The 461,373-nt window shown below is 49.9% G+C and carries 409 protein-coding genes, 27 pseudogenes and 3 riboswitches (2 of these 439 only partly in view); of the genes and pseudogenes, 220 read left to right on the forward strand and 216 right to left on the reverse strand.

Annotated features, from left to right (window positions below; genetic code table 11):
- The 7 genes from ACHHV8_RS13770 to ACHHV8_RS13800 all read left to right on the forward strand — a co-directional run.
- Nucleotides 1-738, forward strand: partial view of a diguanylate cyclase domain-containing protein gene (locus ACHHV8_RS13770; RefSeq protein ID WP_395158768.1) — the 3' portion only. Its footprint begins 96 nt before the window's first position; the window shows 738 of its 834 coding nt (coding positions 97-834); the start codon falls outside the window, past its left edge; the stop codon is at nt 736-738.
- Nucleotides 695-952 carry an EAL domain-containing protein gene (locus ACHHV8_RS13775; RefSeq protein ID WP_395158770.1) on the forward strand — a complete coding sequence of 86 codons (258 nt, stop codon included), beginning with the start codon at nt 695-697 and terminating at the stop codon, nt 950-952. The genes ACHHV8_RS13770 and ACHHV8_RS13775 overlap by 44 nt, the downstream gene beginning before the upstream one ends.
- Before the next feature lie 19 nt (nt 953-971).
- Nucleotides 972-1,253 (forward strand): globin family protein, encoded by a 282-nt coding sequence (locus ACHHV8_RS13780; protein ID WP_395158772.1) that lies wholly within the window; start codon nt 972-974, stop codon nt 1,251-1,253.
- 154 nt (nt 1,254-1,407) lie between these two features.
- Nucleotides 1,408-2,991: a spore germination protein gene (locus ACHHV8_RS13785; protein ID WP_395158774.1), complete on the forward strand. Its 1,584-nt coding sequence runs from the start codon at nt 1,408-1,410 to the stop codon at nt 2,989-2,991.
- Between the two features lie 69 nt (nt 2,992-3,060).
- Nucleotides 3,061-4,248, forward strand: a complete 1,188-nt coding sequence (locus ACHHV8_RS13790; RefSeq protein WP_395158776.1) for a Ger(x)C family spore germination protein — start codon at nt 3,061-3,063, stop codon at nt 4,246-4,248.
- Nucleotides 4,245-4,466, forward strand: coding sequence for a hypothetical protein (locus tag ACHHV8_RS13795; protein WP_395158778.1), 222 nt, complete (start codon nt 4,245-4,247; stop codon nt 4,464-4,466). The genes ACHHV8_RS13790 and ACHHV8_RS13795 overlap by 4 nt, the downstream gene beginning before the upstream one ends.
- A 39-nt stretch (nt 4,467-4,505) precedes the next feature.
- On the forward strand, nt 4,506-5,651 hold the full coding sequence (locus tag ACHHV8_RS13800; RefSeq protein ID WP_395158780.1) for a GerAB/ArcD/ProY family transporter: 1,146 nt from the start codon (nt 4,506-4,508) through the stop codon (nt 5,649-5,651).
- Between the two features lie 14 nt (nt 5,652-5,665).
- Here ACHHV8_RS13800 and ACHHV8_RS13805 read toward each other — a convergent pair whose 3' ends face one another.
- On the reverse strand, nt 5,666-6,901 hold the full coding sequence (locus ACHHV8_RS13805; RefSeq protein WP_395158782.1) for an MFS transporter: 1,236 nt from the start codon (nt 6,899-6,901) through the stop codon (nt 5,666-5,668).
- A gap of 156 nt (nt 6,902-7,057) precedes the next feature.
- Complete coding sequence (locus ACHHV8_RS13810; RefSeq protein WP_395158784.1) at nt 7,058-7,531, reverse strand: MarR family transcriptional regulator; 474 nt, start codon at nt 7,529-7,531, stop codon at nt 7,058-7,060.
- 177 nt (nt 7,532-7,708) lie between these two features.
- Here ACHHV8_RS13810 and ACHHV8_RS13815 point away from each other — a divergent pair, with 177 nt between their 5' ends.
- The 15 genes and pseudogenes from ACHHV8_RS13815 (at nt 7,709) to ACHHV8_RS13885 (ending at nt 22,514) form a co-directional block, all read left to right on the forward strand.
- Nucleotides 7,709-8,875 carry an S-layer homology domain-containing protein gene (locus ACHHV8_RS13815; protein ID WP_395158786.1) on the forward strand — a complete coding sequence of 389 codons (1,167 nt, stop codon included), beginning with the start codon at nt 7,709-7,711 and terminating at the stop codon, nt 8,873-8,875.
- A gap of 218 nt (nt 8,876-9,093) precedes the next feature.
- The gene (locus ACHHV8_RS13820; RefSeq protein ID WP_395158788.1) at nt 9,094-9,801 is read left to right on the forward strand and encodes a DNA alkylation repair protein; all 708 of its coding nucleotides are present in this window, start codon (nt 9,094-9,096) and stop codon (nt 9,799-9,801) included.
- A 575-nt stretch (nt 9,802-10,376) separates the two neighbouring features.
- Complete coding sequence (locus ACHHV8_RS13825; protein WP_395158790.1) at nt 10,377-11,345, forward strand: ABC transporter permease; 969 nt, start codon at nt 10,377-10,379, stop codon at nt 11,343-11,345.
- A 13-nt stretch (nt 11,346-11,358) separates the two neighbouring features.
- The gene (locus ACHHV8_RS13830; protein ID WP_395158792.1) at nt 11,359-12,219 is read left to right on the forward strand and encodes a carbohydrate ABC transporter permease; all 861 of its coding nucleotides are present in this window, start codon (nt 11,359-11,361) and stop codon (nt 12,217-12,219) included.
- A gap of 18 nt (nt 12,220-12,237) precedes the next feature.
- A complete protein-coding gene (locus ACHHV8_RS13835; protein ID WP_395163501.1) occupies nt 12,238-13,917 on the forward strand; it encodes an extracellular solute-binding protein in 1,680 nt (559 codons plus the stop codon).
- Nucleotides 13,918-14,228: 311 nt separating this feature from the next.
- Nucleotides 14,229-15,251: an ROK family transcriptional regulator gene (locus ACHHV8_RS13840; RefSeq protein WP_395158794.1), complete on the forward strand. Its 1,023-nt coding sequence runs from the start codon at nt 14,229-14,231 to the stop codon at nt 15,249-15,251.
- Nucleotides 15,252-15,307: 56 nt separating this feature from the next.
- Complete coding sequence (locus ACHHV8_RS13845) at nt 15,308-15,649, forward strand: MFS transporter (protein ID WP_395158796.1); 342 nt, start codon at nt 15,308-15,310, stop codon at nt 15,647-15,649.
- A complete protein-coding gene (locus tag ACHHV8_RS13850) occupies nt 15,591-16,574 on the forward strand; it encodes an MFS transporter (RefSeq protein ID WP_395158798.1) in 984 nt (327 codons plus the stop codon). The genes ACHHV8_RS13845 and ACHHV8_RS13850 overlap by 59 nt, the downstream gene beginning before the upstream one ends.
- Nucleotides 16,541-16,708 (forward strand): annotated as a pseudogene (locus tag ACHHV8_RS13855) (MarR family transcriptional regulator); the annotation flags it as partial. The gene ACHHV8_RS13850 and the pseudogene ACHHV8_RS13855, both read left to right, overlap by 34 nt.
- A gap of 43 nt (nt 16,709-16,751) precedes the next feature.
- Nucleotides 16,752-17,285 carry a spermidine/spermine N(1)-acetyltransferase gene (paiA, locus tag ACHHV8_RS13860; RefSeq protein ID WP_395158800.1) on the forward strand — a complete coding sequence of 178 codons (534 nt, stop codon included), beginning with the start codon at nt 16,752-16,754 and terminating at the stop codon, nt 17,283-17,285.
- A gap of 122 nt (nt 17,286-17,407) precedes the next feature.
- Entirely contained in the window at nt 17,408-18,013 is a 606-nt protein-coding gene (locus ACHHV8_RS13865; protein ID WP_395158802.1) for an FMN-binding negative transcriptional regulator, read from the forward strand.
- A gap of 206 nt (nt 18,014-18,219) precedes the next feature.
- On the forward strand, nt 18,220-19,518 hold the full coding sequence (locus ACHHV8_RS13870; protein ID WP_395158340.1) for an IS110 family RNA-guided transposase: 1,299 nt from the start codon (nt 18,220-18,222) through the stop codon (nt 19,516-19,518).
- A 415-nt stretch (nt 19,519-19,933) separates the two neighbouring features.
- On the forward strand, nt 19,934-20,257 hold the full coding sequence (locus ACHHV8_RS13875; RefSeq protein ID WP_395158805.1) for a hypothetical protein: 324 nt from the start codon (nt 19,934-19,936) through the stop codon (nt 20,255-20,257).
- A 220-nt stretch (nt 20,258-20,477) separates the two neighbouring features.
- Nucleotides 20,478-21,512: an SDR family oxidoreductase gene (locus ACHHV8_RS13880; protein ID WP_395158807.1), complete on the forward strand. Its 1,035-nt coding sequence runs from the start codon at nt 20,478-20,480 to the stop codon at nt 21,510-21,512.
- A gap of 132 nt (nt 21,513-21,644) precedes the next feature.
- Nucleotides 21,645-22,514: an aminoglycoside phosphotransferase family protein gene (locus ACHHV8_RS13885; RefSeq protein WP_395158809.1), complete on the forward strand. Its 870-nt coding sequence runs from the start codon at nt 21,645-21,647 to the stop codon at nt 22,512-22,514.
- Between the two features lie 231 nt (nt 22,515-22,745).
- Here ACHHV8_RS13885 and ACHHV8_RS13890 read toward each other — a convergent pair whose 3' ends face one another.
- On the reverse strand, nt 22,746-23,195 hold the full coding sequence (locus ACHHV8_RS13890) for a VOC family protein (protein ID WP_395158811.1): 450 nt from the start codon (nt 23,193-23,195) through the stop codon (nt 22,746-22,748).
- Nucleotides 23,196-23,570: 375 nt separating this feature from the next.
- Here ACHHV8_RS13890 and ACHHV8_RS13895 point away from each other — a divergent pair, with 375 nt between their 5' ends.
- From ACHHV8_RS13895 to ACHHV8_RS13915, 5 genes are all read left to right on the forward strand, one after another.
- Nucleotides 23,571-25,412, forward strand: a complete 1,842-nt coding sequence (locus ACHHV8_RS13895) for a sensor histidine kinase (RefSeq protein ID WP_395158813.1) — start codon at nt 23,571-23,573, stop codon at nt 25,410-25,412.
- Nucleotides 25,390-26,934, forward strand: coding sequence for a response regulator transcription factor (locus tag ACHHV8_RS13900; protein WP_395158815.1), 1,545 nt, complete (start codon nt 25,390-25,392; stop codon nt 26,932-26,934). The genes ACHHV8_RS13895 and ACHHV8_RS13900 overlap by 23 nt, the downstream gene beginning before the upstream one ends.
- Before the next feature lie 13 nt (nt 26,935-26,947).
- Nucleotides 26,948-28,615: an extracellular solute-binding protein gene (locus ACHHV8_RS13905; protein ID WP_395158817.1), complete on the forward strand. Its 1,668-nt coding sequence runs from the start codon at nt 26,948-26,950 to the stop codon at nt 28,613-28,615.
- A 170-nt stretch (nt 28,616-28,785) separates the two neighbouring features.
- On the forward strand, nt 28,786-29,682 hold the full coding sequence (locus ACHHV8_RS13910) for an ABC transporter permease (protein ID WP_395158819.1): 897 nt from the start codon (nt 28,786-28,788) through the stop codon (nt 29,680-29,682).
- Nucleotides 29,683-29,716: 34 nt separating this feature from the next.
- On the forward strand, nt 29,717-30,589 hold the full coding sequence (locus ACHHV8_RS13915; RefSeq protein WP_395158821.1) for a carbohydrate ABC transporter permease: 873 nt from the start codon (nt 29,717-29,719) through the stop codon (nt 30,587-30,589).
- A 103-nt stretch (nt 30,590-30,692) separates the two neighbouring features.
- Here ACHHV8_RS13915 and ACHHV8_RS13920 read toward each other — a convergent pair whose 3' ends face one another.
- Complete coding sequence (locus ACHHV8_RS13920; RefSeq protein WP_395158823.1) at nt 30,693-30,872, reverse strand: hypothetical protein; 180 nt, start codon at nt 30,870-30,872, stop codon at nt 30,693-30,695.
- Nucleotides 30,873-30,958: 86 nt separating this feature from the next.
- Here ACHHV8_RS13920 and ACHHV8_RS13925 point away from each other — a divergent pair, with 86 nt between their 5' ends.
- The 11 genes and pseudogenes from ACHHV8_RS13925 to ACHHV8_RS13975 all read left to right on the forward strand — a co-directional run bounded on the left by ACHHV8_RS13925 (nt 30,959) and on the right by ACHHV8_RS13975 (nt 44,709).
- The gene (locus ACHHV8_RS13925; protein WP_395158825.1) at nt 30,959-32,239 is read left to right on the forward strand and encodes an extracellular solute-binding protein; all 1,281 of its coding nucleotides are present in this window, start codon (nt 30,959-30,961) and stop codon (nt 32,237-32,239) included.
- 94 nt (nt 32,240-32,333) lie between these two features.
- Entirely contained in the window at nt 32,334-33,341 is a 1,008-nt protein-coding gene (locus ACHHV8_RS13930; RefSeq protein WP_395158827.1) for a glycoside hydrolase family 130 protein, read from the forward strand.
- A 36-nt stretch (nt 33,342-33,377) separates the two neighbouring features.
- Nucleotides 33,378-34,328 (forward strand): DUF1861 family protein, encoded by a 951-nt coding sequence (locus ACHHV8_RS13935; RefSeq protein WP_395158829.1) that lies wholly within the window; start codon nt 33,378-33,380, stop codon nt 34,326-34,328.
- Between the two features lie 341 nt (nt 34,329-34,669).
- Nucleotides 34,670-35,230 (forward strand): GrpB family protein, encoded by a 561-nt coding sequence (locus ACHHV8_RS13940; RefSeq protein ID WP_395158831.1) that lies wholly within the window; start codon nt 34,670-34,672, stop codon nt 35,228-35,230.
- Between the two features lie 354 nt (nt 35,231-35,584).
- Nucleotides 35,585-36,850, forward strand: coding sequence for an ABC transporter substrate-binding protein (locus ACHHV8_RS13945; RefSeq protein ID WP_395158833.1), 1,266 nt, complete (start codon nt 35,585-35,587; stop codon nt 36,848-36,850).
- A gap of 65 nt (nt 36,851-36,915) precedes the next feature.
- Complete coding sequence (locus ACHHV8_RS13950; RefSeq protein WP_395158835.1) at nt 36,916-37,818, forward strand: carbohydrate ABC transporter permease; 903 nt, start codon at nt 36,916-36,918, stop codon at nt 37,816-37,818.
- Nucleotides 37,815-38,648: a carbohydrate ABC transporter permease gene (locus ACHHV8_RS13955; RefSeq protein ID WP_395158837.1), complete on the forward strand. Its 834-nt coding sequence runs from the start codon at nt 37,815-37,817 to the stop codon at nt 38,646-38,648. Before ACHHV8_RS13950 ends, ACHHV8_RS13955 begins: the two co-directional genes overlap by 4 nt.
- A 49-nt stretch (nt 38,649-38,697) precedes the next feature.
- On the forward strand, nt 38,698-40,404 hold the full coding sequence (locus ACHHV8_RS13960; RefSeq protein WP_395158839.1) for a cache domain-containing sensor histidine kinase: 1,707 nt from the start codon (nt 38,698-38,700) through the stop codon (nt 40,402-40,404).
- Between the two features lie 3 nt (nt 40,405-40,407).
- Nucleotides 40,408-42,003 carry a response regulator transcription factor gene (locus ACHHV8_RS13965; RefSeq protein ID WP_395158841.1) on the forward strand — a complete coding sequence of 532 codons (1,596 nt, stop codon included), beginning with the start codon at nt 40,408-40,410 and terminating at the stop codon, nt 42,001-42,003.
- 175 nt (nt 42,004-42,178) lie between these two features.
- Nucleotides 42,179-43,315: pseudogene (locus ACHHV8_RS13970) on the forward strand (ABC transporter substrate-binding protein); the annotation flags it as partial.
- A 242-nt stretch (nt 43,316-43,557) separates the two neighbouring features.
- Nucleotides 43,558-44,709, forward strand: coding sequence for an MFS transporter (locus tag ACHHV8_RS13975; RefSeq protein ID WP_395158843.1), 1,152 nt, complete (start codon nt 43,558-43,560; stop codon nt 44,707-44,709).
- A 60-nt stretch (nt 44,710-44,769) separates the two neighbouring features.
- On the opposite strand, the gene ACHHV8_RS13980 is transcribed toward ACHHV8_RS13975, so the two are convergent.
- Nucleotides 44,770-45,315, reverse strand: a complete 546-nt coding sequence (locus ACHHV8_RS13980; RefSeq protein ID WP_395158846.1) for a TetR/AcrR family transcriptional regulator — start codon at nt 45,313-45,315, stop codon at nt 44,770-44,772.
- Nucleotides 45,316-45,678: 363 nt separating this feature from the next.
- On the opposite strand from ACHHV8_RS13980, the gene ACHHV8_RS13985 reads away from it, so the two are divergent.
- The 7 genes from ACHHV8_RS13985 to ACHHV8_RS14015 all read left to right on the forward strand — a co-directional run bounded on the left by ACHHV8_RS13985 (nt 45,679) and on the right by ACHHV8_RS14015 (nt 50,727).
- Nucleotides 45,679-46,728 carry an NAD(P)-dependent alcohol dehydrogenase gene (locus ACHHV8_RS13985; RefSeq protein ID WP_395158848.1) on the forward strand — a complete coding sequence of 350 codons (1,050 nt, stop codon included), beginning with the start codon at nt 45,679-45,681 and terminating at the stop codon, nt 46,726-46,728.
- A complete protein-coding gene (locus ACHHV8_RS13990) occupies nt 46,721-46,855 on the forward strand; it encodes a hypothetical protein (protein ID WP_395158850.1) in 135 nt (44 codons plus the stop codon). Before ACHHV8_RS13985 ends, ACHHV8_RS13990 begins: the two co-directional genes overlap by 8 nt.
- A gap of 15 nt (nt 46,856-46,870) precedes the next feature.
- Nucleotides 46,871-47,623 carry a carboxymuconolactone decarboxylase family protein gene (locus tag ACHHV8_RS13995; RefSeq protein ID WP_395158852.1) on the forward strand — a complete coding sequence of 251 codons (753 nt, stop codon included), beginning with the start codon at nt 46,871-46,873 and terminating at the stop codon, nt 47,621-47,623.
- Between the two features lie 26 nt (nt 47,624-47,649).
- A complete protein-coding gene (locus tag ACHHV8_RS14000) occupies nt 47,650-48,045 on the forward strand; it encodes a cupin domain-containing protein (RefSeq protein ID WP_395158854.1) in 396 nt (131 codons plus the stop codon).
- Nucleotides 48,046-48,844: 799 nt separating this feature from the next.
- Complete coding sequence (locus ACHHV8_RS14005) at nt 48,845-49,456, forward strand: zinc dependent phospholipase C family protein (protein ID WP_395158856.1); 612 nt, start codon at nt 48,845-48,847, stop codon at nt 49,454-49,456.
- 174 nt (nt 49,457-49,630) lie between these two features.
- Entirely contained in the window at nt 49,631-50,158 is a 528-nt protein-coding gene (locus ACHHV8_RS14010; RefSeq protein ID WP_395158858.1) for a hypothetical protein, read from the forward strand.
- A gap of 221 nt (nt 50,159-50,379) precedes the next feature.
- The gene (locus tag ACHHV8_RS14015; protein WP_395158860.1) at nt 50,380-50,727 is read left to right on the forward strand and encodes a VOC family protein; all 348 of its coding nucleotides are present in this window, start codon (nt 50,380-50,382) and stop codon (nt 50,725-50,727) included.
- A gap of 105 nt (nt 50,728-50,832) precedes the next feature.
- Here the strand turns inward: ACHHV8_RS14015 and ACHHV8_RS14020 are convergent, their stop codons facing one another.
- Nucleotides 50,833-51,213, reverse strand: coding sequence for an ester cyclase (locus tag ACHHV8_RS14020; protein WP_395163502.1), 381 nt, complete (start codon nt 51,211-51,213; stop codon nt 50,833-50,835).
- Between the two features lie 539 nt (nt 51,214-51,752).
- Here ACHHV8_RS14020 and ACHHV8_RS14025 point away from each other — a divergent pair.
- Genes ACHHV8_RS14025 through ACHHV8_RS14035 form a run of 3 tightly spaced genes read left to right on the forward strand, consistent with a single transcriptional unit; the run spans nt 51,753 to nt 58,372 of the window.
- Nucleotides 51,753-51,986, forward strand: a complete 234-nt coding sequence (locus ACHHV8_RS14025; RefSeq protein WP_395158862.1) for a hypothetical protein — start codon at nt 51,753-51,755, stop codon at nt 51,984-51,986.
- Nucleotides 51,907-52,980, forward strand: coding sequence for a hypothetical protein (locus tag ACHHV8_RS14030; RefSeq protein ID WP_395158864.1), 1,074 nt, complete (start codon nt 51,907-51,909; stop codon nt 52,978-52,980). Before ACHHV8_RS14025 ends, ACHHV8_RS14030 begins: the two co-directional genes overlap by 80 nt.
- Nucleotides 52,952-58,372 carry an S-layer homology domain-containing protein gene (locus tag ACHHV8_RS14035; protein WP_483874879.1) on the forward strand — a complete coding sequence of 1,807 codons (5,421 nt, stop codon included), beginning with the start codon at nt 52,952-52,954 and terminating at the stop codon, nt 58,370-58,372. The genes ACHHV8_RS14030 and ACHHV8_RS14035 overlap by 29 nt, the downstream gene beginning before the upstream one ends.
- A gap of 165 nt (nt 58,373-58,537) precedes the next feature.
- On the opposite strand, the pseudogene ACHHV8_RS14040 reads toward ACHHV8_RS14035, so the two are convergent.
- A pseudogene (locus tag ACHHV8_RS14040) lies at nt 58,538-59,990 on the reverse strand (IS1182 family transposase).
- Between the two features lie 340 nt (nt 59,991-60,330).
- On the opposite strand from ACHHV8_RS14040, the gene ACHHV8_RS14045 reads away from it, so the two are divergent.
- The 22 genes from ACHHV8_RS14045 (at nt 60,331) to ACHHV8_RS14150 (ending at nt 82,192) form a co-directional block, all read left to right on the forward strand.
- On the forward strand, nt 60,331-60,843 hold the full coding sequence (locus ACHHV8_RS14045; RefSeq protein WP_395158866.1) for a GNAT family N-acetyltransferase: 513 nt from the start codon (nt 60,331-60,333) through the stop codon (nt 60,841-60,843).
- Between the two features lie 183 nt (nt 60,844-61,026).
- Entirely contained in the window at nt 61,027-61,458 is a 432-nt protein-coding gene (locus tag ACHHV8_RS14050) for an NUDIX hydrolase (RefSeq protein ID WP_395158869.1), read from the forward strand.
- Between the two features lie 511 nt (nt 61,459-61,969).
- Entirely contained in the window at nt 61,970-63,463 is a 1,494-nt protein-coding gene (locus ACHHV8_RS14055; protein ID WP_395158871.1) for a sulfatase, read from the forward strand.
- Between the two features lie 67 nt (nt 63,464-63,530).
- Nucleotides 63,531-63,980 carry a hypothetical protein gene (locus tag ACHHV8_RS14060; RefSeq protein ID WP_395158873.1) on the forward strand — a complete coding sequence of 150 codons (450 nt, stop codon included), beginning with the start codon at nt 63,531-63,533 and terminating at the stop codon, nt 63,978-63,980.
- Nucleotides 63,981-63,984: 4 nt separating this feature from the next.
- Nucleotides 63,985-64,665, forward strand: a complete 681-nt coding sequence (locus ACHHV8_RS14065) for a response regulator (RefSeq protein ID WP_395158875.1) — start codon at nt 63,985-63,987, stop codon at nt 64,663-64,665.
- Nucleotides 64,641-65,033, forward strand: coding sequence for a helix-turn-helix transcriptional regulator (locus ACHHV8_RS14070; RefSeq protein WP_395158877.1), 393 nt, complete (start codon nt 64,641-64,643; stop codon nt 65,031-65,033). Before ACHHV8_RS14065 ends, ACHHV8_RS14070 begins: the two co-directional genes overlap by 25 nt.
- Nucleotides 65,030-66,841, forward strand: coding sequence for a sensor histidine kinase (locus ACHHV8_RS14075; RefSeq protein WP_395158879.1), 1,812 nt, complete (start codon nt 65,030-65,032; stop codon nt 66,839-66,841). Before ACHHV8_RS14070 ends, ACHHV8_RS14075 begins: the two co-directional genes overlap by 4 nt.
- A 128-nt stretch (nt 66,842-66,969) precedes the next feature.
- Complete coding sequence (locus tag ACHHV8_RS14080; protein ID WP_395158881.1) at nt 66,970-68,511, forward strand: extracellular solute-binding protein; 1,542 nt, start codon at nt 66,970-66,972, stop codon at nt 68,509-68,511.
- Between the two features lie 115 nt (nt 68,512-68,626).
- Nucleotides 68,627-69,589, forward strand: a complete 963-nt coding sequence (locus ACHHV8_RS14085) for an ABC transporter permease (protein WP_395158883.1) — start codon at nt 68,627-68,629, stop codon at nt 69,587-69,589.
- A gap of 1 nt (nt 69,590) precedes the next feature.
- Entirely contained in the window at nt 69,591-70,460 is an 870-nt protein-coding gene (locus ACHHV8_RS14090) for a carbohydrate ABC transporter permease (RefSeq protein ID WP_395158885.1), read from the forward strand.
- A gap of 37 nt (nt 70,461-70,497) precedes the next feature.
- On the forward strand, nt 70,498-70,896 hold the full coding sequence (rbsD, locus tag ACHHV8_RS14095; protein ID WP_395158887.1) for a D-ribose pyranase: 399 nt from the start codon (nt 70,498-70,500) through the stop codon (nt 70,894-70,896).
- 56 nt (nt 70,897-70,952) lie between these two features.
- A complete protein-coding gene (gene rbsK / locus ACHHV8_RS14100; RefSeq protein ID WP_395158889.1) occupies nt 70,953-71,858 on the forward strand; it encodes a ribokinase in 906 nt (301 codons plus the stop codon).
- Nucleotides 71,859-71,934: 76 nt separating this feature from the next.
- On the forward strand, nt 71,935-74,073 hold the full coding sequence (locus ACHHV8_RS14105; protein ID WP_395158891.1) for an ADP-ribosylglycohydrolase family protein: 2,139 nt from the start codon (nt 71,935-71,937) through the stop codon (nt 74,071-74,073).
- Nucleotides 74,074-74,100: 27 nt separating this feature from the next.
- Complete coding sequence (locus ACHHV8_RS14110; RefSeq protein WP_395158893.1) at nt 74,101-75,375, forward strand: sulfatase-like hydrolase/transferase; 1,275 nt, start codon at nt 74,101-74,103, stop codon at nt 75,373-75,375.
- Between the two features lie 10 nt (nt 75,376-75,385).
- Nucleotides 75,386-75,643 (forward strand): hypothetical protein, encoded by a 258-nt coding sequence (locus ACHHV8_RS14115; protein WP_395158895.1) that lies wholly within the window; start codon nt 75,386-75,388, stop codon nt 75,641-75,643.
- Between the two features lie 290 nt (nt 75,644-75,933).
- On the forward strand, nt 75,934-76,536 hold the full coding sequence (locus ACHHV8_RS14120) for a TetR/AcrR family transcriptional regulator (RefSeq protein ID WP_395158897.1): 603 nt from the start codon (nt 75,934-75,936) through the stop codon (nt 76,534-76,536).
- Between the two features lie 5 nt (nt 76,537-76,541).
- Nucleotides 76,542-77,288, forward strand: a complete 747-nt coding sequence (map, locus tag ACHHV8_RS14125; RefSeq protein ID WP_395158899.1) for a type I methionyl aminopeptidase — start codon at nt 76,542-76,544, stop codon at nt 77,286-77,288.
- Between the two features lie 251 nt (nt 77,289-77,539).
- Complete coding sequence (locus tag ACHHV8_RS14130; RefSeq protein WP_395163504.1) at nt 77,540-78,868, forward strand: ABC transporter substrate-binding protein; 1,329 nt, start codon at nt 77,540-77,542, stop codon at nt 78,866-78,868.
- Nucleotides 78,869-78,934: 66 nt separating this feature from the next.
- The gene (locus ACHHV8_RS14135; protein WP_395158901.1) at nt 78,935-79,816 is read left to right on the forward strand and encodes a carbohydrate ABC transporter permease; all 882 of its coding nucleotides are present in this window, start codon (nt 78,935-78,937) and stop codon (nt 79,814-79,816) included.
- Nucleotides 79,813-80,640, forward strand: a complete 828-nt coding sequence (locus ACHHV8_RS14140) for a carbohydrate ABC transporter permease (RefSeq protein WP_395158903.1) — start codon at nt 79,813-79,815, stop codon at nt 80,638-80,640. The genes ACHHV8_RS14135 and ACHHV8_RS14140 overlap by 4 nt, the downstream gene beginning before the upstream one ends.
- Before the next feature lie 6 nt (nt 80,641-80,646).
- Nucleotides 80,647-81,357 (forward strand): hypothetical protein, encoded by a 711-nt coding sequence (locus ACHHV8_RS14145; RefSeq protein ID WP_395158905.1) that lies wholly within the window; start codon nt 80,647-80,649, stop codon nt 81,355-81,357.
- Nucleotides 81,287-82,192 (forward strand): alpha-L-rhamnosidase-related protein, encoded by a 906-nt coding sequence (locus tag ACHHV8_RS14150; protein WP_395158907.1) that lies wholly within the window; start codon nt 81,287-81,289, stop codon nt 82,190-82,192. Before ACHHV8_RS14145 ends, ACHHV8_RS14150 begins: the two co-directional genes overlap by 71 nt.
- Nucleotides 82,193-82,242: 50 nt before the next feature.
- Here ACHHV8_RS14150 and ACHHV8_RS14155 read toward each other — a convergent pair whose 3' ends face one another.
- Both ACHHV8_RS14155 and ACHHV8_RS14160 read right to left on the reverse strand, forming a co-directional pair.
- The gene (locus ACHHV8_RS14155; RefSeq protein ID WP_395158909.1) at nt 82,243-83,790 is read right to left on the reverse strand and encodes a response regulator transcription factor; all 1,548 of its coding nucleotides are present in this window, start codon (nt 83,788-83,790) and stop codon (nt 82,243-82,245) included.
- 4 nt (nt 83,791-83,794) lie between these two features.
- Nucleotides 83,795-85,594 carry a sensor histidine kinase gene (locus ACHHV8_RS14160; protein WP_395158911.1) on the reverse strand — a complete coding sequence of 600 codons (1,800 nt, stop codon included), beginning with the start codon at nt 85,592-85,594 and terminating at the stop codon, nt 83,795-83,797.
- Between the two features lie 184 nt (nt 85,595-85,778).
- Between ACHHV8_RS14160 and ACHHV8_RS14165 the strand changes: the two genes are divergently transcribed.
- The gene (locus ACHHV8_RS14165; RefSeq protein ID WP_395158913.1) at nt 85,779-86,756 is read left to right on the forward strand and encodes a 2-hydroxyacid dehydrogenase; all 978 of its coding nucleotides are present in this window, start codon (nt 85,779-85,781) and stop codon (nt 86,754-86,756) included.
- Between the two features lie 19 nt (nt 86,757-86,775).
- A pseudogene (locus ACHHV8_RS14170) lies at nt 86,776-89,473 on the forward strand (family 78 glycoside hydrolase catalytic domain).
- A gap of 445 nt (nt 89,474-89,918) precedes the next feature.
- On the opposite strand, the gene ACHHV8_RS14175 reads toward ACHHV8_RS14170, so the two are convergent.
- The gene (locus ACHHV8_RS14175; protein ID WP_395158915.1) at nt 89,919-90,530 is read right to left on the reverse strand and encodes a TetR/AcrR family transcriptional regulator; all 612 of its coding nucleotides are present in this window, start codon (nt 90,528-90,530) and stop codon (nt 89,919-89,921) included.
- 310 nt (nt 90,531-90,840) lie between these two features.
- Between ACHHV8_RS14175 and ACHHV8_RS14180 the strand changes: the two genes are divergently transcribed.
- The 8 genes and pseudogenes from ACHHV8_RS14180 (at nt 90,841) to ACHHV8_RS14215 (ending at nt 100,008) form a co-directional block, all read left to right on the forward strand.
- A protein-coding gene (locus ACHHV8_RS14180; RefSeq protein WP_395156174.1) for an IS3 family transposase occupies nt 90,841-92,069 on the forward strand; the annotation gives its coding sequence in 2 pieces (ribosomal slippage) (nt 90,841-91,129 and nt 91,129-92,069; 1,230 coding nt in all).
- Between the two features lie 63 nt (nt 92,070-92,132).
- Nucleotides 92,133-92,603: pseudogene (locus ACHHV8_RS14185) on the forward strand (cysteine hydrolase family protein); the annotation flags it as partial.
- Nucleotides 92,604-92,669: 66 nt separating this feature from the next.
- The gene (locus ACHHV8_RS14190; RefSeq protein ID WP_395158917.1) at nt 92,670-93,800 is read left to right on the forward strand and encodes an MFS transporter; all 1,131 of its coding nucleotides are present in this window, start codon (nt 92,670-92,672) and stop codon (nt 93,798-93,800) included.
- A gap of 454 nt (nt 93,801-94,254) precedes the next feature.
- The gene (locus tag ACHHV8_RS14195; RefSeq protein WP_395158919.1) at nt 94,255-95,490 is read left to right on the forward strand and encodes a hypothetical protein; all 1,236 of its coding nucleotides are present in this window, start codon (nt 94,255-94,257) and stop codon (nt 95,488-95,490) included.
- Nucleotides 95,491-95,518: 28 nt separating this feature from the next.
- Nucleotides 95,519-97,708: a glycosyl hydrolase gene (locus ACHHV8_RS14200; protein WP_395158921.1), complete on the forward strand. Its 2,190-nt coding sequence runs from the start codon at nt 95,519-95,521 to the stop codon at nt 97,706-97,708.
- Nucleotides 97,709-97,790: 82 nt separating this feature from the next.
- Nucleotides 97,791-98,507: an MBL fold metallo-hydrolase gene (locus ACHHV8_RS14205; protein ID WP_395158923.1), complete on the forward strand. Its 717-nt coding sequence runs from the start codon at nt 97,791-97,793 to the stop codon at nt 98,505-98,507.
- Nucleotides 98,508-98,655: 148 nt separating this feature from the next.
- Nucleotides 98,656-98,820, forward strand: coding sequence for a hypothetical protein (locus ACHHV8_RS14210; protein WP_395158925.1), 165 nt, complete (start codon nt 98,656-98,658; stop codon nt 98,818-98,820).
- Between the two features lie 357 nt (nt 98,821-99,177).
- The gene (locus tag ACHHV8_RS14215) at nt 99,178-100,008 is read left to right on the forward strand and encodes an ROK family protein (RefSeq protein WP_395158927.1); all 831 of its coding nucleotides are present in this window, start codon (nt 99,178-99,180) and stop codon (nt 100,006-100,008) included.
- A 186-nt stretch (nt 100,009-100,194) separates the two neighbouring features.
- Here the strand turns inward: ACHHV8_RS14215 and ACHHV8_RS14220 are convergent, their stop codons facing one another.
- Nucleotides 100,195-100,608, reverse strand: coding sequence for a MerR family transcriptional regulator (locus tag ACHHV8_RS14220; RefSeq protein WP_395158929.1), 414 nt, complete (start codon nt 100,606-100,608; stop codon nt 100,195-100,197).
- A gap of 95 nt (nt 100,609-100,703) precedes the next feature.
- On the opposite strand from ACHHV8_RS14220, the gene ACHHV8_RS14225 reads away from it, so the two are divergent.
- Nucleotides 100,704-101,549, forward strand: coding sequence for an SDR family oxidoreductase (locus ACHHV8_RS14225; protein WP_395158931.1), 846 nt, complete (start codon nt 100,704-100,706; stop codon nt 101,547-101,549).
- Between the two features lie 83 nt (nt 101,550-101,632).
- Here ACHHV8_RS14225 and mraY read toward each other — a convergent pair whose 3' ends face one another.
- Complete coding sequence (gene mraY / locus ACHHV8_RS14230) at nt 101,633-102,586, reverse strand: phospho-N-acetylmuramoyl-pentapeptide-transferase (RefSeq protein ID WP_395158933.1); 954 nt, start codon at nt 102,584-102,586, stop codon at nt 101,633-101,635.
- A gap of 249 nt (nt 102,587-102,835) precedes the next feature.
- On the opposite strand from mraY, the gene ACHHV8_RS14235 reads away from it, so the two are divergent.
- The 9 genes and pseudogenes from ACHHV8_RS14235 (at nt 102,836) to ACHHV8_RS14275 (ending at nt 111,440) form a co-directional block, all read left to right on the forward strand.
- Nucleotides 102,836-103,741: a carbohydrate ABC transporter permease gene (locus ACHHV8_RS14235; RefSeq protein WP_395158935.1), complete on the forward strand. Its 906-nt coding sequence runs from the start codon at nt 102,836-102,838 to the stop codon at nt 103,739-103,741.
- Nucleotides 103,742-103,757: 16 nt separating this feature from the next.
- Entirely contained in the window at nt 103,758-104,660 is a 903-nt protein-coding gene (locus ACHHV8_RS14240) for a carbohydrate ABC transporter permease (RefSeq protein ID WP_395158937.1), read from the forward strand.
- 36 nt (nt 104,661-104,696) lie between these two features.
- On the forward strand, nt 104,697-105,437 hold the full coding sequence (locus tag ACHHV8_RS14245) for an ABC transporter substrate-binding protein (RefSeq protein WP_395158939.1): 741 nt from the start codon (nt 104,697-104,699) through the stop codon (nt 105,435-105,437).
- Nucleotides 105,359-105,964 (forward strand): extracellular solute-binding protein, encoded by a 606-nt coding sequence (locus tag ACHHV8_RS14250; RefSeq protein WP_395158941.1) that lies wholly within the window; start codon nt 105,359-105,361, stop codon nt 105,962-105,964. The genes ACHHV8_RS14245 and ACHHV8_RS14250 overlap by 79 nt, the downstream gene beginning before the upstream one ends.
- A 116-nt stretch (nt 105,965-106,080) precedes the next feature.
- Complete coding sequence (locus ACHHV8_RS14255; protein ID WP_395158943.1) at nt 106,081-106,839, forward strand: class I SAM-dependent methyltransferase; 759 nt, start codon at nt 106,081-106,083, stop codon at nt 106,837-106,839.
- A 16-nt stretch (nt 106,840-106,855) separates the two neighbouring features.
- Nucleotides 106,856-108,214, forward strand: coding sequence for a sulfatase family protein (locus ACHHV8_RS14260; protein ID WP_395158945.1), 1,359 nt, complete (start codon nt 106,856-106,858; stop codon nt 108,212-108,214).
- Nucleotides 108,215-108,326: 112 nt separating this feature from the next.
- On the forward strand, nt 108,327-109,319 hold the full coding sequence (locus tag ACHHV8_RS14265; RefSeq protein ID WP_395158947.1) for a helix-turn-helix domain-containing protein: 993 nt from the start codon (nt 108,327-108,329) through the stop codon (nt 109,317-109,319).
- 137 nt (nt 109,320-109,456) lie between these two features.
- Nucleotides 109,457-110,653, forward strand: a pseudogene (locus ACHHV8_RS14270) (NAD(P)/FAD-dependent oxidoreductase).
- Nucleotides 110,654-110,696: 43 nt separating this feature from the next.
- Nucleotides 110,697-111,440 (forward strand): sigma-70 family RNA polymerase sigma factor, encoded by a 744-nt coding sequence (locus ACHHV8_RS14275; RefSeq protein ID WP_395158949.1) that lies wholly within the window; start codon nt 110,697-110,699, stop codon nt 111,438-111,440.
- 200 nt (nt 111,441-111,640) lie between these two features.
- Here ACHHV8_RS14275 and ACHHV8_RS14280 read toward each other — a convergent pair whose 3' ends face one another.
- Nucleotides 111,641-113,932 (reverse strand): helix-turn-helix transcriptional regulator, encoded by a 2,292-nt coding sequence (locus ACHHV8_RS14280; protein ID WP_395158951.1) that lies wholly within the window; start codon nt 113,930-113,932, stop codon nt 111,641-111,643.
- Between the two features lie 606 nt (nt 113,933-114,538).
- Between ACHHV8_RS14280 and ACHHV8_RS14285 the strand changes: the two genes are divergently transcribed.
- The 8 genes from ACHHV8_RS14285 to ACHHV8_RS14320 all read left to right on the forward strand — a co-directional run bounded on the left by ACHHV8_RS14285 (nt 114,539) and on the right by ACHHV8_RS14320 (nt 123,373).
- Nucleotides 114,539-115,168 (forward strand): ABC transporter permease subunit, encoded by a 630-nt coding sequence (locus ACHHV8_RS14285; protein WP_395163505.1) that lies wholly within the window; start codon nt 114,539-114,541, stop codon nt 115,166-115,168.
- 14 nt (nt 115,169-115,182) lie between these two features.
- The gene (locus ACHHV8_RS14290) at nt 115,183-116,085 is read left to right on the forward strand and encodes a carbohydrate ABC transporter permease (RefSeq protein WP_395158953.1); all 903 of its coding nucleotides are present in this window, start codon (nt 115,183-115,185) and stop codon (nt 116,083-116,085) included.
- A gap of 33 nt (nt 116,086-116,118) precedes the next feature.
- Nucleotides 116,119-117,756, forward strand: a complete 1,638-nt coding sequence (locus ACHHV8_RS14295; RefSeq protein ID WP_395158955.1) for a type 2 periplasmic-binding domain-containing protein — start codon at nt 116,119-116,121, stop codon at nt 117,754-117,756.
- Between the two features lie 26 nt (nt 117,757-117,782).
- On the forward strand, nt 117,783-118,640 hold the full coding sequence (locus tag ACHHV8_RS14300) for an MBL fold metallo-hydrolase (RefSeq protein ID WP_395158957.1): 858 nt from the start codon (nt 117,783-117,785) through the stop codon (nt 118,638-118,640).
- A 248-nt stretch (nt 118,641-118,888) separates the two neighbouring features.
- Nucleotides 118,889-119,641 (forward strand): SDR family NAD(P)-dependent oxidoreductase, encoded by a 753-nt coding sequence (locus ACHHV8_RS14305; RefSeq protein WP_395158959.1) that lies wholly within the window; start codon nt 118,889-118,891, stop codon nt 119,639-119,641.
- A gap of 48 nt (nt 119,642-119,689) precedes the next feature.
- Nucleotides 119,690-120,277: a TetR/AcrR family transcriptional regulator gene (locus ACHHV8_RS14310; RefSeq protein ID WP_395158961.1), complete on the forward strand. Its 588-nt coding sequence runs from the start codon at nt 119,690-119,692 to the stop codon at nt 120,275-120,277.
- Nucleotides 120,278-120,479: 202 nt separating this feature from the next.
- Nucleotides 120,480-121,634, forward strand: a complete 1,155-nt coding sequence (locus ACHHV8_RS14315) for an oligogalacturonate lyase family protein (RefSeq protein ID WP_395158963.1) — start codon at nt 120,480-120,482, stop codon at nt 121,632-121,634.
- Nucleotides 121,635-121,831: 197 nt separating this feature from the next.
- The gene (locus tag ACHHV8_RS14320) at nt 121,832-123,373 is read left to right on the forward strand and encodes an extracellular solute-binding protein (RefSeq protein ID WP_395158965.1); all 1,542 of its coding nucleotides are present in this window, start codon (nt 121,832-121,834) and stop codon (nt 123,371-123,373) included.
- 72 nt (nt 123,374-123,445) lie between these two features.
- On the opposite strand, the gene ACHHV8_RS14325 is transcribed toward ACHHV8_RS14320, so the two are convergent.
- From ACHHV8_RS14325 to ACHHV8_RS14335, 3 genes are all read right to left on the reverse strand, one after another.
- On the reverse strand, nt 123,446-125,797 hold the full coding sequence (locus tag ACHHV8_RS14325) for an AraC family transcriptional regulator (protein WP_395158967.1): 2,352 nt from the start codon (nt 125,795-125,797) through the stop codon (nt 123,446-123,448).
- A 327-nt stretch (nt 125,798-126,124) separates the two neighbouring features.
- Nucleotides 126,125-126,988 carry a carbohydrate ABC transporter permease gene (locus ACHHV8_RS14330; protein WP_395158969.1) on the reverse strand — a complete coding sequence of 288 codons (864 nt, stop codon included), beginning with the start codon at nt 126,986-126,988 and terminating at the stop codon, nt 126,125-126,127.
- 12 nt (nt 126,989-127,000) lie between these two features.
- Nucleotides 127,001-127,966 (reverse strand): ABC transporter permease, encoded by a 966-nt coding sequence (locus tag ACHHV8_RS14335; RefSeq protein ID WP_395163506.1) that lies wholly within the window; start codon nt 127,964-127,966, stop codon nt 127,001-127,003.
- 242 nt (nt 127,967-128,208) lie between these two features.
- On the opposite strand from ACHHV8_RS14335, the pseudogene ACHHV8_RS14340 reads away from it, so the two are divergent.
- Nucleotides 128,209-129,493, forward strand: a pseudogene (locus ACHHV8_RS14340) (rhamnogalacturonan lyase family protein).
- Between the two features lie 210 nt (nt 129,494-129,703).
- On the opposite strand, the gene ACHHV8_RS14345 reads toward ACHHV8_RS14340, so the two are convergent.
- Genes ACHHV8_RS14345 through ACHHV8_RS14365 form a run of 5 tightly spaced genes read right to left on the reverse strand, consistent with a single transcriptional unit; the run spans nt 129,704 to nt 134,726 of the window.
- On the reverse strand, nt 129,704-131,419 hold the full coding sequence (locus tag ACHHV8_RS14345; protein WP_395163507.1) for a cache domain-containing protein: 1,716 nt from the start codon (nt 131,417-131,419) through the stop codon (nt 129,704-129,706).
- Nucleotides 131,419-132,189 (reverse strand): response regulator transcription factor, encoded by a 771-nt coding sequence (locus ACHHV8_RS14350; protein ID WP_395158971.1) that lies wholly within the window; start codon nt 132,187-132,189, stop codon nt 131,419-131,421. The genes ACHHV8_RS14345 and ACHHV8_RS14350 overlap by 1 nt, the downstream gene beginning before the upstream one ends.
- Before the next feature lie 21 nt (nt 132,190-132,210).
- Nucleotides 132,211-133,362, reverse strand: a complete 1,152-nt coding sequence (gene msrB / locus ACHHV8_RS14355; protein ID WP_395158973.1) for a peptide-methionine (R)-S-oxide reductase MsrB — start codon at nt 133,360-133,362, stop codon at nt 132,211-132,213.
- A 38-nt stretch (nt 133,363-133,400) separates the two neighbouring features.
- Nucleotides 133,401-133,967: a TlpA family protein disulfide reductase gene (locus ACHHV8_RS14360; RefSeq protein ID WP_395158975.1), complete on the reverse strand. Its 567-nt coding sequence runs from the start codon at nt 133,965-133,967 to the stop codon at nt 133,401-133,403.
- A gap of 48 nt (nt 133,968-134,015) precedes the next feature.
- Nucleotides 134,016-134,726 carry a cytochrome c biogenesis CcdA family protein gene (locus ACHHV8_RS14365; protein WP_395158977.1) on the reverse strand — a complete coding sequence of 237 codons (711 nt, stop codon included), beginning with the start codon at nt 134,724-134,726 and terminating at the stop codon, nt 134,016-134,018.
- Nucleotides 134,727-135,167: 441 nt separating this feature from the next.
- Between ACHHV8_RS14365 and ACHHV8_RS14370 the strand changes: the two genes are divergently transcribed.
- The 22 genes and pseudogenes from ACHHV8_RS14370 (at nt 135,168) to ACHHV8_RS14475 (ending at nt 157,715) form a co-directional block, all read left to right on the forward strand.
- A complete protein-coding gene (locus ACHHV8_RS14370; protein ID WP_395158979.1) occupies nt 135,168-136,712 on the forward strand; it encodes a hypothetical protein in 1,545 nt (514 codons plus the stop codon).
- Between the two features lie 4 nt (nt 136,713-136,716).
- A complete protein-coding gene (locus tag ACHHV8_RS14375) occupies nt 136,717-138,246 on the forward strand; it encodes an ATP-binding protein (RefSeq protein ID WP_395163508.1) in 1,530 nt (509 codons plus the stop codon).
- A gap of 74 nt (nt 138,247-138,320) precedes the next feature.
- On the forward strand, nt 138,321-139,349 hold the full coding sequence (locus ACHHV8_RS14380; RefSeq protein WP_395158981.1) for an NAD(P)-dependent alcohol dehydrogenase: 1,029 nt from the start codon (nt 138,321-138,323) through the stop codon (nt 139,347-139,349).
- Between the two features lie 278 nt (nt 139,350-139,627).
- Nucleotides 139,628-140,311, forward strand: coding sequence for a response regulator transcription factor (locus tag ACHHV8_RS14385; RefSeq protein WP_395158983.1), 684 nt, complete (start codon nt 139,628-139,630; stop codon nt 140,309-140,311).
- Nucleotides 140,304-141,563 (forward strand): sensor histidine kinase, encoded by a 1,260-nt coding sequence (locus tag ACHHV8_RS14390; RefSeq protein ID WP_395158985.1) that lies wholly within the window; start codon nt 140,304-140,306, stop codon nt 141,561-141,563. Before ACHHV8_RS14385 ends, ACHHV8_RS14390 begins: the two co-directional genes overlap by 8 nt.
- A gap of 91 nt (nt 141,564-141,654) precedes the next feature.
- A complete protein-coding gene (locus tag ACHHV8_RS14395) occupies nt 141,655-142,080 on the forward strand; it encodes an FMN-binding protein (protein WP_395158987.1) in 426 nt (141 codons plus the stop codon).
- A gap of 17 nt (nt 142,081-142,097) precedes the next feature.
- Nucleotides 142,098-142,991, forward strand: a complete 894-nt coding sequence (locus ACHHV8_RS14400; RefSeq protein WP_395158989.1) for an FAD:protein FMN transferase — start codon at nt 142,098-142,100, stop codon at nt 142,989-142,991.
- Between the two features lie 42 nt (nt 142,992-143,033).
- Nucleotides 143,034-143,795 (forward strand): RnfABCDGE type electron transport complex subunit D, encoded by a 762-nt coding sequence (locus ACHHV8_RS14405; RefSeq protein WP_395158991.1) that lies wholly within the window; start codon nt 143,034-143,036, stop codon nt 143,793-143,795.
- Nucleotides 143,796-143,860: 65 nt separating this feature from the next.
- The gene (locus tag ACHHV8_RS14410; protein ID WP_395158993.1) at nt 143,861-144,415 is read left to right on the forward strand and encodes a hypothetical protein; all 555 of its coding nucleotides are present in this window, start codon (nt 143,861-143,863) and stop codon (nt 144,413-144,415) included.
- A 122-nt stretch (nt 144,416-144,537) separates the two neighbouring features.
- Nucleotides 144,538-145,014 (forward strand): ferritin family protein, encoded by a 477-nt coding sequence (locus tag ACHHV8_RS14415; protein ID WP_395158995.1) that lies wholly within the window; start codon nt 144,538-144,540, stop codon nt 145,012-145,014.
- A gap of 506 nt (nt 145,015-145,520) precedes the next feature.
- A complete protein-coding gene (locus tag ACHHV8_RS14420; protein WP_395158997.1) occupies nt 145,521-146,669 on the forward strand; it encodes an MBL fold metallo-hydrolase in 1,149 nt (382 codons plus the stop codon).
- Between the two features lie 30 nt (nt 146,670-146,699).
- Nucleotides 146,700-147,271 (forward strand): annotated as a pseudogene (locus tag ACHHV8_RS14425) (sulfurtransferase TusA family protein).
- 68 nt (nt 147,272-147,339) lie between these two features.
- Nucleotides 147,340-147,816, forward strand: a complete 477-nt coding sequence (locus ACHHV8_RS14430) for a DsrE/DsrF/DrsH-like family protein (RefSeq protein ID WP_395158999.1) — start codon at nt 147,340-147,342, stop codon at nt 147,814-147,816.
- Between the two features lie 78 nt (nt 147,817-147,894).
- Nucleotides 147,895-148,155, forward strand: a complete 261-nt coding sequence (locus tag ACHHV8_RS14435; RefSeq protein WP_395159001.1) for a metal-sensitive transcriptional regulator — start codon at nt 147,895-147,897, stop codon at nt 148,153-148,155.
- Between the two features lie 311 nt (nt 148,156-148,466).
- Nucleotides 148,467-149,774, forward strand: coding sequence for an ABC transporter substrate-binding protein (locus tag ACHHV8_RS14440; RefSeq protein WP_395159003.1), 1,308 nt, complete (start codon nt 148,467-148,469; stop codon nt 149,772-149,774).
- Nucleotides 149,775-149,786: 12 nt separating this feature from the next.
- A pseudogene (locus ACHHV8_RS14445) lies at nt 149,787-150,690 on the forward strand (carbohydrate ABC transporter permease).
- 4 nt (nt 150,691-150,694) lie between these two features.
- Nucleotides 150,695-151,531, forward strand: coding sequence for a carbohydrate ABC transporter permease (locus tag ACHHV8_RS14450; protein WP_395159006.1), 837 nt, complete (start codon nt 150,695-150,697; stop codon nt 151,529-151,531).
- Between the two features lie 62 nt (nt 151,532-151,593).
- Nucleotides 151,594-153,390, forward strand: a complete 1,797-nt coding sequence (locus ACHHV8_RS14455; RefSeq protein WP_395159008.1) for a cache domain-containing sensor histidine kinase — start codon at nt 151,594-151,596, stop codon at nt 153,388-153,390.
- Entirely contained in the window at nt 153,383-155,011 is a 1,629-nt protein-coding gene (locus ACHHV8_RS14460; RefSeq protein ID WP_395159010.1) for a response regulator, read from the forward strand. The genes ACHHV8_RS14455 and ACHHV8_RS14460 overlap by 8 nt, the downstream gene beginning before the upstream one ends.
- 14 nt (nt 155,012-155,025) lie before the next feature.
- Nucleotides 155,026-155,463, forward strand: a pseudogene (locus ACHHV8_RS14465) (sulfatase-like hydrolase/transferase); the annotation flags it as partial.
- Nucleotides 155,464-155,656: 193 nt separating this feature from the next.
- A complete protein-coding gene (locus ACHHV8_RS14470) occupies nt 155,657-156,310 on the forward strand; it encodes a sulfatase/phosphatase domain-containing protein (RefSeq protein WP_395159012.1) in 654 nt (217 codons plus the stop codon).
- A 613-nt stretch (nt 156,311-156,923) separates the two neighbouring features.
- Entirely contained in the window at nt 156,924-157,715 is a 792-nt protein-coding gene (locus ACHHV8_RS14475; RefSeq protein ID WP_395159014.1) for a hypothetical protein, read from the forward strand.
- A gap of 153 nt (nt 157,716-157,868) precedes the next feature.
- Here the strand turns inward: ACHHV8_RS14475 and ACHHV8_RS14480 are convergent, their stop codons facing one another.
- Nucleotides 157,869-158,252, reverse strand: coding sequence for a DUF488 domain-containing protein (locus tag ACHHV8_RS14480; protein ID WP_395159016.1), 384 nt, complete (start codon nt 158,250-158,252; stop codon nt 157,869-157,871).
- A gap of 260 nt (nt 158,253-158,512) precedes the next feature.
- Between ACHHV8_RS14480 and ACHHV8_RS14485 the strand changes: the two genes are divergently transcribed.
- The 5 genes from ACHHV8_RS14485 (at nt 158,513) to ACHHV8_RS14505 (ending at nt 161,193) form a co-directional block, all read left to right on the forward strand.
- Nucleotides 158,513-158,845: a winged helix-turn-helix transcriptional regulator gene (locus tag ACHHV8_RS14485; protein WP_395159018.1), complete on the forward strand. Its 333-nt coding sequence runs from the start codon at nt 158,513-158,515 to the stop codon at nt 158,843-158,845.
- Between the two features lie 263 nt (nt 158,846-159,108).
- Entirely contained in the window at nt 159,109-159,837 is a 729-nt protein-coding gene (locus ACHHV8_RS14490; protein ID WP_395159020.1) for an NAD(P)-dependent oxidoreductase, read from the forward strand.
- A 20-nt stretch (nt 159,838-159,857) separates the two neighbouring features.
- Nucleotides 159,858-160,274 carry a DUF2269 family protein gene (locus ACHHV8_RS14495; RefSeq protein ID WP_395159022.1) on the forward strand — a complete coding sequence of 139 codons (417 nt, stop codon included), beginning with the start codon at nt 159,858-159,860 and terminating at the stop codon, nt 160,272-160,274.
- A gap of 213 nt (nt 160,275-160,487) precedes the next feature.
- Nucleotides 160,488-160,970, forward strand: a complete 483-nt coding sequence (locus ACHHV8_RS14500) for a DUF2975 domain-containing protein (RefSeq protein ID WP_395159024.1) — start codon at nt 160,488-160,490, stop codon at nt 160,968-160,970.
- A gap of 10 nt (nt 160,971-160,980) precedes the next feature.
- Nucleotides 160,981-161,193: a helix-turn-helix domain-containing protein gene (locus ACHHV8_RS14505; RefSeq protein ID WP_395159026.1), complete on the forward strand. Its 213-nt coding sequence runs from the start codon at nt 160,981-160,983 to the stop codon at nt 161,191-161,193.
- Between the two features lie 47 nt (nt 161,194-161,240).
- Here the strand turns inward: ACHHV8_RS14505 and ACHHV8_RS14510 are convergent, their stop codons facing one another.
- The 5 genes from ACHHV8_RS14510 to ACHHV8_RS14530 all read right to left on the reverse strand — a co-directional run bounded on the left by ACHHV8_RS14510 (nt 161,241) and on the right by ACHHV8_RS14530 (nt 165,693).
- Nucleotides 161,241-162,332 carry a PRK06851 family protein gene (locus tag ACHHV8_RS14510; protein WP_395159028.1) on the reverse strand — a complete coding sequence of 364 codons (1,092 nt, stop codon included), beginning with the start codon at nt 162,330-162,332 and terminating at the stop codon, nt 161,241-161,243.
- Nucleotides 162,333-162,600: 268 nt separating this feature from the next.
- Nucleotides 162,601-163,038 carry a DUF6526 family protein gene (locus ACHHV8_RS14515; RefSeq protein ID WP_395159030.1) on the reverse strand — a complete coding sequence of 146 codons (438 nt, stop codon included), beginning with the start codon at nt 163,036-163,038 and terminating at the stop codon, nt 162,601-162,603.
- A gap of 32 nt (nt 163,039-163,070) precedes the next feature.
- The gene (locus ACHHV8_RS14520) at nt 163,071-164,192 is read right to left on the reverse strand and encodes an ABC transporter permease (protein WP_395159032.1); all 1,122 of its coding nucleotides are present in this window, start codon (nt 164,190-164,192) and stop codon (nt 163,071-163,073) included.
- Nucleotides 164,189-165,166 carry an ABC transporter ATP-binding protein gene (locus tag ACHHV8_RS14525; protein WP_395159034.1) on the reverse strand — a complete coding sequence of 326 codons (978 nt, stop codon included), beginning with the start codon at nt 165,164-165,166 and terminating at the stop codon, nt 164,189-164,191. Before ACHHV8_RS14525 ends, ACHHV8_RS14520 begins: the two co-directional genes overlap by 4 nt.
- A gap of 74 nt (nt 165,167-165,240) precedes the next feature.
- Nucleotides 165,241-165,693 (reverse strand): MarR family winged helix-turn-helix transcriptional regulator, encoded by a 453-nt coding sequence (locus ACHHV8_RS14530; RefSeq protein WP_395159036.1) that lies wholly within the window; start codon nt 165,691-165,693, stop codon nt 165,241-165,243.
- Nucleotides 165,694-165,953: 260 nt separating this feature from the next.
- Here ACHHV8_RS14530 and ACHHV8_RS14535 point away from each other — a divergent pair, with 260 nt between their 5' ends.
- From ACHHV8_RS14535 to ACHHV8_RS14545, 3 genes are all read left to right on the forward strand, one after another.
- Nucleotides 165,954-167,471, forward strand: coding sequence for an extracellular solute-binding protein (locus ACHHV8_RS14535; RefSeq protein WP_395159038.1), 1,518 nt, complete (start codon nt 165,954-165,956; stop codon nt 167,469-167,471).
- 325 nt (nt 167,472-167,796) lie between these two features.
- Complete coding sequence (locus ACHHV8_RS14540) at nt 167,797-168,639, forward strand: fumarate hydratase (protein WP_395159040.1); 843 nt, start codon at nt 167,797-167,799, stop codon at nt 168,637-168,639.
- Between the two features lie 28 nt (nt 168,640-168,667).
- Nucleotides 168,668-169,222 carry a Fe-S-containing hydro-lyase gene (locus ACHHV8_RS14545; protein ID WP_395159042.1) on the forward strand — a complete coding sequence of 185 codons (555 nt, stop codon included), beginning with the start codon at nt 168,668-168,670 and terminating at the stop codon, nt 169,220-169,222.
- 145 nt (nt 169,223-169,367) lie between these two features.
- Here ACHHV8_RS14545 and ACHHV8_RS14550 read toward each other — a convergent pair whose 3' ends face one another.
- Nucleotides 169,368-170,318 (reverse strand): S-layer homology domain-containing protein, encoded by a 951-nt coding sequence (locus ACHHV8_RS14550; protein ID WP_395159044.1) that lies wholly within the window; start codon nt 170,316-170,318, stop codon nt 169,368-169,370.
- Between the two features lie 321 nt (nt 170,319-170,639).
- On the opposite strand from ACHHV8_RS14550, the gene ACHHV8_RS14555 reads away from it, so the two are divergent.
- The 12 genes from ACHHV8_RS14555 (at nt 170,640) to ACHHV8_RS14610 (ending at nt 186,222) form a co-directional block, all read left to right on the forward strand.
- Nucleotides 170,640-171,341, forward strand: a complete 702-nt coding sequence (locus ACHHV8_RS14555) for an extracellular solute-binding protein (protein WP_395159046.1) — start codon at nt 170,640-170,642, stop codon at nt 171,339-171,341.
- Nucleotides 171,304-172,251, forward strand: coding sequence for a type 2 periplasmic-binding domain-containing protein (locus ACHHV8_RS14560; protein ID WP_395159048.1), 948 nt, complete (start codon nt 171,304-171,306; stop codon nt 172,249-172,251). The genes ACHHV8_RS14555 and ACHHV8_RS14560 overlap by 38 nt, the downstream gene beginning before the upstream one ends.
- A 216-nt stretch (nt 172,252-172,467) precedes the next feature.
- A complete protein-coding gene (locus tag ACHHV8_RS14565) occupies nt 172,468-174,813 on the forward strand; it encodes a helix-turn-helix domain-containing protein (protein WP_395159050.1) in 2,346 nt (781 codons plus the stop codon).
- A 348-nt stretch (nt 174,814-175,161) separates the two neighbouring features.
- Nucleotides 175,162-176,118, forward strand: a complete 957-nt coding sequence (locus ACHHV8_RS14570) for an ABC transporter permease (RefSeq protein ID WP_395159052.1) — start codon at nt 175,162-175,164, stop codon at nt 176,116-176,118.
- A 16-nt stretch (nt 176,119-176,134) separates the two neighbouring features.
- Complete coding sequence (locus ACHHV8_RS14575; RefSeq protein WP_395159056.1) at nt 176,135-177,019, forward strand: carbohydrate ABC transporter permease; 885 nt, start codon at nt 176,135-176,137, stop codon at nt 177,017-177,019.
- 59 nt (nt 177,020-177,078) lie between these two features.
- A complete protein-coding gene (locus ACHHV8_RS14580) occupies nt 177,079-178,701 on the forward strand; it encodes an extracellular solute-binding protein (protein WP_395159058.1) in 1,623 nt (540 codons plus the stop codon).
- A gap of 28 nt (nt 178,702-178,729) precedes the next feature.
- Nucleotides 178,730-179,770: a sialidase family protein gene (locus ACHHV8_RS14585; RefSeq protein WP_395159060.1), complete on the forward strand. Its 1,041-nt coding sequence runs from the start codon at nt 178,730-178,732 to the stop codon at nt 179,768-179,770.
- Between the two features lie 15 nt (nt 179,771-179,785).
- Nucleotides 179,786-180,145 (forward strand): hypothetical protein, encoded by a 360-nt coding sequence (locus ACHHV8_RS14590; protein ID WP_395159062.1) that lies wholly within the window; start codon nt 179,786-179,788, stop codon nt 180,143-180,145.
- On the forward strand, nt 180,099-181,262 hold the full coding sequence (locus ACHHV8_RS14595; RefSeq protein WP_395159064.1) for a glycosyl hydrolase: 1,164 nt from the start codon (nt 180,099-180,101) through the stop codon (nt 181,260-181,262). The genes ACHHV8_RS14590 and ACHHV8_RS14595 overlap by 47 nt, the downstream gene beginning before the upstream one ends.
- Nucleotides 181,180-182,934, forward strand: coding sequence for a hypothetical protein (locus ACHHV8_RS14600; protein ID WP_395159066.1), 1,755 nt, complete (start codon nt 181,180-181,182; stop codon nt 182,932-182,934). Before ACHHV8_RS14595 ends, ACHHV8_RS14600 begins: the two co-directional genes overlap by 83 nt.
- Nucleotides 182,935-183,499: 565 nt before the next feature.
- Complete coding sequence (locus tag ACHHV8_RS14605) at nt 183,500-184,432, forward strand: dihydrodipicolinate synthase family protein (protein ID WP_395159068.1); 933 nt, start codon at nt 183,500-183,502, stop codon at nt 184,430-184,432.
- A complete protein-coding gene (locus ACHHV8_RS14610) occupies nt 184,429-186,222 on the forward strand; it encodes an L-fucose isomerase (RefSeq protein ID WP_395159070.1) in 1,794 nt (597 codons plus the stop codon). The genes ACHHV8_RS14605 and ACHHV8_RS14610 overlap by 4 nt, the downstream gene beginning before the upstream one ends.
- Nucleotides 186,223-186,662: 440 nt before the next feature.
- Here the strand turns inward: ACHHV8_RS14610 and ACHHV8_RS14615 are convergent, their stop codons facing one another.
- On the reverse strand, nt 186,663-187,067 hold the full coding sequence (locus ACHHV8_RS14615) for a CBS domain-containing protein (RefSeq protein WP_395159072.1): 405 nt from the start codon (nt 187,065-187,067) through the stop codon (nt 186,663-186,665).
- A 368-nt stretch (nt 187,068-187,435) separates the two neighbouring features.
- On the opposite strand from ACHHV8_RS14615, the gene ACHHV8_RS14620 reads away from it, so the two are divergent.
- The 5 genes from ACHHV8_RS14620 (at nt 187,436) to ACHHV8_RS14640 (ending at nt 194,250) form a co-directional block, all read left to right on the forward strand.
- Nucleotides 187,436-187,912, forward strand: coding sequence for a UPF0158 family protein (locus ACHHV8_RS14620; protein ID WP_395159074.1), 477 nt, complete (start codon nt 187,436-187,438; stop codon nt 187,910-187,912).
- 178 nt (nt 187,913-188,090) lie between these two features.
- The gene (rarD, locus tag ACHHV8_RS14625) at nt 188,091-188,969 is read left to right on the forward strand and encodes an EamA family transporter RarD (protein ID WP_395159076.1); all 879 of its coding nucleotides are present in this window, start codon (nt 188,091-188,093) and stop codon (nt 188,967-188,969) included.
- 402 nt (nt 188,970-189,371) lie between these two features.
- Nucleotides 189,372-190,940 (forward strand): alpha-L-rhamnosidase-related protein, encoded by a 1,569-nt coding sequence (locus ACHHV8_RS14630; RefSeq protein ID WP_395159078.1) that lies wholly within the window; start codon nt 189,372-189,374, stop codon nt 190,938-190,940.
- Between the two features lie 319 nt (nt 190,941-191,259).
- The gene (locus tag ACHHV8_RS14635; protein ID WP_395159080.1) at nt 191,260-191,829 is read left to right on the forward strand and encodes a dihydrofolate reductase family protein; all 570 of its coding nucleotides are present in this window, start codon (nt 191,260-191,262) and stop codon (nt 191,827-191,829) included.
- 156 nt (nt 191,830-191,985) lie between these two features.
- Nucleotides 191,986-194,250, forward strand: coding sequence for a helix-turn-helix domain-containing protein (locus ACHHV8_RS14640; RefSeq protein ID WP_395159082.1), 2,265 nt, complete (start codon nt 191,986-191,988; stop codon nt 194,248-194,250).
- A gap of 299 nt (nt 194,251-194,549) precedes the next feature.
- Here the strand turns inward: ACHHV8_RS14640 and ACHHV8_RS14645 are convergent, their stop codons facing one another.
- From ACHHV8_RS14645 to ACHHV8_RS14660, 4 genes are all read right to left on the reverse strand, one after another.
- A complete protein-coding gene (locus tag ACHHV8_RS14645; RefSeq protein ID WP_395159084.1) occupies nt 194,550-195,422 on the reverse strand; it encodes a carbohydrate ABC transporter permease in 873 nt (290 codons plus the stop codon).
- 41 nt (nt 195,423-195,463) lie between these two features.
- Nucleotides 195,464-196,387 (reverse strand): ABC transporter permease, encoded by a 924-nt coding sequence (locus ACHHV8_RS14650; RefSeq protein WP_395159086.1) that lies wholly within the window; start codon nt 196,385-196,387, stop codon nt 195,464-195,466.
- A gap of 110 nt (nt 196,388-196,497) precedes the next feature.
- Nucleotides 196,498-198,027, reverse strand: a complete 1,530-nt coding sequence (locus tag ACHHV8_RS14655; RefSeq protein WP_395159088.1) for an extracellular solute-binding protein — start codon at nt 198,025-198,027, stop codon at nt 196,498-196,500.
- A 909-nt stretch (nt 198,028-198,936) separates the two neighbouring features.
- The gene (locus ACHHV8_RS14660) at nt 198,937-199,944 is read right to left on the reverse strand and encodes a D-2-hydroxyacid dehydrogenase (protein ID WP_395159090.1); all 1,008 of its coding nucleotides are present in this window, start codon (nt 199,942-199,944) and stop codon (nt 198,937-198,939) included.
- A 489-nt stretch (nt 199,945-200,433) separates the two neighbouring features.
- Between ACHHV8_RS14660 and ACHHV8_RS14665 the strand changes: the two genes are divergently transcribed.
- Nucleotides 200,434-201,861 (forward strand): alpha-amylase family protein, encoded by a 1,428-nt coding sequence (locus ACHHV8_RS14665; protein ID WP_395159092.1) that lies wholly within the window; start codon nt 200,434-200,436, stop codon nt 201,859-201,861.
- An 85-nt stretch (nt 201,862-201,946) separates the two neighbouring features.
- Nucleotides 201,947-202,462 carry a hypothetical protein gene (locus tag ACHHV8_RS14670; RefSeq protein WP_395159094.1) on the forward strand — a complete coding sequence of 172 codons (516 nt, stop codon included), beginning with the start codon at nt 201,947-201,949 and terminating at the stop codon, nt 202,460-202,462.
- Nucleotides 202,463-202,673: 211 nt separating this feature from the next.
- On the opposite strand, the gene hcp is transcribed toward ACHHV8_RS14670, so the two are convergent.
- Nucleotides 202,674-203,963 (reverse strand): hydroxylamine reductase, encoded by a 1,290-nt coding sequence (gene hcp, locus ACHHV8_RS14675; protein WP_395159096.1) that lies wholly within the window; start codon nt 203,961-203,963, stop codon nt 202,674-202,676.
- A 116-nt stretch (nt 203,964-204,079) separates the two neighbouring features.
- On the opposite strand from hcp, the gene ACHHV8_RS14680 reads away from it, so the two are divergent.
- The 19 genes and pseudogenes from ACHHV8_RS14680 to ACHHV8_RS14770 all read left to right on the forward strand — a co-directional run bounded on the left by ACHHV8_RS14680 (nt 204,080) and on the right by ACHHV8_RS14770 (nt 226,494).
- The gene (locus ACHHV8_RS14680) at nt 204,080-204,310 is read left to right on the forward strand and encodes an HAD family hydrolase (RefSeq protein ID WP_395163509.1); all 231 of its coding nucleotides are present in this window, start codon (nt 204,080-204,082) and stop codon (nt 204,308-204,310) included.
- A 401-nt stretch (nt 204,311-204,711) separates the two neighbouring features.
- A complete protein-coding gene (locus ACHHV8_RS14685; RefSeq protein WP_395159098.1) occupies nt 204,712-205,269 on the forward strand; it encodes a class I SAM-dependent methyltransferase in 558 nt (185 codons plus the stop codon).
- 210 nt (nt 205,270-205,479) lie between these two features.
- Entirely contained in the window at nt 205,480-206,196 is a 717-nt protein-coding gene (locus tag ACHHV8_RS14690; protein ID WP_395159100.1) for a VCBS repeat-containing protein, read from the forward strand.
- A 168-nt stretch (nt 206,197-206,364) separates the two neighbouring features.
- Complete coding sequence (locus tag ACHHV8_RS14695) at nt 206,365-206,940, forward strand: TetR/AcrR family transcriptional regulator (RefSeq protein ID WP_395159102.1); 576 nt, start codon at nt 206,365-206,367, stop codon at nt 206,938-206,940.
- Nucleotides 206,941-207,378: 438 nt separating this feature from the next.
- Nucleotides 207,379-207,900, forward strand: coding sequence for a hypothetical protein (locus ACHHV8_RS14700; RefSeq protein ID WP_395159104.1), 522 nt, complete (start codon nt 207,379-207,381; stop codon nt 207,898-207,900).
- Between the two features lie 108 nt (nt 207,901-208,008).
- Complete coding sequence (locus ACHHV8_RS14705) at nt 208,009-208,650, forward strand: peroxiredoxin-like family protein (protein WP_395159106.1); 642 nt, start codon at nt 208,009-208,011, stop codon at nt 208,648-208,650.
- Between the two features lie 413 nt (nt 208,651-209,063).
- A complete protein-coding gene (locus ACHHV8_RS14710; RefSeq protein WP_395159108.1) occupies nt 209,064-209,480 on the forward strand; it encodes a bleomycin resistance protein in 417 nt (138 codons plus the stop codon).
- A gap of 428 nt (nt 209,481-209,908) precedes the next feature.
- A complete protein-coding gene (locus tag ACHHV8_RS14715; protein ID WP_395159110.1) occupies nt 209,909-210,883 on the forward strand; it encodes an aldo/keto reductase in 975 nt (324 codons plus the stop codon).
- 439 nt (nt 210,884-211,322) lie between these two features.
- The gene (locus ACHHV8_RS14720) at nt 211,323-212,210 is read left to right on the forward strand and encodes a fructose bisphosphate aldolase (RefSeq protein WP_395159112.1); all 888 of its coding nucleotides are present in this window, start codon (nt 211,323-211,325) and stop codon (nt 212,208-212,210) included.
- A 224-nt stretch (nt 212,211-212,434) separates the two neighbouring features.
- Nucleotides 212,435-213,679, forward strand: a complete 1,245-nt coding sequence (locus tag ACHHV8_RS14725) for a hypothetical protein (protein WP_395159114.1) — start codon at nt 212,435-212,437, stop codon at nt 213,677-213,679.
- Between the two features lie 143 nt (nt 213,680-213,822).
- Nucleotides 213,823-215,286 carry an ATP-binding cassette domain-containing protein gene (locus ACHHV8_RS14730; RefSeq protein WP_395163510.1) on the forward strand — a complete coding sequence of 488 codons (1,464 nt, stop codon included), beginning with the start codon at nt 213,823-213,825 and terminating at the stop codon, nt 215,284-215,286.
- Nucleotides 215,287-215,298: 12 nt separating this feature from the next.
- Nucleotides 215,299-216,726: a sensor histidine kinase gene (locus ACHHV8_RS14735; protein ID WP_395159116.1), complete on the forward strand. Its 1,428-nt coding sequence runs from the start codon at nt 215,299-215,301 to the stop codon at nt 216,724-216,726.
- Between the two features lie 20 nt (nt 216,727-216,746).
- Nucleotides 216,747-217,442 (forward strand): response regulator transcription factor, encoded by a 696-nt coding sequence (locus tag ACHHV8_RS14740; protein WP_395159118.1) that lies wholly within the window; start codon nt 216,747-216,749, stop codon nt 217,440-217,442.
- A 280-nt stretch (nt 217,443-217,722) separates the two neighbouring features.
- Nucleotides 217,723-217,944 (forward strand): annotated as a pseudogene (gene tnpA, locus ACHHV8_RS14745) (IS200/IS605 family transposase); the annotation flags it as partial.
- A 442-nt stretch (nt 217,945-218,386) separates the two neighbouring features.
- A complete protein-coding gene (locus tag ACHHV8_RS14750) occupies nt 218,387-218,953 on the forward strand; it encodes a histidine phosphatase family protein (protein WP_395159120.1) in 567 nt (188 codons plus the stop codon).
- 117 nt (nt 218,954-219,070) lie between these two features.
- On the forward strand, nt 219,071-219,712 hold the full coding sequence (locus ACHHV8_RS14755) for an HAD family hydrolase (RefSeq protein WP_395159122.1): 642 nt from the start codon (nt 219,071-219,073) through the stop codon (nt 219,710-219,712).
- Nucleotides 219,713-219,860: 148 nt separating this feature from the next.
- Complete coding sequence (locus ACHHV8_RS14760; protein WP_395159124.1) at nt 219,861-220,370, forward strand: P-loop nucleotide/nucleoside kinase family protein; 510 nt, start codon at nt 219,861-219,863, stop codon at nt 220,368-220,370.
- Nucleotides 220,371-220,792: 422 nt separating this feature from the next.
- The gene (locus ACHHV8_RS14765; protein WP_395159126.1) at nt 220,793-221,218 is read left to right on the forward strand and encodes an NUDIX hydrolase; all 426 of its coding nucleotides are present in this window, start codon (nt 220,793-220,795) and stop codon (nt 221,216-221,218) included.
- Nucleotides 221,219-222,456: 1,238 nt separating this feature from the next.
- Entirely contained in the window at nt 222,457-226,494 is a 4,038-nt protein-coding gene (locus tag ACHHV8_RS14770; protein ID WP_395159128.1) for an S-layer homology domain-containing protein, read from the forward strand.
- A 180-nt stretch (nt 226,495-226,674) separates the two neighbouring features.
- Here the strand turns inward: ACHHV8_RS14770 and ACHHV8_RS14775 are convergent, their stop codons facing one another.
- The gene (locus ACHHV8_RS14775; protein WP_395163511.1) at nt 226,675-227,262 is read right to left on the reverse strand and encodes a TetR/AcrR family transcriptional regulator; all 588 of its coding nucleotides are present in this window, start codon (nt 227,260-227,262) and stop codon (nt 226,675-226,677) included.
- 33 nt (nt 227,263-227,295) lie between these two features.
- Nucleotides 227,296-228,192, reverse strand: a pseudogene (locus ACHHV8_RS14780) (SDR family oxidoreductase); the annotation flags it as partial.
- 235 nt (nt 228,193-228,427) lie between these two features.
- Between ACHHV8_RS14780 and ACHHV8_RS14785 the strand changes: the two are divergent.
- The 3 genes from ACHHV8_RS14785 to ACHHV8_RS14795 all read left to right on the forward strand — a co-directional run bounded on the left by ACHHV8_RS14785 (nt 228,428) and on the right by ACHHV8_RS14795 (nt 230,032).
- On the forward strand, nt 228,428-228,889 hold the full coding sequence (locus ACHHV8_RS14785; RefSeq protein ID WP_395159130.1) for a MarR family winged helix-turn-helix transcriptional regulator: 462 nt from the start codon (nt 228,428-228,430) through the stop codon (nt 228,887-228,889).
- A gap of 86 nt (nt 228,890-228,975) precedes the next feature.
- On the forward strand, nt 228,976-229,155 hold the full coding sequence (locus tag ACHHV8_RS14790; RefSeq protein WP_483874880.1) for a luciferase domain-containing protein: 180 nt from the start codon (nt 228,976-228,978) through the stop codon (nt 229,153-229,155).
- Nucleotides 229,148-230,032 carry a haloalkane dehalogenase gene (locus tag ACHHV8_RS14795; RefSeq protein ID WP_395159132.1) on the forward strand — a complete coding sequence of 295 codons (885 nt, stop codon included), beginning with the start codon at nt 229,148-229,150 and terminating at the stop codon, nt 230,030-230,032. Before ACHHV8_RS14790 ends, ACHHV8_RS14795 begins: the two co-directional genes overlap by 8 nt.
- 201 nt (nt 230,033-230,233) lie before the next feature.
- Here ACHHV8_RS14795 and ACHHV8_RS14800 read toward each other — a convergent pair whose 3' ends face one another.
- Both ACHHV8_RS14800 and ACHHV8_RS14805 read right to left on the reverse strand, forming a co-directional pair.
- On the reverse strand, nt 230,234-230,731 hold the full coding sequence (locus ACHHV8_RS14800) for a C40 family peptidase (RefSeq protein ID WP_395159134.1): 498 nt from the start codon (nt 230,729-230,731) through the stop codon (nt 230,234-230,236).
- A 504-nt stretch (nt 230,732-231,235) separates the two neighbouring features.
- Nucleotides 231,236-231,871: a GntR family transcriptional regulator gene (locus ACHHV8_RS14805; protein ID WP_395159136.1), complete on the reverse strand. Its 636-nt coding sequence runs from the start codon at nt 231,869-231,871 to the stop codon at nt 231,236-231,238.
- Nucleotides 231,872-232,100: 229 nt separating this feature from the next.
- Here ACHHV8_RS14805 and garR point away from each other — a divergent pair, with 229 nt between their 5' ends.
- The 6 genes from garR (at nt 232,101) to ACHHV8_RS14835 (ending at nt 238,493) form a co-directional block, all read left to right on the forward strand.
- Complete coding sequence (gene garR / locus ACHHV8_RS14810; protein WP_395159138.1) at nt 232,101-233,003, forward strand: 2-hydroxy-3-oxopropionate reductase; 903 nt, start codon at nt 232,101-232,103, stop codon at nt 233,001-233,003.
- On the forward strand, nt 233,004-234,482 hold the full coding sequence (locus ACHHV8_RS14815) for a four-carbon acid sugar kinase family protein (protein ID WP_395159140.1): 1,479 nt from the start codon (nt 233,004-233,006) through the stop codon (nt 234,480-234,482). It begins immediately after the preceding gene.
- A gap of 23 nt (nt 234,483-234,505) precedes the next feature.
- Nucleotides 234,506-235,081: a TetR/AcrR family transcriptional regulator gene (locus tag ACHHV8_RS14820; RefSeq protein ID WP_395159142.1), complete on the forward strand. Its 576-nt coding sequence runs from the start codon at nt 234,506-234,508 to the stop codon at nt 235,079-235,081.
- Nucleotides 235,082-235,146: 65 nt separating this feature from the next.
- Nucleotides 235,147-236,340, forward strand: a complete 1,194-nt coding sequence (locus ACHHV8_RS14825; protein ID WP_395159144.1) for an MFS transporter — start codon at nt 235,147-235,149, stop codon at nt 236,338-236,340.
- A 351-nt stretch (nt 236,341-236,691) separates the two neighbouring features.
- Nucleotides 236,692-237,801, forward strand: coding sequence for a DUF4982 domain-containing protein (locus ACHHV8_RS14830; RefSeq protein WP_395159146.1), 1,110 nt, complete (start codon nt 236,692-236,694; stop codon nt 237,799-237,801).
- A 209-nt stretch (nt 237,802-238,010) separates the two neighbouring features.
- On the forward strand, nt 238,011-238,493 hold the full coding sequence (locus tag ACHHV8_RS14835) for a DUF2975 domain-containing protein (RefSeq protein ID WP_395159148.1): 483 nt from the start codon (nt 238,011-238,013) through the stop codon (nt 238,491-238,493).
- Nucleotides 238,494-238,637: 144 nt separating this feature from the next.
- On the opposite strand, the gene ACHHV8_RS14840 is transcribed toward ACHHV8_RS14835, so the two are convergent.
- Nucleotides 238,638-239,618 carry an NAD-dependent epimerase/dehydratase family protein gene (locus ACHHV8_RS14840; protein ID WP_395159150.1) on the reverse strand — a complete coding sequence of 327 codons (981 nt, stop codon included), beginning with the start codon at nt 239,616-239,618 and terminating at the stop codon, nt 238,638-238,640.
- Nucleotides 239,619-239,687: 69 nt separating this feature from the next.
- On the reverse strand, nt 239,688-240,698 hold the full coding sequence (gene gap / locus ACHHV8_RS14845; RefSeq protein ID WP_395159153.1) for a type I glyceraldehyde-3-phosphate dehydrogenase: 1,011 nt from the start codon (nt 240,696-240,698) through the stop codon (nt 239,688-239,690).
- 276 nt (nt 240,699-240,974) lie between these two features.
- On the opposite strand from gap, the gene ACHHV8_RS14850 reads away from it, so the two are divergent.
- The 3 genes from ACHHV8_RS14850 to ACHHV8_RS14860 all read left to right on the forward strand — a co-directional run bounded on the left by ACHHV8_RS14850 (nt 240,975) and on the right by ACHHV8_RS14860 (nt 242,904).
- Nucleotides 240,975-241,574: a TetR/AcrR family transcriptional regulator gene (locus tag ACHHV8_RS14850; protein WP_395159155.1), complete on the forward strand. Its 600-nt coding sequence runs from the start codon at nt 240,975-240,977 to the stop codon at nt 241,572-241,574.
- 47 nt (nt 241,575-241,621) lie between these two features.
- On the forward strand, nt 241,622-242,437 hold the full coding sequence (locus ACHHV8_RS14855) for a helix-turn-helix domain-containing protein (RefSeq protein WP_395159157.1): 816 nt from the start codon (nt 241,622-241,624) through the stop codon (nt 242,435-242,437).
- A gap of 89 nt (nt 242,438-242,526) precedes the next feature.
- Complete coding sequence (locus tag ACHHV8_RS14860) at nt 242,527-242,904, forward strand: VOC family protein (protein ID WP_395159159.1); 378 nt, start codon at nt 242,527-242,529, stop codon at nt 242,902-242,904.
- A 554-nt stretch (nt 242,905-243,458) separates the two neighbouring features.
- Here ACHHV8_RS14860 and ACHHV8_RS14865 read toward each other — a convergent pair.
- Nucleotides 243,459-244,055, reverse strand: a complete 597-nt coding sequence (locus ACHHV8_RS14865; protein ID WP_395159161.1) for a TetR/AcrR family transcriptional regulator — start codon at nt 244,053-244,055, stop codon at nt 243,459-243,461.
- Nucleotides 244,056-244,246: 191 nt separating this feature from the next.
- Here ACHHV8_RS14865 and ACHHV8_RS14870 point away from each other — a divergent pair, with 191 nt between their 5' ends.
- Nucleotides 244,247-244,909, forward strand: coding sequence for a nitroreductase family protein (locus ACHHV8_RS14870; protein WP_395159163.1), 663 nt, complete (start codon nt 244,247-244,249; stop codon nt 244,907-244,909).
- 700 nt (nt 244,910-245,609) lie between these two features.
- Here the strand turns inward: ACHHV8_RS14870 and ACHHV8_RS14875 are convergent.
- The 3 genes and pseudogenes from ACHHV8_RS14875 to ACHHV8_RS14885 all read right to left on the reverse strand — a co-directional run bounded on the left by ACHHV8_RS14875 (nt 245,610) and on the right by ACHHV8_RS14885 (nt 247,726).
- The gene (locus tag ACHHV8_RS14875; protein ID WP_395163513.1) at nt 245,610-246,188 is read right to left on the reverse strand and encodes an N-acetylmuramoyl-L-alanine amidase family protein; all 579 of its coding nucleotides are present in this window, start codon (nt 246,186-246,188) and stop codon (nt 245,610-245,612) included.
- Between the two features lie 63 nt (nt 246,189-246,251).
- Nucleotides 246,252-246,416: pseudogene (locus tag ACHHV8_RS14880) on the reverse strand (SH3 domain-containing protein); the annotation flags it as partial.
- A 368-nt stretch (nt 246,417-246,784) separates the two neighbouring features.
- A complete protein-coding gene (locus ACHHV8_RS14885; protein WP_395159165.1) occupies nt 246,785-247,726 on the reverse strand; it encodes a tyrosine-type recombinase/integrase in 942 nt (313 codons plus the stop codon).
- Between the two features lie 316 nt (nt 247,727-248,042).
- On the opposite strand from ACHHV8_RS14885, the pseudogene ACHHV8_RS14890 reads away from it, so the two are divergent.
- Nucleotides 248,043-248,337, forward strand: a pseudogene (locus tag ACHHV8_RS14890) (DUF3817 domain-containing protein).
- An 88-nt stretch (nt 248,338-248,425) separates the two neighbouring features.
- Here the strand turns inward: ACHHV8_RS14890 and ACHHV8_RS14895 are convergent.
- Entirely contained in the window at nt 248,426-250,405 is a 1,980-nt protein-coding gene (locus tag ACHHV8_RS14895) for an ATP-dependent DNA helicase (RefSeq protein WP_395159167.1), read from the reverse strand.
- A 172-nt stretch (nt 250,406-250,577) separates the two neighbouring features.
- Here ACHHV8_RS14895 and ACHHV8_RS14900 point away from each other — a divergent pair, with 172 nt between their 5' ends.
- Both ACHHV8_RS14900 and ACHHV8_RS14905 read left to right on the forward strand, forming a co-directional pair.
- Nucleotides 250,578-251,897 carry a glycosyltransferase gene (locus tag ACHHV8_RS14900; RefSeq protein ID WP_395159169.1) on the forward strand — a complete coding sequence of 440 codons (1,320 nt, stop codon included), beginning with the start codon at nt 250,578-250,580 and terminating at the stop codon, nt 251,895-251,897.
- A 308-nt stretch (nt 251,898-252,205) separates the two neighbouring features.
- Nucleotides 252,206-253,222: a polysaccharide pyruvyl transferase family protein gene (locus ACHHV8_RS14905; RefSeq protein WP_395159171.1), complete on the forward strand. Its 1,017-nt coding sequence runs from the start codon at nt 252,206-252,208 to the stop codon at nt 253,220-253,222.
- A gap of 216 nt (nt 253,223-253,438) precedes the next feature.
- Here ACHHV8_RS14905 and ACHHV8_RS14910 read toward each other — a convergent pair whose 3' ends face one another.
- Nucleotides 253,439-254,551: a glycosyltransferase family protein gene (locus ACHHV8_RS14910; protein WP_395159173.1), complete on the reverse strand. Its 1,113-nt coding sequence runs from the start codon at nt 254,549-254,551 to the stop codon at nt 253,439-253,441.
- Nucleotides 254,552-254,635: 84 nt separating this feature from the next.
- Here ACHHV8_RS14910 and ACHHV8_RS14915 point away from each other — a divergent pair, with 84 nt between their 5' ends.
- A complete protein-coding gene (locus ACHHV8_RS14915) occupies nt 254,636-255,997 on the forward strand; it encodes a glycosyltransferase family 2 protein (protein WP_395159175.1) in 1,362 nt (453 codons plus the stop codon).
- 28 nt (nt 255,998-256,025) lie between these two features.
- Here the strand turns inward: ACHHV8_RS14915 and ACHHV8_RS14920 are convergent, their stop codons facing one another.
- The 10 genes from ACHHV8_RS14920 to ACHHV8_RS14965 form a co-directional block, all read right to left on the reverse strand.
- Nucleotides 256,026-256,229 carry a hypothetical protein gene (locus ACHHV8_RS14920; RefSeq protein ID WP_395159177.1) on the reverse strand — a complete coding sequence of 68 codons (204 nt, stop codon included), beginning with the start codon at nt 256,227-256,229 and terminating at the stop codon, nt 256,026-256,028.
- 63 nt (nt 256,230-256,292) lie between these two features.
- Nucleotides 256,293-256,517, reverse strand: coding sequence for a hypothetical protein (locus tag ACHHV8_RS14925; protein ID WP_395159179.1), 225 nt, complete (start codon nt 256,515-256,517; stop codon nt 256,293-256,295).
- Between the two features lie 348 nt (nt 256,518-256,865).
- On the reverse strand, nt 256,866-258,413 hold the full coding sequence (locus tag ACHHV8_RS14930) for an extracellular solute-binding protein (protein ID WP_395159181.1): 1,548 nt from the start codon (nt 258,411-258,413) through the stop codon (nt 256,866-256,868).
- Between the two features lie 58 nt (nt 258,414-258,471).
- Complete coding sequence (locus ACHHV8_RS14935; RefSeq protein WP_395159183.1) at nt 258,472-259,614, reverse strand: enolase C-terminal domain-like protein; 1,143 nt, start codon at nt 259,612-259,614, stop codon at nt 258,472-258,474.
- 61 nt (nt 259,615-259,675) lie between these two features.
- Entirely contained in the window at nt 259,676-260,557 is an 882-nt protein-coding gene (locus ACHHV8_RS14940) for a carbohydrate ABC transporter permease (protein ID WP_395159185.1), read from the reverse strand.
- A 48-nt stretch (nt 260,558-260,605) separates the two neighbouring features.
- On the reverse strand, nt 260,606-261,526 hold the full coding sequence (locus ACHHV8_RS14945; protein ID WP_395163514.1) for an ABC transporter permease: 921 nt from the start codon (nt 261,524-261,526) through the stop codon (nt 260,606-260,608).
- Between the two features lie 373 nt (nt 261,527-261,899).
- The gene (locus ACHHV8_RS14950) at nt 261,900-264,257 is read right to left on the reverse strand and encodes an AraC family transcriptional regulator (protein ID WP_395159187.1); all 2,358 of its coding nucleotides are present in this window, start codon (nt 264,255-264,257) and stop codon (nt 261,900-261,902) included.
- 159 nt (nt 264,258-264,416) lie between these two features.
- Nucleotides 264,417-264,800 carry a hypothetical protein gene (locus ACHHV8_RS14955; protein WP_395163703.1) on the reverse strand — a complete coding sequence of 128 codons (384 nt, stop codon included), beginning with the start codon at nt 264,798-264,800 and terminating at the stop codon, nt 264,417-264,419.
- The gene (locus tag ACHHV8_RS14960; protein WP_395159189.1) at nt 264,757-265,188 is read right to left on the reverse strand and encodes a hypothetical protein; all 432 of its coding nucleotides are present in this window, start codon (nt 265,186-265,188) and stop codon (nt 264,757-264,759) included. The genes ACHHV8_RS14955 and ACHHV8_RS14960 overlap by 44 nt, the downstream gene beginning before the upstream one ends.
- Nucleotides 265,146-266,297, reverse strand: coding sequence for a beta-L-arabinofuranosidase domain-containing protein (locus tag ACHHV8_RS14965; protein WP_395159191.1), 1,152 nt, complete (start codon nt 266,295-266,297; stop codon nt 265,146-265,148). The genes ACHHV8_RS14960 and ACHHV8_RS14965 overlap by 43 nt, the downstream gene beginning before the upstream one ends.
- A gap of 393 nt (nt 266,298-266,690) precedes the next feature.
- Here ACHHV8_RS14965 and ACHHV8_RS14970 point away from each other — a divergent pair, with 393 nt between their 5' ends.
- Both ACHHV8_RS14970 and ACHHV8_RS14975 read left to right on the forward strand, forming a co-directional pair.
- Nucleotides 266,691-267,545 carry a helix-turn-helix transcriptional regulator gene (locus tag ACHHV8_RS14970; RefSeq protein WP_395159193.1) on the forward strand — a complete coding sequence of 285 codons (855 nt, stop codon included), beginning with the start codon at nt 266,691-266,693 and terminating at the stop codon, nt 267,543-267,545.
- Between the two features lie 129 nt (nt 267,546-267,674).
- The gene (locus ACHHV8_RS14975) at nt 267,675-268,106 is read left to right on the forward strand and encodes a DUF2935 domain-containing protein (RefSeq protein ID WP_395159195.1); all 432 of its coding nucleotides are present in this window, start codon (nt 267,675-267,677) and stop codon (nt 268,104-268,106) included.
- A 210-nt stretch (nt 268,107-268,316) separates the two neighbouring features.
- On the opposite strand, the pseudogene desA reads toward ACHHV8_RS14975, so the two are convergent.
- The 3 genes and pseudogenes from desA to ACHHV8_RS14990 all read right to left on the reverse strand — a co-directional run bounded on the left by desA (nt 268,317) and on the right by ACHHV8_RS14990 (nt 270,340).
- Nucleotides 268,317-269,304 (reverse strand): annotated as a pseudogene (gene desA, locus ACHHV8_RS14980) (Delta(5) desaturase DesA).
- Nucleotides 269,305-269,751: 447 nt separating this feature from the next.
- Complete coding sequence (locus ACHHV8_RS14985) at nt 269,752-270,024, reverse strand: HU family DNA-binding protein (RefSeq protein WP_395159197.1); 273 nt, start codon at nt 270,022-270,024, stop codon at nt 269,752-269,754.
- 112 nt (nt 270,025-270,136) lie between these two features.
- Nucleotides 270,137-270,340 carry a cold-shock protein gene (locus tag ACHHV8_RS14990; RefSeq protein ID WP_395159199.1) on the reverse strand — a complete coding sequence of 68 codons (204 nt, stop codon included), beginning with the start codon at nt 270,338-270,340 and terminating at the stop codon, nt 270,137-270,139.
- Between the two features lie 173 nt (nt 270,341-270,513).
- Here ACHHV8_RS14990 and ACHHV8_RS14995 point away from each other — a divergent pair, with 173 nt between their 5' ends.
- Complete coding sequence (locus ACHHV8_RS14995; RefSeq protein ID WP_395159201.1) at nt 270,514-271,425, forward strand: tyrosine-type recombinase/integrase; 912 nt, start codon at nt 270,514-270,516, stop codon at nt 271,423-271,425.
- Between the two features lie 212 nt (nt 271,426-271,637).
- Here the strand turns inward: ACHHV8_RS14995 and ACHHV8_RS15000 are convergent, their stop codons facing one another.
- The 6 genes from ACHHV8_RS15000 to ACHHV8_RS15025 all read right to left on the reverse strand — a co-directional run bounded on the left by ACHHV8_RS15000 (nt 271,638) and on the right by ACHHV8_RS15025 (nt 276,168).
- A complete protein-coding gene (locus ACHHV8_RS15000; protein ID WP_395159203.1) occupies nt 271,638-272,096 on the reverse strand; it encodes a GNAT family N-acetyltransferase in 459 nt (152 codons plus the stop codon).
- A gap of 51 nt (nt 272,097-272,147) precedes the next feature.
- Complete coding sequence (locus ACHHV8_RS15005; RefSeq protein WP_395159205.1) at nt 272,148-272,513, reverse strand: hypothetical protein; 366 nt, start codon at nt 272,511-272,513, stop codon at nt 272,148-272,150.
- Nucleotides 272,514-272,640: 127 nt separating this feature from the next.
- A complete protein-coding gene (locus tag ACHHV8_RS15010; protein ID WP_395159207.1) occupies nt 272,641-273,540 on the reverse strand; it encodes a glycine betaine ABC transporter substrate-binding protein in 900 nt (299 codons plus the stop codon).
- A gap of 27 nt (nt 273,541-273,567) precedes the next feature.
- Nucleotides 273,568-274,221: an ABC transporter permease gene (locus tag ACHHV8_RS15015; protein WP_395159209.1), complete on the reverse strand. Its 654-nt coding sequence runs from the start codon at nt 274,219-274,221 to the stop codon at nt 273,568-273,570.
- Nucleotides 274,222-274,225: 4 nt separating this feature from the next.
- Complete coding sequence (locus ACHHV8_RS15020; RefSeq protein WP_395159211.1) at nt 274,226-275,350, reverse strand: ABC transporter ATP-binding protein; 1,125 nt, start codon at nt 275,348-275,350, stop codon at nt 274,226-274,228.
- Nucleotides 275,351-275,541: 191 nt separating this feature from the next.
- Nucleotides 275,542-276,168 (reverse strand): GntR family transcriptional regulator, encoded by a 627-nt coding sequence (locus ACHHV8_RS15025; protein WP_395163515.1) that lies wholly within the window; start codon nt 276,166-276,168, stop codon nt 275,542-275,544.
- Nucleotides 276,169-276,385: 217 nt separating this feature from the next.
- Here ACHHV8_RS15025 and ACHHV8_RS15030 point away from each other — a divergent pair, with 217 nt between their 5' ends.
- Entirely contained in the window at nt 276,386-277,264 is an 879-nt protein-coding gene (locus ACHHV8_RS15030; RefSeq protein WP_395159213.1) for a cupin domain-containing protein, read from the forward strand.
- A 186-nt stretch (nt 277,265-277,450) separates the two neighbouring features.
- Here the strand turns inward: ACHHV8_RS15030 and ACHHV8_RS15035 are convergent, their stop codons facing one another.
- From ACHHV8_RS15035 to ACHHV8_RS15045, 3 genes are all read right to left on the reverse strand, one after another.
- Nucleotides 277,451-278,434, reverse strand: a complete 984-nt coding sequence (locus tag ACHHV8_RS15035) for a phosphotransferase family protein (protein ID WP_395159215.1) — start codon at nt 278,432-278,434, stop codon at nt 277,451-277,453.
- Nucleotides 278,435-278,939: 505 nt separating this feature from the next.
- Nucleotides 278,940-279,176: an NUDIX domain-containing protein gene (locus tag ACHHV8_RS15040; protein WP_395159217.1), complete on the reverse strand. Its 237-nt coding sequence runs from the start codon at nt 279,174-279,176 to the stop codon at nt 278,940-278,942.
- Between the two features lie 29 nt (nt 279,177-279,205).
- Nucleotides 279,206-279,841 carry a histidine phosphatase family protein gene (locus tag ACHHV8_RS15045; RefSeq protein ID WP_395159219.1) on the reverse strand — a complete coding sequence of 212 codons (636 nt, stop codon included), beginning with the start codon at nt 279,839-279,841 and terminating at the stop codon, nt 279,206-279,208.
- Nucleotides 279,842-280,087: 246 nt separating this feature from the next.
- On the opposite strand from ACHHV8_RS15045, the gene ACHHV8_RS15050 reads away from it, so the two are divergent.
- The gene (locus ACHHV8_RS15050) at nt 280,088-282,343 is read left to right on the forward strand and encodes a PAS domain S-box protein (RefSeq protein WP_395159221.1); all 2,256 of its coding nucleotides are present in this window, start codon (nt 280,088-280,090) and stop codon (nt 282,341-282,343) included.
- Between the two features lie 147 nt (nt 282,344-282,490).
- On the opposite strand, the gene ACHHV8_RS15055 is transcribed toward ACHHV8_RS15050, so the two are convergent.
- The 3 genes from ACHHV8_RS15055 to ACHHV8_RS15065 are packed head-to-tail and all read right to left on the reverse strand — an operon-like array spanning nt 282,491 to nt 286,168.
- Nucleotides 282,491-282,766 (reverse strand): tyrosine-type recombinase/integrase, encoded by a 276-nt coding sequence (locus ACHHV8_RS15055; RefSeq protein WP_395163516.1) that lies wholly within the window; start codon nt 282,764-282,766, stop codon nt 282,491-282,493.
- Nucleotides 282,660-283,199 carry a tyrosine-type recombinase/integrase gene (locus ACHHV8_RS15060; RefSeq protein WP_395159223.1) on the reverse strand — a complete coding sequence of 180 codons (540 nt, stop codon included), beginning with the start codon at nt 283,197-283,199 and terminating at the stop codon, nt 282,660-282,662. Before ACHHV8_RS15060 ends, ACHHV8_RS15055 begins: the two co-directional genes overlap by 107 nt.
- Nucleotides 283,196-286,168, reverse strand: a complete 2,973-nt coding sequence (locus tag ACHHV8_RS15065; protein WP_395159225.1) for a Tn3 family transposase — start codon at nt 286,166-286,168, stop codon at nt 283,196-283,198. Before ACHHV8_RS15065 ends, ACHHV8_RS15060 begins: the two co-directional genes overlap by 4 nt.
- Before the next feature lie 379 nt (nt 286,169-286,547).
- Here ACHHV8_RS15065 and ACHHV8_RS15070 point away from each other — a divergent pair.
- Together ACHHV8_RS15070 and ACHHV8_RS15075 are read left to right on the forward strand one after the other, a co-directional pair.
- Nucleotides 286,548-287,875: pseudogene (locus ACHHV8_RS15070) on the forward strand (cytochrome ubiquinol oxidase subunit I).
- A gap of 13 nt (nt 287,876-287,888) precedes the next feature.
- Nucleotides 287,889-288,905 (forward strand): cytochrome d ubiquinol oxidase subunit II, encoded by a 1,017-nt coding sequence (locus ACHHV8_RS15075; RefSeq protein ID WP_395159227.1) that lies wholly within the window; start codon nt 287,889-287,891, stop codon nt 288,903-288,905.
- A 159-nt stretch (nt 288,906-289,064) separates the two neighbouring features.
- On the opposite strand, the gene ACHHV8_RS15080 is transcribed toward ACHHV8_RS15075, so the two are convergent.
- The 12 genes from ACHHV8_RS15080 to ACHHV8_RS15135 all read right to left on the reverse strand — a co-directional run bounded on the left by ACHHV8_RS15080 (nt 289,065) and on the right by ACHHV8_RS15135 (nt 302,572).
- Nucleotides 289,065-289,613: a cupin domain-containing protein gene (locus ACHHV8_RS15080; RefSeq protein WP_395159229.1), complete on the reverse strand. Its 549-nt coding sequence runs from the start codon at nt 289,611-289,613 to the stop codon at nt 289,065-289,067.
- Nucleotides 289,614-289,916: 303 nt separating this feature from the next.
- The gene (locus ACHHV8_RS15085; protein WP_395159231.1) at nt 289,917-290,717 is read right to left on the reverse strand and encodes an ABC transporter ATP-binding protein; all 801 of its coding nucleotides are present in this window, start codon (nt 290,715-290,717) and stop codon (nt 289,917-289,919) included.
- Nucleotides 290,707-291,747, reverse strand: a complete 1,041-nt coding sequence (locus ACHHV8_RS15090) for an ABC transporter ATP-binding protein (protein WP_395159233.1) — start codon at nt 291,745-291,747, stop codon at nt 290,707-290,709. Before ACHHV8_RS15090 ends, ACHHV8_RS15085 begins: the two co-directional genes overlap by 11 nt.
- A gap of 6 nt (nt 291,748-291,753) precedes the next feature.
- Nucleotides 291,754-292,590, reverse strand: coding sequence for an ABC transporter permease (locus tag ACHHV8_RS15095; protein WP_395159235.1), 837 nt, complete (start codon nt 292,588-292,590; stop codon nt 291,754-291,756).
- Between the two features lies 1 nt (nt 292,591).
- Nucleotides 292,592-293,602: an ABC transporter permease gene (locus tag ACHHV8_RS15100; protein ID WP_395159237.1), complete on the reverse strand. Its 1,011-nt coding sequence runs from the start codon at nt 293,600-293,602 to the stop codon at nt 292,592-292,594.
- Between the two features lie 164 nt (nt 293,603-293,766).
- Nucleotides 293,767-295,590: an ABC transporter substrate-binding protein gene (locus ACHHV8_RS15105; protein ID WP_395159239.1), complete on the reverse strand. Its 1,824-nt coding sequence runs from the start codon at nt 295,588-295,590 to the stop codon at nt 293,767-293,769.
- Nucleotides 295,591-296,044: 454 nt separating this feature from the next.
- The gene (locus ACHHV8_RS15110; protein WP_395159241.1) at nt 296,045-297,211 is read right to left on the reverse strand and encodes a response regulator; all 1,167 of its coding nucleotides are present in this window, start codon (nt 297,209-297,211) and stop codon (nt 296,045-296,047) included.
- A gap of 37 nt (nt 297,212-297,248) precedes the next feature.
- Nucleotides 297,249-298,025, reverse strand: coding sequence for a sensor histidine kinase (locus ACHHV8_RS15115; protein ID WP_395159243.1), 777 nt, complete (start codon nt 298,023-298,025; stop codon nt 297,249-297,251).
- Nucleotides 298,026-298,041: 16 nt separating this feature from the next.
- Nucleotides 298,042-299,088, reverse strand: a complete 1,047-nt coding sequence (locus tag ACHHV8_RS15120) for a cache domain-containing protein (RefSeq protein WP_395159245.1) — start codon at nt 299,086-299,088, stop codon at nt 298,042-298,044.
- Nucleotides 299,089-299,116: 28 nt separating this feature from the next.
- Nucleotides 299,117-300,454 (reverse strand): extracellular solute-binding protein, encoded by a 1,338-nt coding sequence (locus ACHHV8_RS15125; protein ID WP_395159247.1) that lies wholly within the window; start codon nt 300,452-300,454, stop codon nt 299,117-299,119.
- Nucleotides 300,455-300,783: 329 nt separating this feature from the next.
- The gene (locus tag ACHHV8_RS15130) at nt 300,784-301,377 is read right to left on the reverse strand and encodes a GNAT family N-acetyltransferase (RefSeq protein ID WP_395159249.1); all 594 of its coding nucleotides are present in this window, start codon (nt 301,375-301,377) and stop codon (nt 300,784-300,786) included.
- A 304-nt stretch (nt 301,378-301,681) separates the two neighbouring features.
- The gene (locus ACHHV8_RS15135) at nt 301,682-302,572 is read right to left on the reverse strand and encodes a LysR family transcriptional regulator (protein WP_395159251.1); all 891 of its coding nucleotides are present in this window, start codon (nt 302,570-302,572) and stop codon (nt 301,682-301,684) included.
- A gap of 123 nt (nt 302,573-302,695) precedes the next feature.
- Between ACHHV8_RS15135 and ACHHV8_RS15140 the strand changes: the two genes are divergently transcribed.
- Nucleotides 302,696-303,784 carry a branched-chain amino acid aminotransferase gene (locus ACHHV8_RS15140; RefSeq protein WP_395159253.1) on the forward strand — a complete coding sequence of 363 codons (1,089 nt, stop codon included), beginning with the start codon at nt 302,696-302,698 and terminating at the stop codon, nt 303,782-303,784.
- 65 nt (nt 303,785-303,849) lie between these two features.
- Here ACHHV8_RS15140 and ACHHV8_RS15145 read toward each other — a convergent pair whose 3' ends face one another.
- The 11 genes from ACHHV8_RS15145 to ACHHV8_RS15195 form a co-directional block, all read right to left on the reverse strand.
- Nucleotides 303,850-305,295: a nicotinate phosphoribosyltransferase gene (locus tag ACHHV8_RS15145; protein WP_395163517.1), complete on the reverse strand. Its 1,446-nt coding sequence runs from the start codon at nt 305,293-305,295 to the stop codon at nt 303,850-303,852.
- Nucleotides 305,296-305,306: 11 nt separating this feature from the next.
- Nucleotides 305,307-306,161, reverse strand: coding sequence for an ammonia-dependent NAD(+) synthetase (gene nadE, locus ACHHV8_RS15150; RefSeq protein WP_395159255.1), 855 nt, complete (start codon nt 306,159-306,161; stop codon nt 305,307-305,309).
- 35 nt (nt 306,162-306,196) lie between these two features.
- Nucleotides 306,197-306,730: a cysteine hydrolase family protein gene (locus ACHHV8_RS15155; protein WP_395163518.1), complete on the reverse strand. Its 534-nt coding sequence runs from the start codon at nt 306,728-306,730 to the stop codon at nt 306,197-306,199.
- Between the two features lie 93 nt (nt 306,731-306,823).
- Complete coding sequence (locus tag ACHHV8_RS15160; protein WP_395159257.1) at nt 306,824-307,594, reverse strand: NUDIX domain-containing protein; 771 nt, start codon at nt 307,592-307,594, stop codon at nt 306,824-306,826.
- Nucleotides 307,595-307,889: 295 nt separating this feature from the next.
- Nucleotides 307,890-309,128 (reverse strand): sulfatase family protein, encoded by a 1,239-nt coding sequence (locus ACHHV8_RS15165; RefSeq protein WP_395159259.1) that lies wholly within the window; start codon nt 309,126-309,128, stop codon nt 307,890-307,892.
- A 31-nt stretch (nt 309,129-309,159) separates the two neighbouring features.
- On the reverse strand, nt 309,160-309,423 hold the full coding sequence (locus tag ACHHV8_RS15170) for a sulfatase-like hydrolase/transferase (protein ID WP_395159261.1): 264 nt from the start codon (nt 309,421-309,423) through the stop codon (nt 309,160-309,162).
- 8 nt (nt 309,424-309,431) lie between these two features.
- Nucleotides 309,432-309,869, reverse strand: a complete 438-nt coding sequence (locus ACHHV8_RS15175; RefSeq protein WP_395159263.1) for a type 2 periplasmic-binding domain-containing protein — start codon at nt 309,867-309,869, stop codon at nt 309,432-309,434.
- Nucleotide 309,870: 1 nt separating this feature from the next.
- The gene (locus ACHHV8_RS15180) at nt 309,871-310,140 is read right to left on the reverse strand and encodes a hypothetical protein (RefSeq protein WP_395159265.1); all 270 of its coding nucleotides are present in this window, start codon (nt 310,138-310,140) and stop codon (nt 309,871-309,873) included.
- Complete coding sequence (locus ACHHV8_RS15185) at nt 310,137-311,051, reverse strand: extracellular solute-binding protein (RefSeq protein ID WP_395159267.1); 915 nt, start codon at nt 311,049-311,051, stop codon at nt 310,137-310,139. The genes ACHHV8_RS15180 and ACHHV8_RS15185 overlap by 4 nt, the downstream gene beginning before the upstream one ends.
- A gap of 63 nt (nt 311,052-311,114) precedes the next feature.
- Nucleotides 311,115-312,014, reverse strand: coding sequence for an AraC family transcriptional regulator (locus ACHHV8_RS15190; protein ID WP_395159269.1), 900 nt, complete (start codon nt 312,012-312,014; stop codon nt 311,115-311,117).
- Between the two features lie 223 nt (nt 312,015-312,237).
- Complete coding sequence (locus ACHHV8_RS15195) at nt 312,238-314,331, reverse strand: class I SAM-dependent methyltransferase (protein WP_395159271.1); 2,094 nt, start codon at nt 314,329-314,331, stop codon at nt 312,238-312,240.
- Between the two features lie 178 nt (nt 314,332-314,509).
- Here ACHHV8_RS15195 and ACHHV8_RS15200 point away from each other — a divergent pair, with 178 nt between their 5' ends.
- The gene (locus tag ACHHV8_RS15200) at nt 314,510-315,736 is read left to right on the forward strand and encodes a cytochrome P450 (protein ID WP_395159273.1); all 1,227 of its coding nucleotides are present in this window, start codon (nt 314,510-314,512) and stop codon (nt 315,734-315,736) included.
- Nucleotides 315,737-315,938: 202 nt separating this feature from the next.
- Here ACHHV8_RS15200 and ACHHV8_RS15205 read toward each other — a convergent pair whose 3' ends face one another.
- The 4 genes from ACHHV8_RS15205 to ACHHV8_RS15220 form a co-directional block, all read right to left on the reverse strand.
- Nucleotides 315,939-317,183, reverse strand: coding sequence for a UxaA family hydrolase (locus tag ACHHV8_RS15205; protein ID WP_395159275.1), 1,245 nt, complete (start codon nt 317,181-317,183; stop codon nt 315,939-315,941).
- Nucleotides 317,119-317,430 carry a UxaA family hydrolase gene (locus ACHHV8_RS15210; protein ID WP_395159277.1) on the reverse strand — a complete coding sequence of 104 codons (312 nt, stop codon included), beginning with the start codon at nt 317,428-317,430 and terminating at the stop codon, nt 317,119-317,121. The genes ACHHV8_RS15205 and ACHHV8_RS15210 overlap by 65 nt, the downstream gene beginning before the upstream one ends.
- Before the next feature lie 251 nt (nt 317,431-317,681).
- Nucleotides 317,682-318,050, reverse strand: coding sequence for a glycoside hydrolase family protein (locus tag ACHHV8_RS15215; protein WP_395159279.1), 369 nt, complete (start codon nt 318,048-318,050; stop codon nt 317,682-317,684).
- Nucleotides 317,966-318,715: a glycoside hydrolase family protein gene (locus ACHHV8_RS15220; protein WP_395159281.1), complete on the reverse strand. Its 750-nt coding sequence runs from the start codon at nt 318,713-318,715 to the stop codon at nt 317,966-317,968. Before ACHHV8_RS15220 ends, ACHHV8_RS15215 begins: the two co-directional genes overlap by 85 nt.
- Before the next feature lie 256 nt (nt 318,716-318,971).
- Here ACHHV8_RS15220 and ACHHV8_RS15225 point away from each other — a divergent pair, with 256 nt between their 5' ends.
- Both ACHHV8_RS15225 and ACHHV8_RS15230 read left to right on the forward strand, forming a co-directional pair.
- The gene (locus ACHHV8_RS15225; protein WP_395159283.1) at nt 318,972-319,841 is read left to right on the forward strand and encodes a helix-turn-helix transcriptional regulator; all 870 of its coding nucleotides are present in this window, start codon (nt 318,972-318,974) and stop codon (nt 319,839-319,841) included.
- Nucleotides 319,842-320,060: 219 nt separating this feature from the next.
- Nucleotides 320,061-320,474, forward strand: coding sequence for a VOC family protein (locus tag ACHHV8_RS15230; RefSeq protein WP_395159285.1), 414 nt, complete (start codon nt 320,061-320,063; stop codon nt 320,472-320,474).
- A gap of 105 nt (nt 320,475-320,579) precedes the next feature.
- On the opposite strand, the gene ACHHV8_RS15235 is transcribed toward ACHHV8_RS15230, so the two are convergent.
- From ACHHV8_RS15235 to ACHHV8_RS15265, 7 genes and pseudogenes are all read right to left on the reverse strand, one after another.
- Nucleotides 320,580-321,518: an iron-hydroxamate ABC transporter substrate-binding protein gene (locus ACHHV8_RS15235; RefSeq protein ID WP_395163519.1), complete on the reverse strand. Its 939-nt coding sequence runs from the start codon at nt 321,516-321,518 to the stop codon at nt 320,580-320,582.
- A 74-nt stretch (nt 321,519-321,592) separates the two neighbouring features.
- Nucleotides 321,593-322,634, reverse strand: a pseudogene (locus tag ACHHV8_RS15240) (NAD(P)/FAD-dependent oxidoreductase).
- A 391-nt stretch (nt 322,635-323,025) separates the two neighbouring features.
- Nucleotides 323,026-323,820, reverse strand: coding sequence for an ABC transporter ATP-binding protein (locus ACHHV8_RS15245; RefSeq protein ID WP_395159287.1), 795 nt, complete (start codon nt 323,818-323,820; stop codon nt 323,026-323,028).
- Nucleotides 323,820-324,737 (reverse strand): ABC transporter permease, encoded by a 918-nt coding sequence (locus ACHHV8_RS15250; protein ID WP_395159289.1) that lies wholly within the window; start codon nt 324,735-324,737, stop codon nt 323,820-323,822. Before ACHHV8_RS15250 ends, ACHHV8_RS15245 begins: the two co-directional genes overlap by 1 nt.
- Before the next feature lie 72 nt (nt 324,738-324,809).
- Nucleotides 324,810-325,862 carry an ABC transporter substrate-binding protein gene (locus ACHHV8_RS15255; RefSeq protein WP_395159291.1) on the reverse strand — a complete coding sequence of 351 codons (1,053 nt, stop codon included), beginning with the start codon at nt 325,860-325,862 and terminating at the stop codon, nt 324,810-324,812.
- 102 nt (nt 325,863-325,964) lie between these two features.
- Nucleotides 325,965-326,096 carry a hypothetical protein gene (locus ACHHV8_RS15260; protein WP_395159293.1) on the reverse strand — a complete coding sequence of 44 codons (132 nt, stop codon included), beginning with the start codon at nt 326,094-326,096 and terminating at the stop codon, nt 325,965-325,967.
- 89 nt (nt 326,097-326,185) lie between these two features.
- On the reverse strand, nt 326,186-328,672 hold the full coding sequence (locus ACHHV8_RS15265) for a WG repeat-containing protein (RefSeq protein WP_395159295.1): 2,487 nt from the start codon (nt 328,670-328,672) through the stop codon (nt 326,186-326,188).
- 335 nt (nt 328,673-329,007) lie between these two features.
- Between ACHHV8_RS15265 and ACHHV8_RS15270 the strand changes: the two genes are divergently transcribed.
- From ACHHV8_RS15270 to ACHHV8_RS15280, 3 genes and pseudogenes are all read left to right on the forward strand, one after another.
- The gene (locus ACHHV8_RS15270) at nt 329,008-329,433 is read left to right on the forward strand and encodes a universal stress protein (RefSeq protein WP_395159297.1); all 426 of its coding nucleotides are present in this window, start codon (nt 329,008-329,010) and stop codon (nt 329,431-329,433) included.
- Nucleotides 329,434-330,056: 623 nt separating this feature from the next.
- Nucleotides 330,057-330,284: pseudogene (locus tag ACHHV8_RS15275) on the forward strand (MazG nucleotide pyrophosphohydrolase domain-containing protein); the annotation flags it as partial.
- A 14-nt stretch (nt 330,285-330,298) separates the two neighbouring features.
- Entirely contained in the window at nt 330,299-330,880 is a 582-nt protein-coding gene (locus ACHHV8_RS15280; RefSeq protein WP_395159299.1) for an LOG family protein, read from the forward strand.
- 252 nt (nt 330,881-331,132) lie between these two features.
- Here ACHHV8_RS15280 and ACHHV8_RS15285 read toward each other — a convergent pair whose 3' ends face one another.
- The 26 genes from ACHHV8_RS15285 to ACHHV8_RS15410 form a co-directional block, all read right to left on the reverse strand.
- Nucleotides 331,133-331,762 (reverse strand): cyclodeaminase/cyclohydrolase family protein, encoded by a 630-nt coding sequence (locus tag ACHHV8_RS15285; RefSeq protein ID WP_395159301.1) that lies wholly within the window; start codon nt 331,760-331,762, stop codon nt 331,133-331,135.
- On the reverse strand, nt 331,759-332,622 hold the full coding sequence (locus tag ACHHV8_RS15290; RefSeq protein ID WP_395159303.1) for a bifunctional 5,10-methylenetetrahydrofolate dehydrogenase/5,10-methenyltetrahydrofolate cyclohydrolase: 864 nt from the start codon (nt 332,620-332,622) through the stop codon (nt 331,759-331,761). Before ACHHV8_RS15290 ends, ACHHV8_RS15285 begins: the two co-directional genes overlap by 4 nt.
- Nucleotides 332,623-332,683: 61 nt before the next feature.
- Nucleotides 332,684-332,764: riboswitch (ZMP/ZTP riboswitch) on the reverse strand.
- A 106-nt stretch (nt 332,765-332,870) separates the two neighbouring features.
- Nucleotides 332,871-333,191: an FGGY-family carbohydrate kinase gene (locus tag ACHHV8_RS15295; protein ID WP_395163520.1), complete on the reverse strand. Its 321-nt coding sequence runs from the start codon at nt 333,189-333,191 to the stop codon at nt 332,871-332,873.
- Nucleotides 333,125-333,988: an FGGY family carbohydrate kinase gene (locus ACHHV8_RS15300; RefSeq protein ID WP_395159305.1), complete on the reverse strand. Its 864-nt coding sequence runs from the start codon at nt 333,986-333,988 to the stop codon at nt 333,125-333,127. Before ACHHV8_RS15300 ends, ACHHV8_RS15295 begins: the two co-directional genes overlap by 67 nt.
- On the reverse strand, nt 333,939-334,238 hold the full coding sequence (locus ACHHV8_RS15305; protein ID WP_395159307.1) for an FGGY family carbohydrate kinase: 300 nt from the start codon (nt 334,236-334,238) through the stop codon (nt 333,939-333,941). Before ACHHV8_RS15305 ends, ACHHV8_RS15300 begins: the two co-directional genes overlap by 50 nt.
- Before the next feature lie 35 nt (nt 334,239-334,273).
- The gene (locus tag ACHHV8_RS15310; protein WP_395159309.1) at nt 334,274-335,485 is read right to left on the reverse strand and encodes an ATP-binding protein; all 1,212 of its coding nucleotides are present in this window, start codon (nt 335,483-335,485) and stop codon (nt 334,274-334,276) included.
- 96 nt (nt 335,486-335,581) lie between these two features.
- Nucleotides 335,582-336,061, reverse strand: a complete 480-nt coding sequence (locus ACHHV8_RS15315) for a DUF6807 family protein (RefSeq protein WP_395159311.1) — start codon at nt 336,059-336,061, stop codon at nt 335,582-335,584.
- Nucleotides 336,024-336,749, reverse strand: a complete 726-nt coding sequence (locus ACHHV8_RS15320; RefSeq protein WP_395159313.1) for a DUF6807 family protein — start codon at nt 336,747-336,749, stop codon at nt 336,024-336,026. The genes ACHHV8_RS15315 and ACHHV8_RS15320 overlap by 38 nt, the downstream gene beginning before the upstream one ends.
- Before the next feature lie 239 nt (nt 336,750-336,988).
- Complete coding sequence (locus tag ACHHV8_RS15325) at nt 336,989-338,452, reverse strand: sulfatase family protein (RefSeq protein WP_395159315.1); 1,464 nt, start codon at nt 338,450-338,452, stop codon at nt 336,989-336,991.
- 33 nt (nt 338,453-338,485) lie between these two features.
- Nucleotides 338,486-339,319, reverse strand: coding sequence for a carbohydrate ABC transporter permease (locus ACHHV8_RS15330; protein WP_395159317.1), 834 nt, complete (start codon nt 339,317-339,319; stop codon nt 338,486-338,488).
- A gap of 13 nt (nt 339,320-339,332) precedes the next feature.
- On the reverse strand, nt 339,333-340,262 hold the full coding sequence (locus ACHHV8_RS15335; protein ID WP_395159319.1) for a carbohydrate ABC transporter permease: 930 nt from the start codon (nt 340,260-340,262) through the stop codon (nt 339,333-339,335).
- A 5-nt stretch (nt 340,263-340,267) separates the two neighbouring features.
- Nucleotides 340,268-341,569: an ABC transporter substrate-binding protein gene (locus tag ACHHV8_RS15340; RefSeq protein ID WP_395159321.1), complete on the reverse strand. Its 1,302-nt coding sequence runs from the start codon at nt 341,567-341,569 to the stop codon at nt 340,268-340,270.
- 91 nt (nt 341,570-341,660) lie between these two features.
- On the reverse strand, nt 341,661-341,918 hold the full coding sequence (locus tag ACHHV8_RS15345; RefSeq protein ID WP_395159323.1) for a helix-turn-helix transcriptional regulator: 258 nt from the start codon (nt 341,916-341,918) through the stop codon (nt 341,661-341,663).
- 82 nt (nt 341,919-342,000) lie between these two features.
- Nucleotides 342,001-343,290, reverse strand: a complete 1,290-nt coding sequence (locus ACHHV8_RS15350; protein WP_395159325.1) for a response regulator — start codon at nt 343,288-343,290, stop codon at nt 342,001-342,003.
- 35 nt (nt 343,291-343,325) lie between these two features.
- Nucleotides 343,326-345,047, reverse strand: coding sequence for a sensor histidine kinase (locus ACHHV8_RS15355; RefSeq protein ID WP_395159327.1), 1,722 nt, complete (start codon nt 345,045-345,047; stop codon nt 343,326-343,328).
- 379 nt (nt 345,048-345,426) lie between these two features.
- Nucleotides 345,427-346,392, reverse strand: coding sequence for a 2-hydroxy-3-oxopropionate reductase (locus ACHHV8_RS15360; protein ID WP_395163521.1), 966 nt, complete (start codon nt 346,390-346,392; stop codon nt 345,427-345,429).
- Nucleotides 346,320-347,495 carry a glycoside hydrolase family 2 protein gene (locus tag ACHHV8_RS15365; protein ID WP_395159329.1) on the reverse strand — a complete coding sequence of 392 codons (1,176 nt, stop codon included), beginning with the start codon at nt 347,493-347,495 and terminating at the stop codon, nt 346,320-346,322. The genes ACHHV8_RS15360 and ACHHV8_RS15365 overlap by 73 nt, the downstream gene beginning before the upstream one ends.
- The gene (locus tag ACHHV8_RS15370; protein WP_395159331.1) at nt 347,450-348,892 is read right to left on the reverse strand and encodes a glycoside hydrolase family 2 protein; all 1,443 of its coding nucleotides are present in this window, start codon (nt 348,890-348,892) and stop codon (nt 347,450-347,452) included. The genes ACHHV8_RS15365 and ACHHV8_RS15370 overlap by 46 nt, the downstream gene beginning before the upstream one ends.
- A gap of 25 nt (nt 348,893-348,917) precedes the next feature.
- Nucleotides 348,918-349,919: a glycoside hydrolase family 2 protein gene (locus ACHHV8_RS15375; RefSeq protein WP_395159333.1), complete on the reverse strand. Its 1,002-nt coding sequence runs from the start codon at nt 349,917-349,919 to the stop codon at nt 348,918-348,920.
- Nucleotides 349,868-351,457, reverse strand: coding sequence for a glycoside hydrolase family 2 protein (locus ACHHV8_RS15380; protein ID WP_395159335.1), 1,590 nt, complete (start codon nt 351,455-351,457; stop codon nt 349,868-349,870). Before ACHHV8_RS15380 ends, ACHHV8_RS15375 begins: the two co-directional genes overlap by 52 nt.
- A gap of 41 nt (nt 351,458-351,498) precedes the next feature.
- Nucleotides 351,499-352,500: a D-2-hydroxyacid dehydrogenase gene (locus ACHHV8_RS15385; protein ID WP_395159338.1), complete on the reverse strand. Its 1,002-nt coding sequence runs from the start codon at nt 352,498-352,500 to the stop codon at nt 351,499-351,501.
- A 46-nt stretch (nt 352,501-352,546) separates the two neighbouring features.
- Complete coding sequence (locus ACHHV8_RS15390) at nt 352,547-353,422, reverse strand: carbohydrate ABC transporter permease (RefSeq protein ID WP_395159340.1); 876 nt, start codon at nt 353,420-353,422, stop codon at nt 352,547-352,549.
- A gap of 44 nt (nt 353,423-353,466) precedes the next feature.
- Nucleotides 353,467-354,429 carry an ABC transporter permease gene (locus ACHHV8_RS15395; RefSeq protein WP_395159342.1) on the reverse strand — a complete coding sequence of 321 codons (963 nt, stop codon included), beginning with the start codon at nt 354,427-354,429 and terminating at the stop codon, nt 353,467-353,469.
- 126 nt (nt 354,430-354,555) lie between these two features.
- Nucleotides 354,556-355,023, reverse strand: a complete 468-nt coding sequence (locus ACHHV8_RS15400; RefSeq protein WP_395159344.1) for a type 2 periplasmic-binding domain-containing protein — start codon at nt 355,021-355,023, stop codon at nt 354,556-354,558.
- The gene (locus tag ACHHV8_RS15405; RefSeq protein ID WP_395159346.1) at nt 354,926-355,660 is read right to left on the reverse strand and encodes an extracellular solute-binding protein; all 735 of its coding nucleotides are present in this window, start codon (nt 355,658-355,660) and stop codon (nt 354,926-354,928) included. The genes ACHHV8_RS15400 and ACHHV8_RS15405 overlap by 98 nt, the downstream gene beginning before the upstream one ends.
- Nucleotides 355,567-356,130, reverse strand: a complete 564-nt coding sequence (locus ACHHV8_RS15410; RefSeq protein WP_395159348.1) for an extracellular solute-binding protein — start codon at nt 356,128-356,130, stop codon at nt 355,567-355,569. Before ACHHV8_RS15410 ends, ACHHV8_RS15405 begins: the two co-directional genes overlap by 94 nt.
- A gap of 350 nt (nt 356,131-356,480) precedes the next feature.
- Between ACHHV8_RS15410 and ACHHV8_RS15415 the strand changes: the two genes are divergently transcribed.
- From ACHHV8_RS15415 to ACHHV8_RS15425, 3 genes are read left to right on the forward strand one after another with little or no spacing between them, the layout of a single operon-like run.
- On the forward strand, nt 356,481-358,703 hold the full coding sequence (locus ACHHV8_RS15415; RefSeq protein ID WP_395159350.1) for a helix-turn-helix domain-containing protein: 2,223 nt from the start codon (nt 356,481-356,483) through the stop codon (nt 358,701-358,703).
- A 25-nt stretch (nt 358,704-358,728) separates the two neighbouring features.
- Nucleotides 358,729-359,238: a fumarylacetoacetate hydrolase family protein gene (locus ACHHV8_RS15420; protein ID WP_395159352.1), complete on the forward strand. Its 510-nt coding sequence runs from the start codon at nt 358,729-358,731 to the stop codon at nt 359,236-359,238.
- 52 nt (nt 359,239-359,290) lie between these two features.
- On the forward strand, nt 359,291-359,503 hold the full coding sequence (locus ACHHV8_RS15425; RefSeq protein ID WP_395163522.1) for a fumarylacetoacetate hydrolase family protein: 213 nt from the start codon (nt 359,291-359,293) through the stop codon (nt 359,501-359,503).
- A 165-nt stretch (nt 359,504-359,668) separates the two neighbouring features.
- Here the strand turns inward: ACHHV8_RS15425 and ACHHV8_RS15430 are convergent.
- The 40 genes and pseudogenes from ACHHV8_RS15430 to ACHHV8_RS15630 form a co-directional block, all read right to left on the reverse strand.
- Nucleotides 359,669-361,155, reverse strand: a pseudogene (locus ACHHV8_RS15430) (aldehyde dehydrogenase family protein).
- A 4-nt stretch (nt 361,156-361,159) separates the two neighbouring features.
- Nucleotides 361,160-362,356, reverse strand: a complete 1,197-nt coding sequence (locus tag ACHHV8_RS15435; protein ID WP_395159354.1) for an iron-containing alcohol dehydrogenase — start codon at nt 362,354-362,356, stop codon at nt 361,160-361,162.
- Nucleotides 362,357-362,453: 97 nt separating this feature from the next.
- Nucleotides 362,454-364,205: a cache domain-containing sensor histidine kinase gene (locus tag ACHHV8_RS15440; RefSeq protein WP_395159356.1), complete on the reverse strand. Its 1,752-nt coding sequence runs from the start codon at nt 364,203-364,205 to the stop codon at nt 362,454-362,456.
- A complete protein-coding gene (locus ACHHV8_RS15445; protein ID WP_395159358.1) occupies nt 364,202-365,791 on the reverse strand; it encodes a response regulator in 1,590 nt (529 codons plus the stop codon). Before ACHHV8_RS15445 ends, ACHHV8_RS15440 begins: the two co-directional genes overlap by 4 nt.
- 140 nt (nt 365,792-365,931) lie before the next feature.
- A complete protein-coding gene (locus ACHHV8_RS15450; protein WP_395159360.1) occupies nt 365,932-366,795 on the reverse strand; it encodes an NAD(P)-dependent oxidoreductase in 864 nt (287 codons plus the stop codon).
- A 17-nt stretch (nt 366,796-366,812) separates the two neighbouring features.
- Nucleotides 366,813-367,526, reverse strand: coding sequence for an RraA family protein (locus tag ACHHV8_RS15455; RefSeq protein WP_395159362.1), 714 nt, complete (start codon nt 367,524-367,526; stop codon nt 366,813-366,815).
- 180 nt (nt 367,527-367,706) lie between these two features.
- Nucleotides 367,707-368,429 (reverse strand): carbohydrate ABC transporter permease, encoded by a 723-nt coding sequence (locus ACHHV8_RS15460; protein ID WP_395159364.1) that lies wholly within the window; start codon nt 368,427-368,429, stop codon nt 367,707-367,709.
- 13 nt (nt 368,430-368,442) lie between these two features.
- The gene (locus ACHHV8_RS15465; RefSeq protein ID WP_395159366.1) at nt 368,443-369,399 is read right to left on the reverse strand and encodes a carbohydrate ABC transporter permease; all 957 of its coding nucleotides are present in this window, start codon (nt 369,397-369,399) and stop codon (nt 368,443-368,445) included.
- Between the two features lie 45 nt (nt 369,400-369,444).
- Complete coding sequence (locus ACHHV8_RS15470; RefSeq protein ID WP_395159368.1) at nt 369,445-370,332, reverse strand: extracellular solute-binding protein; 888 nt, start codon at nt 370,330-370,332, stop codon at nt 369,445-369,447.
- A gap of 22 nt (nt 370,333-370,354) precedes the next feature.
- Entirely contained in the window at nt 370,355-370,663 is a 309-nt protein-coding gene (locus ACHHV8_RS15475) for a hypothetical protein (protein ID WP_395159370.1), read from the reverse strand.
- Between the two features lie 294 nt (nt 370,664-370,957).
- The gene (locus ACHHV8_RS15480; RefSeq protein WP_395159372.1) at nt 370,958-371,242 is read right to left on the reverse strand and encodes a Dabb family protein; all 285 of its coding nucleotides are present in this window, start codon (nt 371,240-371,242) and stop codon (nt 370,958-370,960) included.
- A 63-nt stretch (nt 371,243-371,305) separates the two neighbouring features.
- Nucleotides 371,306-372,154, reverse strand: a complete 849-nt coding sequence (locus ACHHV8_RS15485; RefSeq protein WP_395159374.1) for an Ldh family oxidoreductase — start codon at nt 372,152-372,154, stop codon at nt 371,306-371,308.
- The gene (locus tag ACHHV8_RS15490; RefSeq protein ID WP_395159376.1) at nt 372,120-372,371 is read right to left on the reverse strand and encodes an Ldh family oxidoreductase; all 252 of its coding nucleotides are present in this window, start codon (nt 372,369-372,371) and stop codon (nt 372,120-372,122) included. The genes ACHHV8_RS15485 and ACHHV8_RS15490 overlap by 35 nt, the downstream gene beginning before the upstream one ends.
- Nucleotides 372,368-373,045, reverse strand: a complete 678-nt coding sequence (locus ACHHV8_RS15495; RefSeq protein WP_395159378.1) for an RraA family protein — start codon at nt 373,043-373,045, stop codon at nt 372,368-372,370. Before ACHHV8_RS15495 ends, ACHHV8_RS15490 begins: the two co-directional genes overlap by 4 nt.
- 177 nt (nt 373,046-373,222) lie before the next feature.
- Nucleotides 373,223-374,245, reverse strand: a complete 1,023-nt coding sequence (locus ACHHV8_RS15500) for a LacI family DNA-binding transcriptional regulator (protein WP_395159380.1) — start codon at nt 374,243-374,245, stop codon at nt 373,223-373,225.
- Between the two features lie 164 nt (nt 374,246-374,409).
- Nucleotides 374,410-374,850 carry a ribose 5-phosphate isomerase B gene (gene rpiB / locus ACHHV8_RS15505; protein WP_395159382.1) on the reverse strand — a complete coding sequence of 147 codons (441 nt, stop codon included), beginning with the start codon at nt 374,848-374,850 and terminating at the stop codon, nt 374,410-374,412.
- A gap of 380 nt (nt 374,851-375,230) precedes the next feature.
- Entirely contained in the window at nt 375,231-375,917 is a 687-nt protein-coding gene (locus ACHHV8_RS15510) for an RraA family protein (protein WP_395159384.1), read from the reverse strand.
- A gap of 53 nt (nt 375,918-375,970) precedes the next feature.
- The gene (locus ACHHV8_RS15515; protein WP_395159386.1) at nt 375,971-376,678 is read right to left on the reverse strand and encodes an RraA family protein; all 708 of its coding nucleotides are present in this window, start codon (nt 376,676-376,678) and stop codon (nt 375,971-375,973) included.
- A 102-nt stretch (nt 376,679-376,780) separates the two neighbouring features.
- Entirely contained in the window at nt 376,781-377,620 is an 840-nt protein-coding gene (locus ACHHV8_RS15520) for a carbohydrate ABC transporter permease (protein WP_395159388.1), read from the reverse strand.
- A gap of 11 nt (nt 377,621-377,631) precedes the next feature.
- Entirely contained in the window at nt 377,632-378,522 is an 891-nt protein-coding gene (locus tag ACHHV8_RS15525) for a carbohydrate ABC transporter permease (protein ID WP_395159390.1), read from the reverse strand.
- An 87-nt stretch (nt 378,523-378,609) separates the two neighbouring features.
- On the reverse strand, nt 378,610-379,956 hold the full coding sequence (locus ACHHV8_RS15530; protein ID WP_395159392.1) for an ABC transporter substrate-binding protein: 1,347 nt from the start codon (nt 379,954-379,956) through the stop codon (nt 378,610-378,612).
- A gap of 523 nt (nt 379,957-380,479) precedes the next feature.
- Nucleotides 380,480-381,379, reverse strand: a complete 900-nt coding sequence (locus ACHHV8_RS15535) for an SDR family oxidoreductase (RefSeq protein WP_395159394.1) — start codon at nt 381,377-381,379, stop codon at nt 380,480-380,482.
- 139 nt (nt 381,380-381,518) lie between these two features.
- Nucleotides 381,519-382,325, reverse strand: coding sequence for an arsenite methyltransferase (locus ACHHV8_RS15540; RefSeq protein ID WP_395159396.1), 807 nt, complete (start codon nt 382,323-382,325; stop codon nt 381,519-381,521).
- Nucleotides 382,326-382,430: 105 nt separating this feature from the next.
- The gene (locus ACHHV8_RS15545) at nt 382,431-382,880 is read right to left on the reverse strand and encodes a MarR family winged helix-turn-helix transcriptional regulator (protein WP_395159398.1); all 450 of its coding nucleotides are present in this window, start codon (nt 382,878-382,880) and stop codon (nt 382,431-382,433) included.
- 190 nt (nt 382,881-383,070) lie between these two features.
- Nucleotides 383,071-383,496 carry an arsenate reductase (thioredoxin) gene (gene arsC, locus ACHHV8_RS15550; RefSeq protein ID WP_395159400.1) on the reverse strand — a complete coding sequence of 142 codons (426 nt, stop codon included), beginning with the start codon at nt 383,494-383,496 and terminating at the stop codon, nt 383,071-383,073.
- Nucleotides 383,497-383,526: 30 nt separating this feature from the next.
- Nucleotides 383,527-384,939, reverse strand: coding sequence for an arsenic transporter (locus ACHHV8_RS15555; RefSeq protein ID WP_395159402.1), 1,413 nt, complete (start codon nt 384,937-384,939; stop codon nt 383,527-383,529).
- Nucleotides 384,940-384,949: 10 nt separating this feature from the next.
- Entirely contained in the window at nt 384,950-385,264 is a 315-nt protein-coding gene (locus ACHHV8_RS15560) for an ArsR/SmtB family transcription factor (protein ID WP_395159404.1), read from the reverse strand.
- Nucleotides 385,265-385,718: 454 nt separating this feature from the next.
- Nucleotides 385,719-386,501, reverse strand: a complete 783-nt coding sequence (locus tag ACHHV8_RS15565) for a carbohydrate ABC transporter permease (RefSeq protein WP_395163523.1) — start codon at nt 386,499-386,501, stop codon at nt 385,719-385,721.
- Between the two features lie 141 nt (nt 386,502-386,642).
- Nucleotides 386,643-387,512: a carbohydrate ABC transporter permease gene (locus ACHHV8_RS15570; protein WP_395159406.1), complete on the reverse strand. Its 870-nt coding sequence runs from the start codon at nt 387,510-387,512 to the stop codon at nt 386,643-386,645.
- A 1-nt stretch (nt 387,513) separates the two neighbouring features.
- A complete protein-coding gene (locus tag ACHHV8_RS15575) occupies nt 387,514-388,623 on the reverse strand; it encodes an ABC transporter ATP-binding protein (RefSeq protein ID WP_395159408.1) in 1,110 nt (369 codons plus the stop codon).
- Between the two features lie 26 nt (nt 388,624-388,649).
- A complete protein-coding gene (locus tag ACHHV8_RS15580; protein WP_395159410.1) occupies nt 388,650-389,960 on the reverse strand; it encodes an ABC transporter substrate-binding protein in 1,311 nt (436 codons plus the stop codon).
- A 207-nt stretch (nt 389,961-390,167) separates the two neighbouring features.
- Nucleotides 390,168-390,770 carry a glycerol-3-phosphate responsive antiterminator gene (locus ACHHV8_RS15585; protein ID WP_395159412.1) on the reverse strand — a complete coding sequence of 201 codons (603 nt, stop codon included), beginning with the start codon at nt 390,768-390,770 and terminating at the stop codon, nt 390,168-390,170.
- A gap of 40 nt (nt 390,771-390,810) precedes the next feature.
- Nucleotides 390,811-391,332 (reverse strand): metallophosphoesterase family protein, encoded by a 522-nt coding sequence (locus tag ACHHV8_RS15590; RefSeq protein ID WP_395159414.1) that lies wholly within the window; start codon nt 391,330-391,332, stop codon nt 390,811-390,813.
- Nucleotides 391,271-391,654, reverse strand: coding sequence for a metallophosphoesterase family protein (locus ACHHV8_RS15595; protein WP_395159416.1), 384 nt, complete (start codon nt 391,652-391,654; stop codon nt 391,271-391,273). The genes ACHHV8_RS15590 and ACHHV8_RS15595 overlap by 62 nt, the downstream gene beginning before the upstream one ends.
- Before the next feature lie 151 nt (nt 391,655-391,805).
- Nucleotides 391,806-393,072: pseudogene (locus ACHHV8_RS36800) on the reverse strand (FAD-binding protein).
- A 213-nt stretch (nt 393,073-393,285) separates the two neighbouring features.
- Nucleotides 393,286-395,109 carry an APC family permease gene (locus ACHHV8_RS15610; RefSeq protein WP_395159422.1) on the reverse strand — a complete coding sequence of 608 codons (1,824 nt, stop codon included), beginning with the start codon at nt 395,107-395,109 and terminating at the stop codon, nt 393,286-393,288.
- A gap of 146 nt (nt 395,110-395,255) precedes the next feature.
- A riboswitch (cyclic di-AMP (ydaO/yuaA leader) is annotated at nt 395,256-395,416 on the reverse strand.
- 343 nt (nt 395,417-395,759) lie between these two features.
- A complete protein-coding gene (locus ACHHV8_RS15615) occupies nt 395,760-397,013 on the reverse strand; it encodes an MFS transporter (RefSeq protein ID WP_395159424.1) in 1,254 nt (417 codons plus the stop codon).
- 22 nt (nt 397,014-397,035) lie between these two features.
- Nucleotides 397,036-398,106, reverse strand: a complete 1,071-nt coding sequence (locus ACHHV8_RS15620; RefSeq protein WP_395159426.1) for a DUF4037 domain-containing protein — start codon at nt 398,104-398,106, stop codon at nt 397,036-397,038.
- A gap of 407 nt (nt 398,107-398,513) precedes the next feature.
- Complete coding sequence (locus ACHHV8_RS15625) at nt 398,514-400,016, reverse strand: MFS transporter (RefSeq protein WP_395159428.1); 1,503 nt, start codon at nt 400,014-400,016, stop codon at nt 398,514-398,516.
- A gap of 2 nt (nt 400,017-400,018) precedes the next feature.
- Entirely contained in the window at nt 400,019-400,591 is a 573-nt protein-coding gene (locus tag ACHHV8_RS15630; protein WP_395159430.1) for a hydrolase, read from the reverse strand.
- Nucleotides 400,592-400,730: 139 nt separating this feature from the next.
- Between ACHHV8_RS15630 and ACHHV8_RS15635 the strand changes: the two genes are divergently transcribed.
- Nucleotides 400,731-401,612, forward strand: coding sequence for a TetR/AcrR family transcriptional regulator (locus ACHHV8_RS15635; RefSeq protein WP_395159432.1), 882 nt, complete (start codon nt 400,731-400,733; stop codon nt 401,610-401,612).
- Nucleotides 401,613-401,715: 103 nt separating this feature from the next.
- Nucleotides 401,716-401,886 carry a hypothetical protein gene (locus ACHHV8_RS15640; RefSeq protein ID WP_395159434.1) on the forward strand — a complete coding sequence of 57 codons (171 nt, stop codon included), beginning with the start codon at nt 401,716-401,718 and terminating at the stop codon, nt 401,884-401,886.
- Between the two features lie 107 nt (nt 401,887-401,993).
- On the opposite strand, the pseudogene ACHHV8_RS15645 reads toward ACHHV8_RS15640, so the two are convergent.
- From ACHHV8_RS15645 to ACHHV8_RS15690, 10 genes and pseudogenes are all read right to left on the reverse strand, one after another.
- Nucleotides 401,994-403,226, reverse strand: a pseudogene (locus tag ACHHV8_RS15645) (cytochrome P450 family protein).
- 85 nt (nt 403,227-403,311) lie between these two features.
- On the reverse strand, nt 403,312-403,923 hold the full coding sequence (locus tag ACHHV8_RS15650; RefSeq protein WP_395159436.1) for a TetR/AcrR family transcriptional regulator: 612 nt from the start codon (nt 403,921-403,923) through the stop codon (nt 403,312-403,314).
- 185 nt (nt 403,924-404,108) lie between these two features.
- Nucleotides 404,109-404,876 (reverse strand): hypothetical protein, encoded by a 768-nt coding sequence (locus ACHHV8_RS15655; RefSeq protein ID WP_395159438.1) that lies wholly within the window; start codon nt 404,874-404,876, stop codon nt 404,109-404,111.
- Entirely contained in the window at nt 404,873-405,451 is a 579-nt protein-coding gene (locus ACHHV8_RS15660; protein WP_395163524.1) for a sigma-70 family RNA polymerase sigma factor, read from the reverse strand. Before ACHHV8_RS15660 ends, ACHHV8_RS15655 begins: the two co-directional genes overlap by 4 nt.
- A gap of 269 nt (nt 405,452-405,720) precedes the next feature.
- Nucleotides 405,721-406,719: a phosphotransferase enzyme family protein gene (locus ACHHV8_RS15665; RefSeq protein ID WP_395159440.1), complete on the reverse strand. Its 999-nt coding sequence runs from the start codon at nt 406,717-406,719 to the stop codon at nt 405,721-405,723.
- Nucleotides 406,720-406,833: 114 nt separating this feature from the next.
- Nucleotides 406,834-407,643 (reverse strand): YdcF family protein, encoded by an 810-nt coding sequence (locus ACHHV8_RS15670; RefSeq protein ID WP_395159442.1) that lies wholly within the window; start codon nt 407,641-407,643, stop codon nt 406,834-406,836.
- Between the two features lie 319 nt (nt 407,644-407,962).
- On the reverse strand, nt 407,963-409,519 hold the full coding sequence (locus tag ACHHV8_RS15675; protein ID WP_395159444.1) for an SAM-dependent methyltransferase: 1,557 nt from the start codon (nt 409,517-409,519) through the stop codon (nt 407,963-407,965).
- A 361-nt stretch (nt 409,520-409,880) separates the two neighbouring features.
- The gene (locus tag ACHHV8_RS15680) at nt 409,881-410,054 is read right to left on the reverse strand and encodes a response regulator (RefSeq protein WP_395159446.1); all 174 of its coding nucleotides are present in this window, start codon (nt 410,052-410,054) and stop codon (nt 409,881-409,883) included.
- Between the two features lie 115 nt (nt 410,055-410,169).
- Nucleotides 410,170-410,823 (reverse strand): copper amine oxidase N-terminal domain-containing protein, encoded by a 654-nt coding sequence (locus ACHHV8_RS15685; RefSeq protein ID WP_395159448.1) that lies wholly within the window; start codon nt 410,821-410,823, stop codon nt 410,170-410,172.
- A gap of 198 nt (nt 410,824-411,021) precedes the next feature.
- Nucleotides 411,022-412,008 carry an oxidoreductase gene (locus tag ACHHV8_RS15690; protein ID WP_395163525.1) on the reverse strand — a complete coding sequence of 329 codons (987 nt, stop codon included), beginning with the start codon at nt 412,006-412,008 and terminating at the stop codon, nt 411,022-411,024.
- A 289-nt stretch (nt 412,009-412,297) separates the two neighbouring features.
- Between ACHHV8_RS15690 and ACHHV8_RS15695 the strand changes: the two genes are divergently transcribed.
- Both ACHHV8_RS15695 and ACHHV8_RS15700 read left to right on the forward strand, forming a co-directional pair.
- Nucleotides 412,298-413,275 (forward strand): ABC transporter substrate-binding protein, encoded by a 978-nt coding sequence (locus tag ACHHV8_RS15695; protein ID WP_395159450.1) that lies wholly within the window; start codon nt 412,298-412,300, stop codon nt 413,273-413,275.
- Nucleotides 413,276-413,532: 257 nt separating this feature from the next.
- On the forward strand, nt 413,533-414,555 hold the full coding sequence (locus tag ACHHV8_RS15700; RefSeq protein WP_395159452.1) for a LacI family DNA-binding transcriptional regulator: 1,023 nt from the start codon (nt 413,533-413,535) through the stop codon (nt 414,553-414,555).
- A gap of 4 nt (nt 414,556-414,559) precedes the next feature.
- On the opposite strand, the gene ACHHV8_RS15705 is transcribed toward ACHHV8_RS15700, so the two are convergent.
- The 14 genes from ACHHV8_RS15705 to ehuB all read right to left on the reverse strand — a co-directional run bounded on the left by ACHHV8_RS15705 (nt 414,560) and on the right by ehuB (nt 425,773).
- Nucleotides 414,560-415,774, reverse strand: a complete 1,215-nt coding sequence (locus ACHHV8_RS15705) for a Ger(x)C family spore germination protein (protein WP_395159454.1) — start codon at nt 415,772-415,774, stop codon at nt 414,560-414,562.
- Nucleotides 415,767-417,260 carry a spore germination protein gene (locus ACHHV8_RS15710; RefSeq protein WP_395159456.1) on the reverse strand — a complete coding sequence of 498 codons (1,494 nt, stop codon included), beginning with the start codon at nt 417,258-417,260 and terminating at the stop codon, nt 415,767-415,769. Before ACHHV8_RS15710 ends, ACHHV8_RS15705 begins: the two co-directional genes overlap by 8 nt.
- Nucleotides 417,247-418,353 (reverse strand): GerAB/ArcD/ProY family transporter, encoded by a 1,107-nt coding sequence (locus ACHHV8_RS15715; protein ID WP_395159458.1) that lies wholly within the window; start codon nt 418,351-418,353, stop codon nt 417,247-417,249. Before ACHHV8_RS15715 ends, ACHHV8_RS15710 begins: the two co-directional genes overlap by 14 nt.
- Complete coding sequence (locus ACHHV8_RS15720) at nt 418,350-418,601, reverse strand: hypothetical protein (protein WP_395159460.1); 252 nt, start codon at nt 418,599-418,601, stop codon at nt 418,350-418,352. The genes ACHHV8_RS15715 and ACHHV8_RS15720 overlap by 4 nt, the downstream gene beginning before the upstream one ends.
- Before the next feature lie 109 nt (nt 418,602-418,710).
- A complete protein-coding gene (locus ACHHV8_RS15725) occupies nt 418,711-419,133 on the reverse strand; it encodes a hypothetical protein (protein WP_395159462.1) in 423 nt (140 codons plus the stop codon).
- A 91-nt stretch (nt 419,134-419,224) separates the two neighbouring features.
- A riboswitch (cyclic di-AMP (ydaO/yuaA leader) is annotated at nt 419,225-419,387 on the reverse strand.
- 75 nt (nt 419,388-419,462) lie between these two features.
- Entirely contained in the window at nt 419,463-420,092 is a 630-nt protein-coding gene (locus ACHHV8_RS15730) for a phytanoyl-CoA dioxygenase family protein (RefSeq protein ID WP_395159464.1), read from the reverse strand.
- Entirely contained in the window at nt 420,067-420,369 is a 303-nt protein-coding gene (locus tag ACHHV8_RS36805; RefSeq protein ID WP_395159466.1) for a phytanoyl-CoA dioxygenase family protein, read from the reverse strand. The genes ACHHV8_RS15730 and ACHHV8_RS36805 overlap by 26 nt, the downstream gene beginning before the upstream one ends.
- 31 nt (nt 420,370-420,400) lie before the next feature.
- A complete protein-coding gene (locus ACHHV8_RS15740) occupies nt 420,401-420,781 on the reverse strand; it encodes an ectoine synthase (protein ID WP_395159468.1) in 381 nt (126 codons plus the stop codon).
- 15 nt (nt 420,782-420,796) lie between these two features.
- Nucleotides 420,797-422,101, reverse strand: coding sequence for a diaminobutyrate--2-oxoglutarate transaminase (ectB, locus tag ACHHV8_RS15745; protein ID WP_395159470.1), 1,305 nt, complete (start codon nt 422,099-422,101; stop codon nt 420,797-420,799).
- Nucleotides 422,102-422,128: 27 nt separating this feature from the next.
- Nucleotides 422,129-422,638, reverse strand: coding sequence for a diaminobutyrate acetyltransferase (ectA, locus tag ACHHV8_RS15750; protein ID WP_395159472.1), 510 nt, complete (start codon nt 422,636-422,638; stop codon nt 422,129-422,131).
- Between the two features lie 55 nt (nt 422,639-422,693).
- Nucleotides 422,694-423,533, reverse strand: coding sequence for an ectoine/hydroxyectoine ABC transporter ATP-binding protein EhuA (ehuA, locus tag ACHHV8_RS15755; RefSeq protein ID WP_395159474.1), 840 nt, complete (start codon nt 423,531-423,533; stop codon nt 422,694-422,696).
- 13 nt (nt 423,534-423,546) lie between these two features.
- Nucleotides 423,547-424,200: an ectoine/hydroxyectoine ABC transporter permease subunit EhuD gene (gene ehuD / locus ACHHV8_RS15760; protein ID WP_395159476.1), complete on the reverse strand. Its 654-nt coding sequence runs from the start codon at nt 424,198-424,200 to the stop codon at nt 423,547-423,549.
- Between the two features lie 3 nt (nt 424,201-424,203).
- A complete protein-coding gene (gene ehuC, locus ACHHV8_RS15765) occupies nt 424,204-424,869 on the reverse strand; it encodes an ectoine/hydroxyectoine ABC transporter permease subunit EhuC (protein ID WP_395159478.1) in 666 nt (221 codons plus the stop codon).
- A gap of 1 nt (nt 424,870) precedes the next feature.
- Nucleotides 424,871-425,773 (reverse strand): ectoine/hydroxyectoine ABC transporter substrate-binding protein EhuB, encoded by a 903-nt coding sequence (ehuB, locus tag ACHHV8_RS15770; protein ID WP_395159480.1) that lies wholly within the window; start codon nt 425,771-425,773, stop codon nt 424,871-424,873.
- 360 nt (nt 425,774-426,133) lie between these two features.
- Here ehuB and ACHHV8_RS15775 point away from each other — a divergent pair, with 360 nt between their 5' ends.
- From ACHHV8_RS15775 to ACHHV8_RS15795, 5 genes are all read left to right on the forward strand, one after another.
- Nucleotides 426,134-427,972, forward strand: a complete 1,839-nt coding sequence (locus ACHHV8_RS15775) for a cation:proton antiporter domain-containing protein (RefSeq protein WP_395159482.1) — start codon at nt 426,134-426,136, stop codon at nt 427,970-427,972.
- A gap of 36 nt (nt 427,973-428,008) precedes the next feature.
- Nucleotides 428,009-429,097 carry a cation:proton antiporter gene (locus ACHHV8_RS15780; RefSeq protein WP_395159484.1) on the forward strand — a complete coding sequence of 363 codons (1,089 nt, stop codon included), beginning with the start codon at nt 428,009-428,011 and terminating at the stop codon, nt 429,095-429,097.
- Nucleotides 429,018-429,194 (forward strand): hypothetical protein, encoded by a 177-nt coding sequence (locus ACHHV8_RS15785; RefSeq protein ID WP_395163526.1) that lies wholly within the window; start codon nt 429,018-429,020, stop codon nt 429,192-429,194. Before ACHHV8_RS15780 ends, ACHHV8_RS15785 begins: the two co-directional genes overlap by 80 nt.
- Nucleotides 429,195-429,335: 141 nt before the next feature.
- Nucleotides 429,336-430,616: an ArsB/NhaD family transporter gene (locus tag ACHHV8_RS15790; protein WP_395159486.1), complete on the forward strand. Its 1,281-nt coding sequence runs from the start codon at nt 429,336-429,338 to the stop codon at nt 430,614-430,616.
- A 22-nt stretch (nt 430,617-430,638) separates the two neighbouring features.
- A complete protein-coding gene (locus ACHHV8_RS15795) occupies nt 430,639-430,926 on the forward strand; it encodes a hypothetical protein (protein WP_395159488.1) in 288 nt (95 codons plus the stop codon).
- Here the strand turns inward: ACHHV8_RS15795 and ACHHV8_RS15800 are convergent.
- Nucleotides 430,876-432,489 carry a glycine betaine uptake BCCT transporter gene (locus ACHHV8_RS15800; protein WP_395159490.1) on the reverse strand — a complete coding sequence of 538 codons (1,614 nt, stop codon included), beginning with the start codon at nt 432,487-432,489 and terminating at the stop codon, nt 430,876-430,878. The genes ACHHV8_RS15795 and ACHHV8_RS15800 overlap by 51 nt on opposite strands.
- A gap of 133 nt (nt 432,490-432,622) precedes the next feature.
- Here ACHHV8_RS15800 and ACHHV8_RS15805 point away from each other — a divergent pair, with 133 nt between their 5' ends.
- On the forward strand, nt 432,623-433,195 hold the full coding sequence (locus tag ACHHV8_RS15805; protein WP_395159492.1) for a DUF421 domain-containing protein: 573 nt from the start codon (nt 432,623-432,625) through the stop codon (nt 433,193-433,195).
- Between the two features lie 69 nt (nt 433,196-433,264).
- Here ACHHV8_RS15805 and ACHHV8_RS15810 read toward each other — a convergent pair whose 3' ends face one another.
- Nucleotides 433,265-433,594, reverse strand: coding sequence for a four-helix bundle copper-binding protein (locus tag ACHHV8_RS15810; protein WP_395163527.1), 330 nt, complete (start codon nt 433,592-433,594; stop codon nt 433,265-433,267).
- A 174-nt stretch (nt 433,595-433,768) separates the two neighbouring features.
- Here ACHHV8_RS15810 and ACHHV8_RS15815 point away from each other — a divergent pair.
- Nucleotides 433,769-435,455 (forward strand): annotated as a pseudogene (locus ACHHV8_RS15815) (glycoside hydrolase family 13 protein).
- A gap of 179 nt (nt 435,456-435,634) precedes the next feature.
- Here ACHHV8_RS15815 and ACHHV8_RS15820 read toward each other — a convergent pair.
- The 12 genes and pseudogenes from ACHHV8_RS15820 to ACHHV8_RS15875 form a co-directional block, all read right to left on the reverse strand.
- Nucleotides 435,635-436,378, reverse strand: coding sequence for a cell wall hydrolase (locus ACHHV8_RS15820; RefSeq protein ID WP_395159494.1), 744 nt, complete (start codon nt 436,376-436,378; stop codon nt 435,635-435,637).
- A gap of 381 nt (nt 436,379-436,759) precedes the next feature.
- The gene (locus ACHHV8_RS15825) at nt 436,760-437,023 is read right to left on the reverse strand and encodes an MFS transporter (protein ID WP_395159496.1); all 264 of its coding nucleotides are present in this window, start codon (nt 437,021-437,023) and stop codon (nt 436,760-436,762) included.
- Nucleotides 436,950-437,804: an MFS transporter gene (locus ACHHV8_RS15830; RefSeq protein ID WP_395159498.1), complete on the reverse strand. Its 855-nt coding sequence runs from the start codon at nt 437,802-437,804 to the stop codon at nt 436,950-436,952. Before ACHHV8_RS15830 ends, ACHHV8_RS15825 begins: the two co-directional genes overlap by 74 nt.
- A gap of 27 nt (nt 437,805-437,831) precedes the next feature.
- A complete protein-coding gene (locus tag ACHHV8_RS15835; protein WP_395159500.1) occupies nt 437,832-437,966 on the reverse strand; it encodes a hypothetical protein in 135 nt (44 codons plus the stop codon).
- 125 nt (nt 437,967-438,091) lie between these two features.
- Nucleotides 438,092-439,096 (reverse strand): ABC transporter ATP-binding protein, encoded by a 1,005-nt coding sequence (locus tag ACHHV8_RS15840; RefSeq protein ID WP_395159502.1) that lies wholly within the window; start codon nt 439,094-439,096, stop codon nt 438,092-438,094.
- 24 nt (nt 439,097-439,120) lie between these two features.
- The gene (locus ACHHV8_RS15845) at nt 439,121-440,083 is read right to left on the reverse strand and encodes an ABC transporter ATP-binding protein (protein ID WP_395159504.1); all 963 of its coding nucleotides are present in this window, start codon (nt 440,081-440,083) and stop codon (nt 439,121-439,123) included.
- A 37-nt stretch (nt 440,084-440,120) separates the two neighbouring features.
- On the reverse strand, nt 440,121-440,774 hold the full coding sequence (locus tag ACHHV8_RS15850) for a cysteine hydrolase family protein (RefSeq protein WP_395159506.1): 654 nt from the start codon (nt 440,772-440,774) through the stop codon (nt 440,121-440,123).
- Nucleotides 440,775-440,909: 135 nt separating this feature from the next.
- Nucleotides 440,910-441,809: an ABC transporter permease gene (locus ACHHV8_RS15855; RefSeq protein WP_395159508.1), complete on the reverse strand. Its 900-nt coding sequence runs from the start codon at nt 441,807-441,809 to the stop codon at nt 440,910-440,912.
- A 17-nt stretch (nt 441,810-441,826) separates the two neighbouring features.
- Nucleotides 441,827-442,264 carry an ABC transporter permease gene (locus ACHHV8_RS15860; protein ID WP_395159510.1) on the reverse strand — a complete coding sequence of 146 codons (438 nt, stop codon included), beginning with the start codon at nt 442,262-442,264 and terminating at the stop codon, nt 441,827-441,829.
- Nucleotides 442,242-442,544, reverse strand: a complete 303-nt coding sequence (locus ACHHV8_RS15865) for an ABC transporter permease subunit (RefSeq protein WP_395163528.1) — start codon at nt 442,542-442,544, stop codon at nt 442,242-442,244. Before ACHHV8_RS15865 ends, ACHHV8_RS15860 begins: the two co-directional genes overlap by 23 nt.
- A 16-nt stretch (nt 442,545-442,560) precedes the next feature.
- Nucleotides 442,561-442,773: pseudogene (locus ACHHV8_RS15870) on the reverse strand (peptide ABC transporter permease); the annotation flags it as partial.
- A gap of 12 nt (nt 442,774-442,785) precedes the next feature.
- Nucleotides 442,786-444,375: an ABC transporter substrate-binding protein gene (locus ACHHV8_RS15875; protein ID WP_395159512.1), complete on the reverse strand. Its 1,590-nt coding sequence runs from the start codon at nt 444,373-444,375 to the stop codon at nt 442,786-442,788.
- Nucleotides 444,376-444,719: 344 nt separating this feature from the next.
- Between ACHHV8_RS15875 and ACHHV8_RS15880 the strand changes: the two genes are divergently transcribed.
- From ACHHV8_RS15880 to ACHHV8_RS15895, 4 genes and pseudogenes are all read left to right on the forward strand, one after another.
- Nucleotides 444,720-445,637, forward strand: coding sequence for a LysR family transcriptional regulator (locus tag ACHHV8_RS15880; RefSeq protein WP_395159514.1), 918 nt, complete (start codon nt 444,720-444,722; stop codon nt 445,635-445,637).
- Between the two features lie 215 nt (nt 445,638-445,852).
- A complete protein-coding gene (locus ACHHV8_RS15885) occupies nt 445,853-446,632 on the forward strand; it encodes an aldo/keto reductase (RefSeq protein ID WP_395163529.1) in 780 nt (259 codons plus the stop codon).
- An 84-nt stretch (nt 446,633-446,716) separates the two neighbouring features.
- Nucleotides 446,717-447,631, forward strand: a complete 915-nt coding sequence (locus tag ACHHV8_RS15890; protein WP_395159516.1) for a phytanoyl-CoA dioxygenase family protein — start codon at nt 446,717-446,719, stop codon at nt 447,629-447,631.
- A gap of 108 nt (nt 447,632-447,739) precedes the next feature.
- Nucleotides 447,740-448,946: pseudogene (locus ACHHV8_RS15895) on the forward strand (MFS transporter).
- A gap of 154 nt (nt 448,947-449,100) precedes the next feature.
- Here ACHHV8_RS15895 and ACHHV8_RS15900 read toward each other — a convergent pair.
- From ACHHV8_RS15900 to ACHHV8_RS15925, 6 genes and pseudogenes are all read right to left on the reverse strand, one after another.
- Nucleotides 449,101-450,084 (reverse strand): annotated as a pseudogene (locus ACHHV8_RS15900) (aldo/keto reductase).
- Nucleotides 450,085-450,247: 163 nt separating this feature from the next.
- On the reverse strand, nt 450,248-450,835 hold the full coding sequence (locus ACHHV8_RS15905; RefSeq protein ID WP_395159518.1) for a histidine phosphatase family protein: 588 nt from the start codon (nt 450,833-450,835) through the stop codon (nt 450,248-450,250).
- Nucleotides 450,836-451,090: 255 nt separating this feature from the next.
- Nucleotides 451,091-452,077 (reverse strand): annotated as a pseudogene (locus ACHHV8_RS15910) (aldo/keto reductase).
- A gap of 206 nt (nt 452,078-452,283) precedes the next feature.
- Nucleotides 452,284-452,667 carry a hypothetical protein gene (locus ACHHV8_RS15915; protein WP_395159520.1) on the reverse strand — a complete coding sequence of 128 codons (384 nt, stop codon included), beginning with the start codon at nt 452,665-452,667 and terminating at the stop codon, nt 452,284-452,286.
- 218 nt (nt 452,668-452,885) lie between these two features.
- Complete coding sequence (gene cysI, locus ACHHV8_RS15920) at nt 452,886-454,610, reverse strand: assimilatory sulfite reductase (NADPH) hemoprotein subunit (RefSeq protein WP_395159522.1); 1,725 nt, start codon at nt 454,608-454,610, stop codon at nt 452,886-452,888.
- Nucleotides 454,611-454,646: 36 nt separating this feature from the next.
- A pseudogene (locus ACHHV8_RS15925) lies at nt 454,647-456,469 on the reverse strand (assimilatory sulfite reductase (NADPH) flavoprotein subunit).
- 265 nt (nt 456,470-456,734) lie between these two features.
- Between ACHHV8_RS15925 and ACHHV8_RS15930 the strand changes: the two are divergent.
- Genes ACHHV8_RS15930 through ACHHV8_RS15940 form a run of 3 tightly spaced genes read left to right on the forward strand, consistent with a single transcriptional unit; the run spans nt 456,735 to nt 460,039 of the window.
- A complete protein-coding gene (locus tag ACHHV8_RS15930; protein ID WP_395159524.1) occupies nt 456,735-457,451 on the forward strand; it encodes a PAS domain-containing protein in 717 nt (238 codons plus the stop codon).
- A gap of 19 nt (nt 457,452-457,470) precedes the next feature.
- Nucleotides 457,471-458,244, forward strand: a complete 774-nt coding sequence (locus ACHHV8_RS15935; protein WP_395159526.1) for a PAS domain-containing protein — start codon at nt 457,471-457,473, stop codon at nt 458,242-458,244.
- Nucleotides 458,180-460,039 (forward strand): EAL domain-containing protein, encoded by a 1,860-nt coding sequence (locus tag ACHHV8_RS15940; protein ID WP_395159528.1) that lies wholly within the window; start codon nt 458,180-458,182, stop codon nt 460,037-460,039. The genes ACHHV8_RS15935 and ACHHV8_RS15940 overlap by 65 nt, the downstream gene beginning before the upstream one ends.
- A 25-nt stretch (nt 460,040-460,064) precedes the next feature.
- Here the strand turns inward: ACHHV8_RS15940 and ACHHV8_RS15945 are convergent, their stop codons facing one another.
- Nucleotides 460,065-460,424 carry a hypothetical protein gene (locus tag ACHHV8_RS15945; RefSeq protein ID WP_395159530.1) on the reverse strand — a complete coding sequence of 120 codons (360 nt, stop codon included), beginning with the start codon at nt 460,422-460,424 and terminating at the stop codon, nt 460,065-460,067.
- A gap of 97 nt (nt 460,425-460,521) precedes the next feature.
- Here ACHHV8_RS15945 and ACHHV8_RS15950 point away from each other — a divergent pair, with 97 nt between their 5' ends.
- On the forward strand, nt 460,522-461,373 hold the 5' portion of the coding sequence (locus tag ACHHV8_RS15950) for a spore germination protein (protein ID WP_395159532.1). 594 nt of this gene lie beyond the right edge of the window; 852 of the gene's 1,446 nt are visible here — the first part of the coding sequence; it begins with the start codon at nt 460,522-460,524; its stop codon lies beyond the right edge, outside the window.

The following is a 461,373-nucleotide window of genomic DNA, read 5'->3' on the forward strand; positions in this document are numbered from 1 at the left end:
AGAGTGCGTACGAAGCATAGCGATTATTACGACATGGAAACCGGAATTAATCCGATTATCGATCCATCAGGGATCGTGAGCAGCTTGGTTCTCGTGATGCGCAATATAACTGAGCGGAAAAGATCGGAACGAATGATCCACCATCTGGCTTATCATGACACGCTGACCGATTTGCCGAACCGAAGATTATTTATGGATCGTTTGCGCAAAGAAATCCACCAAGCCAAGCAGCTTCGTTTGCAGCTGGCTATCATGTTCCTTGATCTGGACCGGTTTAAAAACATAAATGATTCGCTCGGCCGCGAGGCTGGCGATCTGATTCTAATCGAAGCGTCTCAACGGATCAGCCAGTGTATTCGTTCGAATGATATGGTAGCCCGCTTGGGAGGCGATGAGTTTATCGTATTATTAACCAACATATCCAGTCCAGAAGAAGTCGCGTCCATCTCCCGGCGAATCCAAAAAAGTCTGCAAAAGCCGATTGATTTCAAAGGCAAGCTGTTTCATATTTCTTGCAGTATGGGCATCGCTCTCTTTCCATCGGATGGAAGGGTGCCTAAAGAACTGATGAAACGGGCAGATATGGCCCTTTATGCGGTGAAAGACAGCGGCAGAAACGGCATTTCATTCTTTCGCTTGGATATGGAAGAACGCTCCCTGGAACGTATTCTTTTGGAAAATGAGCTTCGATACCTTGAAAATCGACGCTTCGTTCATCCGGGATATTCACCAGAATAAGGAAAGCCATGCGATTGTCAAGGCAATATTGACTATTGCTCAAACGCTCGGCTTAAACGTCATTGCTGAAGGTGTCGAAAATCAAGAACAGTTAGCTGTGCTGAGTGAAGATGGCTGCGACCAGGGGCAAGGCTTCCTGTTCAGTAAGCCGCTGTCCAGTCATGATTTTGAACAGTACTTGAGCGGTGTGCCCGCAGCAACATATATTAAATAGGTCGAGGGGACTTGAGCATATGAACTTTTTTACTAAAAAGACAAAATCGTGGACGGAATACCTGGATCATGCATGTGCAACCGATATCACCCCTGTAGGAGAGCGGGTCAAGGAACTCTTGGCGTTTATGGGCATCAACCAGGATACCCTTGCAAAGATCAAAGAGGCTGCGCACATTCTTTACCCGTATAAGTCCGAAATGATAACTCAATTTTACGAGTCCATCACTTCCGTTGAGCATCTTCAGACAGCGTCTGACCTGGTCGTGAAGCTGTTAACTCAGCTGGAATCGGAGCTGTAACAAAATATATCGCAAAGCCTGAAGACATTTCATTCGTCTTCAGGCTTTTATTTTAGAGATACACCGTCTCCAATGTGCAGACTTCTCCAAGTACTGCATAAAAAAGGAAGGGAAAGAACATGATAAATTTTAAATAAACGAGGAGGAGTTTGACATGAAGCTGCTCAGCTTGATCCGTTTTCTAAGAAAACCATTGAAAACAACGAAGACTGAGCACCTTGACCGGACGCAGCAGCCTGCAGCAAAGCAGAGCCGTCAAATCATGTATTCGGATCTGCAGCAAAATCTGGATAAACTCCGCTCCATCTATTCCAATTGTTCCGATATCATTATCCGTTCTTTCGTTATTGGCGGCCATACCCAAGCCATAATGATGTATATTGAAGGTTTAGCAGACTCCGAAAGCATTGAGGAGCATCTCTTTGTTCCCCTCATAGAGGGAGAGGCGGGGGATGGTCAAGATCTTGCCTACTTGAAGAAAAGGATCACGCTGGCGCAAATCATGGAATTCAATACATTCGAGCAATGTGTCGAGTTTCTTTCTAACGGCTATCCCATCCTCATCGTAGATAAGATAACGCAAGGCCTCGCCTTCGGATTATCTAAATGGGAGAAGCGGGCTATCGAGGAGCCCTCTGCAGAAGCGGGAATACGCGGCCCGCGGGAAGGCTTCACTGAAACTCTTCGCGTCAACACCTCCCAAATACGCAGAATCATCAAAAGTCCGCATCTGAAAATGGAATCCATTACGATTGGGGAATACACCCAAACCCGCACCGTGATCGCTTATATTGATGGACTCGCCGATTTGACGGTCGTCGATGAGATCAAGAAGCGGCTGCAAGAGGTACAAATAGACGGTATTCTGGAGAGCGGCTATATCGAAGAATTGATTAGAGACCATCCTTTCTCGCCCTTTCCTTTGATGCTGAATACGGAACGGCCTGATGTAGCCTGCAGCAATTTATTGGAGGGACGAGTAGCTGTTCTGACCGAAGGTACTCCCTTTGTTTTAGTTGCCCCGATAACCTTGTTTTCTTTAATGCAAACTCAAGAGGATTACTACCAAGGCTATTGGTACGGTACGATGACCCGCTTGCTGCGGTATTGCTTTACTTTGATATCTCTTCTTCTGCCTTCTTTTTATGTGGCCGTGCTTACCTTTCATCAAGAGATGATACCAGGCTCTTTGTTAGTCAGCATGGCAAGCTCGAGGGAAGAAATACCGTTCCCGGCGCTGGTCGAAGTAATCATTATGGAAGTTTTTTTCGAAGCGCTTCGGGAGGCGGGAATACGGCTGCCGAAGCAAATCGGCGCCGCCGTCAGCATTGTCGGGGCGCTTGTGATCGGGCAAGCGGCCGTTCAGGCCGGTCTCATATCTGCACCGATGGTGATTGTCGTTGCCCTTGGAGGCATCTCCTCATTTATGATACCAAGATATGTAGCCGGAATAGCTATAAGGATGCTGCGATTCCCTTTAATGATGCTTGCAGGGACACTTGGATTGGCCGGTATCATGATGGGATTAATCTTAATTGTGCTGCACCTGTGCAAATTGCGCTCATTCGGCGTACCTTACTTAGCCTCGATTACCAATCCGCAGCTGAAAGAATTGAAGGATGTTCTCTTTAGATCGCCATGGTGGATGATGAATACGCGTCCTCGCCTGACAGGGGGCTATAATAAGTACAGGCAGGGGAACCGGCAAATGTCTGCTTCATGGGAAGAGGATGAGTAACCGTTCACTTGCTTACGATTTACGGCAAGCGATGCAATTATCAGCATAAGGAAAAGGAAAACGGTCTCTATGAAAATACGATTGATGGTAATGACACTGTGCTTGGCTTGTATTTCGCTTGCAGGCTGCTGGGATCGCACAGAAATTAATGACCTCGCTATCGTTACAGGCTTGGCTTTCGATCGGGGAAAAGACGATCGCCTCATTCAACTGACCGTACAAATTTTTATTCCCAAGAGTCAAAAGGGAGATTCCACCGATGGCGGAAGTGCCGGTGAATCGCCGCACACCATCGTGCGGTATGAAGAAGGATACAATGCTGCCGACGCTTTGTCCAAGCTCCAACGCACAACGTCCCGTAAGTTATTTTGGGGACAGTGCAAAGTTTTTATTCTCAGTGACGCCGTAGCAACGGCAGGAATCCGGGAGCATTTCGATTTCCTAGTTCGGCATCCTCAGCCCAGGGAACGAGCATTTATGTTCGTCAGTAAAGGTAAAGCGTCAGAGGCGCTGAGACTGCTCCCTCCGATGGAGCGTACTTCAGCGGAGGTGCTTCGTGAATTGGCCAAAAATAAAATCGGCATCGGAGTAACGCTGGAAGAATTGAGCATCATGTTAAAAGGAGAATCCAGGTCAGCCGTGCTCCCTATTATCCGCATTCTTCCACCGGAAAAGCCTGCTGATTCGCTGCAAACGAATCCTTTTATATTGGGTACTGCCGTCTTCAAGAAGGATAAAATGATTGGCGAAATATCGGAAAAGGTTACGCGAGGGGTCATGTGGATCCGAAACGATATTGAGGAATATACCGTGACATTCCGGCCCGATCAGCACCAGGGGGATGTATCGTTAAACCCTGTTAAAGCCAGTGTTAAGCTTATTCCCAAAATCGAAGGAAATAAGTGGAAGATGACGATTAAAGTAAGGACAGAAGGAGACATGATTCAGAATGGGACCTTGTCGAATCCCATGAATCCGGATTTTCTGAATCAACTGGAGCAAGCATTTGCTGAGGATGTACAAGGGCGCATCCAGCTGGCCCTCCGTGAGGTTCAACAGGGATTGAAGGCGGATATATTTGATTTTGCCCAAGCGTTCCAGGGGAAATATCCCAGACAGTGGGAACAAGCGAAGGGCCGGTGGGAGGAGCTGTTTCCGAAGGTTGAAGTCCGCACGGATGTTAAAGCTTATATATCAAGACCCGGCCTCACCAATTCACCGGGCGGGGTGACGGAAGAAGAGGTGTCGACTTCATGAATTGGAGCTTCTTCGGGTGCGTAACGGCTGCGATATCCATCATTGCATGGTTTGAATGGCCCCGGTTGAAACAAAAGCCAGCAAGGGATCGGGCGGCGTTCATATCGCTTCTTCTGCTGGGCTGGATCTTATCCATGTTTGATCTGCCTCATATACCGGGGCCGACAAACTATCTGCAGCATATCTATAAGCCGCTGAGCGGATGGTTGAAGCACTAGCTTGTAACGATGCAGGAAGAATAGAGAGGATGGGCGGCAGTGAAGCATAAAGATCGTCAGAGGAGAGGACCGCAGATGCTGGATAAAGGGAAAATATCTTCGCTTCAACTCGGAGTATTGATGTATCCGACGGTATTTGCCGTAGGGGTTCTCGTTCTTCCGGCGAGCGCCGCATTTTATGCCAAGAACGACTTCTGGATGACGGGGATCTTTACCGTGGTAGCGGGCTATGCTGCGGTGTTTGCAGCCACCCGGCTGTACCGCCTGTTTCCCGGCATGACCATTGCACAGTATAGCGAGCAGATCATCGGAACATGGGCCGGGAAGGCGGTGACCTTACTGTTCAGCTTTCATCTGCTGCAAATCACGGGTATTATTTCCAGGCAGTATGCCGAGTTCGTCAAGGGAAATTTTCTATTCGAAACGCCTATCCTTATTATTATTTCCTCGATGGTATTGGTTGCAGCCATTGCTGTACGCGGCGGTGTAGAGATGATTGCAAGGAGCGCCATGATTTTCACGCCTATCTTTATTTTGCCCATGTTTAGTCTTCTTCTGCTGTTTCCGGATCTGCATATCAAAAATATGTTTCCCGTCCTGGGACACGGCATCCTTCCCGTATTGAAGGGCGCAGCTGCGCCGCAGGCCTGGGTAGCCCAGCTGTTTTTGATTACCTTCTTTCTGCCTTCTTTGTCGGACCCCCAGAAAGGAAAAAAGTGGGCATTGTTATCGCTTATTGCCATTATTTTTAGTATGACCTTTATCAATCTGATGACCTTATGGCTGCTTGGAGCGGATACGGGTAACAAAACGTACCCGGTTCTGGCTGCTGTCCGTTATATCAGCATCGCCGATTTCTTCGAAAACTTGGAGGCGTTAATATTGGCGATGTGGATTGTCGGCAATTTTATAAAAATCACGGTATTTTATTATGCCGTCGTCCTTTCTGTAGGACAATGCTGGAAGCTGTCGGACTACCGTCCTATCGTATTTCCGGTGGGCATTCTGGTGATAGCATGCAGCATATGGGGGTTCCCGAGCTTTACCAGCGTGGGCCTGCACGCAAGAATCATAGCCCCGTTTGATGTACCGGTATACCAAGTTGTGATTCCGCTGCTGCTGCTCGGTATTGCCAGCCTTCGCCGCAAATTTTCCGGAGACAAAGAAGGTGAGTCGAGTGGCTAAATAGAGCGGACAAGTTATACACTTGCATGCCTGCCCTTGGACAAAACCAGGATTGCCGCTGCCATGAGGAGGATACCCATAAATGCGGGTGCGGCATGACCGAGGGATACATAAATCTGACCTCCGATGATAGGCTCAATCATTCTGGCTAAAGCCTGAATGGATTGGCTGCCTCCTTGAATCCTCCCTTGTTCACTGGAATCGACGGACTTGGAGAGCATCCCATTAAATGAAGGCCCGAAGATCGAATCGCCAAAGCCAAAGATAAACATTCCGGCGATAAACAGAGGATAGAAGGAGAACAAGGCCGATGCTGCAATAAGGCTGTAGCCTATCATCTCCGACACCATTCCAAGCATGGCTATCTGTTTATCACTAAGCTTCTTTAATAGCTTGGGCATAATAAAGCCCTGTGAAATGATGTCCTGGACGCCCATTATTGAAAACATCAATCCGATGAGTGCAGGCTTCCAATGGAAAGTATCCATTGTAAATTGTGAAAACACGGCCTGTAAAGACCCGTTAGGTATCCAAAGTAAGAACGCGGAGACCAGCAGCCTTGTTAAGTTTCTCATGGAAAGTATGCTGGCAAGCTGTGTAAATGGATTCAGTCTTACAAGAGTAATTTCTTTCAGCCTCTTCTTCTTGTCAAGGCTCTCAGGCATATATAACATCCCGAAAACCACATTCATTAAAGTGATTATAGCTCCGAAATACATGGGGGCGGCATAACCAAACTTGGCAAATAATCCGCCTAGCGTAGGGCCGATGACGGTGCCTGCACCAACAACCGCACTCACCCATCCAAAGTATTTGGTTCTCTGCTGCGGAGGAATGATGTCCGCAAAATAGGCGAAGATCGTGCTAATGCTTCCTCCAGTTACCCCTTCAATTATACGCCCGGCAAATAGTACCCATAGAGCTCCTCCTATGCCAAAAACGAAGTAGCCGATTGCGGAGCCCAAAAGGCATAGTAAGAGCAAAGGACGACGGCCATATTTGTCGCTCAAAGCTCCAAGTACGGGGGCCGCAAAAAATACGCAGACGGCATAAACGGAGGTCAGCAGCGTAACGACTATGGCTTGTTCTCCCGGACTGCTTGTATAAGGCTGTACCAAGAATGGGACGACAGGTGCTATGATACTGAAGCCTATTCCGCACAGAAACACCGACATAAGGCCGAATAGCAGCGCCTTCTTATCTACGGTTTGTTCTGTGTTCGGTTCATTGTGTAATCTAAATTTGAACATGAATTTCTCCCCTCAAAGGTCGTAATTTTGATTCCTTGGAAACAAAACAACCATATCAAAATATTGTTTCCTTGTCAACAAAATGACAGCAATAAAAAAAGCAGCCTGTTCTCAATAGAGACCGGCTGCCATTAGCTTCATGTATATTCGTCCGAATTATTCCGACTGTATATCGATACCCTGTTTCTTTATTTCAACGTCCAAATGCCTGCTATACTTCTCTATGAAGCTAAGCATGCTGTCATATTGCTCCCCGGTTACCTGATCGAAAACGGCTTTATCCCGCTCTTGGAACTCTTTGTGCAGTTCCTCATGGATTTTGTCAATTATTTTTCCTTGCTCGGTAAGCCTGAAATAAATTTCTTTCTTGTTATCCGGCTTCTGATAGCTTTCAATCAAGCCTTTTTCTATGAGCTTCTTCGTTATTTTACTTATGGCACTTCTCGTCATATAAAAGGACTCCGCAAGCTTCGTCACGTTGGAATCTGCATTCCTTCCAATGTATTCGATACAATGCACTTCAGAAGGCTTATACCCCTTAAGACAGTCTTCCATCTTGATCTTATTAAGCCAAACCATCTTGTTAAATAAGTCCCTGAAGCCCAGGATGACCTGTTCTTTTTTGTTCATGGCCTGTCCTCCCGCCTGTTGGTGCATTAACAATATTATATTAAATTTGCTTCTATTTCAAAAATATTATGAAAGACCTGCTCAAGGAGAAGGTGCGGGGTGGTTTGAACCTACACAACAAGTGATCTCAGTGTCGGAGATCACCCGATTACAGCTAAATATTTCGGAGATACGAGATTGGGTACAGCGGATAGTATATCCGAACCGTACGTACAGCATGTAATTGGCGGCAATACGCCACCTACACCTGTTCAAACGACCGGCACGGTAACAGGGCGTGTTTATGGAGACGGTTATGGATGGATTGATGGCGCATCTGTTACAATCGGTCAGATCGGCGTAACGACGAACGCGCAGGGTGAATTTACATTGAGTGATGTTCCATCAGGGGCCCAGACTGTCACCGCAAGCGCTTATGGGTATGCGGATCATTCCAAAAGCATGACCGTACCTGCCGGTCAAAGCTTCGATGCTGGAACCATCACACTGTATGCTTACACCAGTCAACCGCAAAGTAAACGAAAACACTCGTCAGCTGGTGCATCTTCTACAACTATGACACCTACTGAATCCGATGATGCGAAAGTAGAAGACAGTTCGAAGCCGGCAGAACCCGCGCCGTCTAAACCGGTACAAGCAGGAGAGTATCAGGCCCCTAACGATATTTTTAGAAGCCGGGTTGTTAATGCAGACAGCAATGTAATCGCCGGCGTAGAAGCTAGAACGGCGGAAATACTCCGTAAAGGGGATGACCTTGTTACGCTGAAGTATGATGATGTTGACCGGCACTGGTCTCTTCCTTCCGTTGAAAAACTGACTAAGCTTGGCGTTCTTAATAGCTATCCTGATGGCGGGTTCGAGCCGGACAGCCAAATTACGCGCGCAGAATTTGCAGCAATGATAGACCGTGCTTTTGTGGACATGGCATCGCGCAAAGTAACTCTCAATGAAAACGATTTTGCAGCATTTAGCGATATCCATGATCACTGGTTCACAGATCATCTTAAGGAACTCGTAGCTGTCGGTGTATTGACTAGATACGAGGACGGTACGATCCGGCCGGAAAAAACCATTTCCCGCCAGGAAATGGCCCTTATGATCACTCGTGTGCTGAACGCATCGATCCTTAATCAAGATACATCGAAAGTTCAGTTTACGGATTTGGATGAGGCCTACGGTGCAGATGCAATTAAAAAGGCAGCTGCTTTGGGAATCTTCGATGGGAAGACGGAGCATACGTTCGACCCGAGCAGCGGTGCAACGCGTGCAGAATCAATTGAAGCTATCATAAAAACTTATAGTTTGAGTCCAGCTCTCAAAGAATCATTAAATGAGTTGAAGTAATTAGCGGCTTGACCAAGCGGCGGTTTTGAACCTGACTATTCAAAGCCGCCGTTTTCTTTTTGAAAAAAGAAAGAATATTCATTTGGAAAAAAGACACAATAGGCTTGTATACATCAAGAGTTCAATAAAGATCATACGAAGGCTGCCGCGGACTAATGGAACGGGGGCCTTCTCCGTTAACAGTGTGCAAACTATCCCGGCGAAGGAAGTGTAAAACGATGAATGTAGAACTGGTTATGCAGGAGCTTGAGGCGCTCGGCAAGGAACGACTGAAGAAAATGTACTTGTCCAATGGTGCAAGGGAGCCGCTTTTTGGCGTGGCGACAGGGGAAATGAAGCCCATTTTCAAGAAGACCAAGCTCAATCAAGCTTTGGCGGAGCAGCTGTATGCTACGGGGAATTATGATGCCATGTACTATGCCGGAATCATAGCTGAGCCAAACTCCATGACGGAGGCGGATTTTGACCGCTGGATGGACGCGGCCTATTTTTATATGCTGTCCGATTTTGTAGTGGCCGTCACTTTGGCGGAAGCGGATATTGCGCAGGATGTTGCCGATAAGTGGATTGCCAGCGGCGAGGATTTGCGGATGTCTGCTGGCTGGAGCTGTTATTGCTGGCTGCTGGGCAGTCGTCCGGACAGCGAATTTGCTGAAAGCAAGCTTACCAAAATGCTGGAGCAAGTTAAAAATACGATTCACGACGCTCCCGAGCGAACGAAATATTCGATGAATAATTTTATATACACTGTGGCGACTTCCTATTTGCCCCTCCATGACAGGGCGCTTGCAGCCGCGAAGGCAGTAGGACCGATAGAAGTCAAGAATGACAAGGGAAAAAGCAAGCTTCTGAACGGAGTTGAAAATATTCAAAAGATGGTAGAGAAAGGGAAGGTCGGGTTCAAACGAAAGCATGTAAGATGTTAAAAAATTACAATTTTCAGAAGCAGGAGTAACCCCTGACGGGACAAATGACGCAAATTACTCGGTATAGAATATATTTTCAGGGTTGGACAAACCCGCTAAAAAATATTAATAATACTAGCATACAAGAATGTGTTTACATGAATTAAATTCTGGGATACAATAATCTATGAAAACGCAATCAATTACATATATTAGGAGGGGCAAACATAGTCGCTTCGACTTAGTTTATTCACTGAATTAACCAAGCGAATGAAAGGGTGATGTCTATGTGTATGCCGAGGCGAGCAAAGAAGCCCGTAAAAATATTAGAATAGCAGACCGAATAAAGGGATATTATTACCTGTTTACGACATAGACCGAAACTTAGTATTATGAGCACACAGCTACTCTGATGGCACGATCCCAGAAATCCACTGTATGTGGGGAGCAGTTTTTGAAAACGCATACAGGAAAAGAAGGGCCTGCTTAATCCTTTAAGTAGAGCGTTGCCAAACAAAAGTGATTGGAGCCGTCCACCGTTAAACGTAACTTTATCCAAAGTCTAGCGAAGAGCCGCGAATTGGAGGTTGTAGTTTATGAAAGCGATGAATAGTAGTGCTGCTCTCGATAAACAAGAAAGCATCGGAAAGCCGCTGGCCAGAAGAAGAGGATTATTTTACCATATAAAGCACGATATTCTTCTTTATCTTATGTTGATCGTCCCCGTGGTATATATAGCGACATTCAAATATGCTCCCATGTACGGTATACAGATTGCTTTTAAAGATTACAACATTTTTCAGGGCGCCAGTTTGAGCCCGTGGAACAATTTTGCAACATTCAAGGAGATTTTTTCATCACCCCAATTTTTTCAGGTGGTTAGAAACACGCTGGTGCTTAACGGTTTGGATTTGATTGTAGGGTTTCCAGCGCCGATCATTTTGGCTATTTTAATCAATGAGCTGGTATGGACTAAATTTAAAAAGGTAAGTCAAACCATACTATATTTACCGCATTTCCTTTCCTGGGTTATTATCGGCGGTATTGTTACTCAGCTGCTTTCTCCCACAGGTATGCTGAACTCCTTAATTACCCATATGGGAGGGGATACGTTACCGTTTCTCACGAACAAATATGCCTGGGTTGCCACGTATTCTTTAGTTGGTGTATGGCAGAACGCAGGATGGGGTACCATTTTGTATCTTGCTGCGATGACGGGCATCGACAAGCAGTTGTATGAAGCTGCTGAAGCAGACGGCGCAGGCAGGTTCGCGAAGATTTGGCATGTGACGCTGCCAGGTATCCGTTCAACGATTGTACTCCTCCTGATCCTGCAGCTTGGTAATATTATGGCCATTAACTTCGACCGCCCATTCAACATTCAAAACAACCTTGTCATGGACTTTGGTGACGTAATCAGTACCTATGTTTATCGTGTAGGCATTCAATCGGCGAACTTTTCAGTTGGTGCGGCCGTCGGCCTGTTCCAGTCTGTTATTTGTTTAATATTCCTGGTAACTTCCAATTTTATAAGCCGCAAATTAGGCGAGAATGGAATATGGTGAGGAGGAACGGACTATGTCACAAAATGTAAAAAAGAGGCTTGTTGACTATACGGCCGCATTTATTGTTTTAATTGCAGTTTTTATATGCCTGGTTCCTTTTCTCTATATTCTTTCGCAATCACTTAGCTCGAACAGAGCGATTATATCCCAGGCCGTTACCATCTACCCTATAGACTTTAATATAGAAGCCTATAAAGTTGTATTCGGGGATGCCGGTATGCTGTATTCCTTGTTCTATACGGTGATCCTGACGGCGGTATTTGTGCTTCTTGCCTTGGTAGTGACAATATTGGCGGCGTATCCGCTGACGAAAAAAAGACTCAAGGGCAGAAGTACTTTATTGCTATTGATGCTGTTTACCATGTATTTTAGCGGCGGTTTGATTCCAGATTATCTGAATGTAAAGAATCTGAATCTGTTGAACACGCCATTGGCACTGATTCTTCCAGGGGTGATGAGCGTTTACTATATGATCATATTGAAATCGTTCTTCCAGAGCCTGCCCGAAAGCCTGGAGGAAGCGGCATACCTGGACGGATGCAACGAGCTGCAGATTCTGCTTAAAATTGTGCTGCCACTATCCAAGCCGGCGCTTGCCACAGTCAGTTTATTATATGCCGTATTCAGATGGAATTATTTTCAGGATGCTCTTTTCTACATCACAGACCAGGATTTGTATACAATTCAGCTTAAGCTGTACAACGTTATCAATATTTCGCAGCAAATGTCCGGCGAGAATGTCAATGTAAATCTGCCTTCAGAAGCATTGAAAGCGGCAAGTATTATGTTTGGTACGGTTCCAATTCTTCTTGTGTATCCATGGCTTCAGAGGTACTTTGTATCCGGAATTATGATTGGTGCCGTTAAAGGCTGATATAGGTACGTGAAATGGATGATGGAATCAATTTCGCGAATTTATATAAATAAAATTACCAATATCAAAATTACAAAAGGAGTGGTCTCTTTGAAAGCAAAAGTACAAAGATCTATCTCTATTTCTTTGGTAGCGCTAACATTCACATCTCTATTAGCTGCCTGCCAGAGTAATTCGTCAACCACCGGCACAGACAATGGTACCGCAGCAGGTACGACAAAAGAACATCGGACCTTAACTGTCGAGGTTTTCGACAGAGGCAAACCCGGACAACCGGATTTGAATAATAACTTTTGGACAAAATATGTTAACGATAATTTCGGCAAGCAGTTTAATGCGACCGTAAACTTTGTTTCCGTTCCTAGAGCCCAGGAAGTAGACAAGCTGAACGTATTGATGGCAGCCGGACAGGCTCCTGACATTTCCTACACTTATAACCAGGGTGTTGTTTATAATTATGTACAGCAGGGCGGTTTGGCAGAGCTGGATTCCGTTCTCAAGCAGTATGGACCTACTCTTACGAAGTATCTTGGCGATGATGTATTGAAGTATGGCAAATTTAATGGCAAACAGTATTCAATACCGGGTAAGAGGACGGTTCTTGCAGGTTCAAATACGTTTATCCGCAAAGACTGGCTCGATAAACTGGGGCTTCCTGTTCCTACGACACCTGAACAGTTCTACGACACCATGGTTGCATTCAAAGAGAAGAATCCCGGAAATGTAAGTGGTGTCATCCCTTACGGCTATGCCTTGCAGCCAGCGAATCCCGGATTGAGCTATATACCGGAAGCCTTTAAACCGTCCAACCTTACTGAAGAACAGTTTGCTACCCTGCAGCCGCAAGCGATCTGGCAGGCAAACTGGAGTATGCCAGGGTTTGATAAAGCGGTTCAATATATGAACAAGATGTATAACGCAGGCTTGATTAGCCCGAACTTCGCAACGGATAAGGATGGCAAACTGTTAGATGCAGATATTTCCAATGGCAAAGTCGGAGCCTTCCAGACGAACTGGGATGGTCCGTACAGAACAGCTCCCGGCACCCTTGCCAACCTTGTGAAGAACGTTCCTGGTTCTCAGCTTATTCCTATTGATCCATGGCAGAATGATGCAGGCAAACATCCTAAGAATGTATACAGCCCGAACGGTATGTATATCATTATCCCTAAATCGAGTAAGAACGTTGACCTTGCCGTACAGTACCTCAACTGGATGGCTGACCCTAAAGTAACCCTCTTCCTTCAGAACGGTCAGGAAGGTGTGGACTACAACATGGTCAATGGGGTTCCGAAACAGACAGGAACGACAAATTCTGGCGATAAAATGATGACCGTTGCTAACAACCTGGACTATGATATCCTTTCCAACGGTATCGAGCTTGGTGATCAAGAGAAGAATACTGCAGCCATTTCAGCAGGATATCCTGGCTATGAAAAAGATGCAGAGAATGCTTTAAAAGTAGGGATGGTCGACGCTTATACTAACTATTTCTATTCTTTACCGAATGCGGCTGATGCCAAAAACAACGCGGCGCTTAAGAATCTTTCAGCTCAAATGCTAGCAAAACTCATCGTTGCCAAGCCGGCCGAAGTGGATGGCCTGTACAAATCATTGGTTCAACAGTACATGTCTCAGGGTGGCCAAGCCGTTCAAGATGAATATGTAAAAAATTACAAGACGCAGAATGGTAAATAATAAAGGTTCTTTACTAAAACTAGCAAGGAATCATGACTAAGACACACTAGTATGCTGCGACCGTTTTCCGGTATTCCGCCGGGGAACGGTCGCTTATTTTTTTGAAAGCGTTCGTGGTTAATTGAACGGTCTAGGAAGTGGTTCCCGCGGCAATGGCTGCTGTGCTCATTGAAGTAACAGGCAGGGATGAGCCATTTTCGCAAATTATTATTTATTGCCGTTACATGCAGCTTCTGTTAAAATGATCCTGACTTATTAAATCTTTTTAAAAAGTGACGCCGCTTTTTAAAAATGAAAGGCAGTGATCGATCTTGACGCATCCATACAATTCGCCAAAAGAACTAAGGGAGCCGTTAATTTATCGCATCCGTGCAGGACTCATCATGATGGGAAGCGCCACGAAAGCGGAGCTCAGCCAACGATTGGGGATAAGCTTTCCGACGATCAGCAAGTTTATAGCCCAGATGGAGAAAGAGGGGGAAATCCGCTTTACAGGAAATGATGATTCCAGTGGAGGAAGAAGAGCGAAGCGGTATACGTATGATCCGGAATACATGTTGGGATTAGCTGTGTTTCTTGAGAAGAACGAGACGAATTATTCGATATTTAATTGTATCGGGGAAGTGAAAGAACAGGGGACCCAACCGAGCGTACTACAACAAAATACACAACTGCTGGAGCAGCTTATCGAAACCCTGATCGAGAAATATCCAAGTCTCCGTTCCATCGCTGTTGGAGTGCCTGGCGCCGTTAACAATGGGACAATAATCTTCATCCCGCCGTATGAGCAATTTCTTAACTATGATTTGAAAGGGGAGCTTGAAGCACGATTTCAAATACCGGTTGTGGTCGAAAATGACATGAACGCATCGGTGCTTGGCTATGCATCGAACTTCGAAATTGAGAGCGAGTCACTAGTTTATCTGTATTTTGGTCAGAATGGGCCGGGGTCAGGGATTATGGTCAACGGCGATGTCGTGCGGGGCAGCACGTTTTTCTCCGGAGAGATTTCCTTTGTGCCTCAGTACGATAATCGGTCTTTCAGTCAAGCGCTTCATGCGGAAACACATCATCACCGGATTCAATTAGCTGAGGACAGCCAGATTGATGCAGTCGCCCGGTTGATCGCTTCATTCGCCGCTATTCTCAACCCCAGGGCAGTCGTTTTTTGCGACGATGAGGTAGACGAAGCGCTCTTGGCCAGGATCGCAGATCAAAGCTCGGCATATATACCGCGGGAACACATACCGATGCTTATAAAGAGCAATTGGAGACATGATTACTTGACGGGCCTGCAGCATTTAGCACTTCAACTGATGATTACAGAGGGCTGATCATAACAAGGCTTCTGTACTCTAACCTTCCTATTCTCTATTAAAGGGGTTGCACCATGGCTACTGTATTTCTGGTCATTATTTATATTTCATTTATTAGCCTAGGTATTCCGGATTCTCTGCTTGGCTCGGCCTGGCCTGTGATGCGTTCCGACATGCAGGCTTCGTTCGGCTTTGCGGGGGTTTTGTCCATGATTGTGGCTGGGGGGACCATCGTTTCCAGTCTCATTAGTGGTAATTTGGTGCAGCGAGCCGGTACGGGAAAAATTACGCTAATCAGCTGCTGCCTCACTGCAGGAGCGCTGCTCGGGTTTTCTATGGTTCCTTCTATGATTTGGCTTGTGCTCTTGGCCATTCCTCTTGGCCATTCCTCTTGGTCTAGGCGGCGGTGCTATTGATGCGGCATTAAATCATTATGTAGCTGAAAATTATAAGGCTCATCACATGAACTGGCTGCACTGTTTTTGGGGTGTGGGGGCAACCATGGGACCCATTATTATGTCTTATTTTATTGCGGAGCATAACTCCTGGAGGGAAGGATATACAGCAGTATCTCTGGTACAGTTTTCATTGGCGATTATATTGCTTGTTACGCTCCCCCTGTGGAAACGCGTCGCTGCGACTAAAGGGACTGAATGTCCAACCAGTACGATTTCACAAGACCGATTTGAAGTTGAAGCTGAGCGGATGCAGCCTGCAGGAAGCTTCAAGTCTAATGTGCTCCGGATAAGGGGAGTGAAATATACGCTTATCGCTTTTTTGTTTTATTGTGGAGTTGAGTCTACGATAGGATTATGGGGAGCCAGCTATATGGTAGGTGCAAGAAATTTAACAGCAGAAACGGCTGCCGGCTGGGTTTCTTTATATTATGGCGGCATAACTCTGGGAAGGTTTATTACCGGTTTCATTACTCTTAAAGTTCACAATCGTGTATTAATCCGGTGTGGTCAGCTCATTGCTATTGCGGGAGGAGCGATGCTGCTGATCCCTCATCCGTTGTTACTGCTTGCCGGACTTATTCTTATTGGGCTTGGGCTTGCTCCTATCTACCCTGGCCTTCTGCACGAGACGCCTTCGCGCTTTGGACGGATGAATGCCGCCAAGCTGATGGGATATCAGATGGCAGTCGCTTACACAGGATCTACATTTCTTCCGCCGCTCTTTGGATTGCTTGCGACACAAACGAGCATATCTTTATTTCCTTTTGTTGTGGTCGCTTTCGCTCTATCAATGGCGGTAAGTGTGGAACGGGTAAACCGTATTTTAAGAAAGCAAACGGAATCTATGGGTGTGAAAACCCCGGAATCATTCAAGAGAAGTTAGCTGAAATGATGAAAGTAGACCGTACTACCGCCGCTCGCGCAATTACAAAACTTGAAATGAATGCTTTTATTGAAAAGCATGATGACGAACATAACAAAAAAATAAAAAAACTGTTTCCAACCGAAAAAGGGAAATAAGAGAACCTATTAATCTGGTCTAAAGGAGAAACATTTTAAAATGGATGTAACAATAAAAAAATGCACCCCTGAAGATATGCGAATACTTCAAAATATAAGTATTGAAACTTTCAATGATACATTTAAAGACCAGAATTCCCCTGAAAATATCAAAGCTTATTTGGCAAAGGCATTTAACCTTATACAGTTGGAAAAGGAAATGGACAATATCTCTTCGCAATTCTTTTTCATCTATGACAATGAAGAACTTGCTGGATATTTAAAGCTGAATATGGATGATGCCCAATCCGAAAAAATGGGTGATGCGTCACTCGAAATTGAAAGGATTTATATTCGATATAAATTTCAAGGAAAAGGGCTTGGAACCTATCTGCTAAACAAAGCGGCGGAAACAGCCATTGAAAACAGCAAAAAGATGATCTGGCTAGGCGTCTGGGAAAAGAATGAGAAGGCAATTGCCTTTTATACAAAAATGGGTTTTGTTCAAATGGGAGCCCACTCTTTTTATATGGGGGATGAGGAACAAGTTGATTTTGTCATGACTAAAACGCTGGCGGGATCTTCCAGCAATTGATACGAAGAACAGTAACGGATTGGTACAATAATAGTTAATAAAATTGGATCTTATAACAGTCAATACTCTTATCTATTATTAATTTATGATTATAAATATAATGAATGAGAGGAGAATATTATATGTACATACCTTCGCATTTTGAAATTACGGATATGTCCATTGCCTACAAGATTATGAGAGAGTATAGTTTTGCTACATTGTTCTCTCAGCATGACGGGGCACCCTACGCTACCCATTTACCTTTAATTCTCGATAAAAATCATGTGTACCTGTATGGGCATTTTGCTCGTCCGAATCCTCAATGGAAAGACATTAGCAATCAAACCGTGTTAGCCGTATTTCATGGCCCGCATTGTTATATCTCTCCATCTTGGTATGAGACGAATAAAGCTGTCCCAACATGGAACTATGTGACCGTTCATGTCTACGGGGAAATCGAATTTATAGATGACGACAATGAAATAATGCTTTCCTTAAATGATATGGTATCGAAGTATGAGAACCCTAATAGTTCTTACAGGCTGCAGGATATAGATCCCGACTTTCTAAGCGGTTTGAATAAAGGAATTCGCGGCTTTAAAATGAAAATGAACAGAATAGAAGGGAAAGCCAAGCTAAGCCAAAATCATTCCATGCAACGACAGGAATTGGTTATTCAACAGCTCGAAAAGATCCAAAATACAGATGAGCAAAAAATCTCCTCGCTTATGAAACAAAATCTTTAGATCTTCAAGCTAACGGATCCTCTGTCCTGTCAGCAGCTTTCGAAAATTCAAACAATGATCGAACATCGATTATTCATTATTCTTAAAGGAGCCATTCCTGTAATGAAGTAATTTGAGCTTTGAACGAAAAAAGCGCCTCTTGTATACTGGGAATCGTTGTTCTCGACCAAAAGAACAAAACCCACATACGAAAAGAGGCACCTACTATGAAGCATAAGCTAAAACAGAAACAGAATCAACGGATTACACGAATTACCGATTCGACGCTGGTTGTCGGTGCGGACATTGCCAAGAAGATTCATGTAGCGCGTGCAGTAGATTTTCGTGGAATTGAACTGGGCAAGGATTGCGTGTTCCACAACGATCAGGGAGGGTTGACAAAACTGGCGACGTGGATGAAGGAGCTCGGACAAACACATGGCAAGACTGATATTGTGTTTGGAATTGAGCCAACCGGACACTATTGGTTCCCGCTCGCAGCATTTCTGCAGGAACAAGGCATTCAGGTCGTTGTCGTCAATCCGCATCATGTCAGCAAGACGAAAGAACTTGAGGACAACTCGCAGACGAAAAGCGACTATAAAGATGCCAAAGTCATTGCGGATCTCATTCGGAACGGGAAGTACTCGGAGCCGAAATTGCCTACAAAAGAATACGCAGATTTACGAATCCTGATGAACCTGCGGGAGAAGGTGTCGGCCAGCTTGACGCAAGTGAAAGGTCGCATCGGCAACTGGTTTGACAGGTTTTTTCCGGAGTACATCGGTGTCTTTAAGGATTGGGACGGCAAAGCTTCGCTCATGACGATGAGGGCATTTCCGTTGCCGGCAGACATCGTCGCCAAGGGGGCCAGAGACGTCCTGGCTCACTGGAAGACGGACGTGAAGCGTGGCGTGGGGATCAAGCGTGCAGAAAAGCTATACGCTGTCGCTGTTGCGTCTATCGGACTGGTAGAAGGCGCCGTCGCGGCTCGAATGGAACTTCATACGCTGCTCGGGCAGTTCGACCTGTTTAACGATCAACTGGAATCCATTATGGGGCAAGTCATGCGGATCCTGGAGAACATTCCTGGAGTAATACAAATGCTGACCGTACCGGGAGTTGGAGCGATTACCGTGGCTGGATTTCTAGCTGAGGTTGGGGATCTAAACAACTACGATCACGGTCAACAAATTATTCGACTCGCCGGGCTAAACCTCAAAGAGAACAGCTCGGGTAAACGCAAGGGCAAGACGGGAATTAGCAAGCGAGGACGATCACGCCTGCGAGCGCTCTTGTACCGCGCGGTGATGCCAATGGTGGCTAAGAATGAGGCTTTTAAGTCGCTTCACAAGCACTATACAACGCGAAGCCAAAATCCACTCAAGAAAAAGCAGTCCCTCATCGCCTTGTGTGGCAAACTCATTCGAGTTCTGCACACGCTGGGGACAAAGCAAAGAGAGTACAACGCAATTGACGTTATGGGTCCCGTTAGGAGCTACCAGATACAGCAAGAGGCTGCTTAGAGCAAGAAAGCAAATACCTGGAATCTCGCATTATTCACAAGTGAACAACTATGACAACGGAAGCACCGGAGAAGCCGACGAACAATATTCCATAAGGGCAACGACCCCGTAAAGGAGCAAGAATCGGCATCCACCCCTTGAGAGGTAGAACGAAGGAATGTGAGGGCATAGACCCAGCGTGACATGGGAGGGTAAACCTCGAGGGTGAATGTGGATATCCAACTGTGCGATCATACCGAATAATCCACAGTTTTGGAATCTGATATCCTAAGCTCTATTCCCGCCTACGCTCTGACTTCAATCAGTTGCACAGGCCGCATTCTCCACTATTATCGCTCAAGCTGTCAAAGTTGAAATATTGAGAATTCGTGAGAAACCAGGAGAAAACATTACTTTATAGTAGGAGCGTGAAATTATGAAAATGAAGAAAGTTAGTTTGCAAAAGAGAAAGGAATATGTTGAGGCATTATATAAAATAATTACGGAGCAGCAGAGAGTCATTGAACTAATAGAGTCCTATGTACCTCAATCGCTAGAAGCAAGGATAATTCATGAGTATGCGATTGAAGGAAGTGTCACTGTTGTTGCCAACAAATTAAATGAGGAAGGAATAAGGTTAGAAGGTCGCAAATATATAAGTAATGATATCACTTCAATTTTACTACAGAAGCCTAAGGACGATCTTTATCAAATTACACAAGAAGCCTTTAAGCATAATAAGGCTGGAGTGAGGTATTAATTAATTCAATAAATAGGGTCTCGGGGAGACAGTACAGGGAAATGATGTGCTGTCTTTTTTGTGTTCCCACAAGCGTACTTCTCGGCATAAGATTGGATAGCAGAATTGGGCAATTTTTCGGCAGAAATGATCAAGTTTTATGTTTCTATGTAGGAGATAATGGCTTCACAAGCCATCCCATTGAGGGAGCCGGCAGCAGGATGAGAGGAGATTGGTGTGAATGGCAATGCCGGAGACAGTTTTAGTTACGGGAGGAAGCGGATATGTAGCAGGATGGTGCATTATCGAGCTTTTGCGGCAAGGTTATAGAGTGCGCACTACCATTCGCAGCCATTCCAAGGAGAACGCGATCCGCAAAGCAATTGCCGCGGAAACAGACCCGGGCGATCGATTGAGCTTCTTTCTTGCGGATCTGACCGCGGATGCCGGATGGGAGGAGGCAGCTGCCGGTTGTACGTATGTGCTTCACGTCGCTTCTCCGTTAGGCAGCGATAATCCAAACGATGAGCAGGCGCTGATCGCGCCTGCCCGCGAGGGGACGCTCCGCGTTCTGCGCGCCGCAACGAAAGCGGGAGTAAAACGCGTGGTTATGACGTCATCGTGCGCAGCCGCGACACCGTCCCGCTACAAAGAGGAAGGGATTATTGACGAATCGTTGTGGAGCGATCCCCATGATAAGAACCTGAACGCTTACCGGAAGTCGAAGGTGCTCTCCGAGATGGATGCCTGGCAATTTATGAAGGACTGCAGCGGACCGACCGTATTGACGACCATAATGCCCGGCTCCGTATTCGGCCCGGTACTATCGTCGGACAGCCCGGGCTCGGTGCAGGTGATTGGCCGTCTGCTGCAGGGGCGAATGCCAGGGACCCCGCGGATAGGCTTTGAAGTCGTGGATGTGCGCGATTTGGCGAATATCCACATCCGTGCGATGACATCGGAGGAAGCGGCCGGACAGCGATTCATTGCGGTGAGCGAATTTGCGTGGATGAATGAGATTTCAGCGATGCTGCGATTGTCGCTTGGGCAGGAGGCCGCGAAAGTGCCGCAGCGGACGGTACCCGATTTCGTGCTTCGGCTGATGTCTCTGTTGGATCCCAAGCTTCGCGCAATTACGCCCATGCTGGGACGGCGGTATCGGTATACGTCGATGAAGGCGCAGCAGCTGCTTGGCTGGCGGCCGCGTCCTGCCGGGCAGACGGTTGTGGACTGCGCCAGAAGTCTCATTGCCCACAAAGTCCTTGATTCTTTCTAAGGCTGAGATTGCCGCGGCATTGGAAGAGGATTTATTGTAAAGTTTATAGAATTTTAAATTAAGCAGAAAGAATGACGAAGTGTCGATTATAGTAATCACGTTGTATGAAATCCACCGCGAAGGGTTGAAGACATGGATAATCTGATTCGAGATATTAGTTGGGTGGAAAGAAATGAATTAATAGACTCCATATCCAAAAATGAAGACTTACTGACTATCGAGCCATTAAACTCGGGGCTTGAGGCGGAAGTGCATAGGATTCAGTCGGCCGGCTCCAGTGTTGTGCTGAAGATATGGAATCGAACCTCAAAGCCGAATGTTGAACTTCAATATAAGCTGCTAAAGGAGCTTTATTCTCAAGGCATACCTGTCTCCCGTCCATTGGGATGGGGGCTGGATAAAGATATGAACTCAGTATTGCTCACCAGTTTTGACGGATTTCCAGTTATGAAGGTAAACAAGCCTACAATAACTATGCTTTCTAAGATATTGTCGGACATACATATGCTTTCTATAGAAGACATGGATTCTTCTTTGCTGCGAAAGCATGATTTCATCCGTTATTTTTACCCTTCGATTGAGCAGCATGATGATATCAAGAGCTTGCTAAAAGAACTTATTCCGCGTAGTGGTATGAAACAAGATCAAATAATACATGGCGATTTTAATTTAGGGAACGTTCTTTTGACAGAAGGGAAATACACAATCATTGATTGGACGAATGCTCAGCTCGGCGACCCGAGGTACGATATTGCTTGGTCCGTAAGTTTAATGAAGATTTATGTCAGTGAGAGATTAGGTTCCCTGTATCTTCAATCATTTTTATCGGAGAGACAGTATACTTTTGAAGAAATGGAATTGTATGAGGCGATAGCCAGTCTACGATGGGTATTGTTAAACAGAGTTGCAGATTTGCCAAAAGGAAAAGATACTATTAGCAGAGTGAGAAACATATTGAAGAACAATCAATATATAAATGAAAGCTTTCTTCAAGTAATTTGAAGAAGGTGGTGTAAGAGGGCAAACAAATAATCACATAGATCCGCGTGCAGCGCGGTTCTTTTTATTTCGGCTATGTAAATCCGGATGTTGATCTTTACGATCAGACAACCGCCTCGTTGAAGAGGCGGCTTATTGAGTAATCGTCCCGTTAGTTGAGTTCAAGCAGCACCAAGCCCCGCCGAGTTAAAGCAGCTTGCTGCCGGCCGCGCCGCGATGCGGTTAGTTTCAACGTCACTTATTTAGTTGTTCAGCCAAACCGATCAGGAGTCCTTCCGTTCCGCGAATGTAGCAGAGCCGATACGAGTTCTGGTACTGAACCACCTCACCAACGAGCTGAGCACCATGCTTAAGAAGTCTGGATACCATTTCGTCAATGTCTTCAACGGCGAACATGACGCGTAGATAACCGAGGGCATTTACAGGAGCAGTGCGGTGATCTGATATAGTAGGTGGGGTGAGAAATCGCGAAAGTTCAAGTCGGCTGTGGCCATCTGGGGTAACCATCATAGCAATCTCTACACACTGTGAACCCAGCCCGGTTACGCGACCAGCCCATTCACCTTCGACAGTAGCTCGCCCTTCGAGCTTCAAGCCAATCTCCTCGAAGAAAGCGATTGCGTTATCAAGGGATTCTACAACGATGCCAACATTGTCCATTCTTAGTAATTTGTTGTTTGCCATAGTTTGATCTCCTTATGTTTACAAATTTAGTGCCTGATCATTTTCATATCTATTATATCAATAACTACTAATTACTTCCAAATGATACATCCTTCGGTAAATCATCTCTGGCAATCATTTTGCTTCAATTATAGAACATTAGTTCGTATATATCAAATATCAACAATAAAATTTACCATATCTTTATTTTAAGACTATAAGCTTCTGTCTCTTTCGCAATGCAAGAACTTATATTCTTTGTGAATTCAAGGCGGGAGCGTGTCGTTATCCAAAAATTTTATCCGTTTTTGTAGAGTTGTTGGCTGCGGGATTGGCGAGTATTTATTATACTGGGCTTAGAGCCAACGTCTGTTACTGCGGGAAGAGGAACCATCCATGATGAAACATAAGCATGTGCTCCAATACATCACTCAGCATTTCAAAGTAAAGCTTATTTTGGCGCTGTCGGTCATTATTACCGTCTGCTCGCTCGTTACCGGCTATATGTCGTACAAAATGAATTTGAACCTGTTTGAAAGCGAGATCAGCAAGCAGTATCTGAAGACAAGCGAGCAAACGATCGAGCAGATCGGCTTTAAAATTCAGGACATTTACCGCATTACGGACTTCGTGATTTTCAACCCGTACGTGGAGAAGATTGTGCAAAATATGCATGCCGAACCGGCACCGGGAGAAAGCGTCGAGTATCGCAATTTCATGCTGGAGCGGAACCTGGCGAACGTCCTGCAGCCGATCAAAAATGAAACGACGCACATCCGTGCCGTCTATATTGTCGATTTGCAAGGCTACAACACTTATTTCAGCCAGGAGAACCCTTCAATTCATCTTCAGTTCCCGGATTTTTACGAGCAGGTCAAAAAGGGAATGAGCAATGCGTCGGCTGAAATCGTCTGGCAGCGGATGAACATTCCCGATTTCTACGAGCCGTCCGGGGAAAAAAGCAGCCTTGTAGCTGCGCGCTGGCTGAAGTCAACCGAGCAGCAGACGGTGTACGGAATGCTGATCCTTATTATCGACGAACAATACTTCGGCAGTTCGTTAGACCCGCTCATGGCGGGGCAAACGGCCGGAGCGTATATTTACGACAAATACAATCGGCTTTTGTACAGCCGGGAGCCTGACGGCAGCCCCGGTTTTGAGCCCGCCCCGGACAAAGGGCTGGGCAGCTTCATCGAGCACCGCGACGGCAACGACTATTTGTTCGTGAAAAGTGAGTATGAGCCCCGTTCGTTCACGCTCGTCAGCGGCATTTCGCTCGGCGATATTAAGGCGAAGGGGCGCACTGTCTATCACCTGGCTCTCGCATTCGGCCTTGTCAGCATTGTGCTGATGGCGGTCAGTGTGTCGTTCTTCAGCGGTAAAATGCTGCAGCCTCTGCAAGTGCTCGTAAGGGCGATGCAGCGGGTGCGCGAGGGGAATCTGCGGACTACCATTCCACGTACGTCGAACGACGAGTTTGCTTTTCTCACCGACAGCTTTAACAAAATGGTGGCTGACATTCAGTCGCTCATTCAGGAAGTGTACGTCAGCAAGTTGAGCGAGCAGGAAGCCGAGCTTAAGGCGCTGCAGGCGCAGCTGAATCCACATTTTCTGCACAATGCGCTCAATTCGATCTATTGGAAAATCATGCTGCTGTACGACGACGAAGAAACGGCGGCGCTCGTCACCAGCTTGTCGGATTTGCTTCGCTACTCACTTGCTCCCGTATCCACGTTAAGTACGCTGCGGGACGAGCTTGCGCAAATCCGTAACTATATCAGGATTCAAGAAGCACGGCATGGCGATGAGCTGCACGTCAATATTGAAGCCCCGGAAGAGCTTTTAAGCTGCCGTATGCAGCGGCTGCTGCTGCAGCCGCTTGTCGAAAATGTCTTCGTGCATGCGTTCTTGGATCAGACGGCGAGCAAGCGGCTGGCGATTCGGGTCAGCCGCCGGGAGGCCGGCATGCTGGTTGAAATCGAGGATAACGGGCACGGCATTTCGCCTGAAATGATTCATCACTTGCTTGATGACCGGACCTTATACAACGAGCGCGGAGAGCGGGAACGGCTGGGTGTGCGCAACGTGCTTCGTCGCATTTATTTGGTACACGGCGCGTCATACGGGCTTGAGATTCGGCGTTTGCCGCAAGGGACACTTGTTCGGGTCACGCTGCCGTGTGAAACGGATCGCATGGAGGAAAGGGGAACGGCAAATGATGCGCATTCTATTAGTTGAAGACGAGCCTTTATTCCGTAAAGGCCTCGCCAAAATGATCGCCGGTGCCGAAGCGAGCTGGGACGTTTGCGGCGAGGCGGAGAACGGTCTCGTGGCGGAGCGGCTTATCGTCGAGCTGCAGCCCGATCTCGTCGTCACCGATATCCGGATGCCGGTCATGGACGGGCTGGAGCTGCTGCGGAGCACGAAGGCCGTCTTCCCGGACATCGAGTTTATCGTCATTACCGGGTTTCAAGATTTCCATTATGCGCAGGCGGCGCTTCGCAGCGGTGCGCTTGATTTGCTCGTCAAGCCGTGCAGCAAGCAGGATATGCATGAAGCGCTTGCTAAGGCGGATGCGTTTGTGCAAAAGAAACAGACTGCCGCACGTAAGGAGGCGAGCGAGCGGCAACTCCTTCAGGAAAATGCGTTACGCGCCGTTTTCCTGCGCTTCCCGTATCGCCCGGAGGCGGCCGTCGAGCTGGAACAGGAGCTGCGCTGCAGCAAGCTGATCGTGTTGCACGTCGCCGATTTTCTCCCTGCAGACCGGGGCTATACGAAGCGCGATGTGCCGCTGCTGCAATTCGCCGTCCTGAACATTATAGACGAGCTTCTCGACGCGCATGGGCTTTGGGGCAGCCTACTGTTGATCGAGGCAGGACGCTTCGCCCTGCTGCTGCCTGCTGATGCTGGCGCCGAGGAACAGCGGCTTCTCGACGCGGCTTGCAGCACGGTGCGGCAGCTGCTTGGCCTGACGGTCGCTGCGTATGCAGCCGGACGCGTCCACCGTCTCAGCGGGCTTGCCGATCTGTATGAGGCCGCCATGGAGGAGAGCGCTCAGAGCCGCGTCTCTGGGGAACGGGACAGCGAGTCGGAAGCCGTGCTCCCGGTCAATCGCGTCCGGCAGCGGCTCATCGGCGCTCAGGCGGCGGCTTTAATTATGGCCGGACAGGCAGAAGCGCTGCAGCAGTATTTGGATGGCCTGACGAAAGAAATGAGTGCCATAGACGCCGAAACCTTGCCGATCGAGGCTCTGTCGCTCAGCTTTGCGCTGCAGGATGTGGCCCGCAAGCAGCTGGAGCGGGAGTCCGATGCCCGCGGCCTGACGGAGCGCATCAGCAAGCTGAACGAATGCCGCAGCAGAGACGAAATCAGTGTATGGATTAAGGCGGAGACGGAGCGGTTTATGGGTCATTATGAAGAATGGCAGAACCGATACAGCGCGAGCGCGGTGACGCGGGCGGTCCGCTACATCGAAGAGCGCTATGCCGAGCAGCTTTCATTACAGCAGGTCGCTTCGCACGTCCACTTGAACGCTGCCTATTTCAGTCACCTGTTCAAAAAGGAAACCGGCCGCAGCTTCGTCAATTTCCTGATCGATCTGCGTATGAACAAAGCGAAGCTGCTGCTGTCCAATACGAATCTGAACGTCACGGAAGTGTCGGGTATGGTTGGGTACGATTTGCCGAATTATTTCGCTAAGCTGTTCAAAATAAACACCGGTTTATCGCCTAAGGAGTACCGCAAGCAGACTACGATATAAGGGGGAGCGGGAAATGCTTCACGAGCTGAAGCGTGCGGCCGTGCCGCTGCTGGCGGCTGGCGTGATGATCGTCGCCCTGGCCAGCTGTACGGCAAGCCCGAGCTATTACGGGGCCGTAGACGCGCCTAAAACCTCGACACGGGACAAAATCACGGTGACCATCTACGACCGCGGCAACATTCCATCCAGCGAAGGCACGATCGAGAACAACAAAATAACGAAATGGATTAACGATGCGGGGCTGGTAAAAGCGAGATTCGTGGCCGTGCCGCGGTCGCAGTCGGAGCAGAAGCTGAACGCACTGTTCGCTTCCGGGGAAGCGCCGGATCTCATACTGGAGTATGCGCCGCAAATTAAAGATACGCTGATTGACCGCAAACTGCTGCGCCCGATTGATGACATGATCGAGAAGTACAGTACGACGTATAAACAACTGTTGACCCAATACCCGGTGCTGCGCAAGGCGGGAACGGCAGCGGACGGCAAGCTGTACCAGTTCGGGCGTATTAACGAGACGATTCCGACACGGGGTCTCTTCATACGTGCCGATTGGCTGAAGAAGCTGCATCTGTCCGTACCGACGACGACCGAAGAGCTGTACATGGTGGCGAAAGCGTTCACCGAGCAGGACCCCGACGGCAATGGCAGGAACGATACGTACGGCATCGCCCTGTCGTATAATTCCGGCTACGTGTTAAGCGAAATGTTCGGCGTCACATACCCGGACTTCGTTGTCCGGGACGGCGAGCTGGTGCACGGCTGGGACAATATCGAGGCGTTGACGGCGTTCAAGCGGAAGCTGTACAGCGAAGGGCTGGTGGATCGGGAATTTTTAAGCGACAAGAACGGGGCGCGGGCCAAGCAAGATTTTCTCAATGATCGAATCGGCATTTACATGGACCAGTTTAACGTGCCGATTACGTTCTATACCGACACCTACGCCCCTCTGAAGCGTAACGTGCCGAATGCCGAGCTTATGGTCATCCCGTACCCGGCGACGCCGGTGGGGCGGTTCAACTCCGTCTTCGTCAATCCGATTCAAATGACGGCGGTCGTCAACGCCGAAACGAAGCATCCGGAAGCGGTGATGAAATACGTCGATTTTGCCGCCTCCGAGAAGTTTATGAAGACGATGTACTATGGCTTCGAAGGTGTTCACAGCAAGACTGAGCCGGGCAAATGTCCGGTCGTGACGGATTTGGACAAATGGAGGACGGAATTCAATTACGCCACCGGCGATTTTGCGATGCTAGCCTCTCCGATTCTGGCCGGCAACTGTTACTACGCCACCGAGAAGCTGAGCCCGCGCGATCCGATGCAGCGGGAAATTAAGAGCATGTTCGAGCTGAACTCGGAGTATGTCGATCTCAGCCTGCCGATCGCCGGACCGACGAACTCCGAGCAAATGCCGCAGCTGCCGAAGGAGCTGCAGGCGATTTTGACCGGCACGAAGAATCAGGTCGATGTCGACTCCGGCGACATCTGGATCAAGGCGATCGTTACGCCGGACTATACGCCCGAACAGGCGAAGCGGGACGCGATAGCGGCGTGGGAGCAGGCAGGGGGCAGGCAGGTCGACGACTGGTACCGGAATTTTTACGCGCACGACAAAGACAGCATTATCTTGACGAAAGACATCTACAGCATCTTCAAGGAACAGCGCGCCGCACAGGGCAAATAAATAACGGACCCTTAGCAGCAGCTCGGAAGCATTCGCTCCCGGGCTGCTGTTCTTTCATATGCCTGCATAGCTAACTAAAGATTTTATCCGGATACCCATAATTCCTAGATGTTGGAGGGACGCGCACATATTACACTAGTCAAGACACAACAAAAGTGGAGGTGAGAACGATGGTTCGCTATTTCAACAAGAAGAAATATTTGTATTTGCTGCTGCTTCCTTGCGTCGTTTACTTCCTCGTATTCAATTACGTGCCGATGTACGGCGTGCTGATGGCGTTCAAGGATTTTAATTTTGCAAAGGGGATTATCCATAGCCCGTGGGTCGGATTAGACAATTTCAAGTATATGTTCGGCCTTAACGATTTTTACAAAGTATTCTGGAATTCCTTTTATTTGGGCGTCCTGCGGATCGTGTTCGGCTTTCCGCTGCCGATTATTTTGGCTTTGCTGCTGAACGAGATGCGCAATTTGGCCTACCAGCGCGTGACGCAGACCGTTATTTACCTGCCGCATTTCATCTCATGGGTCGTAATCGGCGGTATTCTCGTCAACTTCCTGTCGCCGGCTTGGGGGCTCGTCAACATTTTTCTGAAGCAGCTGGGTATCGATCCCGTGTTTTTTCTTGCCGATCCGCATTATTTCCGCCCGGTCGTCGTGCTGAGCAGCATCTGGAAGGAATCCGGCTGGGGCAGCATTATTTATTTGGCGGCGATCGCCGGCATCAACTCGGAGCAGTACGAAGCGGCCAGCATCGACGGTGCGAACCGGCTGCAAAAATTGTGGTATGTGACGCTGCCGGGCATCAAGTCGACGATTGTCATTTTGCTTATTTTACGGCTGGGACAGGTGATGAACAACGGCTTCGAGCAAATCTTCGTGCTGCAGAACCCGATGAACCTGGACGTGTCGGAAGTATTCGAGACGTATGCGTACCGGGTCGGCATTCTCGGCGGACGGTTCTCCTTCGGTACGACCGTCGGACTGTTCACGTCCGTGATCGGACTCCTGTTCCTGCTGGCCGGTAATCATATCGCCAAGCTGTTGAAGGAGGACGGTATATGGTAAATTGCACCTCATGTCGAAGAGGAGGGTGGTTTGGGTGAAAATTCGGTCGTTCAGCGATAAAACATTTGACGTGATTAACTATTTGTTCGTTACCTTATTCGCTCTAGCTTGCTTGTTTCCGTTCATTTACGTGGCCTCGTTCTCCGTCACGCCTTATTCCGAATATTTGCAAAATCCGATGAAGCTCATCCCGAGTCATATCGAGTTTGGCGCGTACAAACAAATTTTGCACATGCCGCTCATGTGGACCGGATATAAGAACACGATCTTGATCACGGTTATCGGCGTGGCTCTCAACATTGTTTTGATGCTGATCTCCGCCTATCCGCTATCCAAAAAGGACCTGAAAGGCCGGAACGTCGTGCTTATACTCATCACGTTCACGATGTTTTTCAACGGCGGGCTCATACCGAACTTTTATCTGGTGAAGACGCTTCATCTGTACAACACGCTGTGGAGCTTGATCTTGCCCGGAGCGCTCAGCGCTTACAACCTTATTTTGATGAAAAATTTCGTCGCCGCCATTCCACCGAGCCTGGAAGAATCGGCGTTCATCGACGGCGCCAACGAACTGAAGGTGCTCGCGCGGATCATCGTGCCGTTGTCGATGCCCGCGATCGCCACATTCGTTATTTTTCACGCGGTGACGCAGTGGAACACGTTTTTCCCGGCAGTCATGTATACGTCCAAGCGGGATCTGTGGCCGCTTATGCTTATTTTACGCGATTTGGTCGTGGACGACGGCGGACTTGCCAAGGATGCGATGGACGCCAGCAGCGCCGGCGTAACGGTGTTTACGATCAAGATGGCGATCATCATTTTCGCATCGCTGCCGATTTTGCTCGTGTACCCGTTCCTGCAGCGGTTTTTCATGCAAGGTCTGCTTGTCGGGTCGATCAAAGGATAGGACAGCAAGACGTGTCAATGTATTCGATTCGATTATAGCTGCATTCAGCTGCAGTTGTAATATAACTTATCACGAAGGAGTTATGCCAAATGAAGAAGGGGATTCAACGAGCAACAGGCGCCGTCGTCAGCGCAGCGCTGCTGGCGGCCATCACCGCAGGCTGCAGCTCGAGCGAGGGAACGTCCGGCAGCAGTAACGGAGGCACAGCGTCCGGCGGGCCGGTCAGCATCAGCATGTTCAACCGGGTCAACGCGCAGATCGTCATCGACAATAACCCGGTCATCGCCGAGGCGGGCAAGCTGGCTAACGTCAAGCTATCGGTGGAAGCGCCGCCGATCAATAATTACGTCGACAAGCTGCAGGTTGCTCATGGCTTCCGGCGATCTGCCGGACCTTATCTACAACTGGGGCGGCGCCGATTCCAATATGGAAACTTGGGCACAGAACGGTCTGCTCGCCCCGCTCGACGACAAAATCGCCCAATACCCGAACCTGATGAAAAACATCACGAAAGAAATGTGGGACGGAGTCAGGTCGGTGAACGACGGCAAAATTTACATCGTACCGCGCACGAACGTCGTCAATCATTGGGGCTACATGATTAACCAGACGTGGCTGGACAAGCTGAATTTGAAAGCGCCGACTACGCTCGACGAGTTTACGAACGTGTGCAAGGCCTTTACGCAGAACGACCCCGACGGCAACGGCAAAGCGGATACGTATTGTGTCAGCTTCTCCAACCCGACGCTCGGCTCCAACACGATTTGGAACTCGTCCAACTTCCTTGCATCCGCGTTCAGCCTGCCGATCGTGAATGGAGCGAAAGATACGGACGGTACGTACAAAATCCGGGAGAAAATGTCCGGTTACCTCCCATTCCTGGATTACTTGAAACAGCTGAACGACGAGAAACTGATCGATCCGGAGTTTCTGGTCAACAAAATTTATGTCGATCAGGACAAGTTGAACCAGAACCGCATCGGCATCAACTATGCGCATCAGTATACCGTGATGGGCAACCTGTCCAAGGACCAGGAATCGGACAAAAAGTTCACGTACCACGCCGTATTGAAGAACAGCAAAGGCGTGGCGAACGATTGGGTGACCCCGGCGACGTGGGGCGGCTGGATGATCCCGGCCTCGTCGAAGCATGTGGACGATGTCTTGAAGTTTTTGGACTGGGGCAATACAGCGGAGGCCAATACCTTGTTCCAAATCGGCATCAAGGGACTTACCTATGACAGCTACGACCCGGCTACGAAGAGCATCTCGCGTACCGCCGACCAAACGACGAAGCTTGCCAGCACGACGAGTACGTATATGACGCTTGCCAATGCCATTAACGGTGAACCGGCACTCATCGAGAACGCCGATACGCCCGAGCGGCTGAACAAATACAAGGCGCAGCTGGACGATGCGATGAAGCTGATGACCGTCATCAACGTGCCGGCCGTACGTTCGCCGAAAATTTTGAATTTGAACAAAACGATTCCCGATCTCGTGAAGAAGAAGGACGATCAGGAGATGAAGTATATTCTCGGAACGATTTCGCTGCAGCAATTCAAAGACTTCTTAGAGAAGGAATGGTATCCGGCCACCGCCGATGCGGAGAAGGAATACGTCGACTATATGAACAAGCTGGGCAAATAGGAGCGGCTGTCCTGCCCGCAGAGGGCTTACCCGGCCGATGAGCCGGGGGCGTCCATTTTGTTTGCCGACCATACGTTACGGAGGAGATAATGCCATGTCCAAGAACACGAACGAAACTATCATAAGCCCGCTGCATTCCAGTCCGGTCATCCGCCGTCATCCGGCTAATCCGCTGCTGGCGCCGAAGGACGTGCCTTACGGTCCGGCAATGGTGTTCAATGCGGGTGTTGCCAAATACGAGGGCAAATACGTGATGGTATTCCGCAACGATTACGGCGATGCCGCAGCGGAAACCATCGAGCCCGCCGGCACGACGAACCTGGGGTTGGCATTTAGCGACGACGGCGTGCATTGGGACGTACAGCCCCAACCGGTCTGGTCCTGGAACGATGAAGAGGTAGTGAGGGTATACGATCCGAGATTAACCGTCATCGACGGAAGATGCTATATGTGCTTTGCGGTCGATACGAAGCACGGGGTGCGGGGCGGCATTGCCGTCACGGACGATTTCCGCAGCTACGAAGTGCTCAGCATGTCCGTACCGGACAACCGTAACATGGTGCTGTTCCCGGAGCGAATCGGCGGCAAGTATGTCCGCTTGGAACGGCCGTTTCCGGTATACGGCCGCGGCGGCGTTGACCGCTTCGACACGTGGCTGAGCGATTCGCCCGACCTGCGCTACTGGGGCGGCTCCAAGCTCGTGCTCGGCGTGGAGGACGTGCCGTTCGCCAACGATAAGGTCGGCCCGGGCGCACCGCCGATCAAGACCGCGAAGGGCTGGCTGACGACGTTCCACGCCGTCGATATCGACCGAAGCCGCGGCAAGAACGGCTGGGAGCCGGCGTGGAAGAAGCGCTATTCAGCCGGCATCATGCTTCTCGATCTCGACGACCCGAGCCGGATCGTGGGCATGAGCAATACGCCGCTGCTCGCTCCGGAAGCGGCGTACGAGACGTCCGGCGGGTTCCGCAACGATGTGATTTTTCCCGGGGGGATGATCCTGGAGCCTTCGGGAGAGGTGAAAATTTATTACGGGGCGGCGGATACGGTGGAATGCTTGGCGACCGCCCATGTGGACGATCTGCTCCGGCTGTGCCTGTAGGCGCGGCTGGCATTACAATGGGAAGGTGTGGAGAAATTGACCTTACAGACGCAAAGAATGGAATTCGAAGCGGCAAAAAAGATCTATGAAAGTGCGACCCTGGTATTTCACGGCGTCGATGGTTTTGACGTCTACAATATTTCAATTCCGTTCATACGGGATGGGAAGCGCTATTTGTTCGGGCGGGTCGAACGCCGCGAGGAATGGGCCCGCTCCTGGGTCCGCCTGTTCGAGGAGACGGGACAGGATGAATCGGACCGTGGTGAAAGACAGCATGGTCTATACGCTGGAGGACCCTATATCACCGAGATCGGTGATGAGCTTGTCATGGGCGGGACTCATGTGCAGTATCAGAGTGGCAAATACAGCACATTTTTCGGCTATTTCTTCCGGGGCACCGACCTTCACAATTTATACTACTTCACGACCGGACCTAACAAAATGAAGGATATTCGCCTTGTTCCGCTGTCGGACGGCAGGATCGGCATCTTCTCGCGTCCGCGCGGCGCGGGGATGAGAGCCAAATATGGAAGCGAGTCCATGATCGGCTTCACGGTCATTGACAGACTGGAAGAGCTGACGGCGGACGTCATCGAGAACGCCCCGTATATTTACGGCATCTTCGGGGAAGGCGAATGGGGAGGCGTGAATCAGGCATATTTGCTCGACTGCGGCAAAGTCGGCGTCATCGGTCACATTTGCTACCTGGATAAGGATGAGCACGGTGGGGAAGTGAAGGTGTACCTAAACATGTCCTTCATCTTCGATCCGGCCACCCGAGAGTCGTCGGACCTTCAGGTGATCGGAAGCCGTTCCTGCTACCCGCCTGGACCTGCCAAGGCGCCGCACTTGGTCGACTGCGTGTTTACTTCAGGCATCGTGATGCGTCCGGACGGCAAGGTCGATCTTTACAGCGGCATTGGCGACTGCCAGGCGGGGCGTATTACGATCGACTATCCGTTCGCAGGGCATGGGAATCTTGTCTAGAAGAGAAAAAGAGGAATGACTGCGAATCCCGCAGACATGCAGAAGCTGTGACGATACAACGGGTACGGGAACGGTTTCCGTGAAGTGTGACCCCGCTTGGATGATGGCGACGATTGGCGGTTAAAGACTCTCCATTGTGTTCATTAGGTAAATAGAAAAGGAAACCTGCCGGGGCAAGTGAACCCGGCGGGTTTCTTCGTATATTGGGCAAGGCGCAAGGTACTTCTGCCTTTTAGCGTTTGAGCGGAATGGCTTGACATCACATTTTTGATTCTAAATTGAAATGCTTCCTTTATAATGAAAAAGGAAGATGTTTTTGGGGGGAAGGCGTTGATGTCCATATGTCACCAAAGCAGAACAAAGTGGAAGAAACGGAAGTCAGAGTAGTTCCCTATGATTCCAGCTGGTCTATTTTGTTTGAGCAAGAAGCTGATCGCATACGAAACGTAATTTCTGATATCGTCATGTCAATCGAACACTTTGGCAGCACCTCAGTACCCGGACTGGAGGCTAAGCCGATTGTCGATATTTTGGTTGGGACGCCGTTAGGTGTTCATCTGAATGATGCTCATATAGAGGCTCTTGCGAAACTGAAGTATGAATTTCTAAGAGAAGACGGGCGAAGACCCGGTCGATATTTCTTCCGCAAAAGAGAGTCGAATCCATGTAATATTAGCATCGTACCTTTCGATGGCGATTTATGGAGAGACAATATTTTGTTTCGTAATTACTTGCGTGTACATCCCGATGAAGTACGTCGTTATGCTGCAATTAAGAGAGAGGCGGCACAAGCATCACCCGATAGCTTCTTGGGTTATCAGAATTACAAACGCTCTTTCGTAGAGGAAATGAAGGAGCGGGCACGAGCATGGACCGCTAGTTCTGACAATACACAAGGATAATCAGGAGTACATAACATAACAGCGGCCTGAGATTTTGATTTTAGTTCCAAAAGCATTGTAGTGAATATGGACGGCTAAACCGTAAAAGAAACGCTTGGACTTCCAAGCGTTTTTTGCTTATAACGATACACTTGTTAAGATTATAAGAACCTATTGGATATGAATTCGGACATTTGTCCCCCTGAATCAGATGATTGTCACCGTTGCGCGAGAAGCCCGGCATATTCAGCGGGGGCAGGTTGGATTATTGTTCCCCTAAATCGGATGATTGCTCCGTGTTAGCGGCCCGTCAAAACGTTTATAATCCCTTTATGTAAGCGATTGCATATATTGAAAAGGGAGGCAGTACAAGCTATGAAAAAATGGACAGCAACAGCTCTGCTGGCTTGTCTGGTTGTAAGCGGATGCGGCAATGCGGGGGAACAGGACGCTTCCGGAGCCGGCGGGAAGAAGCCGGTGGAAATTACTTTTACCATCTTCGACGACGGTCTGGGGGTCGACAAGAAGCTGGTCGATGAGTATAACCAATCGCAAAACGAGGTGAAGGTCACCTATAAACCGGTTCCGAACTCTGAATACAAGGACCGCTTGACGACGTGGCTGGCGGCAAGCGACGATTCGCTGGACGTGATCGGGCTGGACATTGTCTGGATCAGTGAGTTCGCCAAGGCCGGCTGGATTCAGCCGCTCGACCCGTTGATGGACGATGCTTTCAAGACCAAGGTGACAACCGGGCTGTTGAAGGGACCGTCGGAAGCGATGAATGTAAACGGAGCCTGGTATGCTCTCCCGTGGAACTCTACGGCGGGCATGCTGTACTACCGCAAAGATATTTTGGAGAAAGAGGGTTTGAAGCCGCCGCAAACATGGGATGAACTGTACGATCAGGCCAAGCAGCTCGGTCAAAAATACAATATGAACGGATATGTCGGCCAGTTCAAGCAGCATGAAGCGATCGTCACGAATGCGCTGGAGATCATGGAATCCTACAACGGTCATTTCCTGGATGGAAGCGGCAAGGTTGTCGTGAATTCGCCGGAGAACCTCAAAGCGATGCAGATGATGCTGAAGCTTAAGGATGTTATGCCGGCAGGGGTGAATACTTATGTGGAAAAAGAAAGCCAGGAAGCGTTCCTGAACGGAAACGCCGTATTCTTGAGATCCTGGAACAGCGCATGGCCGCTCGTAGAGAAGGAGGGCAGCGCGGTGAAAGGGAAAGTGGACGTCTCGCCGCTGCCTAAAGGCGATAACGGCAAACCGGCTTCTACGCTGGGAGGCTGGAACCTGGGAATTACCAAAACCACCAAGCATCCGAAGGAATCGTTCGAATTTATGAAGTGGCTGATGGATGCCAAGCAGCAGAAGGTAAAAGTGATCGAAGGCGGCCGTCTTCCGACGGACGTGACGCTGTACCAGGATCAGGAGATCATTTCCCGGAATCCTTCGGTCATTCCGTTCTATCAAGTGCTGATTAACGGCGTTTCCCGTCCTAAGTCGGCAAATTACGGCAAGGTGAGCGAAACGATTCAACAGGAGCTTTCCCTTGCTTTTAACAATAAAAAAACGCCGGAACAGGCGCTGGCCGATATGCAGAAGAAGCTGGAAGAAATCCAGAAATAGTACGATGAACCACCCCCTCTGCCTGACAGCAGGGGGGATATCTTTGGCAAGAAAGAGATGATAGGATGAAAGCCTCGTTGACTTATCTGGAGAGGAAAAAAGCATTATGGGGCGGCGTGTTCGTAGCTCCTGCAATCATACTGATTTTGCTCGTTGCGGTTTATCCCTTAGTGCAGACGGTAAAGCTCAGCTTTTACGAATACTCGCTGCTGGCCGTTCAGGATCAGAAGTTTATCGGTTTGAAAAATTACTATACGCTGGTTCAAGATACCCGGTTTTGGAATTCACTGCTTAATACGTGCCTGTTCTCTCTCGCCAGCGTATTTTGCGAGCTGGTGCTCGGTCTCATACTCGCGCTCATCATGAATTTGCCGTTTCGCTATATCGGCGTCGTTCGGGCGGCAGCCTTGGTGCCTTGGGCAATCCCTTCCGTAGTTTCGGCGACGATGTGGCTGTGGTTATATAACGATCAATGGGGCTTTATCAATATCTTTTTGGAGAAGATCGGGGTAATCAGCCAATTTCATGCGTGGCTCTCGAATACGGACAGCGCGCTTGGAGCGGTTATTATTTCAGACGTTTGGAAGACGACGCCGTTTATGGCCCTTCTTATTTTGGCCGGACTTCAAATGATTCCCAAAGATATGTATGAGTCCGCATCCGTAGACGGGGCCTCGCGGCTTCGGCAATTTATGGCGGTCACCCTGCCTATGATTAAACCGACCATCCTTGTCGCCGTTCTGTTCCGGACGCTCGACAGCTTCCGCGTTTTCGATTTGATCTACGTCATGACGATGGGCGGGCCGGGGAATGCGACGGAAGTTACCAGCTTGTACGCCTACAAGACGTTATTCAAAAATTTGGATTTCGGCTACGGGTCGACGATCGCAGTATCGATTCTTATAATTATCGCGCTTATTAGCAGCGTGTACATTTGGACTTTATCGGAAAAAGAGGAACGTACATGAAGACTAACATTTGGGGAAAAACCGCTTTATTCGCCCTTGTCGCCGCAGCCGTTCTAGTTACGGTTTTTCCGTTCTACTGGATTACGAACGCTTCATTTCATAATGAACGGCTGCTGTATAACGTCAACGATATCCATTGGTTTCCGGATTTCACCTATTGGGTGAATTATATCGATATTTTTCAAAAACGAAATTTTTTGAGAAATATGCTGAACAGCTTTATGGTGGCGAGTATGAGCATGCTGATCGCGCTCGGCGTCTCCTCCATAGCGTCCTATGCACTTGCCAGAATCAAATTTCCGGGCGCCAAATTCGTGCTTTATTTCGTGCTAGCCATCTCCATGTTTCCGGCTATGGTCATCATCTCGCCGCTTTATTTTCTGCTTCAAAAGCTTGGCTTGATGAATTCTTACGCGGCGCTGATCCTGCCGTATATCGCGTTTACGCTGCCGTTTTCGCTATGGAATCTGACGACCTTTTTCCGGAAGCTTCCGAAAGAGCTGGACGAATCGGCCGAGGTGGACGGCAGCACGCCGTTTCAAACCTTTTACAAAATAATGCTGCCGCTCGTTGCTCCCGGCATGTTTACGACGGCGATTCTTGTGTTTATTTCCGCATGGAATGAATTTCTGTTCGCCGTCACGTTTATTTCCAAAGATGCGTTTAAAACGATGCCGGTCGCGATTGTCGGGATGCCTTCCGATTACGATGTACCGTGGGGGCAAATTTCCGCCGCTTCCTTCATTTCTACGATTCCGCTCGTGATTATGGTTTTGCTGTTCCAAAAAAGAATTATTTCCGGATTGACTTCGGGAGCCGTAAAGGGATAGACTTTGGACATACAGCATTGCATATGACATCCGGGCGTGGAGGTTCGCCGTGAAAATTCGCGTAAGGTTAATTCTGTCTTTCCTCGGCATGGCTATTGTGCCGTTAAGCGTTGTGAATGTATTCGTTTATCATAAATTCGCCGGCAGCAGCGAGAGTCAGGCGACGGCCTCCGCCCAGGCCTCGCTGCGGCAGATCGGCAGCAATGTAGATACTTATATGAAGGACATGGAGTCCATCGCCAAAGTCGTCGTGCTGAACCGCTCCATTTCCGATTGGCTCCATCAGGCTCCGCTGGAGAAGTCCGAGGAAACTGCGGTCAATCTGGAAAAGCGGTACAAGGACGATTTGGACATCCGTCATTTCTTAACCGCGCAAAAGGGAAGCCGCCCGTATATCGACGGTATTCATATTCTTTCCATGAACGACCGGTCTCATCGGCTTCTGGTCCGCTCCGGAACCAACGTCGATTTGAAGCCGGATCTGATCGTCAGACAGCCGTGGTGGCCGGAAGTGCTGCAGGAAGGGAATGCCAGCATTTTTGTCGCCCCGCATAAGGCTGATTATTTTGATTATGGCGTCCCTGTGTCCGAGAGCATCGATATGTTCTATCCCATTCCTTATCCTTTGAAAGCGAAGGATAAAGAGTGGGTTTTTGTACATATGTCCGCAGATCTGCTGCTTGAGGAGTTTTCCAACGGCATCGGCTTCTCGGGAGAGAAGATCGGCTTGCTCGATAAGGAAGGGCAGGTGATACTCGGCTCCCGCGATGTGCTGGCCCCGTCATCGGAGAGCCTGATCATTTCCCATGTTTCGTCGGTTACCGGCTGGACGCTGACCGCGAGCATTCCTTATGACCAGCTGTACCGGTTCACCCGGCAGACGCGCGACGTCACGCTTGCCATTACGGCAATCGCTTGCTTGCTGGGATTGGCGCTTGCCGTCGCCCTGTCCAAGCACGTGCTGAAACCGCTTCAGCTGTTAAGCCATTCTATCCGTCATATTCAAACCGGATTTTTCCAATCGCGGGTCAAGGTTTTGGCCAATGATGAAATCGGCGAGCTCAGCAGCTCTTATAATGAAATGCTGAACACGTTGGAAGCGCTGCTTAAACGGGTTCAGGAGGAGGAGCACGCCAAAAAGGACGCCGAATTGAAAGCGCTGCAGTATCAAATCAATCCGCATTTTTTGTACAACACGCTGAACTCGGTCCAGTGGCTCGCCGTCCTGCATGGCGTCCCTCAAATTAAAGAGCTGATTACTTCGTTAATCAAGCTGCTGCAATCCAGCTTAGGGAAGAAGGGGCCTTTCCAGACGCTATCCGAAGAGCTTGAAGAGCTGCGCCATTATATTGCCATTCAGCAGTACAGGTTTGGGTCCGATTTATCCGTTGACTTCGATGTGGACGCGGATACGGCGCATTGTATCGTACCGCGAATGATCCTGCAGCCGCTGGTGGAAAACAGCATTTTTCACGGGCTGGAGGACGGAGTCGGACATATATGGATCCAAGTCCGCAGGGAAGGGCAGGCGCTGATGGTATCCGTTATGGATGACGGGGTCGGGATGACGCCGGAAGCTATCGAAAGCCTGCTGGCAAAGGACGATGCTTTTCCCGGAAAATTCAGCGGCATCGGCATTCATAATGTGGCGGAAAAAATCAAGCGGCTGTTCGGAAGTCCTTATGGAATCAGTATTATGAGCGAGATCGGACAAGGCACCAAGATAATCATCCACTTGCCTGTAAAGGAGGGATGAGCCATGTGGAAGGTGATTATCGTGGACGATGAAGTTTTGGTGCGGCGCGGGCTTTCAGTGACCATTCCCTGGCTCAAATACGATATGCAGGTGGTAGGCGACTATTCCAACGGCGTGAAAGCGCTGGAAGCCATGGCCTATCTCGAGCCCGACGTTGTCATCACGGATATCCGCATGCCGCAGATGGACGGCCTGACCTATCTTAAAGCGATCCGCGAGTCTTATCCGGAAACGGTAACGGTTATTTTAAGCTGTCATGACGATTTTGCGTATGCCAAAGAAGCGATTCATTTGGGGGCCGTCAATTATTTATTGAAAACGTCCATGGACGAAGCGGAAGTGAACCTTGCCTTAAGGAAAGTACAGCAAAGCCTCGAAAAGCGAAAAAACGTAGATGATTTGCTGCGTCAGGCGGAGCAGATCCGCAGCCTTGAACGACAAGACGAGCTGCGCGCCGCATTCAAGAGCGATTTGCCGTCCGCATCGTCCGCTGTAAGGCGTTCTCCCGCAGACTCGGGCTGCTTCCTGCTGCTTATGGCGAAGCCTGTTCATTCGGCGGGAAGCGGCTCGCTGTTCGCGGGCTGCCGTCGGCTGGAACAACTGTACGGCAGCGAAAGCGAATGGTATTGTGCATTGGACGAGGAAGAATGCCTGCTGGTTGTACTGAAGGTTCCTGCAACGCTGTCTTCTTTGGACATCCAGCGGACGGGGCACATTTGGTCGAATCGGCTGCTTCAGCTGTTCGATTGCCGGAGGGAGGAGCTGTACGTCGGCGTATCCGCGCCATTTGCTTCGCTGGCGACGGCCCGGCAAGCATCGGAGGAAGCGGGCCGTGGCCTGGAAGCCTTCTTTTACGACGAAGGAGATAGAAGCTTCTATACCGGAGAAGCAGCGTACGCCGCATTGGAGACGGCAGATGTCCTGTTTACCGGTGACCGACGCCAACAGTTTCTTGAGGCGCTTAGAATGCGCTCTCCGCAAGAAGTAAGATCGGTGTATCAGAAGTTATCCGTCTTATGGAAGCCAGGAGTATCGTCCGCTGCCGTCAAAGAGATGGCGGCCGTCATGGTCGACATGATCCGGCTGGAGTGCGGCGGCCCGCTATCGTCTCCTATGGGGGCGGCTATTTCCGAGTTCCGGGAAATGAGCAGACTGTCCGGCTTGCTTGCCCGGATCGGACGCGAAATCGATGTATGGGAACAGCGGATCCAAGCTTCCGGCAGCTCCTCGCTGCGCCCGGAAATTCAGAAAGCCGTACAATTTATTCAGCGGCATTTGCAGGAAGAACTGAAAATGCAGGATGTAGCCGAGCATGTCGAGCTCAGCCGGAGTCATTTCAGCGCATTGTTTAAGCAAGCATTGGATAAAACCTTCCTTGAATATGTCATGGAAAAAAGAATGGAACGGGCGATGGAACTCATAAGAGAGGGCTCCAAAAAAATGTATGAAGTCGCCTACGAGGTAGGATTTTCCGACTATAAATATTTTACGCGCTGCTTCAAGGAGCATACGGGAGCGACTCCGAAGGAATGGCGGGAGCGGCTGGCTTATGAAGCTGCGGCCGGCTCGGTTCAAGAAATGGCGGTAAGACAAGGATGAGACGGAAGCGAGAGTTTTATGTACGGTCGGGGCTCGCCGCCGCTCTGGCACTTTTGCTTGTAACGGCAACGACCGCTTGCGAATCTAAGGGGAAGCCGGAAGCTTCGCCCGATCCGGGGCAAGTGACGACGATCGCCTTCTCCGCGCCGGAGACGGGAACGGGAACCGCACAAAGATTGGCGGAAGCCTTTATGCGGCTTCACCCCGAGATCAAAGTGAACATTACCCAATTGCCGCCGGTTTCATCGATGCATGACGAGTATGTGAATAAACTTGTCAGCGGCGATAAAGATATCGACTTGTTCGCGATGGACGTCATCTGGATTAAGGAGTTCGCTTCCGCCGGCTGGCTGGCTCCGTTAACCTCTTATTTCAGCCAAGATGATTTGAAGGATATTATCGATGTTCCGCTTGAAAGCGTCTATTCGCAAGGGACGATGTACGCCCTTCCGTGGTATGCCGATATGGGGATGTTATTTTACCGTAAGGATTTGCTGGAGCAAATCGGGCAGCCGCCCCGCGGACCTGGTCGGAGCTGATAGAGCAGTCCAAGCTGCTGCAGCAAAAGGGTCTTACAGAGTACGGATATTTGTTCCAAGGCAACGCTTACGAGGGCTTGACGCTCAACTTTCTGGAACAAATGTGGAATAACGGAGGGGACATTCTCGAAAACGCGGGACATTGGAAATTGGACGAACCCGAAGCGGTGGAAGCTCTGGCTTTTATGCAGCGCCTCTTGAAGGAGGGGATCTCTCCGCCGAGGGTACTGAGCTTAAAGGAAACGGAGTCCAGAGAATGGTTTCTGCAAGGGAAGTCGGCCTTTCTGCGCAGCGGTCCTATCGTATGGGGCTTAGCCAAAAACGGGGACTATCCCGTTCAAGGAAAAATCGGCATCGCGCCGCTGCCCGTCGGACCTCGCGGGACTTTGGGAGGAGCGGGACTGGGAGGCTTCAGTATCGGCATGAACGCCCATATTACGGAGCCGCGCCGACTGGCGGCCATTCAATTTCTTAAATTTTTGATTGGCGGACAGGCACAGAAGCAAATCGCCATGAACGATTCCAGGATGCCGGCTGCCAACCGGCCCTATCAGGATCCGGACGTCCTTGCGTTTAATCCGTATTACCCGGAGATTGAAGCCGTGCTGAAGCATGCGCGCTTTCGCCCGAGGGTGGCGCAGTACTCGGAAATTTCGTCTGTCCTGCAGATCGGCTTGCATGATGCTTTGACAGAGGAGCGCAAAGCCGATGAAGTCATTCAAGCATTGAATCGTATCCTGCAGCAGCTGCCGGCGAATAGCGGCAGTGAATAGCTTATGGATAAAGCAAGAGATACACGGACAAGAAGTCGCATAATTGCGGCTTTTTTCTCATTTTAACGATAAATTGATCCCGATGCAGTTTGACCTTTTCCAGATAATCGGCAATTATCGATGAATTGTTGATTAATCCACATATCGGATGGAATTGATTATTGCAACCATTTGGATTCGGTTTAGAATGTAAACGTGAGTTGATTAAACAATCCATGTTCACTTCGTTTGGAGGTCTTGAAATGCTTATTTTTATATTGTCTGTTGGCGTTTTCGGGATCTTAAATACCGAAATGGGGGTTATCGGGATCTTACCCTCCATTGCGGAACACTACAATGTAAGTATTTCCCAAGCGGGTTGGCTGGTGAGCCTTTTTGCCATAGCAGTAGCCGTGTCGGGTGCAACCATGCCGTTATTGTTTTCGGGGATCAATCGGAAGAAGGTCATGTTACTCGTACTTGGCATTTTCGTAGCGGGAAATGTGGTCTCCATCTTCGCATCAAGCTTTGCCGTTGCATTAATTGCACGTGTAATACCGGCCTTTTTTCATCCCGTTTATTGTTCCTTGGCGTTCAGCGCAGCTGCCGACTCGGTTCATGCGGAAGAAGCCCCCAAAGCAGTTTCCAAAGTTTTCATTGGCGTATCGGCCGGTATGGTCATCGGTGTACCCATCGCAAGCTTTATTGCCAGTGCAGCTTCTTTAGACATGGCGATGGTATTCTTTGCCGTTGTAAATATGATGGTATTTCTTGCTACATTACTATGTGTACCGTCTATGCCTGTGAAGGAGAGGCTTTCTTACGGGGCTCAATTGTCCGTTTTAAGAAAATCCATGACTTGGCTGTCCGTCGCCGCCGTCATTTTATTAAATTCAGCCGTTTTCGGGGTGTATAGTTATCTTGCGGAGTATCTAAAAACGGTCACGAATATGTCTTCGAATGCAATTAGTATCATGTTATTTATTTACGGCGGAGCCAATATTGTTGGAAATGTAGCCGCAGGAAAGCTGCTGACTAATCATGCTATCAAATCCGTCATCGCTGTTCCGTTTGTATTGGGGGCTGTTTACCTCGTGTTGTTCTTCTTTGGACAGTTTAGCGTTCCGATGGCTATCCTTACTTTAATCTGGGGGATATTGGCGGGGATCGGGGGAAATATCAATCAGTATTTGATGATGTCCGCAGCTCCGGAAGCTCCTGATTTCGCTAATGGCTTGTTTTTAACGTCAGCCAATTTAGGGACAACCTTCGGTACAGCCATAGGCGGGTTATTTATTTCAGGCATGGGTATACAATACGTCGTCATCGTGGGATTGCTTTCGTTGATACTGAGTATAGTAACCATTGGGCTAAGAAATCACATGTCTGCCTCCACACGGCAGCTTTCAAGATAAGGGCTTAACGACGGCAAGAGCGCCCTGACAAATTGGCAGGACGCTCTTGATTTACCTGGACTACAGGCTTCTCTCCAACAAGGCCCCGACTTGTTGGGCTATTGCTTGAGGCGGGGAGGGCATCCCGTTTCTGATCCACCATTCAATGACGCCTACATAGGCGTTCCCGGCATACTGAAGCATAACGTCTTCGCTTAAATCGGTATTTCTTCCGCTTTCTTTATCAATCTCCCCTGTGAATCCTTCTATAACATAATTAAAAAGCCGCGTTCTAAATGAAGGAGCCCCTTGACTCGCTAGCATGGTCGAAAAAAACAAATAATTTTTTTCGAAATATTCGAAAAAAGGTAAAAGAGCATTGCTCCAATCCAGTCTGCAGGCCCATTCACCCATCTCCCTTAATTCGTTAATATGCGCTTCTATAAGCTTGTCCAATAGATCATATTTGTCCTGATAATGAAGATAAATGGTACCGCGGTTGATGTTTGCCCGGTCGGCAATATCCTGAATTGTGATGTCATCGAAATTTTTTTCGGTCATCAGTTCAATGACAGCCTTTTTCATAGCTTCTTGTGTTTTTAAAACTCTCCGATCCACTTTGGCCATTGTAAATATCCTCCAAGCTTTCTTGAAAAATTACATATTCGATCAGGTTGTTGAGAAACCAACCTATCACGGTTCTTTAACGATTAAAATTGCAAATCCACTAACATAATAATGGACGCAAGTTGAATAATCAACTGAAACTGATTAAAGCTGTGATGCTGTTTCAATTGATGCAGCAAATATTCCTCGGTGTCCTGGTAGCGAACCTTGCCAAAAATTAATAAACAATAGATATGAATTTGTCTAGTAATCAACGAATCACGCTCTTTTAACCATTGATAGCAGCTTGTTTTAATTTATAATTATAAACAGGTGTTGATTATTTTGTTATTTAATTTAGAGATTTCAGGAGGTTATTACAATATGATTACTGCTCATGCGCGTGCTGCATTCAATCCGGAAGGCCCGTTTAAACTTACTACAATCGAGCGTAGGGAGCTTCAACCGCACGATGTTCTCATTGAGATAAAGTACGCTGGAATTTGCCATTCCGACATTCACACGGCTCGCGGCGAGTGGGGGCCGGTTAACTATCCTCTCGTTCCAGGTCACGAGATCGCTGGAATTGTAGCTCGGGTTGGTTCGGAGGTCACCAAGTACGCCGTAGGCGATCGGGTAGGCGTAGGCTGTATGGTTGACTCCTGCGGCGAGTGCGTTAATTGCCATAATGGGGAGGAGCAGTACTGCCTGGATGGAATGACGGGCACCTATGGTGCTACGGATCGCTACGGGCAATATACGCAAGGTGGTTATTCCACCCACATCGTCGTAACCGAGGATTTCGTAGTTCGAATTCCTGACGGAATCGAGCTTGATGCTGCCGCGCCCCTTTTGTGTGCCGGCATCACAACGTACTCGCCGCTGCGCCATTGGGGCGCTGCTCCCGGCAAGAAGGTTGCGATTGTTGGACTAGGCGGGCTGGGACACATGGCAGTGAAGCTCGCTCACGCTATGGGAGCGGAGGTAACGGTACTATCACAATCATTAAAGAAAAAAGAAGACGGTTTGCGGCTTGGCGCGGACCATTATTATGCCACAAGCGATCCGGAGACGTTTAAGAAACTGGCGGGTTCGTTTGATCTCATCGTGAATACGGTGAGCGCAACAATCGATATCAGTGCCTTTCTTTCGCTGCTGACGCTGGACGGTACAATGGTCAATGTTGGTGCGCCGGCGGAGCCGTTGTCTGTTAACGTATTCTCCCTTATCGGTCATCGCCGGTCATTTGCCGGATCGATGATCGGCGGCATTCGCGAAACGCAGGAAATGCTTGATTTCTGCGCTGAACATAGCATCGCACCTGAGATCGAGGTGATTTCCACCAATCAAATCGATGAAGCCTGGGAGCGTGTGCTGGCTTCAGATGTCCGGTATCGGTTCGTAATCGACATCAGCACGATGGAGAATGAATAACTATTATCCTAGCGAATACGAGGGGCACGCCTGCACAGGTGTGCCTCTTCACTTGAAAGAATTCGGCGGGTTCATGACGGACCGGATCAATATCTTCCAGCGGTCTCCTTCAGCCGCCAAAAAATAAGCAGGAGGCTTAACTATGAATCGGATTGAAAAAAGCCAAAAAATATATAAAGAACTATTCGGAGATGGAGTGCCGGCGGCCTATGCTGCCGATCCGGAATTTCAAGATATTTTAAGCCGCTTCATTTTTGGGGAAGTTTTTTATCAAGGCGGCCTCGATAACAAGCAGCGGGAGCTTATTACTGTAGTGGTGCTTGCAGCCAATCAAACGTTGCCTCAGCTCAAGGCACATACTCATGCCGCGTTGAATGTCGGACTCACACCGGTCGAAATCAAAGAAGCCATTTACCAATGTGCGCCATACCTTGGATTTCCCAAAACGTTGAATGCCATCACTGAAGTCAACGAAGTCTTCCAAGCCAGAAATATTGCCTTGCCGCTTGAGAGCCAAAAGCAGGTTGAAGAAGAGAATCGGCTCGACAAGGGACTGGCCGTGCAGGTAGAGATTTTCGGGGATATCATTACCAAAATACGGGAGAGTGCTCCATCCAATCAAAAACATATACAGGACTATCTCTCAGCCTTCTGCTTTGGCGACTTTTATACCCGCGGAGGCCTTGATTTGCAGACACGGGAGCTGCTTACCCTCTGCATTGTGAGCAGTCTTGGCGGCTGTGAGAGTCAAGTCAAAGCGCATGTGCAGGGCAACCTGAATGTGGGCAATGATAAGGCTAGGATGATTACCGCCATCACTCATTGCCTTCCCTATATGGGTTTCCCGAGAACATTAAACGCTTTAAGCTGCGTAAATGAAATTATTCCAGCATAACATATAAGGGAAGTAGGAGATTGAACATGAAGAATGAGCATTTAAGCAATAGCGCAGTCTTCCCATTGGGACAAAAAGTGGAACAGTATTTTACCGGTGACGCCTATTTACAAATGGTGTTTACCGACCCAACACCACTGAATACAGCTATCGGCAATGTCACCTTTGCTCCGGGTGCCCGCAATAACTGGCATTCTCATCACGACGGGCAAGTGTTGTTAGTGACAGGCGGCGAGGGATGGTATCAGGAAGAAGGGAAACCGGCTCAATTACTAAAAACAGGTGATGTGGTAAACATTCCACCCCACGTAAAGCATTGGCATGGGGCTGTGAAGGACAGCTGGTTTGTGCACTTAGCGCTTACGCCAGGGCATACAGATTGGTTAGAACCGGTAACCGATGAAGAGTATAGTAAACTCTAATATATGAAAATAACACGCAAAAACGGCAGCCGATTACGGCTGTCGTTTGTTATAGGTTCCCGGATAGGCAACAGTAGGCTGTATGAAAAGCGTCCTCGCACTTTGACCTCGACGCAAAACGAAAAGAGATAGAAGGCAAAGTCCCTCGACGAATTCAACCCTGCTAGTTGACTCGTACGTACATCGAAAAGCGGTGTCCCTAACGCTATCAAGATGATCAAAGTGATGGAGACGCAAGGTTAGCGTATGAGCGGGATCCGGCTGAACAGCGGCTACTTGGCTTACTTGTCTAAGTTGCCTGGACTTCCGATGTAGCGATACAAGCCGCGATATTCTTCTTGTGAACATCTAAACCGCTTGCTCGTTCAATGAGAACATCCGTGATACTTACCTTTCTACGGCAAATCCGAATGAGGTCCGGTACAGTAACCAAATAGAGTTAATTTACCGTGTGTGCTATCAAAAAGGAGCAGCAGTCCGTGGTACACCAAGGTCGTTGGAGTCAGACTAACGATTGGATTCGCGACACCATAGTCCATTGATCTCCCTCGCCAGCCATAAGAATATCATAAAATTGATAAGCCCAATTTTCATTACTCTGTGGGGCGGCGGGAGGGGCATGGTTGGCTAACGGGCAGTTTAATGGAGAAGTAGTGACTCAACCATGTGGATCTTGATACTGCGCAATTTATTATCTTATTGTCATTGGCATGTTAGTTTACGACCATTGAAATATATCCATGTTTATCAGAATATGGATAATGGAGGATAAATACAGTACAAAAAAGGGGGCATATAGATGGGGTCAAGAGTCATGCACTATTGTATTTCATCACTATTAGCTGATAGGTTAGGTATTGAGAACAGGAACGAGTTTATGCTCGGGGGAATAGCGCCGGATATACATGGGCTCATGGGTGTAGCAAAAGGAGTAACACATTTCAAGGAAATTGATGCAAGTGGAAAAAGCCATATCAACTACTTTCGCTTTTATGATACTTACAAAGATACTATGAACAAACCTTTTTATCTTGGCTATTTATGTCACTTAATTTCGGATACAGTTTGGTTAGAATTATATTTAAAAATCGTGGGAATTGCATCTCCACAGCAATTGAAGGAGAAACTACAAGTTGCTTATCGTGACTTTGAAAGGCTAAACGGAAGAATCATAAAACACTATTCTCTGAAACTTCATCAGCATGTACTGCCTGCTGTTAACATAGAAGGATATAATAGCGAATACTTACCTGCCTTACTAGACTTGCTGAGAAAGGATTTTACAATTGATGAAGTTCTCATGAATGAAGTGCTGGAGCTGTTTAATAACAATAACTTTGAAATCATTGACTATATTAACAGGTCGGTTGACGAGAGTATGGTGGTTTTGTCTAATATGCGATTAAGCTAACGGATCACGATAACGTAAACGAGGGAGTAGATCGCCGCGCGGCAGCTACTCCTTTTTCATTAAAATAATGGACAGAGTACACTAACAAATCGGACGGTTGACACTTCGCTATATATCTTCTGCGGGGAGTTGTAGACAGCCCAGAACTCTTAAAGACTTAGATGTTACCGTGTTTTGGGAAGATGGAGGGTACTTCAAGCATGTGGCGGAGGAGTTGTTCTTGAGCTAAATAAAAAGCAAGATGAATCGGTTGAAAAGCGAAATTTGTTTTGTTTCACAGCCAATGAGAACCGGGTTATTTTAGAACCTATCGGGCAAGACATGTATCGATTTGATCTTGAGAAGTTAGAGCAAACAGATTTTACATATATAGAGTTTCTTTTCAATGAACATGATAATTTGAGTTTTTACTTGCCAGGGAAAATGAAAATAAAACGCGAAATACATAAAGCAATATTAACAACTTCCGATGGAGTCCCTTATCTAGCTCCTGAAGTAGTCCTTTTTTATAAATCCAGTTATTTAGATGGATTCAATGCGGCAGACCATAATCAAGATTTTAATTCATCCGTAGCTTACTTTAATCCCTTTAATCCCTTTAATCCCGAGCAGAAGCAATGGCTCAAAGAAGCCCTTGAAAAGGAATATCCTAACGGTCACGCTTGGTTACAAAGATTGAACTACCCTGAAAATAACTCATAGCGTAAGTCTAAAAAAGAACTAGAAGCAGCTTATTGGAGATTGTACTAGATCAAGCAATACTGAACTGCAGCGGAAAAATCTTATAAAATAGAGGTACAATTTTCTAGTTAGCTGGGCAGTATAGTGAAAAAGGAACTTAAGTTTAAATCTCGAATAACTATCTCGAATACTTCATGTAATCGCATACCTAAAAATTGGATGACAGACAGGAGTTAACTACGATGATAAAAGGTTTCGGCGGAATATTTTGGAGAACTAAAAATCTTGAGGCTACCAAAAAATGGTACAGTGAAGTATTGAAGATTGAAATAGGAAGTTGGAATGGGGCTATCATCAAACCCCAAGCAGGAAATGAGACTATTTTTTCTTTCTTTTCCGAGACAGACAGTTATTTTCCAACAGACCAACAAGTGATGTTAAATTTCCAAGTACATAATCTTAACGAGACTATTGAACATCTTGAACAGATGGGTGTACCTCTTGCAAAGCAAAAAGAGACCGGTGAATATGGACAGTTTGTTTGGATTGAAGATCCGGATGGCCGGCTGATCGAGCTTTGGGAGAAATAACGAGTTATCTTTTATTTGCTATTAAGCCAACAGAATGCCCCTCAAGCTAATTTTCTTCTTGACCGGTTTGGGACAAGAATAACGCGAATCCGGCGAGCAGGGCGTTCAAATCAAACTCAAAACGGGCTTGATGATCATCGGCCAATCCCAGCCAAGCTGCAAAAAAAGTCCCAAGCGGTCGCTGACGGCCCGGATCTCTGTAATCTTCTTATCGGTTACCGTAAATATAAAAATGGCTTCGTTCTTGAAGCGCCGATCGGTCGGCTGCGGCATCCTGGGATGCGTACCGCTATGGGTTCCATTTTGAATAATGCGAGCTACTACGCGGTCGTTCTCGGCAATCAATTCCTCGATACGAATTTGATAGGGTTGAAATGCCTCCAACTGCTGCCGTATTCCGTCAAACGCGCCTCCCGGTTCATCTGCTTCCCCATCAATTAAGCTTATTTGCTTCCATATCCATCCTTCTTTCTTACAGTGTAAGATTTAGTCGTGACAATTTTATTCTTACACTGTATGAAAGCCAAGGGACTGACGTGTGAACTTTAACTTAGGGAGAGCGAACGCTCCGACCCATAACAAGGCTGCGAGTAGGGATCATCGGTGCTCCGTAACGCCTATAATGTTTACCACCTCAAATGATTATGCCCATATCCGGTTTGCTTGTTTATCAAGCACTCCAGGAATCTCGTCGCTACTATTTTCCAATATAATGATTATATCTCGTTCCATTTGGAACAAGGTTAATATATGCATATTGACTGTAACGACCTTGAGCCAATACATTTATTTTTGTAAGTGCTTTCATCACTGGCAAGAAGGGGGATGCAACCGCTCGCTATTAATTATTGACAATCATCAGACATCGCAGCTGGTATACTACCGGATGAAATATGACCTGGCTGAGTTTTTATTATGGTACCGCCAATCCGCCCGCAGCCATGGCGCTAAACGGAAGGAGGATGCATTTAGTTTTGCGGGTACGCAGGGCAGCCTTCAAACATAAAAAGATTAGAGGTGTATGTATGATTGCAGCAAAGAGGAGAGTAGTCAACATTCTGATCAGCGTTCTTCTTGTGCTAAGTATGTTCCCGACCATCGGGTTTGCCGAGAATGGCGACGATACGGTTATAGCCGCAGGTACTGTATCCACAGGTACAGAGCAAGCAGGCACTTGGTTTGAAACGGCATATGCCGCTTGGACAGGCCAATCCGCCGGCGGATACAAGGCTTACGTGCCGGACCCTGGGCGCTTATGATTGGAGAGATAACAGCCCCATCACAGGCTGGCTCGTAGACTGGAAAGAAGTGGACGCCCAGCTTGTCCGCAAGGTGGATCCTGCCCGCAACACCTGGCGTGTGGACATTCCCGGCCTTCCCAAAGGAGAATATGAAATCCAAGTCAGGTCGGCTGACGGCACGACGGTTCTTCACACATTCACCGACCTTGAAACGAGGTCTTTCCCGCGTAATGGCGCAGCGTTTGTGCCTTCCAACGTAAATACGTTCCCTGGAACCAACGATTTTGCTCTCAATGGGGCTATAGGCGGATATTTGCCGGATGGCAGAGAAGATCCTATTGCTAAAATTATCTATGTAACCCATGAAAATGTAAAAACTTCCCTTCCGGCGGATGTATTCACAGCAGACAGAGGAACGACTGCAAATGAGAGAAAACCTCTTGTCATTCGCTTCTTGGGCACTGTCGGCTCTTTTGAAACGGTCAACTCCACCGTTGCCAACTCCGGCACGGTAGGACCTTCGTGGTTAAACGCCAACCGTATGATTCAGGTCGGCCAAGGCAACGGCAATGTAACCTTGGAAGGTATTGGCCCCGACGCGACGATCTTTGGCTGGGGCATAAGCACCAGCGGGGCCCACAACGTGGAGTTCCGCAACCTTAAGTTCGACCAGTGGTATGATGACGCCATCGAGCTCAATGGCACGAGTTCAACGGTAAGGGCTTCCAACCTGTGGGTTCATAACTGTACGTTTGGTTACGGGCAGAACAAGCATCTCGCTCTGAATCAAGACCCTGACCAAGCAAAGGGTGACGGTGCTACCGACATCACCAACCACGCGAGAAACTATACGATTTCTTACAATAAATATGTCGAAAGCAGCAAGGTCGCTGCTGATTGGCGGCGGAACCGGTTCAATAAGCGCTCACTATGGCACCATAGACCACAACTGGTTCGATGGCTCGGCGGAAAGGACCCCCCGTGTGCGAAACGGCAGGATTCACGTGTTTAACAACCTGTATGAAGATGTACAGGGGCATCCTTATCATAATCAGCTATTGGACAGAAACACGGGGTATGGTATTGGCGGCGCTCACAACGCTACCATTTGGGCGGAAGGCAATATCTTTGTCAACGTCAACTACCCATTCCTTAGAAGCCGCCAGGGCCATGCGAGGGGCTCTCAAGCCATTGATTATATGCCCGGGCCCGGCGAAACCATCACGGCAAACGCCGGATTTAACCATTTCTTTGGAGACGCTCCCGGCTTTATTATCACCAAAGAGGATGTAACGGAAGGCGACTTCCCTAGTAGTGTGGCCGGCTTTAGAAATAATACAGATTATATGGCAGGTCTTACCGATATAGAGCTTCAAAACCTCAAGGATGCTGCGCTAAACCTTCAGCCAAATGTTCTTGACGAGGCTTCTAAGGTGAACTTTGACCCGATGCTGGACATCGGTGTTATGGTTGCTGCGGGTTCGACGACTACGAATCCGGCTATGACTACAACCCCCGCAGCGCAATTGGATTGGTCCTTCAGGCCGGCAGATAATAATGTCGTATGGCCTACAGGGACCGAGGAGCAAGCGGATGCTTTGAAGCACGAAATCGAGACCTATTCCGGCACCATGCCTGTATTGGCTCCCGATTCGGCTCCCGCAGCCCCTGTAATTTCAAGCGTCAAAGTCAACGACGAAAAGCGTTCTGCTTTCAGCGATGCTGCGGGTACATTTATACCTTCACCCGGCAAGATTGTTGTCTACAAAGACACCTTTACAATCGATTGGGTCAACAAGGATGTGACGACAGACCATTATGAAATTCAGTGGGATAAGGGGAGCAGCAGTTGGGAAACCCTCGGAACCGTTACAGCGAATTCCAGGCCCACTACCTTTATCACGCAGAATATGGATCCATTCGCCAATTTGAACGCCATTCTGGCACAAGCCGACAGCGCGGACGCAACATATGCCTTTAGAATCAAGGCGGTCAATGCTTTCGGAGAAAGCGATTGGTCCGATATCTACGCGATAAGCGGCGATGATCAGCTGGTTATGTTTGACACCGGCGGCGGCAGCGCGGTCGATCCGCAGCGTGTGCATGCCGGCGACGCCATCGCGGTTCCTGCGCGTCCAACAAAGGACGGTTCGGTATTTGTGGGCTGGTATACAGATAAAACCACCAGCGTCCATATGTGGGACTTTTTGAACGAAAAGGCGACCGGTTCCATGGTGCTGTATGCAAAATGGGTCCAGGTGGACGAGACGCATCGCCTGCTGAACGCCTACGCTTCGGCCGAAGAGCTTGAAAACCCTTACGTCGCGGCAACGCTGCAGACCTTGGGAACGCTGTCCGGAAACCAGCGCGATCTGACATTGCCCGCAGGTACGACGGTGTATGTGGCCCCAGGCGTGTACTGGACGGATTTGACGTATAAGGAAGGCGGCGTGATTGCAGGTCCGAATATCGGCCTCAGCATTCAGGGCGAGAACATTTCTTTCATCGGCCTGACCGAGGATGCGACAGACGCGATCATCACCGGCAACCGCGGCGAGGGGGGCGAGACCGGCTTAGGCGCGAACGGCAGCTGGTATTCGCTGGGCATTTCCTCAGGCTTCCATGGAGAGAACATCACCATCGCCAACTACGCGCAGGAGGATTTGATTTATCCGCGCGACCCGACGCAAAATATGAACAAGCGCATAGACTCCAAAAATCACGCCGAGGTTTTAACGAGAGCCAACGGTACAGGTGCGCCGGACAAGCTGTACTTTAAAAACACGCGGTTCATCGGCTATTTGAACATGATGCTTAACCTTGCGCCAACCCGTGCATATTTCAAAGACAGCTTTTTCCAATTAACCGACGATTCCATTTTCGCCGGCGGTGTCAACGTGTTCGAGAACAGTACCTTCCATTTCTTCGGCAACCACCCGTCCGTCAGCGGCGCCGGTAACGGCGGCATCAACGTCCTGTTGGGCAGCACGATCGTCGGCATGCCGCAAATGACCAGTACGGATGTTTACCTTGCCAAGCAGTCCAGTGCAATCGGACCAAATGCGAACGCTATCTTCGCCATCATCGATACCCAGTTCACCGGCCGGATCGAATCCGTCGAGTGGGAAAACGTGGTGCGTGAGGACGCCCGCCATTTTGTGTCGAACAACACGATCGGTGAAGAAAAAAGGCCGCTCGTCATCAGCCCGTCCCAGCCGCAGACCTCCGTCACGCTGACTGGTGACGCTCTTGATGCTTTTAAGGTCGGCGAGGAATACAACGTGTATAACCTCTTGAAGGGGAATGACGGCTGGGATCCGAAAGGCCAGTACAACGCGGACTGGGAACCTTACGCCCACCTGCCGTATCGGTTCTTAATCGGTGCAACGGGTAAAACCATGTACTCCGATAAAACGGACAACACCAACAGAGCCGTTTTGACGCCAGCTCCGGCTCCGGCGGATTCCGTCGATGTAAAAAATACCGTTTGGTCGTACGATACGAATCTCCTGAACGGCACCATCGACGCCGCGACCGGCGTCATTACGCTGACCGCCAAGCCCAACAATACCGGCGCTATCGTGAAAACGATTGTGACGGGCACGCTTCCAAGCGGTATCTCGGCCGGCGCGACGCTGTACATCCGGCCGACGGCCGTCCCTGCGCCCGCAGTTACGGCGCCAGCAATAGAAATCAGCGAGAATCTTGCGACGCTAAGCTACACGCTGGATCAGCTCGGATACAGGGATACCTCCGTCATTGAATGGTACCGCGAGACGGGGCCAGATACGACGAACGGTATTCATATCGGCACAATGCGCAACGACGCTAAGGAACTTTTCGTAGACGAACCGTATAAAAACTACGTTCCTAATAAGTACGACGTAGGCTACTACCTGCGCGCCGTTATCACACCGAAGTATGAATTCAGCTCCGCCGGCGACCCTATTACGGTATACACCAACCGTGCGGTCACGACGGCCGACGTAACGGAAACATCGTTGTATACCGACTTTAAGAATTTGTATTTTACGAACGAAGATAATACCACCACAACGGGCAGATGGTTCTTTGACCGCGTGAGCGGTACAGGAGTGCCTTGGGGATGGGGAATCGGAAGCAACGGCACGGATAAGATTTGGGGCCTTCAAAGCAATTCGGGCGGTACGAACACCCGATTCGTGTTCGGCCAGCCAGGCAGCTACAGCGACATGTCGCTGAGCCTGAACTACTCCACGAGTAAGGTAGAGGGCCAGGGCTTCGGCGGCAACGGACATTTCATGGATATCTATGTTAAATACGATCCGGCGACCCGCAAGGGCTACGGCCTGCGTGTAGAACGTACCGCTGCCGGCGGATCTAACGCTACGACATGGACGCTGTATAAATATGACGGCACCGATCAGACTCCGTTGAGCGAGCCCATTAGGACAGCCGCTTTTATGCCGAAGAGCACCATTACGGTTTCCGTAACGGGCAGCACCCTTCGCGTACAAGCCTCGACGCTGTCTGAGAAGACGCCATTGCAAACCGAACAAAATCTGCCTAATTCGGTTGACCTCTTGTGGACGGATGAGACGGGCGCTTTGGGTAACAACAGGTTCGGCGGCTTCGGCATCCGTATTAACAACTCTGGCAACTCCTCATACGAATATGGCAGTACGAGCACCAATAATACCGTCATGCTGCATAACGTGCGGGTAGACGCCACCGAGCTTGCTTCAACCGATACGACAGCACCGGTTTGGCCTGTTGGAAGTACGCTCACTGCGAGCAACACGACTCAAACAAGTACAACACTTACATGGACTGCGGCAGCAGATAATGTAGGCGTGACAGGCTACAACATCTATAACGGTACATCCCTTGTACAAACCGTAACGTCCGACGTATATTCATATGAAGTAGCAGGGCTCGCTGCAGACACGGCCTATACCTTCAGCGTAAAGGCTGTAGATGGCGGAAATAATTTGTCGGAAGCTAAAACGGTTCTTGTTACTACTCAGGCTCCAACAGATACGAGCGATACGACAGCACCGGTTTGGCCAGCTGGAAGTACGCTCACGGCAAGCAACACGACTCAAACAAGTACAACACTTACATGGACTGCGGCAAAAGATAATGTAGGCGTAACAGGCTACAACATCTATAACGGTGCCTCCCTTGTACGGACCGTAACATCGGATGTATATTCATACGAAGTAGCAGGGCTCACCGCAGGCGCGTCCTATGTCTTTAGTGTAAAGGCAGCAGATGAGGCAAATAACTTGTCAGAGGCTAAGACGGTTCACGTTACCACTCAGGCTTCAACGGATACGGGCGATACGACAGCACCGGTTTGGCCGGCTGGAAGTACGCTTACGGCAAGTAATACGACACAATCAGGTACAACACTTACATGGACTGCAGCAAAAGATAATGTGGGTGTGACCGGCTATACGATATATCAGGGCTCGACACCGCTTACAACCGTGACGGGCGCGGTATACAGTTATAATGTAACAGGTCTCGCTGCAGGAACCAGCTACACCTTTGCAGTACAGGCAGGGGATGAGGCAGGCAGCTGGACTACCGATGGGCCGAGCGTAACGGTCATAACAAACCGGTCGAGACGCAATTCCTCGTCGCCGTCGGCACCGGCAGCGCCGACATCACCATCTGTACCGGAAACACCGGCAGAACCGACGGCGCCAGCAACGCCAACAGCACCATCCGCACCGGAAACATCGGCACCTGTGGTAACGACGACCCTAGGCCAACCGGTCTTCGATCTGAGCAAACCAGATTCGGTTTCCGTATTGAAGAAGGTATTGGAAGAGAAAATAAAATCTTCTAATGAAGCAGTAACCTTCGCTGATGTATCCGATCATTGGTCAGCTGAAAGTATTCATGTGTTCTCGAAGCTTGGAGTCGTTAATGGTTACGAGGACGGCACGTTTAAACCGGATGCTCCTATTACTCGCGGCGAGTTTGCTGCTATCGTTGCCAAAACCTTCAATATCGGTACTGGCGAATTGAAGGACGCTCAGTTTAATGATATCAACGAAAGCTGGGCTAAAGAAGCGATCTTGGCACTTGCATCCAATGGTATCATCAACGGTTATGAAGATGGCACATTCCAACCAGAAGCAAACATCACCCGTGCAGAAATGGTCGCTATGATCGCCAGAATCATTAACCTGACTACCGTTCAAGGAACAAACGGCACCGCGTTTACCGATATCGGCGATTCGTGGAATCAAGACCAGATCGAAGCGGCAGCCAAGGCCGGCATTATTAACGGCCAGGGTGAAGGTTCCTTTGCTCCGGATAACAACTCGACTCGTGCCGAGGCATTGACCGTATTGCTTCGCTCCTTGGAATTGAACCCTGAAATTGCTTCTTTGATTGATTCGTTGAAATAAGAAACACAACAAAATTAGTTTAAAGAGATGATCTCTGTATTGAGCGAGGCCACTGAAAAACTTACGTTTTTTCGGTGAGTCCAGGCGTTAGGCGAAAAAAAATGCGGCACCTGTTCCGATTTTCTCGGAGGGTACCGCATTTTTCATAGGGCTTTACGCTATTTTTTAGTCAGCCAGTTTCAATATCCGCTTTAAGTTTACTGCGAATATGGCCATAGCTCCTTGTATCTGCATGCCTAACAGACCCGAGGACGTGGCTACGTCGTACCCGTGCCGGTGCTTAAGTTCGCTGTTTTTGGCCTCGATCTTGTACCGTTCTTTCGCCTTCTCTTTGAAATACTCCGTTTCCTGGAATGCCATCTGCTCGGCGTGCTCCCCGGATTTAATGCTCACCGAGTACGTTTTACTTTTAGAGCCCTCCTTGTAGCATCCTTCTTTGAAGGGGCATCGTTTGCATAGCTCCACATCGAAATAGTAAGTGTCCTTTTGGTTTTTGCTGATTCCCTTTTTTCCTGTCCGCGCTTTCCGAATCGCCATATGGCCTGCCTTGCATACATACATGCCTGCATCTTTATTGAATTCGAATTCATCTTCCTTTTTGCGCATACCCTGGGTGATTTGTGGGTTAAGCCGGGAGACGAGTTCAATCTGATTTTCCTTGCTGTATGCGATGTTTTCTTTTTCCGAATAGGCCATATCGCCAATTACCGTCTTTACATCCATGCCCGCAGCCTTGCTTTTCTCGATGAGCGATTGCAACTGCTTGCCATCGTTCTTCTCTCCGGTCGTTACAATTGCCGCCGTAATGATTCGTTCCTCGGTCATGGCAATATGCGTCTTATAGCCAAAAAACGAGGAATCTGCACTCTTGTAGCCGACGCGCGCATCCTGATCTTGCGAGATGCGCAGTTGTTCTATGTCATCCTCGACGGTCTCTTTTAGCAGATTCAACGGTTCTGTAATCTTAGGCAGTTGGGCGATACCAAGCCCGGTTTCGGTAACCTCGATGAGCTTCTGGCAATAGTCGATCTCGGCCTCGAGCGTATCCACGGCGTTCTTGGCAGGTAGCTTCCCCTTCAGCGATTCGTCGATAGAGTAGATGGCTTTTCGCAATTTGCGGGAACGGTCGCTGTAAAATCTCCCTCGGTGATTTCTGGTTATAACGGGCTTTTGTATGCGTCGCGTCCACGATGATGGAGGTGCTCGTTAAAATCCCTTGCGCAGTAGCTAGTTCAACTGTCTTGCCGATGAGCAGATCCAGCAGATCCATGTTTTTTAACCGCAACTTGCGGAACTTCGTAAGGGAGCTCGGGTCGATGACGGCTTCTTCCGGAGCCATCTGAAGGAAGTATTTAAAAGACATATCGTACCGGGAGCGCTCGACCAGATCCACGTCCGACACCTCGAAAATAGCTTTCAGAAGCAGATATTTAAACATCCGCAACGGATCGATGGCGTTACGGCCGTTGTCCAAACAGTAGTTAGCTTTCAATTCGTCGTAGACGAAGGAGAAGTCAACCAGCTCATTTATCTGGCGTAGCATGTTGTCTTTCGGCACGATGAGGTCATATAGCGCTGTGTATGGGCTTAATGCAAAAGAAAGTTGAGGCTGGAACATGGTCTTCACCCTTCCGACGTATTACTTTAAAGTATACAAGAAAAAAGGCACAGCGCCCTCAAAATATTGAGAGTCTGTACCTTTTCATTAATGGACTTTTTCAGTGGCCTCGTATTGAGCAGAGGTCATCTTTTTTGCTTATGCGAGAGCTTAGTTACTTTTTGCATTTACGAACCCGGGGGAGTTGCGGTTCCAGTTATATTTACAACATTATTTGGCTTGGTTTCGTACTTAGACAGCAAGGAATATGAGAATACCGCATCGAATAAGAACAATATGTTGGTTATATCGTGCTTATTTACTGTGACCGACACGGATACCAATTGAACGGAAGTGACTAATGAACATTCGTCTGTTGAATGACTCTGATGCCCAAGTGTACAAGGAAGTAAGGTTGCGTGCATTGAAAAATGATCCGGATGCATTTGGATCAACGTACGAGCAAGAAAAAACTAAACCTCTGGGGTACTTTATAGAAAGGATACACCAGACAAAAGATCAATTTGCATTGGGAGGTTTTGACGACAATAACACATTAGTTGGCATTGTCAATTTTTCACGTGAAAACAGGCTTAAGACGGCACATAAAGGAAATATTTACGGCATGTACGTAGAGCCTAAATTTCGAGGACGGGGGCTAGGTAAAGCCCTTCTAATAGCCTTGATTGAAAAAGCAACAAAAGAATGTGAAGGGTTGAAACAGATTCATTTGACGGTTGTGTCTAATAACAAACCAGCAAAACGCTTATATGTCTCGCTGGGGTTTGAAGTTTACGGTGTAGAACCACAAGCATTAAAGTTTGATGAACAGTATTTCGATGAAGACTTAATGATTTTAAGATTGCGGCTTTAAATTAAAGGGCACGATAAGCTTAAGCTCAATGAATCGCCTTTTCAGCAGGGCGTAAGAACATTATGCACTTCCTAGATGCCCTGGCAGGCTACTTAAATTCATTTCGAAACAAATGAACAATATTTACCGTTTATAGGGGTATAACCATTTTACAATTAAAGTTACTTGGGGGATGAGATCGGGATGTCAAAAAAGCCAGTTGGAGCCGCTGCGGTCATTATGGATTCAAAAGGAAGAATTCTTCTAGTAAAACATAACTACGGGAAATATAATTGGGAACTGCCTGGGGGGCTCTCTGAGCAAAATGAGTCTGCGGAGAATACCGCAAAGAGAGAAGTTTTTGAAGAGACGGGGCTCGATGCTGCTGTAGGACGGTTGACAGGCGTGTATTATGAACCCGCTCACGATATGCATCACTTTGTTTTCGAATGCAAGGCGGAAGATATACGACAACCGAAGCCAGATGCTGAGGAAGTAACAGAATGTAAATTTTTTAATGTAGACGATCTGCCAAGGCCGATTAGTGATTTTACCGTTTCACGTATAAAGGATGCGTTGAATCCTGATAGTGATCATTTATTCCATACGATCGGACCAAGGCAGTGGTTTGAATAATTTATTTTACATAAGTCATTAGATGCCGAGTGATAAGAGCGCTATCTCATTAATAGCCGCGTAAATCGCGGCTTATTTGTTTTATGGGATCAGGTTCTTGTCAAAACTCAATGACCAAAGTCTTACCTTAGGTTCAAGTTACCAAAATATAATTTAATAACATTAATTATCAACGAGAATAATTATTTTTTGTATGGAATAACATACAACCGGGATGGGGCCCCATATGGCAGAATCAGCTTAACTCGCATCTATCGTTTGATGGACTAAGGATACCTGCAGAACTAAAAATCCCGTTGCCCCTATCAAACGGTTATGGTACGCTAGTTTTCGGAATCGGTTCCAAAATGACAAAGTTGCATGTAACGCAACAACGCGATAAGTTTACCCGCTTGAAAGTAAGCGCTTTCTTGTGTCGAGGCTCACATCATATCCGAAAGGAGGGGCACGGGACTGAGCTGCCCCATCCGTAGCTCGCCGTGCCACTATACTAATGAAAGCAATTATGATTATGTTCGACTCTTTGAACCGCCACATGCTGCCGCCTTACGGGGGATGGATTAAGACCCCTAACTTTGATCGCCTCGCAGAGCGAACTGTGACGTTCGACACCTGCTTTGTAGGAAGCATGCCGTGTATGCCGGCCCGAAGAGAGCTGCATACAGGAAGATACAATTTCCTGCACCGCAGCTGGGGACCGCTCGAGCCGTTCGATGATTCGATGCCGGAAATTTTGAAGCTGTACGGTGTCTATACTCACCTGGTAACCGACCATCAGCATTATTGGGAGGACGGCGGCGCCACGTACCATAACCGGTACAGTACGTATGAATTTGTCCGCGGCCAAGAAGGCGACCCGTGGAAGGGCGAGATTCGCGATCCCGAGATGCCGGATTATATGGGAGGTCATACGACGGGCCTCGGTGGTCACAGTGCAGGAAGAATGGTTATCCAGGATTGGATCAACCGCAAGCATATCAAGGAACAGTCCGAATTTCCGCAGGCGCAGGTTTTCGAGAAGGGAGCGGAGTTCATCCGCGAGAATTATACCGAGGACAATTGGTTCCTGCAGGTAGAGACGTTTGATCCGCACGAGCCGTTTTTCGCGCATCAGACGTTCAGAGACATGTACCCTCATGACTACAATGGCAAGCATTTTGACTGGCCGCCATACCGGCGCATCGAGGAAACCCCCGAGCAGGTACAGCATTGCCGCTTCGAATATGCCGCTCTCGTCAGTATGTGCGATCACTATCTCGGCAAGGTGCTGGACTTGATGGATGAGCTTGATCTGTGGAAGGATACGATGCTGATCGTTAACTCCGACCACGGCTTCCTGATGGGTGAACACGACTGGTGGGCCAAAAATATTCAGCCGTTCTACAACGAAATCGCCCGCCCGCCATTGTTCATCTGGGACCCGCGCTGCGGCAAGGCCGGGGAGCGAAGGGACAGCCTCGTCCAGATGATCGATATGGCGCCGACGCTGCTCGACTACTTCAATGTGCCGATTCCGCAGGATATGCAGGGCAAACCGCTGAAGGAATCGATTGCTGCAGATGAGCCAGTCAGGCAAGCGGCCTTGTTCGGCATTCACGGCGGCCATATCAACTGTACGGACGGCCGCTATGTATATATGAAGGCGCCCGCAGCACCGGAAAACGGACCGATCTACAACTATACGCTGATGCCATCCCATATGCGCCGCCTGTTCACCCTTGACGAGTTGAAGACATGGGAGGCAGCCAAGCCGTTCACCTTCACCAAGGAACTGCAAACCATGAAGATTACGGCGAATCCATACAACGACTTGCATCACTTCGGGACGCTGTTGTTCGATACGGAGACGGATCCGCAGCAGCAAGCTCCTCTGCAGGACGAGCAAATCGAGGCTTATATGACGGACCATTTGATCCGGTTAATGGAGGAGAGCGATGCGCCTGACGAGCAGTATGAGCGGGTTGGCCTGAAGCGTAAGCTACCGGAAGACGCTCAGAAAGGGTGAGGCGGGATGTACAGTAATTTCTACAGCCGACACGCCGCTCGACCTATTCCCTAAGCGGCGTCCCAACGTGATCTGGGTGTTTGGCGACCAGCTGCGCGCTCAGGCGCTCGGCTACAGGGGAGACCCGAATGTGCCGGACCATCTCTGCCGGAGAAACGCAGAAGCGCTATGTATGCCTGAGCCGGATTCGGTGTACCTGCAGCAAATCCCGCGCAAATTCCACGTTCATTCGGTGAAACAGGCATGGCGCGGCGTGCTGATGCGGGACGGCTGGAAGTATGTGTGCATGCCGGGACAGGACTGGCTCCTCTTCCATACGAAGGACGACCTTATGAAATGGCGAATGTATGCTTCGATATTCATTTCCAGAAGGAGCGCGAACGGTGTCATGCCCGCCTCGCCCGGTGGATTGAAGAAACGGAGGACACATTCGAGCTGCCTGCCCTTTAATCGAAATTCGTTCAGCGGCAACGTTGAACGAATTTTTTGCTTCTGTGCGAAACAGCTTGGGGCATGATACCATGAAAGATAAGAACAACACAAGAAGCGAGGGGACGATGATGATCGAGGTTTTAATTGCAGAAGACGAGCTGTGGATCCGCAACGCCATCGGCGAGATGGTGGAGAAGCTCAGGTCGGATTTTCATGTCGCAGGCGAAGTTGGCAACGGCGAAGACGCGTGGGAGTTTATCCAAGCGAATTGGCCGACCATTCTCATTACCGATATTATGATGCCGCGTAAAGACGGCCTTTGGCTGGCAGAGCAGATCAGCGTGCACGAGCTTCCGATGGTCACCATCATTGTCAGCGGTTATGATAATTTTCAATATGCGAAGCAGGCGATGCGGCACGGCATTTCCGAATATTTGCTGAAGCCGGTGAATGAGGCGGAATTGCATGAGGCGCTCCGTCGTTCCGTCCGGCGCTTGGACGGTATGTCCGATACCCGGGAGACGATAAGCCGTATTCAGAAGTTTTCGGAGACGCTGCCGGATCTAGCGCAGATGGACTTGGTGCAGCACATCGACTCGCTGGTGAACGATACCATGAAGCTGAAGGTGCCTGCCGGGATGCAGACAAGCTTGCTTCATCTGCTGTCCAGCCGCTTGAATGAGCTGCTGCAAGGTGTGGACCCGGCTTCCCCGGATATCCGCTTACCGCGGAGAGGGAAGAGGAGGTGCGGCGTCATTTTCACGGGCTGATAGACGCTTGGATCGAGTTGTCTCCCCAATACGGCAGCCAGCACGTCAAAATGGCGATTCGCCGCGTATGCGAGCATATCGACAAGCATTACGCGCACAATCTGTCTCTCCCGGAAGCGGCGGAGATGGCGCACTTGAGCGTATCGCACTTCAGCTCCTTGTTCAAGAAGTCCACCGGTCTTACGTACCTTAACTACGTCAATCAGCTCCGCATTCAGAAAGCAAAGGAATTGCTGCTCGTTCCGGAGACGAAAATATATGAGGTGGCCGATCAGGTCGGCTTCGTCTCTCTGCCTTACTTCAATCGCGTATTCAAGCAGCTTGTGGGGACGACACCGCTTGAGTTTAGAAAGAGGCATCGCATATGAGGAGGCTTCGTTCCTTTGAGAGGCTGTCCATCCGGACTAAGATGGTTATCGCGTTCCTCAGCGTCAGTATCGTGTCCGTGCTGCTGCTCGCGTTCTACTCGCATTATTACTACAGCCGGGCGGTCAAGAAGGACTTCGTGAACATTTCCTATGAAGCTACGAACCGGCTGAATTATTTTCTGGACTACTACTTCAAAGAGTTTCAGCGGTCGTCGAGCTCGCTTATTGAAAGCGCCACCATCCAGAATTGGCTGGTGAGCAAGGAGCATGCAGCCGGAGACAGCGATGATATCGACCGGGAGCTGCGCCGCTATGTAGCGCTGAACTTCCCGGAAATCCAGAACATGTTCCTGATTTCCCGCAGCCAAGAGGTTGTGTCGATCCGTCAATCGTTCGTCGGCAACAACGATTACTCGTCTCAGCCGTGGAGCAGCCTGCCGCTGCAGTCTACGAAATACATCATTCCGACCCATCTGGCAGACTATCCCGGCAGCCAGGGAGAAGGTGTCTTATCGATTGTGCTGCCTATCTTCGACATTCAATCGGTCGAATTGATCGGTAATCTCGTTATTGACATTTCGCTCACCGAGATTCATCAGGCGTTCAGCCGCTCCAAGCTCGGACAGACCGGGGAATTCTTCATTCTCTCCGACAATGACACGATTGTGTATCATGCCAACCACTATTGGAACGGCTTGCAGCGTTCGCAGACCGGGCTTGCAGGACTCAACCTGCCGGAGGATCAGGAGGCGACGATTCAGTCATTTCAAGGAAAGGATTACTTGGTTGCGACCGTCATATCAGCACGCACCCACTGGCGAATTATATCCATTGTGCCGTTCGAGGAGATGGCCGGCGAGCTGCAAGCAGCGACCCGTTCCACCCTGATTATCCTTGGCTTGATCGCCGTATTCATTATGCTGATCGTCCCGTTCTTGTCGGCGAAGTTCGTCCAGCCCATCCTGACATTGAAAAATTTGATGCGTCAGGTGGCCGGAGGGAATCTCAGCGTCCGTTCGGTATCGGTTCCCGGCATGGATGAATTCCAGCAGCTGAACCGCAGCTTCAATATCATGGTTAGCCGTTTGGAGGAGCTGTTCGAGACGAACACGACCTTGAAGCTCAAGGATGTCCAGTCTCAGCTCATGCAGAAAGAAGCGCTTATCAAGGCGCTGCAAAATCAGATCAACCCGCACCTGCTCTACAACTCGCTGGGCATTATCCAGAGCATGGCTTACCTCGAGGAGATGCCGATGATAGAGAAAATGGCCGGCAATTTGGCCGACGTGTACCGGTATACAGCCCGCTTCAGCGGGATGGAGGTGACGCTGCGGGAGGAGATCATCCACCTGCAGAAATATTTGGAGATCATCCATGTGCGGTTCCCGAACCATTTTAACAGCCGATTGTATGTCCATGAGAAGTTCCAGACCTGTCCTGTGGTGAAGCTGATTCTGCAGCCAATCATCGAGAATGCGGTGAAATATGCAGTGGAGCCGATGGAGGGGAAAGGGACGATCATCGTCAGCGCATATGACGACAAGAACGTGCTGGTCGTGGAGATCGCGGATAACGGAACGGGAATGGAATCGGAGATGCTGCGGGAAATCGAGGAGAAATTGAACCGGATCTCTTCCCAAGACATGACGAATTATTATGAAAGCGAGTCGCTCGGCCTGCTCAACGTGCATACGAGACTCGTACTGAAATACGGTTCGGGCTATGGCGTCCATATTGATTCTTTCGTCGGCAGAGGTACTGTCGTATCTTTACGAATGCCGCTGCTGCGCGATCAGCTGAAAGCGTAAAATCAGATAAAGTCATGCGCCGAATAATCCGTAAAATCGGTTTAAAAATCGTAATTTCAGGTAACGAAAAGCGAGTTTCCCCGCACTATAATTAGAAGTGTAAAGATGAAACTAAAGGGGGAAATAAATTGAATAAATGGTTTTCGATGTCCGCAGCTACTTTGCTTGCGACCAGTATGGTCGCCGGATGCTCAGGCGGCAGCGCGCCAAGCCAGGACAAGGGAGGCGCGAGCGCACCTGCTGCGCAAAGCGCACAAGACGATCTGAAGGATAAGCTGGAGCTTAACATCATGGCGATCAGCTATGAAGGCGGCGGTTGGCCGGCGAACAATCCGATGATCGACTATCTTAACAAGAAATTTAATATCGATCTGAAGTTTCAATGGATCTCCCAGGATAACTACAATGAAAAGCTGAATGTTATGGCAGCATCCGGCGAGTTCCCGGATTCCTTCCTGCTCATGAAGGACGATTTCTTGAAGTGGCGGGATAAAGGAGTTTTCCTTGACCTTAAGCCCTACATCAGCAAATACCCGAATCTGACGAAGCAGCTCGGCGGCGAAGAGCAGCTGCAGTTCATGAGCCCGAAAGGGAAGTATTACAGCTTGCCTTACTACCAGATCGAAACGCAATTGTCCTTGGGTATCCGCAAGGATTGGCTGGATAAACTCGGCTTGAAAATGCCGACGACGGTGGATGAGTTCTACAACGTAGCGAAGGCATTCGCGAAGCAGGATCCGGATGGCAACGGCAAGAACGATACGTACGGCTTCTCCACTTCCCTCGTTCCGAACAAAACCGACTTGAAGCATATCGACCAAATCAAATTCGCCTTCGGTCTCGTCAACAATTGGGGCCTTAAGGATGGCAAGCTCTTTAGCTGGCATACGCAGACAAAAGAGCTGAAGGACTTCGCCGCATACATGGCTAAAGCTTATGCCGAAGGCGTGCTCGACAAGGACTTCGCGATCAACAAGGTCAAGGACCCGCAGGATAAATACGAGGCCGGCAAGGTTGGTATCGACGATGTCGTGCCGAATGTCTTTTACCAAACGATCGACCCGAACACGAAGAAGATCGATCCGAAGGCGGAAACGGTACAGCTGCTCCCTCCTAAAGGTCCTACAGGACTGCAGGGTACGGCGACGAATGCCATTACGCAGCGGATCGTCGTCAATGCGAAGATCGATAAGAAGAAACAAGACCGTATGCTGATGCTGCTGGATTACCTCGTATCCGATGAGGGCAATACGCTCAACAAGAACGGAATCGAAGGCGTACACTATAAGAAAGACGGCGACAAATATGTGAAGCTGGATGCGTTTGATAAAGACCGTCCGATTCTCATCTCCTCCTGGTACCTGCGCCGCTTTGATCTTAATACGCAAATTCGTCTCTGGGACGATAAGACAATGGTGGACAACGTAAATAAGTGGTTCAAGAACAGCGAGCCGTATAAGATGACGAACTACGCTGCGGGTCTCGAGTCGGCTACCGAGACGAAAACCGGCATTAGCATTGATCAGAAGTTTATGACAGCCTTGATTAAAGTCATTATGGGTGAGCAGCCGGTGGATTCGCTGGATCAAGCGGTAGAGCAATGGAAGAAAGACGGCGGAGACAAGATTACGCAAGAATACAACGACGCTTATCAGCAATCGGCAAAATAAGGCAAGCAGGAGGCCCTGTGTCAGCTGCAGAGCCTCCCCCTTTGTGAACATGTGAAAGTTATTGAGAAAAGAACTTCTCCGAAGCACTGCTTCGCAAAATTTGAGGAGGAGAACTATGCAAACTGGAAGACAACCATCGGCAACGGCACCAACGTCTCTTCCCCGGTTATCCAGACGGAAACGACAGTCTTCTTGGGCTCGCGGGATTCCTATGTATTTGATGATATTGCCCGGCTTTTTATTTTTCCTCATCTTCAAGTATGTTCCGATGGGCGGGCTGATGATCGCCTTTCAGGAATACGATCCGTTTGACGGCTTTACCGGCAGTCCTTGGGTCGGCTTCGACAATTTTCAGCGCCTTTTCACGGATCCGGATTTTTGGACACTGCTCGGCAATACGCTGATGCTCAGCGGCCTGAATCTGTTCCTGTTCTTCCCGGCGCCGATCTTGTTCGCTGTTCTGCTTAATGAAGTAGGCAAAGCGTGGTTTCGCCGCACGGTGCAGACGATCATCTACATGCCGCACTTTTTGTCCTGGGTTATCGTGGTCAGCATTACAGTAGTACTGTTCGCGACGCAGGATGGAGGGATTAACAATCTGCTAAGCAGTATGGGCTATGACCGAATCGAGCTGATGACCAATCCTCACTATTTCCGGTTCCTGTACGTGGCTCAGAACATCTGGAAGGAAACCGGCTGGAACGCCATCATCTTCCTGGCCGCCTTGGCAGCAATTGATCCGACACTCTACGAGGCCGCTGTCGTCGATGGCGCGAACCGCTGGAAGCAGGTATGGCACATTACGCTCCCGGCGCTGAAATCCACGATTATCATCATGTTCATTCTGCGTCTCGGACAAGTGATGGAGCTCGGCTTCGAACACATTCTGCTTCTGCAAAATCCGGTGAACCTGTCGGTTGCCGATGTGTTCGATACGTATGTATATCGTACAGGGGTGTTGCAGGGCAATTTCAGCTACTCGACTGCGGTCGGTATTTTCAAATCCGTGATCGGCCTGGTGCTGATCGTCGTGGCTAACCGTATGGCCAAGGCATTCGGACAAGAGGGGGTGTACTAAGATGAGAGCCTATGATTCCCGGGGCAAGGAGCCGGAATTTAAAATAGTGATTAATGGGATTCTGGTCATTAGTCTGCTGGTCGTCTTGTTCCCGTTCTTGTACGTGCTTATGACCTCATTCGCACCGCGAGAGGAGATTCTAACCCGCGGTTTCTTCCTGATCCCCCACCAGTGGACTTTGAATGCCTACGGCTATTTGATGAGCAGCGATCAATTCGTCGGCTCGTTCAAGAATGCCATCACGATTACCGTGTTTGGAACGATCGTTAATATGGTGTTTACTTCGCTTATGGCGTACGGCTTATCCAAGCCATGGCTGAACGGCAGGCGTGTGCTTAACTTCATGGTGCTGTTCACCATGCTGTTTAACGGCGGTATCATTCCGACTTATTTGGTTGTGAAAGAGATGCACCTGCTCAACAGCTTCTGGGCGCTCTTCCTGACGGGAGCGATTGCTCCGTTCCACCTGATCGTGCTGCGCAGCTTCTTCCAGAATATCCCTATAGAGCTGGAGGAATCCGGCCGGATCGACGGGTGCAGCGAGCTCAGACTGTTCTGGCAGATCATTCTGCCGTTGTCCATGCCGGCAATTGCTACGTTCACGCTATTCTACGCGGTGCAGAACTGGAACTCGTATTTTAACGCGGTACTCTACTTAAACGACTCGGCCAAGTGGCCTTTACAAGTATTTTTGCGGCAAATGATGAACGAAGGGAATACCAGCCTGGAGAACATGACGACCGAATACCAGTACAGCCCGGCTGTAAAAATGGCGGCGATCGTGCTGACGGCGCTTCCGCTGCTTGTCATTTATCCTTTCCTGCAAAAATACTTTAATAAAGGGATGCTGATGGGCTCTGTCAAAGGGTAGGCCGGTACTTATTCCGAATCGGAGGATGCGATAAATTATGAAGAAAACAGGGCTGCTGCATTCGGAAATCTCCCATGTGATTGCCAAGATGGGACATAGAGATAGCCTCGTGATCGGGGATTGCGGGCTGCCCATCCCGGCTCATGTCCAGCGGATCGATCTTGCGTTGACGGCCGGGGTACCGGGCTTTATCGAGACGCTCCGGGTCGTTCTAACCGAGCTGCAAATGGAAGAGGCCTGGATTGCCGCTGAGCTAAGTGCCGCCGGAAGCCCTATCTACTCACAGTTTATGGAAACGATCGGGGGCGTTCCTGTACATGAGCTTCCGCATGACGGCGTGAAGAAGCTGATTGCGGAGCGCGCGGTCGCAGTCGTTCGGACAGGCGAGTGTACGCCGTATGCCAATGTTATTTTGCAATCGGGGGTTACATTCTAATACGTACAATCGCTTGCGGGCCAGGCCGGAAGAGAAGGGGAGGGAATAAATAAACGATGAGTCGGATCGTAGTTGTAGGCAGTATGAATATGGATGTCGTCAGCCGAGTTACGAACTATCCGGTACCCGGCGAGACGATCAAGAGCAAGGGCACGGAGTTCCATTACGGCGGGAAAGGCGCGAATCAAGCTGTCGCTGCTGCACGTGCGGGAGGCCATGTCACGATGATCGGAGCGGTCGGCACGGATGCCTTCGGAACGGACATTATGAAATCGATGCAGCTGCAAGGCGTGAATATGTCGGGCGTGTCGGTGAAGCCGGGCTCCACGGGAATGGCATATATTCTGGTCAACGATGCGGGTCAGAATCAGATCGTCCTGACGGAAGGATCCAACGGACTGCTGCTGGAGGATGATGTAAGTCAAGCTTTCTTCGATAAGGCCCAGGTCATTGTACTGCAGAATGAAATTCCTTGGGAAACGAATCTTAGCGTGATGAAACAGGCCAAAGCGCTAGAAAAGAAGGTCATCTTTAACCCTGCGCCGGCGGTCCGCATCCCGGAAGATGTGCTCCCGCTCATCGGCACCTTGGTTCTGAACGAATCGGAAGCCGAATATTTAAGCGGCCGACCTGTTGAAAGCAACGAGGACGCTGTTCAAGCAGCGCGTGATTTTATAGATGGCGGCGTTCGTGAGGTGATCGTAACACTGGGGTCGCAAGGCTCTCTGTACATTGATAACGCCGGCAGCCGCATCTTTACCCCGGCATTCCCGGTTCAGGCCGTGGACACGACTTCAGCGGGGGATACATTCATCGGCTGCTACGCCGCCTGCATTTGCTCTGGTAATCCGGTAGAAACAGCGCTGCGCTATGCTTCGGCTGCAGCTGCGATTGCGGTTACCCGGCATGGGGCGCAGGCTTCGATTCCGTCGCTGGAAGAAGTCGAAGCGTTTTTAAGATAACAACTTCGCGCACGCTTGCCGCTTATACGTAAGATTTTGCAACAAATATCCTATACAAACGAAGGTGGTACCTTTCATGGCTATTCAACACGATTATATCGAACGCGTCTATGCGGGCTGGCTCGCAAAAGTCATCGGAGTTCGCCACGGCGGCAATATCGAGAACTGGACTTATGAGCGCATTGAGCGCACATTCGGCGAAATTACCGGCTATCTGCACGAATTTAAAAACTTCGCAGCAGACGACGATACGAATGGACCGCTCTTTTTCCTGCGGGCCCTTGAGGATTATGTGTGCAGCAAGGACATCACGGCCGAGCAAATGGGCCTCACCTGGCTCAATTATGCTCCAGACGGTCACGGCTTCTACTGGTGGGGAGGGTATGGTAAGTCGACGGAGCATACAGCCTACATCAACCTCAAGAACGGCATTATGGCACCGCGCTCCGGATCGATCGAGCAGAACGGTCTGGCGGTTGCCGAGCAGATCGGCGGACAAATTTTCATCGACGTGTGGGGTCTTGTCGCACCCGGGGATCCGGAGCTGGCTGCCCACCTCGCTGAAAAAATCGCATCCGTCTCCCACGACGGAAACGGCAAATTCGGGGGGATGTTTATAGCGGCATGTATCGCAGCTGCCTTCGTAGAGCAGGACATCGAGCGTATCATCGAGATCGGTCTGGCAACGATTCCGGCGGACAGCGAATACACGCAGGTTACACGCAAAGTTATCGAGTTCTACAAGGCTCATCCGAACAACTGGCGCGATTGCTTCCATTTTGTTAAAGAAAATTATGGTTACCATAAATATCCGGGACACTGCCATATTATCCCGAACTCCGCCGTTATGATTCTGTCGCTCTTGTACGGGGAGGGCGATTTCTCCAAGACGATCAACATCTGCAACATGTGCGGCTGGGATACGGATTGCAATGTAGCGAACGTAGCGACCATTATCGGTGTGCGCAACGGCATCGAAGGCATCGACGATAAATGGCGAAAGCCGATCAACGATTTCCTGTGCTGCTCCAGCGTTATCGGCTCGCTTAACATTCTGGATCTGCCTTGGTGCGCCTCGTATATCGCTAAGCTCGGCTACAAGCTGGCCGGTGAGGAAGTGCCGGCGGCCTGGTCAGGCATATTCGAAGCGAAAGGACTGCATTTCCATTTCGAATACCCGGGCTCTACGCATGCGTTCCGTCTCGAGCATACGGATAACCTGCCAGTAACCGGACGGATCGAAAACTCCGGCGACCTGTCCGCTTCCGGCAGCCGATCGTTGAAGGTGCTGTTCGATAAAGTACAAGGAGGCTGCGCCTACCGGGTGTACCACCAAACTTACTATCGTCCGCACGATTTTAACGACAGCCGTTATGACCCATGCTTCTCACCGATTCTATACCCGGGCCAGACCCTGTCGGCCAAAGTCATTCTGCCCGGATCTACAGGTCAGCGCGTGCTGGCGCGACTGTATGTCATGGACGGGAATAGCGGCCGCTTCCACTACGGGGAGTCCGTGCAGCTGGCTGCTGACGAATGGATGAGCCTGGAGTACCCAATCCCGCAAATGAACGGGGCTTGCATCGAGCATGCCGGTGTGGAGCTGATCCCGATGGACGGGAAAGGAGAAAAAGGCCCAAGCCTCGTATGCCATATCGATGACATCATTTTCGGCGGTAAGCCGAACTATTGTGTCGATTTTGCCAAGGAGCGGATCGAGAAATGGACAGGGCTGCACCTCGAAGTGAGTCAAATGACATTCCTGCGCGGGATCTGGACGCTGGAAGACGGTGAGCTGAGCGGCAGCTTCGCCGGTGAAACGGCGGAAGCCTACACCGGTACGCTCGAGTGGGAAAATTACGAGTTCACCTCGGTTGTTGTGCCGAAGCTGGGGGCTCACCACCGTGTCAGCTTCCGTGTGCAGGGCGGTATCCGATCTTATGCAGCAGGCTTCGCACCGGAAGGCAAGCTTGTACTGTATAAGAACGATAACGGATACTCGGTGCTTTGCGAGGCGGCTTGCGAATGGAAAACGGAAGAGGCGGCTGAGATTGCGGTTAAAGCGGAGGGCAATCGATTCCAAGTATCTGTGAACGGCAAGCAGTTGATCGACTATATAGATGAGAGCAACCCATATTTAACAGGTATGATCGGATTCTCGAACGCAGCGGGCAGCCATACGCATTATCGTAGCTTTTCGCTTGCGAGCCTGTAATAGATTGAACTAAAGGAGGGCTAAACGATGAGCAAGCCGAATATTGTAGTTATTTGCAGCGACCAGCATCATCCTCTTGTTACCGGTTACCGTGGTCATCCGTACATTGAGACGCCCAATCTGGATCAGCTGGCTGCGGAGGGGACTCATTTCACCAGCGCTTACAGCAACTGCCCGGTATGTACGCCGAGCCGGATGAGCTTCATCACAGGGAAATACCCGAATCAGATCGACAGCTGGTTCCTTGGCTGCCCGCTCGACCGTGAGGAGATGACATCTGCCCGGAAGCTGGACGAGGCGGGAGTGACGTCGGCGATGTTCGGGAAGATGGATTTTTGCGGGGATTATCAGGACGGCGGCTTCAGCGAGTATAAAATCATCAAAAAACGGGCGGCATTCGCACCGTACCTTCGTCAGACGCCGTTATATTCGAGGCTGGAAGGCCATGTGCGCCTCGACAAGCGCGTGACCATTGCCAATGCCGGCATCCGTGAGGATGTCGTGACGGATGGGGATACCGGATATAACCGGGATCTCGGGTTTTACGATCATGACCGGGTGGTCACCGACTGGGCGGTCGACTTCCTGCAGCGGAAGGGCTCGGAGGAGAATGAGAAGCCGTGGGCGATGTATGTCGGTCTCATGTTCCCGCACTGGCCTTACCGGGTGCCTGAGAAGTATTACAACATGTATTACCCGAACAATCTGGTGATGCCGCACGATGCTCACTTCCCGAACGACGGGCTGCATCCGCAAGTACGCAACATGCAGAATGCGCTCGGCCTCGGAGAAGTGACCGAAGCGATGCTGCGCAATGTCATTGCGGCGTACTATGGTATGATTACGGCGCTTGACGACAACATCGGCCGCATTATTGCCGAGCTGAAGGCACAAGGCTTGTATGACAACACGTATATTGTGTATATGTCGAACCATGGCGAGAACTTGGGCGAGCACGGATTGTTCTTCAAGCAGTGCAGCTACGAAGGCTCGGTCGGCATCCCGCTCATCGTGAAGGGGCCAGGCTTACCGAGCGGTCAACGTATCGCTGATCCGGTTACGCTGGTCGACCTGTATCCGACGATTATGGACATCGCCGGTCTGGAGACCGAAGCGAACCGGCCGGGCAAGAGCTGGCTGCCTCTAATCAAGGATGGCAAGCAAGAGGGCCGCAACGACTACGCGTTCTCCGAGTACCACGGCAATTTCTTCAAGCAGGATTGGTATATGCTGGTGCGCGACGGGTTCAAGTACACGTATTATGTGAACGACCGTCCTTCCTTGTTTAATCTGAAGGACTGACCCGCAGGAGATGCACGATCTGGCCGGTGACGAGCAGTATCAGGAGCTGCTGGCTTCGTTCGAAGCGACGCTGCGGGAAATTGTCGATCCGGAGGAGGTTTCTTGGCGGGCGAAAGGCCACCTAGGACTGATCGGCCCGAACGGGGAGGACTACACGCTGACGATGACCGATCCCGAGTGCAAAGAATTAATCAAACAGGGCGTTTTTCAGGATGAACTGGAATTCCCGAAATGGCCGGGTCCAGCGGGATTTTTAATGAAAGAATAGGTTTGTTGGTACGGACAAGGCTGCCTGTCGATGGAATGCGACAGGCAGTCTATTTTTTATGCGCTGGTCCGTAAGTGTAATAGCCTCGCTATATTTTGCCGTGCAGTGAACATACATTATGACGGAAGCCTCGAATTACACTGGTGAAAGCCAGTGACAAGAACTTTTTTTCCTTTGCCGGATAAAGCTTTTCCGAAAAGATGAGCGAATCGAAGTACTTGAACCTTACTGCTAAATGAGGTATATTGATTTTATATTGACATTACAGAAGGTCTAAAAAAGGAGGAGCCATGTCACCACGAACCAAAGAACAGAATGATGCGATCCGGGAGCTGCGGATGAACCAAATTATGCAAGCGGCTGCGGAAGTATATTTGGAGAAGGGTATTCAGTTGGAAATACGCGATGTTGCGGTCAAGGCAGAGCTCGGCTACGGAACCGTGTATCATTACTACAAAAATAAGCACATGCTTTTGGAAGATTTGCTGTGGGATGCCCTGAATCGAACGGAGTCGGCAGTGCTGCCCGCTTTGACGGGGGATGGCGGCAGTTTGCTTAAAGCGGAGTCGTTCTCCAGGCTGCTCCTGCGGAAGTGCATCCAGGATCCTTCCGTATTTATTTTGCTTAAAACGGTTGCGGACAATTTCCATCAATTCCCGGGAAACCGGTTCAGCAAGCTGTTCGCCGATTTTCAGGAACGGATCTATTTGCCGTTTGTGGAGAGGATTCGCGAAGGAATCGATTCTGCAGCACCGGAGAAAACAGCTAATCTGATATTCGGCTCGCTTGTTGGCTATGCAGCGTTGAACATCCATCACAATATGCGAAACGAGATGGATTTGGAAGGGATCGTCGATATCATTTTTTCAGGCCTACAGTCAAAGGAGAGATGAATGGAATGATCATCCTGAAATCAAGAGCAGAAATTGAAGAAATGAGAAAAGCCGGCCGAATTGTCGCCGCTTTTCATCAAGCCATCGCCGATATGATCCGGCCGGGTGTCACAACGCTTGATATCGAGTCGTTCGCGGTGCAGTTCCTGAAGGAGAACGGCGCCAAGGCTCATACGATAGGCTACAACGGCTATCCGTTTGCAACATGTGCGTCTGTCAACGACGTCATTGCGCATGGTTTTCCGAGCCGGGAGCCGCTCAAGAAAGGCGACATCGTCACAATCGACATCGTCGCGGAAGCAGATGGCTGGATTGGCGATTCAGCTTGGAGTTATGCGGTCGGCGAGGTGTCGGAAGAAGCCCGTAAGCTGATGCGGGTAACGAAGGAATGCTTAGAGCTCGGCATCGAAAAAGCGGTTGTCGGAAATCGGATCGGCGATGTGATGCACGCGGTTCAAACGCATGCCGAGCGAAACGGATTCTCGGTGGTGCGCGATCTGCTCGGCCACGGCGTAGGAAGGGAGATGCACGAGGAACCTAGTTATCCCCACGTCGGGCATCCGGGCAAAGGGTTCCGCTTGAATGAAGGGTTAGTCCTTACGATCGAGCCGATGCTCAATGCCGGAACAGCGTTAATGACGATTGATGCCGACGGATGGACGGCCAGAACCGCTGACGGCTCGCTTTCCGCACAGTACGAGCATACGATCGCGATTACTGCCGAGGGACCGATTATATTGACCGCACAATAGATGCCGAGTGACGGGGATGCCCTGGAATCATTAAACGGTACATATATACATAGCTGAATGAAAATACAAGAGGCTGCCGGCATATACGGCAGCCTTTTCTTCACTTCACGGGCAAGGGGAGTTGTCCTTGTATCTTTCATCTAAAAATAGTGCACTTTAAGTGCTAAAGTAAATGCACTCTGGCTCCCTTTATGATTAGAGACAAGAAAGACCATTAATAGAGTAAAAGGGGAATGGTTCACTTGAAGAAAATGAAGAAAATCTTAACCGGCACGGCAGCAGTCACTTCGGCTCTAGTATTGCTTAGCGGCTGCGGCAATGCAGCAAACAATGCTTCCGGTACAGCAGCCGGAGGAAAGGATGCGAAATCGGGCTCGGATATTACCTTGACGATGGTCGTATCGGGGAATAAAGCGGCGGACGGTCAGGACTTTGAACTGGATATTCTTCCCAAGATGGTGCATGACAAGTTCCCGAACATCACCCTCGAGGTTCAGAAGCTTCCTGACGATCAATATAAAACATCGATCAAGACCAAGCTCGCTGCCGGCGAAGCGCCGGACTTTTTCCGCGTCTGGCCGAGAATGGGCTCCGCCGCAGCTGTGATCGACTTAGCCAAAGCAGGTTATTTGGCCGATCTGTCGGATCTTCCTTTCATGAACAACATCAGCGCTGGAGCGAAAGAGGACATGTCCGCGAACGGCAAAATTTACGGCGTGGCCAAAGGTATCGACATGCTCGGTACTTACTACAATAAAGATTTGTTCCAGAAGGCGGGCATCACGGAAGTTCCGAAGGATTGGGACTCCTTCCTTGCCGTCTGTCAGAAGCTGAAGGATGCCGGTATTACGCCTATCGTGATGGGCGACAAGGATCCTTGGTGGATTCAGTTCGGGATGTACCAGTTGGCTGCCAATACCGTGTATTCGGGTGAGAAGGATTTTGATACCAAGCTGCAAGCGGGTCAAAAACAGCTGACGGATCCGAAATGGGTGAAAGCCGTTTCGATGTACAAGGAGCTGTACGCTAAAGGCTACATTGCCAAGAACACGCTCGGTTTAGGCGGAGCGCAGGCAACGCAAATGTTCGTTGACGGCAAGGCGGCAATGGCCTTCGACGGAACCTGGGATTTCCCAACTATGACAGCTAAAGGAGCAGTCGACTTCCAGCGCGGTTTCTTCCCGCTGCCGGGTAATGAGAAGGGCCAGCCAACATGGCAGGCGGTTTCCACAGCAGCAGGCTGGGCTGTCAACGCGAAGACCAAGAACATGGAGGCCGTGAAGCAAGTCCTGAACTACTGGTTTGATACGAAATCAGATCTGTTCCAAGCCTGGATTAAGAACAACCCGTCGATTAGTGCATTTAACGATGTTCCTCTGACGAATGATCTGTATAAAGACTCTTACACCGATTATCAAAAAACAGGCAATTCCATCTACTTTGCCAACGTCATGTGGCCTAATGGTGTAGCCGACGTTCTGCAGTCGAAATTCGGCGAAATCATCGGCGGAAGAAACACGACGCCAGAAGACGTAACGAAGGCCATGCAGGACAAGTTTACAGAGCTTTGGAAAAAGTAATGCCGTGCTAGGGGGAATCGTCTATGGATTCCCCCTAACTATTAGTTAAGAAAGGAATAAACTCACATGAATTCTGCCGTCATGAAAAAAACGATGTATTGGTTCGTTGTTCCCGCTTTGGCGTTCTATCTCGTATTCTGGATCGTACCGATTCTCAAGCTCTTCCAATATAGTGTTACGGATTATAACGGTTTTGTACAAAGCTATAAATATATCGGATTCGATAATTTCAAGCAGCTGTTTAAAGACGGCATTGCCGGGTCTTCGCTGGCCAATACCTTGATTTATACTCTAGTCTTCGTTGTTTTCAGCAATCTGGTCTCCTTATGCTTGGCGTTTATCTTAAATATGAAAATACGAGCCACGGGCCTTTATCGGACAGCAGCATATATTCCGACCTTATTCAGTGCGATTGTTGTCGGCTTCATCTGGAGCTACGTTTACATGCCAGAAAGCGGCTTACTCGCAACGGTGCTTAATTGGTTCCATCTCAATGGCAGTGATTTGAATCTGCTCGGCACGTATGGCACCGCATTGTATGCCATTACAACGGTGGAAATTTGGAAGCATATCGGTACAAGCACAGTGATCTTCTTGGCAGGCCTTCAGACCGTTCCGCAGGATATGATTGAAGCCGGCAAAATGGATGGAGCGAACTCATGGCAAATTACAAAATTGATTCGTCTGCCGATGCTGGCTACCGCGATTACGATTAATTTCACTTTAAGCATCATCAACGGCCTTAAAGCATTTGACTACCCGTTCATTATGACCAATGGCGGTCCGGGACGCGCAACTACGACACTGCTTGTCGATATTTTCAATATCGCCTTCAAGGAGCAGCAATTCGGTAAAGCGTCGGCGCTTGCCGTTATTTCCTTTGCCGTCATCATTCTAATCACAACGTATTTTGTACTTAAGCTGAACAAAAGGGAGGTATCAGCATGAAACTAGCAAAACAATCTGTGACGCATGTGCTGATCTCCGCTCTATTAATCATTAACTTGCTGCCGCTCATTATAGCGCTGTCAAGCTCCTTCCGGTCGATCAAGAATATGACCAACCCGCTGCTGCTTTTTAACGAATTTACGCTCGAGAGCTACCGGGCAGCTTTTACGAAAATGCATTTTATGCAGGCACTAACCAATAGCTTGGTATTAACAGTGGCGTCGGTGGTCATTGTTGTTATTTTTACAGCTATGGCCGCTTACCCGATTGCGCGTCTGAACAGCCGTATCAGCAAATTTCTATATATCTTCTTCTTGTCCGGTCTAGTAGTTCCAAGCCAAATGGTCATTATCCCGATTGTACAGACCATTCAAGGGCTCCATATTCCGAGTTCGCAGTATACGCCGATTCTTATGTTTATTACGTGCAGCATTCCATTTTCCTCCTTCTTGTATACCGGATTTATTAAATCCAGCATACCGATCGAGGTGGAAGAGTCGGCACTGATCGATGGGGCGGGGCTGCTGCGCCGTTTTTGGCAAATCGTATTTCCTCTGCTGATCCCTGTAACGGTTTCTGTTGTCATTACTCAGGGAGTATGGATCTGGAATGATTATTTCTTCAATATGATCTTCATTTCCAAGGCCGCACAGTCGCCTTTACCGCTAGCCATGCTAGGATTTATGGGAGATCAAACGAATCCGACGGCGTGGAACGTGCTGTTCGCCGCTTGCTTCCTGTGCGCGCTTCCGCTGCTTGTGATCTTCGCGTTCTTACAAAAGTTTTTTATCGGCGGTTTAACTGTCGGATCTGTGAAGGGGTGACCGTAAATGCCGAAAATGTCGAGGCTTATTGACATTGCAGAGAAATTGACACCAGAGCTCAGCACAACGGAAGTATATCCGGTGCAAATCGTTGAAGTGCTTCCGGATGAGGAGGCCTTCCAAGGCTGGAAAGTACAACCCGTCGATAGCTTGGAAAGCTTGCAGCACCGATCGTTCGCAAAGAACGAGAGCTTTGTGCTTGATTTTGGCGATCATCAGGTCGGTTATTTGAATCTGTCGCTAAAGCCCGTCGGCAGTCCTCCAGACGCGCCGCTTCGGCTGAAGCTGATTTTCGGTGAAATGCCCTGTGAAATTGGAGAGTCCTTCGATGAATATAAAGGCTGGCTCAGCCGTTCCTGGCTCCAGGACGAAATCATTAATATCGATGTGCTGCCGGCCCAAATCCGTCTGCCCCGGCGCTATTGTTTCCGATACTTGAAAATCGAGGTTCTGGACACTTCAAGAAAGTATACCATCGCCTTCCCGGATATCCATGTGACAGCCGTAACCTCAGGTAATGGTTCAGGCATAGCTCCGCTTCCGGACCGGATGCCTGAGGATTTGCGGATGATGGACAAGATTGCGATTAAAACGCTGCAGGACTGCATGCAGACCGTGTTCGAGGACGGTCGTAGAGGACCGGCGGTTGTGGATAGGGGATTTGAGGCTGCAGGCGCAGGCAAACTATCTTACGTTTCAGCATGCAGATCTGGTTAAGCGATGTCTGTATCTGTTCGGCGGAATGACACTGGAACATGGGGAGGTCAGCGCTTGTGTATTTGAGAAGCCGGAGCCGCTTGCTGACGATACGCTGCTTTATGACTATTCTTTGTTCTTCGTAGCCACCTTATATGATTACATTGAGGCAACTGGCGATATGAATACCCTCCAAGAGCTTTGGCCGATTGCGCTCGATCAATTGAAGCTTGCCGCAGGCCGGTTGGATGATAGAGGCATCGTCAAGGATGATACGACCTGGTGGTGCTTCATTGACTGGCATGACGAGCTCAATAAGCAAGCATCCGCACAAGCGATTCTGATCTATGCACTCAAGCGCGGGACCGAGCTCGCCAAGCGGCTGGGGCAGGAGGAGATACAGCATTGGATTGACGAGATGACCTTGCTTGCATCGGATGCAGCGCTTGCTTACCTATGGGATGAGCAGCAAGGCTTCTTCATCAGCGGTGCAGAACGGCAAGTTTCTTGGGCGTCCCAGGTGTGGATGGTTCTGGCTGAAGTACTGGACACTTCAAGTAACGCCGCGCTGCTCACGCATGCGTTCAACAATTCCCCCGCCATCGGCATGACGACACCTTACATGCACCATCATCTTATTGAAGCGTTGATCTTGAGCGGCTTGAAGGATAAAGCGCTTGAGCAGATGAGAGCGTATTGGGGCGAGATGGTGAAGGACGGAGCGGATTGCTTCTGGGAGCTGTACAATCCGGCCGATAAACGGCTATCCCCGTATCGCAGCAACCTGATCAACAGCTATTGCCATGCTTGGAGCTGCACGCCGACGTACTTTATTCGCAAATATTTTCTCGATTAATCACCAAAAAACGACTAACCCCCATGTCCTGGGAAGGTTAGTCGTTTTTTCTATTCAGGGGTTGACTGCCGATACTCCTCCGGCGTCTGTCCAGTTACCTTCTTAAAGACGCGGAAGAAATATTTGGCGTTGTCGTACCCAAGATCCTTGGCGATCTTGTACACTTTGTTGTCAGTACCCTTGAGCATCGCTTTGGCTTTGTCAATCCGCGTTTTATTGACATAGTCAATGAAATTGATCCCGGTCTTTTCCTTGAACAAATAGCTGCAGTAGCTGGGGTTCATAAAGAAGAGGGACGATATTTTCTCAAGCGTTAATTCCTTATTATAGTGGTTCTCTATATACAACTTGATGTTATCGACTGCGTGCTCCGAAGTGTATACACTTCGCTCATTTAGCATATCTGCTACATTCGGAAGCACTTGAACCAGGTACGCTCGGATCGACTGAACATCGAAGGAAGCGTCCAATACGGCTTCAAAGCTGGACGAAGAAGCAGGGTTACCGCCGTTGCCGTAATATCGGTGTATAATATCTCTTACCTCATGGATAAGAAGATTGCAGGCGCCCTTCACTTGCCCGAGAGTCGTCCCCGGAACCGAGTAGAAATGATCGAACAGCCTCTCGGTCCATTCCTTTACCTTAGAAGAGTTGCCCGATTCGAGGAAAAACAGCAGCTCGTCCAGTTTCTCCCATGTAAGTGAGGCTGCCGGTTGGAGTTCTCCCTGATAGATGACAATGGGTGAGCTTTCCGGCACAATGGTTCTTTCGTTCAATGTCCGAACGGTTTCCCCGAAAGCCTCGTTCAGCAGAGTAAGCGATGCTTTCCCGCTGCTGATTCCGATGCATGCGGACACTTCAGAGGTATCCTCCAGGATACGTTTCGCTGCCGAAACGGCTGCTGCCAACAGATCACGGGTACCGTCCTTCCGATAAAAGAGCAAGAAGCTGATTTTATCATGCTGCGTACTCGGAATATAAACGCAATGGCTGATCACGTCGGGAGGCAATACCGGCTTCCCGGGTACATACAGGGTCAACAGCACATATTGATCTGCCTCTGAGATAGGCTGGAGCTTATTTGAGCGGAGGACAGGGGTATTATCCTTATGCTGAATGCCCAAGATCCAATGGCTTAATGATTGAAGATCAGAGCTGTAGCTGATCTCTTCTTTTTCGATTTCGCTGTATTCCATTCTTTGCTTAGCCGATCGTTCGGCTTCGATGAGCTGGATGGCCTTTTTGAGCGTTTCACTAATTTCTTCTCTGTTAAACGGCTTTAACAAATAGCCGATCACCTTGGCGGAAATCGCTTCTTTCATATATTCAAAATCCGAGTACCCGCTCACCACAATGATCTTTTTATCGGGATACTCATGCTGCAGCAGCTTTAAAAAAAATCTTCCGTCCATCTCCGGCATTCTCATATCGGTTATGACGATATCCGGGTCCGCCTTCTTGACCAGCTCAAGCCCCGATTCTCCATTATCGGCTTCCCCGGCAAAAATCAATTGCTCCCCGGGAAGGGCCGCCTGTATTTTCTTCAGCATACCGCGCCGGATCAGCGCTTCATCGTCAACAATAATAAATTTGTACATTAGCTCACTCCTGAACAATTTTCGGAATGTTTATGGTTACTTTGGTTCCGGCATCTTTGTGGCTTTCCAAAGTCAGTCCATAGCCTGCTCCGTAATAGAGAGCAATTCGGGAATGCACGTTCTTAAGCCCGATGCTGCGTTTGTTTCTTTGACCAAGCTCATTGAATTCGGGTGGCTCGCTTAACAGCCTTTGGAGGTCATTCAATTGTTCCTCCGACATTCCGACACCGTTATCTGCGACCTCAAAGATGATTTGATCGTTGGATGTATAGCCGGTGATGGTGATGCTTCCACTGTTTCTTGTCTTCTCGAGCCCGTGATAGAGAGCGTTCTCAATGACCGGCTGCAGTATAAGCTTCAGAATGCGCATCGAATCTAAATCGCTTTGGATATAAAAGAAAAAGTCAATCTTATGTTCAAAACGAATCTTTTGAATGGTTAAGTAGTTGTTCACATGCGACAGCTCATCCTCAACCGATACAAGCTCGCTATCCGTCTTAATGCTGTAACGGAACATATCCCCAAGTGCCTTCGTCATGATCGAGATGCTCTCGACTTCTTCAATCTCGGCAATGCTGTTGATCGATTCCAATGTATTGTATAGGAAATGCGAGTTGATTTGCGCTTCCAATGCCTTCATTTGGGAATCCAGGGTGATGAGCTTGCTTTGATAGCTTTCTTTAATGTAAAGATCGATATCCTTAATCATATTGTTATATTCCGTATATAAAATCCCAATTTCGTCGTCCCGCTCGAGGTGCTTCTTTGTCGTCACAAAATGCAGTGATTTATTTTTCCGCATGACTCGGCTCAGCTCGATGATCGGCTTCGTAATCAGGCCTGACAGAAAGATGGACAGCAAGAAAAATATAACCGAGCATAATAAAGCGATATAAATGATCAGCCGCTGGGAAACGCCGAATTGCTTATATAGCTCGTTCAAGGACAGGGATGCAATAATCCGCCAATCGTTGTCGGGAAACGGCTTGATAACGGAGAGCATACCGCCGCGGGTTTGTTCGACCGTTCCTTCCGGATTCTCAGCTATCAGCTCCATAAAGGAGTCGGGGATCGTCTGACCGATTCTCTCTTTAGAATTATCGTAGAGAATTTTCCCTTTCCCGTTAGCCAGAAACATGTTAGTGATATTCGGAACGATGTCTTTATCGATCCCTTTAAAAATATTCAGGTCGCAGTCCAGCATCAGCACACCGAGGAGCTGGCGGGTATCCGGATCGTACAGCGCACGCGAAAACGTAATCGAAGGCTTAGCATTAATGATGAAGGACTTGGTGTCGGTGTCGCTGATATACAGCCCGCCGCCTTTTTGCAGCGTTTGCTGGTACCACTCGTCCTTAAGCGGCTGATAATTGACGGCGAGATCCGTCCCATTGCCGTAGCTGATCGAATTGCCGTTGGGAAGAAAGATATAAATCCCGTTCAAATAGCTGTTGCTCAGCACGAGATTGTTAAAGAAGAAGAGCATTTTCGTCCGGGCCAGGAAAAGATCGTATTGATCGATATTCGGTTTATTGATCAATTTGTTCAGTTCCTGTGAAACCGTGGTGGCTCCCGGCTGGGTGGAAAATTGCTGAAAGCTGAGCGTGATGCGGTCGATATTTTGAAAGATGTTATCAATCCGTTCCACCGTGTTACTGACCGTATTCGAGGCCACGAGCGAGACCTGCTTGCTCACAAGCTTCGTATAAGAGTTATAAGAGATATACGTGATGATAAACACAGGAATGACCGAGATGGCCAAAAATACAAAAAACAGCTTGGTTCGAATGGTGTGAAAGAGCATCGACAGTCCTCCTGCTAACAAACATCAAAAGATAGTATACCATAAATGACAAAATGAATTAAACGATAGATACGAACAAGATCTAAAGATAGTGTACTCAAACCGCTAAAGTAAATGTACCCTTCATGGGAGTAAGATAGCTTCAGGAAGTTACGTTTATTTTGCCATAAGGTGGTTTGGGTAAATGAGTAAACCTCGAGCGCTGATACTAAAAGCTATGCCGGAGGAGGCCAGACGCCTCATCGGAGAGCATTGTGAAATGATTGAATACCGTAGCGGCTATCTTCCGGGTCGAGAAGAACTGCTGGCTTTGCTGTCCGATGTGGAAGGAATTTTGCAAACCGACGTGCGGATCGATTCGGAGCTGCTGAAGCATGCGCCTAAGCTCATGGCGGTCAGCAATCAATCCGTCGGCTACAACAACTTTGATACTTCTGTTATGAAAGAGCGGGGAATCATCGGCACCCACACGCCTTACGTGCTGGACGATACGGTCGCAGATTTAATTTTTGCTTTGATCCTGTCTGCGGCTAGAAGAGTCCCGGAGCTTGACTTGCTTGTGAAGCAGGGGAAGTGGGGGAAGGATGGGGCCAAGGCGGAGCATTATTTCGGGATGGATGTGCACCATTCGACGATCGGCATCATCGGGATGGGAAGGATCGGGGAGGCGGTTGCAAAACGGGCTGCCCTTGGGTTCGATATGAAGGTGCTGTACAGCAACCGGACCCGAAAGCCGCATGCGGAAGAAGCATACGGGGCCCGATATTGTGACTTGGAGCCACTGCTTCAGGAATCCGATTACGTCGTGCTCATGGCCCCATTGACCCCTGAGACGAAAGGCATGATCCGCAAGGAGCAATTTGAGCTGATGAAGCGGACAGCCATATTCATCAATGCATCGCGCGGGCCGTTAGTCGATGAGCATGATTTGGCCGATGTGCTGGCGCACGGACGGATCCTTGCGGCCGGCTTGGATGTATACTGCGAAGAGCCGGTCGATCCGAGGCATCCGCTGCTTCAATTGCCCAATGCGGTAACCCTTCCGCATATCGGCTCCGCCACAGCCCGGACCCGGTACGACATGGCGATGACCGCCGCCAATAATTTGGTCGGAGCTCTGCTTGGGGATCGGGCGATTCACGTGGTACCGGAACTAAAATAAACATGAGGTGAAGAGGCATATGACACAATTAAAAGTAGAAGCATTGACATGTGAATACAGGACGAATCTGCTTGGGACGGATATCAAGGCGCCTCGATTCGGATGGAAGCTGGTCTCCGATACCCGGGGGACGGTTCAGCAGGCTTACCGGCTTCAGGTTGCCGGTCCAGGAGGCTGATTTCGCATCGGCGGTTTGGGATTCCGGTCGTATTGAATCGGAGCAATCCATCCAAGTAGCTTATGCCGGACCGGAAACGAATTCCCGTACCCGTTATCATTACCGGGTAAAGGTGTGGGACAGGGCGGGACGGGAATCCGATTGGAGCGAAGCGGCTTGGTGGGAAACCGGGCTGCTGCAGGCGGACGAATGGAAAGCGAAGTGGGTAACACCGGATCCGGGAGCTATCGATCCCCATGCCAAAGAAGTCTTCATGCTGCGAAGCCGATTCGAAACGGGCGCGGGAATTCGCTCGGCCCGGATTTACGCGACGGCTGCTGGAGTCTATGAGCTTTATTTGAACGGAAGCCGTGTCGGCGATGAGCTGTTTGCTCCCGGATGGACAAGCTACTCCACCCGCCAGCAGTATCAAACGTATGACGTAACCTCACAACTGCAAAGCGGAGCGAACGGAATCGGCGTTCTGCTCGGAGACGGCTGGTATAAGGGAGAGTTGACTTGGCTCAGCAAACGGAACATATACGGGGATCGCAGGGCTGTACTGCTGCAGCTGTGCATTCAGTATGAAGACGGCTCGGAGCAGTGGGTGATCTCCGATTCGAATTGGAAGTGTTCGACCGGACCTATTCTCTTATCCGAATTTTATGCCGGTGAAATCTATGACGCCCGTTTGGAGAAAAAGGGCTGGAGCCTGGCGGATTACTCGGATGCGGAATGGAAGGAAGCAACGGTTGTTGAGCTTCCTGTGACCCAGCTGGTTGCGCAGGAAAATTGGCCTTGCCGCGTCACGGAAACGATTCATCCCAGGGAGGTTATCCGCACTCCTGCGGGTGAGCTGGTGCTGGACATGGGGCAAAATCTGGTCGGTCGGATTCGTATGACGCTGGAGGCTCCTGCTGGAACCCGGATTGTCCTTCAGCATGCGGAGGTGCTGGATAAGGAAGGCAGCTTTTATACCGCCAATCTCCGGAAAGCCAAAGCACAAATTGAATATATAGCCAAAGGCGAAGGAACTGAGACGTATACTCCTTATTTTACGTTCCAAGGATTCCGCTATTTAAAGATAGAAGGCTTCCCGGCTGCAGAGGATGAGCTTCTGCTTCGCAGCTTTACGGCGGAAGTGATACATTCGGATATGGAGCCGACAGGTCATTTTGAATGCTCTGATCCGATGGTCAATCAGCTTCAGCGTAATATTGTTTGGGGGCAGCGCGGCAACTTCCTGGATGTTCCGACCGACTGCCCGCAGCGTGACGAAAGGCTGGGCTGGACCGGTGATGCCCAAGTATTCATCCGGACCGCGGCCTTCAATTACCACGTGGGACCGTTCTTTACCAAGTGGCTTCGCGATTTGAAGGCGGATCAACGGCCAAACGGCAGCGTTCCTTTTGTCATTCCGAATGCCCTGGAGGATTACATCTCTACCATGTGGGGGGATGAGACTTACACCTCTTCGGCGTGGGGCGATGCGGCAGCCGTGTGTCCTTGGACCGTCTATCTGATTTACGGTGACGAGCGTCTTCTCGCCGAGCAGTATGGCAGTATGAAGGCATGGGTTGAATTTATCCGGGCCCAAGGCGCTAATGAGCACTTGTGGAATACCGGATTTCACTTCGGGGATTGGCTGGCATTGGACGCTCATGAAGGCAGCTACTTCGGGGCTACTCCGGTTGATTTGGTGGCTACCGCCTATTACGCCCTCTCGACACGATTGCTTCGCGATTCTGCGCGGGTACTGGGCAAGCAAGAGGAAGCGAACGAATACGGTGAACTATTGGGCGGTATTATCGCTAAATTCCGCGAGACGTTCCTTACCTTGGAAGGACGGATGAAAGCACAGACCCAGACGGCGCAAATATTGCCCCTTGTGTTCGGTTTGGTCGGAGACGCGGAACGTAAGCTGATTGCAAAAGATCTAAATGAGTTGGTTGTAGGCAACGGCTATCATCTGGACACCGGCTTCGTCGGCACGCCTTATTTATGCTTGGCGCTGTCGGAAAACGGGTACCATGAAACGGCAGTGAAGCTTCTGCTGCAGGAAACGTATCCTTCCTGGTTGTATTCCATAACGAAATGCGCCACAACGATTTGGGAGCATTGGGATGGAATTAAGCCGGACGGCTCCTTCTGGAGCGATAATATGAATTCGTATAATCACTATGCTTATGGGGCGATCGGTGAATGGATGTACCGTTATATCGCCGGTTTGGATATGGATGAGACAAGAGCGGCGTATAAACGGATCCGTATTCAGCCTCACATTGAAGGGGAGCTGACTTCCGCGAGTGCATCGTTTGCGTCATCGTATGGCATGATAAAATCCGCGTGGAAAATCACGGGCGGGGAAGTCGAGGTTCAGGTGTCCGTTCCGGCGAATACAACGGCTCAGATTACTTTGCCCGGGGCAAAGATAAACTTGGTCGAAGAAAGCGGGGTACACTTGGAAGCCGTGGCTGGGATCGTGTCCTATACACAAACGGAGGATGGAGTTTGCTTACAAGCAGGCTCAGGTACCTATTGCTTTACCTATCAAAATTGAGTTTTCAATAGAGAAAACAAGTGATGAGACGACGATCGCTTCCCGGCAATATAGCGGGGAGCGGTCGTCAAGTCATTTTGAAACCATTCCTCATTGTAAACCGCAATGTACTCCACCCAGAAAGAACGCAAAATCTTCTTCAGTCTCGCATGAATCTAGGAAACCGAATGTTGTCTGGCGGAAACGGCCATTGTTCTAAATTGGGCAGCTCTAACAGCATAGTCGCACGGGAGATTTGGTTGAAATGCATGCCGCCGGGAAGTTAGTAGGCATTGAATTAATTAATCCTATTAATAATAAATGACTTTAACATTAAAAATGTAAGCAGTTCAAGTTAACATTCATATAAAAACTACATTAACTGGAACCGAAAGTATCGGAGGGTTGCAAAGTCTTTTAGAGACTTTGTAAGCCTCCTTTTCCATCTGGACTCAGGCAGACAGCCTTAACGGCTCACGAAAGTTCTATAAAGCTGCTCCAGCATCGCCTCGACCGAATAACCGCGGACGTCCCGTTGGAAAATATAGGAGTCGCTGCTCATGGCGGTTAGCAGCATATCCGCGCGGAAGACGCTGTCCGGGGGAGTCCGCTCGACTCCACTTGCGGCCATCTCCTCGTACAGTCCGACGAGCAGCTTGTGCAATTCGTGATAAATCGGGCCGTGCGTACGGGGCTTTGGCCGATTGGCCGATGCGGATTCTTCGACTCCGGTCAGCAGCTGCAGCTTTTTCTCACGAAAAGCTAAGAATAGACGCAGCACGCCTCGCAGCCGCAGATTCGGGGGGGCCGCCAAGTTCTGCTCCAAATAAGCCTCCATGTCCTCGAACAGTAGATCAACATGATCCTTGATCAGGTCCAGACACAGCTCGCTCTTATTGCGATAGCGGCGGTAGAGCGTACCCGGACCGAGCTGCGCTTCTGCGGCAATCTGATTCATGCTGACCTGCTCAACGCCATACTGCTCGAACAACCGGATGGCCGCGTTCAGGATACGTTGTCGATTTTTTGCCGCATCTCGGCGTTCCGCTCGAAAGGGAGGGGACTCGATCTCGCTCACGGTTTCCAACTTCCTTTCTATCCATTTGTGTTCGTCTTGACATGCGGAGAGTTCTCCGTTTAAATAAAAAGGAGAGTTCTCCGCTTCATCCTAACATACATATAGAGGAGTGTTCAACACATGGCAAGTGATTCTCGAAACACGGCTCTCTTGGTAATGGAACCTGCAGAACGGCATTGTATCGCGGTTCGCTGACAAGCAGGAGCTGCTGCTCCCGGTGAAGCAGGCGATCGAAGCTGTTTAGCCCCCTAGAGAACTTGGACACTAAGAGTGTGTATGGTTTACACTATTAGTGATAGGGGCTGATGAAATGACAAGAAATAAACATTCAAAAGAATTTAAGAAGCAGGTTGTCAAAGAAGCAATAGAAACCGGGAATAAATCCGCGGTGGCGCGCCGCTATGAGATTGCGGTCAATATGCTTCACCGTTGGGTGAAAGAATTCGAAGAAGGCAAGTACGGTGAGACATCACATGATGCCGTTACAGGATTGGAATCGAAAGTGCTGGCTCAGGAAAACGATCAATTAAAGAAGTTGCTTGGTGAACAAGCCCTAGAGATTGCGATCCTTCGTGGCTTAATAAAAAAGAAAAACCCTCATTTGCTGACAAAGTTGAAGTAGCGGACAGCTACATTAACCAGGGATATGCCGTAACGCTTGTGCTGCGTTTGGTCCAAATTCCGAGATCCAGCTACTACTACCATAAGTTCAGTAAAGTAGTGGAGAAAACAGTAAGTGAGGGGCGCCAAGCACCCGGATATTCCATTCAGCAAGACGGCACCAAAGTGGCGGATGCTCAGATTCAGGAATGGTTAATGGAACTGGTAGCTGGGGACGGCTATACGTATGGCTATCGGAAACTAACCGTGGCGCTACGCCGGGAATACGGCCTTGTGATTAACAAAAAGAAAGTCTACCGATTATGCAAAGTGCTGGACATTCTGCGCCCACAGCGAAAAATTCACTCTAAATACCCGAGGAAACTTGCTCGAAACCGGATCATTACGGCCTCTAATCAACTTTTTGAGACCGATATTAAATATGGCTACATTGTAGGTGAGGATCGCTTCTTTTTTATTCAATCCTGCTTAGACGTCTACGACCGCTCAGTGGTCGCTTTCCACATTGGCTTACGTTGTGAAGCTACCGATGTGGTACGGACCCTGCAAACGGCCCTATTTAAACGTCAGTTGTTTGAGGCAGAATTAAAGCCTGTCATTCGTTCCGACAATGGACCTCAATTTGTCTCACATGTTTTTGAAGCAGCTTGTAAAGGCTTTGAAATAGAACATGAACGGATTCCACCGAGAACGCCGAACATGAATGCACACATTGAGTCTTTCCACCGGTTGCTGCAGGACGACTGTTTAGCTCGATATGATTTTGAGTCCTACAGCGAAGCCTATGAAGCAGTCACCGAGTTCATTCGATTCTACAATGAGCGGCGAATCCATTCCAGCATCCGGGATATGTCGCCAGACCAATTCTATGAGCAGAACCTGATTAAACCGATCCCAATTAAAGAAGTTCGTGTATAACTTAAGAAACTAAGCCTGGATGAGTAAGGGTGAGCTTGTGTCCAAACTCAAGGGGTTAATCCGGAAGCTGCGCGCAGCTGCGGCATTCCGGTTATTTATGTACGCGTTGCCTTTCGTGAAGGCTATCAGGAAGTCAGCCCGAACAATAAGGCTTTTTCGGCGGCTGCCAAGCTTGGAAGCATGACGGAATCGGACGAGGTGACGCAAATTCACAGCTCGGTGCAGCCGCAGCCGGGTGAGCTGCTCGTGACGAAGCGCCGCGTGAGCGCCTTTGCCGGCAGTGATTTGGAAGTCATTCTCCGCGCTCGCGGGATCAATACGCTGGTGCTCGCCGGCATCTCCACGAGCGGCGTCGTATTGTCGACACTGCGGGAAGCGGCGGATAAAGATTTCATGCTCAAGGTGCTTTCGGATGCATGTCTTGATGGGGATCCAGAGGTGCATCGCGTGCTCATGGAGAAAGTGTTTCCCCGTCAGGCCGATGTAATGACGGCGGCTGCTTGGATTGCAAGCATGAACGAACCACGGCCATGATGAAATGGAAACCGGACCTTATGGATTTTATGGACATCTAATTTTATCGCGGTGGCGGGGGTCAGTTTGATCATCCCGTTCCTGCCCTTGTATATCGAAGAGCTTGGGGTTCATCAGCTGAAAGATATTAATCTATGGTCGGGGTGGATCTTTGCTGCGCAATCGGTGACGGCTGTAATTTTCCAGCCTTTATGGGGCGCGATGGCCGACAAATACGGACGCAAAGTGATGCTTCTGAGGGCTGGAATCGGGATGGCGGTTATGACCCTCCTCATGGGATTTGTCAGCGCGCCCTGGCAACTGCTTGCATTGCGGCTGGTCAACGGCATTTTTTCCGGCTTTATCTCCATGTCCATCTCGCTGCAGGCGTCGATCACCCCGGATGAACATGCAGGGAAGGCCTTAGGTACATTACAGACAGGCCAAATGGCAGGGAGCTTGATCGGCCCTCTGATCGGAGGCATTCTCGCGGAAGCCTTCGGGTTTCGCACTGTATTCGTCCTGACCGGGATGATTCTCCTTATGGCGAGTGTCGTCGTAATGATCTTCGTGGACAGAGGAGCGCCTGTGCAATCCAAAGAGAAAGAACGTTCCCGCGGAGCGGGAGACTGGCGAACGCTGACACCGTTGATTCCGATATTTATCGCGACCTCGGTCACCCAAATCGGGATGATGTCCATTCAGCCGATTCTATCCATCTATACGAAATCGCTCTATCATGGCGTTCATCTTGAATTTATTGCGGGGCTGGTGGTCTCCATCACCGGTGTCGCCAATTTGATTGGGTCTCCCTTGCTCGGGCGTTACGGGGATCGCATCGGTCAGCGGCAAATCCTCATTTTTTCGCTGGTGATGTCGGGCTTGACGTTCATCCCGCAGGCTTTAACCCATAATATAACCGTCCTCCTGATCGGGCGATTCCTGCTCGGACTGTTTGTAGGCGGTATGCTGCCGTCTCTTAATGTTCTTGTTAAGAAGCTGGCTCCGCGGGAGATTCAGGCCCGGGCCTTCGGCTTCAATTCGTCGGCCCAATTTCTCGGCAACCTGATCGGCCCTCTATTGGGAAGTACGGTGTCTGCGGTGTATGACATCCATTATGTTTTCTATATCACGATGAGCATTCTTTTTGCGAATGCGTTGATGCTGCTGTTTAATCGCAAGCTGGAACAAACGATCGCCAATAAAGCCCGATCCTGACTGTGATTTCATTGGTCTGAGTAGGCAGGGCATCTAATTTCTGGAGTCAGCATGTTCCCAGCATTAAACAAACATACGAAGGCGTAATGAGGCCACTGAAAAACTAGCGGAGAGTACGGAATCGTTCTGTAGAAGCGAAAGTGTTCGCCTTTGTCCTTGGATTTCAACCGCTACAAGCGGAAGATCTTCAAAGAAATCCAGGGACAACAGCGATCGGAAGAATGTTCCGTACTCGTAGCGATGACTTTTTCAGTGGCCTCAGGCGTTATGCGGGTGTTTAATGCTGGAAAACCAGTCTTTATGGAGGTACAATGGCAGAGGAGGTTTATGTCGGGTGCCTCGCTTGATCTCAGAAATTTGCATGCGCTTACATATGGAGCTGTTGATATACACTCATAAACAAATATCCAGAAGGCTTAGCCATAAGAAAAAAGAAAACGAGGAGTGGTAAGAAATGATTAGGGAGCATCTGCCGACGTTTGAGCGGGAACTGCACAATGTCATTCCCGGCACGATTATCGAAGAATTTAAAGATCCCAAGCTGTCCCGCCCGATGGTTCGCTATTGGTTCCCGGATGCCTCCGCCGCCGCGACGGAGCAGGGCTTGGAAGTGGTTCGGCAGGAGCTGCGGGACATGTACAAAGCCGGCTACAGCGGCGTGGAAATCGCCATGGTGCCTCGGTTTGCCATCTTCGATTCCAAGAAATACGGCTGGGGTTCCCCTCTGTTTCAGAAGCTGATTAAGGAAATCCTGAAAGAATGCAACACATTTAGCGATCCGCCCTTCAAGGTAGACTTCACAAGTACCCCGCAGTGGCCGGTGTCGGTAGACACCATCGATCCTAATGATGATGCGGCGTCGATGGAAATCGCGTATAAGATGCAGAAAATCACGTCCTTGACCGGTGCGATGAATCTGGAGCTGCCGGCAAAGCGTCGGCTGGATTTTGCCGGAGCCCCGTTTATTTTTCAGGACCGGTTTACGGCTGCAACGGCTGCCAAGGTAACTGCAGTAGGGGAGAACGGCGTTCTTGTGCTCGATCCTGCTTCGATGAAGGATATCACCGGTTCGGTATCCGAAAGAGATGATCTTACGACTCCCGCCGGTATTCCCGACATGAATGATCCGTATTGCCGACAGGAGTACGCAAATCTCCGCATGAAGCTCGACGGCGATCGTCCGGACTACTCCATGCAGGAGAACTTTCAAGATCTTCCCGTAACGGACGTTAACGTTATGCGTGTTTTTGGTGAAGCGCCTCCAGAAGGGACCGCGGAAAAAGTCGACGCGCAGGGACGCAGGAAGCGTTTGGCGGACATCCAGTCTTATTACAGGATCAGCGACCTCTCCTTGTTGGGCATCCCGAATACGGTGGACAGCGAGAACAGCATCAAGCCGGGGGACTGGGTCTTATTTGGTTTTTACCAACGCGGCACCGGCCATTCGCTGGGCTCGGATGTCAAAATGTTTTATCCGGTCAACAACGGCGAACCCGGCATCCCCTATGTGATCGATCACTTCAGCACCTATGGCAGCCATTCCACCCAAAGCTTCTGGGATCACAAAATCTTTGATGCCGAATTGCTCGAATTGCTGGAGCAAAACCGCGGCGGTCTGTTCGAGGACTCCATTGAAACGCTGAGCGCCAGCCCGTTCTGGTCCGAAAAACCTGCAGCGGCGATTTGTTGAGCTCCGCGGTTACGATATCACGCCCTATTTGCCGCTGATCCTTACGGCAGGTCACGGCAAAAGCGACAAGATCACCCCCTACGATTCCGGTCATTATACCGCTGCCGACGGCAGCCATATCCGATTTATCGAAGACTACTACGCGACCTTGACGGACATGTATATACAAGACTACATATCGGACATGCAGCGATGGGCGAACGAGAAATTTAAAGGCACGTACCGGGCGCAAGCCTATAATACGACGGGCATGAAATCCCGTATGAACCTGGATACGCCCCGAACGGCGCTGGTGGTAGGGATATCCGAAGGCGAATCCCTCAATTTTGCAACCAATTACGACCGCTTCCGCGGCATCTCCGGCGGAGTTAACATTTCCGGAAAGCAGCTGATTTCGGACGAAGTGCTGGCTCTCATGCCTCGCGCCTATGATATGCCTTTTTCCGAATCCATTGCAACCATCAATCGCGATTTCTCAGTGGGGGTCAACCACATGGTAGTCCATGGCATTTCAACTGCCAGGGCAAGTGACGAATACGACGGCGGTTTATGGAGCCAGTGGCCCGGCTGGCACGCGTTCGGGGCCTATGTGGCCGACAGCTGGTCGGCTCGCCAGCCCTATTACGAGGATCTGCAAACGATGAACGATTACATGGCCCGTCTGCAGGCCGTTATGCAGAACGGCCAGCCCAAGATCGATCTTCTGCTCTTCGCGCCCAACGCTTTCGTCGGCGACGGAGATACAAGCGACAACAGGGACCGGCCCTTGCTGCGCGAAGCGCTGGATAAAGGCTTTACGTACGATCTGGTGTCGGAAGACGCGCTGCTTCACAGCCATTCCATCGTGCACAATGGCGTGCTGATTCCGAACGGACCCGGCTATAAGGCGCTGGTCGTGTACGATGCTCCCGGAGTTTCCATCGCGGCAGCGAGCAAGATGAAGGAGTATGCCGAAGCGGGCCTGCCCATCCTATTCATCGGCGGGATGCCGCACCGCGTACTTGGCATCTCGGGTGACGTTTTCGGGATTAGCGCGAGGCAAACCGAGGCGGAGCTCGCAGCTGTGATGGACGAGCTGGCCGATAACGACCACGTGTATGTGATTGACAGCATAGCCGATCTCGCGGGTAAGCTAGCCCAAATAAATCTGAAGCCTGCTGCTTCTTATGATTTTCGGTATATGCGTAATCTTCGCCGTGTAGATAACGAAGGGACGAGCTATTATTACCTGTACAACAACGCCGAGGAAGACGCGGATGTTCAGGTTGCATTGGAGGGAGACGGACTTCCTTATAAACTGAATTGCTGGAATGGCGATATGACGCCTATTACGGAATATGACAAGACCGCGTGCGGCCTTGTCCTACGAGTTCAACTGGAAAGCACGGAATCCGTCATTATTGCCTTAACGCATGATACCGGCCGTTTTGGAGCGGCGCCCGCCCTAAGTGTTACCGAACTCGGAAACGGTGAAGTGGTGTTCAAGGACGGCAAGCTACATTATCGTGCTCCTCAGAGCGGGCAGTATGACCTGACCCTCTCAGACGGCACGCATCTCAGCATGGAGACCACCGTCCCTGAAGCGATCAGCATGAATGAAGGCTGGACCTTCGAACTGGAGAGCTGGGGGCCCTTTGACGACTATTCCGATAAACCGACAACCTTGTCACAAAAAACAGCTATTGTGTTTGAGAATTTCACCCTTACTAGCTGGAAAGAAATTCATGCCGACGACGAGCAAATCCGTACATTGCAATTGAATAACATAGCTCCGGAGAAGCTCGCGGCACTCGGCGGCAATCCGATGGGATCGGTCGCTGGGGTCGGCCGTTACAAGAAAACCTTTGTCCTGCCTAAGCTCGGCACCTGCGAGGGCTACTATTTGAAATTCAGCCATGGCCATGACCAAGTCACCCGGATTATCGTGATTGGCCGCAGCATCGGCGCCCTCGACCAAAGCAAGAGTATTTTTGATATAGGCCGACTGTTAACGGAAGGAAGCAACACCATTGAGATTACACTTTCCACAACACTCAACAACCGGCTGAAAATCGAATATGTAACGCCTGATTACTGGAAGGAGCAGATGAAAAAAGGTATTCATTACGAAACCGATCATCCGAGATATGGCGGGCTCCTTTTCGAAAAAAGCACGGTGCGTCCTTACGGCTTGACTGCCGTTTCGCTGATCCCTTACTCCGACTCGGAGCTGAAATGATCCCCGCCCGGTCTGGGATGCTACGATGGTTTTTCATGAGGACGGGAACTGCATACCTAGAGTGATAGGGAGCTGACGATCTATGCATGTATTGAAGGATATTTTCTTATTAACCGGCCAATCGTACGGTACTTCTTCTAATGCTTATGCGGTTCTTGGAGAGGGGGCTATCATCCTAATCGACTGCGGAACCGGCAGCGAAGACTTGAAGCTGATCGAACAGAATCTGGCGCAATGGGGGCTGGAGCAATATCCGATAAGCCATCTGCTGCTGACGCATTCTCATTTTGACCACAGCGGCAATGCCCACATCTTCAGCAAGAGAGGCGTTCAATTGATAGCGGGCTCTGGAGACGCCGAAGGCATCGAGACGGGGGACGAGCGGACGTTGTTCTATTCGTACCGGCAAAATTATGTTCCCTGCCAGGTTGACCGCAAAGTGAAGGATGGCGATATATTCACGCTCTCGGGGCTGCAATTTGAAGTCATCCATGTTCCCGGGCATTCCCGCGGTTCGGTTGTATACAAGCTGATCCACCGAAACCAAGTGATTTTATTTACAGGCGATACGGTCATGCCGGGCCCGAACGGTCAGCCCAAGCTGGGGGTCACCGTTGCCGAAGATTTTAATGCGGAGCATTATTTGAAGTCCCTCAATCGTTTATCCAAAATGGAAGCCGATGCCGTCCTCGGCGGACACTTTCAGCCATGCTTGCGGAATGCGACGTTTCTGCTCAGACGCGGGTATCGGACCGGACTGATTCAGCTTCGGGCGCCTTCGATCCCTACATTGCAGTAGAGGGGAGCGTGCAAGCATAGAAGGGGCTGGAGGATCATCAGTCGTAGTTTAGGCAAAATATGCGGATGCGGCACCGAAAAGCGGACGAAATGGACGGCATCCTCAAGCAATACGTTCCGCCCTCTTCATATAGGGGGCGGAATTTTTTTTGGTGCCATATTTTAAATCACAAGAAGGTATGTCCGCTGGTAAAGAGCTGCAGGGAAGTGAAGCTGCGCACCAAGATTGTTACCATCGCTTTGATAATATCACAATGACAATTTTTATTTTCAGCATTGGATCGGCAGCGACTTTAAGCTATCAGGCAGCTTAATTGATGAGAACAAAATATGAGCTCCGGTGCCAGCTTCACCTTGAGCGGCCGGCTTTTCCGGACGCATATAGTTCGAACGCTCTACCAGGTTTCCTGGCCATGGGGCTGTAATAAAATTCGATGTGATAAATGTCCATGACAATGCTCTCATAAGTCCATTCATTTTCCATAATCAAGTAATTTACAATATATGAAAAGGCACGAGGACGGAGAGAGCTATGAGTAAATATGTTATTGGAATTGACCTGGGTGGAACCCATATTAAGTCTGCCATTTTCAGCTTAGAATTAGTAAAAATTCACGAAAGAAGCGACCCCACGGAAGCGGCAGAACGGACCTGCGTATGTGTTAAATAAAATGACAGAAATTGTTCAAGAGATGATGTCGTTCGAAGGCATCCATCCAACTTCTATTAAGTGCATGGGGATGGGAATTCCCGGTTTGCTGAATCCGGATGAAGGTCTATCCATATTTTCCCCCAACTTTCCAGACTGGGAAAACATTCATGTTGTAAATCAAATGAAAGGTACTTTTGGCTTTCCTGTATTTATAGATAACGATGTTCGGGTAAATATGTATGGTGAATGGCTGTTTGGTGCAGGGGCCGGTTGCAAAAACTTGGTATTAATCACGTTAGGAACCGGGTTAGGATCGGGTATTATACATGATGGAAAAGTGCTCTACGGTACAACAGCCAGCGCGGGCGAAATCGGGCATATGAATATGTATCGAGAAGGCCGTCCATGTCGTTGCGGAAGTTCAGGCTGTCTGGGGAGGTACGTGTCTGGTGTAGGCATGGTCAAAACCTTAACAGACAAGCTAGAGGAAGGTCGGTCAAGCATCCTATTGCAATGGGTGGGACATGATCGGACGGCAATTACTGCCCGTATGATCTCAGAGGCATACGATCTGGGAGATTCGCTTGCAATTGAGGTTATGCATGAAACCGGGAAACTTCTCGGATTTGGTCTTTCGAATGTAATCAACCTATTGAATCCAGAAGTAGTTATCGTTGGCGGCGGGATGTCGGCAGCGGGTGATCGTCTGCTGAACTCGGTACGTGAAACTGTGGGAAATCATGCTTTAAAGCTTTCTTCCAGTGCCTGTAGAATAGAACAAGCGAAATTAGGCGGGCAAGCCGGTGTGATCGGTGCGGCAGCATATGCAATCAGAAAGATAACTTCTTAAAGAGCTAACCTGATTTTAAGTAGTTACGTCAGAAGGCATCTTGGTAAGGGCACATTTACCTGCCGGAAAAGAGGAAGCTGATAGCCAGAAATCGTAAAAGCCTCCTTAAAAAACAAAGCCATATACTTAAGAGAAGGGCAGCCGGTCAATTAGGCAGGCTGTCCTTCGGGGAAGCTCCAATCCAGCTCAATCGGAAGAGTCGGCATGCCAGGACTTTAGCATCTCTTGAGCTTTTTGCGGATTGTCTATGAGTAGAATCCGATACTCCAGCATCTTGTTAAGAGTGTGCAGCATTTGGTCGTATTCTTCCTTCTTGCTTTCGATCTCCTTTTTCTTGCCCCGAATCCAATCTATAATCTGCAGGTTCGTGCGCGCATTGGTGTCGTGATCCTGCAGAACTTCCTTCAATTCAGCCAGCGAACACCCGATGGACTGAAACTTCTTGATGAGCTTCAATCGCTCGATAGCTTCCTCCGAATAGTTGCGGTAATTGTTGCTTTCTCGCCGGACATGCCGATCGTCCAGCAAGCCTTCCTTTTCATAAAAGCGGATCGTATGGATCGTTAATCCCATCCTGTCCGCCAGTTCTTGAATTTTCATCATTATTTCTCCTTTTGGGCTGCTTGCCCTAGAGTTCACTTCATAGTTTATACTTAACACATTCAAGCAGTCAATTTATGAGGGAGGATATCATTATGCATATTTTTGTTACAGGAGCAACAGGGTACGTCGGTTCCGCGGTTGTCCGGGAACTGATCGGCGCGGGACATACAGTGACGGGTCTTTGCCGTTCTGAAGACAAAGCCGCAGGATTAAAGGCGGCGAGGGCCGAAGCGGTATACGGCACGCTGGACGATCTGGACACTTTGCGCAGCGCCGCGGCGGCTGCGGACGGCGTGATTCATTTGGCGTTCACCAATGATTTTTCCGACTTTGATGGTGCGCTGGCTCTAGATTTGCGGGCCGTTGAAGCCATTGGAGCGGCGCTCGAAGGCTCCGGGAAGCCGTTCATTACCACGGCTCATGCCAATGGACATACCGTGGATCAAGCAGTGCTCGCCATGGCAGAGCGGGGGATTCGGGCATCTATCGTCTCGCTTGCACCGTCCGTTCACGGCGAAGGCGATAAGGGCTTTGTGCCAATGATGATCGACATCGCCCGGGCGAAGGGCTTCGCCGCCTACATCGGCGACGGAATGAACCGCTGGCCGGCGGTTCACCGCCTGGATGCGGCGGTTCTGTACCGTCTGGCGCTGGAATCCGCCCCGGCGGGTTCACGGCTGCTTGGCGCCGGTGATGAAGGCATACCGCTGCGCGAGATCGCCGCGGTCATCGGGCGGCAATTGAACGTGCCGGCGGCCAGCATAACACCGGAAGAAGCTGCCGCGCATTTCGGCTTTCTCGGCCCCATTGCGGCATTCGACATCACAAGCCTGTACAACGCTGAGCAAGCGAGTCTGGCAACGCGTGAGCTTCTAGGCTGGCAACCTATGCAGCCCGGACTGATCGCCGATCTCGAAGAAGGGCATTATTTTGCATAAAATGGGAGAGAGTATTAAAAGCTCTTAAATAGCGGCATGAAAAATGACCAGAGAATTTATATTCTGTCTGGTCATTTTTTACATTACATTATGTATTTCCATAAAAGCCAGGATACGAATGCGGACAGCCAAGATATGAATCCGAAAACCATCACGATTTTATTTTCACTCCAACCGTATTTCAAGCTAAAGTGATAATGAATAGGTGCCATTCGAAATATCCTTAGTTTGGTTTTCTTGTAATACCATACCTGCAAGATAACGGATAATTGTTCCGCTAAATACACAGAAAATAAGATGGGGATCAAGATTTCGACCTTTTCTATAACCGCCAGAAAGGCGAGTGAACCCCCGATAGCAAGGGATCCCGTATCTCCCATAAAGGCTTTGGCAGGATAAATATTGTATATAAATAAGCCTAGCAAACAGCCGATCATCACTAAAGAAAAAGTCTGGACTTCCACCTTCTCCGAGATCACAAAGAAGAAAAAGAATGTCGGTATCGCCACATTTATGAGAAGGCCGTCGAGGCCGTCGGTAAAGTTTATTGCATTGGCAGAACCTACAATAAATAAGAGCATGAGAATCAGATAAACGGAAATGGGGAGGTTAATTGAATAATCTTCAAATAGGATGATTTCTGAGCTTAAATTGAACTGAAATAACAATATAACAAGCAAAATAGTGGTAAACGCAAATTGAAAGAGGAGCTTTGCCTTTCCGGATATACCCGAGGGATCTTGAAAAGCTGCCTTCTTAAAATCATCCATAAAGCCTAATAAACTAAACAAAACAAATGTTGTTCCGATGAAAAGCACTAATGGTTTTGGGTGAAAATAAGTGGATGTAGCAACTCCTGTAAGCAGGATGATTCCTGCCATAAGTGGAGTCCCGCGTTTGGCCTGATGTTCTTGAGGCAGCTCAGCCCTAATCGGTTGCGTCAGCTTCAAACTGCGTAATCCCCAAATTAATATAGGTGTTAACATTGCAACAAGCAGAAACGAAATACCTAAAGCGCTAAATAATGAAGTCTCCATTGGCTTCCTTCTCCTTCGTTGTCCAATAAGTGTAATTATATCCATATCTAAACATGGAAAATAAGAAAAAATATCCAGTTGTTTTTCTGTATTCTTTTTGACATAAGCTGCTATTTAAATTTAGCTTTAAATTTGGATATCTGTTTTTTTGAAACATTTTACTGCAATTCGGGGTAAATACTTAACTTTAACGTGTATGCTACAATAACAAATGAAAGCGCTTAATTTCATGGGTTAGGAGGGGGATTTTTGAAGAAGGGAATAGGTACTTTGACACCCCGAAGGCGTAATCTCACGGCATTCTATCTGTTTATTAGTCCGTGGCTCATCGGGTATTTAGTCTTCACTCTCGGTTCGATTTTAGCCTCCGGGTGGTTAAGCTTAACGGACTACGATGGGATCAACAGCCCTCATTTCATCGGTGTGGACAATTACAAGGAGATTGCGCATTCAGATTTGTTCTGGAAATCGTTGTGGGTGACGATTTACTACACCCTTGGACATGTGCCGCTAAGTGTGGTTGGCGCATTATGTCTCGCCGTTCTTTTGAATCAGAAAATTCCTTGGCTTTCTCTATGGCGGACGATTTTTTATTTGCCGGTCGTTACTTCTGGCGTCGCGGTGGCGCTGCTGTGGTCTTGGATTTTTCAGCCGAGCTACGGACTTGTTAACATTTTTCTCAATGAGGTATTCGGCATTCAGGGGCCGGGTTGGTTCTATGCCGAGAATTGGACGGTCCCGGCATTCATCATAATGAGCTTGTGGGGGGTCGGCGGGCCCATGCTGATTTATCTGGCCGGCCTTCAGGGCATTCCCACCGCCTTGTACGAGTCGGCGGAAATTGACGGCGCCAGTGCATTCCGGCGTTTCTGGCATATCACGCTGCCAATGATTACTCCCGTATTATTTTTCAATACCGTGATGTCCCTCATCGCTTCGTTCCAGGTGTTTACACCGTCCTTTGTCATCACCAAAGGGGGGCCGAATTATGCTTCGTACTTTTATGTCCTCTATTTGTACCAGAATGCGTTCGAGAATTTCCGAATGGGCTACGCTTCCGCACTGGCCTGGATATTGTTCGTCATTATTCTAATTGTGACGATCGTCATGTTCCGATTGCAGCGCAGATGGGTCCATTACGAGTCGGTAAAGTGAGGAGGGGATTACGCATATGGGTGTAGTATCTACCGAATCGACCGAAAGTTCTTATTCTTCCACCAGGGCGAAACGATTGAGCAGCAAAAAGTTGCAGGATAACATCTTAAAAACGCTTTATACATGCATAATGGTCATCGGCTCCTTATTCGTCTTGGCCCCGATCGTCTGGATGCTTTCGACATCTCTGAAAAACGATGGTGCGGTTATGATCATGCCGCCGCAGTGGATTCCGAATCCGGTGCATTGGCGCAACTACATCGATGCCATAGATTTTCTGGATAAGGGTGTGGTGTTCGGCAATACGCTGTTCATTGTGGCGCTGTCCATCGTCGGACAATTATTTGCGAGTACGCTTGCCGGATTCGGCTTTGCACGCATTCAGGTGCCGGGGAGGGATCTGCTTTTTCTGCTCGTGCTCACCGGATTTATGCTGCCGGTACAAGTAACGTTGATACCGCAATTCATCCTTTTTAGCAAATTCGGATGGATCGATACGTATTATCCGCTGATCATACCGGAATTTATGGGTGCCCCATTTTTCATATTCCTGACCCGTCAGTTCTTCTTAAGCATTCCGCTGGAGATGGACGAAGCGGCACGGGTTGACGGCTGTGGTTATTTCGGCATCTACATGAGGATCGTTCTTCCCTTGTCCAAGCCGCTGCTTGGCATCATCTCAATCCAGACGTTTATGCACGCTTGGAACGACTTTCTTCGGCCGCTGATTTTCTTACATACCTCAACTAAGTATACGATAGCATTAGCCCTGCAAAATTTCACGGCAGACTACGGCATGACCCCTTGGCATTTATTGATGGCGGCGACATTGACCGCGCTTCTGCCGTGTATCGTTTTGTTTTTCGTAGCGCAGAGGTATTTCATTCAAGGGATTGTCATTTCAGGCGTCAAAGGTTAGCGTGCAAATTCATTCAAATAAAAGGAGTGCATTCCCATGCGAAAAAAGGCATGTCTCGCCATCACATTGTCGGGGGCGATGCTGGCAGTCGCCGCCTGCTCTGTCTCTGCACCGGCCGGCGGCTCCGAAGGCCAGTCATCGGGGGAGCAGGTTGAAATCAAATGGCTGATGCGGAGCAACCCGTTCGAGAACAAGTGGGAGAAAGAGGTTGTCATTCCGAAATTCGAGAAGCTGCATCCAAACATTAAGGTGAATCTGATCGTTGTGCCTTCGAATGAGGTCGATCCCAAATTATCGACTATGGTAGCGGCGGGTGATCCTCCGGATGTTTTCTCGATGTGGGGAGAGTCGGGCTTTAACGAATATTACATGAAAGGACTGCTGCTCGAATTAACCGAATTCATCAAGCAGGATCTAAAAAAAGAAGACTTTGTCGATGGCATGTTCGACATCTATGCGGTTAATGGCAAATATTATTCCGTACCGCAGGTGTCCAACTTCGGGATGATGATGGTGTACAACAAAGATTTGTTTAAGGAGGCCGGATTACCCGACCTGCCTACGTCTTGGTCCGATCCTTCCTGGACATGGGACAAAATGTTGGAATACGCCAAGAAACTGACCAAAAATTACGGTCAGGGAGCAAATGCCCAATACGGTGTGGTGCCCCCAACGGAAGCGCACCAGCTTGCCTACCTGTGGGAGCCGACCCTTTTCTACCGGAGCATTATAAAACCGGCTTCGCGGCCTCCTCTAAGCTGGACGATCCCGGCGTAATCGCAGCGCTGCAGGCGACGGCCGACCTTACCTATAAGGAAAAGGTGGCGCCGACGCCGGCCGAAACCAAGACACTGCAGCAAATGGGCGATATTTTTGCTACCGGCAAGATCGGTATGGCCTTTAAGCTGCCTACCCAGGCTTACGGCAATTTGAAGAATGCCCCGTTTAAGTGGGGGCTGGCTCCGCTGCCGCGAGTAAAGGACAACAAAACTGCGTTATTCAACGGCGCATGGTTCATTGCTCAGAAAAGTAAGCACCCTAAAGAGGCATGGGAGCTGATTAAGTTTTTGCTGACACCCGAGAGCGCCAAGGAAATGAGCGATGTCACGGGTTTCCTGGTGCCGCTGAAGAGCGCGACGGAATCTTGGCTTGATCTCTTCCCGGGTCCGACAGGGATGACGAAGGATCAGCTGCGGGAGGTAATAACCGGATACCCCAAAAATTCGGTCGAAAATGCGAACCATCTGTTCGCTAACTACCGGGAGATGAATACGACACTGACGCAGGGACTCGATCCTCTGTGAACCGGTACGCAGACGGCCGCCGATACGATCAAGACGGTCAAGCCGAAGGTGGACGCCGTATTGAAGCGCACTTTCGACAATAAAGACAAAAAGTAAAGAAAGCGAGGGGAACCTTCATGTCCGTGCGCCGCTTCTATGATGATCTAACGGAGTATTATCATCTCATTTATACCGACTGGGAGGCTTCGCTTCGGCGGCAAGGAAAACAACTGAACGAGATTGTTCGCCGCTTTCAATCGGATGGCGCCCTCGATCTCCTGGATGTTGCCTGCGGTATCGGCACGCAAAGCATAGGGCTCGCTTTATGCGGAAAATACCAGGTGACAGGCTCGGACTTATCGCCGGCCTCCGTGGAACGCGCGCGACGAGAAGCAGCCGCAAGGGGAGTGAAGATCGGCTTCAGCACAGCGGATATGCGCCATGCGTTCGCTCATCACGGACAGCGCCAATTTGATGTCGTGATTGCATGCGATAACGCGCTGCCGCATTTGCCGGATGACGGAACCATTGCTGAGGTCTTTTCCGAACTATATCGCTGTACGAAGGATGGGGGCCTTTGCCTTATATCTGTCAGAGATTATGCAAATTTCTCTATCTCCGGAACGCAGGTTCATCCTTACGGTGTCCGAGAATACGGCGGCAAAAGATATGTGCTGCTGCAAGTATGGGATTTGGCCGGGAAAATGTACAATACGGATTTTTATCTGATTGAGGATGACCGTTCCGGTCGTCCCGTCACCCGGCTAGCCAGCACCACGTATTACGTGATTACCACGGACCGGCTTGCGGAGCTGATGAGGGAAGCTGGTTTCTGCCAAGTACAACGGCTGGATGATGTGTACTTTCAACCGATTCTTATCGGCATTAAATCATAAAAGGAGCTGCGGAACTATGACCTCCGTTACCACTGATCAAAACCGGAAACCGAACGTGATATGGATTTTCGGCGACCAGCACCGTGCGCAGGCTCTCGGCTGTGCCGGAGACCCGAACGCGAATACACCGAACATTGATAATCTGGCAGCCTCGGGCATGCATTTCACACGAGCGGTATCAGGTATCCCCTTATGCTGTCCCTACAGGGGCTCGTTACTGACCGGTCTATACCCGCATTTGGCCGTACGAGGTCATGAACATCAGCTTTCCCCGGCTCAGCCTACTATCGCCCATATCCTGAACGATGCCGGCTACGATACCGCCTACTTCGGAAAGTGGCATTTGGACGGCTTTCATGAACGCGAGGGCAGAGCGGCCATGCATATAATTCCCCCCGAGCGGCGGGGAGGGTTCCATAAATGGATCGGGTATGAAAATAACAACAGCCAATGGGATTGCTGGGTGCACGGAGGAGAGGGAGACGCGGCATTTCATTACCGGCTGCCCGGCTACGAGACGGACGAATTAACGAATCTCTTTCTCGATTACTTGGGAGGGCGCGCTCAAGCCCAATCCGCAGGCGACGGCCAGCCGTTCTTCGCTGTACTTTCTGTGCAGCCGCCTCATGACCCTTATATCGCACCGACTCCGTTCAGGAACAAATACAACGCGGTGGGTGTTCGGTTGCGGCCCAATGTGCCAAATGTGCCCCGAGTGGAAGAGCAGGCGCGCAAGGAATTGGCAGGCTACTATGCGATGATCGAGAACTGGGATTGGAACGTGGGGCGGATTGTCGATTCACTGCGAGAAACCGGGCTCCTTGAGAATACACACATTCTCTTTTTTGGTGACCATGGGGATATGCACGGATCTCACGGCCAGTTCCGTAAAACCTGTCCATGGGAGGAAGCCGTTCGGACACCCATGATTATTAGCGGGGAGAACTCATTCTATGGACGGCGGACTGGTCAGACAAAGGTTCCGATGAATCACGTCGATATTGCTCCGACCACTCTGGGCTTATGCGGAATCGATAAGCCGGAGTGGATGCAGGGTACCGATCTGTCTTCGCTTCGCCTGCCGGGTAGACCGCAGGTCGAGCTGCCGGATTCGGCTTACTTGCAGCTGGTTGAACCTACCCGTCACGGCCATAGCGTAGACCGCGCGTGGCGGGGGCTTGTCACCACTGACGGTTGGAAATATGTTTGTTTGGAAAATACGCCATGGCTAATGTTCAATTTAAACGAGGATCCCTATGAGCAGGTGAACCTGGCATTTAATACTCTATACGCAACTGATCGAAAGCGATTGAACAACAGGCTCAGAATGTGGGTTGAAGATACCGGCGACCAATTTGAGCTTCCCGTCTTGTAGCCGATTCCTTCCGTAATTCGCATAACCTTAACAAGTTCACCTGGAAGAACTTGTTAAGGTTATTTGAACGAGATGCTATAATAACGTTAGCTCTACTTCGGAGGGGATTAGGATGTTGCAGATGGAAATGGGAAACCGCAGTTCGCTTGATCAACTGTACATTAATATTCGCTGGCTTAAAGAATGGAAGCGCTCCAGCATCGCCGGCTTGGGAGGGGGGATACTTCCTTATTCGACCTTGTGGCTGGTGCTTTCCGGCAGTGCGGTGCTGAAGTTCGGCCAAACGGTTTGTCAGATTGGTCAGAACGACATTATTTCATTGCCTTCACAGTCCTATCACAGATGGATTTCGGTGAGCAGCGACACCCCCTTTCACTATTTATCACTTGCCTGCGAGGCTAGGGTCGGTACCTTTGACTTTCTTCGACTCTATAGTTTTCCACTGCACATAACCATGTTCGATAAGACGGTTTTCGGGAAGCTTGTTGAACTGTGGTATCAGTTGTCTGCCGAGTTTCAGTCGCTGCTCCGTCACTTCAACCGGTACGAATTGAAATCCTCCGACCCTCAGGATGAGCCAAGGCCCAGTGAATACCCGGTATTTCATTTTGACACGCAGCAAACGATACAATATTTAAAGATTCGATCCCTAGGCAATTTGTGGTTTCACTATCTTTTGGAGACGCTTCAGGATCAGCTGCCGGACAGCCCGAACTTGTACGATACCCGCGTTTACGAGGTTTGCGATTATATCAACGAGCATCTGCATGAACGTCCTACGCTTGAGCAGCTGGCAAGACTTGTATCTCTCAGCAAGGAGCATCTGCGTTTTCTGTTTCAAAAGGAGATCGGGCAAGCACCGATGAAATTTGCCGCGAATATGCGGCTGCAGCGGGCACGCGAGCTGTTGCTGCTGAGCTCCAGCCCGATGAAGGAAATTGCGGAAAGGCTCGGATTTCAGAATCAGCATCTTTTTACCAGATCATTTCATCAAGCAGAAGGGCTCTCGCCATCCAACTATAGACGAAGATACAAAAGTAATATTGAGCATCCGATCAGCAGCGGACGGGAGGAATTATGTGAGCAGGACTTACGGAAGTTTTGAACTGCGAAATACATATTTGAAGTTAGAAAGCGTTCACTCATCAACTCGGGGTGAACGTTTTTTTCGTCCGTTTCCGATGTCACAAATCAGCGCCTTAGGTTGTTATATGTGCAAAACGTAAAAGGAGCTGAGCCAAGATGAACGACTTGACATGCGTTATTATTGGAGGCGGCCATGCAGGGCTTCATTCACTCAAAGCAATAAAGGAGGTGACCCAGGGCATGGCGAACGGGCGGCGAATTCGGTTTGTTCTGATCGATAAGCAGTCCGGTCATACGCGCAAAATACTGTTATTCCGGCCGGCCGCAACCCGGGAAGAGATTATGATTCCTTGGGAGCAATATTTGTTCTCAGAAGGTGTCACTTTCATGCAGGGCAAGGTTACGTCCGTGGACAGCAGGGGAAAACAGATTCAATATGAGGACGTGCAAGGTAATCATGCCCGCATGCCGTATGACCTTTTGGTCGTGGCAGTCGGCAGTATCGTACGGCAGCCGGAATCCGATCTCGGCGGTATCGCCTTGACCGACCCGCAAGCCGCGGCGGATATCCGGGAGCAGTGGCGCGCCAACCTGCGGAAGGCTGCCGGTGAGACGAACCCTGCGGTACGAAAGCGGCTGATGTCGGTCGCGGTTGCAGGAGCGGGCATCAGCGGCGTGGAGACATCCGCCGAGCTGGCGCTTGCGATGCGGAAGGAAGCAGTGTCATTAGGACTGAACCCATTCGATATCACGGTCTATTTGCTGAGCGGACAGAAACACTTATTCCTCGAAGGTCCCGACAAGGTTGGTAAAAAATTGGATCAGGAGCTCAGCGAATGCGGCGTTAAAGTACTTTACAACCGGAAAGTGTTGAAGGCTGAGACAGAGTCGGTGGTGCTTAGCGATGGCGATCGTCTGCCGGTCGGCCTATGTATCTGAACCATTGGTCTGATCCCGAATCCGGTCCTTCGAAGCATGGGTTTGCCGCTTACTCCGGATGGTCAAGTGCTGGTAGATGAATGTTATCGCGTCCAAGGGGCAAAGGGCGTTTACAGCATCGGCGACTGCGCGAGGATCGTCGATCCGGAAAACGGCAAAGCGGATCTGATGCGGGCGGGAGAAGGGGCGCTGCAGGCAGAAAGATTGGGGAAAATCGTGATTGCGGATTTGGAGGGACGCCCTGCGCCGGTTCACAAATCCGCCAGCTCGATATTGGATTTCTTCTGCATTGGCTTGGGGGAGAACCGCGGATTTGTATGGGGGCGCAAATGGGGACTTAATATGTTCATCACAGGAAAGCTGGGGTGGAAGATCAGGAAGCTGGCATGGGATAAAGGCAGTATGCTACGATAGCAGCTAGATACTAATACCAACAGCCGGAAAAGGTGACAAGGGAATGGAAGAACTGTACGGTCAATATAGAGCGCTGCTGTTCACTCTTGCCTATCAGCTGACAGGCTCCATAGCAGACGCAGAAGATGCGGTGCAGGACGTGTTTGTTAAAGCGTACCGCGTACATCCCGAACGTCTGGAGGAGCCGAAGGCGTATTTATGCAAAATGGTAACCAATCACTGCCTCAATCTGCAGAAGTCGGCACGAAAGAAGAGAGAAACGTACGTCGGTCCTTGGCTCCCTGAACCGTTTCGGACGCCGGAGACAGATCCGCTCGAGATGACGGTTATCCGCCGTGATCTGCTGACTTATGCTATGCTCGTGCTGCTCGAACGGCTGACGCCGACTGAGCGAACGGTTTTCGTCCTGCGCGAGACGCTGGGCTTCGATTATCTCGAAATTGCGGAGCTGCTCGGTAAGCAAGAGGCGAACTGCCGCAAGCTGTTGAGCCGGGCAAGAAGCAAAATGGGCATATCCGAGGAGGAGACGGTTGCAGCCGAAGCGGTTGAATTGGAATGGGTGAACCGGTTCCTCGCCTCCCTCGAGCAGGGGAATGTCGAGCATGTGATGTCCCTGTTGAGCGAAGACGTCAAGTTCGTCGCCTACGGGGGCGGGAAAGCCAAAGCGTTTAGGCATCCGGTGCAAACGCGCGAACACGTGGCCCGAGTCCTGTTCGACGGAATCCAGAGCTTAAGGCGCCGATTTTCAGGGGGATTTTTACTTCGAGGCTGCTCCTTTGAACAGTGAGAACGGTATCGTCATCCGTTCGGGGGACGAAATCGTGGCCGCGTTATTCATCCAACTCCGACGCGGAAAGATTGCTAAAATGTATGCTGTACGAAACCGGATAAGCTTGTCCGAGTTTAGGCGTCGACTAGGCAGCCGGCTAAATGCTGGACTGCCTTTTTTCCGCGCAGCAGGCATATTATTTGCTCGTCTTTGTACTGCTAACTATAACGATTGGATCGATACTGGCTTGGAGACACGCCTTCTCGTTTACGAAAAGCTCGCGAAAAATTATTTTCGTCTACAAACCCAATCTGCTCAACAATTTCTTTAATGGAAAGATGGGTAGTTTCGAGTAATTCTTTGGCTTTCTCAATGCGAATTTTTGAGACATACTGCATCAAGGGAAGACCATTTTTATTTTTGAAATAACGTGTTACATAGGATGGCGTAAGGGAGAGCTCTTCAGCAACGGTAGAAAGGCTGAGATTACAGTCCATATAATTGTGCGAAACATACTCTAACATAGAAGTATATAGTCGATTGTTATTTGAATCTTCTCCCAGGCTGTCTTGTATACTGCGAGCGGCATCAAGAAGATTGGCGCAGGCCTCTGCAACGGTTTTGGATTGGAATTCGGATAGTGATTCCAGTTTATACTTGATCGCTTCGCGATGGGAGAGCGGAATATTATTGACGAGTTGATTCAAGCTGAAAATGATTTGTTGAAAGGTCCGGCGGAAGGTGGAAGCATCCTCCAGCCGAGTGAATCTTTCTTCCATCTCTTGAATCAGGAGCTGCAGATGCTCTACGTCTTTGGAGCAGACCGCTGCATGGAGAGTTTCTGCCGAATCGGAAATTTGCCGCTTATCGTGCGTCTTATTTTCGATTTTTTGCTGAGACCATTCAGAGGGGGTGATAATGGACTGTTTCCCGGCAAAAATCCGATACTCCGCAAGTGAGGTTGCCGAGCTTAAAGATTGATGCAATTCATTCGTCGGTTGAGGTTCTCCCACCATGCAGGACAATGATAGAGAGAAATGCCTCTGCATGAACGCAATGATCTGCTCGGAAAAAGCGCGGCTGCGAGCTTCCCACTGATCCGCGAATTCGTTATTCCACGAAATAATGCCGACAATTCCATTGTCGATGGCCAAATCAAGCGCATAATTCACGCCATGCACACCAGACAAATTCTCCAAAACATTGCAAATGGTATGTTTCATCAGCCACTGTTCGCTAAGCGGCTCTTTACTTAACTTTGAATTGTAATCATCAAAAATAATGACAAGCACGCTGCTTATGTTTCGTGCACCAAATAGTTTATGAAGGGCGTTTCGGTTATCATGCGTCGTATTGTCCACGTTCAACTTCCCCATTACTACCGCTAACAACAACTGATTCCTGGTCAAAACCTCCTGATTATGCATCATATTGGACAAATGGATGCTCTCGTCTCTCATTTGTTCAATGTAGCGAGTAAGTTGGTCCAATTCATCGTTATTGCCTGTAGTAGATCTGTCCGATTTCCCTGTCGGAAAACGGTTGGATAACTCTTGGATCGGTTGATAGCTTTTGCGGGCAGACCTGAAGCAAAGCACGATCCCCAGAGCAAGAGATATTAGGAATATCGTCAGTGAAATGGTAAGGGCAACATAATATTCATGAAAATAGTCAGTACGACGAATGGCGTTCACAACATGAATTTCTTGTTTGGACGACGTTTCCTGCATCAAGAGATATCCAGGGATTCGTGCTTCCGCGTTTTGAGCCGCTACGGCAAGCTCACTCCACGCTAGATCGGAAGCTCCTTTTAAATAGAGAAAAGGCATGTTGTTTTGGTCAAAGGCAATAAGGCTGCTGCCACTGTCAATGGTCTGTTGAAAATTACTTACCAGGGCCGGATAGTTCAGTTTGTAGATCATAATCCCACTCGAAAAGGGGGTGCTGTCAAGCGGAACCAAGAGGAGCAGAACTTGTTCTTTGCCTTCAGGATTGTCTTCGTTGGCTAGTGAGGACAGCAGTATAGGTGATCTTAGCTGCTCCAGCCTGCTCTGCAGGATTTCCGGAGAGATTCGGCTATCGCTGATAAGCCGGCTATAGCTCTCAGGTGAATAAATCCCCGTATCGGTAAAAATAGTATTTTTAAGCGAGCTGTAAGCTGTATTTCGATAGAACAAACCAATGGAATCGAGATCGGCAGACAACGCTTTTAACTTCTCAAGCTCATCGGCAATTAAGTACGGGTATTGTAATTGCTCTTGTAATTGAAAGGGAAGCAGCTTCGTATCCCGTGACAAGCTTAATGTCAATTTCTGCAGGTCTACGATGCGCGTATCCAGCAAGCTGGTCATATGTGCCGTAGAACGATGGGTATTATCCATAAGTCGATTATAAGTATTCGATAACGAAATAATATTGGTCAACAACAATAAAAGACCGGTAACTCCCAGAATTAGAAGGTGCCCCAGAAGGAATTTTCGATAGAGCTTGGACTGAATTGCTTTTCGCATAACCAACGCATCCCCTGACAAATAGGTCTTGATTTCTTTACGAGTATATAAAACTTTGCACTATGTTATCAATTCATGTAGGGCAAAAAGCTGAAAATTGACTAGGTATTGAAAAAAATGCAGGGTGCCATTTAGGAGCTAATCCCATTTTTTGCTGTGAAAAGCCGATTATCAACCGTTGTCGGGGGATCTAAATTTATTTATACTCGGAGCCATGGGAAACCGATTCAGGCGCCGAATCGATTTTTAGTGTTTACTTTTCTATAGTTCGACGAAGGAGGCAGCTACATGACTGCGAAGACGAAGGCTGCAAATACACCCATACGCAGGTCTAATCCACAAAGGTTCGGTCTGCGAAACAATTGGGATTATTTAATCTTTATTATCCCTGTTGTCCTTTATTTTCTTGTTTTCTGCTACGGACCTATGTATGGGGTACAACTGGCATTCAAACGCTTTAATCCCATTCTCGGAATCATGGGCAGTCCGTGGATTGGTTTGGATAACTTTGAAAGGCTTTTCAATTCATTTCAATTTTATCGTATTGTTAAAAACACATTGGTGATTAATCTATTTAAAACGCTAATCAGTTTTCCCATTCCAATTATGCTTGCCCTCATGTTCAATGAAATGAGAAAGGAGAAATTGAAAAAAACGCTGCAGACGATCACCTATGCCCCGTACTTCATTTCAACGGTCGTCTTTGTCGGCATTATTAATTTATTTCTTGGCGGGGAGAACGGGTACATGAATCATTTGCTGGAGATGATCGGGATCGGTTCGGTTCCTTTCCTAACCAGTCCGGACTATTTTCCCGGTGTATATATCGGTTCTGACATCTGGCGCAATAGCGGCTGGAACTCCATTATTTTTATCGCGGCATTAGCTGCCGTAGATCCCCAGCTGCATGAATCTGCGCAGATCGATGGAGCCAGCCGCTGGAAGCGGATCATTCATGTGAATCTGCCGTGTATTATGCCTGTCATTGTCATTCAGTTTATTTTGCTCATGGGGAAAATGATGACTCTCAGCTACGAGCGTATTCTTCTTATGCAAAACAGCTTGAATATGGAAACATCTGAGGTCATTTCCACCTACGCTTACAAGACAGGGCTGATCAATATGGATTATGGTTTCTCTACCGCAGTGGGCCTCTTTAACAATGTCATCAACATCATTTTGCTGCTCGCGGCCAACAAGATTGCCAAACGATACAGCAGCAGTAGTCTGTTCTAAAAGGAGAGGTGGTTATGGAGGTCGTTACCCACAAAATTCGAGAGTCTTACGGAGATCGGATATTTCTGGCAATTACCTATGTACTTATCGGGATTCTTGTATTAATTGTGCTGTACCCGCTAATCTATGTCGTTAGTGCCTCATTCAGTGATCCCAAACTGGTGATCGCCGGCAAGATCGGACTCATCCCGAGCGGCTTTAATTTGGAAGCCTACCGGCGGGTATTTACGAATACGGAAATATGGATCGGCTATCGAAATACTCTGCTCTATACGATCATAGGAACTTTAGTCAATGTATCCCTAACCATGATGGGCGCTTATCCGCTGTCACGCAAAAACTTTCCTTGGCGTCGCGGGCTTATGGTGTTCTTTACCATTACTATGTTTTTCAGCAGCGGTATGGTACCCATGTACCTTCTCGTGAAGAGTCTGGGACTTTATAATTCAATGTGGGCTTTAATACTGCCAACGGCGATCAGCGTATACAATATGATTGTCGCACGAACGTTCCTGGAAACCAACATTGATGAGCAGCTCTATGAATCCGCCTATATGGACGGCAGCGGTAACGTCAGAACGTTCTTCTCCATTGTATTGCCGCTAAGTGCGCCGATCATGGCTGTTCTAGTATTATTTTATGCCGTCTATCATTGGAACTCTTATTTCGAGGCGATGATTTATTTGAAAGAACGTTCACTCTATCCGTTGCAGCTCTTCCTGCGGGAAATTCTGGTTATGAATCAGTCGGATAATGTGATGATGGATTCTATCGAGATGGATACAAGCAAATTTCTAGTTGCCGAAGGTGTCAAATATGCCGTTATAATCGTATCCAGCGGACCGATTCTTATGCTTTATCCATTCCTTCAGAAGTATTTCGTTAAAGGAATGATGATTGGTGCCCTTAAAGGTTAATGTGATGAATGATAGAGGAGATGACTAACGAATATGAATACAAAATTAGTCTTACTGACAGCCGCCATGCTGACTGCGTCAATTCCAGTAATGAGCGCTTGCAGCGATAATAAGGGGGCAGATCCGGCTGCAAAAGGTGCCAACAATGCAGATTCAAATATTACTAAGACCGGTATGCCGATTGCCGTTGAGCCTGTTCATCTGAATGGGCTTGTCTCCAAGTATGAGCTGGTCAAAGATTGGAACGAGCATAAAGGGTTAAAAGATTATGAAGCGAAATCGAATGTCATCATTAAATGGGATACGGTACCGCAAAACGCCTTTGATGAGCGCAGAAATCTAATGTTTGCCTCCAACGATCTTCCGGACTTTGTCATGCGTGCTAATTTGTCACCGCAATTGATTACTTCTTATGCAGCAGCCGGACAAATTATCCCGTTGGATCCTTTGATTGAGGCCGGCTATGCACCCAATCTGGCAGCCCTGATGAAAGAAAATGACGGTATTCGTAAATCGATTACTTCCGCTGACGGCCATATTTATTCTCTGCCGAATATTAGTGAAGCGGACGGACGTATTTCTTCCTCTTGGATCAATAAGAAGTGGCTGGACAAGCTTGGACTTCAAATGCCGACAACAACGGATGAGTTATATAAGGTGTTGAAAGCATTTAAGGAGCAGGATCCTAACGGTAATGGGAAAGCCGACGAAGTTCCTATTTCAGGGTACAAAGAGGGCAATAAGAATTATGGAGATCAATTTATTAAATCGTTTTATGGAAGCTGGGGATTCGGTGGGAATTCCGGAATCATCGCTCCATTTATGGATGTAGATGACCAAGGCAAAGTTCGGTATATCGCAACCGACAAAACCTTTAAAGACATGATTACCTTCTTTAATAAGCTTTGGCAGGAAGGTTTAATTGATAAAGAAATTTTGTCGCAGGATATGAAGCAGGAAATCGCTAAGATTGATGATGAGCGGGTCGGATATGTAGCGAAAGGCAACAATAATTTGTGGATGGGAAAAAATCGGAATAATTACGTGCAGAATCCGGTATTAAAAGGTATCGACGGAAAAGTTTATTGGACTGGGATCAGTCCTAAAGTTCGGGATTTAGGTTCATTCGTTATTACAAGCAAGAATCCGAATCCTGCAGCAACGCTGCGCTGGGGAGATCATTTCTTGAGTGAAGAAGGGACGGCTCTGGCCCGGCTTGGTATTGAAGGGGTTACTTATACGATTGGCAGCGATGGATTTTATAAGCTGAAGGACGAATTCGCGAAAAATCCTAATGGACTCACGGTGGATGAGGCGCTTTCAGAATATACGATTTTCCAGGGCGGTGGAATTCCACAGCGTGTGACGCAAAAGGTTGACCAAAGCGCGGCCGTTCTTCCGGAAATGATTGCGAATAAGGATGTTATTCGTCCTAACTTAGTACCGGATGCCAAATTGATGATTCCTACGTTCACTGAGAAAGAAAATATTGAATTGAGCACGTATGCAACGGATATCGAAGCTTATACAGATGAGAATATTGTTAAATTTATAACTGGCGCTCAACCGCTCAGCGAATGGGATAAATATGTAAGCACGCTGAATAAAATGCAGCTGGATAAATACCTGGCGATCTATCAAGCAGCCTATGACCGTTGGAATCAGAAATAATCAGCGTTTGGAAGGAGCGATTAACTATGAGATTTTACGGTACGAGCGCAGCAGAAGGAATACCGAATCCATTCTGTACCTGCTCGGTTTGCAGCCATGCGCGCAAGGAAGGAGGGGCCGAGATTCGCCGCCGTTCGATGTTTCGGATCAATGAGCAAATTTGCATTGATTTAGGCGCAGATTCTTTTCAACAAGCCATGGAGTACGGGGATTTCACCAAACTCCAGCATGTATTGGTGAGTCATACCCATGAAGACCATTTCAACTATATGATGATGAATGTTAGAAATATGTCGATTGAACGGTTGAAGGAGCCGCTGCATTTTTACTTTACAGATCAAGCTTACGAAATCGTCGACTTTTACCGTCAAAGCAGACCCATCATGAAAGGCATGACTTCCGATTTGGAGGCGCGCGGCGTAGTTGCTTTCCATAAGCTTGAGTTTAACCAATCGGTTTCTATTTCCGGTATGGAAGTCACGCCGTTTCGTGGGAATCACTTGGGCAATATGGGGGAGAACTGCGCGAACTATCTGATTCAGAACGAGGATGGCCAAAAGCTGTATTATGGTGTAGATACGGGCTGGTATTTGCCGGAAACGTTCAAGTTACTTGAGCATGTTTCACTGGATGTGCTGATAAGTGAATGCACCTTCGGGCTGACTAGGGGAAGGGGGCTCCATCCGAACGGCCATTTGGACGCCTTCAGCTGCATGGAGCTGTTCCGCAAACTGTATGAGCAAGGTACTTTGCATGAAAACTCCCGCATCTATCTTACCCATATAAACCACTTTACCTCTACGCACGCAGATTTAGTCAGCTGGATTCAGGAACAGCCATTCCCGTGTCCAATTACTGTGGCATGGGATGGTATGGTTATTTAAACGTTATTAAACCGCGCGCCGCTATGGGGACGGGACTGACCCGCGCCATGGAGGCGGGGATCAAAACACCCTATTGAACTAAACAGCCAGTTGCCGAAACTCCATCGGTGACTGGTTATTAGTTTTCCAGGCAACACGATTGCGGCGTTATCTCCAGATAGGCCAATGAGCTTTCATTTGACATAAAATTAGGTAATAATTATACTAATGTTAGTTATCAATAACATACATACTGAGGAGAGATGAAAATGAATTTACAAGGAAAAGTAGCCATTGTAACTGGAGGCGCACGCGGGATTGGGAGTGCAGCATCTAAATTATTAGCGCTGCGCGGAGCAAAAGTGGTCGTGAATTATGTTCATAATCATGATGCGGCACAGGCAGTAGTTGATGCTATTCGAACAGACGGCGGTGAGGCAATATCGGTGCAGGCAGATATTCGTGATGAGAACCAGGCTGCCGAGCTTATAAAGAAAACGAAAGAATCGTTTGGCGGATCTATTGATATTTTAGTGAATAACGCTAACATGTCATTTGCAACGAAGCCATTTGCTGAAATGACATGGGATGAGTTTTCCCAAAAATTGAATGACGAACTAAAATCGGCATTTGTCATGACAAAAGCGGTTATTCCCTCTATGGTCGAACAAAAATATGGCCGTATTATTTATATCTCGTCCGGCTTAGGCAAGCATCCTTCTCCTAATATGATTGCTCACGGAACGGCCAAGGGCGGCATAGATACTTTCGCTTTGTATATTGCAAGTGAATTTGGACCCCAGGGGATCACTGCTAATGTGGTTGCTCCGGGAGCGGTTGAAACGGACGCTACTGCATTTATGCCCGATGAAATGAAACAAATGATCAGCAATTTTACACCGCTTCGCCGTATGGCTCAACCCCATGATGTGGCAGGGGTCATTTCTTTCCTGGCAAGTGATGACAGTCAATTCCTCACAGGTACATATACACCGGTAAATGGAGGAAGCTACATGGAATAGGATTTGGAGCAGAGAGAAAATGTATATTAAAAAGGGGTAGGGGTCTACATGCTTGAAAAAGAGAAAGATACTTCTGATCGGATTCTTCATGCTGCTTTACAATTAATGCAGGCAAAGGGATTCAAATCCGTAACAATAAAGGATATTGCCGTTGCCTCGGGAGTAAGCGAAATGACGGTATTTCGTCATTTTGAGACCAAAAGAGGGGTGCTCGAAGCGGCCGTTAATAAATATTCATATGTGCCTGGTTTCAAAAAAGTATTTGAACAACAAGTCGTATACGAGCTGGAGCAAGACCTCAAACTTATTGCGACATCCTTCCTTGACTTGATGGAAAATAACAGGTCTATTTATTTGATTGCCATTCAAGAACGAACCACTATGCCTGAGTTAATCAACCTTATTGCAGAAAATACGAAGCAGCTGAAAGGGTTATTAACTGATTATTTTTTGAAAATGCAGGATCAGTACAAAATGGCGGTTACGGATGCATCGAAGCAAGCCATGGTGTTTCTGACCATGTATTACGGTTATTTTTCTTCAACTGCTTTATGGGATGGTCGATTTAGCAGTGACTCCAAGGAAGAATTTATAGATAGCAGCATAAAAACTTTTTGTGATGGTTTAATAAAGTAAAGCTTCCGTCTTACTGCAAAAGCAGGACGGAGGCTTCTTTTTTTGAAGCAGACTTTTGAGTCATCTGCAAAAATAGATTGCTGCTGCAAGAAAGTGCTGTTTGTTTAACAAGCCATTACAAAAAAGTTTAATTGCTGGCATGTGTATGCGCACTTATAGTAAAGACAGCTTTATCAAGCAGTTAATAAAAGGAGGATGCAATATGTCAAGTGGTAAGAAAGGAATGGTTTGGCCGGCAGAACAGAAATCGTACCGTGATCCCCTATCCGGCCTGCCTGTCACGCAATTGACAGACTATGCAGCTCATAGTCACCATGTTTATTTTACCGAAAACGGCTGGTTTGACGGAGGGGAACGGATTCTGTTTATTTCCGACCGGAATAACTCCACCAATCTGTACAGCGTTCATGCCGAGTCCGGGGAAATGAAACAGCTGACGGATTTGCCGGGAAGAGACGGGATTAGCGTTTGCCTTAATCCGCAAGGCACGGAGGCGTATTATAGAAGAAGCAACCGGATCACCAAGCTGAACCTCGTGACGCTGGAGGAAACCTTCCTCTATGAAGCTCCAACCGGCTTCAATATAGGCCAGATCAGCTGCACCTCGGACGGCCGTCATGTAGTTACCGTCTTATCGGAGAACTTATCGCATCGGATTCGTATCGATCTGGGCAACGGATATGTCGGTCATCGGGAAATCATGGAGGCCAAGCCCGATTGCCGTATTATCCGGATTGCAACCGAAGGCGAAGCCCAAGCTGAGATCCTGTTCCAGGATTACAATTGGATCGGCCATATCAATACATCACCGGCCAACCCGGAGCTGATCACCTTTTGTCATGAGGGTCCGTGGGCGCTGGTCGATCACCGGATTTGGGGATATGATCTTCCCTCAGGAAAAGCATGGAAAATTCGCGAGCGCAAAGAAGACCGCGAAATGGTCGGACATGAGTATTGGATGCAGGACGGGAATCACGTAGGATACCATGGCTTCCGCGCAGACGGTACCGGATTTATCGGTCAAATCAAGCCGGACAATACCGGCATGGAGGAGGTTGAGTTCTCCTTCCGCAACTGGCACGCTCACGCCAATGATTTCTCCCAGGTTATCGCCGACGGGCGGGCACCGCTCACCGTGATGGTCTATTGGAAGCGGGGAGAGAGCGGGTTCTCCCGGCCCAAAGTCCTTTGCGAGCACCGCTGCAGCTTCCATACGCAAAATGTGCACGCGCATCCCCGGTTCAGTCCTGACGGCACGAAGCTGCTGTTTACAAGCGATAAGAGCGGCTACGGAAACCTGTATGTTCTGGACATTCCACAGCATGCCGATGAGCTTCCCGATCTGGAGGAAAAATGAAAGGTCTCCTCCAATAAATCCGTATCCTTTTTTTGCGCCAACTATCATTTTTTGCAATCGCTTCCAGGCTAAGCGCTGCACAAAAAAGTGCGGTTGCCGGAAACGTCCGGCAAGGGTAACCTGGGAATAAGCATACGAGGGAAGCTTCATTAGTTTATAAATAATTCAATTCTGATGGATGAAAGGGAGGGTTGTGCATGAGGACAAAAGCATTAGTATTCCTTGGTTTTACTTTGGCTTTAACTTCCGTTCTTTCCGCCTGCAGCTCAAGCGAGCCCGCAGGGGGGAACTCGGCGGCGCAGCAGGGAGCCGGCCAAGAGGGGCCGGTTGACATTACGGTGATGACGAATTTTTTCGCTCAGACCCCTGCAGCGGACAATACGGAATTTGAGAAGAAGCTGGAACAGCTCACGAATTCCAATTTAAAAATCCAGTGGGTTTCTTCCAACAATTATAACGATAAGCTGAATGTCACCTTGGCGTCCGGGGATATGCCCGATATGGTGTATATTAACGACCCATTCACCAAGGTATTCCGCAATATGACCTCACAAGGCGCATTCTGGGATCTTACGCCTTATATTAAAGACTACCCGAATTTATCCCAGTATATCGATAAAGTTGCCTGGGATGCAACGAAAATGCAGGACGGCAAAAATTATGGCGTTCCCCGTCCCCGTGATGTTGAAGGGGAGACCTTCTTGATTCTGCGCCAGGACTGGCTTGACAATCTCGGTTTGCAAGTGCCCAAAACGTCGGATGAGCTGTATCAGGTGATGAAGGCGTTCACGGAGAAGTACCCGGACAAAAACGGGAAGAACGATACGACAGGGTATGGGGGATACTTCAACCCCGACAGCATGGGCGGCATGAGTGTCTTTGATTCGATGTTTACCAAGGCATCCGGCGATTGGAAGCTGCAGACGGACGGCACGCTGGCGTATACCGCTCTATTGCCCGAGCAGAGGCAGGCATTGGAATATACGGCCAAGCTGTATAAGGAGAAGCTGCTCCCTGAAGATCTGGCCGCTTTAAAAGTCAGTCAGGCCCGCGATTTGTTCAAGGCGGGGAAAGCGGGTATCGTGTCTGAAAAAGACGGTACGATGGCCAACTATGTGAATGAGCAGCGGAAGCTCGACCCGAAAGCCACCGTAACCGCATTGGTCGATATTAACGGCTACAATCCTCAGGGAAGCGGCTTTGCCGGACTCTATGCGATACCTAAGAAGGTGCCGGAAGCCAAAATGAAGCGTATTCTCAAGGTAATGGACGCGGGCATGAACAAAGACGTGTTTGATCTGATTAAGTTCGGCCTGGAGGGAGTCCATTACAATGTAAAAAATGGCGAGAAAGTAATTGATATCGATGCCAAAAACCGCGACGCCATCGGCGATTATCAGCAGATTTTTATCGGCGGGCCGCCTGATCCCGATTACTTCAAGGTTGCGTTCCCGAAGGATATTTTCGGCGATATGGGAGATAAATTTGCCCAGGTGCGGAAGGATCGTAATAAAACGACCGTTCCGAACTATGCGCTCGGACTTTACTCGGAAACCCAGCTGAAAATCAATGCGGAGCTGATGAAAAAGAATCAGGACTTGAAGACCAAAATCATTATCGGCGTCGAGCCTCTATCCGCATGGGATGATCATGTAGCCAAGCTGAAGGCCGATCCGAACGTCAGCAAAATGATCGAAGAAATGAATGCAGCGTATAAGCAGCGTACGTCAGGCAAATAAGAATCAACGGCATAGGAAGGTGCAGTCCGAATGGAATGCAAGATTCGCCTTAGGACTGCACCTTCTATGGTTCTAATTCATCCTGTACCGGTCTCTGTACTGGCCGGGCGTGATGCCCTCGTACTTCTTAAATACGCGGGTAAAATAATTGTTCTGGTAGCCGACCCGGTCGGCGATATCGGTAATCTTCATATCGCTGCCAAGCAGCAAATCTTTAGCCTGTTCAATCCGCAGGTTGGATAAATAGTCGATGAAGTTGATGCCTGTAATTTGCTTAAACACCCGGCTTAACGTATAAGGGCTGGTGCTGAATTGATCGGCACAATAATCAAGTGAGAAATCGGCCATCATATACCGTTCTTTGAGCAGGATGATTGTTTTTTCCACCATATGCTTTAAATGATAATCTTGTTTACTGATTAGCTCGCGGATAATCGGCTCAATAACCTGGTTATGAAACCATCGCGGCAAATCTTCTTTTTCCTTATGGTGGATGAGCTGTTCGAACAGCTTGGCCCCCTCATAAATTTTCAGGGTGTTGACCCCGGATTGCATTAAGGTGTGAAGGATACCGCTGAGCAGCTGCTGCATGCCATGCAGCACGCTGACTTCAAGCTGGCTTTTGGCGGATAGCTCTTCTACAAACTGTTCGATCAGCTGTACCGCATCATCCTCAGCTCCCCGTTGAATACAACGGATGATTTCCTTTTCCAGCACGAGCGGATAAAAGAATTCATTCGTTGAATCCCTCATATTCAATTCCTCCAGATCAATGATCTGATTCTCATCCGTTAAATTCCGGTAGCTTAACGCCTGCCTGGATTCCTCCAGTAATAAAGGCACTTGCTTGACATCTCGCGTCATTGTACTGATGGAGACGGCTACTCTCATCTTCAATATCCGGTGAATCATCTCCGTCAATTGCCCGGAAAATGAACGTAAATCATCTCTCGCTTCCTTCAGCGAAAGCTCGAATGGGACTGCAGCGAGCAGCGCCATGCTTAAATCATGGAAATTCAGCACCTCGAACTGATCTATATTCTGTTCGGCCAGCTCCTTCATGATATTAGTGGCGGCAAATGTAATCAGTCCTTCATCTCCGGAGGAGAAGCGGCCTTTCAAGCCGGAGATCCCGGATAGCTGTACAATGAGGACGGCAAACTGACGGTGTTCCGTCTCCCAGCCGTATTGGCCGAGGCGTTCGGCCAGCTCCTTTTCATTGAGCGCGAATTGATATCCCTGCACCCATTGATGGATGAAGCTTTCCCGCACAATCGGCAGATGATCCTCAAGCCGGCTCTGCAGGGTCTCGCTTTCTTTCGTCATGCTCTGCCACTGGCGCTCAATCCATTCAAATTCGTCTTGATTATCGGAACGCTGATCGTGTCCCCGGTCTTTCCTCAGTAAACTGACCAGCCGCTCGATCGGCGAATAAAGCTTGGAGGAGGCCAGCCAAGAGAGAATGAGCGCCAGGATCAAACCGCCGAGGCTTACATAAAAAAAGATTTGGGAAATGACGATCACCGGTTTGGTCACTGCCGTGAGCGGCGCTGCGGATACATAGTACCAGGTGGTGCCGATCCTTGTAAATTTCCCGTAAGAAACGGAATAGGTGACATCATTATAGTCAAACAAAAAAGCATCCAGAGAGCTCTGATTGGCCGTCAGCTTGGCACGCAGCGCGTTGTCCAGGTCTTTGTTCTCTCCCTCATTGCCCGATATGAGCCAGCTGCCGTCCTGAGGCATAATAAAGGTGGAGCCTTCATTATATGGAGTAAGCGTTTTCAATAGACGGACCAATTTCTCTTTGTTTATCGAAGCCGTAATAAACCCTAACGGTTCGGGACTGCCGCCCGGTATATGGTTAATCAGTGTAATAGCGCTTTCATCATTTTGCAGCGTTTTGTGCCGGAAGCCGATTTCCCAGAACATAGGCTTGGCTTGATTCAGCACATGCTGGTAGCGGTCGATGTCCGCTTGATCCTGCAGATAAACATAAATGTTTTTATTAATGATAAAAGGGCGCGGGCTGTTCAAGTATAATTCGACGCCTTCAATCAAAGGGTGGCTGCCTTCAATAATGAGCAAGGTACGGTAAAGGTCGAGGATTTGTTCATATCTATATCGAAAATCCAGATTGTTCAGCTTGTCGTCGAATTTCGGATCAAATGCCCAGTGAGCGAACATCATTTCCAAATAAGCGAACTGATCGTCGATATTTTCAGCGCGCTGTACGATTTGACTGCTGTGCAGCCTCTGCAGCTCATTCCCGATGTTTTCCTTAGCGACCCAATAAATAACCAATCCGATAATTAAGCCCGGTATGCTGGTTATGAGGAGGATGATGCTCCAAATTTTCCGGTAGAACACTCTTTTTAGTGCGGGATCGTTCTTTTTGTAGGTCAACCAAGACTTCAATCTCAAACTGTTCACCTCATCCTGCAGTTTTCTTTGTAAAGCTGCCTCCACAACACGAATGGTTCTTAATTGAGAAAGCCTCTATCAGGAGCTTATCTTACAATTCTATTCACAGGCTCCTAAATCCTACCAAAAGAGTAAAAAAGATTGCTGCATAACGAATAACATATACCTGCAAGCGCGTCATATAATCAACGCAAATAGAGGATATACCCGGCTGCTGTACCCGCCCGCCATAGGAGGATGGAGTCGCATGGGGAGATCCTCTACTTTAGTTTTGAAAAGCGCGTTGGTAACGAACCTCATGATATCAAGTACGGGTACCGGCTTCGTTTACCCCTTCACCGACCCGACCATAGCCCCTTTGGCAAAATGCTTCTGCAGGAACGGATACACCAGCAGAATAGGCACGGTAGCGATGATGACAGCGGCCATTTTCATGGTTTCCGCAGGAGGCGGCTGCGCAAATACATCCGAATTCAGCTCGCTGTTGGTAGCGGTAATCAGCATATTTTGCAGGAATACCTGGATCGGCCATTTCTCCGGATCGTTCAAATACAGAATCGCCGAGAAAAACTGATTCCAGTAGCCTACCGCATAAAACAGTCCGAAGGCGGCAAGCGAAGGGAGCGAGAGCGGAAGAATAATGCGGAACCAGATCGAGATGTCATTACAGCCGTCCATTGCAGCCGATTCTTCAAGCTCAACCGGAATGCTTTCAAAAAAGCCCTTCATCAGGATGACGTTCCAGCCGCTCGCCAGAGCGGGAATAATCAGGGACCAGATGCTGTTGATGAGCCCCATATCCCTTACCAGCATATAGGAAGGAATCATTCCGGGTCCGAACAAGATGGTGAATAAAACCATCATCATGATTTTTCTCCGTCCACGCATCCGTTTGCGCGACACGGCGTAAGCCAGGGCAGCGGTCACAGCCAGGCTGCATAAGGTTCCTGCGACAGCGAGGAACGTACTGTTGCTGAGCGCACGAAGAAATGACCTGGTGGTTAACAGGTATTCGTACGAACGGAAGGACCAATGCTCCGGGAACAAGATGAAAGGCTTGCTGATATATTCCGACGGGTCGGTGAAGGAGACAACGAGCACGTAATAAAAAGGGAAAAAGGTAACGATGGCAATGACAGCAAGAACGATAACATTAACAAGAGCAAACAAGCGGTCGCCGATATACTTCACTGCTTTTCCTCCTTAATATACGCCTTCTTCGCCGAATTTTTTGGCGAGCTTGTTGGCCAGCACGACCAGCACTAAGCCCACGACTGCCTTGAACAAGCCTGCGGCCGTACTATAGCTGAACTGAGCCTGTTGAATGCCGACACGGTATACGTAAGTATCGAATACCTCGGCCACCTGGGATACCGCCCCGTTGTACATGAGGAATACCTGCTCAAAGCCGACATCCATAATGTTGCCTAAGCGAAGTATCAGCAAAATAATAATAACCGAACGCATGGCAGGCAGTGTAATATGCCACATTTGACGGATTCGGCTTGCTCCGTCCATCCGGGCCGCTTCATATAGCCCGGGGTCCACACCTGCAATTGCGGCGAGGAAGATAATCGTTCCCCAGCCGGCTTCCTTCCAGATCGACTGCAGGGTAAGCATGACCCAGAACGCATCCGGATTGGTCAATACATCGATGCGCTCAAGCCCGGCGGCTGCGAGCATTTTGTTAAATAAGCCTTCGCCCTTAGCGAACAATAGAAAGGTCAGGCCCGCAATGATAACCCAGGATAGAAAATGCGGCATGTAGACGATCGATTGCACCAATCTTTTATAAAGCTGGCTTCGTACCTCATTCAACAGAAGAGACAACAGGATCGGCAGCGGGAAAAAGAAAATGAGATTTAATAAGTTAATGCCCATCGTGTTGCGGAACAGCAGCGCGAAATCGGGGATAGAGAAGAAATGGCGGAAATGCTCCAATCCGACCCACTGGCTGTCCCAAATTCCGGTATAAGGCGAATAGTTCTGAAACGCCATCAAGATGCCCCACATAGGAACGTACTTGAATAATATGAAGTACACTACTCCGGGCAAAGCCAGCATGAACAAATATTTATCGCGTCTCATATCCAGCCAAAGACGGGGGAGGTACCGTTGTTTATCGGCTTGCAGCCGCAGACTTGAATGGCTGTCCCTTCCCTGTGCCATCGTTTCCGTTTTTTTGGTAGCCACAGCATCACGCTCCTTCATGTGCAGTATAGTTTTCAATATATAAAACGCGGCAGGTGCCGGCAACCGTACTTTTTTGTTTCACGCGGTAAGGCTTGTAGGATTATTTTGTAATGGCCGCTGGTTCCCGTAACAAAAAAATGCGATTGAAGTCAGCCCGCAGATTAGGTAAGCTACGTAATGCAGTTTGGATGAATATGGAAAGGCAGGGGTGATCTTAGATGAACTCAACCGCCAAATCGGAATATTTCCTTATAGGCAAAGTGGATATCAGGGGAGCGGGGCACCGCTCCAAAATGCTGCTTGGCGATTTAAACGGAGACGGACGGATGGAAATAGTGATGGTGCAGCCGGGTGACCGGAAGGATGTACGCCGTATTCCGCACCATGTTCAATGCTTGACCGCCTATGACCTGACAGGGAAACTGCTGTGGCAAACGGGGCGGCCCAGTGAGCAAGCGGGAAGGACCGGGCGCGGATTATCCTGCGCAGGTTTACGATTGGGATGGAGACGGAAGGCTTGAGGTGCTGTGCGTAATGGATGACCGGTTTGTCGTCCTGGACGGTGCAACGGGCAAAGTGAAGCAGACCTTTGACCTGCCCGACCCGCAGGCCCATGATTGTATCATTATCGCTAATTTGTCAGGCAAGGAGCGTCCGAGCGATGTGATCCTAAAGGATCGGTATTCCCGGATGTGGGCATTCGATCAGCAGTTCAACCTGCTATGGACGCACCAAGGGAATCCGGGGCATTTCCCGTGGGCTTACGATTGGAATGGGGATGGCCATGACGAGGTGATGGCCGGCTACGATATGCTGGACCACCGGGGCAAGCCTCTGTGGTCGTGCCGCGAGCTGGAGGACCACGCCGACTGCATCTGGACGGGCGATGTGAACGGCGACGGGGAGCCGGAGCTGGTCATCGGGGGCAGCGTTACGGTCATGTACGACCGGAAAGGAAACGAGCTATGGCGTTATGAAGGTTCGGTAGAGTCGCAGCACGTTGCGCTGGGCAAATTCCGCGACGATCTGCCGGGATTGCAGGTTGCGGGATTGGACCGGATCGTTCGGGAGGATACAGGCAAACAGCAGCGAGGCAAGGACGCCATGTTCTTATTGGATGCGAACGGGCAAGAGGTATGGAAAGAGGAGCGCACCACGAGCGGATGGCTGACCATCATCGAAACGATGAGTCATTGGGACGATACTCCGCTTGACTATATTTTGGCTTACCGGAGAGGCGGGGGCATCTTCCCGACTTTGTATGATGGGAACATGAACGCTGTCGTTGAATTTCCGGTGGACGGCTACGTCACCCACGCCGATTTGACCGGAGAGGGCAGAGAGCAGGTTATTATCTACGATCAGGAGACGGCGTCCATCTTTTCTTCCAAGAGCCTGGATTTGTCCAAGCCTGCCGCCGGCCAACCGTTGAAGCAGAGCAAGCGGCTGTACAGCTCTACGCTTTATCCGGGCGGGGAGACGGTTCCCTCCACGCGTAGCTAGATAACAGGAAACCGTGCCTGTTATAAAACAGTACCCTGTCGAGAAGACACCTCAAAAAAGTCTCTCCACAGGGTACTTTTATTTGCTGTAAAGTACATCTGACACCACAAGGACAGGCACAGCGCCTGCCCTTCCTTTTATGCATATGAAGCTGATCGCATGATGCAATTGACGATTCGATCAAGCATTAGAGATCGACTCTCAAGCGGGTTAGGGAATGACGATCATCGCCGTCGTTCCTTCTCCGGGACGCGATTCAATCTTCACGCCATATTTACGGCCGTAATACAGCTTCAACCGGTCGTCAACATTATTGATGCCGACACCGCCCAGCTTGGGCAGAGTAGTAGGCTGGCCGTTCCGGCCGGAGTGCCGGCGCAGCTCGGGATCGAAGCCGACGCCGTCATCCTTGACGACGAACATGACGTTCCCGTCGTTCGTACGGCTGCAGCCGATCTCGATCAGACCCGGGCCTTCTTTTTCCCGGATGCCGTGATAAATCGCGTTCTCGACAAGCGGCTGTAAAATAATTTTCGGTATGACCTTGTCTGATAAGGCCGGGTCCCAATCCATAAGATATTGCAGTTTGTCGCCGTATCGTTCCTTCTGAATAAACAAATATTGGGAAACATGATTCATCTCGTTGGCGATCGTGGTCGTCTCGCTGCCGCCGCTGAGCGATAACTGGAAGAACTTGGCAAGCGCTTTCGTCGTCGTAATAACGCGGTCACTCTCATTGAACTCCGCCATCCAGACGATCGTGTCGAGCGTATTGTACAGAAAATGCGGATTGATCTGGCTGTGCAGTACGCTCAACTCATAGCCGCGCAGCGCCTTCTCCTTCGTCTCCACTTCCTGCATCAGGCGCCGTACCTCCAATACCATCTCGTTGAAATGCTGGGCAAGCCCCTGGATCTCCGTGACTCCGGTCTTCGCGACGCTAACCTCCAGCGAGCCGCTCTTCATCTTCGACATCGCCTGCTCAAGCCGATGAATCGGCCGCGTAATTCCCTTGGCCAGAAAAGGGGCGGCCGCTATGATAAGCAGCAGCAATCCAAGGCCCACGATCACGAAGGAACGCAGCAGCTGATTGCGGATTTGCTGGAGACCGTCAAGCGAATTGACGCCAACCAGCGTCCAGTCGGTATTTTGCAGCTTGGTCTTGTAAATGAGCTCGTTGCTCACCGGGATGAAGCCTTCCTGTGATTGAGCGATGGATCTGATCTGGGCCTGCTTCGCCGCGTCGGTGAAATACGACGGGTCCTTATGGTACACGATTCCGCCTTTACTATTGATAATAAAAGCGAATCCGTCCCGGCCGAGCTCCAGATCGTTCAAATAGTCCTCGATCCCCTGATATTCGATGTCGAGCAGGACGACACCGAGATTGTTCCCGTCCGTATCCTTAATCTCTTGGCTCATGGAGATGACCCAATCGTTCTTGTTCATCGAAAATCGCTGCATCCGGGCGGAGGTAAGCGCCGGCATATTGCTATTGATGGCCGCGACATACCATGGCTCGGTCATCATGTCGGACGAACGTTGCATGTTCAGATTCTTTTCATTCGAGAGCACATAGCCGTCCTTACTGACGACGATGACGGATTTGATGCTGGCATCGGAGGACAGCACACTGTCGATAAACTGGAGCACATCCCGATCCCCGTCCTGTGTCGGAGAGGTGAGAGCCTGAATAGTCCGGGGATTATGGGACAGCAGGGTGGAAAGCACCTTGAGCCGATCGATATACATTTCGACCAGAGTGCCGCTCTTGGATATCGCCATCTGGGAGGATCGGACGGATTCGTCCAATACGACTCTGGAAATGCCGATATACAGAACGGCGCCAATGATGCCGATCGTGACGACGCTGATCAGCGTATAGACCCAGGAAATTCTGAACTGGAGGGAGTGGGAGAATCGCATCACGGGTGCTTAGTCCTTTCACGGTACTGCAGGGGAGACAGACCGAATTTTTTCTTGAACGCCGCGCTGAAGTAATTCGGGTTATCGAAGCCGAGCGCCGATGAAATTTCGTACATCTTCATGTCGGACATGAGAAGCTGGAGCTTGGCCTTCTCCATCCGGGCAGACAGCAGATATTCCTGGAAGGCGACATTGAACAGCCGCTTGAACAGCACGCTCATATAGCCGGCGCTGAATCCTTTGCGCTCGGCGAGCACAGCCAGCGAGAAGTCGGGGTTGGCGATATTGTCCTCAATAATTTGTGCGATCGAGGCTTTAGTGTCCGACTCGTCGGCAAGCTGGTGGCTCGTCATATAGCCGCTTACCAGTTGCTGCAGCTCGAGCTGCTGCTGTTCGTTCCGCAGCTTGTCAACAAGCTTGCTCAGCACTTCGTAGACATCGCTTCGCGATACCGGCTTCAGCACATAATCGTCGATGCCGATTTTCAGGGCAGTTACCGCATAGTCGTAATAGTCGTAGCCGGTAATCACCGCGATCTTGACTCCGGAGTTCTGCGCCTTTGCCTTGGCGGCGAATTCCAGGCCGTTCAGCTTCGGAATATTGATGTCGAGCAGAACAATGTCCGGATGATGCGCAAGGAAGAGCCGAAGCCCTTCCTCGCCGTTGTCCGCTTCCAGTATCGATGTAATGCCGAACTCCTCGAACGGCACCAGCCGCCGGATTCCGGTTCTGACCAGCTCTTCGTCTTCCACGATCAAGAGTGTGTACATCCGTCTTAACCCCTTACCTGCTTATTTCACGGCCGCTGCCAAATATCCATAGCCTTCCTTCTCCATGTCGTCCAGAGGTACGAAGCGGATGGAGGCGCTGTTGATGCAATAACGTTTGCCGCCCTTGTCGGCGGGGCCGTCGTCGAATACGTGGCCGAGGTGAATGTTGCCGACACGGCTGCGCACCTCTGTCCTCACCATGTTAAAGCTCGTGTCCTCGTGCAAGGTGACGACGGCGGGATCGATCGGCTGGGTGAAGCTCGGCCAGCCGCAGCCGGCATCGTACTTGTCCTTGCTTGAGAACATCGGCTCGCCTGTTGCGACATCGACATAGATGCCGGGTGCGAAATTATCCCAATATTCGTTGGAGAACGCCGTTTCCGTATCGTTCAGCACGGCGACGGCATATTGGGCGTCCGTCAGCTTCGTCTTGAGCACCTCGTCGCTCGGACGGGAGTAGAGGGAGGGATCGATCTTCACCGGCTTGTTGTTCACTTCGTCCAGAACGGACAGGTTCACATGGCAGTAGCCGTCCGGATTTTTGTCCAAATAGTTCTGATGGTATTCCTCAGCCAAATAATAATTTTGGAGCGGCATCACTTCAGTGACGATCTTCTTCGTATATTTCTTCTGTTCCTTGGCGACGACATCGTTGATGACGGCCAAATCGGCGTCGTTGACATAGTAGATTCCCGTCCTGTAGTTGATGCCGACATCATTGCCCTGCTTGTTTACGCTCGTCGGATTGATAACCTTGAAGAAATCGGTCAGAAGCTCGGGCAGCGGAATCCGCGCCGGATCATACTTCACTTCGGCCGTTTCGGCAAATCCGCGCTCGCCGCGCACGACATCCTCGTAGGTCGGATTTTCCCCGGTGCCATTGGCGTAGCCGACAGTAACGTTCTGTACCCCGACGATACGCTCAGCGTAGGCTTCGATTCCCCAGAAGCAGCCCCCGGCCAAATAGATGGTCTGCAGATCACTGTGCGAGTAATCGATCTGGTCGTTCGGGTTGGGCGACCTGGTATTGGTCGGACCTCCGTCCGTCCCCGCGGCGGTTCCTGCCGCCGAGGCCGACGCCGAGCCCGGCAGATTGACGAGCATGGTCGGACTGCCGCAAGCGGAGAGCAGCAGCACCAGAATGAAAGAACAAGCGAATGCGATTCGTCTCAAAAAGTTCTCCTCCTCTTTATAGCATATTTGGACACAGATCAGGAAATTTGCTTGAATTCCGCCGTTATGGCGTCATTGGTATTGTGACCGGGCACGCTTTTCACGAGTACACCGTCCGAACCGATATAGAGGGAGGTCGGATATCCGCGAATGCCGAATTGCTGAGCCCATTTCCCGTCGTCGTCCAGCAGGACGGTGATGTTCTTCGCGGTGTTCTCGGCCTGCAGTCCCTTGAACCATTCCTTGAAATCCGCCGCGGCTTGTTCGCCCTTATAATTCGGACTCACAATCGTAATGACCTTGAAATCGTTGTCCTGACCCGCTAGCGTGTTCAGCTCATCCATGCCGGCCAGGCAAATCGGGCACCAGGACGCCCAGTATTTGACATACACTTTGTGCCCGGCCAGACTGGCCAAGGACACCTCGTTCCCATCGACATCCTTGAGATCGAACATAGGAGCGGCCGAACCTTTGTTTACCGCTGCCGCTGCGGCAGTCTTACCTGCCCCGCCTGCAGCCGCTTCCTTGCTTCCGCATGCGGACAGCATGAGCAGCAGGGCGAGCAGAGCAATGGCCGCCGCGGGCCACCTCATTCTTCTTTTCACGATAGTGCCTCCTTTTTGTAATAAATTTCACGTGCAATCCGTGCTGTCTCAGAACCAGTTCGGGATGCTGTTCAAATCGTTGGTCATCAAGAGAGCCCCCATTACGATCAGCAGGATGCCGGAGAGGGCCTTTAACGCGTTCGTATATTGATTGAGCGACCGCAGCCGTCCGATCAGCAGGTCTGAGCACAGCGACAGGATCAGAAACGGGATGGCCAGGCCCAGCGCATATACGATCATCAAACCGCCGCCTTCCAGCGACGAGCCCTCGCTCGCCGACAGGCTGAGCACGGCTGTCAGTACGGGTCCGATGCACGGCGTCCAGCCGAAACTGAACGTGAAGCCGAGCAGGAAGGAGGCGGCGAAGCCTTTCTTTCCCTGCCAGTCCACGGCGAGCCTGCGCTCCCGCTGAAGAAACGGCAGCCGGATCACTCCGGTCTGGAAAATGCCGAATGCAATGATGAGTATGCCGCACACGTGAATGAACCAGGAGGTGTTGATGACACTTCCCAGCGCTCCCGCGCCGAAGCCAAGCAGGACGAATACGAACGAGATGCCGAGAATGAAAAACATCGTGTTCCCGATCAGCGATGGATGAATCCGCAGCTTCCCCAGCTGAACGGCTTTCCTTTCCCCTCCCGGAGCGGTTCCGCCGAGCTGAGCGAGATAGACCGGCAGCAGAGGCAAGATGCAGGGAGAGAAGAAGGAGAGCAGCCCCGCCAAAAATACACTTCCGACAAAAACCTGCTCTGATAACATGGCAGCGCCTCCTTCCTATATTTACATTCAGTTTACGATGTTTTCGGTCTGATGGATATCCAATCTGATCATTAAAATCTGTGAAATCATTATCTGAGTGGTATAAACCGCCAGCCTGGAGAAAGGCACATGAACCTTGAACTATCTTGGGTTGTAGAGATCTTGAGGACACCCTCTTGCAAAAGAAAGCATAAAAACCCCCGCAAGGTTATTGCGTGGGCTTTCTGTTCACCATGAGCTAGCAACATTGGTTACGGCTTACTGATCCGATGGATATGCCGATAAGTAAACCGAACAATGTTCACCTAATAAATTATGTGTTACGATATTCTTTGAGCACAATTTTTCCAGCACTTGGTTATAGCATATCCGATTGGAACAGGAGACAGTAGAATTGAACAAGCAGCTGAATTCGTCAAATTTTTGGATCAGGAGCAGCCCGTGAAACAGAAATTAGCAGCATTTCTCATAACAGTCGTGATGCTTATATCCACCTATGGAGCGATCCCTCTGATTCTGAAAATCGGAGATAACGATGCGCCGGCAGCGGAACACGGTGTGCTTGATTTATCACATTGGCATTTCGCTGAAGAGGGCGTGACGAGGCTTGATGGCCAGTGGGAATTTTATCCCAACGAGTTATTGTTTGCGCACCATTTTGCTGAGGGGAAGGTACCGTCTCCGCAAATGATAGCAGTGCCTGGATCATGGTCGAACCAAATGAGTACCTTCGGGAGCGCTACGTATCGTCTGCTTATTACAAACGAGGAAGATCACCGTCTGTATGGGTTAAAAACATTATCTATTCCTATGGCTAACCATATCTACGTGAATGGTCAACTAATTGGAACGAGCGGTTCCCCCGGGAATGATCGGACTTATGATGCCCGGAACAAGCCGTTTGTCGGATTTTTCACTTTAACGCGTGGAATCAACGAAGTCATTGTTCAAGTCTCAAATTATGATTTTCCGGCCAGCAGCGGGATCAACCATTCCATTTATATCGGGTACGCTGAGCAGATTTCGAAGATCCAAAGCAGAGCGGTAGCCTACGATTGGATCAGGCTCACGGCTTTCATGATGATAGGGATATGTTTCGCCGGTTTATATACACAGCGAAGAAATGATCCGTCTATACTCATGTTCGGCATGATATGTTTGTTCACTGGTTTGTTTACCGCCATGCGGGGCGAGAGAGTGGTATATGATCTCATCCATTCCATGCCCGGCTGGTTGTTCCTGCGCCTCCAGTACCTCTCGGTCGTAGGGATTGGCGTGTCGTTGAGTCTCTACATCTATACAGGATTCCGAAGTTTTTGTTCCAGGCGAATTATCGGGTTTATGCTGATTTTGGGATGTATATTAACGATTGGGTATGCGTTCTTTTTTTCCTATTTCCAGCAAGCCGCTATGCAGCCGGTCTCGACATTTTATGCCGTCTTTCCGATTTTGTACGCTCTATATGTGTTTATATTAGCAGCCCTGCATAAAGTGGAAGGAAGCTTGTATTTGGCTGTTGCCGCGGTCTCGCTCAACCTTTACGCCTTCGGGCAAAATATGAATATTTATTTCTTTGTTCCGCTTTATACGTATCCTCCGGTAGAACTGTTTCTGTTCCTGCTGGCGCTGACGCTTCTCATGTCACTCCGATTCTCGAATGCCTTCAAGCAGAAAGAGCAGCTATCGGTTCAGCTCATTCAGATGGATAAGCTGAAGGATGAATTTCTGACCAAGACGGCACACGAGTTCAAAACGCCTCTGCACGGCATGATGAACATAGCCGATTCCGTACTGGAAGGACCGCCGTTATCCGCTGGCCGCACAGCACAAGGAAAGCATCGAAATGATTTCAACCGTCGCCAAGCGGCTGTCTGTGCTTGTCTACGATATCATGGACTTTGCCAAGTTGAAGCAAGGGCAGCTGGCGGTCACCCCTGTTCCGGTACATGTTCGCTCCGCGGTAGACGTTATTCTGAAGGTTTTTGAATTCATGACCGGCGACAAACAGGTGCAGCTCATCAACAGCGTGCCGAATGATCTTCCATTCGTTGTGGCGGATCCCAGCCGCTTCCGGCAAATTATAAGCAACTTGCTGGACAATGCAGTGAAATATACGGAACAGGGAACCATCGAAGTGCTGGCGTCGGAACAAGACGGGATGATCGTTATATCCGTTCAAGATACAGGAATCGGTATGGATGAGCAGGATTTTCCCGCTATTTTCGAGCCGTTCAAGTCATTGAAGATCGATTCCAATCAAAGCTTCGGTCTGGGCCTGCCGATCGTGAAGCAGCTGTTGGAGCTGCAGCGCGGGGATATTCAAGTCATGTCTTCGCAAGGGGAGGGCTCCGTGTTCACTATTAGACTGCCGTCAGCCGGCGAGAGCGCGAAGGCGGAGTATCCCGGATTTCGAGCCGGCGAGAGTGACCCCGCTGAGCAGCGCAGTCTAGTTGAGCAAAGCTATTCTTTCATGACACCGTATATATCTGAGAGGACAGAGGAAGGGACCTCTACGATTCTGGTGGTCGACGACCAGTTCTCCAACCTGAAAGTGTTAATCGATCCGTTGGAACGGCTGGATTACAAAGTCATAGCCGTGAAGGACGGGATTGAAGCCTTGCAGCTGATTGATGGAGGACATGCCATTGATCTGGTCATCCTTGATTTGATGCTGCCCGGGTTATCCGGATTTGATGTGGTAAGGGAAATTCGCAAAAAGTACAGCCTTCTGGAGCTTCCAGTTCTCATGGTAACAGCCTCCATTCAACCTGAGGATCAAATTGTCGCATTCGAATCAGGGGCCAACGATTACTTGCCGAAGCCATTTCATGTCGCCGAATTGAAAGCCCGTGTCAAAAGTCTGCTGGTTATGAAAGCATCGGTAGGCAAGATGGTTGATCTGGAGGTCGCCTTTCTTCAATCTCAAATTAAGCCGCATTTCTTATATAACGTGTTAAATACGATCATGGCGCTCAGCTACACGGATGTAATGAAATCCAGAAAACTGATAACGGACCTCGCTGATTACTTGAGGGGGAGCTTCTCGTTCAGTAACACTCAGAATAAAGTCCCGTTTAGCAGTGAGCTTGCTTTGATTGAATCATATGTTGAGATTGAAAAGGCAAGATTTAAGGACCGCATTCGCATTGAATACGAGATTAGTGATCCCGTAAAAGAGGTGATGCTTCCGCCTCTGCTTATTCAGCCGCTTGTCGAAAATGCAATCCGGCACGGCACCGGAAGCCGGATGGAAGGCGTGGTCGTGCACATAAAGGCCTATGCGGCAGAAGGTCAATATAGGTTTGAAGTCGAAGATAACGGTGTCGGGATAGAGCAGCGAAAATTGAAGCACCTGCTGACGCGCGAGCCGGACGTGGAACCGGCGTCCCGTTCAGGCGTAGGACTGCAGAACATACGCAGGCGTCTGAAATTTATGTACGGTACAGAGCTGAGCATGGAGAGCACGATTGGCGCAGGCACGAAAGTGACGGTAAGCGTACCGGTACGAACAGTTCTTTGAACGGCACCCGGCGTGTTGGCTGTGGCGCCGCGTATCCTTTTCCAGGGCAAACTAATTCTAAAGGAGCTAAATTCATGGGAAATATAAATAGAAGAGCGTATCTTGATGCCGAACATACATTTACCGTAGTAGAAGAGAAAGTTCCAAGTCCAAAACCTAATGAAGTTTTAGTCAAAATAATAGCGAATGGCATCTGCGGCTCGGATATCCATTTTTACCGTGAAGGAAGATTAGGGAACTTCATTGTGGAGCAGCCCTATGTGCCGGGACACGAATCCAGCGGAATTATTGAAGCCGTGGGAAGCGAGGTAAAAGGCTTTACGGTAGGCGATCCCGTTGTTATTGAGCCTGGAATTCCTTGCGGAGCTTGCGGTTATTGCAAGTCAGGGCGATATAATTTATGTCCTGATGTTGTCTTCTTATCCGCACCTCCGGTCAACGGCACCTTCTGTGATTACATCACCGTTCGCTATGATATGGTATTTCATATTCCCACAACCTTGCCCTTTGAAGAAGCGGCAATGGTCGAGCCTGTCGCAGTAGGGATTCATGCCGTTAATCGGGCAAGATTCGATAGCGGTGCAACCGCTGTCATTATTGGCGCAGGTCGTATTGGTCTGCTTACGGCACAGGCCTTCAAGGCGGCAGGCGGCGGAAAAGCGATTTGTGTAGATTTCAATGAATCCAGACTCGAATTGGCCCAAAAATTAGGAATGGACGGGGTTGCGCTTCCGACGGACGCAAGTATAGAGGGAGCTGCGGATGTCGTTTTTGAAACGGCCGGAGCCAAAGCAGCTACCGCGTCGACTTTTAAATATTGCCGCCCCGGCGGTTGTGTAGTGCAGGTAGGCTGGCCTGGAGGCAATATCGTAGAAATGAATATCGCCACATTCCTGGATAAAGAATTAGATTATGTAGCCGTAAACAGATATGCAAATGCATTCCCGTTAGCGATACAGTGGATTAGCGATGGGAAGATCAATGTAAAAGATCTGATAACCAATCGCTTTTCGCTGGATCAAATTGGACAGGCGTTTGAATATACAAGTAAGCATCCGGATAAAGTGGTGAAGACGGTTGTTTTTAATGAGAACATTGGATGATACAAGAATCGACCGGCCCATTTGTTTGACCGTGATCTCTTGATACAAAAAGCGAAGGTGCCCTCGGCGGCTGAACCGGTCCATACTACCGGCGCGGCTGCCGCGGAGGGTCCCGATAATCAACACGAGTATTATTCCCACGGTGAAGACGACTAGAACTAACAGAACAAGGCTTCATAATGCCATTCCCGCTGCGGTAAACCAAAGCTTATCTTATATTTCTCTCATTTTCTGATAAAATAACTCTGAGATATAAACTGGTTTATGAGGTGCTTTTATTGAAATTATTGATCGTAGAAGATGATCTTCCTTTACTTAAAGCGATAATGGAGATTTTTGAAAATGAGGCTTTTGAAACCACCGGTGTTTCCGCGGGGGATGAAGGTTATTTCCTGGCGGAACAAGGAAGCTACGATCTTATTATCCTTGATGTGATGTTACCTGATCTAAGCGGTCTTGATATATTAAAGCTGCTAAGGAAGCAGCAAGTATCCACACCGGTGATCATGTTAACGGCAAAAGACAGTGTCGAGGATTGCGTTAAAGGTTTGGATGCAGGCGCTGATGATTATGTAACCAAGCCTTTTACAACTTCCATTTTACTAGCTAGAGCAAGAGCAGTATTAAGACGACGTGGAAGCGCTGATCTGGATGGAAATTTGACATGCGGGCCCATCGTGCTCGTATCTAATTTAAGAGATGCTTTCGTTGATGAACTAGCATTGAAATTGACGCCTAAGGAGTATGAATTATTCGAGTTTTTCCTGCGAAATAAGGATCAAATTTTGTCCAGGGATCAAATTTTTGAACGGATATGGGGGTTTGATTCAGACTCTGCTTCATCTGCGGTTGACGTTTATGTTCACCATTTGCGCAAAAAGCTTGCGCCATATGGGGGAGATCTCTTTTTAAAGACGATCCGGGGGGTAGGGTATTTATTGAAGGGAGACTCCCATGTTTAGTAAAACACGTCGCCAATTAGTGTTATTAAATTCTGCAGTGCTGATTTTATTTTTATTCGTTTTCGGATTCATCCTGTATGCGCATCTGAATTATCGGCTGCTCCATCAAGCGGATGAAGCTGTAAGGAATACAGCGAGATCCATGCAGCTGAGTTCCATCGATCAGATGCTCCAAGCGGATCATCCTGAGCCTGATGCAGACCGAATAACATCCTACTTGTTCTGGGACGAGCAAGACCATCTCCTTAATCAATATCCGAAGCCTACGTTCTCCCTCGAGGATGCGATCAAGCTTAGGGATATAACCCGTGACGGATCTTTACATGATATCTCTTTAGAAAAACGGCAATATCGAGTATTGGGATTTAACAATCCCATGCCGGAAGCGTTTGATTCACAATCCTTCCCGCATGTTTCGTATGTAGTCGTCATCAGAAATTTAGAAGATGCCCATCACATGCTTCAAACCCTTCGTATGGATCTCCTCATTGGCTGCACTACGGGTGTACTTTTCTCTATATTGGCTGGATTCTATTTAGCAGGGCGCTCGCTTATACCGATTCGCAAGTCATGGGACAAGCAGCAGCAATTCGTAGCGGATGCGTCGCATGAGCTGCGTACGCCGATTGCAGTTGTTCAGACACGGTCCGAGCTATTGTTCAGGCATCCACAACACACTATAGAAGAGGAAAGCGAAAACATTGCCCTTATTTTAAAGGAGAGCAAGCGGATGGGGCACCTCGTTGAAGATCTGCTGACATTGGCCAGAACGGATTCCAACCAACTGCAAATTCATGGAGCGGAGGTACCTGTGCACCAGCTTCTTCAGGAGATCACAGAACAATTTACGCTATTGGCTGAGACAAAGTTCATTCATATCCATTCTCACATTGAACCGTCCGTGATATGGGGCGATGAACACCGCCTACGACAATTATTTATCATTTTATTGGACAATGCTCTGAAGTTTACGCCTCCTGAAGGTTTGATTGAAATCGCGTGTTATAACTTATCGAATTCTACTCGAATTGTTATCAAAGATAGCGGGTGTGGCATCAGCGAAGAAGATCTGCCGCGAATATTTGAACGATTTTATAGAGGAGATAAGAGCCGCAGCCGTTCAGAAGGCGGCACAGGTCTTGGGCTTTCGATTGCAGAATGGATTGTGCAGGCCCATAAAGGGACAATTCGTGTGCAATCTCAATTGTCCGTTGGAACAGAATTTCTTATCGTCCTACCTAAAAAGATATGAAGCACATATAGACTCGTGCTTTTTAAGAAAATTTAAATAATCGCCTCCTATAATCAGGATAGGGTTCATGTCTGATATAGGAGGATTTTACATGGCAAAAATGGATAAGAAATGGGTCATATTGTGTTCAACAGCTATTGGAGCGATTTACGCCACGGGGTATTTCTCGACCGAAACGCAAGCGGCTTTGCAGAACCCGGTCTCATACAATCACGGTAGCTTGGAGACCGGCAGCTCTCAAATCAAAAGCAACTATAAAAACGGGACATTTTATGGAACAGGATCAAATCGCAGAGGCTTGATTCAGGTTGCCGTGACCTTAAAAAACGACAAAATCACTGATGTGGAAATCAGTGACTTTGGTATGCATTATTCTGAAAAGGATGTCGTCGATTTACCGCAAGAGGTTATACGGCTCCAGAGTGCACAAGTAAAGAACGTGTCGGGGGCAACCTACAGTACACAAGCATTTAAAGATGCCGTGCAGAATGCACTGGCACAAGCGTTAAACAGCTAGCGGCGGTGGATATCGTGATGATGAGAAAAACGAAGTTATTCATGGATACGGTTGTAGACATACAAGTCGTCGTTACTAACCATCCGAGAAATAAGGCCGCTGCTGCTATTGATCGAGCTTTTGAGGTGTTTCGCAAGGTTGAACAGGCTTGCAGCCGTTTTAGCCAGGATAGCGAGGTCATGCAGGCTACGCGGCAGATCCAAACTGCTGTAAAGATAAGTCCATTTTTATTTGAGCCATTAAGATTTGCTTTAGAGGTAGCTGAGGTGACCGATGGTATGCTGGATCCAACCATAGGAAAAGTAATGGAGGATCACGGATTCAATCAACATTATTTAACCGGGGAAACCTTCCACAGTCCTGTATCGGAGTCAGCTTCTTACCAAGATATCATCTTAGACGATGAGCGCCGCACATTATTTATAAACAAGCCGCTAGTTATTGATCTAGGAGCTGTGGCAAAAGGATTTGCCATTGATCTGGCTGCGCATGAATTGAAGGATTTCGAAGGGTTTATCGTGAATGCTGGCGGAGACCTTTTTGCCGGTGGATTAGATGGGCAGGGGAGGAAATGGAAGATCGGGATTCAACATCCGATGCATAAGGATCAGGTGATACAAACGATTGAACTTTCGAATGAGGCTGTTTGTACCTCTGGAAGCTATGAACGTAAAAGCCCGTTACGGGCTGACGTTCATCATCTCATAAACCCTAACACCAAGTGTTCCTCTAATGAGTGGACCAGCTGTAGCGTTATTTCCCGATACGCCTTCATGGCGGATGCGTTCTCCACAGCCGCATTTTTGTTGCCAATAGATCGGGGAGAAGCTTTACTAAGCAACGTGAATCTCATGGGAATTTTGATAGATCGGGATTTGAAAGTTTATCGAGTAGGGGGGGATCTAATCTAAATGTCCATAACCCAATGGCTCCGAACACCGAAGGGATATGTCATGATCTCCATGATGACTTTTCTGCTAACAGCTGCTGCTCTTTCGCAGGATCTCAAAGGAATCCTAAAAAGCATCCTTGCGGTTGGTGTTTCCGTCACTGCCGATTTCATAGGTACTTCTTTGTCTGGAAAGAAAAGGACTTTTCCTGACAGTGCGATGATATCCGGTTTAATTATTTCTCTGATTTTGAGCACAAGTACTTCGTGGTATGCAGTAGCAGCCACGGCTTTTCTCACTATTGCATCTAAATATGTGTTTGTTTACAAGAAAAAGCCGATTTTTAATCCAGCTGCGTTCGGCTTACTGCTATCGATCCTTTTATTTAGAACCGGACAAAGCTGGTGGGGGTCATTTGGGGATCTCCCTTCATGGACAAACGTATTCTTGCTGATCGGTGGATATATGATAACGAGCCGTGTGAATAAATTCCCCATGGTCTTTTCATTTCTGGCAACTTATTTTTTGCTTCTTTTGATTATGGGATTTTTCCATATTGGTGATGCTAGTGATGCCCTGAGGTCACCTTTTATTAATGCTACGCTGTTCTTTGCATTCTTTATGCTTACAGACCCGCCAACAACACCTGCGAAGGATAAAGAGCAATTCATTTTCGGTATCTTAAGCGCTGTAATGGGAGCCGTTGTTTATGGGATTTTTGGCGGTTTGATGTATTTATTTATCGGATTGCTTGTTGGAAATCTGTATCAATACATGGTAAAACGCGTAACAGCAGCTTCAAAAACATCCGGTTTAAGCAGCTAGGAGAAACTATCGCAAACAAGCCGAGAGGTCTGGGGAACTATTCTTATAACGGAGGAAAAGATAAGGTGAATACACAGCAAAAGAAAGCGGACAGGATAAAACAGGAATGGATACCCAAAAAGGAGCGTCTAGGAATAAGCGTAGCATTCGTTATAGCGGTTCTGCTTATGCTTTGGCAGCTTAAAGGATTATTACAGCTATCATCAGAAGCACTGCACAGCAGACAGTTCGAACATGTATTTAAAGATTTTGGCTCGTATGCCAGAATCGCCTTATTTTTTGTACTGGCTTATTACGTGCTTCTCTTTGTTATGAGACAACGGATAGGGGAAGGTATAGTTCATATCCAAAAAGGGCTTGCCCTGTTGCTGCGGTTTGCTCGCAGATGGCACACTCCAATGGCGGTCATTGCTATTGCATTTATTGTTCTTCATGCAGTTGCTGTCTTTATGTATGGCTTTAAATTCGATTTTAATAATATAAGCGGATTGCTTGCCTTGCTGGTACTTCTTCCTGTTCCGATATCGGGATTATTTCGCTATCAGAGACTGGATCGTAAATGGCATTTGCGTTCAGGGTTAGCCTTTGCCGTTCTATTTTTAATTCATGCTTTCTTATAAACCAATCTTCATTAACGGACAAGCTGTACACCGAATACCTATATCACCTGAGTGTGACGCCTCAATGGGCATATGCATAGGATGGTATATCAGAATAGGTAAGTAAGAATGGAGGTTTTCCTTTGTATTTAATAAATCCTTACTGGAATAGGTCGGCCTTTACTCCAATTTGGTCTACCACTCCGCAACAAGCACTTGAATTAATAAGAGAATCGGTTCAAGGAGAACGGAACGATGAACTTTTTTATGATCAGCTAATTCAACGTGCACCTAATCCCGAACAGGCAGCCGTCATTGCTGCCATTCGAAATGATGAACGGGGACATAACCAGATGTTCCGGCAGATGTACAGAGACCTTACCGGTTACGAAGTGACGGGTGTCAGTAATGAAGAACCTGAACAAGTAAAATCTTATATACCGGGGTTGCAAAAGGCTTTCCAAGGTGAATTATCAGCGGTTGAGAAATATCGGAGAATATGGTTTGGTCTGCCGCATGGGATTTATAAAGATACGGTGTACGGAATAATTCTTGACGAGCAAAAACATGCAGCTAAATATAATAACCTACTTATAAGGAATTTAACTCACCAACACTGACGAATTTTCACAACTGCTGTAAGAAAGGATTTGGAACTCAGTTGGGTCAACCGAAGCGCAGCATACTTGCATTAAGAGTTGGATTTAAACGAAAACCACTCCATTTACTGAACTGCACCCTACTTGTTAGTTGTGTCTAACAAATGGGTGCAGTTCATAACCTGGTGTGGCTTTTTTACAAGGTGACGAAACGAATGGGATCTGTTCAAGCGTAAACTCCAAGAATCATTTATGGCGATGAATGAAAGAGGCTTGACGAACAGAAATAAAGTGTTTATAGTGTTCATATACCCCAACCGGTATAAGTATATGAGAGGAGGAGGCCTTTACAATATAATTTGTAATAACAAGCTAAATTTTGCATGGGGATTATAAAAAATCGAAGAAAAATTTTTTTGTGAAAATTTATACCCCATGGGGTATTTGGGCGGCATTAATGCTTAATAAAAAAATATTGTTGCAGCCAGTTAAAATATGGATCGTTTTTATTCTAAGGGGAACCCAGCATGATAAATCAAGCTCAGCTTCAAGGAATGACAGCGGGGCAGCTCACTAAAAAAATGTTGAATAACGAACCGATCTTCATCTTGGATGTACGTAATGAAAGTGACTTTAACGATTGGAAAATCGAAGGCAATCAGGTAAAGATCATCAACCAGCCGTACTTCGATTTGATTGACGGAGTTGACACCGTTCTGGATCTGATTCCGGATCATCAAGAAGTGCTGGTCGTATGCGCCAAAGAAGGCTCTTCGAAATTTGTAGCCGAGCAGCTGCTTGAAGCAGGGAAGCGGCAAATTTCTTATTTGATAGGCGGCATGCATTCGTGGAGCGAACATTTGGAGCCCGTGAAGATAGGCGATTTGAAGGACGGCGGTGAAATCATCCAATTCGTCCGTATCGGCAAAGGCTGCCTGTCCTATATGGTCATCTCTAACGGAGAAGCCGCTGTGATTGACGCAGTTCGTATGACAGATGTATTTGCGGATTATGCCCGCAAGAACCATGTGATAATTAAACATACAATCGATACCCATCTTCACGCCGATCACATTTCAGGAGGACGTCAATTAGCGGCGCGAACCGGCGGGACATACTGGCTTCCGCCAAAAGATGCTGACGAAGTACGGTTCGCCTACGAGAAACTCGAAGACGGCAAATCCATCGAAGTAGGTAATACACGAATTAAGATCCAACCTGTCTATTCGCCGGGGCATACGATTGGAAGTACATCCTTAATTGTAGATGATCAGTATTTGCTGTCCGGCGATATTTTATTCGTGAAATCGATCGGGCGTCCTGATTTGGCCGGTCAAGCGGCGGACTGGGTATCAGATCTGAGAACAACGCTGTATGAGCGATATAAGCAGCTGTCCGAAAACCTTATCGTACTTCCCGCCCATTTTGGCAAGTTTACGGAACTGGGGGAGAGGGGCAGGGTATCAGCTCGTCTTGGTGATCTGTACAAGGAAAATCCGGGATTGAACATTCAAGATGCTGCCGCATTTCGAAGCACGGTTACCGAGAATTTGCCGCCGCAGCCTAATGCTTATCAAGAAATCCGACAAACCAACATGGGGAAGATCATTCCGTCTGAACAGGAACAATGGGAAATGGAAACGGGTCCGAATCGCTGCGCGGTTCATGACGCATAAATCAAGCATACAAAAAAATGGAGGGTTATCATGACAACAATACAGGTAGATCGCACTTTGGAATGTGAAGGGCTAGCTTGTCCGCTGCCCGTTGTTCGAACCAAGAAAGCTGTCGAGGAAATAAAAGCCGGCGAAGTATTGGAAGTCCGTACGACAGATAAGGGTCCGTCGCGGATCTAAAAAGCTGGGCTGGCCGCACCGGGCATCAATATGTGGGCTTAAAAGAAGACAATGGCGTCTATCGCCATTTTATTCGCAAAGCTGAAGCGGCCGATACGAAAGCAGAGAAGAATCATCCGCATACTACAACGAATGAAGAGCTTCATTCCCGAATTTCATCCGGAGCCAAGCTCAATATCATCGATGTTCGGGAACCTGCCGAATATGCGTTTGGGCGCATTCCGGGTGCGATCTCGATCCCTTTGGGCCAGCTTGAACAGCACGTATCGTCGCTCGATCCCAATAAGGAATACTGTGTCGTGTGCCGCAGCGGAAGCCGAAGCGATATGGCGTGCCAGGTCTTGGCTGAAAAGGGGTTTTCCCAAATCTTAAATGTAATTCCCGGCATGTCAGAGTGGACGCACGAACAAGAGCAGGATTAATACAAATTTTTTTGTGAAGATTTTATACCCATACATGTATATGTAAACGTGAAAGGATGGATAAGTAAGTGAATAAAGAAAAATCGACGATTGTTTTATTTAGCGGGGAATTGGATAAAGCAATCGCTGCATTTATTATTGCCAATGGAGCCGCTGCTTACGATCATGAGGTGACCATTTTCTTCACGTTCTGGGGCCTGAATGCGCTGCGTAAGGATGAGTCCGTATTTGTGAAGAAAGGCTGGCTGGAGAGAATGTTTGCCAAAATGATGCCCCGAGGGGCGAATAAGCTCGGTCTGTCCAGGATGAACTTCGGCGGCATTGGTCCCCAAATGATTAAACACGTTATGAAAAAGCACAATGCGCTTTCACTTCCGCAGCTCATCGAATTAGCACGGGAGCAAGGAGTTAAATTGGTGGCTTGCACCATGACGATGGACCTTCTTGGCTTGCAGAAGGAAGAGCTTTTGGACGGCATCGAATATGCAGGCGTCGCAGCCTATTTGGGTGACGCTGCTGACGCCAAAGTCAATTTATTCATTTAACAAGACCGGCATAGCATTGTTTTTAGAATGCCGTTCGGTAATAATATACCTATACTGGTATAAGAGGGTGGCCGTAACATGCAATATAATGAGGACATGAAAAAAAGATTAAAGCGGGTAGAGGGACAAATTCGCGGAGTGCTGAAGATGATGGAGGAAGAGCAGCCCTGCAAAGATGTTGTAGCCCAACTATCTGCCGTGAGAAGTGCTGCGGATAAAGCTATCGCCTACATCGTTGCGGTTAATCTGGAGCAATGTATTATGGAAGAGAAGGAAGCGGGAAGAGATACGAGCAAAATCGTACAGCAAGCTATCGAATTGCTGGTGAAAAGCAGATAGGCAAGATGGCATTATAGCATGGAACGGAAAACGATTGAAATGAAGCAAAAACCATTAGCTCATAGGTTCGAGCTAATGGTTTTTTTACGCGCGAAGCCGTACAGTCTGTGAGCCATGATCAGATTGAAGCCGATTGGGAGGCTGATTCCCCGTTCACCGGTTCTTCTTAGCGGCCGTTCCTGCGCAGTTCATATAGTCTCTTTCAAATAAAGATAGAGACCATACTTTTGTGATACTTGACCATACATTTCTTAATGTATTATTAAGGTCGTCTCAAGTAAGATGAGGGTAAGACCAATGGAGGTGTAGGCATGAAAGTAAAAAAAATCGGGCTCGGCATGATAAGTGCAGCACTTGTGCTGGCTGCCGGGTGCTCTTTCGCACATTCTAGTAACACCGGCGGACAAGAGCAAAGCAGTTCACAGCAAGTAGAATTAAGATTTTCCTGGTGGGGGTCGCAGGAGCGTCACAATCGCACCTTGAAAGTGATCGAGCTGTTCGAAAAAAAATATCCGAATATCAAAATCACTGGCGAATATTCAGGCAACGATGGCTACAATGACAAGCTGGCTGCGCAGATTGCTGCGGGCAACGCTCCTGATATCATGCAGATCGGCGGCAGCTTCTTAGGGGAATACGTTACCCGAAATGCCATACTGGATTTAACTCCGAACGTGAATAGCAAGGAGCTCAATACGGCCGATTTTGACAAGGGAATTTTAAGCAGCGGTTCCTATAACGGAAAACTGTACGGAATAAGCATGGGCAACAACGCTTGGTCACTGATGCTCAACACGGAGATGTTAAAAAAAGCGGGAATCGCCTTGCCGAAAGAAAACTGGACCTGGGACGACTTTGCCAAGCTGACAGGCGAAATTGCCAGCAAGCTCGGAAAAGGTTACTATGGGGCTTTTTACGATGCGGGCAATTCCAACTACTTTGATGTTTTCCTCAAGCAAAGAGGGAAAATCATGTACAAGGATGGACAGATTCAATTTACGAAGGACGATTTAACAGCGTGGTTCAATCTTTGGGAGGACTTGAGGAAAAAGGGCGCCGTCACCCCTCCGGAAGTGCTGGCCTCCAATCCTTCCACACCGGATAAGTCATTGCTCATCACCGGTAAGGTGGCCATTCAAATGGACGCAAGCAACCTGCTTACGGCTTATCAGAAGAATACAAAAGACGGCCTGATTTTGTTGACGGTTCCTTCCGGTGACAAAGGAAACGGGCAGTTCCTGCGGCCGGCTCAATTTATTACAGCCTATTCCAAAACCAAGCATCCCAAGGAAACGGTTCAGTTTATCGATTTCTATATCAATGATCCCGAGGCCGGACAAATATTAGGGAATGAACGCGGCATTCCGGAATCGTCCAAAATCAGAGAATTGCTCAAAAAAGACGCAGGGCCGGTCGATTTGGCGATGTACGACTATAGCGATAAGATCAGCAAAGTGGGGACAGGATCGTTTACCGAGCTTATGCCGGGCTTTAATGAATTCGGTACGCTGCTGAAGACAACGAGCGAGAAAATTTCCTTCGAGCAGGCAACGGTTCCTCAGGCCGTGGACCAACTGTGGGATGATATCCAAAAACTGTTATCCAAATATAAAAAGTAGCAGGGGCTAATCATGAAAATAAAACATGCCTATAAGAGACAAGCTCTCATCGCTTACTTGTTTTTGACACCTTGGTTAATCGGCTTTTTTACGCTTTCCCTGTGGCCGATGATCAGCTCGCTGCACTTATCGTTTACTGACTATAATTTAATGACGCCCGGCAAATGGGTTGGCTTGCAAAATTATAATCAGATGTTTACAAACGACGACCGTTACATCGCTTCGTTAAAGGTAACGTTTACCTATGTGCTGTTGTCGGTACCGCTTAAGCTGGGCTTCGCCCTGCTCGTAGCGATGCTGCTGAACAAAGGAATGAGGGGACTCGGACTGTATCGGACGATCTATTATATTCCTTCTTTACTTGGGGCCAGCGTATCGATTGCGATGCTGTGGACCAAATTGTTCGATCAGGAGGGAGCCGTCAACCGGATTCTTTCCATCGTGGGCATCGAGGGCAAGCCTTGGATTGCGAACCCTCAATATGCGTTGTATCCGCTGATTGCTTTAACGGTATGGGAGTTCGGCTCCTCTATGGTTATTTTTCTCGCAGGACTCAAGCAAATCCCCGCAGATTACTACGAGGCTTCGTCGATAGACGGGGCGGGGAAATTCCGGCAGTTTGTCGGCATCACCTTTCCTTTACTGACCCCGGTCATTTTCTTCAATCTGGTGATGCAATTTATCCATCTGTTTCAGTCCTTCACGCCAGCGTACATCATCAGCGGGGGACAGGGGGAGCCAGATCAACTCTACGTTATTTTATACGCTGTATCTGTATATAAAAGGGTTTTCCAATTACGAGATGGGCTACGCGTCCGCGATGGCCTGGGTGCTTCTCGTGATTATATCCGTGTTGACCATTGTGTTGTTCAAAACTTCGTCGCGATGGGTGCACTACGAAGACGGCAAGGGGTGAAACCATGACATCGGCTTACCAAAACGCAATCAAGCATATCTTTATCATCCTGCTGGGGCTGATCATGCTGTATCCCATTTTCTGGATGCTGGGCAGCTCATTTAAACCGGACTATTTGATTTTCACGGACCAATCCGTTTGGCCCGCCGAATGGACGATGGACAATTACTCCCAGGGATGGTTTGCCATCCGCAACATCCAATTCGGGACTTTTTTTGTCAATTCGTTTATCATCTCGGCCATATGTGTGCTGGGCAGTCTTATATCGTGTTCGATGGCGGCTTATGCATTTGCAAAGTTAAACTTCCCGCTTAAAGCGTTCTGGTTTTCACTGATGATGCTGACGATCATGCTGCCTGAGCATGTAAAATTGATTCCGCAGTACGTCATGTTTCATCATTTGGACTGGGTCGGTACGATTTTACCTTTAACGGTCCCTAAATGGCTGGCTACGGAAGCATTTTTTGTCTTCCTTATGGTACAATTTATGAGAGGACTGCCTAAAGAATTGGATGAGAGCGCTACCGTAGATGGCTGCGGATGGGGGCAGATCTATTGGAAGATTGTGATTCCGCTTGCAACGCCTGCATTAATCAGCACAGCCATATTTTCCTTTATCTGGTCGTGGGATGACTTTTTCAGCCAGCTGCTCTATTTGAATAAAGCGGAATCCTTCACTGTGCCGCTGGGCTTGAGATTGTTTCTTGATTCTGCGGGGGAATCGATGTGGGGGGCATTGTTTGCCATGTCCGTTCTTGCCTTATTGCCCAAAATCTTACTCTACTTCAGCTTTCAACGTCATTTTGTTGAAGGGATTGCTACGACAGGCATTAAGGGATAAATTCAGTCTCTTGAAGCCGATGCGGCAGCTTCCCTCTCAACAGGAGAGGGGCTCGGCTCGGAATGAAGGGGATAAAGTTAACGACTACTTTGACATTATGCTTGATAGGATTTTATACCCTATTTTTGGCGCCGGTCAGCTATCTGTCCGTTCGAATTTTCGAGGATGTCACGTTTGAGGAAATCAGTAAAGCCAGAGTGACGCAATTAAATGCCAACGTAGGCAATGTGTCCGGATTTATAAGCGACATTCAAGACGAAGCTTTGCTATTTGTATCCAACGAGCAATTAATTCAATATTTGTCCCGCTATCCCGAGACGCCTTACGATGGAATTGTACAAAGCAGGTATATCGGGAGCTTAGTGACTCAATTGCTGCAGTTTAAAAGAAATATTCAGTCTATCGAAATCTATACGTCCCATTACAATCAGAACCTGCCGCTGCCGCCGGACTCCGTGATTCAACCGCTGGAGAAGCTGACAAGTGAGCCTTGGGCTCAGAAAATAGTGAATGCGGACGGCATATGGTTACCTGTAAAGGAACTAAGCGAAGCCAATACCGGTTATTTGAGCTATGTTCATCCGATCCTGAATGTGCGAAGCGAAGCCATAGGATACGTCAAATTTAACATTTCGGTCTCGAAATTCAAGGAATTGATCGATCCGGATGTACGCGCGGAGCTGCAGGGCTCGCTTCTCATTGTAGATTCGGGAGGGCAGGTGATGGCCTCCATCTATACTGAAGATGGGGCTATGGGCAAGTTAGACGGCATTTCGCTTCAGCTGGATACGGCCGATTGGCTGAGAAATCCGGACCATTTTTGGTCATCCGGGTATGAAAGAGCTGCACAGCAGTCGGAGTCGGCACTCTGGCTGTATTCCCGGCCCGGAAAAATTCAATGGCGTCTCATTCAGTACATTCCTACGGATGTGTTGCGCCAAAAAATGCCGCACCTCGGTAGGGATATTGCTCTCATTGGCTTGGCCAGCCTGCTTCTGTCCATACCGCTGGCTTATTTTGTAGCCAGAGGTATCATCGGGCCGGTTCGCAGCATCATTCAAGGCATGCGCAAAGTACAGGAAGGCCAATTCGATGTGCGGATGAGGAATTATTCGATTGACGAATTCACCCAATTGTCATCCAGCTTCAATCATATGGTTTTGCGGCTCCAGGACCTCATCCGTTCCCTGGATGCTGAACACAGGGCCAAGCGCAGAGCCGAGGTACAAGTGCTGCAGGATCAGATCAAGCCGCATTTTCTGTATAATACGCTGGACTTTATTCACTGGCAAGCCATGGATCATGGAGCGAGGGACATCAGCAAGATGGTGCAGCGGCTCGGACGCATGTTTCAAATCGGCTTGAGTAAAGGCCGGCCTTTTATCACGCTCCGGAACGAGCTGGAGCATGTAAATTGCTATATTGAAATTCAAAAGGCCCGAATCGAAATGGATTTTGCGTATCGCGAAGAGGTACCGCTGCATCTTAAAAATTGCTTTGTTCCCAAAATTATTTTACAGCCTTTTATAGAGAATTGCTTTATCCACGCTTACCGCAAAACGGTTTCTTCCGATAAAAAGCTGATGATCCAGGTCATTGTATTTGAAGATTCGCAGCGACACGCCCTTCATATTCGAATACAGGATAATGGGATCGGACTGGAACCGAGCGCGCATAAGCAGGATCGGGGCATCGGAATCGATAACGTCAAGGAGCGTATTCAGTTATATTGCGGTTATCCCTACGGATTAACCGTAAGCAATGCCGCCGAAGGAGGCGTCGTTGTCGACATTACTCTGCCGGTCATACAAAACGAAGACGAGCGGAATCAGTGCCTGGAGGGGAAACGCGATGATTGACGTTCTATTGGCAGATGATGATCCAAGCACTTTGCAGGGCTTAAGAAATTATATCGACTGGGCCGGGCTTGGCGTGAGCGATATTCGTTGTGCCAGCAGCGGGGAGCAGGCGCTGCAGCTGTTTGCGGACAAGCCGGCCGATATCATGGTGATCGACATTTATATGCCTTATATGGACGGACTCTCCGTTATTCGCACGCTCCGCTCCCAAAATGTGCATTGCCCGATTATCATTCTGAGCGGCTACGAGGAATTCGAGAACGCCCGCCAGGCCATGAATATGGGGGCCAATCACTTCTTGCTAAAGCCATGTGTCATAGAAGAAATCGAGGAGCTGCTGCGGCAGTTGATCGAGGATATAAGGGTGCGGGAAAGGCAGGAAAGCTTCCTGGAGCTATACGAACAGGAATGGAAAGAAATGCTTCCCGTGATGCAGAAGCAATGGCTGAGTCATTTGATTTCGACGCGTTATCGTCCCGGCGAAATTATCGATGAGCAGGTTGCCATGCTGGAGCTGGACAAGTACGGCAGTATTGCTGTGGTCAGCCTGCAAACGATTCGGCCGGTTTATCTGATGTCCCGATTCAAGGAGAGAGACTGGCAGCTTATCAAATACGGCTCAGCCAATGTTATTGAAGAGATTTTGAAGGAAAGCATAGGTTCTGCGAGTATTTTAAAAGCCATTACTTTGGACTATAACGAAAATATGTTCGTTATCGTTTTCCTGGGAGAGACGGAATCGTTTCCGCAAGCGGAAGTGGAGCGGATCATGGCCCATATCATCAAAAGCATCGTTTTGTATCTAAAGCTTTCCGTATTGGCGGGTATGGGCCTGACTAAATTCGCATATCATCAATTGATCGACTCCTATCTGGAAAGTCAGAAAGCATTGGAGCTTGGAGAATACGGCGAATTTAACCGATTGTACAGGGCCGAGGATATCGCGGATAAGAGCGCGAACGGACCGGACGCCGAACTGCCTCCGCTGGAATATCTCGGTCATCTCTATGGAGCGATGCACCGTAAGGATTATCAGCAGGTATTGGACACGTGGAGTAAGATCCGGAACCATTTGGAGGGATACTCCTCCTCGTCCTTGCAAATGCCCCGGCATGTATGTGAAAGCATTCTGCATGCGTTCCTGATGTCGGAAAAGACGGCTGCCGCCAAATGCCGTACCGTTCTGCTTGAAATCGAGCACGCACTTGAGCTGGCTCCCCTCCTTTCCCGAATGGATCTCGTTGTCAAGGAATGGGTGGAGCTGGAAATGAAGGAGTGGAGCAGCGGCAGGCAGCATCATTTGGTCGAACAGGTGAAGGCATATGTGGAGCAGCATTACACCCGCGAAATCTTATTCTCCGATATCGCCAAGCAGTTATTCATCAGCCGGACTTACTTAAGCCAGCTGTTTAAGAAAGTAACCGGAGAAAACTTTGTCAGCTACTTAAACAAATATCGTGTGCATAAAGCGAAGGAGCTGCTCAAAACGGGTCATTATATGGTGTATGAGGTCGGACAAATGGTCGGCTATCAGAACCCGACCTACTTCAGCGAAGTGTTTCGGGGAATCACCGGAATCCGCCCCTCCGAATTTTACAAGAAAGAAGTGGAGATGCCTTAATGAACATTGTCTACATGCATTCTCACGATACGGGACGATACATCGAGCCTTATGGATATGCCGTACCGACGCCGAACTTGATGGCCTTTGCACAGGAGAGCGTTATGTTTCGTCATGCCTATTGCGCCGAACCGACCTGCTCGCCGAGCCGGGCGGCCTTGCTTACGGGAATGGCTCCTCACACGAACGGCATGATGGGACTGGCGCACCGCGGCTTTGCGTTAAACGATTACAGTCAACATGCGGTGCAATTTTTGAATTCGATTGGATACGAAACCGTGCTTTGCGGTATTCAGCATGAAGCCAGCCGCTCGTCGAGTATCGGCTACAAACGCATCTTGGCGGATTCAGCCAAAACGGGTGAAGACGACCTCCGCAATGCGGAGCTGGCCGCCGAATACATCAAATCGGCTCGCAAGGGAGAACCTTTTTTCCTCGCGTTCGGCATGTTCAGCACACATCGGGATTTCCCTGAGCTGGATGGCACAGTAAATCCGGATTATGTGATTCCTCCGTTTCCGCTGGCAGATACTCCGGAAAACCGGAACGATATGGCGGCATATATTATGCTGGCCCGAACTATCGGACCGCTGCGCCGGAATCGTACTCCAGGCTCTTCGCGAGTCCGGCCACGAAGAGAACACATTGATCGTCTATACGACGGATCACGGCCTTGCTTTTCCAAGAATGAAATGCAACTTATACGATACCGGTATCGGCGTTTCCCTCATGATGAAGCATCCTTCGTTTGTGCGGAGCGGAACGGCAATCGACAGTCTTGTTTCCCATCTGGACGTATTGCCGACCATTTATGACTTAATCGGGATGCAACAGCCGGAGCATCTGCAAGGAGTTTCCTTGCTGCCTCTCCTGCAGAACAAAGCGAATACCGTCCGCTCCGAAGTATTCTCCGAGGTGTCGTACCACGCGGCCTACGAACCGATGCGCTGCATACGGACGGAGCGCTATAAGCTGATCAAAAAATATGGACCGCGGTTAAGTCCGGTGTTGGCCAATATCGATGACGGCAGCGCCAAGAGCTATTTGGTCGACCGCGGCTTGCAGAGCGAAGAATATAGCGAAGAAATGCTGTTCGATCTCGCACTCGATCCGGTTGAGCGGATAAACCTGATTCATCAAGAAAGTCACCACAATATTGCCATGGACTTGAGAAGCAAATTGGAGAAGTGGATGGAAGAAACAACGGACCCTTTGCTGCGGGGGGATGTTCCTCTGCCTGCAGGGGCCCGCATTAATACGCCGGATAGCTTAAGCCCCCGCGATGCTTCGTTTATTTGAAATTTTGGCAATAGTTGAGGAGATCCGCCATGATAGGCTGTCCAGACTGAAGTTCACTTGGTCCAGCAGACAGCAGTTATGAAATACGAGCACTAGGCAGCCTTAGTTCGGTATACCACAGGACTAAGGCTGTTTAATTTGTTTCCTCAGCGGTTTGCAGACTTATTTCGCCAATGCAGCCGGATTTGAGATCGTGGCATGCGCAGACAGTATGGAAACGTGCATGTCCGCCTTCGACACCCTACCGGTGGATGTCTTTCTGATGGACGTTATGCTCGGCGATGCCGAAGCGTCGGATAGCCGGTTGGAGGTATTAAATTGAAATCAGGCAGTTAGTCTTAGAATAAATGTGAGAGAGATCACAATCCCAACGGATTCACTGAGGTATATTGAGTAATGAAAAGAACATAAATGTGGAGGTATACAATGGAAACGAGCAATCAACTCCTGGATCACGTTGACGAGATTGTTGTAAGCTATCCGAGTACCGCAGAGGTGTTTAAGCAGTTTTCGGATTGATTTTTGCTGCGGGGGCAGTAAATCGCTACTTGAGGTCATACTGGCTCAGGTATCTCAGCTTTTCGAAACGCTTCGCGCCGATATGGAGCAGCGTATGGAAAAAGAGGAAGCGGAAGATTTTCCTGCCGTGCTTGCCTATGAGCAGGAGCCTTCTGAAGCCAAGCGAAAGCCGCTGCTCGAGTTTCTGAATGAATTGGAGCGGGAGCATGAAGGATCCGGCGACTTGCTCAGGCAAATCAGAGAGATTACGATCGATTATAAGCTGCCCGAGGATGCATGCACGACGTTTCAGCTGCGTATGCGAAGCTGCAGGAATTGGAAGCAGATATGTTCCAGCATATCCATCTGGAAAATAACATTCTTTTTAAACGAGCTATCTAGCGCTCTATATGTCATGCAGAGGGGGATGATGCCGATGTTCAGGCTCCCATTGTTATTCATAGCCACAGGAATCGTCAGCTTTGTGGGATTTCATGTGCTGTCGTTGGTTACTCTCGGATCGTGGATCGCAGAGCCGCCCCGCAATCCGGACGGATGGTTCCGTATTGACTTGACGGTGCTCGACTGGGGAACGATGATTGCCATGGGAGCCGTTTATCAATTGATGGATGTCGTGCTTCAACGTAAGCTGTGCAGCCGCGTACTTGATTATGTACATTATGCATGCTTTCTTGCCGGTTCTGCCATTCTGCTGTATGGCTTTCGGCAAATGGAGGTAGGCTATATTGCCGCCGGAGCAGCGCTAACCTGGATCGGCATCTGCCTGCTCGCTTGGAATATCGGGCAAACCATGCGCCTTGCCGCGCAATGGAATGCCATTACGATCAGTACGGCTTGCGCTGCTGCCTATCTTGTTATAACGGGATTTCTGGGTATTATGGCTTAGAGGATGGCAAAGTGCTGGAGCCGGATACAGGTGAAGTTCAAGCCTATCCTGTTATTATTGAAAATGAGACGGTGAAGATCGGTCTTCCAGCAATAACCTTGGCGTAATTGCTTTGCTTGGAAGTACGTTCCTTTATGCGGTATGGACCGGTGATTAGAGAGATTCTATGCTTCTAACATAATCCTGTAAGACGACTGCGTGATTATGAACAGAGTCTTTGGCTGCATATAGCAGCGTCACTTGTCCCTTACTTGCCCAGCCGCGAATTTGATCTACATGAATCATATGGATCGGGTCTTCCGTTAATTCCTGAACGTAACGTTTCCTAAATTCTATGAATCTTTCCGGCTTGTGGCCGAACCATTGGCGAAGCTCGGGATTTGGCGCAATATCTTTGAACCAATGATCAATTGCGGCCGATTCCTTACTTACTCCGCGTGGCCACAAACGGTCCACAAGGATTCTTTTCCCATCGGCAGGATGTGGAGGCTCATAGATTCGTTTCAGGCCGAGGCAATCCTCAAAGCATTCTTCCATTGATCATCATCTCCATAAGATTAAGGCATGGTTCATTATACCATTGGAGCTATGCTGAAAAAAGTAAGATACGACAAGGAATGAAAGGACTCTATATTGAGATGGTGACAGTTATCCTCCTCAATGGTTGATGCACTTTGGGTCAGCTCAAAAAAATAAGTGTGCGTTCCGTGATTGACTTGATTGTATAGCTATCGTAAAATTTTGTTATGTCAATTTTAGGTAATGCACTTACCTGAAAGTAAGGGGATGATTTATCCATGATTCATCAGCTTGAATGTCCAATCGAGACACTCATTTATGTTTTAGGCGGCAAATGGAAGCCAATGATTTTATGGCATTTGATTGAATCCAAAAAACGGTTCAACGATCTGGAAAAGCTTATACCTGATGTTTCACAAAAAATGCTTGCACAACATCTCCGGGATTTGGAACGAGAAGGCATAGTCGATAGAACAGTCTACCCTGCGATCCCCCCAAAAGTGGAATACTCTCTAAGTGAATACGGCAGAACCTTGATTCCTGTAGCAGAAGTGATGTGTGCTTGGGGAGAGAATCATAATAAGCGGAAGCATGAAGAGTCAGCGTCATAAAGCTGGTTCAATGAACTTGTACACTAATTCAATCAATTCAAAACAAAAGCTGCCCTGGGATTCCGGGCAGCTTTTGTTTTGAGTTGCACTCCTGATTGCCCGTTCCTTCCAGCCGAGCCTCGGCATATAATTATGGGCGCCTTTTTCGGTCAAGCTTACTTTTAAGTAAGTACCCTACTTTAAAGTGGGTTCTTAACATAATTTTGAAGCGATGCTAAGCTTGAGTTAACCAAATATGGGCCACTTAAGAGGAGGAAAGAACAATGAAAATGATTGTTTTTGGAGCGACGGGGAATACAGGGAAAAGAGTGCTGGGACAAGGGATAAGCATGGGGCACGAAATGACCGTATTTGTGCGAAATGCTGAGAAGCTTTATGAACAACTGGGTGAACATTCCGCAAAGCAGGTGAAGGTGATCGTGGGCGATATGATGGACCCGGTCAGCGTCGGTGCGGCGCTCGTGCATCAAGACGCCGCTGTTGTTGCAGCCGGCCATGCAGGCCAGGGGGAAGAGTTTGTTCGTATCGTCGATAATATTATAAGCCAATGTGAACGCCAAGATAGTTTTTCCGGGCGGGTATGGATCATGGGGGGAGCCGGCCTGCTGGATATTCCACATACTAATCTGATCGGCAACAATTTACCCGGCTTCCCGCCTGAGTATAAAAATCACAACCGGAATTTCGCAAGGCTGCAGCAGACGGGGCTCGATTGGTCCATTATGTGTCCCGGAACCATGATTGATTCAGGAGGGCATCCAGACCCGGTACATCTGCATGTAACAACGGAAACCTTGCCCATTCCGATTCCGGAGGCGATCAAGGAATATTCCGAGGCAGATATAGCCGGTCACTTGTTCAGCCGATTTCAAGAGCTGAATGTTGCTTATGACGATGTCGTAAAATGTATGCTGGACCATATGGAGCTCGGAGGAGCGTTTAAAAGAAAAAGGGTCGGTCTAGCCTATCAAAGCAATATTATGGTGCGCTGAGGAGAAGGGGGAACATTGATTTGTTTGGATGCCTGCTCGTTTTGCATATATTGGCTTCAATCGCCATCATTGGCTCCACTTTTGTGACGCCCATCATTCGAAGATCTGCTAGAACCGTCGGCCAGCTGCACTTTGCTTTAGGTTTAACGGCCAAGCTTGCCATCATGTTTAAAATCGGCGGAACCGTGCTGATTGTTACCGGAGTTTGGCTTATGATCATAACCAAGATGGGGTTATCCCAAATGTGGCTGAATGTATCCATCCTTTTAGCGCTGCTCATAGTCGTCATCATCGACGGACGGATCGAGCCGCGTATGAGAAAGATCCTAAAGCTCATATCTGAAAGTCAAGACCAGGGACAGGGTAATGAAATACCCGCCGAGCTTGGACTGATGATAAAAAGATCGTTCCGATCGAGACGGCAGCACAGCTGCTGATGATTGCCGTATTGGTGCTTATGGTCGTTAAGCCATTTTAAAATAAAGTAAGAGCATTTCTTAGTGATAAGAAATGCTTTTTATTTTTTCACTTATAATAAAAAGGTTATTGTATTAACAACAATAATGTAATAAAAAACGATACTAATTTATTGTAAAACAATAAATTATATGTTAAATTCATTTTATAAATAAATTAGCGAGGTGCTCTTTATGAAACGGGGAACAACACTCTTTTTGAAGGCGGCTGATATTCTTATTGGAATTCCAGTTCTTGCATTGTGCATATTTTTGGTGCCTAAGATCGGGAATTTTGCCGGGGAATTGTATCCGGATATAGCTTATATGAAAACTCTCGTTTTGATCGATATGTATGCGGCAGCGATACCTTTTTACTTTGCTCTGTATCAAGCCTTTAAACTTTTAAGCTATATTGATAAGAACCAAGCGTTCTCGGAATTATCCGTAAAGGCTTTAAATAATATAAAATACTGTGCTCTCACAATCGGTACCTTGTACCTGCTGGGTATGCCGCTCTATTATCTGATGGGGAAGAAAATTGACCCTCCAAGCTTCATGCCAATGGGATCGGTCATTATTTTCGCCTCTATGGTGATCGCCGTTTTTGCTGCTGTTCTCCAAAGACTTTTACAAGAAGCGATTCAATTAAAATCAGAAAATGATTTAACGGTCTGAGGTGGAGCCTATGGCAATTATTATTCATATTGATGTGATGTTAGCAAAACGAAAAATGAGCGTAACAGAGCTTTCGGAGAAGGTTGGAATTACTATGGCGAATCTTTCCATTCTGAAAAATGGAAAAGCCAAAGCGGTTCGGCTTTCAACATTAGAAGCGATATGTAAGACTTTGGATTGTCAGCCGGGTGATATTCTCGAGTACACCAGCGACGAATCATGACGAAAAGGCAGCGCATTATTGGCTGCCTTTAAATATTCCATTAGCCGCTACAGGCTGTGCTTCATTAATGCTGACTGCAATTGAGCCCGCAGTTCCTCAACAACTGAAAAATTCGTTGCCGCCGTATAGAAGGACTTTATCTGTGAATCGATGGCTTCAGCCGCCGCCAAATAAGAGGTGGCTTCCTTCATTTTTGCCGTATACCGTTCTTTAATTGCCGCTATTTCAGCAGCATAGGTTTCATCTGTCCCTGGGGTCATGGCGCGTTCATACATATCCAGGACCTCATCGCCTTCCCGATCAGGGAAGTATTCGTGAGGAGCGGTGCTATCGAAAATAGCTGTGCTGAGCTGCGGGAAAATCAGCATATCGAGGCTGTTGGGATCCAAACCGCAATGATACACTTGAACATCGATGCCATTCTCTTCGGCGGCAGCCGCAAGCTTTTTCAGCAGCGTGGATTTTCCGGAGCCCGGTCTTCCTTTGATAAAAATCCGCCTGTTCAACTGAGCTGTCAAGCTTTGTATAAAATCAAACGCACCCTTCGGAGTCGCTGCCCCGAAAAACAAGTGACGTCCAACGGCCGATGTCCCGGTTTCATAACCGGCGTACAATTCGTGAATCAATTCCTGCGTGATTTGGTCTGCCTTAATGAAGTCCATGCTCTCGATATAAAATTTTTCCCATTCGTCATGAATCCGTAAAGCAGCTGCAAAGGTTTCATAGGCATTGGAATAAGCATCGATCAGCTTTTCTTTGAGCTCATCGATGGTTGCAAGAGTCTCCGTGGACATACTTCTGTTATCAAGCGCCGCCCCGAAATCGAATGTAAGAGTTTCATCTGAGACACCCTTTAAGATCCCATCACTCGCTTGCCTATCAATCACACCAACCTTTAAATCGGTTGCAATAATGCCGTCCAGCTCATCTGGCCGAAGCGGGGAATGGAAGCATTGCACGTGCTGACCTCTGTCCAGCAGACTTTCCGCCAAATTACGAAGAGTCGTGGATTTGCCTGTACCAGAGGGACCCGTTAGGACGAGAAGCTTATCCAGTCCTTGGAAAGCCGATTCATACAAAAAATGAGCACCGCGCGCGGTATTGCCGCGAGCAAAATAGTGGGATGCGTTTTCAATCAACCTGAACACTCCTTTTGCGCTCCTGTCATGCGGCCTGCAAATTTCACATTGGAAGTGCAGGGGCATAAGCGCATATGGGATAGATGCCTAGGATTAACTTATTCTCGTTAGCCTTCAAAGGTGTTTAGAATGTTGAGCGATAATTAAATTGCTGGTCACCAGGATGAGTGAAGATGACTCGCATAGTAAAAAAGCGAAATCCCTTTATACAGGAATTTCGCTTATGTTAAGCCGGTGTTTCGTCTGGTATGCCCTAAGCCTAAGCGGCCTAGACCCGGTAATGGTCGGCTCTCCAGTTTTTGACCGCTTTTTTGATCATATCCGGGGCCATATTCTCCTCGATCGCTTTTTCACAAAGGGAAGGGAACTCAGCGTCACTTGCGAAGCGCAGAGCAATCAGCTGCTTCATCGTAAGCCGGGGATCGATCCAACGTCCGGTCAGCTTGAAGTGGCGAAGATCTTCCTCGGCTCGTATAAGCCGATCCTGTACCTTGACCGCGTACATGCGGCCTGTGGCGGATCCGATCAATACAACGATCCCAAGGAGCAGCAGCAGGATGCTCGCAAGAGCGCCATGCTCGGCAAAACCCAAGACCGCATAGACGATCGAGAGGATGGCGGTAATAAGACTGAGCGGGAGGAGCACATAATGATAAATGGGCACAATTTGCTTATGATTGGCGTAATTTTGTGAAGGTTGAGTCATATTCGGATTCCCCTTTGGTCTTTAGGTTTCTTTTACTCCCATTTAAACGAAAAGCTGGCGATAATAAAAGCGACGATCATCCATCCGCCGAGCAGGGCCGCTTCCGGCCATAACGTGGATAGATCTGAACCGACGTTCATAATTTGCCGGAGAGCGGTAGAAAGATGGGTGATCGGCAGCAGTTTAACGATCGGCTGGATCAGCTCCGGCATGTTTTTGATCGGGAAAAATACGCCGCCAAGAAACATGAGCGGGAAAGAGATGAATCCGGCGATCGGTCCGGCACTTTCCGGCGTCTTGGCGAGACCTGCGATAATAAAGCCGATCGACATAAACGTCAGCGTGCCCAAGATGACGAACATAATCAGCAGAAGCCATGACCCGTTCACCTGCGTGCCGAAAAACAAATAACCGATAAGCAGCACGAGCAGCGCCTGAATGCCGTTTAGCATGAGCCTCGCCGTAATTTGGGCCGAAATGAATGTCGAGGCCTTAAGGGTCGTGCTTTGCATTCTTCTCAGAATACCGCGCTCCCGCCAGGCTGCGATTTGTCCGGCCACGCCGTTTAAATTTGTCGACATGATCATCATCGCGACCATGCCGGGTACGAGGAAGTCGATATATTTAAGCTTGATCGCTTGAATGCCCTTCGCATCGACGGTGATCAGCTGCTTGTATTGAACGAGCTGTTTGCTGATCGAGTCCGCTACTTGATCGACAACGGTCAGGCCCACTTGGGAAATTGTCATATTGGTTTCATCATAGTAAACGGTGATCTTGGCATTCGCTGCAGAAGCTGCGGTTCCTGCCGGATTGATTTTTAGCGCATCCACTGCGCTGCCATAGTTTTTCGGGATGACAATGACGAGCTGGCGGTCGCCTTTTTTGAGCTGGTCCAGCGCTTGGGCCTGATCGTTAAGCAGGTCAAACGTCACGATGTTCAGAGAACGAAGCGCGTCGGCATATTGCTGGGATGCCGGCGAACGATCTTCATCCACAAGCGCCGCATTCAGCGAAATCACGTTCCCGCCCCCCAGAAAAGAGCCCAAAGAGACCATGAGCAGAATAGGGAAGAGGATGGTGAAAAAGATGACGCTGCGGTTTCGCGAAAAGACGCGGAGTTGTGCCAATGTAAGCTGTATGTAGGCGTTCATGCTTCCCTGAGGCTCCTTCCCGTCATATGTAGGAAAACATCTTCGAGCGTGGCCGTTCGCGTTTGCAGTTCACTGAACACGAGTCCGGAACGGTCGGCAAATTGGATAAAGTCGAGCAGTGACGCCTGCAGGTTATCGGTATACAGCGTAATGACATCTTCCCGCCGATCGGCCTGCTTCACTTCATTCAGCTCGCCGAGCCGATCCAGCAAACTGCCGTCCTCCGTTTGGCCGGACAGCCTGAATTCGATCGCGCTGTCAGATTGCAGGCTGTGAACCAGATTGCGCGGCGTGTCAAGCGCCACAATTCCGCCTTTGTCCATCAGGCAAATGCGGTCGCACAGCGCATGCGCTTCGTCCATGTAATGAGTGGAAAGCACGATCGTTTTGCCTTGCTCTTTCATGCGCAGGATGATGTCCCACAACGTTCGGCGCGCCTGCGGATCAAGGCCTGTCGTCGGTTCATCAAGGAATACGACGAGCGGGTCGTTCAGCAGCGCCAGGGCGATGGCCAGCCGCTGCTTCTGGCCGCCGGACAAATTTTTGACCCGGCCGTTCGCTTTGTCCGTCAAAATCATTTGTTCGATCAAAGGCTCGATTGGCAGCGATGTTTTGTAAAAGCTTGCGTACATTCGCATGATTTCCTTCACGGTCAGCAGCTCGAATAACGAGGTCGACTGCAGCTGAACGCCGATTACTTCCTTGACTTTGGTCAGAGAGGTATGGGTATCGTAGCCCGCAACCTTGGCGATGCCCGCATCCGGCTTGCGCAAGCCTTCGATCATTTCCATCGTCGTCGTTTTTCCGGCACCGTTCGGTCCTAGAAGTCCGAAAACCTCTCCCTGCATCACTTGAAAATGAATACCGTTCACGGCGGTGAAATCGCCGTATCGCTTGACGAGGCCTTCCACCTCTATGATCGGCTTAGTGGTATCCTGCTTCATCTCCGCCTCATTTTTCATGTCGGCAATCATAAACCTCTCCTTTTGTAACGGGTTCAGAATCATTCCAGCTTTAATAATATTTTCATTACGGTAATAAATTCGTGCTACTCCTGAATTTGTTCCATGCTGGAATGAATTTTCCGGAACAGCTCCAGCAAAATAAGCCTTTCCGCAGGTGTGAGAGATTCCAGCATTTGCTGCACCAGCACGTTCAGCAGATCGGGAAATCCTTGCATCAGGCTTGCGGCTTTGTCCGTCATGGAGATGACATAGCTTCGACGGTCACCCGGATCAAGCTTCCGCTCAATATACTGCTTCTGCTCCAAGCCGTCCAGCAGACGAGTGAGGGTGCTGAGACTGACGTTTTGCATGTTTCGGGCAATCTCCTTGACAATTTGCGGGCCGTTTTGCATAAGGATGAAAAGCACACTGAACTCATGATGGCTCAGATCGCAGCTGATCTCGAAATGCTGTGAGCAGTTTTTGATCTTCCCACCGATAAACATAATAAAGCTGCGTACCGATTCGATTTGTGTGGTATCAGGCTGCTTTTCCAAAGTGAAATTCCTTTCTTTGCTCAAAAAATATTTTCAAAACGGTAATAATATCATTGTATGGTTCATGGAATCATTTGTCAAACGATGGAAGAGGGAACTGACTCGTCTGTAAAGAACTTGTATGTATACAATTTTTTTTATTTGGCATCTTATATCTCGGTTTTGATTATGGTAGAATATAGAAAAGTAATGTAAGCGTTTACAATCAAGAAGTAAGTTTCTTGAGTTTACGCAAAAAAACAACGCAAGGGGGAAGTTACATGAAACACAAAAAAATCATCGTTTTATCTTGTGCTTCAATTTTAACTGCAGGAACGCTTGTCGGATGTACGTCAAAAGAAGCGGCCAAACCTACGGACACACCTCAAAACACCGGTCCTCTTGCTGTTACGATTGCGGTTACCCAAGTAGGTGAAATTCCGGCGAAAGGCAACGAGATCGAAAAAGCGATTGAAAAATACACCAACACGAAGCTCGATTTTCAGTGGATTCCAAGCTCTGCTTATGATGAAAAAGTAAATATTATGATCGCCTCAGGCGAAGTTCCTAAAATTTTAAAAGTCAACTATACGCCTACGACGATCGCATCGCTGCAATCCGGCACGTTCTGGGAAGTAGGTCCTTATCTGAAAGATTATAAAAACTTATCAGCTCAAAATCCTCAGTATTATGAAAACATCAAAGTGGACGGCAAACTGTATGGCATTCCACTTTACCGCGAAATCGCAAGACCTGCTGTCATCTATCGTCAAGACTGGATGGATGCTTTGAAATTAAAAGCGCCGCTTACTCTTGATGATTGGTATCAAGTTTCCAAAACTATAGCAACAGGAGACCCGGATCAAAACGGCAAAAACGACACCTACGGCTTTGTTTTGGATAAAAAGTATAATGAAGCCTCTGCCTCAGGTTCTGTATTAACTCGTATTGCGGTTTCGCAAGGCGGGGTGAACCGTTGGGGGGTAGACAATGCAGGTAAATTCACTCCAGAATTCATGACAGCGCCGTTTATAGACACCATGAAGCTGTTTAAGCGGCTTTATAGCGAAAAGCTAATCAATCAAGATTTTCCGGCGGTAGATGCGACTGAAACCGATAAATTGTTTGAATCCGGTCGTGTCGGCGTGAAAATCAACGGGGTTGCAACGAATGCTGCGAACATTCAGGACCGTATCGTCAAAGTTGATCCTAAAGCTCAGCTTGACATTACACCATGGCAAGGGCCCAACGGCGGACGCGTTGCGGCTCAATCCGGAAATAACGGTCTGCTTGTCTTCTCGAAATCTTCGGTGAAAACAGAAGTGGAATTAAAGCAATTGCTCATCTTTTTAGATAAAATGATGGACCCTGAAATGTCCATGCTTCAAAAACGCGGGATTGAGGGCGTTCACTATACGAAGGTTGATGGCGGGATGGTTGCATGGAAAGACCTGACTGCTTTCAATAAAGATGTAAAGCCTTATCGGGACAGCTTGCTCAATTTCGAAACGTATAATGTGCTGCCGCTTAAAGATACGCCGCTTGCTATGAAAGGGTATAAGATGGAGCCGGATTCACTGCAATTCGCGGTTCACAACCCTGCTCTTAACTTAAGCTCTGCCATCTACTCCGAGCGCGGTAAAGAGCTTGAAACAATGATTCAAGATGCGGAAACGAAATACATTGTCGGCAAGCTCGATGATGCAGGCTTCCAGGCCGAAGTGGAGAAATGGAGAAAATCCGGCGGGGATCAACTCATTAAGGAGTATGAAGCCGCGTATAAAACCGCGAAAAAGTAAACCAAAGCCATGCTAGTCTGGTATATTCAGGACTGACCTCCTAACGAGAGGCGAGAAAACACCTTCAAGAGAATGCGTCCATATCGCAAGATGTGGATGACAACTTTGGAGGTGTTTTTGGTTTGGCAGCATGGATATATCTGAGGTCTACAATAGCAATTATTGCATAGGTGAATAAGAAGATAGCAATAAATGCGGTTCTTGTTAACAAAAGATGTGCTAAAATTGTTCTTGTAGCATAATAGTTTTTGTTTGTAAGCGCTTTATATTATAACCGGCACGCAGTCGGAATATTCAATAGGAGATGAAAGGCAGGAGAACAAGGATGAGGATTGTCCATACGGATCAAATTCGCGATACCATCGCCATGATGTGTTGGGAGGCATGCTATTATTTGCCGCAAGATATTCTGGAAGGCTTTCGCAAAGCAAGTGAAACAGAGGAATCTCCGCTCGGGAAGAGCATTCTCGACCAATTAATCGAGAATGCCCAATTGGCGGCTGAGGAAGACCGGCCTTATTGCCACGATACCGGATTGACCGTAGTTTATGCGGATGTAGGGCAGGATGTCCATATTCAAGGCGGAGATTTCACAAGCGCCATCCATGAAGGCATCCGGAAGGGCTATAAGGAAGGATACCTCCGCAACTCCATTGTATCCGATCCTTTGCTCCGCAAAAATACGAACGACAATACGCCTGGCGTCATTCACATGCGAATTGTTCCCGGAGAGCAGATCAAGCTGACGGTATTGCCCAAGGGCGGAGGCAGCGAAAACATGAGTGCTATGAAGTTCTTGCTTCCGGGTGACGGCGTGGCCGGAGTCAAGAAATTTGTACTGGATACCATCATCGCAGCAGGGGGCAGAGCCTGTCCGCCGCTTGTGGTTGGAGTAGGGATCGGCGGTAGCTTTGATAAAGTGACGGAAATCGCCAAAGAAGCCGTACTGCGTGAGGTGGGCGCTTTTCATCATGAAGAGCATATTGCCCAATTGGAGAAAGATTTATTGGATGACATCAACAAAACCGGTATAGGCCCGCAAGGCTTGGGAGGCTCTAATACGGCGATATGGGTTGCTGTCGAAACTTATGGCTGCCATATTACCGCGCTCCCGGTAGCCGTTAATATCCAATGTCATGCAGCCCGTAAAAATACAAAAGTCATTTAATGTCAGGTATGAAAGGAAGGTGCCCCGCATGGCAAAAGTTTACTTGGAAACTCCGCTCACGCGAGATAAAGCGGTAGAGCTCAGAGCCGGTGACGAGGTTTTTCTTAACGGAACCATTTACGTAGCACGTGATGCTGCACATAAGCGAATGATTGAACTACTGAAAAACAACGAGCCGCTGCCCGTTAATTTAAAGGATCAAATTATTTTCTATGCCGGGCCAACGCCGCCGAAGCCGGGTCAAATTATTGGTTCCATTGCTCCTACAACGGCATCCCGTATGGATCCTTATACGCCTGCCATGTATGAGTATGGGGTGAAAGGCAAGATCGGCAAAGGACCCAGAAGCAAGGAAGTAAAAGACGCGTGTGTAAAATATGAGGCTGTGTGCCTGTCCGCAATAGGCGGATTATCCGCACTGTTGGCTAATAAGGTCAAAGCGGCCGAGGTTGTTGCATATGAGGATTTGGGACCGGAGGCGATACGTAAGCTGACGGTTGAAAATTTCCCTGTTCTGGTTGTATACGATGCGTACGGTGGAGATCTTTACGAGCAGGAAATTGCAAAATACAGAAAACTATAGCAGCTTTGTTGAAGGGACTAACTCATGTTGAGCACTCTATTGACGAGCAGGTGGAGTACAAACCCTGCTCGTTGTTTAATTTAACGTGTAACAAGGTCGATTAATATTTGCACATTAGAGCCGATTGCTATTAACACGATTTCATTTACGATATAGGTTCTTTATAGCCGAAAGAATGCCATACCCCGTAGTTATCTTTTATGGTCACGCCTCGCTGGCCTCCCATCGCTGCATCGCTATAATACGGGTAGCTTTTGCCTTCTGTGAAAAGTCCCTTGAAGTTTCCTTCGAAGGAAACAGGAGCGGCTTCAACCTTTAATACCGTATCCGTAACCGTCACAACGTTAGTCACTTGCGTCGATGAGCCGTAATTGGACTCCATCACCTGTTGAACGGTACTTTCCTCTTTCAACATATTGATTTCGTTGGTCAGTGCTTGAATTGTTTCCTGATCCGTAGTTACAGGGGTTTGTCTCTGTTCTACAAATCGAATGGCGTTATATAACCATATTGCAGACTCTCCGCGCGTAAGCTCGCTTTTCGGATTAAAATTTCCGTCCTTGTCAAGTACCGCGATTTTATAATGCACAAGACGCAGAATGCTTCCTTGCAGCTCAGGAGTGATCTGACTGTCATCCTTGATCTCCAGTTTCAAATTAATCATAGGCAAATTTGCCTTTTTCTCCAAAGCACGATCAAGCAAATTGGCAAACTGCTCGCGTGTCATCGTCGCGTTAGGATTCACATCTTCAGGGATGTCCAAACCGTTGTAGTGAGCGATTACGAATGCCTCCGCGTACCAAGCATCATCACGGATATTCGTAAACAGGCTGGAAGAAATCGGCGGCTTCTCAAACTTCATAAGATCCAAATTATAATCGAATGCCTTTACAATCATCTGCACGGACTGCGCATAGCTGATCTTTCCTTTTGGAGCAAAATGCTCCGCATCAACCCCGTTGACGATACCTCGATCTTGCAGCATGGAGATTGCAGTCGATTGGTCACCGTTTACATCGGTAAATGCAAATACGGATCCTACGGATAAACTACTAAACAACATCGTTGTAGAAATCAGAGCCGCTAATTTTTTCATCCTAAAAACCTCCTCGTATATTTGCTTCCTCGGAGGGAAGTTATCTTTCTAACGTTACTTACTTCTCGAATGTTGCAAACAATTTTCAAACACCACCGAACGGCTCGATTGCATGTTCGATTTTGGTGAAATAAGTTAGTAAACTTTCGATGAAAATCTGAGAAAATCATGAAGCGTTTTTGGTTCAAAGCGGAGAATCGTAATTAGGTTTGTCGAAATTCGTCAGTCGCATTTTATAATTTTATTCAAGTCATTGGTTCTTAATGGTATACTTAGCTTGAACTTTGCTCGTTACTATGTTGGCAAGGAGAGTCATTTCGCATGGCCAAAACATGGAGCGCCACCGCCACCGCTGCTGTCCTCTTCGCGGCTGCCGTATTATTCGGCTGCTTCTACTGGCTGTTTATCGGCGATACGGAGCTGCCGCACCGTCTGGGGGCTGATCCCTCCCCGGTCCGTGAACGCACGCTCAAAGTCATGTTCTCCGAGACGGATAATCAGAAAGTAAGGGAGAACACGCCGATTCAGCAGGAAATCGCCAGAAGGACGGGGTTCCGGCTGACGTACACGGCGGTGCCGACCAGCAATTATAACGATAAGAAGAAGATGCTGCTGGCTACGCAGAATGCGCCCGATATCATTCAGATCGATAAGCAGGATGTGAACGAATTTTCTTCGGCTGGCGTATTTCTGCCGCTAATGGATTATATGAACCGGGGGCTGATGCCCAACTTCAAGAAGCTGTGGGACGAGAACCCCGACCTGCTCCGCTTAACCGTCGATGGCGAGCTGTACGGTTTTCCGGCCATCGTGCGCGACGAGGCGAAGAACGGTTTCGGGCCGGTTATACGGATGGGCCTGCTGCAGAAGCATCATCTGCCGGTTCCTCATACGTTCAATGAGCTGCTTGACGTGCTCAAGCGATTGAAAGCGCTGTATCCCGACTCGGTCCCATGCGTCCGTCCGCAAGGGAACGCCGCAGCTATTGGCAGCTTCTTCGTACATGCTTGGAAGCGGCTATAACGCGGGCAACGGGATGTATTTCGATCCCGATCGGGATGGCGGGCGGTATGTGTACGGACCGGCGTCGCCGCAGTTCAAGCCTGTGCTGGCTTTTCTGAATCAAGCGTATACATCGGGAGTGCTGGACCCGGATTATGCGGTGTTGACCCAGCAGCAGTGGACGGAGAAGCTGACCGGCGGCGAATCGTTCTTTTTCCTGGACAACAGCGGCTTCGGCCTGAACTTTACCCGAGCCTTGCGAACGGCTCATCCCGAAGCTTTCTTTCAGGTGATGCCGATTCCCGAATATGCCGAGGGGAAAGCCCGGGCCCAGTTTTATATGAATACGTTTTCCGGCAAAATGTTTGCCGTCAGCTCCAAGGTGCAGGAACCCGAGTCGGTCGTGAAGCTGCTGGACTGGATGTATTCGGAGGAAGGGTTCCGGCTGATGAACTTCGGGATCGAAGGAGAGCACTATACAATGGATGACCGCGGCCAGCCGGTCTACAAGAAGGATTTCATTCAAACATTCATTCACGCAGAGCCTACGCCGTATTATGCGCTCTATTCGGAGCTGGGCTGCTGCCAGCTGAGCTTCACGCCGTATTATTCTAACACGCTGTCCCAGTTTCAAATCGAGAAGGTCACGGGCACGTGGGACAAGCTCAACGAAGAGTATTGGAGCCTTATCGCCTCCGATCCGGCCTATAGGCCATCCGTGATGGAGCCGCCGCTGACCAAGCGGGAAGCTGCCAGAGCAAAGGACATCCATTCGGCGCTCAACGATATGCTGGATGAGCAATTCGACAAATTCATTATGGGGCTGAAGCCCATAGAAGAATACGACCAGGTGATACGGCAAGCCCGAGAGCTGGGGGCGGCCGAATTGGAGGACATATACAACCGCGCGGAAGCTCGCATGAAGCAATAAAACTGCGGTGAACAACGAGCGGAGAGGCCGTTTGAATTTGGAAAAGCAACAGTAGCAGCCTATGAGAGGGGATACTCCTTGTAAATAAGAAATATAAGGGGGATGATGAATCCGCTTATCACAGCGATTGTATGGTCAAACGGGCACGGAAGCGAATCTTTTCACAACCTGATCAGCATGCCCGCATAGATGGATAGCGAAGGAGGGGGACGGGAGTTGCGCTGGAACAGCTTCTTCCGCAATAGAGAGAATCGGCTGTATTTTAAAATACTATTTTACTTTCTCACACTGTTAATTCCGATCGTCATTATCGGGCTGTCGACTTATATGTACTCGCTCTATATTATGAAGAAAGATTTTAATGACCGGATCAAGACCAATCTGCAAAATGCCGCGCAGACGATCGACGCCAAAATGGGCTCGCTGCAAGAAATCAGCTTTAATTTTTTCAGCGATTACACGGTGAGGATGCTGTTAATGCCCGAAGAGCAGCAAAGCTTGGAAGTGAAGACGGAAATATGGCGGCTGCCCAAAATTATTCAGCGCAACGAAAATATTGTCAGCGATTTCACCGACCGGATCTATGTGTACATCGATAAGTCGAGCGTGTATGTCAGCGCGGGAGTGAACCGGTTCGATTCTTTTTTTGGCACGATGTACAAATACGATCCATACGACGCCGGCTACTGGGCGCAAAAGCTGAGCTCAGACAAGTATATCGAGCTGCTGCCCGCAGCCTCCGTCAAACGCGAAGGAATTTACGACAAGCAGGTCGTTCCCGTCGTCATCCGCGACCGGCTGCAGAGCTATAATGCCGTCATGGTCATCAATGTGGCGGTAGACGCGATTGAGAAGGCGCTTAAAGGCAACGCCGTCTTCGAATCGACCCGCTATGTGATTACGGACGGCAGCGGCAAGGCGCTGCTTGACCCGAGCGGCTATATGGCGGACCCGCTGTTCGCCGGGGCCGTCGCAGACCGGAGCGGCGATCAGGCGCTGAACGGAGAAATGGACATTGCCGGGGAGCGTTATGAAGTGTCTCACGCCAAGTCGGCATTATACGGATGGGACTATTACTCGTTTACGCCGATCAGCGAGTTTCACCGCCATACTTCAAGCATTCTTCTAATGACCTTGCTGTTATGCCTGGTATTAGTTTTGATGGGTATTGTCTTCTCCTTCGTGTTCAGCTCGCGGATTTATAATCCGATACGCAGTATCCGCAATATCATTCTGGAGAAAAGCGACTTATGGAGCCAGGAAGGGCACGCACAGGCACAGCAGGCGAATGATTTTGAGCAAATCCAGCAGGGCCTCCGCTCACTGACCGATTCTCATCGGCAGTATAAAAGAAAGTACGATCAGCATACGAGCGAATATGTCGAGTCGTCCTTCCAGTTTTTGCTGAAAGGACACACGCTGAATCAGGAGGAAATATTGCAGGAAACGCTGAAGCTGGAATTCGGCTTCGACAGAGCCGGATATGTTTGCTGCGGAGTGTCCTTTGACTTTAAGGAGCCATTCTACCAGGACATTCAGGATACGGACCGGTTGCTGGTCATGAACGGGATCAAGAAAATTATCTGGACGCTGCTCGGAGAGATAGCGCCGTCGTACATCATCGAGTACCGGCACAATTTGTTCGTGGCGATCGTTAACGTTGAGAGCCGGGAGCAGGCGTCAGCTCTGCATCCTGCATTCCAAAAGCTGATGAGCTTGTTCCAATACGACATTCATATGTACTACGATATGACTGTCGGCATCGGCGCATTTTATTCCGGTATTAACGAGATCGGAGCCTCGTATAACGAAGCAATGACGGCGATCGGCAAACGCAGCGGCAATGACCGGTTCCAGATCATCGATTCCGAGCAGCTCCAGATCGAGAACCGGTTCATGTACTCGCTGTTTGACGAGCAAAAAATATGGAACCATTTGAAGCTGGGCCATAAAGACGCGCTCCGCGATCTTATCGACCAGATTGTAACGGCGAACGTGCAGGGCAGCATTTCGTATGAATATTGGAGACTGCTGTTTCTGGAAATGTACACGACCGGCGCACGGTTTCTTGTGGAGAGGGGGCTGGATGCCCATTCCATCGCCGCGGACGAGAAATTAAGCCGCTTGCTGGAGGGCGAGCAGAGCGTATCGTTCTCCGAGTACAGTGAATTGCAGGAAGCGATTTACGCTTATTATGTACAGATCATCGACGCGACGCGAACGGGCGGCGATGCCAAATCCGGCAGCCTCGTTTCCTTAATCGAGAAGTATATCGAAGACAATTACCGCCAGGATCTCGGCCTGGAACAGATCGCCGGAGAAATGGGCATCTCGCTCAAATACGTATCCCGCGTGTTCAAAGAAAAGACGGGCGTCAATCTGACCGATTACATCAACCAAGTTCGCATGGATAAGGCGAAGAAGCTTCTGACCGGCACCGATATGCGGGTGAGCGACATCGCCGAGGAGATCGGCATCCCGAGCCGGACGACGTTTCTGCGCGTATTCAAGAAAACGGAAGGGATAGCGCCGAACGATTACCGTTCCCTGCACCGCAAATGAGGATACTCCGAATATAGTTTGTTCATAGAAGCAGCTCATAGAAGCCATAGACCCGCCCTGGTCTGTGGCTTTTTTGACATGAATTGATTAACCGCCGAAGAACGGGGGATTTGCCTGATTCTGCGGCTTGAAGGGGGAAAATGGACACCGGTAGAAAGTTGAATCAAGCCAGCCGGAGTGCGAAAAGTGCATCGTCCGGTCGGGTATCGGTTCTTTTCAGACGGCGGCGCCGGTTTCTATAATAAGCTCACCGGGCGATGACAAGCTAAGGAACGTCCGAATCAGAAAAGCGTCTCGAAGCAGCCGTGCATACGGAGGGCGGGACGTGCATTACACCGGGAGGGGATTGTGATTCAAAGTCAACAAACCAAACAGGCGGCCGCGTTCAGCTCGGCGAGAATACGCCATCCTGTCATACGGGGGATGGCAAGGAGCAAGTATTTGTACGCGATCTTTTTCATTCCGTTCTGCTATTATGTCATCTTCCATTATTGGCCGATGTACGGAATCATCATTGCGTTCAAAAACTACAACATCGTCAAAGGCATCTCGGGAAGTCCGTGGGTCGGGTTTCATCATTTCGAGAAATTTTTGAAAGACCCTTATTTCTGGAAGCTGATCCGCAACACGCTGCTGATTAACATCTATGAATTGATATGGGCGTTTCCGGCGCCGATCGTGCTTGCGCTCATGCTCAACGAGCTGAAGAACCAGATGTTCAAGCGGATCGTGCAAAGCATCAGCTACTTGCCGCACTTTATTTCGACCGTCGTCGTCTGCGGGATGATCGCGAACTTTTTGTCCTCGGACGGGCTGATTAATCAGATTATTGAATGGTTGGGATTGGAGCCCGTCAAATTTTTGATGCTGCCGGAGTGGTTCCGTACGATTTTCGTCGCCTCCGGCATATGGCAGAGCGTCGGCTGGGGCTCCATCATTTATTTGGCTGCGCTGACCGGGGTGGACGTGGAGCTGTACGACGCCGCCAAGATCGACGGCGCGAACCGTTGGCATCAGCTGCTGAGTATCACGCTGCCGAGCATCGCTCCGACGATTTCGATTATGCTGATTTTAAACCTGGGCAGGCTGATGTCGGTCGGATTTGAGAAAATCATTTTGCTTTACAACGGATCGACGTATGAAACCGCGGATGTCATTTCGACGTTCGTTTATCGCAGAGGGTTGCTTGGAAGCGACTTCAGCTACGCTACGGCGGTCGAGCTGTTTCAGGCGATCGTAGGCTTGGTGCTGCTGTATACCGCGAACAAAGCTTCCAAAAAAATAAGTCAAACCAGTTTGTGGTAGGGGAGGGACAGAGAAAATGAACCGACAAGCTACGCTCGGATCCCGGCTTCTGGACGGCGTCATTATCGTGCTGTTATTGGCGCTCGTGTTCGTGACCTTATATCCGATTTACTATATTTTCATCGTTTCCATCAGCGACGGCAGTGCGGTGAACCGGGGCGACGTCAAATGGATTCCGCACGACGTGACGATCGAGGCGTACAAAATTATTTTCAAAAACAAAGATATTTGGCACGCCTACGGAAATACGCTGCAGTACACGATCATCGGGACGGCGATTAATGTCGTGCTTTCGGCGATGTGCGCTTTTGCGCTGTCGCGTAAGGATATGTATGGGCGCAATGCGTTTATCTTCATGATTGCGTTTACGATGTTTTTGAGCGGGGGCATGATCCCTACATATCTGGTCATTCAGAAGCTGGGGCTGATCGATACGATGTGGGCTATCGTTTTACCGCCCGCCATCAATACGTTCAATATGATCATCATGAAAACCTTCTTCGAAGGGATTCCGGTATCGCTGCAGGAATCGGCTTTCCTGGACGGGGCGAACGATATTCAAATTCTGCTGCGAATCATTCTCCCGTTATCGATGCCGATTATGGCGACGATGGTGCTGTTCTATGCGGTTCACCATTGGAACAGCTTCTTTCCGTCGCTGCTGTACTTGAACAGCAAAGATATGTATCCGGTACAGGTGATGCTGCGAAACATCGTCATCGCCGGTGAATTCGCCAGCCAGCAGGGGGATATCGGCAGCGCAGGCTCCAGCTTCCGGGTTGTGGCCGCCAACTATAAGTACGCGGTCATCATCATTACCATCATTCCGATTCTTGTGGTGTACCCTTACCTGCAAAAATATTTTGCCAAAGGGGTTATGATAGGCGCCTTAAAAGGCTGAGCAAGCAGATGGGAAGGCTTAAGAAAAACAAAGCTAATCATTCCAGGGAGGTAGTAACAATGGCAAAAAGATGGTCTCGCATGGCGGCGGTTTCCTTGACGGGGATTGCGCTGATCGGCATGGCGGCATGCTCGGGCAAGGAGGCGGATCCGGTTGACACGGGCGCCGGGCAGGCGGCTGCAGGTACGCAAATCGTAGATAAAGAGCGTACGGTGAAGGTCGTATTTCCCGAAAACGCCAATCAGCCGGTGAAGAAAGATGCTCCGATTCAGCAGGAAGTGTTGAAGCGGACGAATGTGAAGCTCGAATTTGAAACCGTACCGAGCAGCAATTACAACGACAAGAAGAAAACGCTGATCGCTACGAACAATCTGCCCGACATTATCCAGGTGGAGAAAAACGACTTGAACGATTTCGGTTCGACGGGTGTATTCCTGCCGCTGATGGACTATATGAACAAAGGGCTGATGCCGAACTTCAAGAAGATATGGGACGCCAATCCCGACATGGTCAAGATGACGGTGGACGGTGAGCTGTACGGTTTCCCGGCGGTTGCCCGCAATGAACTGAAGAACGGCTTCGGTCCGGTCATTCGCGAGGATTTGCTGAAGAAGCATCAGCTGGAGCAGCCCAAAACGTTCGACGAGCTGCTTACCGTATTGGCCAAGCTGAAGGAGCTGTACCCCGATTCCAAGCCGTGGACAGTGCGCAACGGCACGCCGCAATTGCTGGCGACGACCTCGTATATGCTGGGCAGCGGAGTCAACAGCACCAAAGGCAACGGCATGTACTACGATAAAGATATCGACGGCGGCAAATATGTGTTCGGCCCCGCCACGTCGGCGTTCAAAAATGTGCTGTCCTACTTTAATAAAGCTTACAAAATGGGCGTTCTCGATCCCGACTACGCCGTTACAACCCAGCAGCAGTGGACAGAGAAGCTGACCAGCGGGAAATCGTTCTTTTTCCTGGATAACAGCGGATTTTCTTTGAACTACACCCGCGATCTGCGCAAAACGCAGCCGGAAGGACAATTCCAGGTGCTGCCGATTCCGGAGTATGCTCCCGGTAAAGCGCGCGCCAACTTCTACGCTACGGTATTCGGCGGCAAGACATTCGCGATCAGCGCGAAGGCGAAGAATCCCGAGCAGCTGGTGAAGCTGCTGGATTGGATGTATTCGGAAGAAGGCTCCAATCTGATGAACTTCGGTATTGAAGGGGTTCATTACGCCATGGACGATAAAGGGGAACCGAAGTACAAAGAGGATTACGTGGCCAAATTCAAAAATGCCACGCCGACGCCGTACTACGCCCTGTATTCCGACCTGGGCTGCTGCCAGCTGAGCTTTACGCCTTATTACACGAACACGATGAGTCAGACCCAGATCGAGAAAATGACCGGCAACTGGGATGCGATTAACGATGAATACTGGGGCATTATCGCCAAAGATAAAGCATATAACGAGCCTGTAATGGATCCGCCGCTGAGCCAAGAAGAAGCGTCCCGTGTCAAGGAGTTGAATGTTACTATTAATACAATGCTCGATCAGGAGTACGATAAATTTATTATGGGTGTGAAGAAGATCGACGAATATGACGCAGTGATTCAGAAAGCACGCGACATGGGTGCCGGCGAGCTGGAGAAAATCTATAGCGATGCGCTGGCCCGAATGAAGAAGTAATTCATCTTGAACAAGGAGCTGAATGTAAATGAAGATTAAGCAGTATACGGAACAATATTTATTCGAAGAGGCGCGCCCGTTCGCCAGCTGCCACGCGTCAACGGTGATCGCCTTCCCGAACGGGGACTTGCTCGCTGCTTATTTTGCAGGCTCCAAGGAAGGCAATCCGGATGTAGGCATCTGGTGCTCCAAACGGACGAACGGCTCCTGGTCGGCACCTTATCTCGTAGCTGACGAGGCTGATCTCGTCCACTGGAATCCCGTCCTGTTCCGTAAGGACGATGGGCAGATTGTTCTCCATTATAAAGTGGGACATCCGATTCCCGAATGGTATACGCGGGTTACCGTATCCGATGACGACGGCTTGACCTGGAGCCGTCCCGTCGACTTGGTGCCCGGCGATGTCGGGGGAAGGGGCCCGGTAAAAAACAAGCTGATTCAGCTGCAGGACGGCACGTGGCTCGCCCCAGCATCGCTGGAGGGAACGTACTGGGACGCTTTCGCCGATATTTCGGCCGATCAAGGGCTTACCTGGACGGCCAGCGCGAAGGTGCCGGTCCGGCATGAGGGGCAAGCCGAGGGCGAATACCCGGAAGGAGCGGAGCTGATCCGGGGCAAGGGCATTATCCAGCCGACGGTGTGGGAATCCGCGCCGGGGCAGGTGCACATGTTGACCCGCAGCACAGCCGGGTTCATCTACCGGAGCGACTCCGCCGATGCGGGCCGTACCTGGTCGCCCGCTTACCGGACCTATTTGCCCAACAATAACAGCGGCATCGATCTGGCGAGAATGGATAACGGAGCGCTTGTGCTGGCTTATAACCCGGTCGGCATGTACAGGGGGCCGCGCACTCCGCTTATGCTGAGCATCTCGACCGATAACGGGGAAACATGGGAGCAGCTCAAAGTATTGGAGGGCGAGTATACGTCGTACACGGTGCCGATCGAATACGGCGAGTTTTCTTATCCCGCCGTTATCGCGCAGGGGAATGCCATCCATGTGACCTATACCTGGAAGCGGGAGCGTATCGTGTGCTGGAGTCTGGAGCTGGAATTTGAAGAAAACTGACGGGAGGTCGCCCCTATGAAGGAATGGACGGAATTGGCCGCTCTGAGGAAGGCGTTCCCAAATCCGCCTGCGGCGTACCGCTCGGTGCCTTTCTGGTCATGGAATGACGAGCTGCGCGAGGAAGAGCTGGTACGGCAGATTGAGGATATGAACGAACAGGGGATGGGCGGATTCTTCATGCATTCGCGCGACGGGCTGGAGACGCCGTATATGGGAGAACAATGGATGGAAGCCGTCAAGGCTTCCGTCGCCCGCGCGGAGTCGCTCGGCATGCACGCATGGCTCTACGACGATGAACCGTTGGCCCTCGGGATCGGCTGGAGGAACGGTGCCGGCCCAAGGGGACGCGTACCGCGCCAAGGGGCTTACCGTTGAAGTGACGAGAGGCCCTGTCGAGCCGGACGAACACATGATCGCGCTGTTCAAAGCCGTCATTGACGGAATCAAGCTTCGGCGCTGCGAGCGGCTGCCGCTTCATGAGGCTCCCGTGCCGGCGGATGATGAGGTACTGCTTGTCTTTCGGATCGAGGTGTCGGCGGGAAGCGAATGGTTTAATGGCGAGGCGCCGCCCGACAGTATGAACGAGGAGACGGTCGCGCGGTTTATCGAATCGACCTATGAGCGCTATAAGGAGGAGATCGGCGGGCAGTTCGGGACAACGGTTCGCGGGATCTTCACCGACGAGCCGAGCGTGCACGACAGGCACTGCCGGTTTACGCCCGGCCGGGGGTGGCTGCCGTGGACGTACACGTTTCAGGAATACTTTCTGAAGCAGAGAGGGTATGACTTGACCGGCCTGCTTCCGTATTTATATTTCGACGGCGAGCACTCTTCCGCTGCGCGGCATGATTACTGGCGCACGGTTACCGAGAAATACAGCTCGGCGTATTCCAAGCAGCTTGGCGACTGGTGCGAGCGGAACTGTCTCGAATTTACCGGACATTATTTGTGGGAAAGCGCGCTTGGCGTAGCTACGCGGGTCGGCGGGACTATCATGCCGCATTACCGTTACCAGCATGTGCCGGGTATCGACATGCTCTGCGAGCAGACGGACGAATACATGACCGTCAAGCAGTGTACCAGCGTGGCGAATCAATATGGGCGCCGCTTCGTCATCTCCGAAATGTACGGCTGCGCCGGCTGGGAATTTACGTTTGAAGGGCAGAAGTGGATGGGAGACTGGCAGTACGTGCTTGGCGTCAACCTGCGCTCGCAGCATCTTGCCCAGTATTCGATTAGGGGCTGCCGCAAACGGGATTATCCGCCGTTTTTCAATTACCAGACGAGCTGGTGGAAATATAACCGGATTGTAGAGGATTACTTTGCCCGGCTCGGACTGATCTTGACGGAAGGCAGGCCGGTCCGAGAACTTCTCGTGCTTCATCCGGCAGCGACCGCATGGTCGATGCTTGGCACAGATCCTTACGGCAGCCCGTCCCGGGGGAAGGAACCGGGATATTCCGGGCATCGACGAATACGGCTATGCGTTTAACGATCTGCTGCAGCATATGGCCCGTTCCCATTACGATTATGATCTGGGAGACGAGACGATTATGGCCGAAGCGGGAGGGGTACGCGGCGGGAAGCTGCATGTAAATCAGGCAGCTTATGAGCTGATCGTCCTCCCGCCGATCCGCACGATGCTGCGAAGCACCTATGAGCTGCTTCTCGATTATTTGGACGCTGTCGGCAGGATCATCGCCATGACGCCGGGGGCTGCGATGATAGAGGGGCGGTCGTCGGAAGATGCGGTGCGGCTGTACGAGCATCCCGGCGTCACGATCGTCGGCAGCAAGGAGGAAGCGGCTCGCGCGCTGGAGCTGCGCGTGCCGCGGCTGGTCAGCCTGCTCGGCCCTTACGGGGCGGAAGCGCCGGAGCTGCTGTACATGCTGAAGGAAACCGACTCGTATTACTCGTTGTTCGTCGTCAATAACGACCGCGACCGGGCGGTAGACGTTACCGTTTCTACTGCGCTGATCGGCTGCGTAGAACGATGGGACGCGCTGACCGGTCGGATTGATGAAGTCGCGGTGACGCTAGCGGACGGAGCAGCCATGCGTTTCGACGCGCATTTGGGGCCCGCGGACTCTAGGCTGTATATCATTTATAAAAAGAAGCCGCCTGCGGAAGCCTCTGTGGGTGGAGCGGCTGCGGGAGAGGCTAGGCCGTCTTCCGGACTTGCTGCCGTGACCCGCCAAGCGGATGCGGTGCTGGAGCAAGCCTTCGGGCCCTCATTCCGGTTCGCACGGACGATGCCGAACGTGCTGACGCTCGACACGTGCCGCTTTCGGCTCGGCGATGCCGACTGGTCCGCGGAGGAAGAAGATATATGGTCCGCGCAGCGCCGTATTCGCGAACGGCTCGGGATGCGGCCGGTTCATCAGAACGGCATGACGCAGCGGTACAAATGGATTCACGAGCCGCATCCGAATGACGGCACGCAAGCTGCCTTCCGCTTGACCTTCGAGGTTGCCGATGTGCCGGCTTCCGGCGTCGAGCTAGTGATTGAGGGGTCGCAGCATTACCGGATTTTCCTTAACGGCACGGAGGTTCCCTCTTCGCCCGTCGGATGGTTCGTCGATCGCTCGATGGATCGTGTGCCTCTCGGCGGCGGACTCGTTACGGGAAGGAACGAGCTGGAGCTGCATTGCTTATACCGTCAAGCGCTGGAGGTAGAGGATGTTTATTTGATCGGGGACTTTGCGGTGAGCCCGGACAGGCGCATCGTGAAAGAGCCGCTAATGCTTCATGCCGGAGACTGGTGTCTTCAAGGCTATTATCACTATAATGGCAGCATCGTCTATCAGGCCGATTACGAGCATCAGCCGGCGGCGCAGCGCAGATTCATTCTGGAGCTGGGGGATTGCTCTGCCGTAACCGTGGAGGTTCGCGTCAACGGGCATACGGCGGGGCATATCCCTTGGAAAGCCGCGGATGGCATCGATTTGACCGACTATTTGGCCCAGGGCCCAAACCGTCTGGAGATCGAGGTTATGGGCAGCCCGAGAAATATGTTCGGGCCGTTCCATCAAGCGTCGGGAGGCACGCCGACGACAAGCTGCGAATCGTTCCGCAAGGAAGGGAAGGAGCGTACGCCGCAGTATCTTGTTCAAACGTACGGATTGTTCGGACAGATCAAGCTGTGGTCCGTGCCTGCGCGATGAGCGCTTTTCGCCACTCTTGTGGAAACCAGATGAAGAACGAGCGGAGGAGCCATTTGAATCTGGAAAAGCGTCAGCGTTCGCCTTTGAAATCGGATTCCTTCTACAGAAAGAAAACAACAATCAATAGAATCCGATTTCAACAGCGATTGGAGGATCAAATGGCGCCGCAGCGAGCTTCATTATCCGGTTGTTAGAAACCATGGTGGAAACCCGATGAAACACAAGCGGAGGGGCTATTTGAATCTGGAAAAGCGTTAGCGTTCGCCTTTGAAATCGGATTCCTTCTACAGAAAGAAAACAACAATCATTAGAATCCGAATTCAACAGCGATTGGAGGAACAAATGGCGCCGCAGCGAGCTTTATCATCCGACTATCAGAAACATCGATGAAGAACGAGCGGAGGGGCCATTTGAATCTGGAAAAGCGTCAGCGTTCGCCTTTGAAATCGGATTCCTTCTACAGGCAGGAAACAACAATAATAGAATCCGATTTCAACAGCGATTGGAGGATCAACTGGGCGCGCAGCGAGCTTATCATCACATTTTAAATAAGGGGGAAGAACCGATGCAGAGCAATATATCCGACGGAGTATGGCCGACAATGATTACTCCGTTTACCGGTGGCAATGAGATCGATTACGAGGCGCTAGAACGGCTGATTGAATGGTATATCGCGAAAGGGGTTGACGGCTTGTTCGCCGTATGCCAATCGAGCGAAATGTTTTACCTGCGTCTCGAAGAGCGGGTGAAGCTGGCTTCCTTCGTAAAGGCCAAGGCGGCGGGCAGAGTGCCCGTAATCGCCTCCGGTCATATCGGAGATTCGCCGGAAGAGCAGCTGGAGGAACTGCAGGCTATGGCGGCGACAGGGATCGATGCCTTGGTGCTGATTACGAACCGGCTGGCACGAGAGGATGAGTCGGACGACGAATGGCTGGCTAATCTGGAGAAATTGCTAACCGGACTGCCGGACGCGGTTCCGCTCGGCTTCTACGAGTGTCCGTATCCATACAAACGTCTAATATCGCCGGAGCTGCTCAGGCGGTGCGCGGAAACCGGACGCTTCCGGTTTCTCAAGGACACCAGCTCCGATATCAGCAATATGCGGGCGAAGCTGGAGGCTGTACGGGGCACGGATCTGCGCATTTACAATGCCAACTCCGCAACGCTGCTTGAGACAATCAAGCTGGGCATGACAGGGTATAGCGGTGTTATGGCTAATTTTCATCCGGAGCTGTACGCACGGCTGATGGGGCAAGTGTCTATCGAATCGCAAGAAGCAGAGCTGCTGGCGAGCTTTCTTAGCATGGCATCGCTGATCGAAAAGCAGCTGTACCCGGTTAACGCCAAATATTATTTGAAGCTGGAAGGCGTGCTGTCCAACTACGAGTGCCGTTCCAAAAGCGCAGGGGACTTTACCGCCACCCATAAGCTGGAGGTCGAGCAGCTGCGCCGCCTCACCCAATATATGACCGAACAAATAGGAGGAAAGCGCCTATGAGCACGATCCCGACAATGAACCGTTTGCAAGGAGACATGCCCAAGATAGGCATTCGCCCGGTCATTGACGGCCGCCGGGGCGGTATCCGGGAATCGCTGGAGGAGCCGACGATGAACATGGCTATCGCTTGCGCGAACCTGTTAAGCGGTCACTTGCGGCACGCGAACGGGCTGCCGGTCGAATGCGTCATTGCGGATACGACGATCGGCGGTGTGGCGGAAGCGGCCCGGGCGGCGGAGAAGTTCCGCAAGCAGGGCGTCGGGCTTACCATTACGGTGACCCCGTCCTGGTGCTATCCGCTGGAAACGATGGATACGGACCCGCATCTGCCGAAAGCGATCTGGGGCTTTAACGGAACGGAGCGTCCAGGAGCGGTCTATCTGGCAGCGGCGCTGGCGGCGCATAATCAGAAGGGGTTGCCCGCATTCGGTATTTACGGCAGAGACGTGCAGGATATCGGGGATGACTCGATTCCCCGGGATGTACAGCTGAAGCTGCTGCAGTTCGCCAAGGCGGGACTCGCCGCAGCTACCCTGCGCGGCAAATCGTACCTTGCGCTTGGTACGGTATCGATGGGCATAGCGGGCTGCATTGCGGATGAGACCTTTTTCCAAAACTATTTGGGCATGCGCAACGAATACGTAGATATGAGCGAGTTTGTTCGCCGGATTGAGCGCGGTATTTACGATCCGGACGAATATGAGCGGGCTTTGGCCTGGACCCGGAAGAACTGCCGGATCGGGGCCGATCCGAATCCGCCAGGGCTGATCCGGTCAGAGGAGCAGAAGGCGCAGGATTGGGAGACAATGATCAAAATGGCGCTGATCGCCCGCGACTTGATGATCGGCAACGTCAAACTGGCCGAGATGGGCTTCAAGGAAGAAGCCATGGGGCATAACGCCATTGCGGCGGGCTTCCAGGGTCAGCGGGCGTGGACGAGCCATTACCCGAACGGCGATTTCATGGAAGCAATACTGACCAGCTCGTTCGACTGGAACGGCATTCGCGAGCCGTATATGCTCGCTACAGAGAACGATAACTTGAACGCCGTCACGATGCTCTTCGGGCATCTGTTAACGAACCGTGCGCAAATTTTTGCCGACGTGCGGACCTACTGGAGTCCTGAGGCGGTACGGCGCGTGACGGGACAAACCTTGACCGGCCGGGCGGAGGGCGGGGTCATTCATTTAATCAATTCGGGAGCGGCGGCGCTGGACGGAACCGGCCGGCAGACCGAAGACGGGCAGCCGGCCATGAAGCCGTTCTGGGACATTACGGATTCCGACGTCCAGGAATGTCTGCAGGCGACACAATGGCGCCCTGCCGTTGACTTTTTCCGCGGCGGCGGGTACTCGACCGACTTCACGTCAAGCGGCGGCATGCCGCTGACGATGGCGCGGATCAATCTGATCCAAGGAGCAGGTCCGGTATTGCAGCTGGCCGAAGGATACTCCGTAGAGCTTCCGGAGGAGGTTCACGATACGCTTGATCAGCGCTCCAATCCGACATGGCCGACAACCTGGTTCGTGCCGAACCTGACCGTGAACGGCGCATTCCGGGATGTATACTCGGTGATGAGCCATTGGGGCTCCAATCATGCCGCCGTCAGCTATGGTCATGTAGGCGCCGAGCTGATTACGCTGGCCGCCATGCTGCGCATTCCGGTCAGTATGCACAACGTGGACAGGGAACGCCTGTTCCGTCCGAGTTTTTGGAGCTCCTTCGGTACGGATGATCTGCAAGGTGCCGATTATAGGGCTTGCACGGCATTGGGGCCGCTCTACGGTTAAGACACAAGGGGCGTTTAGGCGATAGAGAAGCGATACGATATGTTTTATACATTCCAATCATTTGGCCTACCAATTTTGTATGGTTATCCGCCCGCAGGGAATTGTAAAAAGTTTTCTGATAAAGTATTAGACTCGGAAAGTATAATTGTAGACCCGATAACGTTAATCTACCGGGTAAATTTGCTTAATTCAGGACAATAATTCATACTTTCGTCATCGTATAAAAATACTAAAATATGGTATGATTATGATGCCGCGGCATTTGCTGCTTCCATTTTGCAGTGATTGAAAGAATTGAGTAAAGCACATTTGGATTATGATTTATTAGTGCAAGCAATCATTCTACTAGCGGAGAACGATTGCTCAAAAAACGTTAAGAACAAAGAAAAGGCTGCCAACGAACGGCAGCCTTCGCAATGTGCAAGATCAGATCTTTACAACTAATCAGCAATATTTCGGGTATAGTATTCGATTATATCTTTGCGGCGGATGATTCCGAGGAAAACACGATCGTCGTCCACGACTGGAACGAAATTTTGATCGGCCGCTAACTCCAGCATATCGTCTAAATCGTCGTTAATCGCCACGCATTCGACTATCATCCGTTTTTTAATGGAGACAATAGGAATTTCGTGCATCGTATCGAAACTGAGACCGGGTGTGGCTTTCAGCTTCCATAACAAATCTCCCTCAGACAGCGTTCCGAAGTATAAGCCATTGTCGTCCAATATCGGAATTGCCGTATAGTTGCTAGCCTCCAATTTATCCATGGCTTCTTTCATATTAGAGGATATCGTGAGGTACGAGACCTCGCTCTTAGGATATAGAAACGATTGAATATCCATTGAATCACGCTCCTTTGGTATATTAAAACATATTTTGTCGTGTAACGCATGTGGAAGTGACTGGGGCATCCTGAGAAAGAAAAGAAATTCCTAGCCAATTCACTATGAAAACATGGCTGATCTAACTTATATACTAATGAAAGAGAACTACTTATACTACCGTTACATTAAAGTATACCATAGTTAAACGAGCAGATTTTCGCTGCAGCCAACCATCTCATTTTGCTCCTACGAATACAGGATATTAACGAAACACGGGCATATGGCCGTGTATATTTATTTTCCAAGCGACCGATTAGGTAGATTGTTTTGAGTTATTGGTTAAAATGTTTATGTGATGAATACAAAAGAAAGTGGCGAAAGCAAATATGAATGCGAAGAAACCAGTTAAATTGGATGACCTTGTTGCTGAGATCGAAATGAAAATAGATGACACTTTTACATTTATTAATATGACAACAGGGGAAGTTATTACATTAACAAGTGAAGAGTATAGCGCTGCAGAAGATGAACAGCCACTCGAAAAGTTTCCTATATGGCAAAGAGAGAACATTGAAAAAGCAATAAGGATTATTGAAGATGAAGACGGGGTTTACGTCGATTTTACGTTGAAACATGACTTTAATGAATATGAAATTATAGAAAATTTTATTGGGACTCTAGAGGATGGAGATATCCGGGAAGTATTGTATGAAGCAACCCAGGGAAGAGGAGCATTCCGGAGATTTAAGGATGGGATTATTGAACATGGCATCGATAAACAATGGTATAGATACAAAGAAAGTAAGATAAAGGAATTAGTAATTGCATGGTGCAAAGAACAGGATATTGAAATCCAAGCATAAAGCTTGTCCCTATTCCTACAGAATGACGTGAATAAAACATTTGATTACGTTAACGAGCACTATAATTCAATAGACAACTAACGCGGCTGCCGGCCAACGCATCAATATTTCCCTTGCTTAAGAGCGGATCGAGGTGTATAATCCGTCCAGACATCGAAGCGAAAAGGGGGAAATAGTTGTGAACAACGGATTGATTAACGCCATTATCGCGTATATCATGTGGGGGGTTCTTCCGCTTTATTGGAAGCTGTTCAATGACGTGCCGGCAGGCGAGATTCTGTCGCATCGGATCGTCTGGTCGTTCGTTTTTATGGGTATTCTTATCGCCTTCCAGCGCCGCTGGGGCGACATGAAGCGGATTGCGGCCAGCCGAGCGCTTCTGCTGCCGCTCGCCGCCAGCGGACTGCTGATCACTGCGAATTGGCTCATCTTCATCTGGGCGGTCAATAACGGCCATGTCGTCGAGACAAGTCTCGGCTATTACTTGAATCCGTTATTGAACGTGCTGCTGGCGGTCGTCTTCCTTCGCGAGAAGCCGAACCGAGGCCAATGGCTCGCGATTGCCATAGCTGGCGCCGCGGTGATCATCATCGCCATCGACTACGGGCGGTTCCCGTGGGTCGCGATCTCTCTGGCCGCGTCGTTCAGTTTGTACGGCTTCGCGAAAAAGAAGATTGTGCAAGACGCTTCTGTAGGCTTGCTGTCGGAGACGGCTGTCGTTCTGCCCATCGCGCTCGGCTATTGGGTCTACTTGGCCGTCGTAGGAAAGACGACGGCATGGACGCTGCCCGCGTCCACGCTCCTCGAACTGCTTCTGTCCGGCGTAGTAACGGCGCTGCCGCTGCTCTTCTTTGCGCGGGCGGCCGCCCGGATGGCGCTGTCATCGCTCGGCTTCGTCCAATACATCGGGCCGACGATCATGCTGCTTCTAAGCGTATTCGTATTCAAGGAATCGGTATCATCGGTTCTGCTCGCAGGCTTCGCGCTCATCTGGACAGCGCTCGTCGTCTATGCTGCTGCATCGGTTCGCGGCACGAGAGTCATGAAGACGAGCTGACGGCAGAGACGCTCCTGCACTACCATAACGGCCATTTCCGTCCGACCGGGCGGAGGTGGCCGTTTTCCGTGTGGCGTGTCCAAATACACTTCGTTGACTACTACTTTGTTGAATTAACCAACCGACGCGTCAAAATTTTCATTATGTTGTTGAAGAGCTTCAACATTTTTTTGATTACCCCGGAAGGAGATTTAGGTACTGCGGCGAAGTCGATTATTAAGGAAAACTAGCTAATCGTTTTAGAATCTATTCTGGCCCAAGGAAAGGAGACCGATCATGACCGTTTCATGGCAAGGCTTAAAGGTGCAAAAGTGACCCGCGAACCCGGTATTATATCGATCCGCTTCGAATCGTCTGGAGTTCGGACCTTGACCATACGACAATTGAGCAGCGGAGTTCCTTTTGGCGGGGCGCGACGGCCAGTCCGTATTACGCTCTCCGTTAGAGAAAACCTGCAATCTTCGCAATGACGGCAGCGCTCCGGGGCTGCTTCTGGATTTTGGAGCGGAGCTTCACGGCGGCGTGCAAATCTGCATTGCAGGCGGCAGCGATAAAGAGCGGAGAACGGCAAGGTTTCGCGTCCGGTTCGGAGAATCGGCCATGGAGGCTGTGAGCGAGCTGGGCGGGACGACCAATGCGACGAACAATCATGCGGTAAGGGACGGCGTATTTGAAGTCAGCTATATGGGGGCGGAGGAAACCGGGAATACCGGCTTTCGCTTCGTACGCATCGACTTTCTGGATGAAGGGCATTACGTACAGCTGCTCAGTGTCCGGGCCGTAGCGTTGATGTACGATCTGGAGTACACAGGCAGCTGCCGCTGCAACGATGACCTGCTCAACCGAATTTGGGATACAGGCGCCTATACGGTGCATCTGAATATGCAAGAGTATTTGTGGGACGGCATCAAAAGAGACCGACTGGTATGGACGGGGGACATGCATCCGGAGACTTCTACGCTTCAGGCGGTATTCGGTTATCATGACGTTGTGCCGCGCAGTCTCGACTTCATCCGGGATGAGAACCCGCTGCCTTCCTGGATGTCTTTTCCTACTTATTCCATCTGGTGGGTCCTGGTACATTACGACTGGTATATGCAAAACGGGGATTTGCCTTATTTGCTGGAACAAAAGACGTACATGACGGGCCTGCTCCGTCAGATTGCCGAGTGCGTTCGAGCGGACGGCACCGTGGATATTGCAAAGCCATTCTTGGATTGGCCTTCCTCCGCTAATCCCCAAGGGGTGAGGGCCGGCGCGCATGCTTTATTCGTTTGGTGCATGGAAACAGGAGCGAAGCTGGCGGAGCTATTCGATGACAGCGACACGGCGGAGCTGTGCCGGCAGACCGAGGCACGGCTTCGGACGGTAGCGCCGGATTATAATCAGAGCAAGCAGGCGGCCGCTCTGCTCGCATTAGTCCGTATGCTGGATCCGCAGAAGGTCAATGATGAGGTTATTGCACCGGATTCACCGAAGGGTTATTCGACCTTCTACGGCTACTATATGCTGAAGGCCCGGGGTGAAGCGGGAGATGTGAAGGGGAGCCTGGACAACATCAGGGATTATTGGGGCGGTATGCTCTCGCTCGGAGCGACGTCGTTCTGGGAAGATTTTGATATCGACTGGCTGGACAATGCGGCGCCTATCGATGAACTGACACCCGAAGGAAAGGTCGACGTTCACGGCAATTACGGCGGCTACTGCTATCAAGGCTACCGGCACAGTCTTTGCCACGGCTGGGCGTCCGGTCCCACGGCGTGGCTTACCGAGTATGTGCTTGGTATCCGTCCGGTTGAGCCGGGCTGCCGGACAATTCGTATAGCTCCGCAGCTGGGTGACCTGGAGTGGGCGGAGGCGACTTTCCCGACACCTCATGGTAAGGTGACAGTGAAGCATGAGAAGCTGGCGGACGGGACTATTCATTCGGATATCGATGCGCCTGAGGGCATAAAGGTGATAAAGCTGTAAGGTGAACTTGCAGCACGTGATCCCTGTAAATATATAAAATGGTTGTTTTTATCGAAAAGATGCCCGGTAAACTTAAAATCGGCAATAAACAAGCAGTCTCCTATAGGAAGAGGCTGCTTGTTTATTCCGGGGATTGAATAGGATGGTAAATAAAGTATAGGATGAATGCTAATTGAAAAGTTTTCTTCAACAAAATTCAGATTTCTACTTGAACCTTACGTAACGTAATGATTTATCATGAACGTTACAGCAGGATGAAACACAGGCCAACGGCCAAAATAATCAAACCAAATAAATGCGAAATTGGAGGAAAAAGGACATGAGAAAACTCGTATTGTTCATGCATGTGTCGCTGGATGGGTATGCATCGGATTCGAACGGAGGACTCGATTGGATTCCGTACAACGAGGAATTGGAGAAATACGCCGAGGAGATCGTAGCCGAAGTCGGAGCTCCCGTTTACGGACGCACGACGTATCGCATGATGGAGAGCTACTGGCCTACGATGCTGGACAATCCGAATGCGTCGAAGCACGAAATGGAGCATGCCAAATGGCTGCAGGATGTGAAGAAGGTCGTCATTTCCGGCACGATGGACAAGGTGGAATGGAACAATACGATGCTGATCAGGGACAATATCGTGGAGGAAATCAAGGCACTCAAGGAGCAGCCCGGCAAAAATCTAGTTATCTTCGGAAGCCCGGGGGCGGCGAAGACGCTGCTTAAGCTCGGCCTGATTGAAGAATTCATGCTTACCATTTGTCCGGTTGTGCTGGGCGGCGGAAAATCGGTGTTCGACGGTGACGGCGAGAAAACCAGGCTCAAGCTGCTGTCGAGCCGAACGCTCAAGTCGGGCATTATCGCGGCACGCTACGAGTTGGAGAAATAGCCGTACACGGCTGCGCGAAAATCAATAGTCCCTTATTGATTTTCGCGCAGCCGCGCTGTTTTAGCCGAGGTAAACAAATGTCTATTGAAGGCGCGCGGCGGATAATAATAAAATAGGGGGGTATATCATGAGGTGCTGAAGGAGGACGTGCGAAACATGAATTCTTATTTGTACCGTCTGATATGGCTGGGCTGTTTGTCCGTATGCTTGCCCCTCGTTATGGTCAGTATCGTCTATTACAACACATCGATGAAGCGGGAAATTGCCCGCATTCAGGCGAATAACCAGGATTCGCTTGATATCATTCAGCGGTTCGTTGATGACGCGATGTTCGGGGCTGTAGAGCAGTTGTCCAAAAGCGCCCTGCAGCCTTCCATCTACAAATCCTTTTTACCGTTGGATGAAGCCTCAAGAGTTGAGAACAACATAGCCATTCTGAACGAGGTTTCCGATCTTCTGAACCGCACTAAATTTATCAAAAATGTGTATTATGTTCACATGGATTCCAAACTGATCTTATCCAGCGCGCAAGGAAACGTACATGAATCCTACTTCAAGTACAAGGAAGATCTAAAAGTTCTAAGCACTATCCACAAATCCGCTTATTGGCGTTACCTCCCGGCCAGTCAACAAGACGGTTATATCTCCTTGATTATCACTCTGCCTACTACATCACCGAATCCTCGGGGCATGCTCGTGGCGCAAGTGGAGGTGGAGAAAATCAATGCTTATCTTTCCTCGATTTTATCGCTTACCCGCAATGAGTCCATCTTTGTCGTGAACAGGGCCGACCAAATCTTATTTCAGTCGAATCAACAAACCGGTATTAACCAATTGGTTGGAGAGCAGGTCGCGCGTACATTAGCTTCCAGCCCTTTAGAGGCTAACAATGCTTCCGTAATGGATGTCGACGGGAAAGAATATTTCTATTCCTACAGGAAATCTAATTTGGGAATGACATACATATCGGTTATCCCCCGGTCCGAGATTGTGAAGGATCTACGATGGATATTAGGAACAACGATGTTTGCCGTGACCGTGTTTTTGGCGATCGGTATTTTTCTGACCATTTTCAATTCCCGCAGGGCTTATGATCCGATCCGCCAATTGGTCGATTTCGGGAGACGGCTCAGCAAGAACAACATTGCTTCCCATAAGGAGGAAATTTCGTTTATCCGCGATTGTCTTCAATATTTTAATACGCAGCTGCAGGTATCCAGCGATTGGATAGCCAAATCGGAGCCGACGTTAATCGAACGGTTTTTGCAGCAGCTGCTGGAAGGTAATTATATGCCCTCCGCTTCGATTTATACGGATTGTAAAGCATACGGCATGGATACCAATTGCACTTATGTCGTGCTGCTGGTGAGAGTGGAGGATTTCGGGAAGAACGGACGGTTTCTGCCGAAGGATAAGCCGCTGATGATCTACGCGTTAATGAATGTCATGAACGAGCTGCTGGCCGGATGCTCCTCGCAGAAAGGATATGTTCTGCATGATTCGCGCGGTTACGGCACTGCCGTATTGTGCTTCGATCATGATGCTGTGCCGGAGCATGTGATTCGGGAAACCGGCAAATATGCAGAAAGCGTTCAGACCGCTTTGCAGACCTATCTGAATATCCGGGCTTCGATCGGCTGTGGCAGGCCCTATCCGCATATAGCGGATATTTCGTTATCCTACCGTGAGGCACAGCATGCCTTGCAGTACCGGTTATTGAAGGAATCGGAGTCGATTCTGTCCATGGATGACAGCTTGAGCGAAAAGCAGAGCTTCCCCAAATACCCGTATGAGATTGAATCCGTCATAATGGAAGCGTTATTTAGCGGAGATGCACTTCGCTTCGAGAATAGTGTAAGGGCTTTCAATAAGTCGGTGATGAAAACGGAATCATATTATTTTGTTTACCAAAGCTTTCATGTGCTGCTGGCGGCTCTTGTTTCTTCGGCTGAGAAAAAATGCGGCACGGCACTGGGGATTCTCGAATATGATCTGTTCGATCAATTGAGAACCTACCAGTCGTCGGAAGAAATATGCTTATGGTTTATCGATACGGTGATGCCTTTATATTTGAAAATAATGAGGGAAAACAACAACACTGCCGGCAAGGCGGCAGTTAAGGATGTGTGCATGTATATTGCCGATAACCTGGACAAAGATATTTCGTTAACGGAATGCGCAGCATTGTTCCATATAAATTCCTCTTATTTAAGCCGGGTGTTTAAAAAAGAAACGGGTGTCTCCTTCCATGATTATTTGACGAGCTGCAAATTGAATGAGGCGACAAGACTGCTGTTGGACAGCGATCAGCCGATCAGCCAAATCGCCAGCATGATCGGGTATTCGCACCGTTCTTTTAACCGTATGTTCCAGCGGTCCTATGACATGTCGCCGACGGATTACCGGAATGTTCACCGGTAATGGATTCAAGTAAGGCGTACCGCTTCGGGAGGCCGCTGAAATCCCCCCACAAAGTGGGGCTTAGGCTTCGACGCGGATTCAGGTACTTTGCGGGGACCCCGAAAACATATAAATTCATGCTGAAAAAGCCGCCGCTGCGTGTGCGGAACACGCTTCGGATCGCTGCTATCCCCGGATTTTTCGAATTTCCTCCGCCTGTAGCGGGAAACATCCGGGGATAAAGGCGAACGCTTACGCTTCTGCAGAACGACTCCACACACTCCAACTGCTCCCGCTTCTGTAACGGTCCATAGGAGCGGTTACCCCTTTATGGAACCGAGCATCACGCCCTTGGCGAAATACTTCTGTAGGAAAGGGTACACAATCAGGATCGGAGCCATCGCGAAGGTTACAGCAGCCATCCGGACCGTTTCCAGCTGCGGGATGCCGTCAGCGGCCGTCCCGGAAGCGCCGAGCGGTGTGGAATCGAGGACAAGCGCCTTGATCAGCACCTGCAGTGTCCATTTGTTGGCATCTGAGATGTAAATCAGAGCATTGAAATAAATATTCCACTGCGAAACGGCAAAAAACAAGGTGAAGGCAGCGATAGCAGGCATGGATAGGGGAACCACAATTTTCAAGAAAATGCCGACATCGTTGCAGCCGTCCATCTTGGCGGATTCTTCTAGTTCGGGCGGCAGCGAATCAAGAAAGCTTTTGACGACAATCAATGTCCACGCGTTCGTTAGGTTCGGCCAAATAAGCGACCAATAGGAATTGAGCAGGCCGAGGCTTTTGACGACCAAATAATTCGGAACAATGCCTGCATGGAAAACTAAGGTGAAAATAACGAACCCCAGTATAAGCTTTCTGCCGTCCAGATCCTTTCTGGTCAGGCCGTATGCCAAAGTAAACGTTACAATTAACTGTAAAACCGTCCCGATGACCGTTATAAATACGGTGCTCTTGATGGAGTTTAAAAAGCTTTGCGTAGATAAAATATACTGGTAAGCCTCCAATGACCACTTCGGAGGGAATAAATAAAATTTTAACGGCACATAAACAGCAGGGTCCGTGAAGGAAACGCTGAAAATATAGATAAACGGGAACATACAAATCAAGGACAAGGCCAGCAGCGCGCAGTAATTGATCCAATCTGCGACCGTCAGCCTTTTTTTGTAAACAAAGCTCATCCAACTCACCTTCTTTGTTTTTAATAACCGGCCCGCAGAAGCTAATAAATTCCTTCGTATCCTAATCTTTTGACGATTTGGTTGGCGGTAACAACCAGAATAAGTCCGACAACTCCTTTAAACATCCCCACGGCAACCCCGACGCTGATTTTTCCGCCGACAATGCCCTGCATGTAGGAATACGTATCAAATACATCGGCCACAGAATTGACCAATGGATTCATCATTAACAATACCTGCTCGAAGCCGACATCCGCCATGTTGCCGAAACGCAGAATCAATAAAATGATAATCGTGGGACGAATGGCCGGCAGAGTGATATGAAAGATTTGACGCCAGCGGCTGGCCCCATCGATGACGGCCGCCTCATAACGCGCTGGATCGACTCCGGCAATGGCGGCGAGAAATATAATTGTGCCCCAACCGGCATCCTTCCATATATTTTGCAGCGTCAGCAGTATCCAAAAGAACTTCGGTTCGGAAAGAAATAATACGGGCTCGCTTCCGGAACCGACAAGCAGCTTGTTAATAATACCGATATCCGAAGAGAACACGAAGAAAGTAAGACTGACCAGAATAACCCACGATAAGAAATGGGGGAGATAGACCACCGACTGGTTGATTTTCTTAAACAGCTCATGCCGGACTTCATTGAGCATTAACGCCAGTACAATCGGTACCGGGAAGTAGAAAACAAGATTGAAAATACTGATGACGAATGTATTCCTGGCCATAATATAGAACTGCTCGCTATGAAACAGGTTGGAAAAATGCTTGAATCCGACCCATGGGCTTCCGAAGAAGCCCTTGAAGGGACTGTAATCCTGAAAAGACAAGAGAAGACCCCAAAGCGGCATGAACTTGAACAGGAAAAAATAAATGATTCCGGCTGACATCATCAGATAGATGTAGCGGTTTCTTTTCATTCGGGCCCAGCGTTTGTTGGTTGGCATAACTCGATCCATGAGAAACCTCCCTTCGCAAGCGGGCAGGAAGAACCGGATCTAAGGATTGCCGCAAATTCCGGCCCAACCGGCTCTTCCTGCAGACTTCATGTGTGAATTGACGCCCGGTATTATTTTTGCGTACGCGATTTCAGATCTTTGGCGAATTCCTGGTAAGCCTGCTTAATTTTCGGATCGGCATTTACCTTATCGACATACTGCTTATATTGGTCCATCGTAATCTGGCCGACGATCGCTTTAATTCTCATGCTTTTTAGTTCCGCTTCGTAGGTAGGCCATACATCGACCCAGGTAGGGGAGTACAAGTACCCGAACACGTCGGTTTTCCCGATTTGTCCGTAAATTTCCATATCTTTTTGTTTCGCTTCATTCTCCGCTTTGGAGGCTCCGGCATAAGCGACTTTACCCCATTTGGAATAAGCGGGAGTCATGGCGGCAATGGTATCGACAGTAATTTCCTGCTTGCCGAGGTCAGTCAATACCTTCTCGCCGTTGACGTTGTTGTAATGTACGCCTTCCTTGCCGTAGTAGCCCAAATCGGTGAGCTCCTTGGATGCGGTTTTCTCGAAATATTCGAGGATTTTCGGAACTTTATCCTCAGGCACCTTTTTGCTGATATATTGACCGCCGCGGGTTCCGATATCCAGCATAGCCCCGTCGCCTCCGGGTCCTTTTAAAGGCTGAATGGACACGACATTGCCCTCGGGCTGGGTTTTCTTTACGTTATTGGTGTAAACGAAGCTGTAGTATGCGCTGGCATCGAATGCGAACGCTCTGCCCGAGCTGAACAAATCCTTCTGCTGGGTAACGGTCAGTGTGGAAAACTCCTTCGCAATCAGCCCTTCCTCATAGAGGCCGCGGAACCATTCCACCTGCTTGGTGAACTGCGGAGTCAGATAGGAATAAATCAGGCCGCCATCCGCGTCAAAGGTCGGATTAGGCACACCGAAGGCAGCATTCAAGGAAGGCGAGCTTGTCGCGTCGGCAATATCGTAGCCTATTGTTCCGTTGCCGCCTGCCGGGTTATTTTTTGCGATTGCTTTCAAGGTTTCTTTGAATTCGTCGACGGTTTTCGGAACAGGAAGGTTGGCTTTATCCAGCCAGTCCTTGCGTAACATGATCGTATTGTCGATCTGCGCCCGGCTTCTTGGAATGCCCATAATTTTTCCATCGTATTTGACGTAGTTCCAGGAGCCGGGAATCATGTTGTCACGCAAGTTAGGATATTTGGAGAAATCGCCGAGGAAGGGAGTCAAATCCCAGAACGCACCTTCTTTAATGGCGTTAACTAATGTCGGGCGGGTAAAATCCGACTTCAGTACCTCGGGAAGATCACCGGAGGCAAGCACCAGATCGAGCTTGGAATTGTAATCGTTTCCATCCAATACGAAAGTTATGTTCAGCTTGGTATTCGTCTGCTTCTGCAACTCGGTATAAAACGCGTTGTCCAGCTTGGGCACGGTATTCGTAAAATTGGTCATAATTTCGATAGGCACCGGGCCTGAATCCTTATTCTCCGCTGCCGCTGCGCCGTCAGGCGCTTTCGGGCTATCCGTACCCGGGCTGCTGCTTGTGCAGCCGTTTAATACGAGAAGGCCGAGAGCTAAAGTCAGGCAAAGTTTACCCCATGTTTTTGTCATTGTCAGCACCTCAATCGAATTAGTGTAAGTAACCAACCAACATCCCGTTGTTCAGACATACATGCACATCGTCATTGTGTAATCGACTTTAGTTCTTTTCATGCTTTTGCAGGCGACTCCGGCTGCTGTTCATATATTGGCCTGCGGACTTTTGAAAAGCCGGTTCTGGCTGTAACAACACTCTCCGCGATATCCATTTCGCGCAAATTCGTTTGAATTTGCCGTCAGGGGCGTTTGGCCCGTCAGTTCGGTCTGCTTCCCGGTTCCGCATTAGACATTCATCTTATACCTCCTGCATGGCAGAGTAGATATTCGTCATACCGATTGAAAATTAAGCGCGCCTACTAAGCATATTAGATGACGGCTCCTTAGCTATCAATGGACTTAGTATGACTTCACTTCAAAAGGCCGCTGCGGCAGGGAAAGTAAATAAATGTCCATAACAGGCAAGGGATTTACGGAATCCGGCAATGGTGCCGGATGCTCTGCCGTTAGTGGACCGGATTGAACACACGTTAGGTTAAACTGCGCAAGACGGAAACAAATGGGGGATGACGCTAAAGTCAAAAACGGTCCGTAGGCTGCCGGTCATAGAATAGCAGCTGCAGTCGTTTGCTTCGTTCCGATTGACAAGTTAATGGAGGGCGGGGAATTCCCCGACAAAGTGAAAAAATCCCCATGACCACAAGGGAAGTGGTGACGGGGATTTTTTTGCCGGAGCGGCGCTCGGCTACAGCCGTGCGATGCCGGCACATCGCGTGGCGCTCGACCATCTGCGATGCAGACAGAGACACAAGCCCGCGTTCATGATTCCGGCCAACGATAGAACCGTGGGGCCGGGGCCGGATTAGCCGGATGCTGCAGCTAATCAATCATCGTACGCTGCAGGTAACCGCCGTACGTCAACCGTTAAATAGTTGCCAAGCCTTTTGTATAAATATCTTTGATCGTCAGCAAGTTCATCAGCTGCTCCCCGGCGCGGTACGCCTTCACGTTGTGGCAAATAATATCAAGCGACCGGCCTACGCGGTCGGGAACCGCAGGCGTGCAGTGCGGTGTGATGAGCGTGTTCGGCGCATCCCACAGCGGACTGTCCGCGGGAAGCGGCTCTACCGCGAACGTGTCGAGACCCGCTCCTGCAATCGCACCGCTGTGCAATGCGTCCAGCAGAGCCGCTTCGTCAATAACCGCTCCGCGGGCGAGATTTACGATATAAGCGCTCGGCTTCATCAGCTCCAGCTCCCTGCGGCCGATCAAGTGGTGTGTCTCGTCGGAGAGCGGCAGCACTAATGCGAGTACATCGCTTTCGCGCAGCAGCTCATCGATCGTGTCGCCGCGGTCGGAGCAGTAGAGCCGGTCTACGCCGGGAGGAGGAGAGGTTACGCTGCGGCGGTAGCCGAGTACCTGCATGCCGAACGCCTTGGCCCGCACGGCGAGCTCCTTGCCCGTATTCCCTAAGCCGAGAATCCCCATCGTTTTTCCGTACAAGCCGCGCAGCCGCCCCTGTCCGGGAATTCCCCATTGATGCGCCTGCTGGGCGGCATAAAACGATGGAAATTGATACGTCAGCGCCAACGCGAAAAACATCACATGCTCAGCCAGCACAGGACCTGAACGGCCGGCAGAGCTTGTCACAAGGAGACCCTTCTCGAATACTTCACGCCGGGCCGATTGGTTCAAGCCTGCGTGATCGCAGTGAATCCAGCGCAGGTTGGGCGCATCCAGATAACGTTCATCCAAATCCCCCTGCAGTATGGCCGTATCCGCCACCTTAAGCGCAGCAGCGATTCCGTCCGCATCGTGCCGGCTAACCAATATGAGATTGGCCGGGGCGAACGCCTCCTTTAATCGCTCCAGATGAGCGCCTTCGTATTCAACGGTTGCCATTACGTGTTTAATTTCTCTCGCATGGGTCATTTCCTATTCCTCCATTTAGTTGTAATGATAGAAATAAGTACGGGTGCAGTGTAGGCTTGGGTACACTCGCATTTATCATAACAAAAACCGGGAAAAGGAAGATATAGACAATTTTTGCTTTTGTAAGAAAGGGATAGGCAGGAGAAGCCTGTACTGCAAATTTCCCTGGTACCATAAAATATGACTATGAAGCGCCAGTCTTGCAATCAAGCGGCTTCGACCGCCGGCCTTGCTGCACCCCGGATAGCAAGCAGCCGGGGCCGCTTGAGATTCAAATAACGGAAATAATTTAATATGAAAAAAAGCAGTTCAGGAGTGCGTTTACAATGATAAAGAGACGTTCGTGAAATAGACCGTACTGGACAAAAATTGACTTCGGGCCTATGAAGCGCTGTACACAAAAATGGTCTATAGGCTGCTGCCTCATGTTCATGTAAGGTAGGTAATGAACAGAACCTAACCAAAATTATATCCGGAGGCGAAGCTTGAATGAGTGAACCGAATACGAACAAATGGTGGATCAACCGGCCATGGCGTGAAATTCAAACGAATTTACGCGAGATCGATATGCTGGACATTAATGCGGAGCAGTTCGTAGCCGATTTGCAGCAATTTAAAGCAAACGTCGTGATGATTAACGCGGCCGGTATTATCGCCAGCTATCCGACCAAGCTCCCTTATCATTTTCAAAGTCCGTATTTGACCGGCGACAGCTTGAAGGATATTATTGCCGCCTGCCATAAGGCGGATATCAAGGTGATTGCCAGAACGGACTTCTCCAAGGTGCGCCGGCCGGTTTATGAGATGCACCCGGAATGGGCTTATCTCAGCCCTAAAGGACACATTGTCGATTATAACGGCGACGTGCATGTTTGTTTGAACGGTGATTACCAGCAGCAGTATGCTCCCGAAATTATTAAGGAAGCGATTACGGAACTGGATTTTGACGGCATATTCTTTAATATGGGCGGCTACCAGGTGAAGGATTACAGCTACAATTATTACGGCATTTGCCACTGCGACAGCTGCAAAACGAAATTTGCCGCAATGTTCGACGGCTCTCCGCTGCCTAAGGAGGAAAACCCGAATGACCCTCTGTTTAAGCAGTATATGGTATTTAAGCAGCGAACATTGAGGGACTATGCGGAAAAAATGTATAAGGTGATTCTCGGCGTGCGCCCGGATATTTGTATTGCCAACAACTTTGAATTAAAAGAAGGCTTTATCCGCCAGGAGTCCAATACCGCATTCGACCGTCCGCTGCCGCATTGGCAGTACAGCGCTTCGGATAATACGAAATGGGCTGTCAGCTCGTATCCCTCCATGGTTTCGAGCAATACGACAGTCGACTTCCCGGATTATCATCACCGGCATGTCGCGATCTCACCGTTCCAGCAGAAGCTTCGTTTGGCCCAAAATTTGGCGAACGGCGGGGGGCTTGATTATTATTTGATCGGCCGCCTTGATAATCATGAGGATAAATCGGGATATGAGGGTATCAAGGAAATATTCCATTACCATGCGGAGCAGGGAGAACATTATCTGAACATCACTTCGCATTCGACGATTGCTTTGTTAAACGGTCCTTCCGGCAATCAAGCTGAATTCCGCGGGTGGTTCCGCTTTTTAACAGAAAACCATTATTTATTTGATACCTTAATGGTGCAGAACGCATTGAACCTGCCTTGGGATAAGTACCGGGCCATCATTATTCCCGATTATCAGCCGCTCAGCGCTGAAATGACAGTCGCTCTGGACGCCTACGCCGCTGCAGGGGGAACCGTCATCTCCGTATGCCGGAGCGGATTTCAGGATGAGGCTTACCAGCCGAGAAAAGAAGTACCGCTCCAGTGCCTGGGTCTTGATCAGGTGCTTACCGTCCGCGAAGATAACCGTTCGGCATATTTTAAAATCTGACCATGCCGATCGATTCCCGAGGTTCCCGGTTACGGATCTCATTTATCTCGATGGCCATTATGTATTCGGCAGCTACAACGATCAGGTGAAAACGTATTTCCGGCTGATTCCGCCGCATATGTACGGACCTCCGGAGCGGTGCTATTATACGCAGGTCACGGATCATCCCGGCTTCACCGTCCATCCGTACGGCAAAGGGCAGGGGATCTACATCCCGTGGAAGCCAGGCGAGCTGTTTCACCGCCAAGGCTACACGAACACAAGCGATTTTGCCGCTGATCTGCTGGAGCATGCGGCTGGGCTGACGCCTATTCGCGGCAATGTACCGCCCATGGTCGAGGTTACGGTGTTCGAGCAGCAAGGAAAGAACGCTTCGCTGCTGCACCTGGTTAACGGGACGGGACATTTCGGCGTCACTTTTTATGAACCGGTCACGCTCTCCGATCTGGAGGTAAAGCTGCCGGCGGGGACTGTTCCGCAAGCGGTTACAAGCGTTGCCAGTCTCGTGACAGGCAAGGAGTACAGCTATGAATTAAACGACGGGCAGCTGACTGTGAAGCTGGATAAGCTGGGTTTGTTTGACGCCATCCGCATATCCTGATAAGCGGCCTGCAATTAGCGAATATACAAAAAACTTTGCCGATGGCAAAGTTTTTTGTGATGTCTTCATGGTTCCAGGCAGAGCTTGATAGCCGCCTTTGTCCCTGGATTTCAACCGCTATAAGCGGTATATAATCAAAGAAATACAGGGACAACAGCGATAAGAAGAAAGTTGCGCCCTCGCCGTTACGCTAGCTTTTTTTTCATAGTTATTATTGAGCCAGCATGGTGGCCATGTCTTCTTGAGCATTACCGATCAATTTAAGTCCGAAAGTCTCAGTAAGTACGTTCATGACACCCGGAGTAATGAACTCGGGAGGTTTAGGACCGATTCGGATATCCTTAATTCCGAGACTAAACAAGCCGAGCAGAATGGCGACGGCCTTTTGCTCAAACCAGGAGAGGACAATGCTGACCGGCAAATCGTTAACGCTGCAGCCAAACGCATCAGCCAAAGCAAGGGCGATCTTGACCGTAGACCCGGAATTGTTGCACTGCCCGAGATCGATATAACGAGGGATGCCTGTGTCTGCCACTGTGCCGTAATCTACATCATTAAAGCGGAATTTCCCGCAGGACGTGGTGAGAATGACCGTATCGTTAGGCAGGGAGGTTGCGAGCTCACGAAAATATTCACCGCCTGTACCCGGTGCGTCACAGCCGGCAATGACGAAGAATCGCTTGATTTTCCCTTGCTGTACAGCTTGAATGATCTCGGGAGCAAGCCCGATTACCGTTTCATGATGATATCCGGTCGTTAAGACCTGCTCGGATTCAATGTCGACTGCGGGTAAGGACAGAACCTTATCGATCAGCGGAGTGAAGTCCTCCCCTGCGATTTTAGTGACCCCTTCGAGACCCGCGATGTCGTAAGAGAAGAAACGGTCGGCATAGGTGCCTTTAATTGGCATGACACAGTTTGTCGTAGCCAGAATGGCTCCCGGGAATTTTTCGAAAAGGCGCCGCTGATCGTACCAGGCTTTACCGATATTACCTTTCAGGTGAGCGTACTGCTTGAGCTTGGGATAGCCGTGGGCAGGAAGCATCTCGGAGTGGGTATAGATATTAATGCCTTTGCCCTCCGTCTGTTTAAGCAGCTCCTCCAATGCATAAAGGTTGTGGCCTGTGACAACAATGGCATGACCTTCGATTTTGTTCTGAGAGACCGTAATGGGCTGCGGTATTCCAAAATGCGTTGTATGCGCGCGGTCCAGCACGTCCATAATCTTTACCGCGGCGGAACCTACCTTCATAGCCATATCTATATGCTCTTGAAGGTTGAAGTTGGAATTTGTCAGTGTCATATATAAAGCTTCATGTGTAATTTGATCTACTTCAGGATCACTGTAGCCCAGCTGTCTGGCATGCGTAGCATAAGCGGCGATTCCTTTTAATGCGAAGATCATCGTGTCCTGCAGACTGGCTATATTCTCATCTTTTCCACAGACACCGACGACTTTACATCCACCTGTTGGCGTTTGCTCACATTGGTAACAAAACATAATGAATCCCTCCGGAAGCTCAATTAGTAAGAACACTATATAAGTTATCAGAAAAGCCACGGTAATTAAGTGAGCTTCATCACAGTGAGTACAATTACTAGCGTGGAGGGGGCGATATTAGACATTACAGTGACAATTGCCGTCATAAATGTGCTGCGACAAAACAGGAAACAATCGCCATCGGCGATAATTATAATGATATGGACATGCTTCGCTATGCCGGGCTGGGAGCAGCTATGGGGAATGCTCCTGATGAAGTAAAAGCTGCGGCAGATGTAGTAACATTATCAAATGACCGAGATGGAGTGAAAGAATTTATTAGTAGATACTGTTTGGTTAATCCTTAGTTCAACTTATTAATGGGGATCAAAGGCCGGTTTGCAGCTCCCATAGCTGCCGATCGGCTTTTTTTAGTGCGCTGCGATAAGATATGGATAATGAATGGCAGTAAGATAGGGGAAAACAGTGCAAGCTTTGTTAATGTGCTGCTGCCGCTGCATGGCCGTATTATGGGCAACCGGAGGCGTTGGAGATCCACAAGAGGAAGGGGCTGCTTTCAGAAAATTTTCAGTAGGGGATGAGCAAATAGTCAGACAATCGGTTGTCTTTTCTCAACTAACGGGCAGGATAATGGAAAATTTCCCAAAATATCTCCATGAAAGAGTTACAAAATTCCATGCCTAATTTAATCCGTCAAATGTAAAATGCAGTTAGTGAACCAAATCTATTTCTTTAGGAGTGCATTCTCATGAAAGCAATTATTGGTGCAGGACGGACAAGCTTTGATGGTTGGCTAAGTACCCAAGAAAATGAGCTGAATATACTTTCTTTAGAAAGTTGGAAAAGTATGTTCGAACCGGGAGGCATCAATGCTCTTTTGGCAGAGCACGTGTGGGAGCACTTAACTTACGAAGAGGGGATTATAGCCGCAAATCATTGTTATGAGTTTTTAAAACCCGGTGGGTATATTCGTTGTGCTGTTCCAGATAAGAATTTCCGTAACGAGTGGTACCAACAGATGGTTCAAGTCGGTGGCCCCGGGCCAGCAGATCATCCGGCGGCAACTCATAAAATAGTTTATGATGCCAAAACTTTAGTACACGTATTTGAAACAGCGGGATTTGAAGTAACATTGCTGGAATATTGTGATGAAAAGGGAGATTTTCATTATACTTACTGGAACGAAGTGGATGGAAAGATAGGAAGATCTTTTCGGTTTGATACAAGGAATTCTAATGAAGGCCTTGGTATGGTTTCCATTATTATTGATGCAAAAAAGCCATTGATAGTAAAAAATACGCTCTGAGTTTTTATATTCATAAGGAACCAGGGGGCTTGTTGCATGTTCGAATCGTATCGTCCCGATCTATTTTAAAAGAATGGTCAAGCTCTGGAGCTTGGCTTTTTTTATACTCTAAATTCCCATTGACACGAACAAACTAATTCTGTAGCAAACTGCGCATTCGCCCATACGATGTAGAAAACATCAAATCCTTTTATAAAGGAGAACGGTAATATGTATCATTATTATAGGGCGTATACAGGCCAACCGAGTATTGTCTCTTTTGCCCAAGGAGATGTCACCGGTGACGGAATCACGGATTTTGTCTATCTTACGGGAAAACGAACGCAGGATAGTCCTTTTATTCAGGAGATAACTCTGGTCGTACGAGATGGCAGCAACGGCAAAGTGACTCATGTATCGCTTAAGGATAACGCAGGCTATAATCCAAGATTATTTCTAGGTGATTTCACCGGGAATAGGATCAAGGATATTTTAATCAGCATAGATTCTGGCGGCAGCGGAGGATTCATGTATCACTATATATATTCGTTCGTAAATAATACACCGCTGTTGATTTTCGATTTCAACTTATACAACGAGACATATAAATACGAAGTTACTTATAAGGATTACTACAAAGTCGAGGTAATTAGTAAAGCGAACAATATAAAATATATCATCGATCTGTCCTACAAAGGTTCCGACTATTTGCGTGAGATCTATGACGAGAACGGGAAACTGAAGCAGCCTATTAGCGGGTTTGTGAATCCACTAAGCGGATTATATCCAGTCGATTTCGATGCTGACCAGGTATATGAGCTGCTGGCATACCAAAAAATCGCCGGGAGATATAACGCAGATTCGCTTGGATACATCTTGAACACGTTAGCTTGGAGAGAGAACAGGTTTACGTTGTGGAACCAGAACGTGGCTATTTTTGGCTCGTAACATTTTATTGCGCAGCGCAGCTCCAGACGTTATTTTTGCGTCCGGAATGCCGCTGTTGCTTTGTCTATAAGCTTGAAAAGGGGGGCAACTGTAATGGTGCTGCTCCCTGATAAAAAAGAAATGTTCTAAGCAATTGACAATCTCCCTACCAGTTGGTAGGATAGAAGTATGGCAAATCAATCTACTACCTTTGATGACATCTTGGCTTGTGCTCGTTCTCTGATTGTCACTGGCGGCTACAACGGGTTCAGTTATGCCGACATCGCTGATGTGGTTGGGATTCGTAAGGCAAGCATCCACCACCATTTCCCAAGCAAGGTCGATCTGGTCCGAACGCTCGTTGCGCGGTATCGGGAAGAAGCTGAAGCGGGGATGACGCATCTTGAGCATCAGATATCCGATCCGCTCGAGCTGCTTCGATCCTACGTTGGCTATTGGGAAGGCTGCATCGCGGACGCCAGCGCTCCGTTTTGCATCTGCGCGCTGTTGGCAAGCCAGCTCCCTGTCCTGCCCGAGGAAGTTGGCTTAGAGGTACGGGCGCATTTCCGCTACCTGTCGGCGTGGCTAACATCCGTGCTAGAGCGCGGAGCGCAGCACGGGCAGCTGCAACTGACAAGTACCCCTCATGCCGAGGCCGAAACGTTTATGGCGACGGTTCACGGCGCGATGCTTTCGGCACGGGCTTATGGCGATCCGAAGATATTCGGCGTCGTAACAGCCCCGCTCTTGCAGCGGCTCACTTAGCGCTTCTCTTGTGATAAAAGCCGAGACGGCGAGGGCTGCAGCCATAATTGAGATGAAAGGAGGTCAGCTGCGTACTATTGAGGTTAAGCTCGCTATTTACGAACTTATCGCATCTCATCCGCCAAGTCCTGACAGCGCATTCCGATTACACATTGTCAATCTACAGTGATAATGGCGTATTCGATTGTGCTCCGACACTAGATGGCGGCATGGGGCGAGGTTTAAACTAGCCAGCTTAGCTTGTCTTTTTAAACTACCTACTAGTAGGTATGATAATGTGTGGCCGGCATTAAGAGCCATTTGCGGCGGAAGACTGCATAGGCCGGTCATCTTAAGCCATTACCGAGCTGATCAGCGATGCTGTCAGATCGGAGGCTCGCGCCAATCTATCGACAAAACAAATCAAGCTTGTCCTTAAGGACTGGAAGGAGACTAATTATGTTTGGAATTTCACCACTCGGCTGGGTACATACGATTAGCAGCTTGCCTGCTATTCCGCTGGCTATATATATGTTGGCTCGTTACGGAAGGATTGTGCCTCGGTCAAAGCCCGGTCTCGTTTACTTCATTTCCATGCTGATCGGATCTGCCACGGTATTCCTTATCGCACATCAGTCGGCCAGCTTTGTCATCGGCGCGGCAACGATTGTGCTGCTGCTCGCCGGATACGGCATCGGGCGTATTTCAACCTTTGGGCGTGTGGGTGTGGGCAAGTACCTCGAAACAATCGCTCTCAGCCTAACGGCGTTTCTGCTAATGCTGCCGACCGTTACCGAAATCCTTCGCCGCGTTCCAGACGGGCACCCCTTAGTCACCGAATTGAATTCGCCAATTCTCCTCGGCGCACAAGCCATTCTCTTCGTTATGCTTATCGTTGGTTTGACAGCCCAAATCATCCATTTACGCAGGCAAGGCAGGCTCGCGGCATTCGCCTCGCCAGTCGAGATATCTGCCGAATGAAGCATCATTACATGAATGAGATTTATCCTGACATTTAAGCAGCAGCAAGTCTGTCTAATTTATAGCCGGTTCGGTTGAGAGGATTTTAATAAAAAGGAGCTGCACAGCATGTCATTAACTCAAGCATTAACGGAAGCCAAACAGCAATTTATCGCGCATACCCCTTTGGAGATTCAAACGGAGATGTTCCGTCAGATCCGGGAGCAGCAGGAATCCGGTATTACTTACGGCCGGCAGGAGGGGCAGAAGGCAAAGGATTTTACACTCAAGAATGCTTTGGGAGAAACCGTTAACCTTTATGAGGAGCTGTCCAAAGGACCTGTTGTCTTGACTTTCTACCGGGGCGGATGGTGCCCCTTCTGCAGCACGCAGCTTAATTCCTATCAAAAGCTGCTGCCGGACATCGAAGCCCTAGGGGGCCAGTTGATTGCGGTCAGCCCGCAGAGTCCGGACAACACGCTTTCCCAGCAGGAGAAAGAAGAGCTGACCTTCCAAGTGCTTAGCGATACACACGGTCTCGTGGCCGCCTTCTATAACATTCTTTACGACGTTCCCGATTACATTCAGGCCATTATGAAACAAATTGGCATGAACCTGGCGGAATACAATGCGACCAACCGCTGGATCTTGCCGATTCCTTCCACCTTTATGATTGACGAATCCGGAACGATCCGCTCCGCCTACGTGAATCCGGACTTTATGCAGAGGTTGGATTCCGAGGATATTCTGCATGAATTAAGAAAGCTGTAATTATTGATTGTCCCCAGTAGCAGAACATCTTTACGTACAGCTCCAAAGGCACTCATGGAAGCTAAGAGAGGTCTCATGTTTAGGTTCATCATTTCTGGATTGTTTTATCCATTGGGAGTACTTCTTATAGGCGGGAAGAATACGATTTTTCCGCGGAGAGAAGGATAGGTTAAATTTATTGGATTGAATTCTGTAATAATCAGAGTATAATGTTGTCAATGATATTTATCACCTCATTGATGTGCAGGTAGTGTACTGCTTGCCGTTAATGTATTAATTTAATGGCGGATTGGCATTTAAGTAATGAGGATGCGCTAATTACTAATCCACCATAAGAGCATGCGTCTGATCATCAGGCACATGCTCTTATGGTGGATTTTTTTGTGCCATATAATTTGAAGGGGGCCTTACAAATGATGTTCAGACTAAATGCTCTCGTACCAGAGTTATCAGTTTCAGATATAAATAGAAGTCTTAACTTTTATTTAAACATTCTCTATTTTAAGTTAGAGTACCAGCGTCCAGAAAATAAGTTCGCCATGATATCACTAGATGGCTGCCAAATTATGATTGAAGAGATAAATGGACATTGGCAAACTGGAGAGTTATCTTATCCATTTGGAAGGGGGATTAACTTTCAAATAACAGTAAGTAATATTAACGAAATATATAGCAGTCTAAAAAAGCATAACTATCCGATTATGATAGAAATTCAGGAGAATTGGTATAGAGCGGATACTAGATTAGTTGGACAGAAGGAATTTTTAATAATCGGACCCAGACGGGTATTTATTAAGATTCATCGAAACCTTGGGGGAAAGAGAAATTGATAATAGATAACGTGTAAACACGGAATCTTGACATTGGATAAGACGAAAAACCAGTACGCTTCAATTTTGGAGCGGCTGGTTTTTTTATGCAAATTTTTTAGATTAAAAAGGAAGCTGAGCGTGGATCTGAAATACTCTTCAACGACTAAGTCAAGGAATCGACTGCGAAAATAAGCTGTACTTTTCGTGTTTAGCATAGTTGAGAAGAACACATTGATTCCCTTCTATCCACTTTAGTCATTTAAAGTCACCCTTCATAGATAATCGGCAATTATTGATGATTTGTTGATTAATCAACATATCGTAAGGAATTGATTATTGCATGCGATTGGATTCTATTTAAAATTATAAACGTGAGTTGATTAATTAATCAATGTTCATTTTGTTCAGGATGATCTTTATTAAAGCCAATAAGGAGGAACAACGAAATGGACTTTACGAAACTCGGGAGTACCGGCTTGGATGTATCACGGATTTGTCTTGGTTGTATGGGGTTCGGCGACGCAGAGAAGGGACATCATCGATGGGTGCTTGACGAGGAGCGCGCTCGTCCTATCATAAAAAAGGCCTTGGAGCTTGGAATTAATTTTTTCGATACAGCCAATGTCTATGCGGAGGGAACAAGCGAGGAGATCGTTGGAAACGTACTAAGGGATTATGCAAACCGAGATGAGATTGTTATCGCGACTAAGGTACATGGACGAATGCATCAAGGACCCAATGGCGCCGGCCTTTCCCGCAAAGCGATTATGAGCGAAATCGATAAGAGCCTTAAGAGATTGAAAACCGACTATGTCGATTTGTATCAAATTCATCGTTGGGATTATAACACGCCCATCGAAGAGACAATGGAAGCACTTCACGACGTAGTCAAAGCTGGTAAGACACGTTACATCGGCGCCTCTGCCATGTGGGCATGGCAGTTCCAAAAGGCGCTGCATGCAGCTGAGAAAAATGGCTGGACTCGATTTGTATCCATGCAGGATCATTTAAACCTTATTTACCGCGAAGAAGAGCGGGAGATGCTGCCCCTTTGCAAAGAAGAAAAAATCGCGGTTATTCCTTATAGCCCGCTCGCAGGTGGAAGATTGGCGCGGGAGGCAAGCACACATCGTGCCGAAACCGATCAAATTGCAAGACAAAAATATGATGCAACAGCAGATGCGGACCAGCTGGTCGTTGGCCGGGTGGCGGATCTTGCGGAAAAACATGGTGTTCGCCGTGTTCACATCGCACTTGCGTGGCTTCTGCACAAAGAACCGGTAACTGCCCCCATTGTCGGAGCTACGAAGATTTCGCATCTCGAAGATGCGGAAGCTGCCATCTCTATTAAATTAACATCTGAAGAGATTGCGTTTTTGGAGGAACCCTATGTACCGCACCGAGTCGTTGGGCATTTTTGATTTCTGCTGCCTTTCGGCCTTCTGCTTTGGCGATTTCTCTACCCGCGGCGGTCTTGATTTGAAAATTACACGGCAAATCCGGATCACATGAGAATCAATGCAGAGCTTGATTTTGTTATCAGCGATGCAGATATGGAAACTTTGAAAAATGTGGAGCATATCCAGAATTATGGTGAGCATAGCTTCTTCCCGGTATTTGGCGGAAAATTGAGGTAGGACAGGTAGAGCCAAGCAAAGAACGACGGCCTGAGCTTCCGGCTTCATTTTACTAGATTAAAAGGCTGCTGCTTCTCCTCCGACTGACACAGCTGCATCCGCAACCGTATGGGTCGTGTTCCTATTTGTACAAGCGGACAGTATGGCAGTACACACTTTTTTATTGTAGACCGATTTGATGTACAATGAAAGAGAGAACGCATTCAAAGGAGGAATTCCGTGCATGAACAAGAAGCAGATGGAAAGAATTCGTACTGGTCAAGGATTCATTGCCGCACTGGACCAAAGCGGTGGGAGTACGCCGAAGGCACTGCAGCAGTACGGCATCGAGCCGAGCCGCTATTCTGGCGACGAGGAAATGTTTGCGCTGGTGCATGAAATGAGGACACGCATCATCAAGAGTCCTGCGTTTGATGCGGAATACATCCTGGGTGCCATTCTGTTCGAGAACACAATGGACCGGAAGATCGATGGGCTGTTTACGGCTGACTATTTGTGGGAGAAGAAGGGGATCGTGCCTTTTTTGAAGGTTGACAAGGGGCTGGCAGAGTCAGAAGAGGGTGTGCAGGTACTCAAGCCGATTCCCGATCTGGACGGATTGCTCCGGCGGGCGGTCGAGCGCAACGTCTTCGGAACGAAGATGCGTTCGGTCATTCATGAGGCGAATCCGCAAGGGATTCGTAAGGTAGTAGAGCAGCAGTTCGAGCTTGGCAAGCAAATTTGGTCCGCTGGACTTGTCCCCATCATCGAGCCTGAAGTCGATATCAACAGCGTGGACAAGCGCGAATCGGAGCGGATTTTGAAGGACGAGATCTTCAAGCAGCTGTCAGCTCTTGCACCCGATGTCACGGTTATGCTGAAGCTGTCGATCCCAACCGAGGACGATTTCTATCGTGATCTGATGGATGAGCTGCATGTCGCTCGGGTCGTCGCACTGTCCGGGGGATACGACCGGGAAGAAGCCAACGAGCGGCTGGCCCGCAATCACCGCTTGATTGCCAGTTTCTCCAGAGCCTTGGCGGAAGGCTTATCCGATCAACAGTCGGATGAACAGTTCAACGAGATGCTGACCCGTTCCATTCGGTCCATATACGAGGCGTCGATCTCCTAACGGAGGCGATAGCGGAGCCCGTGCTTGCGAGTGCGGGCTTTTTTGTGCTTCCAGGTGTATCATTTTGCGACAGCTTCATTCGCAATTTCGCAATCCTGCTGTCCTTGACCGGCAGGAGTTTATACTTTGTTAATAAACGATTTAGAGGGATTCAATAAGCTTGGTTTAGAATAAGTAGTAAGGAAACGTTTCCCTCTAATTCTTACTAATAAAGGAGAACCGAAATGAAAATAAGTAAAAAAGGATTAACCGTGCTGTCATTTACAGTCGGCGCTTGCTTGTTCGTCTCGACGGCATTCGCTGATTCGCTGCTAGGATCCGGATACGACTCGTTGAAGAGTTCCGCGAAATCGACGGCTGCGATGATGGAAAAGGGCTTAGGCAGCTACACAGTTGAGATGCTGTATTCACTCAAAGATAACGATAAAATTGTTATCCAGTCCTCCGAGTCTAAAAAGTTTGATACGGTCAATAACATGTCTGAAAGCAATACCGTGACAACAGGGGCTGATGGTAAAACAACGAACAACTATTCGTATGAAGATGCGAAAATTTCCGCCTATAAAAACAGTGCAGAGAATAAATTCTACGTTAAGGAATATCCGACGGATCTGAAACGACGTGCGCCGGGCGAGTTTAACAATCCATTTAATGAAAATGGCGCACCAGAGATCGAGAAGATTGTAGACGCCGTGGTCGGTAACCTGAAGGATTACGTACAGGTCGAAGAAGGAGCAAACGGCAGTAAAGTGTATGCCGGCAGCTTGACCGAATCGCAGGTACCGGCGCTTGCGAACGCAGTAGCTTCATTCGGCTTTAAGCAATCACTGAGCCATGAATCGGAACTGCCGGCGATCAGCAACGATATCTTCGTGAAGAAGGTTGTAGGTTCAGCGGTTGAGAATAAAGAAGGATATCTGGAGAATGTTACTGGCAATATCACGCTGTGGGGGAAAGATAAAAATGGCGTTCAGCACGATCTTACACTGAATGTGGTATTGAAGCTGTCCGACGTAGGCACGACGAAGGTTGTGAAGCCAGACCTCACAGGCTCAGACGTAGAGAAAGTGAGCTACTCCAATGGGCTTAGCAGCAAATACGTAGGGACCTATAAGAACAACATAGTAATGGACAAAGACGGCAAGTTCGTGAAAATCGGTGAAAGAACGCTGGAAATTACTAGCGTCGATGGGGACAAAGCGACAGGTAAATATACAGAAACCGTCTTCCCAGGCTTCGAAAGCTACTATCCGGAGAAAGATACGTTCAATTTCGAATACAGTCTGTCGTCATCGAATCAGATGTTCACGTACACGAATGCCAAGGGCGAGCAGAAGAACGGAATGATTCAGCCGAACGGTTCCGGCAAAGTGTATGTTGATATCAACATGGAAGTTACCAAAGACGATACTCGCAGATCTACAATCAAGCCATTTTATGATAGCGAGTTTGATCGCGTATTTGAATAAAGCGAAGACTTCAGGAGGCTGCGATCCGCGGCTTCCTGAGCATTTTTTGACATGATAGAATCGGATTCCCCGCAAAGTACCTGAGTCCGCTTCGAAGCATAAGCCCCACTTTGTGGGGTTATTTTAGGGAGGAGTTGAAGAAAGTGTCCGTCAAGGCGATTGAAATTAGCGGGTTGACCAAGTCGTTTAAGAACGGCAGGGGGATCAGCGAATTGAACCTGGAAATCGAACAAGGGGATGTCTTCGGATTCCTTGGCCCGAACGGGGCGGGAAAGACAACCGCCATGAAAATGATTACCGGGCTGATGAAGCCGGACCGCGGCTGCGTGAAAATTTTTGGCGCCAGCGTGACCGAGGATTATGTGAATGCCATGAAGCATGTAGGCTGCTTGATTGAAACTGCGGAGTCGTATCCGTATTTAACGGCGAATGAAAATTTAAAGCTGTTTGCACGATTTTATCCGGATGTGGATCAGCGCCGCATTGATGAATGCCTGGAGATTACGGGGATGCTGAAATACAAGAATGAAAAGTCACAAAAGTTCTCTCTGGGGATGAAACAGCGGATGGGGATTGCCGCCGCTATTCTTTCAAGGCCGAAGTTGCTCATTCTGGACGAGCCTCTGAACGGGCTGGACGTGGAAGGCATGCTGGAGATGCGGAAGCTCATTAAGCAGCTTTCTCAGGAAGGCACCACCTTTTTCATCTCCAGCCACTTGATTCATGATGTAGAGTTAACTTGCACAAGAATCGGAATTCTCTACGGAGGCCGTCTGGTCAATGTGGAATATACCGAGAATATTCTTTCTTATTATTCATCCTTGGAAAATTATTTTGTAAGCGAGGTGAGCCAAATGGCCGGATTTAAAGCCGCATTCCTCAATGAAGCGGTGAAGCTGATGAAGAAGAAGAAGCTGCTGGCAGCCGTAATTTTGTCCACACTAGCCGTGATGATTGGACAGCTTGCCGTCACAACGATCAAGCACGGGCTGGGACTGCGGGTCGTGGGCAGCGTTGAGTTTCCGATTGTCGTGCTGCAATTTTTCTCGTATACGATTTTGCCGCTATTTGCGACCTTCGTAGCGATAGATATGTTCAACGGGGAGACTTCTTCGAATACGATGAAAATTACCCTTCTCAGACCGGTATCGAGATTCGGCGTGTTCAGCGCAAAAGTATTGAATTTGGCTTTATTTATTGCCGGTATTCTGCTGTTCGTGATGATTATTTCGATGCTGGCGGGCCTCATCTTTAATCCGTCTACCGCTAGCTTCAAGAGCGTATTCACGGTCATCGCGTCGTATGCATTAACCTTCTTCCCCGTATTCGTTTTTGCACTGATTGTCATACTCTTGGCGAATGTGATTCAAGGCGGACTAGCTGTCTTTTTCCTATCGATTCTGGTGTTTATTGCGTTTAATTTCTTGGGTATAGCGTTCTCGGCCTACTCCAGCTTTTTTGTGACCTCCATGTTCGACTGGTACTTCTTGTGGATTTCAGAGTCGATCAATGTCTTCAAAATTTTGCGCCAAGTGTTGATTCTGGCAGGTTGTGGTATGATGTTATTTACGACTGGTTTTTATTTATTTGACAGGAAAGATATGTAGAGAGGGACTTGCATGGACTTCACCAAACGTTTTTTTACGATTAACGCGTTGGCGATGCTGGCATCCATTGGCCTCACGCTGCTGGCAATTGTGATTTTTATCGCGACCTATACGAAGGTATTCGGATACGAGGTGCAGTCGAAGGGATTGCAGTGCGCCATCGAGGTTCGCGCGGCGATAGGCGAGCTGCAGCGGCAAGCGCAGATGGCAGGGTTCGACCAGCTGCTCGATAAGCAATACCAAAACGAGCTGACGAGGCGTGTGAACGTTCTGGGGGCCAGTGCCGTCTTATTAAAGAACAGGGAAGTCTTATATGCTACAAAAAGCTTCAGTAAATTTGATATTGAGAAAAGCTTAATTCTATCTGGGGAAGAAACGAATCCGGATACGATTGAGCTGGATGGCGATAATTATCAATTTGCCCGCGTAGATTATAAACTGCAATCCGGCGATAGGGGCATTTTGCTGCTCCTGGCTCCGATTCAGGTGAACACGGATTTCTACTGGCTGCTAGGCGGATTTACACTGGGCTTCTTCACGCTCGTCTTTCTCTTAATGAACTTATGGGTGTCATACCGGTTCTCACGCGGCATCGTTACGCCGATCTCACGGCTCAAGGCTGCGGCGCATGCCATTAGTGAAGGAGATTTAAGCCGAGGCATTGCGGAGGAGGGCGAAGGCGAGATTCGCGAGCTGTGCAGAACGCTGGAGCTCATGCGGATAAAGCTCAAGGAATCCGTCTATTTGCAGGAGAAATACGACGACAACCGAAAGTTCCTGGTGTCCAGCATTTCACATGATCTGAAAACGCCTGTGACATCCATTAAAGGATATATTGAAGGCATCATCGACGGTGTTGCCAAAACGCCGGAAAAGCTGGAGGAGTACTTGGAAACCGCCAGGTCCAAGGCAATTCTGGTGAACGCGATGATCGATGATCTTCTGCTGTACTCGAAGCTGGATCTGAACCAGCTGCCCTATCATTTTGAGAAGAGCGATGTGCTGGCTTATTTCGAGGATTGTGTAGCGGATTATAAATATGAATTCGAGAAGGCGGACATCGCCATCGAGCTAATCAACGGATTGAAGGAATCGGTACAGGTCTTGATCGATCGGGAGCGGTTGAAGCGAGTCGTTCAGAACATCCTGGACAATGCGATGACTTATGTAGAGAAGGGGCGAGGGCAGATTACGATTATGCTGCGAGAGACGCCGACCTCAGCCATTATAGAGATTAGAGATAATGGTAAAGGGATACCGGAGGCGAATTTGCCTCACATTTTTGAACGATTTTATCAGGCGAGCCTGTCCCGAAAGAGCGGCAGCGGACTTGGCCTGGCTATCGCCAAGCAAATTATTGAAGGGCACGAAGGAAAGATTTGGGCTACGAGCCAAGTGGGCGAAGGGACCCGATTCATGATATCGCTCAAGAAGTTCTAGCGTGTAGGGGGAGTTAGACAATGAAAAAGATTCTGATCGTGGAAGACGATCAAAGCATCGCCAATCTGCAGAGGGACTATCTCGAGCTAAGCGGCTATACAGTGAAAATCGTAAATAGTGGAACAGCTGCCCTCCAAGCGCTCCAGCAGGAGGAGTTTGACCTGATTCTTCTGGATATTATGCTGCCGGACATCGACGGCTTCGAGGTGCTGCGAAACGTCCGGGAGCGGGACGATATACCGGTGTTGCTCGTTTCCGCCAGGGCGGAGGAAATTTATAAAATTAACGGACTGGGCCTCGGCGCGGACGATTATATCACAAAGCCGTTCAGTTCAGGCGAATTGGTGGCTCGAGTCAGCGCGCATCTGAAAAAGTTCGAACGGATGAAAGAGCGGTTCGGCAAAGGCGCGGAGGGCACCAAGCTGCAAGTGCGCGGCTTGGAAGTGCATAAGGATGCCCGCCGTGTGTTCGTGAACGGCAATGAAGTGATGCTTGCGCAGAAGGAGTTCGACCTGCTGCTGTTCCTCCTGCAGAATGCGAACCGGGTATTCGGGAAAGAGGAGCTGTTCGAACGTATATGGGGCCTGGACAGCCTGGGCGATGCGTCGACAGTAACGGTTCACATCGCTCGCATCCGGGAGAAAATTGAGGAGACTCCGTCTAAGCCGCAGTATATCGGTACGGTATGGGGCTCCGGATATAGGTTTATCATATAATCGTGTGATACTCCGGTAGGGTATCCTCCTCCAGCCTCTGTCGAAACCCGTGAATTGGATTAGATTTAAAGGTAATTTCACGAATTCCAAAGGCGGGTTTCTCGACAGCCTGGCAGCCGGAGACGGCTGTTTTTTATTATAGGCTTTAGCCGGTTGAGTGCGTGAAACGCACGAAACAAAAAACCACCTGCTATGCGGGTGGAGGGATTGAGGGTTTGACCACTAAGACCATTCCGATAAAATTGAGATGTTCAGGCTCAAATGAAAGGAATGGTCTTAGATGGCAAATAAGAATTACAGTCTAGCGCACACAAAGTGGATGTGCAAGTACCACATTGTGTTCACCCCGAAGTATAGACGTAAAGAGATCTACAATCAAGTGAGAAAAGATTTAATCGAAATATTCAAACGTCTATGTAAGTACAAGGGAATCGAAATTCTGGAAGGTCATATGATGCCAGATCATGTACACATGCTGGTAGCGATTCCACCAAAGATAGCCGCCGGCATGAAGGAAAAGAACGAAGAGCTTCATGATCCGATCGGAGTCGAGCTGCTCTTATACGGAACGATTCGAGGCGAAGCAATCGTGGCCTTCAACGGACTGCAGAGTCTGAAGGGCCGGTATGACGTGCAGATCCAGGAGGTGACGCCGGATACGGAGCGAAGCGATATCACGACCGCCAAGGTCGGCGTTGTTTTTCTTGGAGGGAAGGAAGCAGTATGCGGAACGCAAGACTAAGCGTGAAAAAAGGATAATGCAATAATACCCGTTTCTCCCAATGTATGGTATAGTTCCGTTAACGGTATCTTATGCACCGGCCACCTATGTGCCGCCGGTGCATCAGTTCGGCAGCACATAGGCGGCCGGGCTGTTTGACTTAGCGCAAGCTTAATCAGACTGGCCGCACCATCCACCGCAAGAGCATTTCAAGGAGGCCTGTATGAAGACAATTATCTATATGGTTAGGCATGGAGAATCACCATACACTGAAGGAAATGAAAGAACAAGAGGGCTTACCCCAAAAGGAAAGGCCGATATTGAAAAAGTAACGAAGTTACTCATAGATGAAGGAATAGACATGATTATATCAAGTCCTTATACTCGGGCAATTCTTAGTGTTGAGGGATTGGCCGAGCACTTAAACTTAGATATTAAAGTTTTGGAAGATCTTAGGGAGCGTCATTTTGCAGCCGATATTATTGAAAATGCAGAGTTAATGTCTAGTATCAGAGAAAATTTTAATGACCCTGATTATACTTTGCCGGGTGGAGAGTCTAATGCAGATTGTCAGAAAAGAGCCATCGCAGTTCTAAAACCCATACTAAAAGAGCATAAGGGGAAGAAGATAGCAGTCGGAACTCATGGTCTTGTAATGACTTTGATGATGAAGTATTTTGATCCAGCTTATGGCTTAGAATTTTTGAATCAATTAAAGAAACCGGATATCTATAAAATGTTATTTGAGGAGTTAGAATTAAAAGAGGTAACAAGATTGTGGAATAAATAAATTTTATAAGGAAGCACTCGGCTACGAAACTAGATGTGTTATTAGATAATGCAGATGTTGATTTTAATGTTGTTAGTACACGCATGGTTGCTGCAGCTGACAAAGGAGAACGGAACAATGAAAAAGTACATACTTTTCGATCATGATGGCGTTCTGGTTGATACTGAATTCTGGTATTACAAAGCGGGAGAACGGGCTCTGGCTGACATTGGATTCACCTTGGATAAAAATCAATACCTCCGCGACATGACCCAGTCATTGGGCACTTGGTCCCAAGCTAGGGCGGCGGGTATTGATGAACAGACCATCAGCAAGCAGCGTGAAGTCCGCAACGTTTATTATCAGGAATATCTAAGAACTGAAGCCATAGAGATTGAAGGCGTAGTTGAAACGCTAGCCGAACTGTCAAAGTACGTCCGCATGGCAATCGTGACGACTGCAAAACGTGCGGATTTTCAACTTATTCATGAAAAGCGCCAGATCAGACAATTCATGGAATTCGTCCTTGTTCGCGAAGATTACGAGCGCACCAAGCCGCACCCGGAACCATACTTGACCGGCCTAAAGCGCTTCGGAGCTACTAAAGAAGAGACCCTGGTTGTTGAGGATTCAAACAGAGGGTTGATCTCGGCCCTAGCGGCCGGTATCGACTGTGCTATTGTCCATAACGACTTCACCAAAACACATGATTTCTCACAGGCCAGCTATCGAGTCAAAACTCTGATTGAACTAAAGGGCATCATCCTGAATGTAATCTGAGAGAGGCATTTTAACTTGATAAGTTGAATTAGAGAAATTTATAAATGAATGAACCCAACTTTAATGTAATAACAAACAAAGCGTCTTCCAACATTTCCCTGATAATTATCGAATTGTGAGGATAGCAATACTGAAATGGAGGAATCAAATGGCAATCTATATTATCTCTGGTTCACTTGGTGTGGGGAAATCAACTGTCTCCAAGTCACTGGCTGATTCGATGAATCAATGCGCGTTGATTGAGGGTGATCACCTTCTCCATGTATACCGAGGGGAGAACGAACCGCCCTGGGAGGAACGACTCCGACTGGCTTGGCTTAATATCACTGCTGTGACTCGAAATATGCTTAGGCACGGGCTAGATGTGGTTATCGACTTCGTTGTTGAAGACGAACTGCAATGGTTCTATGACCAATTGTCTGATTTTGACGAGACGCTCCATTATGTTGTACTGTATGCGGAACCGGAGACGCTCGTCGCTCGACTCACTCAGCGGGGAGACGCACAATATATCCAACGTTCGCTTTTCCTTCGGAACAAGTTGATGGCGTCACCAATCAATAAGCCATTCCTGCTTGACACCGAGAACAAGCGGCCAGAGGAACTCGCTAAGGAAATCGGTAATGAGGCCAGATTTCGGATACATGGGTTGCTTTAAGTGAGAAAATACCTTATGACAAAGTAGTGGGCGCAATAATACTAGCGGCAATCTAGGAATGTTCTAAGTCCCTGACTGCAGCAGTGTCTTATTGCTGATCAGCTTTTCCTGAAAGTTAATTCATTTGCTTATTTGATACTCTGGTAAATGTTCAGGTAAAACCATTGAAGCCTTTCCTTATTTGAATGTGATGAACTAATGGTATCTCGAAGAAGGCGGGGTAGATCTTATAACACCGTATTCACGCTGAGGATTGGCTACGCCGACCCTTGGTCTGCTAGAGGTAATTTAGGGAAGATGAGTCAGGCAGACAACCACTGCGTACCTAACCGCGTCGCGGCCGGCAGAAGACTGCCTTAAGGTTCTCGGGTTCGTGATTATCCTAGATATTTTTAAATATATCTATTGAAGGAGAGGCTTCTATGAATCCACCAAAGCATATCGTTTCGGCAGCTGCAATTGTAATAAATGAAAAAAACGAAATGTTACTTATTAAAGGACCAAGAAGAGGTTGGGAAATGCCTGGTGGTCAAGTTGAAGTGGGAGAATCTTTAAGTCACGCAGCCATTAGAGAAACCAAAGAAGAATCAGGAATCGACATCGAAATTATTAAATTTTGTGGAATATTTCAGAACGTAGAAAATTCAATTTGTAATACATTATTTTTAGCAAAGCCTATAGGTGGGGAGTTAATACTATCATCGGAGAGTTTGGATTCTGGTTTTTTTCCAATAGAAGAAGCATTAGAAAAAGTAAAATGGAAAGATTTTAGAAAAAGAATAGAATATTGTTTAAACCCAGAAATGCAACCCTTTTGTATAGAATTTAAAGACGAGAAGAATATTTGATCGTATATCAGGAATCGCAGGCATCATCTAGCACCGTATCTACGCGTCGGGCCATACGGCCCGTGGTCTGCAAGATGCGATTTTGAGGAAGATGATTCAGCAGACAACCCCACGAGGCCCGCCGCTGCCGCAGCTTGTCGGGTGACAAGAACATGACCCATTCCCGACGACGGTTACATAACATGGTAAACCACCGAAGATTGGACGGGGGGTATTAACGGGTACGTTAGTTCAACAACAAACTTCAAAGTGAGGCTGCCGCGAAATTGATCGGCAGCCTCACTAAGTGGAAGCAGTGGGGGATAAAACTATATTAGGAAATGAAGAAAATCATGGAAGAACAAATAAATAAGTGTAAAGAAATACTTAGAGAAATACCAAGCGGAGAAGGACTCTTCCGAATGCGATAATAAACGTGTTTAGCCGGATTTACCAAGCATGGTTTCCGGCTACCGGCTATGAACACTCCGGATGGCGTGGGTTGGAAAGTATATCTCCCAGGGGACTCGACTGCGGAGGATTATCAGTGCGATGTTTGGATTTCGATTGTGAAATGGAATCCAAAACAGTAAATGCAAGAGTTGTTCACTGAATTCGACAAGGTTATGATCAATTCTAAAATCGTTACCTGGATTCATTTTTGAGATAACAGAGATACCATTTAGAGCTACGCTTCAGAGGTAATATAGCTTCAATCCCCCTGCCCCGGGAGATTGGGGCTTTTTTTATTCCAACCGTGGGCATCGATCGTTCTATTTTTGTGAGGCTACTGACATCGTAGGAGCTTCTATGTCATTCTCTTTGCATATTTCATCATCAATGGAACTGCATCTAATAAGGATGGGGCAATAAGATCAGCCCCCGCGGATGCGCCTTTGATAACATGTGGCGTTACTCCATCTGACGGAGGCAGCGCAAAGTACCCTTGGAGTTAAACGCTCACGAAGCTAATGACACTTCAAAAGCCATATAATGATTATCTATTATTCTGTTTCATATGGAAAAAGTTAACACGTGTATATTGTTTGTAACGACCTAATTTAATATATTTACTCCTGTAAGCGATTTCAATTATTGTCGCTAGGAAGGGAGATGCAAGCAGGACGAAAGTGAAACGCTCACAAAAGATGAGGAAGGAGAATTTGACAATGGTACTGCGAAGGATGAAAAAGAAAATCTTAGCCGGTATATTAAGTGCTGCCATGATAGTCGGAAGCTTGACCGGGGGAGTGATCACAGTGGCAGCAGCTGAACAGGGGGCCGATTTAAGTGTTCAGAATCAGGAGGCCTTCGTTCCGGAAGCAGGAGGCCCGCTTTTAGCGACAGCGAATGAAGACACCTCGCCGACCGCTACTGTGGCTGAATCGGTTTACGATGCGGAAACAACAAACCTGCGGCTGGCTTTCCCCAGTTACGCCTCGTTAGATCCGAATAGCGCGGAAGCCATTACCTTTGACGGCGCTACGGTAAGCTGGAACGGCAAAACCTGGACGCTGGGCACCAACACCATCTTTTTGGATTGGCGCTTGACGGATGCGCAGCTGGCGGCAAGCAACGGCCACGCCTTCCGCTCCCTGCAGGATGCCAAATGGGGCACGACGCTTACGATGGGAACACCTGAAACAACCGACGACATTGTCATCCCCAAGGGACTTGTAAACGGCACGGACGCCAGCCGTATGACGATTCTGACGGCCCCCGGCGTTTACTGGGTTGATAACCCGGACGATAATAACAATCGCCCGCTGCGTGACGCGAATGACCCCGAAACTAAGGATACCGCTACAATGAGCAACGCCACGCCTATCGGTATGACGCTGACGACGAACTACCTTTATTTCTACGGATTGAGCAGCGATTACAGCAAAGTGGTCTACGCCTCCGCCCGCGGGCAGCAAGCGGGTGCAAACGGAAATTTCACGATGTTTAACCTTACGGGCACAGGCGGCGTGTGGACAGACAACGTCACATTCGCCAACTACACGAACTTAGACTTGAACTTCCCGCTTAACAGGGAAGCGCAGGCGTGGACAAGCGTGAACCCTACACTTGCCGCCAATATTCTAGGCCTTAAAGACGGCGGATTCAGCCGCCCTATGCGCAGCGACACGAGGACGCAGGCGCAGCTGTTTATGGGGGCCAACGCTTCGGGCAGAGGCGGCATCTCTATTAACAGCGCGTTTATGAGCCTTCACAATATGCTGGCCCTCGGGCAAGCCGTAATGATTAATTGTTATGTCGTCGCGGGCGGCCATTCGGGTAACCCTTCTATTTATATGAACAGCGAACTGCACTTTTATATGACCAACTTCAACAGCGGCACCCAATTCTATAACAGCGATATCTATGTGGATCCGTTTGAGGTGAGCGTCAACGGCCTGGCCGCGGCGGATACATACATATCCGGGCTTAGCGACGCAACTGACGTGAACAACGCGGTTATGGTCGATACGCGGATACATCGCGGCAATAGGCTGCTTAATGGAACATCCGCGAACCCTGCGCCGCAAGGCGGTTTCCAAGCCCTGTTCAACTGGGCGGGCAAAGGGCCTATGAACCCTGCCAGCCGCAATTACCAATCCAATGTGACGTTTGACGGAGCGCCTTACCTTGTGCAAGAAGCAATAACCCCGGGAGTCGCAATCGATATGACAGGCGACCTGCTTAAGGCGTATAAGCTTGAATCGAACGGTAAAGCTTACTACAACGTACAAAATATCTTAGGCACGAACTACCCGGCGATTGCTTCTAAAATCGCGGAGGCCGCTTTAGACGAGAAGAACAGCAACTTAGATCAAAATATGTATAATTCACTAGCCGGCGGCACGAACTATAACACAATCGCCACGAACGCCACGCTGACCCGCAGCGGCAGCGGAAACCTGCGTAAAGGCAGCGGCGCAAACGCGACGACCACGCTCACCGCCGGAGTGCCTACGGGAAAAACCGATCCCGGCGACTGGGAATTTTCCGCGTATACCTATACCCACGAAGCGACGGGCATAAACAAGGCGACGAGCACGTTAATCACGGGCACGGATGTCATATCGCTCGAATCTACCGGCACAGACACAGCCACGGTCACGGCTAACTTAACAGGCATTACGGACGATGTGAAACTGTATGTTATAGCGAAGAGCGCTTCCCTCGGAATCGCGCGCGGCATAGCCTTGACAGTTGAAGCCGAATACCAGGAGACGCCTGTCTTGGCTGAAGGGGCAAGTCTGCTTGACCCTGTGGACGGCGTGGCCAAAGTGAATTACGCGATAACCGGCTTTACAGGCACCGGCGCGCAAGCGGGATTGCTTGATAGAACCGTTGTTGACTGGTTCCGCGTCGACGCAGCCAACCCGGCGGTTAGAACCCCTGTAGCCGTCTCGCGTGACGGCAGCGGCCCCGTGAAGGATTATGCGGTGAACGAAGGCGACATAGGATATTACTTGCAGGCCGAAATTTCGCCCAAATATAACCACAGCGCGGTCGGCGCCAAAACTATTTTGACTATGACTCGTGTAATCACGGCGGCGGACGTTAAGATCCATTATTGGACCGACACAATCAATAACGGCTTTACGGCCACAAGCGGCAAAGAAGTGATATGGTATGATCAGCCGCTTCTTGCCAATATTCCCACAGACAATCAAAATACGGCAATTCCCGGCACGATGATGGTGGTGAACGGGTGGAGGAACGACCCGAAAGGCGGCAGCAACAACACCGTCACGTGGAATTTCTCCGGTATTGAACCGAAAGGCGGCGCAAGTGGAAACGCTGGGCCCGCTGCAGCTACCTCTCGTTTGTTCTACGTGCCGCCCAAATCTAGCGGCAAGTTCGGTGATATGATTGAGGAAGTAGGCCTTGTATCCAGCAAGAGCGGCGCCGGCTTCGGCAGCTCGCCAAGTTTCCTGGATATTTATATCAAAGCCGATACATTGAACAACCCCGAGCCCAACAGTTATATGAGGCAGAACAAAGATAATAGGGCTTATTCACCCGGCATCAAGAACGGATACGGCTTGCGGATCCAGCGCATGGACAACGCAAACGGGATTAGTAAATATGCACTGGAAGGCTCGAACACGGGCGGTGCCGGCGCCGGCTCAGCAGTGTTCCTTATGAAATTTAATAACGGCGAGGCGTATGCCGACCCGGCAAGCTCACTCGGTACTGACTTCGGCACTAAGCTGGATCAAACGATTACCGACCTGCAAACCGACGTAACTTACCCTAAAGGCCCCAGAGGCGCAATGTCCAGTGTTTATGATGGTGTTGAGGGTATGGTTGACGACGTGCGCATAACGATAAGCATGATTCAAAAACCTGATGATCCGACCAAAGGCATTTTAACGGCGATCGTCTATGCCAATGACGCCCAAGACGGCGTAACGCTTGGCGGCGAGGCTTATGGCTATATGAGTCACCTAAAGCTGGAAGCGGAAGTTGATTGGAACGATTTCGGCGGCTTCGGCACCACATACGCCAGCAGCACCAACGCACCTAACTCGCTTAACACCGCTAATATCAACTCCGCCATGTATACATCTTGGAGGGCAGAGGCAGTTAAGGTAGTTGACGTGACCAACAGAAGGCCGCATCGAAGCAGTGGGGGGAGCACGACAACACCTGCGACGCCTACAGTTCCAACGCCACCGATAGAACCGACGCCAACAGAAACAGAACCATCGAAGCCTTCGGCGAACCCTGGCACACAGCCGTCTTCCGAAGGTAAAAATTTCACCGACGTGGCCATAAATGATTCATGGGCACAAGAAGCGATTGAGTTTCTGGCTTCAAAGGGGATCATTCAAGGCACATCGGACACCACCTTTGATCCGGGTAAAAACATAACAAGAGCTGATTTTATCACCCTGTTGGTTAGAGCGCTTGATATGAAAGCTGAGTTTAGCTCCAATTTCGACGATGTGAGCAGTAGTGATTATTATTACCAGGCTCTAGGTATTGCTAAACAACTTGGTATTGCCAGCGGGGTAGGGGATAACCTCTTTAATCCTAAACAAGAAATCTCCAGACAAGATATGATGGTACTGTGTGCAAGAGCGCTTCAATTATCAGAGAAGCTCAAGCTTACAGGAAATAGCTCGGATCTTGCCAGCTATAGCGATAAAGGATCTGTGGCTTCTTACGCTGAAGAAGGTGTGGCTTCCATGGTACATGAAGGAATTATAGAAGGGAATGGAGCGGGCCTCAATCCTATCGGAAATGCTACAAGAGCGGAAACAGCGGTAATCATCTTTAGAATCCTTAAGAAATTGTAAAAAAGAAAGTTATAACTGCAGAATTAGTTAGGAATAGGTGTGTGCATGGTTATGGAGGCTGTCCCGCAAGGTTGAACGGACCTGGGGCAGCCTCTTTGTCTATTTAAAAGTCTTCTTAGAGACATGGGAGTGAGAATCGCTAGGGCGACGCGCAGACGTGCGCATCAAGTATATCGAGTTTCAAGTCAGGAGCTTGATCAATCGATCCACAACCAACTGCCAATAGCCTTCGCCCATAGGAGTCTCTTGGATCATCAGCCCGGTAACGACGGAAAAATAGAGGAAGAGCAGCTGCCGCGGATCACCCTCGCTGAATTCGCCGAGTTCCTGCCCTTTCACAAAAATAGGAACCAGCAAATCCATCGTATCCTGGGGGTGATATCGGGAAATCGCTAATTTCGCTTGCTCCGGCACGCCTTCCGCTCTTTGCGCTTGCTGAACGAGCAGGAAGTAGTGCTTGTTAGTATCGTCCAGCATATTCCGGGTCAATGCTTTGAACTGTTCAAGAGGGGTTCCGGGAAGGAAAGGGACATTCCGAATCGAGGCTTGCGCCTCATCAATGGCCTCCTGAACGAGCAGTGTAAACAGTTCTTCCTTGGACTGAAAATACCGGTAGGTGAGACCTTGGCTGATGCCGGCTTCGGCGGCAATCATGCTTATCTTCGTGCCGGCGATTCCATGGCAGGCGAACACTTTGAGAGCAGCCTTCCTAATTTGTTCTCTCCGTTCATCGTAGCTGCGATCGTCTGGGGTGTTCTTTTGCGTCATTGTAACCACTCTCCTATATGATGCTCCCGAGTTCCGGGTTTGTCTTTCGCTGACTTCCCATAGCTTTCGAGCAGCTTCTCGGCTGCGGGCCGGAGCCGCGGGAATAGCTTCCTTCATATCGACATAGTACCTGCCGCTCTTTCCGCTGATTTCGTTTGAATCCGCCAGCCAGACCAGAGTCTCGGCTCCTTTTTCCGGCGTTTGGGAAAAGCGCTTCATGACCGCCATCGTCATCCGCGCCAGCATACCGTTCTCCTGATTGAAATTGGTAGCGACAAGCCCCGGATCAAAGCAGTTCACGACAACTCCGGTACCCTCAAGGAGTCGGGCCAGCTCTGTAGTGAACAAAATGTTCGCTAACTTCGTCTCACCGTATCGGAAGTTGGCACCGCCCATCAGGGACTGCGGGCAGCTATAGCGCTTCATAGCGGTCAAATCGTCAAAAGCAATCCCTTTCTTCGCCATCTTGTGTCCGTGTGAAGAAGTAGTGATGATCCGGGCTTCGCCGCTCACCTTGATCCGCTCAAGGAGCAGCGTCGTCAGCAAGAAGGGGGCGAGATGGTTGACCGCCCAAGTTTTCTCTATGCCGTCCTTGGTCAGAATCCGCTTGACGAACATCCCACCTGCGTTATTGATCAGCACATCAATCCGGGGACATCGGGCCAAAATTTCGAAAGCGACGCGGCGAATCGACCTCTGATCGGGGAGGTCTGCCAGAAAGACGTCAACGTTCGTATTGCCTCCAGTAAGCACCCGGAGCTGTTCGGCTGTCTCGTTTGCCTTGGCCTGGCTCCGCGCCACGATTCCCAAGTCGGCTCCTCGAACCGCCAGTTCCTTGGCGGCCGCTAGCCCTATGCCGCTGGTTGCACCCGTAAGGATCACATATTTGCCTTGCACGCTCCATGCCTTATTATTCATTTTTTCCATCATTTCGCGAACACCTTCTTATCTTATGAATGAACTATTCATTCATTTATTGATTTCAACATACCTCCAAATCTAAAATATGTCAATTGTTTTTACCAATAAATCCCACTGCAAGTTCAATGCCGCTCGTGTGAGTACACGTATCTAGGTGGATTTTATAAAAAAATAGTTGCAATAGCATCCTATTCGACGTATTATACAATTAGTTGCAATAACACCCTATTGAAGGAGGGATAATGTGAGCGAGCATTCGAGACAGAATGACAAGGGTACAGCGGAATCGCACGGTCAATACATCTCTGCCATCTACCGACACATGCAGATATTGATCTCAGCCGAGTTAGCTCCATATCGAATCGGAAGCGGGCAGTATATTTTTCTGATGGCAATTGCGTTTCGGCAACCAATCACTCAGAAGGCGCTAAGTGAGGTACTGCTCATTGACAAAACGACTACCGCTAAGGCGATTGCCAAGCTGGAAGCAGAAGGTTATGTATGGAGGGAAGCAGATCCCGCCGACAACCGCTATAATCTGCTTTATTTGACGGACTCGGGACGTGAGGTCGTACCTAAGGTGCAGGAAGCGCTGGCCCGCGTTAAGAACAAAACCCGTAAAGGTATTTCGGATGAAGAGTATGACATGTTAGTAAACCTGCTGAAGATCGTGCTTCACAATCTGACCGATCAGGAGGAAACGTAAAATGAGAGGGCACGGAGGAGCGGACTTGACGGGAGAACTAATGACTTGGACTGGCGTTACAAAGCTTCCGCATCGATTCGGAGGGGGTGGAATTTCAACTGAATGATGCGGAAATCGGGCATCTTCACGACAACTGCTTGTTCGACCTGCTTTTGCCAAAATCCGAACGTGATAGGTGGATTAAAGAAGGGAAGGCAAGGCCGCATCCTATATATCCCGATTCAGGCTGGGTATCAAAATGGAAGGGTGAGATCAAAAATGATTAACACGGCATTCCCCTATGAGAAAAAGCGAACTCAAGTATTCGGGTTAGAGATGGCATATGTGGAGGAAGGAAAAGGTGATCCGATCGTCTTCCTACACGGAAATCCAGCATCCTCCTATCTCTGGCGCAACATCATTCCTTATGCCCAAAAGTTTGGCCGCTGCATTGCACCTGATCTCATTGGAATGGGAGATTCCGCCAAACTTCCGGACAGCGGGCCTTACGCGTACACCTTTGCTGAGCACCGCCGCTACCTTGATGAGCTGCTCGATCAGCTTGGCGTGGGCGAGCGTGTTACCTTCGTGGTTCACGACTGGGGATCGGCACTGGGCTTCGACTGGAGTAAGCGTCATCCCGACGCGGTCAAAGGCATCGTTTACATGGAGGCGATTATTAAGCCGCGCAGTTGGAGTGAAATGCCGGAAAATGGCCGCCAAATATTCCAAGCGCTCCGGACGCCGGAAGGGGAGAGAATGGTGCTGGAGCAAAATTCGTTCATCGAGTTCAACTTGCCGGTCAACATATTGCGCAAGCTTACGGATGAAGAGATGGCACAGTACCGCAGGCCATTCCTGGAGCCGGGCGAAAGTCGCCGTCCTACGCTCAGCTGGGCACGCCAACTTCCGTTCGACGGAGATCCGGCTGATGTAACAAAGATTGTCACTGAGTATGGAGAATGGCTTGCTCAAAGCGCTGTTCCCAAACTATTCATTCAATGCGCCCCCGGCTTATTGCCGCAATCCCACATCGATTTCTGCCGAACATGGCCATCTCAGACCGAGGTTACCGTGCCAGGCCGCCATTATCCCCAAGAAGACGCACCCGATGAAGTAGGCGAAGCGCTCGCCGTATGGCTGAAAAATGTGAATCCATGTTAAGTTTAATGGAAGTGGAAGTGTTCAACTTGCACCGAAAGGTGATTATCATCACGCTCCAAATCAGCAGTATGGACGGCTATCATTCTCTGGAATGCGTGTAACCGTTAATTGAATTTTGATACCGCGGCAGCCGGCAGACGACCGGCTGCTGTTGTTCATTGACTTTTAAAATGGAAATTGCTCAGCAGGATCATTAGATTATTATTTAATAACACGTCTGGCTGTTACATATTTAGATTTCCAGTAGCTATTGATTGTAGTAATTTTCACTCCACCTGCACCATACGTATTTAGCATCTTGTTATTGCCTAGATATATGCCAACATGCCCAATACTTGCGGACCTGCCGGGCACCTTAAAGAACAGCAAATCTCCTTTTTTCCAATTGCTTTTGGAGACATAAGAGCCTGCCTTTGATTGTTGAGCGGCTGTACGCGGCAATGAAATTCCGTACTTACCGTAGATATATTTCGTAAATGATGAGCAGTCAAATGATTTAGTCTGGCCTACCTTTGCCCCAAACTTATATGGTGTTCCAAGATATTTTTCACCCAATGAAATAATTTTATTTGCTTTAGTTGTTGTGGAGGTTGCTGCGTACGTTGGTACCTGATTACATATGATCCCTCCAGCGAAAGTAAGCGTAGCTCCGATCGAAAGTATCGCCAGACGTTTTTTCCATGCTTGGTGTAATTTCATGTTGTTGTTTCCCTCCTGTTTTAAGTCGGAACGACTTGTCCTTCTTCGTGTTTCAGGTATTTGCGAAGGTTAGCTATCGCTGTGTTCACTATATCAAATCAAATCCACCCTATAATTTGGAAGGAGGTCATCCAAACAAAGGTTGACGGGGGCAAAACAACTTTTATTAGAAAATGATTAGAATTTCATGAAAAAAATTTTCTTGACATACGATTTTGCACACCTAACTCATTTTCCAAGGAATTATGTAACGTTCTGAGGAGTCGCTTAGTTCTTATAAAAGAGCAACAGCTTACCGATTTCAGACGTTAATTTGAACTATCTGAATATTAAATTTAAATAAGACTTACATCAACTATTTCCCTCCTTAGGAAAGAGCCGGTGTAAGTCTTGAACTATGTGTGAAAAAGCACTTCGCATCACTGATTTAAGTGGTGAGAAGTGCCTTTTGCATGTAAAATACTTTGGAAGCTTATTAATTCTAAACTTATCAGGGTTCATTCCTCATATACTTTTCTTATCACTCAACAGATGTATACAAAATTCCAGATCAGCTAGAAGGTGCTGCTGCATAAGCAGCTCTGCGGTTTGTCCGTCTCTTGCATGAATGGCGTCATAAATTCTCTCGTGCTCGTCAATTAAGAACGGCCGATTATAGTAAACGACTGTACGCCGAAATAAGTAAATGATGGATTGCATACGATCTATCATTTCTATCATGACCGGATTGTTACTGGCCTGTACGATAATTTCATGAAAGCTCTCATTAGCTCTCATAATTTCATCAATAGTGCCTGTCCTTCCAATCTCGACACATTCCTTCAGCAAATGAAGTTCATTTTCATGTAAATAAGTGGCCGCGCAGCGCGCTGAATAGCCTTCCAACAAGATGCGCACCTGGAACGTATTTCGCAAATCCTTCTCCGAAGGATTCACTACTTTTTTATTCTTAATTAGACCTTCTTGCTCTAATTTTCGAATAGATTCACGTATAGGGGTACGGCTAACCCCTAATTCAGAAGCGAGCTTTTCTTCGACAATTTTGGTTCCGCGGGGAAGAGCTCCGCTTATTATCATTTCTCGAATAATTTCATATGACTGACGGTAAGCCGGACTGGCCTTTTCATTGATTTGTGACACAAGCGTGCACCTCTTTGATCCAAAATCTTATCGTAACCCAAAAGATAATTATAAACTTATGCTTACTAAAAGTATAGACAACAAGTATCTGCTATAATTGTATTCATAATAATAAAAATTGTATTCATAATAATAAAAATTGTATACAAAATAAGATTGACTGTATACAAAAATTTAGTTATTGTAGCTTTGTATTCTTTAAAGTATGGACATATGGAGGGAATCGAAAATGAAAAGACGCATCGGATTTATCGGCTTGGGAATCATGGGCAAACCTATGACATTAAATTTGATCAAAGCGGGTTATCATTTAACGGTATACGATGTCAATCAGAAAGCCGTAAGTGATTTAGTCCGGTCTGGCGCCGCAGCAGCGGCTTCACCGAAGGAAGTAGGAGCCAACAGCGATATTATTTTTACAATGGTACCTAATTCCGAGCATGTTATGGAGGTTGTGGCAGGTGAGAATGGAATTGTTAAAGGAGCCACACCGGGTACCGTCATCGTTGACATGAGCTCCATCACTCCAGTGGCATCCAAAGCAATTGCAAGCGAGGCCGCGAAGAGCGGTATTGAAATGCTGGATGCTCCTGTGAGCGGGGGAGAGCCTAAAGCGATAGACGGTACTCTAGCTATTATGGTAGGCGGTAAGGAAGAGATTTTTGAAAGCGTCAAAGAAATTCTTTACTGTATGGGAAAAGACGTAACTTTGGTGGGAGATAACGGCTGCGGAGCAACGGCTAAATTAGCTAATCAGATCATTGTCAATTTAAATATTGCCGCTATGTCGGAAGCCCTTGTTTTAGCGGCCAAAGCCGGTATTGACATAGATAAGATGTACCATGCGATAAGAGGCGGCCTTGCCGGAAGTGCAGTGCTTGATGCCAAGGTTCCTCTGATTCTTGAAAGAAATTTCGTAGCCGGTGGAAGAATCGATATCAACCTCAAAGATATTACGAATGTTATGGAAACGGCCCATGCCATCGGTGTCCCGCTTCCGCTGTCCAGCCATCTGCTAGAAATTATGCATGCCCTGAAGGTGGACGGCAAAGCAAATCAAGATCATGGCGGCATCGTCCAATACTATGAAAAGCTTGCGAATACGGAAGTTAAAAGAACTGAGGTGCAGTAAGTGCCAGATCATAACGGAATGCTGTCTTTTTCTTCCATCCAAGCCCAATTGCCTGCGGAATGGAATGAAGCGAACCTTCGAGCCTTAATTCTGAAGATGAATGAAGCGCTCCATAGGAAAATTATTGTGCTGGATGATGATCCAACCGGCGTACAAACCGTACATAATGTCGATGTCCTGACTCAATGGGACAAGGAACTGCTGAGGGATGCATTAAACGGGCAGGAAACCGTATTGTATATTCTGACGAACACGAGAGGACTTGATGCAGCATCAGCAGAACGCATCAATCGTGAAATTGCAGAGAATGTACAAGCCGTGGCAGGTGAAACAGGCAGGAAGGTTGTTTTTATCAGCCGCAGTGACTCTACTTTAAGAGGGCACTATCCATTGGAGACGGACATTTTATCTGAAGTGATGAAGCGATTAACCGGAAAAGCGTACGACGGCCATTTGATTATACCGGCTTTTATTGAAGGGGGGCGAGTAACCTATAAGAATACACATTATATCCTAGATGGCGACATGATGATTCCGGCACATGAGTCGGAATTTGCAAAGGATACCGTATTTGGCTATCAACAAGGCAATCTGACTCGATGGGTATCAGAAAAAACGGATGGCCGGGTCCAACCGGAGGACTGTTTTATCATTACATTAGATCAGTTACGCAGAGGAGAGTTAGTTGTTGAAAAGGCTTTAATGGAGGTCCAGGGAAACAAACCGGTCATTGTCAATGCCATGTCTTATTCAGATTTGGATGTGTTGTCACTAGCGTTATTGCGAGCTGAGTCCAAGGGGAAATCATTTATTTTTCGTACGGCAGCCTCTTTTGTTAAATCCTATGGAGGGATAACTGATCTGGCGTATTTACCCAAGGAGAAGCTGATAGCCAAAGGGCAAGAGGCACATGGAGGGCTCATCGTTGTCGGGTCGTTTGTTCAGAAAACAACACGCCAATTAGAGCAATTATTGAATAACTCGGACATTGTTCCTTTACAATTAGAAGTTGACAAGATTCTGGACCCAGCTGAACGGGCGAATGAATTGAAGCGGCTTATCAATGGTGTTAACGAGCTGCTGGCCCAAGGGAATAATGTCGTCGTTTATACCAGCCGTAAGCTTGTAGCCATGGCTAACAAGTCGGATAATTTTAAAATTAGCCACACGGTTTCGACTGCCTTGGTTCAAATTGTTCAATCGTTGAGCGTCGTTCCTAAATTTATTATCGCCAAAGGTGGAATCACTTCCAGTGATATTGCAACAAAAGGGTTAAATATTCGAAAAGCTAGAGTGCTCGGGCAAGTATCGGCAGGTGTTCCCGTATGGTTGACCGGAGACGAAGCCAAATTTTCAGGTATTCCTTACATTATTTTTCCTGGGAATGTCGGTACGGATAAAACTCTATTGGAGACGGTATTGAAAATTGAAAATCCAGAAAATACTGGACTTATCGTTCCGAAAAAGGATATACTTTAACTTACGGAAACGGAGGGAGAGCCATGGGACGCTACAAAGAGTTCGATAAAGAAGCGGTGCTTCATAGAGCGATGCTCGTTTTTTGGAGGAAGGGCTACGAAGCGGCAAGCATTCCCGATTTGCTGGAAGCTATGGGTCTTAGCAGATCGAGTCTGTACGAAACGTTCGGGGACAAACAAACGCTTTATATCGAGGCGATTAACTGGTACAAGAAGTGGAAGCAAGCCAAACGGGACATCCTCGTCAATGCGGCATCCGCAAAATCGGGAATCCGGCGGTACTTCGAGATACACATCGATTCCGCCTTGGACAGCGAGTCGCCGAAGGGCTGTCTCATAACTAATGCAGCAGCCGGCATGGATTCTCCAGATGAGCAGCTGAATTCTTTGATCAGGGAGCGGTTTGACGAGTTGGAGAAGTCCTTCTACGAGCTGCTGCGCAAAGGCCAGGAGACGGGAGAAATCAAGCCTGAGAAAGATATCAAGACGTTATCTTATCTGCTCTCAAACCTGAATCATAGTATAAATATCGTTGCGAAGGTGAAGGGTGACCGCAGCAAGATGCAGCAGATGATAGACACGGTGATGGAAATGCTATAAACATTTTTTTTCACATTTCGGAACGAATGTTCCAGAAAATTTTTGGTCAGTAAAGGGGACTTTCTATGCGTTCAGCTTCCATTCCAACGGAAAAATCGGTTTCGCCATCGCTGATTTTTATCCTAGCGGCCGCTTGCGGGATCATCGCGGCGAATCTTTATTATGCTCAACCCTTGGTAGGTCCGATAGGTTCGACTATCGGGCTCTCCGCCGGGGCTGCCGCACTCATTGTTACAATGACCCAAGTCGGCTACGGGATCGGTTTGTTATTTATCGTACCACTGGGAGACATCCTGGAAAATCGTAAACTGATTGTTTCGTCATTGCTCCTCACAGCCGCCGTTTTGGCAATTGCAGCTGTAATCAAAAGCGCTGTCCTGTTCCTCATCGCTTCACTCGTGATCGGAGTAGGTTCCGTTGCAGCGCAAATCCTTGTGCCGTATGCGGCTCATCTTTCGCCTGAAGCCGTGCGCGGTCGCAATGTGGGCAACGTTATGAGCGGGCTACTTCTGGGGATTATGCTCGCACGTCCCATTTCAAGCTTGGTGGCGGAGTATATGGATTGGCGCGCCGTGTATTTCATCTCCGCAGCACTGATTTTCGCGCTAGCACTTGTATTGGCAAAGGCTCTGCCCTCAAGGCAGCCTTCGACCGCCACAGCTTACCCGGCGCTGCTGCACTCCATGCTGCATCTGCTGAAGACGACACCGGCATTGCGCCGGAGGGCAATTTATCATGCTTGTGTATTCGGGACGTTCAGTTTGTTTTGGACGACAGTTCCGTTGGTATTGACAAGTCCGGCGTTTCATTTTACTCAGAAGGAGGTCGCTCTGTTCGCATTAGTCGGGGTAATGGGGGCCATTGTGGCGCCAGCCGCGGGCCGTATGGCAGACCGTGGATGGGTTCGTCCGGCGACAGGCTGGGCATTGGCCATCGTTATCTTGTCCGGGCTGCTTCCCTTGCTTGTTCCATCAAGTTCTGCACTCGCAGTCCCCATCCTCGCAGTTACGGCGATTTTACTTGACATGGGTGTTTCCGCCAACATGGTTCTCGGGCAGCGGGTGATTTTCTCTTTAGGAGCGGAATTTCGCAGTAGGCTTAACGGTTTGTATATGGCCATTTTCTTTTTAGGGGGCGCTATTGGCTCTGCGACAGGGGGATGGGCTTATGCAAAGGGGGGCTGGGAGGCGGCGATGCTGATCGGCATTGCCTTACCGGCCATCGCCATGGCGTATTATGCAACGGAGTATAGAAAGTGATATTCTGCGGGTTTGAGTTAATTATAATTAATTCTTTTCCTTTATTGGGGATGAACTTTATGTTACGATACGGTTGCTGTAAGAATAATTCATTAGGCCCTGAGGGTAGGATTCACTCTCAGGGCTTTTATATTTTTTAGGTAGAAGCAACGTTTAAGCTTTCTTGCCGACGAACATGAACCTGATATTAATAAGCATCCTTAAGAGTAATCTTACGGATTTTTTCACGTTAGTTTTTTCTTTTCTTTATTTTCGGTCTGCCCAGTTGCTCGCGACTTTCGCGCGCATCGCGTTTTTTTATGAAAGGATGTAAGTGCTGTCTTTTTCGCTAGAGAAGCGATTAAATAATATTTGACTCCACGGAAGGAAAAAAACATTTTTTATGTAATTTCCAAAGTGAAGGATATTCAGCAGTTTGTAGATGAAGAAAGCGATACGGAAATTTATAATTTGGATGATAGGATTGAGCGTATTCGAAGAATTGCCGAGCACGTGGATGTGATCAGCTGTAATTATCAGGAGCAATGGTATCCTGCCATACACGAGGCTATTCCTGATAAATTAATTTTGGGATCGGAGACATATCAATTTTTTAGAGGGCATCCCGATCAAATGCAGAATTTTAGTGACGAAGTCCCTTGGATGGATGTAGAGAAGCATGATTATGTTATTGGCGGCATGCTTTGGGCAGGTATTGATTATCTGGGCGAATCAATGGGGTATCCTGCTAAAGGATGGGCGGGTTCGTTGTTCTGGACGAACAACGAGCGTAAGCCGCTTTCCTATCTTTATCAAAGCTATTGGTCAGAGGAACCTATGGTATACTTGGCTGTTATGGACTATTCTCTTCAGGATGAAGGGGCAAAAGAACACTGGGATGCGCCAAGATATGCAAGTCATTGGAACTTTCCACAATTTAACAAAACTGTAATTCCATATATGGTTGCAACAAACTGTGAAGAAGTAAAAATCGAATTGAACAATAAACAGTTTTATGTAAATAAACCGTCTTCTTATCCAAACAGAATGATAACTGGCTACCTTCCATATTTTCCGGGAACGATAACGGTAAAAGGTTTTATAAGCGGGCAAGAGGTATGTAAGTATACTCTGAACACAGCAGAGCCAGCCGTGAAACTTGGGTTTGATGTTGAACAAATCAGTCTGGAAGCAATTGAGGGTTATCATAAGCTTTTCAGCGTTCGAGTTAAGGACGCAGGGGGAACCCCTGTATTTCGTGATAGCTCAAAAGTCATCTTCAAGGTGACCGGACCGGCGGAGATCGTTGGTGTTGATAATGGCGATCTCTGTTCAAGTGAGTCATATGTAAACAATGGGATGCATATGTACCGAGGATGTGTCAGCACTGTCATTAGATTAACAGGTGAAAAAGGGCGAGTACAATTGTCGGCGTTCTCTGAAGGAATGTTTCCAGCCCAACTTGTAATCAATGTTATTTAATGAATCAAACTTTATTAATTTAAATTGTAAATTTACATTTTAAAGTAAGAGCATTTCTTAGTAATGAGAAATGCTCTTACTTTTTGTTTAAAATTAAAAAGATATCTCAACAACAATAATAATATAATGAAAAGCAATATTAATTTATTGTAATACGATATATTTTATGTTAAAGTCGTATTGTCATTAAATTAAACGAGGTGTTTAAAATGAATGTTAAACGAGGTTCTAGCACTTTCTTAAAGGTAATAATTTTTTTGTTTGGAATTGCAGTGCTTGCCGTGGGTATAGTTTTTTTGCCTGAAGCAGCCAGAAGAGATGCGATAGAGCGTCCGGGTGATTATTCGCTATATCCACTTTTGGTATGTGCATATGGAATATGTATTACGTTTTCTGTGGCGCTGTATCAAGTATTTAAGCTTTTAAACTACATCGAAAAGAAAAATGCATTCTCTGAGTTATCTCTTCAATCTTTGGGGGCAATAAAAAAATGCACTTTTATTGTCATTTTTTTCATTTTGTTAGCAATAGTTTATTTAAGGGTGCGTGTACAATTCACAGGTGATGATGCAGCAGGTCCAATATCTCTAGGCCTAATGGGCATCTTGGCAACAAGTATCATCGCAGCCATTGTGGATGTGCTTCAAAAACCTATAAAGAATGTCTTGGATTCACAGCCAAAAAACAATTAACATTTAGAGTCAAAACCTTTACCGACTCAAACATGGTCAGAGTGGGAGAACAGTTTTTTGACGAGGTCTAACCCAAAGACCCGGCCTATAAGACAGGCCGGGTCTTCTCTTGATGTCGATTGCCGTCCTTCGCCCTCCAAAGCACTATCGTCGAGCAAATTGGCCCTCATAGCTTTGCAAGCCGGCGTCGCGCAAAGTTCTTCCGACATAGCCCAACTCTCGACGTGCAGCGCTATCGTTGACTGTGAACTCGCGCCCTATCATGCGTATCATCGAGCGTGAGATCGGCGGATCGCCGTCTCTCCGCGTGACGGCCCAGATCGTGTCGAGCAGCCGGCCAATGGCAGAGGCAATCCAGTAGGGCATAGAACGCAGCTTATCGATGGACAGGCCCTGCAAGTTCGCGAGCGAGGAGACAAATTCACGGAAAGTCTGCCCTTCCTGGTCTTTGATGAAGAAGGCATGACCGCCTTCTCCTCGTTCCAGAGTGCATTGTATGGCTTCGACCACATTGTCCACGTGGCAGGTTGCAAAAGGGTAGTCTCCGCGGTCGATGAAGGCGAATTGTCCAGATCTGACTGCTTCGGGAAGCGCTCGACTAAACGGATCACCAGGCCCCCAGATAACAGGTGGGCGGAGCGCAATGGTGCGAAAGCCGGGTTTGTTGGCTGCCAGAACCAATGGCTCAGCCCTTGCCTTGCTCGCCAGGTAGGCGGAGAAGTGGTTCGGGAAAGTTGGCGTACTTTCATTGGCGTCGCGGATGGGCTTACCGCTATTATCCATGAGAATTCCCGCCGCGCTGATGTAGACAAATGTCTTCGCACCGGCGGACTCAGTTGCCTTCAACAAGGCTACGGTGCCATCGACGTTGGTACGGAAGAAGGGTTCGCGAGGCCCTGAGAAACGGAACAGGGCGGCCGCGTGCACAACCGCATCAATCACCGGCAATATGAGTGGTGTGTTGCTTTCGAGATCCGCATCGACTGGTGTCGCACCCATGGACTTAAGTTTGGCCTGAGATGACGTGGAGCGTGTGAGAGCGAAAATCTCGTGACCGTCCTCCACGAGCTTTGTGATCAGGCGGCCGCCGAGCAGACCAGTGCCTCCCGTGACGAGAATTTTCATTGTGTTCGTCCTTTCTGTTCGGGATTTTTTCTGAGCCAATTTGGGAGGAGGGCAATTATGGGAAGTTATTTACCTAGCTAGTTTAGCGAAGTGCTCCAGAGTGCGAACCAATTGGGCTGTGTAAGACATTTCGTTATCGTACCAAGCTACCGTTTTGACCAGTTGTTGGTTTCCAACCGTTAGAACTTTTGTTTGGGTAGCATCAAAAAGGGATCCGAATGTCATACCCTTTATATCGGAAGATACGATCTCGTCTTCTGTGTATCCGTAGGTTTCTGGATCAGAGGCTTCTTTCATGGCCGCGTTAACTTGTTCGGCTGTTACCACTGTGTTCAAAACGGTAACGAGTTCAGTCACGGAACCTGTTGATACAGGTACACGTTGAGAAGCCCCATCCAGTTTGCCATTCAGTTCTGGAAGAACCAGTCCAATGGCTTTAGCAGCACCAGTCGAATAGGGAACAATGTTCTCTGCAGCGGCCCGTGCTGCGCGGAAATCGTTTTTTGGATTTGGAGCGTCAAGGGTGCTCTGGTTGCCTGTATAGGCATGAATGGTCGTCATTAACCCGGATTGAATGCCAAACTTGTCGTGCAGAGCTTTAGCCATGGGAGCTAGACAATTCGTTGTGCAGGAAGCGCCGGAAATAACAGTTTCCTCTCCGTCCAGAATCTCATGATTTACGTTGTATACGATTGTTTTCATGTCGCCTGTTGCCGGGGCGGAAATGACGACTTTCTTGGCGCCGCCCTTTAGATGCAGCTCCGCCTTTTCTTTGGTGGTAAAGAAACCTGTACATTCGAGCACAATGTCTACGCCAAGCTCGCCCCAAGGGATTTCTTCAGGGTTACGGTTAGCAAGTACCTTAATTTCTTTCCCGTTAACAGTGAAGGCTCCGTCATGCACTTCAATTTCACCATGAAAAGTACCTTGCGTTGTATCATATTTAAGCAGATGAGCTAACATCTTAGCGTTGGTAAGGTCGTTAATCGCCACAACCTCCACGCCTTCCACGTCTTGAATTCGGCGAAAAGCGAGTCGTCCGATCCGTCCAAAACCGTTAATTCCTACTTTTACATTCATCTCCAAGTCCTCCTATAAGTTCTATTATTTATTTCAAACAGGCGTATGGCTGTCATGAAATCAAAAGGAAATCAGTTCTTCCATGGTTTACCTTACGTGCTCAAATTTAAGCACTGATTGGAGTGTCTCGACTATTTCCTTAAGAACCGGCTTGTCGTATAATAAAAGATACCGATCGGTATTTTTTATTATACCAGGATTTAAGCGATTGACAAGGTTTCGGTCATAAAATTTGATATAATATTATATTAGAATAAATTTTTTGCGGAGGAGCCCATGAAAAAAGGAGATCGGACACGAGAACACATCATTATGAAATCGGCTGAAATTTTTAACCAGAAAGGATATGCCGGTACATCGCTAAACGATATTATTGCCGATACCGGAATTAAAAAGGGGGGGATTTATCGACATTTTTCCAGTAAAGACGAGATTGCGCTTGAAGCCTACAATTACGCTGCCAGTTTGGTCACCAGAAAATTTTCTGAGGCGGTTGATCAAGAGCAGACCGCGTCAGGTCGGTTGATTGCTTTTTTTCGTGTTTATGAAGATGTTGTCAACAATCCACCATTTATTGGCGGATGTCCCATGCAAAATACGGCTGTAGAATGTGACGATACTCATATAGAGCTTCGTGATCGAGCAAGGCAAGGGCTGAATACCTGCTTGGATATTATGAAGGGTATTATTCGTGAAGGGATTGAAACAGGAGAGTTTAAGGAAGATCTGGATTCGAATGCGCTTGCTTCATTTGCATTTTCCTTGTTGGAGGGAGGCATTATGCTCAGTAAGTTGGACGGTGATAACAAGCATATGCAAATGAATATAGCAAGCTTCTCAATCTATTTGCAGCAATGCTGCTTAAAGATACGTTAGCCGCCAGGGTGTCAAGATTTTTCACGTAATAGGAGGAAGAAGCGCAGATGAGCCATCATTACCGACCTTTGCATGCTCCCCAATTGCAGCCGCAGTTGCATATCCACTCACACAACTTCCAGGAGTTTGCGCCGAGCCGTCGCTTGGCGTCGCATGTAGCTTCCTATTGGACGGTGGATTTCCTGCCGGTACCGGGAAATCCGGGGCATCGAGTTATCCCCGATGGCTGTGTCGATATTATAGTGGACCTGTTCGCTTCATCAAGCAGGCAGGCTGCGTATGTCGTAGGGCTAACGACACAAGTCGAAGTTTTGCAATTTGCAAAAGCACGCTCGGTATGGGGCATCCGGCTGTATTCGGAGTCGGCCCGCACGATCCTGAAGTCTCCAATATCGACATTAGCGGCAAATCGCGTGTTTTTGGAGGATCTCTGGGGACAAGAGGCTCTCGATTGGGTCGAAAAGCTGCTGACTGCCCAATCTTTACCAGACAGGATTGAGATCGTCGAGCAGCAATTGGGCCAAATACTAGATGCGACCGAGGCGCCTGCTCCCACTTTGGTCTACCAGAGCATGCAGTATATATACGAGGTCAAAGGTAATCTTTCCGTAACGGATTTGGCGGATAAAGTGAACTTCAGCGAGAGGCATGTGCGAAGGGCCTTTGAACTGGAGCTTGGCCTCAGCCCGAAGGAGATGCTCGGCATCGTCCGCTTTCAAAGCGTGCTGGAGGAATTTCACAGCGGAGACTATCTCAGCTTGACGGATTTGGCGCTTCAACACGGATACTACGATCAGTCGCACTTCGCTGGCGTTTTTAAGCGATATTACGGCCTTCCACTCAAACGGCTGACCAAGCAGTAGTGAGGAAGTCCGTTTTTTACTATTTTGCTATGAGAGACAATTACTATAATGGGAGTGAAAATCAAGAAAGTCGAGGGGAGCTGCAAAGCATGGCTGTAAAGTTGAAACGAGTCGCGATTTACGTAGAGAAGATGAAGAGGGCGTTGGATTTTTATCGCGTCCTGGGGCTGGCTGTTCCGGACGGCGCCGATGAAGCGCATCACGTCGACGTGGAGCAAGAAGGAATTGTGTTTGCATTCGATCTGGTTGAATCGGTAAAGAGTGTTTTTGAAGGCTGGGAAGATCCTGTCGGCTACCGGACCGAGCTCGCCTTTCAGTTCTCCAGCAATGAAGCGCTGAACGATGTGTACCGTCAGTTGACGACGCTTGGGTATGACGGCTTCCTCGAGCCCCGAGATACACTGTGGGGAGAGCGGTATGCGATCATAAAGGACCCCGATAACAATTTAATCAGTCTCGTCGTATAGGGAGACAAGAACATGTACGCTTAGCCGAAATTGACAAAAACATATAGCTATACCCGAAGCTGCCTAACGGATAATAGAGCCAATTGTCCAATGACACAAAAGTGCCTATATAAACCTAAGCGAAAAAGCTTGAGAAATCAGGCTTTTATTTTTTTATGTAGGGAAATTTGTGTCATAGAAAAATGCACAAATTCCCCTGCATTGTAGTCTCGTGACACAAAACTACCTACATAGCAGGATTTCGGATTTTGAGAAGATCCATTTAAAGTGAAGTGATTAAGCTAACGGGCAGTAATGCTCAATTATATGGAGTTATGCAAAAGAAGCTGTCCCAAAAGTAGGTTGGCTCACTTAACGGACGGCTCGCCTAAATGAAATTTAGTGTAAAAAAATTGAACAAATCCTTGCCGAATGTTGGAACCGGATACTGCTTCGTGCTTCCCGAGTTCAGCACATTTATGCTCATGGGTCAGTCTCGCTCCAGGTCAAAACGAAAGCGCCGGCAAATAACTACTCGGGCGGTCGTTCGTAAAGGCATAAAATCTGTTAAAAACCTATCCCAGCAGTTCTTTGGCTCCGTTCATAACTATGGGCATAGTCTGTTTAACGAATGATTCCGCACTTAGTAGCCGCCCCTCATTGTTCCAAACGTAAGCCGCCCCATACATTCCCCAACTTAACATGATAGTAGCTGTATTTATTAAGAATTGCCGGTTCGAGTTTGAACTCGATAGTATCTTGTCTTTGTCTATAAAGGAAACAAGTATCGTTTGAATTTTTTCCTTTATTTGAATTTCGAATACAGGTCCAAGCGATGTATACCTTCTTTTGCACATAGTGCTTAGACCCTGGTGAAAATCGCATACACCCAGAAAAATGCTCTGAATTGTTTCTTCATTTAATACTTCGTGACCGCTTATTCTACAATTTATGATTGTCATAAATGATTCCATTAGTTTGGCCTCAAGAATTTCGAATTTATCTACAAAGTGCGCATAAAAAGTCGCTCTGTTAACAGTAGCCCGCTCTGCAATATCTTTAACGGTTATCGATTCAAAGTCTTTTTCTTGAACTAATGAAGCAAAAGCGTCTTGAAGGAGTCGCCGTGTACGTATCACCCGAGGATCAGCTTCATTCTTTTTAATTGTCATGGTTAAGATCTCCCCAATAAAACGACATTATAGAAATGGTGTTGTCTATACAACGGTTTATGGTTATTGATGATTGCGTACCATTCGGTTGTTATTATAACATATAAATACAACAAGTGTTGGTCAAACAACTAATGTTGTACTGAAACAAAAAATGCTGAATGCCGCTTTTCCAAAAGGAGGAGAGAACCATGTCGGTTTCACAACGGTCTCAAACGCTAGAGCAACAACTTTTTTTCGATGTAATTAAAGGACGTCGATCTGTCCGCAGCTATGATCCCGAGGTCAAGATTTCACGTGAAGAATTAAGCGAAATATTGCGGGAAGCTACGCTGGCTCCTTCAGGAGCCAACCTTCAGCCATGGCGGTTTCTTGTCATTGACTCTCAGGAACTGAAGCAAAAGCTGCTTCCGATCGCGTTCAATCAACAACAAGTGGTTGAGGCTTCGGCTGTCATTGCCGTTCTCGGGGACTTGGAGGGCTATAAAATGGCTGAGAAAATTTACGGTCAGACGGTTGAGGCCGGTTACATGCCTAGGGAAACGGCTAAATCGTTCGTTGAACGATATACGGATATGTTCGCGGGCATGCCGACTGATGCCGTCCGCCAAAGCGTTATTACAGATGGCGGATTAGTGTCAATGCAGCTGATGCTCGTCGCCGTCGCCAAAGGTTATGATACAGTCCCGATGGGCGGCTACGACAAAGAAAAGTTCATGGAAGCATTCGGTATTTCAAACCGTTATGTTCCGATTATGCTGATCGCCCTGGGTAAGGCGGTGAAGCCCGGACATTCGACGACAAGGCTGTCAATTGAAGACGTGACGTTCTTTAACGAAATGCCCATGGCATAAGAAAATGAAAATGACCCCCGAGTGCCCGACCAAATCCAGTGGTCAGGAAAGAAGAAGCGTCGGATGAGCAAATCCGGCGCTAATTCGAGATCAATGTTTTCGGGTTGCTCCATGTCTTCCGGGCGACGCTCCTCGTATTTCGAAATAAACTTACCGGCCATTATATCAACATAGCGTCCTTCCTAGGCACAGTCGGTGTTCCGACGGCTGGTGCCATGGCAACTAGTGGGGCAGTGTGGAATTGTAGGGAAGCTGAAGGAAGGAGATAGGTTTTTCTTCTTTTTCGCTGGACATGGACGCAACGCAATATATCACAAGAGCCTCATATTGCCGTAATGGATTCTGATGAGGATGATCGCGACACGTTTTTTAAATTGGCCGACTTGCTCCGGATGATTAATGCGACGGGCTGTTTGAACTGGAGCAGGCAAGGCGGGACTGCTTCCGTCATTTTTTCCGTTGGGGGAAGACGGACGGGAAAGCGAATTTATTATTCATCCGCCAGTTTAGTATTTCTAGTCTTGGGGTTTACATATGTACAAAATACGGGTTTTGTGAATATGTATTACAAATTTAAAAAGACTGCCGGACAACTTCTTTTTCCGGCAGTCTTTTTCTCTAACTTTTAAAATAATCCTTTAATCCCTCAACGATCGCGTCGGCAGCTTTTTTTTGATAATCGGCTGTACGAATTCGTTTTTCATCTGCAGCGTTCGATAAGAATCCTGAATTCGACTAATGCAGATGGCCTTGCATTTTCACGAAGCACATGATAATTCCCGAACGAAATTCCATTGCTTTTCAAATCGAGCTTTTCACGCAGCTCGGCTTCGATTTTTCTTGCAAGCGGCATATCTTTAGATTCGGAATAAAAAAAAGTTAACGTTCCGCTTACCGGCTTCGGCGATACATTATAATGAATGCTCACGAATGCGTCCGCCTTTTTGCTTTCGCTAAGCTTGACTCTGCTGGAAAGTGTTGGATTTACATCCTCATCGCGAGTCATAATGACTTGAGCTCCAGCCTGACGAAGCTTGTCCGCAGTATAGAAAGCCGTTGATAAATTAATCGTTTTCTCATATGTACCGTACTTTTGGCCAAGGCCGCCGCTATCTTTTCCGCCATGACCAGGATCAATGACGATCAGCTTTCCTTTAATGGATGAACTACTTTTTAAACTACTTTGGATTGGAGTGGATTCCTCGCTTACAGAAACCGTTTTCATGGATTTCGAAGTAACAGACTCCTCTGCTTGAATAACCGCTGCGGTCCCTTTCACTTCTTGCAAATAATATCCTGCAACCCATCCGTCGATGCGTCCGGAAGTGACTTTAGTCCAACCAAAGGAATTCGTCGTAATCGTAGTGACGATTGTATTTTTCTGAAGTGAGCCAATAACGCTGGATTGGAGATCCGGCCCGCTGCGGACATTCAGCGACGTCGCTAAAACCTTGGCTCTGCCTCCTTCCATTCCTTTCGCCTGGACCCTGCGGGGAGATGAAACCATAGCATACTAAAGATTACTAAAAGAAATAAGGTCGCTTTCATTTATTCACCTCTCGTATTTTATCAACTCCTGCTGCAATATATTCCAATATAACAACTAATCCCGTCAAAAAACAGAGTAATTCCGCTTATTATCGCGGGTAATCCGGGACTTATCACACGGGTAAAAAGTGACAGAAATCGCCAATAAACAAGCTTCTGCCCTGCATTATTAGCGGTAAACAGCCATGCAGCGATACAATGAGCGCCTGTTTCCGCATTTTTTAATAAGTCTCATGACCTACTATGTGACCCTACTATTTAGGAGAGAGATACGAAGAAAAAGAGAGCATCGGTCTGCGCCAACACTCTCTTCAGATCCAATCTTATTTAGTTTCGAATCGGAATTTTCACTCTGCCCATCGCTTCGATTAATTGCTTATTGGAAACGTGCGTATAAATTTGGGTGGTTTCAATGCTTTTATGACCGAGCAGCTCCTGCAGTGTCCGGAGATCGGTTCCATTGCGAATCTGATTGGTCCCGAAGGAATGCCTAAGCTTGTGGCTCGAAAATTTCCGGTTGGCCATCTCCGGCACGCTTAGCTTTAATTTCTCAAATGTCTGATTCGCAATATGCTGGATCATCCGGCGCGACAGCCTCCGGCCAAACTGTGAAACGAACAGCGGATTCTCTTTCATCGATTTAGGCGCGATGCGCTCTTTTATCACATCGTTCAGTAGATTCAGAAGCGCTTCCTGCAGCGGGATCACCCTCCATTTACGCCCTTTGCCCAGCACGTTGACATGTCCGCTCGGATGAATATCCTCGACGTTAAGCCGGTGCACCTCACCCACACGCAGCCCCGCATAGCCCATCAGCATCAGAATGCATAGGTTGCGATGGTAGTATTTCCCGTCAGTTTCATATATGTACTGCTCAAGCTCCTGCTCCTCCAGGTAGATGGGAGTTCGATTTTTTTCTTCCTTGGCCTTCTTCACCTCGGCCGCCGGATTATGTTCCAGATGCTGCATATCGATCAAGGCGCGATAAAAAGCGCGAATGGCCGCCAACGCCCGATTCCGTGCCCGGTCACCGACGCCTCTTTGCATCATTTCGGCAATGTGCCTAAGGATATCGGGTCTTTTGACCGCTGCGACTTGTCTGGGGTGAATCGTTTTTAAGAAGCTTCGCACCTCGTCAACATAAGCACGCTGTGTGGAAGCGGTCATCCCGCTGGTCTTCATGGAAATAACAAACAAATCCAGCTCGCTTTCATAAGTATCCTGAATCCAATGCTTCCATTCGTTGGTTAGCGCAGTTTCCTTCGGCATAGTTAATCGTTCACCGTCCTTTGATCCGTGCCAGCAGCTATCATGAATTAATTGCACTGCTTCTCGCCGCTTCATCCATTCGTTCATTATATCATAAATTGCACTAAATCAATATTTTGTGCAATTTTTTTTGCAGTGAATTTGGACCCGTATAAGGGTCGATTTACAGATAGTTTAGGCTGTTTATTCCATCATCTGAGTCGGGCTGATAAATAAGTATGAATTGTTTCTGAACGATGCTGCCGCAGGCTGTTTCGTCCGGAGAATAGGCTGTATAATGGACAGTAATGCCATAATAAAAGGATGTGTTTCATTCATGTTCAGAACTCCCATCGGGCGTTTGCGGGCAATTGGAATTTATGAGGGGATTTCATTTCTTGTACTGCTGTTAATTGCTATGCCGCTCAAATATTATGCAGGGCTGCCGCAGTTTGTCAAATGGGTCGGCTCGCTGCACGGTCTGCTGTTCGCCCTCTACTTGCTGGCTGTGCTTCATGTTACCATCGTTCACCGGTGGGTCCATCTTCAAAGTCCTTGGCGCCGTCATCGCATCCTTGCTTCCCTTCGGCACGTTCGTGCTGGATTTCCGTCTGCGGCGCGAGCAAGCTTAAGCTTATACACATAGACGTACAAAAAGACCAGGATCAAGCTCACTAACGTGTCGGCTTTGTTTCCTGGTCTTCTTTTGTCATCCCTGTTTTATTGCATTAAAGGTATCAGCTCGTGCAGCGCTTCCTTCCACTCCACCCCGGCAGGCAGCACTTCTTTGACTTTTGAACGGATATCCTCGCGCTCATGCACCCGCTGGTCGAGAATAGCGACAATGCCGCGATCCTCCCTGGAGCGGATCAGCCTTCCTATCCCTTGGCGCAGCCGCAGCAGCATATATGGCAGATCGACCTGTTCAAAAGGAGCCGCCGCATCCTTGCGCATAGCGGCAAACACCGGATCGTTCGGCGGGAACGGCAGCGACCAAATGATCACATTCGTTAGCGACGGTCCCGGCACATCCAAGCCTTCCCACAGGCTGTAAGCACATAGATTGCTTTGCCGGTCGTTCTGAAAATCGGAGATCAAATGACTGATCTCGCGCTCCCCTTCGAACGCAAAGCGCATGCCGGTACAGGCAGATTCCTCCGCGATAGCCGCTTGAAATGCCGACATTTCCTCCTTGGAGGGAAACAGCAGCAGTGCGCTTCCTTCGGTCGTACAGAGGAGATGAACCGCAGCGTTCATTTTTTCCTTAAATTCATCGCCAGCACCCGTACTCAGCCGTGGCACCGCCATCTGCATCTGCTCCGCATATTCATAGGGAGACGCTACTGAAAAAGAGAGATAGCTCGGGATGCCCAGCGTATCGGCAATGTAGTCAAAAGACCCTTCGACCGATAACGTCGCGGAGGAGAACACGATAGGCATCGGCTTGGAGAACAGCTGCTCGCCTAACAGCTCTTTGACCTTCCGCGGCATAATGACGAGCATGAGACCGTCAGCTTCCTCGGTAACCCACGATACCACCCTGTCAGCCTGCAGGAAGATGCTCAGCGCGAGTTGAATCATTTCCAAATGCTCTTCAACGATGCGCAGCTGATATTCATCCAACGAATGCAGCCCGCTTTCAAAGACAAGCTCTTCCTCAATATCGTCCAGAATCGCTTTAAACCGGCGGACAGCTTGAAGCAAATTCTCCTGATACTTGATTTCCTTCCTGTTGGAGCCAGGCACCGCTTGGCTGTGCCGATCCAGCAGCATAAACAGCGTATCGCTCTGCTCAATCGCTTCCTCCACGAGCACAGCGAGCTTTTCGCGGATCTCTCCCTGCAGCAGGCGTGTGATAATGGATTCAAACACGTCTTGCTTCAGCTTGTAGGTCAGCGCTTTTTGCGCGGCAGCCTCAAGCAAATGCCCTTCATCAAAGACCACGGAGCTGTGCTCCGGCAGCAAAGGAAGCTGTCCCTCACGCTTGCGGGCATCATAAGTCCATATATGCTCCATATAGAAGTCGTGGGAGCAGATGATCAGATCCGCCGATTTCCGGTAATGATCCCGGGACAAAGTCTGGCCGCACCGGTGCCGCCTATCGCAGACCAGGCAGTCCTGGAACGAATCCCAGCTGATTTTGCGCCATTGTTCATCGTTCAGATGTGCATACTGTCTGCGGTCTCCATAAGGAAAAAACGATTGAAGCGCCTCCGGCTCATTAACAAAGCGAGGCAGCTCCTCATAAATATCCTGGAACAAATCGTCCTCCTCGTCCCGAATCCGTGCGCCTTCAAGCTTATTCAGACACAAATACTGATCGGGCGATTTCCCCAAACGCGCATCGATGGTGAGGCCCAAATGCTGTGCCAGCTTGGCCACATCTCCCTCCGGCTTGACCAGCTGCTCAATAAGAGACTCGTCCGCACAGGCAATTACCGCCGGCTTTCTTGTATAACGGGCATAACAGATGGCGTACAGCAGGTAAACCAAGGTTTTGCCTGTCCCGACTCCCGCTTCGGCAAATATCGTTTTTTTCTCGGCAAAGGCCCGCTCCAGCTGGAAGGCCATATAAATTTGCTCATCCCGAACCTCGAATCCGGCTTCAGGTAATATTTCGTAGAACACGTCTGCAACCCAGTCACTCACTTGCTGGATGAAGGATTGCTTCGGTTCATAGGCAAAAGGATACTGCATCACGGCAATTCTGCCTCCTATATTAGACTTTTCGTCACTATCGCTTGGAATATTCGTTTGGGTTTAAGAACCCAACACATCATTATAGCACTTTCACCCTCACCAATCTATCACAAAATTAATATAATAAATTGTTAATGCCATTTAATTTAAGTATAGAAAGGATGGAAGCCGGATGTGTCTTATCATTTACCCGCCGACAATCAACTGGAACTACATGAAGCAAAGACCGCAGCAATTGATGGAGCAGTTCGGAAAACATGGTCACAGCGTCTTTTACTTCGACAAGCACAATGCCGAAGGGCCTGTTATTGAACAAGCTTCCCCGAACGTCTATGTGATCCGCCATGCCGATTATTTTCTGCACCATTTGTTTCCGCAGCTCAGCATGGGCCACAAGAAAATGCTTTGGACCTCATGGAGCCGCAAAATCGCCTTTGCCGAACAGGTTCAAGCGGATTACATCGTGTACGATTGTGTAGACGATTTTCCCGATTGGGAGGAGGATGAGCAAGCCATGTCCGGAAAAGCGGATATCATCTTCTGTACGGCAGACCATTTGTTAAGCAAAATGCAGCAGCTTGTGCCAGATAAGCCTATCGTCTCCGTTCCGAACGGATGCGATTGGGGGCATTTCGCGCCGGTTGCGCTACCAACCTACTATCGTACCGAGCAGTTATATCAGCTTCCGCCAGCCAGCGGCCCTAAAATCGGATATATCGGCGCATGGGCTCCATGGGTCGATGAAGAATGGATCCGTTATACGGCGCAGCAAATGCCTGATGCCCAAATTATTATCGTCGGGCCGGAGCTGCGCGAGGATACAGGGCCGCTTGGAGAGAATGTATTTCTTCTCGGCTACCAGGATTACGAGGAGCTGCCTCATATATTGTCGTATTTGGACGTGTGCATCATTCCCTTTAGGCTGAACCGGATCACCCAGAGCACCAATCCGATCAAAGCCTATGAGTGTCTTGCCGCCGGCAAGCCGGTAGTTTCTTCGAATTTACCGGAACTCCAGAAGCTGCTGCCTTATGTCAAAATATCGGATACGCCGGAAACGTTCGTCGCAGCGATAAAACAATCTCTGGATGAAATGAAACGGGAGACAGCCGAGCAGGATGTGACCAAACGCAGCTTGTTTGCCAAGCAATTCAGCTGGGAACAGCGCTATGCGGTCATCGACCAAGCTTTGAAGCAGCATGTAAAAGATTTCGGGCCGATAGCCCGTCTTGGGGGAAGCACGATGCTCCCCGCTCACGCCGGCAGCGCTAAAGTAGGCATCGGCAGTCCGTCCTCCCTCACCGAGCATACCTTTGTCAGCACTTCGTACCCGCTTCAGCACTGCACGATGAATTCATACTATGCCGAGCAAAACTTAAAAGGCGATCCCGTGCTTGTCGGCAAGCTCGATGCGGGAGAGTATCAATGCTTGCTGCAGCCCCCGAAGGTGCCCCTTCTCGGGACGCATCAAACGAATCTATCTCGAGTTTGACGGCCATGCCGAGCTGCCGAAGGATGCGCAGCTTACTATATCGTCTACGGAGAAGCCATGGTCTGTCCACCGCCTTACGTTTGCCAATCAACCAGCGAAACAACAGATACAAACATACGTTCTTTGCGATTGCCGGATCAACGAAACCCTCTCCCTGGACATCACCGACTGGTTCAAAGGGCTGCTGGCACACCGTAAGGCTCGCCCCTCCATTCATTTAAGCGGAAGCCGCGGACTGATGCGTTTACCGAATCCGAGAATAACGGTTATCACCAAGTATTAAACAAGCTTTGGAAAGGAAGATGAACATGAAAATCGGCGTTTGCGGGTACTATGGAATGGGAAATTTCGGCGATGATTTATTTTTAAAAACATTTCAGCAGGTGTTTCGGGGACATGAGGTTTTCCCGCACAGCTCGCTTATCGACTCCACACAGATCGATGCTGTCATTGTAGGCGGCGGGGATCTCATTATCCCATACCATTATAATTCGAACTATTTTCCTCCAAGCCTGATCAACCATCCGGCCTGGATCTACGGTGTCGGCGTGGTGGACAACTATCCAGACTCAAGCTGGCCGGCCGGCGAGATTGAGAAGCATCGCGCCTGGATGGCCCACGCGCACTGCTTGTACACGAGGGATGCAAATTCGGCGGCTATTTGCCGCAAGCATCAGCTTCATGGCAACATCGCTACGGTGCCGGACATCGTGTTCGGCTACGAAGAGCCGCACTATCCCATTCTGAAGCCGGAGGGCAAACGAACCATCGGCGTCTGCATTCACACGTACAGCTCCTTCCCCTTTGAGATGATGGCTTCCATTTTATCGGAATACGCGATGCAGGGCTTCCGAATTTTGCTCATTCCGGTATTGAACCATGCCAGCAACCCTTACTCGGATATGTTGGCTTGCGTCAAGCTGCAGAACAGCATTCGCGAGCTGGAGCCGAACGCGCATGTGGAGGCCTCACAGCCTCATTACGAGCTGGAGTTAACCTACAGCACTATTCAATCCGTCGATTATCTGATTACCTTCAAATTGCATCCTGCGGTGGCTGCGATTCGCGGCGGCGTTCCTGTCTTTTGCATCAGCACCATGTGCAAAGTATATCAGCTGCTCGCCCAGTTCGGCCTGGAAGCGAACTACTTCCCTGGATCTTCGACCGAAGAGGAAATCCGCGATGGCTTGGAGCGGTGGCTAAACAACGGCGTGGACGAGATGAAGCGGGTTATGCCCTATGTCCGCGAGGTAGAGATGGCCAGCCGAAGCGCGCTTCAGCTGCTTAGGGCAGATATAGAGGATAAGCTGCAAGACCGTTCCTAAATCAAAAAAATCAGGCATTCTCCGCACATAGCGAGACTGCCTTTTTTCATGTCCTTGACGGTGTGCAATTCATTGTTGAGCAAACCTTCACGCGGTGGAGGTGCTCCGGTAGATAGACTAAGCAGTTTTGAAGAAAAACGGGCTTCATAAGCTTAGATATCCCACCTGCGTCTGTGCTCATTTTCACTTAAGGCGGGTTTCTCGTCAGTCTGGCTTTTACCTTGTGAGCTCCTTTAAGAGCGCTTCGGCCTGAGCAGCCCGGTGCTCCCACGTATGCTTCAGCGCCAAGGCGGTTCGTGCTGAAGCGTCTCCCGGATGCTGTAGCCGGTGCCTCACCAGCTCAATAAAGGCTCCATGTGTGGCGGCAACATCCACCTCCGGCTGAAGCAGCCTCGCCTCCGGAAGCGCCGTAGACACGACAGGCTTCCCTGCGGCGAGATATTCATACAGCTTCACCGGATTCGTGCTGAGCGTGACCGGCATGATACGGAAAGGCAGCAGCAGCACGTCAGCCTGCCGTATATAATGCGCCAGCTCCGCGTGCGGCTTGAGGCCAAGGAAGCGGAGCCGCTTATTTGGCACATGCCGCGGAAACGGCTTGCCGAACTCGGGACCGATGACCAGCACCTCGACATCGGGGATGGCATCCGCCAAGCGGCGCAGCAGCATATCATCCACCCACGGTGCCCATGCGCCGATATAGACGGCCCGCTTCAGCGCGGCGCTGCTGCTGCCTTCGCGTTCGAGCGGCATGATGGGAACCGCATCTTGCAAGGAAAGGGCTCCTCGCTCGATCGGAGGCCTTCCAAAAACAGCATCGTTGTTCACCTCTCCCGCAGGCTGTAACGAATCGATATGCAGCATCATATCCTTATCGTAAGCGTTGCGGATCAGAGCGAGCTTTTTTCCCGGGCTGCTTCTTTTCTTATTTGCGAACAAGCGTTCTGATGTGCAGATTATGGCATCGGCCGTGCGAACCATTTCCGCTTCATAAGGGGCCCATTGAGCGAACTCATCTACACAATCATATACGATGTAATCCGGATCGAACTGCTGCAGCGTGGAAGCCAGCTTGGGAAACGAGCACCACACCGTGACTTGCTCCTGCTGCGCCTGCTGAGAACGATACGCCGGCCAGTCTTCACGAAGCCAGCGCTCGAACTGCCGGACGACAAAAAGCCGCGGCTCAACCTCTTCGATCCGCGGTTCGGACCAGCTCGGATTACAGAAAAAAACCGTATGGCCATTTCTGGCCAAACAGGTCATAAGCTGCTGGGGACGCTGCTTCATCCATCCCCAGTCAAGTGTCGGCGGGTATATGATAATCAAGCGTCTCACCCTTCCATTTCTCTTTGATTTGTTTCTATAAACTAACCTTTCGGCTTGCTTGGCTTATTCAGGAGGCTTAAGAAGATGTTAGCCATTGTACTCGGTTCCGGCCACAGCCGTACGGCTGGCTGGCTTGCCCAATGCGGTTGTCGGGTCGTTATCGCAGCAGACAGCTGCGCTGAACAGATAAACGAAATCTTGAAGAGCTCGGACGAAAGCTTCGCATGCATTATTCCTGCACGAAAGCAGTCGCCAATAGCTCTGAATATAACCCTCAACTTGATCCATAAGCTGGCAGAAATTACTGCCCATTTATCACCATACAGAACAGGTGTTCTGTTTCAACAATTAAAGGCCGGTTCCCATCATATATTGCCATTGATCTGGAACCGCCAAACCGTTCTCAACCGTGGCTGGACGAACGGTTTTACCGGTAAAAGCCTGCTGCCGTTCCAGGACCTTGTCCTGCTGGATAAATATGCGCAGCTTACGCATGTTCCCGGCTCCAGCTGGGCGTTATTGCAGCAGCAGGGAAACGAGCTGACTTATACAGAGAAGCTGGAAGCTGCCGTTTCTCCCGCTTCGCTTGAGCCCACGCTTGCTAAAGGGATGCGCGCAGCGGAGACGCAGCGGCTGCTTCCTCTGGTTCTTGCGCAAGCAGTCCCCCGGCTGAACGAGGAGTCCGCCGCCCCCGATGTCCAACCGTTTTTCTCGATTGTTGTGTGTACCTGCAACGACGGCCATTTTGTGCCGTGGGCGCTCCGCAGCGTTCTGATTCAACCCTTCCCTGATTGGGAAGTGCTGCTGATGGACGATGGCTCCGAGCCTCCTATGGACTTAAGCCGGCTGTCTCCCTTATTTCAGGACAGCCGGATTCGCCTCATCCGAAGCGGCAGCAATGAGGGGAAGGCTGTTCGATTGAACGAAGCGTTATCGCTCGCACGCGGCAAATGGCTGCTGGAGCTGGATGCCGACGATTGGCTGGCGCCGGATGCTCTGGAGCGGCTGCTGCAGCTCGGGGACAGCTATCCGTCAGCACAGCTGCTGCATGGGGATCACGAGCTTTGGACGGCTTCGCCCCGCCGGGGCTTCCGGTACAGCCGGCGCATCGCGGCGGCTCCTGCGGCAGCCGGCTGGAGGAGCTTAACGGAAGCGGGGCATCCGCTTGTCCCTCGCTGCTTCCGAACGGACACCCTGCGCGCCGTGGGCGGCTGGTGGACCCATGCGCCTCTGGGAGGCCGCAAATATGAGGATATACAAATGGTGGCCCGGTTTTTGTACAATGACCCTCAAGCTGCCGTCTCCGCCGGCGGAGATCCGCTGTACCATCGCAGACTGCGCTCAGACAGCATCTCCCAGTACAGCAAGGAACCCTATCTGCTTTGGAAGCAATGGTTGATTCAGATGCTGGAGGCGAATGGACCGGTTCTCCCGGATAAAACATAATCGGCGCAGTCATTATCGATCCCCCTGGTTACTCCGCCAAAATTCGAACATAGCCGATGCTGCTGTTCAATACGTGCGCAATTTTCGGCTCCGGCGCGTAGCCGGGGGATTGGGTCTGAACGAATAGAAGGTTCGCGTTCGCTCCGATCAAGCGGCCTTCGATAAAATGATTTTGGTTCACAATCTCAACGTCATATCCAATATATTGAGCGCATTTTTTGGCAAAATTCATCCGTGCCACCTCCTCTGTCTTCAAGAGTCATCCATTCGATGAATTCAATAAAAACGAGATTCATTATGCAAAGGAGTCCAGGCTCTCAAGCGGGACGAGCACGCGATCTCCGGTGGCCTCCAGAAGCTCAATATAATCGGAGCCGACGCCAATGAGTGTTCCCGCTACAGTTCCGCCGCTGGTTTCTACAGTAATCTGCTCCAGCAAAAAGCGTTTCAACAGCCGTCTGATCGACCATTTCTTGAAGTAGCACACCAATCGATGAAAGAAATACAATAATTCATCCATGTCTCTCCACCTCCTATTTAGGAATCTCTATAATCTATGAGCGTTTGGAGGCAAGGGTGATAGATTGGGTGCAAAATAAGCCATCTAACCTGATAGTCTTAATATGTTTACATATTATTTATTATGTAAACATATTAAGCTTTTCTAAAGTCGTAGGCGAACCTGGCCAGAAGCTTTCTTAAACAACAAAGGAGCACATCTATTCGATGCACTCCCTGTTACACTTACGTTTCTGTTCACAAATGCTGCGTTAACGCCGCCTCATTTCGAATACTGCCCGATTTCTATGCGAATTTCTAATCGATTTTCCTATCCGTTTCCTCGTGCTTTCACTTGTTCGTTCTCTCGCTATTTCTGAGATTTCCGTTTCTGGTATTCCGCATTCATCTCTTCTGTAATTTTCTGGTAGTTTGAATCCTTCTTCAGCTGCTCTACATATTTATCCCATTCTTCCATAGGGATTTTACCGATAATAACCTGTGTTTTCATATCCGAAATTTTCTTGTTATAGTCGGCGCCCATTTTAAGATCGGTTTCCGAAACCAGCCCGATTGTCGGATCGCCCACCGAAATTTTCGAACGCTCTCCGGCGATTTTCATATTGCGCTCATAAATCTCCTTGGGCATACCGGCTGCGTACTGCCACAGGTCGACGACCGGCGTGCTGAACATTTTGCCCCACGATCCAGTGCCTACACTGTCCGCAACCGCTTTATCGTTTGCAACCTTCAAGCCGTCTACGATCGTATAGTGAACATCCTTAATGCCGTATAGCGTCAAATCCAGTCCTTCGCCGCCGGAGCCGTAGTTAATGAAGCTCAAGATCGCCTTCATTTTCGCTTCCGGCACCGATTTCGGTATAGCCAGCACGCCATTCATGCCGGAGCCTTGAGAGACATACTGCTTCCCGCCGGCCTTCGGGCTCAGCGAGACGATCGGGGTCCAGGCCACCTTCGGATCCTTTTTCCATTGATCCATCGTGTAGCGGAACAACGCCTCAGGCGTTTCCGCCGTAACCCCGGCACGCCCGCTGGTTGCCAGTTCCCAATACTGCGTTTCTTTCAGAACAGGGAAGTCCTGCGGAATCAATCCTTCTTGATACAGCTTGCGCTGGTAAATCATAGACTCCTTCACTTCGGGCTCCAGCGTCATATTGACGAGCTTGCCGTCTTTTTCCTTCCACTTGCCGACTGTCCCGGTAAACACCTCTTCAATCATTTGAGCGCTGCGCATCGTGAAGCCGATCGTATCCTTTTTACCGTCCGGCGCATTTTCTTTGAAGGCCTTCATCACTGTATACAGCTCATCCATGTTCGTAGGCATCTGCAGACCGAGCTTATCGAGCCAATCCTTGCGAATGGAGAAGAATCCGCCGCCGTCGAGCGGTCGGCCAGCCGGTACGGCGAAGTTCTTCCCGTCAATCTTGGTGTTGTTCCATATTTTAGCGTCCAGCGACATCAGATTCGGATAATCTTTGACGTAAGGCGTCAAATCCCAGAAAGCTCCCTGCTTCACCATTTGCCGGAATAAAGGCGTCGTGATGCTCGGAATTTTAATCAAATCCGCGATATCCCCTGCGGCCAGAGCCACATTCACACGGTCTGCATAATCTCCCCCGGGAACCCATTGAACGGTTAGCTTCGTATTCGTCTTTTTCTCGAATTCCTTGAGCACCGGATTGTCCGGCGAAGGCGGCTGCGCGATAGTGTAATCCGCCATAACTTTGATTTCCGTCGGTTTGCCTGCAGGCGGAGCCTCTTCCTTGGAGGCCGTTCCGTCCTTCGGAGGTGCGTCTGTCGAAGTCGAGCACGCCGTCGTAACCGAAGAGAGCAGCACAGCAATGGAGAGCGAGACAAAAGCCGACTTCCTGGACCTGTGTTGATTGCGATTGTTCATAGAGAAATCATCCCCCTGAAATAATATAAGGTTGGTCTAACAAACACGGTCAGGACAGCTATACGCGCCACCCGCTGCTGCGAACCTGATTTTCGTAAAAAGCCGCATCGACATGCAGTCCAAAGCCGGGCGCGGACGGAACGATAATTTTGCCGTCTTGAATGGAATAGCCCGATGTATCGATCCCAGGAATCTGCGCCTCATCCCACTCTACGAACATAAAGCCTTCAATGGCCGGATATACCTGCGCCGAAGCATAATTGCCATAAAATCCGCCGTAGTTATGCGGCGCAGCCTTCACTCCGCTGAGGGCCAGACGCTTGGCAAGCTTCAGCCAGTTTACTATGCCGTAGTCTTTCAGATCATACTGAATAGCGTCGATAAGCCCCTGCTCCGCCCATTCGACGATCGGCTTCGCCGCAAGCCCCTCACCGTCGGTGATCAGGACATTGAGCTGCCGTTCTGCCATCCATTCCTTCAAATTGCGGTACAGCCGGTCGTCCTCGTGAAACGCTTCCTCGATCCATAGCAGCTTGGACTGCGCCGTCTCAAGAAGCACATGCTTCGTCAGGTTCAGGTTATAGCCGTTGTTCGCATCGATCGAAATGTTGCAGTCAGGGCCGACCGCTTCACGAATCCCGTTGACAATCGCAATGTCTCTCCGGGTGCCTTCCATTAAATCCATATGCATCGCGCCGCGCCCCACCTTGATCTTGAAGCCGCGGAAGCCTTCATTGTAGCCCTGCATCGCCTCTTCCTGAAGCAGGCGAACCGCGTCTGCATCCGAGCTGAGGTGAAGGTCGTCGAAGTACAAGGAAGTGTCATAGCACGGAACCCGCAGCGGCTCCGCCGGCTTGCTCCCGCTCAATAGCTCGTAGACCGTCTGGTTTCGGGCCTGCCCTAACCAATCCAGCAGAGGGAATTGAATCGCTTGGAACCGGTCTTCAATCCACTGCTCCGCAGAGAAAATATCCCGAGCCGGGCTGCCGATCAAAGCCTCCGCGTTCTCTTTTGTAATTCTCGACCAGCCGTAGCCGGAAATGCCGCCAATCGTCACGCGGACCAGAGGAAAGCTTACTTCTTTACCGTGTACGCCGAGTCTCGCGTTGCAGCCGGCCAATCTGCGCCGTTCTCCTTTTACCACCACTTGCTCAATGCTCTCGATACGCCAATTCGTTTCCAGATCGTTAAAGTTACGCATAGTAACAGCTCCTCGTCATTTTTAATATTGGATTGTTTGGAAAGGCAAGCATGCGTGGCGGTTATCCTTTGACCGAGCCCAGCATAACGCCTTTTGTAAAATGCTTTTGCAAAAACGGGTATACCATCAAAATCGGGAGCGTGGAGATGACTACGGCCGCCATCTTGATCGTCTGGGTAGGCAGCTGCTTATCTGAAGCCATCTCAACGGCGGATGCGCCCCCTACAGCGGTGTCCGAATCAATGAGCATGTTGCGCAGTACGATCTGCAGCGGTACTTTCGTAAAATCGTTAATGTACAGCACCGCACTGAAAAACGTGTTCCAATAAGCTACCGCATAAAACAGTCCGAACGCAGCAAGCGATGCAGCCGACAGCGGAAGAATGATGCGGACGAAGATACTGAGCTCGTTGCATCCGTCGATCATCGCCGCTTCCTCCAGCTCTGCCGGAATGCTGTCGAAGAAGCTTTTCATCAGAATGACATACCAGCCGCTGGTGAGCACGGGAATGATCAGCGACCACATGCTGTTAATGAGACCGAGGTCGCGAACCAGCAGGTAGAGCGGAATGATGCCCGGATTAAATAAAATCGTAAACATCACCATAAACAGCATGAGCTTCCGGCCGCGCAGTCTTTTGCGGGAGAGCCCGAAGGAGAAGGCCGATGTAATCATCAGGCTGCACAACGTGCCGACCGTTGCCAGAAAGGTGCTGACCCCCGTCGCTTTAATAAACGCCGAAGTGGACAGCAAATATTCGTAAGCGCCGAGGCTCCAGTGGGCAGGCAGCAGGACAAAGCCGTTTTTGTCCGCAAATTCGCTCGGCTCGGTAAATGACACCACAAACACATAATACAAAGGGAATAAAGTAATGATGGAAACGACAATCAAGACCAGGATGTTAATGACGTTAAATATTCGATCTCCCAAGCTTTCTCTCATAGGCCGATGCCTCCTTCCGTCGTCGATCGTATGCGGCGCCATGTTTCCTTAATAAACGCCTTCTTCGCCAAAACGCTTGGCCGTCCAGTTCGCCCATACGACAAGCACCAGCCCGATCACAGACTTGAATAAGCCTACCGCCGTCGTGTAGCTGAATTGCCCTTGCTGAATGCCGTTTCGGTATACATACGTCTCGAACACGTCAGCGACATTGGCTACGGCCCCGTTGGACATCAAGAACACTTGTTCGAATCCGACGTCCATAATATGTCCCAGCCGCAAAATCAGCAAAATAATGATGACATTGCGAATGCCCGGCAGCGTAATATGCCATATTTGCCTGATCCGGCTCGCGCCGTCGATCTTGGCCGCTTCATACAGCTGCGAATCGATGCCCGTCATGGCTGCCAGAAAAATAATCGTCCCCCACCCAGTATCTTTCCAAATATTTTGAGCGGTGAGCAGTGTCCAGAAATAGTTCTCGTTCGTCAGAAAATCGACCTTGCCATACCCTATATGGTCGAGCATCAGATTAATGACGCCGTTGGTCTGAGACAGAAGCAGGAACGTAATTCCCGCTATGATGACCCAGGACAAAAAATGCGGCAAATACACGATGGACTGGACAATCCGTTTCATATATTTGTTGCCTACCTCATTCATACATAAAGCAAGCACGATCGGCAGAGGGAAAAAGAACACCAGGCTTAACAGGCTGATCATCATCGTATTGCGAAACAATAGGTAGAAGCTCGGATTCGTGAAAAACCGGATGAAATGCTCCATTCCCACCCAGGCGCTGTTCCACACGCCCATATAAGGGGAATAATCTTGAAACGCTATGATGATTCCCCACATCGGATAGTATTTGAAGATAAGAAAATACAGTATTCCCGGCAAAACAAGCAGGTATAAATATTTGTCGCGTTTCAGATCAGACCAAAGCATCAGCTTGCTCTTTCTCTTCATTACTGCCTGATTCCTCAGCTTAGCCTCATCCATCGCCATCTCTCTCTCTCTCCCTTCTATAGTCTGATTTATCAGCTGCACTCGATCCTCACCCTCCTTAGTGACGCAAGCTGCATCCGGAATCAGCTGATAGGCTAAATTTAAAGCGCTTCCACAAAAACGGCAATGATAATAAATTATCGCGATGCCCGTGCAAAATTTCCGGCGATCGTCTTTTTTTCCGGAGGCTAAAAACCTGCGCCCTATAAGGGATTCGGGGCACTGAAGCAGTTGCCCCGCCACATTTGGAGAGGGAACCCGAGAGGATAGCAAAGCCCCTCCCGCGCTTGCCGCAGGGCATCGGGGAAGGGCTTGGGCGGCTATCGCTGCTGCTTCACAGAGCTGCCGGCTCGACGCCTTGATGTTTTTCACGATACTGTCTTGGGGTGATGCCCTCGCTTTTCTTAAACAGCCGAATCAGATGGGATGGCTGGTAATGCAGCATCTCGGCGATGTCATTGATTTTCATATCGGTCTGTACCAGCAGCTCCTTGCATTTCTCAACGCGCAGCCGGATGACGTAATCGATGAAATTGATGCCGTTAATTTGCCGGAACACTTTGCTGAGCTTGGATGCACTCATCTGCAGCTGCTCTGCATATCGGTCAAGCGAGAGATCGAGCAGCAGCTCCTGCTGAATCTGCGTGAGCAGCTTATCCATTAATTCCCGTATCTGATTATCGTAAGCGACGGACAAGGTCTTGATAAAAGGCCGGATCAGCTTATATTGGAACCATTCCACGATCTGCTCCGCTTCCGAGAGCTGCATCAGCTGCTCATAGAGATGAGCGCCTTCATACAGCGTATACAGGTTCACATCAGCCCTAAGGATCGTGTCGTGAAGGGAGCCAAGCAGCTTCATCATCCCCTGATGGACCATGAATTCGGTGCTGTTATTGCTCTGCAGCTCCTTCATAAATTCCCGAATGAGGCGAACCGCCTCTTCTTCCAGTCCCATGCTGACGGCATGCACGATCTCCCTCTCGAGATCCGCTGGAAAATGCTTGTCATGCGCCGTCTCCACCCGGATATGATTCATGTCCAGCAGTTGATTGGACGAATGCAGGTCGCGAAACCGCAGCGCTTTGCGCGTCTGATCGAGCACATGCGGCGTCTCCAGGATCGAGCCGGATATTTTTCCCGTCACAATCGTTACCTTCAACCGCAGAACATTGTTCACCGCAGCGATATAATCATGGGCGAGCTTATTGAGGAAAGCTTTGATCCTCTCGTTCGAATAGTCCTCATCCAGCGCGAACAAAGCACCGACCGATAGATCCTGAAAGTGAATGACATGCACCTTGCTCAGTTCCACGGAGCAGAGCTCTGCCAAAATATTCGATGCCGCGAAGGTAATCAGCTGCTCATCCCGGTCCGTGCATTTGCCGCCAAGCTCGGATAACCCGTGTAATTGCGCCGCCATCACAACAAATCGCTGATGCTCCACATCCCAGTCCAGCTGCCGCAGCTTCTCCAGAATCTCCCGCTCCGAGTGGTTGTACAGGTTGCCCTGCAAAAATTGGAGCAGAAAGCTTTCACGAAGCACCGGAACGGATTGCTTTATTTTAATGGAGAGCGCTTTCCTTTCTTCCAGGTGCTGCCTCCACTGATTTTCAATATAGGTGATTTCGTCCTTCTCTTCTATTTTCCCGTTTTTTGGGGCATCGAATAAATGCTTCAGCCTCACAATAGGCGCGTACATCGTATTGGAAACGAACCAGGACAGCAGCAGCCCGATCGTCAAGGCGGTCACGCTGATCCATAGAATAAGCATGGACAGATCCGTCACCGGAGCGGTGACCTGGGAAAGCGGGGTAGCCGATACGACAGTCCATTTGCTGCCGAGCTTGGCTATTTTTCCGTACGATACGGAGTAGGCGGTGTGATCCCATTCATACTTGAACATGCTTTCGGCATTGCTCTCGTTTTTGATTTTTTCCTTTAAAGCATCCTTCAGGCTTTGCAGCTGCGGTGCGCTTGCCTTTGACACAGATCCGGAACCTGAACCGGTACCCGTTAAATAGTCCCCATTCTCATTAAACAGAAAAGAAACTCCTTCTCCTGAAACGAGCTTCTGTACCATCGTATCCAATTTGTTCTGATCCAAATAAATGATAAAAGCGCCGAACGAACCGTACAATTGACCGCCGGGCAGCTTGATAATTATGGCCTTGTACTTCGAATCCGGTTCATTTATTTTCTTCAGGCTGTAATTCCAGTAAATGGTCCGTTCTTTATCCAGCAAGGAATTCAGCAGCTCCAGTTCGTCGTCCGATCGAATCGTTTGAAATCCCAGCTCGTCACCGATCAGCTTATCCGAACCGCGCAAATATAAATTGACGCTGTTGATCAGCGAGTTCGATTCGGTCATTAATGAGAACGATTTCATAAGTTCGTTCGTCTTGGGGAAATCCTTGACGAAATCCATCTGCTGCAGCGATTCGTCCAAGCTGCGGTCGAAGGCGAGCCGGACCACCGAATGCTCCAAATTCGTCATATAATCGTTCCACTGCTGAATCGACTGGCTCAGCTGGTTTTGGTGCGCTTTATTCATCTCCGCTTCAATTCGCGCGGTCCCGATGATGTACAGCAGAATTCCTATGAATGCGATCGGGATGCTTGTAATCAGCAGGACCAAGCTTAAATTTTTCCAAAATAGGATGCCTCTGTTTTTCCCTACCGGCCTGCTCATTTACTCACCTTCTTCAATAAAATGGGATATGCTCTAAGTATGTAGGCAATAAATGGCTTAGTCAACCGTTGATTCCGCCGCCTCGCTCCTCTGCCCGGTACCGGTATTCAACCGATACAACGGACAGTAGGAGCTTGCCCCACTTATTCGCTTATCCGCTTATTCTCTCGTTCTCCGTTTCCCGATAACCGGGAATTCTCCGATGCGAAGTCTCGCGCAGCCGTAAGGAACCAGCTCCATTTCCACGACCGGCTGGCCTTCCGTATCGGGATGCAGCGGCGGGCTCCCCGCACTGTTTCCTTCCATCTGCCAATTGCGAACCAACTGCATCCGCGCCTTCAACTTGACAGGTGCGTTCGAAGCGTCGAACGGCTGGTAAGCCGGTTCTTTAGAACTGACCTCAAAGGGAGTATCCGTGAGAAGTCCATACTTCCAAGGCGAGCCAGGGTAAAGCTCCCAATCGTGGAACCGTTCTCTTCTTCTCACACACTGCCAGTTTTCAACGATGGGCAGGACGTAGACCAGCCGGTCCCCGCTCCACACCTACCGCATGTCCGCTGCGGGCGGCTGTCCGCGCCTTCATCGGCAGAAAGAGAAGGATTCGGTCGTTTGGCTGCCACTCCCGTTCTATTTTGGCATAGCCATTGACGGCCGCTGCCGGGATAGCTTCGTCGTTCACACGGATACTATAATGATCGGCGCACCAATCCGGAATGCGCAGACTTAGAGCAAACCGCTCTTTCTTCTCCAAAGTCACTTTCAAAACGATGTCTTCGTTAAAAGGATAGGCTCCGCTCACCTCGATCTTGGCCGGTGTCCCTGAGCCGACGCGCGCCTGCACTGTACAGGGTGCGTAGGAAACCGCCGCCAGGCCGCCGCTGCCGTCGCTCATCCACAAATGAGAGACAAGCTTGGGCCAGCCTTGGTGCATATTGGCGGTACAGCAGCCGAAGTTCGGCTCCAGACCGAACAGATTGGCCTCCGGGCCGTTGCTCCAGTTTCGGGGAGCTGCGTTGCAGACGATCTGATTGACCTGCTGATCGTACTGGTGCGAGGCTCGCAATCCGGGGAGATTGCTGCCGGCAGCGCATTAAAGGCAACGCGTTCCAGAATATCTCCGAATTTCCCCTCCCCTAAGATGCGGGTTAACTGTTCCAAAGTATACATATACTCGACTACCGCGCACAGCTCCACTCCTTGGCTCGGATGCGTGCCGGACAGCCATTCATCGCCGGAGAACATCCCGTGCGCCTGCCCGTGGTATGTCATCAGGCTGTCGATTCCTCTATGTACGGAGTCGCGCTCTTTCGGGTCGCCATGCAGCAGATAGCGGATGGCCGGCAGCTTCAGTCCCATGGCAACGTTGACTACATGCGTTGTCCAGTCCCATTTCTCAATTTTTCTCCAGTAAGGGAAATCGTGAAAAATTTCGCTCCATGAGGTTGTTTGTTCCGCAATAATGTCTGCCAGCTCAAGCAGCGCCTCCTGTCCGGTCCGTCCATGCAGCCAGAGAATGCATAACAGCATTTCAGAGCCTCTCGCCTCGGCCCAGCCTCGCAGGGGCTGTTCGATAATATGCAGCCGGACATAATCAAAGAAGCGGGTTAGAAAAGGAACGATGCGCTCATCCCCCGTTGCCTCCTCATGCTGCATCAGCACTTTGAGCATAATCATCGTATGCCACCAATCCTGCCGTCTATCGACGTCCCGATTAACGGTTTCAATGCGTGCCGGACCGAATTGGCCGTCCTCTCTCTGGCTGGCCAGCGTCCACTCGACCCATTTGTTCGCTTTGGCAATAAGCCGCTGATCCTCCAACAGATACGCAAGCGGCAGCAAACCGTCCAAATAATAAGGTCCCCGCTCCCAGCTCTCCCCTTGGCCTCCAATCCAGCCGTTATCAGGCCCAACATCAGGCCAATGCTCCTCCAAATGCCCGGTTAAGCCGTCAGCTTGTATACGAAGCTGATTTCGGAGCCAGCCTTCAGGCTTAATGCTTCCCAAAGGAAGCGATTCAAACGCGCTGCGCTGCAAAACCAAGTTCCTTCCTCCCCGTTACCCATAAGATCGTTGCTTTCCTTGACTATACCATGGGATATCCGGAAGCAGTAGGTTCAAACACAACAACAATTTATCCGATTACAACATTTTGACAAAGGGGTTCCCTGCTTGTTGGAGGCCACTGAAAAAGTCATCGCTACGAGTACGGAACATTCTTCCGATCGCTGTTGTCCCTGGATTTCTTAGAATATCTTCCGCTTAAAGCGGTTGAAATCCAAGGACAAAGGCGAACGCTTTCGCTTCTACAGAACATTCCGTACTCTCCGCTAGTTTTTCAGTGGCCTCGCTTGTTGAACGCCATTTTTTCTTTACTTCTTCCGTTCCTTTGCCCTATCATGGATCTATACAGCTGTTACGGAAGGAGCTTTTGAGGTGCTGCAGTTTATTGCTCCCCCTATGCCCCACTATATCGTCAGCGGAGAAGATACTTACCCTATAGGAGGCAAGCATGCCAACCGCTCGAACATCGGTGTCTTTGATCTGATCGCCGTCACTCGGGGCGGCTTGTTTCTTGAGGAAGGGAACCTGGCGCTGCCTATACCGGCAGGCTCTTATGCGGTCCTGCGTCCGGATAGAGCCCATCGAACCGCGGTGCCCTGCAGCGAAGAAACGCACTTTTACTGGCTGCATTTTCAGACGTTAGGCCGCTGGTCCGAGGACGAAGAGAAGCCGCTTAGCCCGCTTCTAATCGATTCGCAGCCCTATGCCCAGATCGAATACTTTTCCTTATATATGAAGCGAAGCGGCGTCATTCAGACACCCGGTCTCGTCTTTGACTCCTTTCGCCATCTTCTACAGCTTAGCCTGGATCCTTTCCCTCTTGCTCTCTATAAGCAGCAGCAGCAGTTTCACGAAATTCTCCTGCATCTTCAGGAGGAAGGCGGTACCCGAGGTGACCGGCCTTACGTTCGCGTCGCGGAGAATGCAGCCGTTTATTTGCGGCGGCACTACAAAGAACCGTTGTCCTACCAGTGTCTCGCCGAGGCGCTCCATTTTCACCAGAATCATATTGCTCTCTGCATGAAAAAAACGTTCGGCTGCACGCCGCTCGAATACGTTACCCGTTATCGGGTGGAGCAGGCCAAGCGGCTTTTAATACATACCGATGAGCCTATCGGGCACATTGCGGAAGAGACGGGCTTCGGCTCCTTTCCGTATTTCGTTCGCTGCTTCAGCAAGCATGTGGGGATTCAGCCCCGGGCATTCCGGATGGAGCATAGGGGGTAAAAAGAGGCGGGAAATCAATAGAGAGAAGCGGCTCCGCTCGTGAACATGCTAATAAATGACATACAGCGCCCTGAATTTTAATACACTTCAATGAGAGACGTTTCTTATCTTGAAGGGAGCGGGGTCATTGTGCAGTTTTATTATGGAGATAAAATGCCGCTGCGCATTTTGGATGAAGGCGAATTTTGGAAGCATCAGGAGACCGAGCATACGGATGTTATTCGTGCGTTGGTGCCGAATTTGGAGCAGCCGTTTGTCGACGCATTAAAGGCATGGGAGCAAGCGCTAGCGCAGACGCAGGCGCTTTTTGTCCGTTATATTGAAACGGTCAGCCGGATGGACCAAGTGACAAGCGAGATTTACGCTCAAATTATTCAGCTGGTTCGGTATGCGCTTCAGCAGAGCGAGCATTTTATCCAGCTGTTGAATCAATTAGGCAAAGAGAGCCACGCCATGAAAAACAACGCGACCGCAATCACCGTATTGAACCATATTCGCAGGGAGTCGGAGTATTTTATCGGAATTACACAAGCCTATCTTGCGCAGGAGCCGGCTGGTTAAGAGAGGGCTGCCCTCTTTTTCTAAGGACAAGCATGGGAATGGGGAAGCTGGCTTAGTGTGGTCATAGAAATATGTTTACATAATAAATGTTATGTAAATTTATGATGTGAATGATTAATCGCATTAATAACTCCTTCGAGCGAGCATTACTGAAACAGGCAATGAAATAAGGCAGATTGCAAGAAACTGCGATCTGCCAATTGTTTATCCTTACAAACCCCGAAATCCCACAAATCGTTTGCTGCTCTCGTCCCACAGTCGGTATCGAAGCGCCTGCAGGCTCAAACGAATTCCGATGGCAGGAACGCCATGCATGGCGGTGCTGCTCTCGTGTATTTGCTGCAAGTTATAGTTCGACACCTGAGGATCCAGATGATGAATATGGTGGAAGCCGATATTCCCCGTTATCCATTGCAGGACTTTGGGCAGCTTATAATAGGAGCTGCCGTTCATAGCCGCGCTGACAAAATCCCACTCATCAGTACGCTCATAATAGGTATTCTCAAATTGATGCTGCACGTAGAAGAGCCATATGCCCGCAACGCCAGACAAGTAGAGGATCGTCCCTTCCACCAGTAGGCACCTCCTTCCAGCCTAGCAACCAACAGAGCAGTCCCATTAAGGCTGCTAACGCTGCGTTCGTTAGGTACGTATTCATGCGCTCTTTGCGCTTGGCACTCTTCCGGTTTAACCGGTATACAAACAAGAATATAAATATCGGTCCGAGCCCGAACATGACAAATGGGTTGCGGTATAAGCGGTATCCTAGACGCTTCCATGGGGAGAAGGCTGCATATTCCTTCGTGGTCAGCGTCCAAATGTCGCCTGTGCCTCTACGGCCTAAATTGCCGCTAGTCGCATGATGAATGGAGTGCTCATTTTTCCATTGTTCATAAGGGAAGAAAGTGAGGATTCCCGTCACTGTTCCGATGATTGTATTCGCCTTCCTCCCAGCGAAGAACGACAAATGGCAGCAATCGTGGAATATAATGAAGATTCGGATCATGAATCCGGATGCCGGAATTGCAAGCGTCAGTGTGATCCATATGGAGATAGACAGGGTTTGATAGGCAAGACCCCACAGCAAGAGGAAAGGAACGATGCTATTGACCAGCTGCCAGATGCTCTTCCTCAAATCCGATTTACCGTGTGGAGCCATGTCCTTCTTCCAGCGGGTATATTCTTGAAGTGATTTCATAGTAATCCCTTTTTCTTGAAAATTACTCGTTGCAATGATTTTCCATAAGTTACCACATGTTTTCTGACTTTTCGATTCGAAAAAGCCATGTAAAGGAGGCAACCAATCAAAAGGCATCCTCCCCAAACCGTGAAGAAAAAGGAAGATAAAACGCAGGAAATCGTTATCAACCACGAACTCTTTTTAATCATCCTTACTGGTTGGTTGTAAAGAATCATTTCTCCAATTATATATATCATCCCTTTCCTTGCTTGTGTCATTCTTTAAAATGCTCAGAGCTGCTGCTTTTCTCTGCAAACTTTGTTTGGAATAAAAATTAATAATGTCATCAACGGTAGATAATACGACATTAACATCATCGGAATCATGTGTACTTATTTTGATAAAAAACCTCTTTCCTAATGTAGTAACATCTTTATTTTATATTAGCATTTGGAGATATTAAGCTTAATTCAAAGCTTTTTTCAGAGTAATTCCTGCCGTAAATACAGGAACTTTACCCGCCGGAAGTTCCACCTCTTCACCGGTTTTGCTGCTTCTTCCTAGGCGTGCTTCACGAGTACGAACATCAAATTTCCCGAAGCCGGCTAGTCGAACTTCTTTGCCTTGCTTTAGAGCTTCAAAAATCGAGTCCAGCACATGCGTTACTGCCTTTTCAGCATTTTTTTTTGAAAATCCACTAGATTTCGCCACATCTTCGATCAATTGTTCTTTGTTCATTTACGATACCTCCGCTTATATTATTCTAATTACGAAAAAGAAAGTCCTCGTGCATGGATGTAAGGTGGGAATAAACAAAAAACTGCCCTACGTTTAGGGCAGCTCGAAAAATTTAATAAACTTTAGCAACGTTTTCAGCCTGCGGTTCACGGTTGCCTTGGACTACATTGAATTGGACACGTTGACCTTCATCCAACGACTTGTAACCATCACCCTCAATTGCGCTGAAATGAACGAATACATCGTTTCCGCCTTCAATTTCGATAAAACCGAAGCCTTTTTCAGCATTAAACCATTTAACTGTACCTGTTTGCATAGAATTCCTCCAAAGATTAATTTAACCATATCCATTAACCATTTCAATGACCGATAATTTAGATTAGCTGTCATTAGATGTTTTCAGAACTTATACTTGATGTCCGCTATTGTATTGGTTAAGATAAGAATACCATGTCCGCTAATGTAAGTCAATATTTGGAGGTCTCTCTAATGAGTGAAACGACCGGGATTTCTAAACAAGGGGAGCAGACAATTCACGACTTCATTTACGCTCTTACCACCCACAAAGATTTGAATCCCAAAACGCTAAAGGAATACGCAAGCGACCTGAAACACTTCATCGGTTGGTTTGAGTCATCTGACCCTCAAGAGAAAGAGGCGATATTTCGAATCGAAGAAGTGACTACTCCAACACTAGCACAATACCGGGAAGCCGCCCAAAAAGTAATGGAATTGAAACCGGCGACCATTAACCGGCGGCTTATAACCCTGAAACGGTTTTTCGAGTGGGCCGTGTCGGAATCCAGAATTCGTCGCGACCCTTCTAAACCGGTTAAATTAGTTCCTGAAGAAAAGGTAAGGCCCAGGCAGATAACAGACAAAGAAGAAGCCGCATTGATCGCTGCAACTGAGCACGATGGTTCCCTTCGGGATCTGACGCTTCTTATTGTGATGATTCACACCGGCTTACGAACAATGGAAATATGCGATCTGGCTCCCGGGGATATTCAAATCGGTAGCGGTCAGCTTACGGTTCGATCTGGAAAACGGAACAAACAGCGGGAAGTACCTTTGAACGCTACATGCAGTGCTGCTTTAGAAAAATATATGGGAGTCCTACCCTCGGATAGTCCTTTCCTTTTTCCATCGGAGAAAACTGGCGAGCGATTAACAGAACGTGCTTTACGCCATTTGATTCAAAAATATAGGAAATTAGCGCAGCTCGAGGGATTGAGCGCCAACGATCTTCGGCACCGTTTCGGGTACGTGATGGCAGAAAACACGCCATTGCACCGCTTGGCGCAAATTATGGGACACGATAGCCTAGATACAACGATGATTTACGTCAAGACAACTCATACACATTTGCAATCTGAAGTCAAAAAAATAGCGTGGCAATGATGGAATGAGAAAGATATGTGCGGGAGTAAGGGGAACTGCTAACTCCAGAGGAACAGATCCAATATTTGCAAATACCTCCTAATCTTGGGGAACGAGAATTGGGAACCTATTTCTTTAGTAGCCTACCTATTGGAGTTGATTTAGGATTTGATAGACCTTGCATTGGAGATTCATGACACCATGAAATAGCAGCATTCCATTCATTAAACTCTCTATTCTAATATTAACTCCATCGGTTCTTTACACAGCTTATACCCGTTTCGTTCGTAAAACTCGGTACTCCAGTCGCTTGGCCAAACTATTATGAATTCGTACTCCTTCTCTCTTGACCAGGCTTCAATTTCTTTGAGCAATTTACTTCCTAAGCCTTGACCCCTATGTTCTGGCAGCGTGTATACGTTAGTCATATAAATGAATGGATGGGTTGTTCTTCCTGGCCTGGGTACCTTCTGAATTAATTCCAAATAGATATGTGAAAGTATGAGTCCATCCAAATCAACAACCCAAATAAACCAGTTGTCTTCGTTAATAGCCTTCGTTAGAAAAGACTTGCATTCTAAGTAAAAATCCACATAACGGTCTTCCTCAATTTTGTTCTCATTATACTCGTTTGTAAAATCCCATCTCATCCTGATGAGCTGATCTTCGTTCTTTGCCAGACGAATGTTCATACATTTTCTCCTTCGATTGCATTATTGTTGTTGCCTATTTTGGTTTACTTTTTAAAATCTTTTTCTAACAATTGCGTATGCTATTATAAAAATCCCCCAAGCGAGCCCCACTTTTATAAGGTAGTCAATGGTTTCTTTTGGAGTATGAACAAAAAGCAAAATAAGTATTAAAAATAGGACAAAAGCTGCTCCGCTAATCCCCCCATAACTAAAAATTCCATATCGCCTGTACTGATTGATAAAATAATTGCTTACATGAAGTGACAAATAAAATACAAAAATCCCTGCAAAAAACAGTGTAACCTGCAACGAGGTTCTGTCTGAAATGAGGTAGATAGTGCTTACCTTCCATTTAAATAAAACAGCAAAAGCTATTCCAAAAACAATCTCTACTATACTCTTTAAATTACTATTCATGAATGCCTCGTCCTATCCTGCCTTTATTCCTAATAATGATTAATTGGAATACAAAAAGAGGGCCGCAAAGCCCTCCCAAGACTTTGCCACCCTCATTGCTTTCGGTATATTTATTCCTTCACACGGCTTACTTTTTGAGCAGGCCCTGCTCCTTCAAAAAGTCCATAGCTACTGTCTCTTCCTTCAATCCTTCGGAATCGACCTTCGCATTCAGCTGCTGCATCACGTCTTCAGTGATTTTGCCTTCGAGCGTGTCCAGCGCTTTTTCCACTTCCGGATATTGAGAAAGCGTATCCTGTCTCACCAGCGGACCGGCATGGTAAGGCGGGAAGAACCCTTTGTCATCCTCCAGAATGACAAGATTGTTTACCTTGATTTGACCATCGGTAGAGAAGGCATCGACGACATCGACATTTTTATCTGTCAGCGACCGGTACATGATGCCGTGGTCCATCCCTTTGACTTCTTTGAAATTCATGCCGTACGTTTGATTAATCCCCGGATAGCCGTCCGGACGGTCTTTGAACTCAAATTCGCAGCCCAGGATCAGGTCCGGGGCTACTTTGACCAGATCGCTGAACGTTTTCAGCTTGTACTTGCTCGCTGTATCCTGCGTGACGGCCAAAGTATACGTATTGTTAAAGCCGAACGGCTTGGTGAACACGACGTTGTCCTTTTTCACTAGCTCCTGCGTTTGCTTCAACGTTTCGTCGGCTGTCCCCGTCTTCTCCTGGTAATAATTCGCTACAATCGTCCCTGTATAGTCGGGATAAAGCTGGATGTCGTTGTTAAGCAGCGCTTTCCATGCAACATTCGAGCCCCCGAGGTTTACTTTGCGTTCTACCTTTAAATCCGTCTGATCTTCAATGACATCCGCCATAATATGTGCTAACAAAATATTTTCGGTAAAGTTTTTGGATCCGATCGTTATCGTGCCTTTACTGCCTTTATCCGAGCTGCAGCCGACCAGGGATACCGCCAAAACCGTTGAAGCCATGCCAATCATCCAGCTTTTTTTAAATTTCATTCAGTTAACCCCTCTTCTTTTATACTATTAAATTTTAAGTCCGCGCGGTGTTGTCACCCGCTCCATGATTCCGAGCAAAAAGTCCAAAATTAACGCGAGCACCGCAGCAGGCAGCGCCCCGATCAGAATCAATGCGTCAATGTTGCGCTGAATTCCGATGAAGATAAAATCGCCAAGGCCTCCGGCCCCGATAAAAGCAGCCAGTGTGGCCGTCCCTACATTGATGACCGTCGCCGTGCGAATACCGGCCATAATGACATTCAAGGCTAACGGCAGCTGAATTTTGAATAAAATTTGCCCGTCCCGCATGCCCATGCCTCTGGCGGCTTCCAATGTAGCTTTATCAACATCTTGGATGCCTGTGAACGTGTTGCGGATGATCGGAAGCAAAGAATATAAAAATAATGCCGCGATGGCCGTATTCATGCCAATGCCGAATAACGGAATCATAAAGCCTAACAGTGCAAGACTCGGGATCGTCTGCAGGATCCCCGCCGTGCCGAGCACCCAGCCTTTGATGGCTGGAATTCTTGTAATAAGAATGCCGAGCGGTACTCCGATAAGGATGGCTAATATCATGGACAGAATGACCAACTCCATATGCTGCACAGTAGCCTTGAGCAGGTCCTCCCATCTTGAGCTGAACTGCTGTCCCAATTGTTCCCATAGGTTCGCTTTCATAAGCTTACTCCTTCCTTCCTGCCCAATGATCGGCGAAAGTCGTCAGTAAGCTGGCTCTTGTTACGACGCCTTTAATTTTGTGATGGTGGTTCACGACAGGAATCACGCCGAATTTGGCGTCAGTAATGGCCATTAAAGCATCCTGAGCCGTTGCGCTTTCATCCAAATACGGCTCCGCCGGCACAGTAATTTCCTCAACGGTTTGAATGGTCTCGAGCTTAGTTTGAAGATCGTAACCGGAGACGATGCCGGTCAGCTTTCCGTTATCGTCGCCCACAAGCAGCGTATCCGTCCGGCGCTGACGCATATACGACAAAGCTCTCGCCGGCGAGCGGTTGGACGGCACGGTAGCCGGATTATCCCGCATAATGTCCTTAACCGAGATGAACTCCGGATTTTGATACAGACGATTTTTGCCGATAAACGTTTCTACAAAACCATGCGCCGGCTCTTTCATCAGCTTCTCCGGCGTATCCAGCTGAAGCAAGGACCCGTCCTTGATGACGGCGATGCGATCGCCCAGCTTCAAGGCTTCATCCATATCGTGGGTGACAAATACGATCGTTTTCTTAACCGATTTTTGCAGCCGGATCAGTTCATCCTGAAGCTGTTCTCTGGTGATGGGGTCCAACGCTCCAAAGGGTTCATCCATCAGCACAATTTCAGGATCAGCCGCCAGCGCCCTCGCTACCCCTACCCTCTGCTGCTGTCCGCCGGACAGCTCACGGGGATAACGCTTGGCAAATTGAGCGGGCTCAAGTCCAATCAAGTGAAGCATTTCGTGAACGCGCTGCTTCTTCTTCGCTTCGCTCCACCCTTTCAAATGCGGGATCAGCGCAATATTGTCTTCAATGGTGTAGTGGGGGAACAATCCGACTTGTTGAATGACATACCCGATGTTGCGTCTTAGCTCGACGGGGTCTTCTTTCGTAATGTCCTTCCCATGAATCGTAATCGTACCTTCCGTGTGGGGAACCAATCGGTTGATCATTTTCATCGTGGTTGTCTTTCCGCAGCCGCTCGGTCCGATGAATGCGATCATCTCGCCTGCGTCGATCTCAAAATTCATTGATTTCACGGCTTGGAAGCCGTTGGGGTACGTCTTTCCTACGTTGTCAAATTTCAGCATAGCTTACCTCCTTCAAACATGGCCGGCATGAGAAATGTCTTGTGCGGCCTGCCCTTCTTTTTAGTAACTATAACAAAGATAGCGACAACTGACAACCCAATTGAATATTTAAAGTTGTTAGTTTATACTGTTAATTGATTCCAAATCAACAAAAAAACACAGCCGAATTGGCTGTGTCTGTGTACTGTATATTAGCGATGAACGGGGGCTGGATTCGCTTCGTTAATGAATTGATTCGTGCGCTGATATACCTGTCCGTCTCCAATCATTACCAGAATATCATCTTCAATGATGATGACATGAGGACCCGGGGAAATAGTCACACTCGTTCCCCTTCTCAGGGCGATGACGGTGGCGCCTGTTTTTTGCCAAAATTCCAGCGCGGCAATCGTTTTGCCTACGGCATGGGAGTGTCTTCCCACTTGAATTTCAACGGGATTGTAGGGCTTCAGGTTCTGCAGCCTATCCGAAAAATTAATAATATCGCTAAGAATCAGTTCGAATTTCTCATCTATTTTTTTCTTCTCGTTTAATAAAATTTCCAGATCCTGCTTCAGGGAATACACGGATTTCATATATTTATGTTTCGTAATATAGTCATAAGCCGGGCGGTCCGAGAGTACGGTGATTTCCTTGCCCTGCGAGACGGAAACGATCCCCTCGTCTTTCAATAATCCGATTGCTTTCCTGATGGTTTCTGGGGACACGTGATACTGACTGGCAAGCAGCGTCCGTCCCGAAAATTTACTGTTAACCGGAAACTCGCCGCTGACTATTCTTTGGGCAATATCCAGTGCTATCGATTGATAAACCGACATTTCCTGCACTATAATTCCTCCTACGTTTCTCGTATAAAATGGATGTCCCCTACATCATACCACAAAAGTTTTTTTTTCAAACGGGGACTTCGGCTTATCCGTTAAAAATCATGCATGATCCCTTCTCTCCAGGCATAAGATAGGCTGAATTTCCCTAACTTAGGCGTTTCATTACGCCAATTAAAACCAGACCATCCGGAAAGGCAGGTTCCAGACGATGTCGGATTTCACTCGTGCAGCCGAGCCATTTTATGATGCTTCAGGAGCTCCTCAGCTTTTTTTCGATATGAAAGGCGGCAGTGCCGTTCGTACTTACGAGAATCATCCGGTGTATGAGGTCACATCCGCGCAGCTTCCTGCATTGCAAGGACTCGCATTAGCCGAGCTGCACTTAAAGCGGGATGCGGTTCCCCGTCCTCATTGGCATCCGAATGCAGGCGAGCTTATCTATACCCTGTCGGGTGAATTGAAGGCTGCGGTCCTCGATCCGGCAACTTCCGCACTGCATACCTACCGCATCAAACCGGGGCAAGTCTTGTTCCTGCCAACGGGATGGTGGCATTGGATAAGCTGCGCCTCGGAAGAAGCACGGCTGCTTCTGCTCTACAATCATTCGGCTCCCGTGACAGCGGACAGCTCCGCCGTCCTTCGTCATACCCCGAACGAATTGCTGCACGAGGTATTAGGCGAGCGTGCCGCACAGCAGTACCAAGCTTCTACATCAGCTGACAAAGTCCGCGTCGCAGCCGATCTATCCAAGCAGCAGCCCAAGCCTGAAGCGCCCCCGTCATCCGTTCACTCCAGAGGAAGAAGCGATTACTATGATAACGCGGCAGCCTCGGTTTCCTCCGATCCATCGTCGTCTGCAGGGCTTTCATCTGCTGCGGATTTACCCGCAGCTGCTTTTGCCGCTTCATCAGCTAGTGCTTTCCCTCCCAAGCGGCACCCTGCTCCGGTCAAAAAAGCCTCCAGCATTCGGAACAGCTTCGGCTCCGGCCAATCCGCCGTCTCGCCTGTACTGCCGGAGCCTGCTGTCTGGCATCCTGCCATTCCAGGACTGCAGGTTCGAATCGGGTCAACGATTCATAATTCATAAGCTTCCATGGGATAAAAACAAATAACCCGTTCCTGCGAATGCTTCGCGCGGGAGCGGGTTAGGCACTTTTTCGTTCATTTAGTTTACATAATAATTATTATGTAAACCCATTTTTTTTGCATATACATGCTCTATATATTCCGTTGAATTGAATAACCGCTTGCATGACTCGCTGTCTGGATCAATTTATGCATCCGCACAGTATTCCAGCGTGCGCCGAATCAGCCGCTTCAGATCAAGAACCCTGTTAGGCATCGCCTCTGTCGAATGATTCAGCATATCACATAAAGCGATGAGGTCCTCCAGCTTCGAACGCAGCTGCCATTCCCCAGGCAATGCCTTTCCGGTATGCTGCTCGTAAGACCGAATGAACTGCCTTTCGAATGGAGAAGCCTTTTGCTCATAACGCAGCAGGTTGGCTATATCGGTAAGCCGGCTTCCGGCGAAGGCGAATTCCCAATCCAGCACCGCCGACACGCCGCCGTCCTGTGCGATCAGGATATTCAACCCGTTAAAATCGGAATGAACGAGCACTGGAGTGTCTTCCGGATCGGATAGCTTGTGGGCATGCTTTTGGCAGAAGGTCCATAAGCTTGGTGTCAGCTCCTTCCCCAGCCAATATCCGGACCGGTTGGCGAACAAGCTATCCTTCATAAATATCAGGAACGTGTCTGCTTCCATGGCAAATGGCTCCGCAACCTCTAAACTTTTCCCGAGAAATCCGGCCGTTGGAAATGTATGGGCATGAATGTCTGCAAGAACCTTGCCGAGAGCTTCTGCAGCTGCCTGCACCCTCTGTTGAGAATCTCCGGATTTCAACACGTCCCTTAACAATATCCCCTCTTTCCATTCCATAAGCGCCCATGGACTCTTATAGCGGGTGCAGCTAGCATCCATATGGATCATATTTGGAACAGGCACTTTTCCATGCAGCCGTCGAGCTATCTCCAGCTCTTTCTCGGCAACCGACGGATCCCTCCGATACAGCCTCAGCACATAGGGACCATGACCGCCCTCCAGCTGAAGCTTATAATTCGTATTGCTGAAGCCTTTCCCGAGCCGGGCGGCAGAGAGCAGCTTTCTTCCGTCAGCTGCAGGCCGGACGAGCTCCTCTATTTCTTCAATACTAAGGTCTGCAGGCGGCTCCGTCCGTTCCCAGTTTTCTTTCATTTCCCGGCCTCCTTCACTTGCTAAACCCGCGCGGCTCCACGTTTTCTCCCGGTCTCTCGGCATGCCCATATGTTATTTCCATAGGCGCATACCTCATTATTTCCTGGGCAAGCGCAAATAGCGTCAATTTAAGCTACCAGCAGACATTTCCGCTTTCAATTTGTAGTTTTTTCGTGATTTGCGCCGAAAAGGAGCTGCAGCTCACGACAGCATTTGTGTAAATCGGCGGAGCTGCTTCAGGCCTTAGATCAGAATAGTTCCCGGTCTCCATTAAATAAACTCAATGAGTTTCTTATCGATCTCCGCCACTTTTCCAATATCCGATATGCCGTCCCATAAAATAATCGATTTTGCTTCCTCATTTTCAATAAAATCATCAAGCTGTTCCAGCTGAGCAGAGTATAAAGCGCCGTACTCTATCCTTTCATGGACCATGATAGTTTGGCTGAAGCTTAAACTTCATTAAACCTTCAAATTGAACAGTATCGATAGCCTGACTCGTTTCTTAAAACAGTTCTCTGACTGCACACTGCCTGGCAGTTTCCCCCTGTTCAATGACTCCGCCAGGTAATTCCCAAATCTGCCTCCACTTGTTATACATGAATAAAAAACTATCCTGTCGTTTGACCACTATTAATGAATGGGTTAGGGGCGCGTCAAGCGAGATATTCCCCAGTTCATCCTCTGGTACCTGCATGAATGCTAAAAACACATTCCCATTGGCATCTGTCATAATTGTCATTGGTCTCCCCCTCACCATATAAACCCCATCTAATCTTCCGCCGGTGCTTCCCGATAATGCCCTATATCCCCATGGAGCAGAATTTCCGTCTGGCCCTCAGTGATCTCGACTTTACATAAGCAAGCCGGGTGAATATACGGCGGCTCCCACAGCTTGTGCAGCGGCCGCTTCTCGAGATGCGCCATCAGAAGCTTCACAACAACCGTATGCGTAACAATAAGTATATGGCTCCCCTGATGCTGCTTCAGGATTTGATTCATCCTGGCAAGCGCGCGGTTCGAAACCTCGCGAAAGGTTTCGCTTCCTTCTACTTGAAACCGTTCAGGATCATTCCAGAAAGCTTCGAAAGCTGCAGGATCGGCTGCTTTTACCTCTGATTGAGTCCTGCCTTCCCATCTGCCCAGATGAATTTCCCGTAAATCCGGACACGCTATGATTTCCGTTTCTCGGCTTCCTCTAATGACTTCCGCCGTTCGGCGAGTTCGTTCACTCGAGCTTGTATAAATCTGATCCAGCCTCTGCTCCTTAAGCGAATCTCTCAGCCATTCCGCCTGCCTTATGCCGAGCACCGTTAAGGGGGAATCTTGATGCCCCTGCATTTTATGCAGCACATTCCATTCCGTTTGGCCGTGTCTTACTATGTACAGTGTGGTGCTTCCGCTCATGCTTAACCCCCTTTGAATATTATAAAAACAAGTTTCCGCAGGGCTGATCATCCCATTATTATAGCAGTTCAGCCCTCCTGCAGTAAGTCTTCCTTGGAATAGCAATTCTGAATAAATCCGGAAGCATGCGCGGATGATTTGCTTTTCTAAAGAAATTTTAATCCTAAAGATAGCTAAAGATTTGGAAGGAAATTTGACATCCCCCTAGAAGCACTTATATAGGCTCTTGTAGGAGGCAGAACAAACATGGGAATCGAGCAACAGTTGCAACTTCATCCGATATTCATTCAGACCTTTCAGCATGCGCCCAGCGGCATGATTCTCATAGATACAAACGGCCAATTGGTAAGAGCAAACCCGACAGCCTGCTCTTGGTTCGGTTATGAAGAACACGAGCTGCTGCGGCGGAGTTTAACGCAAATGATCGATTCACAGGACATCTGTGCAGACCATCTTTATTTGTTTGAAGCACTAAAGCTTTCGAACGGCGCACAACGGTTTAGACAGCGCTTTCTGCATCAAGAGGGCTGCCTGATAGAAATGGAAATTACCGCATCTATTCTGCACTTAACTGAAGAAGCTCTCCCTCTGCTGCTGTACCAAATGATAAAGCAGTCGGAGACGGCAGCGCCCGGTAAGAACCTTCGTTTGAACGCATTGGCGCCGGCCTCTCGGGCCGAAGCTCCATACATAGATCAACTGGAATATAATGAGCAGGGATACCGCTCCCTGTTCCATCATCATCCGGATTTAATTTATTCCATGGATTTGAACGGAACCTATACATCCGCTAACCCTTCCTTCGAGTGTCAGATGAAGTATACACAGCAGGAAATCGTGGACGGGGCTATCAACTTTCGCGATCTGACCCCTCCTTCCATGCTAGAAACGGTAGAATACTATTTCTCGCAAGCGGCAAAAGGCACCGCTCAAAAATACGAAGCCACGGCCATCCGTAAGAACGGGCAGGCCGTTACGTTTGACGTCATTAACATTCCTATTTATGTAAAAGATGAGATTGTCGGGGTACACGGCATAGCCAGAGATACTGCCTGCCAGAAAGCTTTGATAAACAAGCTGCAAAAGACCGAGCAATTGTACCGCCTGATCTCGGAGCATTTGCAGGACGTCATTTCGCTGGCCGCACCGGATGGGAGAATCACTTACGTTTCGCCTGCCATCAAAGTCCTGCTGGGATATGAGCCTGAGGAATACATAGGTCAAGTCGCTACGGACTTCTGGCATCCCGAGGACTGGGCCGAAGTCAATGAGCAGTGCTTGCTGCAGGATATCAGCGAAACCCTATTTATATGCAGAGTGCGCCATAAAAAAGGGCATTTTGTATGGTTTGAAACCACAGCAACCCGTATTAAGGATAAACACGGTGATACGATCAGCGTGTTGGCGGTGGGAAGAGATGTCACTACCCGTAAACAGGCGGAGCAGGAGCTCAAAGCGGCGAAGGAGCAGCTGGAATCGTTCATTTACCGGAATATCGACCCGATTGTTATCTTTGACTTAAACGAGCGCGTCGTGAAAACCAATTATGCTTTCGAGAACACCTTCGGCTGGAAGGAAGAAGAGCTGGTTGGAGTTCGGGCTGTGGATTTACCTAATATACCGGCTGACTACGAAGCGGAGGTGCTCTATAATCTTAATATCATTAAATCGGATGAAGTGTTCGAAGGCGTAGAAGCCATTCGCGTAAGAAGGGACGGCGCCCTGCTAACCGTCACGCTATCCAGCTTTGCGATGTATGACGAGCATGGAGAGATTAGCGGCTGGGCTCTGATTATCCGGGACATGACGGAGAAGAAGCAATCGGAAGAGTTTATTATCCAATCGGAGAAGCTCGCTATCGCGGGGCAGCTGGCTGCCGGGATCGCCCACGAAATACGCAACCCTATTACAGCGATCAAAGGCTTTATTCAGCTGATGAAATCGGGAGCTCGTGAGAAAGCCATGTATTATGACATTATGACTTCCGAAATTGAGCGGATCGAAGTCATTCTCAGCGAACTTCTTATTTTGGCCAAGCCTCAGATCGTGCATCTGGTTTCCAGCGATATCCGGGTCCTCATCAGCCAGGTGACAACCTTGCTGGATACGCAGGCCATCTTGAACAATGTAGAGCTTATAACGGATCTCAGCGAAGATATTCCCCCTATTTTATGCGACGAGAATCAAATAAAGCAGGTATTTATTAATTTCATTAAGAATGCGATTGAAGCCATGAGCCACGGAGGACGCATCCTGATTCAAGCCGTCCGCACAGAGCATTCGATCATCGTCCGTTTCATAGACAACGGCTGCGGCATCTCCGAAGTGGTACTGGCCAAGCTTGGGCAGCCCTTTTTTACCACCAAAGAAACAGGGACCGGGCTCGGCTTCATGGTGAGCAAGCGAATCATCGGCAATCACCGCGGCACCGTCAAGGTCTACAGTGTGGAGAATGAAGGTACCACGATTGAAGTAACGCTTCCCATCGCATGCAGCATGTAAATATTGCAAAAAATAAGCGACGCAGACGGAGTCTATCCTTCCTGCATCGCTTTTTGGTTTGGAGCAAGGAACTGGCCGGTGCCTGCAAGAAGCGCCCTCGCTGGGGTAGTACCAGCGAAGCTGACACCACCCGCAAAGTAGATGTAATTAAATGGGAAATTTATTGATAACTACGTTGTACTCCTGCTGGGCATCGGTGATTGCCAGTTTTGAATAGACTTCCAACGACTTACGGCTTTCGTGACCGGAATACGGTTGTATGAGTGCGTCATCGATGCCCTGCTTTTTAAGCCAGGTCAACAGGAAATGTCGCAGTTTATGCGGCGATAGACTTTGTACAAGGCCGGCTTCCTCCGAATATTTGGCCAAGATCTTTCGTATTCCCCGATGGGTATATTTTTTCTTCCATGATAATTCGAACAGATAAACCGCTTGCTTCTTTTTCATTGAATCGGCGTGCATGGCCAGCATTTCTTTGAACGATTGGGGGGAAAGGGACAATGCGATCCTTGCTCCCCTTGCCCTTATTAATCCGGATTTGGCAGTAGTGGAAATCAACATCGGACAACTTGATATTGATCAGCTCGCTTACCCGAACGCCGGTATATAGCAGTGTCTTGACGATCATCATATCTTGAAAGTTCTTCGTTTGCCAAACCACGCCGTAGTAGCGTTTAAGCTCCTCTTCCGTAGGTACATAGGGGAGCTTCTTTGCTGTTATTGGAACTTCAACCTCCAGCTCCGCTCTAAGATGCTGGAACAAGCTTTTGAGATAGGCATAATCTGGCCTTTCTCCACGGAGATATTTGGCCAGCTCCTTCGCTTTACGTTTCGGCGATATGCGCCTCTCACTCACGCGATAACACCTTCTTCCAACGGAAGGCGTTCACTCATGTTCAGCCTGAATGTACCGTAAGGGTTTACGTGCGTGTAGATCAGCGGGGTAAGCGCCCGTAAGTCTTCCGGAGTCATCATATCGTACCATTTACGGTCGGATAGGATGCTTTGTAACATAATGGTATTGATGTACACCAGGCAGTTTTGCAGAAGGTGAAGAGATAAAACGGCCAACTCTTGATCCTCTAACCGGTTGGTGGCAATTTCACCGCCTTTGCCGTAAAAAATAAAGCTATTGGCCGAGTTCCAGTTTTCCACGACATTCAAGCCTTCATTGATCTCGCGGCGCAGCTCTTCAGAGTGAAGGTAGTCGCACAGGAATATCGTTTTGACCGCTTTGCCGAGTTCTCCCAATGCTTGATAGGTCGGATGCTTTAAGTTATTGCGGGTAAATCGTTTCAGGATTGCTTCCGTTTCGGCGGTTCCGAGGCGCAGGGCCGTTGCGTACTTCATCATTTGATCGTACTGCTGCCGAATCAGTTCCCAATTGATTGGACGGGTCAGTACCGGTTGCAAATTAGGATAGGCATCCGTCATGCCTGGCTCGGGCCTGTATAACTTTTGCGAATGAATCGCCTTGAGTCGAGGCATGAGCTGATAACCCAAAAGGTGACAAAATGCAAACGCAACCTCGCTCTGGCCGTGAGAATCCACGTAATTCTTCTCGACTTCCATTTCGGTACAGTGACGAAGTAATCCTTCCATCATGGCTGCAACTTCGGAGGAGGAGCAAGATTTAAGCTGCGAGTAAATGCACGTTGAATTCTTCTCAACGTGCCAATATATCATAACGCCGCGACCGCGGTACCGGATATGCCATTCGGTCATAAGATTTTGATCCCATGCGCCAAATTTTTTCGAATCCGATGCACAGGATGTCGTGGCATCGCCCCAAATCTCCTGCATTCGAACGCGAAAAATCGCTTTCACCACTTCGGAAATTGCGTTTCGGAGATTGTCCTTATGTATGAATTTCCTCCGGATGTACAGCAAGTCTTTATAGCTTTCTCCATGTTCACCGGCACTCACACGTTTCAAGCCGGTATTCGTCCCGAGGCCATAAAGGGATAGGATGAGTCTCTTTTGCAGCGTATCCCGGCCTAACGCTTCGCGTACAGCAACAGTCTTGAATTTTTCAGTAAATCCGACACGAAGATCGGCCTCTTTTAAAATGTCCAATAGGCTCGTCATCGGCCATCGCCGAAGCATCTCTGATTTTATCCGTGATAGGTTGACTGGCTCTGCTTGTGGTTCTAACGGAGATAAGCTAATCCAACCATTTCCCTTCTCCGTGATCCGGACCTTGGGGTTTTTCTGAAGTCCGGTATCCAGCTTTTCTAATCCATCTTTCATGGCCTGCTTCAACGTTGCAATGAATGCTTCCGCATCCAGCGGCTGCTTTAGAGCTTTATAATTTTCTTCCCGCCGTTCCTCGAAGTCTGTTGGCAAGTCATCGTCCGGATTACGGTAACGGTTCGCTCCGGCGACCCATATTTCCTTGCAACGAAGCTTTTCCCGTAAAGCTTGCAGGACGCTTATCTCATAATTCATCCGATTGATCCGCTCCTGGCCTTTCTCGTCATTCTCAACAATGATTTCTTTATTTACCATCCGGATTACACCATCTACCGGGATTTCTTCGGACATCGGAAAATAATGATGGCCAGTATCTGAATATTTCTTGACCAGCTCCAACGCACGAATCACTGGCCGATGCACTTCATTGTTTGATCGAAATTCCAGGATGCCTAATATTTCGGGAACCATACGGCGGTAGTGACTCCCATAGGAAGCCCGAATAATGGTATGGATTTTCTTCCGGTAAGCCGGACCTGTGTGTTTGAATTCTTTTATCAAATCCCGTAATGTCTGCTCATTAACGACCGGGAAAATGACATCACGAATTACTCCGTCTGGATTATTGACGGCAGACTGCGCCATGTTGAATAAAATGCCATACTTATTGCTTACCTTGCGTAAGTCATTCAGGATTTCCTTTTCGACTTTGCGTTCTGCCCGTACACCTATTCGATGGACGATTTGAATAAGCAGTTCAATCAAATTGTCCGTTATCTCCATACTCCTTAGCCAGAAGAATGCGGCCAACAATGTGTAACGGATCGGATCAGGATGGCGGCGAAGTTCCCGGAGATCCTCTGTCGCGGTCCGCTGCCGATACTTGGTCAATACTTTAAGAGGAATATCACGAAACAGATCATCCGGAAGTTCCAGATTTCGAATCGTTCGCTGCTTGCTTACTTCTCTTAACACACTTTCGACACCTGGTTTGCCCGGATCGGCCTTTAGCTCTTGAAAAGAAAGAAGTCCCTCGTCGCTGCTGCTTGAGCCGCCCTGGTCTTCATCCAGAAATGCGATACTATCTACAAGTGAATCCAATTTGAATAAAGATGCCATAGGCAACTTTTCCATTGTAGCTTGGAAAAATTGTTCTTCATATGTACGGATTGCGGCTCTGATAAGTCGCTCAATGCGATCAGGCGTAGGCGGTACAACTTTCATCTCCCGGAATCGCTGGTATACGGTTTCGACCAAATGTTCGAAGTCGTGATCCTGGAATAACACGCTTTTGCATAGCCAATCGATTACCTCATCAGCATCATTGACGGTATCCTCACGAAAACCAAAAAACTCCCTGATTTGTGTTCGATGATAGGTGATGGGGCGACCGGTCCAATCGTATTGTGCGTACAGCTCTGCCGGTGCCTCGATCTGCTTGGCTATGTATTGAATGACTGCTTTGGGAACTTCGAATTTATGGAAGGGGAATCGCGCTTCATATTGAAAAAACTTAAACAGAACAGCAAACCCCAACCGAGTCTCCCCCGACTTATTGCCGACTTGCTGCATTTCGTTAGGAAGAAACGTAAAATGCTCAATTAACTCCTCCAACTCCCAATTTCGTTTCACTTGATCCCCTCCGAATAAAGTTCCTAAAATGGGCAGAATCGGAACATATCTGTTGGAATCAGTATACCTTTAGTGCTGAAAATGGGCAATTAAGAGCTAATAATATATGATGTTCCAAATACAAAAATAAAATCGGAACTTTAATAAAAAACCAAATAAATTATTACCATGGAAGTGGTATGATGTTGAACATTTGCGAGTCCAACCTCAATGGGTCTTTGAAGTAGATGCTGTTGATTATCGTTGTTGTTTTCGCACTTTCGCTTAAATTGCCGTTGGAAATGTCAGGTGGGGATTCCTGCATACTTCCATGCGGGATATGACATAATAATTCTTAATTGAAGTGTTAGGATCTCAAGCAGCAGGGGGGAAACATGAAATGAGTACGCTGGATTGGAGCAGGGGGTTAACGGAAATGACCCTCGCTTTTCATATTTTGTTCGCTACAGTAGGTGTGGGCATCCCCATTTTCATTTCGATTGCAGAGTGGATAGGCATACGTAAGAAGGATCCTAACTATACGTTGATGGCAAGGCGGTGGACACGAGGCTTTGTCATCACCGTCGCGGTAGGCGTGGTAACAGGGACGTGCATCGGACTTCAGTTAAGCTTGCTGTGGCCCGAATTTATGAAACTGGCGGGAAACGTGATCAGCCTGCCACTTTTTTTGGAAACTTTCGCCTTCTTTTTCGAGGCAATCTTTCTGGGTATCTATCTGTATACATGGAACCGGTTCAAAAATCCGTACTTGCACTGGCTATTGACCGTTCCCATCGTTATCGGCTCCTCTGCCTCGGCGTTATTTATCACAATGGTGAACGCATTTATGAATACACCGCAGGGATTTACAGTAGAACACGGAAACTTCATACATATCGATCCGATTTCGGCGATGTTCAATCCGGCCATGCCCTCCAAGGTTGCGCATGTGTTGTCTTCGGCTTATGTAACGGCGGCTTTTTTGCTTGCCATGATTGCGGCTTTCGCTATGTTAAGAGGAAAAAAGAATGACTATTACAAAAAGTCAATCCAATTGAACATGGCAGCCGGACTCATCTTGGCTGCCTCTACGATCTGGATCGGGGATTGGTCGCCAAATTTCTGGCCGAGGTGCAACCCGAGAAGTTGGCTGCGGCCGAGTGGCATTTCGAAACCGGCAACGAGGTTTCGTTGATTGTCGGAGGAAAGTTGAATCCAGAAACGAAGGAAGTGACTGGGGCCATTGAGATTCCATGGGGGCTCAGTTTTCTTGCCACAGGCGACCCGAATGGGACGGTAGTGGGATTGAACGATTTTCCGACAGAGGAGTGGCCTCCGCTGTATGTGCATTATTTGTTCGATTTGATGGTCAGCATCGGTTTTTATTTGTTGGCCATTCCCGTTCTGTTTTTGTTTATCAAGAAAGTCAAGGGTTGGAATGCCTATAATCGCTGGATCCTAACGGGCATCGTTGCCGGAGGGCCCTTATCGCTTCTTGCCATTGAATTGGGATGGTTTTATGCCGAGGTGGGAAGACAACCATGGATCATACGAGGATACATGAAAGTGTCGGACGCGGCGACAACAAATCCCAACGTCGGGGTTGCGTTTTGGCTTTTTGCCGTCCTCTATGCACTGCTTGGCGTCATTTGCTTATTCGTCCTTGGCCGACTATTCCGTAACAAACCTGCGGAAATGGAACTGGAGGAACGTCGTATCATCTTGTAAAGGAGCTTTTAAGATGACGTTGGAACAGCTTGGAATTACGGTGCTTTGGGTGTTTTTATACGGGTATTTAATTGTTGCTTCCATTGATTTCGGCGCCGGTTTTTACGCGTACTACGGCAGGGTCATCGGAATCGAATCGGTCATCGGGCCGCTGATTTCCCGGTATTTATCTCCCGTCTGGGAAGTCACGAATGTGTTTCTCGTTTTTTTTTTCGTAGGTATCGTCGGTTTTTTTCCGGAAACGGCGTATTATTACGGAACCGCCTTGCTGATTCCCGGAAGCATTGCGCTGATCTTACTTGCGATCCGAGGATCCTTCTACGCATTCGCCAACTACGGAGCAAGGAAAAGCAATCTCTACTTGCTTGCTTACGGGGCAACGGGATTGCTGATTCCGGCTGCGCTGTCAACTGTGTTCACCATTTCGGAAGGCGGTTTCTTATCTTTCGAAAGCCGCTCGGTTCATTTGTTGATGGAGGAGTTGTTTTTCAGCGCCTATTCATGGGCCGTCGTCTTGCTTGCCATATCAAGCGTACTCTTTATCAGTTCTTCCTTCCTTGCGTATTACGCGGCTCATGCCGAGGACCGAAAAGCACTGGAGTGGCTTCGGCGTTTTGCGCTTTGGGCAGGTATTCCGACCATCGTTTCCAGTCTGTTCACGTTTATGGCGCTGCGAAACCATAACCTCGAACATTTTCTGAACACGCTGGATGTATGGTGGATGTTCGGCATGTCTCTCGTTTGTTTTGCGATGGCGATGTGGCTCATCTGGCGCAGACAAAGGTACGGCTTGGCGTTTATTCTGGTGATGTCCCAATTCGCCTTCGCTTTTTTCGGTTACGGACAATCGCATCTGCCTTATCTGCTTTATCCCGTCTTGACCGTAACCGGTGGTGTGACGAACCCTGTGATGGGGCGCGCATTGGTTGCCTCATTCGCGGCGGGACTGCTGCTGTTGGTACCGGCGTTGATCTTGCTGTTGCGTCTGTTTTTATTCAATGCAGATTATGTGAAAGGGAAAATGTCATGAACCTCTTTGACCGCCAAGATAAATGGCTGATGTGGTTATGTTTTGGAATCGCCTTTTTGCTTTTGGTTTCAGGGGCTCGATATTTATAATAAAACGGCTGTTGAAAAGATTAAACATGAAATCGGAATGTAAAGGCGAGGTTACTTTCCGATTTCATGTTCAATAGTAATGTGGGTTTTCTTCCGCAGACATGGCAATTGCTTTTGTTTCATGAACCGTACCATATGGATGCTCAGGCGGCGCATAGATAACATAAATTTTAAGTGGAGTATTACCCGTATTTGTTACGTTATGCCATTTTCCGGCAGGAATCATAATAGCATAGTCATCATAAGCCATTTCTTGAAAATCTAATTTATCTTTGCTATCACCCATTTGAACAAATCCCTGACCTTCTTCAATACGTATGAATTGATCAGTTGTCGGGTGAACTTCTAATCCAATGTCATCTCCAACATTAATACTCATCAGAGTGACTTGAAAGTTTTTCCCTGTCCATAAGGCGGTGCGGTAATTATTGTTTTGCTTAGTTGCTTGATCAATATTCACCACAAACGGCCTTGATCCATAATCTCCTAATTTGATGTTTCCATAATAAGAACTCCAGTTGTTATTGTACCGAATGTAATGTTGAGGATTCCAAACATAATACAAATAATGGCTATTCATTAGATGCCATGGATTATGATAGCATGATTTAAGGTACATATACATTCCTCGCCTCTCATGATTTCATTGTTTACTTTTATCCTATGCAGTTGCCTATTTAAAGGAATGTAAAATGGGCAATAGCCTAAAAAACACGGCAAGTGAGAAACAAACAATTGATCCTCAATCTGTGATATTAGACGATTAGGTATCATTGCAAATGGAAACTATTGTTTTCGGTTTTTAACAACACGAAGCGCAATCAACAACGAAGTCATTTGATTTTGGAATTGATTTTTAACATATATATCCATATACTTTGCGGGTAGTATCAGCTTCGCTGGTACTACCCCTCGCTAAAGCTTAAGCCAAATTCCATTCTTCATGAATTTTGGGCACATCCGAGATCAGCTGGCGCGTATACCTGTGCCTCGGCCTTAGAATGACATCCTCTGCTGGCCCGCCTTCAACGAACTGCCCTTTTTCCATAATATAGATCGTATCGCTGACGTAATAAGCCAATCCGACGTCATGGGTAATGAAAATAATCGTCATATTGTTCTCATCGCGCAGCTTGAGCAGCATATCCAGAATCGTCGATCGGGAGCAGGCATCCACCATCGATGTCGGCTCATCCGCAATCAGCACCTTAGGGTGAAGCATGAAAATGCGCGCGATCATCAGCCGCTGCATTTGACCGCCGGATAATTCGAAAGGGTACTTGTTATACAGCTCCTCGAACTTCAAGTTGACGAACGAGCAGGCTTCCTTCATCTTCTCGAACTGCTGCTCTTTACTCAGCGTCAGTCCCTGCAGCTTGATGCAGTCGGTTAACAGCTTATCGACTTTGTGGAAGATGTTGAAGGAAGAAAAAGGATCCTGGAAAATAGCCTGAATATCTTTCCAGTATTGTTTGCGGTCCTTATGGCTGCGCAGCTTTCGCGGCTTGCCTTTGTACTCGATCTCCCCGCTCGTTTCCCCGAGCAGGCCCATGATCATTTTGGCCAGTGTCGTTTTACCGCTGCCGCTTTCCCCTACAATGGAAATGATCTCACCTTCGTGAAATTGAAAGTTCACATCATGAACGGCTGTCGTCTTCTGAAGCCCATAGCCGAAAACCTTGGTCAAATGCTTGGCATCGATCAATACGTTGTCACGGTTCATCGCGCGACGATCCCTCCATTCTCCTGCTCCTTCCGGTACCATTCCCGAAGCGTCTGCGTGTCATAAATGCAGCGGTATAGCCGTCCCTCCACGGTTCCAGGATCTCCGTCTTCCCTTCCCTGCAATCCTTCGTCGCATAGGAGCAGCGGTCTGCGAACCTGCAGCCGGGCGGCACCTTCTTCAAATTCGGCGGTGTTCCCGGAATCGCCTCCAGCTTGTGACCTTTCATCCCCGCCTCCGGCACGATAATGGAGCCCATCAGCTTTTTCGTGTAAGGATGCACCGGATCGAAAATCATTTGATGCGCCGTCCCCCGCTCGACAATTTCACCTGCATACATCACGACAATTTCGTCCGTGACATGATACAGCAGCGGAAGCTCGTGTGTAATGAAGACCAGCGAGCGGATAAACTTCTTCTCAAGCAGATTCTTCATCAGCTTAATTACCGCTTTCTGCGAGGTCACATCGAGTGCTGAGGTTGGTTCGTCGGCTATCAGCACCTTCGGGTTCAGGATCGTGGAGATGGCGATAACGGTCCGCTGCTTCATCCCGCCTGACAATTCATTCGGATAGGAATGGAGCACCTTCGGCGATAAGTTCAACGTTTCGAACCGCTCTGCGGCCATGTCCCATACCTGCTGCCTGCTCATTTCCGGCTTATGCACCTTCATGATATCCTCGATAAACCGGATGATTTTGAGCGTCGGGTTCAGCGCGTTCATAGCCGCCTGCGGAATGTAGGCGATCTCTCTCCCTAAGATTTGCGAACGCAGCTGATCCTTGCTCAGCTTCATAATATCCGTACCGTTAATGATGATCGAACCGCTGTTATAATGGAGCGGTGGGAAGTAAAAGCCCATCAGGCTGAGCGCAAGCGTCGATTTGCCGCTTCCCGATTCCCCTGCTATACCGAGCGTCTTACCGTCCTCCAGCACGAAATCGACGCCGTCTACGGCGTATACATGCTCTTTGAGACGGGTCCGATAATACGTCTTAAGTCCCTTCACTTCCAGCAGATTTGTGCTCATCACCGGTTAGCTCCTTATTTTGGGATTAAAAATTTCGTCCATACCCGTGTTCATCATGTACAGTGAGAAAGTAATGACGGCAATGGAGAACGCTGCCGGAATGAACGCCCACCACGCTCCCGCAACCGGCGCTTCGAAGATTAATGCCCAGTTCATAATAATGCCGAGGGAAATCGTGTTGTAAGGTCTTAACCCCAGCATGGATATCGAAGCTTCGGACAGAATGCCGGATGCGGTCTGAAGCACGAACGCCATAACGACATAAGAGGCGATATAAGGCAAGATTTCAAACAGGATGATGCGGGGCGTGCTGTGCCCGGAAATTTTGGCGATATTGACGTGATCGCGGTTGCGCAGGGATGTGGTTTGCGCCCGTACCGCCCTCGCCGTCCACGGCCAGCTCGTAATGCCTATGATGACCGCCGTTACAAGCGAGCTGCGCGAATTGATGCTGACCGATATCAGAATCAGAATGATGAACGAAGGGATAACGATAAAAATATTCGTTACCGCCGTCAGCAGGTTGTCAACCAGGCCGCCAATATAACCGGCTGTCAGGCCGATGACCAGACCGATCACCGTCGCACATACTCCTGCAATAAGGCCGACCTTCAGCGATGTCCGGATGCCGTACATCAGCTCCAGAAACAGATCCCGGCCGAAGTTATCCGAGCCCAGCAGCAGCTTGCCGTCCGGAGGCTGGAAAGCCATCGCCATCATCTCCAGCGGGTCGTTGCGGTTGATTAACGGATATATCAGCACCAGACCCAGCATAAGCAGGAGAACCACGACGCCGAACATAAATTTGGGTGACCTTACCAATATGGTTACGGAATGATTCATATCAGCTTTCCTCCATTTGAGCCGCCTTGATTCTCGGATCGACAATGCCGTAAATAATTTCTATCGTAAAGTTTGCCAGCAATACCGTAAAGGCGATCAGCAGCGTACAGCCGGAAATGAGCGGATAATCCAGCTGCCGGATCGCGGTAAACAGCCAGGTGCCGATGCCCGGATAGCTGAAGACAATCTCGCAAATGAGCGATCCGCCGACCATCGTCCCGATCGAAAGCGCCAATCCGGTAATTTGCGGCAACATTGCATTCTTGAACACATATTTCGCGATCGTCCGGTCCCGGATGCCCAGCAGCTTGCTGTAAAGCACGTAATCCGCATTCAGCTCGTAGATGGACATCTCTCTCATCCCGATAGCTTGACCGCCGATCGTTACCAGCACAATGGACAGGAACGGCAGCGTATGGTGCCGCAGGACGGAGGCGATGAAATCCCAGCTGAGCTGAGGAATCATCTGAAAGTCATAGCCGCCGGATAAAGGAAACCACTTCAGGTTTAAGGCAAACAAATACAGCATGATGATCGCCAGCGTAAAGAATGGAATCGAGTTAACGAATAACGCGATGGGGAATAAAGCTTTATCAAAGACGCCTTTCTTATAGGCGGCAACCGCTCCGAGAATATTGCCCAGTATCCAGCCTGTCAAGATGGCAGGCAGCTGCAGAGCAAGCGTCCAGGGAATAGCGGAGGCCAATATATCCGTGACCTTCTTCGGGTAAAGCCCGAACGAGGTGCCTAAATTACCGGTGAATAAATTTTTGACATAGATCAGAAATTGGGTACCGAGCGGTTTATCGATGCCGAATTCCTTGGTAAACGTTTCATATACCTTCTTGATCGTATCGCTGTCCGTCATCCCTTGGGTCATTTGGGCCACGATGACACTGATCGGATTCCCCTGTACCAGCCTTGGCAAAATGAAATTCAATCCAATCGCAATGATGAAAGTAATCAGATACCATACCGATTTTTTCACAAAATACTTCGTATAAGCATTCAAAATCCGCACCCTCCTTATCCGCTGTTATCGTGTATAGCACCGTTGCTTGGAGAAGAAGCCTATCCTGAGTTGTGCCGTTGTGCCAAACCCAAGTATAGGCTTCCCCGGTCAGTACTGCAGCTTCAGACCTGTTCTTCGTTCAGGAAGGAAAAGTAACCTTCCCCTTAATTGTGAATTTGGTACAAAGCTTTGACCCCAGCGCCGTCGATAGCGATTTGCGGAGGAATGTTCGAGCCGTCCCCTTGCGTCGGGAAGCCTTTCCAGACCGTTTCATTGACCGTATGGAATACCCAAGGTCTGTACATCAGCGGTACGGAAGGAATGTCCGTCAACCAAATTTTCGTCAGCTCGGTATACATCGATTTCAGCTGAGCTTCATCGGAAACCGCCGGAATCTTGTCGATGATCTCATCCGCTTTGTCATTTTTGTACCGGCCCCAGTTCCAGAACGCCATCTCACCGGCAGCAGCGACGCCTTTGGAGTACATGATAGTTCTGGCGCGGTTCCAAGGCTGGCTTGGGCTGACCCCGCCCGCAGGCGTGTTCATAATAATATCAAACTTGCCGGTCTGCAGATCGTTATTCCATACCGGCTGTTCAGGGAATTTCGTGCGGATTTCGATGCCGATCGCTTTCGCGTTCTGGGCTACAATTTCGAGCGATGCGTTCCAGTCGGACCAGCCGTAAGGACATTCCACCTCAAAAGGTCCCAGGCGGGTGCCGTTCAGCACGCGGATGCCGTCCGCGCCTTTTTTGGCGCCGATCTTGTCAAGCAGCGCATTGGCTCCATCGACATCGGTCGTCCACTGCAGCGGCTTGATCGCCTCTTGGTCGACATACTTTCTCTCCGCATCGGAGTCGAGCGTGATGGAAGGCTTCATCGCAGCGGAATAGCCGCTCATGGCCAGGTCTGAAATCTTTTTGTAATCGATCGCCATGGCAATCGCTCTTCTCACATCCGGGTTATCCAGCCCTTTCTTCGACATGTTGAAGAAAATGGAAGGCATCGAACCAGGCAGATAGTATGGCGCATCCTTCAAATACGTTTTGACGGGGGCTCCGCCCTTCCACATATTCCACACCTGCGGGATAAACTGCTGCGACACGTCGACTTGGTTGCTCTTGAACGCTAAGTCGCCGGCTGCGTTGTCCTTATAAATCACATGGGTAATATATTTCGGCGCCGCAAGCTTGCCTCCGAACAGCGCTTTACCCCAGTAGTTGTCATCGCGAACGACGGTAATTTTCTGATCGTTGTAGAAAAACATTTTGTAAGGGCCTGTTCCTACAGGAGACGGATTGACCTCTTTGCGCATCGTCGCCAGATCGTTGTTCGATTTCTTCTCGATTTCTTCCCAGACATGCTTAGGCAGCATAGGAATCAGCTCGATACTGTCGAGAACGGTCAGCTTGTTCGGATTGTCTTTTTTCAGCTTAATGGTTACTGCGTTCGGTCCGTCGGCGACAACATCTTCGATGTAAGTCCAGAAGCTGCTCCAGTTCACCTGATATTTCTGGCCGAGCTTGTAGGTATACACCACATCGTCGGCGGTAAACGGCTTGCCGTCGCTCCATTTCGCGTCCTTGTTCAATTCGATTTTCAGCGTGAGGTCGTCGCTCCAGGCATATTTCGTCCCGAGCAGCGGTTCCAGCTTGCCGTCGATCATATTGATCATGAACAAGGTTTCATAGATCAGCTCGCGCGAGTTGCCGTAGTTAATCGGGAAGGCCGGATTGCCGCTTAACAAGTTGAAGTTCGTAGGCGCGCCCCATTGGAGACCGTTAATGTACAGCGTCTCATTGCGCGGAGTTTCTTTGTTCTCTCCCGACGTGGGGGCAGTCGCCGCAGGCTGGGTAGCAGCGGGTTTGTCAGCCTCTTTGGCCGGCTGGGTGCTCGCCGTTGGCGGCGTTACCGTTTCACACGCTGACAAGAGAGCTGGCGCGAGTACTAATGCACAGATTAACCCGGACATCTTTTTAAACCTCATACTTAACCCCTCCGCACTTCAAAGTTTTGAAATGTAAACGCTTTATTACTGCGTTGTGACTTTTATTGTAAGGGAACGGAAGGTATCGGTGTAGTACGGAAACTTAAGGAGATGGGGTTAAATTTTCAATATTTTCCATTCCATTTGATACATTTGCCACGTGCAGGCATAACGCAAAATAACCCCACAAAGTGGGGCACAGGCTTCGAAGCGGACTCAGGTACTTTGCGGGGACCCCGTAAATTTATACCTTCTGTCAAAAAAGCCCCGCTGATTAGCTGTAATCGAGGCCATTGAAAAAGCAGCGCTGCGAGTCCGGATCCTGGTTCCGATCGCTGGGACAAAGGAGAACACTCGCTCTTCTACAGAACGACAGAACGATTCGCACTCTCCGCTGGTTTGATTGGCCCCTTACTAGCAAGGGTTTTTGCGTCTTCGATTCGATTGGCTAAGCTTAATTCAGCTCCAAACGGTAATCCGAGGGCGTTACCTGGAATTTTTTGCGGAACACCTGGGTAAAGTGCCGGAGATCCTCATAGCCGACCAGCTTGGCCACGTCCGTAATCCTTAGGCTGCGGTTCGCTAGCAGCTCCTGAGCTCGCTCCATCCGCAGCTGGGTCACATACTCCTTGTAGCCGATGCCGGTCTTCTGCTTAAACAGCTGGCTGAAATAAATCGGATTCAGGTACACGATCGACGCGACCTTCTCGAGTGAGAGGTTATCGTGAAAATGGGTTGCGATATACTGCAGCGCGATTTCGATCGTCTCGTCGTTTTTTCTTGGGGGAAGCTCCCGCACAGGGACGGCGGCCCCTTCCTGCTGCAGCCTGCGCAGCTCCTCGGGTATCGCATGAAACTCGGTCAGCCGGCGGCTAATGACCAATTGGTACTTTTCCTTCAGGCAGCGGTCCAGATGCTCACGCGCTCCTTGCTCAAAGGCAGCGAGCCCATGCGCCTCCCGCAGCGTCACGACTCCGGCCAGGCGATTCCCCTCCAGGCTGACGATGAAGCCGCTGCCGTTCATTTCGAACCATTCCGACAGCACATTTTCGACTACAAAATGATTGAGCGAAATGTCCTGCTTGCTCTCCAGCTGTACGCAGATCAGGTGAAAATGGGCATGGCGCTCCGCAAGCCGAGACACATCGAACCGGCCCAGATCAAGCCCCTGGATCCACCGGCGAAACACCGCTTCCCGCAAGTAATTCAGATGGAGATGAATCCAGTCCTTATCCGACAGCTGCCGCATCTCCTCGATGCGTTCCTGCTCCAGCTTCGTGATGCATTGGATCAGCTGGTCCTTGCCGACGGGCTTGACCATATAGTCCTTCACTCCGAGACGCAGCGCTTCCTGCGCATACGAGAACTTGGAGTGAGCCGAAATAATAACCACCTGCGTGCCGCGCTCTCCGCCCTGCAGGGCGGAGAGCAGCTCCAGGCCGTTCATGCCCGGCATCATAATATCCAGCAGCAGAATATGAATCCTTTCGTTCAACAGCAGCCGAATCGCTTCTTGGCAGGAGTGTACGGTAATGACATGCATGTGGGGAAAAGCATGGTTCAATGTCCGTTGGATCCCTTCCCGGATCGATTTCTCGTCATCCACAACAAGAATATTCATGGGCTTCCTCCATTCATCCGCTTGTCGAAGCTTCGCCTTAACCGGCCGGAAGCCGCTTGGGCAGCAGAATGCTCACTGTCGTTCCGCCCCCTTCCTCACTTTCCAGCCGCAATCCGTACATAGGCCCGAACTTGAGCACGAGCCGCCGATGCACATTCACCAGTCCGATCCCTGTCTTCTCCGTTTCTTTGGACTGCAGCGGCTCGAGGGAACGGTAGCTTTTCTCCTCTTCTTCAAACTGAGGAGCTTCCAGCAGTATGACTTTGTCCAGCGACTTTCGCAGCTCTTCCAGTCTGCCCGCTTCGATCCCGCTGCCGTTATCCTCAATGCGGATGCAGACCTCCTGCTCGCCTGCATCCATCCGAAGATGGATAAACCCCGGCTGATCCAGCCTGGAAAGCCCGTGAACGACCGCATTCTCAATCAACGGCTGGAGGGTCATTTTCGGAATCGGGAAGTGCATCCATTCCTCCGGAATATCGATGCGAATCTCCAGCAGATGATGCGACCTTGCCTGTATGATGTATAAATAATTATGCATTTGATAGAGCTCTTCATGCAGGGTGACATCGGACTGCTCCCACTCGCTGCTGTACCGGAACATTCTGGACAAGGACAGCACAATGTTCTCCAGCCGTTCATTCTTCATTTCATCCAGCTCCCAGTAAATCATATCCAAGGTGTTGTATAGAAAATGAGGGTTGACCTGCGACTGCAGCGCATAGATCTGAGCATTCTTCTCGCTCGCGGTGACGATCCGGACCCGGTCGATCAATTGGCGAATACGCGTCACCATCAGGTTATAGTTGGTCATCAAATAGTTCATTTCCTCAAAGGAGCGGAACGGCTTCGATCGTGTTCAGGCTGCCCCGCTCCAAGGCTTTCATCTCACGGACCAGTCTGATGATCGGGGCCGAGATGGAGCGGGACATCAGCGTAGCCAGCAGGATGGCTGCCAGCAGCAGTAACCCGAGCACGATGATAAAGAACCGGTTAGCCTGCTCCAGCTGCACTTGAAAGCTTGATTTCGGCGTCACGTTCACGATAGACCAGCCGAGCACCGGCTGACGGCCGACCACGATCAGATTTTCGCGGCTGCTTGAGCTGACGATACGAGCGTCCTCCTGAAGATGCAGCATCGATTCGATCCCTTGCGGCAGGCTGTCTCCGGCGCCCGTCTCCGCCAGCAGTTCATGCTTTAGCGCGGAGCCGCTGCCGGTCAGAATATAAGTCGCTCCCGCCTCGCCGGTCTGCACATTGTTCAAGGTCGTCAGAATCGGAAGCGGGCTCGCTTCAATTAGCAGCACGCCGATCGGCTCTCTGGAGTATAGATCGTAGATGAGCCTTCCGAACGAAATGACGGGCTGATCCTGGACGGTAATCGTCGTTTTGTGCATGCCGAACCAGATCATCTCTCCCTGCGAGCGGCGAATATCCGTATACCAGGAGCTTTTCAAAAAATCCGGAGCATACGGGTGGACGGCCGCTTCATGGCTGTACACTTTGCCGTTGTTGGCTATGACATGGATGGCGATCAGGTCATTCCGGCTGTAAAAGGCCGCTTCCAGCAAGTTGATGATCGTTCGCTCGTTGATAAGCGCAAGCGACGGCGTCGTATCCCCCTCGGTCAGAATCCGCTGGATGTCCGAATTGGTCGTAATCGTCTTGGACAGGCTGTTGTAGCCCTGTGCAAGCAAGCTGAAGTTATCCAGCGCCTGTGAAACATTCTTTCTCGCGATTTCGGCGAACCGGCCGTTCATTTGTTCGGTGCTGTACCGGTAAAAAATACCGGAGAGAATCAGCAGAAGAAACAACGTGGACAAGAGGAACCAAACAAACAACCGCGTGCTGATCGTATTCCAACGAAGTTTGATCAAGCGAGAAACGCTCCTTTCCCACTGCCGCTTACTTGCGTTTCGTATTCGCTTCCCAGGAAAGCTGATGCTCCTTGGCCACCTCTTCAGGCTTCATGGCCTGAACGAACAAATTTTGCAGCAGATCCAGATGCGTCTGAGTCACGGCCGGAATGACCACATTGTCGAAATTCATCTCCCGCCCCTTCATATCCTTGAACATCGACAGGGCTTCGAGCTGCAGAGGAGTATAGCCTGTAGCGATAAAATCATCGTCGACCTTCTGGCTGAGCCCCACCGCTGCCCCCATCTCCATTGCGACCTTCGGATACTGCATCGTAAAATATTTCAAAAACAGCTTGCTTTCCGGCATATGCTTGCCCTTGGCGGAAAGCGCGTAAGCGGTGCCGGGGGCAATAATCATATCGTTCGGATCGCCTTTGCCTGCGACCGTTGGAAATTTTATAAGCCCGATTCTGCCTCTGACCTCCGGGGAAATTTCAATCTTCGGAATCTCCCAGGTGCCTATATAGTACATAGCCGCACGGCCGCTGCGAAACAATCCGGACGCCGTTAAGGAATCGACCGAGGTCGCCCCTTCCTCAAACACGCCCGCCTGGATCATGCGCTGAAGCTCGGATAGAGCCTGAACAAAGACCGGATCGTTAAACGTTCTCCGGCCTTGAAGGACATCCTGCAAAAAGCCCGCCCGCCCATTCAGCCGTTGTAAAATATTCATAAACAGAAAGGATGTCGTCCAACGGTCCTTGGCACCGATAGCCATGGGAATATGCCCTTTGTCCTTGAGCTTCTGCGCAGTATCCAGCAGCTCCTCAAACGTATGCGGGACAGCCAAGCCTTCCTTGGCGAATACCTCTTTGTTATAAAATATTCCTGCTACATTCAAATTATATGGAAGCGCATACAATTTTTCGTCAAATGTATAGTAGCTCAGCACTTCCGGATGAAAGGTCTTCCGAAGCTCCTCATCCACAATGTCGTTCAGCGGAGCCAGCACCCCGCTGTCCACATAAGGCTTCATCTGCGCTCCGGGGTTTACCATCGTAATATCCGCGACTTCGCCGGAGGCGGCCTGCGTTTTGAGCTTGATCTTTTGCTGTTCGGTGTTTAGCCGATCGAACTGAATCTGAATATTCGGATGAAGCTTCATGAAATCGTTCACAATCTTCTCTTCCATGGTATATGCGGGGGATCCCTTATCCGACTGCAGCGTCTGAAGCGTCAGGGTGACATGCTGTCCAGCGTCCGTAGCTGCCCCTGGAGCAGAGCCGTTAAACGAGCCCTCATCAGGGTTCGTACAGGCGGCAAGACCGCCAAGCTGTGTGATCGCCAATACCAAGCCCGCCCCGCGGATCGTCCGCATCCGCATCGTTTGACTCCCCCTCTTCATGCTTCCTCCGAATTCGTCACAGCTTCATTATACAAGGATTAATTCCAAATAACACCATCTATTGCCTTATTTTTTCAATCATGCCTGCTTCCAGGCAGCTCGGGTGTAGGCAAGCCTCAGCCCGCATCTTTCCATATTGCGGAAGCTGGCGGAGGCATAGGCGGCTTGGCTCACGACAAGCCTGCATCCGTGACTGGCGGAGGCATCCTGAAGCCGTCTGGCCAAAAGCGCAGCATGCGCACCCCGCCTTCTGAATTCGGGCAAGACGGCTGCAAAGGTAAACGATGCCGCTGCTCCCCGAACGTGCATCACGGCGGCGCCGGCGGGGACCCTTGGACGAATGCCGCGTAAAAGTGCCATCCGGGACGTTCCATCAGCACGATATTGTTCTCTGCCACATGATGCTTGCCGCTGATCGGCAATCCTGTACCCAGACAGTGCAGAGTGGCGTACAAATCGATGTCCTCGCCGGACAGTTGGCGCACCTCAATAATATCCTCTGGCGCAAACGAAGCCGGTAGGCTTGCCAGGACACTAGAGGTATCGCTAAATAATGTCGCGTGAAAGCCCGAAGCGTACCATCCTTTATCATGGAGTGCTTGGAGCAGCTCCCCGGACGCTTTCGAAGGTATAATTTCGAATTGGCCTGTCCCGTTGCGTTGCTTATAAAAATGAATGATGTCGTCCAGACAGTCCATTTCGTCCGCGCTCAGCCCTTTGACGGTGTTGAACTGCGGCCATGGCATGGCTTTGCTGTAAAAAGCCGTTGCTCCCCCGAAGGCCCGCATTTCAACCCCCATCGGATTGCCCGGCCTCTCCTGCACCGCAGTCATCCGGTCGATCATATAATCGATTTCGGCTTGCTCCAAATCCGAAGCCAGTTCTTGAGATAAGAGAATCAATGGACATGCTCCTTTTCTTAAAATCGAAATGTTCACAGCAGCTTACGTCCGTTCGCTTACGAATGAATATGGATAAGGGAAACGGTACGCTATACACCGATTATAAGAGGGAATACATTTTATTCCAATAGCATTTTAACCGTCTTCCAGCGCATTCGTTCTGGCACAGATTCTCGAGGTTAGATCAGCCGGAGTTTCTCCATCTTCGGATGGACATGGGCGAGCGGATCTTAGAATAAAAAAAGTTTACATAAATAACATTATGTAAACTGTATACTTTGAAGCATCTCATTGCGATATAAAATTAGATGCCTTGGAACATCTCGATAAAATGCTGGGCGCTTTTGGACAAGTAGCGATCCTTCAGCCATACAATGCCTACGTCGGAATAAAAATCGTCGTTCGTCATATCCAGCATCCGCACATTGGTCAAAGGAAAAGATGACATAACCGACTTAGGCAGAATCGTTACGCCAATCCCCGAGGCGACCATGGCGAGAATGATCGCCACGCTGGAGCATTCGCAGATAATATTCGGCTCTACGCCCGCCTTCCGGAACTCGTTCAGCAAACGTTCGTGCATTCCCGTCGTATAATCCGTTTTCAGCGTCAGGAAAGGGAACGCCGCCAGCTCCTTCATGCTGACCGCTGACTTAAAGCGGGTACTCCACTGCGCAGGAACCATTGCAGCAAAAGGATCGGACGGCAGCCGCAGCACCGAATAAGTTCTTTCGTCGGAGGAGGCTTCGAACGGCAGCCTGGCCACCACCAGCTCGATATTCCGCCTGTCCATCAGCTTGCCGAGAAAGAAATGGTCTCCTTCCTGGATTTTAAACGTTACCTTCGGATAGAGCGTCCGAAAAGCTTGAACGCGTTCGGGCAGCAGCGAGATACAGGAAACGACGGAGCCGATGGAAAGGATGCCTTGAAGCCCTTCATCCAGCTCCTTCACTTCCTGAAGCGACTCCTCGAACTGCTGCAGCAACGCTTCGGCCCGGACGCGCAGCACCTCTCCCGCAGGCGTAAGCTTCCAGCGCTTGTCGCTCCGGTCAAAGAGCGTCACCTGAAGCTCCTGCTCCATCTGCTTAATCTGCCTGCTGAGCGGCGGCTGCTCCATGTTAAGCAGCTTGGCCGCGCCGGTAACTTGACCGACCTGGGCGACCGCCAGAAAGTATCGCAGCTGCCTGAGATCCATAAAGGTCCCTCCTTTTCCATACCTAAAAGGTATACTAAACGTATAAAACAGATATTTTTAATATACGAGAAAAACTGGTATGATACAACTTAATATATCATCCTACTAAGGGGTTGAACTCGGATGGCAGCTTCCATATCTATTGAGCTCACAGCAAACAAGAAGAACAAGCCCGCGGCGGATCAGCTCGGCTTCGGCAAATATTTTACAGATCACATGTTTATTATGGATTACAGTACGGAGGAAGGCTGGCATCAGCCGCGAATCGTTCCCTATCAGCCAATCGTTCTTGACCCGGCGGCCAAAGTATTCCATTACGGCCAGACGGTATTTGAAGGTCTGAAAGCGTATAAAACGGACGATCAGCGTATTCTTTTGTTCCGTCCACACCGTAATTTTCAACGTTTGAATCAATCGAACGACCGCCTCAGCATTCCGCCGATTGACGAGGATTTGGCTCTGGAAGCGCTCCAGCAGCTTGTGCTTACCGATCAGGACTGGATTCCTTCGGCGGAAGGAACTTCCCTCTATGTCCGTCCTTTCGTTATTGCAACGGAAGCGGCACTGGGTGTCACGCCGTCGCAGCACTATCAGTTCATCATCATTCTATCGCCTGTCGGCTCCTACTACAAAGAGGGCATCAAGCCGGTTGCGATTCATGTGGAATCCGAGTATGTACGCGCTGTTGCCGGTGGCGTCGGAACGGCCAAAACGGCAGGAAATTATGCCGCCGGCCTGAAAGCGCAGGAACTGGCTTCCGGTCAAGGCTATGCCCAAGTATTGTGGCTTGACGGCGTCCACCACAAATATATCGAGGAAGTCGGCAGCATGAACGTCTTCTTCAAAATCGGGGACACGGTTGTCACCCCTGCATTAAACGGCAGCTTCCTGGCGGGAATCACGCGGGAATCCGTTTTGCAACTGCTGCATCATTGGAATGTTCCCGTCGAGGAACGCCAGCTCTCCATCGATGAGCTGGTAGAAGCACACCGCAACGGCACGCTCAAGGAAGCGTTCGGTACCGGTACGGCGGCGGTTATCTCCCCTATCGGCGAGCTGTCCTGGCAGGGCGAGCGCCTGCGCATCGGCGAAGGCCAAACCGGCGAGCTGTCGGCCAAGCTGTACGAAACCGTCACGGGCATTCAAAAAGGGCGTCTGGAAGATCCGCTGCAATGGACGAAAGATATTACGAAGGTACAGACAGGCGTGTAACGCATCGCATATGACAAAAGCCGATCCTCACTTCTTTCAAGAAGAGGGATCGGCTTTTTTGCATGCTACATTTTATACGAATGGATCATATCCATCTTCAGCTCCCATGCTTTCGGGCTCAAATCGACGAGATAAGCGGCCGGGTTCAGCTTGCGCAAATATTCCGGCCAGAACATAGCCAGCTGCTTGCGGTGGTACGCCTTAATGTCTTCTAGCTCAGGCAGCTCGTATACCTGCTTGCCATCGGTAAAAATCGGCTTGAGTAAAGGAATCGGGTCGTAATTGTCCACGTATTTGTACAGGTACGGATGCAGCTTGTCGAACAGCTTGAGCTTGCCGCCCTCCAGAACCTCCGTGTCCCCGCTCAGCACGATATAATCCCCCTCGGCCATTCCCGTCTCCCGGTTGACCAGCCTGTACACATCCTTCAGACCCGGCGTGGATACCTTCTCGGGGTTACCGGAAATTTTGATGACCGGCACATAGTCTCCGTCTTTCTCTCTCGCCACCAGTTTGTATACGCCGCCCAGCGCCGGCTGGTTCGCCGCCGTAATCAGCTGCGTTCCGACGCCCCAGCTGTCGATTTGACAGTCCTGCGCCTTCAGGTTGAAAATAATATTCTCATCCAGATCGTTCGAAGCCACAATCTTAACATAAGGCAGTCCGGCTTCATCCAGCATCGTCCGTGCCATCTTCGACAAGTAAGCCAGGTCGCCGCTGTCCAGCCGGATTCCGCTCATGCGCTTGCCCTGCGCCTCCATCGTTTTGGCTACCTTGATAGCATGCGGGACGCCGCTTTTCAATGTATCGTACGTGTCCACCAAGAGTGTCACTTGATTCGGAAGCGCCGCGGCATAACGGAAGAACGCTTCTTCTTCGGAGTCGTGATCCTGCACCCACGCGTGGGCATGCGTTCCTTTGGTCGGAATGCCGAACAGCATCCCTGCGCGCATGTTTGAAGTCGAGTCGAAGCCTGCGATGTAAGCCGCACGGGCTCCCCATATCGCGGCATCCGCTTCCTGCGCCCGGCGCGTACCGAACTCCATCAGCGTATCCTTGGGGGCGACCTGCCGGATGCGCGACGCCTTCGTTGCAATCAGCGTCTGGAAATTCATGAAGTTTAGGATCGCCGTCTCCAGCAGCTGCGCTTCAAAAATGGTAGCTTCCACGCGGATCAGCGGCTCGTTCGGAAAGACGATGGTGCCCTCCTCTACCGAGAAGAGGTTGCCCGTAAACCGAAAGCCGCGCAGCTTCTCGAGAAAGGCCGGATCATAATCCTCCTCCTGCTCTCTCAGGTAATCGATCACCTCGTCGTTGAAGCTTAGACTGCCGATATATTCGACGATGCGCTGCAAGCCTGCAAAGACCGCATACCCGTTGCCGAACGGGAGCTTCCGGAAAAACACCTCGAATACCGCTTTCTTCTCGAACGAGCCGTGAATCCAGTGCGCATACATCATATTGATCTGATATTTATCGGTATGAAGCGTTAAATTATCATAGGTTGCCATATTCATGCAGATCACTCCATCCACCAGGTATCATAAACCGTTACCGGTCCCTGCCGCTTATGCTCGGTCGCCGTATAACGGCGTTCAATAATAGCCGCCGCTTCCTGCGGCACCGGCTTGCCTTCCAAATAATCGTCCATTTGCTCATAGGTGACACCCAGCGCCGTTTCATCCGGCAGGCCCGGCTTCAAATCCTCCAGATCGGCTGTCGGCTTCTTCAGGTACAACGCTTCCGGACATCCCAGCTGCTTTAACAAGGCCCGGCCCTGCCGCTTATCCAGTCCGTAAATCGGAGCTACATCGCAGGCGCCGTCCCCGAACTTGGTGAAAAATCCGCTGATCGCCTCGGCCGCATGATCGGTCCCCAGCACGAGCAGTCCGTAATGGGCGCCCAAATCATACTGCGCCTTCATCCGTTCTCTTGCCTTAACATTTCCTTTCAGGAAATCGCTCAGCGTTTCGCCGGTAGCGCGCTGAAATTCCTGTACGGAGGCGTCGACGGCTGCTTTGATATTGATTGTCACCGTTCTCGTCGGTTGAATGAACCGGATCGCTTCCTGAGCGTCGGCCTCATCCTGCTGCACGCCGTAAGGCAGGCGCACCGCGATGAATTGATAGCGGTCGGCTCCCGCTTCCCGGTTCAGCTCATCAACGGCCAGCTGGGCCAGCTTGCCGGTCAGCGTGGAATCTTGGCCTCCGGACAATCCAAGGACGTAGCCCTTTGCTTTCGCTTTAACGGCATATTGCTTGAGGAAATCGATCCGGCGCCGGATCTCCGCCTCCGGCTCCAGCTGCGGATTAACGCGCAGAGCGGCTTGCACCTGCTGCTGCAGTGCCGGCTTATCGTTATGGTTAGGAGTTGTCATAAGTTATCTCTTCCTCTCTTCGTCCCTTGCGGATTTTAGATGATTTCGGCACCCAGCACATTCTTAAAGTGCCCCAGTGCCCATTCGTGCCCGGCTTGATTAAAGCTTGCTACGGCATCCTGATGCACGATGATCCGGAAGCCTTTATTGTAAGCGTCGACCGCGGTATGAAGCACGCAAATATCAGTGCAGACGCCGGCAAGATGAAGCTCGGTAATGCCTCGCTCCCGAAGCTTGAGCTCCAAATCCGTTCCGCAAAAAGCGCTGTATCTCGTTTTGTCCATCCAGTATACCCTTTCGCGGTTCGCCTCATAAGCGGACTGCAGGCTGCCGTACAAGTTCCTGCCCTCGGTTCCGCGAATATTGTGCGGCGGGAACAGACGGTGCTCCGGATGAAGCGCATCGTTCTCCTCGTGAAGATCTACAGCCATGACAACCCAGTGTCCTTCTCTGGCGAACGACTCCGTCAATTCCGTAATCTTCTGCTCAATCTCGATCGCAGGCTGCCCGCAGGGAAGCTTGCCGACGACAAAATCCACCGTATAGTCGATTACGATTAACGCCTTCATTTCATCTGCCGCTTTCATTCCCAACACCGTCCTTAAAAGAGTAATGTTAATATTATCACTTTGACAATATCAACCCCTGAAAAAAAGAGTGCCTTAGCTGTAAATCGACAACGTCGGCACCACATCCGTAAAACGGTACAGCTGCGCGGCGCGTTGAGAATATTGATTGGACAGCTTAGGCTGACCGCTGCGGTCTCTGACCTCTTCAATAATTCCTCTGCGGCTCTGCGTGGACGTAATCTTGCGCATAAAATTTTTGTCTTCAAACTCCGGTACGACCGTCCGGATGATCTGATACAGCTCGCTCATCGTGAATTCATCCGGCAGAAACTCCCTTGCAATCGTGGTTGTCAGCATCTGCCGCCGTACCCGTTCGAGCGCATCCGTTAAAATCAACCGGTGATCGAACGCCAGCTCCATGCGGAGCGCCTCCTCCACCGGGAATAGCTTGACATCCGCCGCGTCGTCGTCCGCCTGCCGTGCGGACAGCTCATCCTCGCGCACGAGCGCGAAGAACGCGTGCGAGATCATCCACCCGCGCGGGTCCCGGTTCGGCGTGCTGTACACATTGAAATATTCAATGTGTACGTCTTCCACGCCGGTCTCCTCCCGCAGCTCTCTTTTGGCGCTCTCGAGGATGGTCTCCGTCTCCTTCGAGAAGCCTCCCGGCAGCGCCCACTGTCCGGCGAACGGCCACTGCTTCCGCTGGATGAGCATGACCTGCAGCTCACGCTTGGGCAGCGACTTCTTCCCGGTGGACTTCTCCGAGGAAGTGATCGTAAAGATAACAATATCTGCAGGCGCACCATCCGGTGTACGATACTTGCCGGGATTATAATTCGTCTCATTCTCCGTCGATTCCATCTGCTGCTCACCCACTTTATTGACTGAAAATAATATTGTCGAATTGATATTATCATTATGACATATTGAAACGAAATGTCAAGCTGAAATTTCCCTTTTTTTCTATTTTCGTGTTAAGCGCCTGGGCCGGAGAGGAAACAATGCTTGGATTCTACAGCTGACCTATCCAGTGCCATGAAAAAAACCTAGCCTGCGGCTAGGTTCTCGTCATAAACCGTATATCTTCCATCCCCCGAATTTCTCCATTCTGAAGCAACCGCTTCAGCCTGCGGCATCCGTCGTCTGCGCCGCCGTTTTATTCCAGCGCGGCCAGCCCGTGCCGGTCATAGAAGAACGGACCTCGTGACCAGACACATGCCAGATGCATCAGCAGCTCGCCGGTCATGCGCTCGCGAATCTTCGCAAACCGGTCGTCCGCATACAGATTGTTCCACTCGTTCGGATCGGCCTGCAGATCGTACAGCTCGCCCAGGAACTTGTCGATGTTCCCGATGGCTTGCCCAAGCGTTCCGGGCAGGAACAGGATGAGCTTCCAATCCTTCTTCCGCCACATGAACGCAGGCGCCGCATGGTGAGGCTCCCCTCCCTTGCTGTGAAACTCGCAGAACGTCCCCAGACGCTGCTCCGTTCCAAGCAGATCGAGCCCGGGCAGCTGCGGGTTGCGCGGCAGTCCCGCCACCTTCGCCAGCGTCGGCACCAGGTCGACCAGCTCCGCAGGACGGTCGTCCTCCGTTCCGCGAAGCGGCTCAGGCAGGTAGCTGCCCGACAGAACCATCGGCACGCGTACGCTGCTGTCGTACAAGCAGTATTTGCTGAACCGGTGTCGGCGTTCCCCCATCATCTCGCCGTGGTCGGATACGAATACGATCAGCGCATTGTCCAGCCGGCCCTGCCGTTCCAGCTTCTCCAGCGCGCGGCCGAAGTAATGGTCGAGCCAGGTGCAGTTCGCCCAGTAGCGCAGCGTGGTCCGTCTGCGTTCCTCCGGACTCATCTTCTCCCACACAATCCGCTTGTCCCAATAATTGTTCCGGCTGCTTTCGATTTCTTCATCGGTGGCCTCCAGATGGGTTCCCTGTTCGGTCTCCCAAGGCGGCTGAGCGATATCCGGAATATCGTTAATATCGTACATGTCCTCGAACTCTTGCGGGACGTTGAATCCGGCATGCGGCTTCAGGAAAGAAAGATACAGGAATAACGGACGCGATTCGTCGATTCCTTCATCCAGAAACTTAAGGCATTCCTCCGCTACCCAGCCGTCCCGGTGCAAATGCATCGGCACTTGGCTCGTGCAGCCGATGTAGCCGTTGGCGTTCTCTTCCCCGCCCCCGTAATCCTTCGTTTCCTCGGAATACGCGGCAAGCCCTCCCGGCTCGACATCTCCCATCATGACCGCTCCGTCCTCGTAATGCCCGCTGTTGCGGGCAAGGCCGACAGACCGTACTTCAAAACCGCGGTTCGACGGCACCGGATTCTTCACGCCGTGGTTCCAATGCGTCTTGCCGAACCCGGCGGTCTGGTAGCCCGCTTGCCGCATCAGCTCAGGAAGCGGCTCGCTTGGCAGACGGTCAGTCGTAGTACAAGCCGCCGTGATTCGTCCGGACGCCCAGCTGTGAAGGGTAGTAACCGAACATCATCGAGCTTCGGCTCGGCACGCACATGGGCGCTTGACATACAGCCTGGCTGAAGGTCACACCCTGCTCGGTGAGCCGGTCGATGGCGGGGGTATGGATATGCTTGTTATACTTGCCGATGCAGTCCCAACGCTGCTGGTCGGTCATAAAAAAGATAATATTCGGTTTGGTCGGTACCATTTCCGTTTTTGTCTGCATGAGTAAAATTACTTCCCTTCCCTTTTGTGGTAGGCTTCCGTCATTTCTTCGGTCATTTTGACAAAGTCCGGATTCGTTTTAAGCTTGGCTACAAAATCGTCCCATGCCGTAATCGGTTCCCGGCCGATAATGATTTTGGATTTCAGATCCTGAATCTGTTTATCCAGCTGAGGCGAAATTTTCAGCGCGGTCGCCGAGTTCAAGCCTACGCTGATGTCCGCTTTGCTAACCTTGGCACGCTCCGCCTGCACGACTTTCCTTTGATCGTCGGCAGCCTTCATGTCCGGTGTCGGCGGTGTTTGATCGAGGCTCGGATCAATCGAGTTGACGATCTGATTGAAGTCCGAAGCGTTATCCGCATTCAGCTTGTCGAAGTTAACTATCTTGACGCCATTCTCCAGCGTGTAATGCACCCCTTCAAAACCGAACCGCTGGATAGCGGACACCTCAGGGGCGGCTCGATTGGTCGATGAGCTTCAGAATCCGCTTCATCTTCGCCTCGGGCACACTCTTCGGAATGGCCAGAATGCCGTTAAAGCCGGTCCCTTTCGGCGTGTATCCATTGATCGAGGTCAATGGGTAAAACTGCGTGTCGCTGAATTCCGGGACAAGCTTGCGAAGATCGGTCGTGTAGACACGGTTGCCTGTGCCGGTTTTATCGACGACGATCCCCGCCTTGTTTCCCTTGAACAGATCGCGGATTTGCGTCGTTTTCAAGGAGAGCAGGTCTTCCGGCAGCAGCTTTTCCTTATACGCTTTGGCGTTGTATTCCAGCGCCTGCCGTACCTCAGGCAGCAGCGCCGTGTAGACCAGCTTGTCGCCGTCGAGCTTCCATTTCCCGTTGACGCCGGTAAAAGCGCTCTCGATCGTGCCGAGCACGGTCCGACGCCGCCCCAATTCGATGCGTCGTCCGGCGTAATGCTTGCGGCAAGGGCAACCGTATCCTGCTTGCCGTTGCCGTCGGGATCTTGCTCCACGAAAGCCTTCATCACCTGGTACAGCTCATCGGTTGTTGTCGGCGGCTTGAGCCCGAGCTTGTCGAGCCAGTCCCTGCGGATGATGAAGAACGATTCATCGTTCTCGTCCCGGGCCCGCGGAATGCCGTAGTTCTTCCCGTCGTCGAGCTTGGTCAGCTCCCAGGCAATGGATGGAATGCCTTTTTGCAGATTCGGATAATCCTTGATGTAAGGGCTGATATCCCAGAAAACACCCTGATTGACAAGCGATCGGAACGAGCTGCTGAAGGGATCGCTGATAAACGTCAGATCGGGAATTTGGCCCGAAGCCAGCGTTAAATTCAGCTTATCCTTATAAATGTTATTGGACACCCATTGAATATTCATATTGGAATTCGTTGCTTTCTCAATCGCACGCTTAATTACATTATCGTCTGCTGCGGGAGGCGAGCTGGGCGTAATGGTCATGATCGACAGCTCTAGCGGTCCGGCTTCCTCGCTTTGCGCACTCTGTGCCTTCGGCTGCTGAGAAGCGCCTCCGCCGCAAGCGGTCAAAAGCACCGGCAGCGTCAGCAAAACGGCTCCTACTCCTTTATATCCTCTCCTCTTCTTCTGATTGCCTGCCTGACGTATTTTTTGACCAAGACTCCGCTCCTTATGTTTCTCTCTCATCTTCCATTCTCCTTTATTCCGTCTTTCTCTTTGTCAGGGCAAGCTAGCGAATGAACCGTACGTTTAGGAAATACGGCGATGAGCGGCATGCTTGCGGTAGCTTCCGGGCGTTTCGCCGACCCACCGGCTGAACAAACGGGTGAAAAACGACGTGTCGCTAAAGCCGACAGCAGCGGCGATGGCTTCAACGCTCCGGTCCGTTTCACGAAGCATATGCTTGGCACGTTCCATTCGGATCTGCTGCAGCAAAGAAGTTAAGCTCATGCCGGTTTCCTTTTTGACAATGCGGTTCAAATGCCGCTGGCTTAAACTGAATTCCTGTGCAATCTCCGATACGGTCAATTTGTTCATGTAGTTGGTTTCCAAATAGTTCTTGACACGGCGGATTAAAATTTCATGACTGCTGGATGAAGGCATCTCAGGCTTGGCCTGTTCTTCTCCCGACATGGCGAATCTCGAGAGACGGATCAGCATATCGAATAATTGAAGCCGGTTCAACGTCTCAAAGCCCGGCTTGCGGGCATGCGCTTCGACCATCATGCTCTCCAGCTGCGCCAAAATGTCGGTAGACTGCTCCGAGGTAAGCCGCAGCCTGCGCGGGAGAGCGGACAGCTCTCCGTAAAAAGGAGAGATATACGGCATCTCCTGAAGCGACAGAGGCATCTGCGGCAGTGAGAACCGAACCGATTCCGGGACGAACAGGCAGTTTACGATCTCGAGATCCGCCGAATATACATCCGGATACGAGTGAATTTCTCCCGGCAGTACGGTATAGACATCTCCGGCGCGGATATCGTACTGCTCTCCTCCGATCAGATGCCTTCCTTCCCCGTGAACGACATACACCATCTCAATGTAATCATGCAGATGCTCGGGAAGCACATTATGCATGCCGTGAGAGGAACGCTGGACCCAGATCCAATGTCCTGCAGTCTGATAAGCTTCAAACGTTTTTAATAACATAAGGAGGCGCCTCCCAACTTGGTAATATCGCGATGTTTTAATACCAAGTATATCACTAGTCTTTGTAAGATTTATGATTGTTTTTATCATAATCGATTTTATCATGGAGTGTTATGTCTGATCAGGTCACATACATGACGGATTTGGACATGTAGAAAGGCAAAGCCCTTTAAGGTAAAAAAGCCCGCAGCCGCGGACTCTTTTATGATGATGGCAGTTAAAATCAAATTTTCTCCAAGACGAGTAAAAAAGTGCTGTCCGGCAAATTGGCCGGTTTCCGCTCTTCGTCCATCAGTTCAATTCTTGAAGCAAGCGCCTCAGTGTAACCTGCCTGCAAATAATGCCTGCTCACTAGGAAGTTCACACTCTCGCCGAACAGGCTGCGAATAAATGAAATATATGCCGAGGGGGTGAAGTAACCGAACTGCTCCTGCACCTCGTGCACATAGGCCTGTTCTCCCCAAGTGTAGGTATACAGGAACTCCATGGCGTCGTTGACCGGCATCAGAGCTTCATCCGAGCCCAGCCGTTCATAGCGAATCGCCCGCCCGGCAAAATCTGCGGCATACCGCTCCAGCCAAGCCATACCGTCCGGCTCCAGGAAGCGGATGATCCGCCGCTGCTCCGCCGGTTCGCTCATAATCCCGTCGCGGATAATGATTCTTCCCCCTATAGAGAGCACATCGTAAGCGCTGCGCAGCGCAGCCCCGACCGTCTCAAGGTTAAACTGCCGCCCCTTGAACTCAATATAGGAGTACAGCTCGTGCAAAATGGAAGAGAAAATGATCGTATCGAAGCTTTCCGCTGCGAATTCGTTCTTTAAGCTCAGCGCATCGCCCTGCCGGACGGTCCAGCGCCGATTTTCAAGCTGCTTTTTCCGCTCCAGCGCTTCAATGACATTGGACGAAATATCGATGCCGACCGCCTGCTTTTCCGGGAACCGTTCTTCCAGCAGATCCAGCATGACCCCGCCGCCGGGCCCGATATCCAGCACCTTGCTGCCCGTTACATAATCCAGTATGACCTGCTTGTAGTCCGCCGTCCGGTTCATCGTTTCCAAATAGTCATCTTCATTATGAAACCGGTCGTAGGCGTCGCGCCGAAGGCCGAACAGATCGTAGAGCATAAGAACCGCTCTTTCATACAATGGCGATTTCTCCGCCTCCACGCAAAATTCGATCAGCTTTGTTGCTGCAGGCGAAAATACGAAATCCATATACACCGTGTGGGGAGGCGTGCCGATGGTCTCCACCCGATGAGTCAAATGCGCGTTGGACGGCTGCTGCCGGTTCAACAGCTGCTCGTCGGTGTATTCGTTTAAATACGCTTCGATCATCCGTTTTTTATACACATTCATCTTTTTGCGGCCTTTGTAATCGTAGTACAAGGTATTCATCAGGCGCTCAAAGCTGATATGAACCCTCTCCGGCCCCTCCTGCGGCATTTCAGACAGCACTATCGCCATCATCTGGACGAACTGCCCGAACGAAAACTCGCTTAGCGCCGCTTCGACGAACCATAAAGCTGCACGCTCTACTGTCTGGAGGCGCCGAAGCACTTCCGGACGGTTCGCTTCCAGCGTATTGAAGGACGTATCGAAGGGCTCTCCTTTGTCGATGGCATGAGAGCGCAGCCTCCGCAGCCGTTCCTTCAAAGAGATGGATTCGTCCAGATCGCCCCGGACAATCCGGTCGATTAACAGCTCGGCTTCGTGTTTAAGCTGCTGCCAGAGCTCAACGGATACGGCAGCGATTACACACTCATTTAATGGCATTAACAATCTTTTCAGTTCTGCCGATTCCAGCAGACCCTCTTCTACCAAATCGGCAAGCGGCCGGTGCTCCGCCAAGCCGACCTCGCCGCGAAGCGTCTGTCCCACCAGCCCGTGCGTAGCGATCAGCGTATGAACGACCCGGAACCTGCTGCCCTGCATCGTTTCCTGCTGGCCTGCAGCAGCCAGATGACGCCGATAAAGCTCGGCCGAGCCCATATTATGGGCCATCAGCTGGACTCCCTGCTCGCGCCATACCAGCCGCTGCCGGAGGGTTCCCCCTTTCGCCGCCTCCGACCAGGCCAGCACGTCTTCCAGCAGCTCCTTGATCCAAAAGGACAGCGGCAGCGATTCCAGTCTCGCAAGTGTGTTCTCCACATAGTCCAGCACGGGATTGGACCTCGCCAGCTCCTGCAGCGATTGCACATGCTCGAGATTCACAATTCTTTCTTCAGCAGACGCCAGCAGCTCCAGCCAAGCGTGTTCCTTCGTTATTTCCGTTTGACCTTCCTTATAGGAACGGATGGCCTCCAATGAACGCAGCATCAGCATTTCCTCCCGTTCGTTTTTTCATCATTATACCATGAATTGCACGCTCCCTTCCCTAAGCAGCGCGTACCGGGTCTAGTGTATCGATTTTTGGAAATGCAGGTTTTTTGTACCAATAAACGGGGTAAGTTAAAGGGGTGCTTGTTACTGAGCGATGAAGGAGGATACAACAATTATGAATGCGGATAAAGCCGAACGCTACGCCAACCTTATTCCGATGGCTGAATTGGATACTGCGGACAAAAGACTGCAGCCGTTTGACATTTTTAACAAGCTGCGCGGGAACAGCCCCGTTCGTTACGATGAAAGCCGCAGCTGCTGGGATGTATTCCGCTATGAAGACGTGCACCGGATTCTAAAAGATCCCGCAACCTTCTCCTCCGTCCGAAAGCTGGCGGGAAGGGATACGATTCTAACCATGGACCCGCCGCGTCACACGCAAATGCGGGCGATTGTGAATAAAGCCTTCACGCCGAAGGTCGTGAATGATTTGGCGCCGCATATCGCTTCGATTGCAGACGAGCTGCTGAATGCGGCAGCGGACAAAGGACAGATGGATCTGGTCCGCGACCTCGCCGTCCCGCTCCCCGTGATCGTCATTGCGGAGCTGCTGGGCGTACCGCCGAAGGATCGGCACTTGTTCAAAGAATGGTCCGACCTTCTCGTCAAGGAACCGGAGGTGAATACCGATGAGGCTTTCCATCAGGTTATGACCGAGAAAGCGCAGGCCATGAAGGAATTGAACGATTACTTCGCTGCGATTGTAGCCGAGCGCCGCAAGGAGCCCAAGGAAGACCTCATCTCGCTGCTGCTGGCTGCCGAAATCGAGGGTCAGCAGCTGAACGACGAGGAGCTGCACGGCTTCTGTATTCTGCTGCTCGCCGCAGGCAATGAAACGACGACGAACCTCATTACCAATGCGGTGCGCAGGCTGACGGAAGACCCCGAGCTTCAGCCCCAGCTGCACGGCCAGCCCGAACGGATTCCCGGCTTTATTGAAGAGGTGCTGCGCTACTATCCGCCGATTCAGGCGATCGGCCGGATTGCTACCCAGGACGTGGAAATTCACGGCACCCGGATTCAAGCCGGGCAGCAGGTCGTCTCATGGGTCGCGTCTGCGAACCGGGACGAAGCGAAATTCCCCGAACCGGACCGGTTCGATATGACCCGCAAGCCGAATCCGCATCTGTCGTTCGGCTTCGGCACCCACTTCTGCCTCGGAGCCCCGTTGGCAAGACTGGAAGGCCAAGTCGTCATTCAGCATCTGCTGGAGCGGCTGGAGGCCATCGAATTTGTTGCCGGGTCCGAGTTGACCACCATTCAAAGCCCGTTTGTGTATGGAGTCAAGCAGTTCCCCGTCCGTTTCCGGGCCCGCGCCGAAGCCGGACTTTCCAAGGCTTGAGACAGGACTGCATCGCTTTGACGATATCCAGTCGGCTAAACGCCGCTTTCATCTCAAATAACCCCACAAAGTGGGGCTTATGCTTCGAAGCGAACTCAGGTACTTTGCGGGGACCCCGAAAACATATAAATTGTATCATGTTAAAAAAAGCTTTCCTCTCCGCCGATGCGGGAAGGAAAGCTTTTTCACTTTTAAATGCGGTTTAGAATGTCGGGCCGATCCGCCAAATGCCAAAATCGTGCTGCTTCAAGATTTCCGCTTTCGTCAGCTTGCCGGAGCAGACCTCGATAATTTCTTCGAAAATCCGGTTGCCGACCGATTCGATCGTTTCCGTGCCGTCAATGATTGTGCCCGCATTCAAGTCGATATTGTCGTCCATTTTCTCGAAAATGGATGTGTTAGTCGCAATCTTGATCACCGGAGCGATAGGCGAGCCTGTAGGCGTCCCGCGGCCGGTCGTGAACAGGACGATCTGCGAGCCGCCCGCCACCATCCCGGTCAGCTGCTCAATATCATGGCCCGGCGTATCCATCCACACCAGTCCCTTGGCTGTCGGTTTCTGCGCATAATCGATCAGCTCCTGCAGCGGCCTCGAGCCTGACTTGTTGGCCGCGCCGAGCGACTTCTCCTCCAGCGAGCTGAGCCCTCCCTTAATGTTCCCCGGGCTCGGATTGCCGGTGCGGATATCGACATTCATCGCGAACGCCCGCTTCTCCATCGCTCCGATCACTTCATACACGCGCTTGGCCACCTGATCGTTCACGGCCCGCCGGGCCAGCAGATGCTCCGCGCCGATCAGCTCCGTCGTCTCCGCCAGAATCGATGTGCCGCCGTGGTCAACTATCAAATCGCTGCAAAAGCCTACGGCCGGATTGGCCGACAGCCCCGAACAGGCATCGGAGCCGCCGCATTCCGTCCCGACGATCAGCTCCGCGAAATCGCATTCGACCCGCCGCTCGCGGGAGGCGTCTTGTACCATCCGCGCCGCCGCTTTTGCCGCTTCGGCTATCGTATACAGCGTCCCGCCATGATCCTGGATCGAGATGACCTCGACCGGCTTGCCCGTCTTCTTCACCTCGGAAGCGACACTGCGGGCTTGATGCGTCTCGCAGCCGAGCCCCAATACAATGACACCGTATACATTTGGGTTCGATGCCATGCCGGCATACGTCCGAAATGTTTGTTCATAATCGACGCCGACCTGGGCGCAGCCGTGCTGGTGAATAAATGTGACCGTCCCTTGGACTAATTCAGTAACACGTTGTGCCGTCTGTGTAGCACATACGATAGTAGGTAAGATTAACACATGATTCCGTACGCCGACGCTGCCGTCAGGTCTGCGATATCCCCAGAACGTTCTTTTCCCGCCGGCAAGCTGGCCGTTACTGCTGAGATTGTCCGCCAAGTTGATCCCCTCTTCCCCGTTTTCCTTCGAGATTGTGAACATGGACGTGCTCTCCCGCCCGGATCGCCCGGACCGCCGCCCCTATCACTTCACCGTATTTCATAATATCGGTTCCTGCCTCCATGGGCACAACCGCAAATTTATGGCCGAATTCAATGGGCTCAAGCAGCTCCACATCGAAAAGGCGGTCCTGGCAGGCAACGGTGAGCCGGGTACCCGCCGGTATATTCGTCAGAGCCACCGCTACCGTATCTTGCGGCTTCATCATCACGGTTGGATACGTTTTCATAGCTTGGTCTCCTTTCGTCGGAATACCTTCATTGTAGTGGATTCGGATGGTTTTGGAAATACATTTATTGGGATCGCATCGCCCGATATTCCGTGAATAAGCCAGATGGATGGACAGAGGCTGTCTGTATCCGCTCCCGCACGTTTACCGCACGGAAAAAACCGCTGCCCGTCATGTGTCAGGACAGCGGCTGAGCGTAAGCGTTATGCTGGATGAATCCCTATATCGGCTCCCGGGGGGCCGCCTGGCATTTAATCTCCGATCGGGATACACATATTCCAGGTTCGGCTGGCGCGCTGAAACCCTCCAGGTCCATCGGCAACGGCAGCAAACAAGTGCGTCGGCTTTCCGTTCTGGAACAGCAGGAACGGTCGCTCCAGGCTGCCCATCGTCTGAACGGCGCCGTCTTCCCACACAATCGTCCGAGAATAAGCTTTGGACGACTCACTGAACGCCCAGTTGGTTCCATCTTTAGAAAAGGCATGTACCCCTCCATGCTTCTCCCCGCCGATAGTACCGTCCATATCCTTGGCAATCAGCTCATAGCCTTCCGGCGTTTGCCAAACGAACGGGTCTTCGATATGAATCCGCTCCGGCGGAAATACCGGCTCTTCCGACAATACACGGTAGGTCCGTCGAAACGGCCCGCCGCTGCGGCCCCGATCGTCATTTGGCCATGCACGTTGCCTTCGTAGCGTCTTGCTTTGTAGATCAGCAGAACCGAGCCGTCCTCCTTCACGCATGGCGCAGGATTGGAGGTAAGGAAGCTGTCGAACTTGCCCGGCCGCGTCGATACGATCGGGGCGTCCTTACGCTCCCAGGGGCCGAATACGCTGCGGGAGACTGCAATGCCAATTCGTTTATTGGCACGTCCCACGATCGCACGAGGATCGTCAAGCGCCAGCGTCTCCCCCGCCACGGGCTCGGGAAGCGGGTGCGTCGATCCCATGTAATACAGCACATACATATCTCCGATTTTTTTGATATGCGGGTTATGGGTGCTCCTTCCGTCCCAGTACTGGGCTCCGCGCGCAGGCAGCACGACCTCCTGGAAGACGTAGGGCCCTTCCGGCATGTCTGAGACCGCCCGGACTACTTCCGAGGCGACAAGCCATCCCGGGTGCATCGGAAGCCATTTGGGCCAGCGCGAGGCAAACATATGGAAACGCCCGTCCTCTCCCTGGATGACGGAGCCGCACCATACCCAGTAATCGTCCATGCGAAAGCCCCCGTTGAGCGGTGCAGGCTTGAGCTTTTGGTGAAGATGTTCAGCGGATAATGTCATAATGAAACTCCCTTCCCCTTCCCTCCGGCATTCGAAGAAACCGATGACAGAGGCTGAATTGGTCTAGCTCCATTGAAGCATATTCCTCTATCCTAAGCCTATGGATAATCCCGATCAGTATAAGCACAAAATCAGTTTCCTTGTTTTTTCCAGACGCTTGTCTTTTGCGGCTTTTTCCACGTAATATAGAGATAGATTGTAACCATTTGTGCGCTTTCAATTATGAGCTATTTCCAAGAGACGGAGGATATGAGCGATGGAATGTTTGGAGCTGGCGCTGCCGCCCCTGCCGCATCTGATGACCGTTGGACGTTATAAGCCTGTGCAGGACACAAAGCATTTTAAACGGACCTTTCCCCTTTACGATATTATTCTCGTCAAGCAGGGCGCGTACTATATGAAGGAAGAAGCGACCAGCTACGCTATTCAAGAGCATGGCCTGCTGGTGCTGGAGCCTGACAAGCCGCATGTCGGCAGCGGAGCGACTCCTGCAGGCACCGAGCTGTATTACGTCCATTTAATGCATCCGGCTCCGCTGCGTACGCTTACTGCGGAAGACATTCCCTGGTCGCTTCTCGCTCCCTCGCCGAGCTATGATGACCTGGATGCGGGAAATCAGCGGATGTATCTGCCGAAATTTGGCCAGCTGGATTTAACGGAGGTATTCCCGCTGCTCGACCGGATGATTGAGCTGAAGAGCCAATTCTCATTGGAAAACCAGCTTCAGCTCCAAGCGCTGGCGGCTTCGTTCTTCGTTCTGCTGCAGCGGGCCCTCCGTTCCCGTACGCTGTCCCCGAGCCAGCGGCTGAGCGAACAGCTGATTGCTTACTTGTATGCCTCGAGCGACCGTCCGTTCCGGCTGGATGACCTGTCCGAACAGTTCCATTTTCATACCGACTACTTGTCCAAATGCTTAAAAAAACATACTGGCCTGACGCCCCTTCAATACGCGAACCGGATTAAAGTGGAGAAGGCCAAGAGTCTGCTCCAGCAGACCGAGCTGCCTTTGAAGGAAATCGTCGCCCAGCTTGGCGTAGCCGACTATAATTATTTTCTGCGCCTGTTCCGCAAGCACACGGGCGGCTCGCCGGCCAAATACCGGCAAACCTCCCGGCACCAGGGCTAGCTTTACTGCTCCCGCACGGCACGCGTACTGGACATACGTGATAAAAACGCTCATGGGAGAAGTCGAGCGCCGACATGGCCGCTGCAAGCAAGCCCTGTGACTGCCCGCTCAGCGCTTAGCTAGGATGAAGGATAATAGCAATCGGTAAGAAATATGGCTGTTTTAGATTTTGATAGGATAAGAAGGAAGTAAAGCAAATAATCAGGAAGAGGTGCACACATGGCTGTTCTAGGGGCTCAGAGCATTGATGTCATTACATTATTCGTTGAGGATCTGCATGGTTCAAAGCTGTTTTATCAAGAGATCTTCAGCCTTCACCCCGTTTATCAGGACCACAACTCGGCCGTATTTGATTTTGCCAACATGAGCATTAATCTGCTTGTCATACCCGCCGCGCAGGGGCTTATTGCCCCCGAAGCAGTCGCAAGCCGCGAGCACGGGGCTCGGTTCCAGTTCACGATTCGTGTAGACGACGTTGATGCTGTCTGTGCTGAATTGAACGCCCGCGGTGTTACCCTTCTCAACGGTCCTGATGAACCGGCCGTGGGGGGTGCGCACCGCAAGCTTCACCGACCCGGACGGACATATTTGGGAGATAGCGCAGCAATTAACTTAGAACGCGTACCATTTTGATAGCACCATCATTTGCGAATTCAAAAAAAACGCCAAGCCCCTTGCCTGATGATACAGACAGAGAGCCTGGCGTTGTTCGTTCTGCTTTAGATTCAATATGCTTCTTTAGGGAGTCTGGGTTAACTTATCCGTAATAAAAGCAAGCTGGGCTTCCAGCGAGATCGGATCGTTGTACAGGGCCCCTTTGGGGTCTAATTGAAATACATGGTTGGCTTTGACCGCAGGAAGGCCTTTCCAAAGGGCGCTGCCATAGACGACCTCAGGATCCGCCGAATCCCCGAACCATGGGCATGTAAAAATATAATCGCCCGCATACTCCGGCAGTTTCTCCAATGACAGGTTGGCCCAGCCTTGGCCGCTGTCAATCGCTTCCTTCTGAACGATCGGCGGCGCCTTCAGCTTAAACTCGCCGTAGATGATTTCCCCGCCTCTTCCGTAATTGTGTCCGAACGCATAAATTCCTTTGGCGTAAGGGTTCAGAATCGAGACGGTTTTGCTGCCCACCGCCGCTTCGACCTTGGACTTCGATTCCGCGATTTTCTTGTCCCACGCTGCGATCCAGGCTTGAGCCTCGGCTTCTTTGTTCGTCATCTTCCCGAACTCCAGCAGCTCTTCTTTATAATTTTTCTTGCCGTAGGCAATCGCTACCGTCGGAGCCACCTTCGACAGCTGATCCAGATTTTCCGTTCCTGTAAAGGCAATGATGAGATCCGGCCTCAGATCCAGCACTTTTTCAACCGACTGGCCGTCTCCAATATCCGCAATGCCGTCCACCTTTCCTTTAAAGAAGGGGTTCTCCAGCGCGTCGGACGTAACGCCTACCGGTTTGATGCCAAGTGCCAAAAAATCGCCGACATAGCTGCTTGCCGCCACGACGATACGCTGCGGATTTTTGGGGATGGTTATATCCCCGTTCGCCGCCTTGTAGACTACCGTTTCTCCGGTTTGCGGAGCATCCGCCTGAGCGGAATCCTGCCCTTGCTTCGAATTGCCGGATGTACCGCAGGCGGTTAACAATACCATGATGAATATGATGACCGTCATCCAGCCTTTTGTTCTATGTGCCGTGTGAATCAATTTCCTTCACTCCTCGATTGTTGTCGTTAATTGGGGCGGTTCTAGTCTTCATCCTCGGTGACGCCCAGCTGCTTGTTCTTCTCCTTGAACCGGTCGTTATGGGATGAAACGAAGGCCATGGCAGGCGCTTCCGGATCGAGGTACAGCTTGGCGCTGTTCAACGCTCGAATGCCTTCGGTAAAAGCTCCGGCAATCAAGCCGACCTTGCGGCCGAAATTCGTGAAATCGCCTGCGGCAAAAATGCCCGGAATATTCGTCTCACGCCGGTCGTTCAAAACCATCAGTTCGTCCTGACGTTCAAGTCCCCATGACGCCAGCGAACCGTATTCGCATTTAAGACCGTGATTGACGATCACCTCGTCCACCTCCATCCGCTCGGATGCCCCCGTCTCCATATGGGTGACGCTCACATGCTCGATCCGGCCGCCGGCACCATGGAGCTGGGTTACCGAATAAGGCGTCCGTACGGATACGGAGGACTGCTTCATGCGTACAACCTGCTTCTCGTGCCCGCCGAACTGGTCGCGCCGGTGTACAACCGTCACTTGGGCTGCCAAAGGCTCCAAGGCATTGGCCCAGTCCACGGCGGTGTTGCCGCCTCCGGAAATAAGCACTCTTTTTCCCCGGAAGGGCTCGAGCTCCTGCACCGTGTAGTGCAGATTCGTCACCTCATATCTGTCGGCGCCCTCGATCTCCAGCTTTTGCATGGTCAGGATGCCATAGCCGACACAGAGAATGATCGTGCGGGTATAGTGCTTCTCTCCGGTCGCGGAGGTCAAGACGAAGGTGCCCGTCTTCTTGTCTGGCCAGTCCTACGATCTGCTGTCCCAGCACAATGGTCGGATCGAACGTCTTCGCCTGCTGCTCCAGCTGCCGGACCAGATCGGCACACAGCGTCGGCAGCATGCCTCCGACATCCCAGATTATTTTCTCGGGATAAATCAGCATGCGCCCCCCGAGCTCCTGCTTCGCCTCAATCAGCTTCGTTTTCAAGTCCCGCATGCCGCTGTAAAACGCCGTGTACATGCCTGCGGGCCCACCGCCAATAATCGTTACATCGTATAAGTCCGGCTTACCTGTCATACTCTTCTCTCCTTCTGCCCACAGCCGTGTCATTCGGTCCAGCACAAAAGCAACCGGCGGACCAGTTCATCTGATAGTAATACTCATTCTCAATGGAATAACGGATAACGCCGGTAAAACAGCCATCTCTCTTTCAGTGTCTTTAGCGGACGAGCACCGCCCTATAGGAGGGTATTGCGGAACGGTAGAATAGAAAATGAAATTAATTATCATTATCAATAAGATGGCACAGCTCTCCCTCCTATGGGATCTTACACCCCCATAAGTGAGAACGATTATCATTATTGTAGTATAAAACAAAACCGAAAGCCGATCAACCTTTGTTGACCAGCTTTCGGTTCAGTTCAATCCATTCCAGCCTGCTAAGCAGGTGACTGCTTTGCGGCTTCTCCTATCCCAATACGACCCGGTCGTCGGCAAACTTCTCGCCGCGGATCCGTTCGAATTCCTTCAATAGCCGCTCCACCGTCAGCCCGCGCTTCTCCGACTCGGGCACATCGAGAATAATTCGGCCCTTGTCCATCATAATCAGGCGGTTGCCGAGCCGGATGGCCTGCTCCATATTGTGCGTAACCATCAGTGTCGTCAGCTTCATGTCCTGAACGATCTGCTGCGTCAGCCCTGTAATCAGATCCGCTCTCGCAGGGTCCAGCGCTGCCGTATGCTCGTCCAGCAGCAGGATGCGCGGCTCGGTGAAGGTTGCCATCAGCAGGCTGAGCGCCTGACGCTCGCCGCCCGATAGTAAACCAACCTTAGCGTTCATACGGTTCTCCAGGCCAAGGCCGAGACGACTCAGCTCCTGAGCGAACATCGCCCGCTTCTTGGCAGTAACGCCCAAGCTCAAACCGCGACGTTTGTTCCGGTTATAGGCAATCGCCATGTTTTCCTGAATCGTCATCGTCGGCGCCGTGCCTGCCATCGGATCCTGGAACACCCTGCCGATCCATTGGCTGCGTCTGTGCTCAGGGATGGCTTCCACCGCCGAGCCTGCAATGCGGACCGAACCGATGTCCGGGGTCATAACCCCAGAAATAATATTCATCAAGGTCGATTTCCCCGCGCCGTTGCTCCCGATCACGGTAACGAAATCGCCTTCCTTCAAATGGAGCTGAATGCCGGCCAAAGCGACCTTCTCATCCGGCGTCCCAGGATTAAAAAGCTTCGAAATTTGCTTCATTTCCAGCATTACCGGTTGCCGCCTCCCTTCGTCTCCGCCAAGCCGTTCAGCTGCTCCAGCTGGCTTGTTCTTTTGCGTATCACCGCTTTTTGCTTAAGCCGGGTTCGGATCATAGGCAGCGACAAAGCAACGATAACGATCAACGCCGTCATCAGCTTCATATCGGTTGCTTCTAAACCTACGCGCAGAGCCAGCGCGACCACCAGCCGGTATACGATTGCTCCGAGTATAACGGATAAAGTGGCGCGGAACACGGTCCGAGCGCCGAAAATCGCCTCGCCGATAATGACGGACGCCAGGCCGATCACGATCATCCCTACGCCCATCGTAATTTCCGCAAATGCGGAGTACTGGGCGATAAGCGCCCCGGATAAGGCCACCATGCCGTTGGACAAGCTGACGCCAACAATAATCGTGTTGTCCGTATTTACGCCGAAGCTGCGGATCATCCGCTTGTTATCGCCTGTAGCCCGGAGCGCCAAACCAAGATCCGTATGCAGGAACCAGTCCATGGCGAGCTTCAGCGCAATGATGACAAAAGGCATCACACACAGGACGGAAATATTCGTAATCAATGTATCCACGCCGAGCAGCGGGATATTGGCTTTGCCCATGATGCGCAGATTAATCGAATACAGCGCTATCATCATCAAAATACCCGCGAGCAGCGAATTAATTTTCGCTTTCGTGTGCAGCAAGCCCGTGCAGGCACCGGCCAGCATGCCTCCGATAAAAGCACAGAGAGTTGCCAGCAGCGGAGAAGAACCGTGTGAAATCATTACGGCCGCAATGGCGCCTCCGGTTGTAAAGCTTCCATCAACGGTCAGATCGGGAAAGTCCAGAATCCGGAACGTAATGTAAACGCCAAGCGCCATAATGGCATAAAATAAGCCCAGCTCCAGGGAGCCAAGTATTGCATCGCCCATAATTGTACAGCCTCCATAAAAGAATGAAGAGCGACCCCGCCGCATGCGCGAAGGTCACTCTGTCAAGCACCATTATTTCTTCGTTGTCGTACCGGTCAGCAGGTTGTTTTTATCCTGCATTTTGCTTTTCATCGAATCGGTAATTTCAACGCCCTGCGCTTTAGCCGCATCCTGGTTGATGATCAGGTCCAGCTTGTCCGGGAAGCTGATCTTCATGTCCGCAGGCTTCGCGCCGTTTTTCAAAATTTCAACCGCCATTTTACCGGCTTGGTAGCCATGGTCGTAATATTTGAAACCGTAAGTGGCGATCGCTCCCTTCTCAACCGTATCGCGGTCGCTTGAGAAGAACGGAATTTTCTTCTCGTTCGCCACTTTAATGATGCTCTCAACAGCGCTTACTACCGTGTTGTCCAGCGTGATGTAGAATGCGTCGACACGGCCCACCAGCGATTCGGCAGCTTGTTTTACTTCCGAGCTGTTGGCTACAGCAGCTTTGACTACCTTAATATTGTGCTTCGCCAGAGCCGTTTCGGCATTTTTCAGCATCACGGCTGCATTAGGCTCGCCTTCGTTGACGATAATTCCGACCGTTTTCACCTTCGGGAAATCGGAAGCGATGAAATCCATCAGCTTAGGCACTGCATCCGGATGCGTATCTGCCGCTCCGGTAATATTGCCGCCCGGCTTATCCAAAGATTTGACGAGCTTCGCTCCAACCGGATCGGTAATTGCTGCAAACAGCACCGGCGCGTCCTTCACGTTCTGCGCAACCGCTTGCGCGGATGGCGTTGCGATAGCGAGCACCAGGTCCTTTTTATCGGAGGCGAACTTTTGAGCAATGGTCAAATTGTTCGTGGAATCTCCTTGTGCGTTCTGATAATCGATCTCCACATTTTTTTTGTCTTCAAAGCCTGCATCCTTTAATGCGGCAATGAAGCCCTCGCGTGTCGCGTTCAACGAAGGATGCTCCACGATTTGAGTGATGCCGATCTTGACCACTTTGGAAGCGGGAGCATTCGCAGCATTTCCGCCGCTTTGCGCCGTACCTGTGTCTTTGGATCCGCATCCCGCCATGATTACCAAGGGTACGGCAACCAGCAGGGATAATAGTTTTGCAGATTTCATTCAGTAGACCTCCCATGTATAGTAGAAAAGCTTTAACGCGCTAATGCTATCTTATTACGCCTGGAGGTATACGTCAATGACCGAACTTTTTATCCCATTTCCTTACAGCCTCTTCAAGCCGCCGGAAAGCTGCGTGCAGCGGCCGAAGAAAGCTGTCTTGCAGAAGCTGATAGCCGCACGGAAGCGCTGGCCCAATTGATAGAGCGCAGCCATGCCGTCCGAGGTAAATTTCATAGTGCCGGAAGCTGTTCCGCCCGGCAATTCATCGGCAGCGTGTTGGACAGGATGATTCTATTTGGCGCTTAGGAGCGGAAGCTTGCCGATCAATGGAACGACTTCCAAAAGTCTCCGTCCACCGCAATAATGTTCATTATATCTTTGAAAGGAATCGTGAAGGTCGGGAATCCCGCAGCATAAGGGGCGATGTCGTACGGCTGAAAATACAGGTGCAGCGCTTGCTCGGTTACATAAAAAGGCTGATCGGCGCTGATGCCTTTGTACGTATCGGGAAAGACGTAAGAATACTGCGGGTCTTCCTTGATCTGCCGGCCGACGATGTCGCTAAGCACCGCTGTATAATGGCTGCCCGGCTTAAACAAATCATGAAGCTGATACATGGCCCCATTCACGAGGTTTATATGGGCGTATTCCTTGGTCGGCATTCCATGGGCCGCTCCGAAAGGGAAGTTATAGCCGTTCAGCTCCAGCACAAGCAGGTCTTTGCGGAAAAAGGTAACGTCGAAATCCCCGGTATAGGAATAGGTGAGCTGCACGTTGCCCGGCACAGGCTTCACCTGGGACATCACCTTCAGCTTCCGGTTCACTTCCTGCTGGGCGTTCTGATTGGCCATCCCTTCCACTTGAGGATAATACACCAAATAATCCTTGTTCGGCTTGTATTTCTCCTCCCTGACCTTATATGGAGGCCTCAAAGGAATGACGGTATTTTGCCGCCAAATCACTCGCCCGGAGCGGTCCAGATACGATAACCGGCGATCCACATTTGCCTGGATGATCGAACCTGTCAGGGTGAGCGTGCCGCTTCCGTTCACTTTCGGATAACCGTTCGCGGCTTTGCCGCTGCGGTCAATGAAAAAGGTTTGCTTGCTGTCGCTAACCGAGGCAAGGCCATTATGGAAATCTTCTACATCATTATATAAATAATCGGTCAGCTGCCGTCCCTCGTCGGAAGCAATCGCCAAACTCGACCCGATAAAAGGCTGCTCAGGGTCGATCGCTTTCCCCAGCGCGACCCGTCGGTCTCCCAGCTGACGGATTTCGTTATAGCCCGGCTGAATGACAAAAGCGCCGGAGCGGTTAATAAGTCCATAGCGCGAACCGTAATCCTCAGCGGTATTTACCACCGCTCTGCCGTCCTGAAACGCCATCGCTCCCGTGAAAGCCGGAGCAATGGCGACTTTCCCCTTTTCATCCAGGTAACCGTATTTTCCGTTCGTTTCCTTCTGGAAGGCAAGCAGTCCGTCTCCCAAGGGACCTACAAATGCGTAAGGGTACACCGCGAGACGCTGTCCGTTGAGCCCGATTAGGGCATATTCCCCGTCCTTGACCTTCACAACGGCTTTCCCGTTAGCGAAATCCGTCGCTTCCAGGTACTGTGCGGAAATCACTTCATTGCCCTGCTTATCGAGATAGCCGTACAAACTGTTGCCGCCACCAGACATGACATAGAACATTGCCCGTCCCTCATGAAGCGTAGAAATGTAGGAATACGGCTTCTTCGTAACGATCCGGCCGGACTCATCCATCAGCTTGAAGCCCTGTCCGTCGATGACGACTGCACGGCCTTCGGAGAACGGAGTAATGGAATCATAGATCGGCTGCACGACATACTTGCCTCTCGCATCGATTAACCCGCTGTGGCCGCGGGACTGAACGACCGCGAAGCCGTTGGCTTGAAAGTCATTGGCATATTCGTACTGCGGAGGAATCACCATCTGCCCCTTGCTGTTGATATAGCCCCATTGATCGTCATGCGTTGTTTTGACCGAAGCGGGGAACAAATCGGGCTGCCGGCGCCAGCGCGGGTGCAGCTGCTGTTCGATTTGGTTTTGGAGCGCCAGCAGCATCTCCTTCGACGGATAAGACAGGTTCAGGCTTATCGCTTTTTGGACGGAGACGAGCGCATCCGCAGGCCTGCCGGCCTTCAGCTGGGCATCAGCCAGGTAGTACCAGTAAAAAGCATAGTCCGGATGCTCGCGGGTCAGCCTCTCGTAATACCGTACCACCCTGGGAAAGTAATACGGATAAACGTCCGGCGCCGCAGTGAACGCCCCGTCCTTCCATCTAACGATCTCTACTCGGAAAGCCTCCCCGGTATCATGAATCCAAAGCGCCAGCTCCGCTTGACCGTCTTTGCCTGCAGGTCCGGGCATATCCTCGATTTCGATGTAGCTGTAATTCATATCCTCCGGCGCAAAATCCCGAATGCCTTCGTGCGTCCAGCCATAAACGGACAGCTTCGACCAGATGGCCCCGAGCCGCCAGCCGACGACCAGGTTATTTCTCCCGGCCTGCAGCACCGGCGCGAAGGTAAGCAGACTTACCTGATAGCCCGGCCCCGCCGTATCGGCAACCTTGACCCAATCGCTGCCGTGACGCCGCAATACGAGAAGGCGCAGACTGCCGTCGTTCGCCTTGTAGACCGATGCGGCGACCCCGCCGCCGTTCCCGTTTAAATCCGCGGCAATCAGAGCGGGATGAGGCTGGGGACGCTCAATAGTCGCCAGCACTGCTCCTTGAGGCAGGTGGGCCGTCACCAGCTCCTTAAGGTGCATTGTGTTAGCCAACATCTTTGTATCCTCCTTAGAATGAGGGATTCATGTGAAAACGGACTGACGCCGCTCGTCTGTGTCGATGGACCCCAGCTGATTTCCAGCGCATGAATCCGAAATACGCATTGCGGCGCTGCGCGGCGGCCGGCCGCACTCCGGCAGCGAATCGCCGGTGCATGCCTCTCCTTTGCGGCACTGTCTTATTTGCTCATCGCCTACAGTATATGGGCGCTGCTTGGGCTTGGTGCGCAAATCCATGGAGTTCTGCCGGCATTCGGACATCATTTTGTTTAATTGTTCATCAGGAGTGTAATAATGTAAAAAGGCATTCCCAATTGAAAGGATGAAGCGGCATGTTCTCTACTATTGTATTGGCTTATGACGGCTCGGATTTATCAAAGAAAGCACTGGACAAGGCACTGGAAATTGCGGCAAGCCATGAATCCAGATTAGAGGTCGTACACTCGCTGCAAAACCGTGCTGCGGTATTCGGGGAGCTGCTCTTCTCGCCTTCCGAAGACTATGAGGAACAATATTTGAGCCATACGCAGGCGCTGATCAATAAATTAAATGAGGAATTATCTTCCAAGTCTAAGGCAAAAGCCACGCTGCTCATAGGCAATCCGGCGCTGACCATCGTGAATTATGCCAAAGAAATCGGAGCGGATCTGATTATTGTAGGCAGCCGAGGGTTATCCGAGACGAAAGAGCTGTTCCTCGGAAGCGTGAGCCATAATATCGTGCAGCATGCCGATATTCCTGTGCTTGTCATTAAGTAATTAATGACGTTAACTTTTAGCTGGCAGGGGAATTTGGCTGTATAGCAAAAAATCCGGGAACGCAGGTTATGAGATCGGCGGCCTGCCACGCACAGCTTGCGCACAAGTCTCCATCGACGTAGTGGGAGAACAGTTTCGGACGCGGAGAACCTCTTGAAGCTCCGCGTTCTCCCGGTTGCCGCTATTACATCTACACCTGCTCATATCGCCGAATATCTGCTGAGAGATTTGCCTGAGACGTCAATTTCAAGTCGGCGAGCGGGCGTATGCACAAACTAATAAATCCGGCTTGAAGGTCTGGAGAACCACTTTAAATTCCTCTCGAATTCATAGGGTGATTTCAATAGAATGGATTCTCACATCGTACAGCAGTGCGTCGATTCATGAAACCGATCAACGTCTCAAGCGGAGTTCTTATCAAGTTGTCTTCAAGAATGATTCCCTTCATGTATCCTTACGCTGTTCCTCCTCCCAGCCCCCTAGAACAAGCGCCTGAGCTTGTCCTGTGGTGTATCCGCCCCCTGTAATTATTAGTTCACAGAACGCGAAAAAGAATAAACTAAATAGATTGTTAAACTTCAGTATGGTATTATTATTTTCGAGTTTTTTAAGATCGAATATTTGAGGAAACTGGAGAAGTAGCACGTGCCATTCGCGCACTAGAGATTGGCAGGGACCGTCCGGACGAGGCCGCAGGCACATTTCAAGAGAATAAAATCGAATTAACCGAAGAACTGGGAGATGTTCTGGGAAATCTTATTGTGATCGCAAATAAGTACGATATTTCGCTTGAGGATATTCTCATATCCCATAAACAAAAGCTTCAGGCACGTTACTCGGAAAATGAATAAACGGGGGATGGATTATGAAATCAATCGCTGTATTTTGTGGTTCTAGTGAAGGTTCCTCATCAATTTATAAAGAAAGCGCAATTCAATTAGGCCAAGAGCTTGCCCGAAACCAAATCACTCTCATTTACGGCGGAGCTAATGTCGGCCTTATGGGAATTGTTGCGGATGCTGTGCTGAATCATGGAGGTTCCGTTATTGGAGTGCTCCCTCAATTTCTCCAAAATCGTGAAATCGCGCATCCAAGCTTAACAGAACTTATAATGGTGGAGTCCATGCATGAGCGTAAAGCAAAAATGGTTGAATTGGCGGACGGATTTATCGCACTTCCCGGCGGCCCCGGAACATTAGAAGAGTATTTTGAGATCTTTACATGGGGCCAGTTAGGATTGCATCAAAAGCCATGCGGATTGCTGAATATCAATCACTATTTTGATCCGCTTATCTCCATGTTTGATACTATGGAACGCAATCAGTTCATGCAGACAAAGTATCGTGCTATGGTCATTACCGATGAGACTCCGGAAGGGATGCTGAAGCAGTTCTCGGTTTATGAAGCTCCTTCCGTCAAATCGTATCTTACTGAAGAGCGCACTTAAACTTTAAAATTATAGGTTCATTTAAGTAAAGGCAGCCGAACTACGGCTGCTTTCTTCATTTAATTAAAAGCCACAACGCGAGGGTTAGTCGCATTGTGGGCTTGAATTTAAACCGTGATATAAAGCTGCAATGATGCTATGTTTCTGAGACTTGCTCAACAGTCTGCTCAATGGCCATCACCAAAATACTTGATAATCGATTATCAATTAATACCGATAATCATTAATAATATTAATTGTTTTCCCGCCCGGCTACCCCTGAATTATCACTCTAACCCGGTGCAGCGCGTCCATTTTCAAACTTTGGCACTGGCTGATCAGCGCCAGCCCGCGCTCCCTGTACTCCTCCGCAACGCCTTCCGCCTTGATCCCGGACAAGTTGATCTCTACCGTGATCCATGCGGATTGTACCGCTGCCTCCAGCATCAGCATGGCGATCGCCAAATCGGAGATCACATTCTTATTAGCCTTGTCCAAGTAGTCCGCAAGGCTCTGCATCAACTCAGAGCACTGCCGCATCAATCCGAGCGGCACCTCGGCCGATCGCTCTGCCGCAGCCTCCATCGCTTTGGAGCGGAGCGCTTTTTCCTCCTTCGAAGCCTTAGGCAGGCCAAGCGCCGCCATGTATTGTCCGAATGCGTCGATATCCTGCTGCAGAACATGCTCCAAATCGGCTATAGCCCGTTCCATCCGCTCAGCGAGGTCGGTCATTTCCTCTTGAATCGCTGCAAACCTGGGCCCTTGGGTCAACCGTGCCACCATCGAGCCCATCGAGGCGCCCAGCGCCGCGGCAACCGCTGCTACACTCCCGCCGCCCGGGGTAGGCGCCTTCGAAGCGGCCTCCTTCAGGAAGCCGCGGAGGGTCTGATCGTACATGCTCATTCCGCCGCGCCTCCTTCTCCATGTTGAAGCTGTACGGCCTTCAAAACATTGTCAAACAGCATGACGGTCGTTAACGTGCCTACGCCACCCGGCACAGGTGTCATTGCCTCAACGGCTTCCGCTGCCGCCGGGTCTACATCGCCGGCGATCCCGCCTTCGTCGTTCTCATTGATGCCGGCATCAATGATGACCAGCTCCGGATGCACCATCTGCGCCGTGACCAAGCCTTTGCGCCCGGCTGCGGTAATGAGAATGTCCGCTTGGGCGATATGCTCTTCCAGCCTTTGCGTATGCGAATGACATACCGTAAGGGTAGCATTCTCGCGCAGCAGCATCTGCATCAGCGGCCGGCCCACCGTTTCGCCGCGGCCGATCAGCACAACGTGCTTGCCGGATATCGGATAGCCGTAATGCTGCAGAATGCGGATGCAGGACTGCGGCGTTGCCGGGTACAGGCCCTTTTCGCCTGTCATGCAGGCCAGTTTGTTGGCAGGAGAGATGCCGTCGACATCCTTGATGGGAGAGACCGCATCCGCAAGACGGGACGCCCGGATATGCTTCGGCACGGGCAGCTCCAGCATGATGCCGTGGATATGAACGTCCTCGTTCAGCGTCTCGATTACCTCAAGCAGATGCCGCTCAGCTATATCCGCAGGAAATACCATCAAATGAAACTTCACGCCAAGCTTCCGGGCCAGCTTCTCCTTGGCTTTGGCGTAATATTCCGAGGCCGGATCCCCCTGAACCAGAATGGTTGCGATGGCCGGCTGGATGCCTTTTTGCTTCCATGCCTCCACACGGCTTTGAATCGTCTCCGAGAGCTGGTTGGCCAGCTCTCGCGTTTTTAGAAGCTTTGACATAGACTCGCCCTCCTGATTGGTGAGTAAAAACAAAAAAAGTATCCGGTCATGAATCGACCAAATACTTTGCCCAGGCGTACGGCGGTAATATGCATGTGCTCCCTCGTGGTCGGTTCACGTTACGCCAGTCACACATGACGAGAATGGTAAGCTTATTATAGCATATATCTGAAAGCAGGCAATATGGCACAAGGTGCGCTTGCGCTAAAATAACATAAGCCCCGATTCTGCCTGCGGGGTACTCCTTCTCAAGCGTGTCCCGGCCTGCCGGGAGCGGAAGTAAAGTCTTGATACAGACCGATCCCTACTCCTGCGCAGATCGCAGCCCCATAGGAGGCTTCTTCCGCGTACTTCGGCAGCTCCAGGGGCAGCATAAAAGCTTGCGCCAGCCTGCTGCGCAGCGCCTGATTCTGCCTTACGCCGTTGCCCGAGCCGACCAATACTTTGCGGCTTTGCTTCATCGGCTCCGGGAGCCGCAAATAATACGCGAGCAGCTCCTCGGTCATGCCCTCCAGGAAACCGGCAACGAGATGCTGCGGCGTAAAATTATCGGCTGAGATCCGGTCGATCGCTCCGCGCCGAGCCTGATCCTCCCTCGTTCCAAAAAACTGCGTATGGCAACCTGCAGTCCCTCGCCCGGCGGAACCTTTGCCGCTGTCAATGCCAATGCGTTCATCCGCTCGTACAGACTTCCCTCGGAGCCGCCGAATACGGCACATACGTCCCTGAAAAACCGCTCCAGGAGCGCATAAGCCTTCCCGCCCCCAAGCGGCGCACCGACTAGGAGGTACCCGCCTCCCGGGAAAGGACGTACCTCCAGGCCTTCCAGCTGAAGCAGATGATTGGAAAAGACGGAGATTTGCGAGCCTGTCCCTATGTTTACGAGGATGGAATGCTCGATATCCCGGACCGCTCCCAGAAAGCTCGCCTGATTGTCGCCTGCCGCGCAAGCGACAGGTACGCCGTCCTCTGTTTGACCGATCACAGTCCCCGTCGGCTGTATGGAGGGAAGAATCGACGGATCGATTCGGGCGGCCCGCAATGCGGCCTGATCGAACTCCCCCGTCTCCAGGTCAAAGCATCCCAAGCTGGCCGCCAGCGTAGGATCGATAGCCGTTTCCTTGGCGCGGCACAGCTTCATTGCGATAAAGTCCGCTATCGTGCACAGCTTAACGGCCTTCTCCGGTACCATTCTCTGCAGCGTATTATAATAATGCGTAGCCATCCCGAATCCGGGGGAAACGGGGCTGGCCGTCAGCAGAGACAAATGCTCTGCGTAGGAGGCGGCTCCGCCGAACGGCAGCGAGCCTCTTTCGTTACAGCCATGTATAGAGCGGCGAAACCGCGTCCCCTTGGCTGTCAACATACAGAATCCCGTGCATCTGCCCTGTCAGGCCAATGCCGCCGATCTCCACCTTCCCGCTGCTCAATTCGGCAAGCACCTCGCGAACCGTACGCCAGATCCGATCGGAATCTTGGCAGTGCTCCCATGAATTCGCCGTATTACACTCGGAATAATTATCTTTTAACACCGATTTTACGATGTCGCCGCTGCTTCCATCCACGAGTACACCGCCAATGCTCGTCGTACCGACGTCGAGTCCGATCAAGTACATCCTCATTTTCTCCTTCAATATTACTTGGCTTGTCGTTAAAGAGCATTCAACAAACGCTCGCGGTCATTAGAGCCGAGAGCCATATGAATGAGATGGACCACCATCTTTTTCTGTTCCCGGTTCAAATCGATGAATACCTTCGGCGCCGCTTGATACATCTCGCGAATCACGCCTTCAAGCTCTTCCTTCTTAAGCCGATCCTCAGGTATATCCAAAAAGGGCGGGAACGCATCGGCTTCAGCGAAATCCTGAATGACGACATCGGAATAAGCCTTCAGATACGGCTTCCTCTTTTGTTTAATCAATGCGTTAACCTCATCGATCAAGAAGAGATATTCCTCGCCTCGTTTGGTTGCGCCGAAACCGAATTCCAGCTGCTCATTGTCCGGCTCCGTATCAAAATCAAAATGGTCGAAAAGCGGGCTCTGAACATAAATGCTGTGATAAAAGGAGTCACTTTTATTATTAAAGGTTGTCGGCTGCTTATGCTTTTCTATCTGCAATGAATCTATGAAATAAATTTTGGAATGCTCGTGATTGATCCGGTCATTCCATTGAATATATTTCAGATGAAATACCGTTTGGGTCGGCTTGTGCACGAACTCGCGGTATTCCTTTTCTCTGATCAGGCTGGAATAATCCAGCGGGCTTCCATCTACCTTTAATTCAAAGCCCTTGTCCTTATTCAACTCAAGAAACCATCCGAATTCCCTGCATAAATAAGCTGTCAGCTCTTCGTAAACGAAATCTTTGATGATGTTGTGGAAAGTCACGGTCGTCCCTGTGCCTTGAACGTCATTCGCCGGAACAGCCTCTGTCGCCTCATAAGAATCCATCCGGTCCGAACGGACATGGATTGTGTACGTCTTGCAACAAGCCCCGTCCTCGTCCTTATACGTTGTTCTCCACCAGGCGTCGGAGGCGAAACGGTGAAACGTTAAACGGCCGATACCGTTTTTGCCGTGCATGGCCGAGGTAACGCGGACGCGTTTGCCGGGATCGAGCTGCTTCTCCGATTCGTAAAAAGGAGTAAACTTGCTCTCCAGCGCATCGCGGGCTATGCCGTATCCGTTATCTGCAATGGTGATTTGGCCGATGCCGCCCAAAGGGTTCCTCTGCAGCTGAATATCGACAACGGTCGCACGCGCATCAAATCCGTTCCATATGTACTCGGAAACCGCTTGAAGGTAATTGAATTTGCGAAGTGTTTTCTCAATCCCCTTTGAAGTGATTCTGATTCGGTTCACAGCCGTCCGCTCCTTTCCGGTTATCCTTTGGATGGTTTCCCCGCTACGCGGATTTAAACGGTGAACACCTCGAACGGCAGCGGCTGAACATATTCCTCATAACGCTGCCGGACAAGACCGCTCGTCACATCGCCTTGATGAATATAGATACGGTGCTTCATACGGAGCGTCTCTTCGTTCCGGAAGCTGTTTTCCCCCGCAGAAATGAAAGTTGGCCGGCGTAAACGGCCCATAATCTCTTACAAACCATTGAGAAGCAAACGTTTCATTGGACGGATGGGTAAATACCGCAATCCCGGCTTCAACTTGATTGTATAGGGTGCCGCTGTAATCCACCCACTCGGTCACGGTTCCGAAAATTTCCGATTCATTTTGCTTGCCGCTGGCGGCGGTCAGCCGTCCGGTGTGATGCCCGTTGATCTGCTCGTTCACACGGATAAACGGAAACCCGCCTTCCTTCGTATCCCCGAATTGAACGTCGCCGTTGACGGCATGCAGCTCGGTGCAAAGATCGACAGCTCTTGCTTCCGGCGGCAAATTATAGACGCGAACACTGCGCGTTTCCGTCAGCAGCAATTCCCCGTTCTCCCCTCTCCAGTCGATAAGCGAGGTGATCTGACCGAATACCGGTTCCTCCGAACATAGCAAGGAAGGAACGGTGAACCTGACGGCCTTCCCCTCGGAATTCATGGTACACTCGATGCCCGTTTACATCGTCATGCCCCCACCAGAGCCCGTGATGATGCAGATGGTCATCCGGCGCATCCTGAAGCAGCGATTTGCCGTTCGGCCCGATCATCGGATAATAATAAGGCTTCCCTACGAAAGGAGAGTACAGGTAGCGGGTAAACATCGCCCCTTCGATGCAGACGACCACCCGCGCGTTCTCTTCTTGATGCTCCAAATGAACGCCGGGGATATCTCTCCACGGACGGTTCGTCCTCTCGATCGGCGTTACGTCAGGCTTATCCTTCTTATCGAATGAGAACGCCAGTTCCCCATCGCTTTCTGCCGGCCATTCGCTGATCAGGACATACAACGCGCACTCTTGCTGCATCGCATCGGGGGTCGCCGACAACGCGGTCCGGTTCAGCTGGCAGGCGAGCGCCAGGCCGGTCGCCTCATGCACGGCTATCAGATTCATATTTCCCGCCCATTCCTCCAGCTGGTGAAATACAGCCTCATCCAGCTCCAGCCGCGACACGGTTGGAAGCGGAATTTCACGCTCCGGCTTTGCCAATCTAAGCTTCAAATTCATACTCATATTCGATCCATCCTTCTAAATTTATTTGGTAATGTCAAAGGACAACTTTTTACTCTTATTTGCTAGTTTAATGTATTTACTTGTAAAATGTAAGCGGTTTATTTTGTCGAATGCTGGGCTTTGGCGAAAGTTTATGCCCAAGATGGTCAGGTTCACTAAAAAAACCTCCAACCGAAGAGGGCTGGAGGTGCTTGGATGGTTATATAAAGTACAGTGAAATTGTCATTTAAAGGTACGGATTAAATTGTAAATTCTCCGGGATGACGCCGTCTCAGCTCCTCTACCGCGTCTCCCCGCTCCGACTGCTCCAATCTGACGGCGTAGGCCTTCAAATGGCCCTTTGCATGGAAGGGGCCCCCTTCCTTCATGACCGTCCACAACGGGTCCGTATCGTACGGCATCGATTTCATCTGCTCGTCATGCCACTGATTTAAGTAGTACACCGCATCCTTGCGAACGGCCAAGTGAGCGTCCGCCACATCCTTCTGCTCGTAGGGGTCATCTTTCAAATGATACAGCATTTCCTCAGGAAACAGATGATAGCCGTCATGGTAAGTGCGCATATAAATCCAGTCGCCGAAGCGAACGCTTCTTTGGCACACATGCGCGCATTGGGATACTACCAGATACTCCCTTCCGCAGTCTTGGCCATCGGTTAAAGCAGCCGCATAGCTCTGTCCGTCCCAGCTGTCGCATACCGGCTTCTTCAATAAATCGGCCAGCGTCGGCAAAAGATCCAGATGATAGTGCAGCCCGCTGTCTACATGCGAACGCGTTACTCCCGGCCAGCTGACAATCATCGGAATATGGCACGTGCCCTGATCCGCAGTACCGTGTTCCCCGTAAATACCGAGCTGCCCCATATTTTCGCCATGGTTCGCTGTAATAATAACGACCAGATCATCCATGACCTGCTGCCGTTCCAGTTCGGCAAACAGTCGGCCGATATGCTCATCCATATAACGTATACCGCAGTCGTAGCCGTCGATCATCGTTCTAAGCCCGTCCATATCCAGAATTTCGCCGGGATGCCGTGGATAAGACGGATGCGTGAGATTGTTATACATGTTAATATCGCGGGCGCTGTGCGGACCGACCTTCCGCTTATGCCGTTCCAGCACTTCCTCCGTCAGCCAGGAAGGAAGCGGCTCATCGGCAAACGGATTGCCGAAGCCCTCCGGCGCCCGGTATGGCGTATGCGGGTCCCAATAATTCACATACAAGAACCAATTGTCCTCCGAAGCATTGTGCTCGATCCACTTCAAGACGTCCGGAGTGACTTCCTCCGCCGATTCCATGCCCCGGTTTCCGGTATTGTGCATTTCAGAGAATCCCGCGTAGAAGGTCCATTGCGAATGTCTTTCCCCGAACGGGCTGAACAGCACCGTTTTCAAACCTGACGACCTGAGCAGGGCAGGCAAGCTTTCATGCGCCAGCTTGTCCTGAAAGCTGCGCGACGCGCCTTCCTGCCGCATATCTCCGGCAGTCCCGCCATGACCTACAATGCCGTTATGGATCCCGAAGCGTCCTGACATCAGCGCTGCACGAGAGGGCGAGCAAGGCGCGTCCGAAGTATAGTAATTGTCGAAGCGAACGCCATTGCCGGCGATTTTGTCGATATTCGGCGTCGTATTCCGGTGATAGCCATAGCAGCCCATATGATCCGGACTTAAGGAATCCAGATCTAATAATAAAATTCTCATCGTTGCTCCACTTCCTTTTCCTTATGGTAAGCGTTAACCCTTTACAGCTCCATTTGTTAAACCTTGCACAACCTGCTTCTGGAACAGCAAAATCACGAGCACAAGCGGAACGACCGATACGACAATCGCCGCTGAGATGGTCGCCCACGGAAATTCGAACTCTCCGGGAAACATCATTATCCCTACCGGAAGCGTGCGCTTACCGGCCTCGCTCATCAGCGTGAACGAGAATAAAAATTCATTCCAGCTGTTGACGAACACCAGAATAGAGGCTGTCGCCATCGCAGGCGCCGCCAGCGGGAGCATGATTTTGAGAAAGGCTTGAAGACGGTTGTATCCATCGATCAGAGCCGCATCCTCCAGCTCCATAGGAACCTCCTTAAAGAGTGCCGATAACAGCCAGACGACCATCGGCAGCGAAAAAGCGGCATGCGTTACCCCTAAGCCGATGAACGAATTCAACAGGCCAATATCGCGCAAAGCGGAAAAGATCGGCAGCACCATCGTCATCGCAGGAAACATGGAGGTCGCAACTACAAGCATCAATACGGCAGATTTCCCGCGAAAGGTAAGACGGGCCACCGGATAAGCGATCATGCAGCCTAGAATAAGCGTGATGACCAGCGTGATGCAGGCGACAACCGTGCTGTTCCAGTAATAGAGCGCTAACGGCTGCGTATGAAAAGCGGCGGCATAATGCTTTAGCGTCGGCGTCAATGTAAACAGCTTCGGCGGCATGGAAAATAATTGGTCTGACGGCTTTAATGACGAAATAAACAACCAATACAACGGAAAGAAGGAAAGAATGATCAGGGCCGCTATCGTCATAAAGAAAATGATTTTGTTTATATTGCTATAACGGGTCACAATAGCCCCTCCTTCATTCCGGTTCATATAAAAACTTTAAATACAGCATGGAAATGGCAAATATAATGACGAATAACAAGACTCCGAGCGCTGATCCGTAGCCCCATTCCAGATCGATGAACGCCTTTGTATGAATATACATCGGCAGCGATTCGGTTGAGTTCCCCGAACCGCCCTGCGTAAGACCGAACATGAGGTCGAACGCCTGCAGCGAATGCATGGTCCGCAGGACAAGAGCGACAAGAAATACATTTTTCAACAAAGGCAGCGTGATCAGGAAGAAGGCTTGCGTCCGGCTGGCCCCGTCAATATGGGCGGCTTCATAAATATCGTGACCGATGGACTGCAGTCCGCCCAACAAAATAATGGCCATAAAGGAGGAGGTTTTCCAAATGGCAACGATACACACTGCAATAAATGCGAGATCCGTGCTGCCCAGCCAGTTGATCGGCTTCGCAATCCACCCCCATTGCATCAGCAATCCGTTAAACAAGCCGTAATCGGAGTTATACATCCATCTCCAGGTCAGCGCATTCGTCACTGTAGGCAGCGCCCATGGAAAAAGAATCGCTGCGCGAACGAAGCTGCGAAATGGAAACGTCTTATTCGCAATGATGGCCAGAAACAAGCCGAACCCGATCTCAAACACGACGGTGACGAGGGAGAAGGCAAGCGTAAAGCCTGTCGAATGCCAGAAACGCGTATCTTTCATGGCTTCCGCATAGTTATCGAAGCCGACAAAGGGGGTGCCCAGCCAAGGCTGGGACACCGAGATTTGATGAAGCGACATCCAGAAAACTCTTAAGATGGGATACAGAGTAAATAAGAGCAGAAATAATACAGGCGGTGTGATCAGCAGAAAAGCCAATGTCTTGTCATTCAGCCGCCTGTGTCTTCGCGAAACGGTTTTCCGCTGCTGTATCGTGATGGAGGGACTCGGCACCGGCTTCACTCCTTAATCTTGTCTATTTCTTTTTGAGCATCCTTCATGGCTTGCTCCGGATCCTTCTGGCCGTTCAAGGCCAGATTGATTTGCGTCTGCATAGCCCTGCTGAACTGCTCGTAAGCGCGAAGCGCCGGCCGGCTTTTGGCCGTCTCCAGCAAGCTTTGAGCTTTAATGGAGATCGGCTGCTTCGAAGCGACCTCAGGGTCTGCAAGCGCTTTACGATTGGTGGCGATTTTGCTTGTCTGGATAACAAGCGATTTTTGCTCTGCATCGGACAGGAAGAACTTCATCACTTCGGCGGCTTCCTTCTTATGCTCGGAACTGCTGTTAATGGCGTACACCCAGCCGCCTGTGCTCGGCTGGCTTTTCCCGCCTTCGAATTGCGGAATAGGCATGACGTCATATTTGCCGTTGACCTTGGTTTCTTTCAGGCTGGCAAAGGAATTGGGCCAATTTCGCATAAATATCGCGTTGCCGTTGCCGAATACGATCTGATTGTCATTCGGGCTCGAGGTGGCTACACTGACGGGAGAAACCTTGGACGTCTGCACCAGATCGTACATTTTCTTCATCGCTTGAATCGCCTTAGGCGTATCTACTTTGATCTTCCCGTTGGCATCGAATACGTCCCCGCCATTGCTCCATAAAAATTCAAGCCAGTTGATGGTAGCGCCTTCAATTTTAGCTCCTTGAAACACATAGCCGACAAGGTTCGGATCGTTCTCCTTTTTCAATATCTCTTGCGACACCTTCTCCAGCTCGTCCCACGTTTTGGGTACCTGCTGGTTATATTTCTCAAGCAGGTCCTTCCGGTAGTAAATCATGCCTACATCCACCCAGCCCTGGATGCCGTACTGCTTTCCGTCGATTTTGGCCACATCCACGGCCGCCGGGTAAAACTGCTTCAAGTATTCCGCATCAACGTACTCGTCAATCGGTGCAATCCAGCCGGCCGAGGCGAACATTTTGGGCCAGGTGACATCGGTCAGGAGCAGATCGGGCGTTTTGCTCTTGCTGTTGAACCACGTGGTGTAGCGGGTCAGCTGCTCATTGGGAACCTGAGGAAGCTCCACATATTTGATTTGGATATCGGAATGAGCCTTGTTGAACCGGTCGATCGATTTCGCCATTTCCCCCGAGGAATCCAATCCCGCCGCAAATTCGATTGTCACCGGACCTTTGGTCTTCGCCGGATTGTCCGAGCCGGAAGCAGCTGTCGAACTGCCGTCTGCCCCACCGCCGGAGCAGGCGGGAAGGATCATAGCCGTACCTAAAAGTGCTGCCAGAAAACGCTTTCTACTCATCTTTTAACTCCCCTTTACTATCGCTTCACTGCTCCTTTATTTTGTCAAAACCAGGAGAGCAAGAGGATGATTTTTTTTGTCGTTTCCTTGATTATTTTTGTGACTCCATGCGGTCACGGTATTGTGCCGGGCTGAGTCCGGCTTCTTTTTTAAACACACGGCTGAAATGCTCCGGATTAGGGTAGCCGACCCGCTCCGAGATTTCATACAGCTTCATGCCTGTTCCCATCAGCTCTTTCGCTTTCTGGATGCGGATTCTCGTTAAATAGTCGATAAACTTCTCTCCGGCCTCTTTAACAAACATTTTGCTGAGATGGCTTTCACTGACACCGACCCAATGAGCGAGCAAGGTCAGAGTAATCCCTTCCCCGTAATGGCGGTCTATATACGTTTTCGCTTGCTGAAGCAGGCTTTTCCCTTGAACCGGCGACTCATGCAGTTTGAGATGAACGGCTTCGATCAGCCCTTTTAGCTGCTCCCACAGCTGCGCCAGCGTCCTGCATTGATCGAGCAGCTGAAACGGCTGCCGGTACGGCTCCTGCAGCTGCTCCCATTTGCAGTCTCGGGCTAGTAAAACCGCACCTAATTTCCAGACAAAGTCGGAGAACAGCTTGCGCACCTGCTCCTCCTCTGCCGCTGGAATGCCGCGCTGCGACCATGCTTGAAACCTGTTCTCCCACAGACTGCGGTCCAGGATTGCCCAATGTCTCCAGCAGTGCCCGGGCTTCCGCATCGGTCTCGGATTCCTTCAGCAATTGCTTCGCCTGCTCATACTCCCAAGCTTTACGGGAATCCGGGAGGAACAGCCTGCCGCCTCCGCAAAAGAACCGAAGCGAAGCCGCCTCCACCGCTTCCCTGTATAAGCTTTTCCATGGCTTCATGCCGATCGTGCTGACTCCAATGGTTACGGTCAGGTTCGCATAACGGGACAGCCTCCGCTGGACGACGCTAAATAACTCATGGCTCCGGTTCCAAAAATACATATAGCTTGAGACCTGCGTCTGGTATAACAATAAAACATGCTCATCCGGCTGAACGATGACAATTTCCGCTTGAAGCCCTTTTGCTTGCAATACCTGCTCCAACACAGACCGAATGACCTCGCCTCCGGCTTCCCTGCCGTTCTCCGGCTGCTGCCTATCCGTCAGTATAACGGCCAATCCCCGTTCCTTCTCCGAGAGAACAATGCCAAGTTCCGCCAGCTGCTTGCGCACCGCTTCTTCATCCGAATCCGGCTGGAGCATTTTTTTGAAAAGCGCCTGCTTGCCGTTTATTTTATTGTTCATGTCAATCCATGGCTCAAGCTTGCGTTTGTCCAGCTCCGCTAAGGCTTTCTCGACAACAGGGAGAAGATAGGAGGGGGTCATATCCACCTTCACAATATAATCTAACGCCCCCAGTAAAAAAGCATCCCGGACAAACGCATAATCCTGGTAGGAGCTTAAAGCAATGAAAATTGCTTGATTTCCTATCCCTGTTCCGGAATCCTCCTTCCACCTTCTAATGAATTCAACCCCGTTCATCCGGGGCATTTTCATATCTACGAAAATCAGATCCGGCATAGGATCGTGATCTTTATAAAGAAGCGCCTCTTCTCCATCCGACGCTTCGCCGATAACCTGAACATTGAACCCGCCGGTGCTTAACAAATTACGCAAAGCCAGCCTGAATAACGGCTCATCATCGACAATCAGAATGTTATATCGCCCTGTCGTATGCATTCATTTCCTGCCCCCTTCTCCAATCGATTAGCAAGTCAACCAATAAACGGCAGACGAACCTCCACCCGCGTCCCTATGCCTTCCCTGCTTGTGATAGTTAACCCGAACGGCTCTCCGTAATGAATCCGGATGCGTTCATGGACATTTTTTATCCCCATACCGCTGAAGCTCTCTTCCTGCGCCGGGGCGAGCAGCTCTGCCATATCTTCGGAATCCATACCTACTCCGTCATCCTCAATAACAATCAGAATGCTGCTCTCGTCCTCTAAGCGGCCGGTTAACCTGAGCTGACCTTGCGTTTCTTTATACTGCAGCCCGTGCACAATCGCATTCTCAATAATCGGCTGAATCAGCTGCTTCAGAATGCAGCACTCCAGAAGCCGTTCATCCAAATCCCATTGAACTTCATAATTTCCGTAGCGGAACTCCATGATATACAGGTACTGCTCCAAATAGTCCCTTTCCTCCCGGATGGAATGCATCATCCCCCCGCGGTTGAACGTAGTGGAGAGCAGACGAATAAAGGCATCTGTCATCTTCTCGATGTTAGGCACCCTGCTGATGACGGCCATAAGCTTGATCGCATTTAATGTGTTCAGAAGAAAATGGGGATTGATTTGCGACTGCAGCGCGCGCAGCTCCGCTTTCGTCTTGGCCTGCTGCTGTTCTTCCTTATCCTTGATCAGTACGTTCATCTCCTGAACCATGGCATTAAATTTGCTGCCCAGCAGATAAACCTCGGATGGGCCCGAAGGGGTGACATGAAGAGGAAGCGAGCCTGTCTGCACCCGGTACATTCCCCGGACAAGCCTGCTGATCGGTCCGATAATCGTTCGTACGAAAAACCAGGATGCCAGCAAAAACAGCGCCGTACTGGCTGCCCCGACCCATAAGGTCGTGAGAAATACTTTCTTCAAAGGCGCAGTCAGCGAATCGTATGGGATAATATGAATGACTTTAAATTGGGTGACCGGTGCGGTAAAATAAGTAATGAACGATTTAGTCCCGTTAATCGCCTCCGTATATTCCCCGGAAGCATACCACCCTGTTTTATATAAATAAGAGGGCTGATCGAGCCAGCTCTGGATATACGTTTCCCGATTCGCCGCAATAGCCCGGCTTTCATTATCCAGGATGAGAAAATCCCCCTGCTCCTTCGTAGACGATTCAAACAAATGCTGAAACAGCGTCCCTTTAAATATAAAATAAATCGCTTCCACCCGGGTCTGATCCGCCATCTCTTCAGGGATAGCCACGGCAGCCGTATTGATGAACTTATCTGTAATCTCTGCGATGTCGTTTCTTTGCACACCCAGCAGCTTAATTTTCCCTTTATCCGCCAGCGATTTGTTATACCACAGCGAGGTTCTCATCAGGCTTTCATGAAAAGTGACGGACGGGTTGGTACTGTAATAGCCTCCTCCGCGATAGAAAAAGACAACGCCGATCAATTCGCTCGTATATTGAAAATAACTGTGCACCAACCGCTGCGCCTGATCGTCCTGCAGGTTAACGGGATTCTCCGCCCGATTTCGGACATGATCCACTGCCTCAAGCAAGCTTTGGTCCTTGAATAGATGACCCACCGTATTCGTAATTTGACTCGCTTCGCGGTCGATGCCTACGGATACCTGCTCCAAGGTTCGCAGCGTTTGCTGGGTCGACTGGTCGGTCACTATGGATTTATAGCTTTGATAGGAGACGATAACCATCGCAAGCAGCGGGATCATGACCACAACGATAAAACATCCGTACATGATGGTTCTGATGCTTAAGCGATGAAGCCGCGACAAGTTTATATTCATGTGAGGGAACAAGCTTGCACCTCGCTCTCTTCTGTTGACAGGCCCCGGTATTTTGTATGCGTTTCCATATTGCTCGGCATATGACTCTGTTGATACCACATCTGTTTCATGATGTATCCCCCTTGCTTTAAGATGATCTGTTTAAATCCTAATGCATTTGTGTATTTTGTCAATAGGGTTGGGCTGGCTGGCGGCAAGCAGTGCGATGAGGAAGTTATTCTCGCTTTTATTCTTCTCCAAATCCAAAAAAGCTGACACCGTTGGATAACGATGTCAGCTTGCTTCATGAATGTAAATGCAAAAATTTAGACACAGATACTGCCACTAGCTCCTATTGCTCGTTATACCAGCGAAACAAAGCGCTGTGATCCTCGCTTCCCCGCCCATCGGAGATAAGTTCTTGCAGCATCCCGTTAATCTGATTGGTCAACTTCAGGTTGGCGCCGATTCCATTCCCCATTGCAATGGCATTGTTCAGATCCTTCTCATGCAGCTGCATTTTAAAACCGGGCTGGAACAAACGGGACGCGATATTATCGATTTTGTTGTCAAGCACCCGGCTGGAAGCCAACCCTCCGCGTATAGCGGCGTAAGCGGTCTTCGGATCGATGCCCGCCCGTATTCCGAACTCGATCGCTTCCGAGACTCCGGCTATATTAATGGCAACGATCATCTGGTTGATCAGCTTGACCGTGTTGCCGGCGCCGATCTCGCCGACACGGGTTATCGTCGTGCCCATGACTCCCAATACCGGCTTGACCTGCTCGAAGACGGTCTCCGGCCCCCCGACCATAATGGCCAGCTTCCCTTCCATGGCGCCGACCTCGCCGCCGCTGACCGGCGCGTCCAGCATGTGCACTCCTGCAGCTGCAAGCTTCTCTGCGATCCGCCGAGCGGACATCGGGTTGATAGAGCTCATATCCACTACGATTTTGCCTTCGGAGATGCCTTCGAGCACACCATCCTTTCCTAAAATGACTTCCTCTACCTGGGGCGAATCCGGCAGCATCGTCAGGATGAGGTCTGACGCTTCGGCAACCCGCCGGGGATTCGGCTGTGCCTTTGCGCCCAAGGCTGCCAATTCTTCAACCGGTCTGACGCTTCGGTTATAAACATGAAGCCGGTAGCCGGACGCAATCAGATGCTTCGCCATGGGCTTCCCCATAATCCCTAATCCGATAAATCCGATTTCCATTTCTATTGTATCCTCCTGTTGAGCTATATTTATTGGATGCTTGGCTGATGTCCGCGAATGCTTAGGCTGTATTGCTGTACGTTCGTATCGTCCAGCGCAGATACGGTAAGCAGCAGCCCGTCGCCGCCAGTCTGCTCCAACACCATGACCTCTACATGCTTCTTCGTTCCCGGCACCAGAGTGAAGTAATTATCGCTGCACAGCAGCTTGTGATTGCTCTCCAGCATAAGCAATTTGCATACCGAGCTCGCTTCCAGCTCAAGCGCCCAGACGCCCGGCCCCGTTTGGGTCACTGCCACATTCACCGGCTTCGGTGTCACCGCAAATTCGGCAAGCGTACAGAAGTAAAGTGTATCCTCGGAGAGGATTTGACCGTTGACAATCCACTGCACGTGGATCAATTCCCGGGTTCTGTCCGTAATTTCCCCGTAATAAGCCGGAAGCTCAAGAACACGGCCCGTTTGACCCGGCTCGATGGAAACAGCCGTCTGCCACTGCTTCAAGATGCTGCCGTCTGCATTCAGATGCGCGACCCGAATTTCCCCTTCTACAGGATTGGGCGTCAGATTGGAGGCCAATACCCGGATATCCTCAATATCGCGATAGACGCCGACGAGCGTATCTGCGAATACTTTCTTCACCGCATAGTAGCTCATCATTGGGTGTCCCTTGTAATCGACGCAGCCGAACCCGAACAGCGGCCCTCCCTTGTTGAGTGACCAATACAGAATACCGCTGCAGGAGCTGCTTCTCAGACGAAGCATAGATAAGGCATGATAATCCGCTTGCGCTTGTTCGATTTCGAGGGAACGCAAGTAATCCTTAAGCGTCGTCACGTTATGGTAAGCGCTGTAGGGAAACTTCGTGAACAAGGCAATCGAGCTCCGCTCCTTCCACTTCCGCTGCCAACCCCGCTCGTTATAATCCTCCACGTCAAGCCCCATGGCCGCTTTCAGCGTCTCTGGCCGGGAATAGCTTTCCAGATTCCAGCAGGTTTCCGTCACGAACTGCGGATCCTTCGTCGCATTATAGAAATTGCCCCAGTTGTGCATATCCCCTTCCACCGCGGACTGAGACATCTTGCCGCCGTGCGGCGAGTTAACGACATAGGGAATCTCGGGGCAAAGATTAGCGGCAAGCTCCGGCAGCAGCTCATAGATCAAGCTGTCGCCATAAAACCGTCCATTTCGGCCTTCCAGTTCCACTCATCCCAGCCTTCTATCTGCTCGTTGCCTCCGCACAGGATTCCCATACTCGCGCGGTCGCGAATCCGTTTGATGAGCTCAACCGATTCCTGCCGGAATTCCTCTACGAACTCAGGGTCATAATCGGGATAGACATTGCTGTGGAGAAAGCAATCCTGCCAGATCATGATCCCGAGCTCATCGCAGCGGTCATAGAACCGGTCGGTTTCCACCGCACCGCCGCCCCAAATCCGCAGCATGTTATGGTTGCCCTGATACATAAGCTGAAACATTCTTTCGTACGCTTCCCAGCTGTCGTGTACCTTTAAATAGTCGAGCGGAATGAGGTTGGAGCCGCGGGCATGGATTTTAGTGCCGTTCACTCGAATATAGAACGTTTTCCGTCCATTCGGCAGCTCACGCACGACCTCCACTTGCTTGATACCGACCCGCTTCTCCGTTTCATGGAGTAAGACACCGCCGTGATAGACACGAAGCGTCAGCCGGTACAAGCTAGGCTTACCGTACCCTCGCGGCCACCACAGCTTAGGCTGGCTGATCAGCAGATCCAGTCGGACCTCGCTGCCGGTAATCGTTTCCGAAGCGACGGCAGACGACTGATTGATGTCCGTGTCCCATACAATGGCTTCCACTCTCAATTGTTCGTCCGGCAGGGCCGTTCTGTTCAGCTTCACATCCACCCGGGCGGCGGCTTCCTGTCCGTTCATCCGTTCTACGGCGAAATAGCTCTCCTCGATCCGGGTTTGCGGATACTGCACCAGAGCGACCGGCTTATGGATACCTATCCCAAGGACGCCGGTTCCCAGATTCAGCAAGCTGGAATTGGTGAAAAAGCTTCGCTGGTATCGGCGGATCAGCGATTTGCCCAGCAAGCCGCTCGGCTCGCCGGTACGGGCCATGCGAGCGGCCTCCGGGACTTTGGCCGCAATCATCCGGGCGTGGCTTTTCACATGCACCAGAAGCTCGTTCTCCCCTTCTCTGAGCAATGAGGGAGAAACTGCAAATTCATACGAACGGTAAGCATTGGCCGTATGGCCGAGCCGAACGCCGTTCAGCCAAATGTCCGAGAAGGTGTCCACCCCTTCAAATCTGAGCGCCAGCACGGATGAGGGAGTAATATCCGCCTCATAAAATGGGAAGCTTTTTATATAGATCCAATCGGATTCGGCTACCCAATCCGCAGCAAAAGCCGCTTCGCTGCTCTCATAGGGATTCGTCAGCTTGCCCGCCTTCACCAGATCGTAATGAACCGCGCCGGGAACGGCGGCATCGAGCCATGCCAAATCCTCCGTCTGCGGTACACCCGCTTCTCCTGCTTCTGCGCTCCGAGCATCTGCATAGCCAGCCACCTGCCAGACTCCCGTTAAATCAATCAGCGTCTTGGTTTTCACGCTCATGTCTTCCCTTCCTTTCCGGTCTCAATTATTTTAATTCGAGAACAATCTCGCCAGGCACATCCAGGGAAGAAACCGTGAGCCGAAGTCCTTCTTCATCTCCGGTCCGCTCCAGAATCTCCACGTCAATCTGCTTCTTAGTACCTGGCGCCAGTGTGAAGTAATTGTCGCTGCACAGCATCTTATGGCTGCCTTCCAGCATCAGCAGCTTGCTGACGGACTCTCCTTCGATTTCAAGTGTCCAGGCATCCGTCCGGTCCGTCTTCAGCACTTTGATCCGAATCGGATTCGGAACCGGCTCGAATTCCGAGAGCGTGCAGAAAAATAACGTATCGTCGGATACGATCACATCTCCGATGATCCACTGCACATGAATCACCTCGTTCGTCCGGTCGAGGATCTCCCTGTAGTACGATTCGAGCGTGAAGACCCGGCGTGTCTCATCGGACGCAACAGTGTCGGGCTGCTGCCACTGCTTTATCACACGGCCTTCCGCATTCATGTGCGTCACGCGGATTTGCCCCTGTATCGGTTCACGCGTAAGGTTGGAGGCGACGACATGGATATCGTCCATGTAACGATGAATGCCGACAAGCACGTCAGAGAGCACTCTTTTGAGCGTGTAATAGCTCATCATCGGAATTCCTTTGTAGTCGACGCAGCCAAACCCGAACAAGGGGCCTCCTTTATTTAGCGACCAGTATAAAATGCCGCTGCAAGAGCTGCTGCGCAGGCGAAGATACGATAAGGCGTGATAATCGGACTGTGCATGCTCGATTTCCAGGGAGCGCAAATAGTCCTTCAATGTCGCTGCATGGTGGTAATCGCTGAACGGGAATTTCGTGTGCAGCTCATGACTTGTGAGTTCCTTCCACTTATGATGCCAGCCGCGTTCGTTAAACTGCTCGACATCCAGCCCCATGCAGGCTTTAAGCGTCTCCGGCCGTGAATAGCTGTCGAGATTCCAGCAGGTTTCCGTTACGAACTGCGGATCCTTCGTCGCATTATAGAAATTGCCCCAGTTATGCATATCGCCCTCAACGGCGGATTGAGCCCATTTGCCTCCGTGCGGCGAGTTGACGACATATGGAATATGGGGGCAATAGGCGGCCGCAATCTCAGGAAGCAGCTCTTGGATGAGCGGTTCGCCGTAGAACCGGTCCAGGTCGGCCTTCCAGTTCCATTCGTCCCAGCCTTCCATCTGCTCGTTGCCGCCGCACAGAACTCCCAGGCTGGCACGGCCCGAATCCGCTTCACCAGCTCTACGGATTCCTGGCGGAACTCCTCGACGAACTCCGGATCGTAGTCGGGATACGTGTTACTATGCAGAAAGAAGTCCTGCCAAATCAGGATGCCGAGCTCGTCGCACCGGTCGTAGAATTTGTCGGTCTCCACCGCGCCGCCGCCCCAAATCCGCAGAGTATTATGGTGACTGGCTTGCATCAGGCGGAACAGCCGCTCATAGACGTCCCACGTGTCGTGCACCTTTAAATAATCGACCGGAATCAGGTTGGAGCCCCGGGCATGGATTTTGACGCCGTTGACCTGGAGATAAAATGTTTTGCGGCCGTTCGGCAGCTCGCGAATGACTTCCACCTGTTTGATGCCGACCTGCTTCTCGATTTCATGCAGCAGCGTCGTGCCGTCGTACAGGCGCAAGGTCAAGCGGTACAAAGGCTGCCCGCCATACCCGCGGGGCCACCACAGTCTCGGTTCCTGCATCGTGAGCCGCAGGTCAGTCTCTCCGCCGGTGACTGCCGCGCTGTGGACCGCCGCTGGCTGGCGCATATCCGGCTGCTGCAGCACGGCTTCTATCGTCAACGCTTGGCCAATTTCCGACAGGGGCCGATTCAGCTTCACCTCAACCCGAACATCCGCTTGGCTCGCGGTCAATTGCTGCACGCTGAAATAGCTCTCTTCGATTCGAAGCTTAGGGTAGGCGATCAGGCGGACCGGCTTGTGAATACCGATGCCGAGCACCCCCGTTCCCAGATTCAATAAGCTGGAGTTACTGTAAAAATTTCTTTGATACCGCCGGATCAAAGACTTCCCCCGATAGGCAGTCGGGTTGCGGGAAACCTGCAGCCTGCGCTTTGCTTCATCGGCTTTCCCTTCTGTCATCCGGAAATGATTCTTTACATGCACGATCAATCGGTTTTCCCCTGCCCTCAGCATAGAAGCGTCCACTTCAAATTCGTAGGAACGGTACGCGTTCGCCGTCTGACCCAGCAGCCTGTCATTCAGCCAAATGTCAGCATAAGTATCGATGCCGTCAATGCGAAGCGCGAAGGCAGCGCCATCAGACAGCTCTTGCTCTAGCTCAAACTCCCTTGTATAGATCCAATCGGTTTGAGCTACCCATTCCGCAGCATGGGCCGCTTGCGTGCTGGCAAACGGATTCTCCAGCTTGCCAGACTTGACCAGATCATAATGAACCGCACCGGGAACGGCGGCATCCATCCAATCGAGCGTTTCCGTGTCAGGCTGGACGTCCTTCCTGTCGGCTACATATTCATAGGCGGCCAGTTTCCAATCGCCGTCCAGGCTCAATATTTCCTGATTGCGCACGCTTCCCTCTCCCCTCATCTAATCGCTTCTCGTACGTTCTCTTATGACTTCGTGTAGACATCGTTTGCCTTCAGCTCGTTCACCAGCGGCAAGCCTGCGCGGTACCGGTTAATGTTCTCGCAGATGATATCGAGCGAACGCGCGACCAAGTCCGGCATCTCTGGTGTACAATGCGGCGTAATGACCATATTCGGCGCATCCCACAGCGGGCTATCCGCCGGAAGCGGCTCCTGTTCGAACGTATCCGATCCGGCTCCGGCGATCAGACCGTTATGCAGCGCATGGACAAGCGCTTTCTCGTCGACAACCGGACCGCGGGCCATATTAATCAAATAAGCGGTATTTTTCATCAGCTGCAGCTGGCGTTCTCCGATCATATGATAGGTTTCGTCGGATAAACGAACCGACAGCACGACGACATCACTTTCACGCAGCAGCTCGTCGATCGTTTCCCCGCGGTCGGCGCAGTACAGCTGATCGACGCCTTCGGGAAGTCCGGTAATACTGCGGCGGTAGCCAAGCACACGCATGCCTAGCGCTTTGGCCCGGATAGCCAGCTCCGTCCCCGTAAAACCCATGCCAATAATCCCCATCGTTTTACCGTACAAGCCTCTGCGGTCTTCATAGCCGGGAATCCCTCTCCAGCGGTGGGCTTTCTGCGCGTCATGCAAGCCGTGGGCATCGTAAACGAGAGAAAGCGTCAGGAACAAAATATGCTCGGCCAGCACGGGACCGGAGCGCCCCGCCGAGCCTGTGACATGCAGCCCTTTCTCGAACACGCCGGGGCGTGCGGATTTGTTCAGGCCCGAATGATCGCAGTGAATCCAGCGCAGCTTGGGGGCAGCAATATATCTGTCGTCCAGATCGCTTTGCAGAATGGCGACGTCGGCTACCTTCAAAGCCTCGGCGATACCGGCCGAATCGTCCTTGTTGAGGTGGATAAAGTTCACCTCCGGCCCAAATGCATTTTTCAGCTTCTCTAAATGCCAGCCTGTATAAGGTACCGTAGCCAATACATGATGAATTGTGTTCCCTTTGCTCATCTTGCACTCTCCATTCGAATGATATTGAGTTTAACGAATCTCGGCTTCAACCCTTGATGGAGCCGAGCATGACGCCCTTGGCAAAGTACTTTTGCAAGAACGGATAAATAACCAGGATGGGCAGCATCGCCAGCACGATCGAAGCCATTCGGATCGTCTCCACCGGAGGGGCGGCATCATTGTCCAAGGTTTGCGCCACGCCGGACGCATCCCCTTCGATAACGAGCTGCTTGACCAGCAGCTGTAGCGTCCATTTTTTCGTATCGGAAATATAAATCAACGCGTTGAAGTACGTATTCCAATGGCCCACTGCAAAAAAAAGCGTGAACGCTGCAATCGCAGGCATGGACAAAGGAATGACAATCCGCCAAAATACAGCGAGATCCGAGCAGCCATCGATTTTGGCCGCATCCTCCAGCTCGGAATGAATCGATTCCATAAAGCTTTTGACCACGACAAGACTCCAAGCGTTCGTCAAGCTCGGCCAAATTAAAGACCAGTACGAATTCAGCAGCCCCATATTTTTGACGACCAAATAATTGGGAATGACACCGGCATTAAAGAAAAGCGTTACAATAACGACCCCCAGAAAAATGTTGCGTCCCGGCACCCATTTTTTGGTCAAACCATAAGCCATCGTAAACGTAAAGAGCACATTCAACACCGTGCCGGCAACCGTGATAAATACGGTGCTCTTGAAGGAATTGATAAAGCTATTCGTCGACAAAATGTACCGGTAGGAGTACAGCGACCATTTCTCCGGGAACAAATAAAACTTAAACGGCACATATGCGCCTGGATCGGTAAACGAAATGCTGAGCACATAAAAAAACGGAAACAGGCTGATAATCGATATAAGGCCGAGCAGACTGTAATTGACGTAATCGCCGGCGGTTAATCGCTTCGTATGCACATAGCTCATCGGTATCCCCCTTCGGGTAATTTCAAGCCTTGCTTTGAATAAATTCAATAAATGCCCTCATGTCCCAGCTTCTTAACGACATAGTTGGAGCTTGCGACCAGAATCAAGCCGACAATCCCTTTGAACAAACCGACGGCCGTACCCACGCTGACATCTCCTTGCAGAATGCCCAGCGTGTAAGAGTACGTATCAAACACATCAGCCACATTATTGACAAGCGGATTCATCATGAGAAGAACCTGTTCGAAGCCGACGTCGGCCATGCTGCCTAGCCGCAGGATCAGCAGAATAACGATAGTCGGACGAATCGCCGGAAGCGTAATGTGCCAAATCTGCTGGAACCTTGTGGCGCCATCCACCACGGCAGCTTCATAGCGTTGCGGATCGACGCCCGCAACGGAGGCTAGAAAAATAATCGTGCCCCAGCCGCTCTCCTTCCACACGTTCTGGATCGTGAGAATGCCCCAGAAATAATGCGGATCGGATAAGAATGAGATTCCCTTTATTCCCAGCTTCATGAGCAGCTTGTTAATCATGCCGACATCTACCGACAGCATGAAAAACGTCATGCTCGCGATAACTACCCAAGACAAAAAATGAGGCATGTAAACAATCGATTGATTGAGCTTCTTGAATGCCTCGTGCCGAACCTCATTAAGCATCAAGGCAAGCACAATGGGAATCGGAAAGAAAAAAATTAGATTCATAAGGTTGATGGCCAAAGTATTGCGCAGCAGCACGTAAAAATGAGGATCCTTCAGCAGCTCGCTAAAATTACTGAATCCTACCCATTCGCTGCCCGCAATGCCGGCAAACGGGCTGTACTTTTGGAAAGCAATGACCAGCATCCACATTGGAAAAATTTTGAATATGCAAAAGTAAATGAGACCAGGTATGACCAGAAGATAAATATACCGGCTGGCCGCGATTCTTTTCAGCAGCCGCTTCTTATCGTAGTAAGACGCAGCCGGGTTTGCCAGCTTAAGCTGTTCCCTGGATTGCAGCACAGTTATGCTCCTTTCTGTCGAAGACAGCGATGGGAGTGCATACGATGACCCCCGTTGTAAGCGTGCGGGATCAGTTCGAGGTCCATCTCCGTTCTGTCCCGCGCTGGTTTCCGCCGCATCCGCATATTATTTACCGAAGTATTCCTTGTAGCTTTCCGCAAATTCCTTATAGGCCTTTTTGAAATCGGGGTTGTTGTTGATTTTGTCCACATAGGCTTTATACTCATCCATTGTGATTTGCCCGACGATAGCCTTCACCCCCATAGAAATCCACTCCTGCTGCACCTTCGGCCACACGGTCAGGAAGGTATCTGAATTGATGACGGCGAACGGATCCAATGTGCCCTTGTCATAGTAGCCGATCGAATCCAGATATTGGATCTTGGCGTCGTTATATTCCTGCGGCGCAGCCGAGCTGACGGTTTTCATATATTTGTCATAATAAAGCGCAAGCACCTGCCATGGGGCGCTGGAGCCCAAATCCTTGTCGCGCTGCTCAGTCAGCTTGATTTTCCCGTCGACCTTGTTGTAATGAATGCCTTCTACTCCGTAAACCGTAAGATCGTAGTATTCCTTGGTCGTCGTTTTCTCCATGTAGTCCAGTATTTGCCTTACCTTCTCTTCCGGTACCTTCTTCGAAATCAGCATAATATCGACGACGCCGGTTCCCCTGCTGATCGTGTAACCGCCCGGTTCCTTGCAGCATGACGGTCTCGACCTCAGCGTCCGGCTGGTCTTTCTTCAGCGACTGCGTGAACGGATAGTCCCAGCGCATGCTTTCATTTAAGTAGGCGGCCGCCTTGCCGGTTTGGAACAGCTCTTGGGCTTGCGTCGACTTCATGACGGCAAATTCCTGAGCCAGACTGCCGTCGGCATACAACTGTCTGAAATAATTGACCGTGTCCGTAAATTGCGGGGTCAGTTTATTGTAGATCAATCCGCCCTCCGCATTATAAGTCGGTTTATCCGCGCCGAACGCGCTGGAGAAGCCGCCTGTGCTCGTGCCCAACAAATCGGTTTTGGCAATAACGCCGAGGGTATCCTGCTTCCCGTTGCCGTCCAGGTCGGCAGCGACGATCTTTTTCAACGCTTCACGGAATTCCTCTACCGTCTTCGGCATCGGAAGCCCCAGCTTGGTCAGCCAATCCTTGCGGATCTTGGTCCGTTCGATACTTGAGCCACGTTCTGCGGAATCCCGTAAATTTTGCCGAGAATCCGGCTTGTTTCCCAAGCTCCCGGCGCAGAGTTGTTCTTGAGATTAGGATACTTGCTGAAATCCCCGAGAAACGGCGTTAAATCCCAGAAGGCTCCATTCTTTACGGCACTGACGAGCGCGGGGCTTTTCAAATTATTCGCGACCAGGACCTCCGGAATATTGCCGGAAGCCAGAATCAGATTCAGCTTCGTCGTATAGTCGCCATCCGGAATCCATTCCACATTCAGCTTCGTATTCGTTCTCTTCTGATACTCCTTCCAATAAGCATTGTTCATGTCAGGCACCTGGTCGAACAGCCGAACCGTCATTTGAATTTCGAGCGGTTTTGCTGCGCTGCTGTCGGAAGCGCTTCCCGAATTGGCAGCAGGCGCGTTCGATGCCCCGCCACCGCTGCAAGCGGCCAGAAGAGCTGCCGTTAAAGTAAGACAAGCAGTCGTTCGAACCGGCTTGAACACAGCATGTGGAGCGTGTGGATTTGACTTCACTGTTAACACATCCCCTTTGGATGAAATTTGGTGTGGTCTTGCTGGATTCAGATTAAACGGAAGTATGCAAGCGCTCAATAGTCCATTCTTATCTGTGCCGTTTCACGCGGAAATATCGGAATATCGGCACGGATATGGGCCAATCTTGTCTTTCCGGCTGAATACAGGATAAAAAACAGCCACACAGGAACATATGTTCCTTCTCGAAAGATATCCCGCTTGGGACGGCGGAGCCGGCTGAGTAAAAAATGGACTATTGCTTGCCACTATGAGATTTTTGCATAATTTGTTAATATTAAAGCTGCACTTATTCCATCCCTTTAGCCCGGCGGTTATGGAGGTACTTACGAATGAACAGCAACTATTTCAATCGTTTGATTTGGTTCGGATGCTTATCGGTTTGTCTCCCGATCATCCTTGCCGGTGTAGTTTATTACCACTATTCAATGAAGCAGGGGATATCCCGGTTTCAGGAAAACAGCGCGGTTTCCTTGAATATTATCCAGCAGTTTACAGAAAAATCTATGCATGATATCGAGGACGATTTACTTCAGCTTGCGCTCGATCCTCTTATCTCCGATACGTTCTCCATGCCGAATTATGAGAGAAACTATACCTCTCAGATGGAACTGCTCAATAAAATTTCGATTCACAAATCAAAAACGAGCCTGATCGGGGACATTTATTATTACAACCGGGCTGCCAACCTCGTCTTGTCTCATTCTGAAGGCTATCATAAATTCGACAGCTTCAAGTTTAGAAGCGACATGGAGTCACTTGACGACAAGCAGCTGGAAGGTCAATGGGTGTATTTACCGGAGGGCCGGCAAAACGGGTTCTTATCCTTTGCGTTGAAGCTGCCTTCGTTATCGACCGAGGAAAGCAAAGGACTGCTGATGGTCCAGCTGGAAACCGCTCAAATCACCAAATACTTCGATAATTTGTTATCGCTTACAAATAACGAATCGATTTATGTTATCGATGAACATAAGCGCCTACTGCTTCAATCGCGCAAAACGGGCGATCCTACATCCGGCGCTCTGAGTAATGATGTCATTCAAATGATTGGAGACGGAGAAAGTCCGAATGGCTTTTTCTTCGTAACAGGCCCCGATCATCAGAAATATTACTATTCCTATTTGAAATCGATGTCAGGAAACATCTACGTTTCGATGATCCCTTATCAGGCCATTATCGGAGAGCTGAGCTGGATCCGCTGGGTATCAATAGCAGCGGTGCTTATCTTTATCGCGGTGGGCGTGCTGTTGACCGTAATCAATCTTAAATACGCTTATCATCCGATCGTTAAGCTGATGCACAGTCTCGATAAGAAAGCTACAAGTATGCGCATCCGCGCCGAAACGTTAAGCGAGGAGCTGGCTCAGTCAATCCCTCCTTTGATGGAACGTTTTTTGCAGCAGTGGCTTAGTGGAAACTTTATCCAAAGCAGTACTTTGTACGATGAATTTGCCAAGTTCGGCATTCCGCTGGACCGCAATTACGTCGTGATGCTGGTGAAGCCGGAGAACCGGTTAAAGGACCGGCGCTTTCGCAGCGAAGATAAATCGGTGGTCACCTTTGTATTGACCAATGTCATGACAGAGCTGCTTAAAGAGCACACGTCTCTGCAAGGCTATGTACTGCACGATGCCGAGGGGCTCGGCACGGTCATTTTACACTTTGACCGCAGCGTAGCGCAGGAAGCGGCAATCCAGGACACAATCCAGTATGCGCAAGCGGTTCATCAAGCGCTCATGAGTTATTTGAAGCTTCACGTTTCGATCGGCATTGGGAGGCTGTATCCTCATATCGCCGATATCCGGGTATCGTATCGGGAGTCAAGATTGGCCCTGCAATACCGTTTACATAAGGACAACGAGGCGATTCTATACATCGCCGAATTGGAAGGACTGCAAAAGCAGCAGGCTTTCAGCTATCCCGGCCCTGCCGAGCAGCAAATTTTAGATGCCTTGAAGAAAAGAGATTACAATCAGGCCTGTGCAGCATTGGAGGTGTATACTCAGACCTTAAAAACATCCGAGTCCTACAATATTATATCCCAGGGACATTATGTGCTTCTCTCTTCTATTATCTCCTCTGTCGACCGGAAAGGCGAGGGTATTTCCGAGATTCTGGAGTACGATGTATTCGAGCAGCTAAGAACGAAGGAAAGCATCGAAGATATGTACGGGTGGTTTACCCAAACCTTGTTTCCACTCTATGAAAAAATGATAGACGAAAACTACAATACCAAGGGCCGGTGGGTAATTAAACAAGTAAGGGAGTATGTGCAAAACAACGTGTCCAAGGACATCTCGCTTGCAGAATGCTCCGAAATGTTCCAGACGACCCCATCCTATTTAAGCCGCTTGTTCAAAAAAGAAGTGGGCATGACCTTTCTGGATTTCGTCACGGAATGCAAAATTACAGAGGCGATGACCCTGCTGATCGAAACCGATCGCCAGATCCATGAGATCGCCTATGCGGTTGGGTACACGCATCGCAATTTCAATCGCATTTTCCAACGAATTCTAAGAATGTCGCCCAGCGATTATCGGGCGGCTCACCGTTAAATCGTAAATATGAGGAGGAATCGCTATGAAATTCGCCAGATGCAGACATAACGAGTCAGGCCGGGAAGTACAGGTCGTTGTCCGGGAGACAGCACTGCATGTTATTCAAGGGGATCTATTCGAAGATTGGCGCGAAACCGGCGAGATTTATCCCCTTTCAGAAGTCACGCTGCTGGCTCCGCTGCAGCCGAACAGTATTATCGGCATTGGGCAAAATTATATATCCGCCGGGATGGAGAGGCCTGAGCGCCTGCCCGACATTCCACTGTTCTTTCATAAACCTGTATCCTCGCTCATCGGTCATGAGGACAAGATCGAGATTCCCGTCGGACTCGATTACCTCAAGTTCGAATGCGAACTGGCTGTTGTCATCGGCCGAAAGGGAAAGCATATTCCGATTAAGCATGCACCGGAGTACATATTCGGTTACACGATAGGCAACGATGTGTCGGCCACGCAGCTGACCCATCCAGACGGCCACTGGATGCTCGTAAAATCCGGTGATACCTTTACCCCGCTCGGTCGCTTATATTGAGACTGAGCTTGACCCTTATGACGTGCTTATTCAATCACAGCTGAACGGCGAGATGAGACAGCAGGGACATACTGGACAAATGATTTATCCGATCATCGGCATCATTTCGTATTTGTCCCAATATATGACTCTTCAACCGGGTGATGTAATTCTTACGGGTACACCGGACGGTGTCGATCTGATGAGGTCCGGGGATACGATTACCTGCTCCATATCTGGAATCGGCTGTTTAAATAACTGCGTCGTATCTGCTCGATCTATATAGGTTGAAACAATAAAGCGTCTGACCTCAACAGGAAGTACGGTTTGAGCCAGTCCCCGATCCTATGCAAAACGCTTCCAAAACCACGATATACGCGGGGATGGAAGCGTCTTTGTTCATGTCTATTCAGGTCAAAGCGGTGGCTGCCCCTTAAGATTGCTATGTCATTTAATACAGTGTATAAATGACCTTGTTTTCCGTAAAAAACTGGCGGTTGCTGCTGCCGATAGAAAACGCCCCGAAGCCCGAGTGCTTGACGCCGCCGAACGGCATGTGGGCTTCGCTCGACGTGCCGTGATTGATATGCACCATACCGGCTTCGAGCCTGGCGGCAAACTGATTGGCATCGTTTAGGCTATCCGTAAATACAGATGCCGCAAGGCCGTATTCGGTCGCGTTGGCAATCCGCAGCGCGTCTTCTTTCGTATCGGCTTCGATCACGGCCAGCACGGGTCCGAATATCTCCTCCCGCGCAATGGTCATCGATTCCGTGACGCCGCCGAATAAGGCGGGCGCCATATAAGCGCCGGTATCGTAGGCTCCGCCTCGCAGAATCTCTCCGCCGCTCAGCAGCTCGGCCCCCTCTTCCCGGCCGAGCTGCACATAGCGCTGCACGGCCTCCAGCTGCTCCTTGTTCACGAGCGGCCCCATGTGAACGCCGCTCTCCCAGGCCGGACCGACCCGCAGCTGCCGGATCTCCGCAAGCAGAGCCGCCGTCAGCTCCTCGGCATGGGCTTGTAGCACCACGACGCGGCTGATCGACGTGCAGCGCTGCCCCGAGCAGGCAAAGGCCGCGGACACGATCTGCTTGGCAGCGCCTGCGAGGTCCGCGTAGTCCAGGACGACGGCGGCATTCTTGCCGCCCAGCTCCAGCTGCGTCCTGGCGAGGCGCTCGGCGGCGTTCGCTGGATCCGCAAGCCCAAGGCCGTCGAGCCGGTGAAGCTGATGCCCTTCACGCGCGGATGCCGGGTAAGCGGGTCGCCGACTCCGCTGCCTCCGCCGGTGACCATATTGACGACACCGGCGGGTACGCCAGCTTCCTCGAACAGCTCCATCAGACGCGCTGAGGCCCATGGCGTTGCCGAAGCCGGCTTGAACACGACCGTGCAGCCGTAGGCAAGCGCGGGAGCAATCTTGCGGACCGGCGTGACGACAGGGAAGTTCCACGGCGCGATGGCGGCCACGACGCCGATCGGGTAGCGGACGACCGTGTTCAGCACGCTGCGCCGCTCGCTTGGCACCGTCTCGCCCGCATAGCGGGCCGCTTCGCCCGCCGCATAGCGCGCTTCCTTCGCGGCGCGCGCCACTTCCCCGCGGGACTCGGCGAGCGTCTTGCCCTGCTCGGCGGACAGCCGGAACGCCAGCTCGTCGCGGTCGAGCTCAAGCAGGTCCGCGAAGCGGAGCAGGATGCTCCCGCGGTCCGGGCCCGGCAAAGCCGACCAGACGGCAAAGGCCGCGTCGGCGCTGGCCACCGCCAGCTCCACATCCGCCGCATCGGAATCGGCGAAATGTCCGAGCGTCCGGCCGTGCTCCGCCGCATGCGCAATGGCAAACGTACGGCCGGATTGCGCCGGCCTCCATTCGCCACCGATATAGTTGCCATAGCTTCGGCCGCTCACCTCCTGCAGCCAATTCAGCATTTCATGTTCATGCATCGCTTTAGCTCCTTTCCAGAACGGGCGCGAGAGCTTGATCCTTCGCCATAGCCGCCCGGCAGATTTGCTTTAAATCCTCAAGCGTCGGCTTCACCGGATTGACCGGCACATTGCCGGACAGCATCGCTTCTTCTACGATCCGGTCGAGCGCATCCTCTGTTACGCCATAATCCGAGAGCGTCTGTGTAATGCCGATATCCGCATTCAAGCGGCGAATTGCGGCAACGGACAGCTCGGCCGCCTCCCGCAGTGACAAATGGTCGGTCTTCTCTCCGAAGATGACGGCAATTTCTCTAAACTTCTCCAGGTTGCCGATTAAATTAAAAGCCATCACCTCAGGCAGCAGAATGGCATTGACGGTACCGTGCGGAATTTTAAAATGGGCGCCGAGCGGGATAGCCAGCGCATGGGAAAGCCCGAGGCGGGTCGGATTAAACGCCATCGCCGCAATCAGACTCGCCAGCAGCATGTCATGGCGCGCCGTCAAGTTTTCTCCCTGGACTACCGCCAGTCTTAGACTGCGGGCGATCATTTTCATCGCTTGAACGGACATGCCCTCGGATATGGGCTGGGTCGCTTTGTTCACGAACGATTCCAGCGCATGGGTCAGCGCATCCATCCCGGTTGCTGCCGTGACATGGGCCGGAAGAGTCACCGTCAGCTCGGGATCGCACAGCGCAAGCGTCGGGCAATTGTAGGCGCTCCCTACGCTTAGCTTTACCTTCGCTTTCTTGTCGGAAAGCACGGACCAGATGGTCAACTCGCTTCCCGTACCCGCCGTCGTAGGAACCGCTATGACAGGCGCGCCTTTGCGCGGCACTTTATTGATTCCTACGTAGTCCCTGATATTGCCGTCGTTGGTCATCATCAGCCCGACCGCCTTCGCCGTATCCAGCGAGCTGCCTCCCCCGACGCCGACCACAAGATCGCATCCCTCGGCTTTGGCAAGCGCGGTTGCTGCGTCAACGGACTCGATATGAGGGTCCGGCTCGATATCGGAGTACAGGATATACGGAATGCCCGCCTGCTCCAACGGCTCCGTCAGCTTATCGACACCTCCTGCTCTCAGGACGCCGGGATCGCAGACAATCAATGCTTTGCTTCCTCCAAGCTCGCTGACATGCCGGGGCAGCGTCTTCGCCGCTCCAACGCCGAACTCGATGATCGTCGGCAGCTCATATCGAAAAATACGGTCAGTCATAAAGATTCCTCCCCGATCTATTCATCAAAATGGTTAAGAGAATAAGGAGCGCTACTCCTTATTCCTGGGTAAAGAGGCTACTACACTGAAGCCGCGCTCAGGCCTCCGGTCCGACCTGAAGCCCGTAATCGTTTCCGTACAGCATTTGCAAGCGTTCGTGAATGTTTCGTAATCCCAGACTTTTCTGAGGGGTGATCTGCGGCCCCGCCGCCGAATATAACGATTGGCGGATCGAAGCAATGCTCTCCTCGCTGACCTCCGCTCCGTTGTCTTCCACGCCGATATGCAGCGAGTCGGTCCCCACCGCAGCCCAAATGGTAATCGTAACCTGCTCTTCATTCGTTTCAATGCCATGCAGGATGGCGTTCTCAACAAGCGGCTGGATGATGAGCTTCGGGATTTGACAGTCCAGCACATCCTCCGGAACCTGCACATGCAGCTCAAACCGGTCGCCATAGCGGAATTTTTGAATGCTCACGTAATCTTTGACATGCTGAAGCTCTTCATACAGACTGACGATCGGCGCTCCCTTAATGCTGAACCGGAAAATTTTGGCCAGACTGATCGCCATATCCCCGATATCCGGAGCCTGGTGAATATCGGACAGCCATTTGATCGACTGAAGCGTGTTATATAGAAAATGCGGGTTAATCTGAGCCTCCAGCGAAGCAAGCTCCGCTTCCTTTTGCTTCAAGTTGGATATGTACACGGAGGAAATCAGATTCTGAATGTCCCCGATCATAATATTGAAATGCTTGTTCAGCTTGCCGATTTCATCGAAACGCGCTACCTTGGCGCGGACGGACAAATTGCCCTCGGCCACCTTTTCCATGAGGCGGATCAAATTATGAATCGGCAGCGAAATGCGGCGGCTGATGAAGAAAGCGATTACAGTGCTCATCACCATCATGATGACCACCGACAGCAGGATAATATTTTTCACTCGGGAAGCATCGACGAAAAGCTCGTTGGCAGGAATGACGGATACCATTTTCCATCCGGTCGTATGGATCGTTGCATAGGCAACCAGCTTGCGGACGCCCTGCTCATCGGTAAAATAATAGCCGTTGTCATCGTGAAAGGCTTGTTCGAACAAGCTTCTTTTTTCAGCATTGAGCCTCATAGTGACAAGCGACTTATCGCTGGATGAAATGACATTGCTATTCTCGTCAAGAATCATCGTGTAACCGTTCGGCGCCACACGACCGGAGGTATATATATTTTCCAGCGAGCGTTCATTAATATCCATCCATAAAATACCGATTTGGCCGCCGTACCCGTTATTGACTTTTTTGAGAAACGATACGACATTGGCGTTCGAGCTGGTCGTATAGCCGCCTACCTTATGGGAAGGCGACCACATCGCGTCTGTGGCAGGGGAAGCGCTGAACGATTGGTACCAGGAAAACTCGGTGAAATTCGGCTTTTCCCGAAGCTGGTTGGCCGATGAAAAGTTCACTTGATGGTTGTCTATAAAGTACATGCCGTTAATATCGTTGCGGTAAATCGTATATTTGTTCATTTCGTCTTCAACGCTTCGGCTGATTTGGCTTTTTTCATAATCGGAGGCCGTCGGGTAGGCTTCGATCTGTTTTTTCATCATGCTGGGCAGGTTAAGCGAGTCGTAAAATGCGGTATTGGCCGCCTTCTCGGCATCCTCGAGGATAACCTCCGAATTGAGCGACAGCTGATGAACAGTCTGCTGGATCGAACGGCTCAGATTATTGTTAATGATATGGGTTGCCACACTGTAGGCAAAATAGCTGACGACCGCGAGCGGCAGTACGACAAGGCTCAGGAACGACAGCATCAATTTGGTAAACAGATTGAATCGGAATCGTTTCTTCATGGCACCAGCTTCCGGAATTCGCTTGGCGTCATGCCGGTATGCTTCTTAAATAAGTGGCCGAAATGGCGAAAATCTTTGTAGCCGACCGCCTCGGCAACCTCGTAATTTTTCATGCCGCCGGCGGTAAGCAGCTCCTTGGCCTTCTCCAGACGAAGCTCGGCAAGAAAGTCCGAAAAGTTGCTGCCGGTTTCCTGAACGAACAAATAGCTGAGATAGCTGCGGTTAAGAAATACGCGGTTGGCTGCATCGGCCAGCGAAATTTCCTCGCCGTAATGCTGATTCAGAAAATCGATCACGTCGCGGATCACTTTGCTATACGGCTTGGGCAAATGCTGATGGATAATCTGCGCCGTTTCCTGAAAAACGGCATCGACACTGTCGGAAGCGTCCGCCAGCGTGTCGGACAAATACAAAGCTTCGCTTACCCTCTCGCGCACGTCGATCTGTTTATCCTTGCTCCGCTCCCGCAGCACGCCCTCCACGGACTCCGCCAGCTTGAGATAATAGCTTTCGATGCTTTCCGGGTCGTACATCGTCGCTTGGGACAGCTTGTCGCGCGTCTTGGCAAGCTCATCCAGCAACGGCTTCGTGCTGCCGAGCTGCAGCGCCTGAATTGCCGTATGTACCGCATCGCCGGAGGCGAACGGTTCTCCCGACGGCTCGCCGGCCGAGAAAATGCGCTTGCCCGGGCTTTGCCAGCGGGCTTTGAGCGCCCGGTCCGCGTCACGGTATGACTGCCGAAGACCCTGCACGCACGAGCTTATGCTGCCGAGTCCCCAAGTCGTCGGGATGCGCAAATAGTCCATCACGGCTGCTTGCGCCTTAAGGACGAACGCCTCCATCTCCATGAGCGCACCCCCGCTTCCGTCCTGCTTGAGCAGCAAGCAGAGACTGCCCGGGCGCAGATCCACCAGCTCGCCCCGCCCTTCGGTCCGCAGCAGCTCCTCCAATATATTCTGGACCGCAAAATGCAGCAGCGTCCCGTCGCGGAACAAGGTGCTTTTTTCTTTAAACGCGTTGATTTTAACCAAGGCAACGGCATGCGGCCCGCTGAGCGAATCGTGCAGGCCGAGCACATGCTCGTAGCGCTTTAGTTCTTGTTCCCCGGCTTCGCCGAACAATAGCTCCTTGAGCACCTTCTGTCTGGCAATACCGACCGACTGCTGCAGCAGGTGCGACATCTGCTCCTGCCGGCGCAGCTTGCCGCGCTCCTCGGCGATTTCCTGCGTGACCTTCTCCATCGTCTGACTCAACGATTTGTTGTCGATCGGCTTCAGCAAATAGTCCGTCACGCCATAGGAGATCGACTTCTTCGCGTAGCTAAAATCATCGTAGCCCGATATGATGACGATTTTGACAAAGGGCCACGATTCCTTCACCATACGGGACAGCTCCAATCCGTCCAGGCCGGGCATCTTCACATCGGTCAGCAGCACGTCCGGCTGGCGTTGTTCCACCATCTGCAGGGCCGTTCTTCCGTTCGGGGCTGTCGTAATTTCCTGAATCCCATAGCTGCTCCAATCGATCGCCTTTTGAATACCGAGTCGCATCAAAGGCTCATCATCCACAATTAATGCCGTCAACATGTAATAGGGCCCCTCCCGCCGTGGAATTGAGATACATCGATATATTGTGCCGACTATTGAATTCTACGAAAAGCCCGCAAACCCTCTCGCCGAGCCTGCTTACGCCAGCCGGAGTGCTTCTGCCGACCCATTGACAAGCTTTAGCCTCGAATGATCCGGCTAACCGCCGCAAAATCCAGCTCGCCGTTTTCCTGCGCCGCCATTTCGTAAAGCTGCAGCGCCTGCGTAGCTAAGGGAAGCGGCTGACCTGCGCCTTCCTGGAGCGCGATGCCGATGTCCTTCTTCATCAAATTCAGCTTGAAGCCCGGCTGAAAGCTGCGGCTGGCAATCGCTTCCGCTTTGTTGGCGAACATCCAGGATCCGCCGGAGCTGCTGCCAATCACTTTTTGCAGAGCTTCCAGGCCGACGCCCAGCCGTTCCGACAAAGCGATAGCTTCCGATGCGGCCAGCATATCGACCGCCGCCATCATCTGATTGATCGCCTTTACCGCTTTCCCTGCGCCAATACCTCCCACCGTATGTACGGTCTGCGCCATCGCGTTCAGCAAAGGCTGCGCGGTTCTGAGGGCGTCACCGTTTCCGCCGGCCATCACCGTCAACGTTCCTTTCTCCGCGCCGATCGTCCCCCCGCTGACGGGGGCATCCAGCACAAGCGCCTGCTTCGCCAGATAGGCATCGGCTACTTCCTTCATCACCCCCGACGAACCGGAGGTCATCTCCAGCAGCAGCATCCCCGGTCGTACGGCAGCCAGCAGCTCCTCCGCCAGCAGCACCTGCCGCATTTGCTTATCCTCCGGCAGGATGCTGACGATCGCATCCGCCGCCTCAGCGGCCTGCGCGGGGCTTGTGTGCACTTCTGCGCCAAGCTTGCGCAGGCTCTCGGCCGGCGCCGGGTCCCGGTGCACCGTGACATGCAGCTGGAAGCCGGCCTGAGCCAAATTGCGGGCCATAGGCAAGCCCATGGCGCCCAGCCCCAAAAACGCTACCCGTCGCATCGTTTCCATCGATATGCGCCTCCCTCCTAGTAGCCTACGATCGAGGCGTCTTCCTGCCAGCCTAATTTCTCGTACAGCTTGCGGCGGCTTTTCTTATCCGATTCCATCTCCTGCGTCGCATACTTCGCCACGTCCCAAGCTTTTTCCAGCGGCACGACAACGATCCCGTCGCCGTCTGCGACGATAATATCGTTCGGACGAACGAGCTGCCCTTCAATATTGACCGGGATGTCCTTGGCTTGGAACTCGACGCGGCCCTGTACCATCGTTTGGGAAACATAACGGGAGAAGATAGGAACCTGATTCAAAATAAGCTCATCCGTATCGCGGGCGCCGCCGTTCGTAATGATGCCACGGCAGCCCTGGCTTTTATATTCCAGGCCGTTGTTGGAGCCGATAATGCCGACATTCGTATTGCTTGCATCCAGAACGAGCACGTCATCCTCGCCCAGCTCTTTGCCCCAGTGATAAGTCGCTACATTGCCGTACCAATGGTTGGAAAACTTCGTGTAGGCTTCCGGGTCCATCGTCGGAACCGTGCGGGTCGTCGGTACGAACTGCACCGTCTTGGCAAAGCCGCAGAAGCTGGTGCGGAACAGCGGCTTGATCGTATCCGTGTAAATGCTGCCCATAAAGTGCATCATGTTCCAGTCCATTCCATCGCGAACGTCGGCAACGCGCAGCGTTCTGTACACTTCCATCAGTTTTTTCTTTTCTTCTTTGGTCAATAATTGAGTCATGTTCAGTCACCTCGAATTAGAATTTTGGGTTGGCAACGCGAAGGGAGCCTATGGTAAGAGCCGTTTGGAGTTAAAGCTTCAAACCGCTCGATGCCACACTTTCAATAACATAACGCTGCAGGAACAGAAACAGGAGCACCATCGGGATAATCGTCAAGGTCGCCAGCGCCAGGCTGCTGCCTATACAGGCCCGTTTGGACCGAGCGTAAAATTCGCCACCCCGATCGACACCGTGTACATGCTGCTTTTGGATAAAATCAGGAGCGGCCACAGCAGCTCGTTCCATTTTTGCATGACCGTGATGATCGACAATGTCGCTATGATCGGCAGCGTCAGCGGAACATAGATTTTCAGAAAGATCGTAAAGTGATGGGCCCCGTCGATCTTCGCCGCTTCGCCCAGCTCGTTAGGCAGCGAGTCCATAAACTGCTTGACCAGAAACACCCCGAATGGGTAAGCCAGCGTCGGAAGAATGACCCCGACGAACGAATTGATCAGCTGCAGCTGGTTGAAGATAAGAAATCTTGTGAAAACAATCACTTGATCCGGGATCATCATCGCGCTGAGGATGATAAGGAGCCATACGCCTTTCCCGCGAAAGTCGCCTTTGGACAAGGCGTATCCGGCCAATGTGGCGCCGACGATGTGGCATACGACCGAACCGGCGACAATAAGCAGCGAGTTCAAATAATAGGTGCCGATCGGAAGAGACTGGAAAATCAGAGCAAAGTTTTTCCAGCCGAATTCCTCCGGGATGATCCGGGGCGGGAAGCTCAAGCCGAAATTCGCGTTATTGTCGAGACTAATGCCAATCATCAGTGCAAATGGAACCAGAAACACCACCGCTCCTGCGGCCAGCACGAGCAGCCGGACCGTTTCCAACGCTTGATTGCGCCAAGTCATTCGAATTCTCCTTTCATCGCTCCGCCCTCCGGCTTATTTTCAAATTGATCACGGTGATGAGCAGTATCATCAGGAACAAGGCAATGGAAGCGGCCGAGCCGTAGCCATACTGCGATTTCTCCATCGTTTCTTCATAGAAGAAGAGGACGATCGTTTGCAGCGACCTGAGCGGACTGCCTGAGGCACCGCCGAACGTATAGACATCGTCGAAGCGTTGGAACGCCCCGATCACCCCCGTAATTAATAAGAACCAGAGGATTGGCCGCACACCGGGCAGGGTGATGTAGCGCATTTCATTCCATCGGGAGGCCCCATCGACCCGCGCTGCTTCATAATAATCTTTGGGGATCGACTGCAGGCCGGCCATCCAGATCAGAATATTAAAGCCTGTCGACTGCCAGATTGCCAGAGCGATGACTACCCATTTGATCAGCGAAGGATCGTTCACCCATGGCTTCGGCTCCACCCCGAACCAGGACAGCACGTAATTTACCGTGCCCGCTTGATCGGGAAAGAACAATACCTTGAAAACCAGTACTACAGCCACAGCGGATGTTACATTCGGCAGAAAATAAACAACCTTCAGGAAGCCTTTGCCGTACCGGGCCCGGTTGATCAGCGCCGCCAGCACAAACGAAAGCGGCAGCCCCAGCAGTAAACCGAACAGCCCGATATACAGCGTGTTAAACAGGGCATAGAAGAAATTCGGGTCGGTCAGCAGATGCTGATAATTAAACCACCCGACGAATTTTTCAAGTGTTCCGTTGCCGGAAACGAAGAAGCTGAGCAGCAGCGTCTTGAGCATAGGATAATAGCTTATAAATAAGAGCACTCCAACGGTCGGCAGCAGATAGAGATACCAGGTCAGTTCCTTGAGGAATCTTCCCTTGTTGAACGAGAACCGGCTTGCAGCCGGAGTCGCCGCAGCATGCTTGGCGCCCGTGCGTGCATAGGTCGTCGGCGGCTTCATGTATGTCCCCTCCCTTGCAAGGCCGTACAGCCTTGCCGGCACAAGTTATTTTTGGTCGGCTGCTTTGTTTTTGGCGAATTCATCCAAAACCTCTTTTTGAGCCGTATCCAACGCTTCCTGCGGGGAGGTGTCCTTCAGCAGCACTTTCTCCATCGCGCGCGTCAGCGCAAATTTGGCTGTCGTAAACCAGATCGGGGACATATACTGCGCCTGGCTGACCATCTTGAACATTTTCTCATCCGTCGCATCCGGCTTATAATCCGCTCCAAGCGATTTGGTAGACACCGGCATCGTGTTCTTCGTTTCCCATAGAAAACGCTGGCCGTTGCCGACGGACATCCATTTGACAATTTCCCACGCAAGCTCTTTATCCTGCGTATTCTTGACCATCTGGACGCGAACTCCGCCGAGGAAGCCGCCGGTTCCCTGCGAACCTTTAGGAATCATGCTTACATCATAACGGTCAAGCATTTTCATTGATTTGAACTTCTGCAATTGAATAGCCGGTAAATTGATGTACATGGCGATATTGTTTTTCGGCGTCGACCATTTCTCCGCACCTTGTCCTTGGAAAATCCCCTGCGGGGCGTAAGGCATCAGCGACTTGAAATATTCGGCTGCTTTAGCCATCGCGGGACTGTTCAAAGTCACCTGGTTCAAGTACTCCTTGTAGCCCATCTTGCCCATGTCGGCTCCGAACGTGTTGGCAATGATCGAGACCGCATAGCCGGCCTGATCGCTCGGAATCCGCGTGTAGACACCGTACGTTTGCTCGCCGGTTTTCGGATTCTTGCCTGTCAGCTTCTTCGCTTTATCCAGCACTTCGTCCCAGGTCGGATTGTCCGACAGCGGCTCGACGCCGAAATCGGCGAATATTTTTTTGTCGTAATAGATCCCTGAACCGTCTACCGCAATCGGCAGCGCGTTATTCACCGTGTTCCCGTTCTGATCGACTTCAAGCCGAACCGGTCAGCAGCGTGGGCGACAAGTACAAATCCTTGCTCCATTCCTTGTCCTTTTCCTCGTAAGGAGTCAGATCCTCGCTCAGTCCCTGATTCCACATAAACTTGCTGTCCGATTCGACGGAGACATCAATTTGCCGCGATTCCACCAGCGCTTTCGCTTTGGCCTGATGATCCTTGAACGGATAGGTCACCACTTCGAAATCAATATTGGGGTAATCCAGCTTCAGTCTCTTCTTCAGCTCGTCAGCCCCGTACACCATTTCGCCCGTCAGCGGGTCCGGCGCGGTTTGATCGTTCAAGCCGACGAAGCCGATCCGGATTTTCCCTTTCAGCTCAGGCTTGGCTTTGACCGGAGAAGTCGATGGGCTGGATGACGACGCACTCTCTGCACCGTCCCCCCTTGTCCCTGCTCCTTATTCTCACCGCTGCCGCAGCCGGCAGCGCCTATTGCCAACACTGCCGCCATACATAATGTGAACCACCTGCGTTTCATGCTCTGGCCTCCCCTTGTACATTTGCTCGGTACCGCTTACATCCTTATTGTATCGGAACCGGCGTCCTATTGTTAGGCGGCCGTGTTTGGATTATGTGGGTTATGTTTGGCTTATTTCGATATCGGCGACAATCCCGTCGAGCCGGCCCGACTCCCGGATATAGGCGGAGCATGCATGATGCTCGGGATTGGCTTCATAGGCTTCAAGCGCTTCAATGCTCTCAAACCGTATAGTAAGCACAACCTGAAAGCCTTGGCTTCGGTCCGACACGTTGAGACCGCCCCGTAAATACGGCACGCCCTGCAGATGCTCCCTTAATGAGTGGAAGCGGTCAATGACCGCAAGGAGCTGCTCCTCCGTCGTGTCCTCTTTAAATTTGAGCAAAATAATGCGGTCCGAGCATGCCGCGAGCCTCCTCCTTGTAACCATTCGGGTATGATTCGCAGCTCATCCCGCTGCGGCTTCGTCAAGCTCCAAGCCGTATTTGCGGCCGATCCCGCGCAGCTCCTCCGCCACCTTCGGAGGCAGCTCGATGCCGTGCCGCTTGCGGTATTCCGTCTGCCGCCGCTCAATTTCTCCCGGCACCAGAATTTCATTGACGCCGGGCGCCCTCGGCTCGCTTTTTATTTGCCGGATATATTGATCGACGCGCCGCTTAAACTGCTCAATCGGCATAAAGCGGCTGATATCGATAGCGATAAAGAAATGGCCGACATTTTGCGGCTCCTCCCAGTTTTCGTACATATTGTTTACATATTGTCCGTAGCCCGCTCCCGTCAGCACGCCGGATAAGATATCGATAAACATGGAAATCGCGTAGCCTTTTGCTCCTCCGACAGGCAGAACGGAGCCCTCCAGCGCAGCTTCGGCGTCCGTGGTCGGGTTCCCCTCTTTGTCGATTGCCCAGCCGAGCGGAATCGGCTCGCCTTTTTGGGCGGCGACGATGATTTTACCCCGGGCCACCACGCTTGTAGCCATATCGAGGATGAACGGATTCTCTTCTCCGGCCGGAACGCCGATGCAGAGCGGGTTTGTGCCGATGAACGGGCGCACACCGCCGGTCGGCGGCATCGTCTGGGAGGCGTTGGACATCACGAGCAGAATCAGATTGCGCTCAATCGCTTTTAACGCGTAGTAAGCGCCGGTGCCGAAATGATTCGAGCCTTTGACGCCGACAACCGCCGCCCCATTAAGCTCCGCCCGCTCCATAGCGAGCTCCAGCGCTTCGCTCCCTACGACCGAACCGAACTGATTGTTCCCGTCAAGCAGCAGGACGCTGCCATGCTCCGCCGCCACCGCCGGCTTGGCGTGCGGGTCCGATCATTCCCTGCTCCACGCGCTTCAGATAGATGCCCGTCCGCACGACGCCATGGGACTCGACGCCCCGCAGGTCCGCCTGCACCAGCGATTCGGCCACCGTTGCCGCATAAGCCTCCGGCACGCCGGCCCGGATAAACACGTCCCGGCAAAAGCTCTGCAGCTTCAGCCAGTCAAAGCAAAGGGATGTGCTCATAGTCCTTCACAGCCCTTCGACTTTAATGCTTCATCGACCCAGTCCCGGCTCACCGAGCCGTCCTCGATGGACTGCAAAATATGCTTCTCGCGCTCCTGCTGCTCGCGGATCAGCTGAAGCAAGCCTTCCGCTTCGCGAAGCGGGACGACGGCAAGCCCGTCTTCGTCGCCGACGAGAATATCGCCGGGCTCAATAACCATCCCGCCGACCGAGACCGGCACGTTAATTTCGCCGGGGCCGTCCTTATACGGCCCGCGGTGCGTCACGCCTCTGGCGTAGACCGGGAACGTGTCGTCCATGAACGCTGCCGTGTCCCGGATGGCGCCGTCGATGACGAATCCGGCGATCTGCTTCTTCTGGGCCAGCCGCAGCATAATTTCACCGACGATGGCGTTCGTCTGATCGCCGCCCGCATCTACCACTATAACGTCGCCGGGCTCCGCGAGGTCGATCGCCTTATGGACCATCAGATTGTCCCCGGGCCGTGTTTTCACCGTTAATGCCGCTCCTACCAGCCTCCCTGCCCGATGATAAGGGCGCAGAGCCGAGCTTATCGCATGCATACGGTTCAAATTGTCGCTGATATGCGGGGTAACCACATCTTGGAATTGTTGAAGCAGCGCTGGGTTGGGGCGTGAATCGCGTTGTAAAATACGGAAACCTAGATTGGACATGTCGGCACTCTCCTTTATAGAGGGAAGAATAATTTCTTGTAAACCGATTTAGGAAATCGTTTAACTAACTTGAATTTACCATGTTTCCCCACTTTCAGCAAGCGGTTTCAACTAAAAAACAATAAAAAAATGCGCCGGCCCTCAAAGGCTGCGCATTCATCTATTTATAGCTTTTTTTCAACTGCTTGTACTGCCTGTACCGCTGGAGCTGCGGATGATCAAATCGGGCTCCAGAACGACATGCTTCGGCTTGCGCGCCGTCTTGGAGCTGATTTTCTGAATCAGATTCTTGGCTGCAATCTTGCCCATTTCATAGGCGGGCTGTCTTACCGTCGTGAGAGGCGGATTCAGGTGCTTCGCCCAGATCGTCTCATCGTAGCCGATTAATGCGATATCCTCCGGCACGCGCAAACCAAGCTCCTTCAGCCCTTCCAATATTTCCAGCGTCATCATATTGTTTGTTGAGAAGATGGCGTCGGCATCCGGCTTGCCTTTGAAATAGGCGATTACCGCAGCCTTGACCTTCCCGGTCGCATTATCGACGCGAAGAATTTGCTGCTCCGTTACTCCCAGCCCCTTCTCGCTCATCGCTTCCTCGAAGCCAAGCAGCCGGTCCTGCCAGGTGCTGACGCCTTCGGGCCGATACACTACACACACGGGCTTACGTCTGCCCGCTCCAACCAGATGGTCTACAGCCAGCCACGCTCCGCGTTTGTTGTCCATCACCACGTCGTCGACCTCAAGCCCTTCGATCCGGCGGTTAATGACGATCAGTGGATATTTCTTCTTCACAATCTCTTCGAACAGCTCGCGATTGTTGACCGTTGGGTTGACGATAATCCCGTCCACCTGCCGCAGCTGCAGCCCTTCGATCAGCTCCGCTTCGCGCCCGGAATCTTCACTGGAATTGCATACCATCAAGCTGTAGCCTGACTGGCGGCACGTATCCTCGACGCCCTCCAGCACCCTGGACCAGAAGGGATTGCTTAAATTGGACAGCACGATGCCGATAATGTTCGTTCGCATCTGCTTTAATCCCCGGGCCATCGGGTTCGGACGATAATTCAATTCGCTGATGACTTTCAAAACCTTGTCCTTCGTCTCTTCCGTTGCCTGGGAATAGTTCCCGTTAAGGATCCGTGAAACCGTTGTTTTGGACACCCCTGCCAATCTGGCGACATCATCGATGGTTACTTTCAAATGAGATTCCTCTTTTCATTCCGTGTAAACGCTTAAACACTCCAGTGAATCCCTGGCTGTTCCGTCAGGTCCGATACTTCACTGTACACATTTAAACTTATCCGAATATTTGTCATTTAACTATAGCAGACAAAAGAATACACCGTCAATCTGCATATAGCTCTTTATTTCTCCATTTCGCTTAGCTTTTGCACTCTTCTTCGAAAATGCGCCTCCGTGCTGAACTCCGCCGACAAGAAGGCGCCGAGAATGTCCTTGGCCAGCCATGGCCCGATGATCTGCGCACCGATGCACGCCACATTCACATCGTCATGCTCGACGCATTGGTGCGCCGAATGGTAATCGTGGCATACGGCAGCGCGGATGCCTCTGATTTTGTTCGCCGCAATGGCTGCTCCAACTCCCGTCCCGCACAGCATAATCCCCCTGTCCGCTCTCTGCTCCGTCACGGCTGAGCATACCTGCTTCGCGATATCCGGGAAGTCTACCGGCTGATCGGAATGGCATCCGCAGTCTTCCACCTCATGCCCCATGGATTCGAGCCATGCCATGATTTCACCTTTCATCGGGTAACCGCAGTGATCGTTGCCCAGCGCAATCCGCATATGCAATTCCCTCCCCACTCTTAAATGAAAAAGAAGACGGATTCGAATCCGTCTCAGGCTGTCGAGAAACCCGCTTTAATTGAAAAAGGAGCTTCTACAGAACGATTCCGTACTCTACGCTAGTTTTTCAGTGGCCTCGATGCAGGTGGGGTATCTCAGCTTACGCAGCCCGTTTTTCTACGAAAAACGCTTAGTTTACGTCCCACTTTGAAATCCGCGAACATAGCGCTGCTGCTCATTCAATTCACAGATTCCAACAGCGGCTTAAGGAGGATACTCCAGCGGCATATCACACGAATGCAGGGTTCCTCAACAAGCTCGCGGAAATGTACTATCATCCGTCACTTCGAATGACAAGCACATTTCCGCTTCACCACAGCCTAGAGAACCGTAGAATCGAGCTCTCTGCCCATGGCCTCGTATATTTTTCTGCGTCCCGCCTTATCGCTATTCAGCTCCTGATGGGCATATTTGGCCACATCGTAAGCCATTTTGCGAGGCACGGCAATGACTCCGTCGCCGTCGGCCACGATAATGTCGCCGGTCCGGATGACCACGCCGCCGATCTGTACCGGCACGTCCAGGGAATCGAAACGGATGCGGCCCTGGTCGATTTTTTGCGAAATGAATTTCGACCAGACCGGAACCCCCTGCAAAATGCATTCATCCGTATCTCTGACGCCGCCGTTCGTCAAATAGCCTACGATCCCGTCCCGCATACCGCCCAGGGTATTGTTCGAACCCAGGATGCCTACATCGACGCCGCTTTGATCGATGACCATAAAATCGCCTTTGGTGATGCTTTTGTGCCATGGATCGTAGCACACTTCTTTGTAGTACCATTTGGCCCATTTCGTATATTCTTCCGCCGTCATCTTCGGCACCGCTTCTTCATACGGCACATATCTCGCCGTTCTTGCAATACCTACAACTCTCGTGCGAAACAAAGGACGGATATCGTAATGAACCGATCCGTAATGATGCATCATGTTCCAGTCCATCCCATCTCGCACATCGGCAACCCTCAAATCCTTGTACAGCTCCAACAGCTTTTCTCTATCGTCCATCGTTCCTCATCCCTTCGTTATCGTTTCGTTTAATTCATTGTCGTGTCGTTGATTTACAATACCGTATGATCGAGTTCCTTGTTCATCGCTTCATAGATCCGGCGGCGTCCCGCCTTATCGTTCTTCAATTCCTGGTGCGCGTACTTCGCCACTTCCACCGCGATTTTTCTTGGCACGGCAATGACGCCGTCGCCGTCGGCCACAATGACATCTCCCGGATAAATGACGACGCCTCCGATTTGCACCGGCACGTCATTCGCTTCGAATTGAATCCGGCCTTGGTTCATTTTCTGGGAAACGAATTTCGACCAGACCGGCACCTGCTGCAAAATCAATTCGTCCGTATCGCGGACACCTCCGTTCGTAATAAAGCCAACCGCTCCCTGGGAGTAATACTGCAGCGAGTTGTTGGAGCCCAGAATGCCTACATCGACACCGCTTTGGTCGACCACCACAAAATCGCCGGGCCGGGAAGCCTTCATGCCCGGGTTATGAGTCTTGTTCGCATAATACCATTTGACCCATTCCGTATATTCCTCGGAAGTCATCTGCGGAACGTCTTCCTGGTAAGGGACGTATCTGGATGTTTGCGCAATGCCGACAGCCCTGGTGCGGAAGAGCGGACGAATTTCGTAATGAACGGTTCCGTAATGGTGCATCATGTTCCAATCCATTCCATCGCGTACATCGGCAACCCTTAAATCCTTGTACAGCTCAAGCAGCTCTTGTCTTTCCTCTTCGGACATCTTCACCTGACTCATTCGGTTCACTCCCTAGTGCATGTTTTTTATATTTTTATCCCCAAAAGCACCTAGGCTTTCAAGGAACAAAAATCGGCGTGATACATTCAAAACGGCGTACGTCTAGCCTTTCAGCGCGCCTGTCGAGATCCCTTCGATCAAATATTTCTGGAAAAATATAAACACGCAGAATACGGGAACAAGGGATAAAATCGACATGGCGAACAAAGCGCCCCAATTGTTATCGCCCAGCGAATCGGTAAACATTCGAAGGGCCAGCGCAATCGGAAATCGTTCAATATTGCTGATATAGAGCAGCTGACTGAAGAAATCGTTCCAGGTCCATATAAAGGTAAACAACGAGGTTGTCATCAAGGCCGGAACGGTCAGCGGAATCATGATATACCAGTACATTTTGATCGGTCCGCAGCCGTCGATTTCAGCCGCTTGGTCCAGCTCGCGCGGTAATGAACGGATAAACTGCACGATCAGAAAAATAAAGAAGGCTTCCGTACCCAGAAACTTCGGTAAAACCAATGGCAGGTACGTGTTAACCCAGCCGAAGGTATTAAACATAATGTACTGCGGGATGACTGTGACGTGAAAAGGCAGCATGAGCGTAGCCAGCATGATAGCGAAAAATGCTTTTTTCATAAAAAACCGGAGCCGCCCGAAAGCATATGCCGCCATGGAGCAGGAGATCAGGTTCCCGACAATACACAGCCCGACGAGCAGGAAGGTATTCAGGAAAAAGGTTCCGAACGTTACGCCGGATAAGCCTGCCCAGCCCTGCCGGTAATTGTCCCAAGTCACCGATTGCGGAATGAGCGATGTATTCGTAAAAATGTCCGTTGTCGGCTTAAACGAGCTGACGAACATCCACAGCAGCGGATAGATCATGATTACGCAGCCGGCAATAATGAAGACATGAAGCGCGTATTTGGATGCTTTGCTCTTGACCACAATGCTCCCTCCTATTCCTGATAATAGACCCATGTCCTGGAGGTGGCGAAAAGAAGCGACGTTACAAAGGCTATTGTGCACAGCAGCATCCAGGCCATCGCCGCCGCATAGCCCATTTGGAATTGGGCGAACCCTTTTTGATACAAATACAAGGTATAAAAGAGCGTTGAATTCAGAGGCCCGCCGGTTCCTCCGCTGACAATAAAGGCCGGTGTGAATGCCTGAAACGCATGGATGATCTGCATGACCAGATTGAAGAACAAGATCGGCGTCAGCAAAGGAAGCGTAATGTTAGCGAACTGCTTCCAGGTCCCGGCTCCATCGATGCGTGCCGATTCATATAAATCGTGCGGGATCTGCTTCAACCCGGCCAGAAAAATGACCATCGCTGAGCCGAACTGCCATGTCGATAACAGGATCAAGGTGTACAACGCCGTGCCCGGTGTGGCGATCCAATTCATGCCTTCGATTCCCAGGAGATGCAGAAGACTGTTCAGCAGCCCCTCCCCGCCGAAAAGCTGCCGCCACAGCAGCGCGACGGCCACGCTGCCTCCGAATAAGGAGGGAACATAGTAGATGGCCCGGTAAATCCGCAAGCCCCGGATTCCTTTGTTAAGCAGAAGGGCAACCGCGAGGGCGAATAACAGCGACAGCGGAACGGCAATCAATACGTAGTGAAGCGTAACCCCGACGCTGCCCGTATATTTCGGATCATGAAACATTTCTATGAAATTACCTAATCCGATCCACTTCGGAGCCGAGAACAAATCATAGCTTGTGAAGGCCAGATAAAGCGAGAAGCCCATAGGAAATGCGCTTAAACCAATCAAGCCGACGAGCCACGGCGTTATGAACAGATAACCAACCCAGTTGTTTTGTACAAACCGTTTTAGTGTATGCATAATTTCACTCCCAAGGGAGCGGCCGGGTGAAGCCTCTGCGCTTGTATTCACCGGCGGCCGCAAGAATGCGCGGTATGACTCTCTCGTCTATTTGTTTAATATCGCAGTCGCTTTATCGATAAATGACTGCGAGGCCTGATCGATGGTGCTTTTCCCGAAAGCGATCGACTGCGCCGTTTCCGTCAGCAGCGTCCGCACCGCTCCTTGCCCTGCCGGAGGAAGCGGCAGCTGGCCCGCAGTCTTCAGGCTTGTTTGAATCGCCTCGGTCGTTCTTTGCTCTGCCGGTGTCAGCAGCGGTTTAATCGTTTCGTTCCCTTTGCTTGATCCAAGCGCGCCCTGCTCAAGCTTAAATACCTTCTGCGCCTCTTCGTTATTCACGAAGAAATTAATGAAATCCGCTGCCGCTTTGGGCTGCTTCGAGTTGGCGGAGACGGCGAGATAAGCGCCTTCGACGAATTCCCCTTCCTTGCCCTTCGGATCGGTCGGCCTGCGGAGCGCGCGGACCTCGCCTTCCTTTATGTAATTCTGGTACAGCGGAATTTGGTTGAACGGAAAAGATGCGAGCGCGATTTTATTTTTGACGAACAGGCCCTGATCCAAAGATACGGTAGAATATTGCTCTGTCGTAGCGGCATCCGGAATCGCCTTCGCCTTACGCAGCTGGTCCCAGATGGAGAACCAGGCAACCATATCCTCTTTGCCCAGCCCGAGCTTTCCTTCGGCGGTAAACAGCTCCTTGCCCCGCTGACGCGCATAAACTTGCAGGCTTGTAATTTCGCCGCTGTTGTCGGCTATCGCCCAGACGCCATTGTCCTTAATCGCCTTCTGCAGCTCCAGCACCTTGGCGATAAAATCGTCCCATGTCCAATTGTAATCCGGGTATTTGACGCCTAATTTATCGAACATCGCCGTGTTGTACTCCCAGCCTGTCATGGTGACTCCTTGGGCAACCATAAGCGTTTTGCCGTTGACCTTGCCCGCTTCCTGAACCGCAGGCGGAAAGCTGTTCAGATCAATCGTTCCATCCTTAACATACGACCCCAGATCCAACAGCGTGTTGCGCCGTGCATAATCGGCTACATAGGTTGCATGCATGCCGACCACATCCGGCATATTCCCGCCGGCGGTCTGCGTCGCCATCTTATCCCAGTAATCGTTGAACGAGCCGAACTCTCTGACAATCTTAACGTTAGGATGCTGCTTCTCGTACATGTCGGCTATCGCATTGTATTTCTCATGCCTCTTGCCGTCTCCCCACCAAGCGAACCGAATCGAAATGTTCGCCTCTTTCTTCGCGCCGCCGGACGCGGAATCGGCCGATGCCCCAGGGGCGGCGGGTGAAGCCGGGGCAGAGCCGGAGCCGCCGCTGCTGCAGGCGGCCATGCCTAGCATAGAAATAACCGGCAGAAATAAAAGCGCTTTCTTATTAACCATCTAAAGCCCTCCTTTTTGATTGGCTGATCCATTTATCCACACTTTTCATCAACCACTCCGGATCATGGTTTATTGAAATAGCCTAGACCGATGATTAAGATTGCACAACAAGCTGGCGTGAAAACAAAGGTGAAATGTAAGCGGATGCAATAAATGAAGCGGGTTTAGATATCTCTCGATGTCGGGAGTGAATTCGCGGGTGGTTTAATCGTAGTTGTTTAGGTTTATCGATTTAGTGTATCGATTTCATAATCATAGTAACCCCAAAAGTGCTAATATGTCAACAGGAAATCGATAAACTAAATCGTTTTCCTAACTTGCTGCACACTCTCCGTTTTCAGGCATCCGCTCCTCCCTCCCACTTAAATCTCGAATGCTATGGGCAAGGGAATTTATTCGAGTCCATGAAAAAAACGGCTTCTCCCAATAGGAAAGCCGTTCATATTGTTCCCTCAGGTGGCTGCATCAAGCAGGATTATGCTCCAGCAGGCATCCGCCAATTCCTGATAGAATCAGTTTCCTTTCAAGTAACGATCGAGCCGCCATTGACGAACATGACCTGTCCCGATATGTACGAAGCGTCATCAGAAGCTAACAGTACATAGGTCGGAGCCAGCTCATAGGGCTGTCCCGGCCGTCTCAGTGGGACCTCCGTGCCAAAGGTGGTCACTTCTTCTGCCGTGAATGCGGAAGGAATTAACGGTGTCCAGGTCGGTCCGGGCGCTACCGCGTTAACCCGGATGCCTTGGTTGGCCAGCGAGAGGGATAAAGAGCGGGTAAAGGAAACAATAGCTCCCTTCGTAGCGGTGTAGTCAATCATAAAGGCCATGCCGGAGAAGGCGGTATCGGAGGTGGTATTGATGATGGAGCTTCCTGCGCGCAGATGAGGCAGGGCCGCTTTCGTCATATCAAAGAAAGAAATAATGTTGGTATGGAACGTATTCAACAGCTGTCCTCGGGTAATATCGAGAATGCTCCGCTGATGGAATTGCACGCCGTGATTATTGACCAGAATATCGAGCCGCCCGTACGTTCGGATCGTTTCATTTACAACGGAGTGACAGTTTTCCTCCTGTCTTAAATCTGCCGCCATCGTCAAGCACTGCCGCCCAAGCCCGTTGACGACCCGCTTCGTCTCGGCTGCATCCTCATGCTCATCGAGATAAGCGATGGCCAAGTCGGCGCCTTCCTTGGCAAAAGCAATCGCCACGGCCCGTCCGATGCCGCTGTCCCCGCCGGTAATGAGGGCTATCTTATTTTTCAGCCTTCCGCTGCCCGTATAGGCGGGATTGTCAGACAACGGACGCGGATTCATCAAATATTCATAGCCGGGATGCCGGCTCTGATGCTGCGGCGGAAAGACGACCGGCACCTGGGTACACTGCTGCTTCCAGCCCAAATACGGATAGATATAGTAAGTCACGCTTCTTCTCCTCTCATATTTCATTACTTATCACACTTTATTCGTATGAATTGAAAACATGCCATAACAAAAAGCTTATCCGGTCTAGACGGATAAGCTCTCACGGTATACATTAAATGCATCATCAGGATGGCCTTGATTACTCAGGCTTGATTCCTTTTATAACAGCAGCTTGAATGTAATTTTCCACGTCAGCACCCGGAACCCAGTTTTTAATAAATGCCCTGGATTCATCCTTTGGCTCCACAACCACTTCCGTAAATCCGCTCTTCGTCAGCATGGCCCTGATGTCTTCAACGGAAGATGCTCCGGAAATACAACCCGAATACATCGCCCCCAAATCATTCTTTATTTCCGCAGGGAGCTCGGCTGTCATGACAATATCCGAGATGGCTAACCGCCCTCCTGAACGCAGAACCCGAAACGCCTCGTCGAACACCAGCTGTTTCGCTGGCGAAAGATTGATAACGCAGTTTGAAATAATGACATCCACCGTCTGATCGGGAACAGGCAAATGCTCAATTTCCCCTAATCTGAAATCGGCATTGGCAAATCCGCCGTTTACAGCATTCATGCGGGCGCGGCTTACCATTTCCGGTGTCATGTCCACACCGATCACTCGGCCTGTCTCCCCTACTTGCCTGGACGCAAGAAAACAATCGAATCCGCCGCCGCTTCCAAGATCCAGAATGACTTCTCCTGGCTTAAGTCCGGCAATCGTTTGAGGGTTTCCGCAGCCGAGTCCAAGGTTGGCTCCAGCCGGCACGGAATTCATTTCTTCGCTGGAGTAACCAAGCTTGGAGGAAATATCGGTGTAATCTGCAGACGAGCCGCAGCAGCTTGAGCTTGGGAAACAAACCGAACTGTTTTCCACTGGCTGCAAGGCTGCTTCTTTATATCGATTCCTAACATTTTGGCGAATTTGATCACTGCTGATTTGATTCACATGAATCACTCCTTGGCTTCATTTTATAAATCAACAACGGCCATTGAAAAAGAAAGCCGCTGGCATTAAAATTATTTGCAAATTACAAATATATAATGAACAAAATTACCCCGGAGGGGTTGTGCAGCATTGGCTTGATTTCGCCATAGCGTCATTCAAAAGCTGAATGGAGCGAAGGACCGTGTCCTTTTCAAACTCATTCATATGAGAGAAAACTTCACTTAAATAAGCATTCATTTGCTGGTCAATCATAGCGGCAACGTACTTGCCCTCTGTTGTCAAGGAAAGAACGAACACTCTACGATCGTTAGGATCCGGGTCTTTTTTTACTAAATTCATTTTTATTAGCGACTGGATTTGGCGGCTGAAGGTCGTAATATCGGTACCTAACCCCTCCGCAACCAGTTGAATCGATGGTCTATGCCGATGGTCAATCTCATAAAGGATATGGCTCTGCACCAAAGAAATATCGAAGCCCCCGGCAGAGCAGCAATTTTTATTCAGGAAACCAAATCGGCGTGTCATGGTTTGAAATAGCTCGCGGACATTTTCCATAAGGCTCACCTCATGATTTAGTTATACAACATATATTTGCAAATTGCAACTAATAAAATCATTGCAGGACTACCGCCAAGACGTCGCCATAGCCCCCTCCATTGTATCAGCGATTGTAAAAATTGGAAAATAAAAAGAGGCTGACAAAGCCTCTAAAGACTTCACAGCCCCCGCTTCATCTGCAGGCCTCTCATTTCCCCTCGGCGAGAAACTGTTCGATCCGGCTCTTAATCGAGTCGCGGACGGAACGAAACTGGTTCATGACCTCGTCTTCCGTTCCCGCTGCTTTAGCAGGGTCGTCAAAGCCCCAATGCCATTTCGTGACGTTCGTATTAGAAATAACAGGACAATGCTCATCGGCATGGCCGCACAGAGTAATTACATAATCGGCGCTGTTCAATATTTCCGGATTGATCACATCCGACGAATGGCTGCTGATATCCACGCCCGCTTCCCTCATCACCTGCACCGCTCTTGGGTTTAAACCGTGCGCTTCCAGTCCCGCGCTCTTCACCTCGTACCTGTCGCTTCCCAATGCTTTTAAAAATCCGTCAGCGATTTGGCTTCTGCATGAATTGCCAGTACATAAAAAATAAACTAATGGCTTTTTCTCCATAAATAACAATCTCCTTTTATTTTTGATTTATTAGATAGGCTGCCGCCCTTTGCCAGGTGCTTTCGCAGCTATCCGGGCTTTCACAATCATCCCTGCAATGACAAGCGCAACCATGATCGCTGCGATAGTTAGCCATACATTGATCTGAAGAGCTTGCAAGGCATATAACCAGACAAACAAACCGGTTAGGGTAACAAAGAGCGTCGGAATCGTTATCAAGACCCCGATTTTAAAATAATACCCCCAGCTGATATTCACGTTCTTCGTGCGAAGCACATGCAGCCAGAGCAGCGTCGCCAAGGAGCCGATAGGCGTAATTTTCGGACCTAAATCCGAACCGATTACATTTGCATAAATCAGTGCTTCGCGAACGAATCCTCCGGTGTGCGTACCTTGAATGGCCAGCGCATCGATCATCACCGTGGGCATATTATTCATGATGGACGATAGAAACGCAGCGATGAAGCCCATTCCTACCGCCGCCGAGAACAATCCATGATCTGCAACGGCTTGAATGACGCGGCCCAAGGCGTCAGTCAGACCCGCGTTTCTAAGACCATAAACGACGACATACATGCCGATGGAAAAAATAACGACTGCCCATGGCGCACCTTTCACCAGCTTCCAACAATGGATGACCGGACTTCTTCTTGCCGCTAGCAGCAAGACAATCGCTGCGACTCCCGCAATTACGGAGACCGGCACAGCATAAAGCTCGCTAACGAAATAAGCAGCGAGAAGCGCAGCCAGAATGACCCAGGCTAATTTGAACAGCCTCCTATCTTTGATGGCCTCAGCCGGTTTTTTCAGTTGGGTAAGAGGATAGCTGCTCGGGATGCTTGAGTGGAAATACAGATACAGCACAAGAAGGCTTGCAAGAATAGAACAGAAATTCGGGATGAGCATCCGGCTTGCGTATTCCGTAAACCCGATGCTGAAATAGTCGGCAGAGACGATGTTCACCAAATTGCTAACGACAAGCGGCAGCGAGGCCGTATCTGCAATAAATCCGCTCGCCATAATAAAGGGAAGAATCAGCTTGGCCTCAAATTCAAGCGCCCTCACCATAGCCAGCACAATCGGTGTCATGATCAAGGCTGCGCCATCGTTGGCAAACAATGCGGCGACTGCGGACCCGAGCAGAATAATAAAGCCAAAGAGGAACCGCCCATTCCCTCGCGCAAGCCGAGCCATATGTAAAGCCGACCATTCAAAAAGCCCGATTTCATCAAGCACAAGCGAAATTAAAATAATGGCTACAAACGCCAAAGTTGCATTCCACACGATCCCGGTGACTATACCGACATCCGTGAAGCTAACCACACCGCACAGCAAGGCAAGGATCGCCCCTCCGCTTGCGGACCAGCCGATATTCAATCCTTTCGGCTGCCAAATGACAAAGGTCAATGTGGCCAAAAAAATGAAAAACGCGGTAATTACCATAGCTTCCTCCTCATGAATCGCAGCAGTTTTTGAGCTGGTCGATTTGTTCTTTTAACGAGGGGAGGTGCTGCAATAGCTCTTGAATGTAAGGCTTATTCTCAATCGATAACGAGTAATAAATCCACTGCCCCTTTCGAGTTTCGTTTACGATGCCTGCGGCCTTCAGCTTGCGCAAATGCTGGCTTATGTTTGGCTGTGATGTCTCCATAAGCTCGACAATGTCGCACACGCAGAGGGCGCGTTCTTTTAAATAAGCCAGCACCGTGAGCCGGGTTTTGTCGCTGAGCAATTTTAAATGTTCGGCCATCTCGCTAATGGGTTCCATACGCTTCCTCCCGTCTTATATTCTGCGTCTGTCAATAACTATATAAGAATTCAATTATATAATCAATGGATTATATATTAAGAATTTGTAAATAACTCAAGCCTTCTTCCACCTGAAAATAAAAAAACAGCCCTGAACAGGCTGTCAGGCTGTCGAGAAACCCGCTTTTAAGTGAAAAAGGAGCACAGACGCAGGTGGGGTATCCAAGCTTACGAAGCCCATTTTTCTACGAAAAACGCTTAGTTTACGTCCGCCTTTGAAATCCGTGAAAATACCTTTAAATTTATTCCAATTCACGGGTTTCAACAGCGGCTGTAGGAGGATACCCCACCGGAGTATCATACAAATTCAGGGTTTCTCGACAAGCTCACAGCCCTGAACAGGCTGTTTGCAATTTGACAATTTGACTCCGCCCTAACCGACGGACAGCGTAACATTCTTCTTCCCGTTTACTTTACTTCACGCCGGTATAAACAAACGCACGGATAATGTGCCGTTGGGCAAAGAAGAAGGCGATCAGGATCGGCGTCACCAGAATCATATTTCCCGCCATCAGCACATTCCAGTTCGCCATCCCTTCTTCCTCCCGGATCTTCGCGATTCCGAGCGGCAGTGTCCTGGCCGTTTCATCCGTCGTCATGACCAACGGCCAGAAATAATCGTTCCAGTGGGCAATGAAGCTGAACAAGGCAAAGGTTGCCAATACCGGCTTGGCCATCGGCACCATCAGCCTCAAAATGATCTGCCATTCCTGGGCGCGGTCCAGCCTGGCTGCCTCGAGCAATTCCTCCTGCACCTGCTTGAACGCCTGCCGCAGGAGGAAGATGCCGAAAGCGCTGGAGGCAAACGGGAGAATAAGAGCGAGATGCGTATTCAGCAGCTTCCATGCGCTTAACTGTAAATACACAGGCAGGAAAATCAGCTGCGACGGGATCATCAGCGTCACCATCACCATGCCGAATAAAAATCCCGAGCCTGTAAATTTGTAGCGCGCAAAGGCGTAGGCCGCCGGAATGATCGTCAGCATCTGCATGATGAGAATGCCAATCGAAATGATAAGACTATTCGTAATGTAGTGCAAAAACGGTCCGGAACCCCACGCTTTGGCATAGTTGCTCCAGATGAAATGCTTGGGAATCCAGTTGGGCGGAAAAATCATCGTTTCCGGCAGCGTTTTTAAGGAAGTCGAGAGCATCCATACAAACGGCATGGCAAATACAAGCACCAAGCCGATCATGCCGGCCGCACTGACGGCCCGCCTTACGTACAGCAGTATTTTCGAAACGATCTCTTCCCTGCTTTTGACATGAACCAGGGCTCGGTCCGGTTGCATAGCGTGTTCGGCCTTCAATGGACTCACCTCCTGTGATTTTTAATCTTAATAATGAACGCGCTTGGACAGCATTTTAAAGTAAACGATAGTCAAAAGTCCCACGATGAATAGCAGAATAACCCCGGCAGCAGAGGCGTAACCGATTTTGAAGAACCGGAAGCCATATTCGTAGATGTAATAGACCAGCGTATTGGTAGAATTGACCGGCCCCCCCTGCGTCATGATCGCTATGGTCTCGAAAACCTGGAAGGAGCCGATCATATTGATAATGACGAGAAAAAAGATCGTCGGCGACAGCATCGGAAGAATCAGCCTGGAAAAAGTCGTCCAAGACTTGGAATGATCCAGCGCCGCAGCCTCGTAAATATCCTTCGGAATGCTTTGCAGACCGGCGATAAACACCAGCGTGTTATAGCCCAGACCTTTCCACACGGCAACGATGACCAGCGAGATCAAGGAAGTGCTTTGCGACGACAGCCACGCCAGCTTGCCGAAGCCGAACAAGCCGATAAACCAGTTGAGCAGGCCGTACTGCGGGTCCATCACCCATGCCCAGATCATCGAAATGGATACCCATGAAACGATATGGGGACTGAATATCGCCCCCTGCACGAAGCTTTGGAACAGTCCGGCCCGATTTAGCCATAAGGCCAAGATTAAGGAAAGGCCAATGATGAACGCGACGGTCAACAAGGTATAAATCGTCGTATTGGATATGACCTGAAGAAATTCTTTTTCCTGCAGAAGCTCGGCAAAATTTTGCAAGCCGACAAAGTTTTTCGTCGGGCTTATAAAGTTCCAATCGTACATGCTTAAATAGATCATATACAGAATCGGATAAATGAAGAATAAAGAGAAGATCGTGAGCGCCGGAGCGACCATCGAATAAGGGCGCAGCTTTTCCCAGAGTGTCATGTTATGCACCGCCGACTCCCAGAAGAGCACGGTTGCGCGCTGCTTCCTGTACTTTCCCCGCTGCCGCATGATTCGGCGTCTCGATCCCGCGTATCCTGCTGCCGTTCGAGTCAAAATAATACAATTGAGCGTACGGAATGATGACTTTCATATGAGATGCCGTCAGCAGCGGGGACAGGAACGTCTTTACGAAAAACAGGCCTGCAGCGGACTGTACCTGATAAATATTTTCCGACCCCAAGCTCTCGCGGGTAAGGATCTCCCCTTCCACTACAAGACCTTCCTTCAGTTCATTCAGGTTCGTGATGACATGCTCGGCCCGGAAGCCGATATACTTGATCGCTGCCTTCGCTTCCGCCTTAAGGCCCGGAACTCGGCTGTATTCCATAATGTTCATCGCCGGCGTCCCGATAAATTGTGCGGTAAACAAATTGTCCGGATCGTGATACAGCTTCATTGGCGAATCGGCTTGCTGGATGACCCCTTTATTCATGACGACGATTTCATCCCCCATCGACATGGCTTCCACCTGGTCGTGGGTTACATAGACAAAGGTCGATCCCAGCCTTTGATGCAGCTGAATCAATTCCGTTCTCATCTGATTGCGCAGCTTGGCATCCAGATTCGAGAGCGGCTCGTCGAGAATAAATACTTTCGGCTTTTTGACCATCGCTCTGGCGAGCGCCACCCTTTGGCGTTGTCCGCCGGACAAATTTTGCGGCTTTTTGTTCAAATGGGGCGTTAAATCGACGATTTCACATATATCGCGGATCAAGGCCTCCCTGTCCGGTTTCGGAACCTTTCGGTTTCGAAGTCCGAATTCAATATTTTCGCGGACCGTCATCGTCGGATATAAAGCATAGTTCTGAAATACCATCGCTACATCCCGCAGTCCGGGCTGCATATGATTCACGCACTGATCGCCGATCCAGATTTCGCCGCCGCTTTCCTTCTCCAGCCCCGCAATCATACGCAGGGTCGTTGACTTGCCGCAGCCCGACGGCCCGACAAGCACCGTGAACGATCCGTCCTTAATCGTCAGATTCAAATCGCTGATGATCGTGTCCTCTTTATACTTCTTCGAAATATGCTTTAATACGATCTGCGCCATATTCTCATCTCCCTCGTCTTGGCAGATTATTGTTTGCTCAGCAGCTTGTTGGCTTTCTCCGCAGCTTCATTCATTGCATCCTGCGGCTTCACATTTTTCTCCAGGATGGCGTTCGTCATCGCGTCCAGAATCGTCTTCGAAATTTCCGGATAGGCGTTGGCGTTCGGACGCAGCACCGCATATTTCAACTGATCGGAAGCAACCTTATACTGCGGGAACTCTTTGTAGTAGTTTTGCAGCTCATCGCTTTGTAAAGCGGAAAGGCGGTTCGGCAAATATCCAACATATTTGTGCTGGTAGATCGTATTTTCCTTGGACGTCATAAATTTAACGAACTCCCATGTCGCTTCTTTCTCCTGCTCGCTGAGCTTGGAAGTAATGGCCAGATGGCATCCGCCGGTCGGAACGCCGTACGATTTGTTCGCAGGCATGAAGTCGGTCTGCATTTCAAAGTTATTGCCCTTCGCCACCTCCAGGCTTGCGGACACACCCGCTGTCGAGCCGATTTTAAATGCGGAGATTTGATTGCTCCAATCCTTCTCGGCATCAGCGCCCGCCGTCTTGCCTACGACAAACTTGATCACACCTTCATCATACATTTTCTTCCAGAATTCAACCGGAGCCACGCCTTCAGGCGAATTGAACGTCGCTTTCTTCCCGTCATCGCTTATTACCTTGCCTCCGCTTTGCGCAACCAGCGCTTCGTATTCCCATACGCCAACCGCCATCGTCATCGGCGTCTTGCCCTTGGACTTCAGCACTTGGCCGTACTGTTCAAGCTCGGTCGATGTTTTGCAGCTGGCCGGGTCCAGTCCGGCTTCTTTTAGCATGGTCACATTTTTATAGAAGATCGGCGTGCTGCGCATAAACGGAATGCCGTACAGCTTGCCGTCCACGTAAGCATTGCCCATAAGGCCCGGGTTAAAATCTTTCAGATCGATCTGCGCATCGTCTCGCTGAGCAAGAGGTGTCAGGTCCGTCAGCATGCCGGAACGGGAAAAGATGCCGGTGGAAGAGATTTCAAGATCAAATACGGAAGGCGCATTTCCGGCGGCGAAGGCAGCCTGGACTTTGGCATGAAGATCGTCATAATTCCCTTGGTTGGCCTGCTGGACTTCAATGCGGTTTTGCGACTCGTTAAATTTTTTCACGAGATTTTGCTTGGCTTCTTCAATTTTGCCGCCGTTTGCCGTCCAATACTTGACAATAATTTTCCCGCCGCCGGAAGCCGAACCTCCGTTCGTGCTTTCCGCACCGTTTGTTGGGCTGGATCCGCAGGCTGTTAACATAATTAAAGTACTGAGAGTAAGAATGGACACGCTTTTGTTCTTTAGCATGATAAACCCTCCTGATTTGGTAATAGGGATTGCATAAGAAAAAAGCCTCAATCGACCGCTGACTCACGTCAGCAGCTAATCAAGGCTTCTCCCTCACTCCAACCCAATACTATTTACTTGTCAAAAACATCTTAATCTATGAATATTAACCGAGTGTTAAATCACTGTTAAACTTTTGAAAAATAACCATAACCAAGTAAGCACACTTTATACTATTATACGTATCTTGTTCTCATCAATAGCATAGGTATCCCGCCACAATTCCGTTCTGGAAGTGGAAACGGCAGCCGCCCCGTGCTTCAGACACGCCAAGGTATGCTCCCGTTCAGCCAGCAGTCCGCCGGAGATGATCGGAAGGGCCGTAATGTTCTTGATCTCCCCGATCATTTCGGGAATCCGCGCAGGCATAACCTCAATGATATCAGGCTCGATCTGAGCGAGACTCTTGGCTATATTATCTAATCCTTCGGTATCCATCAGGAAGAAACGCTGAATGGTGAACAGCCCCATTTTCATAGCTGTCTTGACGACATTCGTCTTCGTAGTAATGATCCCGGTCGGTTTAATCACCTTGTGAAGGTAATCAAGACCGTGATAATCCGAGCATAAGCCGCCAATCTTTTCCAAATGCAGGAAAACCGGTACCTGGTGGCTTCTGAACAAATTCACATAGCCTTGGATCACCCCAATGTGTCCGGTCAGCAAAAATACGCCGCTTAATTGGTTGCGCAGGGACAAAGCGATTTCGATTTGCTTCGGCTCCTTAATGGAGGCGACCATCTTGTGCGTGTTTAACCTGTCCCAAATCATCCCATTGTCCTCATTCCGTCGTTTCGTCATCCGTCCGACCCTATTTTTGTTCCGTCGCCAGCCGCAAGGAAACCGTACATTCCCGCTCCGCATCGTTTCCGCAGGCATCGGCAGTAGGCTTAAAGTGTTTCATGTGCGTGTATAACGTCCCTGCATTGTCTGTAAGCGCAGCTTCCGCAATATCGATCGCCGTAATCCGAATGTCTTCCTCCCCGATGTCCACTATCCGCAAGCCATGTTCGTCCAGGCACGCAGACAGCTGAACAAAAGTCCAGTTATTCTGCTGCACGATAGAATCAATATGCGTATGCCCATTAAAATAAATGCCGATGCCTTGCTTCTGGCTTAGAATGCTCCACATATCAATGTCGGGATGAATCGAGCCTTTGTCCCTGTCCGAATGGGTTGTCGTCTTATGTACAGGATGATGAGCGAACACCAGCACCGGCTTCGTCCCGGAGTCTTGGATCACTTGTTCGAACCAGCGCAGCTGCTCTTCGTCAATCCAGCCGCCCCAATCCTTGAAATCCATCTCCTTGGCCGTATCGAGGAATACGAGCACCGCCTGCTCTGTAGTTACAGCGTGGTAGCGGGCTTGTCCGGAAATTTCGAGCTGACTCTTTTCTTGTCTGAGCGTAAAGGTCGTGATTCCCCAGAGCATGATAAAATGTGGTGTCATACTGCTTCACGATCCCGTAAACCTCATTCAGCTCCGACGCATAGCCGTAATTGGTCAGGTCCCCCAATGAAATATGAATATCGGCTTCCGTGGTGAAAAAATGCTTCAGAAAGGTTTGATAGAAATCATTGCGCGCCTCTGCCCATCCCGGAATCGCCTCATCAATTTCGTGATAATGCAAATCTCCCATAACTGCCAGCTTCATAAGTCATCTCCCTCTCATTCTCGATTTGGATTGGTTACGATCAACTTTGATGATACGGGATGAATATTAAAAGTAATCTCAGATTTCATGGATTATTTGTAAAATATATACAAAGCAGACCCGTAATATGCTCACGGGCCTGCCGGCTGCTTCAATTCCCCATAATATACTTATCCAGGAAGGCATTGCGGAACTTGCCCTGCGGGTCGCATTGCAGAAGCAGCCGCTGAAAGTCAGGCAGCTTCGCATAAAGCCCCTGCAGTTGAGCAGGCTGCATGGCAAACAGCTTGCTCCAATGCGGACGGGCGCGGAAGGGCTCAAGCGCTTTTTCGATCATCGGAAGCACGCGCTGAACGGCCGGTCCATCCGATTTCCACGTGAAATGGATCGCAACCGAGGCCTGCTTATAGCACGGGCTCATCCACAGGTCGTCTTCTGCAATCGTACGAACCTCGGATACGTACAAAAGCGGAGCTATATGCTCACGCAGCTCGTCAATCGCGCACAAGGCTTGGTAGGCGTCTTCGCGTGAGAAAAAGTATTCGCTCTGCAGCTCGTCCCCGGCGCTCGGAGTAAACTCCATGCGAAAGTGCGCCATCCGTTCGTATGCGGGACCTGCAACGCCCAGCTGTTCGCTGCAAGGCTCCGCATTGTACCCCGGCACCGGGTGACGGGGAACTGCGGCTCGGCGCGCACCGAAAAAGGACGACGGCCCCTGAGCCGAATCCGATGATCCGACTTGTTCCTTAATCCAGACTTGATGGAAGGCGGAGTTCTTCCAATCCGTAAACAGGCTGACGCTGTAAGCGCTCGAGAAAATCGCGTCCAGCTGATTTTCCAGCTGCCCCAGGGGCAGGCTCCTCGTACACCCATTGACGCATTTGAAAGTCCGGCACCACATCCAGCGTCATTTTCGTAATGACTCCGAGCCCTCCAAGTCCGACGGCCGCCCCGTTAAACGGCCCGTCCTGTTGGTCCCGGGAAAATACTTCAACTTCCCCGTCCCCTTTGACGATCTCCATTGCATGAACAATCGAAGCGAGATTGCCGTTCCGGTCGCCCGAGCCATGGGATGCCGTTGCGCAAGCGCCTGCCACCGTAATATGTGGAAGCGATGCCAAATTGTGAAGCGCATAGCCTTCATGATGAAGATATTGGCACAGCTCGCCGTACCGGATACCTCCTTCAACTGTTACTTGGCGGCGCTCAGCGTCAATAGCTATCACGCGATTGAGCTTCTGAAGCGACAGCTGGCATCCGGTCGTATCGGCAATCCCGTTAAAGGAATGGCGCGTGCCGAGCACCTTCACTTGACGGCTGCGGGCTACCAGCTCCTGTATTTGTTCCACGCTTTCAGGAGAATGTACCTCCGCAGCGCTGTATTGATAGTTGCCCGCCCAATTTCTGAAGTTTTCCATGTCCACAGCTCCTAATCGGTTTCAATCGGAAGTAATTATCGTATCGCGGGGCGCGGGATGAACAGCTCGTCTTGGAATAAACGAAATTCAGCATCCACTCATGTTATCCGCGCCATCCATCGCGTCATCCATATTGTAATCCAAAATTAGGAGGGTGAAAAGAATATTCAATTGGAAGGTGCCGAGAAAAATCCGGCCCTCTTCTCTCTTCCATTATTTTTTCAGATGATAAGGAACGGTAGTAATAATAACGTCTTTGCGGAAAAGCAAATAAGCACGGATCATAATGCTGGATTGATTATGAAGCAGGTTGTGCCAGCTTTTCTTGGGAATAAACTGCGGAATGATGACGGTAACCTGATAATTGGACTCGCTCGCTTTCCGCTGCACCGTATGGATAAACTTGCTTAAAGGATGAATGATGCTTCTATAAGGAGAATGCAGTGTTACGAGCCTGACATCCGGCCTCCACTTATTCCATTTTTCTTCGAACCGGACCTCGTCATCTCTTTCAAAAGGAATATATACGGCGATAATCTGATTAGCCGACAGCGACTGGGCGTAATTCAAGGACTGCTCGACGACGTGCGTGATGCCCGACACCGGCAAAATAATGACATTGCCTTCAATAGGCACCGCTTGTTCGCAAGTGGAAAGCCGTAATTGCTCGCTTACCGCTTCGTAATGCTTCTTGATGCGGTGGAACAAATAAACGATCAACGGCAGGAAAATCAAGATCGTCCATACCTGCGCAAATTTCGTCAGGAAGAACATGATCGAGACGGTAAAGCTGATAACAGCACCCGTTGTATTAATGATCAGCTTGGGGACCCAGCCTGCGGGCTTTTCGCGAATCCATTTTACCATCATTCCCGTCTGTGAAAGCGTAAACGGAATAAATACGCCTACCGCATAGAGCGGGATCAAATGCTCGGTCTGCCCTTGGAAGGCTATAATCAGCACAATGGACAGCAAGCCCAAAATTATAATTCCGTTCGAGTACCCTAACCGGTCTCCCCGCATGGTGAACATTCTTGGAATGAACTTATCCTTGGCCAGATTGACCGCCAGCAGCGGAAAGGCCGAATACCCCGTATTGGCGGCAAGAATCAGAATTAATGCGGTGGTTCCCTGAATGATGTAGTAGATCAAATGACGGCCAAAGGTATGCTCCGCAATCTGGGAAACGACGGTCGCCTCGGCATTCGGCGTAATGCCGAAATAGTAGGCAAGGTATACGATGCCCGAAAATAACAGCGCAAGCAGGCCGCCCATGGCCATGAGCGTTTTGGCTGCATTCGAAGGCGCCGGATCCTTGAAATTCGGAATGGCGTTGGAAATCGCCTCGACTCCCGTTAAAGCAGAGCTGCCTGAAGCGAAGGCTCTGAGAAGCAGGAATAAACCGATTCCCGCTACCGGAGTTCCAATGGGCGTATGCAAATCGGGTGTAACTTTACCCGTTACGATGCTGAAGAGTCCGGCCCCGATCAAGATGAGCATGGCCGCAACGAATAAATAGACCGGATAAGCCAAAATGGAAGCAGACTCGGTAACTCCCCTTAGATTCAAGAGCGTGATCAGAAGTACAAAGGTAATCGCAATCCCGACCGTATGCTCGTGCAGTGCCGGAAAAGCGGACGTGATCGCATCCGTGCCCGCCGAAACGCTGACCGCTACGGTCAAAATGTAATCCACCAGCAAGGAGCCTCCGGCAATGAGTCCCGCATACACGCCGAGATTCTGCTTGGACACGACATACGCCCCGCCCCCGTGGGGATAAGCAAAAATAATCTGCCGATAGGACAAAATAAGCGCCAATAGTAAAATCAGGACCCCTATGCCGATCGGAATCGAATACCAGAATGCGGCGGTACTTACTGTGATTAAGACCAGTAAAATTTGTTCCGGACCATAAGCCACGGAAGATAAAGCGTCGGAGGAAAGAATCGCCAACGCCTTTTTCTTCGTCAGCTTTTGTTCCCCTAATTCGGTCGACTTCAAGGGTCGTCCGATTAAAAATCTTTTGAGAGCTGCCATAAGTTCGGTTACACCACCAGGTTTAAGTTAGAAGCCATCGCATCCTATTTGCAGGTTCCGAGCGGCCGTACGGTTGGGATACAGCAAAAAAAAGCCGCAGGAAAGTTGGACTTTCCCGCGGCTTGGATACACAAAAGCACACGAAGAATTCCTCTTTCGTAACGCTGACGAGGTTAGCTGACGGATTCGGAATAGAAAGTATCCCTACACTTGCTGTTCACAGCCAAGTGATTCACCCCTGGGACGAAGCTGCTTCATCCCTTTGGTTCCCCCGCTTCTGATTATCAGAATTTAGCGATTCAGGAGTATATCATTTGAAAAACACATTCATAGGTACGAATGAAATATTACTCCTCAGCCTTCTTTCTGTAAAGAAGCAAGGAATCAAGCTTGGGTTAAAAAACATATATCCACGCCCCAAAATAGCGCTTACATAGAAGTAGAACTATGACTTGCTTGATATTCCCTTCGTTCCCTCCCGTTTTCGGAATATAGGCTGAATAAAAGAACACTAATAAGGCCTCTAACAGCACATTTCGCTGTCGAGGCCAAGTGCATCGACATAATTCTACAAAGTTTTCGTTCCGGATTCGACCGCCGCCGCATACTCCCCTTTTGTGCTCAGCGGATCCTGTGTCTGATCGCGTGCGTTAGTATCGGCTGCAGATTCCGGACCTTCCTCCTGCGGATCCCACACACGCAGCGCAGGACGAAACGCCAGCAGCAGAGCGGCCGAGGCAATCATGAGCAATCCGTTCGTCCGGATCACATGCGACGAACCTGCGAATTGAGCGACGAAGCCGACGGTCAGCGAGGACAACGGCTGTACGCCTACCGCAATCATCACCTGCAGGCTCAGCACCCGTGCCCGCATGTTGGGAGGCGCCAGCACCTGAAGCAGTCCCTTGACCGTTGTAAGCACGACGGGCTGGGCGAAGGAAGCGAAAAAGATAGCCAGCAAAGAAAGCGGCAGCCAGCTGGAAAACGAAAAAATAAAAAACCAGAAGCCGGTCCAGGCTATGACGGCAGACAGCGCCCATCCGGGTCCTTACCCGCTGCAGGAGCGGCGTCAGCAGCAGGGCGCTGAAGAACGAGCCAGCGCCGAACGTGCCCATCATCGTCCCCAGCGTCTCCGGCCCGCCATGCAGCAGGTGGTCGGCGATTTCCGGAAAGAGCTGCGTATTGACGAAGCCGAACAAGGTAGTCATTGCTGTAAATAGAATCAATTCCTGGATTCGCGGCTTTCGCCGCACAAAGGCCAGCCCTGCCCGAAACTCCTTCGCCGGATGGCTGGAGCTGACCTGACGCTCTTGGGCCGCTTTAACGACAAACAAGCTGGCCAGCACAGCGATATAACTGAGCCCATTCAGCCAGAAGGCCGGCGCTTCACCAAAGCTGCCGATCATCCATCCGGCCGCTGAAGGCCCGATCATCCGCATCACCTGCTCCATGATCGCATTAAGGGTAAAGCCTTTGCGTACCTGCTCCACGCCGGACAGGTCGCCAAGAAATGCCTGCTGCGAGGGAATATCCAGCGCATTAATGCAGCCCAGAATTCCCGCGAGCACATAGACATGCCATAAGCGAACTGTTCCCGTCTGGAGCAGCATGCCCATGACGATAGCAAGTATCATCGCCAGCAGGTTCGTATAAATCAGCAGCCTTCGCCGATCGAGCCGGTCTGCCGTCACGCCGGAGAAGGGCCCTAGCAGCAGAACGGGAAGCGTGTTCAGCATGGCGACGATGCCAAGCGCGGCGGTTGAGCCGGTAAGCCTCCACACGACCCACGCCTGAGCGGTTCCCTGCATCCAATTGCCGAGCATCGATATCCCCTGGCCTCCGATATAGATCCGGAAATTGCGGTTGCGCAAGGGTGAAAGCGTATGCATTACATGATGAATCAAGGGGACACCTCTTCTTTCATTCCTAATTGGACTCAGGCTTAAAAAAGCGTTTCAAATCATTGCGCAGATTCCCGCCACCCAAGGACTTGCCGCGGCTTATTTTCCGGAAATCGGTATTGTCCGTAAGGAGATCGATATTGCCAATCAAGCGCTGTTCGGCTAAGCGGCTGATCTCTGTATCCGTAATCTGATTGGCGATAAGCCTGGCGATGTCTTCACCCTTCATCACTTGAAAGGGCCGGTCGTAGAAGGACGAGACGTCCTCAGGAAGCTTCACCGCGATTCCCAGCGCATTGTGTATCCGGGATAAACAGGTATAAGCATGTTTAAACGCACACTCGCGCTCTCTCCAGGCGGCTGCCGTTTGAGCGGACCACAGATAAGGCATGAGGGCATCGGCGCTCTTTAATTGCTTAAAGGCGGTGCCGAACCATTTCGGATAAGGCGCATATCGGCGCTCTATAAGGAAGCACAAATTCATGATGTCGCGGACAAGCCGCGAAGCAATAATAGCTGAGCCGAGCTCATCGCCTGCATAGCCTGCCCGGAGCATCAAATGCTCTTCTTGGCCGATGCGCTGCCAGCATGATGCCATCAAGTAAAGCCAAATATCGCGGGGATAATAATTCAACTGCCGGCGCAGCATCGTTAACCCGCCCCGATCGTCTCTATACACCGCCCCTTCCGTGATCTCGAGCAGCGACTGCGAAGGAAATGTGAGCCAGTCTAAAAGCTCAATATCCATATGTTCATCGGCATGGACAGCCAAGCATGCTTCAATGAACTGCGGGACGGTCGTCACCACGCTCCGGCTTGGATCCACCGGAAAGCCGTAGAAGGTTTGCGGGGCGTGTTCTTGCAGAGCAAGCCGAGCTTGTCCCCCATATCCGAATTGCTGCGGATCAAGAAAAAGAACAACGCGCGGCCCCCAATCATGGTCTGTGGACATCTCGGTATCATAGCCAATCACTTCACTGCCGGGACCTAGAAGCGCCGATGAATACGGCAACCCCGGACAGGCGGCGGCCATAACCGGTTCAACAATCTCCGTATGGAACCTGCGGCAAAGCTCTATTCCCTTTATAAAAGACATCGCTCTCCTCCCTTCCGCCTTCATTATTCAATGACGATTTCCCCTTCTCCTGAGGGCGCTTGCCTGAACCTGCCACACCGCACGTCATAACGGCGAATGGCGCGGCCCCCTCTTGTCGGCGGGATAAAAGGTCTTGTATATAAAATCGGGCTGTCATCCGCATGCCTCCCTTCCTAGCTCAACGTCACCATAATACCATAATATGGCGCTTAAGTTATGAAAAAAAGCACCGTATCCGTTCACCATTTGGTGAGCTGATACGATGCCCTATTGTTCTTTCTCTTATCTTCCGTTTCGAATCCATTTCCCGTTCGGCAGCAATGCCCTTACGGCCGGGAGCAGCACTCCTTCATGGCAGGCGGCAGCTCTGGCCCCCGCGGATTGCCTGATTACGGGATGAGCTGGGCTTATATCCCCTGCCCTGCGCCTTCGCTCGTCTGCTTGCCCGGACGGGACAGCGAGGCGGCCAGTCCGAGCAGGGTGGCGATCAACAGGGCGGCAATTGCCCACCGGTACCCGTGGATAATGAGTATTAGATCGGGGCGGGTCAAGTCCGCCGCAGCGCCTGAGTACAGCACATCTTTTAATCGGGACGGCAACCCGATGCCTACAATCATCAGCGTAACGGCCGTGCTCAGCACCTGGCCCATGTTGCCCAGCATGGAGCGCAGCCCGTTGGCGACACCCCGGCGATGACTCGGAACGGAGCTCATGATGTCGGTCGTGTTGGGCGTCAGGAACAAACCGGCCCCGCAGCCCACCAGAAGCATCGCTGCCGCGATCAGGCCGTAGGACAGATCCGGGCTTACGGAAATCAGCAACAGCAGCAAGCCTGCCATGGAAATGAGCAGTCCCATTGATGCCAGCAGCTTGGTGCTGTACCGGCGGGTCAGAAAACCGGCGACCGGTGACATAATCAGCATGCCGATAACGGATGGCAGCACCCGGAGCCCCGCCTCGAAAGCGCTCATGCTGTAAGCGAACTGAAAGAACAGTGCAAAAAGCAGCACCACGGCAGAGCGGGCAAACGAGTTGAGAAAGGTTGCCAGGTTCGGCATCAGAAACGCACGGCTTCGCAGCAGCTGCAGATCCATAAGCGGCGATGGCGCCCGTCGTTCCCTCCATATGAACAATGGAGCAAAGACAGCAAACAGCAGGAGTCCGATATCCACCGTGCTGCTGCTCCAACCCAGGTCGCCGCTTTCGGAGAGCGCCATAACCAGACCGCCCAGCGCGATGAAGATCAGCACACCGCCCAGCCCGTCGACTCGCTCCCGGACCGGCCTTGCCGCCGCCGGCCGCAGAACCCAGCTGCCCCACAATACCGCTATGATACCGATCGGCACGTTAAACCAGAATACCCACCGCCATCCCCAGCTTCCGGCAATAAGACCGCCCACGACGGGACCGAGCAGCTGCGCCGCGGACGCCGTCAGTACGTTAATGCCCAGACCGGTTCCGAGACGGTTAGCGGGAAAGGCATCGGTGATCAGCGCCGTCGTATTTACGATGACAAATGCGCCGCCGGCCGCCTGTACGACCCGCAGGGCGATCAATACACCGGCATTGGGCGCAAAGCCAATAGCCAGACTTGCCAGGGTAAAAAGCGCCATCCCGCTCAAATACAGCTTTTTGCGGCCGAAAATATCGGATACCTGCCCGAATACAAGAATCAGGATCGTGTTGACAAGCATAAATGACAGCAAAATCCAGCTTGAGGTCAGCGCATCGGCATGAAAATGGCGGCTCACCTCCGGCAGCGCGACGTTCAGCGAGCCGATATTGACCATGATAAGAAAAGCCCCGAGACTGGTTACCGTCAGCACAAGCCAAGGGTAAAGCCCGCCCGCATCCACTGGCTGCTCAGTTCCCTGCTGCTGTCCTGCGCGAACGGTCCCATCGTCCTTCATTGTTACTTACCGGCCGTCCGCAAAATTTGTTCCGTAGTGCGGATGCGGCCGATGCGCGGAAAAATGGTTTGACTGACATAATCGTGCTCAGCTTGGGATATGCCCGATATGGCGTCAATGGCAAAAACCAGCTGGTAGCCGTGCTGGAATGCTTCGCGCGCCGTTGTATCGACGCCGATGCCGCTGGCAATGCCGCACAGCACAATCGTTTCGATCTTGCGCCGGCGAAGCTGCAGATCAAGCTCCGTGCCGTGGAAGGCGCCCCACTGCTTCTTCGTAATGAGATGATCGCTCTCCCGCACGCCGATCTCAGGCACGATCTCATCCCATCCCGCGGGCCTTACCTGCTGTGGGGGCTCTTGATCCAGCTTCGGCCGCAGCATGTCTTTGCCGTCTTTGCTCGATACCCGCACGAGTCCGACAAATGCGCCATTCTCCCGGAATGCGTTGACCAGCGCTGCCGCATGTTCCACAACCTGCGCTCCGCTATATGGCGCCAGATCGTACCCGACGATTCCTTTCTGAAGATCGATAACAACCAGTGCAGCCGTTTCCCAATTGAATAGGGGTTCCATATTCCAACACTCCTTCTGCTTCATTGGATCGATATGACCGGTGGTCTTAATGAATGAACCTCCGGTCACATTGACTTAATGTTTATTATTATGTACCATGAGTCATAACGTGTCAAGACTTGGGAAGGAGGCTCTATTCATGAGCATGATCAAGCAGGAGATCGTTCGCTCCGCTGCGAAGCTTTTTTCTATCAACGGGTTCGCTGCTACCTCAATTCAAGACATTGCCGACGATTGCCGGATTGCCAAAGGATCTGTGTACAAATATTTCCCTTCCAAGGAAGACTTGTTCAGCGAAGTGTTAGAACAGTTTCTGAACCGGTATTTCGACGAGGTCGAGCGGATCAAACGGCTGCCCGGACTTTCGCCGAAGGAGCATTTTTTGAAGCAGCTGATTTTTCGCTTTCAATATTTTATGGAGAACAAGTATATTCTCGCGGAATACAATGTATCGATCCGGCAGGACGCCAAATTTATGCCGCAGCGCCTGCAGACCCGAGGAAGGCTGATGAATTGGTATAAGGAATGCCTGCTGCAGGTTTACGGTCCGGAAATGGAGCCGTACATATGGGATCTTGTTTTCACCCTCAAAGCGCTGCTGAAGGATTTTCTGAATTGGGCGATGCATGAGCGGGAGCCGCTGTCGATCGAAGAAACGGCCGCCTTCATCCTCGACCGGATGGACGGCATCTCCGCACATATGGTCGCCGCAGGCAAAAAACCGATGTTAACCGCCTCTTTCTTTGACCGGTATATCCACTGGGGACGAGCGGGTGACCAGGAAGCAGACCGGCCGCTAACGGTTGGAGCGCTTCTGGATCGTCTTGCCGCAGAGATCGGCGAGCTTCCAACGGGCGAGACCGAACGCGGCGAGCTGCTCGAGCTGATCCGTCTGCTGCGCGAAGAAACAGCCAAGGAGCGGCCGAATGGGCCGATGATCCTGGCGCTTCTCGCCTATCTGGAACGCGAGAACGAATTGAAAAGCCTATCCGCACAGCTTAAAAATATTATTTTGCCGTAGCCTGTCCAGCGCCCAATCGTCGCTTATCATATTGTTCCCAGCCGCTGGGATAAAATAAAAACCATCATCTCATACTATGGGTGAGATGATGGAGGTGATTGACATGCCAAAAAATAGTGCCGATCCGAAGTTCGATCGTGAGGACAACCGTGCGGACAAGAAGAACAACCAGCAAAATAACGATCATTTCACTGAAGAGCATCAGACGTTAACAAGCGATACTGCTTCCGATTATGTACCAAGCTTGAACGGCATTCCCAAAAATGAAACTTAAGTAACTGCTACAAGGCTGCTCTCGCGTCGTATGGACGAAAAAGCAGCCTTGTTTTTTATATAAAGATGCCAAAACTATGATTCATATGTTCAAGAGCCGGGCCGCCCTTAGAAGGTTACCGGCAGGCTTGAAAGCGAGCGCAGCGTACTGTAGTTATATGCCAGCTGCTCCGGCTCAACGGCCAGCTGCAGCTGCGGCAGCCGCCGCAGCAGCGTCCCGAAGGCGATCTGTCCCTCCAGACGCGCCAAGGGTGCCCCGAGACAGAGATGGATTCCCTTGCCGAATGCAAGGTGCTCATTCTCTTCGCGAGTGATATCCAGTGCTTCCGGGTTAGAAAACTTATGCGGATCTATATTGGCACCGGCAAGGGAGACGAGAACGATCTCGCCTTTGCGGATATGCTTGCCGCGCAGCGTAATATCCTCGCCGGCAATCCGGCTTGTAATCATAATAGGGGCTGCAAAGCGCAGCAGCTCCTCGACCGCGGAAGGAAGCAAGGACGGGTCTTCCTGAAGCATACGCATTTGCTCAGGATGCCGCAGCAAAGCCAGCACGCCGTTGCCGATCAGATTGACCGTCGTTTCGTGCCCGGCGGTAATGAGCAGCCATATCGTCGAAAGAAGCTCGTTCTCGCTCAGCTTGTCGCCGTCATCATAAGCCTGAATCAGGCCGCTCGTTACATCCGGACCGGGATGAATGCGCTTCTCTTCCAAGAGCGACTTGATATACTGAACAAACTCCTCGAGCGCCGCGGCGACGGCTTCCCCCTGCCCCGGGTCCAAAGCGGCTTGGCCGAGCTCGTGCGTCCATTGGCGAAACCGGTTCCGGCCGCAGCCGGAATTCCCAGCATTTCTGAAATCACGATAATCGGCAGCGGATACGCGTAATCTGCTATAACATCCATCTTTCCCTGTTCCATAACGCCATCCAGCAGCTCATCGGCAATCTGCTGTATGCGGGGGCGAAGCCCTTCGATCGTATGAGGGGTGAACGCTTTAGCGGCCAACCTGCGCAAACGGGTATGATCGGGAGGATCGACCGTCAGCATGTTCGGCATATTTTTCATCCATTCTACAAGCCTGCCGACGGAGGAGTCCTCGGATAACGATTCTTGCTGGTTTTCCTTGGAGACGAGCTGGCCCATGTTTTTCAAAAAACGGGGGTACCTTCAATACCGAAACGGCATCGTCATGCCGAAACGCGACCCAGGCCGCCCCCATCCCGAAAAAGTCATCCAGGCGGTAAAGAGGCTCCTCCTGCCCGGTGAGCCGTTTATAGAAAGCAATGAAATCACGCATCGTTTCAGGTGAAGTAAAATCGCCGCTTGTGATCTGTTTCATGCTTTGGTTTTCCCCTTTCTTTGCTGTAAAATCTACCTGCCGCGGCCTCCACGCGGAAAGCCGCCTGCCTTAGGGCCCTTTATAATTACCGCTCTATACCATACCGGATCATGCTGCAGAAGCCGTTCATTTTATCGAAAAAGCTTTGCGCATACTCCTCATCCATTGCATCGATATCTTTAATATCCTCCAAAAACTTCTTCTCGAAATGCTCGAATGTCGACATAACTAACTCGAAAGCCTGGCGCCGGTTCACGCCTTCCCGCAGGGGCACCTTATCAAATAACTGCTCCAGCAGCTGATTCTTGGAGCCAATCACTTGGCCGTATTTCTCATGCAGCTCCTCCTTCAGTTCATCCGGCGCAGCATAGAACGCCTCGTAGACGAGTTTGTATTCATCCGCATATTTGCGGAAATATTGCAGCTTCAGACGGCTCAAGTGGTCAATCGCTTCAAAAAAGTCAGCATGTGAAGTAAGTGAATCCATGCGAAGCGCGGCTCTCGTCTTGTCGAAGCAATGCTCCAGCAAGCTGAAATACAGCTTCTTTTTACTGCGGAAATGGTGGAAAATCAAAGCTTTCGAGATCCCTGCCGCTTCCGCCAGCATCCCCGTCGATGTGTCGGCATAGCCATGGCGCGCGAACACCGACAGGCAGGCTTCCAGTACCTCTTGTCTTTCATAAAGCTGTAAAGGCAACGGCTCACTTCCTCTCTCTTTTACTAACCTATCGGTTAGTAAGATCGTAACTCATGCTGACCGACTAGTCAATATATAGTCAATATAGGATGTGCATTTTATGCAAGGAATATAACGGGCTGCATTCCAGGACATGAAAAAATCCGCGCGGAGCGCGGAATCAGCTTGCGAAAAGATTGGTATACTTACTCGTTTTTGGCTGACATCGTTCCGATCATTTGACCGACGGCTTGAGCGTCGAAGCTTTCTTCCGCCCCCATTTGGTACAGCTCGTAGGTGAAGCCCTCCTGCTCCCAAATCACAATGCCGTTTGCAAAATAAACCGTTCTCCCACCGATCGTTTCTTTCTTGACCTCATCCTCGGTGCTGATGCCGTTCTTGCCGCCGCTGGAGATCAAGAGGGAGATAAACTCTCCGTCCTTCTGGTACTGCACCTCTACCATATGCTCGCCCTGCACCACGCAGTTTACGAACTGGTAATGCTCCGACAGCCAGGCCGGAACCGGAAAGTCAACGCCGATTGCGGCGCGCGCTTCCTTCAGCGTCAATGTTTTCGGTGCTTCCCTAGGAGCGGATCTCGCTGCCTGGGCTTGCTGATTCACTTCCGTTGTTCTTACCGTGGACTCGGGCAATTCTTTATATTGTTTAATCTCCATATTTCCTACTTGAAAACGAGCCAATAACGATTCAATCATGCCGTGAGCGTAGGAGGTTGTCGAGAAAACTCCTCCCAAGCAAACGATAGCAGCAGCGCTTACAGCCAATGTAGTCCATTTTTTCTTATTCATAGGTATGTCTTCCTTTCGATCAGAGAGTGATGGTACGGTTCCGGTTTCCATTTTAAATTTCAAGCGGTTATACAGCTGTTCTTGCCGTACGGGATCAGTGACATCGGTATTCATGAGTAAATCCGTTACATCTTTAAAGCTCTTCAAGTCCGATTTCTTGCTCATTCAGGGTCAGCCTCCTCTACCTTCAGATCCTTTTGCAGCTTCTTCAAGCTCCGATGCAGAACGACGCCGATATTGGAGCCGCTGACGCCTAATAGTTCGGCTATCTCCGAATTTTTCAAGCCTGCCGCGTATTTCATTGCAATAATATGACGTTCCTTGTCGCTCAGCTTGGCCAGTGCCGTAAACAGGGCCTTATTCTTATCGTCCCGGATGACCAGCTCCTCCGGCGTCGGCCTTGGCAGGACCATATTGACTATGGCATTCAGCGAAAAATAGCTTCTATGCTTCAATGAACGGAAATAATCCGTCACTGCGTTTCTGGCAATAGCAAACAACCATACTTCAAAGTTTGACTTCTCCGGTGAGAACGTCTCGTATTTGGAAATGACGACTTCGAATACATGACTGCAGATATCTTCCGCCGCATAATGGTTGTTGATCCGATAACAAATGTACTTGTAGACCCGGTGATAGTAAGTATCAAATAACTGTGCAAACTTCTCCGTCGTGAGCCGCCGCTCGTCCGTGAGATCGGCTTGTTCGCCCTGATAAAGTCTAGTGTTTGCAGGGGCCATCTCCAACCGCTTCGCCTCCCTTCTTCCAGCCTGCCGTTCAGAATCGTTTAACAAATTGCGCAATTTGTTTGTGTGAGTCTCACAATAGTTAATACGTATCGGGCCTAAAAGTATTAACAACCCTCTACATTTTATTTTCGTTCGATTACGGGACATGTCCATAGGTGGGTATTTCCATAATGAGAAAAACCCGGCCGCTCGGGACAGTTGGTTCCCGATGGTCAGGTTTATTTTGAAATCAGGTTGTTAGCCCAAGCGTTACGACGGGTTCAGAAATCATAAATGATACGGTCGCCACTTAAAAAAGGTTTGCATCGATTTGCGCACAAAAGTGGCATTCGTTCAGTAATCCATGGATGAATTTTTTTATTTTCCATATGAAATGCATAATACCCAAAGATGGACATAAGCATGAATCCTTCTAATAATGTCATTGTTTCATCGGATATTGCATCATTTCCGAAATATCCTTTTAAAAAAAAGCTCCGTTTCTCAGAAGTGGAATTTAATGCTGCCATTGCGACATCCAATAAATAATATCCGTAACCGAAAAGGCTGAAATCTATGAAAGCGCAGCTTTTTTGTCCTGTAATGAGGATATTGCTCATGTTTAAATCACCATGAATGATACCCCACGACGTTCTCCGATCTAAACTTTCAAATCGAGAGGCGATCAATAGGAGAGATTGCTCAACTATGTTGAAATCTTTTTGACTGAATAGTCTTTTCTCCACACCGCCATAAATCTGTTCTAACATTATCCTGATTTTTGATTTTCCATATTCCGGTCTGACATGATGCGGTACCTCATAATAACTATAAAAATAACGATGCAATTTAGCTGTACTAATACCTAATCCGTAAACAAACTCATGGTTAGACAGATCCTCTTTTTGTACATCCCGCCCGTCTATCCATTTGGTAAGTGTGCAATTGATAACTTTATCTGTTAAAGTAATTTCTGTAATGAAATCGCCTTGTTGATTACAGACGGGAACGGGAACAGTGATATCTGATTTTTGAGAAATGTTGTACAGGAGCTGCATCTCATATTGTAAACCCTCCTTCTTGTGTTGAAGCCCTAGTAAGTTCTCTGTAGCAGGCTGATGGACTTTAAGAAGATATTTATTATTAATCTGGTCAATGACTTTAAAGGTCTTATTTTCGTTATGTCTAAGAAAAGTAATCTCGGGTTGTTGTATTCCGTATTCTTGGAGTACATTTATAAGCAACTTCTCAGATAAACTTAGTTCCCTATCTTCCATCATTATACAACCCTCCATTCCAATGAGGCTCAAAAGAAATAATTGTTCAATTTACCCTTACAGTGGGATGGCTTCTTTGAATAAAACTTCTCTCTTTTATTGAACTAACTTTCGCCGTTAGTTAAGCGTTTTTGATGCGTACAAAGGATTTGCAACTCTCACCAAATCTCCATATTCCACTTTCAACTCTTCAAATGCCTTCAATACACTCATAGGAATATCAACGTGTGCAATATAATTTTTGCCGTTATGACCATATCCCTGAGTATCATCTAATAATCTAGGAATTTCTCCCATCAATAAAGAAATATATCTTTCTATATCCCACATACCCCAAAGATCTGACGGTTCAATTACTAATTTTTCACTTTTTAATACAACTTTAACCTTATACGAAGCAAAATTTATGACTTCAACTTTTGCATCTTGGAGATATTTACGAAAACCAGCATCCATCCTACACTGCATCGTTGAGTCTTGAACAATAATAATATGGTTTAGGGATAAATTATTTTGTTTTATAACATCTAAAGCGTAAGTGATAATATTTCCACAATTCGTTGAATCACGCTCTATCAAGATATTGTCAATATTATACTTCCGTTTGATATACTCACTCATTATATCTGCTTCCATTTTTCCCGTAGTTACTATTTCGGGAAAAGCCTTATGGATTGCTCCATGTAAACTCTCTGTGGTGTGTCCTTCACCACCAACGATCATAAAATTCTTGGCAATATGGTTTGAAACGGCTTGCCCCACAACGTCACAGCCATAAGCTATGCTAGCACCAAATAATATTAGCAGATCCGCTTGTGAAATTTTATATTTTTCTTCTAAAGCATCACTTGACAAAGTGTCTATATCTCTTTTTCCTAGAAAGTCACTTAATAAATTTATATTCTCTGCAATTTTATATAAATCCATTTAATTACCTCCATAAATAAAACATAACTTTTTTTCTATTCCCAAAATCCAAGCTGCTCTCAGCTGCTTGACTAGGCTCTTTCAGAAGCTGACGTATCTTATAGCTATTATATCGTATGCAGTAGCGCACATAAATCAACGCAAGCATTTGTAATGAGTTCATCCAGCATTCAGGTTGAACTACAGCCTCTGCCTCTAATCTAACAGTAAAATAAGCCTCTTCAGAGCCTCAACTGGCTCACTCGCATTCCAAAAAAAAGCAGCCTTGAACATCAAGGCTGCCAGGCGTTTCAGACTACCGTTTATGGCTGAAGCTTGTTTAATACGACTCAAATTGGCTTATCAATGCCAGTGCCTCTTCATGGTCAGGCTCAAGCTCTAACAATTTTCGTGTATACTGCAATGCATCTTCGACCAAGTCTAATTCAAAGCAGCAAATGGCCAGGCAATAATACACGGTAGATACGACTTCATCTTGCTCTTCCTCAACCGATATTTCCAAATACCGCTTGGAGTGCTCGTACATATCCATCTCAAACAGGATCAATCCAGCGTCAAGCGCTAGATCATAACGCTGTTCCATAACGTAATACGATGACCACATGAGCTCTATGCCTCTCAGCAAATCCTGTATCTCCTCTTCGTTGGCATCTGGCAGCAATCGGGAGATCTGCTTCGTATAATGAATGAAAAACTCCGCATCATACCCGCCCAAACGCCAAAAGCTTAGCACCTGCTGCAATCCCATACTATCTCTGTTTTTATCTACCCACACCTTCATACTAAAAAATTCATCCGGGCCAAAGCGTTCTATACACCGGCGGTACGCTAATCTCATATTCGGGAAATCCATTGGCTTTCCCAAATGGAGAATGCAGCCGACATTAATATTTTTATAATGATGCGGGGGGAATAACGCCATGGCCCCTTTTTGTTCAAAGGCATGCTGAATCGCATGGTAATTCGCCGTTAAAGAAAAACTCCCATGTAAGACCAGCTCCGGCGGATCTGCGAATTTCCAGTTATCCAGCAGGTGATCTCCTTTGTCTGCCGTGATCAGTAGAAATCCCGCCTGCGATAACCGGTTCAAGCGCTCCAAACAAGTGATGCCGGCGGCAGGAAATAAAATATGCGAGTCTTCAAGCTGTTCCTGATACATGGAAATGACATCCCGGTAAGGATAAGTTTCCTGTTCGTATTCAGGCGCTCGTCGATACTCGTAATTTAAGGTGATTTGATCTAACCGTTCCGTTGGGTTAAGTGAATCATAATGTTCGGGATATTCAACATCAACATCCGCCTCATAAATTTGCCCCTCACTGACATAAAGCAGTTCCTGTGGAATACTATCGAAAAAATAGTTGGCAACAATGATTAACGGCTGTTGTAAGTCTCCTTCACTAAGGGTCGTTCCGGATACAACGAGGTTCAATTCTGTATCATGGACAGCATCGAATCGTGCAAAGTCCAGTAAGCCCTCAGTTATGAAAGATTGCAGAGCGGGATGTTCCTTCCAAGCCATAACATTGCTCATCGCCAAATCCGTCATGATATAGCGGATCTCAGGCAGCGAGATCCCCGCATAGTCTCTCAGCTGGCGCAGCTCATACAGCACATGGAAAGCAAGGCGTCCAGCTCCTGCTCCAAGCTCTACAATGAAAACGGGCTCCGATCGATCACCCTGATTCGCCCGGTCTTGAAGAAGCCCGAAGATCATCTCTGCATATGCGGTTGCGATCATCGGATTACTCGTTATATATTGCGGAACCTGGTCATTGTTCCAAGCCGTCAAGCCTTTTTCTTCATAATATTTTCGCTGGATATTCCATATAGGGGCTTCACTGAAGCGATAACGTTGTTTATTCTTACTTGTCATTAAATTGAATCCTACTCTCTGGAAGTTTTTCGATAAACTATTAAGGCTTTTTTCGTTTACATACCGTTCCCGACGTTTAACTAATAACCAATTCACAGTCTTCCTCAGTGAGTACGAGGAATTTTATCCGTTATGATCTAAAAGCATATACCGTTTGTATCCCCGGGTCAAATATAAGGCTTCGAACCTTCGCCTCTTCCCCTTGTCTATTACAAAAAAATAGCGGATGGTCTAGGGTTTATTAACCATAGTATCCGCTATTGGATATAGTTTAGCCACGGCGACCACCGCTGCTCTTTGGTTCATGCTAAAGCCACCATGCCTTCGTCGCTTTCTGCACTGTTCCAGCTGCTGAATCAGCTTAAAGCCGTCCAAGCCCGTCAGCATGATGTCCATAATGATCATCATAAGTATGAATCTTCAAACTATCAAGCGCTTCATCGCTGTCAAACGCCTGTGTGCTGGTATGTCCGACGAGCTCCAGGTTCATTGCGATAAGATCGCCGATGGATGGTTCATCTTCAACTATAAGCATGTGCGACAGGTAAGCTCCCTCCTACTATCTCCGGGCAAAAAAAAGCAGAGAGGGCTCTCTGCTTCTTCGCAATGACATGCTCGCGGCTCCATGATTGCGGCTGTAGGAAACCAGCTTACGGAACGATGACAATCCCGTTCAGCACATCCGATCCGCCAGTCGTCTCCAGCTTCATCACTTTCCACTTGTCGTCCTGTTTGCCGACCGTCACCCGCACGGTCCCCTCTCCGGCATTGCCCGTAGAGGTCTTTAATTGGAAGGCGACATCGTACGCAGCAGTTCCAGGTTCTACATCAGCCCGACTGGAGACTTGATAGCTGTCCACCCAAGGGCTGGACACGCCGGTCACCCAATTCAGTTCTTCATAGGTCTTGGCCGTCCGGCTCTGCAGCTCAGGCCCCAGCAGCGCGTACTGGACCGCGCCATTGCGGCTCTTCACAGCCTTCGCCCAAGCGTTTACGGCATCATCGGCGCTTTCAGGCGCCAGCGCGCTTTGCAGCAGCTCGATTTGCCGCTGCAGAGAAGCTTGCCCGGCTTGATCTACCGTTACCGTTTGCTCCGCTTCGTTCCACTGTACGTTAGCTCCCAATGCTTCGGAAACGGCTCGAATCGGCACCATGGTGCTGCCGTCAATAATTTGCGGCGGAACCTCAGGCTGTATTAAATGACCGTTAACCATCAGCTTGATCCCGCTCGCCGAGTAAGCGACTCCACTGAATAGAACTCCAATGATAACCGAACTCAGCAGGATCGTCGTTTTCTTTCGCATTCGGAACACCTCTCTCGATTAGAATATCGTGCGGTCAGCACATCCTTACCTAATAAACGATTCAAATCGGATAAATGTTGCAAAAACAGCCCATTTAAGCCGCCTTACAGCCAAACAAAGGAAAACGAGCCCTCGGCATCCGTACAGACGTGAGCTTCTTGCCCCTATGAAACGTCCGCAGCGAACCGCTGCCTGCGTCTAGATTCTAAATGGAACGCCCGTATATTTCTCGCTCAGCTCCCATAGCCGGCGGGCTGTCTCCGGATCGATGGCCCATGGACGGACCCCTCCGGCCTGCAGGCTGTCTGCCGGAACCGCCTCGGCAATATCCGCGTCCTCGCAGTACACGCCGCCAAAGCCGTTCAGCTGCTCGCTGACTGCACACCATACACTCGCAGCCGCGCCTTGCTCAACGGTTTTAAACCGGGTCTGCTGCTCATTGGACAATATCCGGCCCTGCTCGTCTTTTACAGGCTTGGGGCCTCGTTCCTCCTCCGTTAAATCACGGCCCAGGCTCGTGTCGGGAATCAACCCCGGATGTACGGAGAAGGCGCGGACGCCATGTGACTTCCCGCGTTTGTCCAGCTCCAGCGCAAATAAAATATTGGCGCTCTTCGACTGGGCATACGCCTTCCATTTGTCGTAATCCCGATGCTCAAAGTTAGGATCCTCCAGATCGACGCCGCCAAGCCGGTGTCCGCGGGAGGAGACAACAACCACCCTTGCATCGCCAGCCTGCTGCAGCGCCGGCCACAGTCTCGCCGTCAGCTGGAAGTGGCCCAGATGGTTCGTAGCAAACTGGGATTCATAGCCGCGGGCATCGCGTCTGAGCGGTGCAGCCATGATGCCCGCGCTTTCGATAAGCATATGCAGCGGCCGCCCTGAAGCGAGAAACCGTTCGGCAAAGGCATCGATGGAGCTTGGGTCCATTAAATCCATCCTGCCCCATTCCACGTTCGGTATACCGCTTAACGCTGCTGTTCCTTTCTCTATACTGCGCACCGGCACAATAACCGTGGCGCCGGCATTCGCCAGAACCCGCGTGGTTTCCAGACCAATCCCTGAGTAGCCTCCCGTCACTATAGCTATCTTTCCTGTCAGATCCCGCTCTCCGATAATTTCCTGTGCCGTTGAATCGGCTCCGAACCCCGAATGAATCGGCGCTTGAAGGATTTGATTATTCATCATGCTCCACACTCCTGTTCCTTCATATTTCTTATTCTTATCCGGCTGCCAGCTGCCATCGGTCGCTTCCCGCGATTCGGCAGCTGGTTCAGCTTTCGTCCGGAATAAACCCAGCTTAAACCTTAAAGTGCGCTTTAAGTCAAGCCGCTATGTCTGAAGCCATTATCCCGTTGAGAGAATTCCCCGGCAGAGAGCGGGACAGCTCCGCACGCGTTGACTTTGATAATGATAATTGTTATCATTTACGGTGTTTATAAATAACAATTTACTGCAAAGAAAGGAATCAACTATGCACCGTAGAAAAAGTACCAAGTATTTGATCCTGCTGACCAGCGTTATTTGCCTGTCCTTATGGATATCCGCCTGCGGAAACCAACCCGCACCTAATCAAGGGGGTTCCCCGTCCGATACAGCTGCCGCTCCGAATTCAGCCGATAGAAAACTGACAGACGGCATGGGAAATACCGTAACGATTCCCGCCAACCCGCAGCGCATCATCGCTTCCTACCTGGAAGATCCGTTGCTGACGCTCGGCGTCAAGCCGGTTGCCCAATGGTCCGTAGCCAACGGTTCCGGCGTTCAGGACTATTTGAAGGACAAGCTGAACGGCATTCCGACTATTCCTTCCGAGCTTCCGTTCGAAGCCGTGACCGGCTTTAATCCGGACCTGATGATCGTTGGTTCGTCCAGCTCCGCGTCGGGAGAGAAATATAACCAGTATGCGAAGATTGCGCCTACCTTTGTTCTCGGCGACGAGATCAATAACGATTGGCGGCAAGCGTTGTTGAAAATCGGCGAAGTGCTCGGTAAAACGAAGGAAGCCCAGCAGGCGCTGAACGACTATGACCTCAAGGCTAAAGACGCCAAGGAGAAGCTGCAAAAGGCCAACGGTACTCAATCGGCTGCGGCCCTCTGGGCTACTCCGAAAGCATTGTATGTGGTCAGCGAGAACTTGTCGAGCGGTGCCGTGCTGTACAAGGATCTCGGGTTTCAAGTTCCAGCGGTGGTCAAAGAAATTTCCAGCTCAGGCACAGCCAATTGGAGACCCATCTCGATGGAGCGGCTGGCCACATTGGATGCCGATCATATTTTCGTCATTCGTCAATCGGGCGAAGATCAGCTGTTAGACGATCCGGTTTGGAAAAGCATCCCTGCCGTGAAGAACGGGCATGTATACTCCTTTGACAAAACGCACAGCTGGCTGTACAGCGGTGTGATTGCCAATAGCCAAATGATCGATGATGTGCTGAAAAGCTTGATTAAATAGACAAGCAAGACTTGCATGAGGATCGAAATCGTTTAGAAGGGCCGACCGGAAGCCGGATCGGCCTTTTTCGCTGTCTCGCAGCCCCTCCCTTTATCCCAAACCGGCAGCCTCGGAATGTCCTTCAGTGTCGATCCTCTGTTTCTTCCTGCAAATTGAAATCGTATTCAGCACACGTCCGCCTTTGTTGACTCCGATTTTATAACATGTTATGTTGTCGTTAAAACGTTAACAATTTGAACGACGGTAAGGTGAATCCCATGAAGGTGACGATCAAGGACGTGGCTAAGGAGGCCGGCGTCTCCATCGGGACGGTGTCCCGGGTGCTGAACGGAAAGGATCGGGTCAGCCAGGCTACCCGGACCAGAATCAAGGAAGCCATTGAACGGCTAAACTTCAAACCTGATCAAACGGCGCGGGCAATGATCAACAAGCAGACGAAATCGATCGGGCTTGTCGTGCCTTCCCTGACCAACGAATACTGGTCCGCGTTGGCGGAGCACGTCCAGGAAGCGGCCTGGGATCAAGGCTATACGCTCCTGCTGTGTACCGCCGGCTTCACATTGGATAAGCATTTGGCCAGCATTCATTCGTTAATTGAACGCAAGGTGGACGGGATTATTGCAGGCATCCGCGTTTATGAACCGGAGGAGCGTCAGCAGCTCAGCCAGATCCGCTTCCCCGATGAGGTCAGCATGGTCTCGCTCGTTCAAGAGCTGCCGGACCGCATGTTTATCGGCGTAGATCAATTTCACAGCTCCATTCAAGCTGTCAATCATCTTCTGAAGCTTGGCCACCGCCATATCGCCTATATCGGGCCTTCCTCCGAGCGGGAGCTGGGCTACAGATCGGCTCTGCAGAATCACGGCATCATTGTAGAGGACGAGCTGATCCTGCACGGGAACGGATCGTTTCGCTCCGGCTACAGCCTCGCATTGCAGCTGCAGGAGCGCAGCGTTGCTTACACGGCGCTTTTTTGCTGGAACGACATGTCGGCGTTAGGCGCTATGCAGGCGCTGCAGTCCATCGGAGTCCGGGTTCCCGAGGATGTGGCTATTGTCGGTTATGACGATATCCCCTTCGCTCAATTGGCCAAGCCAGCGCTAACGACGGTGAACCAGCCGCTTAGAGAAATCGGGAAAGCTGCGGTTCACCATCTGCTTGAACTGATTCAAGGCACGGTTTCCCCGGAGGAAGCAGCGCGCATCCGTATTTTATTTGAAGCCAAATTGATGATCCGCGAGAGCTGCGGCGCGGTATTGCGATCTCCTTCCGGAGGATAGCCTGCTAAGGTCCGATCTCTTCTTTTTTGAGCTGATCCGTCTTCAGCTCAGACCGAAGCAGGGTGATTCTCGCCTCCACCTTCACAGGAGTCCGGGCAAAGAGCTCATTCCATTCATCCGCAACCAACGAGTACTCCTTGTAATGTCTTCTGTACATATATTCGCCGAAACCGAATATATCGACGCCGAACTTTTGCTGTACACTTTGAATCGTTCCGGCGAGCTGCTGCTGCACATAGTCGGAGGCCTGTTTTTCCAGATTCAGATATCCGGACACTTCCCCCAAATGCTCCTTCTTTTCAATACTGTAAATAAGCCCTTCACCGTCTACCGTTAATCGAATGTCAGGCTTGCCGTTATCTAACGTGACCTGCATTTTGGGGCGGACACGCAGTAAGCGTATGGCTGCAAACTTGCCCTGGTCTTCGACGGGAACGGATAGGGTGGTGCCGTGCAGCTCGTTTCTTGCCATAATCACCATACGGCTTTCATCCCGCGTCAGAAATCCGAGCAGCTTATCGCCTCGAAATACGGCCATTCCCGACAGGTTCACCAATGCCTTGGGTGCCAAAGATTTGATGCTCTCCGTATCCTCGCTTCGTTTCGGATCTCCATTTAACGTCACCGCTCCGATCATAGGCTCCCTTCCATCCACCAGAAGCGCTTGTGTCAGGTCAAACAGCTGGCTGGCCGCTATGCCTCCCCATCCCTTCTCATAGCTCCTCACTTGCTCGCGAATTTTTAAGCTGGAGTATTCGCCTCGCGGATAAAGCACCTTCAAAATATTGGATGCGGCGGTATTGTGAGAAATCAGGATCGTGACATCCTCCCTAATATACCGGGAGCGCTGAAGCGGATCCAAATATTTGCTAAGTCCTGTCCTTGCCAGCTTTTCATCGAATACGATGATGCCCACATGCGAGATCAGCATCGTCCGGTCAATCGATTGGTTCAATTGATTGACCGCCTCTGCCGTTGTGCTTCCTTCAATCGATTGAACGACGCTCGGACTGGTTCCCTTCCCGCCTTTTTGCGTCGCTTCGCTGGCATTCAACGTCTCGAGGGTAAGCTTGATCTTTCCATTATGACCGGGCTCCATGGCAATACCGGTAATCAGCGTCGTATTATTAAGCTCGATCAGATCCCAGCAGCCCGTGATCGGCCCCATGAGAGAGAGCAGCAGGAACATCAGGAGCGGTCTCTGTATACGTTTATTCATCGCTTCCTCCCTCGCTCCCTTTTCCCATAGACGGCTTACCGGGAATGGAAAAAGGCCAGCGGATGAATGCATCCTTTTGTCCGGTTTTTATAAACGGGGCGAACGGAGATAAATAGGGATAGCCGAAGGATTCCAGTCTGACCAGGTGAATCAGCAAAAAGGAAGCGCTGAGAATGACGCCGTACAGCCCAAAGATCGATGCCAGCATTATAATGCCGAATTTCAAAAGCCTTACATTCGTGCCGAACGTATACACCGGGGCTACAAAGCCCGAAATCGCGGTCAACGCGACAACGATGACCAAAATATTGGAAACGATACCGGCCTCCACCGCAGCCTGCCCCAGCACCAATGCTCCGACGATCGAAATCGCCTGTCCTACGACACGGGGCATTCTCGTTCCGGCTTCCCGAATAATTTCAAACGTGACCTCCATCAGCATGATTTCAATAACAGCGGGGAACGGAACCCCTTCTCTCTGTGCCGCAATATTCGTCAAAAGAACCGTTGGAATCAGCTCTTGATGATAGGTGCTGACCGCAACATAGAGGGATGGAATAAACAGGGAGAACAGAAACGAAACGTACCTCAACAGACGTGAGAACGTGCCGAAGGCGAACCACTGATAGTGGTCCTCGGGAGATTTAAAGAAATCGTTCATCACAGCCGGAACAGCCAGGACGAAGGGACTTCCGTCCACGATTATAGCCATCTTATTTTCCAGCAAAAGCGCACAGATGGCGTCGGGACGCTCGCTGCTGTAGACCGTAGGAAACAATGAAAATGTTCTCGGCCTCAGCATTTCCTCCAGGCTCCCTGAATCAAACAAGCCGGCCGCTTTGCTTCGGCTCAAGCGCGCCCTCGCCTTTCTGAGCACCTCGGCATCGATGCCTCCTTCGATATAGACCAGGTAAACCGAAGTTCCCGACTGGATACCGACGGTATGCTTTTCAAACCGGAGCTTGTCGTTCAGAAGACGTCTGCGGATCAAGCTCATATTGGTCTGTGCGGATTCGGTAAATCCCTCCTTCGGCCCTCTAACGACAGTTTGCGTCGAAGGCTCCTCCACTGACCGGCTGTTCAGGCTCTTTGCATCCAGAATTAACAGTGCTTCCGCATGATGAACAAAAAGCGCCGCATTGCCAACAGTAAGCCTGTTCGAAAGCTCGTCCAAGCTGTAGAGCAGTTCGCCTGTCAGGCCGCCGAAATACTGCTCTCTTAACTCTTCCACCACCTCAGCCGCCGGTTTCTCTTCCCTTTCCACACGGTAAAGCGAGATCGGCCGGATGATGTTATTCATCATAAAGTCACTGCTTGTCATAGTGCTGAGGTAACACAGCAACCCTTCGTAGGGACCGACCCGGATAGAGACGACGACCAAATCGTTCGTGTCACCGAAGACATGCTTCAGGTAGGTCCGGATTTGGTCAGCCGACCGCACCTTCCTGACGTCAGCTTCAAGCTTCATCTGATTATCGCTTGTCATGAAGAAGACCCCCCTTTCGCTTCGCACGAACCCAGAAAACGATTCCCGTGAACAATGGAATGATAAATTGGAAAGGTATATGCAACATGTAAATGACGTAATACAGCCCTTCCTTGCTGTGCTCGGCAAAGTTATGGGTAACCAGCATAGATACAGCTCCTATGAAGCAGGCGAAAGGAAGAATATAGCTGAAGCTGGCTTCGCGGAACACATACGATGCCGTCTTGGCGCTTGCATACAGAAAGACGGAGCATTTCACAAGCACGCTGAAAATCGTAATCATGGATACCAGAGCGTCCATTCGAGTGATGAAGTCACCGATTTTGATGAGCCGCGCAGCATCCAGCAAGGGAAATGCGGAGAATTTTTCGAATTCCATCCCAAGCGACCATACCTGAAGCAGGTCGGAGAGGGTCAGCACGATGCCGGCTGTTATAATTACGGCCAAGCCGAGCTTCCTGAACTGGACAGGATTGCCTAATCCCGGGCTCAGCACCAGAAAAACAATGGTTTCGCCATAAGGAAACCATAAGGTGGCGCTAAAGCATTCTTTGATTAAAGGAAGCATGCCCTTGGACAGAAAAGGAAGCGTCCGTTCCAGCGCAAGCGATCCGCTCATGGCCAGCAGCAGACCCAGCAGGATGAAGAAAAGAATGATTAGCGCCACCATCACTTCGGAAAGCCGTCCCAATGTTTTCATGCCGCCGCTTGCTGCGTAAGCGATAATCAGAATAAACAGCAGAACTACAATTTGCGGAGGGGTTTCACGCAGCAAGGTCGTCATGACTAACTCCAGCATATCTCTTACGTTTCTAGCGGCAATGTAGAGAAAATAAACGGCATAGCAAACCGCAAGCGTGCGGCCAAGCGTCTTCCCCCATGCCGATGTAAGCAGACCCAGAAAGCCATTTCGCCTTTGAAGCGAGAATAAAGCCGTGTACAACAGGAATAAGAGGATGGCAGGAAGCAGCGAAATAAGCTCAACCAGCCATACATCCGGTACCAATTTCGGTGTCCCGAAAATAATGGCGGTGCCTAATAAACAAATAAGCATCAGCGTGTAGCTCTGCATCGAGGTAAGCTTGCCGGTCATAGCTTTGTCCTCTTGCCGGTCGCCCCCGTCTTCGTACGCTGCCGTACAGATTTCCTGCCGCGGAAATCCTTTATAAGCGCTGCAAGGAAAGCCCCTGCGACAAACAAATAATTTTCCATATTGTTATTGACGCCAAAACCTAGCCGCTTCAATGCAGAGCCGAAAACCTCGTGATAGACCCTCATATCGAGAAAGGCCAGAAGCAGCAGCGTGATTAGAGTAACGCAAAGCAGCCCGATACTTGTCAATAGGAAAGCCTCTTCTCCTGTGTAATATCCATATTTTGCACGGAATAATCGGGGAATATGTAGAACCTAAAGAAGCCGCTGGATAAGCGGCTTCTTTAGGTTGCTATCGTCAGGGCAGCAGAAAGGAAACTTCATTATTATTTATATAAGTAAGCTGATCTGCTCCAAGTCCTCTGTAGGTTACTCTGGAGATGTCCCGCTTAGTGATGACATGGATAGACTGGGGATTCCAGCTTCTGCAAATCTGTATGTAACGGCAGCATAGGTTAAAGCTGAGTTCAAATAAATAGACTTTGCCGATCCGTATGCCCGGCGGCGTCCACGTGCTTTCGTCTTCCGTATCGACCATCAGAATCTTGTCGACCCCCATGGCCTCCAGCCGTTTTCTGCCGTAATTGTTATTTGTCATCGCATAATAGCGATGGCCGCGTTCCCTCAGTAAATGGATGAATTCCTTCCCTGCCCGATTCGGTGCGGATACTAAAATATATTCCGCCGTGTCAATTTGCGGTTTAACGTTCAAACAGCTCAATGCGGCTTCTCCTCCTCTTTGAGGTCGCAGGTTTAGCACACGCGATAGCCTGTCAGCATCATAAAGATGCAGTCTCTGCCGCCTGCCCTGCCCCTCTCCAAATGTACGCTTACGAGGTTAGCTGTCGGATTCGGACGCGAGAATCGCCCTACCCGGCTCGTGCCGGGATTCACCCCACCAAGGATGCTTGCCGCATCCGTTGTTATGGTTCCCCCGCTCCTGCAGCTTCCGGCAGGATTCAGCGATCGATTTCATAGGCTTCTTGGTCTTCAACTGCGACGCCGAGAAGCAGGACCGCCATCATCAGGGGTCCTGCTGTCATCCGGTGTTTAAGGGCGCGAGGCGATAAATTCAGGCCTCGGCTTTTTGCCCGAGTAAGGCGAGATCAGTTTATTATGGACACTATTGTACACGATGAACACATTGCTGCGCGGGTCCGGTGTAATGTTGCTGTTGGAGCCGTGCATCAGGTTGCAGTCAAACAGAAGGACAGAGCCGGCTTTACCTACAGGAGCTGTAATGCCTCCGTGCCGCACCAAATATTTGAGGCTTTCCTGGTCCGGTACCCCATATTCCTGACGGCGCAGCGACGACTTGTAATTCTCATCCGGCGTTTCACCGACGCAGGAAACAAACATGCGGTGAGAACCGGGTACGACCATCAGCGGGCCGTTGTTCGCATGATTATCCTCCAGAGCGATTGAGCAGCTGAGCGCCCGCATGCGTGGCATTCCGTCCTCCACATGCCAGGTTTCAAAATCCGAGTGCCAATAAAATTCTTTGCCGGTAAAGCCTTGCTTGAAATTGATTCTCGATTGATGAATGTAAGTCTCGCTGCCGAGAATTTGTCCGACGATGGCCTGGAGGCTCGGATGCGCCGCCATCTGCTTAAATACCTCATCATCCCGATGGACCGCGAAGATAGAGCGGATCTCATCGCCTCCCGGCTCTCGAATCACCTCCGGCTTCTGAAGGTGCCTGACTTTGCCGCCACAGGCGCGCCAGTTCCTGCTTCCAGAACTGAACCTGCTTCTCATCGAAGAATGATTCCAGGAACAGATAACCGTTCTCCTCGTAAAAACTCAGCTGACGTTCATCAATAACGGACTGATGGATCGAATGATTGTACACAACCGGATCTTCCCTCGCGATCAGCTTAGGCTCCGGATAGATTCTGGAAGGATAGGCATCCGCTGCCCCTGACCTGTTCAATGTAATTTGCTCCTTTTGCGCCATATGCTGCATTCCCCTCTCCCCATGGTTTGGTTTAGCCTAATGGATACGTGCCTTCGGCATCATGCACTTCCCGCCCTGTGGTGGGAGGATTAAATACGCAGATCATCCGCATTTGACTTTTTCCCCGCAACAGATGCTTCTCGTGCCCGTCCAACACGTACAGCGTTCCGGGCTGAATCGGATAAACAGTGCCGGTGGCGAGCACCTCAATTTCCCCTTCGCCTTCAATGCAGTACACAGCCTCCACATGGTGCTTATACCAGATTTCCGTCTCTGTTCCCGCTTTGATCGTCGTGTCATGCAGCGAGAAGCCAACTCCGTCATCCTTCACCAGCAGTCTTGTGCTTGCCCAGGTTTCAGTGTCTACGTCATACTCGGTGTTTAGTAAATCGTTTACATGTCTGACAATCATCGTATGCTGCCTCCTTTATCGTGAATTCAAGCCCGCTCCCAGCTCGGACGCTATTTCCTTCAAGCATTGCTCCAATATGTCAAGGCCCTTTTGAAGGCCGGCTCGATCAATCGTCAGAGGCGGCATAATTTTGGCCACCTCGCTGTCGGTACCTGAGGTTTCCATAATAAGGCCTTTGGAGAAGGCGCGTTCGCACACTTGTTCCGCCAGACCGCCGATGTCAAAAGCAATGCCCTGCATAAGCCCTCTGCCTCTGACCTGTCCCTTAAGCTGGGGATAAGACGCGGTCATGCCATGGAGACGGCGGTTCAGCATATCGCCTTTATCCGTTATTTCCTTCGTGAATTCATTGTTTTCCCAATAACGCAGCGCTTCGGCCGCCGTAATAAAGGCCAGATTGTTGCCGCGGAAGGTGCCGTTGTGCTCGCCCGGCTCCCAAATATCCAACTCGGGCCGAATCAGCGTCAAAGCCATCGGCAAGCCATACCCGCCGATCGATTTGGACAGGCATACGATGTCCGGGGTAATGCCCGATGCCTCGAAGCTGAAGAAGGTTCCCGTTCTTCCGCAGCCCATCTGCACATCGTCCACAATAAGTACGATTTCATGCTTTCTGCACAGCTTTTCCAAACGCCGCAGCCATTCCGCACGGGCCACGTTGATACCGCCTTCTCCCTGAATCGTCTCAACAATAATGGCGGCAGGCAGAGCGACGCCGCTTCCCGAATCTTGAATATAATTTTCCATATAATCGATGGTATGAATATCGTCTCCCATGTACCCGTCATACGGCATGGATACCGCGTGATGCAGGGGAACCCCCGCGCCGCTGCGCTTGAATTTATTGCCTGTTACCGATAAGGCGCCCAGCGTCATGCCGTGGAACGCATTCGTAAATCCGATGACCGTCGAACGTCCGGTCAATTTACGGGCCAGCTTCAGAGCGCTTTCAACCGAATTGGCCCCTGTCGGGCCGGGAAATTGAATTTTATACGACAGGCCTCTGGGCTTTAGAATCACTTGGTGAAACAACTCCAGAAACTGCTCCTTCGCCTCCGTAGCCATATCCAGGCTGTGAGTGACGCCGTCGTTTTGAATGTATTGCAGCAGCTTTTGCTTCAGCACCGTGTTGTTATGACCGTAATTCAGCGCACCGGCGCCTGCGAAGAAATCGATATATTCCGCTCCGGCCGCATCCCACAGCTTGTAGCCCTTGGCTTTAGTAAATACCGTCGGAAAAGACCGGCAGTAGCTGCGCACCTCCGATTCCAATGTCTCGAATACATGCAGCGACGGTTTTCCCGGGTTCATAACTTTCATTCAAGCATTCCTCCCCTTATTCCATTGTCATTGCCTATGCGTGATGGGCCCGATTCGAACCAGCGGTTCCTCCTCATGCCCTGCTCCTGGAAACAGCTGCGGTGCGAAGCCCTCCGTGATGACCTTCGCCGCCCCCATGCTCTTTGCAAATTTGTCAAACAAGCGGTGCGAGGCCGTATTGCTTCTCGAAATGGTCGTTTCGATAAAGCGGACCTGCCGGCATCGGCTGCTTTCCATCAGCTTGGTCAGCAGCTGCTCGGCAATTCCTTTTCCTCGGTGCGCGGCCGACACCGCAATTTGCCATATAAACAGCACCTCCGGATGGGACGGATGAAGGAAGGCGGTCACAAAACCCGCCTTCTCCCCTTGGATTTCTGCGATCAGGCAGGTGTCGGAGAAGTACTCGCACAGCATGATATAGCAATACGCCGAATTCACATCCAGACGGCCGCTGTCTGACGCCAGCTGCCATAAAGATGCGCCGTCCCCGGCTTTCGTTGTTCGAATAAGACAAGCGCCGGACTGTAAAGAAACCATTCTTATCCCCCCATTTGATTCGGCCGATGTCCATGCCCGGAGGCTTCCGTGTCGGTCATCGGCCGGTTTGCCTGAAGCGGCTTAGGAAAGCTTGAAGCCTCGGGCTTTGCGGATTCTCGAAGATTTGTTCCGGCGTGCCCTGCTCGATGATCGAGCCGCCGTCGGTGAACAAAATCCGGTCGGCAATCTCGCGCGCAAAGTCCATTTCGTGCGTAATGAGCAGCATAGCCATATCGCCCTGCGCTGCAAGATCCTTGATGACCGTCAGCACCTCGCCTACCAGCTCCGGATCTAACGCCGAGGTCGCTTCATCAAACAGCATCACCTTCGGCTGCATGACGACAGCTCTCGCGATCGCCACCCGCTGCTTCTGGCCTCCCGAGAGCCGGGAAGGATACTCTCCGATTTTATCGGCGAGCCCGACCTTCTCCAGCATAAGCACAGCGCGTTCTTCCGCTTCCGCACGGCCCATGCCAAGCACATGGATCAGCCCTTCGGTAACGTTGCGGAGAATCGTCATATGCGGAAACAGATTGAAGTGCTGAAATACCATCCCGATGCTGCTCCGCACTTTGTGCAGATGTTTCTCATTGGCCGGGAGCCATTGCCCCTTCACTTCCCGGTGCCACAGCAGCTCGCCGTTGACTTCGATCGTACCGCTCGTCGGCCGCTCCAGCGTCATTAGCATACGGGCAAGCGTTGTTTTCCCCGAGCCGCTGGGGCCGATCACCGCTACCTTTTCGCCGGAAAAAATGTCCAAATGAATGTCCTTCAGCACTTGGGTTGAGCCGAAGCTCTTGCTGACCGCACGGTATTTAACGATGGGCAGTCCCTTTAAGGTCAGATGCTGCTCCCTGGATTGGGGCACCGCTTCTGTCGCCTCTGCTGTTCTCATCTTGCTGTCCCTCCTATCGATTTCTTTGGAAATACGTCTCCAGCCTTCCGACAAGCAGTGATGACGGGTAGCTGAGCAGTAGAAACAAAACACCGACAAGCGTGAAAGCTTCCAGATACCGGAAGGAGCCTGAACCGATAGCTTTGGCGGTCTGCAGCAGCTCCACCAGCGTAATTGCCGACAAAAGCGGCGTTTCCTTGAACATCGTGATAAAGTAGTTCCCCATGACCGGAATGACCGGCGGCACGGCTTGAGGCAGTATAATGCGGAACCAGGTATGCCCCGGACTAAAATTTAACGCTTTGGAAGCCTCCCATTGCCCCCGCGGGATGGCTTCTATACCGGAGCGGAATACCTCCGACAAATAAGTGCTGTAGTGCAGTCCCAGTCCGACAACCCCTGCGGTAAAGGGGGACAAGGCAATGCCGTAGAGCGGCAGCGCATAAAACAGGATAAACAGCTGGACCAGCAGAGGCGTGCTGCGAATGAATTCGATCCATGCCCCGACAGGGTAGGAGAGCCATTTGCTCCGGGATCTACGGGCAAGCGCCAGCGGAAGCCCTAACAGGCAGGCGATCAAAAAACCGACGACCGTTGCCCCTATCGTTATCGGGAGTACCTTGAGCAGCTCCGGTAAAATTTGATACGCGTAACTCCAGTCCCACATCCTTTATGCCCGCCCCCTTACGGCTCTGCGCTCCGCCAAACGAATCGGCAGCGTGAAGGCATACGACAGAATGAAGTACAGAATGAGCATCAAGACGAAAATTTCCGGTGTCTTGGAGCTGTCGAAAGTGCGCAGCACCATACCCTGGTAGGTCAAGTCCATCAAGGTGATTAAATAGACGAGCGAGGTTCCTTTCAGCAGTTCAATCAGCAGATTCCCGAACGAGGGAAGCATGAGGACAAGCGCCTGAGGCAAAATGATGCGGCGGAGCCGGAGTGCCGGCTTCATATTTAAAGCGGTAGCTGCCTCGTATTGCCCGGCAGGCACGGAAAGGATGGAGCTGCGCACCACCTCGGAGCCGTACGCCCCGTAGTTCAGACCTAAAGCCAGCACGGCGGCGGCCATCGCCGGAATTTGAATGTCCAGCAGCATCGGAAGCGCGAAATAAAGCCAGAACAGCTGAACCAGCAGCGAGGTGCCGCGAAAAATTTCTACATATACCGCAGCCAAAGCTCGCACCAGGCGATAGCGGGATAATCGCAGCAGCCCTGCCGCGAAAGCTGCGGCTGCCGCCAGCACCATAGCCATGAGAGTGATTTCAAGGGTCACAAGAGCGCCCTTGGCCAAACTTGGAAGAAACGTTAGGATGGTGGATGAGTCGGCCATCATCTTAGCCCTTGGACAGCTCTTCGGCTGTCATCTCGCCGGGGAGCTCCTGCTCCGTAAAGCCGAACGGCTTTAAAATTTCGAGCAGCTCGCCTGACTTTTTCAGCTTATCCAGCTCCTGATTAAACGCTTCCCTGAAAGAGGTATCCTCCGTGCGGAATGCCGCGGCGCCGTAGCCTCTCACACTCTTGCCGTCAATCTCCGGCTGCTGGAAATCCATCACTCTCTCGATACTGCTGTCCTTCGACGATTCCAGCATCGCCTGCAGGGAAGGCCCGGTCATGGTCATCGCATCCACACGGCCCGCTTGCAGTGCGGCAACCGCAGATGGCTGATCCGGTACCGTAACGATCTGCTCCTTGGGCACGCCCGATTTCAATAGATAGTCATTTTCGATGGCGCCTACCATGACGGCTACCTTGGCTTCTTTATTGGCTGCAATATCCTTATAGCTATGTAATTGAAGCGGATTGCCCTGTTTTACTGCAATAGCTTCCCCGATGCTGTACTCCGGATTGGCAAAGGCGACTTCTTTGCTCCGCTCGGCATTGATAAACATTCCCGCCGTTATGATATCGAAGCGCTTCGCCTTTAAACCGGGGATTAAGGAGCCGAATTCCGTCAATACTCCGTTCATTTCATTGATCCCCATATTTTTCAGTATCACTCTGGCTACTTCTACCGCCTCACCGGTTAATTTGCCGTCAGGCGTAGCATAGGCGTACGGATTTTCATTCGCAAAGCCTACCGTCACAAATCCCTGTTTCTTCGCTTTTTCCAGCGTGCTTTCCTGTGCAGGCGGCGCTTCGCCGGTTGCCTGGGCTTGGTTTCCCGTACTTTGAGTACCGCACCCTGCTATGGTCACCGCGAGCAGCAGGCCAATCGAGCAGTTCAACCATTTCTTCATTTATAAACTCCTTTTCCCCTTTTTTTGGGGCCCCATATAAGGGTAACACGAACTACATGGGTTCTCACCCCCGGTTATCCAGTCCCAGAGTCCTTCAGCCCCGCTGTTCCTCCCTGAGGGAACATAAGCGGACCTATCCAAGAAAAACCTCCCATATCCTCCCAGATACTCTATAATTCGCTCGATTGCCAAAATAATAAAACAGAAGGAAATCGCAAATAATAGTTCTATTCGTGCGAAAGACCTGTATTTGTTTGTATTTTTGGTGCTTTTTAGTTAAAATTTTAGGAAGATCGTGGAATACGGTGTTTTATTGTTAAGTCATTAATCGGATAGTAACTCATAAGGGAGGATATCTGGATGGAGCATGGCGGAGGTTCGTTAGAAAGTCTGATTCTGGTCGTTACAATATCTTTTTTGCTCCCCATTCTCCTCTATCAGCTGCGATTAAGAGTTGTTCCCGTCGTTGTTGCAGAAATATTCGCAGGACTTCTCATCGGTAAAAGCGGCTTCAATCTTGTGACGAACGATCCATGGGTAGATCTTCTGTCACTGCTCGGATTCATTTACCTCATGTTTTTAAGCGGTCTGGAAATTGATTTTGGCACGTTTACAAAGAGTCAACGCAAGCAAAGGCACGTTTCGAGTAAGGAAATAAACCCTCTTTACGCGGCCATATTCATTTTTACTGGTATTTTTGCACTATCCGGAATTTTGTCTTGGGGATTGGTCGCTATGGGCCTGATCGACAGGATATTTTTAACAACCTTGATTATCGGAACCATTTCGCTCGGAGTTGTGGTACCTGTTTTGAAGGAAAGAAAAATGCTTGGGACAAGACTTGGTCAGACACTGCTGCTAGTTACAGTGCTCGCTGACTTTTTTACGATGATTATGTTAGCGTTTTATGTAAACTTCCTCTCCAGAAACATGTCCAAGCTGCTGCTTCTGCTGTTGTTTTTTGTACTCATTCTTCTTATTTATTTGCTGGTCAAAAGATTCGCCTCGGGGAAAGTGTTCCAAGTCTTGGGCGAGAGTTCGATTCAATTCGGTACCAGAGCTATTTTCACCCTGATTCTCGCAATAGTGTTTCTATCCGAAACCTTGGGCGTAGAGAATATTTTGGGAGCCTTTCTGGCAGGCGTCATTGTTTCCCTGCTTCGCCCCAAAAAAGAGTTCGTGCATCAGCTCGAATCGTTTGGCTATGGTTTTTTGATTCCTATTTTTTTCGTTATGGTGGGCGTCAGATTGGAATTGAAGTCTGTATTTAGCGATATGAAAGCGCTGATAGTCATTCCGCTGCTGCTTATTGTCATGTTTCTGGCCAAAATTATCCCTATGCTGCTGCTAAAGAGATGGTTTAATTGGCGCGAGGTCTTCAGCGCAGGCATTCTTCTTTCATCCAAGCTGAGCCTAGTGATTGCGGCGGCGACGCTGGCTTTGGATCTGCATATCATAAAAGAATCATTTCATGGGGCTCTCATACTGGTTGCGATTTTAAGCTGTCTTCTGTTCCCGGTGCTCTTTAATCAAGTGGCTCCAAAATTCAGCGAACGAAAACAGAAAATATCGATTATTGGGCTGAATCATATCACCATGCCGGTTGCGCAAAATTTAATGAATGAGGATATATATGAAATTCGCGTGTTTACTTCCCGCGGTGCCGAACGATTTCCATCACAACAGGAATCATCGCTTATTACTTTCCTGACCGACCTGAATGAAGCGGCATTAAGGGAGAATCGAGCCTTCGATGCCGATATCATCGCTATCGCGACGACGGACGATTCATTTAACGCTAGACTTACCCGCACCGTGGCTACGGAATCTGAGGGCAGAATTCTTGCGCGCATTGAAGCGCCGGAGCTTTACAGTCAGATGGCTGCTGAGGGCTTCGAGGTTTTTTCTACCTTGTATGCAGCCCGTACCGTGCTCAGAGCATTAATAGACAGCCCCGGTGCTCTAAAGCTCCTCTCCGAAGACGAAGGAACGATCTTCGAAGTGTCGGTCAGGCATTTGCCCTTCCGCACCACCTATCTTCGCCAGCTTCCTCGTCTGGACAATATACTGGTGCTTCGTATTTATCGCGGGCAATCGTATCTTATTCCGCATGGCAATACAGAGATACGCCTAGGAGATCTTTTATTGGTTAGCGGCAATGCGGAACAAGTGGAGGAGTTTCGTTCTTTAGTTACATAGCTGTGTTACACTAAACCAAATTTTTGAAAGGAGCATATGATGATTCATTATTGGCTCGTTCTGCTTGCCATTGCCGTAGCTATCGCTTTCCTGGCAGATAAATGGAGGCAGCCTTACCCTACTTTACTTGTGATTGCCGGATTGCTCCTGGGCTTGCTTCCGATTCCTGCATTGCATGAGATCAAAATGTATGTTGCATCGGATCAAGTGTTTCAAACAGCCGTTATCCTCATTTTTTTATCAGCGTTAATCGGAGACGCTGCGCTTAAGCTTCATTTTCAGGAGTTACGCGAAAGCAAACGTCCGATCTTACTGCTTTCACTGCTTGGCACGCTGCTCACCTTTATTTTTATTGCGGCGCTCTCCTATTATTTGATTGGTTTATCCCTGCAAAAAGCACTGGTCTTCGGGGCGCTTATGGCAGCCACAGACCCTGTGTCCGTATTAAGCATCTTCAAATCGATGGGTTTGAACAAGAAGCTGTCCGTCATTGTCGAAGGCGAAAGTCTTGCTAACGATGGCGTCGCCGTGGTGCTTTTCAAGATTGCCGTTGTGACAACCATGCTCAGCCTGTCCAGCGTCATGGACGGTTCCTGGCAGTTCGTCAAGGTTATTATCGGTGGCATTGCCATCGGGGTGGCCGGAGGGTATGTCGCTTCCAGGATTACCTCACGTATCGACAATTATTTGGTTGAAATCGGACTTTCTATTGTACTTTTCTATGGAGCCTTTGAACTGGCCGAAGCCTTTCACTTCTCCGGTGTGATTTCGGTTGTGTTTGCCGGCCTTCTACTCGGAACGTACGGGAAAAATATCGGCATGTCGGATTTGACTCATGAAAAAATGGACTCCTTCTGGGAAACCATCGCCTTTCTGGCCAATGCGCTGATTTTTCTGATGGTAGGCTTGGAAATCTCCAATATCGATTTTACCGACAAATGGCTGGAAATCGGCGGCAGCATTCTGATTGTACTGGTTTCAAGATTTATCGCGGTATATGTCAGTCTTCTTCTGGAACCGGGAAATTCCTGCCGCATGGAAGCCTATCATCGCCTGGGGCGGTCTGAAGGGCTCGCTGTCCATCGCTCTTATTCTAAGCATATCGCCAGCCTTCGAAGGGCGTGACCTGCTGCTTGCGATGACCTTCAGCAATGTTGTCTTCTCGCTCCTCGTGCAGGGAACCACCTTGAGTAAACTGGTCTCGCTCTTGAAGGTGAAATAACACGGGATTCGGTTTTGTAAAAGCGGCTTTACTTTTTTATTAGAAATACTTATAATTAGCATACATATTGGAAATGCCGGAGGAGCCTGTCACTAGACGGGCTCTTTTTGCATTTTTTATACATTTCAACAAGGAGGATTTATGGAACATCAGGCTATTTGGGCAATTGCCATCTTTTTAATTATTTATGTGCTTATTATTTCGGAAAAAATTCATAGGACCATCTTGGCTATGGTCGGAGCTATCCTCATGGTGATGCTTGGGATCGTCAGTCAAGAGACGGCGGTACATCATGTCGATTTCAATACGCTGGGGCTTCTTATAGGGATGATGATCATTGTAGGCATTACTTCCGAAACCGGACTATTTAAGTATGTTGCTTTGAAGGCGGCCAAGCTGGCCAAAGGCAACCCGAAGCGTATTCTCATCGCATTAGTCCTCATCACGGCTGTTGGCTCCGCTTTTCTGGATAATGTAATCACGGTGCTTCTCATGGTTCCGGTAACCTTCAGCATCACCCGGCAGCTGCGGGTTAACCCGACACCGTTTCTTATCACTCAGATCATAGCTTCCAACGTAGGCGGCACCGCTACCCTTATTGGAGATCCGCCGAACATTATGATCGGCAGCGCCGTGAAGGAGCTGACCTTTACCGATTTTATCAGCAACCTGACACCCATAGTTATCGTCATCATGCTGGTGTACGTCGGGCTGTTCCTCCTCCTGTTCGGGAAGCAAGTGAAGTCCACGCCCGAGCTGCAGCAAAGAATTATGGATATGGATGATAGTACGCTGATTACAGACCCCAAGCTGCTAAGAAAGTGTCTTGTCGTCCTCGGCTTAACCATCGCAGGCTTCTTCCTGCATCAGACGCTGCATCTTGAGTCTGCCACCGTTGCTTTAACCGGCGCCTTCCTGCTTCTCTTGTTAACCGGGGAATCGCGTCTTGAAAAAGCTTTTCACAGCGTCGAATGGATAACTATCTTTTTCTTCGTCGGGCTGTTTATTCTGGTCTCGGGTTTGGTCGAAACGGGTGTGATAGCAAAGCTCGCGGCGCAAGCAATCGAGGCGACGGGAGGTGATCCGCTGGCGACCTCGATGTTAATCCTGTGGGTTAGTGCGATTGCATCCGCATTTTTGGATAACATTCCTTTTGTTGCGACGATGATTCCGATGATTCTCGAAATGGGTACGATGGGGGTCACGAATCTGGAGCCCTTATGGTGGAGTCTTGCACTCGGAGCGTGTCTTGGAGGCAACGGGACGCTTGTCGGCGCTAGCGCCAATCTCATTGTAGCCGGGCTGGCAGGAAAAGAAGGGTATCCCATTACTTTTGTGAAATATTTAAAATACGGCTTTCCTCTCATGCTGATTTCGATTGTTCTATCCAGCGTGTATATTTATTTACGTTATTTCCTATAACCTCATGAAGGTGGCGAGTTCATTGTTAACGTACAAATACGACAATAAGTACATTGAGCTTCAGGAATCGGTTCAAGGGCAGGACATTGAGTTTCAGATTCGTATCATTGGCAGCGAAGCCGCGGATGCATCCATCCGCAAGGTTCAGGAGCATTTTGAAAACAATGAGATCATAACCGATGTCATGTTATACACCTACAAGAACCACACTTATCAATTCATTGTCAGACAGGATTATTATACGGACTTTATTTTGGCGCTAATGAAATACAAATTGCTGGTGAGTGTGGAATGGAAAGCTACTCTGTAGAAATAAAAAGCGGACCCGTTCTCCGTTAATGGGGCCGCTTTCCTCTTCCTCCACCATTTCCTCTACAGCTCTGCGAAACGCCCGCTCCTTCCTCCGTATATTCCTGGCCTCTTCATTCAAAGACTTCATTAGCGAAACACACATCAAGGCCATAATAAGCGAGAATGGCAAAGCCGTAACAATCGATGCCGTCTGTAAAGCGTCCAAGCCCTGACTCAGCAGCAAAACAAAAGCAATGGCGGATTGGGTCAATCCCCACGCGATCTTCACTTTCACGGATGGGTTCAGGCTGCCGCCGCTCGAGAACATGCCTAACACATAGGTTGCCGAATCGGCCGATGTAATGAAAAAAGTAATAATCAAAAGCAGCGAGATGAAAGCCAGCACGCTTCCAAAAGGCAGATGGTTTAAGGCAAAAAATAGAGCGGAGGTGACATCCTTACTTACGGCTTCGGACAGCTTGATTCCCTCCATGATTTGCTGATGCAGCCCGGTTCCGCCAAAAACCGAAAACCATATAAAGCTGAACAAGCTTGGAATAAAAAGAACGCCCAGGACAAATTCCTTGATCGTCCGTCCCTTGGACACCCTTGCAATAAACATACCGACAAAGGGTGCCCACGCGATCCACCAAGCCCAATAAAAAAGCGTCCAGTTGCTCACCCACGTACCCTGTGTAAATGGAGTCAGCCTGAGGCTCATTTGAATTAAATTCTGTAAATATCCTCCTACAGTGAGGGTAAAAGTATCCAGCAGGAATGAGGTAGGACCCAGGACGAACGTGCATACCAGCAATCCAAGCGCAACCAGCAGATTCGCGTTGCTCAGCAGTTTAATTCCGCGTTCCAAGCCGGTTGTTGCTGACAGCATATAGAGAACAGTCAATACTATCAGGATCACAATTTGTATACCTACTTGGTTCGGAACCCCCCAAATAAACCGCAGCCCCCCGTTGATCTGCAGTGTTCCGAGTCCGAGTGACGTCGCTACGCCAAAAGAAGTGGCGATAATGGCAAGAATATCGATACATTTGCCTAGTCCCCCGTTCACCTTCTCCCCGATCAGCGGGTAAAAGGTTTGACTAATAAGTCCCGATCGTTTCTTTCGAAACTGAAAATAGGCAAGAATAACTCCCACAACAGAATAAATGGCCCAGGGATGCAGTCCCCAGTGGAAAAAGGCATACCTCATAGCCAGCCTCGCTGCTTCAGCCGATTGGCTCTCCGCTCCTTGCGGTGGTGTCGTGTAGTGGGACACAGGCTCTGCAACGCCCCAGAAAACCAGACCAATCCCCATCCCCGCACTAAACAGCATAGCAAACCAGCTCATGTCCGAAAATTCCGGTTCATCTTCATCCCCACCGAGCCGGATGTGTCCATACTTGCTAAAAGCCAAGTAAATGACAAATATTAAAAACCCGAAGGTCGCAAATAAATAAAACCACCCAAAGTTACTTGTCGTGAATGCGAGAAATTGATCCGCCTGTTGAACAAGCCCTACAGGATTCAGCACTCCCCACAAGACGAAAGCAGCTATGATAACAATCGAAATGCCAAAAACCATAATACCCTCCAAAGATATGTTTCCCTTACATTTTCCTAAGGGTTTCCTGATTATTCGAATGAGTCCAACATAAATCGAAAAAGCTTAGGAGAATATAATGATCATTCAGTAAATGATCGGAGGTAATTAACACATGTGGAATATCGTTCTAAATTCCCTTTTCCTAGCAGTATTGGGCACTGTATTCCTACGATTCGCCGGCCGAAAGTCTTTAGCCCAAATGACAACACCGCAAATAGTGATTCTTTTAACCATTGGCTCGATACTCGGATCGGAGGTAGGCGGGAAAGGACTTGCCTACTCCCTTCTTGCTTCAGCTACGTTTATTGCTTTCCTGGTGGTTACGGAATGGGTGGCTTTGCATTGGAACCGTGCAGAAACGGTTTTAAAAGGGAAAGCTATTCCTGTTATCTTCGAGGGGACTTTGATCGTGGAGAATCTGAAGAAGCTTCGCATGACTGTAGATGATTTGGAGAAACGGCTTCGAATTGCAGGAATAGCCCGTTTCCAGGATGTGAAATCGGGCACGATTGAAGACAATGGCGAGTTCGGATACGAGTTAATGCCGCATGCCAAGCCGGTAACATTGAAAGACCTGGAAAGTCTATTGGGTGAAAAACTGAGCATGAACCCAGTCTCCCAAAATATTTTTTCCGAGGTAAACAATGGCCGCCATGACCACGACATACTCAAAACACTCCAATAATGAAAATAGCTGTTCTGTAAAATGACCTCCATTTTTCGTGGAGGTCGTTTGGCTGCCGATATACTATTATTAGCCCGCCATGGCTCTGCAAGCCTCAGCGCAGGTGAAGCAGGCTTCGGCGCATTGCTGACAATGCTGATGCGCATGCTTCCGGCATTCGTTCCCGCAAGCTTCACAAATTTCGGCACAGAGCCGACATATGCTTTTTGAATGGCTGCTGCCACGTGACATCATCATCGCAGCGAGAGCGCAAATATCGGCGCAATCCCGGTCCAGCCTGATACATTCCTTCATCATTCCTACGTTTTCTTCATTAAGGCATGCATCGTAGCAATGATTGCAGGCATGAATGCATTTCAAACATTCTTCGATACATTGCTGAACATATTCGTGTGACATGACAACCCCTCCTGAAAATAGAATCTTAATTAAATTACCCAATACTCCATATTATAAAAATGTATGATTTTGCGGCGGTGTCGGGGAGATGATAATTATTCATTCCGATAAAATAAGTTTAATGAAATAGGATTAATCCTTTAGCATTTTATACGCGAGGAGGTCTATTTCTAGATGAATACGACTTGGTGGAAGGAAGCGGCCGTTTATGAAATTTACCCGGCCAGCTTCAAGGATTCGAACGGTGACGGTATCGGCGACCTCCAGGGGGTGATTTCGAAACTGGATTACTTAAAGGAGCTTGGCATTGACGTGTTATGGCTCTGTCCGATTTATGAGTCTCCCGGGGAAGACAACGGTTACGACATTAGCGACTATTACGCTATTAATCCCCGTTTTGGGACAATGGAGGATTTCGACGAGCTTCTGAAGCAGGCGCATCAGCGGGGCTTGAAAATTATGATGGATCTCGTTCTGAACCATACCTCGGACAGGCATCCCTGGTTTAAGGAATCCAGATCGTCCAGACATAACTCGAAAAGAAGCTATTACATCTGGCGTCAAGGCGTCCATCACTTATACCCGAATAATTGGGAGTCGTATTTCAGCGGATCGGTCTGGGAGCACGATGACACAACCGACGAATACTACATGCACCTCTACTCCAAGTATCAGCCCGATCTCAATTGGGATAACGAGGAAATGGTGCATGAACTGTATAAAATGATTCGCTGGTGGCTGGAAAAAGGCGTTGACGGCTTCCGTTTCGACGCCATTGCGCATATTGTCAAGGCAAAAGGGTATCCGAACGCCGAGAATCCGCAGCATCTTCCCGTCGTTCAGGCTTATCAGCTTTTTTCAAATCTGGAGAAGGTGCACCTGATGCTTCGCAAGCTGAACGATGAGGTGCTGATGAATTACGATATTATGACGGTGGGCGAAACCTCGGGGCTTGGCCCGGAGCAGGCGCTAGCCTATGTAGGGGATGAACGTCACGAGCTCAATATGGTGTTTCAATTTGAGCATATGACATTGGATGCCGCTTCCGCGGGAACGGGCAAATGGGAGCTGCGTCCGTGGACGCTGCTGGAGCTTAAAAAGATTTTCAGCCGGTGGCAGACAACCCTGCATCAACAAGGCTGGAATGCGAATTACTTGGGAAATCACGATCAGCCAAGACCCGTGTCCCGATTTGGCAACGCTACTCGGTACCGGGTCGAATCTGCGAAAATGCTGGCTACCTTTATGATGACTTTGGAGGGAACGCCTTATATTTATCAAGGGGAAGAAATCGGGATGACGAATGCGGCTTTCGAGGAGATCGACGACTATCGAGACGTCGAAACATTGAATTACTATGAGTATGCCAAGCTTCAAGGAAAGCCGGTAAAGGATACGATGGCGGCGATTTGGGCCAAAAGCCGGGATAATGCCCGAACGCCCATGCAATGGGATGCCGGCCCTAACGCTGGCTTCACTTCCGGCAAGCCGTGGATTCGGATCCATGACAATTATATGGAGGTCAATACCGAATCGGCGATGAAGGCACCCCCATTCCATTTACCATTATTACCGTAAGCTCCTAGCGCTTCGCAAAAGCCACAAAGTCATGGTTTATGGAGAATACAAGCTTTTGCTGCCGCTTGATCCGGAGTTATATGTATATACCCGTACATGGCAGGAGGAGACGCTTCTGGTCATTTTGAATTTTTCCGAAGACACCCCCGTCTTTGAATGGCCTGACGAGCTTGACAGAGCATCCTCAGAGCTGCTGATTGCCAATTACGAGCCGCTTAGGGATGAAGATCATAAGAAATTTAAGCTCATGCCCTATGAGGCCCGAGTCTATAGACTGGTATAACCAGCCGCCTTTGAGAAAATAATACGAATACAGGTGCGGAGACCGCATGGGCACAGGCACCGCTGAACGCTGAATTTCTTAACTGAAACAGCTTGTCTTCATTGTTGCAGAGGCGCCTATACCGGGAAAAATCAAGGATCGTTTAATCAAAATATACATTGATCATAGCCCAATTGCTTTTATTGATAAAACGTATGATCCCCGATCTTTACCGTGACCTTAGCATGGCGGTTCGGGACATGCGCGGCGGTTTTTAGCTCCGCAAAATATAAGGATCCGTTCGTCGGATCACTGCCGTTTAAAGCATCTTCAACCGCCCGAATCGCTGTTTGCGTTGCGGGCTTCTTGATTTGACCGTTTTTCACAGGCGAAAACTGGTATACTTTTCCGTTATTGGCGTTAATGACGCCCGGAATCGTTTCAGGAAACTTGCCTGATTCCGTCCTGTTTAGAACAACAGCAGCTACCGCTACCTGACCTAAATATGGCTGATTTCTTGCTTCGGCTGTAACAAGCCTTGCAAGTAACTCCTTATCACTGTCTGAAATACTTTTCTTTTCAGTCGTTGGGCTTAGATTAGGAGTTTCCAATTTCGGAGAAGAGTCTGGAGCTTTCGTACTGGGTTCAGGTTGTTGTTTCGGCGCTTCTGCAACCGGTTCGGCAACGGGGCCGGCGGCAGGGGCTGCACTCAACATCGTTACTTTTTTCACCTTTTCCATGGTCAGCTTCCGGTCCGTCAACGAATTGGCAACCTGATTTCCGCTTTCCTTCTGAATAAACGTACTGCTAGGCAATGACACTTCGGAAATTGCTTGCTTATTCACTACCATCATTCTTGAATCTGCATGCTTTGCAGGAACGATAAGGAAGACGGAAATGATGACGGTCAGCAGAGTAGCAAATCTTACTGCTGGCTTTCTCATTCTATCACCCCATTTCGTAAACCACACTTATCTATTAAAAGTAATAAGCAGCGATTTGTCACTAGAGGATTATTGGTTCTGCTGGTAAATTGTTCATAAATTATACCTTGTCCGCAGGACTCTGAAACGCTTACAAAAACATGCGAAAAAGATCTAAACGAGAAAACTGATATGGTGCGCACCCATACGTAAGTGCATGAGGAGGGAATGGATATGGGGGTTACAGCCGCTCTTGAAATCGTGTTCTATTGATTAGACTAAAAGGTATGACCACGATTTCAAATGCGGCCCGTAAACTTCTCACCCCATATATCCATTTCCGCTTCTGTTCTACTGCTTGCTCTCTTCTACTTTCCTTTGGCTTAAGTAATCTTAAGTTATCTAATTGGAATACATGGTTTTTGATTTATCCAGGCTCCTGATTTCCGTCAATGTATGCGTAAGAGCGACTGAAAATAACAGAATCAGGCCTGTAATCCAAAAGATGCCGTGTATCGACCATACGCTCGCGATCATGCCTCCGATCATAGGTCCAATCATATTACCTGTCTGGGATGCGGTATTATTGAGACTAAAGGCTCTCCCCCGAAAATCGCTTGTCGTATACCGGATAATCAGCCCGTTCAGGCAATGGACCGACCGCACAATAAAACGCTCCGTAAATAAACCGTGTAATCGAAAAGCCCCAAATATTATGAAAGGCGATCTGTGCAAACGTACCTAGCGCGCCTCCTATGAGAGCAATCAGGAGGACGCTGCGGAATCCAACCTTGTCCGCCAGCTTCCCCCACCTCGTGGCGAAGAGAATTCCGGCAATGCCTGCAAGCGAGAAAATAAAGCCGGCCAGGAACGAGGAATTGTCGGCGGAACCGCCAAGCTCGATGACATAGAGCGTAATGACCGGTTCAATGGTCATTACCGCTACGGACGTTAACACCGTTAGAAGCAGCACCATCGTCAGAGCCCGATTCGAGGCAACAATTTTAAAAGCCCCGAAGACGGACACCCTCTCTTTGCTCAAGCCGACCTTTTTTTCCGTCACCAGAAAAAGAACGAGCAGTGTCGAAAAAAGAATTAAAAACCCGGCACTGGCGAAGGCCGCGCGACTATCGACGAGCTTCGATATGACGCCCCCAAGCAGCGGCCCCATAATGCGGCCCGACGCCATGGCGGTCGAAATGGTGGTCAGCGCATAACCCGCTTTCTCTTCCGGCGTGTTCGTTCCGATCAATGCGATAATTGCGGGTATATACCCTGCCAGGAGCCCGTGGAAAATTCTAAGCGCAAGCAGCTGATATGGATTCGTGACAATCGATGTGAGCGTAAATACGATGAAGAGGACAAGCCCTGCGCGTATAATCATCTTTTTTCTTCCGTACCGGTCCGCCAGAGAGCCTAAATAGGGCGAGGTGAGAGCGCTTGCCAAAAAGGTAGAGCTGAATAAAACGCCGGTTCACAGCTCCGTATGCTCATGTACTCCCATTTGAAGCAGGAACAGCGGTAAGAACGGGATCACCATCGTCAAACTGGCCGATCCGATAAAGGACGCAATCCATAATACCCATAGATTCCTTTTCCAAGCTTCCATGCGCTTCCCCATTTCTATTTATATTCATTTTTAGTATTTATTTACATTTAATGGACGCAGCTAGCCATGCATAGCTTCTGTAACACGAATTACAGAAGCTATGCTTGCTATTTTTTTGAAACGGATTAATACAAGTGGCAGGCGACAAACTGCTCCGGCATAACCTCCTGAAGCTCGGGCCGGATCTCCCCGCACTTCACCATCGCTTTCGGACAGCGGGTATGGAAGGCGCAGCCTGAAGGCGGCTTAGCGGGACTTGGCACATCTCCGGTCAGAACAATGCGTTCGCGCCTGGCCTTGCGGCTGACTTCCGGCGCTGCAGATAGAAGCGACTGAGAATAAGGATGGAGCGGCGAGCTGTAAAGCTGGGACCTGGAAGCAACCTCCACCATTCGGCCCAGATACATGACCCCTACTCTATGGCTCACATGTTTAACGACAGACAAGTTATGGGAGATAAACAAGTAGGATAAACCGAATTGTTCACGCAGATCGTCCAACAGATTAATAATTTGCGCCTGAATGGACACATCCAATGCAGAGACCGCTTCGTCCAGCACCATCAGCTTGGGGTTCAAGATTAACGCGCGGGCTATCGCAATACGCTGACGCTGTCCTCCCGAGAACTCGTGCGGATGCTTCAAGCTGGCTTCCTGCGGCAGTCCGACGACATTTAATAAATAGGAGACCCGTTCCCTGACTTCCGCCTGACTCACCCTTGCGTTTACCTCAAGCGGCTCCGCGATGATCGATCCGACATTCATTCTGGGGTTTAATGAGGAAAAGGGATCTTGAAATACCATCTGGAAGTTTTGCCGTATTTGCCGCAGCCGGGCCCCCTTCATCCGGGTAATATCCTGCCCGTCAAACATAATGGAGCCCTCTGTCGGATCGTACAGGCGCATGATAACCCGCCCGGTTGTCGACTTCCCGCAGCCCGATTCTCCGACTAATCCAAGCGTCTCCCCCCTGCGGATGCCGAAGGAAATATCGTCGACCGCCTTCACCTCACCTATTTTACGCTGCAAAACGCCGCCTGTAATAGGAAAATACATTTTGACATTCCGTACTTCCAACAAATAATGGTTGTCTTCGCCGGTTCGGATATCGTTCTGCTGTTCCAGGATCATTGTGCAGCCTCCTCTTGTCTTGTTCTAAACCAGATCGCAGCGGACCAAATGTCCCGGACTCAGCTCGCGCAGCTCCGGAAGCTGGTTAAAGCAGCTGCTCCGCGCCGCCGAGCAGCGCTCCGCAAACCGGCAGCCCGGCGGGAAGTTCGCTGCGCTCGGTACGGTGCCCGGGATGGCCGTCAGCCGGTCGTTCTCTTCCGTCATCGAAGGAATGGAACCCATCAAGGCAAGCGTATACGGATGAAGCGGCTGATCGAACACGATATCCGCCGATCCCGATTCAACGATTTGACCGGCATACATGACCACCATGTCGTCAGCCAATTCCGCCACAACGCCAAGATCGTGGGTGATAAAAATGATTGAGGTCCCCTTCTCGTCCTTCAAACGCCGCATCAAATCCAGCACTTGAGCCTGAATGGTGACATCCAATGCGGTGGTCGGCTCGTCGGCAATCAGCAATTTCGGCTCGCACGCCATCATCATGGCGATCATCACCCTTTGACGCATCCCGCCGGACAGCTGGTGAGGGTAGGAATCGACAATAATCTCCGCCTTGGGGAAGCCTACGCTGCGAAGCTGTTGTATCGCAATAGCACGCGCTTCGCGCCGTGACAGCTTCCGGTGCCTCAACAGCACCTCGATGATTTGCTCCCCGATTTTGAACAACGGATTCAGGCCGGTCATCGGCTCTTGGAAAATCATCGCAATTTTATTGCCCCGCAGGTCGGACAGCTGCTCCTCACTCAGCTGCACCAGATCTTCGCCGTCGAACAAGACCTCGCCGTCTACGATACGGCCATGTGCACCCGGTACCAATCCCATGATGGACAGAGACGTCATGCTTTTGCCGCTCCCCGATTCGCCGACGATGCACAGCACTCTTCCCGGTTTCACCTCGAAATCTACACCGTCAACCGCTCGAATCACACTTTTTTCATTATAGAAAAAGGTTTTTAAGTTGCGCACCTTGAGCAAGGCTTCCATATCGCAGCACCGCCTTTTTATCGGATTTGTACGATTCTCAGCGCTGAACCGAACTTAAAGCAGCAGCCTTCAAGCTTTCCGAATCGGACGTAAACGCTTTGGATCTCATGTTATACAAAGCCCCTTCCAATACATGCGCAGGGGAAGTCGTCGCCGTGCAGTCGCTCAGGAGAATGTTATCGTACCCGAGGAAGGAAGCATCCTGCAGCGTGGCCATTACGCATTGATCGGTGTTCACACCGGCAAAAAACAATGTATTGATGCCGTTCGCCCGCAAGGTTTGCTCCAATAGAGTGCCGGGAAAACCGCTGATGCGGTATTTATCCACCCAATAGTCGCTTTCCTCGTACGATGACTTCAGCTCATCCACGATATCGGCCGACCAGGAATCTTTAACGAGCGTTAAGCCTAGATCCTTAGGCAAGGGCTGCCCAAGGCCGGGACGACCGCTTCGCTGCCAGGAATAAAGAAGACTTGGCGGCAGATTCGCGGAATCGGGCCTGTTTCCCCAATTGACCCATACAATCTGCATGCCCAATTGACGGCAGCTGCTGACAGTCGAAGTAATCGCCGGAACCAGCTTCAACGCTCCTTCCGGACGTTCGAGCAGCGGAGAGCAGAAATAGTTTTGCATATCAATAATGATAAAGGCCGAGCGCTTCGGATCGAACTGCAGCGTACGGTCACTCATTCATGGGGATGGTTACCGTTTCGGCCGCTCCGCGACTAATGTCAAAATGATCACCCTCTACGATCCAATAATTCGTTCTGTTTCCAAATTTCATATCCCATTCCTCCGTTTTATCGTTATTTAGATGAACGCAGATTAATTGCCTTTGACTTTCGAATGCGGGTCGAATTCATCGCGGATGCCTTCGCCCAATAAGGTAAACGCCAGAACCAGCAGGAAGATAGCCAAACCGGGAGCGAACGAGATCCATGGCGCTTGCGTTAGAAATAAGGTGCCGCTCTGCAGCATTTCGCCCCAGCTCGGAAACGGCGGCGGCGTTCCCAGCCCCAAGTACGACAGGCTCGCCACGACCATAATCGCATGGCCGATATTCAGGTTACAGGCTACGGTCAGAGATGTAGTCGCGTTCGGCAAAATATGGCGAAGAAGAATGCGCAGCGTCGGTACGCCGTGGCTTTTGGCCGCCTGCACGAACTCTCTGTCACGCAGAGCCAGCACCTGGCCTCTTGTGATTCGAATAAACTGGGGAGCCATAATAATGGAGACGGCAAGACAGGCATTAAGAAAAGAAGGCCCTAATATGAAGGAAAGTGCCATCGTCAGCACCAAGCCCGGGAAGGCCAAGCCCGCATCGACAATTCGCATCAGCACCTCATCAATCCAGCCGCCGTAATATCCGGCAGCCAATCCAAGCGGAACGCCGATCAATACGGCAATGGCCACGATAACCATTCCAGAGCCAAGCGATTCTCTCGCTCCCCAGACGACCCGGCTGAAGATGTCCCGCCCTAAATTGTCCGTGCCGAACAGATGGGCCGCACTCGGCGGTTTAAGCGCAGTCGAGAAATCCGTGGCGAACGGTGAATAAGGAACGAAATAAGGCAGAATCAGCGCTGCTGCTATGAATCCGATGACCATGGTCAATCCGGACATAATCAGCTTATTTTTCCATATTTTTCGGAGCAAAACATATTGTCTTCGTATCGGCTTCACCTGACCGACTTCAAGCTCTGATCTCGTTAAATCCATCGACATGGTTTATTGTCCCTCCCTTATGAATAACGAATTCTGGGATCCAGGAATGCATACAGGACATCGACGGCCAAATTCGTCAGCAATATGGTGCCTCCCATAAATAATACGCAGCCATTGAGCACCGAATAATCCCTCTGCACGATGGAATCAAACACCAGCTGCCCCATTCCCGGCAGTGAAAAAATCGACTCGACAATGACGGCACCGCCCAGCAATGTTCCCATTTGCAGACCGATGATAGTAATGACCGGAAGAACCGCATTACGCAGCGCATGCCGCAGCAGAACGACTCTTTGCCGCAACCCTTTGGCCCTGGCGACTTGAATATAAACCTGGTTCAACACCTCCAGCATTTCTCCCCGCAGCATCCTCGATTCCATAGCCGATAACGGAAGCGATAAGACGAACACCGGAATAATAAGATGGATCAGATTATCTCCGACTCCTTCCGACAAGGGGCACCCACCCTAAGGATGGGAGCCACTGTACGGTAACGGATAACAGGAACACCAGAATCAACGATAACCAGAAGGTAGGCACTGCCGCTCCGGCCAGCGCCAGGAGCCGGCTGAAATGGTCGATCCAGGAATTCGGTCTTTTGGCGGACAAAATTCCTAACGGCAATGCGATACAGAGGGATAGCAGGATAGCCAGGAGCGCGAGCTCCAGCGTGACCGGAATTCTCGTTGCAATCAGATCGAGTGACCGGCTGGCCGCCAAATAGCGAGTTGCCAAAGTCGCCGTGGATCGTTTTCGCCAGGTAGCGGAAAAATTGAACCGTCAACGGTTGATCCAGCCCCAATTTGGCTTCCAATAATTTGACGTTTTCCTCGCTTGCCTCTTGCCCCAGAATGGTGTATGCAGGATTACCGGGGGTTAAATGGATCAAGCTGAAGGTAAAAATAATCAAGATAAGGGCTACAGGAATAAAGGAAAGCAGCCGCCGAGAGATGTAGCTAACCATAGACGAACCTCCCTATTTACTGATGGTAGTCTTGTAAAACCGGAGCAATTGGTCAGGATATACTTCAAATCCCTGCACTTTCTCGTTCCAGACATCGACAACCGGCTGGTAGCCTGTGAAAATAAACGGCGCATCTTCAATTAGAATAGAAGAAACCTGGGAATAGATTTTTTTCCTTTCGTCATTCGACTCCAGCTCACGCGCTTGCTGCAGCAGTTTATCCACCTCCGGATTGCTGTATTTGCCGCGATTGAACGGAGCGTCGGTCACGGCAAAGGCATAGCTGTTTTGATCGGGATCGATCATCCCGCTCCAGCCGCCCCCGGCAACCTCGAAATCTCCGGCGATGGTCCGTTTCGTAATTGCGGACGAATCCAGCGCCTCAATTTTCATCGTGATTCCCGCTTTGGCGAATTGGCTTTGATACAGCTGGCTCAGCTGCATGCTTTGCGGGTCATTGGCGCTTAGGTAAGTAAAGGAGAAGCCGTCGGGTTTGCCGGCAAGCTTCAGCTCCTCTTTGGCCTTATCGATGGAATAAGGCACTTTGATCGCCGGATCGTTCGCCCAGCCGGCTGTGGAGAAGAACGAATAACCGGGAACGAATTTGCCGAAATAAATAATTTGATTGATTTCATCGCGGTTGATCGCGTAGTTCATCGCCCTGCGGATGTGAACATCCTGGAACATCGGCTTGGTCAAATTCATATAGATCCTTGAATAGCCAAAGGAAGTGCGGCTTCCAAGCTTTAGCCCTTTCGTTTTCTCCACCTTGGGAATGTCTTGAAAAGGAATCGAATCGACGAGATCGACCTGGCCCGAAATCAGCGCATTCAGCTTTTGCGATTGATTGATGATCGGCTTAAACTCGATTTCATCGAGCTTGGGATAGTCTTTATTCCAATAATTAGGGTTTTTCTTGATGGTCAGATGATCGTTCTTATTCCATTCTACGAATTCGAAGGGTCCTGTTCCTACAGGATGCATATCGTATTGGTCGCCATATTTCTTTCTTGCAGTAGGCGATGAGATCAATCCGGTACGGTCGCTTAACGTAGCCAGGAACGGAGTGAACGGCGTTTTCAATTTGACTACAAGCGTATAGGGATCCGGGGCCGAAAGCTCTTGTACCAGCACAAGATCAGAGCTGCGGGGCGAGGCGTTCGCTTTGTCCATAATCCAGTTCCAGTTATCGATTACTGCTTGCGCATTAAAATCTGTGCCGTCGTGGAATTTAACGCCTTGTCGAAGCTCGAACGTATAGGTTTTCCCATCATCGCTAATATTCCATTTGGCAGCCAAACCCGGGACCAGCTTGCCGTCAGGCGTGACCATAATGAGGTCGTCGTAAATGTTGTTGTACAATTCCTCATCAATAAGCAGCGTCGATTTGGCAGGGTCCAAAGTACCGAAATCGGTAACGATCCCCACTCTCAGCTTTCCGCCTGAAGGGCTTTCCGCGGCCGCTGCGGAAGAAGCTGCGCCCTGCGGTGCCGAGGTTGAAGGAGCCGCCGTATTGCTGCAAGCAGACACCATAGCTACCAAGATTGAAGCAGTCAATGCCGGGATTAAAGCCCTCTTTTTAAAATCCACTCTCTTGTTCATACAAATCCTCCTTTTGAAAGATCATTCGTATTGGGTCGTGAATCGAAAGCCGTATGCTTCATTTTGTGCTTGAGACCTGCTTGAGACGCTGCCTCCTGGTCCGTTAAACCGTGAATCCGTTCCTTTCTGCTGATTAGTGCGACATCTCCCCCTCTTCTTTTTTTGTGTAACTATTAGTTACATGTATGTAACATGTAATTTACTTATCCCTATCTTATCTGGAATTTACAAACTCGTAAATAATTGATTTTTGATTTTTACATCCATTTCTTGAATGTAAGCGCATTGAAAATGTATATTATGTTATAATAACTTACATTTAATTGAGTGTAGGGGGAATAAATATGACAATGGATCAAATTTTGACCTTTTTGGCCGTATATCATGCCGGGAGCTATCAGAAGGCGGCCGAGCATCTGTATTTGCCGCAGTCGACCGTTTCGAATCGGATTAAGCAGCTGGAACGCGAATTAAGTAAAAGCCTATTCATCCGCAGCAAGGCCGGTATTCGGCTGACCGACGAAGGTCAAGCTTTTCTTCCATACGCCCATAATGCCGTCAACTCGATTGAGGAAGGACGGCTGGCCGTCAAGCAGCTGAAAAGAGGACTTTCAGGCATTCTGACCGTCGCCTGCAATCATTCGTTTACCAGCGCCCTGCTGCCCCGCATACTGAAGGAATTCGGGAGTCTTTTTCCCGATGTCTCGTTCCGTGCGCTTGGCTGTACTACAAGAGATCAGGTCCGCAAAATGAACAATAACGAGCTGCGGCTTTGCATCAGCAGGTATTCCTTAAACGTCCCTTCCCTTACGTTCGAAAGCATTTTTGAGGAAGACGTGCGGTTAATCGTCTCGAAATGCCATCCCTTAGCCAGGATGCCGTTTGTTACAATGGAACAAATCGTCCAGGAAACCTTCATCTCCTACGAGTCCGACACGCTCTACCGCAAAAGGCTGGAACTGACGCTCGGGCAATTAAATGTGAATCATGAGATTAAGAATGAAAGCAACAGCCTGCCGCTGATTACCCATTGGATCAAGGAAGGCTGCGGAGTATTCCTGTCGGGCGCGCTGCTGTTTCGGGAAGAATTGCTTCGGGGCGAGCTGGCTGCAATTCCGATTCAGAACAATCCTTTTCCTCCGGACAAAGTCTTCTTAATTTATAAGAACGGCAATTTAACACACCTGGAGCTGCTGTTTGCGCAGCATTTAAAGCAGATCATGACTGACGATGCGGAGTGCGCTTCCGGTGCAAATGCTTAAAGGGAACACGTTATCCCGCTGAAAAAAAGATGCGCCTTCTCAAGCTAGTAACCTCAAGTAAAGATACTACTGTTCAGTTAAGCAAGTAAGAAACATTTCACTTCTTACAATTATCCATATCCTTCTATATAATTAAATTCTAACTTTTAAAGGAGGAATGAAGTGTGAGCATTCAACAGATCACCGATTACACGGTATTGAATAACGGAGTACATATGCCCTGGCTTGGACTGGGCGTCTTTCAAGTAGCGGATGGAGATGAGGTGATCCGTTCGGTCCAATATGCATTGGAAGCGGGATACCGGTCGATCGATACGGCTGCAGGCTACCGGAATGAAGCCGGTGTGGGCGCTGCCATTCAGCAGAGCGGCATCCCGAGAGAGCAGCTGTTCATTACGACAAAGCTGGCCAACAGCGACCAAGGGTACGAATCTACGCTGCGCGCCTTCGAGGAAAGCCGCCGCAAGCTTGGCCTGGAATATATCGACCTCTATCTGATTCACTGGCCCGGAAAAGATAAATACAAAGATACCTGGAGAGCCTTTGAAAAATTGCAAAAGGACGGGTACATACGTTCGATCGGGGTCAGCAACTTCCAGATCCATCATTTGGAAAGCCTGAAACAGGACAGCGACACGATTCCAGCGGTCAATCAGGTGGAGTTTCACCCTCTGCTGAACCAGCAGGAGCTTCGCCAATACTGCAAGCGCGGAGGCATCCAGCTGGAAGCCTGGACCCCGATCATGAAGGGGAACCTGGATCTGCCGCAGTTAACGGAGCTGGCTGCCAAGCACGGCAAAACGCCAGCACAGATCGTTCTGCGCTGGGATTTACAGCACGGCGTCGTCACCATTCCTAAATCGGTCCGTCAAGAGCGCATTCAAGAAAATGCCGGCATTTTCGACTTTACGCTTTCGGATGAGGATATGAAATTGATCGACCAGATGAATCAGAATCACCGGTTTGGTCCCGACCCGGATCAGCTGCTATTTTAACGGCTGATTTGCCTAACGGCAATTCGGATGAAAGATCGGAGCGGAGAACGGCCATTATCATTTGCCCCTATTGGAGTGACGGATATGCAAAGACGCGTTTTGAGCGAAGAGGATATTGAGCAGTTTGTGGAAAAAGGCTATGTGCGCGTGCCCGGCGCCTTCTCGAAGCAGGATGCGGAGCTGGCGCGGCAATTTTTGTGGGACCAGCTGGAGGAGAAAGCCGGTGTGCTTCGCGACGACAGCTCCACTTGGCGCAAGCCCATGGTCCGGCTGAATGAAACGTATCGCACGCCGGATTTTGACCGCTGCAACACCAGCCGGTTTGCCGATGCGATCGAAGATTTGCTCGGCGGCGGCATGACGGCGAACCGTTATGTGTATGGTGAATCGGACGACCTCCCCTCCTGGGGCTGGTGGCCGGTAAATTTTAGCGAAAATGCAGATACCGCTTGGACCGTGCCCACATCCGGCTGGCATTGGGACGGCATTCAGTTCCGCCACTATCTCGATGCGCCGGATCAAGGCTTGCTCTGCCTGTGCTTGTTCTCCGATATTCAAGCTCACCAAGGCGGGGGTACGCTCGTGGTTGAAGGCTCGCATCGAACCGTGGCTCGCCTGCTCGCCCGTTACCCTGACGGCGTAGAGCTGAAAGAAGGGATAGCGGAATTGTTCGAGCATCATCCCTATTTTGCCGAACTGACGGGCCATACAGAAGGAGCTGGGGATGCGGCCGATCGAATAGGTCGCTTTATGCACAGCATTTACGAGGATGAGACGGGCGACCGGCTGCGCGTAGTCGAAACGTCCGGCGAAGCCGGGGATGTTTTCTTATGCCATCCGTTCCTGGTTCATGCCGCTTCGCCGAATCATAGCGGGGTCCCCCGCTTTATGTGCAACCGGACCGCCTCCCTGAAGGACCGTATTGCAATTAGAAAGACGCCGGCTGCTGAAGAAACTCCTCTCGAACGGAGCATCCGGTTATCGTTAAGCAGATTATAGCAGCTAAGCATTACATTAAAATCCAGTTTGACGCACAAGCGATTTGAAACAGTAAGGTTGAAAGGTCATCCTGTTTCATGGATGCAGAAGAAAGGTGTACATGACATCATGGAGTTAGCTCAACGTAAGATTAAGAATGAATCTGTTCGTCAATCTTCTCCCCTGTCCTTAATCTCTTTAACTATGGGAGCTTTTGCGATTGGTATGACGGAATTTGTTATCATGGGGCTGCTGCCCAATGTTGCCGAGGATTTGCATGTCAGCATTTCGGCAGCCGGGCAGCTCATTACCATGTACGCTCTTGGGGTGGCCGTTGGCGCGCCTATCCTGACGGTGCTTACCCATAAAATTCCGCAAAAGAAATTATTATGCCTGCTGATGGTGCTATTCATCATCGGCAACGTTATCTCTGTTATCGCTCCGAATTATGCCGTGCTGATGGGAGCCCGGTTGATCACCGCATTGACGCACGGTACCTTTTTCGGTGTCGGGGCTGTCATTGCCTCCAGCCTGGTTGCTCCCGACAAGCGGGCCGGAGCCGTTTCCATAATGATGAGCGGCCTCACTATAGCCAATATTATCGGCGTTCCGCTGGGGCACCTTTATTGGGCAGCATTTAGGCTGGCGCGCTTCCTTCGGTACGATTGCATTGATGGGTGCCGTGACATGGATCGGCATCGCGATCTTCGTTCCGCACATTCGGCAAGAAAAAGCAGCAAGCATAGTTCAGCAGATTACCGCCCTGTTCAGCCCGAAACTTCTTGTATTTCTGCTGATCGCGGTGCTGGGCAATGCCGGCTTGTTCGCCGTGTTCACCTACATTACCCCGCTGCTGGTTCAAATCACCGGCTTTGCCGAACACAGCGTCACCTGGATTCTGGTCTTGTTCGGCTGCGGCGTAACCGCCGGTAATATCATCGGCGGGAAGCTTGCGGATTGGAAACTGATGCCATCCATACTGGGCATCTACTTTACCATCTGCATCCTGCTGACGTTGTTTACTTTTACCGTTCACAGTCCTGTTGCGGCCGTTATAACTATTTTCCTGTGGGGAGCCGCGTCATTTGCCGTATTCCCCGGGATGCAGGTGCGCATCATGAGTCTGGCCAAGTCAGCGCCGGCACTTGCCTCCACCACCAGCCATTCTGCCGGTAATTTGGGCAATGCGTCCGGCGCTTTCATCGGCGGCTCGGTCATTACACATCTGTCCATCACAGCCCTCCCTTGGGTCGGTGCTCTGCTTGTAGGACTTGCGCTGATTTTAGGCGCTGCCTGCTATGCCGCAGAACGGAAGTCTGCGGCAGCTTCCGCATAGCCAACCGTTTTCAGGCGCTGCATGGCGTTATCGACGCTTGCTGTAAACTGTAAAGCGGATCGGTTGAAACTCGCGCAGCATCAACCGCAAAAAGCCCCGGCTTCTCCTTATCGAAGCCGGGGCTTTACGTTTTCAGGTCAAATTCATTAATAACTTACTTTCTCGCTCTGCTGATCCGGTCTACCGCCTGCAGCTCTTCCTGCGTAAGCCGTTCAGGCAAATGCTTGATCGCATCACCGATCTGTTCCGGCCGGGATACTCCCATAATCGCCGAGGTGATAACAGGATTGCTCAGCACCCAGCCCAATGCAAATTGAGCCAAGGTTCATCCCCGTTCGTCCGCCAGCTTCTGCAGTCCGGCAACAATCTCAAATGTCCCCTCTTCTTCCATCAACAGCTGCAGCCGCTTCTCTCCCTTGGCACCGCGCGTCCCCTCGGGAGCCTGCTCGCCGAACCGGTATTTGCCGGTCAGCAGGCCGCGTCCAAGCGGACTGTATACGATAACGCCGACCTTTTCGCTCGCGCAAAAAGGAAGCAGCTCGTTCTCGATTTCTCTCGCCAGTATACTGTACTGCGGTTGAACGCTTTCATAACGATGAAGCTTGTTCAGCGCGCTGATTCCATGAGCTTTGGCGATCTGCCAAGCGGCATAGTTGGAGCAGCCGATGTAACGCACTTTTCCTTGACGAACAAGATCGCTCAGCGCCTCCAGCGTTTCTTCAAGCGGCGTCTCCTCATCGAACCGGTGCACTTGGTACAAGTCGATATAATCGGTCTGCAGCCGGCGCAGCGAATTTTCAACGGCACGCATAATATGGTATCGGCTCTGGCCGCTGTCATTGGTCCCGGTTCCGACTTTCCCATGCACTTTGGTAGCAAGCACGACCCGGTCCCGCTTCCCTTCCTGCTTAAACCATTCTCCGATAATCGTTTCGGATTCCCCGGATTGAGTCGGATCACCAATATCCATACCGCGGCCGTAAACGTCAGCCGTATCAAACAAGTTCATGCCGCTATCCAAAGCGGCGTCCATTACGCGAAATGACTGGTCTTTCTCAATCCACCTCCCGAAAGCCATGCATCCCAAGCTAACCTCAGGTACTTTCAATCCGGTTCTGCCAAGCGCCCGATATTGCATTTCCTGTTCACTCCCCGTCCGTAATTTTTGGTACTTGCTGGTTGATACATTTCTCTTGGATGCTGCACATTCCTGCTATTTCTATTATAAAGGGGCTTGTCCGGCACAACAAGAAATGAGAAAAAGGTGCGTTAGTTTCCACAACGTAACCCTTCCCCTACTTTTATTCGGCGTAAGCGCTTAAATGAGCTGTGCAATTATACAGCTCGCACGTCCAGATGCTCCCTTTTTTATTTATAATCGTAATGGAAGTATTGTTTAATAATGTTTCTACATTTTGTGCGGGAATCAGTTTTCTCAGGCTGTTGCGCAGGATCGCTCCGTGACTTACGATTAAAATATTCGCCCCCTCCCATTGATCCGCAATTTCATCGATACATTCACTTCCTCTTACCATGCCTTCTTCTACGGTTTCGATTCCGAGCTTTTGTTGTCTCCAGTCGGCCCCCCATCTTTGTACACGTTCCTCTTCCGTCGTTCCTTCCGTTAATCCCCGACTCATTTCGCGTAGTCTTTCATCCAATTCAATAGATGCTATTCCCAGCTGTTCATTCAAAATTTCAGCGGTTTGCCGCGCTCTCAGCAGGTCGCTTGAAAAAAATTTATCCCATTGCTGACCGCTTAGACGGCGGGCTAATGCCCGAGCCTGTCTTATTCCGTCCTCATCCAGCGGATTATTCGAATGCCCTTGAGACCGCTTTTCTTTATTCCAGCTTGTGCTTCCGTGCCTGATTAACCCAATTTTCGCCATGTGTAATCCCCTTTTTCATGCTTAGAAATCAGAAAGTTCACAGCTTTACCTAAAAATACTACGGAAATGATTCTCTTTCTCCCCTGCGATCAAAATAATCAATTCAATAATACCATATTTTAGGCGCTTACTGACCCTCGGAAAGTTTACGGCGGAATTCGAGGTATCTCACAAGTCATGCAAATAAAAAACTACAGACTCCCTGATGGGCCGTCTGTAGTTTATATCGCTTCCCACAAAATATGAATGTCGACGTTACAGATTCAAGCTGCTCATTGATTCCTTTCCATATCGTTCCCCGTTCGCGGCACCTTTCGGAGCGATCTTGTCGATTTGTAACAAATCGTCGTCCGTCAAGGTCACATTCAGCGCGCCGACGTTCTCCTCCAGGTAAGCCATTCGCTTGGTACCCGGGATCGGAACGATATCCTTTCCCAGTGCCAACAGCCAGGCGAGAGCCAATTGAGACGGCTCACATCCTTTTTCAGCGGCCAAAGCTCGAACAAGCTGCACCAGCTGCAAATTTTTATCGAAATTTTCTCCTTGAAATCTTGGAAGAAATCTGCGGAAATCGTCTTCCGCAAGGCTCCTCGAATGTTTGAATCTGTCCTGTCAGGAAGCCTCGTCCCAAGGGGCTGTATGGCACGAATCCAATGCCGAGCTCGCGGCAAACCGGCAGTATTTCATCCTCGACATCCCGGCTCCATAAGGAATATTCCGTCTGGAGCGCACTGATCGGATGGACGGCATATGCCCGGCGAATGGTCGAGGCCGCGGCTTCAGACATACCGATATAACGTATTTTCCCTTCGCGCACAAGCTCAGCCATCGCCCCGATCGTTTCTTCAATCGGCGTGCTTGGTCCACCCTATGCTGATAATACAGGTCGATGCAGTCGACCCCAAGACGCTTCAGGCTGGCTTCGCAAGCAGCTTTTACATACTCCGGTCGGCCATTGACGCCCAGGAACTCACCGCCCAACCCCCGTACACTCCCAAACTTCGTTGCAAGGATGACTTCGTCACGGCGCCCTTTAATCGCCTTGCCGACAAGCTCCTCGTTCTTTCCAACGCCGTACATATCGGCTGTATCGAGAAAGGTTACTCCTAACTCCAACGCCCGATGTATCGTACGGATCGATTCCTGCTCGTCCCGTCCGCTGTAAAAATCGGACATCCCCATGCAGCCGAGACCGATGGCCGATACCTCCAGCCCATGGCTTCCAAGCTTTCTTGTGTTCATATGATCGCCTCTGCTCTCTTAAATTGTCCATCCGATGATGGATATACATATAGGATAGCCGTTAGAGTTTTATCGAAGTCAAGCCAATGCCAAGCGCATTAAAAAAGCCAGAAAACCGCCTTATTTCCCTGGTTTATCTGACTTTTCCATCATAAATTCAAGCATTTGACCTTAGGTTCGCTTAGAGTACACTCTAACCCTGTAAACTATCCCGGAAGATAGGCATCCACAGGCTCCACCCTGATTTTGTCCCCCTCCGTCTTATAGCAGACATCTATCACATGGCCCTTCTGAAACCGGGGAATATGAATCACAGGTATAAAAGTGCGGGTAACCGCTTGGAACACTTGGCCATTCTCTCCGGTTACTGTCAAATCCAGCAGCACACCCGGCCGGCCATCCATACTGGAGGAAGTTTCACGGATATCGTTAATCGTCGCTTTCGCCGGAATCCCCTCATTCACAACGCCTTCTCTCTGCCGCAGCTCCGTCCGCTGTGCCCGAACCAGCCTTAGGACGGTTACTGTCGTAATAGTACCTGTAATTAAACTAAACATAACGACAAGAAGAACAATCATTCCAGTATTCATAGCAATCCTCCTGCTCCTGACTGATTGTGGGCCGCCCCTTCTAAATCAACAAAGGGGGATTTGTTGCGAATTAGCAGCCCCCCTTTATCTTACCACTTGGAGGAAAATGCTGACAATTCAATCCTGCCGTTCGATAGAATGCAAAAAAAACGAAGTGCATCTTCAAGATACACTTCGTCCATATAAAATATAAATTATTCGTTATTCCAAGCAGCCGTTTAGGAGTGGAAGTCCTGTCCTGAGCGAACTTCCTTGACATAGCCGGCGCGGATGACGAAATCCCCGAAATGCTCGCCTTCCCGCCGCTCCTTCGCGTATTGGGTAATAATCGGCTGCAGCGATTCCAGAATCTCGGTCTCGCCAATATTTTCCTTGTACAGCTTATTCAACCGGTTGCCGGCAAAGCCGCCGCCCAAATACATATTGTATTTGCCGGGTGCCTTGCCGATGAACGAGATTTCGGCCAGCATCGGGCGGGCACAGCCATTCGGGCAGCCCGTCATACGGATGACGATATCGTCTTCGCGCAAACCGGCATCGTTCAGCATCGGTTCGATTTTATCCAGCAATTCAGGCAAATACCGCTCCGCCTCCGCCATCGCCATCCCGCAGGTTGGCAAAGCTACGCAGGCCATGGAGTTTCTTTGCAATGCCGTATGATGAACTCCATCGGATAGACCGTACTCTTTAATCAAATCTTCAATCTTTTTCTTCTTCTGGCTGCTAATATTGCCGATAACCAGGTTCTGGTTCGGAGTCAGGCGGAAATCGCCGTTATGAACCTTGGCAACCTCTCTCAGTCCAGTCATCAGAAGATAGTCGCCCTCGTCTTTCACGCGGCCGTTTTGGATAAAGAGCGTGTAATGCCATTTGCCGTTGCTCCCTTTCACCCAGCCGTAACGGTCGCCGTTGTGCTCAAAATAATAAGGACGCGCCGCTTCCAGCTTCCAGCCCAGACGCTCGCTTAATTCATTGATGAACCAGTCGATGCCGCGGTCGTCAATCGTATATTTAAAGCGCGCATGCTTGCGGACAGCGCGGTCGCCGTAGTCCCGCTGGATCGTAACGGTCTTCTCAGCGACCTCGATGACCTGCTCCGGCGTACAGAACCCAATAACCTGAGCAACTTGAGGGTACGTCAACGGATCGCCGTGAGTCATGCCCATGCCGCCGCCGACAGACACGTTGAAGCCTTTCAGCTCTCCCTCTTCGATGATGGCGATAAAACCGAGATCCTGCGAGAATACGTCCACATCGTTGGATGGCGGAACCGCCATACCGATTTTAAATTTACGAGGCAAATATACTTTTCCATAGATCGGCTCTTGCTCTTCTTCGCCGTCCTGGCTGTCCACGACTTTCTCTCCGTCAAGCCAAATCTCATGATAGGCGCGAGTCCGCGGATCCAGATGGCTGCTGATTTTGGTAGCCCACTCGTACACCTTGGCATGAACCTCGGATTGATACGGATTCGGGTTACACATGACGTTACGGTTTACGTCGCCGCAAGCGGCAAGCGTGCTGAGAAGCGCTTCATTCACTTCCTGAATCGTCTTTTTCATATTCCATTTGAGCACGCCGTGCAGCTGGAAGGATTGACGGGTTGTCAGCCGGATCGTTCCATTTGCGTATTTTTGCGCGATACGGTCCATCATCAGCCACTGCTCCGGTGTGACGACCCCGCCGGCCGCGCGCACGCGAAGCATAAATTGATAAGCAGGCTCCAGCTTCTGCTTGTGGCGCTCGTTGCGAAGATCCCTGTCGTCCTGCATATAGCTGCCGTGGAACTTCATAAGCCGGTTCTCGTCTTCAGGGATCGAAGCGGTAATGACGTCCTTCAGCGTATCCGCCAGGTTCCCCCGAAGGTAATTCGTTCTGCGTTTAATATCCTCAACGTCGCTATGCGGCGCACTGTTCGGTGAAAGTAAATTGTTGTCCGACATACTGATTTCTCCTCTCGATATCTCCGGGAATCCTGCTTAGTAAACATCCCGCTGATAACGTTTTTGCTGTTGCATACGGGTCAAATATTCTGCCGCTTCGTCCGGACTGAAGCCGCCCTCTTGTTCGAGGATGGTCAGCAAAGTCTGATGGACATCGTGCGCCATCTTCTTCTCGTCGCCACACACATAGATGCTGGCGCCTTCTTGCAGCCACTGATACAGCTCCTTGCTCTTCTCCAGCATCCGGTGCTGAACGTAAACCTTCTGGTCCGTATCGCGGGAGAACGCTACATCCATACGGGTCAAGACGCCTTCTTTAAGCCAACGCTGCCATTCGATCTGGTACAGGAAGTCGGTCGTAAAGTGCTGGTCTCCGTAGAACAGCCATGTTTTTCCTTCCGCTCCGATCTCTTCCCTCTCGCCCAAGAAAGCTCTGAACGGCGCAACGCCCGTTCCCGGTCCGATCATAATGATTGGGGTTTCCGGATTCTCGGGAAGCTTGAAGTTCGGATTCTGCTGAATGTATACCGGCAGCTTGTCGCCTGCTTGAACGCGTTCGGCAAGCTGAACCGAGCACACGCCGTACCGCTCCCTGCCTCTTGCCTCATAACGCACCGCACGGACGGTAACGTGCACTTCATCCGGCGCAGCTTTCGGGCTGCTGGAAATGGAATACAGACGGGCAGGCATTTTCCGCAGGATCGGCACAAACTCGGATGCAGGAACCCCTTTAAGCGAATAGTCCTGAACCAGGTCCAGCAAATCGCGTTCCTTAATATATGCTTTAAGCTCAGCTTCACGGCCGCTCTCCAACAGCTCTTTGAGTCCGCTGTTCGATGTCAGCTTGGCCGCCTGCTCCAGCAGCGGTTTGGTCAATACGGTAATTTCATAATAGCGAAGCAGCGCTTCCTGCACTGTAGCCGTGCCGCCATTTTTATTTATCGCTACAAGCTCATCCGCCTTCCAGCCCATGGCGTCAATCAGCTCGTTTACAAGCGTCGGGTGGTTCTCCGGGTAGATGCCCAAGCAGTCGCCCGGTTCATATTGCAGGCTGGAGCCTTCAAGCGACAGCTCAATATGACGGGTTTCCCGTCCGAGCCGCGGCCGTTCAAATTAAGATTTTCCAAGACTTCCGCCTGGAACGGATTCGTTCTGGAAAATTCGGACGCTTCTCCGCTCTCCACTGCTGCTACAGATTGGCTAGGAGCTGCCGCAGAGCCGGAAGCAGTACCCAGAGAACTCAGGACGCGGTTCATCCATTCCGCCGCCGATTCGTCAAAGTCCACATCACAGTCGACTCGGTCTACGATGCGCTTGCCGCCCAGCTCCTCCAGACGCTGATCGAAGTCCTTGCCGGTCTTACAGAAGAACTCATAGGAGGTATCGCCCAGCGCAAGCACGGAAAACTGCAAGCCGTCCAATTTCGGCGCCCGCTTGCTGTGCAGAAATTCATAGAATGGAAGCGCATTATCCGGCGGATCGCCCTCGCCATGCGTGCTGACCACGATAAGCAGGTTCTGAACCTTTTTCAATGTATTCGTTTTAAAATCGCTCATCGAGGAAAGCGTTACCTGGAAGCCTTGATCCTCAAGCTTTTTGGACACTTTCTTCGCTAAGCCTTGACTTTTACCGGTCTGAGAGCCGAACAGCACGGTTACTTCTTTCGACACGGGCGCAGCGTTCACGGCAGCGGCCGCCGGCGGTGCCGCAGTGACAGCTCCCGCGGCTGCAGCTCCGTGAAGAGCTGTAAGATAACCGCTCAGCCAAATCCGCTGCGTTTCCGTTAATGTAGGCAGAAGGCGATTAAGCAGCTCTGCTTGCTCCTGATTAAAAGGACTGTTTGTTACTTGAAGTTCCAACGATATCCACCCCACATAGCATGTAATGATACTAATTCCTAGTATACGTATCTCATTAATTTTTTTACTATATTGAACCTAACACAGCAGAACCGGGAGGTCAATTAGAATGACCTTATAAGATCTATAAGTTATCCTGATAAAAAGGCATTTTTCAACACTTTTATTTAAAAAAATACTTTTTTCATGAAAATTCAATAAAAATACACAATTTCTGCTATAATCAACTTAACATAATATATGAGTGAATTATGAGGAGCTGCATATGAAACTTTTTAAATTTCGATCGGCCAAAACCGCCGAACAAAACGGGAGACCGGTATCATTGAGCGCTTCACCCTCGTCATACCAATCTCTTTTTGACCTGAATCCGGACCTGGTGTTCTCTCTTGATTCGGAAGGGCGTCTTGTCGAGGCCAATACAGCTTTTACCCGTATATTGGGCTATACCTCTGATGATTTGAATCCGGAATTCATGGAGCAGTTGATGCCTGCAGATCAATTTAATCAAGTGAAAAATTACCTCCATCATACATTAAACGGTGCACCGCAAAGCTTCGAAGCTGTCGTCAGACACAAGCAGGGTCATTACGTTGAACTAAGCATGACGACAATCCCCCATAGCGAGAACAACCAGATTACAGGCATATACGGAATAGCGAAAGATATTACGGAACGAAGAAAGCTTGAGCAGCGGTATCAATCGCTGTTTAAAAACTCGATTAATGCCACCTTTGTATTGGATGTACACGGAAATGTTCTCGACGTCAATGAAGCAGCCATTCGAATGACAGGCTATGCTAGGCACGAGCAAATAAGCTTTACCCAATTTTTCAGCGCGGAAGACCTGGAAGCGACAATGAAGTACCACGAAAAGGTCACTTCAAGGCGAGTCCGTTTCAATCGAACTCCCGCTTCGGCACAAGGACGGTCACGTCATAGATGTCTTATGCTCGATTGCCCCGGTCATTTTTCAAGATAAAGTGGTGGGAATCATCGGTATGGGTATGGACAGGTCGGAGGAGAAAACGGCAAAGCGGCTGCTGGAGGAACGCACGCAGAGGTATCAGTCTTTATTTAAGCAAAATATGGTGGCCATCTCCTATTTCGACCTTGAGGGCCGTTTTTTAGATTGCAACGATGCCCTGCAAACTGTATTAGGCTATTCCAAAGAAGAGCTGGTCCGCGCCGGGTTCAATCACCTCATCCGTCAGGAAGACCTCGACAAACAATGGCATTATTTTCACAAAGCCGCCCAAGGCGAGCCCCAAAGCTATGACCTTACCTGTATTCATAAAAATGGACATGCCGTTGAGCTGCGCGTGACCAAGCTTCCTATTAAAGTCGATCATCAAATTATCGGCGTTCATTCCATTGCCAAGGACATTACCGTACGCAAGCAAGCCGAAAGAGCGTTAATCGAAGCAGAGGACAAATACCGCAGTCTTGTCGAGAAATCCCTTGTCGGGGTGTATATTATCCAGAATCATACAATCGTCTATGCCAATCCTTATCTGGTAAAATTGCTCGGTTATCAAGAAGCGACGATCGGGCTCCAAGTATGGGATGTCATCCATCCGGAAGATCGGCTCATGGTTGAGAACAATATCAGAAGCATACCGAACGAGCATGAAGGGATCCATCATCAGTTCCGGGTGATTAAGCAGGACAGGTTCGATTATCGATGTAGAGCTGCTCTCCAACAGAATTATGTACCAAGGGCAGCCTGCCGTAATAGGTACCGTGCTGGATATTACGAAAAGAAAACAGGTTGAGGAGCTAAACGCTTATTTAGCTTATCACGATTCGTTGACGGATCTGCCGAACAGACGCATGTTTGAAAAAAAGCTTGAGGAATTGCTCGCTGTTGCGCGGGCCTGCCGACAAAAATTAGCCGTCATGTACCTGGACATGGACCGGTTTAAATATGTGAACGATTCGTTAGGACATAAAATCGGGGATCAGCTGCTCAATATGATCTCGGGCCGTCTGCAGCATTGCGTCAGGCAAAATGATTTTATCGCCAGGATGGGCGGCGACGAGTTTACCATTGTCCTTCCCGATATCCAATCTACGGAGAGCGCCGTAAACGTTGCCCGGAGAATTATCGAAACGCTGAACGAGCCCTTTATTATAGAAGATTATGAATTATATATCACGACGAGCGTGGGAATCAGTGTTTATCCGAATGACGGCGAAGATTCCGAATCTCTTATGAAGTTTGCCGATTCGGCTCTGTACCGTGCGAAGGATCTGGGGAAAAATAACTTTCAGGTATTCACCTCGTCCATGAATGTCCAAACCTACAAAATTTTTATTCTGGAAAAAGATCTCCGCAAGGCGATCCAAAGAAACGAACTGGAGTTGTATTACCAGCCGAAGGTTAAAGCGTTAACGGGAGAGATCGTAGGAGCGGAGGCCTTAATCCGCTGGAACCATCCCGAATGGGGGCTGATCACGCCTAACGAGTTTCTGTCATTAGCCGAAGAAACCGGCTTAATCACCGCCATAAGCACATGGGTGAAACGAACGGTGTGCCATCAGAATAAACAATGGCAGGAAGCAGGCCTTCCATGTATCCCTATCTCCGTTAACGTGTCTGCCAAACGGTTTTTGTATAAAGAAATGGTCAGCTCCATTAAGAATGTGCTGCATGATACGGGATTGGATCCCTCTTATCTTGAAATTGAGATTACGGAAGACTCCTTATTGGAGCATGAAGAAGTGGTCACGTCCATCCTGAATGAATTAAAAGAGCTTGGGGTCGGCATTTCTCTTGACGATTTCGGAACCGGTTATTCCTCTCTCTCCTATTTAAAAAGGTTTAAACAAAAAATCAATACGCTTAAAATCGACAAGTCTTTTATTCAGGATTTATATCAAGACAGCGAAGACAATGCCATTATTGCCGCCATCATTCAATTAGCCCATCAGATGAACATGTCGGTTGTTGCGGAGGGCGTTGAGACCGAAGAACAGCTGCATCTCTTAAAGCATCTCAAATGCGAGCTTATCCAAGGCTATCTATTCAGCAAGCCCGTCCCGGCCGGGGAATTCGCCAAGCTGCTGCGCAAGGGCACATTGGCACCTGCCGCCAATCCTGCTAATGGACAGCAGGTAGTGATGGAGAATCAGCGGAAATATTTCCGCATCACGCTTTACTTCCCTCTGAGCGCCACGATGACCGTGGTCAAAATTAAAGGCAAAAGCATAGAGCTTGGCAAATCGGAGGTACTGATCGAAGATATCGGCATAGGCGGAATCAGGTTTATTTCAAATATCAAGCTGGCGGTGCATCCGGACATTGTGCTGGAGATCGAGACGACCCTTCTCGGTAAGGCGGTCAAAATGTGCGGGGCCATCGTATGGCTAAGAGAACAGCAGTCAGGTGTATTTCAATATGGATTGGAATTTTATATGCACGAAAATGAACGCACCGCCATGACCCGCCTGCTTAATGATTTGGCGATTCAGTTAAGGAAGAGCCTCCTGGTTCCGGGGTGCAGCTTTATTACAACGGATAAAGCCCAGCATTTAAGCGCGTTCTCGGCGAAAGGAAATAAACATTAAGGCTCCGGTGGAATTCATTTAAGGTTTAACGGTTATTCAAAAGATCGGAAGAAGCTGGAATGGCCTCTTCGAGCTTGTCGGGACACCCTGAATTTGGGTGATACTCCGGTGGGGTATCTTCCTCCAGCCGCTGTTGAAATCCGTGAATTTGATTAGATTTGAAGGCATTTTCACGAATTTCAAAGGCGGACGTAAACTCTTCCAGAAGATACCCCACCTGCGTTGGTTCGCATGGTTCACTTAATGTGGCTTTCTCGACAGCCTGGAAGAGACTGGAACAACCTATTCCTTTTTTTACCACAATAGAAAATTCAAGTCTGTTACAGCATCGGCGCAGTAAAGATACTGCCTTCTGTCGTTCCCCCTCTCCCCTGCCCTTTGCCATCCCATACAGCACTTAATTTCACACGGAAGAATCAAATGGTAGTAATTTGAAAATAATACACCAATAGCCTAGAAATCGTTGTTTGAAGGTGGAACCCGTGCAGCAGTTAAATGAAAATGCATTGCTTTCAGGTAATTTGTTTCAAGATGAGGCCCGGTTCCGGGCTATATTCGATCGGTGCGATGACATCGTTTTTCGCAGCTTCCTTATGTTCGACAATGTCGAAGGTCTCGCCGTCTTCATGGATGGTATGGTAGATGAACAACGGATCGATACCGAGCTGCTGAAGCCGTTGATGTCATGCAGCCAACCGGAACCATCCTGGCTTCAAGACAATGACCTGATGTCCTGGCTGTGCTGCAAGGTGCTTTCATCGGAGAAGGTTGACATTGTCACACGGTTTGATCAGGCCGTGGAAGCCTTGTTAAGCGGCGCCATGTTCCTCTTGGTTCATGGGTCGCCGGGAGCGCTCGCCATCGGTATAGCCTCATTCAAAACGAGATCGGTCGAGGAACCGGCAACGGAACCGGTTATCAGGGGCCCGCGAGACGGATTTATCGAAAGCCTGCAGGTTAATCTCACGCTGATTCGCCGAAGATTAAAAACGCCGCAGCTGAAAAGCGAATTTCTTCAGGCCGGTCTTCTCTCCAGGACACAGCTGGCGATCATGTACATAGACGGCATCGTACGGCCCGATCTGGTGAACGAAGTGAAATCCAGAATCAGGAAAACCCAATTGAGCACCGTGCTGGAAAGCGGTTATATCGAAGAGCTGATTGCCGATAACCGCTATTCCATTTTTCCGCAGGTCATGACAACCGAGCGCCCGGACCGGGCGGCAGCTGCGCTCGCAGAAGGCAGGGTCGTTATTATGGTAGATAATACTCCGTTTTCTCTCGTGGCGCCGGCCAGTTTCTTTGAGATGCTGCAATCTTCCGAGGATTACAAT

The organism is Paenibacillus sp. TAB_01, assembly GCF_043945595.1.
Lineage (GTDB): Bacteria > Bacillota > Bacilli > Paenibacillales > NBRC-103111 > Paenibacillus_S.

Excerpts from the sequence above, each read along its gene's own strand:
- ACHHV8_RS13780 (WP_395158772.1), top strand. The coding sequence starts at position 972 with ATGAACTTTTTTACTAAAAAGACAAAATCGTGGACGGAATACCTGGAT.
- ACHHV8_RS13785 (WP_395158774.1), top strand. The coding sequence starts at position 1,408 with ATGAAGCTGCTCAGCTTGATCCGTTTTCTAAGAAAACCATTGAAAACA.
- ACHHV8_RS13790 (WP_395158776.1), top strand. The coding sequence starts at position 3,061 with ATGAAAATACGATTGATGGTAATGACACTGTGCTTGGCTTGTATTTCG.
- ACHHV8_RS13795 (WP_395158778.1), top strand. The coding sequence starts at position 4,245 with ATGAATTGGAGCTTCTTCGGGTGCGTAACGGCTGCGATATCCATCATT.
- ACHHV8_RS13805 (WP_395158782.1), bottom strand. The coding sequence starts at position 6,901 with ATGTTCAAATTTAGATTACACAATGAACCGAACACAGAACAAACCGTA.
- ACHHV8_RS13810 (WP_395158784.1), bottom strand. The coding sequence starts at position 7,531 with ATGAACAAAAAAGAACAGGTCATCCTGGGCTTCAGGGACTTATTTAAC.
- ACHHV8_RS13820 (WP_395158788.1), top strand. The coding sequence starts at position 9,094 with ATGAATGTAGAACTGGTTATGCAGGAGCTTGAGGCGCTCGGCAAGGAA.
- ACHHV8_RS13825 (WP_395158790.1), top strand. The coding sequence starts at position 10,377 with ATGAAAGCGATGAATAGTAGTGCTGCTCTCGATAAACAAGAAAGCATC.
- ACHHV8_RS13830 (WP_395158792.1), top strand. The coding sequence starts at position 11,359 with ATGTCACAAAATGTAAAAAAGAGGCTTGTTGACTATACGGCCGCATTT.
- ACHHV8_RS13835 (WP_395163501.1), top strand. The coding sequence starts at position 12,238 with ATGATGGAATCAATTTCGCGAATTTATATAAATAAAATTACCAATATC.
- ACHHV8_RS13845 (WP_395158796.1), top strand. The coding sequence starts at position 15,308 with ATGGCTACTGTATTTCTGGTCATTATTTATATTTCATTTATTAGCCTA.
- paiA (WP_395158800.1), top strand. The coding sequence starts at position 16,752 with ATGGATGTAACAATAAAAAAATGCACCCCTGAAGATATGCGAATACTT.
- ACHHV8_RS13865 (WP_395158802.1), top strand. The coding sequence starts at position 17,408 with ATGTACATACCTTCGCATTTTGAAATTACGGATATGTCCATTGCCTAC.
- ACHHV8_RS13870 (WP_395158340.1), top strand. The coding sequence starts at position 18,220 with ATGAAGCATAAGCTAAAACAGAAACAGAATCAACGGATTACACGAATT.
- ACHHV8_RS13875 (WP_395158805.1), top strand. The coding sequence starts at position 19,934 with ATGAAAATGAAGAAAGTTAGTTTGCAAAAGAGAAAGGAATATGTTGAG.
- ACHHV8_RS13880 (WP_395158807.1), top strand. The coding sequence starts at position 20,478 with ATGGCAATGCCGGAGACAGTTTTAGTTACGGGAGGAAGCGGATATGTA.
- ACHHV8_RS13885 (WP_395158809.1), top strand. The coding sequence starts at position 21,645 with ATGGATAATCTGATTCGAGATATTAGTTGGGTGGAAAGAAATGAATTA.
- ACHHV8_RS13890 (WP_395158811.1), bottom strand. The coding sequence starts at position 23,195 with ATGGCAAACAACAAATTACTAAGAATGGACAATGTTGGCATCGTTGTA.
- ACHHV8_RS13895 (WP_395158813.1), top strand. The coding sequence starts at position 23,571 with ATGATGAAACATAAGCATGTGCTCCAATACATCACTCAGCATTTCAAA.
- ACHHV8_RS13900 (WP_395158815.1), top strand. The coding sequence starts at position 25,390 with ATGATGCGCATTCTATTAGTTGAAGACGAGCCTTTATTCCGTAAAGGC.
- ACHHV8_RS13905 (WP_395158817.1), top strand. The coding sequence starts at position 26,948 with ATGCTTCACGAGCTGAAGCGTGCGGCCGTGCCGCTGCTGGCGGCTGGC.
- ACHHV8_RS13910 (WP_395158819.1), top strand. The coding sequence starts at position 28,786 with ATGGTTCGCTATTTCAACAAGAAGAAATATTTGTATTTGCTGCTGCTT.
- ACHHV8_RS13920 (WP_395158823.1), bottom strand. The coding sequence starts at position 30,872 with ATGACCGGGTTATTGTCGATGACGATCTGCGCGTTGACCCGGTTGAAC.
- ACHHV8_RS13925 (WP_395158825.1), top strand. The coding sequence starts at position 30,959 with ATGGCTTCCGGCGATCTGCCGGACCTTATCTACAACTGGGGCGGCGCC.
- ACHHV8_RS13930 (WP_395158827.1), top strand. The coding sequence starts at position 32,334 with ATGTCCAAGAACACGAACGAAACTATCATAAGCCCGCTGCATTCCAGT.
- ACHHV8_RS13940 (WP_395158831.1), top strand. The coding sequence starts at position 34,670 with ATGTCACCAAAGCAGAACAAAGTGGAAGAAACGGAAGTCAGAGTAGTT.
- ACHHV8_RS13945 (WP_395158833.1), top strand. The coding sequence starts at position 35,585 with ATGAAAAAATGGACAGCAACAGCTCTGCTGGCTTGTCTGGTTGTAAGC.
- ACHHV8_RS13950 (WP_395158835.1), top strand. The coding sequence starts at position 36,916 with ATGAAAGCCTCGTTGACTTATCTGGAGAGGAAAAAAGCATTATGGGGC.
- ACHHV8_RS13955 (WP_395158837.1), top strand. The coding sequence starts at position 37,815 with ATGAAGACTAACATTTGGGGAAAAACCGCTTTATTCGCCCTTGTCGCC.
- ACHHV8_RS13965 (WP_395158841.1), top strand. The coding sequence starts at position 40,408 with ATGTGGAAGGTGATTATCGTGGACGATGAAGTTTTGGTGCGGCGCGGG.
- ACHHV8_RS13975 (WP_395158843.1), top strand. The coding sequence starts at position 43,558 with ATGCTTATTTTTATATTGTCTGTTGGCGTTTTCGGGATCTTAAATACC.
- ACHHV8_RS13980 (WP_395158846.1), bottom strand. The coding sequence starts at position 45,315 with ATGGCCAAAGTGGATCGGAGAGTTTTAAAAACACAAGAAGCTATGAAA.
- ACHHV8_RS13985 (WP_395158848.1), top strand. The coding sequence starts at position 45,679 with ATGATTACTGCTCATGCGCGTGCTGCATTCAATCCGGAAGGCCCGTTT.
- ACHHV8_RS13990 (WP_395158850.1), top strand. The coding sequence starts at position 46,721 with ATGAATAACTATTATCCTAGCGAATACGAGGGGCACGCCTGCACAGGT.
- ACHHV8_RS13995 (WP_395158852.1), top strand. The coding sequence starts at position 46,871 with ATGAATCGGATTGAAAAAAGCCAAAAAATATATAAAGAACTATTCGGA.
- ACHHV8_RS14000 (WP_395158854.1), top strand. The coding sequence starts at position 47,650 with ATGAAGAATGAGCATTTAAGCAATAGCGCAGTCTTCCCATTGGGACAA.
- ACHHV8_RS14005 (WP_395158856.1), top strand. The coding sequence starts at position 48,845 with ATGGGGTCAAGAGTCATGCACTATTGTATTTCATCACTATTAGCTGAT.
- ACHHV8_RS14015 (WP_395158860.1), top strand. The coding sequence starts at position 50,380 with ATGATAAAAGGTTTCGGCGGAATATTTTGGAGAACTAAAAATCTTGAG.
- ACHHV8_RS14025 (WP_395158862.1), top strand. The coding sequence starts at position 51,753 with ATGATTGCAGCAAAGAGGAGAGTAGTCAACATTCTGATCAGCGTTCTT.
- ACHHV8_RS14045 (WP_395158866.1), top strand. The coding sequence starts at position 60,331 with ATGAACATTCGTCTGTTGAATGACTCTGATGCCCAAGTGTACAAGGAA.
- ACHHV8_RS14050 (WP_395158869.1), top strand. The coding sequence starts at position 61,027 with ATGTCAAAAAAGCCAGTTGGAGCCGCTGCGGTCATTATGGATTCAAAA.
- ACHHV8_RS14055 (WP_395158871.1), top strand. The coding sequence starts at position 61,970 with ATGTTCGACTCTTTGAACCGCCACATGCTGCCGCCTTACGGGGGATGG.
- ACHHV8_RS14065 (WP_395158875.1), top strand. The coding sequence starts at position 63,985 with ATGAAAGATAAGAACAACACAAGAAGCGAGGGGACGATGATGATCGAG.
- ACHHV8_RS14075 (WP_395158879.1), top strand. The coding sequence starts at position 65,030 with ATGAGGAGGCTTCGTTCCTTTGAGAGGCTGTCCATCCGGACTAAGATG.
- ACHHV8_RS14085 (WP_395158883.1), top strand. The coding sequence starts at position 68,627 with ATGCAAACTGGAAGACAACCATCGGCAACGGCACCAACGTCTCTTCCC.
- ACHHV8_RS14090 (WP_395158885.1), top strand. The coding sequence starts at position 69,591 with ATGAGAGCCTATGATTCCCGGGGCAAGGAGCCGGAATTTAAAATAGTG.
- rbsD (WP_395158887.1), top strand. The coding sequence starts at position 70,498 with ATGAAGAAAACAGGGCTGCTGCATTCGGAAATCTCCCATGTGATTGCC.
- rbsK (WP_395158889.1), top strand. The coding sequence starts at position 70,953 with ATGAGTCGGATCGTAGTTGTAGGCAGTATGAATATGGATGTCGTCAGC.
- ACHHV8_RS14105 (WP_395158891.1), top strand. The coding sequence starts at position 71,935 with ATGGCTATTCAACACGATTATATCGAACGCGTCTATGCGGGCTGGCTC.
- ACHHV8_RS14110 (WP_395158893.1), top strand. The coding sequence starts at position 74,101 with ATGAGCAAGCCGAATATTGTAGTTATTTGCAGCGACCAGCATCATCCT.
- ACHHV8_RS14115 (WP_395158895.1), top strand. The coding sequence starts at position 75,386 with ATGCACGATCTGGCCGGTGACGAGCAGTATCAGGAGCTGCTGGCTTCG.
- ACHHV8_RS14120 (WP_395158897.1), top strand. The coding sequence starts at position 75,934 with ATGTCACCACGAACCAAAGAACAGAATGATGCGATCCGGGAGCTGCGG.
- map (WP_395158899.1), top strand. The coding sequence starts at position 76,542 with ATGATCATCCTGAAATCAAGAGCAGAAATTGAAGAAATGAGAAAAGCC.
- ACHHV8_RS14130 (WP_395163504.1), top strand. The coding sequence starts at position 77,540 with ATGAAGAAAATCTTAACCGGCACGGCAGCAGTCACTTCGGCTCTAGTA.
- ACHHV8_RS14135 (WP_395158901.1), top strand. The coding sequence starts at position 78,935 with ATGAATTCTGCCGTCATGAAAAAAACGATGTATTGGTTCGTTGTTCCC.
- ACHHV8_RS14140 (WP_395158903.1), top strand. The coding sequence starts at position 79,813 with ATGAAACTAGCAAAACAATCTGTGACGCATGTGCTGATCTCCGCTCTA.
- ACHHV8_RS14145 (WP_395158905.1), top strand. The coding sequence starts at position 80,647 with ATGCCGAAAATGTCGAGGCTTATTGACATTGCAGAGAAATTGACACCA.
- ACHHV8_RS14155 (WP_395158909.1), bottom strand. The coding sequence starts at position 83,790 with ATGTACAAATTTATTATTGTTGACGATGAAGCGCTGATCCGGCGCGGT.
- ACHHV8_RS14160 (WP_395158911.1), bottom strand. The coding sequence starts at position 85,594 with ATGCTCTTTCACACCATTCGAACCAAGCTGTTTTTTGTATTTTTGGCC.
- ACHHV8_RS14165 (WP_395158913.1), top strand. The coding sequence starts at position 85,779 with ATGAGTAAACCTCGAGCGCTGATACTAAAAGCTATGCCGGAGGAGGCC.
- ACHHV8_RS14195 (WP_395158919.1), top strand. The coding sequence starts at position 94,255 with ATGATTAGGGAGCATCTGCCGACGTTTGAGCGGGAACTGCACAATGTC.
- ACHHV8_RS14205 (WP_395158923.1), top strand. The coding sequence starts at position 97,791 with ATGCATGTATTGAAGGATATTTTCTTATTAACCGGCCAATCGTACGGT.
- ACHHV8_RS14215 (WP_395158927.1), top strand. The coding sequence starts at position 99,178 with ATGACAGAAATTGTTCAAGAGATGATGTCGTTCGAAGGCATCCATCCA.
- ACHHV8_RS14220 (WP_395158929.1), bottom strand. The coding sequence starts at position 100,608 with ATGAAAATTCAAGAACTGGCGGACAGGATGGGATTAACGATCCATACG.
- ACHHV8_RS14225 (WP_395158931.1), top strand. The coding sequence starts at position 100,704 with ATGCATATTTTTGTTACAGGAGCAACAGGGTACGTCGGTTCCGCGGTT.
- mraY (WP_395158933.1), bottom strand. The coding sequence starts at position 102,586 with ATGGAGACTTCATTATTTAGCGCTTTAGGTATTTCGTTTCTGCTTGTT.
- ACHHV8_RS14240 (WP_395158937.1), top strand. The coding sequence starts at position 103,758 with ATGGGTGTAGTATCTACCGAATCGACCGAAAGTTCTTATTCTTCCACC.
- ACHHV8_RS14245 (WP_395158939.1), top strand. The coding sequence starts at position 104,697 with ATGCGAAAAAAGGCATGTCTCGCCATCACATTGTCGGGGGCGATGCTG.
- ACHHV8_RS14255 (WP_395158943.1), top strand. The coding sequence starts at position 106,081 with ATGTCCGTGCGCCGCTTCTATGATGATCTAACGGAGTATTATCATCTC.
- ACHHV8_RS14260 (WP_395158945.1), top strand. The coding sequence starts at position 106,856 with ATGACCTCCGTTACCACTGATCAAAACCGGAAACCGAACGTGATATGG.
- ACHHV8_RS14265 (WP_395158947.1), top strand. The coding sequence starts at position 108,327 with ATGTTGCAGATGGAAATGGGAAACCGCAGTTCGCTTGATCAACTGTAC.
- ACHHV8_RS14275 (WP_395158949.1), top strand. The coding sequence starts at position 110,697 with ATGGAAGAACTGTACGGTCAATATAGAGCGCTGCTGTTCACTCTTGCC.
- ACHHV8_RS14280 (WP_395158951.1), bottom strand. The coding sequence starts at position 113,932 with ATGCGAAAAGCAATTCAGTCCAAGCTCTATCGAAAATTCCTTCTGGGG.
- ACHHV8_RS14285 (WP_395163505.1), top strand. The coding sequence starts at position 114,539 with ATGCTTGCCCTCATGTTCAATGAAATGAGAAAGGAGAAATTGAAAAAA.
- ACHHV8_RS14290 (WP_395158953.1), top strand. The coding sequence starts at position 115,183 with ATGGAGGTCGTTACCCACAAAATTCGAGAGTCTTACGGAGATCGGATA.
- ACHHV8_RS14295 (WP_395158955.1), top strand. The coding sequence starts at position 116,119 with ATGAATACAAAATTAGTCTTACTGACAGCCGCCATGCTGACTGCGTCA.
- ACHHV8_RS14300 (WP_395158957.1), top strand. The coding sequence starts at position 117,783 with ATGAGATTTTACGGTACGAGCGCAGCAGAAGGAATACCGAATCCATTC.
- ACHHV8_RS14305 (WP_395158959.1), top strand. The coding sequence starts at position 118,889 with ATGAATTTACAAGGAAAAGTAGCCATTGTAACTGGAGGCGCACGCGGG.
- ACHHV8_RS14310 (WP_395158961.1), top strand. The coding sequence starts at position 119,690 with ATGCTTGAAAAAGAGAAAGATACTTCTGATCGGATTCTTCATGCTGCT.
- ACHHV8_RS14315 (WP_395158963.1), top strand. The coding sequence starts at position 120,480 with ATGTCAAGTGGTAAGAAAGGAATGGTTTGGCCGGCAGAACAGAAATCG.
- ACHHV8_RS14320 (WP_395158965.1), top strand. The coding sequence starts at position 121,832 with ATGAGGACAAAAGCATTAGTATTCCTTGGTTTTACTTTGGCTTTAACT.
- ACHHV8_RS14335 (WP_395163506.1), bottom strand. The coding sequence starts at position 127,966 with ATGGCACAGGGAAGGGACAGCCATTCAAGTCTGCGGCTGCAAGCCGAT.
- ACHHV8_RS14345 (WP_395163507.1), bottom strand. The coding sequence starts at position 131,419 with ATGCGATTCTCCCACTCCCTCCAGTTCAGAATTTCCTGGGTCTATACG.
- ACHHV8_RS14350 (WP_395158971.1), bottom strand. The coding sequence starts at position 132,189 with ATGTACACACTCTTGATCGTGGAAGACGAAGAGCTGGTCAGAACCGGA.
- ACHHV8_RS14365 (WP_395158977.1), bottom strand. The coding sequence starts at position 134,726 with ATGTTATCAGAGCAGGTTTTTGTCGGAAGTGTATTTTTGGCGGGGCTG.
- ACHHV8_RS14375 (WP_395163508.1), top strand. The coding sequence starts at position 136,717 with ATGACCGGCGACAAACAGGTGCAGCTCATCAACAGCGTGCCGAATGAT.
- ACHHV8_RS14380 (WP_395158981.1), top strand. The coding sequence starts at position 138,321 with ATGGGAAATATAAATAGAAGAGCGTATCTTGATGCCGAACATACATTT.
- ACHHV8_RS14390 (WP_395158985.1), top strand. The coding sequence starts at position 140,304 with ATGTTTAGTAAAACACGTCGCCAATTAGTGTTATTAAATTCTGCAGTG.
- ACHHV8_RS14395 (WP_395158987.1), top strand. The coding sequence starts at position 141,655 with ATGGCAAAAATGGATAAGAAATGGGTCATATTGTGTTCAACAGCTATT.
- ACHHV8_RS14400 (WP_395158989.1), top strand. The coding sequence starts at position 142,098 with ATGATGAGAAAAACGAAGTTATTCATGGATACGGTTGTAGACATACAA.
- ACHHV8_RS14405 (WP_395158991.1), top strand. The coding sequence starts at position 143,034 with ATGATCTCCATGATGACTTTTCTGCTAACAGCTGCTGCTCTTTCGCAG.
- ACHHV8_RS14420 (WP_395158997.1), top strand. The coding sequence starts at position 145,521 with ATGATAAATCAAGCTCAGCTTCAAGGAATGACAGCGGGGCAGCTCACT.
- ACHHV8_RS14435 (WP_395159001.1), top strand. The coding sequence starts at position 147,895 with ATGCAATATAATGAGGACATGAAAAAAAGATTAAAGCGGGTAGAGGGA.
- ACHHV8_RS14440 (WP_395159003.1), top strand. The coding sequence starts at position 148,467 with ATGAAAGTAAAAAAAATCGGGCTCGGCATGATAAGTGCAGCACTTGTG.
- ACHHV8_RS14450 (WP_395159006.1), top strand. The coding sequence starts at position 150,695 with ATGACATCGGCTTACCAAAACGCAATCAAGCATATCTTTATCATCCTG.
- ACHHV8_RS14455 (WP_395159008.1), top strand. The coding sequence starts at position 151,594 with ATGAAGGGGATAAAGTTAACGACTACTTTGACATTATGCTTGATAGGA.
- ACHHV8_RS14460 (WP_395159010.1), top strand. The coding sequence starts at position 153,383 with ATGATTGACGTTCTATTGGCAGATGATGATCCAAGCACTTTGCAGGGC.
- ACHHV8_RS14475 (WP_395159014.1), top strand. The coding sequence starts at position 156,924 with ATGGAAAAAGAGGAAGCGGAAGATTTTCCTGCCGTGCTTGCCTATGAG.
- ACHHV8_RS14480 (WP_395159016.1), bottom strand. The coding sequence starts at position 158,252 with ATGGAAGAATGCTTTGAGGATTGCCTCGGCCTGAAACGAATCTATGAG.
- ACHHV8_RS14485 (WP_395159018.1), top strand. The coding sequence starts at position 158,513 with ATGATTCATCAGCTTGAATGTCCAATCGAGACACTCATTTATGTTTTA.
- ACHHV8_RS14490 (WP_395159020.1), top strand. The coding sequence starts at position 159,109 with ATGAAAATGATTGTTTTTGGAGCGACGGGGAATACAGGGAAAAGAGTG.
- ACHHV8_RS14500 (WP_395159024.1), top strand. The coding sequence starts at position 160,488 with ATGAAACGGGGAACAACACTCTTTTTGAAGGCGGCTGATATTCTTATT.
- ACHHV8_RS14505 (WP_395159026.1), top strand. The coding sequence starts at position 160,981 with ATGGCAATTATTATTCATATTGATGTGATGTTAGCAAAACGAAAAATG.
- ACHHV8_RS14515 (WP_395159030.1), bottom strand. The coding sequence starts at position 163,038 with ATGACTCAACCTTCACAAAATTACGCCAATCATAAGCAAATTGTGCCC.
- ACHHV8_RS14520 (WP_395159032.1), bottom strand. The coding sequence starts at position 164,192 with ATGAACGCCTACATACAGCTTACATTGGCACAACTCCGCGTCTTTTCG.
- ACHHV8_RS14525 (WP_395159034.1), bottom strand. The coding sequence starts at position 165,166 with ATGATTGCCGACATGAAAAATGAGGCGGAGATGAAGCAGGATACCACT.
- ACHHV8_RS14535 (WP_395159038.1), top strand. The coding sequence starts at position 165,954 with ATGAAACACAAAAAAATCATCGTTTTATCTTGTGCTTCAATTTTAACT.
- ACHHV8_RS14540 (WP_395159040.1), top strand. The coding sequence starts at position 167,797 with ATGAGGATTGTCCATACGGATCAAATTCGCGATACCATCGCCATGATG.
- ACHHV8_RS14545 (WP_395159042.1), top strand. The coding sequence starts at position 168,668 with ATGGCAAAAGTTTACTTGGAAACTCCGCTCACGCGAGATAAAGCGGTA.
- ACHHV8_RS14550 (WP_395159044.1), bottom strand. The coding sequence starts at position 170,318 with ATGAAAAAATTAGCGGCTCTGATTTCTACAACGATGTTGTTTAGTAGT.
- ACHHV8_RS14555 (WP_395159046.1), top strand. The coding sequence starts at position 170,640 with ATGGCCAAAACATGGAGCGCCACCGCCACCGCTGCTGTCCTCTTCGCG.
- ACHHV8_RS14575 (WP_395159056.1), top strand. The coding sequence starts at position 176,135 with ATGAACCGACAAGCTACGCTCGGATCCCGGCTTCTGGACGGCGTCATT.
- ACHHV8_RS14580 (WP_395159058.1), top strand. The coding sequence starts at position 177,079 with ATGGCAAAAAGATGGTCTCGCATGGCGGCGGTTTCCTTGACGGGGATT.
- ACHHV8_RS14585 (WP_395159060.1), top strand. The coding sequence starts at position 178,730 with ATGAAGATTAAGCAGTATACGGAACAATATTTATTCGAAGAGGCGCGC.
- ACHHV8_RS14590 (WP_395159062.1), top strand. The coding sequence starts at position 179,786 with ATGAAGGAATGGACGGAATTGGCCGCTCTGAGGAAGGCGTTCCCAAAT.
- ACHHV8_RS14605 (WP_395159068.1), top strand. The coding sequence starts at position 183,500 with ATGCAGAGCAATATATCCGACGGAGTATGGCCGACAATGATTACTCCG.
- ACHHV8_RS14610 (WP_395159070.1), top strand. The coding sequence starts at position 184,429 with ATGAGCACGATCCCGACAATGAACCGTTTGCAAGGAGACATGCCCAAG.
- ACHHV8_RS14615 (WP_395159072.1), bottom strand. The coding sequence starts at position 187,067 with ATGGATATTCAATCGTTTCTATATCCTAAGAGCGAGGTCTCGTACCTC.
- ACHHV8_RS14620 (WP_395159074.1), top strand. The coding sequence starts at position 187,436 with ATGAATGCGAAGAAACCAGTTAAATTGGATGACCTTGTTGCTGAGATC.
- ACHHV8_RS14635 (WP_395159080.1), top strand. The coding sequence starts at position 191,260 with ATGAGAAAACTCGTATTGTTCATGCATGTGTCGCTGGATGGGTATGCA.
- ACHHV8_RS14640 (WP_395159082.1), top strand. The coding sequence starts at position 191,986 with ATGAATTCTTATTTGTACCGTCTGATATGGCTGGGCTGTTTGTCCGTA.
- ACHHV8_RS14645 (WP_395159084.1), bottom strand. The coding sequence starts at position 195,422 with ATGAGCTTTGTTTACAAAAAAAGGCTGACGGTCGCAGATTGGATCAAT.
- ACHHV8_RS14650 (WP_395159086.1), bottom strand. The coding sequence starts at position 196,387 with ATGGATCGAGTTATGCCAACCAACAAACGCTGGGCCCGAATGAAAAGA.
- ACHHV8_RS14655 (WP_395159088.1), bottom strand. The coding sequence starts at position 198,027 with ATGACAAAAACATGGGGTAAACTTTGCCTGACTTTAGCTCTCGGCCTT.
- ACHHV8_RS14660 (WP_395159090.1), bottom strand. The coding sequence starts at position 199,944 with ATGACCCATGCGAGAGAAATTAAACACGTAATGGCAACCGTTGAATAC.
- ACHHV8_RS14665 (WP_395159092.1), top strand. The coding sequence starts at position 200,434 with ATGAGTGAACCGAATACGAACAAATGGTGGATCAACCGGCCATGGCGT.
- hcp (WP_395159096.1), bottom strand. The coding sequence starts at position 203,963 with ATGTTTTGTTACCAATGTGAGCAAACGCCAACAGGTGGATGTAAAGTC.
- ACHHV8_RS14685 (WP_395159098.1), top strand. The coding sequence starts at position 204,712 with ATGAAAGCAATTATTGGTGCAGGACGGACAAGCTTTGATGGTTGGCTA.
- ACHHV8_RS14690 (WP_395159100.1), top strand. The coding sequence starts at position 205,480 with ATGTATCATTATTATAGGGCGTATACAGGCCAACCGAGTATTGTCTCT.
- ACHHV8_RS14695 (WP_395159102.1), top strand. The coding sequence starts at position 206,365 with ATGGCAAATCAATCTACTACCTTTGATGACATCTTGGCTTGTGCTCGT.
- ACHHV8_RS14700 (WP_395159104.1), top strand. The coding sequence starts at position 207,379 with ATGTTTGGAATTTCACCACTCGGCTGGGTACATACGATTAGCAGCTTG.
- ACHHV8_RS14705 (WP_395159106.1), top strand. The coding sequence starts at position 208,009 with ATGTCATTAACTCAAGCATTAACGGAAGCCAAACAGCAATTTATCGCG.
- ACHHV8_RS14710 (WP_395159108.1), top strand. The coding sequence starts at position 209,064 with ATGATGTTCAGACTAAATGCTCTCGTACCAGAGTTATCAGTTTCAGAT.
- ACHHV8_RS14715 (WP_395159110.1), top strand. The coding sequence starts at position 209,909 with ATGGACTTTACGAAACTCGGGAGTACCGGCTTGGATGTATCACGGATT.
- ACHHV8_RS14720 (WP_395159112.1), top strand. The coding sequence starts at position 211,323 with ATGAACAAGAAGCAGATGGAAAGAATTCGTACTGGTCAAGGATTCATT.
- ACHHV8_RS14725 (WP_395159114.1), top strand. The coding sequence starts at position 212,435 with ATGAAAATAAGTAAAAAAGGATTAACCGTGCTGTCATTTACAGTCGGC.
- ACHHV8_RS14735 (WP_395159116.1), top strand. The coding sequence starts at position 215,299 with ATGGACTTCACCAAACGTTTTTTTACGATTAACGCGTTGGCGATGCTG.
- ACHHV8_RS14740 (WP_395159118.1), top strand. The coding sequence starts at position 216,747 with ATGAAAAAGATTCTGATCGTGGAAGACGATCAAAGCATCGCCAATCTG.
- ACHHV8_RS14750 (WP_395159120.1), top strand. The coding sequence starts at position 218,387 with ATGAAGACAATTATCTATATGGTTAGGCATGGAGAATCACCATACACT.
- ACHHV8_RS14755 (WP_395159122.1), top strand. The coding sequence starts at position 219,071 with ATGAAAAAGTACATACTTTTCGATCATGATGGCGTTCTGGTTGATACT.
- ACHHV8_RS14760 (WP_395159124.1), top strand. The coding sequence starts at position 219,861 with ATGGCAATCTATATTATCTCTGGTTCACTTGGTGTGGGGAAATCAACT.
- ACHHV8_RS14765 (WP_395159126.1), top strand. The coding sequence starts at position 220,793 with ATGAATCCACCAAAGCATATCGTTTCGGCAGCTGCAATTGTAATAAAT.
- ACHHV8_RS14775 (WP_395163511.1), bottom strand. The coding sequence starts at position 227,262 with ATGACGCAAAAGAACACCCCAGACGATCGCAGCTACGATGAACGGAGA.
- ACHHV8_RS14795 (WP_395159132.1), top strand. The coding sequence starts at position 229,148 with ATGATTAACACGGCATTCCCCTATGAGAAAAAGCGAACTCAAGTATTC.
- ACHHV8_RS14800 (WP_395159134.1), bottom strand. The coding sequence starts at position 230,731 with ATGAAATTACACCAAGCATGGAAAAAACGTCTGGCGATACTTTCGATC.
- garR (WP_395159138.1), top strand. The coding sequence starts at position 232,101 with ATGAAAAGACGCATCGGATTTATCGGCTTGGGAATCATGGGCAAACCT.
- ACHHV8_RS14820 (WP_395159142.1), top strand. The coding sequence starts at position 234,506 with ATGGGACGCTACAAAGAGTTCGATAAAGAAGCGGTGCTTCATAGAGCG.
- ACHHV8_RS14825 (WP_395159144.1), top strand. The coding sequence starts at position 235,147 with ATGCGTTCAGCTTCCATTCCAACGGAAAAATCGGTTTCGCCATCGCTG.
- ACHHV8_RS14835 (WP_395159148.1), top strand. The coding sequence starts at position 238,011 with ATGAATGTTAAACGAGGTTCTAGCACTTTCTTAAAGGTAATAATTTTT.
- ACHHV8_RS14840 (WP_395159150.1), bottom strand. The coding sequence starts at position 239,618 with ATGAAAATTCTCGTCACGGGAGGCACTGGTCTGCTCGGCGGCCGCCTG.
- gap (WP_395159153.1), bottom strand. The coding sequence starts at position 240,698 with ATGAATGTAAAAGTAGGAATTAACGGTTTTGGACGGATCGGACGACTC.
- ACHHV8_RS14850 (WP_395159155.1), top strand. The coding sequence starts at position 240,975 with ATGAAAAAAGGAGATCGGACACGAGAACACATCATTATGAAATCGGCT.
- ACHHV8_RS14855 (WP_395159157.1), top strand. The coding sequence starts at position 241,622 with ATGAGCCATCATTACCGACCTTTGCATGCTCCCCAATTGCAGCCGCAG.
- ACHHV8_RS14860 (WP_395159159.1), top strand. The coding sequence starts at position 242,527 with ATGGCTGTAAAGTTGAAACGAGTCGCGATTTACGTAGAGAAGATGAAG.
- ACHHV8_RS14865 (WP_395159161.1), bottom strand. The coding sequence starts at position 244,055 with ATGACAATTAAAAAGAATGAAGCTGATCCTCGGGTGATACGTACACGG.
- ACHHV8_RS14870 (WP_395159163.1), top strand. The coding sequence starts at position 244,247 with ATGTCGGTTTCACAACGGTCTCAAACGCTAGAGCAACAACTTTTTTTC.
- ACHHV8_RS14885 (WP_395159165.1), bottom strand. The coding sequence starts at position 247,726 with ATGCCGAAGGAAACTGCGCTAACCAACGAATGGAAGCATTGGATTCAG.
- ACHHV8_RS14900 (WP_395159169.1), top strand. The coding sequence starts at position 250,578 with ATGTGTCTTATCATTTACCCGCCGACAATCAACTGGAACTACATGAAG.
- ACHHV8_RS14905 (WP_395159171.1), top strand. The coding sequence starts at position 252,206 with ATGAAAATCGGCGTTTGCGGGTACTATGGAATGGGAAATTTCGGCGAT.
- ACHHV8_RS14915 (WP_395159175.1), top strand. The coding sequence starts at position 254,636 with ATGTTAGCCATTGTACTCGGTTCCGGCCACAGCCGTACGGCTGGCTGG.
- ACHHV8_RS14920 (WP_395159177.1), bottom strand. The coding sequence starts at position 256,229 with ATGAATTTTGCCAAAAAATGCGCTCAATATATTGGATATGACGTTGAG.
- ACHHV8_RS14925 (WP_395159179.1), bottom strand. The coding sequence starts at position 256,517 with ATGGATGAATTATTGTATTTCTTTCATCGATTGGTGTGCTACTTCAAG.
- ACHHV8_RS14930 (WP_395159181.1), bottom strand. The coding sequence starts at position 258,413 with ATGAACAATCGCAATCAACACAGGTCCAGGAAGTCGGCTTTTGTCTCG.
- ACHHV8_RS14935 (WP_395159183.1), bottom strand. The coding sequence starts at position 259,614 with ATGCGTAACTTTAACGATCTGGAAACGAATTGGCGTATCGAGAGCATT.
- ACHHV8_RS14940 (WP_395159185.1), bottom strand. The coding sequence starts at position 260,557 with ATGAGAGAAAGCTTGGGAGATCGAATATTTAACGTCATTAACATCCTG.
- ACHHV8_RS14945 (WP_395163514.1), bottom strand. The coding sequence starts at position 261,526 with ATGAAGAGAAAGAGCAAGCTGATGCTTTGGTCTGATCTGAAACGCGAC.
- ACHHV8_RS14950 (WP_395159187.1), bottom strand. The coding sequence starts at position 264,257 with ATGAGCAGGCCGGTAGGGAAAAACAGAGGCATCCTATTTTGGAAAAAT.
- ACHHV8_RS14960 (WP_395159189.1), bottom strand. The coding sequence starts at position 265,188 with ATGCACCAAGGCTGGCCCAAGCTTGTCTCTCATTTGTGGATGAGCGAC.
- ACHHV8_RS14985 (WP_395159197.1), bottom strand. The coding sequence starts at position 270,024 with ATGAACAAAGAACAATTGATCGAAGATGTGGCGAAATCTAGTGGATTT.
- ACHHV8_RS14990 (WP_395159199.1), bottom strand. The coding sequence starts at position 270,340 with ATGCAAACAGGTACAGTTAAATGGTTTAATGCTGAAAAAGGCTTCGGT.
- ACHHV8_RS14995 (WP_395159201.1), top strand. The coding sequence starts at position 270,514 with ATGAGTGAAACGACCGGGATTTCTAAACAAGGGGAGCAGACAATTCAC.
- ACHHV8_RS15000 (WP_395159203.1), bottom strand. The coding sequence starts at position 272,096 with ATGAACATTCGTCTGGCAAAGAACGAAGATCAGCTCATCAGGATGAGA.
- ACHHV8_RS15005 (WP_395159205.1), bottom strand. The coding sequence starts at position 272,513 with ATGAATAGTAATTTAAAGAGTATAGTAGAGATTGTTTTTGGAATAGCT.
- ACHHV8_RS15010 (WP_395159207.1), bottom strand. The coding sequence starts at position 273,540 with ATGAAATTTAAAAAAAGCTGGATGATTGGCATGGCTTCAACGGTTTTG.
- ACHHV8_RS15015 (WP_395159209.1), bottom strand. The coding sequence starts at position 274,221 with ATGAAAGCGAACCTATGGGAACAATTGGGACAGCAGTTCAGCTCAAGA.
- ACHHV8_RS15020 (WP_395159211.1), bottom strand. The coding sequence starts at position 275,350 with ATGCTGAAATTTGACAACGTAGGAAAGACGTACCCCAACGGCTTCCAA.
- ACHHV8_RS15025 (WP_395163515.1), bottom strand. The coding sequence starts at position 276,168 with ATGTCGGTTTATCAATCGATAGCACTGGATATTGCCCAAAGAATAGTC.
- ACHHV8_RS15030 (WP_395159213.1), top strand. The coding sequence starts at position 276,386 with ATGTCGGATTTCACTCGTGCAGCCGAGCCATTTTATGATGCTTCAGGA.
- ACHHV8_RS15035 (WP_395159215.1), bottom strand. The coding sequence starts at position 278,434 with ATGAAAGAAAACTGGGAACGGACGGAGCCGCCTGCAGACCTTAGTATT.
- ACHHV8_RS15040 (WP_395159217.1), bottom strand. The coding sequence starts at position 279,176 with ATGACAATTATGACAGATGCCAATGGGAATGTGTTTTTAGCATTCATG.
- ACHHV8_RS15045 (WP_395159219.1), bottom strand. The coding sequence starts at position 279,841 with ATGAGCGGAAGCACCACACTGTACATAGTAAGACACGGCCAAACGGAA.
- ACHHV8_RS15050 (WP_395159221.1), top strand. The coding sequence starts at position 280,088 with ATGGGAATCGAGCAACAGTTGCAACTTCATCCGATATTCATTCAGACC.
- ACHHV8_RS15075 (WP_395159227.1), top strand. The coding sequence starts at position 287,889 with ATGACGTTGGAACAGCTTGGAATTACGGTGCTTTGGGTGTTTTTATAC.
- ACHHV8_RS15080 (WP_395159229.1), bottom strand. The coding sequence starts at position 289,613 with ATGTACCTTAAATCATGCTATCATAATCCATGGCATCTAATGAATAGC.
- ACHHV8_RS15085 (WP_395159231.1), bottom strand. The coding sequence starts at position 290,717 with ATGAACCGTGACAACGTATTGATCGATGCCAAGCATTTGACCAAGGTT.
- ACHHV8_RS15090 (WP_395159233.1), bottom strand. The coding sequence starts at position 291,747 with ATGAGCACAAATCTGCTGGAAGTGAAGGGACTTAAGACGTATTATCGG.
- ACHHV8_RS15095 (WP_395159235.1), bottom strand. The coding sequence starts at position 292,590 with ATGAATCATTCCGTAACCATATTGGTAAGGTCACCCAAATTTATGTTC.
- ACHHV8_RS15105 (WP_395159239.1), bottom strand. The coding sequence starts at position 295,590 with ATGAGGTTTAAAAAGATGTCCGGGTTAATCTGTGCATTAGTACTCGCG.
- ACHHV8_RS15110 (WP_395159241.1), bottom strand. The coding sequence starts at position 297,211 with ATGAATATTCTTGTTGTGGATGACGAGAAATCGATCCGGGAAGGGATC.
- ACHHV8_RS15115 (WP_395159243.1), bottom strand. The coding sequence starts at position 298,025 with ATGACCAACTATAACCTGATGGTGACGCGTATTCGCCAATTGATCGAC.
- ACHHV8_RS15125 (WP_395159247.1), bottom strand. The coding sequence starts at position 300,454 with ATGCGGATGCGGACGATCCGCGGGGCGGGCTTGGTATTGGCGATCACA.
- ACHHV8_RS15135 (WP_395159251.1), bottom strand. The coding sequence starts at position 302,572 with ATGGATCTCAGGCAGCTGCGATACTTTCTGGCGGTCGCCCAGGTCGGT.
- ACHHV8_RS15140 (WP_395159253.1), top strand. The coding sequence starts at position 302,696 with ATGGCAGCTTCCATATCTATTGAGCTCACAGCAAACAAGAAGAACAAG.
- ACHHV8_RS15145 (WP_395163517.1), bottom strand. The coding sequence starts at position 305,295 with ATGGCAACCTATGATAATTTAACGCTTCATACCGATAAATATCAGATC.
- nadE (WP_395159255.1), bottom strand. The coding sequence starts at position 306,161 with ATGACAACTCCTAACCATAACGATAAGCCGGCACTGCAGCAGCAGGTG.
- ACHHV8_RS15155 (WP_395163518.1), bottom strand. The coding sequence starts at position 306,730 with ATGAAGGCGTTAATCGTAATCGACTATACGGTGGATTTTGTCGTCGGC.
- ACHHV8_RS15160 (WP_395159257.1), bottom strand. The coding sequence starts at position 307,594 with ATGGAATCGACGGAGAATGAGACGAATTATAATCCCGGCAAGTATCGT.
- ACHHV8_RS15165 (WP_395159259.1), bottom strand. The coding sequence starts at position 309,128 with ATGCGGCAAGCGGGCTACCAGACCGCCGGGTTCGGCAAGACGCATTGG.
- ACHHV8_RS15170 (WP_395159261.1), bottom strand. The coding sequence starts at position 309,423 with ATGCAGACAAAAACGGAAATGGTACCGACCAAACCGAATATTATCTTT.
- ACHHV8_RS15185 (WP_395159267.1), bottom strand. The coding sequence starts at position 311,051 with ATGAGAGAGAAACATAAGGAGCGGAGTCTTGGTCAAAAAATACGTCAG.
- ACHHV8_RS15190 (WP_395159269.1), bottom strand. The coding sequence starts at position 312,014 with ATGTTATTAAAAACGTTTGAAGCTTATCAGACTGCAGGACATTGGATC.
- ACHHV8_RS15195 (WP_395159271.1), bottom strand. The coding sequence starts at position 314,331 with ATGCTGCGTTCATTGGAGGCCATCCGTTCCTATAAGGAAGGTCAAACG.
- ACHHV8_RS15200 (WP_395159273.1), top strand. The coding sequence starts at position 314,510 with ATGAATGCGGATAAAGCCGAACGCTACGCCAACCTTATTCCGATGGCT.
- ACHHV8_RS15205 (WP_395159275.1), bottom strand. The coding sequence starts at position 317,183 with ATGTTCACAATCTCGAAGGAAAACGGGGAAGAGGGGATCAACTTGGCG.
- ACHHV8_RS15210 (WP_395159277.1), bottom strand. The coding sequence starts at position 317,430 with ATGAAAACGTATCCAACCGTGATGATGAAGCCGCAAGATACGGTAGCG.
- ACHHV8_RS15220 (WP_395159281.1), bottom strand. The coding sequence starts at position 318,715 with ATGACATTATCCGCTGAACATCTTCACCAAAAGCTCAAGCCTGCACCG.
- ACHHV8_RS15225 (WP_395159283.1), top strand. The coding sequence starts at position 318,972 with ATGGAATGTTTGGAGCTGGCGCTGCCGCCCCTGCCGCATCTGATGACC.
- ACHHV8_RS15230 (WP_395159285.1), top strand. The coding sequence starts at position 320,061 with ATGGCTGTTCTAGGGGCTCAGAGCATTGATGTCATTACATTATTCGTT.
- ACHHV8_RS15235 (WP_395163519.1), bottom strand. The coding sequence starts at position 321,518 with ATGACGGTCATCATATTCATCATGGTATTGTTAACCGCCTGCGGTACA.
- ACHHV8_RS15245 (WP_395159287.1), bottom strand. The coding sequence starts at position 323,820 with ATGCTGGAAATGAAGCAAATTTCGAAGCTTTTTAATCCTGGGACGCCG.
- ACHHV8_RS15250 (WP_395159289.1), bottom strand. The coding sequence starts at position 324,737 with ATGGGCGATGCAATACTTGGCTCCCTGGAGCTGGGCTTATTTTATGCC.
- ACHHV8_RS15255 (WP_395159291.1), bottom strand. The coding sequence starts at position 325,862 with ATGAAATCTGCAAAACTATTATCCCTGCTGGTTGCCGTACCCTTGGTA.
- ACHHV8_RS15260 (WP_395159293.1), bottom strand. The coding sequence starts at position 326,096 with ATGAAATTTACCTCGGACGGCATGGCTGCGCTCTATCAATTGGGCCAG.
- ACHHV8_RS15265 (WP_395159295.1), bottom strand. The coding sequence starts at position 328,672 with ATGTTGGCTAACACAATGCACCTTAAGGAGCTGGTGACGGCCCACCTG.
- ACHHV8_RS15270 (WP_395159297.1), top strand. The coding sequence starts at position 329,008 with ATGTTCTCTACTATTGTATTGGCTTATGACGGCTCGGATTTATCAAAG.
- ACHHV8_RS15280 (WP_395159299.1), top strand. The coding sequence starts at position 330,299 with ATGAAATCAATCGCTGTATTTTGTGGTTCTAGTGAAGGTTCCTCATCA.
- ACHHV8_RS15285 (WP_395159301.1), bottom strand. The coding sequence starts at position 331,762 with ATGAGCATGTACGATCAGACCCTCCGCGGCTTCCTGAAGGAGGCCGCT.
- ACHHV8_RS15290 (WP_395159303.1), bottom strand. The coding sequence starts at position 332,622 with ATGTCAAAGCTTCTAAAAACGCGAGAGCTGGCCAACCAGCTCTCGGAG.
- ACHHV8_RS15300 (WP_395159305.1), bottom strand. The coding sequence starts at position 333,988 with ATGTTGACAGCCAAGGGGACGCGGTTTCGCCGCTCTATACATGGCTGT.
- ACHHV8_RS15305 (WP_395159307.1), bottom strand. The coding sequence starts at position 334,238 with ATGTACTTGATCGGACTCGACGTCGGTACGACGAGCATTGGCGGTGTA.
- ACHHV8_RS15320 (WP_395159313.1), bottom strand. The coding sequence starts at position 336,749 with ATGAGTATGAATTTGAAGCTTAGATTGGCAAAGCCGGAGCGTGAAATT.
- ACHHV8_RS15325 (WP_395159315.1), bottom strand. The coding sequence starts at position 338,452 with ATGAGAATTTTATTATTAGATCTGGATTCCTTAAGTCCGGATCATATG.
- ACHHV8_RS15340 (WP_395159321.1), bottom strand. The coding sequence starts at position 341,569 with ATGAGTAGAAAGCGTTTTCTGGCAGCACTTTTAGGTACGGCTATGATC.
- ACHHV8_RS15350 (WP_395159325.1), bottom strand. The coding sequence starts at position 343,290 with ATGCATACGACAGGGCGATATAACATTCTGATTGTCGATGATGAGCCG.
- ACHHV8_RS15355 (WP_395159327.1), bottom strand. The coding sequence starts at position 345,047 with ATGTACGGATGTTTTATCGTTGTGGTCATGATCCCGCTGCTTGCGATG.
- ACHHV8_RS15370 (WP_395159331.1), bottom strand. The coding sequence starts at position 348,892 with ATGAGCGTGAAAACCAAGACGCTGATTGATTTAACGGGAGTCTGGCAG.
- ACHHV8_RS15375 (WP_395159333.1), bottom strand. The coding sequence starts at position 349,919 with ATGCATAACTGGGGCAATTTCTATAATGCGACGAAGGATCCGCAGTTC.
- ACHHV8_RS15385 (WP_395159338.1), bottom strand. The coding sequence starts at position 352,500 with ATGAGCAAAGGGAACACAATTCATCATGTATTGGCTACGGTACCTTAT.
- ACHHV8_RS15390 (WP_395159340.1), bottom strand. The coding sequence starts at position 353,422 with ATGAGCTATGTGCATACGAAGCGATTAACCGCCGGCGATTACGTCAAT.
- ACHHV8_RS15400 (WP_395159344.1), bottom strand. The coding sequence starts at position 355,023 with ATGGAGAAAACGACGACCAAGGAATACTACGATCTTACGGTTTACGGA.
- ACHHV8_RS15415 (WP_395159350.1), top strand. The coding sequence starts at position 356,481 with ATGAACAGCAACTATTTCAATCGTTTGATTTGGTTCGGATGCTTATCG.
- ACHHV8_RS15420 (WP_395159352.1), top strand. The coding sequence starts at position 358,729 with ATGAAATTCGCCAGATGCAGACATAACGAGTCAGGCCGGGAAGTACAG.
- ACHHV8_RS15425 (WP_395163522.1), top strand. The coding sequence starts at position 359,291 with ATGAGACAGCAGGGACATACTGGACAAATGATTTATCCGATCATCGGC.
- ACHHV8_RS15435 (WP_395159354.1), bottom strand. The coding sequence starts at position 362,356 with ATGACTGACCGTATTTTTCGATATGAGCTGCCGACGATCATCGAGTTC.
- ACHHV8_RS15440 (WP_395159356.1), bottom strand. The coding sequence starts at position 364,205 with ATGAAGAAACGATTCCGATTCAATCTGTTTACCAAATTGATGCTGTCG.
- ACHHV8_RS15445 (WP_395159358.1), bottom strand. The coding sequence starts at position 365,791 with ATGTTGACGGCATTAATTGTGGATGATGAGCCTTTGATGCGACTCGGT.
- ACHHV8_RS15450 (WP_395159360.1), bottom strand. The coding sequence starts at position 366,795 with ATGGAAACGATGCGACGGGTAGCGTTTTTGGGGCTGGGCGCCATGGGC.
- ACHHV8_RS15455 (WP_395159362.1), bottom strand. The coding sequence starts at position 367,526 with ATGACTCAATTATTGACCAAAGAAGAAAAGAAAAAACTGATGGAAGTG.
- ACHHV8_RS15460 (WP_395159364.1), bottom strand. The coding sequence starts at position 368,429 with ATGACTTGGCGCAATCAAGCGTTGGAAACGGTCCGGCTGCTCGTGCTG.
- ACHHV8_RS15465 (WP_395159366.1), bottom strand. The coding sequence starts at position 369,399 with ATGAAGCCGCCGACGACCTATGCACGCACGGGCGCCAAGCATGCTGCG.
- ACHHV8_RS15490 (WP_395159376.1), bottom strand. The coding sequence starts at position 372,371 with ATGAGCACATCCCTTTGCTTTGACTGGCTGAAGCTGCAGAGCTTTTGC.
- ACHHV8_RS15495 (WP_395159378.1), bottom strand. The coding sequence starts at position 373,045 with ATGTCCAATCTAGGTTTCCGTATTTTACAACGCGATTCACGCCCCAAC.
- rpiB (WP_395159382.1), bottom strand. The coding sequence starts at position 374,850 with ATGCGGATTGCGCTGGGCAACGATCACTGCGGTTACCCGATGAAAGGT.
- ACHHV8_RS15510 (WP_395159384.1), bottom strand. The coding sequence starts at position 375,917 with ATGGACGATAGAGAAAAGCTGTTGGAGCTGTACAAGGATTTGAGGGTT.
- ACHHV8_RS15515 (WP_395159386.1), bottom strand. The coding sequence starts at position 376,678 with ATGAGTCAGGTGAAGATGTCCGAAGAGGAAAGACAAGAGCTGCTTGAG.
- ACHHV8_RS15525 (WP_395159390.1), bottom strand. The coding sequence starts at position 378,522 with ATGCATACACTAAAACGGTTTGTACAAAACAACTGGGTTGGTTATCTG.
- ACHHV8_RS15530 (WP_395159392.1), bottom strand. The coding sequence starts at position 379,956 with ATGGTTAATAAGAAAGCGCTTTTATTTCTGCCGGTTATTTCTATGCTA.
- ACHHV8_RS15545 (WP_395159398.1), bottom strand. The coding sequence starts at position 382,880 with ATGGAAAATGTCCGCGAGCTATTTCAAACCATGACACGCCGATTTGGT.
- arsC (WP_395159400.1), bottom strand. The coding sequence starts at position 383,496 with ATGGAGAAAAAGCCATTAGTTTATTTTTTATGTACTGGCAATTCATGC.
- ACHHV8_RS15555 (WP_395159402.1), bottom strand. The coding sequence starts at position 384,939 with ATGGTAATTACCGCGTTTTTCATTTTTTTGGCCACATTGACCTTTGTC.
- ACHHV8_RS15560 (WP_395159404.1), bottom strand. The coding sequence starts at position 385,264 with ATGGAACCCATTAGCGAGATGGCCGAACATTTAAAATTGCTCAGCGAC.
- ACHHV8_RS15565 (WP_395163523.1), bottom strand. The coding sequence starts at position 386,501 with ATGATCGGCTTGGTGCTTGTATTTGCCATGCCGTTTGTATGGATGCTC.
- ACHHV8_RS15570 (WP_395159406.1), bottom strand. The coding sequence starts at position 387,512 with ATGACACTCTGGGAAAAGCTGCGCCCTTATTCGATGGTCGCTCCGGCG.
- ACHHV8_RS15575 (WP_395159408.1), bottom strand. The coding sequence starts at position 388,623 with ATGGCGCAGATCGTATTAAAGCATATTTCGAAGAAGTATAAAGAGGAC.
- ACHHV8_RS15580 (WP_395159410.1), bottom strand. The coding sequence starts at position 389,960 with ATGCTAAAGAACAAAAGCGTGTCCATTCTTACTCTCAGTACTTTAATT.
- ACHHV8_RS15585 (WP_395159412.1), bottom strand. The coding sequence starts at position 390,770 with ATGATTTGGGACAGGTTAAACACGCACAAGATGGTCGCCTCCATTAAG.
- ACHHV8_RS15595 (WP_395159416.1), bottom strand. The coding sequence starts at position 391,654 with ATGAAGCTGGCAGTTATGGGAGATTTGCATTATCACGAAATTGATGAG.
- ACHHV8_RS15610 (WP_395159422.1), bottom strand. The coding sequence starts at position 395,109 with ATGGCAGCTCTCAAAAGATTTTTAATCGGACGACCCTTGAAGTCGACC.
- ACHHV8_RS15620 (WP_395159426.1), bottom strand. The coding sequence starts at position 398,106 with ATGTCTTTTATAAAGGGAATAGAGCTTTGCCGCAGGTTCCATACGGAG.
- ACHHV8_RS15625 (WP_395159428.1), bottom strand. The coding sequence starts at position 400,016 with ATGAAGGACGATGGGACCGTTCGCGCAGGACAGCAGCAGGGAACTGAG.
- ACHHV8_RS15630 (WP_395159430.1), bottom strand. The coding sequence starts at position 400,591 with ATGGAACCCCTATTCAATTGGGAAACGGCTGCACTGGTTGTTATCGAT.
- ACHHV8_RS15635 (WP_395159432.1), top strand. The coding sequence starts at position 400,731 with ATGAGCATGATCAAGCAGGAGATCGTTCGCTCCGCTGCGAAGCTTTTT.
- ACHHV8_RS15640 (WP_395159434.1), top strand. The coding sequence starts at position 401,716 with ATGCCAAAAAATAGTGCCGATCCGAAGTTCGATCGTGAGGACAACCGT.
- ACHHV8_RS15655 (WP_395159438.1), bottom strand. The coding sequence starts at position 404,876 with ATGAGCAAGAAATCGGACTTGAAGAGCTTTAAAGATGTAACGGATTTA.
- ACHHV8_RS15660 (WP_395163524.1), bottom strand. The coding sequence starts at position 405,451 with ATGGCCCCTGCAAACACTAGACTTTATCAGGGCGAACAAGCCGATCTC.
- ACHHV8_RS15665 (WP_395159440.1), bottom strand. The coding sequence starts at position 406,719 with ATGATGGAAGATAGGGAACTAAGTTTATCTGAGAAGTTGCTTATAAAT.
- ACHHV8_RS15670 (WP_395159442.1), bottom strand. The coding sequence starts at position 407,643 with ATGGATTTATATAAAATTGCAGAGAATATAAATTTATTAAGTGACTTT.
- ACHHV8_RS15675 (WP_395159444.1), bottom strand. The coding sequence starts at position 409,519 with ATGACAAGTAAGAATAAACAACGTTATCGCTTCAGTGAAGCCCCTATA.
- ACHHV8_RS15680 (WP_395159446.1), bottom strand. The coding sequence starts at position 410,054 with ATGCTTATAGTTGAAGATGAACCATCCATCGGCGATCTTATCGCAATG.
- ACHHV8_RS15685 (WP_395159448.1), bottom strand. The coding sequence starts at position 410,823 with ATGCGAAAGAAAACGACGATCCTGCTGAGTTCGGTTATCATTGGAGTT.
- ACHHV8_RS15690 (WP_395163525.1), bottom strand. The coding sequence starts at position 412,008 with ATGAATAATCAAATCCTTCAAGCGCCGATTCATTCGGGGTTCGGAGCC.
- ACHHV8_RS15695 (WP_395159450.1), top strand. The coding sequence starts at position 412,298 with ATGCACCGTAGAAAAAGTACCAAGTATTTGATCCTGCTGACCAGCGTT.
- ACHHV8_RS15700 (WP_395159452.1), top strand. The coding sequence starts at position 413,533 with ATGAAGGTGACGATCAAGGACGTGGCTAAGGAGGCCGGCGTCTCCATC.
- ACHHV8_RS15705 (WP_395159454.1), bottom strand. The coding sequence starts at position 415,774 with ATGAATAAACGTATACAGAGACCGCTCCTGATGTTCCTGCTGCTCTCT.
- ACHHV8_RS15710 (WP_395159456.1), bottom strand. The coding sequence starts at position 417,260 with ATGACAAGCGATAATCAGATGAAGCTTGAAGCTGACGTCAGGAAGGTG.
- ACHHV8_RS15715 (WP_395159458.1), bottom strand. The coding sequence starts at position 418,353 with ATGACCGGCAAGCTTACCTCGATGCAGAGCTACACGCTGATGCTTATT.
- ACHHV8_RS36805 (WP_395159466.1), bottom strand. The coding sequence starts at position 420,369 with ATGGCGCAAAAGGAGCAAATTACATTGAACAGGTCAGGGGCAGCGGAT.
- ACHHV8_RS15740 (WP_395159468.1), bottom strand. The coding sequence starts at position 420,781 with ATGATTGTCAGACATGTAAACGATTTACTAAACACCGAGTATGACGTA.
- ectB (WP_395159470.1), bottom strand. The coding sequence starts at position 422,101 with ATGAAAGTTATGAACCCGGGAAAACCGTCGCTGCATGTATTCGAGACA.
- ectA (WP_395159472.1), bottom strand. The coding sequence starts at position 422,638 with ATGGTTTCTTTACAGTCCGGCGCTTGTCTTATTCGAACAACGAAAGCC.
- ehuA (WP_395159474.1), bottom strand. The coding sequence starts at position 423,533 with ATGAGAACAGCAGAGGCGACAGAAGCGGTGCCCCAATCCAGGGAGCAG.
- ehuD (WP_395159476.1), bottom strand. The coding sequence starts at position 424,200 with ATGTGGGACTGGAGTTACGCGTATCAAATTTTACCGGAGCTGCTCAAG.
- ehuC (WP_395159478.1), bottom strand. The coding sequence starts at position 424,869 with ATGATGGCCGACTCATCCACCATCCTAACGTTTCTTCCAAGTTTGGCC.
- ehuB (WP_395159480.1), bottom strand. The coding sequence starts at position 425,773 with ATGAAGAAATGGTTGAACTGCTCGATTGGCCTGCTGCTCGCGGTGACC.
- ACHHV8_RS15775 (WP_395159482.1), top strand. The coding sequence starts at position 426,134 with ATGGAGCATGGCGGAGGTTCGTTAGAAAGTCTGATTCTGGTCGTTACA.
- ACHHV8_RS15780 (WP_395159484.1), top strand. The coding sequence starts at position 428,009 with ATGATGATTCATTATTGGCTCGTTCTGCTTGCCATTGCCGTAGCTATC.
- ACHHV8_RS15790 (WP_395159486.1), top strand. The coding sequence starts at position 429,336 with ATGGAACATCAGGCTATTTGGGCAATTGCCATCTTTTTAATTATTTAT.
- ACHHV8_RS15800 (WP_395159490.1), bottom strand. The coding sequence starts at position 432,489 with ATGGTTTTTGGCATTTCGATTGTTATCATAGCTGCTTTCGTCTTGTGG.
- ACHHV8_RS15805 (WP_395159492.1), top strand. The coding sequence starts at position 432,623 with ATGTGGAATATCGTTCTAAATTCCCTTTTCCTAGCAGTATTGGGCACT.
- ACHHV8_RS15810 (WP_395163527.1), bottom strand. The coding sequence starts at position 433,594 with ATGTCACACGAATATGTTCAGCAATGTATCGAAGAATGTTTGAAATGC.
- ACHHV8_RS15820 (WP_395159494.1), bottom strand. The coding sequence starts at position 436,378 with ATGAGAAAGCCAGCAGTAAGATTTGCTACTCTGCTGACCGTCATCATT.
- ACHHV8_RS15835 (WP_395159500.1), bottom strand. The coding sequence starts at position 437,966 with ATGGAAGCTTGGAAAAGGAATCTATGGGTATTATGGATTGCGTCCTTT.
- ACHHV8_RS15840 (WP_395159502.1), bottom strand. The coding sequence starts at position 439,096 with ATGATCCTGGAACAGCAGAACGATATCCGAACCGGCGAAGACAACCAT.
- ACHHV8_RS15845 (WP_395159504.1), bottom strand. The coding sequence starts at position 440,083 with ATGGAAGCCTTGCTCAAGGTGCGCAACTTAAAAACCTTTTTCTATAAT.
- ACHHV8_RS15850 (WP_395159506.1), bottom strand. The coding sequence starts at position 440,774 with ATGAGTGACCGTACGCTGCAGTTCGATCCGAAGCGCTCGGCCTTTATC.
- ACHHV8_RS15855 (WP_395159508.1), bottom strand. The coding sequence starts at position 441,809 with ATGTCGATGGATTTAACGAGATCAGAGCTTGAAGTCGGTCAGGTGAAG.
- ACHHV8_RS15875 (WP_395159512.1), bottom strand. The coding sequence starts at position 444,375 with ATGAACAAGAGAGTGGATTTTAAAAAGAGGGCTTTAATCCCGGCATTG.
- ACHHV8_RS15880 (WP_395159514.1), top strand. The coding sequence starts at position 444,720 with ATGACAATGGATCAAATTTTGACCTTTTTGGCCGTATATCATGCCGGG.
- ACHHV8_RS15885 (WP_395163529.1), top strand. The coding sequence starts at position 445,853 with ATGCCCTGGCTTGGACTGGGCGTCTTTCAAGTAGCGGATGGAGATGAG.
- ACHHV8_RS15890 (WP_395159516.1), top strand. The coding sequence starts at position 446,717 with ATGCAAAGACGCGTTTTGAGCGAAGAGGATATTGAGCAGTTTGTGGAA.
- ACHHV8_RS15905 (WP_395159518.1), bottom strand. The coding sequence starts at position 450,835 with ATGGCGAAAATTGGGTTAATCAGGCACGGAAGCACAAGCTGGAATAAA.
- ACHHV8_RS15915 (WP_395159520.1), bottom strand. The coding sequence starts at position 452,667 with ATGAATACTGGAATGATTGTTCTTCTTGTCGTTATGTTTAGTTTAATT.
- cysI (WP_395159522.1), bottom strand. The coding sequence starts at position 454,610 with ATGTCGGACAACAATTTACTTTCACCGAACAGTGCGCCGCATAGCGAC.
- ACHHV8_RS15930 (WP_395159524.1), top strand. The coding sequence starts at position 456,735 with ATGAAACTTTTTAAATTTCGATCGGCCAAAACCGCCGAACAAAACGGG.
- ACHHV8_RS15935 (WP_395159526.1), top strand. The coding sequence starts at position 457,471 with ATGGGTATGGACAGGTCGGAGGAGAAAACGGCAAAGCGGCTGCTGGAG.
- ACHHV8_RS15940 (WP_395159528.1), top strand. The coding sequence starts at position 458,180 with ATGTACCAAGGGCAGCCTGCCGTAATAGGTACCGTGCTGGATATTACG.
- ACHHV8_RS15945 (WP_395159530.1), bottom strand. The coding sequence starts at position 460,424 with ATGGCAAAGGGCAGGGGAGAGGGGGAACGACAGAAGGCAGTATCTTTA.